Source organism: Actinoplanes sp. 13 (assembly GCF_056134165.1).
Window position 1 is genome coordinate 284,705 of the sequence record NZ_JBVYOQ010000001.1, and the last position, 456,766, is coordinate 741,470.

The 456,766-nt window shown below is 71.5% G+C and carries 413 protein-coding genes, 4 tRNA genes, 4 pseudogenes and 1 riboswitch (2 of these 422 cut by a window edge); of the genes and pseudogenes, 148 read left to right on the forward strand and 273 right to left on the reverse strand.

The window, feature by feature from the left end; all coding sequences use genetic code 11:
• Positions 1-2,104: the 3' portion of a putative bifunctional diguanylate cyclase/phosphodiesterase gene (locus AC0NH5_RS01215; RefSeq protein ID WP_474398839.1), read on the forward strand. The gene continues 926 nt to the left of window position 1, outside the view; the window shows 2,104 of its 3,030 coding nt (coding positions 927-3,030); its start codon lies off the left edge, out of view; its stop codon occupies positions 2,102-2,104.
• 174 nt (positions 2,105-2,278) lie between these two features.
• Here AC0NH5_RS01215 and AC0NH5_RS01220 read toward each other — a convergent pair whose 3' ends face one another.
• Positions 2,279-2,827, reverse strand: coding sequence for a hypothetical protein (locus AC0NH5_RS01220; RefSeq protein ID WP_474398841.1), 549 nt, complete (start codon positions 2,825-2,827; stop codon positions 2,279-2,281).
• A gap of 357 nt (positions 2,828-3,184) precedes the next feature.
• Between AC0NH5_RS01220 and AC0NH5_RS01225 the strand changes: the two genes are divergently transcribed.
• From AC0NH5_RS01225 to AC0NH5_RS01245, 5 genes are all read left to right on the forward strand, one after another.
• Positions 3,185-3,532, forward strand: coding sequence for a histone-like nucleoid-structuring protein Lsr2 (locus AC0NH5_RS01225; protein ID WP_474398844.1), 348 nt, complete (start codon positions 3,185-3,187; stop codon positions 3,530-3,532).
• 201 nt (positions 3,533-3,733) lie between these two features.
• Entirely contained in the window at positions 3,734-4,477 is a 744-nt protein-coding gene (locus AC0NH5_RS01230) for an SDR family NAD(P)-dependent oxidoreductase (RefSeq protein WP_474398846.1), read from the forward strand.
• Positions 4,478-4,804: 327 nt separating this feature from the next.
• Entirely contained in the window at positions 4,805-5,881 is a 1,077-nt protein-coding gene (locus tag AC0NH5_RS01235) for an NAD-dependent epimerase/dehydratase family protein (RefSeq protein WP_474398848.1), read from the forward strand.
• Positions 5,882-6,080: 199 nt separating this feature from the next.
• Positions 6,081-6,803 (forward strand): HipA family kinase, encoded by a 723-nt coding sequence (locus AC0NH5_RS01240; RefSeq protein WP_474398851.1) that lies wholly within the window; start codon positions 6,081-6,083, stop codon positions 6,801-6,803.
• Positions 6,803-7,168: a DUF3037 domain-containing protein gene (locus AC0NH5_RS01245; RefSeq protein WP_474400304.1), complete on the forward strand. Its 366-nt coding sequence runs from the start codon at positions 6,803-6,805 to the stop codon at positions 7,166-7,168. Before AC0NH5_RS01240 ends, AC0NH5_RS01245 begins: the two co-directional genes overlap by 1 nt.
• Positions 7,169-7,198: 30 nt before the next feature.
• Here the strand turns inward: AC0NH5_RS01245 and AC0NH5_RS01250 are convergent, their stop codons facing one another.
• Entirely contained in the window at positions 7,199-8,134 is a 936-nt protein-coding gene (locus AC0NH5_RS01250) for a transglutaminase-like domain-containing protein (protein ID WP_474398853.1), read from the reverse strand.
• 5 nt (positions 8,135-8,139) lie between these two features.
• Positions 8,140-8,988, reverse strand: a complete 849-nt coding sequence (locus tag AC0NH5_RS01255; RefSeq protein ID WP_474398855.1) for a MerR family transcriptional regulator — start codon at positions 8,986-8,988, stop codon at positions 8,140-8,142.
• A gap of 77 nt (positions 8,989-9,065) precedes the next feature.
• Between AC0NH5_RS01255 and AC0NH5_RS01260 the strand changes: the two genes are divergently transcribed.
• Positions 9,066-10,133: an ATP-dependent DNA ligase gene (locus AC0NH5_RS01260; RefSeq protein WP_474398856.1), complete on the forward strand. Its 1,068-nt coding sequence runs from the start codon at positions 9,066-9,068 to the stop codon at positions 10,131-10,133.
• A gap of 239 nt (positions 10,134-10,372) precedes the next feature.
• Entirely contained in the window at positions 10,373-11,899 is a 1,527-nt protein-coding gene (locus tag AC0NH5_RS01265) for an alpha/beta hydrolase (protein WP_474400305.1), read from the forward strand.
• Here the strand turns inward: AC0NH5_RS01265 and AC0NH5_RS01270 are convergent.
• Positions 11,850-12,308, reverse strand: a complete 459-nt coding sequence (locus tag AC0NH5_RS01270) for a potassium channel family protein (protein ID WP_474398857.1) — start codon at positions 12,306-12,308, stop codon at positions 11,850-11,852. The two genes, AC0NH5_RS01265 and AC0NH5_RS01270, sit on opposite strands and share 50 nt — an antisense overlap.
• Before the next feature lie 56 nt (positions 12,309-12,364).
• On the opposite strand from AC0NH5_RS01270, the gene AC0NH5_RS01275 reads away from it, so the two are divergent.
• Positions 12,365-12,823, forward strand: coding sequence for an N-acetyltransferase family protein (locus tag AC0NH5_RS01275; protein WP_474398860.1), 459 nt, complete (start codon positions 12,365-12,367; stop codon positions 12,821-12,823).
• Here AC0NH5_RS01275 and ligD read toward each other — a convergent pair.
• The 3 genes from ligD to AC0NH5_RS01290 form a co-directional block, all read right to left on the reverse strand.
• A complete protein-coding gene (gene ligD, locus AC0NH5_RS01280; RefSeq protein WP_474398863.1) occupies positions 12,820-13,848 on the reverse strand; it encodes a non-homologous end-joining DNA ligase in 1,029 nt (342 codons plus the stop codon). The two genes, AC0NH5_RS01275 and ligD, sit on opposite strands and share 4 nt — an antisense overlap.
• A gap of 76 nt (positions 13,849-13,924) precedes the next feature.
• The gene (locus AC0NH5_RS01285) at positions 13,925-14,443 is read right to left on the reverse strand and encodes an LPXTG cell wall anchor domain-containing protein (RefSeq protein ID WP_474398865.1); all 519 of its coding nucleotides are present in this window, start codon (positions 14,441-14,443) and stop codon (positions 13,925-13,927) included.
• Between the two features lie 99 nt (positions 14,444-14,542).
• Complete coding sequence (locus AC0NH5_RS01290) at positions 14,543-15,031, reverse strand: hypothetical protein (RefSeq protein ID WP_474398867.1); 489 nt, start codon at positions 15,029-15,031, stop codon at positions 14,543-14,545.
• Positions 15,032-15,095: 64 nt separating this feature from the next.
• On the opposite strand from AC0NH5_RS01290, the gene msrB reads away from it, so the two are divergent.
• A complete protein-coding gene (gene msrB, locus AC0NH5_RS01295; protein ID WP_474398869.1) occupies positions 15,096-15,500 on the forward strand; it encodes a peptide-methionine (R)-S-oxide reductase MsrB in 405 nt (134 codons plus the stop codon).
• Here the strand turns inward: msrB and AC0NH5_RS01300 are convergent.
• The 6 genes from AC0NH5_RS01300 to AC0NH5_RS01325 all read right to left on the reverse strand — a co-directional run bounded on the left by AC0NH5_RS01300 (position 15,481) and on the right by AC0NH5_RS01325 (position 21,228).
• A complete protein-coding gene (locus AC0NH5_RS01300; protein ID WP_474398872.1) occupies positions 15,481-17,856 on the reverse strand; it encodes a hypothetical protein in 2,376 nt (791 codons plus the stop codon). The genes msrB and AC0NH5_RS01300 overlap by 20 nt on opposite strands.
• Complete coding sequence (locus AC0NH5_RS01305; RefSeq protein WP_474400307.1) at positions 17,856-18,824, reverse strand: glycosyltransferase family 2 protein; 969 nt, start codon at positions 18,822-18,824, stop codon at positions 17,856-17,858. Before AC0NH5_RS01305 ends, AC0NH5_RS01300 begins: the two co-directional genes overlap by 1 nt.
• 155 nt (positions 18,825-18,979) lie before the next feature.
• Positions 18,980-19,459 (reverse strand): dihydrofolate reductase, encoded by a 480-nt coding sequence (locus AC0NH5_RS01310; RefSeq protein ID WP_474398874.1) that lies wholly within the window; start codon positions 19,457-19,459, stop codon positions 18,980-18,982.
• A complete protein-coding gene (locus AC0NH5_RS01315; protein WP_474398877.1) occupies positions 19,456-20,253 on the reverse strand; it encodes a thymidylate synthase in 798 nt (265 codons plus the stop codon). The genes AC0NH5_RS01310 and AC0NH5_RS01315 overlap by 4 nt, the downstream gene beginning before the upstream one ends.
• A 27-nt stretch (positions 20,254-20,280) precedes the next feature.
• Complete coding sequence (gene wrbA / locus AC0NH5_RS01320; RefSeq protein WP_474398879.1) at positions 20,281-20,886, reverse strand: NAD(P)H:quinone oxidoreductase; 606 nt, start codon at positions 20,884-20,886, stop codon at positions 20,281-20,283.
• Between the two features lie 66 nt (positions 20,887-20,952).
• Entirely contained in the window at positions 20,953-21,228 is a 276-nt protein-coding gene (locus AC0NH5_RS01325) for an isoamylase early set domain-containing protein (RefSeq protein ID WP_474398882.1), read from the reverse strand.
• 84 nt (positions 21,229-21,312) lie between these two features.
• Here AC0NH5_RS01325 and AC0NH5_RS01330 point away from each other — a divergent pair, with 84 nt between their 5' ends.
• Positions 21,313-21,759, forward strand: a complete 447-nt coding sequence (locus AC0NH5_RS01330) for a GNAT family N-acetyltransferase (RefSeq protein WP_474398884.1) — start codon at positions 21,313-21,315, stop codon at positions 21,757-21,759.
• Here AC0NH5_RS01330 and hemQ read toward each other — a convergent pair.
• From hemQ to hemE, 3 genes are read right to left on the reverse strand one after another with little or no spacing between them, the layout of a single operon-like run.
• Positions 21,756-22,457 carry a hydrogen peroxide-dependent heme synthase gene (gene hemQ, locus AC0NH5_RS01335; RefSeq protein WP_474398886.1) on the reverse strand — a complete coding sequence of 234 codons (702 nt, stop codon included), beginning with the start codon at positions 22,455-22,457 and terminating at the stop codon, positions 21,756-21,758. The genes AC0NH5_RS01330 and hemQ overlap by 4 nt on opposite strands.
• Positions 22,454-23,854 (reverse strand): protoporphyrinogen oxidase, encoded by a 1,401-nt coding sequence (hemG, locus tag AC0NH5_RS01340; RefSeq protein WP_474398888.1) that lies wholly within the window; start codon positions 23,852-23,854, stop codon positions 22,454-22,456. Before hemG ends, hemQ begins: the two co-directional genes overlap by 4 nt.
• 48 nt (positions 23,855-23,902) lie before the next feature.
• Positions 23,903-24,937: a uroporphyrinogen decarboxylase gene (gene hemE / locus AC0NH5_RS01345; protein WP_474398891.1), complete on the reverse strand. Its 1,035-nt coding sequence runs from the start codon at positions 24,935-24,937 to the stop codon at positions 23,903-23,905.
• Between the two features lie 82 nt (positions 24,938-25,019).
• On the opposite strand from hemE, the gene AC0NH5_RS01350 reads away from it, so the two are divergent.
• Entirely contained in the window at positions 25,020-25,592 is a 573-nt protein-coding gene (locus AC0NH5_RS01350) for a DUF3000 domain-containing protein (protein WP_474398894.1), read from the forward strand.
• Positions 25,593-25,764: 172 nt separating this feature from the next.
• On the opposite strand, the gene AC0NH5_RS01355 is transcribed toward AC0NH5_RS01350, so the two are convergent.
• On the reverse strand, positions 25,765-26,955 hold the full coding sequence (locus AC0NH5_RS01355) for a S1C family serine protease (RefSeq protein ID WP_474398897.1): 1,191 nt from the start codon (positions 26,953-26,955) through the stop codon (positions 25,765-25,767).
• 145 nt (positions 26,956-27,100) lie between these two features.
• On the opposite strand from AC0NH5_RS01355, the gene AC0NH5_RS01360 reads away from it, so the two are divergent.
• The 4 genes from AC0NH5_RS01360 (at position 27,101) to AC0NH5_RS01375 (ending at position 32,928) form a co-directional block, all read left to right on the forward strand.
• Positions 27,101-28,393 carry a ribonuclease D gene (locus AC0NH5_RS01360; RefSeq protein WP_474398899.1) on the forward strand — a complete coding sequence of 431 codons (1,293 nt, stop codon included), beginning with the start codon at positions 27,101-27,103 and terminating at the stop codon, positions 28,391-28,393.
• Between the two features lie 99 nt (positions 28,394-28,492).
• Positions 28,493-29,701 carry a thiolase family protein gene (locus tag AC0NH5_RS01365; RefSeq protein WP_474398901.1) on the forward strand — a complete coding sequence of 403 codons (1,209 nt, stop codon included), beginning with the start codon at positions 28,493-28,495 and terminating at the stop codon, positions 29,699-29,701.
• A complete protein-coding gene (locus AC0NH5_RS01370; RefSeq protein WP_474398902.1) occupies positions 29,698-31,758 on the forward strand; it encodes a 3-hydroxyacyl-CoA dehydrogenase NAD-binding domain-containing protein in 2,061 nt (686 codons plus the stop codon). Before AC0NH5_RS01365 ends, AC0NH5_RS01370 begins: the two co-directional genes overlap by 4 nt.
• A gap of 141 nt (positions 31,759-31,899) precedes the next feature.
• Positions 31,900-32,928, forward strand: coding sequence for a hypothetical protein (locus AC0NH5_RS01375; protein WP_474398904.1), 1,029 nt, complete (start codon positions 31,900-31,902; stop codon positions 32,926-32,928).
• Between the two features lie 79 nt (positions 32,929-33,007).
• Here the strand turns inward: AC0NH5_RS01375 and AC0NH5_RS01380 are convergent, their stop codons facing one another.
• Genes AC0NH5_RS01380 through dxs form a run of 6 tightly spaced genes read right to left on the reverse strand, consistent with a single transcriptional unit; the run spans position 33,008 to position 40,952 of the window.
• Complete coding sequence (locus AC0NH5_RS01380; RefSeq protein ID WP_474398906.1) at positions 33,008-34,228, reverse strand: sensor histidine kinase; 1,221 nt, start codon at positions 34,226-34,228, stop codon at positions 33,008-33,010.
• A complete protein-coding gene (locus AC0NH5_RS01385; protein ID WP_474398909.1) occupies positions 34,225-34,899 on the reverse strand; it encodes a response regulator transcription factor in 675 nt (224 codons plus the stop codon). The genes AC0NH5_RS01380 and AC0NH5_RS01385 overlap by 4 nt, the downstream gene beginning before the upstream one ends.
• A gap of 51 nt (positions 34,900-34,950) precedes the next feature.
• Entirely contained in the window at positions 34,951-36,243 is a 1,293-nt protein-coding gene (locus AC0NH5_RS01390; protein ID WP_474398911.1) for an outer membrane protein assembly factor BamB family protein, read from the reverse strand.
• A gap of 27 nt (positions 36,244-36,270) precedes the next feature.
• Complete coding sequence (locus AC0NH5_RS01395) at positions 36,271-37,626, reverse strand: outer membrane protein assembly factor BamB family protein (protein ID WP_474398912.1); 1,356 nt, start codon at positions 37,624-37,626, stop codon at positions 36,271-36,273.
• Between the two features lie 11 nt (positions 37,627-37,637).
• A complete protein-coding gene (locus AC0NH5_RS01400; protein ID WP_474398914.1) occupies positions 37,638-38,978 on the reverse strand; it encodes an outer membrane protein assembly factor BamB family protein in 1,341 nt (446 codons plus the stop codon).
• 54 nt (positions 38,979-39,032) lie between these two features.
• Positions 39,033-40,952 (reverse strand): 1-deoxy-D-xylulose-5-phosphate synthase, encoded by a 1,920-nt coding sequence (gene dxs / locus AC0NH5_RS01405; RefSeq protein ID WP_474398916.1) that lies wholly within the window; start codon positions 40,950-40,952, stop codon positions 39,033-39,035.
• A gap of 207 nt (positions 40,953-41,159) precedes the next feature.
• Positions 41,160-41,243, forward strand: a riboswitch (ZMP/ZTP riboswitch).
• Positions 41,244-41,254: 11 nt separating this feature from the next.
• Between dxs and AC0NH5_RS01410 the strand changes: the two genes are divergently transcribed.
• Both AC0NH5_RS01410 and AC0NH5_RS01415 read left to right on the forward strand, forming a co-directional pair.
• Positions 41,255-42,115 (forward strand): bifunctional 5,10-methylenetetrahydrofolate dehydrogenase/5,10-methenyltetrahydrofolate cyclohydrolase, encoded by an 861-nt coding sequence (locus tag AC0NH5_RS01410; RefSeq protein ID WP_474398917.1) that lies wholly within the window; start codon positions 41,255-41,257, stop codon positions 42,113-42,115.
• Positions 42,116-42,398: 283 nt separating this feature from the next.
• The gene (locus AC0NH5_RS01415) at positions 42,399-42,791 is read left to right on the forward strand and encodes a MerR family transcriptional regulator (protein ID WP_474398919.1); all 393 of its coding nucleotides are present in this window, start codon (positions 42,399-42,401) and stop codon (positions 42,789-42,791) included.
• A 51-nt stretch (positions 42,792-42,842) separates the two neighbouring features.
• On the opposite strand, the gene AC0NH5_RS01420 is transcribed toward AC0NH5_RS01415, so the two are convergent.
• Together AC0NH5_RS01420 and AC0NH5_RS01425 are read right to left on the reverse strand one after the other, a co-directional pair.
• Entirely contained in the window at positions 42,843-44,174 is a 1,332-nt protein-coding gene (locus tag AC0NH5_RS01420; RefSeq protein ID WP_474398922.1) for a class I SAM-dependent RNA methyltransferase, read from the reverse strand.
• A gap of 23 nt (positions 44,175-44,197) precedes the next feature.
• Complete coding sequence (locus AC0NH5_RS01425) at positions 44,198-46,294, reverse strand: APC family permease (RefSeq protein WP_474398924.1); 2,097 nt, start codon at positions 46,292-46,294, stop codon at positions 44,198-44,200.
• A 44-nt stretch (positions 46,295-46,338) separates the two neighbouring features.
• On the opposite strand from AC0NH5_RS01425, the gene AC0NH5_RS01430 reads away from it, so the two are divergent.
• Both AC0NH5_RS01430 and AC0NH5_RS01435 read left to right on the forward strand, forming a co-directional pair.
• Positions 46,339-47,004 (forward strand): potassium channel family protein, encoded by a 666-nt coding sequence (locus AC0NH5_RS01430; protein WP_474398925.1) that lies wholly within the window; start codon positions 46,339-46,341, stop codon positions 47,002-47,004.
• A gap of 1 nt (position 47,005) precedes the next feature.
• A complete protein-coding gene (locus AC0NH5_RS01435) occupies positions 47,006-47,671 on the forward strand; it encodes a potassium channel family protein (RefSeq protein WP_474398927.1) in 666 nt (221 codons plus the stop codon).
• A gap of 9 nt (positions 47,672-47,680) precedes the next feature.
• On the opposite strand, the gene AC0NH5_RS01440 is transcribed toward AC0NH5_RS01435, so the two are convergent.
• The 4 genes from AC0NH5_RS01440 to dut all read right to left on the reverse strand — a co-directional run bounded on the left by AC0NH5_RS01440 (position 47,681) and on the right by dut (position 50,102).
• Positions 47,681-48,517: a DUF3159 domain-containing protein gene (locus tag AC0NH5_RS01440; protein WP_474398930.1), complete on the reverse strand. Its 837-nt coding sequence runs from the start codon at positions 48,515-48,517 to the stop codon at positions 47,681-47,683.
• The gene (locus AC0NH5_RS01445; RefSeq protein ID WP_474398932.1) at positions 48,514-48,891 is read right to left on the reverse strand and encodes an OB-fold nucleic acid binding domain-containing protein; all 378 of its coding nucleotides are present in this window, start codon (positions 48,889-48,891) and stop codon (positions 48,514-48,516) included. Before AC0NH5_RS01445 ends, AC0NH5_RS01440 begins: the two co-directional genes overlap by 4 nt.
• Before the next feature lie 79 nt (positions 48,892-48,970).
• A complete protein-coding gene (locus tag AC0NH5_RS01450; protein WP_474398934.1) occupies positions 48,971-49,618 on the reverse strand; it encodes a DUF3710 domain-containing protein in 648 nt (215 codons plus the stop codon).
• Positions 49,605-50,102: a dUTP diphosphatase gene (gene dut / locus AC0NH5_RS01455; RefSeq protein ID WP_474398936.1), complete on the reverse strand. Its 498-nt coding sequence runs from the start codon at positions 50,100-50,102 to the stop codon at positions 49,605-49,607. The genes AC0NH5_RS01450 and dut overlap by 14 nt, the downstream gene beginning before the upstream one ends.
• A 94-nt stretch (positions 50,103-50,196) precedes the next feature.
• Here dut and AC0NH5_RS01460 point away from each other — a divergent pair, with 94 nt between their 5' ends.
• Positions 50,197-50,694: a DUF3093 domain-containing protein gene (locus AC0NH5_RS01460; protein ID WP_474398938.1), complete on the forward strand. Its 498-nt coding sequence runs from the start codon at positions 50,197-50,199 to the stop codon at positions 50,692-50,694.
• On the opposite strand, the gene AC0NH5_RS01465 is transcribed toward AC0NH5_RS01460, so the two are convergent.
• Both AC0NH5_RS01465 and AC0NH5_RS01470 read right to left on the reverse strand, forming a co-directional pair.
• Entirely contained in the window at positions 50,660-51,511 is an 852-nt protein-coding gene (locus tag AC0NH5_RS01465; RefSeq protein ID WP_474398941.1) for a hypothetical protein, read from the reverse strand. The two genes, AC0NH5_RS01460 and AC0NH5_RS01465, sit on opposite strands and share 35 nt — an antisense overlap.
• 144 nt (positions 51,512-51,655) lie before the next feature.
• Positions 51,656-51,952, reverse strand: a complete 297-nt coding sequence (locus tag AC0NH5_RS01470; protein ID WP_474398944.1) for a DUF4193 domain-containing protein — start codon at positions 51,950-51,952, stop codon at positions 51,656-51,658.
• Positions 51,953-52,287: 335 nt separating this feature from the next.
• Between AC0NH5_RS01470 and AC0NH5_RS01475 the strand changes: the two genes are divergently transcribed.
• Positions 52,288-52,857: a LytR C-terminal domain-containing protein gene (locus AC0NH5_RS01475; RefSeq protein WP_474398946.1), complete on the forward strand. Its 570-nt coding sequence runs from the start codon at positions 52,288-52,290 to the stop codon at positions 52,855-52,857.
• Here the strand turns inward: AC0NH5_RS01475 and AC0NH5_RS01480 are convergent.
• Positions 52,854-53,675 (reverse strand): inositol monophosphatase family protein, encoded by an 822-nt coding sequence (locus AC0NH5_RS01480; protein WP_474398949.1) that lies wholly within the window; start codon positions 53,673-53,675, stop codon positions 52,854-52,856. The genes AC0NH5_RS01475 and AC0NH5_RS01480 overlap by 4 nt on opposite strands.
• Before the next feature lie 214 nt (positions 53,676-53,889).
• Here AC0NH5_RS01480 and AC0NH5_RS01485 point away from each other — a divergent pair, with 214 nt between their 5' ends.
• Positions 53,890-55,500 carry an RNA polymerase sigma factor gene (locus AC0NH5_RS01485; RefSeq protein WP_474400309.1) on the forward strand — a complete coding sequence of 537 codons (1,611 nt, stop codon included), beginning with the start codon at positions 53,890-53,892 and terminating at the stop codon, positions 55,498-55,500.
• A gap of 247 nt (positions 55,501-55,747) precedes the next feature.
• Positions 55,748-55,990, forward strand: coding sequence for a DUF7455 domain-containing protein (locus tag AC0NH5_RS01490; protein ID WP_474398951.1), 243 nt, complete (start codon positions 55,748-55,750; stop codon positions 55,988-55,990).
• 70 nt (positions 55,991-56,060) lie between these two features.
• Here AC0NH5_RS01490 and AC0NH5_RS01495 read toward each other — a convergent pair whose 3' ends face one another.
• The 5 genes and pseudogenes from AC0NH5_RS01495 to AC0NH5_RS01515 all read right to left on the reverse strand — a co-directional run bounded on the left by AC0NH5_RS01495 (position 56,061) and on the right by AC0NH5_RS01515 (position 59,021).
• Complete coding sequence (locus tag AC0NH5_RS01495; RefSeq protein WP_474398953.1) at positions 56,061-56,282, reverse strand: helix-turn-helix transcriptional regulator; 222 nt, start codon at positions 56,280-56,282, stop codon at positions 56,061-56,063.
• Positions 56,282-56,782 carry a hypothetical protein gene (locus AC0NH5_RS01500; protein ID WP_474398956.1) on the reverse strand — a complete coding sequence of 167 codons (501 nt, stop codon included), beginning with the start codon at positions 56,780-56,782 and terminating at the stop codon, positions 56,282-56,284. The genes AC0NH5_RS01495 and AC0NH5_RS01500 overlap by 1 nt, the downstream gene beginning before the upstream one ends.
• A gap of 64 nt (positions 56,783-56,846) precedes the next feature.
• Positions 56,847-57,035: pseudogene (locus AC0NH5_RS01505) on the reverse strand (ATP-dependent helicase); the annotation flags it as partial.
• Between the two features lie 59 nt (positions 57,036-57,094).
• A pseudogene (locus AC0NH5_RS01510) lies at positions 57,095-58,514 on the reverse strand (DEAD/DEAH box helicase); the annotation flags it as partial.
• A 282-nt stretch (positions 58,515-58,796) separates the two neighbouring features.
• Positions 58,797-59,021, reverse strand: coding sequence for a DUF3039 domain-containing protein (locus AC0NH5_RS01515; RefSeq protein WP_474400310.1), 225 nt, complete (start codon positions 59,019-59,021; stop codon positions 58,797-58,799).
• Between the two features lie 192 nt (positions 59,022-59,213).
• On the opposite strand from AC0NH5_RS01515, the gene AC0NH5_RS01520 reads away from it, so the two are divergent.
• Both AC0NH5_RS01520 and AC0NH5_RS01525 read left to right on the forward strand, forming a co-directional pair.
• Positions 59,214-60,161, forward strand: coding sequence for a pseudouridine-5'-phosphate glycosidase (locus AC0NH5_RS01520; RefSeq protein ID WP_474398957.1), 948 nt, complete (start codon positions 59,214-59,216; stop codon positions 60,159-60,161).
• A complete protein-coding gene (locus AC0NH5_RS01525) occupies positions 60,158-61,051 on the forward strand; it encodes a carbohydrate kinase family protein (RefSeq protein ID WP_474398958.1) in 894 nt (297 codons plus the stop codon). Before AC0NH5_RS01520 ends, AC0NH5_RS01525 begins: the two co-directional genes overlap by 4 nt.
• Here AC0NH5_RS01525 and AC0NH5_RS01530 read toward each other — a convergent pair.
• The 13 genes from AC0NH5_RS01530 to AC0NH5_RS01590 form a co-directional block, all read right to left on the reverse strand.
• Positions 61,048-61,419, reverse strand: a complete 372-nt coding sequence (locus AC0NH5_RS01530) for a DUF3099 domain-containing protein (protein WP_474398959.1) — start codon at positions 61,417-61,419, stop codon at positions 61,048-61,050. The two genes, AC0NH5_RS01525 and AC0NH5_RS01530, sit on opposite strands and share 4 nt — an antisense overlap.
• A gap of 67 nt (positions 61,420-61,486) precedes the next feature.
• On the reverse strand, positions 61,487-62,050 hold the full coding sequence (locus AC0NH5_RS01535) for an HhH-GPD-type base excision DNA repair protein (protein WP_474398962.1): 564 nt from the start codon (positions 62,048-62,050) through the stop codon (positions 61,487-61,489).
• Positions 62,051-62,073: 23 nt separating this feature from the next.
• Positions 62,074-62,349 carry a hypothetical protein gene (locus AC0NH5_RS01540; protein ID WP_474398963.1) on the reverse strand — a complete coding sequence of 92 codons (276 nt, stop codon included), beginning with the start codon at positions 62,347-62,349 and terminating at the stop codon, positions 62,074-62,076.
• 28 nt (positions 62,350-62,377) lie between these two features.
• On the reverse strand, positions 62,378-63,424 hold the full coding sequence (locus AC0NH5_RS01545) for a methyl-accepting chemotaxis protein (protein ID WP_474398966.1): 1,047 nt from the start codon (positions 63,422-63,424) through the stop codon (positions 62,378-62,380).
• Between the two features lie 25 nt (positions 63,425-63,449).
• Complete coding sequence (locus tag AC0NH5_RS01550) at positions 63,450-63,821, reverse strand: response regulator (RefSeq protein WP_474398969.1); 372 nt, start codon at positions 63,819-63,821, stop codon at positions 63,450-63,452.
• Complete coding sequence (locus AC0NH5_RS01555) at positions 63,818-64,093, reverse strand: hypothetical protein (protein ID WP_474398972.1); 276 nt, start codon at positions 64,091-64,093, stop codon at positions 63,818-63,820. Before AC0NH5_RS01555 ends, AC0NH5_RS01550 begins: the two co-directional genes overlap by 4 nt.
• Complete coding sequence (locus tag AC0NH5_RS01560) at positions 64,074-66,443, reverse strand: chemotaxis protein CheA (RefSeq protein WP_474398974.1); 2,370 nt, start codon at positions 66,441-66,443, stop codon at positions 64,074-64,076. Before AC0NH5_RS01560 ends, AC0NH5_RS01555 begins: the two co-directional genes overlap by 20 nt.
• Positions 66,440-66,841: a response regulator gene (locus AC0NH5_RS01565; RefSeq protein WP_474398976.1), complete on the reverse strand. Its 402-nt coding sequence runs from the start codon at positions 66,839-66,841 to the stop codon at positions 66,440-66,442. The genes AC0NH5_RS01560 and AC0NH5_RS01565 overlap by 4 nt, the downstream gene beginning before the upstream one ends.
• Positions 66,841-67,710 carry a CheR family methyltransferase gene (locus tag AC0NH5_RS01570; protein ID WP_474398978.1) on the reverse strand — a complete coding sequence of 290 codons (870 nt, stop codon included), beginning with the start codon at positions 67,708-67,710 and terminating at the stop codon, positions 66,841-66,843. The genes AC0NH5_RS01565 and AC0NH5_RS01570 overlap by 1 nt, the downstream gene beginning before the upstream one ends.
• Positions 67,711-68,337, reverse strand: coding sequence for a HEAT repeat domain-containing protein (locus AC0NH5_RS01575; protein ID WP_474398981.1), 627 nt, complete (start codon positions 68,335-68,337; stop codon positions 67,711-67,713).
• Positions 68,338-68,358: 21 nt separating this feature from the next.
• Positions 68,359-69,423: a chemotaxis-specific protein-glutamate methyltransferase CheB gene (gene cheB / locus AC0NH5_RS01580; RefSeq protein ID WP_474398984.1), complete on the reverse strand. Its 1,065-nt coding sequence runs from the start codon at positions 69,421-69,423 to the stop codon at positions 68,359-68,361.
• Positions 69,424-69,436: 13 nt separating this feature from the next.
• Positions 69,437-70,996, reverse strand: coding sequence for a chemotaxis protein CheW (locus tag AC0NH5_RS01585; protein ID WP_474398987.1), 1,560 nt, complete (start codon positions 70,994-70,996; stop codon positions 69,437-69,439).
• A 20-nt stretch (positions 70,997-71,016) separates the two neighbouring features.
• The gene (locus AC0NH5_RS01590; RefSeq protein ID WP_474398990.1) at positions 71,017-72,957 is read right to left on the reverse strand and encodes a methyl-accepting chemotaxis protein; all 1,941 of its coding nucleotides are present in this window, start codon (positions 72,955-72,957) and stop codon (positions 71,017-71,019) included.
• 272 nt (positions 72,958-73,229) lie between these two features.
• Here AC0NH5_RS01590 and dtd point away from each other — a divergent pair, with 272 nt between their 5' ends.
• Entirely contained in the window at positions 73,230-73,652 is a 423-nt protein-coding gene (gene dtd, locus AC0NH5_RS01595; RefSeq protein ID WP_474398992.1) for a D-aminoacyl-tRNA deacylase, read from the forward strand.
• Here dtd and AC0NH5_RS01600 read toward each other — a convergent pair.
• Positions 73,649-74,434: a sporulation protein gene (locus AC0NH5_RS01600; protein ID WP_474398995.1), complete on the reverse strand. Its 786-nt coding sequence runs from the start codon at positions 74,432-74,434 to the stop codon at positions 73,649-73,651. The two genes, dtd and AC0NH5_RS01600, sit on opposite strands and share 4 nt — an antisense overlap.
• 271 nt (positions 74,435-74,705) lie before the next feature.
• Between AC0NH5_RS01600 and sigB the strand changes: the two genes are divergently transcribed.
• Positions 74,706-75,659, forward strand: coding sequence for an RNA polymerase sigma factor SigB (gene sigB / locus AC0NH5_RS01605; protein ID WP_474400311.1), 954 nt, complete (start codon positions 74,706-74,708; stop codon positions 75,657-75,659).
• Positions 75,660-75,749: 90 nt separating this feature from the next.
• On the opposite strand, the gene AC0NH5_RS01610 is transcribed toward sigB, so the two are convergent.
• Together AC0NH5_RS01610 and AC0NH5_RS01615 are read right to left on the reverse strand one after the other, a co-directional pair.
• The gene (locus tag AC0NH5_RS01610; protein ID WP_474398998.1) at positions 75,750-78,410 is read right to left on the reverse strand and encodes a bifunctional acetate--CoA ligase family protein/GNAT family N-acetyltransferase; all 2,661 of its coding nucleotides are present in this window, start codon (positions 78,408-78,410) and stop codon (positions 75,750-75,752) included.
• Entirely contained in the window at positions 78,308-79,489 is a 1,182-nt protein-coding gene (locus tag AC0NH5_RS01615) for an acetoin utilization protein AcuC (protein ID WP_474399001.1), read from the reverse strand. The genes AC0NH5_RS01610 and AC0NH5_RS01615 overlap by 103 nt, the downstream gene beginning before the upstream one ends.
• A gap of 149 nt (positions 79,490-79,638) precedes the next feature.
• Between AC0NH5_RS01615 and AC0NH5_RS01620 the strand changes: the two genes are divergently transcribed.
• Positions 79,639-80,328, forward strand: a complete 690-nt coding sequence (locus AC0NH5_RS01620) for an iron-dependent transcriptional repressor DtxR (RefSeq protein ID WP_474400313.1) — start codon at positions 79,639-79,641, stop codon at positions 80,326-80,328.
• 27 nt (positions 80,329-80,355) lie between these two features.
• Here the strand turns inward: AC0NH5_RS01620 and AC0NH5_RS01625 are convergent, their stop codons facing one another.
• Entirely contained in the window at positions 80,356-80,919 is a 564-nt protein-coding gene (locus AC0NH5_RS01625; protein WP_474399004.1) for a hypothetical protein, read from the reverse strand.
• A gap of 199 nt (positions 80,920-81,118) precedes the next feature.
• On the opposite strand from AC0NH5_RS01625, the gene AC0NH5_RS01630 reads away from it, so the two are divergent.
• Positions 81,119-82,021 (forward strand): alpha/beta fold hydrolase, encoded by a 903-nt coding sequence (locus tag AC0NH5_RS01630; RefSeq protein ID WP_474399006.1) that lies wholly within the window; start codon positions 81,119-81,121, stop codon positions 82,019-82,021.
• Between the two features lie 199 nt (positions 82,022-82,220).
• Here the strand turns inward: AC0NH5_RS01630 and AC0NH5_RS01635 are convergent, their stop codons facing one another.
• Positions 82,221-82,505, reverse strand: coding sequence for a hypothetical protein (locus AC0NH5_RS01635; RefSeq protein ID WP_474399008.1), 285 nt, complete (start codon positions 82,503-82,505; stop codon positions 82,221-82,223).
• Between the two features lie 16 nt (positions 82,506-82,521).
• Between AC0NH5_RS01635 and AC0NH5_RS01640 the strand changes: the two genes are divergently transcribed.
• The gene (locus AC0NH5_RS01640; protein ID WP_474399011.1) at positions 82,522-82,671 is read left to right on the forward strand and encodes a hypothetical protein; all 150 of its coding nucleotides are present in this window, start codon (positions 82,522-82,524) and stop codon (positions 82,669-82,671) included.
• A gap of 179 nt (positions 82,672-82,850) precedes the next feature.
• Here the strand turns inward: AC0NH5_RS01640 and AC0NH5_RS01645 are convergent, their stop codons facing one another.
• From AC0NH5_RS01645 to AC0NH5_RS01655, 3 genes are all read right to left on the reverse strand, one after another.
• The gene (locus AC0NH5_RS01645; RefSeq protein WP_474399014.1) at positions 82,851-85,745 is read right to left on the reverse strand and encodes a vitamin B12-dependent ribonucleotide reductase; all 2,895 of its coding nucleotides are present in this window, start codon (positions 85,743-85,745) and stop codon (positions 82,851-82,853) included.
• Between the two features lie 56 nt (positions 85,746-85,801).
• On the reverse strand, positions 85,802-86,320 hold the full coding sequence (gene nrdR, locus AC0NH5_RS01650) for a transcriptional regulator NrdR (RefSeq protein ID WP_474399016.1): 519 nt from the start codon (positions 86,318-86,320) through the stop codon (positions 85,802-85,804).
• 344 nt (positions 86,321-86,664) lie between these two features.
• The gene (locus tag AC0NH5_RS01655; protein ID WP_474399018.1) at positions 86,665-86,802 is read right to left on the reverse strand and encodes a hypothetical protein; all 138 of its coding nucleotides are present in this window, start codon (positions 86,800-86,802) and stop codon (positions 86,665-86,667) included.
• A gap of 400 nt (positions 86,803-87,202) precedes the next feature.
• On the opposite strand from AC0NH5_RS01655, the gene lexA reads away from it, so the two are divergent.
• The gene (gene lexA / locus AC0NH5_RS01660; protein WP_474400314.1) at positions 87,203-87,847 is read left to right on the forward strand and encodes a transcriptional repressor LexA; all 645 of its coding nucleotides are present in this window, start codon (positions 87,203-87,205) and stop codon (positions 87,845-87,847) included.
• 56 nt (positions 87,848-87,903) lie between these two features.
• Here the strand turns inward: lexA and AC0NH5_RS01665 are convergent, their stop codons facing one another.
• Both AC0NH5_RS01665 and hflX read right to left on the reverse strand, forming a co-directional pair.
• A complete protein-coding gene (locus AC0NH5_RS01665) occupies positions 87,904-89,805 on the reverse strand; it encodes a hypothetical protein (RefSeq protein WP_474399020.1) in 1,902 nt (633 codons plus the stop codon).
• A 92-nt stretch (positions 89,806-89,897) separates the two neighbouring features.
• Positions 89,898-91,307, reverse strand: a complete 1,410-nt coding sequence (gene hflX, locus AC0NH5_RS01670; RefSeq protein ID WP_474399023.1) for a GTPase HflX — start codon at positions 91,305-91,307, stop codon at positions 89,898-89,900.
• 151 nt (positions 91,308-91,458) lie between these two features.
• Here hflX and AC0NH5_RS01675 point away from each other — a divergent pair, with 151 nt between their 5' ends.
• Entirely contained in the window at positions 91,459-92,919 is a 1,461-nt protein-coding gene (locus tag AC0NH5_RS01675; RefSeq protein WP_474399026.1) for an NAD-dependent malic enzyme, read from the forward strand.
• Here AC0NH5_RS01675 and AC0NH5_RS01680 read toward each other — a convergent pair.
• Genes AC0NH5_RS01680 through miaA form a run of 3 tightly spaced genes read right to left on the reverse strand, consistent with a single transcriptional unit; the run spans position 92,916 to position 95,387 of the window.
• Entirely contained in the window at positions 92,916-93,644 is a 729-nt protein-coding gene (locus AC0NH5_RS01680) for a glycerophosphodiester phosphodiesterase (RefSeq protein ID WP_474399028.1), read from the reverse strand. The genes AC0NH5_RS01675 and AC0NH5_RS01680 overlap by 4 nt on opposite strands.
• Positions 93,644-94,474: a diaminopimelate epimerase gene (dapF, locus tag AC0NH5_RS01685; protein WP_474399030.1), complete on the reverse strand. Its 831-nt coding sequence runs from the start codon at positions 94,472-94,474 to the stop codon at positions 93,644-93,646. The genes AC0NH5_RS01680 and dapF overlap by 1 nt, the downstream gene beginning before the upstream one ends.
• A gap of 7 nt (positions 94,475-94,481) precedes the next feature.
• Positions 94,482-95,387 (reverse strand): tRNA (adenosine(37)-N6)-dimethylallyltransferase MiaA, encoded by a 906-nt coding sequence (gene miaA / locus AC0NH5_RS01690; RefSeq protein WP_474399032.1) that lies wholly within the window; start codon positions 95,385-95,387, stop codon positions 94,482-94,484.
• Positions 95,388-95,569: 182 nt separating this feature from the next.
• Between miaA and AC0NH5_RS01695 the strand changes: the two genes are divergently transcribed.
• On the forward strand, positions 95,570-96,778 hold the full coding sequence (locus AC0NH5_RS01695; protein WP_474399035.1) for a DUF349 domain-containing protein: 1,209 nt from the start codon (positions 95,570-95,572) through the stop codon (positions 96,776-96,778).
• A gap of 65 nt (positions 96,779-96,843) precedes the next feature.
• Here AC0NH5_RS01695 and AC0NH5_RS01700 read toward each other — a convergent pair whose 3' ends face one another.
• Positions 96,844-97,821, reverse strand: coding sequence for a threonine ammonia-lyase (locus tag AC0NH5_RS01700; RefSeq protein WP_474399037.1), 978 nt, complete (start codon positions 97,819-97,821; stop codon positions 96,844-96,846).
• Positions 97,822-97,876: 55 nt separating this feature from the next.
• Between AC0NH5_RS01700 and AC0NH5_RS01705 the strand changes: the two genes are divergently transcribed.
• Positions 97,877-98,830, forward strand: a complete 954-nt coding sequence (locus tag AC0NH5_RS01705; RefSeq protein ID WP_474399040.1) for a LysR family transcriptional regulator — start codon at positions 97,877-97,879, stop codon at positions 98,828-98,830.
• 214 nt (positions 98,831-99,044) lie between these two features.
• On the opposite strand, the gene miaB is transcribed toward AC0NH5_RS01705, so the two are convergent.
• Together miaB and AC0NH5_RS01715 are read right to left on the reverse strand one after the other, a co-directional pair.
• Positions 99,045-100,529 carry a tRNA (N6-isopentenyl adenosine(37)-C2)-methylthiotransferase MiaB gene (miaB, locus tag AC0NH5_RS01710; RefSeq protein ID WP_474399042.1) on the reverse strand — a complete coding sequence of 495 codons (1,485 nt, stop codon included), beginning with the start codon at positions 100,527-100,529 and terminating at the stop codon, positions 99,045-99,047.
• Positions 100,530-100,550: 21 nt separating this feature from the next.
• Positions 100,551-100,976, reverse strand: coding sequence for a hypothetical protein (locus AC0NH5_RS01715; protein WP_474399044.1), 426 nt, complete (start codon positions 100,974-100,976; stop codon positions 100,551-100,553).
• Positions 100,977-101,105: 129 nt separating this feature from the next.
• On the opposite strand from AC0NH5_RS01715, the gene AC0NH5_RS01720 reads away from it, so the two are divergent.
• The 4 genes from AC0NH5_RS01720 to AC0NH5_RS01735 all read left to right on the forward strand — a co-directional run bounded on the left by AC0NH5_RS01720 (position 101,106) and on the right by AC0NH5_RS01735 (position 104,400).
• Positions 101,106-101,846: an amino acid ABC transporter ATP-binding protein gene (locus AC0NH5_RS01720; RefSeq protein WP_474399046.1), complete on the forward strand. Its 741-nt coding sequence runs from the start codon at positions 101,106-101,108 to the stop codon at positions 101,844-101,846.
• A gap of 38 nt (positions 101,847-101,884) precedes the next feature.
• Positions 101,885-102,820, forward strand: coding sequence for a glutamate ABC transporter substrate-binding protein (locus AC0NH5_RS01725; RefSeq protein ID WP_474399047.1), 936 nt, complete (start codon positions 101,885-101,887; stop codon positions 102,818-102,820).
• Between the two features lie 69 nt (positions 102,821-102,889).
• Entirely contained in the window at positions 102,890-103,546 is a 657-nt protein-coding gene (locus tag AC0NH5_RS01730; protein ID WP_474399048.1) for an amino acid ABC transporter permease, read from the forward strand.
• The gene (locus AC0NH5_RS01735) at positions 103,543-104,400 is read left to right on the forward strand and encodes an amino acid ABC transporter permease (RefSeq protein WP_474399049.1); all 858 of its coding nucleotides are present in this window, start codon (positions 103,543-103,545) and stop codon (positions 104,398-104,400) included. The genes AC0NH5_RS01730 and AC0NH5_RS01735 overlap by 4 nt, the downstream gene beginning before the upstream one ends.
• Before the next feature lie 4 nt (positions 104,401-104,404).
• Here the strand turns inward: AC0NH5_RS01735 and rny are convergent, their stop codons facing one another.
• From rny to AC0NH5_RS01765, 6 genes are all read right to left on the reverse strand, one after another.
• Complete coding sequence (gene rny / locus AC0NH5_RS01740) at positions 104,405-106,129, reverse strand: ribonuclease Y (protein WP_474399051.1); 1,725 nt, start codon at positions 106,127-106,129, stop codon at positions 104,405-104,407.
• Positions 106,130-107,532: 1,403 nt separating this feature from the next.
• Positions 107,533-108,333 (reverse strand): regulatory protein RecX, encoded by an 801-nt coding sequence (locus AC0NH5_RS01745; RefSeq protein ID WP_474399052.1) that lies wholly within the window; start codon positions 108,331-108,333, stop codon positions 107,533-107,535.
• A gap of 15 nt (positions 108,334-108,348) precedes the next feature.
• Positions 108,349-109,395 (reverse strand): recombinase RecA, encoded by a 1,047-nt coding sequence (gene recA / locus AC0NH5_RS01750; RefSeq protein WP_474399054.1) that lies wholly within the window; start codon positions 109,393-109,395, stop codon positions 108,349-108,351.
• Positions 109,396-109,589: 194 nt separating this feature from the next.
• Positions 109,590-109,790 (reverse strand): DUF3046 domain-containing protein, encoded by a 201-nt coding sequence (locus AC0NH5_RS01755; protein ID WP_474399057.1) that lies wholly within the window; start codon positions 109,788-109,790, stop codon positions 109,590-109,592.
• 32 nt (positions 109,791-109,822) lie between these two features.
• Entirely contained in the window at positions 109,823-110,485 is a 663-nt protein-coding gene (locus AC0NH5_RS01760) for a UdgX family uracil-DNA binding protein (RefSeq protein WP_474399059.1), read from the reverse strand.
• 226 nt (positions 110,486-110,711) lie between these two features.
• Positions 110,712-112,058, reverse strand: coding sequence for an aminotransferase class I/II-fold pyridoxal phosphate-dependent enzyme (locus AC0NH5_RS01765; protein ID WP_474399060.1), 1,347 nt, complete (start codon positions 112,056-112,058; stop codon positions 110,712-110,714).
• Between the two features lie 156 nt (positions 112,059-112,214).
• On the opposite strand from AC0NH5_RS01765, the gene AC0NH5_RS01770 reads away from it, so the two are divergent.
• Positions 112,215-113,453, forward strand: a complete 1,239-nt coding sequence (locus tag AC0NH5_RS01770) for a bifunctional pyridoxamine 5'-phosphate oxidase family protein/GNAT family N-acetyltransferase (RefSeq protein ID WP_474399062.1) — start codon at positions 112,215-112,217, stop codon at positions 113,451-113,453.
• Positions 113,454-113,487: 34 nt separating this feature from the next.
• Complete coding sequence (leuE, locus tag AC0NH5_RS01775) at positions 113,488-114,141, forward strand: leucine efflux protein LeuE (protein ID WP_474399064.1); 654 nt, start codon at positions 113,488-113,490, stop codon at positions 114,139-114,141.
• Positions 114,142-114,195: 54 nt separating this feature from the next.
• Here leuE and AC0NH5_RS01780 read toward each other — a convergent pair whose 3' ends face one another.
• A complete protein-coding gene (locus AC0NH5_RS01780) occupies positions 114,196-116,433 on the reverse strand; it encodes a serine/threonine-protein kinase (protein WP_474399066.1) in 2,238 nt (745 codons plus the stop codon).
• Between the two features lie 207 nt (positions 116,434-116,640).
• Here AC0NH5_RS01780 and AC0NH5_RS01785 point away from each other — a divergent pair, with 207 nt between their 5' ends.
• The gene (locus AC0NH5_RS01785; RefSeq protein ID WP_474399068.1) at positions 116,641-121,233 is read left to right on the forward strand and encodes an ATP-dependent helicase; all 4,593 of its coding nucleotides are present in this window, start codon (positions 116,641-116,643) and stop codon (positions 121,231-121,233) included.
• A gap of 139 nt (positions 121,234-121,372) precedes the next feature.
• Here the strand turns inward: AC0NH5_RS01785 and AC0NH5_RS01790 are convergent, their stop codons facing one another.
• Positions 121,373-122,299: an LLM class F420-dependent oxidoreductase gene (locus AC0NH5_RS01790; protein ID WP_474399070.1), complete on the reverse strand. Its 927-nt coding sequence runs from the start codon at positions 122,297-122,299 to the stop codon at positions 121,373-121,375.
• Between the two features lie 360 nt (positions 122,300-122,659).
• Between AC0NH5_RS01790 and AC0NH5_RS01795 the strand changes: the two genes are divergently transcribed.
• A complete protein-coding gene (locus AC0NH5_RS01795; RefSeq protein WP_474399073.1) occupies positions 122,660-123,448 on the forward strand; it encodes an SAM hydrolase/SAM-dependent halogenase family protein in 789 nt (262 codons plus the stop codon).
• A 140-nt stretch (positions 123,449-123,588) separates the two neighbouring features.
• Here the strand turns inward: AC0NH5_RS01795 and AC0NH5_RS01800 are convergent, their stop codons facing one another.
• A complete protein-coding gene (locus AC0NH5_RS01800) occupies positions 123,589-124,329 on the reverse strand; it encodes an N-acetyltransferase (RefSeq protein WP_474399076.1) in 741 nt (246 codons plus the stop codon).
• Between the two features lie 175 nt (positions 124,330-124,504).
• Here AC0NH5_RS01800 and AC0NH5_RS01805 point away from each other — a divergent pair, with 175 nt between their 5' ends.
• Positions 124,505-125,296 carry a DNA-formamidopyrimidine glycosylase family protein gene (locus AC0NH5_RS01805; protein ID WP_474399078.1) on the forward strand — a complete coding sequence of 264 codons (792 nt, stop codon included), beginning with the start codon at positions 124,505-124,507 and terminating at the stop codon, positions 125,294-125,296.
• Here the strand turns inward: AC0NH5_RS01805 and pspM are convergent.
• The 6 genes from pspM to rimO all read right to left on the reverse strand — a co-directional run bounded on the left by pspM (position 125,285) and on the right by rimO (position 130,237).
• On the reverse strand, positions 125,285-126,049 hold the full coding sequence (pspM, locus tag AC0NH5_RS01810) for a phage shock envelope stress response protein PspM (protein ID WP_474399080.1): 765 nt from the start codon (positions 126,047-126,049) through the stop codon (positions 125,285-125,287). The genes AC0NH5_RS01805 and pspM overlap by 12 nt on opposite strands.
• 26 nt (positions 126,050-126,075) lie before the next feature.
• Positions 126,076-126,939 (reverse strand): PspA/IM30 family protein, encoded by an 864-nt coding sequence (locus tag AC0NH5_RS01815; protein ID WP_474399083.1) that lies wholly within the window; start codon positions 126,937-126,939, stop codon positions 126,076-126,078.
• A 225-nt stretch (positions 126,940-127,164) separates the two neighbouring features.
• Positions 127,165-127,527 (reverse strand): helix-turn-helix domain-containing protein, encoded by a 363-nt coding sequence (locus AC0NH5_RS01820; protein ID WP_474399085.1) that lies wholly within the window; start codon positions 127,525-127,527, stop codon positions 127,165-127,167.
• A 159-nt stretch (positions 127,528-127,686) separates the two neighbouring features.
• Entirely contained in the window at positions 127,687-128,172 is a 486-nt protein-coding gene (locus AC0NH5_RS01825) for a CinA family protein (RefSeq protein ID WP_474400315.1), read from the reverse strand.
• Positions 128,173-128,189: 17 nt separating this feature from the next.
• Complete coding sequence (gene pgsA / locus AC0NH5_RS01830; protein ID WP_474399087.1) at positions 128,190-128,780, reverse strand: CDP-diacylglycerol--glycerol-3-phosphate 3-phosphatidyltransferase; 591 nt, start codon at positions 128,778-128,780, stop codon at positions 128,190-128,192.
• Positions 128,777-130,237: a 30S ribosomal protein S12 methylthiotransferase RimO gene (gene rimO / locus AC0NH5_RS01835; protein ID WP_474399089.1), complete on the reverse strand. Its 1,461-nt coding sequence runs from the start codon at positions 130,235-130,237 to the stop codon at positions 128,777-128,779. The genes pgsA and rimO overlap by 4 nt, the downstream gene beginning before the upstream one ends.
• A 117-nt stretch (positions 130,238-130,354) precedes the next feature.
• Between rimO and AC0NH5_RS01840 the strand changes: the two genes are divergently transcribed.
• From AC0NH5_RS01840 to AC0NH5_RS01855, 4 genes are read left to right on the forward strand one after another with little or no spacing between them, the layout of a single operon-like run.
• Positions 130,355-131,575 (forward strand): glycosyltransferase 87 family protein, encoded by a 1,221-nt coding sequence (locus tag AC0NH5_RS01840; protein WP_474399092.1) that lies wholly within the window; start codon positions 130,355-130,357, stop codon positions 131,573-131,575.
• A gap of 60 nt (positions 131,576-131,635) precedes the next feature.
• Complete coding sequence (locus AC0NH5_RS01845; protein ID WP_474399095.1) at positions 131,636-132,808, forward strand: glycosyltransferase 87 family protein; 1,173 nt, start codon at positions 131,636-131,638, stop codon at positions 132,806-132,808.
• Positions 132,805-133,449, forward strand: a complete 645-nt coding sequence (locus AC0NH5_RS01850) for a helix-turn-helix transcriptional regulator (RefSeq protein ID WP_474399098.1) — start codon at positions 132,805-132,807, stop codon at positions 133,447-133,449. The genes AC0NH5_RS01845 and AC0NH5_RS01850 overlap by 4 nt, the downstream gene beginning before the upstream one ends.
• 31 nt (positions 133,450-133,480) lie before the next feature.
• The gene (locus tag AC0NH5_RS01855) at positions 133,481-133,963 is read left to right on the forward strand and encodes a DUF3291 domain-containing protein (protein WP_474399101.1); all 483 of its coding nucleotides are present in this window, start codon (positions 133,481-133,483) and stop codon (positions 133,961-133,963) included.
• On the opposite strand, the gene AC0NH5_RS01860 is transcribed toward AC0NH5_RS01855, so the two are convergent.
• On the reverse strand, positions 133,914-136,412 hold the full coding sequence (locus AC0NH5_RS01860) for a DNA translocase FtsK (protein ID WP_474399104.1): 2,499 nt from the start codon (positions 136,410-136,412) through the stop codon (positions 133,914-133,916). The genes AC0NH5_RS01855 and AC0NH5_RS01860 overlap by 50 nt on opposite strands.
• 86 nt (positions 136,413-136,498) lie before the next feature.
• Here AC0NH5_RS01860 and AC0NH5_RS01865 point away from each other — a divergent pair, with 86 nt between their 5' ends.
• On the forward strand, positions 136,499-136,924 hold the full coding sequence (locus AC0NH5_RS01865) for a type III secretion system chaperone family protein (RefSeq protein WP_474399106.1): 426 nt from the start codon (positions 136,499-136,501) through the stop codon (positions 136,922-136,924).
• A gap of 71 nt (positions 136,925-136,995) precedes the next feature.
• Here AC0NH5_RS01865 and AC0NH5_RS01870 read toward each other — a convergent pair whose 3' ends face one another.
• The 5 genes and pseudogenes from AC0NH5_RS01870 to AC0NH5_RS01890 all read right to left on the reverse strand — a co-directional run.
• Positions 136,996-138,543 carry a S1 family peptidase gene (locus AC0NH5_RS01870; RefSeq protein ID WP_474399109.1) on the reverse strand — a complete coding sequence of 516 codons (1,548 nt, stop codon included), beginning with the start codon at positions 138,541-138,543 and terminating at the stop codon, positions 136,996-136,998.
• 88 nt (positions 138,544-138,631) lie between these two features.
• A complete protein-coding gene (locus AC0NH5_RS01875) occupies positions 138,632-140,320 on the reverse strand; it encodes a ribonuclease J (RefSeq protein WP_474399112.1) in 1,689 nt (562 codons plus the stop codon).
• A 13-nt stretch (positions 140,321-140,333) separates the two neighbouring features.
• The gene (gene dapA / locus AC0NH5_RS01880; RefSeq protein WP_474399115.1) at positions 140,334-141,227 is read right to left on the reverse strand and encodes a 4-hydroxy-tetrahydrodipicolinate synthase; all 894 of its coding nucleotides are present in this window, start codon (positions 141,225-141,227) and stop codon (positions 140,334-140,336) included.
• A gap of 26 nt (positions 141,228-141,253) precedes the next feature.
• Positions 141,254-141,799 carry a DUF2752 domain-containing protein gene (locus AC0NH5_RS01885; RefSeq protein WP_474399118.1) on the reverse strand — a complete coding sequence of 182 codons (546 nt, stop codon included), beginning with the start codon at positions 141,797-141,799 and terminating at the stop codon, positions 141,254-141,256.
• 173 nt (positions 141,800-141,972) lie between these two features.
• A pseudogene (locus AC0NH5_RS01890) lies at positions 141,973-143,181 on the reverse strand (winged helix-turn-helix domain-containing protein); the annotation flags it as partial.
• A 42-nt stretch (positions 143,182-143,223) separates the two neighbouring features.
• On the opposite strand from AC0NH5_RS01890, the gene AC0NH5_RS01895 reads away from it, so the two are divergent.
• Positions 143,224-143,787 carry an N-acetyltransferase family protein gene (locus AC0NH5_RS01895; RefSeq protein ID WP_474399120.1) on the forward strand — a complete coding sequence of 188 codons (564 nt, stop codon included), beginning with the start codon at positions 143,224-143,226 and terminating at the stop codon, positions 143,785-143,787.
• 4 nt (positions 143,788-143,791) lie between these two features.
• The gene (locus tag AC0NH5_RS01900; RefSeq protein WP_474399123.1) at positions 143,792-144,205 is read left to right on the forward strand and encodes a thiol-disulfide oxidoreductase DCC family protein; all 414 of its coding nucleotides are present in this window, start codon (positions 143,792-143,794) and stop codon (positions 144,203-144,205) included.
• A 182-nt stretch (positions 144,206-144,387) separates the two neighbouring features.
• Here the strand turns inward: AC0NH5_RS01900 and AC0NH5_RS01905 are convergent, their stop codons facing one another.
• The 8 genes from AC0NH5_RS01905 to AC0NH5_RS01940 form a co-directional block, all read right to left on the reverse strand.
• Positions 144,388-145,248, reverse strand: a complete 861-nt coding sequence (locus tag AC0NH5_RS01905; RefSeq protein WP_474399126.1) for an MFS transporter permease — start codon at positions 145,246-145,248, stop codon at positions 144,388-144,390.
• Complete coding sequence (locus tag AC0NH5_RS01910) at positions 145,245-145,682, reverse strand: hypothetical protein (protein WP_474399129.1); 438 nt, start codon at positions 145,680-145,682, stop codon at positions 145,245-145,247. The genes AC0NH5_RS01905 and AC0NH5_RS01910 overlap by 4 nt, the downstream gene beginning before the upstream one ends.
• Complete coding sequence (dapB, locus tag AC0NH5_RS01915) at positions 145,682-146,431, reverse strand: 4-hydroxy-tetrahydrodipicolinate reductase (protein WP_474399132.1); 750 nt, start codon at positions 146,429-146,431, stop codon at positions 145,682-145,684. The genes AC0NH5_RS01910 and dapB overlap by 1 nt, the downstream gene beginning before the upstream one ends.
• A 4-nt stretch (positions 146,432-146,435) precedes the next feature.
• Positions 146,436-147,329: a phosphatase PAP2 family protein gene (locus AC0NH5_RS01920; RefSeq protein ID WP_474400317.1), complete on the reverse strand. Its 894-nt coding sequence runs from the start codon at positions 147,327-147,329 to the stop codon at positions 146,436-146,438.
• Positions 147,330-147,422: 93 nt separating this feature from the next.
• Positions 147,423-148,754, reverse strand: coding sequence for a M16 family metallopeptidase (locus tag AC0NH5_RS01925; protein ID WP_474399135.1), 1,332 nt, complete (start codon positions 148,752-148,754; stop codon positions 147,423-147,425).
• Positions 148,755-151,100, reverse strand: a complete 2,346-nt coding sequence (locus AC0NH5_RS01930) for a polyribonucleotide nucleotidyltransferase (protein ID WP_474399137.1) — start codon at positions 151,098-151,100, stop codon at positions 148,755-148,757.
• 194 nt (positions 151,101-151,294) lie between these two features.
• Complete coding sequence (rpsO, locus tag AC0NH5_RS01935) at positions 151,295-151,564, reverse strand: 30S ribosomal protein S15 (protein ID WP_045741481.1); 270 nt, start codon at positions 151,562-151,564, stop codon at positions 151,295-151,297.
• 114 nt (positions 151,565-151,678) lie between these two features.
• Positions 151,679-152,608: a bifunctional riboflavin kinase/FAD synthetase gene (locus tag AC0NH5_RS01940; protein WP_474399140.1), complete on the reverse strand. Its 930-nt coding sequence runs from the start codon at positions 152,606-152,608 to the stop codon at positions 151,679-151,681.
• Positions 152,609-152,726: 118 nt separating this feature from the next.
• Between AC0NH5_RS01940 and AC0NH5_RS01945 the strand changes: the two genes are divergently transcribed.
• Positions 152,727-152,906, forward strand: a complete 180-nt coding sequence (locus AC0NH5_RS01945) for a hypothetical protein (RefSeq protein ID WP_474399141.1) — start codon at positions 152,727-152,729, stop codon at positions 152,904-152,906.
• On the opposite strand, the gene truB is transcribed toward AC0NH5_RS01945, so the two are convergent.
• The 10 genes from truB to rimP all read right to left on the reverse strand — a co-directional run bounded on the left by truB (position 152,907) and on the right by rimP (position 164,292).
• Complete coding sequence (truB, locus tag AC0NH5_RS01950; protein WP_474399143.1) at positions 152,907-153,788, reverse strand: tRNA pseudouridine(55) synthase TruB; 882 nt, start codon at positions 153,786-153,788, stop codon at positions 152,907-152,909.
• 284 nt (positions 153,789-154,072) lie between these two features.
• A complete protein-coding gene (locus tag AC0NH5_RS01955) occupies positions 154,073-155,404 on the reverse strand; it encodes an MATE family efflux transporter (RefSeq protein ID WP_474399146.1) in 1,332 nt (443 codons plus the stop codon).
• Positions 155,405-155,863: 459 nt separating this feature from the next.
• Positions 155,864-156,877 carry a DHH family phosphoesterase gene (locus AC0NH5_RS01960; RefSeq protein ID WP_474399148.1) on the reverse strand — a complete coding sequence of 338 codons (1,014 nt, stop codon included), beginning with the start codon at positions 156,875-156,877 and terminating at the stop codon, positions 155,864-155,866.
• A complete protein-coding gene (gene rbfA, locus AC0NH5_RS01965; RefSeq protein ID WP_474399151.1) occupies positions 156,874-157,341 on the reverse strand; it encodes a 30S ribosome-binding factor RbfA in 468 nt (155 codons plus the stop codon). Before rbfA ends, AC0NH5_RS01960 begins: the two co-directional genes overlap by 4 nt.
• A gap of 148 nt (positions 157,342-157,489) precedes the next feature.
• The gene (locus tag AC0NH5_RS01970) at positions 157,490-157,783 is read right to left on the reverse strand and encodes a DUF503 domain-containing protein (RefSeq protein ID WP_474399152.1); all 294 of its coding nucleotides are present in this window, start codon (positions 157,781-157,783) and stop codon (positions 157,490-157,492) included.
• A gap of 85 nt (positions 157,784-157,868) precedes the next feature.
• A complete protein-coding gene (locus tag AC0NH5_RS01975) occupies positions 157,869-158,888 on the reverse strand; it encodes a TRM11 family SAM-dependent methyltransferase (protein ID WP_474399154.1) in 1,020 nt (339 codons plus the stop codon).
• Positions 158,889-159,059: 171 nt separating this feature from the next.
• A complete protein-coding gene (gene infB, locus AC0NH5_RS01980; RefSeq protein ID WP_474399157.1) occupies positions 159,060-162,167 on the reverse strand; it encodes a translation initiation factor IF-2 in 3,108 nt (1,035 codons plus the stop codon).
• A gap of 106 nt (positions 162,168-162,273) precedes the next feature.
• On the reverse strand, positions 162,274-162,660 hold the full coding sequence (locus tag AC0NH5_RS01985) for a YlxR family protein (protein ID WP_474400319.1): 387 nt from the start codon (positions 162,658-162,660) through the stop codon (positions 162,274-162,276).
• A complete protein-coding gene (nusA, locus tag AC0NH5_RS01990) occupies positions 162,638-163,654 on the reverse strand; it encodes a transcription termination factor NusA (RefSeq protein WP_474399160.1) in 1,017 nt (338 codons plus the stop codon). The genes AC0NH5_RS01985 and nusA overlap by 23 nt, the downstream gene beginning before the upstream one ends.
• Entirely contained in the window at positions 163,651-164,292 is a 642-nt protein-coding gene (gene rimP, locus AC0NH5_RS01995) for a ribosome maturation factor RimP (protein ID WP_474399163.1), read from the reverse strand. The genes nusA and rimP overlap by 4 nt, the downstream gene beginning before the upstream one ends.
• Positions 164,293-164,516: 224 nt before the next feature.
• Here rimP and AC0NH5_RS02000 point away from each other — a divergent pair, with 224 nt between their 5' ends.
• The 3 genes from AC0NH5_RS02000 (at position 164,517) to AC0NH5_RS02010 (ending at position 166,215) form a co-directional block, all read left to right on the forward strand.
• Positions 164,517-164,984 (forward strand): hypothetical protein, encoded by a 468-nt coding sequence (locus tag AC0NH5_RS02000; protein WP_474400321.1) that lies wholly within the window; start codon positions 164,517-164,519, stop codon positions 164,982-164,984.
• Positions 164,981-165,403 carry a ferritin-like domain-containing protein gene (locus AC0NH5_RS02005; RefSeq protein WP_474399164.1) on the forward strand — a complete coding sequence of 141 codons (423 nt, stop codon included), beginning with the start codon at positions 164,981-164,983 and terminating at the stop codon, positions 165,401-165,403. Before AC0NH5_RS02000 ends, AC0NH5_RS02005 begins: the two co-directional genes overlap by 4 nt.
• Before the next feature lie 104 nt (positions 165,404-165,507).
• A complete protein-coding gene (locus AC0NH5_RS02010) occupies positions 165,508-166,215 on the forward strand; it encodes a nucleotidyltransferase domain-containing protein (protein ID WP_474399166.1) in 708 nt (235 codons plus the stop codon).
• Between the two features lie 9 nt (positions 166,216-166,224).
• On the opposite strand, the gene map is transcribed toward AC0NH5_RS02010, so the two are convergent.
• The gene (gene map / locus AC0NH5_RS02015) at positions 166,225-167,082 is read right to left on the reverse strand and encodes a type I methionyl aminopeptidase (protein WP_474399169.1); all 858 of its coding nucleotides are present in this window, start codon (positions 167,080-167,082) and stop codon (positions 166,225-166,227) included.
• A gap of 90 nt (positions 167,083-167,172) precedes the next feature.
• Between map and AC0NH5_RS02020 the strand changes: the two genes are divergently transcribed.
• Positions 167,173-167,484, forward strand: a complete 312-nt coding sequence (locus AC0NH5_RS02020; protein WP_474399170.1) for an STAS domain-containing protein — start codon at positions 167,173-167,175, stop codon at positions 167,482-167,484.
• On the opposite strand, the gene AC0NH5_RS02025 is transcribed toward AC0NH5_RS02020, so the two are convergent.
• The 7 genes from AC0NH5_RS02025 to AC0NH5_RS02055 form a co-directional block, all read right to left on the reverse strand.
• Entirely contained in the window at positions 167,481-171,011 is a 3,531-nt protein-coding gene (locus tag AC0NH5_RS02025; RefSeq protein WP_474399173.1) for a SpoIIE family protein phosphatase, read from the reverse strand. The genes AC0NH5_RS02020 and AC0NH5_RS02025 overlap by 4 nt on opposite strands.
• A 106-nt stretch (positions 171,012-171,117) precedes the next feature.
• Positions 171,118-171,855, reverse strand: coding sequence for a gamma-glutamyl-gamma-aminobutyrate hydrolase family protein (locus AC0NH5_RS02030; RefSeq protein WP_474399175.1), 738 nt, complete (start codon positions 171,853-171,855; stop codon positions 171,118-171,120).
• The gene (locus AC0NH5_RS02035) at positions 171,840-172,544 is read right to left on the reverse strand and encodes a gamma-glutamyl-gamma-aminobutyrate hydrolase family protein (RefSeq protein ID WP_474399178.1); all 705 of its coding nucleotides are present in this window, start codon (positions 172,542-172,544) and stop codon (positions 171,840-171,842) included. Before AC0NH5_RS02035 ends, AC0NH5_RS02030 begins: the two co-directional genes overlap by 16 nt.
• 158 nt (positions 172,545-172,702) lie before the next feature.
• Positions 172,703-173,467, reverse strand: a complete 765-nt coding sequence (locus tag AC0NH5_RS02040) for a 3-oxoacyl-ACP reductase (RefSeq protein WP_474399181.1) — start codon at positions 173,465-173,467, stop codon at positions 172,703-172,705.
• Positions 173,468-173,475: 8 nt separating this feature from the next.
• Entirely contained in the window at positions 173,476-174,828 is a 1,353-nt protein-coding gene (locus AC0NH5_RS02045) for an aldehyde dehydrogenase family protein (protein WP_474399184.1), read from the reverse strand.
• Positions 174,829-174,858: 30 nt separating this feature from the next.
• Positions 174,859-176,205 (reverse strand): glutamine synthetase family protein, encoded by a 1,347-nt coding sequence (locus AC0NH5_RS02050; RefSeq protein ID WP_474399186.1) that lies wholly within the window; start codon positions 176,203-176,205, stop codon positions 174,859-174,861.
• A gap of 13 nt (positions 176,206-176,218) precedes the next feature.
• On the reverse strand, positions 176,219-177,730 hold the full coding sequence (locus AC0NH5_RS02055; RefSeq protein ID WP_474399189.1) for an amino acid permease: 1,512 nt from the start codon (positions 177,728-177,730) through the stop codon (positions 176,219-176,221).
• Positions 177,731-178,369: 639 nt separating this feature from the next.
• On the opposite strand from AC0NH5_RS02055, the gene AC0NH5_RS02060 reads away from it, so the two are divergent.
• From AC0NH5_RS02060 to AC0NH5_RS02085, 6 genes are all read left to right on the forward strand, one after another.
• Positions 178,370-178,753 (forward strand): helix-turn-helix domain-containing protein, encoded by a 384-nt coding sequence (locus AC0NH5_RS02060; RefSeq protein ID WP_474399192.1) that lies wholly within the window; start codon positions 178,370-178,372, stop codon positions 178,751-178,753.
• A 43-nt stretch (positions 178,754-178,796) separates the two neighbouring features.
• Entirely contained in the window at positions 178,797-180,104 is a 1,308-nt protein-coding gene (locus AC0NH5_RS02065; protein WP_474399195.1) for a sensor histidine kinase, read from the forward strand.
• Complete coding sequence (locus AC0NH5_RS02070; protein ID WP_474399198.1) at positions 180,101-180,757, forward strand: response regulator; 657 nt, start codon at positions 180,101-180,103, stop codon at positions 180,755-180,757. The genes AC0NH5_RS02065 and AC0NH5_RS02070 overlap by 4 nt, the downstream gene beginning before the upstream one ends.
• A gap of 78 nt (positions 180,758-180,835) precedes the next feature.
• Positions 180,836-181,729, forward strand: coding sequence for an ABC transporter ATP-binding protein (locus AC0NH5_RS02075; protein ID WP_474399201.1), 894 nt, complete (start codon positions 180,836-180,838; stop codon positions 181,727-181,729).
• The gene (locus AC0NH5_RS02080; RefSeq protein ID WP_474399203.1) at positions 181,726-182,784 is read left to right on the forward strand and encodes an ABC transporter permease; all 1,059 of its coding nucleotides are present in this window, start codon (positions 181,726-181,728) and stop codon (positions 182,782-182,784) included. Before AC0NH5_RS02075 ends, AC0NH5_RS02080 begins: the two co-directional genes overlap by 4 nt.
• 106 nt (positions 182,785-182,890) lie before the next feature.
• On the forward strand, positions 182,891-183,856 hold the full coding sequence (locus AC0NH5_RS02085) for an LLM class F420-dependent oxidoreductase (protein ID WP_474400323.1): 966 nt from the start codon (positions 182,891-182,893) through the stop codon (positions 183,854-183,856).
• Between the two features lie 91 nt (positions 183,857-183,947).
• On the opposite strand, the gene AC0NH5_RS02090 is transcribed toward AC0NH5_RS02085, so the two are convergent.
• The gene (locus tag AC0NH5_RS02090) at positions 183,948-184,556 is read right to left on the reverse strand and encodes a PadR family transcriptional regulator (protein ID WP_474399204.1); all 609 of its coding nucleotides are present in this window, start codon (positions 184,554-184,556) and stop codon (positions 183,948-183,950) included.
• Between the two features lie 123 nt (positions 184,557-184,679).
• On the opposite strand from AC0NH5_RS02090, the gene AC0NH5_RS02095 reads away from it, so the two are divergent.
• Positions 184,680-185,519, forward strand: a complete 840-nt coding sequence (locus AC0NH5_RS02095) for a GNAT family N-acetyltransferase (protein WP_474399206.1) — start codon at positions 184,680-184,682, stop codon at positions 185,517-185,519.
• 146 nt (positions 185,520-185,665) lie between these two features.
• Here the strand turns inward: AC0NH5_RS02095 and ispG are convergent, their stop codons facing one another.
• The 3 genes from ispG to dxr are packed head-to-tail and all read right to left on the reverse strand — an operon-like array spanning position 185,666 to position 189,314.
• Entirely contained in the window at positions 185,666-186,838 is a 1,173-nt protein-coding gene (gene ispG / locus AC0NH5_RS02100) for a flavodoxin-dependent (E)-4-hydroxy-3-methylbut-2-enyl-diphosphate synthase (RefSeq protein WP_474400324.1), read from the reverse strand.
• An 8-nt stretch (positions 186,839-186,846) separates the two neighbouring features.
• On the reverse strand, positions 186,847-188,106 hold the full coding sequence (locus AC0NH5_RS02105) for a M50 family metallopeptidase (RefSeq protein WP_474399209.1): 1,260 nt from the start codon (positions 188,104-188,106) through the stop codon (positions 186,847-186,849).
• Positions 188,106-189,314: a 1-deoxy-D-xylulose-5-phosphate reductoisomerase gene (gene dxr, locus AC0NH5_RS02110; protein WP_474399211.1), complete on the reverse strand. Its 1,209-nt coding sequence runs from the start codon at positions 189,312-189,314 to the stop codon at positions 188,106-188,108. The genes AC0NH5_RS02105 and dxr overlap by 1 nt, the downstream gene beginning before the upstream one ends.
• A 26-nt stretch (positions 189,315-189,340) precedes the next feature.
• Between dxr and AC0NH5_RS02115 the strand changes: the two genes are divergently transcribed.
• Entirely contained in the window at positions 189,341-190,183 is an 843-nt protein-coding gene (locus tag AC0NH5_RS02115) for a YhjD/YihY/BrkB family envelope integrity protein (protein ID WP_474399213.1), read from the forward strand.
• Complete coding sequence (locus AC0NH5_RS02120; RefSeq protein ID WP_474399216.1) at positions 190,180-191,745, forward strand: phytoene desaturase family protein; 1,566 nt, start codon at positions 190,180-190,182, stop codon at positions 191,743-191,745. Before AC0NH5_RS02115 ends, AC0NH5_RS02120 begins: the two co-directional genes overlap by 4 nt.
• Positions 191,746-191,917: 172 nt before the next feature.
• On the opposite strand, the gene AC0NH5_RS02125 is transcribed toward AC0NH5_RS02120, so the two are convergent.
• The gene (locus tag AC0NH5_RS02125) at positions 191,918-193,474 is read right to left on the reverse strand and encodes a Rieske 2Fe-2S domain-containing protein (RefSeq protein WP_474399218.1); all 1,557 of its coding nucleotides are present in this window, start codon (positions 193,472-193,474) and stop codon (positions 191,918-191,920) included.
• 125 nt (positions 193,475-193,599) lie between these two features.
• Here AC0NH5_RS02125 and AC0NH5_RS02130 point away from each other — a divergent pair, with 125 nt between their 5' ends.
• The gene (locus AC0NH5_RS02130; protein ID WP_474399221.1) at positions 193,600-193,836 is read left to right on the forward strand and encodes a DUF2631 domain-containing protein; all 237 of its coding nucleotides are present in this window, start codon (positions 193,600-193,602) and stop codon (positions 193,834-193,836) included.
• A 51-nt stretch (positions 193,837-193,887) separates the two neighbouring features.
• On the opposite strand, the gene AC0NH5_RS02135 is transcribed toward AC0NH5_RS02130, so the two are convergent.
• The 8 genes from AC0NH5_RS02135 to AC0NH5_RS02170 form a co-directional block, all read right to left on the reverse strand.
• On the reverse strand, positions 193,888-195,078 hold the full coding sequence (locus tag AC0NH5_RS02135) for a DivIVA domain-containing protein (RefSeq protein ID WP_474399224.1): 1,191 nt from the start codon (positions 195,076-195,078) through the stop codon (positions 193,888-193,890).
• Positions 195,079-195,115: 37 nt separating this feature from the next.
• Complete coding sequence (gene rlmN / locus AC0NH5_RS02140; RefSeq protein WP_474399226.1) at positions 195,116-196,294, reverse strand: dual-specificity RNA methyltransferase RlmN; 1,179 nt, start codon at positions 196,292-196,294, stop codon at positions 195,116-195,118.
• A 15-nt stretch (positions 196,295-196,309) separates the two neighbouring features.
• The gene (locus tag AC0NH5_RS02145; RefSeq protein WP_474399229.1) at positions 196,310-197,416 is read right to left on the reverse strand and encodes a phosphatidate cytidylyltransferase; all 1,107 of its coding nucleotides are present in this window, start codon (positions 197,414-197,416) and stop codon (positions 196,310-196,312) included.
• On the reverse strand, positions 197,416-197,973 hold the full coding sequence (gene frr / locus AC0NH5_RS02150) for a ribosome recycling factor (RefSeq protein WP_474399232.1): 558 nt from the start codon (positions 197,971-197,973) through the stop codon (positions 197,416-197,418). The genes AC0NH5_RS02145 and frr overlap by 1 nt, the downstream gene beginning before the upstream one ends.
• 61 nt (positions 197,974-198,034) lie before the next feature.
• Positions 198,035-198,745 (reverse strand): UMP kinase, encoded by a 711-nt coding sequence (gene pyrH / locus AC0NH5_RS02155; RefSeq protein WP_474400325.1) that lies wholly within the window; start codon positions 198,743-198,745, stop codon positions 198,035-198,037.
• A 157-nt stretch (positions 198,746-198,902) separates the two neighbouring features.
• Positions 198,903-199,733, reverse strand: a complete 831-nt coding sequence (gene tsf / locus AC0NH5_RS02160) for a translation elongation factor Ts (RefSeq protein WP_474399235.1) — start codon at positions 199,731-199,733, stop codon at positions 198,903-198,905.
• 77 nt (positions 199,734-199,810) lie between these two features.
• Positions 199,811-200,767: a 30S ribosomal protein S2 gene (gene rpsB, locus AC0NH5_RS02165; RefSeq protein ID WP_474399238.1), complete on the reverse strand. Its 957-nt coding sequence runs from the start codon at positions 200,765-200,767 to the stop codon at positions 199,811-199,813.
• Positions 200,768-201,024: 257 nt separating this feature from the next.
• A complete protein-coding gene (locus AC0NH5_RS02170; RefSeq protein ID WP_474399242.1) occupies positions 201,025-201,603 on the reverse strand; it encodes a hypothetical protein in 579 nt (192 codons plus the stop codon).
• Positions 201,604-201,742: 139 nt separating this feature from the next.
• Here AC0NH5_RS02170 and AC0NH5_RS02175 point away from each other — a divergent pair, with 139 nt between their 5' ends.
• The 3 genes from AC0NH5_RS02175 to dprA all read left to right on the forward strand — a co-directional run bounded on the left by AC0NH5_RS02175 (position 201,743) and on the right by dprA (position 204,979).
• The gene (locus AC0NH5_RS02175) at positions 201,743-202,102 is read left to right on the forward strand and encodes a YraN family protein (protein WP_474399244.1); all 360 of its coding nucleotides are present in this window, start codon (positions 201,743-201,745) and stop codon (positions 202,100-202,102) included.
• Positions 202,102-203,646 carry a YifB family Mg chelatase-like AAA ATPase gene (locus AC0NH5_RS02180; RefSeq protein ID WP_474399246.1) on the forward strand — a complete coding sequence of 515 codons (1,545 nt, stop codon included), beginning with the start codon at positions 202,102-202,104 and terminating at the stop codon, positions 203,644-203,646. The genes AC0NH5_RS02175 and AC0NH5_RS02180 overlap by 1 nt, the downstream gene beginning before the upstream one ends.
• Positions 203,647-203,755: 109 nt before the next feature.
• A complete protein-coding gene (gene dprA, locus AC0NH5_RS02185) occupies positions 203,756-204,979 on the forward strand; it encodes a DNA-processing protein DprA (RefSeq protein ID WP_474399247.1) in 1,224 nt (407 codons plus the stop codon).
• A gap of 173 nt (positions 204,980-205,152) precedes the next feature.
• On the opposite strand, the gene AC0NH5_RS02190 is transcribed toward dprA, so the two are convergent.
• Positions 205,153-205,338 (reverse strand): AlpA family phage regulatory protein, encoded by a 186-nt coding sequence (locus AC0NH5_RS02190; protein WP_052164533.1) that lies wholly within the window; start codon positions 205,336-205,338, stop codon positions 205,153-205,155.
• Between the two features lie 1,463 nt (positions 205,339-206,801).
• Here AC0NH5_RS02190 and AC0NH5_RS02195 point away from each other — a divergent pair.
• Positions 206,802-207,206 (forward strand): winged helix-turn-helix domain-containing protein, encoded by a 405-nt coding sequence (locus AC0NH5_RS02195; protein WP_474399249.1) that lies wholly within the window; start codon positions 206,802-206,804, stop codon positions 207,204-207,206.
• A gap of 255 nt (positions 207,207-207,461) precedes the next feature.
• Here AC0NH5_RS02195 and AC0NH5_RS02200 read toward each other — a convergent pair whose 3' ends face one another.
• Positions 207,462-207,923, reverse strand: coding sequence for a pyridoxamine 5'-phosphate oxidase family protein (locus tag AC0NH5_RS02200; protein ID WP_474399251.1), 462 nt, complete (start codon positions 207,921-207,923; stop codon positions 207,462-207,464).
• A gap of 120 nt (positions 207,924-208,043) precedes the next feature.
• Here AC0NH5_RS02200 and AC0NH5_RS02205 point away from each other — a divergent pair, with 120 nt between their 5' ends.
• A complete protein-coding gene (locus AC0NH5_RS02205) occupies positions 208,044-209,138 on the forward strand; it encodes a tyrosine recombinase XerC (RefSeq protein WP_474399252.1) in 1,095 nt (364 codons plus the stop codon).
• Between the two features lie 18 nt (positions 209,139-209,156).
• Positions 209,157-210,350: an aminotransferase class V-fold PLP-dependent enzyme gene (locus AC0NH5_RS02210; RefSeq protein ID WP_474399254.1), complete on the forward strand. Its 1,194-nt coding sequence runs from the start codon at positions 209,157-209,159 to the stop codon at positions 210,348-210,350.
• On the opposite strand, the gene AC0NH5_RS02215 is transcribed toward AC0NH5_RS02210, so the two are convergent.
• From AC0NH5_RS02215 to proS, 13 genes are all read right to left on the reverse strand, one after another.
• Positions 210,347-210,817 (reverse strand): murein hydrolase activator EnvC family protein, encoded by a 471-nt coding sequence (locus tag AC0NH5_RS02215; protein WP_474399257.1) that lies wholly within the window; start codon positions 210,815-210,817, stop codon positions 210,347-210,349. The two genes, AC0NH5_RS02210 and AC0NH5_RS02215, sit on opposite strands and share 4 nt — an antisense overlap.
• 77 nt (positions 210,818-210,894) lie before the next feature.
• Positions 210,895-211,218, reverse strand: a complete 324-nt coding sequence (locus AC0NH5_RS02220; protein WP_014447123.1) for a DUF2469 domain-containing protein — start codon at positions 211,216-211,218, stop codon at positions 210,895-210,897.
• A complete protein-coding gene (locus AC0NH5_RS02225; RefSeq protein ID WP_474399260.1) occupies positions 211,215-212,060 on the reverse strand; it encodes a ribonuclease HII in 846 nt (281 codons plus the stop codon). The genes AC0NH5_RS02220 and AC0NH5_RS02225 overlap by 4 nt, the downstream gene beginning before the upstream one ends.
• Positions 212,061-212,555 (reverse strand): NUDIX hydrolase, encoded by a 495-nt coding sequence (locus AC0NH5_RS02230; protein WP_474399261.1) that lies wholly within the window; start codon positions 212,553-212,555, stop codon positions 212,061-212,063.
• A gap of 42 nt (positions 212,556-212,597) precedes the next feature.
• Positions 212,598-213,260 carry a signal peptidase I gene (lepB, locus tag AC0NH5_RS02235; protein ID WP_474399262.1) on the reverse strand — a complete coding sequence of 221 codons (663 nt, stop codon included), beginning with the start codon at positions 213,258-213,260 and terminating at the stop codon, positions 212,598-212,600.
• Entirely contained in the window at positions 213,257-214,150 is an 894-nt protein-coding gene (lepB, locus tag AC0NH5_RS02240) for a signal peptidase I (protein WP_474399264.1), read from the reverse strand. Before lepB (AC0NH5_RS02240) ends, lepB (AC0NH5_RS02235) begins: the two co-directional genes overlap by 4 nt.
• Before the next feature lie 167 nt (positions 214,151-214,317).
• The gene (gene rplS / locus AC0NH5_RS02245; protein WP_474399267.1) at positions 214,318-214,674 is read right to left on the reverse strand and encodes a 50S ribosomal protein L19; all 357 of its coding nucleotides are present in this window, start codon (positions 214,672-214,674) and stop codon (positions 214,318-214,320) included.
• Between the two features lie 175 nt (positions 214,675-214,849).
• Positions 214,850-215,614 carry a tRNA (guanosine(37)-N1)-methyltransferase TrmD gene (trmD, locus tag AC0NH5_RS02250; protein WP_474399270.1) on the reverse strand — a complete coding sequence of 255 codons (765 nt, stop codon included), beginning with the start codon at positions 215,612-215,614 and terminating at the stop codon, positions 214,850-214,852.
• A complete protein-coding gene (gene rimM / locus AC0NH5_RS02255) occupies positions 215,614-216,177 on the reverse strand; it encodes a ribosome maturation factor RimM (protein WP_474400327.1) in 564 nt (187 codons plus the stop codon). The genes trmD and rimM overlap by 1 nt, the downstream gene beginning before the upstream one ends.
• A 46-nt stretch (positions 216,178-216,223) precedes the next feature.
• Positions 216,224-216,481, reverse strand: a complete 258-nt coding sequence (locus AC0NH5_RS02260; protein WP_014447131.1) for an RNA-binding protein — start codon at positions 216,479-216,481, stop codon at positions 216,224-216,226.
• Positions 216,459-217,013 carry a 30S ribosomal protein S16 gene (gene rpsP / locus AC0NH5_RS02265; RefSeq protein ID WP_474399273.1) on the reverse strand — a complete coding sequence of 185 codons (555 nt, stop codon included), beginning with the start codon at positions 217,011-217,013 and terminating at the stop codon, positions 216,459-216,461. Before rpsP ends, AC0NH5_RS02260 begins: the two co-directional genes overlap by 23 nt.
• 306 nt (positions 217,014-217,319) lie before the next feature.
• Positions 217,320-217,979, reverse strand: a complete 660-nt coding sequence (locus AC0NH5_RS02270) for a ribonuclease FAU-1 family protein (RefSeq protein WP_474399275.1) — start codon at positions 217,977-217,979, stop codon at positions 217,320-217,322.
• Positions 217,980-218,005: 26 nt separating this feature from the next.
• A complete protein-coding gene (gene proS, locus AC0NH5_RS02275; RefSeq protein ID WP_474399277.1) occupies positions 218,006-219,412 on the reverse strand; it encodes a proline--tRNA ligase in 1,407 nt (468 codons plus the stop codon).
• A 78-nt stretch (positions 219,413-219,490) separates the two neighbouring features.
• Between proS and AC0NH5_RS02280 the strand changes: the two genes are divergently transcribed.
• The 3 genes from AC0NH5_RS02280 to AC0NH5_RS02290 are packed head-to-tail and all read left to right on the forward strand — an operon-like array spanning position 219,491 to position 222,745.
• A complete protein-coding gene (locus AC0NH5_RS02280) occupies positions 219,491-220,825 on the forward strand; it encodes an outer membrane protein assembly factor BamB family protein (RefSeq protein ID WP_474399279.1) in 1,335 nt (444 codons plus the stop codon).
• Positions 220,822-221,334 (forward strand): SigE family RNA polymerase sigma factor, encoded by a 513-nt coding sequence (locus AC0NH5_RS02285; RefSeq protein ID WP_474399281.1) that lies wholly within the window; start codon positions 220,822-220,824, stop codon positions 221,332-221,334. Before AC0NH5_RS02280 ends, AC0NH5_RS02285 begins: the two co-directional genes overlap by 4 nt.
• Positions 221,324-222,745, forward strand: a complete 1,422-nt coding sequence (locus tag AC0NH5_RS02290; protein WP_474399283.1) for an outer membrane protein assembly factor BamB family protein — start codon at positions 221,324-221,326, stop codon at positions 222,743-222,745. Before AC0NH5_RS02285 ends, AC0NH5_RS02290 begins: the two co-directional genes overlap by 11 nt.
• Here the strand turns inward: AC0NH5_RS02290 and AC0NH5_RS02295 are convergent, their stop codons facing one another.
• The 4 genes from AC0NH5_RS02295 to AC0NH5_RS02310 all read right to left on the reverse strand — a co-directional run bounded on the left by AC0NH5_RS02295 (position 222,746) and on the right by AC0NH5_RS02310 (position 226,366).
• Positions 222,746-223,822: an amidohydrolase family protein gene (locus tag AC0NH5_RS02295; RefSeq protein WP_474399285.1), complete on the reverse strand. Its 1,077-nt coding sequence runs from the start codon at positions 223,820-223,822 to the stop codon at positions 222,746-222,748.
• 29 nt (positions 223,823-223,851) lie between these two features.
• Positions 223,852-224,457, reverse strand: a complete 606-nt coding sequence (locus AC0NH5_RS02300; protein WP_474399288.1) for a Uma2 family endonuclease — start codon at positions 224,455-224,457, stop codon at positions 223,852-223,854.
• A gap of 65 nt (positions 224,458-224,522) precedes the next feature.
• Positions 224,523-226,070, reverse strand: a complete 1,548-nt coding sequence (gene ffh / locus AC0NH5_RS02305; protein ID WP_474399290.1) for a signal recognition particle protein — start codon at positions 226,068-226,070, stop codon at positions 224,523-224,525.
• Positions 226,071-226,135: 65 nt separating this feature from the next.
• Positions 226,136-226,366, reverse strand: coding sequence for a hypothetical protein (locus tag AC0NH5_RS02310; protein WP_474399292.1), 231 nt, complete (start codon positions 226,364-226,366; stop codon positions 226,136-226,138).
• Positions 226,367-226,732: 366 nt separating this feature from the next.
• On the opposite strand from AC0NH5_RS02310, the gene AC0NH5_RS02315 reads away from it, so the two are divergent.
• Together AC0NH5_RS02315 and AC0NH5_RS02320 are read left to right on the forward strand one after the other, a co-directional pair.
• Positions 226,733-228,430 (forward strand): stealth family protein, encoded by a 1,698-nt coding sequence (locus tag AC0NH5_RS02315; protein ID WP_474400328.1) that lies wholly within the window; start codon positions 226,733-226,735, stop codon positions 228,428-228,430.
• An 18-nt stretch (positions 228,431-228,448) separates the two neighbouring features.
• A complete protein-coding gene (locus tag AC0NH5_RS02320; protein ID WP_474399294.1) occupies positions 228,449-229,711 on the forward strand; it encodes a nucleotide sugar dehydrogenase in 1,263 nt (420 codons plus the stop codon).
• Between the two features lie 117 nt (positions 229,712-229,828).
• On the opposite strand, the gene AC0NH5_RS02325 is transcribed toward AC0NH5_RS02320, so the two are convergent.
• Genes AC0NH5_RS02325 through AC0NH5_RS02345 form a run of 5 tightly spaced genes read right to left on the reverse strand, consistent with a single transcriptional unit; the run spans position 229,829 to position 235,721 of the window.
• Positions 229,829-230,230, reverse strand: a complete 402-nt coding sequence (locus AC0NH5_RS02325; protein ID WP_474399296.1) for a GtrA family protein — start codon at positions 230,228-230,230, stop codon at positions 229,829-229,831.
• Positions 230,217-231,197: a glycosyltransferase family 2 protein gene (locus tag AC0NH5_RS02330; protein ID WP_474399298.1), complete on the reverse strand. Its 981-nt coding sequence runs from the start codon at positions 231,195-231,197 to the stop codon at positions 230,217-230,219. Before AC0NH5_RS02330 ends, AC0NH5_RS02325 begins: the two co-directional genes overlap by 14 nt.
• The gene (locus tag AC0NH5_RS02335) at positions 231,194-232,798 is read right to left on the reverse strand and encodes a hypothetical protein (protein ID WP_474399300.1); all 1,605 of its coding nucleotides are present in this window, start codon (positions 232,796-232,798) and stop codon (positions 231,194-231,196) included. The genes AC0NH5_RS02330 and AC0NH5_RS02335 overlap by 4 nt, the downstream gene beginning before the upstream one ends.
• Positions 232,795-233,508, reverse strand: a complete 714-nt coding sequence (locus tag AC0NH5_RS02340; RefSeq protein WP_474399303.1) for a hypothetical protein — start codon at positions 233,506-233,508, stop codon at positions 232,795-232,797. Before AC0NH5_RS02340 ends, AC0NH5_RS02335 begins: the two co-directional genes overlap by 4 nt.
• A 5-nt stretch (positions 233,509-233,513) precedes the next feature.
• Positions 233,514-235,721, reverse strand: coding sequence for a glycosyltransferase (locus tag AC0NH5_RS02345; RefSeq protein WP_474399304.1), 2,208 nt, complete (start codon positions 235,719-235,721; stop codon positions 233,514-233,516).
• Between the two features lie 125 nt (positions 235,722-235,846).
• Here AC0NH5_RS02345 and AC0NH5_RS02350 point away from each other — a divergent pair, with 125 nt between their 5' ends.
• Both AC0NH5_RS02350 and AC0NH5_RS02355 read left to right on the forward strand, forming a co-directional pair.
• Positions 235,847-238,240, forward strand: a complete 2,394-nt coding sequence (locus AC0NH5_RS02350) for a glycosyltransferase (protein ID WP_474399306.1) — start codon at positions 235,847-235,849, stop codon at positions 238,238-238,240.
• A 159-nt stretch (positions 238,241-238,399) separates the two neighbouring features.
• On the forward strand, positions 238,400-238,882 hold the full coding sequence (locus tag AC0NH5_RS02355; protein ID WP_474399308.1) for a CAP domain-containing protein: 483 nt from the start codon (positions 238,400-238,402) through the stop codon (positions 238,880-238,882).
• Positions 238,883-239,073: 191 nt separating this feature from the next.
• On the opposite strand, the gene AC0NH5_RS02360 is transcribed toward AC0NH5_RS02355, so the two are convergent.
• From AC0NH5_RS02360 to ftsY, 8 genes are all read right to left on the reverse strand, one after another.
• Positions 239,074-241,113 carry an acyltransferase family protein gene (locus AC0NH5_RS02360; RefSeq protein WP_474399309.1) on the reverse strand — a complete coding sequence of 680 codons (2,040 nt, stop codon included), beginning with the start codon at positions 241,111-241,113 and terminating at the stop codon, positions 239,074-239,076.
• Between the two features lie 2 nt (positions 241,114-241,115).
• Positions 241,116-242,150 (reverse strand): class I SAM-dependent methyltransferase, encoded by a 1,035-nt coding sequence (locus tag AC0NH5_RS02365; RefSeq protein ID WP_474399312.1) that lies wholly within the window; start codon positions 242,148-242,150, stop codon positions 241,116-241,118.
• Positions 242,151-242,164: 14 nt separating this feature from the next.
• Positions 242,165-244,648, reverse strand: coding sequence for a glycosyltransferase (locus AC0NH5_RS02370; protein WP_474399313.1), 2,484 nt, complete (start codon positions 244,646-244,648; stop codon positions 242,165-242,167).
• An 84-nt stretch (positions 244,649-244,732) separates the two neighbouring features.
• Positions 244,733-247,003, reverse strand: a complete 2,271-nt coding sequence (locus tag AC0NH5_RS02375; protein ID WP_474399315.1) for a [protein-PII] uridylyltransferase — start codon at positions 247,001-247,003, stop codon at positions 244,733-244,735.
• Between the two features lie 6 nt (positions 247,004-247,009).
• Entirely contained in the window at positions 247,010-247,348 is a 339-nt protein-coding gene (locus AC0NH5_RS02380) for a P-II family nitrogen regulator (RefSeq protein WP_474399318.1), read from the reverse strand.
• Between the two features lie 35 nt (positions 247,349-247,383).
• Entirely contained in the window at positions 247,384-248,769 is a 1,386-nt protein-coding gene (locus AC0NH5_RS02385; protein ID WP_474399320.1) for an ammonium transporter, read from the reverse strand.
• 223 nt (positions 248,770-248,992) lie between these two features.
• Positions 248,993-249,793, reverse strand: a complete 801-nt coding sequence (locus AC0NH5_RS02390; protein ID WP_474399323.1) for an aminoglycoside phosphotransferase family protein — start codon at positions 249,791-249,793, stop codon at positions 248,993-248,995.
• Between the two features lie 39 nt (positions 249,794-249,832).
• Positions 249,833-250,993: a signal recognition particle-docking protein FtsY gene (gene ftsY, locus AC0NH5_RS02395; protein WP_474399326.1), complete on the reverse strand. Its 1,161-nt coding sequence runs from the start codon at positions 250,991-250,993 to the stop codon at positions 249,833-249,835.
• A 140-nt stretch (positions 250,994-251,133) separates the two neighbouring features.
• On the opposite strand from ftsY, the gene AC0NH5_RS02400 reads away from it, so the two are divergent.
• Positions 251,134-252,840 (forward strand): alkaline phosphatase D family protein, encoded by a 1,707-nt coding sequence (locus AC0NH5_RS02400; protein WP_474399328.1) that lies wholly within the window; start codon positions 251,134-251,136, stop codon positions 252,838-252,840.
• On the forward strand, positions 252,837-253,358 hold the full coding sequence (locus tag AC0NH5_RS02405; RefSeq protein WP_474399331.1) for a DinB family protein: 522 nt from the start codon (positions 252,837-252,839) through the stop codon (positions 253,356-253,358). Before AC0NH5_RS02400 ends, AC0NH5_RS02405 begins: the two co-directional genes overlap by 4 nt.
• Positions 253,359-253,367: 9 nt before the next feature.
• Here the strand turns inward: AC0NH5_RS02405 and AC0NH5_RS02410 are convergent, their stop codons facing one another.
• The 3 genes from AC0NH5_RS02410 to AC0NH5_RS02420 all read right to left on the reverse strand — a co-directional run bounded on the left by AC0NH5_RS02410 (position 253,368) and on the right by AC0NH5_RS02420 (position 258,006).
• Entirely contained in the window at positions 253,368-253,982 is a 615-nt protein-coding gene (locus AC0NH5_RS02410) for an HAD family hydrolase (RefSeq protein WP_474399333.1), read from the reverse strand.
• A 6-nt stretch (positions 253,983-253,988) separates the two neighbouring features.
• Positions 253,989-257,570, reverse strand: coding sequence for a chromosome segregation protein SMC (smc, locus tag AC0NH5_RS02415; protein ID WP_474399335.1), 3,582 nt, complete (start codon positions 257,568-257,570; stop codon positions 253,989-253,991).
• Between the two features lie 241 nt (positions 257,571-257,811).
• Positions 257,812-258,006 (reverse strand): hypothetical protein, encoded by a 195-nt coding sequence (locus AC0NH5_RS02420; protein WP_196413816.1) that lies wholly within the window; start codon positions 258,004-258,006, stop codon positions 257,812-257,814.
• 547 nt (positions 258,007-258,553) lie between these two features.
• Here AC0NH5_RS02420 and AC0NH5_RS02425 point away from each other — a divergent pair.
• From AC0NH5_RS02425 to AC0NH5_RS02435, 3 genes are read left to right on the forward strand one after another with little or no spacing between them, the layout of a single operon-like run.
• Complete coding sequence (locus AC0NH5_RS02425; RefSeq protein ID WP_474399338.1) at positions 258,554-260,092, forward strand: DUF3492 domain-containing protein; 1,539 nt, start codon at positions 258,554-258,556, stop codon at positions 260,090-260,092.
• Positions 260,089-261,564: a hypothetical protein gene (locus AC0NH5_RS02430; RefSeq protein ID WP_474399340.1), complete on the forward strand. Its 1,476-nt coding sequence runs from the start codon at positions 260,089-260,091 to the stop codon at positions 261,562-261,564. Before AC0NH5_RS02425 ends, AC0NH5_RS02430 begins: the two co-directional genes overlap by 4 nt.
• The gene (locus tag AC0NH5_RS02435; protein WP_474399342.1) at positions 261,561-262,115 is read left to right on the forward strand and encodes a spherulation-specific family 4 protein; all 555 of its coding nucleotides are present in this window, start codon (positions 261,561-261,563) and stop codon (positions 262,113-262,115) included. Before AC0NH5_RS02430 ends, AC0NH5_RS02435 begins: the two co-directional genes overlap by 4 nt.
• Positions 262,116-262,572: 457 nt before the next feature.
• On the opposite strand, the gene mutM is transcribed toward AC0NH5_RS02435, so the two are convergent.
• From mutM to rsmD, 9 genes are all read right to left on the reverse strand, one after another.
• The gene (mutM, locus tag AC0NH5_RS02440) at positions 262,573-263,424 is read right to left on the reverse strand and encodes a bifunctional DNA-formamidopyrimidine glycosylase/DNA-(apurinic or apyrimidinic site) lyase (protein ID WP_474399344.1); all 852 of its coding nucleotides are present in this window, start codon (positions 263,422-263,424) and stop codon (positions 262,573-262,575) included.
• Positions 263,425-263,433: 9 nt separating this feature from the next.
• Positions 263,434-264,603, reverse strand: a complete 1,170-nt coding sequence (locus tag AC0NH5_RS02445; RefSeq protein WP_474399347.1) for a hypothetical protein — start codon at positions 264,601-264,603, stop codon at positions 263,434-263,436.
• Between the two features lie 8 nt (positions 264,604-264,611).
• Positions 264,612-265,346 (reverse strand): ribonuclease III, encoded by a 735-nt coding sequence (rnc, locus tag AC0NH5_RS02450; protein WP_474399349.1) that lies wholly within the window; start codon positions 265,344-265,346, stop codon positions 264,612-264,614.
• Positions 265,339-266,262: a phosphate acyltransferase PlsX gene (locus AC0NH5_RS02455; protein WP_474400330.1), complete on the reverse strand. Its 924-nt coding sequence runs from the start codon at positions 266,260-266,262 to the stop codon at positions 265,339-265,341. The genes rnc and AC0NH5_RS02455 overlap by 8 nt, the downstream gene beginning before the upstream one ends.
• 111 nt (positions 266,263-266,373) lie before the next feature.
• Complete coding sequence (rpmF, locus tag AC0NH5_RS02460) at positions 266,374-266,547, reverse strand: 50S ribosomal protein L32 (protein ID WP_196413810.1); 174 nt, start codon at positions 266,545-266,547, stop codon at positions 266,374-266,376.
• A 5-nt stretch (positions 266,548-266,552) separates the two neighbouring features.
• Positions 266,553-267,197: a YceD family protein gene (locus AC0NH5_RS02465; protein WP_474399351.1), complete on the reverse strand. Its 645-nt coding sequence runs from the start codon at positions 267,195-267,197 to the stop codon at positions 266,553-266,555.
• 75 nt (positions 267,198-267,272) lie between these two features.
• The gene (locus AC0NH5_RS02470) at positions 267,273-267,770 is read right to left on the reverse strand and encodes an ATP synthase subunit B family protein (protein WP_474399354.1); all 498 of its coding nucleotides are present in this window, start codon (positions 267,768-267,770) and stop codon (positions 267,273-267,275) included.
• A 123-nt stretch (positions 267,771-267,893) separates the two neighbouring features.
• Positions 267,894-268,373 (reverse strand): pantetheine-phosphate adenylyltransferase, encoded by a 480-nt coding sequence (coaD, locus tag AC0NH5_RS02475; protein WP_474399356.1) that lies wholly within the window; start codon positions 268,371-268,373, stop codon positions 267,894-267,896.
• Positions 268,370-268,933, reverse strand: coding sequence for a 16S rRNA (guanine(966)-N(2))-methyltransferase RsmD (gene rsmD / locus AC0NH5_RS02480; RefSeq protein WP_474399358.1), 564 nt, complete (start codon positions 268,931-268,933; stop codon positions 268,370-268,372). Before rsmD ends, coaD begins: the two co-directional genes overlap by 4 nt.
• A gap of 311 nt (positions 268,934-269,244) precedes the next feature.
• Between rsmD and AC0NH5_RS02485 the strand changes: the two genes are divergently transcribed.
• Together AC0NH5_RS02485 and AC0NH5_RS02490 are read left to right on the forward strand one after the other, a co-directional pair.
• On the forward strand, positions 269,245-270,186 hold the full coding sequence (locus tag AC0NH5_RS02485) for an LPXTG cell wall anchor domain-containing protein (RefSeq protein WP_474399361.1): 942 nt from the start codon (positions 269,245-269,247) through the stop codon (positions 270,184-270,186).
• Between the two features lie 93 nt (positions 270,187-270,279).
• Positions 270,280-271,617 (forward strand): hypothetical protein, encoded by a 1,338-nt coding sequence (locus AC0NH5_RS02490; protein WP_474399363.1) that lies wholly within the window; start codon positions 270,280-270,282, stop codon positions 271,615-271,617.
• A gap of 97 nt (positions 271,618-271,714) precedes the next feature.
• On the opposite strand, the gene AC0NH5_RS02495 is transcribed toward AC0NH5_RS02490, so the two are convergent.
• Genes AC0NH5_RS02495 through AC0NH5_RS02505 form a run of 3 tightly spaced genes read right to left on the reverse strand, consistent with a single transcriptional unit; the run spans position 271,715 to position 275,876 of the window.
• Entirely contained in the window at positions 271,715-272,053 is a 339-nt protein-coding gene (locus tag AC0NH5_RS02495; RefSeq protein ID WP_474399366.1) for a DUF952 domain-containing protein, read from the reverse strand.
• A gap of 2 nt (positions 272,054-272,055) precedes the next feature.
• Positions 272,056-274,239, reverse strand: a complete 2,184-nt coding sequence (recG, locus tag AC0NH5_RS02500; protein WP_474399368.1) for an ATP-dependent DNA helicase RecG — start codon at positions 274,237-274,239, stop codon at positions 272,056-272,058.
• Positions 274,236-275,876, reverse strand: coding sequence for a DAK2 domain-containing protein (locus AC0NH5_RS02505; protein WP_474399369.1), 1,641 nt, complete (start codon positions 275,874-275,876; stop codon positions 274,236-274,238). The genes recG and AC0NH5_RS02505 overlap by 4 nt, the downstream gene beginning before the upstream one ends.
• Before the next feature lie 159 nt (positions 275,877-276,035).
• Here AC0NH5_RS02505 and rpmB point away from each other — a divergent pair, with 159 nt between their 5' ends.
• Positions 276,036-276,227, forward strand: coding sequence for a 50S ribosomal protein L28 (rpmB, locus tag AC0NH5_RS02510; RefSeq protein ID WP_007075181.1), 192 nt, complete (start codon positions 276,036-276,038; stop codon positions 276,225-276,227).
• Positions 276,228-276,341: 114 nt separating this feature from the next.
• Here the strand turns inward: rpmB and AC0NH5_RS02515 are convergent, their stop codons facing one another.
• Complete coding sequence (locus AC0NH5_RS02515; RefSeq protein ID WP_474399371.1) at positions 276,342-276,791, reverse strand: GNAT family N-acetyltransferase; 450 nt, start codon at positions 276,789-276,791, stop codon at positions 276,342-276,344.
• A 9-nt stretch (positions 276,792-276,800) separates the two neighbouring features.
• On the reverse strand, positions 276,801-277,739 hold the full coding sequence (locus tag AC0NH5_RS02520; RefSeq protein WP_474399373.1) for a thiamine-phosphate kinase: 939 nt from the start codon (positions 277,737-277,739) through the stop codon (positions 276,801-276,803).
• Positions 277,740-277,835: 96 nt separating this feature from the next.
• On the opposite strand from AC0NH5_RS02520, the gene AC0NH5_RS02525 reads away from it, so the two are divergent.
• Both AC0NH5_RS02525 and AC0NH5_RS02530 read left to right on the forward strand, forming a co-directional pair.
• On the forward strand, positions 277,836-278,069 hold the full coding sequence (locus AC0NH5_RS02525) for an Lrp/AsnC ligand binding domain-containing protein (protein ID WP_196413799.1): 234 nt from the start codon (positions 277,836-277,838) through the stop codon (positions 278,067-278,069).
• 1 nt (position 278,070) lies between these two features.
• Entirely contained in the window at positions 278,071-278,703 is a 633-nt protein-coding gene (locus tag AC0NH5_RS02530; protein ID WP_474399376.1) for a DUF3515 domain-containing protein, read from the forward strand.
• A gap of 75 nt (positions 278,704-278,778) precedes the next feature.
• Here the strand turns inward: AC0NH5_RS02530 and AC0NH5_RS02535 are convergent, their stop codons facing one another.
• Complete coding sequence (locus tag AC0NH5_RS02535; RefSeq protein ID WP_474399379.1) at positions 278,779-279,873, reverse strand: D-alanine--D-alanine ligase family protein; 1,095 nt, start codon at positions 279,871-279,873, stop codon at positions 278,779-278,781.
• Between the two features lie 108 nt (positions 279,874-279,981).
• Here AC0NH5_RS02535 and AC0NH5_RS02540 point away from each other — a divergent pair, with 108 nt between their 5' ends.
• Entirely contained in the window at positions 279,982-280,422 is a 441-nt protein-coding gene (locus AC0NH5_RS02540) for a hypothetical protein (protein WP_474399381.1), read from the forward strand.
• Positions 280,423-280,683: 261 nt separating this feature from the next.
• Here the strand turns inward: AC0NH5_RS02540 and AC0NH5_RS02545 are convergent, their stop codons facing one another.
• From AC0NH5_RS02545 to AC0NH5_RS02565, 5 genes are read right to left on the reverse strand one after another with little or no spacing between them, the layout of a single operon-like run.
• Positions 280,684-281,046 carry a hypothetical protein gene (locus AC0NH5_RS02545; RefSeq protein ID WP_474399384.1) on the reverse strand — a complete coding sequence of 121 codons (363 nt, stop codon included), beginning with the start codon at positions 281,044-281,046 and terminating at the stop codon, positions 280,684-280,686.
• Positions 281,043-281,240, reverse strand: coding sequence for a hypothetical protein (locus tag AC0NH5_RS02550; RefSeq protein ID WP_474399387.1), 198 nt, complete (start codon positions 281,238-281,240; stop codon positions 281,043-281,045). The genes AC0NH5_RS02545 and AC0NH5_RS02550 overlap by 4 nt, the downstream gene beginning before the upstream one ends.
• Positions 281,237-282,364: a cystathionine gamma-lyase gene (locus AC0NH5_RS02555; protein WP_474399390.1), complete on the reverse strand. Its 1,128-nt coding sequence runs from the start codon at positions 282,362-282,364 to the stop codon at positions 281,237-281,239. Before AC0NH5_RS02555 ends, AC0NH5_RS02550 begins: the two co-directional genes overlap by 4 nt.
• Entirely contained in the window at positions 282,361-283,353 is a 993-nt protein-coding gene (locus AC0NH5_RS02560; protein ID WP_474399393.1) for an NAD(P)H-dependent glycerol-3-phosphate dehydrogenase, read from the reverse strand. Before AC0NH5_RS02560 ends, AC0NH5_RS02555 begins: the two co-directional genes overlap by 4 nt.
• Positions 283,350-284,075, reverse strand: coding sequence for a lysophospholipid acyltransferase family protein (locus AC0NH5_RS02565; protein WP_474399395.1), 726 nt, complete (start codon positions 284,073-284,075; stop codon positions 283,350-283,352). The genes AC0NH5_RS02560 and AC0NH5_RS02565 overlap by 4 nt, the downstream gene beginning before the upstream one ends.
• Positions 284,076-284,205: 130 nt before the next feature.
• Between AC0NH5_RS02565 and cofC the strand changes: the two genes are divergently transcribed.
• From cofC to AC0NH5_RS02585, 4 genes are read left to right on the forward strand one after another with little or no spacing between them, the layout of a single operon-like run.
• Positions 284,206-284,847 carry a 2-phospho-L-lactate guanylyltransferase gene (gene cofC, locus AC0NH5_RS02570; RefSeq protein ID WP_474399397.1) on the forward strand — a complete coding sequence of 214 codons (642 nt, stop codon included), beginning with the start codon at positions 284,206-284,208 and terminating at the stop codon, positions 284,845-284,847.
• Between the two features lie 19 nt (positions 284,848-284,866).
• Positions 284,867-285,064 carry a cold-shock protein gene (locus tag AC0NH5_RS02575; protein ID WP_474399400.1) on the forward strand — a complete coding sequence of 66 codons (198 nt, stop codon included), beginning with the start codon at positions 284,867-284,869 and terminating at the stop codon, positions 285,062-285,064.
• A gap of 54 nt (positions 285,065-285,118) precedes the next feature.
• Positions 285,119-287,503: an RNA degradosome polyphosphate kinase gene (locus tag AC0NH5_RS02580; RefSeq protein WP_474399403.1), complete on the forward strand. Its 2,385-nt coding sequence runs from the start codon at positions 285,119-285,121 to the stop codon at positions 287,501-287,503.
• Positions 287,503-288,381, forward strand: coding sequence for an NUDIX hydrolase (locus tag AC0NH5_RS02585; protein WP_474399406.1), 879 nt, complete (start codon positions 287,503-287,505; stop codon positions 288,379-288,381). The genes AC0NH5_RS02580 and AC0NH5_RS02585 overlap by 1 nt, the downstream gene beginning before the upstream one ends.
• On the opposite strand, the gene AC0NH5_RS02590 is transcribed toward AC0NH5_RS02585, so the two are convergent.
• The 4 genes from AC0NH5_RS02590 to leuC all read right to left on the reverse strand — a co-directional run bounded on the left by AC0NH5_RS02590 (position 288,338) and on the right by leuC (position 291,987).
• Complete coding sequence (locus tag AC0NH5_RS02590) at positions 288,338-288,769, reverse strand: hypothetical protein (RefSeq protein WP_474399408.1); 432 nt, start codon at positions 288,767-288,769, stop codon at positions 288,338-288,340. The two genes, AC0NH5_RS02585 and AC0NH5_RS02590, sit on opposite strands and share 44 nt — an antisense overlap.
• A 94-nt stretch (positions 288,770-288,863) precedes the next feature.
• Entirely contained in the window at positions 288,864-289,754 is an 891-nt protein-coding gene (locus AC0NH5_RS02595; RefSeq protein WP_474399410.1) for an HU family DNA-binding protein, read from the reverse strand.
• 174 nt (positions 289,755-289,928) lie between these two features.
• Positions 289,929-290,516: a 3-isopropylmalate dehydratase small subunit gene (gene leuD / locus AC0NH5_RS02600; protein ID WP_474399413.1), complete on the reverse strand. Its 588-nt coding sequence runs from the start codon at positions 290,514-290,516 to the stop codon at positions 289,929-289,931.
• Between the two features lie 16 nt (positions 290,517-290,532).
• On the reverse strand, positions 290,533-291,987 hold the full coding sequence (gene leuC / locus AC0NH5_RS02605) for a 3-isopropylmalate dehydratase large subunit (protein ID WP_474399415.1): 1,455 nt from the start codon (positions 291,985-291,987) through the stop codon (positions 290,533-290,535).
• Between the two features lie 49 nt (positions 291,988-292,036).
• Here leuC and AC0NH5_RS02610 point away from each other — a divergent pair, with 49 nt between their 5' ends.
• The 3 genes from AC0NH5_RS02610 (at position 292,037) to AC0NH5_RS02620 (ending at position 294,364) form a co-directional block, all read left to right on the forward strand.
• Positions 292,037-292,723: an IclR family transcriptional regulator gene (locus tag AC0NH5_RS02610; protein ID WP_364221094.1), complete on the forward strand. Its 687-nt coding sequence runs from the start codon at positions 292,037-292,039 to the stop codon at positions 292,721-292,723.
• Positions 292,724-292,826: 103 nt separating this feature from the next.
• Positions 292,827-293,615, forward strand: coding sequence for an alpha/beta hydrolase (locus AC0NH5_RS02615; protein ID WP_474399418.1), 789 nt, complete (start codon positions 292,827-292,829; stop codon positions 293,613-293,615).
• Positions 293,612-294,364, forward strand: a complete 753-nt coding sequence (locus AC0NH5_RS02620) for an MBL fold metallo-hydrolase (RefSeq protein ID WP_474399420.1) — start codon at positions 293,612-293,614, stop codon at positions 294,362-294,364. The genes AC0NH5_RS02615 and AC0NH5_RS02620 overlap by 4 nt, the downstream gene beginning before the upstream one ends.
• A gap of 272 nt (positions 294,365-294,636) precedes the next feature.
• On the opposite strand, the gene AC0NH5_RS02625 is transcribed toward AC0NH5_RS02620, so the two are convergent.
• The 5 genes from AC0NH5_RS02625 to AC0NH5_RS02645 form a co-directional block, all read right to left on the reverse strand.
• Complete coding sequence (locus AC0NH5_RS02625; RefSeq protein ID WP_474399422.1) at positions 294,637-295,308, reverse strand: MBL fold metallo-hydrolase; 672 nt, start codon at positions 295,306-295,308, stop codon at positions 294,637-294,639.
• A gap of 94 nt (positions 295,309-295,402) precedes the next feature.
• A tRNA-Glu gene (locus tag AC0NH5_RS02630) sits at positions 295,403-295,475 on the reverse strand.
• Positions 295,476-295,650: 175 nt separating this feature from the next.
• Positions 295,651-295,723: transfer RNA gene (locus tag AC0NH5_RS02635), tRNA-Glu, on the reverse strand.
• Positions 295,724-295,813: 90 nt separating this feature from the next.
• Positions 295,814-295,885 (reverse strand) — tRNA-Gln (locus tag AC0NH5_RS02640).
• A gap of 62 nt (positions 295,886-295,947) precedes the next feature.
• Complete coding sequence (locus AC0NH5_RS02645; RefSeq protein ID WP_474399423.1) at positions 295,948-296,754, reverse strand: SDR family oxidoreductase; 807 nt, start codon at positions 296,752-296,754, stop codon at positions 295,948-295,950.
• A gap of 45 nt (positions 296,755-296,799) precedes the next feature.
• Between AC0NH5_RS02645 and AC0NH5_RS02650 the strand changes: the two genes are divergently transcribed.
• Complete coding sequence (locus AC0NH5_RS02650; RefSeq protein ID WP_474399424.1) at positions 296,800-297,507, forward strand: TetR/AcrR family transcriptional regulator; 708 nt, start codon at positions 296,800-296,802, stop codon at positions 297,505-297,507.
• Here the strand turns inward: AC0NH5_RS02650 and AC0NH5_RS02655 are convergent, their stop codons facing one another.
• The 4 genes from AC0NH5_RS02655 to AC0NH5_RS02670 are packed head-to-tail and all read right to left on the reverse strand — an operon-like array spanning position 297,508 to position 300,367.
• On the reverse strand, positions 297,508-298,302 hold the full coding sequence (locus tag AC0NH5_RS02655; protein ID WP_474400332.1) for a fumarylacetoacetate hydrolase family protein: 795 nt from the start codon (positions 298,300-298,302) through the stop codon (positions 297,508-297,510).
• A gap of 39 nt (positions 298,303-298,341) precedes the next feature.
• On the reverse strand, positions 298,342-298,584 hold the full coding sequence (locus tag AC0NH5_RS02660; RefSeq protein ID WP_474399425.1) for a helix-turn-helix transcriptional regulator: 243 nt from the start codon (positions 298,582-298,584) through the stop codon (positions 298,342-298,344).
• An 8-nt stretch (positions 298,585-298,592) separates the two neighbouring features.
• Complete coding sequence (locus AC0NH5_RS02665; RefSeq protein WP_474399427.1) at positions 298,593-299,435, reverse strand: ABC transporter permease; 843 nt, start codon at positions 299,433-299,435, stop codon at positions 298,593-298,595.
• Positions 299,432-300,367 (reverse strand): ABC transporter ATP-binding protein, encoded by a 936-nt coding sequence (locus AC0NH5_RS02670; protein WP_474399428.1) that lies wholly within the window; start codon positions 300,365-300,367, stop codon positions 299,432-299,434. Before AC0NH5_RS02670 ends, AC0NH5_RS02665 begins: the two co-directional genes overlap by 4 nt.
• 133 nt (positions 300,368-300,500) lie before the next feature.
• On the opposite strand from AC0NH5_RS02670, the gene AC0NH5_RS02675 reads away from it, so the two are divergent.
• Positions 300,501-301,442: a 3-methyladenine DNA glycosylase gene (locus AC0NH5_RS02675; RefSeq protein WP_474399430.1), complete on the forward strand. Its 942-nt coding sequence runs from the start codon at positions 300,501-300,503 to the stop codon at positions 301,440-301,442.
• 37 nt (positions 301,443-301,479) lie between these two features.
• On the opposite strand, the gene AC0NH5_RS02680 is transcribed toward AC0NH5_RS02675, so the two are convergent.
• Both AC0NH5_RS02680 and arfB read right to left on the reverse strand, forming a co-directional pair.
• Positions 301,480-301,692, reverse strand: coding sequence for a hypothetical protein (locus AC0NH5_RS02680; RefSeq protein WP_474399432.1), 213 nt, complete (start codon positions 301,690-301,692; stop codon positions 301,480-301,482).
• Positions 301,693-301,741: 49 nt separating this feature from the next.
• Positions 301,742-302,179, reverse strand: a complete 438-nt coding sequence (gene arfB, locus AC0NH5_RS02685; RefSeq protein WP_474399433.1) for an alternative ribosome rescue aminoacyl-tRNA hydrolase ArfB — start codon at positions 302,177-302,179, stop codon at positions 301,742-301,744.
• A gap of 83 nt (positions 302,180-302,262) precedes the next feature.
• Here arfB and AC0NH5_RS02690 point away from each other — a divergent pair, with 83 nt between their 5' ends.
• The 4 genes from AC0NH5_RS02690 to thrS all read left to right on the forward strand — a co-directional run bounded on the left by AC0NH5_RS02690 (position 302,263) and on the right by thrS (position 307,511).
• Positions 302,263-303,585, forward strand: a complete 1,323-nt coding sequence (locus AC0NH5_RS02690; RefSeq protein ID WP_474399435.1) for a M16 family metallopeptidase — start codon at positions 302,263-302,265, stop codon at positions 303,583-303,585.
• Positions 303,582-304,922, forward strand: a complete 1,341-nt coding sequence (locus AC0NH5_RS02695) for a M16 family metallopeptidase (RefSeq protein WP_474399436.1) — start codon at positions 303,582-303,584, stop codon at positions 304,920-304,922. Before AC0NH5_RS02690 ends, AC0NH5_RS02695 begins: the two co-directional genes overlap by 4 nt.
• 181 nt (positions 304,923-305,103) lie before the next feature.
• On the forward strand, positions 305,104-306,135 hold the full coding sequence (locus AC0NH5_RS02700) for an endonuclease/exonuclease/phosphatase family protein (RefSeq protein WP_474399437.1): 1,032 nt from the start codon (positions 305,104-305,106) through the stop codon (positions 306,133-306,135).
• 158 nt (positions 306,136-306,293) lie between these two features.
• Complete coding sequence (thrS, locus tag AC0NH5_RS02705; protein ID WP_474399440.1) at positions 306,294-307,511, forward strand: threonine--tRNA ligase; 1,218 nt, start codon at positions 306,294-306,296, stop codon at positions 307,509-307,511.
• On the opposite strand, the gene cimA is transcribed toward thrS, so the two are convergent.
• On the reverse strand, positions 307,508-309,094 hold the full coding sequence (gene cimA / locus AC0NH5_RS02710) for a citramalate synthase (RefSeq protein ID WP_474399441.1): 1,587 nt from the start codon (positions 309,092-309,094) through the stop codon (positions 307,508-307,510). The genes thrS and cimA overlap by 4 nt on opposite strands.
• A gap of 221 nt (positions 309,095-309,315) precedes the next feature.
• On the opposite strand from cimA, the gene AC0NH5_RS02715 reads away from it, so the two are divergent.
• Both AC0NH5_RS02715 and AC0NH5_RS02720 read left to right on the forward strand, forming a co-directional pair.
• Entirely contained in the window at positions 309,316-309,570 is a 255-nt protein-coding gene (locus AC0NH5_RS02715; protein WP_474399444.1) for a hypothetical protein, read from the forward strand.
• Positions 309,571-309,579: 9 nt separating this feature from the next.
• The gene (locus tag AC0NH5_RS02720; RefSeq protein WP_474399447.1) at positions 309,580-310,323 is read left to right on the forward strand and encodes a tyrosine-protein phosphatase; all 744 of its coding nucleotides are present in this window, start codon (positions 309,580-309,582) and stop codon (positions 310,321-310,323) included.
• Positions 310,324-310,401: 78 nt separating this feature from the next.
• Here AC0NH5_RS02720 and AC0NH5_RS02725 read toward each other — a convergent pair whose 3' ends face one another.
• Both AC0NH5_RS02725 and AC0NH5_RS02730 read right to left on the reverse strand, forming a co-directional pair.
• On the reverse strand, positions 310,402-311,499 hold the full coding sequence (locus AC0NH5_RS02725; RefSeq protein WP_474399448.1) for a branched-chain amino acid aminotransferase: 1,098 nt from the start codon (positions 311,497-311,499) through the stop codon (positions 310,402-310,404).
• 147 nt (positions 311,500-311,646) lie between these two features.
• The gene (locus AC0NH5_RS02730; protein ID WP_474400334.1) at positions 311,647-312,672 is read right to left on the reverse strand and encodes a 3-isopropylmalate dehydrogenase; all 1,026 of its coding nucleotides are present in this window, start codon (positions 312,670-312,672) and stop codon (positions 311,647-311,649) included.
• A 374-nt stretch (positions 312,673-313,046) separates the two neighbouring features.
• On the opposite strand from AC0NH5_RS02730, the gene AC0NH5_RS02735 reads away from it, so the two are divergent.
• Positions 313,047-313,379 (forward strand): hypothetical protein, encoded by a 333-nt coding sequence (locus AC0NH5_RS02735; protein ID WP_474400336.1) that lies wholly within the window; start codon positions 313,047-313,049, stop codon positions 313,377-313,379.
• 48 nt (positions 313,380-313,427) lie between these two features.
• Here the strand turns inward: AC0NH5_RS02735 and serA are convergent, their stop codons facing one another.
• From serA to AC0NH5_RS02760, 5 genes are all read right to left on the reverse strand, one after another.
• A complete protein-coding gene (serA, locus tag AC0NH5_RS02740) occupies positions 313,428-315,017 on the reverse strand; it encodes a phosphoglycerate dehydrogenase (protein ID WP_474399450.1) in 1,590 nt (529 codons plus the stop codon).
• A gap of 127 nt (positions 315,018-315,144) precedes the next feature.
• Complete coding sequence (gene ilvC / locus AC0NH5_RS02745; RefSeq protein ID WP_474399453.1) at positions 315,145-316,158, reverse strand: ketol-acid reductoisomerase; 1,014 nt, start codon at positions 316,156-316,158, stop codon at positions 315,145-315,147.
• Positions 316,159-316,186: 28 nt separating this feature from the next.
• Entirely contained in the window at positions 316,187-316,705 is a 519-nt protein-coding gene (gene ilvN, locus AC0NH5_RS02750) for an acetolactate synthase small subunit (protein ID WP_127543151.1), read from the reverse strand.
• Positions 316,702-318,531, reverse strand: coding sequence for an acetolactate synthase large subunit (locus tag AC0NH5_RS02755; protein ID WP_474399455.1), 1,830 nt, complete (start codon positions 318,529-318,531; stop codon positions 316,702-316,704). The genes ilvN and AC0NH5_RS02755 overlap by 4 nt, the downstream gene beginning before the upstream one ends.
• Before the next feature lie 143 nt (positions 318,532-318,674).
• Positions 318,675-321,029: a putative bifunctional diguanylate cyclase/phosphodiesterase gene (locus AC0NH5_RS02760; RefSeq protein ID WP_474399458.1), complete on the reverse strand. Its 2,355-nt coding sequence runs from the start codon at positions 321,027-321,029 to the stop codon at positions 318,675-318,677.
• A 112-nt stretch (positions 321,030-321,141) separates the two neighbouring features.
• Between AC0NH5_RS02760 and ilvD the strand changes: the two genes are divergently transcribed.
• On the forward strand, positions 321,142-322,989 hold the full coding sequence (gene ilvD, locus AC0NH5_RS02765; RefSeq protein ID WP_474399460.1) for a dihydroxy-acid dehydratase: 1,848 nt from the start codon (positions 321,142-321,144) through the stop codon (positions 322,987-322,989).
• A gap of 416 nt (positions 322,990-323,405) precedes the next feature.
• Here ilvD and AC0NH5_RS02770 read toward each other — a convergent pair whose 3' ends face one another.
• From AC0NH5_RS02770 to AC0NH5_RS02780, 3 genes are all read right to left on the reverse strand, one after another.
• A complete protein-coding gene (locus tag AC0NH5_RS02770) occupies positions 323,406-328,853 on the reverse strand; it encodes a peroxidase family protein (protein WP_474399462.1) in 5,448 nt (1,815 codons plus the stop codon).
• A gap of 134 nt (positions 328,854-328,987) precedes the next feature.
• Positions 328,988-329,725 (reverse strand): hypothetical protein, encoded by a 738-nt coding sequence (locus AC0NH5_RS02775; RefSeq protein ID WP_474399463.1) that lies wholly within the window; start codon positions 329,723-329,725, stop codon positions 328,988-328,990.
• Positions 329,725-331,395 carry a multicopper oxidase family protein gene (locus AC0NH5_RS02780; protein ID WP_474399466.1) on the reverse strand — a complete coding sequence of 557 codons (1,671 nt, stop codon included), beginning with the start codon at positions 331,393-331,395 and terminating at the stop codon, positions 329,725-329,727. Before AC0NH5_RS02780 ends, AC0NH5_RS02775 begins: the two co-directional genes overlap by 1 nt.
• A 141-nt stretch (positions 331,396-331,536) precedes the next feature.
• Here AC0NH5_RS02780 and AC0NH5_RS02785 point away from each other — a divergent pair, with 141 nt between their 5' ends.
• Positions 331,537-333,276, forward strand: coding sequence for a BTAD domain-containing putative transcriptional regulator (locus tag AC0NH5_RS02785; protein ID WP_474399468.1), 1,740 nt, complete (start codon positions 331,537-331,539; stop codon positions 333,274-333,276).
• Positions 333,277-333,384: 108 nt separating this feature from the next.
• Here AC0NH5_RS02785 and AC0NH5_RS02790 read toward each other — a convergent pair whose 3' ends face one another.
• From AC0NH5_RS02790 to AC0NH5_RS02805, 4 genes are all read right to left on the reverse strand, one after another.
• Positions 333,385-335,508 carry a PKD domain-containing protein gene (locus AC0NH5_RS02790; RefSeq protein ID WP_474399471.1) on the reverse strand — a complete coding sequence of 708 codons (2,124 nt, stop codon included), beginning with the start codon at positions 335,506-335,508 and terminating at the stop codon, positions 333,385-333,387.
• A gap of 125 nt (positions 335,509-335,633) precedes the next feature.
• Complete coding sequence (locus AC0NH5_RS02795; RefSeq protein ID WP_474399473.1) at positions 335,634-336,479, reverse strand: carbohydrate ABC transporter permease; 846 nt, start codon at positions 336,477-336,479, stop codon at positions 335,634-335,636.
• Positions 336,476-337,459, reverse strand: a complete 984-nt coding sequence (locus AC0NH5_RS02800; protein WP_474399475.1) for a carbohydrate ABC transporter permease — start codon at positions 337,457-337,459, stop codon at positions 336,476-336,478. Before AC0NH5_RS02800 ends, AC0NH5_RS02795 begins: the two co-directional genes overlap by 4 nt.
• A 61-nt stretch (positions 337,460-337,520) precedes the next feature.
• Complete coding sequence (locus tag AC0NH5_RS02805; RefSeq protein WP_474399478.1) at positions 337,521-338,807, reverse strand: ABC transporter substrate-binding protein; 1,287 nt, start codon at positions 338,805-338,807, stop codon at positions 337,521-337,523.
• Between the two features lie 294 nt (positions 338,808-339,101).
• On the opposite strand from AC0NH5_RS02805, the gene AC0NH5_RS02810 reads away from it, so the two are divergent.
• Positions 339,102-340,115, forward strand: coding sequence for a LacI family DNA-binding transcriptional regulator (locus AC0NH5_RS02810; protein WP_474399480.1), 1,014 nt, complete (start codon positions 339,102-339,104; stop codon positions 340,113-340,115).
• Positions 340,116-340,216: 101 nt separating this feature from the next.
• Here the strand turns inward: AC0NH5_RS02810 and AC0NH5_RS02815 are convergent, their stop codons facing one another.
• Complete coding sequence (locus AC0NH5_RS02815) at positions 340,217-342,841, reverse strand: putative bifunctional diguanylate cyclase/phosphodiesterase (RefSeq protein ID WP_474399483.1); 2,625 nt, start codon at positions 342,839-342,841, stop codon at positions 340,217-340,219.
• Between the two features lie 250 nt (positions 342,842-343,091).
• Here AC0NH5_RS02815 and AC0NH5_RS02820 point away from each other — a divergent pair, with 250 nt between their 5' ends.
• The 3 genes from AC0NH5_RS02820 (at position 343,092) to AC0NH5_RS02830 (ending at position 346,389) form a co-directional block, all read left to right on the forward strand.
• A complete protein-coding gene (locus tag AC0NH5_RS02820) occupies positions 343,092-343,478 on the forward strand; it encodes a PH domain-containing protein (protein WP_474399486.1) in 387 nt (128 codons plus the stop codon).
• 109 nt (positions 343,479-343,587) lie between these two features.
• Positions 343,588-344,748, forward strand: coding sequence for a PQQ-dependent sugar dehydrogenase (locus tag AC0NH5_RS02825; protein WP_474399489.1), 1,161 nt, complete (start codon positions 343,588-343,590; stop codon positions 344,746-344,748).
• A 48-nt stretch (positions 344,749-344,796) separates the two neighbouring features.
• A complete protein-coding gene (locus AC0NH5_RS02830; protein ID WP_474399492.1) occupies positions 344,797-346,389 on the forward strand; it encodes a metallophosphoesterase family protein in 1,593 nt (530 codons plus the stop codon).
• Between the two features lie 157 nt (positions 346,390-346,546).
• On the opposite strand, the gene gatB is transcribed toward AC0NH5_RS02830, so the two are convergent.
• The 10 genes from gatB to AC0NH5_RS02880 all read right to left on the reverse strand — a co-directional run bounded on the left by gatB (position 346,547) and on the right by AC0NH5_RS02880 (position 359,637).
• Positions 346,547-348,028, reverse strand: a complete 1,482-nt coding sequence (gene gatB / locus AC0NH5_RS02835) for an Asp-tRNA(Asn)/Glu-tRNA(Gln) amidotransferase subunit GatB (RefSeq protein WP_474399495.1) — start codon at positions 348,026-348,028, stop codon at positions 346,547-346,549.
• A gap of 1 nt (position 348,029) precedes the next feature.
• Positions 348,030-349,493 (reverse strand): Asp-tRNA(Asn)/Glu-tRNA(Gln) amidotransferase subunit GatA, encoded by a 1,464-nt coding sequence (gene gatA, locus AC0NH5_RS02840; protein ID WP_474399497.1) that lies wholly within the window; start codon positions 349,491-349,493, stop codon positions 348,030-348,032.
• A complete protein-coding gene (gene gatC, locus AC0NH5_RS02845) occupies positions 349,493-349,792 on the reverse strand; it encodes an Asp-tRNA(Asn)/Glu-tRNA(Gln) amidotransferase subunit GatC (protein WP_474399499.1) in 300 nt (99 codons plus the stop codon). The genes gatA and gatC overlap by 1 nt, the downstream gene beginning before the upstream one ends.
• Positions 349,765-351,768: a putative bifunctional diguanylate cyclase/phosphodiesterase gene (locus tag AC0NH5_RS02850; protein WP_474399501.1), complete on the reverse strand. Its 2,004-nt coding sequence runs from the start codon at positions 351,766-351,768 to the stop codon at positions 349,765-349,767. The genes gatC and AC0NH5_RS02850 overlap by 28 nt, the downstream gene beginning before the upstream one ends.
• Before the next feature lie 222 nt (positions 351,769-351,990).
• The gene (gene ligA / locus AC0NH5_RS02855) at positions 351,991-354,198 is read right to left on the reverse strand and encodes an NAD-dependent DNA ligase LigA (protein WP_474399504.1); all 2,208 of its coding nucleotides are present in this window, start codon (positions 354,196-354,198) and stop codon (positions 351,991-351,993) included.
• A gap of 66 nt (positions 354,199-354,264) precedes the next feature.
• Complete coding sequence (locus AC0NH5_RS02860; RefSeq protein ID WP_474399507.1) at positions 354,265-355,257, reverse strand: methionine synthase; 993 nt, start codon at positions 355,255-355,257, stop codon at positions 354,265-354,267.
• The gene (gene mnmA, locus AC0NH5_RS02865) at positions 355,250-356,341 is read right to left on the reverse strand and encodes a tRNA 2-thiouridine(34) synthase MnmA (protein ID WP_474399509.1); all 1,092 of its coding nucleotides are present in this window, start codon (positions 356,339-356,341) and stop codon (positions 355,250-355,252) included. Before mnmA ends, AC0NH5_RS02860 begins: the two co-directional genes overlap by 8 nt.
• 9 nt (positions 356,342-356,350) lie before the next feature.
• Complete coding sequence (locus tag AC0NH5_RS02870) at positions 356,351-357,526, reverse strand: cysteine desulfurase family protein (RefSeq protein ID WP_474399512.1); 1,176 nt, start codon at positions 357,524-357,526, stop codon at positions 356,351-356,353.
• Between the two features lie 366 nt (positions 357,527-357,892).
• Complete coding sequence (locus AC0NH5_RS02875) at positions 357,893-358,843, reverse strand: electron transfer flavoprotein subunit alpha/FixB family protein (protein ID WP_474399515.1); 951 nt, start codon at positions 358,841-358,843, stop codon at positions 357,893-357,895.
• 14 nt (positions 358,844-358,857) lie between these two features.
• A complete protein-coding gene (locus AC0NH5_RS02880) occupies positions 358,858-359,637 on the reverse strand; it encodes an electron transfer flavoprotein subunit beta/FixA family protein (RefSeq protein ID WP_474399517.1) in 780 nt (259 codons plus the stop codon).
• Positions 359,638-360,046: 409 nt separating this feature from the next.
• On the opposite strand from AC0NH5_RS02880, the gene AC0NH5_RS02885 reads away from it, so the two are divergent.
• From AC0NH5_RS02885 to AC0NH5_RS02895, 3 genes are read left to right on the forward strand one after another with little or no spacing between them, the layout of a single operon-like run.
• Positions 360,047-360,430 (forward strand): YidH family protein, encoded by a 384-nt coding sequence (locus tag AC0NH5_RS02885; RefSeq protein ID WP_474399520.1) that lies wholly within the window; start codon positions 360,047-360,049, stop codon positions 360,428-360,430.
• A complete protein-coding gene (locus tag AC0NH5_RS02890; RefSeq protein ID WP_474399523.1) occupies positions 360,430-360,786 on the forward strand; it encodes a DUF202 domain-containing protein in 357 nt (118 codons plus the stop codon). The genes AC0NH5_RS02885 and AC0NH5_RS02890 overlap by 1 nt, the downstream gene beginning before the upstream one ends.
• A gap of 38 nt (positions 360,787-360,824) precedes the next feature.
• Complete coding sequence (locus AC0NH5_RS02895) at positions 360,825-361,157, forward strand: PLD nuclease N-terminal domain-containing protein (RefSeq protein WP_474399526.1); 333 nt, start codon at positions 360,825-360,827, stop codon at positions 361,155-361,157.
• Here AC0NH5_RS02895 and AC0NH5_RS02900 read toward each other — a convergent pair.
• The 3 genes from AC0NH5_RS02900 to AC0NH5_RS02910 all read right to left on the reverse strand — a co-directional run bounded on the left by AC0NH5_RS02900 (position 361,154) and on the right by AC0NH5_RS02910 (position 365,802).
• Positions 361,154-362,776, reverse strand: a complete 1,623-nt coding sequence (locus AC0NH5_RS02900) for an acetolactate synthase (RefSeq protein ID WP_474399529.1) — start codon at positions 362,774-362,776, stop codon at positions 361,154-361,156. The genes AC0NH5_RS02895 and AC0NH5_RS02900 overlap by 4 nt on opposite strands.
• A gap of 30 nt (positions 362,777-362,806) precedes the next feature.
• Positions 362,807-364,921 (reverse strand): Hsp70 family protein, encoded by a 2,115-nt coding sequence (locus AC0NH5_RS02905; RefSeq protein WP_474399531.1) that lies wholly within the window; start codon positions 364,919-364,921, stop codon positions 362,807-362,809.
• Positions 364,922-365,028: 107 nt separating this feature from the next.
• On the reverse strand, positions 365,029-365,802 hold the full coding sequence (locus tag AC0NH5_RS02910) for an enoyl-CoA hydratase/isomerase family protein (RefSeq protein WP_474399533.1): 774 nt from the start codon (positions 365,800-365,802) through the stop codon (positions 365,029-365,031).
• Between the two features lie 81 nt (positions 365,803-365,883).
• Between AC0NH5_RS02910 and AC0NH5_RS02915 the strand changes: the two genes are divergently transcribed.
• The 3 genes from AC0NH5_RS02915 to AC0NH5_RS02925 all read left to right on the forward strand — a co-directional run bounded on the left by AC0NH5_RS02915 (position 365,884) and on the right by AC0NH5_RS02925 (position 367,722).
• Complete coding sequence (locus AC0NH5_RS02915) at positions 365,884-366,345, forward strand: DUF6232 family protein (RefSeq protein WP_474399536.1); 462 nt, start codon at positions 365,884-365,886, stop codon at positions 366,343-366,345.
• Complete coding sequence (locus AC0NH5_RS02920; protein ID WP_474399539.1) at positions 366,342-366,707, forward strand: DoxX family protein; 366 nt, start codon at positions 366,342-366,344, stop codon at positions 366,705-366,707. The genes AC0NH5_RS02915 and AC0NH5_RS02920 overlap by 4 nt, the downstream gene beginning before the upstream one ends.
• A 94-nt stretch (positions 366,708-366,801) precedes the next feature.
• Positions 366,802-367,722: a methyl-accepting chemotaxis protein gene (locus tag AC0NH5_RS02925; protein ID WP_474399542.1), complete on the forward strand. Its 921-nt coding sequence runs from the start codon at positions 366,802-366,804 to the stop codon at positions 367,720-367,722.
• A gap of 14 nt (positions 367,723-367,736) precedes the next feature.
• On the opposite strand, the gene AC0NH5_RS02930 is transcribed toward AC0NH5_RS02925, so the two are convergent.
• From AC0NH5_RS02930 to AC0NH5_RS02940, 3 genes are read right to left on the reverse strand one after another with little or no spacing between them, the layout of a single operon-like run.
• The gene (locus AC0NH5_RS02930; protein WP_474399544.1) at positions 367,737-368,627 is read right to left on the reverse strand and encodes a ribokinase; all 891 of its coding nucleotides are present in this window, start codon (positions 368,625-368,627) and stop codon (positions 367,737-367,739) included.
• The gene (locus tag AC0NH5_RS02935) at positions 368,628-369,500 is read right to left on the reverse strand and encodes an ABC transporter ATP-binding protein (protein ID WP_474400338.1); all 873 of its coding nucleotides are present in this window, start codon (positions 369,498-369,500) and stop codon (positions 368,628-368,630) included.
• Positions 369,497-370,678, reverse strand: coding sequence for an ROK family transcriptional regulator (locus AC0NH5_RS02940; RefSeq protein ID WP_474399546.1), 1,182 nt, complete (start codon positions 370,676-370,678; stop codon positions 369,497-369,499). The genes AC0NH5_RS02935 and AC0NH5_RS02940 overlap by 4 nt, the downstream gene beginning before the upstream one ends.
• Before the next feature lie 176 nt (positions 370,679-370,854).
• Between AC0NH5_RS02940 and AC0NH5_RS02945 the strand changes: the two genes are divergently transcribed.
• The 4 genes from AC0NH5_RS02945 to AC0NH5_RS02960 all read left to right on the forward strand — a co-directional run bounded on the left by AC0NH5_RS02945 (position 370,855) and on the right by AC0NH5_RS02960 (position 374,129).
• The gene (locus tag AC0NH5_RS02945; protein ID WP_474399548.1) at positions 370,855-372,309 is read left to right on the forward strand and encodes a glycoside hydrolase family 3 N-terminal domain-containing protein; all 1,455 of its coding nucleotides are present in this window, start codon (positions 370,855-370,857) and stop codon (positions 372,307-372,309) included.
• Positions 372,310-372,500: 191 nt separating this feature from the next.
• Positions 372,501-372,923: a hypothetical protein gene (locus AC0NH5_RS02950; protein ID WP_474399550.1), complete on the forward strand. Its 423-nt coding sequence runs from the start codon at positions 372,501-372,503 to the stop codon at positions 372,921-372,923.
• 8 nt (positions 372,924-372,931) lie between these two features.
• Complete coding sequence (locus AC0NH5_RS02955) at positions 372,932-373,357, forward strand: thiol-disulfide oxidoreductase DCC family protein (RefSeq protein WP_474399553.1); 426 nt, start codon at positions 372,932-372,934, stop codon at positions 373,355-373,357.
• Positions 373,338-374,129, forward strand: a complete 792-nt coding sequence (locus AC0NH5_RS02960; RefSeq protein ID WP_474399556.1) for a TetR/AcrR family transcriptional regulator — start codon at positions 373,338-373,340, stop codon at positions 374,127-374,129. The genes AC0NH5_RS02955 and AC0NH5_RS02960 overlap by 20 nt, the downstream gene beginning before the upstream one ends.
• 508 nt (positions 374,130-374,637) lie before the next feature.
• Here AC0NH5_RS02960 and AC0NH5_RS02965 read toward each other — a convergent pair.
• A complete protein-coding gene (locus AC0NH5_RS02965; protein ID WP_474399558.1) occupies positions 374,638-379,614 on the reverse strand; it encodes an NAD-glutamate dehydrogenase in 4,977 nt (1,658 codons plus the stop codon).
• A gap of 199 nt (positions 379,615-379,813) precedes the next feature.
• Between AC0NH5_RS02965 and AC0NH5_RS02970 the strand changes: the two genes are divergently transcribed.
• On the forward strand, positions 379,814-381,715 hold the full coding sequence (locus AC0NH5_RS02970; RefSeq protein WP_474399561.1) for a penicillin-binding transpeptidase domain-containing protein: 1,902 nt from the start codon (positions 379,814-379,816) through the stop codon (positions 381,713-381,715).
• A gap of 730 nt (positions 381,716-382,445) precedes the next feature.
• Here AC0NH5_RS02970 and AC0NH5_RS02975 read toward each other — a convergent pair.
• From AC0NH5_RS02975 to AC0NH5_RS02990, 4 genes and pseudogenes are all read right to left on the reverse strand, one after another.
• A pseudogene (locus AC0NH5_RS02975) lies at positions 382,446-383,672 on the reverse strand (arginase family protein); the annotation flags it as partial.
• A 31-nt stretch (positions 383,673-383,703) separates the two neighbouring features.
• Positions 383,704-384,645 (reverse strand): tetratricopeptide repeat protein, encoded by a 942-nt coding sequence (locus tag AC0NH5_RS02980; RefSeq protein WP_474399563.1) that lies wholly within the window; start codon positions 384,643-384,645, stop codon positions 383,704-383,706.
• Positions 384,646-384,765: 120 nt separating this feature from the next.
• Positions 384,766-386,439 carry an acyl-CoA mutase large subunit family protein gene (locus tag AC0NH5_RS02985; RefSeq protein WP_474399565.1) on the reverse strand — a complete coding sequence of 558 codons (1,674 nt, stop codon included), beginning with the start codon at positions 386,437-386,439 and terminating at the stop codon, positions 384,766-384,768.
• A gap of 78 nt (positions 386,440-386,517) precedes the next feature.
• On the reverse strand, positions 386,518-387,714 hold the full coding sequence (locus AC0NH5_RS02990) for an FAD-dependent oxidoreductase (protein WP_474399568.1): 1,197 nt from the start codon (positions 387,712-387,714) through the stop codon (positions 386,518-386,520).
• Between the two features lie 53 nt (positions 387,715-387,767).
• Between AC0NH5_RS02990 and AC0NH5_RS02995 the strand changes: the two genes are divergently transcribed.
• Positions 387,768-388,349: a PadR family transcriptional regulator gene (locus tag AC0NH5_RS02995; protein ID WP_474399570.1), complete on the forward strand. Its 582-nt coding sequence runs from the start codon at positions 387,768-387,770 to the stop codon at positions 388,347-388,349.
• Positions 388,350-388,359: 10 nt separating this feature from the next.
• Here the strand turns inward: AC0NH5_RS02995 and meaB are convergent, their stop codons facing one another.
• Complete coding sequence (gene meaB, locus AC0NH5_RS03000) at positions 388,360-389,322, reverse strand: methylmalonyl Co-A mutase-associated GTPase MeaB (protein ID WP_474399572.1); 963 nt, start codon at positions 389,320-389,322, stop codon at positions 388,360-388,362.
• A gap of 37 nt (positions 389,323-389,359) precedes the next feature.
• Positions 389,360-390,544: an acetyl-CoA C-acetyltransferase gene (locus AC0NH5_RS03005; RefSeq protein ID WP_474399574.1), complete on the reverse strand. Its 1,185-nt coding sequence runs from the start codon at positions 390,542-390,544 to the stop codon at positions 389,360-389,362.
• A gap of 80 nt (positions 390,545-390,624) precedes the next feature.
• On the opposite strand from AC0NH5_RS03005, the gene mce reads away from it, so the two are divergent.
• The 4 genes from mce (at position 390,625) to AC0NH5_RS03025 (ending at position 395,672) form a co-directional block, all read left to right on the forward strand.
• On the forward strand, positions 390,625-391,092 hold the full coding sequence (gene mce, locus AC0NH5_RS03010; RefSeq protein WP_474399576.1) for a methylmalonyl-CoA epimerase: 468 nt from the start codon (positions 390,625-390,627) through the stop codon (positions 391,090-391,092).
• 279 nt (positions 391,093-391,371) lie between these two features.
• A complete protein-coding gene (locus AC0NH5_RS03015; protein WP_474399578.1) occupies positions 391,372-392,724 on the forward strand; it encodes a coiled-coil domain-containing protein in 1,353 nt (450 codons plus the stop codon).
• A 238-nt stretch (positions 392,725-392,962) separates the two neighbouring features.
• Positions 392,963-394,486 carry a Laminin subunit beta-1 gene (locus tag AC0NH5_RS03020; protein WP_474399580.1) on the forward strand — a complete coding sequence of 508 codons (1,524 nt, stop codon included), beginning with the start codon at positions 392,963-392,965 and terminating at the stop codon, positions 394,484-394,486.
• 55 nt (positions 394,487-394,541) lie between these two features.
• Positions 394,542-395,672 (forward strand): AI-2E family transporter, encoded by a 1,131-nt coding sequence (locus tag AC0NH5_RS03025; RefSeq protein WP_474399582.1) that lies wholly within the window; start codon positions 394,542-394,544, stop codon positions 395,670-395,672.
• Positions 395,673-395,676: 4 nt separating this feature from the next.
• On the opposite strand, the gene AC0NH5_RS03030 is transcribed toward AC0NH5_RS03025, so the two are convergent.
• Both AC0NH5_RS03030 and AC0NH5_RS03035 read right to left on the reverse strand, forming a co-directional pair.
• Entirely contained in the window at positions 395,677-396,474 is a 798-nt protein-coding gene (locus AC0NH5_RS03030) for an alpha/beta hydrolase (RefSeq protein ID WP_474399585.1), read from the reverse strand.
• Between the two features lie 10 nt (positions 396,475-396,484).
• Positions 396,485-396,811: a hypothetical protein gene (locus tag AC0NH5_RS03035; protein WP_474399587.1), complete on the reverse strand. Its 327-nt coding sequence runs from the start codon at positions 396,809-396,811 to the stop codon at positions 396,485-396,487.
• Positions 396,812-396,863: 52 nt separating this feature from the next.
• Between AC0NH5_RS03035 and AC0NH5_RS03040 the strand changes: the two genes are divergently transcribed.
• Genes AC0NH5_RS03040 through AC0NH5_RS03050 form a run of 3 tightly spaced genes read left to right on the forward strand, consistent with a single transcriptional unit; the run spans position 396,864 to position 400,522 of the window.
• Positions 396,864-398,357: an aldehyde dehydrogenase family protein gene (locus AC0NH5_RS03040; RefSeq protein ID WP_474399590.1), complete on the forward strand. Its 1,494-nt coding sequence runs from the start codon at positions 396,864-396,866 to the stop codon at positions 398,355-398,357.
• Positions 398,358-398,366: 9 nt separating this feature from the next.
• Positions 398,367-399,032, forward strand: a complete 666-nt coding sequence (locus AC0NH5_RS03045; protein WP_474399591.1) for an ABC transporter ATP-binding protein — start codon at positions 398,367-398,369, stop codon at positions 399,030-399,032.
• A complete protein-coding gene (locus tag AC0NH5_RS03050; protein ID WP_474399593.1) occupies positions 399,029-400,522 on the forward strand; it encodes a DUF6297 family protein in 1,494 nt (497 codons plus the stop codon). The genes AC0NH5_RS03045 and AC0NH5_RS03050 overlap by 4 nt, the downstream gene beginning before the upstream one ends.
• A gap of 108 nt (positions 400,523-400,630) precedes the next feature.
• Here AC0NH5_RS03050 and nucS read toward each other — a convergent pair whose 3' ends face one another.
• Positions 400,631-401,290, reverse strand: a complete 660-nt coding sequence (gene nucS / locus AC0NH5_RS03055) for an endonuclease NucS (RefSeq protein WP_474399595.1) — start codon at positions 401,288-401,290, stop codon at positions 400,631-400,633.
• Between the two features lie 60 nt (positions 401,291-401,350).
• Here nucS and AC0NH5_RS03060 point away from each other — a divergent pair, with 60 nt between their 5' ends.
• The 4 genes from AC0NH5_RS03060 to AC0NH5_RS03075 are packed head-to-tail and all read left to right on the forward strand — an operon-like array spanning position 401,351 to position 406,735.
• Positions 401,351-401,971, forward strand: coding sequence for a DUF4126 domain-containing protein (locus AC0NH5_RS03060; RefSeq protein WP_474399597.1), 621 nt, complete (start codon positions 401,351-401,353; stop codon positions 401,969-401,971).
• An 8-nt stretch (positions 401,972-401,979) separates the two neighbouring features.
• Positions 401,980-403,323 (forward strand): hypothetical protein, encoded by a 1,344-nt coding sequence (locus tag AC0NH5_RS03065; protein WP_474399599.1) that lies wholly within the window; start codon positions 401,980-401,982, stop codon positions 403,321-403,323.
• 57 nt (positions 403,324-403,380) lie between these two features.
• On the forward strand, positions 403,381-405,996 hold the full coding sequence (locus AC0NH5_RS03070) for an FtsK/SpoIIIE domain-containing protein (RefSeq protein ID WP_474399602.1): 2,616 nt from the start codon (positions 403,381-403,383) through the stop codon (positions 405,994-405,996).
• Positions 405,983-406,735 (forward strand): hypothetical protein, encoded by a 753-nt coding sequence (locus AC0NH5_RS03075; RefSeq protein WP_474399605.1) that lies wholly within the window; start codon positions 405,983-405,985, stop codon positions 406,733-406,735. Before AC0NH5_RS03070 ends, AC0NH5_RS03075 begins: the two co-directional genes overlap by 14 nt.
• 278 nt (positions 406,736-407,013) lie before the next feature.
• On the opposite strand, the gene AC0NH5_RS03080 is transcribed toward AC0NH5_RS03075, so the two are convergent.
• The gene (locus AC0NH5_RS03080; RefSeq protein WP_474399606.1) at positions 407,014-407,862 is read right to left on the reverse strand and encodes a 3-hydroxyacyl-CoA dehydrogenase family protein; all 849 of its coding nucleotides are present in this window, start codon (positions 407,860-407,862) and stop codon (positions 407,014-407,016) included.
• Positions 407,863-407,981: 119 nt separating this feature from the next.
• Between AC0NH5_RS03080 and AC0NH5_RS03085 the strand changes: the two genes are divergently transcribed.
• Positions 407,982-408,320, forward strand: a complete 339-nt coding sequence (locus AC0NH5_RS03085; RefSeq protein ID WP_474399608.1) for a hypothetical protein — start codon at positions 407,982-407,984, stop codon at positions 408,318-408,320.
• Here the strand turns inward: AC0NH5_RS03085 and murA are convergent.
• Positions 408,317-409,606, reverse strand: coding sequence for a UDP-N-acetylglucosamine 1-carboxyvinyltransferase (gene murA / locus AC0NH5_RS03090; protein WP_474399610.1), 1,290 nt, complete (start codon positions 409,604-409,606; stop codon positions 408,317-408,319). The genes AC0NH5_RS03085 and murA overlap by 4 nt on opposite strands.
• Positions 409,607-409,648: 42 nt before the next feature.
• On the opposite strand from murA, the gene AC0NH5_RS03095 reads away from it, so the two are divergent.
• Positions 409,649-410,233, forward strand: a complete 585-nt coding sequence (locus tag AC0NH5_RS03095) for a cob(I)yrinic acid a,c-diamide adenosyltransferase (protein WP_474399613.1) — start codon at positions 409,649-409,651, stop codon at positions 410,231-410,233.
• On the opposite strand, the gene AC0NH5_RS03100 is transcribed toward AC0NH5_RS03095, so the two are convergent.
• The 14 genes from AC0NH5_RS03100 to AC0NH5_RS03165 all read right to left on the reverse strand — a co-directional run bounded on the left by AC0NH5_RS03100 (position 410,230) and on the right by AC0NH5_RS03165 (position 421,884).
• Positions 410,230-411,006 carry a PhzF family phenazine biosynthesis protein gene (locus AC0NH5_RS03100; RefSeq protein WP_474399615.1) on the reverse strand — a complete coding sequence of 259 codons (777 nt, stop codon included), beginning with the start codon at positions 411,004-411,006 and terminating at the stop codon, positions 410,230-410,232. The two genes, AC0NH5_RS03095 and AC0NH5_RS03100, sit on opposite strands and share 4 nt — an antisense overlap.
• A 9-nt stretch (positions 411,007-411,015) precedes the next feature.
• Positions 411,016-411,483, reverse strand: a complete 468-nt coding sequence (locus AC0NH5_RS03105; protein WP_474399617.1) for a DUF2550 domain-containing protein — start codon at positions 411,481-411,483, stop codon at positions 411,016-411,018.
• Between the two features lie 8 nt (positions 411,484-411,491).
• The gene (locus AC0NH5_RS03110) at positions 411,492-411,773 is read right to left on the reverse strand and encodes a F0F1 ATP synthase subunit epsilon (RefSeq protein ID WP_196413689.1); all 282 of its coding nucleotides are present in this window, start codon (positions 411,771-411,773) and stop codon (positions 411,492-411,494) included.
• Between the two features lie 79 nt (positions 411,774-411,852).
• Positions 411,853-413,007, reverse strand: a complete 1,155-nt coding sequence (locus tag AC0NH5_RS03115; protein ID WP_474399620.1) for an LCP family protein — start codon at positions 413,005-413,007, stop codon at positions 411,853-411,855.
• 91 nt (positions 413,008-413,098) lie between these two features.
• Positions 413,099-414,541: a F0F1 ATP synthase subunit beta gene (gene atpD / locus AC0NH5_RS03120; RefSeq protein WP_474399622.1), complete on the reverse strand. Its 1,443-nt coding sequence runs from the start codon at positions 414,539-414,541 to the stop codon at positions 413,099-413,101.
• Positions 414,541-415,473, reverse strand: a complete 933-nt coding sequence (locus AC0NH5_RS03125; protein ID WP_474399624.1) for a F0F1 ATP synthase subunit gamma — start codon at positions 415,471-415,473, stop codon at positions 414,541-414,543. The genes atpD and AC0NH5_RS03125 overlap by 1 nt, the downstream gene beginning before the upstream one ends.
• A gap of 2 nt (positions 415,474-415,475) precedes the next feature.
• Complete coding sequence (gene atpA, locus AC0NH5_RS03130) at positions 415,476-417,047, reverse strand: F0F1 ATP synthase subunit alpha (protein WP_474399626.1); 1,572 nt, start codon at positions 417,045-417,047, stop codon at positions 415,476-415,478.
• A 76-nt stretch (positions 417,048-417,123) separates the two neighbouring features.
• On the reverse strand, positions 417,124-417,945 hold the full coding sequence (locus AC0NH5_RS03135) for a F0F1 ATP synthase subunit delta (protein WP_474399629.1): 822 nt from the start codon (positions 417,943-417,945) through the stop codon (positions 417,124-417,126).
• Positions 417,945-418,496, reverse strand: coding sequence for a F0F1 ATP synthase subunit B (locus tag AC0NH5_RS03140; protein WP_474399631.1), 552 nt, complete (start codon positions 418,494-418,496; stop codon positions 417,945-417,947). Before AC0NH5_RS03140 ends, AC0NH5_RS03135 begins: the two co-directional genes overlap by 1 nt.
• A 26-nt stretch (positions 418,497-418,522) precedes the next feature.
• Positions 418,523-418,753: a F0F1 ATP synthase subunit C gene (locus AC0NH5_RS03145; protein WP_474399633.1), complete on the reverse strand. Its 231-nt coding sequence runs from the start codon at positions 418,751-418,753 to the stop codon at positions 418,523-418,525.
• A gap of 75 nt (positions 418,754-418,828) precedes the next feature.
• Positions 418,829-419,614 carry a F0F1 ATP synthase subunit A gene (gene atpB / locus AC0NH5_RS03150; protein ID WP_474400340.1) on the reverse strand — a complete coding sequence of 262 codons (786 nt, stop codon included), beginning with the start codon at positions 419,612-419,614 and terminating at the stop codon, positions 418,829-418,831.
• A 15-nt stretch (positions 419,615-419,629) separates the two neighbouring features.
• Positions 419,630-419,866, reverse strand: coding sequence for an AtpZ/AtpI family protein (locus AC0NH5_RS03155; protein WP_474399636.1), 237 nt, complete (start codon positions 419,864-419,866; stop codon positions 419,630-419,632).
• Positions 419,867-420,076: 210 nt separating this feature from the next.
• Positions 420,077-420,598 (reverse strand): hypothetical protein, encoded by a 522-nt coding sequence (locus tag AC0NH5_RS03160; protein WP_474399639.1) that lies wholly within the window; start codon positions 420,596-420,598, stop codon positions 420,077-420,079.
• Positions 420,595-421,884, reverse strand: a complete 1,290-nt coding sequence (locus tag AC0NH5_RS03165) for a serine hydroxymethyltransferase (protein ID WP_474399642.1) — start codon at positions 421,882-421,884, stop codon at positions 420,595-420,597. The genes AC0NH5_RS03160 and AC0NH5_RS03165 overlap by 4 nt, the downstream gene beginning before the upstream one ends.
• Before the next feature lie 126 nt (positions 421,885-422,010).
• On the opposite strand from AC0NH5_RS03165, the gene AC0NH5_RS03170 reads away from it, so the two are divergent.
• Complete coding sequence (locus AC0NH5_RS03170) at positions 422,011-423,483, forward strand: SDR family oxidoreductase (RefSeq protein WP_474399645.1); 1,473 nt, start codon at positions 422,011-422,013, stop codon at positions 423,481-423,483.
• A gap of 143 nt (positions 423,484-423,626) precedes the next feature.
• Here AC0NH5_RS03170 and AC0NH5_RS03175 read toward each other — a convergent pair whose 3' ends face one another.
• From AC0NH5_RS03175 to prmC, 4 genes are read right to left on the reverse strand one after another with little or no spacing between them, the layout of a single operon-like run.
• Entirely contained in the window at positions 423,627-424,598 is a 972-nt protein-coding gene (locus tag AC0NH5_RS03175) for an L-threonylcarbamoyladenylate synthase (RefSeq protein ID WP_474399647.1), read from the reverse strand.
• Positions 424,595-425,191, reverse strand: a complete 597-nt coding sequence (locus AC0NH5_RS03180) for an arsenate reductase/protein-tyrosine-phosphatase family protein (RefSeq protein WP_474399650.1) — start codon at positions 425,189-425,191, stop codon at positions 424,595-424,597. Before AC0NH5_RS03180 ends, AC0NH5_RS03175 begins: the two co-directional genes overlap by 4 nt.
• 1 nt (position 425,192) lies before the next feature.
• Positions 425,193-425,837 carry an L-threonylcarbamoyladenylate synthase gene (locus AC0NH5_RS03185; protein ID WP_474400342.1) on the reverse strand — a complete coding sequence of 215 codons (645 nt, stop codon included), beginning with the start codon at positions 425,835-425,837 and terminating at the stop codon, positions 425,193-425,195.
• Between the two features lie 24 nt (positions 425,838-425,861).
• Positions 425,862-426,746: a peptide chain release factor N(5)-glutamine methyltransferase gene (gene prmC, locus AC0NH5_RS03190; protein ID WP_474399651.1), complete on the reverse strand. Its 885-nt coding sequence runs from the start codon at positions 426,744-426,746 to the stop codon at positions 425,862-425,864.
• A gap of 85 nt (positions 426,747-426,831) precedes the next feature.
• Here prmC and AC0NH5_RS03195 point away from each other — a divergent pair, with 85 nt between their 5' ends.
• Genes AC0NH5_RS03195 through AC0NH5_RS03205 form a run of 3 tightly spaced genes read left to right on the forward strand, consistent with a single transcriptional unit; the run spans position 426,832 to position 430,974 of the window.
• Positions 426,832-428,328 carry a GGDEF domain-containing protein gene (locus AC0NH5_RS03195; RefSeq protein ID WP_474399652.1) on the forward strand — a complete coding sequence of 499 codons (1,497 nt, stop codon included), beginning with the start codon at positions 426,832-426,834 and terminating at the stop codon, positions 428,326-428,328.
• A gap of 13 nt (positions 428,329-428,341) precedes the next feature.
• Complete coding sequence (locus tag AC0NH5_RS03200; RefSeq protein ID WP_474399654.1) at positions 428,342-429,637, forward strand: outer membrane protein assembly factor BamB family protein; 1,296 nt, start codon at positions 428,342-428,344, stop codon at positions 429,635-429,637.
• Complete coding sequence (locus AC0NH5_RS03205; RefSeq protein ID WP_474399656.1) at positions 429,634-430,974, forward strand: outer membrane protein assembly factor BamB family protein; 1,341 nt, start codon at positions 429,634-429,636, stop codon at positions 430,972-430,974. Before AC0NH5_RS03200 ends, AC0NH5_RS03205 begins: the two co-directional genes overlap by 4 nt.
• Here the strand turns inward: AC0NH5_RS03205 and prfA are convergent.
• Positions 430,958-432,052 (reverse strand): peptide chain release factor 1, encoded by a 1,095-nt coding sequence (gene prfA / locus AC0NH5_RS03210; RefSeq protein ID WP_474399659.1) that lies wholly within the window; start codon positions 432,050-432,052, stop codon positions 430,958-430,960. The genes AC0NH5_RS03205 and prfA overlap by 17 nt on opposite strands.
• A gap of 80 nt (positions 432,053-432,132) precedes the next feature.
• The gene (gene rpmE, locus AC0NH5_RS03215) at positions 432,133-432,357 is read right to left on the reverse strand and encodes a 50S ribosomal protein L31 (protein WP_474399661.1); all 225 of its coding nucleotides are present in this window, start codon (positions 432,355-432,357) and stop codon (positions 432,133-432,135) included.
• A gap of 197 nt (positions 432,358-432,554) precedes the next feature.
• On the opposite strand from rpmE, the gene AC0NH5_RS03220 reads away from it, so the two are divergent.
• Genes AC0NH5_RS03220 through AC0NH5_RS03230 form a run of 3 tightly spaced genes read left to right on the forward strand, consistent with a single transcriptional unit; the run spans position 432,555 to position 435,118 of the window.
• The gene (locus tag AC0NH5_RS03220; protein ID WP_474399663.1) at positions 432,555-433,604 is read left to right on the forward strand and encodes an RNA ligase; all 1,050 of its coding nucleotides are present in this window, start codon (positions 432,555-432,557) and stop codon (positions 433,602-433,604) included.
• Entirely contained in the window at positions 433,601-434,497 is an 897-nt protein-coding gene (locus AC0NH5_RS03225) for a phosphatase domain-containing protein (RefSeq protein ID WP_474399666.1), read from the forward strand. Before AC0NH5_RS03220 ends, AC0NH5_RS03225 begins: the two co-directional genes overlap by 4 nt.
• Complete coding sequence (locus tag AC0NH5_RS03230; protein ID WP_474399667.1) at positions 434,498-435,118, forward strand: RNA ligase family protein; 621 nt, start codon at positions 434,498-434,500, stop codon at positions 435,116-435,118.
• Here the strand turns inward: AC0NH5_RS03230 and AC0NH5_RS03235 are convergent.
• From AC0NH5_RS03235 to AC0NH5_RS03260, 6 genes are all read right to left on the reverse strand, one after another.
• On the reverse strand, positions 435,102-435,494 hold the full coding sequence (locus AC0NH5_RS03235; protein WP_474399670.1) for a VOC family protein: 393 nt from the start codon (positions 435,492-435,494) through the stop codon (positions 435,102-435,104). The genes AC0NH5_RS03230 and AC0NH5_RS03235 overlap by 17 nt on opposite strands.
• Positions 435,495-435,903: 409 nt before the next feature.
• Positions 435,904-437,073, reverse strand: coding sequence for a nitric oxide synthase oxygenase (locus AC0NH5_RS03240; protein WP_474399673.1), 1,170 nt, complete (start codon positions 437,071-437,073; stop codon positions 435,904-435,906).
• A 132-nt stretch (positions 437,074-437,205) separates the two neighbouring features.
• Positions 437,206-439,440: a transcription termination factor Rho gene (gene rho, locus AC0NH5_RS03245; protein ID WP_474399674.1), complete on the reverse strand. Its 2,235-nt coding sequence runs from the start codon at positions 439,438-439,440 to the stop codon at positions 437,206-437,208.
• Positions 439,441-439,738: 298 nt separating this feature from the next.
• Positions 439,739-440,683 carry a homoserine kinase gene (gene thrB / locus AC0NH5_RS03250; RefSeq protein WP_474399676.1) on the reverse strand — a complete coding sequence of 315 codons (945 nt, stop codon included), beginning with the start codon at positions 440,681-440,683 and terminating at the stop codon, positions 439,739-439,741.
• A 70-nt stretch (positions 440,684-440,753) separates the two neighbouring features.
• Positions 440,754-441,980 carry an MFS transporter gene (locus AC0NH5_RS03255; RefSeq protein WP_474399678.1) on the reverse strand — a complete coding sequence of 409 codons (1,227 nt, stop codon included), beginning with the start codon at positions 441,978-441,980 and terminating at the stop codon, positions 440,754-440,756.
• Positions 441,981-442,051: 71 nt separating this feature from the next.
• Positions 442,052-445,315, reverse strand: a complete 3,264-nt coding sequence (locus AC0NH5_RS03260) for an efflux RND transporter permease subunit (RefSeq protein WP_474399680.1) — start codon at positions 445,313-445,315, stop codon at positions 442,052-442,054.
• A 66-nt stretch (positions 445,316-445,381) separates the two neighbouring features.
• Between AC0NH5_RS03260 and AC0NH5_RS03265 the strand changes: the two genes are divergently transcribed.
• The gene (locus AC0NH5_RS03265; RefSeq protein WP_474399682.1) at positions 445,382-445,954 is read left to right on the forward strand and encodes a MarR family winged helix-turn-helix transcriptional regulator; all 573 of its coding nucleotides are present in this window, start codon (positions 445,382-445,384) and stop codon (positions 445,952-445,954) included.
• Between the two features lie 17 nt (positions 445,955-445,971).
• Here the strand turns inward: AC0NH5_RS03265 and thrC are convergent, their stop codons facing one another.
• The 4 genes from thrC to argS form a co-directional block, all read right to left on the reverse strand.
• Positions 445,972-447,021, reverse strand: a complete 1,050-nt coding sequence (gene thrC, locus AC0NH5_RS03270) for a threonine synthase (protein WP_474399685.1) — start codon at positions 447,019-447,021, stop codon at positions 445,972-445,974.
• An 80-nt stretch (positions 447,022-447,101) separates the two neighbouring features.
• On the reverse strand, positions 447,102-448,418 hold the full coding sequence (locus AC0NH5_RS03275; RefSeq protein WP_474399688.1) for a homoserine dehydrogenase: 1,317 nt from the start codon (positions 448,416-448,418) through the stop codon (positions 447,102-447,104).
• Positions 448,415-449,800, reverse strand: a complete 1,386-nt coding sequence (gene lysA / locus AC0NH5_RS03280) for a diaminopimelate decarboxylase (protein WP_474399690.1) — start codon at positions 449,798-449,800, stop codon at positions 448,415-448,417. The genes AC0NH5_RS03275 and lysA overlap by 4 nt, the downstream gene beginning before the upstream one ends.
• A gap of 2 nt (positions 449,801-449,802) precedes the next feature.
• Positions 449,803-451,473, reverse strand: coding sequence for an arginine--tRNA ligase (argS, locus tag AC0NH5_RS03285; protein WP_474399692.1), 1,671 nt, complete (start codon positions 451,471-451,473; stop codon positions 449,803-449,805).
• Between the two features lie 86 nt (positions 451,474-451,559).
• Between argS and AC0NH5_RS03290 the strand changes: the two genes are divergently transcribed.
• From AC0NH5_RS03290 to AC0NH5_RS03300, 3 genes are all read left to right on the forward strand, one after another.
• Entirely contained in the window at positions 451,560-452,360 is an 801-nt protein-coding gene (locus AC0NH5_RS03290; protein WP_474399693.1) for a DUF3105 domain-containing protein, read from the forward strand.
• Between the two features lie 5 nt (positions 452,361-452,365).
• Positions 452,366-453,019: a DUF305 domain-containing protein gene (locus AC0NH5_RS03295; protein WP_474399696.1), complete on the forward strand. Its 654-nt coding sequence runs from the start codon at positions 452,366-452,368 to the stop codon at positions 453,017-453,019.
• A 66-nt stretch (positions 453,020-453,085) separates the two neighbouring features.
• Positions 453,086-453,157: transfer RNA gene (locus tag AC0NH5_RS03300), tRNA-Arg, on the forward strand.
• 371 nt (positions 453,158-453,528) lie between these two features.
• Here the strand turns inward: AC0NH5_RS03300 and menC are convergent.
• The 3 genes in view from menC to AC0NH5_RS03315 are tightly spaced (each overlapping or abutting the next) and all read right to left on the reverse strand, a layout consistent with a single transcriptional unit that may run on beyond the window.
• Positions 453,529-454,650 carry an o-succinylbenzoate synthase gene (menC, locus tag AC0NH5_RS03305; RefSeq protein ID WP_474399698.1) on the reverse strand — a complete coding sequence of 374 codons (1,122 nt, stop codon included), beginning with the start codon at positions 454,648-454,650 and terminating at the stop codon, positions 453,529-453,531.
• Positions 454,647-455,396, reverse strand: a complete 750-nt coding sequence (locus AC0NH5_RS03310; RefSeq protein ID WP_474399699.1) for a GNAT family N-acetyltransferase — start codon at positions 455,394-455,396, stop codon at positions 454,647-454,649. The genes menC and AC0NH5_RS03310 overlap by 4 nt, the downstream gene beginning before the upstream one ends.
• On the reverse strand, positions 455,393-456,766 hold the 3' portion of the coding sequence (locus AC0NH5_RS03315) for a capsular polysaccharide synthesis protein (RefSeq protein WP_474399701.1). Its footprint extends 573 nt past the window's final position; 1,374 of the gene's 1,947 nt are visible here — the last part of the coding sequence; its start codon lies off the right edge, out of view; its stop codon occupies positions 455,393-455,395. The genes AC0NH5_RS03310 and AC0NH5_RS03315 overlap by 4 nt, the downstream gene beginning before the upstream one ends.

Here is a 456,766-nt window from a genome sequence, read left to right on the forward strand (position 1 = left end):
GGCCGCACTGGTCTCGGCGGTGGACACCGAGGCCGTCGGTCTCGCGGTGCGCACCGCGGTGGCCCAGCTGCTGCCCGGCGACGTGCCGCACGGCGTGGTGCTCGCGATCGCGATCGCGCAGTCCGAGCCGCAGTCGCCGGAGGCCGCCGCGCAGGCCGCCGTGGACCGCGCCATCGGCACGGCGGCGCGGCTGGTCAGCACCCGGGACGTGGACTGGGCGGTGGCGGTCCGCCTGACCCAGTTCACCAAGACGCTGCGCTGCCCGATGGTGCTCAAGGACCGGCCGGGCGGCGACCCGCTGGTGGGCGTCCTGCACGTCGGCGCGCCCACCTGGGCGCTGCTCGAGCTGCAGCGCTCGGTGGAGGTCCTGGCCGGGCAGGTGGCGCTCGCACTGGAACGGATCGACCTCGGCCAGGAGGTGACCCGGCGCAACAGCGAGACCTATTTCCGGACGCTCATCCAGAACACCGCCGACGTCATCCTGATCATCGATGACGCCGACCGGATCCGGTACGCGAGCCCGTCCGCGCTGGGCGTGTTCGGCGGTGACCCGACCGGCGCGCTGCTGCCCGAGGTCCTCCACCCGGACGAGCGGACCCGGCTCGGGGAGGTGCTGCACGCGGTTCGCGGCGGCGACCAGTTGCAGCAGCAGCTGGACTTCCGGGCCCAGGGCAACCGAAGCACCGAGATCCTGCTCGAACTGCACTGCCGTGACCTGCGCACCGAACCCACGGTGGCCGGCCTGGTGATCACCATGCGCGACGTGACCGAGCCGCGCCGCCTCGAACGGGAGCTCACCCACCAGGCGTTCCACGACTCGATGACCGGCCTGGCCAACCGGGTGCTGTTCAACGACCGGCTCCGGCACGCCCTGGCCCGCAGCGCCCGGGACGGCTCGGTGGTCGGTGTGCTCTTCATCGACCTGGACGACTTCAAAATCGTCAACGACACGCTCGGGCACGCGGTCGGCGACCAGCTGCTGATCGCGGTCGCCGACCGCATCGCCGGGGCCCTGCGCGCCGACGACACCGCCGCCCGGCTCGGCGGCGACGAGTTCGCCGCCCTGGTGGAGAACGTCAACGACCCCGGCGCGGTCGAGGAGACCGCCAACCGGATCTTCACCGCGCTGGCCTCACCGATCACGACCGACGCGAAGCCGCTGTACGCCGCGGCCAGCATCGGCATCACCACCACCCCCGAGGCGAGCGACGCCGACGAGCTGCTCCGGCAGGCCGACCTGGCGCTCTACGTGGCGAAGGGCGCCGGTAAGAACCAGTGGCGGCGCTACCAGAAGCACCTGCACGACGAGATGGTCGCCCGGCTGGAGCTGCGGTCGGCGCTCGACCACGCGGTCAACGAGGGCCACTTCCTGCTGCACTACCAGCCGATCATGGACATGGCGGCCGGCCGGGCGGTGGGCTTCGAGGCGCTGGTCCGCTGGCACCACCCCCGCCAGGGCGTCATCACACCGGACCAGTTCATCGAGGTCGCCGAGGAGAGCGGCCTGATCGTCCCGATGGGCCGCTGGGTGCTGGAGGAGGCGCTGCGCACCGTCGCCGAGTGGCGCCGCATCCTCTCCCCGGGGCAGGCCCCGTACGTCAGCGTCAACGTCTCGGTCCGCCAGTTCCGCGAGTCCGGCTTCGTGGAGGTGGTCCGCGCGGCGCTGCAGCACACCGGGGTGCCGGCGCAGTCGCTGATGCTCGAAATCACCGAGACCATGCTGGTCAAGGACGACGAACGCATCTGGGGCGACCTCGCCACCCTGCGCGACATGGGCATCCGGATGGCGATCGACGACTTCGGAACGGGGTATTCGTCGCTCGGCTACCTCCGCCGGCGGCCGATCGACGTGGTGAAGATCGACAAGACGTTCATCGACGACATGACAACGGGCCAGCAGCCGTTGGCTCTGGTCAGTGGCATCGTCAGCCTGGCGCAGTCGCTGGGACTGACCGTGGTGGCGGAAGGGGTCGAGAGCCCCGCGCACCGCGAGCTGCTCGTGCAGATGGGGTGCCCGCTGGGGCAGGGCTTCCTGTTCTCCAGCCCGCTCGGGCCGACGGAGGCGCTGGCGTGGATGCGCGGCTCACAGCCGATCGCAGTCTGAGCGGGCGGGCAGACCGCATCGGCGTTCTGCCCGCCGTCTTCGCTCATCCCGGCTTTCCGCCTTTCTGACCCCCGGCGATCCACTCCCGCTTCCACCTTTCTGACCCCGGCGATCCACTCCCGCTTTCCGCCTTCGCTCGCCCGGGTCCGCCTTGCCGTACCCGGCCGTCCGGGCTCAGGCGTCGGGGCCCTGGCGGCGTAGCTCGTCGACACGCGTCATGGCGCCGCGCAGCTCACCGAGCCACTCCTCGGTGTGACGGCCGACCAGCTTGACGCACCAGGCCAGCGCCTCGGAACGGGACCGGGCCACACCGGCGTCGACCAGGGTGTCGAGCACCCGCCGCTCCGGTTGGCGCAGCCGCGTCATGACCGGTGCGGACAGATGGGTGAACAGCTCCGACGTGTCACCGCATCGGATCCCCCAGGCGACCTTGCGCTGATAACGGTGCTCGACCTGCCGGGCGACCCGGATCCGGGCGTCGCGGGTGTCCTCGCGGAACTGCGCGATCCGCCCGGCCTGCCCCGCGGCGTTGTCGGCCTCGGTCGCGTCGGCGGCCAGCTCGGGGCGGGGCAAGCGGCCCCAGATGATGATCTCGTCACGGTCGACGACGACCTCGGGCGGTTCGGTGAACCAGCCGTCGGGGACCGCTCCGGTCACCCAGGCAGCGGCGTCGTCGGCGACGGGCGGCTCGGTCCGCCCGGGCGGAGCAACTCGGATACGCATACCAACCTCCAGGTGCTTACGTGATTACATGCTTACACCCTTGCGCCACATGATCGGCAGGGCTGTTCACCGTGGGCGTAGCCGGGGGCGTCAGTGCCCGCGCTGCTTCGCCGGGCGGCGATTAGTTCTGCCCGCACGCTCTTAGCACCGGCCGGTGCTGCCTTGCATTCACGATCCTGAAAAGGTTCGCCCTGGTCGGCGGCCGGTTGACCGGCAATAATTTCGACATGCCCGAGGCGGCAATTTGCACTGGATACCACAGGCGCGACAGAATGAATGCGACGACGACCATTCGCGGCCGAGACTCGACGCGGGGCGCAACTGTCACCCTAATGACATCGCTGTAGGAGCGAACACATGGCCAAGCAGATAATTACTCTTCTCACCGACGACCTCGACGGCGGCGAAGCCGACCGCACCGTCGAATTCGGGCTGGACGGGGTGAACTACACCATCGACCTGTCCGAGAAAAACGCCGGCAAGCTGCGCAAGGCTCTGGAACCGTTCCTCTCCGCCGCCACCCGCCTGGGCCGCAACGGCAGTGCGCCGGCTGCCGCCCGCCGGGTCGCACCGGCCGCGACGAGCCGGTCCAGCCGCGATCAGAACCAGGCGATCCGCGAGTGGGCGAACAAGAACGGCCACACCGTTTCCGAGCGGGGCCGGATTCCCAGCCACGTCGTCGAGGCTTACCACAGCAAGCGATAATTCATCGCAAACGCGGGGGACGGCGCTGCCAGGCTCACCGGCAGCGCCGTTTGGCGTCACTGCGGCAATCAAGGACAGCGCCGCTCGGCGTCGATCACGGCGCCACTCGGCGTCGATCACGGCGCCACTCGGCGTCGATCACGGCGCCGTTCGGTGTCGCTCCGGCATCGAGGACGGCGCCGGCCGTCGAAGGGCAGGACCATGGCCGTCGTCATCGTGACCGGGGCATCCAGCGGGATCGGACGGGCCACCGCGATCCGGTTGGCCGCCAACGACTGGACCGTCATCCTCGCTGCCCGGCGGCGGGACGAGCTGGACGCGGTGGCCGACGAGATCACCGCTGCCGGCGGCACGGCTTTCGCGGTGCCCACCGACGTGACCGGGCCGGGCGCGGCGGACGAACTGGTCGGCCGGGCCCTGGAACTCGGTGGCCGGCTGGACGCCCTGGTCAACAACGCCGGGGTGGGCGGCGACTCCTCCGTGCTGGCCGAGGACGCCTTTGTGCGTACCGTCGTCGAGGTCAATCTTCTGGCGCCGATCCGCCTGATGCGCGCCGCCGTGCCGATTCTGCGTCGGCAGGGATCGGGTTCCATCGTGAACATCGGTTCGGTGGCCGGCGAGATCGGGATCGGCGGCGCCTACTCGGCGAGCAAGTTCGGGCTGCGGGGGATGACCGATTCCGTACGGCGGGAACTGGCCGGCACCGGAATCGGCGTGACGCTGATCGAACCCGGATACATCGCCACCGACCTCACCGCGCACCGCCGCGGATTACCGGGGCCGGAGATCGTCGCCGCCGCAGTGGAACGAGCGCTAATTCGCCCACGTCGCCGGGTTGTCGTTCCCGGGAAGTACCGGGCGGCGATCCTGCTCTCCAATGCTCTGCCGTTCATCACCGACCGCGTCTATGCGGGCCGCGCGGCACGAAAAAGCCCGGCCGAGTAATCCGGATCGCGTTCCCCCAACTGCTGTCCGTAGGCATTCCCTTGCGCTGCGAACTCACGTCTCTTTCATCGCCGGAGCGCGCTGACGCCAGAACGGTCGCGTTCCGTCTTTTCCTTCGGCGACGTCCCGTGCGGGCGGCCGCCACGAATATCTCATCGACCGAAACATCAACTCCGGCCGTAGCCGCTCCGGCGGAATCAGGCGTCGACAGAAATCATGCGGAGAGGTGGGTTGCCCGGCAGCCGTCCGGAGGGAAACGGATTGCCCAACCTGCGACAGCCGCTCCCCGATGCGGTTCAACCGCTTCCTGCCGGGTAGCGAAAACCCATGCGCCTTGTGATTGTGGGAGCCAGCGGCAACGCGGGCACCGCCCTGCTGCGCCGCCTCCGCACCGAGGCCGACATCGAGACCATCGGTGTCTCCCGGCGGAAGCCCGACCCGTCCGGCCCGTACGCCGACCTCCCCTGGCACTCGCTCGACATCGGCGACGACGACGCCGTGGAACGGCTGACCACCGTCTTCACCGGCGCTGACGCGGTCGTGAACCTGGCCTGGCAGATCCAGCCCAGCCACGACCAGCGCCGTCTTTACCGCACCAACGTGCTCGGCAGCCGGTCCGTCTTCCGCGCGGCGCTGAGCGCCGGCGTTCCCACGCTGGTCCACGCCTCCTCGGTCGGCGTTTACGCCCCTGGCCCGAAGTCGGCCTTCGTCAAGGAAACCTGGCTGCGGACCGGTGTGCCCGAATCCTCGTACAGCCGGCACAAAGCCCTCGTGGAGCGCATGCTCGACGAGATCGAGGCCGACCACCCCACGCTGCGTGTGGTCCGCCTGCGCCCGGGCCTGATCTTCCAGCGGGACGCCGGCACCGAGATCGGCCGCTACTTCGCCGGCCCGCTGCTGCCCGCCCGCCTGCTGCGCTTCGGCTGGATCCCGGTCCTGCCCGCCCACCCCGGACTGCGCATGCAGGCGGTGCACGCCGACGACGTGGCCGACGCATACCTGCGCACGCTCCGCGCCGACGTCCGAGGCGCTTTCAACATCGCCGCCGGCCCGGTCCTCGACCCGGAAGTGGTGGGTCGCGCCTTCCATGGCCTGCCCATTCCGGTCCCGGGCCTCGCCCTGGAGGGCGCCGCCGCACTCAGCTGGGCGCTCCGCCTCCAGCCGGTGGACCGTGGTTGGGTGCGCCTGGCGTTGAAGGCCCCGTTGATGAGCTGTGACCGTGCCGCTTCGGAGTTGGGCTGGCGCCCCCAGACCGACGCCGTCAGCGCTCTGCGCGAGCTGGTCGCCGGCATGGCCCGCCGGGCCCACACCACCAGCCCGCCCATGGCAGCCGACCCCACCATGCCGGGCCGTCTCGGCGGCCTCCTGCGCGGCCGCCTTCCTGGCACGGGAAACCCGTACTAGAACACGGGGACCTCGGCTGGAAACGGCCGCCGGTCCAGCGGAACACAAGCTCGCCGGAGCAAGAACCCGGCAGCGCACGAAACCCATCCGAGCCGCGAGCCCGGCGGGGACGCGAGCCCGGCGGGGCACGGCCCAAGGCTGATCCACTGTTGGCGGGGCGTACGCCGGGGGTGGGTGGCGCGGCCGTAGGGTGGGCGACGTGTTGCGTCAGGTCACGGCTATTCGCTATGTCACGCCGCTCCGGGAGGGCGGGTCTCTGCCGGGGGTGGTGGAGGCCGACGACCTCGGCACCTATGTGGTGAAGTTCCGCGGCGCGGGGCAGGGACCGCGGGCCCTCGTGGCCGAGGTGATCGCCGGGGAGCTGGCGCGGCGGCTCGGGCTGCCGGTGCCGGAGCTGACCCGCGTGGAGCTGGACCCGGTGGTGGCGCGCGCGGAACCGGACGAAGAGGTTCAAGAACTGATCAAGGCCAGCGCCGGCGGGAATCTGGGGATGGACTTCCTGCCGGGCGCGCTCGGGTACGACCCCAACGCCCACCCCGTCGAGGCGGGTCTGGCCAGCCGGGTGCTGGCGTTCGACGCGTTCGTGGAGAACGTCGACCGGAGCTGGCGCAACCCGAACCTGCTGATCTGGCACGGCGATCTCTGGCTGATCGATCATGGGGCGACCCTTTACTTCCATCACAACTGGGCTCGGGCGGCGAATGTGGTGCACCGGGCATACGGCTGGGACGACCATGTGCTGAAGCCTTACGCCACGGCACTGGCCGAGGAGGGCCCGGCGCTGGCCGGCCGGATCACCCCGGCCCTGCTCGACGAGGTGCTCGCGCTCGTACCGGACGAGTGGCTCGACGAGGGCGACCGCGACGCATACCTGAGCCACCTGTCGCAGCGAGCGGCTCAGCCGGAAGCGTGGCTGCCGTGATGGCCCCCTACGAGTACGCGATCATTCAGGCGGTCCCCCGGATCGAGCGCGGCGAGCTGATCAACGTTGGCGTGTTGCTGTATTCGCAGCGGCACGACTTCCTTGCCGCCCGCACGCACCTGGACGAGAACCGGCTGCGAGCGCTGGACCCGGCCGCCGACGTCCTGGCGATCCGGGCGGCCCTGGACTCGTGGTCGACGACCTGCGCGGGCGGCGGCGCCTCCGAACAGATGCGGCTCGGCGAGCGGTTCCGCTGGCTGGTCGCCCCACGGAGCACGGTGCTCCGGGCGGGGCCCGTCCACATGGGGCTCGCCGTGGACCCGGCGGCCGAGCTGGAGAGGCTCGTCGAGCTGCTCGTCCGCTGACCGAGGCTCGACCGACGCGGCGCAGCCGGCTCAGGCCATCGTCGCCGAGCGCCGGCGCAGATCGACCGCGAAGCTGACGCCGCGCGGGGAATGACAAGCGATGACGTCGCCCGGGTGCAGCAGGGGATCTTCGGCATAGCGGGCGGCCAGCTTGCCTTCCGCGGCCGAGTCGCCGGCGTCGGCAGCAAGCAGCAGGTCGGCCACCTCGTCGACGAGGGACAGCTCGTGGGCCTGCCAGGGCGGCAGATCGGCCCAGGCCTCCTCGATCGGGCGACCCACCCGACCGGCGTCGAGCTCGGCCGCATAGCCCCAGGAGTCCCAGAGAAGCAGCTCGTCGCCCATCCGGTGCGCGAGCTCGCTCAGAACCTGCCCGGCGATCATGTGGGAGCCACGGATCGGATGATCGCGACCGACCCCATAGGTCTCCGGGTCGTCGCCGCCACGCCGCCACGCCACCCAGGACTGCGCCGCGGTGCGCAGGCCGCCCGGCCCGAGCGGCACGTCGTTGACGTCCACGCCGACGTCGCCGGACGGGTCGAGCTGCGAGTCGAGGGCGATCCAGCGGGTGCCGTCGTGATGCTCCACCACGACGTGATCGCCGTGGAAGCCCGGCTCGAAGTAGTCGGCGAACCCCACCCGGCTGCGCGCCGCGATGCCCTTGGCGCGCAACGCTGAGACGGTGAGCAGCGTGAAATCCCGGCAGCAGCCCACCACCCGCTGGTCTTCCGGCCGGGGCGCGTCGAGCGGAACGGTGAATCGGGAGGCGTCGGCGTCGAGCATGCGGTCCACCCAGCGGGTGTCGATCTCGGCGAGCCGGCGCGGCGGGAAGTCGATCCCGGAGGCCCGGTAGTGGACCACGACGTTGCGCACCACCGCGGCGATGCCCGCCACGTCGTCCGGAAGCGCCTCGAGGGCGGCCCGATGATGGCGCGGGTCCGAGAAGGCGGTCTGTTGTGTGTAGTCCATCGGCTTCACCCTTCGATCGGCTGCACGACGTGCACGAACGGATCGGTCCCGGCCAGCCGGTCCCATTGGTCGAGGTAGATCTCGCGCGGCGGGGCGGCGTGGGCGAACCCGGCCTCGGTGACGTGCTCCCACACCGCCTCGTAGGCCCGCATGATCCGCGGGTAGAAACAGTCGTCCCGAGCGACCGTCGCGTAGGCCACCAGGTGCTCCGGCTCCATCCGGATGACCAGGCGCTCGACCGGCTCCACCGAGCCGGTGTAAGGGACGCACACCTCGATCTCGGCCTCACTGTCCGGAGTGACCGGCCCGTGGTAGATCACCCAGTGCTCCGCCGTCGTCCCGGCGCCCTGGTCCTCCAGGTGACGCCGGATCTCCCACTCGAGCCGGCCCGCGGTGCTCACGAGCATCTGCTGGTCGACCTCGGTCCGGACGGTGGCCACCTTGCGCGAGGGACGGACGTTCACCCGGACGTCATAGGTGAGGTCCGGCTCGCGGCCGTGCGCCAACCGGGTGCGCAGCCATGTGTAGCTGTCGCGCCGGGTGGCGACCGCGGCCTCCTCGGTGCTCCACCAGCGGTCCAGGCGGCGCACCGCCTCCGCATCGGGCAGGTCGACGAGATCGGTGATGAGGGCCAGCGACATGCCGAGCCGGCGCAACAGGCTGATCCGGCCGGCGCGGTCGAGCTGATCCGGTGTGTAACGCCGGTAGTTGCTCTCCGCGTCCACCTCGGCGGGTGGCAGCAGGCCGGACGCCTCGTAGAGCCGGAGCGCCTTGATGGACAGCCCGGCACGCCGGCCGAACTCGCCGATGGTCAACCATTCGATCCCCCGCGATCCGATCCCCCGCGATGTCATGACACCGATGATGGGGGCTGCCCCAGGGGACGAGTAAAGGGACTTCCGCCGGCGAAGTTTCCGGGCACACTGAGCGCATGCAGCTGCCGCTCAACCCCCCGGTCAAGCCGATGCTCGCCAAGCCGGTCGCCGAGATCCCGCCCGGCCAGGTCTACGAGCCCAAGTGGGACGGATTCCGGTCGATCATCTTCCGGGACGGTGCCGAGGTCGAGATCGGCAGCCGCAACGAGAAACCGATGACCCGATACTTTCCCGAGGTGGTCGAGGCCGTCCTGGCCAACTTCCCGGAGCGCGCCGTGATCGACGGCGAGATCATCGTCGCGGACACCGGGCGCAACACCCTCGACTTCGAGGCGCTCCAGCAGCGCATCCACCCCGCCGCCAGCCGGGTGAAGCTGCTCTCCGAGCAGACGCCGGCCAGCTTCGTCGCCTTCGACCTGCTGGCGCTCGGCGACGAGGACCTCAGCGAGCGGCCGTTCGGTGAGCGGCGCGACCGCCTCGTCGAGGCTCTGCGGGACGCGAAGCCGCCGGTCTACGTGACGCCCGCCACCGACGATCTGGACACCGCACGGCGCTGGTTCGACCAGTTCGAGGGCGCCGGGCTGGACGGATTGATCGCGAAGGCGACCGACCTCACCTATCAGCCGGACAAGCGGGTGATGGCCAAGGTGAAGCACAAGCGCACGGCGGACTGCGTGGTCGCCGGCTACCGGGTGCACAAGTCCGCCGAGAACCGGATCGGCTCGCTGCTGCTCGGGCTCTACGACGAGCGCGACATGCTGGTCTCGGTCGGCGTCATCGGCTCCTTCCCGATCAAGGTGCGCGAGGAGCTGTTCGAGGAGCTTCAGCCGCTCGTCACCGGGTTCGAGGGGCACCCGTGGGACTGGGCCGCCCACATGCAGGGCGAGCGCACCCCGCGGAAGAACGAGGTGAGCCGGTGGAACAACGGCAAGGACCTGTCCTTCACCCCGCTGCGCCCGGAGCGCGTCGTCGAGGTGCGCTACGACTACATGGAGGGCGTCCGGTTCCGGCACACCGCCCAGTTCGAACGGTGGCGGCCCGACCGTGAGCCGCGCACCTGCACCTACGAGCAGCTCGAGCGACCGGTCCGCTTCGACCTGGCCGAGGTGCTGACCAGCCGCTGACCGGCAGGCGGTCCATCGCCGCCACCCGCAGGGCAGCCGGCCGCCGCCACAGAAGCCGCCCGGCCGAAGAAGAAGCCAACGGCGGCAGCGCGAGCCGACGGCCGCAGGAGGAGCCGCCGGCAAGGAGAACGGCGTGTCCAGGAAGTGCCCAGCCGCCGTTGACCGGCGCGTCAGAAAAGACCGGATAGGGTCGTCTCGTGCATCGTCGTTCCCGTTCGGTCGCCGGTCTCGTCACCGCGATGACCCTCGTCCTCTCCGGCTGCACCCTGCCGACGTTCGCGCCGAACGGCGCTCAGGAGCCGGCCAAACCGAACGGCGGCGCGGGCACCGCCTCGTCCCCGGGCGCGCAGGCCCGATGGCGCCCGTGCCCCGAGGTGCCGCGTGACCTGGTCGGTCAGGCCGCGAGCGGGATGACCTATGAGTGCGCCACCGTCGCCGTCCCCCGGGACTGGGCGAAGCCGACCAGTGGCGACACCTATGAGATCGAACTGCTCCGGGTGCGGTCCAAGACGCAGAAGAACCGGATCGGTTCCCTGCTGCTGAACCCGGGCGGCCCCGGCGGCTCCGGGGTGGACCTCGCCGTCTACCTCTCGTTCGGTCAGGCGCTGGGCGGCCTGCCCACCGAGATCACCGACCGTTTCGACGTCGTCGGCTTCGACCCGCGGGGGGTCAGCCGGTCCAGCCCGGTGAAGTGCATCAGCGACAAGGACCAGGACGCCAGCTTCGGCGCCGACCCGGACCCGGTGAGCCAGGCCGACTTCGACGCGTTCGCCGCGCTCAACAAGCGGATCGCCGACGGGTGCGCCGCGGAGTACGGCGAGCAGCTACCGCTCTTCTCCACCGAGCAGGCCGCCCGCGACCTGGACGCGCTGCGGGCCGCGGTCGGCGACCCCAAGCTGACCTACCTGGGCTATTCGTACGGCACCCTGCTCGGCGCCACGTACGCCCAGTTGTTCCCGCAGAACGTCCGCGCCCTCGTGCTGGACGGCGCGGTGGATCCGACCGAGGGTTACGTGCAGGGTTCGGAGGCGCAGGCCAAGGGCTTCGAGCGGGCGTTCACCAACTTCACCGAGTGGTGCGCCGACACCCCGGCGAAGTGCCCGATCGCGCCGGACGCCCGTGGCGCGGTGACCGACGCGCTGGCCAAGGCGGAGAACTCACCGGTCCGCGGTCCCGACGGCCGCGAGGCCACCCCCGGCTGGATCTTCATCGGGCTGATCTCCTCGCTGTACACCGAGTCGGGGTGGGCCAGCCTGGCCACCGCGATCGACGCCCTGCAGCGCGGGAACGCGAAGGGCATTCTCGATCTCGGCGATCAGTACACGGAGCGCCGGCCGAACGGCACGTACACCAATCTGTTCGACGCGAACCTCGCGGTGAACTGTGCGGACACCGACGGCGCGCCCAGCGTCGAGGAGATCCGCCGGTTGCAGGGCGAGTGGCGCCGCAAGTACCCGCTGTTCGGCGCGGCGCTGGCGGTCGGCATGCTGCCCTGCTCGTACTGGACCGGCAAGCGCGACCCGTACCCGGCCGGCCCGGCCACCGGCTCGCCGGAGATCCTGGTGGTGGGCACGACCGGTGATCCCGCCACGCCGTACGAGAACACCGCCGATCTCGCGAAGATGCTGGGTGTGGGCCAGGTGCTGACGTGGGAGGGCGAGGGCCACACCGCGTACCCGACCACCGATTGCATCCGGGACGCGGTGGACGGGTACCTCATCGATCTGCGGATGCCCCGGGAGGGCCTGCGGTGTCCGGCACGTTGACGCCCTGACGTGCCGCCATGGCCTCGAGCAGCGCCCGCACGTGCCGCAGGTTCTGTTTGAGCTCCTCCTGCTCCTCGTGCCGGAAGGCGTCGGTGTCCACGATGAGCTTGCTGGCGAAGTGTGCGGTGATCAGCGGGATCACCAGCAGCACCATGGCGGAGATGAGCAGCCCGGCCATCACCCGGGCCTGCCAGGTCTCGGGCGAGATGTCGCCGTAACCGACGGTGGAGGCGGTGACCACGGCCCACCAGATCGAGTCGCCGAACGTGGTGTCCGGTTCGAAACGGTTGTAGAGGGTGCCGCAGACCAGGATCAGAACCGAGTACGCGAGGAGCAGTTTCCGCGGCGAATTGGCCAGCCAGACCAATCCGCGGTAAACGGCTCCGAACGGCGCGAGCAGCGCATTCATAGCGTCATGGTGCCCGAGGCCGGCGCGCCGCGACAGCCCCTGGCAAGCTTTGGATCATGCAGATCCGGATCGCCACCCGTGCCGACGTCCCCGCCGTCCTGGCCTTGCTCGCCGACGACGACCTCTCCCGGCAGCGGGGGTACGGCGTCGTGCCGGAGGAGGTGGACGCGGCGCTGTGGGCCGCGTTCGAGGCGATCGACGCGGACGACCGCAACGAGCTGCTGGTGGCGGTCGAGGACGACGAGGTGATCGGCACCTGCCAGCTCACCTTCATCCCGGGCCTGAGCCGCGGCGGCGCCGAGCGGATGCAGATCGAGGCCGTCCGGATCCGCTCGGACCGGCGCGGCGGGGGCCGCGGCGCCGAGCTGATCCGGTGGACGATCGAGCGGGCCCAGCAGCGCGGCTGCCGGTTGGTGCAGCTCACCACCGACAAGAAGCGCACGGACGCGCACCGCTTCTATGCCGGCCTGGGCTTCGTCACGAGCCACGAGGGAATGAAGCTGTCGCTGCCCTAAGGCTGGCGCTGCGCTTTCAGGTCGCGGTCCTTGGACGGCTGCACCCGCTTGGGTTCGCCGGGCATCTTGGGGTGGTCCGGCGGGTACGGAAGGTCGCCCTGCCCCGCCTTCTCGTCGCGCTCGACCCACTCCAGCAGCGGGGTGATGTCGTGCGCCACGTCGTCGATCCCGGCGTGCGCGTCACCGACCGAGGCGATGCGGGCGGGCACGGTGCGCAGGTCGAAGTCGTCCGGCTCGACCTGGCCCAGTTCGTCCCAGGTCACCGGGGTGGAGACGGTGGCCCGGGCGTTGGCGCGCAGCGAGTATGCGCAGGCGATGGTTCGGTCCCGGGCCATCTGGTTGTAGTCGAGGAACACCTTCTCGCCGCGTTCCTCCTTCCACCAGGAGGTGGTGATCCGGTCCGGGTGACGCCGTTCCACCTCCCGGGCGAGGGCGATGGCGGCCCGGCGGACCTCGACGAACGACCACCGCGGCGCGATCCGGACGTAGACGTGGACGCCGCGGCCGCCGGAGGTTTTCGGGTATCCCGTCCAGCCGAGGTCGGCGAGCACCTCACGGACCACGCCGGCGGTCGACACCACGTCGCCGAAGTCGGTGCCGGGTTGCGGGTCGAGGTCGATGCGCAGCTCGTCCGGCTGGTCGGGGGCGGCGGCGCGCACCGGCCAGGGGTGGAAGACCACGGTGCCCATCTGTGCGGCCCAGGCGACGTGGGCGAGGTCCGCGGGGCAGAGCTCGTCGGCCGTACGCATGCTGGGGAATGTGATCTTCGCGGTCTTGATCCAGGTGGGGACGCCGCGGGTGGCGATCCGCTTCTGGAAGAACGTCTCCCCGCCCAGCCCGTCGGGGAAGCGTTGCAGCGTGGTGGGACGGTCGCGCAGTGCCCGCAGGATGCCGTCGCCGACCGCACGGTAGTAGTCGAACACGTCCCGCTTGGTGTAGCCCTTCTCCGGGAACATGATCTTGTCGGGACTGGTCAGGCGCACGGTGTGGCCGGCGATCTCGAACTCTTCCGCGGCGGTCGGCATAACTGAAGACCATAGGCCTCACGACGCCCGAAGGCCGCCCGGTGAGCCGGACGGCCTTCGAAGGGGACGCCGATGCTCAGGCGTTGCGACGGCGGCGCGTGTACCAGACCGCCGCGCCACCCGCCGCGACCAGCAGGCCACCGATGGCCAGCGTGCCGGTCAGCGGGGCGCCGGTGACCGGCAGGGTGCCCTCGGACTTGACGCCACCGGGCGTGATGGTGCTGGGGGCCTCCGGCGCCACCGATTCCGAGGCGACTCCCACCGGCGTGGAGGGCGTCACGGCCGGGGTGCTGGGGGTGCTGGAGATGCCGGGCGTCTCGCTCGGGCCGTAACCGGGGTTGCCGCGCGTGGGCGTGTCGTCCGCCGTGTTGGTGGGCGTCGCCGCGGTGTCGGCGGGCACCTCGGCCACGTCGCCGCCGTAACCGGCGTTGCCCCGCGTGTCCGCGGTGGGCTCGGGGCTGGTCATGACCGCCGGGTAGCCGGCCTGGACAGCGGGCTCAGCCGCCGTGGCCGGGGAGCCGGTGAAGGCGAGGGCAGCGAAGACGGTGACGCCGGCCGCCGGGAGTCCAGCGGCCAGTCGACGCGAAAAGCTCATGAGGAGTATCCGTTCTGTTGCGAAAGGTACGGTTGCATGGTCGCACGGGAGCTTAACGGTAATTGCCCGTTTTACCCGTAAACATCCCCCGGCGGGTCATCAACTCGGAACTCCACCAAAACGGTGACTCCGCCACAAATGGGACAGAGCGAACACCTTGAGCTCGAACTGGGGATCAGCTGCGAAAAGGCCTCCGCTGTACGGGGCGAGCAGCTGCACGCTGGCCCCGGAGTCCAGGTAGACCGAGACCACGTTGCGGCTCCCCCGGCGCTCGGCGCGCAGGTCGACGACGTGGTCCCAGTCGGCCAGCCCCTCACCGAAGACCGACGACATCCGGATGCCGCGGGCCTCCACCACCACGCCGGAACGACGCCCCGTCACCAGCCCGATCAGTGCTCCCAGCAGCAGCGGCACGCCCACCAGCAGCGGCCAGATCCAGTCCGGCGGCCCGCCCGGCGGGGGCCACGCGAGCGTCACGATCACCCCCGTGGTGACACTCGCCACGGCGCTCAGCGCACCGAGGTAGAGACCGTGGCCGAGGACCTGCTGCGAGGTCGGCCGGAACGTCGCCGGGGATGCAGCTTCCATAGAGGTTCCAACCCCGGTGATCATGGCTGTCGGCGCACCCCGCGTGCGACGTACCGTGGATGGCATGGCAACCGATGAGACCACCCTGCCGACCACCGAGGACGAGTGGCGGATCCGCCTCTCCCCGGCCGAGTTCCGGGTGCTGCGCGAGGCGGGCACCGAGGCGCCCTTCAGCGGTGAGTACGTGAACACCAAGACCGAGGGCGTCTACGACTGCCGCGCCTGCGGCGCCCAGCTCTACGCCAGCGACACCAAGTTCGACTCGCACTGCGGGTGGCCGTCGTTCGACGACGCCATCCCGGGCGCGGTCAAGGAGATCGAGGACCGCGGCCACGGGATGACACGTGTCGAGATCAGGTGCGCGCGCTGCGACTCGCACCTGGGCCACGTGTTCCGGGGTGAGGGCTTCACCCCGAAGAACACGCGGCACTGCGTCAACAGCTTGTCGATCAAGCTGGACCCGGCGTGACCTCGTAGATCGTCACGTTCCCGGCTCTGAACCGTTCGGTCGCGTACCGGGCCAGCTCCGGGCTGGCCCGGGTCTCGGCCGTGCGCATCGGGTCGGGGACCAGGGTGGGGCTGACCGCGACCAGCCACCGCACCCCGTGCTCGGCGGTGAACGCGGCCACCCGCTCGGCGGTGGGCTCGGTGAAGACCTTGTCGTTGGCCTCCAGCAGCTCCGGCTTCCAGAACTTGCTGCGGTACAGCGTGCGGTCCCAGAGCCCGCCGGTGGCGAAGGCCGGCTCGGTGTAACTCCAGCCCTCGATGATCACCTGCCGCTCGGAGAACGCGGCCAGCCAGAAGTCGCGGCTGTCGCACCAGTCGAAGTCGAGCCGGCAGTGGCTGTTCGTCGCCACCAGGTCGCGCGGATCCGAGTTGTCCCGCAGCCACCGGGACGCGTCGATGGCGCCCGGCGGCATCGCCAGGACGTTGCCCGGCGCGACGATGTCCCGCTGCGACTCGCCGGAGATCAGCCGGTCCCAGAGCGGCCGGGCGTTCGCCACACCGCTGGCGACCGCGATGCTGGCCACGGTCAGCGCGGCCACGGCCACGGTCTGGGCCCGGCCCAGCCGGGCGAAGCGCGCCGCCACCGCCAGCAGGACCACGATGACCGCGAGCACACCGAGGATCACCAGATAGGGCTTGACCGCCTGGCGCAGCGACAGACTGTCGACCGGCTCGTCCGGGGCGTTGTTGCCGAGAGTGCCCCGCACGATCAGCAACAGGGCGACACTCGCCACGATGCCGGCACCGGACAGCAGGAAGAACTTGCGCGGCAGCCGCTCCCCGGCGGGAAGCAGCGCGGCGAGGCCGACAGCCGCCAGGATGCCGAAGTACGGCGCCGCGGAACGGCCGAAGTACGACTGGCTCAGGCCCGGGTGGGCGAGGATGTAGAGCGCGCCCAGGCCGGAGATCGCGAAGCCGAACATCACGTGCACGATCGGGTCGGTGCGCCACTTCCGCCGCAACAGGCCGACCATGCCGGCCCAGCCCAGCAGCACCGCGATGAGGGCCACCACGGTCAGCACCACGATCGGCTTCCACGGGTTCTCCGGCGTCTGCGGGCCCATCACCGCCCGGCCCAGCACCGTGTACTTGACCGTCTGCAGCGGGTTGATCTCGGTGCCCTGCGAGCCGGAGCCGTAGAGGACCACCTGCGCGAACGCCATCCAGGCGCCGCAGATGAGCAGCGCGTAGAGCTCCACGCCGGGCCGCTGCCGCAGCAGCACCAGGCGCAGGAACATGGCGAGCCCGAGACCGCAGATCAGCATCGGCAGGAACGTCGCCTTGGCACCGGCGAGGGCGCCGACGAAGGCGATCAGAACCAGCCATGGTACGGGCTTGCGCAGTTGCCCGGGCTCGGCGCGGAACAGGTCGCACAGCACGTAGACCACCGCGACGCAGAACAGGGCGGCGAAGGTCTGCGACGCGCTGACCCAGAGGTTGTCGAGGAAGTACAGCGGGTCCATCGGCCGGCCGGTCCAGCGCAACGGCAGGACCACCGTGCCGAGGATCATCAGCGGGATCGCCAGGTTGCCCGGCCACCAGCGTCCGGTGATCCGGTGCACCAGCGCCAGGATCAGCAGCAGGAACGCCGCGAAGATCGGCACCGGCATGAGCCGCATGATCATCGTCTGCGGTTCGATCCCGGTGATCCAGCTGGCCGCCGCGCCGTGGGCGTACGCGTACCAGTGGTAGAGCAGGTCCGTGCCGTGCAGCCAGGGCGTGTTCAGCGGCACGTCGTTCTTGAAGACCCCGACCAGCGCGAACTGGAACGGGAAGTCCATGTGCATGGCGGCAGAGACCGGCTCGTTCAGCGAGTTGTACCGGAAGATCGAGAATGCCGCGGTCCACATGGTGAAGGTGGTGGCCAGCGCCGCGGTCCAGGACGCGCCCAGCGGCAGCCGCTCGCCGTTGCCCCGCCAGAACCGGCGCAGCCCGGGCACCGCCGCGAAGGCGATCAGCGTTGCCGCCGGCCAGACCAGCACTGCAAGCGGGACGTCAGCCGCGCGCGCCACCAGGTAGACCGGGAGTTCCACCACGAAGCCCACCGTGGTGCCGAAGGCCGCGTCGAACGGCAGGTGACCGGCCCGGCCCTGGAGGGCACGCCAGATCAGCGTGCCGGGCAGGGTCACGCAGCCGAGCGAGTACACGGCGAACATGACCTGGTCGACGTCGGAGACGCCGTAGTACCGCATCGTCACGACGATGACGGCGAGCGTGAAGATCAGAGCGAGCCAGCCGGCCGACGGCAGCCTTCGCCGGGCGGCCGAATCCGTGGTGCCGGGGTCGACGTGCGCGTGCTCGGCCAGCTGGGTCACCATCAGCCGTGCGTGACCAGGTGCGTCGGCTCCACCTCGGTGGCGTCCGCCTTGCGGGCGACGACCTGCTCCTCCTGGTCGGTGTCGAAGGCGACGAGGAAGCTGGGCCGGCGCTGCGTGGCCGCGTAGATCCGCCCGATGTACTCACCGAGCAGGCCCAGGCAGATCAGCTGCACCCCGCCGAGCAGCAGCACGGCGATGTAGAGCGAGGTCCAGCCGGGAACGGTCACGCCGAAGGCCCAGGCGGAGATGCCGCTGACGATCAGGCCGAGGCAGATCATGAAGGTGACCAGCCCGAGCCAGGTGGCCACCTTGAGCGGTGCCGCCGAGAAGCTGGTGACGCTGTCCACGCTCAGCTTGATCATCTTGTGCAGGGGGTATTTCGTCTCGCCGGCGACCCGCTCGGCCCGGACGTAACCGACCTCGCCGCTGGGGAAGCCGAGCGACGGCACCACCAGCCGGTAGACCGGCTGCTGCTCGGCCAGGTCGTTGAGGGTGTCCACGACCGGGCGGCTCATCAGCCGGAAGTCGCCGGCCTGGCCGCTCACCCACGGGCCGACCAGCTTGCGCATCAGCCAGTAGTAGACGCCGGCGGTGTTGCGCTTGAAGACAGTGTCGGTGCTGCGGTCGTTGCGGACGCCATAGACCACGTCGAGGTCCTCGTCGCGGGCCTTCGCCAGCATCTCGCCGATCGTCTCGGGCGGGTCCTGCAGGTCGGCGTCGATGCTGACCACGTAGTCGCCCCGGGCCGAGCGCAGCCCGGCGGAGAGGGCGGACTGGTGGCCGACGTTGCGGCGCAGCTTCACCACTCGCAGCTGCGGCCAGTCGGCGCGCAGCTCCAGCAGGCGCGGCACAGTCTCGTCGCGGCTGCCGTCGTCCACCGCCACGACCTCGTAGGTGACGCCGAGCCCGTCCAGCACCGGGCGGAGGCGGGCCACGAAGTGGTCCACCGCTTCCCGCTCGTTGTACATGGGCGTCACGACCGACAAGGTCAGAGCGCTCAACGCGAAATCACGCCGCATGACTTCTGTCCCCCACTAAAGCTTCCGCCGGAACGTGAAGACTCCTCGGCGGCCCAATGGACGAGAAGGATACATACCTCCCGCTGGTCCCGGCTTGGGCCTCCCTATGTATTTCGGCGCACCAGGTCCTCGACCACGTAGCGCTGACCGCCGGCCACGGTGAGCCACCCGGTGGAGGCCGAGGCGACCCACTCCGGGCCGAGGTCCGGCGCGTAGGTGTCGCCCTCCACATCGAAGTCTATGGTCGTGCGGACGATGTGCGAGGCCCGAGGCAGGAACGCACGGTAGATCTCGGCGCCGCCCATCACCCAGAAGTCGTCCCCGGTGACCTCATCGGGTGAGTGGGCGACCTCCGCACCGGCCGACTTCCAGTCCGGATCGCGGGTGAGCACCACGTTGCGCCGCCCCGGCAGCGGACGGACCCGCTCGGGCAGCGAGTCCCAGGTGGCCCGCCCCATCACCACGGTGGCGTTCATCGTCCGTTCCTTGAACATCCGCTGCTCCCCCGGCAGGCGCCAGGGGATGGCGCCACCGGCGCCGATCACGCCGTTGCGCGCCTGCGCCCAGATCAGGTGCACGCTCACACCGCCACCGGCGCCTTCAGCCCCGGGTGGTGCCGGTAGTTCACGACCGTGAAGTCGGTGTACTCGTAGTCGAACAGGCTGGGCCGCGGCGCGATCTCCAGTTCCGGGAACGCGTACGCCTCCCGGCTCAACTGCTCGGTCACCTGCTCCACGTGGTTGTTGTAGATGTGGCAGTCCCCGCCCACCCAGATGAAGTCCCCCGGCGCCAGCCCGGCCTGGTCCGCGATCATCCGGGTCAACAGCGCATAGCTCGCGATGTTGAACGGCACCCCGAGGAACAGGTCGGCGCTGCGCTGGTAGAGCTGGCAGGAGAGCCGGCCGTCGGCCACGTAGAACTGGAACAGCGCGTGACACGGCGCCAGCGCCATGTCCGGGAGGTCGGAGACATTCCACGCCGACACGATCATCCGGCGCGAGTCCGGATCGCTGCGCAGCGTCTCCAGCAGCGCGGAGATCTGGTCGACGTCGCCGCGCGACGAGGGCCAGGAGCGCCACTGCGCCCCGTACACCGGGCCCAGCTCGCCGGTCGGTGACGCCCACTCGTCCCAGATCGTCACCCCGTGGTCGCGGAGGTAACCGACGTTGGTGTCACCCCGCAGGAACCACAGCAGTTCCACGGCCAGGGACTTGAAGTGCACCCGCTTCGTCGTGATCAGCGGGAACCCCTGCGACAGGTCGTATCGCAGGCGCTCGCCGAACAGACTCCGCGTCCCGGTTCCGGTGCGGTCGCTCTTCGGCGTGCCGGTCTCCAACACGCGGCGGAGCAGTTCTTCGTATTGGGTGTCGACGGCCATGGCCAGAACCGTATCGCCCGGGACGGCTCAGCCGCGCAACCGTCCCGCGATCGTGACGACCCGGCGCGCCAGGTGGTCCAGCGCCGCGAACTGCACGTCGGTCAGCGGTGCGTCGTTGCTGCCGCCGGTCACGTGGGACACGCCGTACGGGTTGCCGTCGGCGAACTTGAGCGGGTCGGTGTAGCCGGGCGCCACCACGAGGCCACCGAAGTGGTAGATCGTGTTGTAGAGCGCGAGCAGCGTCGACTCCTGGCCGCCGTGCGCGGTCATGGTGGCGGTGAACCCGGCGTACGCCTTGTCGGCCAGCTGGCCCTGCGACCACTGCGGGCCGAGGGTGTCGAGGAACTGCTTCAGCTGGCTGGCCACGTTGCCGTACCGGGTCGGCGTGCCGAAGAGCACCGCGTCCGCCCAGACCACGTCGTCCGCGGTCGCCCGGGGCTCGTCCTTGGTCTTGTCGAAGTGCTGGCTCCAGGCCGCGTTCGACGCGATCGCCTCGGCCGGCGCGAGCTCGTTCACCTGGCGCAGCCGCACCTCCGCGCCGGCTTTCTCGCCCGCCTCCCGCAGCCGCTCCGCCATGCGGTGCACGGTTCCGGTCGACGAGTAATAGATGATCGCGAGCTTGACGTCCGCCACGGTGTCTCCCCAGAAAGATTTGCCTGTCGGGTCAAGCAAATCTCCTCGGCGGGGGACGTGAAACCTTTATAGGTGGAGTTCGCTGCCCCGCGGCCCGACCCCGTCGGCCTGCTCGTCGTCGAACCAGACGCCGTCGGTGGCGAGGTACCGGAAGGCGTACCGGCCGGGCTCCAGCGGGACGCTCACCGTGCGGGTGCCGTTCTTGCGCGCCTGGAGCTCGTGCTTGCCGGGCTGCCAGTCGTTGAAGTCACCGACCACGCTGACCGTGCCGGCCGGCTCGTCTGCCGGGAGCGCGAACGTCACCCGGGTCTTGCTGCCGAACAGCTTGCTGCGCTTGATCATGACGTCCTCTCCACGGATGGCCCCTCAATCGGTATAACGGCAGGACCGGCTGAAAGGTGAGGACACGCCGCGTATCTTGTGGCGATGCATCCGGAACCACACGATGAGCTGCGAGTCGCCTCGTTCCGTGACCTCGACACCACAACGCTGTACAGCATCCTGAAGCTGCGTTCCGACGTGTTCGTGGTCGAACAGGACTGCGCGTACCCGGACCTGGACGGCCGGGACCTGGAGCCCGGAACCCGGCACCTGTGGTTCGAGCGGGACAAGGCTGTCCGGGCGTACCTGCGGGTGCTCCAGGACGGCGGCACCGAACGGATCGGGCGCGTCGTCACCGCGCCGGACGCCCGCGGCAACGGGCTGGCCGGCCGGTTGGTCACCGAGGCGCTGACCGTCATCGGCAACCGGCCCAGCGTGCTCGACGCCCAGGCGCACCTGAAGGACTTCTACGCCCGTTACGGCTTCGAGCAGACCGGGCCGGAGTTCCTGGAGGACGGCATCCCCCACGTGCCGATGCGAAAGGTCCCTTAAGGCAGGTTCGCCACAAGCTCGCTGACCGAGCGCCGGCGGCCCGTGTAGAACGGGACCTCTTCCCGCACGTGCCGCCGCGCGCCGGACGCCCGAAGGTCACGCATCAGGTCCACGATGCGGTGCATCTCGTCCGCCTCGAACGCCAGCATCCACTCGTAATCGCCGAGCGCGAACGACGCCACCGTGTTGGCCCGCACGTCCGGGTACGGCCGGGCCATCTGCCCGTGCTCGGCCAGCAGCTGCCGGCGTTCGGCGTCCGGCAGCAGGTACCACTCGTAGGACCGCACGAACGGGTACACGCAGATGTACGCCCGGGCCTCCTCACCGGCCAGGAACGCCGGCAGGTGGCTGCGGTTGAACTCGGCCGGGCGGTGCAGGGCCATCTGCGACCAGACCGGCTCCAGGTGCCGGCCCAGACCGGTGCGCCGGAACAGCCCGTACGCGTCCTGCAGCGCGTCCGGCGTGCTCGCGTGCCACCAGACCATCACGTCGGCGTCGGCCCGCAGCCCGGACACGTCGTAGGTGCCGCGGATCGTCACGTCCTTGCCACCGAGCTGCTCGAAGAGGGCGTCGACCTCACCGGCCAGCTCGTCGCGGAGTGCCGGCAGCGGCGTAGCGGCCCGGAACACCGACCACATCGTGTACCGGATGGTCGCGTTCAGCTCGTTGATCCGCGCCGCGTTGGTCTGCTCGCTCATCTTTCCTCCAGGTACTTGCCCACATCGTCGGCCGCACGCTCACCACTTGCCACACACACCGGGATGCCGACGCCGTCGAACGCCGCCCCGGCCAGCGCCACTCCCGGCGGCAGAGCCGCCCGGGCCCGGGCCACCCGGCCGGCGTGTCCCGGCGCGTACTGCGGCAGGCCGCCACCCCAGCGCTGGATCCAGAACTGCTCCGGCTCCGGCAGCTCCACCCCGGCCAGCCGGCCCACCTCCGACAGCGCCCGCCGGAACAACGCCTGGTCGCTCGACTGGAGGTGCTCCTCCTCGCCGGCCCGCCCCAGCGACGCCCGCACGATCACCGGACCGTCCGGCCGGGCCAGGTGCGGCCACTTGGCAGTGAAGAAGGTCGCCGCCTTGACCAGCGTGCCCTCCCCCGGCGGCACCAGGAACCCGGACAGCTCCGGAAGCTCGGTGCCCGGCGGGAACGCCATCGCGGCGAGCGCCACACTCGCGTACTCCAAGGTGGAGATCGCCTGCGCCGCCTCCGGCGCCGCGTCCGTCAGCAGCCGGGCGGCCGGCTTCGCCGGAACCGCCAGGATCACCGCGTCGACCTCGTCGGTCTGCGGCATCGGCGCCGGGCCGAGCGTCAGATGCCAGCCCCGCGCGGTACGCGTGAGCACCCGCACCGGAAGCCCCAGGCTGATCCGGGCCCCACCGGCCGACGCAGCCGCGGCCACCAGCCGGCTCATCCCGCCGTCCACCGCCGCGAACACCGGCCGCCCCGGCGTCCGCCGCGACTGTGCCTGCGCCGCCCGGACCGCGTCGCGCAGCGTGTGCGCCGTCTCGGCGGTGCGCGCCAGCTGCGGCATCGTCACGCGCAGCGACAGCCGGTCGGCGCGGCCCGCGTAGACCCCGCCGAGCATCGGGTCGACCAGCCGGTCCACCACCTGATCGCCGTACCGCGCGCGCACCAGCTCACCGACCGCCACGTCCTGCCCCGGCGCCAGCAGCGGGGCGCCCAGGTCGCGGTCCGCGTCCGAGGCAGGCAGCGCCACCCCGTCCAGTGCCGACAGATCACCGGGGACGCCGACCAGCGTCCCGGCCGGGATCCGGGTCAGTTCCCCGCCGATCGACAGCGCGGCCGGCCGCGGCGCGGGATGCACCAGCGCGTCGCCGAGACCGAGCCGCCGGGCCAGGGCGACGGCCGCCGAGTCACCGCCGTCGGGCGCGCCGGCCAGGAACGACTCGGCGCCCCGCTCGACCGGCAGACCGGCCAGCTCGCCCGTGCGGAGTTTGCCGCCGAGGGCGCCGCCCTGCTCGTACACGATGATCTCGGTGTTCGCGGTGACGCGGTCCCGCAGGCGCACGGCGGCCGCCAGACCGGCGATGCCGCCGCCGATGACCGCGATCCGCTTTCGCACGTTTCTCACACTCCCAGGCCGGCCCCGCGCCCGCTCGCCGGGGTCCGCCACTGTGACCTAGCGGGCCGAGGCCTCGTGGACCAGCGCCACCAGCCGGGTGAGGACGTCGGGATCAGTCTCCGGCATCACGCCGTGACCGAGGTTGAACACGTGACCCGGCGCCGCGTGCCCCTGCTCCAGGACCCGCCGGGCCTCGCGTTCCACGACGTCCCAGCCGGCGAAGAGGATCGCCGGGTCCAGGTTGCCCTGCACCGCCTTGTCCGGCCCGATCTGCCGGGTCGCCACGTCCAGCGGCGTCCGCCAGTCGACCCCGACCACGTCGGCGCCGGCCTCGCCCATCGCCTCCAGCAGCACCGCCGTGCCCACCCCGAAGTGGATCCGCGGCACGCCGGCATCGGCCAGCCCGCTCAGCACCGCAGCGGAGTGCGGCAGGACGAACCGGCGGTAATCCGCCTCGGAAAGCGCCCCGGCCCATGAGTCGAACAACTGCACCGCGCTGACGCCGGCCTCCACCTGGGTGCGCAGGAACGTCAGCGTGATCTCGGCCAGCCGGGAGAGCAGGGAGTTCCAGAGCTCGGGCCGGCCGTACATCATCGCCTTGGTCTTCAGGTAGGTCCGCGACGGACCACCCTCGATCAGATAACTGGCCAGCGTGAACGGCGCACCCGCGAAACCGATCAGCGGTGTCGTCCCCAGCTCACCGACCAGCATCTTCACCGCCTCGGCGACGAAGTCCACATCGGCCGGCGTGATCGGCCGCAGCCGGGCCAGATCCGACTCGGCACGCACCGGCTCGGCCACCACCGGGCCGGTGCCGGCCACGATGTCCAGGTCGATGCCGGCCGCCGCGATCGGCACCACGATGTCGCTGAACAGGATCGCCGCGTCCACCCCGTGCCGGCGCACCGGCTGCAGCGTGATCTCGGTGACCAGATCCGGTCGCCGGCACGAGTCCAGCATGCCGATCCCCTCGCGGATCCTGCGGTACTCGGGCAGCGAGCGCCCGGCCTGCCGCATGAACCACACCGGCGTGTGCGGGCCGTCCAGCCCACGGCACGCACGAACGAAAGGGGAATCCTCGAGAACGGTCACCGAGTCATGGTGACACGTGAGTGAACCGGCCCGGCGGCGCGGCGACCACGGACCAACCGGTAGATCGGCATACCCTTCCCCTATGGCGTCCCCCTCCGCTGCCCCCGAGGCGTTCACCCGCGCGGTGGCCGACTTGCGCGCGGAATCGCCGCGGCCGGAGATCCTCCTCGAGGAGATCGCCGCGCCCCAGCGCCTCGCGCCGTACTCGTTCGCCCTGAGCGCCACCGTCCTGCGCGGCGGCGACGAGGTCGCCAGCGGGCGGCTCATCCTGCTCCACGAGCCCGCCGGCCACGAGGCCTGGCGCGGTGATCTGCGGCTGGTGACCCTGGTCACCGCCGAACTCGAGGCCGACCTGGCCACCGACCCGCTGCTGCCCGCCGTCGCCTGGACGTGGCTCACCGACGGCCTGGAACAGCACGCCGCGGCACACACCGCGATCGGCGGCACCGTCACCCAGACGGCCTCCACCCGCTTCGGCGAGCTCGCCGGCCCGGCCCCGACCGCCGATCTCGAGGTCCGCGCCTCGTGGACCCCCACGTCCGGGAACTTCGGCGCCCACCTCCGCGGGTGGTGCGCGATGCTCTCGTCGACGGCGGGCCTGCCACCGCCCGGCGTGTCGTCGCTCGCCGACCGCCACCGCGCCCCGGCCTCCTGACGCCACCTCCGCGCCACCTCACGCCACGACTGAGCCGCACTCTTGGCGCATTTCTGGAAACCTTTTTTGTACGCTCGGGACTGGTCCCGTGGCTACCACGCGAGCTGCCTGCCCGGTCCGGGCCGCAGCGCGGCCGCCGGGCTGAAGTGGGTGGGCACCCCGCAGGCCCGGCTCAGTTGTTGCCGCAGACGTCCATCGTGTCGCAGGCCGTCTCGATCGGGATGGCCAGGCCGATGCCCTCGGCGTCGCGAGCCTTGGCGGTGGCGATGCCGACCACCTGCCGGCTGGAGTTGACCACCGGGCCGCCCGAGTTGCCGGGGTTGATCGGCGCGTCGAACTGGATGGTGGGGCCGGCCTGGTCGTCCGGGCGGTAAGCGCTGATCACGCCGGTGGTCACCGAGTCGTCGAGGCCGAGCGGGGCGCCGATCACGACCACCTGCTGCCCGGGCTTCACCTCGCCGGCGGCGGGGGCCAGGCCCTTGATCTCGCGGTCGGTGCGGAGCAGCGCGAGGTCCTTGGCGGCGGCGACCTTCACGATGGTCGCCTCGATGCGGGTGGTGCCGCGTTCCAGGGAGACCTGCCGGTCGCCGCTCTTGAAGACCTCTTCGATCACGTGGTAGTTGGTGAAGAGGTTGGTCTCGCCGCTGCCGGTCCGGCCGACGGCGAACGCCGTGCCGGTGAACTCGCCGGCGCGGACCCGGAAGACGCTGGGCAGCGCGGCCGCCGAGATGCCCTCCGAGTCGAAGACCTTGGCGAGCTGCCGTTCCAGGTCCTGGGTGCGGCCCTGCGAGCCGGCGACCGCGTCGGCCAGCTCCCCGCTTCGGTTGATCATGCTTTCCACCCGGAACGCCTGCCAGCCGGAGACCAGCAACAACGCCGCGACCAGGCCGATGATCAGCAGGCGGCCGCGACCGCCGCGGCCGGTCGCCTCGGCGCGCGGCGAGGGCTGGGCCCCGGCCCACTGCTGCTGCGGCTGCGCGGCGGCCCATTGCCGGTCGTGACCGGCCCACTGCTGGTCATGCTGTCCGGCGGCCCGCTGCTGGTCGTGCCGCGCGCCCGCCCATTGCTGATCCTGCTGCCAGTGCCGGCCCTGGTGCTGCGGTTCCGGCCAGTGGGACTGCGGCTGCGCCTGCGGTTGCTGCCACTGCTGCTGGTCGGGTTGCTGCCACTGCTGCTCCTCGGACCGGGACCACCGGTCCGGCTGCGCCCACTGGTCCGCCGGCGACGTTCCCGCCCACGGGTCCTGCTGGGGCTGGTCCCGCGGCTCGGCGTACCCGGTGTCCCAGGAAGTCCGCCCTCGCCCCTCCGCACGGTGTCGGTCGGAACCGTTGGCGGGGGTGAATGGCTCGTAAGTGGCGGACATCCGGCGCGGCCTCCCCAGGTTTCGGCGCTGCGACAGGTGATACGCAGCAGAACGCCGAGCGGATGAGGTCAGTTGAAAGATCGAGAAATGACGCGCCGGTACCCGGCTGCGCGCGGCAAGGGCACCACCCCCGTACGGTTACGGAGTGACCGACGAAGCACCCCTGCGCCGTCGGGACTCGCCGGACACAGCAGACGGACCGCACGCAGTGCCGCCCGACCCGAATTCTGGCGGTCCCGAGGCTACCCCGCTGACCGCGCCCCGCGAGGGCACCCCGCGTCCGGTGGAGACCGAGGCCGAGCTGGCCGAGGTGGTCTCCCGGATGGCCGCGGGCACCGGACCCGTCGCGGTGGACGCCGAACGAGCCTCCGGCTATCGCTACACCCAGCGGGCCTACCTGGTGCAGCTGCGCCGGGCCGGGTCCGGGACGGTGCTGCTCGACCCGCTGCCGCTGGAAGACCTGCGCACGCTGGACGCGGCGCTGGCCGACACCGAGTGGGTGCTGCACGCCGCCAGCCAGGACCTGCCGTGCCTGGCCGAGCTGGGATTCCGGCCGCGCCGGCTGTTCGACACCGAGCTGGCCGCGCGCCTGGCCGGGTTCGAGCGGGTGGGCCTGGCCGCGCTCACCGAGCAGCTGCTCGGCTTCTCGCTGGAGAAGCACCATTCGGCGGCGGACTGGTCGACCCGGCCGCTGCCGGAGTCCTGGCTCACCTACGCCGCCCTGGACGTCGAGCTGCTCACCGAGCTGCGCGACATCCTCGCCGCGGAGCTGGAGCGGCAGGGCAAGACGGCGTGGGCGGCCGAGGAGTTCGCCGCGCTGGTGGCGAGCGCGGACCGGCCGCCCCGGGTGCGCCCCGACCCGTGGCGCCGCACCTCCGGCATCCACCGGGTGCGCGGTGCCCGGGCCCAGTCCCGGGTGCGGGCCCTGTGGTACGCACGGGACACCATCGCCGCCCGCCGTGACTCGGCGCCCGGCCGGGTGCTGCCGGACTCGGCGATCGTGGCCGCGGCCGAGGCGGATCCGAAGGACGAGCGCACCCTGCTCGCCATTCCCGGGTTCGGCGGCCGCTCGGTGCGCCGGCTGGCCAAGATCTGGCTGGACGCGCTGGATCAGGCCCGTTCGCTGCCGGACGACGCGCTGCCGGTGAACCAGCCGGTCGACGGCCCGCCGCCGCCGCACCGCTGGGCCGAGCGTGACCCGGTCGCCGCCGCCCGGCTGATCCGGTGCCGCGCGGTCGTGGTCAGCACCGCCGAGAAGCACAACCTGCCGCCGGAGAACCTGGTGAGTCCGGACTTCGTCCGGCGTCTGGCCTGGTCGCCGCCGGACGAGGTGAGCGAGCGGACGGTGAGCGACACGCTGCTCGGTTTCGGTGCCCGCAACTGGCAGGTCGGCCTCCTCGGCGAGCAGCTCGCGGAGGCGCTCGCCGAACCGGCCTGACAGCCGGTGTGACCAATTCGCGGATGCCCTGGCAGCCTCTAGTTACTCACGAGTAGCATTGCCGACACATTTGGGTTCACGCCCGCAAGGAGGCTTGCTGTGCCCCGTGAAGTACGCGAGGTCGTCTTCGTCGACGGCGTCCGCACCCCGTTCGGCAAGGCGGGCGGCATGTACGCCGAGACCCGCGCCGACGACCTGGTGATCCGCTGCATCCGAGAGCTGATGAAGCGCAACCCGCAGCTCCCGCCGGAGCGTGTGGACGAGGTCGCCATCGCGGCCACCACGCAGACCGGCGACCAGGGCCTGACCATCGGCCGCACCGCGGCGCTGCTGGCCGGCCTGCCGAAGACCGTCCCCGGTTACGCCGTGGACCGGATGTGCGCCGGCGCGATGACCGCGGTTACCAACGTCGCCGGCGGCATCGCCATGGGGGCGTACGACATCGCGATCGCCGGCGGCGTCGAGCACATGGGCCGGCACCCGATGGGTGAGGGCGTCGACCCCAACCCGCGGATCCTCACCGAGAAGCTGGTCGACCCGTCCGCCCTGGTGATGGGCGCGACCGCGGAAAATCTGCACGACCGGCTGCCGCAGATCACCAAGGAGCGGGTGGACGCCTACGGGCTGCGCTCGCAGGAGAAGACCGCCAAGGCGTACGCGAACGGCAAGCTCCAGCCGGACCTGGTCCCGGTCGCGATCCGCAGCGCCGAGCTGGGCTGGGGCCTGGCCACCATGGACGAGGCGCCGCGCGAGACCTCGATGGAGAAGCTCGCCACGCTGAAGACCCCGTTCCGCCCGCACGGCCGGGTCACCGCGGGCAACGCGGCCGGCCTCAACGACGGCGCCACCGCGGCCCTGCTCGCCGACGAGGCGACCGCCCGTGAGCTCGGCCTGCCGGTCGCCATGCGGATGGTGTCGTTCGGCTTCGTCGGCGTCGAGCCGGAGATCATGGGGTACGGCCCGATCCCGTCGACCGAGAAGGCCCTGACGAAGGCGGGCCTCACCATCGATGACATCGGCCTGTTCGAGCTGAACGAGGCCTTCGCGGTGCAGGTGCTCGCGTTCCTCGACCACTACGGCATCGCCGACGACGACCCCCGGGTGAACCCGTGGGGCGGTGCGATCGCCATCGGTCACCCGCTCGCGTCCTCCGGCGTGCGCCTGATGACGCAGCTCGCCCGGCACTTCGCCGAGCACCCCGAGGTCCGTTACGGCCTCACCGCCATGTGCATCGGCATCGGCATGGGCGGCACCGTGATCTGGGAGAACCCCGCGTGGGTCGGATTCGAAGGGAACACAGCGCGGTGATCGACAACCCGAACGAGGTAATCACCAAGGCGATCGTCCGCCTGGTGCAGGTGCCCGGTCTCGACAAGCCCGCCGCGCTCATCACGCTGGACAACGGCTTCGACCACAAGAAGCCGAACAGCTTCGGCCCGGGCGGCCTGACGTCCCTCGACGAGGCGATCACCGCCGCCACCGGCGCGAACCCGGCGTTCATCGCGGTCACCGGCAAGCCGTACATCTTCTGCGTCGGCGCCGACATCACCGGCATGCCGCTGATCACCTCCCGTGAGCAGGCCGTCGAGCTCGGCGAGCTCGGCCACCGGGTTTTCGCGCGCCTCAAGAACAGCGACATCCCGACCTTCGCGTTCGTCAACGGCGCGGCGCTCGGCGGCGGCCTCGAAGTCGCCCTGCACTGCCATTACCGCACCGTCTCCACCGGCGCGGCCGCGCTCGGCCTGCCCGAGGTCGCGATCGGCCTGGTGCCCGGCTGGGGCGGCAGCCAGCTGCTGCCGAACCTGATCGGCGTGCCCGGCGCGGCGCAGGTCATCCTGCAGAACCCGCTCACCCAGAAGGTCCTGAAGCCGAAGGACGCCAAGGAGCTGGGCGTCGCGGACGCGCTCTTCGAGGCCGCCGACTTCCTGGAGAGCTCGCTCGCCTGGGCCGCCGGCGTGGTCAAGGGCGAGGTGACCGTCGAGCGTCCCGAGATCGACCGGGACATGTGGGACGGCGTGCTCTGGTTCGCCAAGAACCAGCTCGACGAGAAGCTGCACGGCGCGGTCCCGTCCGCCAACAAGGCCCTGGAACTGCTCGCCCTGGCCAAGGAGGCGTCCTTCTCCGACGGCACCGCGGCCGAGACCCAGGCGCTCGCCGACCTGATCATGGGCGACGAGTCCCGCGCCAGTCTGTACGCGTTCGACCTGGTCCAGCGCCGGGCGAAGCGGCCGGTCGGGGTGCCGGACAAGTCCCTGGCCCGGAAGGTCACCAAGGTCGGCATCGTCGGCGCCGGCCTGATGGCCTCACAGCTCGCCCTGCTGTTCCTGCGCCGCCTTCAGGTCCCGGTGGTCCTCACCGACCTGGACCAGGCCCGGGTGGACAAGGGCATCGAGTACGTCACCGGCCAGATCGACAAGCTGGTGAGCAAGCGCCGGATGGACGAGGGCACCGCGGCCAAACTGCGCGGTCTGATCAGCGGCTCGGTCGACAAGTCGGTGTTCGCCGACGCCGACTTCGTGATCGAGGCGGTCTTCGAGAACCTGGATCTGAAGAAGCAGATCTGGGCCGAGATGGAGAAGATCGTCAAGCCGGAGGCGATCCTCGCCACCAACACCAGCTCGCTGTCGCTGACCGCGATGGCGGCCGATCTGGAGCACCCCGAACGGGTCGTCGGCTTCCACTTCTTCAACCCGGTCGCGGTCCTGCCCCTGCTGGAGATCATCAAGGGCGAGCGGACCGACGACGCCACCCTCGCCACCGCGTTCGAGGTCGGCAAGCAGCTGAAGAAGTCGTCGGTGCTGGTCAAGGACGCCCCGGCGTTCGTGGTCAACCGTCTGCTCACCCGGGTCACCAGCGAGATCTTCCAGGCGGTCGACGCGGGCACCCCGCTCGACGTGGTCAACGTGGCGATGGACCCGCTGGGCCTGCCGATGCGGCCGATCGCGCTGCTCCAGCTGGTCGGCCCGGCGGTCGCGTACCACGTCGGCGAGACGCTGCACGCGGCGTTCCCGGATCGGTTCGTCGACTCGGCCAACCTCAAGAAGATCGTCGACGCCGGCCTGCCGGTCATGGTGGACGACGAGATCAACCCCGAGGTGGTCGCGCTGCTGGAAACCGGTTCGGCGCCGCTGACCGCCGACGAGGTACGCCAGAAGGCACTCGACGCCCTGGCCCAGGAGATCCGGCTCATGCTCGACGAGGGCGTGGTCGCCGAGGCCCAGGACATCGACCTGTGCATGATCCTCGGCGCCGGTTACCCGTTCCATCTCGGTGGCGTCACGCCGTACCTGGACCGCAGCGGCACCTCCGAGCGGATCACCGGCAAGCGGTTCCTGCCGGACGGCGTGGCGAACGTCCGCGCCTGAAAATTTTCCCGACCGAATGCTCCCGGGCCGTCCGGTGCGGGAGCATTCGCCGTTCCGGCCGTTTACCCGGCTGTCGGACCCTCATGGCAGACTCCCCGCCGCCGATAGAGATTCACCGAGTTCGCGGACAGTGGAGCGTCGATGACATACCCCCCTCAGCCGGGTGAGCCTGGCCCTGCCTACCCCGCCTCCGGGCAGCCCGGCGCGGTGCCTCCGTTCGGAGCCCCCCAGCCACCCCCGCCCTACGGCACTCCGCCGCAGGCAGACCCGTCCTACGGCGCACCCCAGTCCGGCCCGCCCTATGGCACGCCGCAGTCCAGCCCGCCCTACGGCTCGCCGCAGTCGGCCCCGCCCTACGGCACGCCCGCACCGTTCGGAGCGCCTGAGCCGCCCCCCTTCGCCCAGCCCGACCCCACCCAGCAGTACGGCGCCCCGCAGTACGGTGCCCCTCAATACAACGCCCCTCAATACGGCGCCCCTCAGTACGGTGGCTCCGCGTTCCCGCCCCCGCCGCCGCCGAAGAAGTCCAAGACCGTACCCATCATTCTGAGCGTGGTGGCCGTCGTCCTGGTCCTCTGCGTCGGCGGCATCGCGGCGCTCTACATGATCGGCAAGGACGCGGTCGACGAAGCCGACGCGAAGCTCAACGCCGCCTCGTCAGCCGGCGCCTCCCCGCGCGCCACCGAGGACGCACCGGCGGAACCGGCGTCGAAGATCACCATCACCGAGCCCAAGACGCTGGGCGGCCGCCCGAAGCTGAACGACGGCCAGTTCGCGGACCTCACCAAGGAGATGGAGAAGGGCCTCGCCTCCGGTTATCAGGACGCCGGCAACACCTTCGGCTCGTTCTACGGAAAGCTGGGCACCGAGAACATCGTCATCGCGATCGGCATCGAGACCAAGATCGACAAGCCCGATGTGGCCCTGGCCGGCACCTTCGCCGGCATCGGCATCGGCGGCCTGGAGGTCAAGAACCTGACCGCCGCCGACACCGGTGACCTCGGTGGCGCCGCCAAGTGCGGCACCGCGGACGCCTCCGGCATCGACGTGGCCGTCTGCAGCTGGGCCGACGAGGGCAGCATCGGCATGCTGATGTGGTACTTCAAGAAGGCGGGCGCGGTGAAGAAGGAGTTCCCGAAGCTCCGCGCCGAGATCGAGACGAAGAGCTGACCTGTTCCGTCCGGGCCGGCGCGACCACCGCGCCGGCCCGGCTCGTCAGTCCCTGCCCGCGGCCCGGCGCACGCCGGCGCTAACCGCGCACCCGGCGCACGCTGGCCGTCGCGGTCACCACCGGCGTCGTGTCGGCGGCCGGAAGCGAGACGGTGACTTCCAGCCCGCCACCCTCCTGCGCGACCGCGGACACCGTCCCCCCGTGCGCGTCACAGACCGCGCGCACGATCGACAGCCCCAGCCCCGACCCCCGCGACCCGGTCCGCTCCCAGCCACCCCGCTGGAACGGCTCGAAGAGCCCCGGCACGTCGGCCGGCTCCACCTCGTACCCGGTGTTCCCCACCACCAGCACCGCGTGGCCGCTGACCGACCCGGTCCGCAGCCACAGCCGGCCGAGCAGATGGTTGTACCGGATGGCGTTCTCGATCAGGTTCCCGGCCAGCCGGTCGAGCAGACTCGGATCACCCACCACCGGCGCCGGCTCCAGTTCCGTGCTGACGTCCAGCTTCAACCGCTCGGCCTCGGCCTTGACGGCCGACAGTGCGTTCAGGGCACTGGTGGCCAGGTCCGCCGGCACCTTGCGGACCAATCGCCGCCCGGACTGCGCCTCCGACCTCGCCAGCACGAGCAGGGCGTCGACCAGCCCGTTCGCCCGCTCGGACGCGTTGCGGACCACTTTCGCCATCCGCCGGTACTCGGCGACGTCCGCCTCGTCGTCGCTGAGCGTCACATCGATCTCGGTGCGCATCACCGCGAGCGGGGTCCGCAGCTCGTGCGAGGCGTTGGCGACGAACCGCTTCTGCGAGTCGAAAGCGGCCGCCAGCCGGTCCAGCATCGCGTCGAACGTCCGGGCCAGCTCGGCCACCTCGTCGTCCGCCCCGGCGTACCGGATCCGCTGGTCCATGGTCTCCTCGCCGAGCCGTTGCGCGGTCTGGGTGACCCGGTGCAGCGGCCGCAACGCCCGCCCGGCCACCGCGTACGCCCCGGCGATGCCGACGATGCCGACCGCGACCAGCGCGCTGAGCCCCTTGAGCAGCAGCTCCTGGGAAGCCTGTTCGACCATGTCGGTCTGCCAGGCCAGCGCCTCCCGGGTGCTGCCGTCGGCCAGGGTGACGGTGGATCCGGCACGCAGCTCGTCGACGGGGTGCAGCGATTCGCTGACCAGCAGCCAGGCGAGCAGGACGAGGGCCGCGCCGGCGCCGACCAGGAGGATGCCGTTCAGCAGGGTGAGCCGCAGGCGCAGCGTGTTGCGCGGCTGGAACCGCAGCGTGCGGCGGGTCTGCCCGGGATAGACGGTCACGAGGCCACGACCGGTTCCGGCACCCGGTAACCGGCGCCGACGACGGTCTCGATCAGCGGCGGGTCACCGATCTTCTTGCGCAGCGTGTTGATGGTGACCCGGACGGTCGTGGTGAACGGGTCGGTGTTGGCGTCCCACACCCGTTCCAGCAGCTCCTCGCTGGAGACCACCCCACCCTTGGCCTTGAGCAGCTCCTCCAGCACCCCGAACTCCTTGTTGGTGAGCTCGATCGGGGCGCCGCCGCGGGTCACCACCCGCCGGGTCTGGTCGAGCACCAGGTTGCCCACGGTGAGCACCGGCGCGGCGGCCGGGGTGGCCCGCCGGCCCAGCGCCTGCACCCGGGCCACGAGTTCCTCGAAGGCGAACGGCTTGGCCAGGTAGTCGTCGGCGCCCAGCTCCAGGCCCTCCACCCGGTCGGCGACCGTGCTGCTGGCGGTGAGCATCAGCACCCGGGTGAGCGCGCCCCGGGCCACCAGGTCGGCGCAGATCTCGTCGCCGTGCATCCCGGGCAGGTCGCGGTCCAGGACCACCACGTCGTACCGCGTCACGTAGGACATCTCGTGCCCTTGCAGGCCGTCGTAGGCCACGTCCACGGCCATGCCCTTGCGGCGCAGGCCACGCACGATCGCGTCGGCCAGGTTCCGCTCGTCCTCCACCACCAGCACCCGCACCGCAACCTCCACCGAACGCGCATCGCGCGTGCCGCGCGACCAAGGGGAAGGCTACCGAACGCGCCACACCCCGACCGACGCGTCGATCCGGCGGCAGACCAGAGCGCCCGCGGCGAAGTGGCAGTCCCCGGCGACCCGGTCGGCGGCGCCGAGCACCCGGACCTTGATCCGGTCGAGATCGAGCACGCCGTACCACGTGCGGTCCTGCCCGGAGATCGAGCGCAGCACGTACGCGGTGTCCGGTTCCGGGCCAGGGCCGGCGCTCGCCCAGCGCCCGGCGTCGCCGATCACCTTCCCGGTCGCCGGGTCCAGCACGTAGAGCCGCGGGTGAGCGGTGTCCCGCACGATCGTCAGCAGGTGGTCGCCGACCCGGTCGGCGAAGTTCCAGCGCTCCGAGGACCAGCGCTGCCGCCCGGTGACCGGGTCGATCACCAGCATGCCGCGCTGCGGCCGGTACGCGCAGAGGAACTCCCCGCAGATCGCCGGCCCCCGGTACCAGCTCGGGTTCATGTCGCTCCGCCAGCGCGGCCGCAGACCGTCGGTCACGTCGTACCCGGTGGTGCCGACCTCGCTGGTGCCGACCAGCACCAGGTTGCCGGCCGGCCAGATCGCGGTGCGGCTGCGCCGTTCCGGGACCTGGACCGCGGACACCACCCGGCCGGTGCGGGTGTCCCGGGCCTCCAGCCGCCCGGCCTCGGTCAGCACGTAGAGCCATGCCGGGTAGTCACCGCCGTAGTCGGAGACCGCCACGTCGTCCCCGTCGCCCTGGTGCACCGTCCACCTGACCGCGCCGGTGTGCAGGTCGATGCCGCGCCAGTCGGCCTCCCCGAGGTCTCCGCTCTCCTCGCGCACCAGCGCGATGCCCTCGGCTGCCGACACACCCTGGAGCAGGACCGGGCGTTGCCAGAGCGGCTGCTGCCGGTCGGCGTGCAGGGCGATGGTGCCGAACGTGACGGTCAGCTCGTCCTGCACGGTCAGCAGCAGCAGGTCGCCGGCCACGTCCACGGTGAGCACGTCACCGGTGACCTCTACGGTGTGCTCGGAGAGCAGGGTGGCGCCGGGCAGCGCGTACGCCCGGATGTTCCGCGGTCCGGCGGGGCGGCCGGGGCTGATGACGAAGAGCCGGTCGCCGGCCACCCGCATGGCGTCGCCGATCACGGCCGGGACGACGATCGGCGGCGCGGGTCCGGTCCGGGCCACCGATCCGGTGAGCGAGGCGGCGAGCAGGATCGACAGTGCGGCGAGCAGCATCCGCCAGGGTGGTGGTGGCGCCGGGTCCACGGCGGAGCCGCGCCGCGACCCGCTCCGCGGCACCTCACCGAGATCGATCAGGACGCCACCCATCTTCGCCTCATTGTGCCGCCGGATCGGTCAGATCCGATACGCCCAGACCCGCAGTCCGGTGCCGTCCCGGCAGACCACGCGGCGTTCGTCGGCCGCGCACTCCGCGGAGTCCACCGGCGCGGTCCCCAGCAGCCGCAGCTGGTGCTCGCCGGGCAGCACCGCGGCGAAGGTCTGCCCGCCGTCGGTCCCGTCGCGCCGCACCACGACCGTCCCCGCCGGTTCGCCGGGCAGCACCTCGTCCCAGCCGGTCAGAGGCACCCGGGTGGTGCCGGTGGCCGGATCCGCCAGCCGGTCCGGCCGGCCGGTGCGCACCTTGGTCTCCAGCACGTACCCGGCCCGGACCGTGAAGTCGACGTCCCCGTTCGCCGGCCAGGCCCGCTCCCCGGTGACCGGGTCCAGCACCCAGAGGTCGTTGCGGGCCCCGGAGCAGATCAGCTGACGGCAGTCGGCGGTGTCGCCCTGGACGTCCGGCACGTCCCGGCTCCACAGCCGCCGCAGGGTCCGCACGTCGTAGGCCACCTGTCGGCCCGGCTCCCGGTAGCCGACCAGCGCGACCTCGCCGGCGACCGAGGCAGTGACCGGCCCGGACCCGTCGATCTCGGGCAGGGCCGACTCGGCCAGCACCTCGCCGGTCGCGCCGTCGTGCACCGTGAGCCGGTCCGACGAGGTGATCAGGAGGTCCGCCCCGTCGCCGTGCACCGGGTCGACGGTGACCGAGCCGCGCGGCGTGACGGTCCACACCGTCCGGCCGGTGGCCAGGTCCAGGCCACGCACTTCGGTGCGCACCGGCGGCTCGGTGTGCGGCTCACCGCTCGCCGAGAAATAAAGCGGTCCCGGGTCACCGGAGGCCTGGTCATAGACGGTGTTCGGCCGGAAGACCCGCTCCACGGCCACCCCGGTCCGGCCGGCGCCGAGCAGTGTGACCACCGCCGGCGCCGTCCAGCGGATCGCTCCGGTCCGGGCGTCGAGCGCGGTGGTGGCCCAGCCTTCGCTGAGGAGCACCACGTCGCCGGCCGAGCGGACGGTGAACGAGCCGAGCATGCTGCTGATCGGGTTGTAGCTCATCCCGATCGGCACCCGGACGGTCCACAGGCGGCGCGGCGGCCGGTCCAGCGCCCAGGCGGTCAGCTCGCGTTCCGGGCCGGCGGTGGCGGCGGTGAAGAGGCGGCCGCCGGCGAGCTGGATCGGGGTCTCGGCGTCGCCGCCCGCGACGACCGTGCCGAGTTCCCGCCAGAACGTCGTGGCCGAGGGCGCCGAACCGCCCAGCACGGCCAGCAGCGCCGCGGCCACCAGCAGCCCGGCGTGGCGATAACGCCGGGGCGGCGGGCGGCGGGCGGCTGCCTGGTCGAGCGGAGCGTCGCGGTCCAGCTCGATCAGCGCCACGCTCACCCCTCTCAGCCGGTACGCGGCCCGCCCGCGCCGACGACGGCCCGGTGCTCCCAGACGATCAGCTCGTCGTACATGGTCCGGCACACCAGCCGGTCGGTGGTCGCCTGGCAGTCGCCGGTGCCCACCGGCATCTCGGTGAGCAGGCGCGGCCGGGTCAGGCCCGGTGTGACGATCGCGACCATGGTACGCGGGCCGGGGTCGATTTCCCGGGTGACCAGCAGGGTTCCGTCCCCGGCGGTCCCCGGCACCGGTTCCCAGCCGGTCAGGTCGGCGACCACCTGTCCGGTCGACGGGTCCACCACCGCTACCGGCTCGTCGTCGCCGGTGGACGCGTAAGCGACGGTGTGCGTCCCGGACGGTTCCACGTTGCGCCACAGCGGCTGCCGCCAGCGCTCGTTCCCGGTAGCCGGCTCGATCGCCCGGACGCCGTACCGGCCGGTCAGGCACGCCATCTCGCCGCAGGGCCGGATCCGCAGCGTGCCCGGGACCGGCACGGTCCAGAGCGGCCGCAGGGTGGCCGCGTCGTACGCCGACACCGCGGTCCCGGACGCCCCGGGGTGTCGCAGCAGCACCACGCCGCCGACCGCGACCGGGTTCTCCTGGTCGTAGTCGGCCATCGGGATCTTCCGGCTGGCCAGGTGCGCGCCGGTGGCGACGTCGTACAGGTCGGCGATCTGGTCGTCGCGGACCAGCATCATCCGTGCCGGGGCGCCGCCGGCTCCGGGCACGTTGAGCAGCACCGCGGTGTTGGGCACCCGGACCCGCCACCGGGCCAGGCCGGCCGCCGGGTCGAGCACCTCGACGACGTCCTGCACGCGACGCCCGGAGGTGGACGAGCTGCGCACCCCCTCGACCGCGAACAGCAGCGGCGTGCCGGCGAAGGAGAGCACGTTGAGGTTGTGCTGCCACTGCCGGGCGCCGGTGGCGAGCGAGATGGCCGTGCTGCCCGGTTCCAGACCGGTCCGTGCCCACGGGCGCAGCATCAGCAGCCCGCCGGCGACGGTGCGTAGCCGGTAGACCGGCTGGTTCTGCACCACCTGCCACTGCTGCGTCCCGTCGGCGAGCCGGTACGCGCTGAGCATCCCGGCCGACTGGATCAGCAGCCGGCCGTCCTCGGTGATCGTGTACGGGTCGCCGGGCTGGATCGGGACCCGGAGCACCTCGGCGATCGGCGGCGGGGGCGGCGGGGCCGAGGCGCCGGCGACGAGCAGCATCAGGGCGGCGACCAGCGCAGGGCCGAGCCAGAGCGGCGTCGTGCGCCGCCCCGGCCGGTGGTACGACTCCGGCTCGCCGCGTTCCGAGCCGAGGTCGATGACGACCTCACGACTGAAGGTGTCCGCGCCCATTCTCCAAAGGTAACGGTTGCGTAACAAAAGCGCCCGTCGAGAGGCCTGTGCGGGTCAGATCGACGAGATCGGCTCCGTGACCTCGAGCCGCGACACCCACTCGGTCACTTCCCGGGCGACGTCCTGCGCGGTCAACCCGAGCGAGGCGAGGATCTCCGCGCGGCTGCCGTGCGGGTGGAAACCGACCGGCACGCCGAAGTCGCGCAGCGGCACGGTCACCCCCGCGTCGCGCAGCGCGCCGGCCACGGCGTCACCGACGCCGCCCGCGCGCACACCGTCCTCGACGGTCACCACACAGCGGTGCGCGGCGGCGAGACCGGTCAGCTCGATCGGGACCGGCCGCACCCAGCGCGGGTCGACGACGGTCACTCCGTATCCCTGCTCGGCGAGCCGCTCCGCGGCGTCCAGGCCGAGGCCGGCGAACGAGCCCACCGCCACCAGCAGGATGTCCTTGCGCTCGTCCTCGCGCAGCACGTCCACCTGGCCCACCCGGCGCAGTGCCGGGGTCTCCGGGGCGACCGCGCCCGTGGGGAACCGCACGATGGTCGGGCCGTCGTCGACCGCCACCGCCTCGCGCAGTTCCTCGCGCAGCGTGCTCGCGTCCCGGGGCGCGGCTATCCGCATGCCCGGCACCACGCCGAAGACGCTCATGTCCCACATGCCGTAGTGGCTCGGCCCGTCCGGGCCGGTGATGCCGGCCCGGTCCAGCACGAAGGTCACCGGCAGCCGGTGCATCGCCACGTCCAGCAGCACCTGGTCGAAGGCCCGGTTCAGGAACGTCGCGTAGACCGCCACCACCGGGTGCAGACCGCCCATCGCCAGGCCGGCCGCGCTGGTCGCCGCGTGCTGCTCGGCGATGCCCACGTCGTACGTCCGCTCGGGGTATTTCTTCGCCAGCGCGGCGATGCCGGTCGGCTCGGCCATCGCGGCGGTGATCCCGACCACGTCCGGGCGCTCGTCGGCGATCCGGACCAGCTCCTCGGCGAAGACCTTCGTCCATTTCAGCGTCGGCTTGGCCAGCAGCTTGCCGGTCTCCACGTCGAAGGCGCTGCTCGGACCGTGCAGGCAGTCCGCCTCGTCCTGCTCGGCGGGGAGATAGCCGTAGCCCTTGCGGGTGACCGCGTGCACGATGACCGGAGCGTTGAAGCCCTTGGCCCGGCGCAGCGCCGACTCCATCGCCTGCTGGTCGTGCCCGTCCACCGGCCCGATGTACTTCAGGCCCAGGTCCTCGAACATCGGCTGCGGGCTGACCGCGTCCTTGATGCCCTTCTTGACCGCGTGCAGCACCTCGAAGACCGGCTTGCCCACCACCGGCGTCGAGCCGAGCGCGTCCTTGACCAGGTCGAGCACCTTCTCGTAACCCGGGTTCAGGCGCAGCGTGGAGAGGTGGTCGGCGAGGCCGCCGATGGTCGGCGCGTACGACCGGCCGTTGTCGTTGACGACGATGACCAGCCGGTTGCCGGTGGCGGCGATGTTGTTGAGCGCCTCCCAGCACATGCCGCCGGTCAGCGCGCCGTCACCCACCACGGCCACCACGTGCCGGTCCTCGCCGCGCAGCGCGAACGCCTTGGCCAGACCGTCCGCGTAGGACAGCGCGGTGGAGGCGTGCGAGTTCTCGATCAGGTCGTGCTCGCTCTCCGCCTGGCTCGGGTAGCCGGTCAGGCCACCCCGCTGGCGGAGCAGGTCGAACCCGTCCTGGCGGCCCGTGACGATCTTGTGAACGTACGCCTGGTGGCCGGTGTCGAAGAGAACCTTGTCACGTGGGGAGTCGAAGACCCGGTGCAGTGCGAGGGTCATCTCGACCACGCCCAGGTTCGGCCCGAGGTGCCCGCCGGTGCGCGAGACCTTGGCCACCATGAAGTCTCGAATCTCGGCAGCGAGCAGGGTCAACTGCTCCGCGGTCAGTCGCTTCAGGTCACCGGGGGCGGTGATGGTCGTCAGCAGGCCGGCCGGAGTCGAGGGGGAGTCGCTCATGAGGCTGGAGTCTATCCGGGCCGCGCCGTAACGCGACTGGAGCGAACGGCCGGTACGACTGTCTGCACACAACCTGCACATCCACCGTCCAGCCACCCACCCGGCGACAGTGTGTGAACTTCGGGCCGGTATCGGGGCCGAACTTCACACAGTCGCCGGTGACTGCCCGGGCCGTTGGTCCGGGCGTCGAGCGGCCTGGCATCCTGGAGGCCGAACAGCGACTGGCGGCACGGGGATGGTCCAACCATCGGGGAGCTGGTCACGCCGGAGTCGACCGCCTGGGCTCACGGCTGAGGAGTGACATGTCCGCAGCACGTCTTCTCCCCGGCGCCCCCGTCGCCGAATCCGTCCTCGCCGACGTCCGGCAGCGGGTCGCCCGCCTCCGCGAGCGCGGTGTCCAGCCGAGCCTCGCCACCGTCCTGGTCGGCGACGACGACGCCAGCGCCGGTTACATCCGGATCAAGCAGAAGCAGGCCGCCGAGCTGGGCTTCGCCTCCCCGCACCGGCACCTGAGCGGCGACGTCACCCAGGACGACCTGCTCAAGGTGATCGCGGAGCTCAACGACGACAAGGACGTGCACGGCGTCCTGATCCAGTACCCGATCCCGGCCCACCTGGACTACGACGCCGCCCTGCAGACCCTCGACCCGGACTCCGACGTCGACGGCATGCACCCGCTCAACATGGGACGGCTCGCGGTCGGCCTGCCCGGCCCGCTGCCCTGTACCCCGGCCGGCATCGAGGCGCTGCTCGCCTTCCACGAGATCCCGGTCGCCGGTCGCGAGGTGGTCATCCTCGGTCGCGGCGCCACCCTGGGCCGCCCGCTCGCCATGCTGCTCGCCCAGAAGCGGCCCACCGCCAACGCCGCCGTCACCGTGGTGCACACCGGCGTGCCGGACTGGGACCGCTACACCCGGCGGGCCGACATCCTGATCGCCGCGGCCGGCGTGCCCGGCATCATCCAGCCCGAACACGTCAAGCCGGGCTCGGTCGTGATCGGCGCCGGGGTCCGCTACGAGGGCCGCCGCCTGCTCCCGGACGTCGACGAGTCCTGCGCGGAGGTGGCCGGCGCGATCACCCCGCGGGTCGGCGGCGTCGGCCCGACCACAGTCGCGATGCTCTTCCGCAACGCGGTCACCGCAGCGGAGCGCGCCACCGCCTGACCCACCGTGTGGATTTCGGGTCAGTTCCCGACCCGAATCCACACACACCACCGCGTCCGCGCAGTGTGTGAAGTTCGGCCCCCATACCGACCCCCACTTCACACACTGCGAACGCGAGCCGCAGCGTGTGAAGTTCCGCCCCCATACCGACCCCCACTTCACACACTGCGAACGCGAGCCGCAGCGTGTGAAGTTCCGCCCCCATACCGACCCCAACTTCACACACATCTGTTGGGGATAGGCTGACGTTGACGTCAGGGGTCAGGGGTGGAAGGGCAGGGGCATGCGTATCGGGGAGTTGGCGTCACGGGCCGGAGTCAGCGTTCGCAGCGTTCGCTATTACGAGGAACAGGGACTCCTGGCCAGCGTGCGCAGCGCCAGCGGCCAGCGCCTCTACGGCGACGCCGAGGTGGAGCGCGTCGAGTTCATCCAGCGGCTCTACGCGGCCGGCCTCTCCAGCCGCACCATCGCCGACCTGATGCCCTGCGTCGAGACACCGAGCCAGGAGAACTCCGACGCCGCCATGGAACGGATGCTGCAGGAGCGCGACCGGCTCTCCCGGCACATCGACGACCTGATCCGCACCCGGGACACCCTCGACGGCCTGATGGCCGCGGCGAGGCGGGCCCGCAAGCAGCTGAGCAGCCGGACGGGTTCCCCGCACTTCAAGTGCTGATGAAAGGGTCACGCGGGTGCGAAGCGAGGTCCGCGGGACGGACCCTGACGGTCAGGCCGGCTCCAGCAGCGCCACGCACTCCACGTGCTGGGTCATCGGGAAACAGTCGAAGGCCCGGATCCGCGTGGCACGCCACCCCACCGACCGGAACGTCCTCAGGTCGCGCGCCAGCGCCGCCGGGTCGCACGACACATAGACGATCGCCCGCGGGCCGGCCGCCGCGATCGCCCGGACCACCTGGGCGCCGGCGCCGGCTCGCGGCGGGTCAAGCACCACGAGGTCGACCGGCCCGGTGACCCGCCGCCGGCTCAGCGCGGCGTCCACCTTGGCCGCGACCACCTCGACGTTCGGCAGGCCGGCGAGGTTGGCCCGGGCCGCCGCGACCCCGATCGGGGACGACTCGATCACGGTGGTCCGTGCGCCGGTGCGGGCGGCGAGGACCGCCGCGAAGAGTCCGGCGCCGCCGTAGAGGTCCCACGAGACCTCGCCTTCGGCGGGTCGCAACATCTCCAGCACCGTTGCGGCAAGCGTGTCGGCCGCGGCCGGGTGCACCTGCCAGAACCCTTCCGGGGGTACGCGGAAAGCACGCCCGCCGGCAGTCTCGGTGACCTCGGCCGTCCCGGACAGGCGGACCAGTCCCCCGCCGGCCGGCTCGCCCAGATCGTCGGTGGCCTGCGGCGCCCGGCTGCCGGCCGGCCGGGCGAGGACCGCCACGTCGCCGCCGGTGCTGGCGACCGCCTGCAGGGCGTCCGCGTCCGGCCACGTGCGGGCCAGCAGGTCCAGTTCCTGGACAGCGGGATGGGCGATCAGGCAGCGGTCGATCGGCACCACCTGGTGCGAGCGGTGCTGGAGCAGCCCGGGACGGTCCGCGGCGTCCACCGCGTAGCGGACCCGGCTGCGCCAGCCGAGCAGCCGATCGGAGTCTGCCGGGCCCGGCAGCGCTTCCACCCGTACAAAAATCTGGTGGTGCTCTTCCGGGGTGAGGCCGGCCAGCCGCTCCAGCTGTTCCCGGACCACCGAGGTCTTCCACCGCAGTTGCGCGCCGCCCGCGACGTGCTGCAGGTCGCAGCCGCCGCACGCACCCGGACGGGCGAACGGGCAGGGCGGCTCGACGCGGTCCGGCGAGGCCTCGTGGATCTCCACGGCGTCGGCGCGCAGCCAGCCGCGGTGCACCTCGGTGATCTCGGCGGTGACCCGTTCGCCGGGCAGCGTGTGCCGGACGAAGACGACCCGGCCGTGCGCTCCGCCGATCCGGGCCACGCAGTGCCCGCCGTGCGCCGGCGCGCCGACCGTCACCTCGACCCGATCCCCCTCGACGAGATCGGGCTCGACCGCGGCCTGCCCGGCTGGATCATGCCCGGCCGGCTCATGTTCCACCGGCATCGGCGCTTGTCCTCGCATGCTCATCAGTCCTCGCCCGGGGTGCTCGGCTCGGGGGTCTCCTCGCGGTGCCGCGGGCCGCGGGCCGGCGCCCGGCTCAGGCCGGCGTCCAGCCGATCGAGGTCGCGGTCCTGGCTGGAGCGCAGCTGCCAGGGCACGCTGGTCACCATCACGCCGGGCTCGAAGAGCAGCCGTCCCTTGATCCGCAGCGCGCTCTGGTTGTGCAGCAGGTTCTCCCACCAGCGGCCCACGACGTACTCCGGCACGAACACCGTCACCACGTCCCGCGGCGACGAGCGGCGCACGCTCTTGACGAACTCGATGATCGGGCGGGTGATCTCCCGGTACGGCGAGTCGATCACGGTCAGCGAGACCGGGATCTGCCGGCGCTCCCACTCCTCCTGGATGGTGCGGGTGTCGTTGTCGTCCACGTTCACGGTGACCGCGGTCAGCGTGTCCGGCCGGGTCGCCTGCGCGTAGGCCACCGCGCGCAGCGTCGGCATGTGCACCTTGCTGACCAGCACGATCGCGTGGTTGCGCGACGGCAGCACCGGTCGCTCGTCGGTCGGGCTCAGCTCCTCGGCGACCCGCGTGTAATGCCGCTGGATGGCCACCATCAGCACATAGATGACCACCATGGCGGCGATCGCGATCCACGCGCCGAGCAGGAACTTGGTGATCAGGACGATGACCAGGACGGCGCCGGTGAGGCACATGCCGAACGCGTTGATCGCCCGCGACCGGATCATCCGGCGGCGGCGCTCCGGGTCGCGCTGGTTCTGCAACAGCCGGTTCCAGTGCCGGATCATGCCGGCCTGGGAGAGCGTGAAGGAGACGAAGACGCCCACGATGTAGAGCTGGATCAGCTTGGTGACCTCGGCCTGGAAGGCCACGATCAGCACGATCGCGGCGACCGCGAGGAACAGGATGCCGTTGCTGAAGGCCAGCCGGTCGCCCCGGGTGTGCAGCTGGCGCGGCAGGTACCGGTCCTGGGCGAGGATCGAGCCGAGCACCGGGAAGCCGTTGAAAGCGGTGTTGGCGGCCAGGAACAGGATCAGCGCGGTGACCGCCCCGACCAGATAGAACAGGAACGATCCGGTGCCGAAGACGGTCTCGGCCAGCTGGGTGGTGACCGTCTTCTGCACATAGTTGACCGGCCCGGAGAGGATCTGGATCGTCGGGTCCTCGACGAACTGCAGACGGGTGGCCTGGGCCAGCACGATGATGCCGTAGAGCATCGCGATCGAGAAACCGCCCAGCAGCATCAGCGTGGTGGCCGCGTTCTTGCTCTTCGGCTTCTTGAACGCGGGCACCCCGTTGGAGATCGCCTCGACGCCGGTGAGCGCCGCGCAGCCGGACGAGAACGTCCGCAACAGCAGGAACGCGAAGCCGAATTGGGTCAGATGGTGTTCCTCCGCGTCGATCACCAGGTCGGCGCTGGGGGCGCGCAGGTCCTCGCCGAGCACCAGGACCCGGAACAGGCCGGTGAAGATCATGATGAAGATGACCGCGATGAACAGATAGGTGGGCACCGCGAACGCGGTGCCGGACTCCCGCAGGCCACGCAGGTTGAGCGCGCTGAGCACCAGGATCGCCGCGATGGCGACGCCCACCTTGTGCTCGGCGACCCAGGGGATGACCGAGCCGAGGTTGCTGACCCCCGAGGAGATCGAGACCGCGACCGTGAGGATGTAGTCCACCAGCAGCGCGCTGGCCACCCCGAGACCAGCCTTGGCACCGAGATTGACCGTGGCCACCTCGTAGTCGCCGCCGCCGGACGGATAGGCGTGCACGTTCTGCCGGTAACTGGCGACCACCGTCACCATCACCACCGCGACCGCCAGCGTCACCCACGGCGACCAGACGTAGGCGGCCGCGCCGGCGATCGACAGCGTCAGCAGGATCTCGTCCGGCGCGTACGCCACGCTGGAGAGGGCGTCGCTGGCGAACACCGGCAGCGCGATCCGTTTGGGCAGCAGCGTGTGCTGCAGCCGGTCCGAGCGGAACGGCCGGCCCAGAAGCAGCCGCTTGGCTAGAGAGGTGGTACTTGCCACGAGTGCCAAGGGTACGGGCGGCCGCCATGCCGCGTATCCCGCCCCGGACAGCGGCGCCGGAACACGCATGGCAGGCTCACACAGGTCCGTAATGATTCGGGAGGGCACGAACCGTGCACGTGGTGATCATGGGGTGCGGCCGGCTCGGTTCGACGCTGGCTCAGAAGCTCGACGCGCAAGGTCACCACGTCGCGGTGATCGATCGTGACGCCGAGGCCTTCCGCCGGCTGGGCGACAACTTCGGCGGGGTCACCGTCAACGGCATCGGCTTCGACCGGGGTGTCCTGACCGCCGCCGGCATCGAGCGGGCGGACGCGTTCGCGGCCGTCTCCAGCGGCGACAACTCCAACATCATCTCGGCCCGGCTGGCCCGCGAGACGTTCGGCGTGAGCCGGGTGGTGGCCCGGATCTACGACTCCCGCCGCGCCCAGGTCTACGAACGGCTCGGCATCCCGACGATCGCGACGATCCGCTGGGCCGCCGACCGGATGTTCCGGCTCCTCGTCCCGGAGGGCAGGGTCGAGGTTTTCCGCGACCACACCAGCGTGGTCAGCATCGTGGAGACCCCGCTGCACCGGGACTGGATCGGCCGGACCGTGAAGGCGCTGGAGGAGCGGACCGGCGCCCGGGTGGCTTACCTCACCCGGTTCGGCATGGGCTCGCTCGCCCAGCCCTCCACCGTGCTGCAGGACGGCGACCAGGTCTTCATGCTGGTGACCGACGAGACCGTCGGCTCCGTGCTGGACATCGCCCTGGGCGCCGACAAGGAAGGCCAGTGACATGCGCATCGCCATCGCCGGGGCCGGGAACGTGGGCCGGTCCATCGCCCAGGAGCTGATCGGCAACGGGCACGACGTGATGCTGATCGAGCGGCAGCCGCGGCAGCTCTGCCCGGAACGGGTGCCGCAGGCCCGCTGGGTGCTCGCCGACGCCTGTGAGCTGAGCAGCCTGGAGGAGGCCGACCTGGCCGGTTGCGACGTCGTGGTGGCCGCCACCGGCGACGACAAGGCCAACCTGGTGGTGTCGCTGCTCGCCAAGACCGAGTTCGCGGTGAACCGGGTGGTGGCCCGGGTGAACCGGGCGGAGAACGAGTGGCTCTTCACCGAGCAGTGGGGCGTCGACGTCGCGGTCAGCAAGCCGCGCCTGATGGCCGCCCTGGTGGAGGAGGCGGTGACGGTCGGCGACCTGGTCCGGCTGATGACCTTCCGGCAGGGCGAGGCCAACCTGGTCGAGATCACGCTGCCCCGCGACGCGCCGTACCAGGGTCAGCCGCTGCGGGCGGTGCCGATGCCGCGCGACGTCGCCCTGGTCGCCATCCTGCGCGGCAAGCGGGTCCTGGTGCCGACCCCGGACGACACGCTCGAGGCCGGCGACGAGCTGATCTTCGTCTGCACCAGCGAGATGGAGGACCAGGTCCGTGCCGTGGTGCTGGGCTCGGTGCCCTGAGACGGTGCCCTAGGCTACGGCGGTGTCCCGCCGCTGGGCCGAGGTCACCCGGTGGATCGCCCACGCGGTGAACGCGAAGGTGGCGGCATAGATCGGCCAGCTGATCAGGATCCGGACGATGCCCAGCGCGTTCGCCTCGCCGATCCAGTACAGGTACGCCTGGATGCCGGCGCGCACGCACAGCGAGACCACCCAGAGCAGGGTGAGCCACTGGAAGGTGCGGAACAGCGGGGCGTTGTCGAACCAGTCCTGACGCCCCTTGTTGACCATGATGCCCCAGGCGTAACCGATCAGCGGCTTGCGGAACACCACCGAGAGCAGCAGCACCGCGGCCTGGCCGAAGGTGAGCAGGATGCCGGGCAGATAGAAGTTCTTGGCGTCCCCGGTGCGCCACGCCAGCCAGGCGCCGATCGCGATGCCGAACAGCCCGTTCACCGCGTGCCGGATCGGCTGCCGGCGGACCAGCCGGACGACGCCGATGGTCACCGCCGAGCCGACCGAGCCGATGATGGCCCAGAGCAGCGCGTCACGCTTCTCCAGGCCCAGCACCGACTCGCCGAGCAGGACGTTGAGCATGACGAAGGCGAGCACCGGAACGCTCGACTCGACCAGGCCGCGCACACCGCCCAGTTGCTCGGCGATCTGCTCGCTCATCGACGGGAACGGCTCGTCGTCGTCCTCGCCGGCCGATTTCGTCCCGGGCTCGGGCAGGCGCTTCGGGTCGAGCCCGTGCTCCTCGATGATCTTGTCGGCGAGCGGATGGAGATCGAGTTCCTCGACCATCTCCTCGGCGATCCGCTCCTCGACCGACTCGTGCGCGGCGTGGCGCGGCTCGCTGCCAGTCACCGGGGCGCCTCCAGCTCGTAGTACGGGTTGTAGATCACCTTACGGTCGTCCCGGACGGCGATCCGCCCACGTGCGGTCAGCTGACGCCCCGGCTCGATGCCGGGGATCGACCGGCGCCCCAGGAAGACCAGCGTCACCACGTCGCTGCCGTCATAGAGGTCGGCCTCCAGCGTCGGCAGGTTGGTGCGTGGAGTGTACGCCACCGTCCGCAGCCGACCCGACACCGAAACGATCTGGCCCCGGCGGCACGTCGTCGCCGGGACGGCGCCGCACTTGGCGCTCTCCCGCTGCAGGTGCTGGGCGTCCAGCTCCGCCTCGGTCGCCGTCAACCGTTCGAGGAACCGTCGCAGACCGGTGCGCTGTTCGGTGGTCATGGCTTCGCCGTCACCCTCTCCTGGACCCACGCGTGTGCCCGGAGCCAACGGTACGCCCGGCCCGCACCGATGACAGACCCTAGGCTTCCTGCTGGGCCTGCGCCTGCTCGGCCATCTCGCGCGGCAGGCGCAGCGGCAGCGGCTCACGCACCGGGCGGGGCTCGTTGTCACGGACCACGACCAGGCCGGTGAGCACCTCGCCGAGCACGCCCTCGCGCGACTCGTCGGAGGCGGCCGCACCCTGGAACAGCGCGCGCACCATCCAGCGGGGCCCGTCCACGCCGACGAAGCGGACGTCGGCCGGGCCGTCCGGCGTGTTGACCCGGGCGGCCAGCTCGATCCCGTACCGGCCGGCGATCTCGCGCGGGCTCACCCCGTCGGCCGCCATCGCCTCGGCGATCTCGGCGCGCACCTCGTCCCAGATGCCCTCGGTACGCGGCGCGGCGAAGACGCCGAGCTGCAGGGCGCTCTCGCCGTCCACCAGGACGATCTGCTCGACGACGCCCTCCGGGTTGGCCTGCACCCGCACCTCGACGCCCTCGACCGCCGGGATCTGCAGGCTGCCCAGGTCGAGTCGCTGCACATCCCCCGGCGCGTGCTTGGCGTCCCACGGCCCGAACTCGGGCGGCGGGGCCGCACCGTCCGAGGTGAGGCTCTCGGCGAGCGCCTTGGAGGGCGGCGCGTCGGCCGCGCGGACGTGCTTCGGCCCGCTCTTACGGGAGAACATCACTGGCACCTTCCGTTCGAGTCTGCTGCCCGGGCAGCGCTGCGTGGCCACCGGTGGAACCGTGCCCGCCGGCGCCCCGCGAGGTGTCGTCGAGCGTGTCCACCGGGTGGAACACCGCGCGCTCCACCCGCTGAACCACTAGCTGGGCGATCCGGTCGCCTCGCGAGATCTTGACGGTGTTCCCCGGATCGTGGTTGATCAGGATCACCAGGATCTCGCCGCGGTAACCGGCGTCGACCGTACCGGGCGCGTTGAGGACCGTCACACCGAGGCGAGCCGCCAGCCCGGATCGCGGGTGCACCAGACCCACGAACCCCTCCGGCAGGGCGATCGCCAGGCCGGTGCGGACCTTGGCCCGGGCGCCCGGGGCGATCTCCACCTCCTCCGCCGCGAACAGGTCCGCGCCGGCGTCACCGGGGTGGGCGTAGGCCGGCAGAGGCAGATCCGGGTCGAGCTGCCGGACCTGGATCACGACGTCGTTCACTGGGGAGGATCCTCACTCGTACGCACGCTGCGGGCGGCACCTACCCTGCCATCCTGCCGCGCCCCGCACCGGAGGCGCGCCGTACCCTTCGAGGGTGACACCCGAGTCCCCGGACCGCACGGCGGCGACCTATCGCGAACGGCTTCGCGTCCCGTGGTGGGCCTGGCCCGCCACGCTGCTCGTCGCCGCGATCATCGCCACCGAGCTCACCCTGGGCCTGCCCGAGGTGCCCCTCTGGCTGCCGTTCGCGGTGCTGCTCCCGCTGAGCCTGCTGCTGCTCGCCCCGGCGGGGAGGCTGCTGGTCACGGTCACCGAGCGGGAGTTCCGCGTCGACGACGCCCGGCTGCCGGTCGGCGTGGTCTCGGACGTGATCGCCCTCGACGCGGCCGGCAAGCGCGAGGCCCTCGGGGTCGGCGCCCACCCGTACGCGTTCGTGATCCAGCGTCCCTGGATCGGCCCGGCCGTGCAGGTGCTCCTGGACGATCCGGACGATCCGACACCCTTCTGGGTGATCAGCACCCGGCGCCCGGTCGAGCTGGCCACCGCGCTGCTCGAGGTCAGTCGCCGAGAGCGCGCCGCTCAGTCGTCGTGACGTCCTTGGCGCGCTGCTTGCGCAGATCCTCGCGGAGGTTGTCGCCCAGCGCCCGGGTCGCGCGCCGGTTGAGATAACTCGCCACCGCCGCGCCGGTGAGCATCGGCCCGAACGTGGTGAGGTTGCGCCCGAACCGCTTGAGCAGCGTCTTCTGCAACTCCTTGCGTGCCGTCGTGCCCAGCACCGTGGCCACGCCCACGCCCGGGACCAGCGGATTCACCCCGCGCTGGCCCGACCAGGCCTCGACCAGGTTCATGGCGCGCTCGGGCGTGCCGCCGGTGATCGGCCGGCCGTAGACCTCGTGCAGCTCGCCGATCAGTTTCAGCTCGACGGCCACCACGGCGACCGTCTCGGCGGCCAGCAGCACCGGCGCCGAGAGCAGGGTCGGCGTGGCGACCCACTGGATGGAGGCGACCCCGCCACCCGCCGCGCCCACCCCGGCCGTGGCCCGGGTGGCGTTGCGGATCAGCCGCTCGGCCAGCTCCTCGTCGTCCAGACCGGGGAAGTGCTCGCGCAGCCGCTCCAGGCTGCGCACCGGGACATGCGGCGCCAGGTCCGTCACCGTGTCGGCGATCCAGCGGACCGCCGCCCCGGGGCGGAACAGCCGGCCGACGCCGCGGGCCCGGGCGTCGGCGACGAAGCGGCCCAGGAGCCGCCGCCGGCCGGCCGGCTCCAGATCCTCGGACGTGAGGGCCGCTGCGGTGCGGCCCAGCTCCACGTCGGTGCCGCCGGCCCGATCAGGTTCCCGGGCAGGCGGGAGCCCGCTCGCGGCGCCTGGGTCGGCACCGGGCCCGCTCGCACGATCCGCGTGGTTCATCGTCGTCCTCCCCTTCGGCCGTCACCGGAGAAGTTCCCGGTCACGCCCCAGGGTCAAACCCGTTGGGGAAACCCTCGTGGCGAACGCCGTACGCCCGACCGCGCAGGCCGCGATCGGGTGAAGGGCGCCTGCGCGCGAGTGCGCCTAGGCGCACTCGCGGCAGATCAGCTCTCCGTTGCGTTCCACGGCCAGCTGGCTGCGGTGGTGCACCAGGAAGCAACGGGCACAACGGAACTCGTCGGTCTGCATCGGCAACACCTTGACGGTGAGCTCCTCGTCGGCCAGGTCGGCGCCGGGCAGCTCGAAGCTCTCCGCCACCTCGACCTCGTCGACGTCCACTGCGCCCGACTGCGAGTCGGCACGGCGGGACTTGAGCTCCTCGAGGCTGTCCTCGCCGAGGTCGACCTCATCGCGACGCGGGGCGTCGTAGTCGGTGGCCATCGGTCTTCACTCTCCTGTATCGATGTGTCACTTGGCGTTTGTAACGCCGGTGACAAGGTTTCGGTTCCCGGTTCCGCTGGACGATTTCTGACACCCGGAACGGCTCCGGCGAGCGCGGAACCTTACCGCTGCTGCGGCAGGCTTGTACGCGTTCCGGCGGCACATTGTTCCCGATGTGACTGAGGCGACATCAAGGTAGGGGCCCCAGCCTCTGGATCATCGTCAACGCGCCGGAGGCATTCCCTCTTTCCGCGCCCCTGGCGGACAGACGCTAACCTCTCGACAAGCCCGGCGACCTCACCCGGGTCCACCGTCGGAACCCTGGAGCCAGCCCCATGAGCTTTGCGCGCGTCCGAGCGCTCGTCGTCATCGGCGTGCTCGCCGTGGCCGCGGTGGTCTTCGTCGTGGTGGCGCTGGTCCGTGACACCCAGCGCGATCTGGTGAACGGCGGCGCCTGCCCGGACGGCGCGCCGCTCGCCGACGTGCGACTGCCCGACGACCCGGCCGAGGTCACCGTCAAGGTCCTCAACGGCACCACCCGGTCGGGTGTCGCCGAGAACGTGACCAGCGAGTTCAAGAACCGCCGGTTCACCGTGGAGGACCCCGGCAAGAGCAAGAACAAGGTCAAGGGCGTCGCGGAGATCCGGTTCGGCCCGGAGGCGGTGGGCAAGGCGCAACTGCTTCGCGCGTACTTCCTCGCCCAGTCGGAGATGGTCTACAACCCCAAGCGCAAGGGCGCCGTGGTGGAGATCGTCATCGGCAACCAGTTCCAGCAGCTGGCCACCACCACCGAGGTCAACCAGTCGCTGGTCGAGATCGGCAAGCCGGAGCTGCCGCCGGGCGCCTGCGCCAAGCCGGTCTCGGAGGCCAAGGCGGAGGAGAAGGCCGAAGAAGTCGGCCCTTAGGGGCCGCCCGCCGCGTCCAGTTCGACCAGCGCGTCGTGCAGCGGCGGGAAGAGCGCCGGCGGCGCCGCCACGAGCATCTGCTTGCCGGCGGGCGCGCCGTCGAGCCCGCCGACGGTCAGGCCCGCCTCCGCCGCGATCAGGCCTCCGGCCGCGTGGTCCCACAGGTTCAGGCCCTTCTCGTAGTAAGCGTCCAGAGTGCCCTCCGCGACCGCGCAGAGATCGAGTGCCGCCGCGCCGAGCCGTCGGATGTCACGCACACGGGTGATCAGACGGGCCAGCACGGCCCCCTGATGGGCCCGTCGGCGCGCGTCGTACCCGAACCCGGTGCCGACCAGGGCCTGGTCCAGCGAGGTCCGTACGGAGCCGCTGAGACGGCGGCCGGCCCGCCAGGCGCCGCCGCCGAGGGTCGCGGTCCACTCGTCGCCGGTCGCCGCGTTGACGACCACCCCGGCGACCACCGTGCCGTCGCGCTCGGCAGCCAGCGAGACCGCGTACTGCGGCAGACCGTAGAGGTAGTTCACGGTGCCGTCGATCGGGTCCAGGATCCACCGGATCGCGCCCGGCTGCACCGTGACCGAGTCGCCGTACTCCTCCCCCAGCACTCCGTCGCCGGGCCGCTCCGCCGAGAGCGCGTCGACCACCTGTCGCTCCACCGCTTTGTCGGCCGCGGTGACCACGTCCGTGTCGGTACTCTTGGTCTGCACGTCGCCGATCGCCTCGGCCCGCATCCGCCGGGCGGTCACCGCCGCCGCACGGGCCACCCGGACCGCCACCGCCAACAACTCGCCGGGCGTCGATACCGTTGAAAACTCGCTCACATCGGGATCCTTTCCACCGATAGCATTCTCGCTCCGAGCGTCTCCGACGAGGTCGTCGGGCCCTGGCGGCGTGCTGGAGGCGGAGGATCTCGGTCAGCGGCGCTACAATTCACCCCTGCCCACGCTTCACGGATGCTCACCTGCGGGACTGTCCGTGTTCCGAGGGCCCCCAAACAGACTCCGGCGAGACCGCCCCCGCGTGCTGCGCTGGACCATGGCCGTGCCCAACCACATCGCCTCCGGAAGGTCATTCGTGACAGAAGCCCACCAGAACGGTGCCGACGTTCGCTCTCTCACCGAGGCCTTGATCACCCATGCCCAGGGTGCTGGCGGGCAACTCACTTCGGCACAGGTCGCGCACACGCTCGAGTCCGCCGCGGTCAACCCGGCGCAGGCCAAGAAGATCCTGCGCGGGCTCGTGGACGCCGGCATCACCGTGGTCGTGGACGGCTCGGCCAGCACGCGGCGCAAGGTGTCCGCCGCGCGCGCCGCCACACCCGCCTCGAAGGCCACCACCGCCAAGACCGCGCCGGTCAAGAAGGCGGCGCCCGCGCCGAAGCAGGCCGCTCCGGGCCCTGAGGGCGACGCTGCCGACCCGGCGAAGAAGGCCGCACCGGTCCGCAGGACCGCGGCCGCCGCCAAGGCGACGCCGGCCCGCAAGGCGACCACCGCGGCGGCCAAGGCCACGCCGGGCAAGCCCGGCGAGCCCGGTGAGACCCCCGGCGAGGAGATCGATCCCGAGGCGCTCGCCGCCGAGATCGAGGACGTTGTGGTCGAGGAGCCGCCCGCCCTGGTCGCGGCCGCCGCCACCGACGCCGCCAGCTCGGCCACCGATGGCGACTTCGAGTGGGACGACGAGGAGTCCGAGGCGCTCAAGCAGGCGCGCCGGGACGCCGAGCTGACCGCCTCGGCCGACTCCGTCCGGGCGTACCTCAAGCAGATCGGCAAGGTCCCGCTGCTCAACGCCGAGCAGGAGGTCGAGCTCGCCAAGCGGATCGAGGCCGGCCTCTACGCCGCGGAGCGCCTGCGCGCCGCGGAGGAGGGCGAGGAGTCCCTCGAGCGCAACTTCGAGCGCGACCTGAAGTGGATCAACCGGGACGGTGAGCGGGCGAAGAACCACCTTCTCGAGGCGAACCTGCGGCTCGTCGTCTCGCTGGCCAAGCGTTACACCGGGCGGGGCATGGCGTTCCTGGACCTGATCCAGGAGGGCAACCTCGGCCTGATCCGCGCGGTCGAGAAGTTCGACTACACCAAGGGCTACAAGTTCTCCACCTACGCCACCTGGTGGATCCGGCAGGCCATCACCCGCGCCATGGCCGACCAGGCCCGCACCATCCGCATCCCGGTGCACATGGTCGAGGTCATCAACAAGCTCGGCCGCATCCAGCGCGAGCTGCTCCAGGACCTGGGCCGTGAGCCCACCCCGGAGGAGCTGGCCAAGGAGATGGACATCACGCCGGAGAAGGTGCTGGAGATCCAGCAGTACGCGCGTGAGCCCATCTCGCTGGACCAGACGATCGGCGACGAGGGCGACAGCCAGCTCGGTGACTTCATCGAGGACTCCGAGGCGGTCGTCGCGGTCGACGCGGTCTCCTTCTCGCTGCTCCAGGACCAGCTCCAGCAGGTGCTGCAGACGCTGTCCGAGCGGGAGGCGGGCGTGGTCCGGCTGCGCTTCGGCCTCACCGACGGCCAGCCGCGCACGCTGGACGAGATCGGCCAGGTCTACGGGGTCACCCGGGAGCGGATCCGGCAGATCGAGTCGAAGACGATGTCGAAGTTGCGGCACCCGTCCCGGTCGCAGGTCCTCCGGGACTATCTCGACTAGGACCCAGCCGTCAACATTCGGTGTCTAAATGGTCACCACCCGTACATCAACGGGTGGTGATCAGACCGTTGTGCAGAAATGATCGTTGACGTGGCACCCTTGGATCACGGCACACTAGCCAGAACCATTGTGTGACCTCGGTCCCCCCGGGGCACTTTGGGAAGGCTGCAACGGTGCAGGGTGTTGCACGATGTGTGAGCAGTAGCCGAGGAACATGTTCATCGGTGACGAACAGAGGAGGAAGGCGATGACCCCGACTCTCACGCCGCCGGCGGGAAGCCTCGCCGGCCCAGCAGCCGATGAACGGTGCGACCGCTGCAATGCAGCCGGGAAGCTCCGTTTGAGCCTGGCAGGCGGTGGCGAGCTGGTGTTCTGCGGCCACCACGCAAACCGCTACGCCGAGGATCTGGTGAAGATCGCGGTTCAGTTCACCGCTGACCCCGACTTCACCTGGCGCGGCGCGGGCATGATGTCCAACTCCAACAACTGAGCAACGGTCCCCCGACTGAGGCTTGAAAGAAGGGCGCTCCGTGGACGGAGCGCCCTTCTGCATGCCCGGCTCAGCCCCAGAGGTCCTCGACGGTCGTCCGCAGCTCTCTGGCGATCTTGACGGCCAGGTAGACCGAGGGGGCGTAATCGCCGGTCTCCATCGCGATGATGGTCTGCCGGCTCACCTCCACCGCGGCGGCGAGACCCTGCTGGGTCAGGCCGACGCCCTTGCGGGCCTCCCGGATCCGGGAGCCGGTCGCGCCGTCGGGCTCAGCGGCCCGGACCGGTGCCATCAGTCCTCGTCCGCGACGACGAGGGCGTCCAGCCGGCGGCGCTTGCGGGTGGCCACGCCCTGGGCCACCGCGCCCCCGGCGAGACCGATCAGCGCCCCGACGATCGCGCCCTTCCAGCCGCCGCCGTCGGGGCCCTGGATGTGGTAGAACGCCCCGACGGCGAACACCACGTACGGCAGGCCCACCAGCGTGCTCAGCACCAGCCGTTTCGGGCTCCACTCCCGGGGCGTGGTGTCCACCCGGCGCATGTTCACCCAGCCGACGCAGACCGCCAGCGGGAGGATCAGCGCGGCCAGGATGACGGCCAGCGGCAGCACCACCGGCTTGCCCAGCAGCCACACCAGCAGGGCCGCCGCCCACGGGACGGTGATCACCTGCCACTGCGCCGCGACAGCGGTCCCCTCGTACCACCGCAGGCGCTCACGCTCGTCGCGGCCGTAGAGGTCGCCGTCGAAGTCGAGGTTCCAGCGAACGAAACGATCCATCAGCGTCGTGGTCATGCCAACGATTCTGATGTTAAGTCGGCTTGACGTCAAGCCGACTTAACATAGCCGTCCGGAATGCTCAGAAGGTCTGGATCGTGGCGATCCGCTCCTCCAGCTGCTCGATCGTCGCCTGGGCACTCGGCGGGCCACCGCAGAGTCGCCGCAACTCGGCATGGATCTTGCCGTGCGGCAGGTTGGTCCGGTGGTGGTGCGCGGCGACCAGCGTGTTCAGCTGCCGGCGCAGGGTGGCCCGGCGCTCCCCCGCGCTGAGCTGCACGACCGGCTCCCGCTGGACCGGCACGTCGCTTCTCGCCTCGTCCTTCAGCTGCCGCTTCTGAGCCGCCAGCTGCTCCGACTGCCGCCTGTTCAGCAGCAGCGACACCTCGTCCGGGGTGAGCAGACCGGGCAGCCCCAGATAGTCCGCCTCCTCGGCGGTGCCGGTCCGCGCGCCGGTGCCGAACGAGGTCCCGTCGTAGATGACCTGGTCCAGCTCGGCGGTGGCGGAGAGCGCCTCGAACATCTTGTCCAGCTCGCCGAGCGCGTCCTCGGTCCGCTGCGCGCGCTCCAGGACGTCGTCGTCCAGCCCGTCCTTGTCCTTGGGCGCGCCGATCACGTGGTTGCGCTGAGCCTCCATCTCGCTGGCCAGCCCGAGCAGGTGCGGAACGCTGGGCAGGAAGACCGTCGCCGTCTCGCCCTCCCGGCGGGCCCGGACGAACCGGCCGATCGCCTGGGCGAAATAGAGCGGGGTTGAGGCGCTGGTCGCGTAGACCCCGACGGCCAGCCGCGGGATGTCGACGCCCTCGGACACCATCCGGACCGCCACCATCCAGCGCTTCTCCGAGGCGGCGAACTCGGCGATCCGGCCGGAGGCGCCCTCGTCGTCGGAGAGCACCACGGTGGCCGGCTCGCCGGTGAGGTCGTGCAGGAGCTTCGCGTACGCCCGGGCGGCCGTCTGGTCGCTGGCGATCACCAGACCGCCGGCGTCCGGCATGCCGTGCTCACGCAGCTTTGTGAGCCGGGCGTCGGCGGCCCGCATCACCTGGGGCATCCACTCGCCCCGGTGATCCAGGGCGGTCCGCCAGGCCTGCGCGATCAGGTCCTTGGTCATCGGCTCGCCCAGCCGGGCCGCCAGCTCGTCGCCGGCGTTGGTCCGCCACCGGGTCTCGCCCGAATACGCCATGAAGAGCACCGGACGTACGACCCGATCCCGCAGGGCGTCGGCGTAGCCGTACACCGAGTCGGCACGGGAGCGCTGGATGCCGTCCGGGCCGCGCTCGTAGCTCACGAACGGGATGGGGTTCTCGTCGGAGCGGAACGGGGTGCCGGTCAGCAGCAGGCGGCGGACGGCCGGTTCGAAGGCGTCCTTGACCCCGTCGCCCCAGGTGCGGGAGTCACCGGCGTGGTGGATCTCGTCGAGGATCACGAACGTGCGGCGGGTCAGGGTGCGCCGCTTGTGCACCGCGGGCGCCATGCCGACCTGCGCGTACGTCAGGACCGCCCCGTGGAAGTCCCGCGACGAGTGCACGTCAGCGTTGCGGAACTTCGGGTCGAGCTGGATGCCGACCCGGGCCGCCGCCAGCGCCCACTGGGTCTTCAGGTGCTCGGTGGGACAGACCACCGTGACCGCGTCACAGGTGCCGTCGGCGAGCATCTCCGCGGCGATCCGCAGGGCGAACGTGGTCTTGCCGGCGCCGGGCGTCGCCACCGCCATGAAGTCCTCGGAGCGGCGACGAAGGTACGTCACCATCGCCTTGCGTTGCCAGTCCCGCAGCGGCGGGAAGACGTCCAGGTTCGGCGGAGGCGGGCTCAAGCTGCGACGATCCCTTCATCATGGAAAAACCCCCGCGGTCTGTGGGCGCGGAGGCGGGTTTCATCATAGCCGCGGGCGGCGGATCGGCGGGGTCACGACGCCGTCCCCGGACGCCGTGGTGAGCAGCACAGAATGCCGCCACCGAGCGCGCGGAGGCGCCGGAGGCGGCAGCGGTGGACCTGGTGACGAGCGGGGTGGACCCACCCGGCACGCCGAGAATCAGGCCTTCATGGCCTCGTAGATCTCCTTGCACTGCGGGCACACCGGTGATCCCGGCTTGGGCGTCTTGGTCACCGGGAACTTCTCGCCGCAGAGGGCCACCACGAAGGTGCCCATGACCGCGCTTTCCGCGATCTTCTCCTTGCGCACGTAGTGGAACATCTCCGGACCGGTGTCGGCATCCTTGGTCTCCGGACGCTCCAGGATCTGGGTGCTCACGGTTATCTGCCCTTCAGGAAAACAGCGAAGCCTCGGCCGCCAAGTCTTGCACCTCACGCCTGGCCGGTCCAACGACAACGCAGGCCACAGGAGCCGTACGGTAGCCATGGCCGGGACCGCCGCACCGAGCGGTCTCCCGGCCGAACCGGCCCACGGTCTCGCAGACGAGGACCGGCAGGGCACGACAGGGGAGGCACTGTGACCGACTTCGCGATTCGATACGGCGAGCACGTGACCCGTGCGCGGCGGGACGGCCGTCCGGTGGTGGCCCTGGAGAGCACCATCATCTCGCACGGGCTGCCGCACCCGGACAACCTGCGGGTGGCGCGGGAGATCGAGCAGGCCGTGCGGGACAACGGCGCCGAGCCGGCCACCATCGGCATGATCGGCGGCGAGATCGTGGTCGGCCTGGACGACGACCGGGTGAAGCACCTGGCGCTGGCCCAGGGCGTGGCCAAGCTCTCGGTGCGGGACCTGGCGATCGCCGCGGCCCGGCGCGCCGACGGGGCCACCACGGTCGCCGCCACCAGCGCGATCGCCGCCGGCGCCGGCATCGGGGTGTTCGCCACCGGCGGGCTCGGCGGCGTGCACCGCGAGGCGAACATCACCTACGACGAGTCGGCCGACCTCACCGCGCTGGCCCGGACGCCGATCGTGGTGGTCTGCGCGGGCGTCAAGTCGATCCTCGACGTCGGCGCCACGCTGGAGCGGATGGAGACCCTCGGCGTCTCGGTGGCCGGGTACCGGACCCGGCGCTTCCCGGGCTTCTTCATCACCGACGGCGGCTTCGACGTCGACTGGCAGCTCGACTCGCCGGAGCAGGTCGCGGACTTCATCCGGGCCCGGCGGGACCAGGACGTCAGCGAGGGCGCGCTGGTCCTGGCGAACCCGCTGCCCACCGGCGAGCAGCTCGACCCGGAGCTGCACGACCGGACCCTGGCGAGCGGCCTGAGCCTGCTGGCCGAGCAGAACATCACCGGCAAGGCGGTCACCCCGTTCCTGCTGAGCCACTTCCACGCCAGCACCGAGGGGAAGAGCCTCGAGGTGAACATCCGGATCATCCTGCGCAACGCGGCGCTGGCGGCCCGGATCGCGGCGGCCACCGACGCCGGCACGGCCGCCCCGGTGGGCTTCGCGATCCGATGACGTCACCGCCCGGAACGATCGTCGTCGGCGATCTGGTCACCGACGTCCTGGTGGAGCAGACGTCCGCGATCCAGCCCGGATCGGACACCGACGCGGCGATCCGGGTCAGCGGCGGCGGCCAGGCCGCGAACACCGCGGCCTGGCTCGCCCACACCGGGCACCCGGTGACGCTGGTGGCCGCGGTCGGCGACGACGCCGCCGGGCGGGAACGGGTGGCCGAGCTGGAGCGGGCCGGGGTGCGGTGCGCGGTGCGCGTCCACCCGGACGTGGCGACCGGCAGCGTGGTGGTCCTCACCGGCCCCGCCGAGCGCACCATGATCACAGATCGGGGCGCCGCGCTGCTGCTCGACCCGGCACACGTCCGCTCGGTGACCGGCACCGCGCCGGCGGGCGGGCACCTGCATCTCTCCGGCTATCCGCTGCTGCACACGGGTTCACGGCCGGCGGGCCTCGCGGCCCTCGCGGCGGCGGCCGGACGGGGACTCACGGTGAGCGTCGACGCGGCCTCGGCGGCACCGTTGCGCGCGGTGGGTGCGGACGCTTTTCTTGCCTGGGTACGCGACGCCGACCTGCTCCTGTGCAACGCGGACGAGGCGGAGGTGCTGGCCGGTCCGGGCACCGCCGCCGAGCAGGCGGGGCGGCTCACGGCGCACGTGCGCCACGCGGTGGTGAAGCGGGGACCGGCCGGTGCCGTGTGGCGCGACCGGGATGGCGGGACGTGGACGGCGAGCGCGGAGAGCGTACCCGTCAAGGACCCCACCGGTGCGGGTGACGCCTTCGCCGCCGGCCTGCTCACCGCATGGTGTTCCGGCCTGGGGCCGCAGGCGGCCCTGGACGCCGGCACCGCACTGGGCGCCGCGGCGGTGGGCCGGATCGGCGCCCGCCCCTAGGGTTTACGCGGGCGGGCCTCGTCGATCACTTCGGAGTCGATGGTGATGAACTCCGGCTCGGGGCGGGGCTCCTCCAGCGCCATCCGGACGTCTTCGCGGGCAGCCGCGTCGGCGGCGCGCTCGGCCTTGGACTTCGGTGGGCGGTCGTTGGCGATCAGCACCGCGGCCCAGGGCAGGAAGACCATGCCGACGGCGCAGAGGACCAGCCACACGGGCAGGAGGGGAACCTGGGCGCTGATCAGCACACCGCCCAGGATGAGACAGGCGGCGCGCACGCTCATCATGGAGACGTAGCGGATCTGGCGGCTGCGGAGTTGATCATCTTGACTGCGAGCGGCATCGGTGATCAACACCGGGTGCTTCTTCACGCGAGGTCTCCGATCGACCTTGCCATCCTTGCACCGTCAGGGCCGTTGTGCCCAACGCCCGGAGGATCTATGTCGCTTTGGCAGCCGCCTTCTTCTGCTGCTTGAACTCGCGCACCTTGCCCAGCGACGCGGCGTCCACCACGTCGGCCACCGAGCGGTAACCCTCCAGCGCGTAGTCGCCGGCCACCGCCTCCCAGCCCGCCGGCCGCACGCCCAGCTGCTTGGCGAGCAGCGCGACGAAGATCTGCGCCTTCTGCTTGCCGAAGCCGGGCAGCTCCTGGACCCGCTTGAACAGCTCCTTGCCGGTGGCGGCCTCGGTCCAGAGCCGGGTCACGTCGCCGTCGTAGCGGGACTCGACCAGCGCGGCCAGCTCCTGCAGCCGGGCCGCCATCGAGCCGGGAAAGCGGTGGATCGCCGGTGGCGTGCTGCACAGCTGCTTGAACGACTCGGCGTCCGCGGCGGCGATCGCGGCCGGGTCCAGCGTGCCGAACCGGCTGAGCACCTTCCAGCCGCCCCGGAAGGCGTGCTCCATCCCGTACTGCTGGTCGAGCATCATGCCGATGACGACGGCGAACGGGTGCTCGTCGAGGACCCGGTCGGCGTCCGGCTCGTTGGCGATCTGGAAGCCCATGTCTGCATGCTCCCACGCCGCGGTCACGCCCGGACCGAGCCGCCCGTCAGAGCTCCATAGGTGATGATCCGGACCTTCAGCGACCGGCCCGCCACCCGGCTCAGCTCGCCGATCTCCATGATGTGCTCGGCCACCCGCCGCAGGTCGGCCGGCGCGGTCACCGGCCGGTGCAGTCCGAGCGACTGCACCGACAGGCTCCACATCCCCTCGGCCATCCGCGGGCCGATCAGCTCCGCCAGTGCCTTCACCGCGTCCTGTTCGGTCGGCGCGTCGGGACCATGCCCCTCGATCCGAGCCATCCGGCACCCTCTCTCGGCCGTCGTGTGGTCAGAACAGCTCGATGAGCGGCTCCGTGTCGGCCTCGACGTCGGCGCCGGTCTGCGCGGCGTGTGTCGACCTCTGGCGGGACATGACGTGCTTCGACCGCAGTTCCTCGATCTTGATGGAACTCGCGACGAGATCCTGCTCACCCAGATCGCCACGGGCGTACGCGGCCACCTGCTCGGACTGCCGGCGCACGTCGGCGACCGCCTCGTTCACATGCTCCAGCATCTGCCGGCTGATGTCCTGGAACTGCACGTGACCGACCGCGCCGCTGGTCTCCGCGGTGAGCGCCGCGGAGCTGCGCTGCACCTGCTCGGCGGCGATGACCGTGTCCTTCAGGATGCCGGCGACCATCTCCGACATCTCCCGCTGAGCGTCGGCGATGCCGCCGAGCCGGCGGGTCATCGCGGTCTCCTCGGTCAGCGGCGGGAGGTCGCCGCTGCGGTCGAACTGGCTGTCGTCGGAGAGCACCGAGTCCAGCCTGGCGGTCAGGTCGGCGATGCTGCTGCCGATGCCGTGCGCCGCCTCGGACGAGCGGTGGGCCAGCTTGCGCACCTCGTCGGCGACGACCGAGAAACCCTCCCCGGCGTCGCCCGCCCGGACCGCCTCGATCATCGCGTTCAGCGCCAGGATGTTGGTCGCCCGGCTGACCTCCTCGATCTGCTTGACGTGCTGGTCCAGCTCGCGCATCTGGTCCACCAGGGCGCGGATCTGGTGGTCCCGGTGCAGGAAGTACGAGATGAGGCGGCCGACCAGCTGGTCGTTCGACGAGCTGACCTGGCTCAGCTCGCTCTCCGTGCGGCCGAGGGTGCCGGCGAGCTGGGACACGTCGCCGGCCATCACCTCCGCCAGCGAGTCGACCTTGAGGAGCTGCTCGACGATGGCCTCCGCGGCCTCCCCGGTCAGGCCGATCACGTCACACACGTGGCCGTCGATCACCTCGCAGAACGGAGTGATCGGCTCCAGCGCTTCAGCGACCACGTCCCCGCGCGGCCGCTGCTCCGCCGGCTCGGCCGGGGCGGGCGACAGCTTCCGGAGAAGGCTGGGCATGCGGTACCTCCGTTACGAGCGGCCGTCAGGCGCCGGGCAGAACCTGCTTGATCACACCGAGCAGCTGGTCGGGCGCGACCGGCTTGACCAGCCAGCCGGTGGCGCCCGCGCTCTTCGCCTCGGCGCGCTTGGTCTGCTCCGACTCGGTGGTCAGCATGAGGATCGGCGTGAACCGCATGCCAGGGGCCTTGCGGGCCTCGCGGGCGAAGGTGATCCCGTCCATCTGCGGCATGTTGACGTCGCTGATGATCAGGTTCGGCTTGACACCCTTGCTGAGCTTGTCGAGGGCCTCCTTGCCGTGGCCCGCGGTCTCCACCGCGTACCCGGCCTTGGTCAGGATCGACTTGAGGCTCATCAGCATGGTGGCGGAATCGTCGACGAGCATCACTGTGGTCATGGTGGTTCGTTCCCCCGTTGGCCGGCCGTTCCGCTGCTCCCGTTGAGCAGCGGCAGCACCTGAGCCGCCAGGAAGGCGTCAACCGGTGCTGAAGATATCTTCGGGCGGAAGAGCAGCAGCGCCTGGAGCGCGCCGGTATGGAGATGGTTGCAACGCCGCAGGCTCACCTTGGGCCTGCGGGCGGCGCGCAACCAGCCGACCAGTTGCTCGACCTCGTCCACGGTCACCACGCCCACGAGCGTGGCGCTGTCGTCATGCAACTCGAGCGGCAAGGCCGAGCACCTCCTTCATGTTCAGCACCAGCAGGACCAGGCCGTCGCCGAGCAGAGCCGTCCCGGAGAACTCGTCGGCGTAGGCGAGCAGGCCCTCCATCGGCTTGAGGATCACGTCGACCTCGCGGTGGAAGGCCGACACGAGCAGGCCGACCCGCTGGCCGTTGACGTTCACCACGAGGATCGCGCGGTCGGCGGCCGGCTCGGGTTCCCACGGCATGTCCAGCGCCCGGGCCAGGTCGATCACCGGCACCACCTCGCCGCGCATCACCACCACCTCCTGGTGGAGCACCCGGCCCATCTCCTCGGCGGGGACGCGGACGGTCTCCACCACCAGGTCGACCGGGATGCCGAAGCGCTGGCCGGCCACGCTGACCACCATCACCTGGGTGACGGCCATCGAGAGCGGCAGCCGCAGCCGGGTGGAGGTGCCCTGGCCGAACCGGGAACGCATGGTCACCGTGCCGCCGAGCTTCTCCACGCTGGCCCGGACCGCGTCCATGCCGACACCCCGGCCGGACAGGTCGGAGACCTGGTCGGCGGTGGAGAAGCCGGCGCGGAAGACCAGGTTGACGGCTTCGGTGTCGGAGAGCGACTCCAGCTCCTCCTCGGTGATCAGCCCCTTCTCGTACGCCTTGCGCTTGACCCGTTGCGGGTCCACGCCGCGCCCGTCGTCGGAGACCTCGACGATCACCGCGTCGCCGTCGGCCACCGCCGCCAGGGTGAGGCGGGCCGCTGGGGGCTTGCCGGCCGCCAGCCGCTCCTCGGAAAGCTCGATGCCGTGGTCCAGGCTGTTGCGCACCAGGTGCACCAGCGGGTCGCCGAGCGCCTCGATGACGTCCTTGTCGGCCATCGTGTCCTCGCCCTCGGTGACCAGCTCGATCGTCTTGCCGAGGCGCCGGCTGAGGTCGCGGACCAGGCGCGGGAACCGGCCGAACGCCACCGACAGCGGCAGCATGCGGACGTCCATCACGGACGCCTGGAGCTCCTCGGCGATCCGGTGCAGGCCGGCGTACTGGTCCTTGATCCGGCGGCTGAAGACCCGGCTGCCGAACTCCTCCTCGGCGGCGTCGGCCAGGAAGGTGAGCCCGTTCTTCGCCACGTTCAGCTCGCCGACCAGCTCCATCAGCCGGTCCACCTTCTCCTGATCGACCTTGAGCACCCGGGTGCCGACCTGGCCACCGGGGTCCTCGGCCCGCCCGGCCATCTCGGCCGGCGCCACCGCGGCGGGTGCGGCGGCGGCGATCGCGGTGCTCGTGGTCGCCGGCGTGGCGATCGGCCCGGCCGGCTCCGGGGCCGCCTCGGCGAGCAGGCGGGCGACGGCTGCCTGCACCGCCGCGCAGTCCGCGTCCTCGAGATCCACGGGTACGCCGAGGGTCCGTGCCGCCGCTGCGACACCACCCGCGATCGCTCGCAGCTGGGGGCCCGCGCACGCGCTGACCTCCAGCGCGCGGCGTGCCGCGGCGAGCACCGCCCGGGCGTCGGCGGCCCGGTCGGAGTCGATCACCTCGGTGACGGCCACCGTGATCGGCTCCTCGACGCGCAACGGCGGCTCGCCGCTGAGGTGCCGGGTGATCGCGTCGGCGTCCAGCTCGACGATCTGGACCTGGTCCGGGACGTACCGGAAAAGGTGCTCCAGCTCGCCGACGGCGGCCCGGGTGGCGACCACGAACGAGAGCAGGCAGACGTACTCGTCGTATTCGTCCGGGGCCGGCCACTGCTCGGGCGGCACGACGCCGAGCCGTTCCAGCGCGGGCACCTGACGGATCAGGTGCACCGGGTCCTCCGCCCGGAAGAAGCAGTCGGAGTCCGGGACGTACCGGACGAAGCGCATGGTGGAGGACGTGGTGGAGAGCCAGCTCGCCAACTCGGTCAGCCACTCGGCCTGGAACCAGGCCAGCCACTCGGGCGCGACGTCGATCGTCTGCACCGGGCCGGCCGCGGTCTGGGTGGCGGTCACCGACTCGCCGCCGAGCGGGGCACGCAGCTTGGTGATCAGGCCGGCCGCGTCGTTGCCGGCACTCGCCGGCAGCCGCTCGTGCGCGGTCACGTGGGCCAGCCAGCCCCGGATCAGGTCGAACGAGGCGAGCAGGTCGTCGGTCATCGTCGAGTCGAGCCCGAGCCGGCCGCCACGCACCGCGTCCAGCAGGTCCTCGGCCGCGTGCGTGAGCCGGGTCAGCTCCGGGAAGTCGAAGAGCCCGGACGAGCCCTTGAAGGTGTGCGCCGCGCGGAACACCTCGTTGACCAGCTCCGGGTCGCCCGGTCGGCGTTCCAGCTGGAGCAGGCCCTCGTCCACCTGGGCCAGCAGGTCGTTGGCCTCGGCGAGGAACTGGGCGAGCAGCGGATTCATGCCGGCTCGTCCTTCCCGCTGGTCAGCATGGTCGCGATCCGGACCAGCCGGTCGCCGGCCACCGGCTTGACCAGATAGAGGTTCGCCCCGGCCTGATAGGCCCGGTCGGCGTCCCCCGGCCGGTCCTCGGTGCTGATCATCAGCACCGGGGCGGCGGTGCCGACCGTCTCCGACCGCAGCGTCTCCACACAGGCGTAGCCGTTCATCTTCGGCATGTTGACGTCCACCACGAACAGGTCGAACGCGGTACTCAGGGCGGCCTCGACCGCCTCCAGGCCGTTCGCCGCCTCGGCCACCTCGAAGCCCGCCTCGGCGAGCAGGCTGGTGTGGTAGAGCCGCACCGTGGCGGCGTCGTCGACGACGAGCACCCGGGGTTTGCTGACGGTATCCGAGGTCATCACTTGGCTCCGGTCGGTCGCTGGTAGACGAGGCCCTCCGGCAGGCGGGTCGGCGTGAAGATCGGCGAGATCCGGCTCATCGACTCGGAGTGGCCGAGGAACAGATAGCCGCCGGGACGCATCGCGCCGTACAGGTTCTCGGCGGCCCGGCGGCTGGACAGCTCGTCGAAGTAGATGAGCACGTTGCGGCAGAAGACGACGTCGAAGTCACGGAAGGCGCGCATCGCGGCCGTGTCGCAGATGTTCATCTTGTGCAGCGTGACGGCGCTGCGGATGCCCTCGTCGACCTGGTAGCGCCCGGCGCCGACCGAGGTGAAGTACTTGTTCATCCACGGTTTCGGGATCCGCTGCACGGACCGCTCGCCGTAGCTGGCGTGTGCCGCCTTGGCCAGGACGTCGCTGTCGATGTCGGCACCGTGGATCTCCACGTCGACATGGTCGATCTGGTCCCACTCCTCCAGCAGGCGCAGCGCGATCGAGTAGGGCTCCTCACCGGTCGAGCAGGGCAAGGAGAGGATCTTCACCGGCCCGACGATCCGGTTCACCCCGCCGCGGTCACGCAGCACGTTCGGCAGCACCGTGCTGAGCATCGCGTCGAACTGGTAGTCCTCGCGCAGGAAGTACGTCTCGTTGACGGTGAGTTCGTTGATCAGCCCTTGCAACATGTCGGACTTCTCGCTCATCCGCAGCGCGGCGAACCAGCTCGCGAACGTGTCGTACGGCGAGTCGCGGATGCAGGTGTCGATCCGCTTGTCGACGAAATACCGCTTCGCCGAGGTGAAGTGGATGCCGGTGCGCTTGTAGAAGTACTCGGTGAACCGGGTGAATTCCGTGTCCGAGAGGCCGGCCCCGGTGGCGGGCGCGCTCACCTAGGCCGTCCCGACCAGTCGGGGCAGCGCCGCCTGGACGGTGAACCGCAGGAACGGGTCGTCCGGAAAGCGGCGCATCGCCTCCTCCAACACCGGGGCGTGCTCAGCGGTCGCCGAGGGCAGCAGCGCGTCGATCGCCGCGGTGACCACGTTCGGGTGCGGGTCCTCGGCGATCATCCGGGTCAGCCAGACCTGCGCGTCCGGGTGCTGGAGGTCGGCCAGGACCATCGCCGTCATCACCCGGACGTCGTGGTCGGGGGCCGCCGTCAGGCTCGGCAGTAGCGCCGGGACCGAGCGCGGCATGGTGCCCAGCGCCTCGGCGACGGCCGTCCGGAGCGCCGCGTCGTCGCTGGCCAGGTGCACGGCGAGGGCGCCGGCGACGTCCTCGAAGTCGTACCCGGCCAGGGTGGTGAGCACGGCGTCGCGGACGCTCGTCTCGGTCTCCACTCCGACCCGGGCAAGCAGATCGGGCACCGCCTCGGTCACCCCGGCCAGGCCCAGCGCCGCCTCACGACGCCGCTCCGGATCCTCGTCGCCGATCTGCCGCATCAACTCCTCGGCCGACGGTTCCGCCGGCGGAGTCTCCTCCTCGGGCTGCTGCGAGGCCTGCTTACGGACGAGCCCCATGGTGATCACCCTTTCTCGACGTCAGCGGACCCAGTCGGCCAGCCGGTCGGCGATCTCGTACGCCGGCAGCACGGCCGTGGCCCCGCCGCGCCGGGCGAGCTCGCCGGGCATACCCCAGACCACGGCCGTCTCCTCGGCCTCGGCGATGGTGCGGCCACCGCCGTCCTTGACAGCGGCCATCTCGGTGGCGCCGTCGTCACCCATCCCGGTCAGCAGCGCGCACACCAGCCGTGCCGGGTCGACGTAGCGCCGGGCCGAGCCGACCAGCCGGTCCACGCTCGGGTGCCACCGGTACTCCGCGGCGGCCGGCACGCTCTTGACGATCAGACCGTCGGTCCGCCGGGCCACCATGACGTCCGCGCCGCCCCGGCCGATGTAGATGTTGCCGCGTTGCACGTTCATGATGCGGTCCACCTCGTGCACCCGCAGCGCGCACGACTCGTTCAACCGGCGGGCCAGCGTCGCGGTGAACGACGCCGGGATGTGCTGGGCCACCACCACCGGCGCGCCCAGGCTCGCCGGCAGTTGCGGCAGCAGTTCGTGCAGCAGCGCCGGACCTCCGGTCGAGCAGCCGATCAACACCAGGTCGACCGAACCGACCGCGGTGAGCTCCCGGCGTGCCGGGGCCGACGCCGACCGCTGGGTCTGAGCCCGCAGCCGAGCGCTCAGGCCACCGGCCCGCTTCAGCCGCACGGCGGCCGCCCCGCGCACCTTGGCCACCAGGTCCGTGGCGACCTCGTCGATGTTGAGCGAGACGGTGCCGCCCGGCTTCGGCACGTAGTCCACCGCGCCCAGCTCGAGAGCCTCCAGCGTGACCAGGGCGTTGTGCTCGGTCAATGAGGAGACCATCACCACCGGGGTGGGCTGTTCTTCCATGATCTTGGCAAGGCACGTGAGGCCGTCCATCTCGGGCATGTTGATGTCCAGGGTCACGACGGCCGGCTTCACGCGGCCGAGCTGTTCCAGCGCGTCGACGCCGTTGCGGGCGGTGTGCACCTCGAAGTCGCCGGCGTCGACGAGGATCTGCTTGAGCGCGCGGCGCATCAGGGCCGAGTCGTCGACGACCAGCACGGACGTGGATGGCAACGGCGGTCTCCGATCAGACGGCGGCGAGGGCCTCGTCGACCGCGGCCTCGCACAGCTGCGCGGCCTGGTCGGCCTGATCGGCCGCAAGCAGTTGGTCCACCTGCACGAGCAACAGCATCCGCTGCTGATCCGGCAGGTTCGCCACCCGTGACACCACCCTGGCCTGCTCGGCCGAGAGCTCCGGGGCCGGCTCGAGCACGTTGCGCCCGACCCGGGCCACCTCGGCGACCGAGTCCACGATGAACCCGGTCCGGACCCCTCCGATGATCAGCACCACGATCCGTTGCCGCTCGTCCCGCTCGGAACGTTCCAGCCCCAACCGGGTCCGCAGATCCACCACCGGCAGCACGGTGCCGCGGAGGTTGACCAGGCCCTCCACGAAGTCGAACGACTTCGGTACGCGGATCAGCGCCTTGGGCACTCGGATGATCTCCTGCACCGTGTCCACGTCGACGGCGTACTCCTCGTCGTCGAGACGGAACACCACGAAGAGCTCCTCGTCACCGCGCCCGTCGTCGTCCGTCCCGGCCTGCTCCTCGGCCATCTCCCGCTGGTCCTCCCGATAGTCGGCGATCTCGTCGCGCACCTCCGGCGAGTCGAACATCCGGCTCACGCTGAGCACCGAGACCAGCCGTTTGCCGTCCTCGAGGCGGCACACCGACTCCACCTCGCTCTTGCGCCCGTCGCCGGCGACCACGCCCGGCAACGGGGCGACCAGTTCGTGCGGCACCCGGAGTACCTCGCGCACCGTGTCCATCACCACGCCGACCACCCCGCCGTCGATGGAGACCACGACGATCCGGTTCTGCGGCTCCAGCGGCGTCACCGGCAACCCGAACACCCGCCGCATGCTCACCACCGGCAGCAGCCGGCCGCGCAGGTCGATCACGCCCAGCACCCGGCTGCCCGCGTTCGGCACGTGGCTCACCGACTCGGGCGCCTGCACAATCTCCTGGACCTGGTCGATCGGGAGCGCGTACTCCTGGCCCTCCACCGCGAAACTCACCAACTCGAGCGTGTCGTCCAGTTCGCCGTCGATGTCGCTCTCGCCCGGCACCCGGGCCGCCGCGCTCGCGTCGCGGCTGCCGCGCTGCTCCGAGAGGCGGGAGAACTGGGTGCCGATCAGGCGGTCCACGTCCAGCACGGTGGTCATGTCGCCGTCACCGGATTTGATCACCCCGACCAGCACGTCCGACCGGACCGTCGACTGCACCGCCTCGGCCGCCTCCATCTGCTGCGGGTCGATGCTGATGACGCTCGCCACCCGGTCCACCACGAAGCCGAGGGGCACCCCGCCGTCGACCACGATCACCCGGGTCGTCTCGTTGTGCCCGGTCTGGTCCATCGCGCAGCAGCGCCGCAGGCTGACCACCGGCAGGACCCGGCCGCGCAGGTTCGCCAGCCCCTCCAGCGACGGCGGGCCGAGCGGCACCTTCACCACGGCAGGCATCCGGATGATCTCCTGCACCCGGCGCATCGGGAAGGCGTACCGCTCCCCCGCCATGTCGAAGGTGACGTAATCAGCGTTGTCGTCGTCCAGTTCGGACGCGTTTTCCTCCACATCGACGCTCATCGTCGGCTCCCCTCGCCGGCTCAGGCGTTCTGCAGCTCGTCGGCGAGCGCGGCGATCTCCTCGACCGCGGCCGCCAGCTGTTCGGCGCCCTGCGCCTGCTCCCGGGCCGCGGTGGAGGCCTGACCGGCCAGTTGCTCGGCCTCGTTGGCGGAGGCGGCGATCTGCTCCAGGCCGACCTTCACCTCGCCCAGGACGCTCGCGATCTGCTGCGCCCCCTCCCGGACCTCGGCGTTGCCGCTGCGCACCTGCTGCATGTCGCGCTCGATCTCCACGAGCCGGGCGGTGGTGGCCTTGGCCGACTCCGCCTCCGCCATCGACATGCGGCTGGTCTCCTCCAGGTCGCTTCGCACCTCGACGATGCGGTCCTGGACCGCCTTGACCAAGTCCTTGATCCGGTCGGCGTTGTCCGCCGAGTCGCGCGCGAGGTTCCGGATGTCGGTCGACACCACGGCGAAGCCCTTGCCGAACTCACCTGCCCGAGCGGACTCCACAGACCCGTTGACCGCCAGCATGTTGGTCTGCACCGAGACGTTGGCGATGGCATCGACGATCTTGTCGATGCGTCGCGAGATCTGCTCCAGTTCGCTGACCTTGCGGACGTTCTCGATGCCGCTGCGCGCGGCGGCGCCGATGGCGTCGATCATCGAGTCGACCGCCTCCTTGTTGGAGGCGAGCAGCTCGAGGATGACGTCAGACCGTTCCACCGCGGCCCCACCCCGATCGGCCGAGAGCGTGGCGCCCTGCTCGATCTGGTTGACCAGTTCCGCAGTCTGCTGGCCCTTCTCGGCCGCTGTCCGGGCACCCGCATTGATCTCGTTGATCGCCACGTTGATCTGGTTGGCGGCCCGGTTGATCTCCTCGACCGACGCGGACAGCTCCTCGGCGGCGGCCGCCACCTCCTCGGCGCTCTTGGCGATGTCGGTGCTGCTGCGCAGGGTTTCGGACACCTCGGCGAGTTCCTCCGCCGCCTGCTCGCTCTGCCGCAGCGCCTGGCTCTGCTGCCCGACTGTCTGCAACGACTCCTCGCAGGCCGCGGACTGCTGCTCGGCCGCCGCGGCGATCTCCTCCGACCGCTGCTTCGCTGCCCCGGCGGACCGCTTGGACTGCTCCGCCGTGGCCGCCATCTCGGTGGCGCCGGCCATGATCGTGCCCATGTCGGCCCGGATGGTCTCGAGCTGCGACATGATCGTCTTGCCCTTCTCCACCTCGCCCCGGGCCGCCTCGGCGGAGCCCTGCACGGCGCCCGCGATCTCGGTGACGCTGTTGCGCACCTCGTCGATCAGGTCGCGGATCTGCCGGGCGCTGCGCTCGCTCGTCTCCGCCAGCGTGCGCACCTCGTCCGCGACGACGGCGAAGCCCTTGCCGTGCTGCCGCGCCCGGGCCGCCTCGATGGCGGCGTTCAGCGCCAGCAGGTTGGTCTGGTCGGCGATGTGCGCGACGGTCTTGACGATCTCGCCGATCTCGTCGGCCTGCTTCTCCAACTCGGTGATCGTCACGACCGACGCGGTCTGCCGGGTGGACGCTCCGTCGACGTTGGCGAGCAGCGTGTTGATGCCCTGCCGGGTTTCGTTGAGCAGCACCTGGAGGGCCTGGCTCAGCTCGGCCACCTGACGGGTGGTGGTCTGCTGCTGCCCGGCCCGCTCCTCCACCTGGTTCATCGCGGCCAGGCTCTGCTGGGTGGCGCCCGACGCCTCCTCCGCGCCGGCGGCGATCTGCTGCATCGACTCGGTGAGCTGCCGGGACGCCTCCGCCGCCTGGGCGTTCTGCGCGGAGATCTCGGCGGTGGCCGCGGCGATCCGCTCGGCCGCCTGCTGCTGCTTGGCCACTGAGCGGGCCTGGCGTTTCGTCGCGTCCGTATCGCCTCCCCGGGCCGGACGGGCGGTGGTGGACGCTGCCGCAGCCGGGCGGGCGGTCCGGGCGCCGTCCGTCGCACGCGGGTTGGCGGTGCTGGTGAGGGGCATGGGTGGTCTCCCATCTGAGTCCGGTCGATCCGGCGCACGCGGGTGCGGAATTCTCTTCGCCGCTGTCGGGAGCTCGCCGTCGGCTTCGGTGCCGGAGAGGATGGGTCGGCGGCTCCCGTCGACCAGGGAAATCGTGGCACCGGCCGGGACCGCGCCGGTGCGATATGCAGAGAGTTCGATCAGACTTAAGCGCAAACCACGGCGGCGGCGAACAGCCGAGCACGACCCGCTACCGTCGCGGGGCGGAGCCACACCGAGAAACGGGGAGTCCGATGCGCGCACTGGTCCAGACGGTCAGCCGGGCGAGCGTGACCGTCGACGAGGAGATCGTCGGAAAGATCGAGGACGGCCTGCTCGTGCTGGTCGGCGTGACGCACGACGACACCCCGGTCAAGGCGGCCGAGCTGGCCCGTAAGACGTGGGAACTACGCATCCTCGACGACGAGCGGTCAGCCTCGGACGAGGACGCGCCGGTGCTGGTGGTCAGCCAGTTCACGCTGTACGGCGACGCGCGCAAGGGCCGCCGCCCGACCTGGAGCGCGGCGGCGCCGGCCGAGGTGGCCGAGCCGCTGGTGACCGAGTTCGTCAACGCACTGCGGGCCCGGGGAGCGACCGTGGCAACCGGTCGCTTCCGGGCCCACATGCTGGTCGAAAGCGTTAATGTCGGACCGCGGACGGTCCTGCTCGAGCTTTAGAAGAGGCCGCGCCGCTGGGCGGCCTGGCGCAGCCACTGGTCCAGCCGGGCGGTCCAGTCGACCTGGTCCACGGTGGCGTAATCGACGTCGAAGCTGCCGAACGCGTCGTGCCCCTCGGAGAACATGCCACCACGCTTGTCGAGCTCCAGCACCACCTGCAGCTTGTTCGGCGTGGGCAGGAAGGTCAGCTCCAGCTGGTTGATGCCCCGCGCGTACTGCGCGGGCGGGTAGAACTCGATCTCCTGGTAGAACGGCAGGTGCTGCTCCACGCCGTAGACGCGGCCCTTCTCCACATCCGCCTTGCTGAACCGGAAACCGAGGCGCAGCAACGCCTCCAGGATCCGCTCCTGGGCGGGCAGCGGGTGCACCGCGACCGGGTCCAGGTCCGACTTGTCGACCGCGCGGGCCACCTCGAGCTCGGTGGTCAGGCCCATCGTCATGCCGTGCAGGCGCTGCCCGTACAGCTCGGTGATCGGGGTCTGCCAGGGCACCTCGAACCGGAACGGCACGTCGTGCCGGGCGCCCGGGTCCAGCCGGAAGGAGCCGGTGAGGCGCTGCCGGTGGAACTCCTGGTTCGTCTGGTACTCGCTGTCGCCGCTCTCCACCTCGACCCGGGTGATCAGGCCGATCGCGAGGTATTCGATGTCGGTGGCGTGGTCGCCGCCGACGACGTGCACCTGTCCCTCGAGGAAGCCGCCCGGATATGTGTTCGGGTTGGCGAGCACCGTGTCGACCGAAGGACCGCCCACGCCGAACGCCTGCATCATGCGTTTGAAGACCACACCTGTCCCTTTCTCAGCAGAACTGCACAGTATCGAGGCCTGCCAACCACTCTCGGTGATCAAGCGTCGAGGCTGTCGGCTTGTCGACGTCAGGGTTCTCCCCGATTCATGCCACCTGGACGCTGGCCTCACCTCCGCTTAACGCGCCGCAGACCAAGCTACTCATCACCGGCACGGATGCGGCTGGTACGCACGAGACGTTATCGCGGGGAGGGGACTCAAAGTGGTCCTGGAGATGAAGGCGTCGGAGTCCACGGTCGTCGAGACCATCATGACCGACGAAGTCGAGACGCTGGCCGACCTGGACGCGACCGACGAGCGGGGCGTTTCCGCCGATCTGGTCCGCGCCTATCTGAACGGCATCGGCCGCACTCGCCTTCTCACCGCCGTCGAGGAGGTGACTCTCTCCAAGCGCATCGAGGCGGGGCTGTACGCCGAGGAGAAGCTGCCGGCCGCCGGCGCCGACCTCGCGCCGCTGCTGAAGGTGATCGTCACCGAGGGCCGGGCCGCGAAGAACCACCTGCTCGAGGCGAACCTGCGGCTCGTGGTGAGCATCGCCAAGCGTTACACCGGGCGGGGCATGGCGTTCCTCGACCTGATCCAGGAGGGCAACCTCGGCCTGATCCGCGCGGTCGAGAAGTTCGACTACACCAAGGGCTACAAGTTCTCCACCTACGCCACCTGGTGGATCCGGCAGGCCATCACCCGCGCCATGGCCGACCAGGCCCGCACCATCCGCATCCCGGTGCACATGGTCGAGCAGGTCAACCGGATGGTCCGCAGCCGCCGCGACCTGGCCGTCGCCCTCGGCCGCGAGCCCAGCATCGCCGAGATCGCCAAGGCGATGGACGTGCCGGAATTCCAGGTCATCGAGCTCATCTCGTACGACCGGGAGCCGGTCAGCCTGGACCAGGCCGTGGGTGAGGACGGCGAGAGCGCCCTCGGTGACTTCGTCGCCGCGGTCGACCCCAACCAGCCCGGTGAGGGCGTGGCCCGGGGCGAGCTGCGCAACGAGGTGGAGATCGTGCTGGCCACCCTCTCCGAGCGGGAGTCGGCGGTGATCCGGCTGCGCTTCGGCCTGGACGACGGCCGGCAGCGCACCCTCGACGAGGTGGGCCGCGAGTTCGGCCTCAGCCGGGAGCGGATCCGCCAGATCGAGAAGGTGACCATGCTGAAGCTGCGTGACCCGGAGCGGGCCTCCCGCCTCGAGGCGTACGCGTCCTGAGCTCGGCGCTGACCACAGGCCCTGCCCCGCACCCGCGGGACAGGGCCTTCAGCGTTGCGGCTTCAAGCGTTGCGGTCTGAGCGTTGCGGTCTAAGCGTTGCGCAGTCGCCGGGGGCCGGTGTCCGGGCGGGTGCCGGCCTCGCCGAACTCCACGGCCGCGTGCAGCACCGAGCAACCGTCCGGCCGGGCCAGCACCGGGTTCAGCGTCAGCGAGCGGACCCGCGGGTGCTCGTCGGCCAGCCGGCCGATCCGCAACAACAGGTCGATCAGCGCGGCCCGGTCCACCGGGGTGGACCCGCGGTACCCGTGCAGCAGCGGCGCCGCTCGCGGCTCGTGCACCAGCGCCTCGGCCGCCCGGTCGGTGAGCGGGGCAGCCCGCCAGGCGAGGTCGCCGAGGAGTTCACTGGCCACGCCGCCGAGACCGAAACCGACCACCGGGCCGAACGCCGGGTCCTCGACCACCTCGACGTCGCACGCCACCCCGGGCGGGACCATGGTCTGCACCAGGACGTCCGGGCCGAACGCGGAGCTCAGTTCGCGGTGCGCGTCGCGTACCCCCTGCTCGTCGGCGAGCGCGAGGCGCACCGCGCCGAGGTCGATCCGATGCCGCAACCCACCGCCCGCCGCTTTGAGAGCGACCGGATAACCCAGCTCGGCCGCCGCGGTGACGGCCTCGTCGGCGGAGGTGGCCAGGATCGACGGGACCACCGGGATCCCGTACGCGGCAAGGAGTCCCTCCAGGTTTTCCGCCGCGACCGCGGCCCGCGCCGCCGCCATGTCCACACCGGACAGCTCGGGCATGACGCCGGGCGGCCGGCGCAGCCAGTCGGCGTAGTTGACCACCCGGGCCAGCGCCCGCACCGACTCCTCGACCGAGGGATAGACCGGGACCCGCGGCGGCACCCGCCCGAAGACCAGCGTGGCCACCGTCGGTTTCTCGCCGGCCAGCGCCACGCTCGCCAGCGCCGCGGCGAAGTCGGCGTCCTCGTCGGAGAGCTGGCCGGGCACCGGCGGCGCGCAGACCGCGATCAGTGCGTCCACCCGCTCGTCGACCGCTGCGTCGGCCAGCGCGTCGGCGATGTCGTGGGCGGTCGCCCCCGGGCCCGCGTCGTGCGGATATCCCTCGGCGATCACCAGCCCGGCGGCACGGCACGCGCCGACAGCCAGCTCGGCCAGCGCCGACGAGTTGCCCACGACGGCGACCCGGCGCCCGGCCGGCAACGGTTGATGAGCCAGCAGCATGCCGACGTCGAAAAGTTCCTGAACGGTGTCCACGCGGATGACGCCGGAACGGGCGAACAGCGCAGTCACCGCGTTCGCGTCCGGACCGGGCAGCGGACCGGCCAGACCGGGCGGGCGGGTCGCCGACGCGACCGCCACCACCGGCTTGATCCGGCTCATCCGGCGCGCCAGCCGGGCGAACTTGCGCGGGTTGCCGAACGTCTCCAGATAGAGCAGGACCACGTCGGTGCCGGGATCATCCTGCCAGTACTGCAGGAGGTCGTTGCCGGAGACGTCGGCGCGGTTGCCGGCCGACACGAAACTGGACAGACCCAGACCCCGGCGGTCCGCCTCGGCCAGCAGCGCCACCCCGAGGGCCCCGCTCTGGCTGAAGAAACCCACCCGCCCGGCGGTCGGCAGGCGCGGCGACATGGTGGCGTTCAGGCGGACGCCGGGATCGGTGCTGGCGATCCCGAAACTGCCCGGGCCGATCACCCGCAGCCCGGCGGCGCGGGCCCGTTCGATCAGCTCACGCTGCAGGGCGGCGCCCTCCGCGCCGGCCTCGGCGAAACCGGTGGAGACCACCACCACCCCACCGGCGCCGGCCCTGGCCGCATCCGCCCCGGCTGCCGGCACGGCCTCGGCAGGCACCGCGATCACGGCCAGATCGATCGGTACACCGGCGTCCGCCGCGGTCCGGTACGCCGGGAGGCCGGCCACCCGCTCCGCCGACGGGTGGACCGGCACGATCGAGCCGGTGAAACCGCCGTCACGCAGATTGCCCAGCAGCGCCGCGCCGATCCCGTGACCGGTGGCACTGGCGCCGTAGATGGCGATGCCGCGCGGAGCGAGCAGCCGGGCGATCGACCGGGCCTCGGTCAGGTGCTCGCGGGACTCCTGCACCTCCCGCGACTTCTCGGTGGGCGCGATCGGAAAACTCAGATGGACGACACCATCCGCGTACTTGCGCTGGACCTGATAGCCGGTGTCACCGAAGACCCGCAGCATGCCGCTGTTCTCCGGCAGCACCTCGGCGACGAAACGGGTGATGCCGTTATCCCGGGCGGCGTCGGCCAGATGCTCCAGCAGCACCGACCCGATCCCCCGGCCCTGCAACGCGTCCTCCACCACGAACGCCACCTCGGCCTCGGGGGAGTCCGGCCCCAGACGCTCGTAACGGCCCACCGAGGTGATCCGGCCGTCCGCCACGGTGACGAACGCCTCCCGGTCACGGTGGTCGACGTTGACGAACCGCTGCAGGTCGCGTTCCGGGATCCGCGGGTACGGCGAGAAGTACCGCAGGTAGCGGGTCCGGTCGCTCATCCGGGAGTGGAAGTCCACGATGGCCGGTGCGTCCTCGGGGCGGATCTGCCGCAGGTGCGCGGCCGAACCGTCGGCGAGCAGGACGTCTGCGCTGCGTTCCACACCTAGTCCCTCGGGTCGTGGGGATCCAAGCCGTGCAACGGAAACACCGCCGTGCGCGTCGCCAGGATCGCCCGGTCGACCGCGTCGGACGTGCCCGGCGACCACTCCTGCATCACCGGTGGCGTGCCGTCGGTCATCGTCTCCGGGATCCTAGTGCCGGGACAGCGTTCCGCGGCCAGTTCGCGCCAGGCGAGCGGAGTGCTGGTGGCCGGGTCCAGCGGCTCACCCGTGGCCACGGCGAGCAGATGCGCCCAGGCCCGCGGGACGACCTCGACCAGCGCGTACCCCCCGCCGCCGGTGGCCACCCACCGGCCGTCGCAGAGTTCGTCGGCCAGGGCCCGGATCGCGATGTACGCCGCGCGCTGGCCGTCGACCGACAACCGCAGATCGGCGAGCGGATCCAGGTGATGCGCGTCGGCGCCGCACTGACTGATGATGATCTCCGGTGCGAAGGCCCGGACCACCGACGGCACGATCGCGTTGAAGGCGCGCAGCCAGCCGGCGTCGTCGGTGCTCGGCGGCAACGGCACGTTCACCGCGGTGCCCTCGGCGTTCGGCCCGCCCACCTCGTCGGCGAAGCCGGTGCCCGGGAACAGTGCGAGCGGGGTCTCGTGCAGGCTGACCGTGAGCACCCGCGGATCGTCGTAGAAGGCGGCCTGCACCCCGTCACCGTGATGCACGTCGACATCGAGGTACGCCACCCGCTGCGCGCCCTGCTCCAGCAGCCAGGCGATCGCCACGGCCGGATCGTTGTAGACGCAGAACCCGGCGGCGCGGGCCGGCATGGCGTGGTGCAGACCGCCGGAGATGTTGACCGCACGCCGGGCCGACCCGTGCCACACCGCCTGGACGGCCGCGAGAGTGGCGCCGCAGATCCGTGCCGACGACTCGTGCATGCCCTCGAATACCGGGTTGTCTGCGGTGTTGAGACCCCAGCCGGTGAAGAACGGGTCGATCGGCGCCAGCCGGACGGCGTCCAGATAGTCGGCCCGGTGCACCCTCGTGAGATCGGCGTCACTGGCCGGGCGCGGCGTGACCATCCGCACGTGCGGGCGGTCCAGAATCCCGAGCTCCCTGGCCAACGCCATGGTCAACTCCACCCGCACCGGGTTCAGCGGATGGTCGCCCATGTCGTACTCCAACAGCGCGCTGTCCCACACCACCGCTGTCGTCTCATCCGCCATGCCGCCATGCTGCCACGGCCGCCGTCCCCCGGCCGGGCACGTCGTGTCGGCAGCACACGAGTTTCGGCGTCGGGTAGGGTCTCTTGGCACTTGCTCGGGGCGGATGTCAACCCCCGGCCACGCGGTAATATCGCTGCTGGGAGGACCGCATCGTGAATGATCTCGTCGATACCACTGAGATGTATCTGAAGACCATCCTCGAGCTCGAGGAAGAGGGCATTCCGGCCCTCCGCGCCCGGATCGCCGAGCGCCTGCACCAGAGCGGTCCCACGGTCAGCCAGACCGTCGCGCGGATGGAGCGCGACGGCCTCCTCACCGTCGAGAACGACCGCCACCTCGTGCTCACCGAACTGGGCCGCAACACCGCGGTCGGCGTCATGCGCAAGCACCGTCTCGCCGAGCTGCTGCTCGTCAACGTCATCGGAATGCCCTACGAGGAGGCCCACGAAGAGGCCTGCCGCTGGGAGCACGTGATGAGCGACGCGGTGGAGAAGCGGGTCTACGAGCTGCTCAACAAGCCGACCCGCTCGCCGTACGGGAACCCGATCCCCGGGCTCGACCAGCTCGGCCGGCCGGACGACCCGTTCGAGGACTCGCTCAACTCCGGCGAGCGGAACCTGGCGTTCCCGGGGCTCAGCGGCGACGTGGTGGTCCGGCGGATCTGCGAGAGCGTGCAGACCAACGCGGACGTTCTGCGGCAGTTGCACGCGGCCGGCATCGACCCGGGCACGACGGTGACGGTGGCGCAGGAGCGCGACGGTGTCACCATCGACCGGTCCGGGGACAAGATCCGGCTGCCGCGTGAGGTGGCGTCCCGGGTGTTCGTCGCGGCGCGCTGAAGTTTCGTCTTTCAGCGGCTCCCGGGCTCAGCCGTTCGTGGTGCTCATCGCCTTGGCCATGCCGAGGAGCTTGGCGTTCATCGCCTTGACGTCGGCGGCCTTCGCACCCGGGGCGAACCGGAACCGCAGCGTCTGCAGCTGGTTCGCCTCGCTGAGCCAGCCGATCTCCACGGTCGGCCCGTGCCCGTCCGCGGCCTTGGAGTTCAACCGGTAGGCGGCCTTGCCCAGACCCTTGAGCTTGGTCGCCTTCGCCGGGGTGCGTTCGGCGGCGAACAGGGCAGCGTCCGCCTTCGTCGTCTCCACCACGGACAGTGACAGGTCGGGCCACGGGTCGCTCACGTTCTGCACCACACAGGTGGAGGTCTCGTCGACCTGGTCGGAGGCGGCCACGGAGAATCGCAGGCCGATCATCTCCTCGATGAAGTCCCAGTCCCACAGGATGCAGGCGCCGCCCGCCGACGCCGCCGGTGGCTCGACGATCTTCACCGGAGGCGGGGCTGCTGCGCTGCTGGACTCGGCGGGCTTGCTGCAGGCGGGCACGGCCAGCAACAGCAGCACGGCGGCGCCCGGCACGGCGAAACGCGTACGCAACTCGTCATCCTCCCCGGCTTCGGGGCACACCGTACTGGCCCGGCGCGCTGAGCGGAAGGGGTGGATCATGCCGCATTGCGTTACTGCGGGTGAAGAGGCTCGGCTCACCGGCCGTGCGTTTTGACGCCCGCTGACACCGGAAGGATGCTGTGTGCGGGCGATGATGCGCCGCCATCCATGCCTTCGACAGGGAGCCACCATGATCAATGACCGTCTCATCGACGCCGGGGACGTGCCGATCGCCGTCCGGGACTTCGGGGGTGACCAGCCGCCCCTGGTGCTGGTGCACGGGGCCGGTGGCAACCTCGCCCACATGACCACACTGGCCCGGGCGCTGCGCCCACGGCACCGGGTCATCACCCTGGACCTGCGCGGACACGGGCGGTCCGGTGAGGGCACGTGGACGTGGGACGCCGCGCTCGGCGACCTCGCCGCGGTCTGCGTCCAGCTCGACCTCGACCGGCCCGCGATCGTCGGCCACTCGCTCGGCGGCATGCTCGCCATCCTCTGGGGACAACGCCACCCCGAGGCGCCCGGCGTGATCAGCCTGGACGGCAACCCGCCGCCGACCCGGCCGCAACACCTGCCCGGCCTCGACCCGGAGAAGGCGGAGGCAGAGCTGGCCCGGCTGCACGCCGTCTTCGACACCATGGAGGCCGCGGCCGGCCGGGTGATCCCCGCCGAGCAGCTGCCCGACATGGTGGAACGGCAGCAGATGGCGGCCCGGGACATGGGCGCGAACGAGAAGGTGTGGATCGAGGGCTTCCGGCGCAACCTGGTCCACGAGAACGGCCAGACCTCGACCCGCCCGTCCGCCGCGACCACGACCCAGCTCCGGGCACTGATGAACGGGCTCGACCTGACCCCCGTCTACGCCGCTGTCTCCTGCCCGCAGCTCGTGGTGCTGCCCACCCGGAGCCTGCCCGAGCAGGAGCCGTTCGCCGAGCTGTACGAGGCGCACCGCCGCTACCTGGTCGAGCAGGCGAAGGCCGCGCCGGGTCTGCGGTACATGTCGCTGGCCGACGCCTCCCACGCCATGGTGATCGAACAGCCGGCGCTGCTCGCCTCCGTCATCACGGACTTCCTCACCGAGCAGCGGTAGGGCCGGCTGGACGGGCGCGCGCGTCTGCGCGTTCCTGGGCCGGGCGGGAGCCTGGCTCCAGCTGGGACGTCTCGGCCGGCAGCCGTACCTGATCCGCGACGTTCTACCTGCGTGGTTGCCGACTGGCCGGCTCGGGCCGTGGGCACGGGCCGGCTCGGAGGCGGGGAGTCGGAGGGCGCGGCCAGCCGAGTAGTGGTCGCTATTCGTACGGCGAGAGCGACGCCGTGACGGCGGCGACGGCGATCAGCGTGGCACCGAGGAACAGCGGCCAGAGGACGGCGCCGGTGTAGGCGCCGACGGCGCTGTCAGGGCGGTGACGGCGCCGGTGCAGGTTGCCGAGCAGGAGCACGGTGATCAGCCCGGTGCCGAAGAAGGCCCAGGCGACGGCGGCATTCCGGGCGAACCACATGGCGCCGAACGCGACCAGCCAGACCGCGAAGGACTGCACCAGGCCGAGCCGAACGCGGCCACCCGTCTCCTGCATCGGACCATCGTAGGCAATGATCGTCAGGCCCCCGCTCCGTGCCGACGTGCGGTGGACGTCGCTGAACCGGACCACCGCACGTGCCACGGCGACGCGCGACGTGAACACCTGCAAGCCGCACTGCGCGGCGGGCAACTACAAGCGCACCAAGGGTTCACGAAGGTGAAGCTGTCCGACTGCCGGCGGGTGTTCAGCCGGGTCACCGAGACCGAGGTCGAGTCCCAGCGGACCGTCGTGCGCCGGCTGCCGGTGTGGGCCAGGTCGAACTGCTGACAGCAACGAGCAACGAGAAGTCCCCCGGACGCTGCCGTCCGGGGGACTTTCGTTCGGTCATCTCACGAGCACTCAGCTGCAGCCGGAGGTCGAGCCGCAGCCCTCGCAGACGTAGCAGCTGCCGGCCCGCCGCATCTTGGTGCCGCAGGTGAAGCAGAGCGGCGCGTCCGCGGCGTGGCCGGTGACCTTCTCCAGCAGCTCCGTGGAGGAGCCAGCGGAGATCTGGACCGGCTTCGGCTCGACGACCGGTGCGGGCGCCTCGGCCGGGGCGGTGGCCGCACCGACCGGGGCGGAGACCGGCGCGGATGCGGCCATCGCGGTGAGGTCCGCGACGGCGGTGGCCTCGGCGGCCGCCTCGGCCTGCGCCTGGGCGGTGCGCTCCTTGGCGGTGAAGATGCCCAGCTCGGCACGGGTGTCGTAGTCGAGGAAGTCCAGCGCCAGGCGACGGAAGATGTAGTCCATCACCGACGCTGCCATCCGCACGTCCGGGTCGTCGGTCATGCCGGCCGGCTCGAAGCGCATGTTGGTGAACTTCGCGACGAACGTCTCCAGCGGGACGCCGTACTGCAGGCCGATCGAGATGGCCACCGAGAAGGCGTCCATCACGCCGGCCAGGGTGGAGCCCTGCTTCGACATCTTCAGGAAGACCTCGCCGAGGCCGTCGTCCGGGTAGGACGACGCGGTGAGGTAGCCCTCGGCGCCGCCGACCGAGAAGGACACCGTCTCCGACGGCCGCTTCTTCGGCAGGCGCTTGCGGACCGGGCGGTACTCGACGACCTTCTCGACGACCTTCTCGACAGCAGTCTCCGCCGGCGCCTCGACGGCGGTGGGCTTCTTCTTCGCCGCCGAGAGCGGCTGCCCCACCTTACAGTTGTCGCGGTAGATCGCCAGCGCCTTCAGGCCGAGCTTCCAGCCCTGGTAGTGGATCTCCTCGATCTCCTCGACGGTCGCCGTCTCGGGCATGTTGACCGTCTTGGAGATGGCGCCGGAGATGAACGGTTGCACGGCCGCCATCATCCGCACGTGGCCGATCGGCGCGATGGCCCGCTCGCCCATGGCGCAGTCGAAGACCGCGTAGTGCTCCGGCTTGAGGCCAGGGGCGTCGATCACGTTGCCGTGGTCGGCGATGTGCTCGACGATCGCCTCGACCTGCTCCTCGGGGTAGCCGAGGCTGCGCAGGGCGCGCGGCACCGTCTGGTTGACGATCTGCATGGAGCCGCCGCCGACCAGCTTCTTGAACTTGACCAGCGCCAGGTCGGGCTCGATGCCGGTGGTGTCGCAGTCCATCATCAGGCCGATGGTGCCGGTCGGGGCGAGCACCGACGCCTGGGCGTTGCGCCAGCCGCTCTTGGCGCCGATCTTGTTGCCGTTCTGCCACTGGCGGGTGGCCTCGCGGACGATCTCGGCAGCGACCGGGTTCTGGGGACGGATCTCGTCGTTCGCCGCGGCGTGCTTGCGCATGACGCGCTGGTGGGCCTCGGCGTTGCGGGCGTAACCCTCGTACGCCCCGACGACACCGGCCAGCTCGGCGGAGCGCCGGTACGCCGTACCGGTCATCAGCGAGGTGATCGCGGCGGCGACGCTGCGGCCGCCCTCCGAGTCGTACGGCAGGCCGGAGGCCATCAGCAGGGCGCCGATGTTCGCGTAGCCGATGCCGAGCTGACGGTACGCCCGGGTGGTGACACCGATCTTCTCGGTCGGGAAGTCGGCGAAGCAGATCGAGATGTCCATCGCGGTGATGATGAACTCGACGCTCTTGACGAACTTCTCCACCTCGAAGCCGCCGTCGGCCTTGAGGAACTTCATCAGGTTCAGCGACGCCAGGTTGCAGGACGAGTCGTCGAGCGACATGTACTCCGAGCACGGGTTGGACGCGGTGATCCGGCCGGTCTCGGGGTTGGTGTGCCAGTCGTTGATGGTGTCGTCGTACTGCAGGCCGGGGTCGGCGCACTCCCAGGCGGCCTTGGCGATGTCGCGGAACAGCTTCTTGGCGTCGATGGTCTCGATGACCTCGCCGTTGAGTCGGCCGCGCAGACCGAACTCGGTGCCTTCTTCGTAGGCACGCATGAACTCGTCGCTGACCCGCACCGAGTTGTTCGCGTTCTGGTACTGCACGGAGACGATGTCGGAGCCGCCGAGGTCCATGTCGAAGCCGGCGTCCCGCAGCGCGCGGATCTTGTCCTCCTCGCGCGCCTTGGTCTGCACGAACTCCTCGATGTCCGGGTGGTCCACATCGAGGATGACCATCTTCGCCGCGCGCCGGGTGGCGCCGCCGGACTTGATGGTGCCGGCGCTGGCATCGGCGCCGCGCATGAAGCTGACCGGGCCGCTCGCCGTCCCCCCGGAGGAGAGCAGTTCCTTGGACGACCGGATCCGGGACAGGTTCACACCCGAGCCGGAACCGCCCTTGAAGATGAGACCCTCCTCTTTGTACCAGTCGAGGATGGAGTCCATCGAGTCGTCGACGGAGAGGATGAAGCACGCGCTGACCTGCTGCGGCGACTTCGTCCCGACGTTGAACCAGACCGGCGAGTTGAAGCTGAACACCTGGTGCAGCAGCATGTAGGTGAGCTCGTGGTCGAACAGCTCGGCGTCCGCCGCGGTGGCGAAGTACCCGTAGTCCTCGCCCGCCTTGCGATAGGTCTGCACGACCCGGTCGATGAGCTGCTTGAGCGACCACTCGCGCTCCGGCGTGCCGACCGCACCCCGGAAGTACTTCGTGGTCACGATGTTCGCGGCGTTGACGCTCCAGAACGCCGGGTACTCCACGCCGCGCTGCTCGAAGTTGATCGAGCCGTCACGCCAGTTGGTCATGACGACGTCGCGGCGCTCCCACTCGACCTCGTCGTACGGGTGGACGCCCTCGGTCGTCCACACCCGCTCCACCCGCAGCCCCCCGGCCGCCGCGCTGGTCCCGCCGTTGGTGCGGCTGCGCTGGCGACCTGCTGTGATGCCGTCTCCGGCCATATGAACGTGCTCCCCCTCGTAGTACCACGGACAGGTGTAGCTGAATGTCGGCCCGCTCAGCCGTTGAGTTTCGGCGCGCGGCCGGCGGACCGCGGCGCGACGGCGTGTCGCGTCCCGGGTTCCCGGACGGTCGGCGCGTCGCGCAGTGCCGCGATCTCCTTCTCGAATTCGTCGAGAGAGTCGAACGACTTGTAGACACTGGCGAACCGGAGGTAGGCCACCTGATCCAGCTCACGCAACGGCGTGAGGATCGCCAGGCCCACCTCGTGACTGGGGATCTCGGCGGCGCCCCGGGCCCGGACGGTCTCCTCGACCCGCTGCGCGAGCAGCGCGATCGAGTCCTCGTCGACGGGCCGGCCCTGACAGGCCTTCCGGACGCCACTCATGATCTTCGTCCGGCTGAACGGCTCGGTGACGCCGCTGCGCTTGACGACGGCGAGGACCGCCTCCTCGACCGTCGTGAAGCGTTTGCCGCACTCGGGACACGCCCGCCGGCGACGAATCAGTTGACCGTCGTCGGCCTCACGTGAGTCGACCACGCGCGAATCGGCATGGCGACAGTACGGGCAACGCACCGCGACCCCTTCCGGACACCCTCTCGATGGAATCCGGACATGCAGAAGCGCAGCCCCGCAGAGGCGGAAACCGCCGCGGCGCTGTGGACGACATGTGGATAACCGGGGAGAGGAAACCCAACCTGTGGATGACTTACATCTTTGTAACCACTAGATGTTGGGGTAGACGCTATGCCCCGCCGGACGGCGACGCAAGCTCAGCGGCATGCCGACGCGCCGTATTTTGCACCTCACCACCAGGGGTGATGTCACGATCACTCGGAGCCGCCGGTTGTGCGACCCGACGCGCCGGAGGCCCGGCGGATTCGCCCCGGTCGCGGCGCGCGAGGGTGAAAACGCGGGCCTCAGCCCTGTGCCGCGGTGGTGAACAGGACCACACTCGCGAGCGCCGCCAGTGCGACGTAGAAGCCGAGCAGCACGGCCCGCCCCCGACGCGTGAGCCGCAACGGCGGTTCGGCGTGTCGCGCACCAGTGCTCACCATCTCGCCCTCCCTTATCGGACACCCGTTCGATAGAACGCCCGTACGACGGTCTATCAGAACGCAGGTACGAAAGTCGAGCACTGGAGAGCGACACGCCGGGAAAACCTCGTACAGATGTTTGAATATGTCGGACCTGCCTACTACGGTTTTCCGTCAAGAGGGGTCAGCCGGACAAACGCCATCCCCACGGCGCCAGTCCCGGCTCCGCGACGCACCACGTGCCGACAGGCACTGGCCGACAGGGAGGGCGGACGTGTCGACCGACGACCGGACTAGCCGGCAGCAACACCAGACCGGGCCTGAGGCATCCGGCGCCTCAGCGGCCCTGCGGCGCCGTTCACCCAGCCGTGCCCGTGGAGCCGACGCGCCGCAGCTGCGGTCGGTCACCCCGGTCGGCCACATGCCCGAGGCCGTCGCCTCGGACCTCACCGCCCGGCAGCGGCGGATCCTCGAGTTCATCCGTGACTGGGTGGAGCGTTACGGATACCCGCCCAGCGTGCGCGAGATCGGCGAGGCGGTCGGGCTGGTGTCCCCGTCCAGCGTGGCCTACCAGCTGAAGGCTCTGGAGACCAAGGGCTACCTGCGCCGCGACCCGAACCGGCCGCGCGCCGTGGACGTGCGCGTGCCCGGCGAGATGGTCGACGACGAGGCGCTGCGTGCCGCCCGGCCGCAGCCGGCGTACGTGCCTCTGGTCGGCCGGATCGCCGCCGGCGGACCGATCCTGGCCGAGCAGGCGGTGGAGGAGTTCTTCCCGCTGCCGCGCGAGCTGGTCGGCGAGGGCGAGGTCTTCATGCTGGAGGTCAAGGGCGACTCGATGATCGACGCCGCGATCTGCAACGGCGACTGGGTGGTGGTGCGCCAGCAGCCCACCGCCGAGGCCGGTGACATCGTGGCCGCGATGATCGACGGCGAGGCGACGGTGAAGAGTTACCGGCAGCGGGACGGGCACGTGTGGCTGATGCCGGCGAACCCGGCCTTCGACCCGATCCCCGGTGACGACGCGACGATCATGGGTCGCGTGGTGGCGGTGCTGCGGCGCGTGTGACGACGAGAGAGGCCGGTCCGCTCAGTGAGCGGACCGGCCTCTCTCGTCGACGGCTGTTACCGCCGGTAACCGTTCCGGTCGTCGAAACCGTCCTGCGGCGGACGGCCACCATAGGTGCCCGGAGGCCGCTTGCCCGGACCCTGCTGCGGGCCGCGCTGCTGCTGAGCCGGGCCGGGCCGGCCCTGACCGGGCTCCTGAGCGCCGTAGACACCGCCCCGGCCGGGCTGCTGCTGAGGCCCACGCGCCGGCGGCTGCGGGGCCCGGACCGGGGCCTGCGGGGGTCGCTGACCCTGCGGGGGGCGCTGACCCTGCTGAGGCCCACGCGGCGGCTGCTGCTGCGGGCCACGAGCAGGCTGACCCTGCGGAGCGCGGGCCGGCTGACCCTGCGGGCCACGAGGCGGCTGACCCTGCGGAGCGCGGGCCGGCTGACCCTGCGGGCCACGAGCGGGCTGACCCTGCGGCGGGCGGGGCGGCTGACCTTGGGGCCCACGAGCGGGTTGGCCCTGCGGGCCACGAGGCGGCTGACCCTGCGGAGCGCGGGCCGGCTGGCCCTGCGGCGGGCGAGGCTGCTGGCCCTGCGGCGGGCGGGGCTGCTGGCCCTGCGGTGGGCGGGGCGGCTGCTGGCCACCACGGGCATACTGCGGGGCGCCGCCGCCGTACACGCCGTTGGGACGCTGCGGGCCCCCGGCCGCCGGACCCGGCTGGGCGCCGTAGACCGGCCCGCCCCCGGGACGCCCGCCACCGTAAGCGCCAGCCCGCGGCGGAACGCCGCCGACGCCGATCAGCTCGGTCTCCGGATCGCCGGACTTGAGACCGCCGCCGACCGGCGCGTCGTCCTCGTCGAGGGCGGCCGCCTGCGGCGACTTGCGGAACCGCAGGATGCCGAAGACACCGACCGCCACCAGGATCAGGCCGAACCCGCCGACGCCGGCCACCGCGTAGGTGACGTTGTCGACCGACAGGTACCACGGGTCGCCGGCCTGGTCGGCCCCCGACTTCTCGGAGATCTTCGCGACCGTGGTGGCGGGTGTGTACTGCCGGATGTTGTTGGCGGTCTCGCGATCACCGTTCATGTCGGAGACCGTCAGGAACGTCTTGCCGTCGGGGCTGTAGGAGATCGCCTCGCCGAACGGCTCGTTGGGCAGCCCGGTGGTGCGCGGCTCCTTCTTCAGCGCGCCCAGCACGTCGCCGTCGGTGACGTCCCACTCCAGCGCGTCGGTGTAGGTGCGCAGCACCACCTTGCCGCCACCGGAGGCGACCGCGCCGCCGGTGATGGTCTTGTTGCCGATCCGGGCGACCGGGTTGCCGACCGTCTCGGTAGCGTTGATCTGCAGGTCCATGACCCGCTTCATCGGGACGCCGTCGGCGTTCTTCGCCTTGAGCGGGCCGGTCGGCTGATAGACGCCCGCGTTCGCGCCGATCTCCTTGGTCACGATCAGCGGGGTGCCGTCACCGTTGAGCAGGAGCGCCTCGGCGTCGTGGGCGTCGCCGTTCGGATAACTCAGACGGTAGAGCACCGGCTTCTTGTTGCCGTTGGCCGGCATGCTCCACAGCGCGACGGTCGGGCGGGGCTCCGCACCGGAGCGGATCCCCCCGTCACCGATGTCGGCGATCCACAGCGTGTCGCCGTCCGCGGAGAGGACCAGATCCTCCGGGTCCTTGGGGCCGTCACCGCTGAACTCCTGCACGTTCTCGACCGCGCACTGGTTGTCCAGGAAGAAGATCTTCTTCTTGGCCTCGTTCTCGGTGCCGTCGTTGACGGCGACGTAGCCGTTCTTCGTCGCCACCAGACCGGAGATCTCGTCGAGCCGCTCGTCGACGACCTTGCAGAGCTTCTTGCCGGGCGTCGCCTTCGCGCTGACCGTGGCAGCGGGAGTCGGGTCCTCGGCGGACGCGCCGGAGGAACCGATCATCACCATGCCGAGACCCACGATGATCGGGAACACGAGACGCCGCATCCGACCAGTGTCGCATGCGGCGTCCCGTACCGGTATCACGTGTGGATCAACCTGGGGTGGAGCGCTCGCCGAAGTCCGTTATGACACTTGAATCAGCAGCGGAACTCGTCGAGTTCGGCCGCGAGCCGCTCGTCCACCCGTACGCGCAGCTCGGTGCCGTCGTCCAGATGACGCGACTGGAGCACCTGACCGGACCGGTGCACCCTGGCCACCAGGTCACCCCGGTCGTACGGCACCAGGACGGTCAGGTCGACGGCGGGGCGGGGCAGCCGGTCGGCGATGGCCTTGTGCAGCTCGGCGATGCCCAGTCCGGAGCGCGCCGAGACGAAGACGGCATCCGGCCAGGTCCGCTTGAGCCGCAGCAGCGTCTCCTCGTCGGCCGCGTCGACCTTGTTGACCACGAGCAGCTCGGGAATCCGGTCGGCGCCGACCTCGCCCAGCACCTCGCGCACCGCGCTGACCTGACCCTCCGGGTCCGGGTGGCCACCGTCGACGACGTGCACCACCAGGTCGGCCTGGGCCACCTCCTCCAGCGTGGAGCGGAACGCCTCCACGATCTGGTGCGGCAGGTGCCGGACGAAACCGACCGTGTCGGAGAGCGTGAACTCGCGCCCGTCCTCCGCGGCGGTCCGCCGGGTGGTCGGGTCCAGGGTGGCGAACAGCGCGTTCTCCACCAGGACACCGGCCTGGGTCAGACGGTTGAGCAGGCTGGACTTGCCCGCGTTGGTGTAACCGGCGATGGCCACGGCGGGGATGCCGCTGGCTGTCCGGCGGGAGCGCTTCGTCTCCCGTACCGTCCGCATGGCCTTGATCTCGCGCCGCAGTTTCGAGATGCGCGTGTTGATCCGCCGCCGGTCGGTCTCGAGCTTTGTCTCACCGGGACCACGGGTCCCGACGCCACCGCCGCCCGAACCGCCCGCGCCGCCGCCCTGACGGGACAGCGACTCACCCCAGCCGCGCAGACGCGGCAGAAGGTATTGCAGCTGGGCGAGCTCGACCTGCGCCTTGCCCTCCCGGCTCTTCGCGTGCTGGGCGAAGATGTCGAGGATGAGGGCGGTCCGGTCGACCACCTTCACCTTGACCTGCTGCTCCAGGTTGCGCAGCTGCGACGGGGAGAGCTCGCCGTCGCAGATGACGGTGTCGGCCCCGGTGGAGACGACCACGTCACGCAGCTCATCGACCTTGCCCCGGCCGATGAAGGTGGCCGCGTCCGGCTGCTTACGCCGCTGGATCAGGCCCTCCAGGACCTGCGAACCCGCGGTCTCGGCCAGGGCGGCCAGCTCGGTCAGTGAGTTCTCCGCGGCGTCGACACCGCCCTCGGTCCAGACACCGACCAGCACGACCCGCTCGAGTCGCAGCTGCCGGTATTCGACCTCGGTGATGTCGGTGAGCTCGGTGGAGAGACCGGCCACCCGCCTGAGCGAGTGCCGCTCCTCGAGCTCGAGCTCGCCGGTTGTCAGCTCCGGCTCGTCAAGGACGGGCGTCTGGTAGGTGTTTCGCAAAAGTGACCTCCTCCGCCCCAGCGTGGCACGTCCCGCCGGGCGGCGCATCTACATAACCGTGGACGACTCATGAGTAACCACCGCGACGGAATCGACTATTCCCCAAGAGCGACAATGCGGGTACTCACCCACCAACGTCGGAGGGAACACCGTGGTGACCACCCGCCTGCCGAGCGCAGGATTCTCGATCACGATCCGTATCGCCGTTACCGCGGACGCCTCGTCCATCGGCCGCCTCACCACCTGTGTCGGCGAGGCCGGGGCCATCGTGACGGCCCTGGACGTGGTCGACTCCGATTCCACCCGCGTCCTGGTCGACCTGACCTGTGACACCGCCGACGCCGCGCACGCCGACCAGGTGGTCAAGCAGCTCGAGGAACAGGACGGGGTGGACGTCCGCAAGGTCTCCGACCGGACCTTCCTGCTGCACCTGGGCGGCAAGATCGAGGTGTCGTCGAAGGTCGCGCTCCGCAACCGGGACGAACTGTCCCGGGCGTACACGCCGGGAGTTGCCCGGGTCTGCATGGCGATCGCGGAGAACCCGGCGGACGCCCGCCGCCTCACCATCAAGCGGAACACGGTCGCGGTGGTCAGCGACGGCTCGGCGGTGCTCGGGCTGGGCAACATCGGCCCGGCCGCGGCGATGCCGGTGATGGAGGGCAAGGCCGCGCTGTTCAAGCGGTTCGGCGGGGTGGACGCCTGGCCCGTGGTGCTGGACACCCAGGACACCGACGAGATCGTCAACATCGTCCGGGCGATCGCGCCGGCGTACGGCGGGATCAACCTGGAGGACATCGCGGCGCCGCGGTGTTTCGAGATCGAGACCCGCCTGCGGGAGCTGCTCGACATCCCGGTCTTCCACGACGACCAGCACGGCACCGCCATCTGCGTGCTGGCGGCGCTGACCAACGCGCTGCGGGTGGTGGGCAAGCGGATGCAGGACGTCCGGGTGGTGGTCTCCGGCGCGGGGGCGGCCGGCACGGCGATCATGAAGCTGCTGCTGCGCCAGGGCGTGGGCGACATCATCGCGTACGACCGGAAGGGCGCCCTGCACCGTGGGATGCCGGACATGTCGGAGAGCTGGCAGTGGCTCGCCGAGCACACCAACCGGGACAACTACTCCGGTGACCTGCCCGGCGCCATCGCCGGCGCCGACGTCTTCATCGGGGTCAGCGCGCCGAACCTGCTCACCGGCGACGACATCGCCCGGATGGCGGACAGGTCGATCGTGTTCGCGCTGGCCAACCCGGACCCGGAGGTGGACCCGCGGGAGGCCCGCCGGCACGCCGCCGTGGTCGCCACCGGCCGGTCCGACCAGCCCAACCAGATCAACAACGTGCTGGCCTTCCCCGGCGTGTTCCGCGGCATGCTGGACGTCAGCGCCGAGGAGTTCACCGAGGAGATGGCGCTCGCCGCGGCCCGGGCCATCGCGGACGTGGTGGGCGAGGAGAAGCTCAACCCCACGGTGATCATCCCGAGCGTGTTCGACCCGCGGGTCACGCCGGCCGTGGCCGCCGCCATCCGCGCGGTGGTCAAGGGCGTGCCGGCGCCGGCCAACCCGGCCGCCGTGCCGGAGTCGGAGCTGGAGCAGGCCCCGGAAGAGGTGTTCTAGAGCGCGGACCGGGACCAGCCGGCCAGTTCACCGACCCGGTCGGTGATCAGGCCGGCCACCCCGGCGTCGACCAGCGGGCGCCACATCGCCATGTCGTTCGTCGTCCACGGCATCACCCCGACTCCGGCCGCCGCCAGACCGGCCATCGTCTGCGGATCGTCCAGCACGTCGGCGAACGGCGGGTTGCAGTACGTCACGCCGAGCTCGCGGCACAGCTCGACGGTCTCCGCGTCGAACCGGAACAGCAGCAGCCCGCGCCGCACCTCCGGCACCACCGACCGGGCCTTGCGCAACACGTCGGTGTCGAAGCTCTGCACCACCGACCGGTCCAGCAGGTCGCGCTCGGTGAGCTCGGCCATCACCGCCTTGACCTCATCCAGCGTGGCCGGGGGCTTGATCTCGACGAGCAGCTCGGGCTCGGTGGGCGCGAGCAGGTCCAGCGTCTCGGCCAGCGTCGGCACCCGCAGACCGGCGAAACCGGGATCGAACCAGGAGCCCGCGTCCAGCGCCGCCACCTGGTCGTGGCTCAGGTCCCAGACCTGGCCGCTGCCCGAGGTGGTGCGGTCGACGGTCCGGTCGTGGATCACCACCGGCACGCCGTCGGCGGTCACCCGGACGTCGAACTCGACGAACGTGGCGCCGGCCCGGACCGCGGCGGTGAAGGCGGGCAGCGTGTTCTCCGGCGTGACCGTGCAGTAGCCGCGATGCGCGACGCGGTGCAGCATCAGAGCCGCACCTCACCGTCGGCGACCAGCACCGCCGGCCCTTCCAGCCACCAGCCGTCGCCGTCGTGCCGCACGATCAGGCGGCCCCCGGGCACGTCCACGGCGATCGAGCCGGTCTCCCGGCCCACGTCACGCAGTGCCACCGCACCGACCGCCAGCGCGCCGGTGCCGCAGGAGAGCGTCTCGCCGGAGCCGCGCTCGTGCACCCGCATCCGGACGTGCCCGTCCACCCCGTCGACCGGCTCGGCCGACTCGACGAACTCGACGTTCACCCCGTGCGGGAAGACGGCGGCGTCGAACGCCGGCTCGCGGGTCAGGTCCAGCCCGGTCAGCGCGAGACCGTCGTGCAGCCCGCAGACGAGGTGCGGGTTCCCGCAGTCCACGGCAACGCCGGGAATGGTCAGGCCACCGACGGTTGCGGTGCTTCCCGCGTACAACCGGGGGGTGGTCATCCGCACGCTGATCGTCGTCGCGCCGACCACCGCGACCATGATCCCGGCTCGCGTGGCCACCGGCAGGCCCGCCGGGCCCGGCGTGGCCAGCGCGCGCTCCAGCAGGAAGCGGGTGAAGACGCGCACGCCGTTGCCGCACATCTCGGCGAGCGACCCGTCGCTGTTCCAGTAGTCCATGAACCACTCGGCCTCGCCCGCCTGGCCCGCCGCCTCCGGGTGTTTGGCGCTGCGCACCACCCGGAGCACCCCGTCGCCGCCGATCCCCCGGCGCCGGTCGCAGAGCGCCGCGACGAGCTCGGGCGTCAGCTCCAGCTCGCCGTCGAAGTCGGGGAGGATGACGAAGTCGTTGCCGGTTCCGTGGCCCTTGGTGAAAAACACGACACCATCATTCCGCAAGGCGCAAGGCGTCCGCCACGAGCGTCGGTGCGGCGCCGTCCAGCCAGGTGATCGCCGGATCGCGCCGGAACCACGACCGCTGCCGCCGGACGAAACGCCGGGTGCCGCGAACCGTGTCGTCCTTGGCCCCGTCCTCGGTGAGCGTGCCGTCGATCTGGGCGAGCGCCTGCTGATAGCCCAGCGCGCGCGACGCGGTCCGGCCCTCCCGGATGCCGTCCAGGCCGCGCACCTCGTCGACCAGGCCGGCCGCCCACATCAGGTCCACCCGGCGGGCGATCCGCTGGTCCAGGTCGGCGGTGTCCCGGTCGACGCCGATCTGCAGCGCGTCGTAGACCGGCTCGGGATCGGGCAGGCTGGCGGTGAACGGCCGCCCGGTCAGCTCGATCACTTCGAGGGCGCGGACGATCCGGCGGCCGTTGGACGGCAGGATCTTCGCGGCCGCCGCCGGATCCTTTTCCGCCAGATCGGCATGAAGTTCGTTCACGCCGCGAGTCTCCAACTCGGCTTCCAGCCGGGCCCGCACCTCCGGATCGGTGCCCGGGAACTCGAAGTCCTCCAGCACCGCCCGGATGTAGAGCCCCGAGCCGCCCACGAGCAACGGCACCCGCCCCCGCCCGAGGATCTCGTCGACGGCCGCCCGGGCCAGCCGCTGATATTCCGCGACGGCCGCGGTCACCCGCACATCCCAGATGTCGAGCAGATGGTGCGGAACGCCGGCCCGCTCCTCGACGGTCAGCTTCGCGGTGCCGATGTCCATCCCGCGGTACAGCTGCATCGAGTCCGCATTGACCACCTCACCACCGAGTTCCCGGGCGAGAGCGATGCTCAGGGCCGACTTCCCGGCCGCTGTCGGGCCGACGACGGTGACCACGCGATGCTCTGTCCGGTACGGCACCGGCCAACCGTAGGACACCGTTGTGTCACGGTCGTCGGTGGGAGCTTTCCCCTAACCGGGTTGGACCTGTGACAATGCGCGAGAAAGAATGCCGGTGGGAAGGTTGGCATTCGAGGCTGCGCTATGGCGGTGGCTCCGGGTCCGGTGGGACCGGTGACGCCGGGAAGAACGAGGATGAGCTGATGAACGACTGGACGGCCTTCGGGCGCGTGGATGCCGACGGCACCGTGTACGTGAAGACCGCCGAGGGCGACCGCGTGGTCGGCTCCTGGCAGGCGGGCACCCCGGAAGAGGGACTCGCTCACTTCGCCCGGCGATTCGACGACCTGGTCACCGAGGTCGACCTCGTCGAGGCCCGGCTCAAGTCCGGCGCGGCCGACGCCGCCCACTCGCTGAGCAGCGTCAAGCGACTGCGCACCCAGCTCGACGAGGCGCACGTGGTCGGCGACATCGACGGTCTCGCCGCCCGGCTGGAGCGGCTCGCCACCCTCGCCGAGGAGAAGGCCGGCGAGGCCCGCGCGGCCCGCGAGGTCGCCCGGACCGAGGCGGTCGCCCGCAAGACCGCGCTGGTCGAGGAGGCGGAGAAGATCGCCGCCGAGGCCACCGGCTGGAAGACGGCCGGCGACCGGCTCAAGGAGATCCTCGACGAGTGGAAGACCATCCGCGGCGTCGACAAGAAGACCGACGGTGAGCTGTGGAAGCGGTTCGCCGCTGCCCGCGACGGCTTCACCCGCCGCCGCGGCGCCCACTTCGCCACCCTCGACGGTCAGCGCAAGCAGGCCCAGGGCGCGAAGGAAGAGCTGGTCAAGGAGGCCGAGGCGCTCTCCGACTCGACCGACTGGGCGGCCACCGCCAACCGGCTCAAGGACCTGATGACCGAGTGGAAGGCGGCGCCGCGCGCCGCCAAGGAGGCCGAGCAGCGCCTCTGGGAACGCTTCCGGGCCGCGCAGGACGCCTTCTTCACCCGCCGCAGCGAGGTCTTCTCCGCCCGCGACGCCGAATATCAGGGAAACCTGGAGAAGAAGCAGGCCATCCTGGCCGAGCTGGAAGCCCTCGACGTCGACGCCGACCCGCGCGCCGCACAGAACAAGCTGCGCGACGCGCAGGCCGCCTGGCACGACGCCGGCCGGGTGCCGCGCGAGTCGTCCGCCTCGCTGGACCGTCGCTGGCGGGCCGCCGAGGAGCGCATCCGGGTCGCGATGGACTCGGCGTGGCGCAAGACCAGCCCGCAGGACAACCCGCTGCTGCGCCAGATGCGGGAGCAGGTCGCCGAGGCCGAGGAGAAGCTGGCCCGCGCGCAGGCCGCCGGTGACGCCCGGCGGATCAAGGAGGCGGAGCAGGCGCTCGCCTCCAAGCGTCAGTTCCTCTCGCTCGCCGAGCAGGCCAGCTGACGATCGGGCTCCCCCCGGTGTGTGAAGTTGAGGTTCGATGCGAACCCGAACTTCACACACCGGTCTCAGGGCAGGCCGGCTAGTTCGGTGTTGTCGGCGTTGCCGCCGGTGCAGACGACGGCGATCCGGCGTCCGGCGAAGAGATCGGGGCGGGACAGCACACCGGCCAGGGCGGCGGCGCCGGCGGCTTCGGCCTGGGTGTGGGCGGCGGTGGCCAGCAGGCGCCGCGCCTCGGTGATCTGATCGTCGGTGACCAGCAGGAAGTCGGCGAGCCGGTCACGCATGATGCTTTGCGGCAGCGCGAAGCCGCGCCCGGTGGCCAGCCCGGCCGCGGCGGTGCGGTTGGGTCGTTCGACGAGCTCGCCGGCGCGCCAGGAGTCGTGCGCCGCGGGTGAGGCCGCGGACTGCACGCCGATCACCGCACAGTCCGGGGCCAGCTCCGCGGCGACCAGGCACGCGGCGGCGGCGCCGGTCCCGCTGCCGACCGGGACGACGACGGCGTCCAGGTCCGGCCGGGCCTCCAGGATCTCCAGGTGGACAGTCCCGACCCCGGCCAGCAGCTCGGGAGTGTCACCGGGGCTGATCAGGCGGGCGCCGGTCTCGGCGGCGTACCGCCGGGCGTAGTGCTCGGCGGCCTCCAGCGAGTTGCCGGTGCGGACCGCCCGGGCGCCCCAGGACTCGACCGCCTCGGCCTTCGCGGGCGGCGTGGCGGCGGGCATGGCGACCGTGCACTTCACGTCGAAGACGTGCCCGGCATAGGCCAGCGACTGCGCGTGGTTGCCGGTGGACCAGGTGACCGTGCCCCGCGCACGCTCGGCCGGCGTCATCCCGGCCAGCAGGGTGAGGCCGCCGCGCACCTTGAAGGCGCCGACCGGCTGGGTGTTCTCGTGCTTGATCAGAACCGGCGTGCCGGCGGCCCGGTCCACCAGCGGGTAGGACCACATCGGGGTGGGCGGCAGATGGCTCCGCAGAAGCTCGCGGGCGGCGCGGATGTCGTCGAAGCTCAGTTCCATGCCGTCGATGCTGGCGCGCAGGGCATGCATAGGTCCAATGTCATTCCGCTCAGAAACCCATAGATGCGGTTGATACGTTGGCCCCATGCTCGACGTCAACCGCCTCACCGTGCTGGTCGCGGTCGCCCGGCACGGAACGGTGACCGCGGCGGCGCAGGCGCTGCATTACGCCCAGCCGTCGGTGAGTCACCACCTGGCCCGGCTGGAGGCCGAGACCGGCACCCGCCTGCTCCAGCGGGCGGGGCGGGGCGTCCGGCTCACCGAGGCCGGGCGGCTGCTCGCCGAGCGGGCCGAGGAGATCCTGGGCCGGCTCGCGGCGGTGGAGACGGAACTGGCCGAGCTGAACGGGTTGCGCAGCGGCCGGGTGCGGCTGGCGGCGTTCCCGTCGGCGCTGGGCACGTTCGTGCCGGTGGCGGCGGCCGGCTTCGCGACCGCGCATCCGGGTGTCGACCTGCGCTTCACCGAGGCCGAGCCGCCGGAGGCGCTGCGCCTGCTGCGCAACGGCGAGGTCGAGGTGGCCGTGATCTTCGACCACGTGCGCGAGGCGGCGAGCGACGACGAGCCGGGAATGCGGGCTGCGGCGGGCGCTGCCGGGCCTGGCGGGCGGGCTTCGGCGGGCGTGGGCGGGTCCGGGGTGCGGGTGGAGGCGCTCTGGGATGAGCCGGCGCATCTGGTGGCGCCGGTGGGGTGGGACGGGGAGCGGCTCGCGGATTTCCGGGATCGGCCGTGGATCGGCGGGTGTGAGCGGTGCCGTGCGCGGTTGGTGAGCGCGTGTGCGGCGGAGGGGTTCACGCCGGACATCCGGTTCACCACGGACGACTACGTGGCGGTGCAGGCACTGGTGGCCGCAGGGATGGGAGTGACGACCCTTCCGGCGCTGGCGCTGGCCGCCCATCGGCATCCGCGGGTGCGGGTGGTGGCGCTGCCGGGACCGGGCAGGCGCATCTCGACGGCCGTGCTGGGAGATCCGCCCGATCCGCCGGGGACGGCCGCCCTGCTCGATCAGCTCCGTACCGCCGCCGGCACGGTGCAGACCTGAGTGTGGTGATTTCGGGTGAGCTACGCGCCCGAAATCACCACGCAGGAAAACCCGCTACCGGGGGTGGCGGCACCCGGTTGGAGAGCCGCGTGGCCGGCCGGGGGCAGAGGGCTGGGCGGCCGGCGGCGGGTCTTCGGCGGGGTCAGAGGGCGCGGCCGGCGGCGGGTCTCCGGCGAGGGTCAGAGGGCGCGGCCGGCGGCGGGTCTTCGGCGGGTCAGAGGGCGCAGCCCTCGGTGGGTGGGAGGGGGGCGGGGACGCCGAGGGTGGGCAGGCCGAGCGACACGCCCTTGAGCTTGGGCGTGCGGCCGGCCTCGAAGGCGTCGCCGGCCCGGGTGCGGCGGTGGCTCAGCGGGTCGCCGTCGGCGTTGAGGTGGTGCGGGGCGGCGTAGGTGACGACCGTCTCGATGATGTCGCCGGGCCGCGGGGTGAGGCCGCCGGTGGCGAAGTGCACCAGGCGGCCGTCGCGGGCCCGGCCGGAGAGGCGGCCGGTGCGCTCGTCCTTGCGCCCCTCACCGACCGCGACCAGCACCTCGACCTTCTCGCCGACGAGCTTCCTGTTCTCCGCCCAGGTGATCTCCTCGAGCGTGGCGATCAGCCGGTTGTAGCGGTCCTGCACGACGGCTTTGGGGATCTGGTCGGGCATGGTGGCGGCGGGGGTGCCGGGACGGATCGAGTACTGGAAGGTGAACGCGCTGGAGAAGCGCGCCCGGCGGACCACCTCGAGGGTCTGCTCGAAGTCCTCCTCGGTCTCGCCGGGGAAGCCGACGATGATGTCGGTGGTGATTGCGGCGTCCGGCATGGCGGCGCGCACCTTCTCGATGATGCCGAGGTATTTCTCCTGCCGGTAACTGCGGCGCATGGCCTTGAGCACGCGGTCGGAGCCGGACTGCAGCGGCATGTGCAGCGAGTGGCAGACGTTCGGCGTCTCGGCCATCGCGGCGATCACGTCGTCGGTGAAGTCCTTCGGGTGCGGGCTGGTGAACCGGACGCGTTCCAGGCCTTCCACCTCGCCGGTGGCGCGCAGCAGCTTGCCGAAGGCGAGACGGTCGCCGAACTCGACGCCGTAGGAGTTGACGTTCTGGCCGAGCAGGGTCACCTCGAGGACGCCCTCGGCGACCAGGGCACGCACCTCGGCGAGGATGTCGCCGGGCCGGCGGTCCTTCTCCTTGCCGCGCAGCGACGGGACGATGCAGAACGTGCAGGTGTTGTTGCAGCCGACCGAGATCGACACCCAGCCGGCGTACGTGGACTCGCGCTTGGTGGGCAGCGTCGACGGGAAGACCTCGAGCGACTCGAGGATCTCGACCTGCGCCTCCTCGTTGTGCCGGGCCCGTTCGAGCATGGCCGGCAGGGAGCCGATGTTGTGGGTGCCGAAGACGACGTCCACCCAGGGCGCCTTCTTGACGATCTCGCCCTTGTCCTTCTGCGCGAGACAGCCGCCGACGGCGATCTGCATGCCCGGGTTCTTCAGCTTCGTCGGGCGCAGGTGGCCGAGGTTGCCGTAGAGGCGGTTGTCGGCGTTCTCGCGTACCGCGCAGGTGTTGAAGACGACCACGTCCGCCGCGTCCGCATCAGCGGCGCGCACGTAGCCGGCGTCCTCCATCAGGCCGGAGATCCGCTCGCTGTCGTGCACGTTCATCTGGCAGCCGTAGGTGCGCACGTCATAGGTGCGCGGGGCGCCCTGCAATTCGGTAGTCATGGCAATTGACCAGGGTACTGCTTAGGCGGCGGCGGGCCGCTCCGGCGTACGGCCACAGTTGCAGGGGCGCAGCACACGCCGTTCCGTCCCGTCGTCCGTCTCCCGCTCGTCGACGTGCACCGGCTGCAACGTCCCGTCGGGCTCGGCCAGGACGTACCGCGTCGGGTCGAGCGTGTCGTCGGGCAGCAGGACCGCGGCATGCAGCCGGACCGCGACGGCGCTGGCGATGGTCGTCTCGGCGACACCGGACGGTGCGAGGTAGACGTCCACGACTGTCGGGAAGTCGCCACCGACGTGATAGACGTCGCACAGCAGAGCGTCACTGCCCGGAACCAGATCGTGCACCGGCTGCTCCAGCGCGCCGGCCAGTGCGCCCCGGATCAGGTCGGGCTCGATCCGCGCGGCCACACTCCAGTTCCACAGGCCGTCCGCCGCCATACCCATCATGGTGTCCACCCCATCCCGCCGGCACCTGCTGTGTTACCGCTCCGTGACCATTCTCGACACGATCCGATACGGAGCGCCCCATAGGGTGTGTCCATTCGAGTGAACCGACAACGAGTGGATGGACCAGGGGTGACAGAGGCTCTCATCGTCCTCGACAACGTCAACAAGTGGTTCGGGCCCTTGCACGTGCTGCAGGACGTGGATCTGTCTGTTGCGCGCGGCGAGGTCGTGGTCGTGATCGGACCCTCCGGGTCCGGCAAATCCACGCTGTGCCGCGCCATCAACCGGCTGGAGCCGATCGATTCCGGCACCATCACCTTCGACGGGCAGCCGCTGCCCGCGGAGGGGCGTGCCCTCGCCCGTCTGCGCAGCGAGGTCGGCATGGTCTTCCAGTCCTTCAACCTGTTCGCGCACAAGACCATCGTGCAGAACGTGATGCTGGGACCGGTCAAGGTGCGCAAGGAGAAGCCCGCCGCGGTCCGTGAGCGCGCCATGTCGCTGCTGGAGCGGGTCGGCATCGCCAACCAGGCCGACAAGTACCCGGCCCAGCTCTCCGGCGGTCAGCAGCAGCGCGTCGCGATCGCCCGGGCGCTCGCCATGCAGCCCAAGGCGCTGCTGTTCGACGAGCCGACCAGCGCCCTCGACCCGGAGATGGTCGGCGAGGTGCTGGACGTGATGACGGCGCTGGCGTCCGAGGGCATGACGATGGTGGTCGTCACCCACGAGATGGGCTTCGCCCGGCACGCCGCGAACCGCGTCGTCTTCATGGCAGACGGACAACTGGTCGAGGAGGCCCCGCCGGCCGAGTTCTTCGCGAATCCGCAGACGGACCGGGCCAAGGACTTCCTGTCCAAAATCTTGACGCACTGACCGTTGTGCTTTCTGTCACTTACAAGAGGAGATTGAGCATGCGTATGAAGCGGGTAACCGCGATCGCCGCCACCGCGGCGTTCGCCTTCGCCCTGGCCGCCTGTGGCGAGGAGGGCGCGCCCACCCCCAGCGGCGACGGCGGCAGCGCCGCGGCCCCCGCCTCGGACACCTGCCAGCCGTCCGGTGCGACCTTCACCGCGGACACCGCGGCCGCGGTCACCGGCAGCCCGACCTTTGACAAGATCAAGTCGGCCGGCAAGGTCGTCGTCGGCGTGAAGTTCGACCAGCCGAACCTGGGCTACAAGGACACCTCCGGCACCCGGTGCGGCTTCGACGTCGAGATCGCGCAGTACCTCGCGTCCAAGGTCGGCGTCGACCCGGCGAAGATCGAGTACAAGGAGATCCCGTCCGCCAACCGGGAGACCGCGATCAAGGGTGGTGAGATCGACTACTACGTCGGCACCTACTCGATCACGGACAAGCGCAAGGCCGACGTCTCGTTCGCCGGGCCGTACTTCGTGGCCGGCCAGGACCTGCTGGTCCGCAAGGACGAGTCGGCGATCACCGGCAAGGACACGCTGAAGGGCAAGAAGGTCTGCTCGGCCACCGGCTCCACGCCGATCCAGCGGGTCCGTGACGAGGCTCTGACCGAGCCGGAGAACATCGTCGAGTTCAAGACCTACTCCGAGTGCGTCTCGCAGCTGCTCGACAGCAAGGTCGACGCGGTCACCACCGACGACGCCATCCTCAAGGGGTACGCGGCACAGAGCCCGGACGACATGAAGGTCGTCGGCGCGCCGTTCAGCGAGGAGAAGTACGGCATCGGCCTGCCGAAGGACGACAAGGCGTTCCGCGACTACATCAACGACGCGCTGGAGGCCTCGTTCACCGACGGCACCTGGCAGAAGATCTACGACGGCACGCTGGGCAAGTCCGGTTCGCCGGCCAGCCCGCCCACCCTCGAGCGCTACTGATTCACGCCGCGCCGGCCGGCGTCGGGTGGTTCGCCACCCGACGCCGGCCGGCGACTTGAAGGACGGGGCATGACGGATTTCTTCCGGGTACTGACCGACAACTGGAGCCTCTACCTCGAAGGCTTCGGCAACACGGTCAAGCTGTTTCTGATCGCGGCTGTGGGCAGCCTGCTGCTGGGCACCCTGCTCGGTGCGTTCCGGGTCTCACCGATCCCCGCGCTGCGGTGGTTCGGCGCCGCCTACGTCAACATCGTGCGCAACACGCCGCTGACGCTCGTGTTCGCGTTCCTGGTGTTCGCGGTGCCCAAGCTCCAGGTCAACCTGGAGTACTTCACCGCGGCCTTCACCGCGCTCACGGTCTACACCGCGGCGTTCGTCTGCGAGGTCATCCGGTCCGGCATCAACACGGTCTCCGCCGGACAGGCCGAGGCGGCCCGGGCCATCGGGATGACGTTCGACCAGGTGCTCGGCCAGGTGGTCCTGCCGCAGGCGCTGCGGGCCATGGTGCCGCCGCTGATGAGCGTCATGATCGCCATGCTGAAGAACACCACGATCGCTGCCGGCTTCTCGGTGCTGGAGGCGGGCGCGATCCCGGCGTACATGTCCGAGCGTGGTGAGCCGCAGATCGCCGTACTGCTCTGGATCGTCGTCGGCTTCCTGATTCTGATCGCGCCGCTGGTGGTGCTGCAGCGGTCCCTCGAACGCAAGATGGCGGTGGCGCGATGAGCGCGGTCCTGTACGACCTGCCCGGCCCGCGCGGACGGCGCCGCAACGCGATCATCGGCGCGGTCGCCACACTGGCGATCGTCGGCCTGATCGTCTTCGTGATCTACCGGTTCTGGAAGACCGGCCAGTTCGAGGCCCGCCGGTGGGACCAGTTCAAGTTCAAAGCCGTTCAGATGGAAATCGTGAACGGCGTCGTCGCCACGCTCAAGGCAGCCGGCATCGCGTCGGTGCTCGCGCTGCTGTTCGGCGCGGTCTTCGCGGCCGGGCGGCTCAGCGACCGCGCGTTGCTGCGGGTTCCGTCGACCTGGATGGTCGAGCTGTTCCGGGCCATCCCACTGCTCATCCTGATCTTCTTCGCCTACTACGCGCGACTGCAGTACGGCTGGTCGTTCGACATCATGTGGGCGCTGATCATCGGCCTGACGCTGTACAACGGGTCGGTGCTCGCAGAGATCTTCCGGGCCGGCATCAACGCGGTCGCCAAAGGGCAGTCCGAGGCGGCGTACGCGATCGGCATGCGCAAGAGCCAGGTGATGCGCCTGATCCTGCTGCCGCAGGCGTTCCGGACGATGCTGCCGGCAATCGTCAGCCAGCTCGTGGTGCTGCTCAAGGACACCGCGCTGGGCTTCATCATCACGTACCCCGAGTTGCTGACCGCCGGTAAGACGATCGGTGGGCGGCTGGCGTTCGGGTTGCCCTACGTGCCGGCGTACCTGGTGATCGGCGCGATCTACATCGCGATGTGCGGGGCGCTGTCGGTCTTCGCCTGGTGGCTGCAGCGGCGGCTGATGCGGATGCCGAAGGCCAAGGCGGCGGCGCCGGTGGCCCTCACGGACGCCACGCGCCAGATCTGACGCCTCACCGGGCCAGCTCCGTGACACGGGACTCGCGAACGACCGTGACGCGGATCTGGCCCGGGTAGGTCAGCTCCTCCTCGATCTGCTTGGCCACATCCCGGGCCAGCACCGCGGCGCCGATGTCGTCGATGTCGTCCGGGCGGACCATCACCCGGATCTCCCGGCCGGCCTGCATCGCGAAAACCTTCTCGACGCCGGACTTGCCGCCGGCGATCTCCTCGATCCGCTCCAGGCGCTTGACGTACGCCTCCAGGCTCTCCCGCCGGGCGCCCGGGCGGCCCCCGGAACAGGCGTCGGCCGCCTGCGTGAGAACAGCCTCGATGGTCTGCGGCGGCACCTCGTTGTGGTGGGCCTCGATCGCGTGGACGACGTCCTCGTGCTCGCCGTACTTGCGCGCCAGATCCGCGCCGATCAGCGCGTGACTGCCCTCCACCTCGTGGGTCAGCGCCTTGCCGATGTCGTGCAGGAACGCGGCCCGCTTCATCGTCGGCACGTCCAGGCCCAGTTCGGCGGCCATGATGCCGGCGATGTGCGCGGTCTCCACCAGATGCTTCAGCACGTTCTGGCCGTAACTGGTGCGGTACCGCAGCCGGCCCAGCAGCTTCACCAGCTCCGGGTGGATGTTCGTGAGCCCGACGTCGACCAGCGCCTCCTCGGCGGCCCGGTCGCACAGGCGCTCCACCTCGTTCTTGGCGCTGTCGAAGACCTCCTCGATGCGGTGCGGGTGGATCCGGCCGTCCAGCACCAGTTTCTCCAGCGTCAGGCGGCCGACCTCCCGGCGTACCGGATCGAAGCAGGAGAGCAGCACCGCCTCCGGGGTGTCGTCGATGATCAGGTTGACGCCGGTGGTCGACTCGAAGGCCCGGATGTTGCGGCCCTCCCGGCCGATGATCCGGCCCTTCATCTCATCGCTGGGCAGATGCAGGACGCTGACCACACTCTCCGCGGTCTGCTCACTGGCGATCCGCTGGATCGCGTCGACCACGATGTGCCGGGCCCGGGTGTCCGCGGTGCTCTTCGCCTCGGTCTCGATGTCCCGGATCAGGATGGCGGCCTCCCGCTTCGCCTGCCCCTCGATCGCCTCGATCAGCTCGGTACGGGCGGTGTCCGCGGTCAACCCGGCGATCCGCTCCAACTCCCGGCGGCGGGTCTCCTCCGCCTTGGTGAGCTCCGCCTCCCGCTTCGCCACGAGCGCCTCGCGGGAGGCCAGGTCGGTCTCCAGGGTGGCCAGCCGGCGCTCCCGCTCGACCAGGCGCTCCACCTCCTCGGCGTGCAGCCGCTCCCGCTCGTCGATCCGGGCGGCGCGGCGCTCCACCTCCGCGGCCTGCTCCTTCACCGTGGCGTTGAGCAGGGCGATCTCCCGCTCCCCGGACCGGCGGGCGGCGGCACGCACCTGCTCGGCGTCGGTCTCGGCCTGCCGGTGGGCGTGCTCCAGGATGGTGTCGGCCTCGCTGTGCGCGGTCTCCAGGACACGACGGGCCTCGGCCCGGGCGGCGTTCGCCTCCGCCTTCGCGGCGGCGGTCTCAGCGCGTACCGAAGCGGCTTTCGCATTGGCGTCGGCGACCTTGGCCTGGGCGTCCCCGACCGCCTGGTCCTGGCGCACCTGGGCGTCCTGCCGCACCGCCTGCAGATTGCGCACGGCTCGCACGCCGAAGAAGATCCCGGCTATCACCGACGCGGCGAGCACGATCGTCGCAACCACGAGCACCCAGGCCAGGGGGGTCATCTCGCCGCGTCTCCCTTCGCCGCCGGCGCGATGTGCACGCGCGCGGCCTCTCTGCGGGATGCCCGACCAAGGCAGATGACCGCAGGCGGCGGTGAACCCCGGGCTCACACGCTCCGCCTTCGACGTTCGGATCCCTTCCGGGCTCCGGGGCGATCTCCGAGATCCGTGGTGGCCGGCTTCTTCGCCGTGGCTTGCCGGCCGTGGTTACGTGAACCTCTGAGACCTGGTTACGTGAACCTGGCTGGTCGGTCGCGTCAACCTCGATCTTCGGCCTCGGCCTCGGCCACCTCGGTGTCGAGCTTCGGCTTCGGCCTTCGACTTCGGCTTTCGGCTTCGGCCTTGGGCTTCGGCTGCCTCGGCTTCGAGCTTTTGGTACGTCGGTCTGGGGCCACGAGAGCCGGTGGCTTCGTGGACCCGGGCCTCCGTGACCGCAGACTGATCGGCCGTTGCTCCTCGGAGCCGGTGCTGCCGGCTGTCAGATTCACCGATACGAAGGACTCTTCGCGGCTTGCCGTGGTCGCGGCCCCTGGCCTGGTGGCCGGGTCGCGGCCTTGATGCGGCCGGGTCGCGGCTGACCGATCGCCGGTCGAGTCACTCTTAGTGGCTTATCTGTCGAGGATGATCTGCCGTCTCCAGCCTGCGAGCCAGCCGATCGTTGCTCGGATCGGAGTGTGTGGAGTTGTGGGGTCAACCGCCGTTATGTCGCGCCACCTGCCGCGCGGTCAGCGGCCGATGGAGGCTTCACGAGGCCGGTTGGCGGCCAAGTGATGCCGTAATGTGATGCGATCTATGTTGTGCCTGTTGCATGCGATGGTCGAACAAACCTTGTGTAACGCGAGGCTAGGTCGCAAGCACCGGTTCGGTCAAGGACTCATGATTCGGCAGCGGATAGGACGTAGGGCACAGACATGCTTACGCCCAGCTCACGATCCCGCCGGGATATTTCCGACGTACCGTGCGATCACGCCTGGAGCAGACAGAGCCCGCACCCGGCCGAGAGTCTCGCCCTCCATTATCCCCGGACACGCCACCGGAAGCGCTGGGCAACACGGAGCGTGACAGTGGAGCGGGCCGGTTGTCGCGTTCGCGGGAACGCAACGGGGACCCACCCCGAACGGATGCAAGAGGAAAGATCCTCACATCGGGACTATATCGGTGAGACGGGTCAGGAACGTCACCAATGCCACGCCTCGCCGGATGCGGCCGGGAAAAGCCGGTCGAAGCCGAGGGTTGGGCACCGCGGCTCCGGTCGGCGTGGGGTCGCCCGATGACCGGCCCAGTCGTCGGGCCGGGCGCTCACCGGCCCAGTCGTCAGGCCGGGACTCACCTGACCCTCGGGCCGGGACTCACCTGGCCGTCGGGCCGGGACTCACCTGGCCGTCAGGCCGGGACTCACCTGGCCGTCAGGCCGGCGGATCGACGGCCTGGTCTGCCAGGGCGTCGGCGTCGATGGCGTCGGCGAACTCGGCTTCTTCGGCGTCGCGGTCGGCCATCGCGTCCTTGACGGCCCGGATGGCGACGCCGGCGGAATAGCCCTTGCGGGCGAGCATGGCCACGAGCCGGCGGAAGACCGCTTCGGGCGTGCCGTGGGCCGACCGCAGCTTGCGATCCACCAGGGCGCGCGCCGCGGCGGCCTCGGACTCGTCGTCGAGCACATCCAGCGCCTCACCCGCGGTCTCCGCGTCCACGCCGCGCTGGCGCAGCTCGTTGGCGAGCGCCCGGCGAGCCAGGCCGCGCCCATGATGCCGGCTGGAGACCCAGGCCCGGGCGAACGCCGCGTCGTCGATGATGCCGACCTCGTCGTAACGGTCGAGGACCTCGGCGATCACCTCTTCGGAGATCTCCTTGCGGGCCAGCACCTTGGCCAGCTCGGCACGGGTCCGCGGGCGGACGGCGAGCTGCCGGAGGCAGATCTCCCGCGCCCGCTCGGGCTCGCTCTGCGGCGGTTTCGCCGGCTTGCGCTCGGCCGATTCACCGAAGAGGTCGTCCGTGCCCGGTGGCGTGGTGCCGTCCGGCGAGCGCCGTGAGCCGGCTGCCCGCCGGCGTCGCCCCGCACCACCCTGGTAAGCCCCCGAGTCGCCGTCAGCGACCTCGAAGCCGTCAGCGGTCCCGGAGCCGCCAGCAGTCTCGGAGCCGCCAGCGCCGGCCCGGGGCGGGATGGCATCCCATCCTCGCCCGGACCTGGCGCCACGTCGTCCGGCCATCACGGATTACCGGGATCAGAAGTCGACCGGCGGGAGCTCGGGGCCGCCCGCGGCGTCCCCGGTGGTCTGCCCCACACCGAGCTTCTCCAGGATCTTCTTCTCGATCTCGGCGGCCACGTCGGGGTTCTCCTTGAGGAACTCCCGCGCCTTCTCCTTGCCCTGGCCCAGCTGGTCGCCGTCATACGTGTACCAAGCGCCGGACTTGCGGATGATGCTCTGCTCGACGCCGACATCGATGAGCGAACCCTCGCGGGAGATGCCCTTGCCGTACATGATGTCGAACTCGGCCTGCTTGAACGGCGCGGCCACCTTGTTCTTCACGACCTTGACCCGGGTCCGGTTGCCGACCACGTCGGTGCCGTCCTTCAGGCTCTCGATGCGGCGCACGTCGAGCCGCACGGACGCGTAGAACTTGAGCGCGCGGCCACCGGTCGTCGTCTCGGGCGAGCCGAACATGACACCGATCTTCTCGCGGAGCTGGTTGATGAAGATCGCCGTCGTCCCGGAGTTGCTCAGGATGCCGGTGATCTTCCGCAGGGCCTGGCTCATCAGCCGGGCCTGGAGACCCACGTGGCTGTCACCCATCTCGCCCTCGATCTCGGCGCGCGGGACCAGCGCGGCGACCGAGTCGATGACGATGATGTCGAGTGCGCCGGAGCGGATCAGCATGTCCGCGATCTCGAGCGCCTGCTCGCCGGTGTCCGGCTGGGAGATGAGCAGGGCATCCGTGTCGACGCCCAGGGCCCGCGCGTAATCCGGGTCGAGCGCGTGCTCGGCGTCGATGAACGCCGCGATGCCGCCGGCCTTCTGCGCGTTGGCCACCGCGTGCAGCGCGACCGTGGTCTTACCGCTCGACTCCGGCCCGTAGATCTCGATGACCCGGCCCCGCGGCAGACCGCCGACCCCGAGCGCCACGTCGAGGGCGATGGAGCTGGTCGGGATGACAGCGGTCTGCACGACCGGCCGCTCCCCGAGCCTCATCACCGAGCCCTTGCCGAACTGCTTGTCGATCTGTGCCAGCGCCAGCTCGAGCGCCTTTTCCCGGTCCGGTCCTGCTGCCATTGCCGCCACCCCTGTATTCGACTTCGCGTTCTTCGTCGAAGAGCTCTTGTTCATCACGGCCGACACGGTATGCGGTGGGTATGACAAAAATCTTCCACCCCACCGCCAGGCTGTGGATGCCAAGCCGCTATGGACAATAGCCGAACACCTGTACGACGATCGAACGACACGCCGAACGGGTGTACGAAAGCAGCTCAGCGTAGTCGAGCGGGCACTCGATCGGGGTAACTGGAGACCACAGCGCGCCAGATGGTAGCCGTTTCGATACCCTGCGCAATTGCCTGGTCTATGGTCCGTCCCCCGAGATCCGAAAAAGCATGATCCGCCGCCATGCTGCGGGCGTAGGCCCGCCCGAAACTCTGCTCGAGACGTCCCCAGAAATCTGTCAACCGCACCGTTCGAGCGTACCCAGATCTGGTCGGGCCACTCAGGACAGCGCCGTGGCGGCCACCTTGAGATCGTCGACCAGGCCCTGGTATGCCGCGTCACGGTCGTCCGCCCGCAGCACCGCCGACGGATGGATCGTGGCCAGTGCCTGGATCTCGGTCAGCGGGAAGTCCTCCGGATGCTGAGCCGACGCCGGCCAGGGCATCAGCTGCCCGCGCGACTTGGTCACCCGGAACGCGGGCCCCAGCAGCGCGCGCCCCGCGGTCGCCCCGAGGATGACCACCAGCTCGGGCTTCAGCAGCGAGAACTCCGAGACCAGCCAGGGCCGGCAGGCGGTGATGTGCGCCGGCCCGGGGTTCTGGTGGATGCGCCGCTTGCCGCGCAACTCGAACCGGAAGTGCTTGACCGCGTTGGTGATGTAGAGATCGGCGGGGTCGATGCCGGCAGCGTCGACGGCCTCGCGCAGCAGCCGGCCGGCCGGGCCTACGAAAGGCAGACCGCGCTGGTCCTCGACGTCGCCCGGCTGCTCGCCGACGAACACGACCTTCGCGTCCGGCGCCCCGCGGCCGAAGACGGTCTGGGTGGCGTCCTGGTAGAGCTCACAGCCCTGGCAGCCGGCCGCCGCGGACTTCAGCTCGTCGATGCTCTGAGAGCGCGGCGGAACCCAGCGCTCGGCGCCGACCGGCGCATCGGTGCGTGGCATTCCTCCGTTCTACCCGTACCGGCGGGCGGCATGCCGACCGGCCCGACCCGGTCGGGTGACGGCATCGATCGCGGGCCATCGGCCTCGGGGCCGGACGAGCCCGCCACCGAGCCGCCGGGCGCCGGGGCGCCGGGGCGCCGGGGCGCCGGGATCGGGGGCGCCGGGATCGGGGGCGCCGGGATCGGGGGCGCCGGGATCGGGGGCGCCGGGATCGGGGGCGCCGGGATCAGCGGATCGGCGAGATGGGGGCGGCGGCACCGACGGCGGCGGCGACGGCCCGGGCCAGGTCCGGGATGTCGGTGGGGTCGAGCGAGCTGACCGTGACCCGGATTCCCGGACCGGAGCGGAGCCGGAACGGTGCGCCGGGAGCGACCGCATAACCGGCGTCGCGCAGCGCAGCGACGGCACGTGTCTCGTCGGGCACCGGGACCCAGACATTGATGCCGCTGTCACCGAGCGCGGGAATCCCGGCGGCGCGCAGCGCGTCGCGGAGGCCGCGACGGCGTTCCGCGTATGCCCGGGCGGCGCCGGCCACCCGCGCCGTGACCGCGGGGTCCTGCCAGAGGTGCAGAAGGAGCCGCTGGAGTGTGGTGGAGACCCAGCCCATGCCGATCCGCATCCGCCCCACCACCCGGGCGATCGTCGTCTCGTCGCCGGCCAGCACCGCGATCCGCAGGTCCGGACCGAACGGTTTCGAGGCCGAGCGGACGAAGGCCCACGACCCGGTCACCGGCCCGACGCAGTGCGGCGCCTGCTCGGCCAGCTCGGCGGCGTGATCGTCCTCGATGACCACGACGTCGGAGCGACCGGTGAGCACCTCGCGGAGCCGGGCGGCGCGCTGCTCGCTCACCGCCGCGCCGGTCGGGTTCTGGGCGCGGACGGTGATGACCACGGCGCGGGCGCCGGCCTGCAGGGCGGTGTCGAGTGCCTCGGGGTCGGGACCCTCCGCGTCGACGGCGACCGGCACCGGGCGCAGGCCCAGAGCCGCGATCAGGTCGATCAGGTTGGCCCAGCAGGGATCCTCGACCGCGATCGTGTCGCCCGGGCGCAGGTGCGCGTTCAGCACCCGCTCGATCGAGTCGAGGGCGCCGGCGGTCACTGCGATCGCGGCGTCCTCGACCGGGATGCCCTCCGCCAGGAGCCGGGGACGGGCGGCGTCGATCAGCTCCGGCATGGTGACGGCAGACGCGTACCCCTGAGGTTGCCCGGACTTCGCGGCGACGGCCGAGAGTGCCGCACCCAGCGAGGGCAGCAGCAGGATGTCCGGCTCGCCGGCCGAGAGGTCGCGCAGGCCCTCCGGAACCGGCGGATGCAGCAGCGAGCGCGGGACGGCCACCGCGGGCCGCTCCCTGACCCGGGTGCCCCGGCGACCCTCGGTCTCGATCACCCCCCGTTGTCGCAGCTCCTGATAGGCCTTCGCGACCGTGGCGGGGCTCACATGCAGGGCGCTCGCGAGAACTCGCACCGAGGGCAGCGCCGCCCCGGACCGCCAGTCACCCCGCACGATGCCGGTCTCGATGCTGGCGGAAATCTCGGCGGCGGTCTCTCCATCGACCTGATACTGTGCTGGCACAGCAACGATTATGTACTAGTACAGTCATCACCGCAAGCAGATGGCACCGCAAGCAGATGGCACCGCAAGCAGATGGCACCGCAAGCAGATGGCACCGCAAGCAGATGGCACCGCAAGCAGTTCACCGTCCGAGAAGATCGCCAGTGGGAGGCTCCGATGACCGACCTCTATCCCCCGACCGAGCGGACCACAGCGACCCGCACCCGCAGTCGCATGCACTACGAGCGCGAGACCGCCCACGCCATCCTCGACGAGGCGTGGGACTGCGCGGTCGGATTCGTCGTCGACGGCGAGCCCAGGGTGCTGCCCAACCTGCACGTCCGCGTCGACGACACGCTCTATCTGCACGCGTCGACCGGCGGGCGGCTGGGCCTGCAGGCCCGGGGCGACGGCGTGCCGGTCTGCGTGACCGTCACTCGGCTGGACGGCTTGGTGTACGCGCGATCCCAGTTCAACCACAGCGCCAACTACCGCTCCGTGGTCGTGCTCGGCGTGGCCCGGCCGGTGACCGACGAGGCCGAGAAGCGACGGGTGCTGACCGCGCTGTCCGACAAGATCGGCGAAGGCCGGGCCGCCGACAGCCGGCCGCCCAACCGGCAGGAGCTGGCTCAGACGGCCGTGCTGGCGCTGCCGCTCGTCGAGGTCTCGGTCCGGGTCCGCGCCGGCGGGGTGGGTGACGACCCGGAGGACCTCGGTCTGCCGCACTGGGCAGGCGTGCTGCCGTTGCGTCAGGTGGCCGGGCCCCCGCAGACCGACCCGGGCGTGCGGGTGGCTCCGCCGCGCTATCTGCCCGGGCACCCGTCGCAGTGGCAGACGCCGGTGGTGCTCGAGGGGCGCCACGTGCGGCTGGAACCGCTGACGCCGGGACACGTCGAGGGCCTGTTCGAGGCGCTCGACGACGAGGAGGTCTGGCAGCACCTGCCGACGCCCCGTCCGCGCACCCCCGAGGAGCTCGCCGAGACCATCGAGGACGTGCTGCGTGGTCAGTGGCTCGGCCACCGGTCCGGGTGGGCGCAGGTGGACCCGGCCACCGGCACGGTGATCGGGATGACGACGTACCACGACATCGACACGAACTTCCGGTCCCTCGGGATCGGGCACACCATGGTCGGCCGCAAGTGGTGGCGGACCGGCGTCAACACCGAGGCCAAGCTGATGCTGCTGGAGCGGGCGTTCGACGTGCTCGGCGCGGAGCGCGTCTTCTGGTACACGGACGTTCGCAACGAGCGCTCCCAGCGGGCCATCGCGCGCCTGGGTGCCGGCCGGGACGGGGTCATCCGGCGTCAGCGGCCGCGGCCTGACGGCACCTGGCGTGACACCGTACTGTTCGCCATGACGGCGGAGGAGTGGCCGGCGGCCGCGCGGCGCCTGCGGGATCGGCTGGCGGCCGGATGAGCCCGCTCCGCACTCGATCCACGAGGGAGGACCAGTGCTGGGAATAACCGACTTCTGGGCGTACGTCCTCGGCGTGATCGCCATCATCCTGCTGCCGGGGCCCAACTCGATCTACGTGCTGTCGGTCGGGGCGCGGCGCGGTGTGCGGGCGGGTTACCAGGCGGTGTGCGGCGTGTTCATCGGCGACGCGGTGCTCATGATCCTGTCGGCGACCGGGGTGGCCTCGTTGCTGGGCGCCTATCCCCCGCTCTTCCTGATGCTGAAGTACGCGGGAGCGGCCTACCTCGGGTGGGTGGGTGTCAACATCATCCGCAACAGCTGGAAACGCTGGCGCAACCGGGCGGAAGCGGCCGCGGCGGTCGACGCCGCGGAGCTCGCCGAGCTGCAGAACCCGTTCCGGCGGGCCGCTGTGATCAGCCTGCTCAACCCCAAGGCGATCCTGTTCTTCGTGTCGTTCTTCATCCAGTTCGTGGAGCCCGGCTATCCGTACCCGGCGTTGTCGTTCCTGGTGCTCGGCGCGGTGGTGCAGTTCTTCAGCCTGCTCTACCTGTCCGCGCTGATCTTCGGCGGGCGGTTCCTGGCCGGCCAGTTCCGGGAGCGTCGGCGGCTGGCGGCGGGCGCCACGGCGGGGGTGGGTGCGCTGTTCGTCGGCTTCGGCATCAAGCTGGCCACGGCGAGCGCCGGCTAGACAGCGGGCAGCGGGGTTTGGGCAGCGGGCAGCAGGTCGATCACGGTCGGCGGGTCAGCCGCGATCGGCGTCGGCGGTTGCGCGGCGGCTGGCGTAAAAGGTGCTGCGGACCATCTGGATCTTGCTGAGGTCGTCGTTCCAGGTGTTGTCGGGGGTGGCCCAGCCCAGGACGTAAGCCTTGCCGTTGACGGTGAACCAGCGGATGCCGGCGCGTCGCGGGCTGCCGTCCTCGCCCTGATAGCGGTAATCCCAGTCGGCCGCCTTGTGGAGCAGCGGCACGGCCGTGATACCGATCAGCGTGTAACCGGTAGGTCCGCCCTCCCGCTGGAGACGGAGGTTCTCGGCCTGGCAGGCACGCAACGGATCCAGATCAGGGTCGCGGCCCACATCCAGGGTCAGGACCACGGGCCTCCGGGGGTCGCGGAAGCAGTATGTCCTGCCGATCCGCTGGTACGTCCAACCGTCCGGCACCGCGATGTGGAAACCGGAGCCGTCGTTGAAGTACGACCAGCCGGCGTGCAGGTTCCAGCCGTTGACACCGCGGGCGGCATTCCTCCTCGGGGTGGTCCTGGCGTCTGCCGGTGGCGGGTCGTCGCAGGCCGCCGGGGAGGTCCCGACCGAGTTCCTGACGATGGTCGTCGGCAGTGCGCCCCGGGCCGGGGACCGCTCGGGTGCCGGTTCCGAGCGGGGAGCCGCAGAGGCCGGCCGGCCGGGGACGCCCACGGAGGACGGCTGGGTGGAAGCGCCGGCGGACGGCGGCTGGGTGGGAGCGCCGCCGGGAGGCGGCTGGGCGGGAGCGCCGCCGGGAAGCAATGGGCCCGGTGTGGAGTGGGAGGCGACGGCTGCGGGTGGGAGCACGACATGGGGACGGGGTCCGCTGTTCTGGGCCAGGTATCCCGCTGCCACGCTTCCGCCGACCAGGATCAGCAGCAGGCCGGCGACGGCGGCGCGGCGAGCTCGGGTACGGGTACGGGTGCGGGCCTGAGCCGCGCCTGGTCCGCGTGGTGGGCGGTCCTTGGCGGGGCTCAGGACCTGGCCGGTCAGGACGATTCGGTGCGGGGACACCACGGGCACGAGCGCTTGCCCGGCTTGGTGCAGAGGTGTCGTCACTTCCTCGTCGGGGCCCGGTGCCGGCCCGGGATTCGGCAATGCGGCCGGGGCTTCCAACGGGTCGGTGTCCGGCTCCGCCTCGACGGCGGGGTATTCGAAGATCGCGTCGTCCGTCGGCTTGGACGGCTCCTCCGAGACCTCCGGAGCCGCGCCGGCGGTGGACCCGCTCGGTTCCTGCGGGGTGACGTGCTCCTGGCCATCCGGCGTGATGTGCTCCCGGTCTTCCGGGGCGGGGTGCTCCCGGTCTTCCGGGGCGGGGTGCTCCCAGGGCGCGTCCGTCGCCGGCGTGCGCGGCTCCGTGCGCGGCTCTTCGGGGCGGTGCCGCGCGGTGCGCTGGCCGGGGACCAGCGGGATCTCCCGGTGGTCCACGCTGATGATCAGGCGCAACCGGTGCTCGGCCTCGGCCGCGGTCAGGCGGTCGGCGGGGCGGTGGCGCAGGAGTCCTTCGAGAACCGGGCCCAGCGGCCCGGCGCGGACCGGTGGATCCGGCGGATCGGTGGCCAGGGCGGCGAGGGTGGCCATGGCGGAGTCGCGGGCGTACGGCGAGCGGCCCTCGACGGCGGCGTAGACGGTCGCGCCCAGGGACCAGAGGTCCGATTCGACAGTGGAGGCGCCGTCGCGGGCGCGTTCCGGTGAGACGTACTGCGGGGAGCCGACGATCAGGCCGGGTGCGGTGATCGTGCCGTCGTCGAGGAAGGTGGCCAGGCCGAAGTCGGTGAGGACGACCCGGCCGTCGGTGCCGATCAGCACGTTGTGCGGCTTCACGTCCCGGTGCAGGACCGCGGCGCGGTGGGCGGCATCCAGCGCGTCGAGCACGGCGAGCCCGATCCGGGCGGCGCCGGCCGGATCGTAGGGGCCTTCTTCCTGAAGGACCTGGTGCAGCGAGCGGGACGGGATGTACTCCATCACGATCCAGGACTGGCCGTCGTGCCGGACGACGTCGTAGATCCGGACCACGTTCGGATGGTTCAGCCGGGCTGCGCTGCGGGCTTCACGCAGGGTGCGGTCGCGGAGCCGATCCTTCTCCGCGTCGGTCATCCAGTCGGGCGGGACGATCTCCTTGATCGCGACGTCGCGATCGAGCATCTGGTCGCGGGCCAGCCAGACCCGTCCCATCCCCCCGGCGCCGACCGGCTCCAGGAGACGGTACCGATCGGCGACGAGCATCTGCCTGACCGCCATCGGCACCGCCCATCATGTCGGTATCAGGATAATCAGCGCAGACCGCCCACGGAACGACGATCACCCGGTCGCCGCGTGCAGTCGGGACGGACACGAGGAACGCTTCGATCGGTCGTACGCCCGCAGGCACCTGGATCGACCCGGCAACCGGCGGAAGTGGGGCAGCCGGCCCGCGCCGCCGGTTTTTTGTCAGACCCCCGGGGCAGGATGAACGGCATGCGAGAGGTGCTCGAGAAGTTCGGCCCCGCCACCCGGGAGTGGTTCACGGCTGCCTTCGCCGCGCCCACCGCTGCCCAGGCCGGCGCGTGGCAGGCGATCGGCGCCGGGCGCCATGCGCTCGTCGTCGCGCCGACCGGTTCCGGCAAGACGCTGGCCGCGTTCCTCTGGTCGCTCGACAAGCTGGCCCGGGAGCCGGTGCCCGAGCAGGTCCGGCAGCGATGCCGGGTGCTCTACGTCAGCCCGCTGAAAGCGCTGGCGGTGGATGTCGAGCGCAACCTGCGGGCGCCACTGACCGGCATCCGGCAGGCGGCCGGCCGGCTCGGGCTGCCGCCGCCGGAGATCACCGTCGGCATGCGGACCGGGGATACCCCGGCGGACGAGCGGCGCAACTTCGCCCGCACCCCGCCGGACATTCTGATCACCACGCCGGAGTCGCTGTTCCTGCTGCTCACTTCCGCGGCAAGGGATTCGCTGCGCGGCGTCGAGACAGTGATCATCGATGAGGTGCACGCGGTCGCTGCCACCAAGCGCGGCGCGCATCTGGCGCTGTCGCTGGAGCGGCTGGACGCGCTGCTGGAGCGGCCGGCGCAGCGGGTCGGGCTGTCCGCGACGGTCCGGCCGATCGACGAGACGGCGCGGTTCCTCGGCGGCGCGCAGCCGGTCGAGATCGTGCAGCCGAAGAGCGCCAAGACGATCGAGGTCGCCGTCGAGGTCCCGGTGGAGGACATGACCCGGCTCGACGAGGCGCCCGAGCCGGACGGCGACGACCCGGGCGGCGGGCGGCACACACCGTCGATCTGGCCGGCCGTCGAGGAGCGGGTTCTCGACCTCATCGAGGCGCACCGGTCGACGATCGTCTTCACCAACTCGCGGCGCAGCTCCGAGCGGCTCTGCGCCCGGCTGAACGAGCTGGCCGTCGAGCGGACCGAACAGCAGTCCGAGCAGCAGGCCGGGCAGCCGGCCGGGCAGCCGGCCGGGCTCGTGCCGGCGTCCGTGCGGATGCCCGCCGAGGTCATGGCACAGGCCGGCGGGACGCGCGGGGCCCCGCCGCTCGTCGCCCGGGCTCATCACGGCAGCGTCTCCCGCGAGGAGCGCAAGCAGATCGAGGAGGCGCTCAAGTCCGGCCTGCTCCCGGCCGTTGTCGCGACCTCCAGCCTGGAGCTCGGCATCGACATGGGCGCGGTCGACCTGGTGGTGCAGATCGAGGCGCCGCCGTCGGTGGCGGCCGGCCTGCAGCGCATCGGCCGGGCCGGGCACCAGGTGGGTGCCGTCTCGCGCGGCGTGGTCTTCCCGAAGCACCGTGGTGACCTGCTTTCCTGCGCCGTCGTGGCGGAGCGGATGGGCGAGGGCGCCATCGAGGAGCTGCACTACCCGCGCAACCCGCTCGATGTGCTGGCCCAGCAGATCGTCGCGATGGTGGCGCTGGACGCGTGGCAGGTCGACGAGCTCGCCGCGCTGGTGCGGCGGGCCGCGCCGTTCGGCGAGCTGCCCGACTCGGCGCTGCACGCGGTGCTGGACATGCTGTCCGGGCGTTACCCCTCGACCGCCTTCGCGGAGCTGCGGCCCCGGCTGGTCTGGGACCGCGGGACCGACCAGCTGACCGGCCGGCCGGGCGCCCAGCGCCTGGCGGTGACCAGCGGCGGGACCATTCCGGACCGCGGGACCTTCGGGGTCTTCCTGGCCGGTTCGGAACGGGCTTCGCGGGTGGGCGAGCTCGACGAGGAGATGGTGTACGAGTCTCGCGTCGGCGACGTCTTCCTGCTCGGCTCCACGTCCTGGCGCATCGAGGACATCACCCCGGACCGGGTGCTGGTCTCCCCCGCCCCGGGGGCGCCGGCCCGGATGCCGTTCTGGAAAGGCGACTCCCCCGGCCGGCCGATCGAGCTGGGGCGGGCCATCGGCGCCCGGCTGCGCGCGCTCACCCGGGCCGGCGACGAGAAGGCCACCGCCGCCCTGCGCGAGTCCGGCCTGGACGAGTGGGCGGCCGGCAACCTGGTGTCCTATCTGCGGGAGCAGCGCGAGGCCACCCGGCACCTGCCGGACGACCGGACCGTGGTGGTGGAACGCTTCCGCGACGAGCTGGGCGACTGGCGGATGACCGTGCACTGCGTGCTGGGCGCCAAGGTCAACGCGCCGTGGGCGCTGGCGATCGCCCGGCGGCTCTCCGAGCGGTTCGGGGTGGACGGTCAGGTGATGCCCTCCGACGACGGCATAGTGATCCGGCTGCCGGACACCGCGGAGGAGCCGCCCGGGACCGAGCTCGTCACGTTCGACCCGGAGGAGATCGTCCAGCTGGTGGAGGAGTCGGTCGGCACGTCCGCGCTGTTCGCCGCCCGGTTCCGGGAGTGCGCCGCGCGGTCGCTGCTGCTGCCCCGGCGCGACCCCCGCCGCCGGCAACCGCTCTGGCAACAGCGCCAGCGGTCGGCGCAGCTGCTCGACGTGGCCCGCGAGTTCGCCGACTTCCCGGTGACGCTCGAGGCTGCCCGGGAGTGCCTGCAGGACGTCTTCGACGTTCCGGGCCTGGTCGGCCTGATGCGGGAGATCTCCGGACGCAAGGTCCGGCTGATCGAGACCGAGACCCCGCGGCCGTCGCCGTTCGCGCGGTCGCTGCTCTTCGGCTACGTCGGCGCTTTCCTCTACGAGGGGGACGCCCCGCTCGCGGAACGGCGGGCGGCGGCCCTCGCCCTGGACTCCACCCTGCTGGGTGAGCTGCTGGGCCGGGTCGACCTGCGCGAGCTGCTCGACCCGCAGGTGGTGGCGGAGACCGAGGCGCAACTGCAGTGGCGCACCGAACAGCGCACGCCACGTGACGCCGAGGACACCGCCGAGCTGCTCAGACTCCTGGGTGACCTGTCGACGGCCGAGCTGGCGGAACGGGGTGCGCCCGAGGAGTGGGCGCTCACCCTCGCGGCGGCCCGGCGGGTGGTGCAGATCCGGGTGGCCGGCGAGGAACGCTGGATCGGCATCGAGGACGCGGGGCGCTATCGGGACGCGCTCGGGGTGGCGCTGCCGGTCGGGATTCCGGAGGCCTACCTGGAGCCGGTCGCCGATCCGCTCGGAGACCTGGTGGCGCGATATGCGCGGACGCACGGGCCGTTCGCCGCGGCGACCTGCGCGGCCCGGTTCGGGCTGGGCGTGTTCGTCGTCGAGCAGGCGCTGAAACGGCTGAGCGCGACCGGCCGGGTCACCTCGGGCGAGTTCTCGCCGGGCGGCGCCGGCACCGAGTGGTGCGACGCCGAGGTGCTGCGCATGCTCCGGCGGCGGTCGCTGGCGGCGCTGCGGCGCGAGATCGAGCCGGTGCCGCCGGCGGTGCTGGCCGCGTTCCTGCCCCGCTGGCAGCAGGTGGGTGGCAACGCGCGTGGGGTCGACGCCGTGGCGGCCGTGATCGAGCAGGTGCAGGGGGTCGCGGTGCCGGCCTCCGCCTGGGAACGGCTGGTCCTGCCCGCCCGGGTGGCCGATTACGCCGCGCCGCTGCTCGACGAGTTGTGCGGCAGCGGCGAGGTGCTGTGGGCAGGGTCCGGCTCGATCGCCGGCGGAGACGGATGGGTGACCCTGGCGTACGCGGACAGCGCTGCCCTGCTGCTGCCGCTGCCCGACGACGAGTTCGCGGCGACACCGCTGCACCAGACCGTCCTGGACGCCCTCGGGGACGGGCAGGCGCTGTTCTTCCGGTCGCTCTCCGACCGGGTCGGCTCGACCGACGACACCGACCTGGCGGCCGCCGTGTGGGACCTGGTCTGGGCCGGCCACCTGACCAACGACACGTTCGCGCCGCTGCGGGCGATGCTGGGCGGCAGCGGGGCGCACAAGGCGAAAGCGGCGCCGGCTCGCGCGCGGTACAGGCGCCCGGGGCGGCCGCAGATGCCGTCGCGGACCGGGCCGCTGAACATGGCCGGGCGGTGGTCCCGACTGCCGGAGCGGGACCTGGACCCGACCCGGCGCGCGGCGGCGGTCGCGGACGTGCTGCTGGAGCGGCACGGGGTGGTGACCCGGGGCGCGGCCGTGGCGGAAGGGGTGACCGGCGGGTTCGCGGCGGTCTACCCGGTGCTGGCGGCGCTCGAGGAACGCGGCGCGGCCCGGCGGGGCTACTTCGTCGAAGGGCTCGGGGCGGCACAGTTCGCGGTGCCCGGTGCGGTGGACCGGCTGCGGGCGCTGGCCGAGCCGGCCGAGCTGGAGAAACGGGCCGGGACGGCGGTGGTGCTGGCGGCCACCGATCCGGCGAACCCCTATGGGGCGGCGCTGCCGTGGCCGGACCGGATCGTGGACAGCGGTGACGGGGAGCCGGTCGCCAAGGCGGGGCACCGGGCCGGGCGCAAGGCCGGCGCGCTGGTCGTGCTGGTCGGTGGTGAGGTGGTGCTCTATGTGGAGCGCGGCGGGCGGACGTTGCTGTCGTTCACGGACGAGGCGGAGTCGCTGACGAAAGCGGCCCACGGGCTTGCGGGGGCGGTGCGGTCAGGGGCGCTGGGGGCGATGTCGGTGGAGCGGGCCGATGGTGAGTCGGTGCATGCTTCGGCGTTGCGGGACGCGTTGACGGCGGCGGGCTTCCGGACGACACCTCGGGGGTTGCGGCTGCGGGCGTGAAGGAGGCGCGGGCGACGATGCCGGCCGCTCGAAAGCGGCCGGCATCGTGAATCGGTGGTGCTGTGGGTCGGTGGTGCTGTGGGTCGGTGGTGCTGTGGATCGGTGGTGCTGTGGATCGGTGGTGCTGTGGGGGCGAGGGTCAGAGCTGGGGAGCCACCTCGGCGGCGACCAGGTCCAGGTGGTCGAGGTCGCTGAGGTCGAGCACCTGGAGGAACAGGCGGGAGGCACCGGCCTCGGCGTAACGGTTGATGGTCTCGACGGCTTCGGCGGGGGTGCCTACGATGCCGCCGTTGGTGCGCATCTCCTCCACCTCGCGGCCGATGGCTGCGGCGCGGCGGCGGATCTCGGCGTCGTCGCGGCCTACGCAGAGGACGGCGGCGGCGGAGAAGGCGGGCGGCTCGGCGCGGCCGATGGCGGTGCTGGCGGCGCGGACCCGGTCGAACTGGGCGGGGATGTCCTCGATCTTGGAGAACGGGACGTTGAACTCGGCGGCGTACCGGGCCGCCAGGGCGGGGGTGCGCTTCTTGCCGTGACCGCCGACGATCACCGGTAGCGGGGACTGGACCGGCTTGGGCAGCGCCGGGGAGTCGGCCAGCTGGTAGAACTTGCCGTCGAAACCGAAGGTCTCGCCGGCGGCCGTGCCCCAGAGGCCGGTGATGATGGCGAGCTGCTCCTCCAGGCGGTCGAAGCGTTCGCCGAGGGCCGGGAACGGGATGCCGTACGCGGTGTGCTCGGCCTCGAACCAGCCGCCGCCGAGGCCGAACTCGATCCGGCCGCCGCTCATCGCGTCGACCTGGGCCACGGCGATCGCCAGCGGGCCGGGCAGCCGGAACGTGGCCGAGCTGACCAGCGTGCCGAGCCGGATCCGGGAGGTCTGGACCGCCAGCGCGGCGAGCGTGACCCACGCGTCGGTGGGACCTGGCAGGCCCGGCCCGTCGCCCATCCTCAGGTAGTGGTCGGAGCGGAAGAAGCCGTCGAACCCGCCGTCCTCGGCGGCCTTGGCCACCCGCAGCAGATCGTCGTGGCTGGCGCCCTGCTGGGGCTCGGTGAAGATCACGAGACGCATGAATCAACCCTGCCATGCCGCGGCGGTGGGCTCGCCTCGGACGCGGAGATACCGGGAAGCTGGGGCGGAGATCACGGGACGGGTGGGCGGAGCACCGGCATCGCACGGCACAGGCGGCGGCAAGGCAGGCAGCGGGCCACGGCAGGCGGCAAGGCAGGCAGCTGGTCACGGCAAACGGCTGGCGGCAGGCGGCTGGCGGCTGGCGGCTGGTCACGGCAAACGGCTGGTCACGGCAAACGGCTGGCGGCTGGTCACGGCAAACGGCAGAGCGGAGCGCGAAGTGGGTTCAGCTCGGCGGGAACTGAGCCCGCGGCGTGCCCCGTCCACATCCGACGGCAACTCGCAGTAACGTTGACCACCATGGCCGGTTATGGATGGATCAGTTTCACCACCGACTACGGGACGTTCGACGGCTTCGTCGCGGCCTGCCACGGGTCGATCGCGCGGGTCGCGCCCGATGTACGGGTGATTGACGTCACCCATCATGTGCCGCCGGCCGATGTGGCGCGCGGGGCCGCGGTGCTGGCGCAGACCGCGCCCTACCTGCCGCCTTCAGTGCATCTCGCGGTGGTCGACCCGGGTGTCGGCACGGCCCGGCGCGGAGTGGTGCTGGCCACGCCCGGCGGCATTCTGGTCGGCCCGGACAACGGGCTGCTGATCTGGGCGGCCGAGGCGCTGGGCGGGATCGAGTCGGCGCACCAGCTGACCAACAAGAGCTGGATGCTGGGCGACGTCTCCCGGACGTTCCACGGGCGGGACGTCTTCGCGCCGGTCGCGGCCCGGATCGCGGCGGGGGCGGCGGCCGGGGAGGCCGGTCCGGCGGTGGATCCGGTTTCGCTGGTACGACTACCGGCCCCGATCGTCACGGTCGGGGACGGCTGGATCGAGGCCGAGGTGCTGACCGTGGACCGGTTCGGCAACGTGCAGCTCGCGGCCGAGGGTTCGGCGCTCACCGGCCTCGGACCGGAACTCCTGGTGAACGGGAGTGTGCGGGCCCGCCGCGGCGCCACCTTCGCCGATGTGAACGCCGGTGAGCTGCTGGTCTTCCCCGATTCGGCGGATCGGGTGGCGATCGCGGTGAACAACGGCCGGGCGGTGGTCGTCCTGTCGGTCCGGCCGGGAGACCTGGTCCGGCTCGCCGCCCGCTGAGAGGTGGGTGGCAAGCGCGGAGCCGCCGGAAGGATCAAAGCTGCCGGAAGGAACGCCCAGAGCCCGTGACCGGGAACGCGGCCCGTGGCGGAAACGCCGAGGCCCGTGACCGGGAACGCCGAGGCCCGTGACCGGGAACCTCAGATCCGGTGATGCACCCAGACGTTGGGCTCGACATAGACCGCGGCCCCCTGATCCACGTCACAGTGCACCGGCGACAACGCGCCAGGCACCTCCACCGGCCCGGAGACGTCGAACGGCAACCCGGTCCACGACCGCCACTGATCCAGCGTGCCGGGGATCGCCATGCTGGCGTGGGCGACGTTCACGATTCGCCCACCGGCCCGGACGTGCACGCGCAACCAGGGGTCCGTGGGCAGTCCGTCGGGTCGGGTCGCGTGGGCGTACACGTCGATGGGTTGGAAGATCTGAGCGTGTTTCCCGCTCGGCCGGACCGGCGCGACGAGGTCGGTGAATCCCAGCGCGGCCGTGTTCTCGCGCATCGCCGTCAGCATCCGGCCGGACAGGCCGGTGCCCCGCAGGTCCGGCCGCACCAGGATCTCCAGCGCCGACACGATGGCCGGTGTCGCCCCGGTCAGCCGGTCGTGCACGGCGGCCCGGACGGCCCAGTCCCAGCCGCCTTCCGGCAGTCCGGAGGCGATGTCGCCGCCGAACGAGAGCGGCACCGAATGTGCCTTGGCGACCGCCCGCCCGGTCTTCCGGTCCGTCGCCAGCAGCGCGTACTCCGGCCAGAAAGTGTCGAAATAGCCGTAATAGAGCGCCGCCACCGGGTCCTTGATCATGAACTCCGGCCAGAACCCGTCGAGTTCGGCGAAGACGTCGGCCAGCTCGGCCGAGTAGCGGGTGATCTCCAAGTCCATGCGGGCAGACTTTCAGCCCGCGCGAGCCGGGTCACGCGCTTTTACCAGAGCCGCGGTGGAAGCGGAGCCCGCGGGAAAGCAGAGCCCGGGAGAGCCGAGCCCGCGCGGGGGAAGAAAGGCCCGGCCGAGCGGGCCCACGCGCTTGAGCGGGGATATTCCGGGCACGATAGGGACCATGCCGGAAGGGGACACCGTTTGGAACACCGCGCGGGTCGTGGAACGCGCGCTCACCGGTGAGGTGCTGACGGGCTCCGACTTCCGGGTGCCGCGGCTGGCCACCACCGACCTGACCGGGTGGACGGTGGCCGAGTCCGCGAGCCGCGGCAAACATCTGCTGCTGCGCCTGGAGAAGGAGGGGCGGCCGCCGCACACCCTGCACTCGCATCTGCGGATGGAGGGTGCCTGGCGGGCGTACGCGCCGGGTGAGCGCTGGACCGGCCGGCCGGCCCACCTGATCCGGGTGGTGTTGCGCACCAAGCGGTCCGTGGCCGTCGGGTACCACCTGCACGAGGTCATGCTGATCCCGACCGCGGAGGAGGAGAAGCTGGTCGGGCATCTGGGCCCGGATCTGCTCGGCGACGACTGGGATCCGGCCGAGGCGACCCGCCGGATAGCCGCGCACCCGGCGGCCAGCATCGCGGAGGCGCTGCTCGACCAGCGGAACCTGGCCGGCGTCGGCAATCTTTACAAGGCGGAGACGTTGTTCCTGCGCGGCCTGTGGCCGTGGACGCCGGTCGCCGACGTGCCGGACCTGACCGCCACGGTGGAGCTGGCGCAGAAACTGGTGGCCTCGAACAAGGGGCGCTGGACGCAGACCACGACCGGTTCGCTGCGCCGGGGCGAGACGAGCTATGTGTACGGTCGTCGCGCCCAGCCGTGCCGCCGGTGTGCGAGCGCGATCCAGAAGGCGGAGCAGGGTGAACGGGTCACGTACTGGTGCCCCCGGTGCCAGCCCTCAGCTCGCTGACTTGAAACGGGTCGTGGTGTCGCGCAGCTCGGCCAGGCCCTCGGCGAAGCCGCGCAGCCGGTCGGTCGCCTCGAGCAGGCTGAAGTACGCCGGGTGGCGGCTGTCGGCCACCGGGTGCCCGTCCTCCGCGACGTAACTCGCCGAGGCCGCGACCAGGTCCTCGTAAGCCCCGACGCCGTCGACGAACTGTTCGGCCAGCGTGGCGTGCGACCGGACCAGGGTGTCCTGCTTGCCGTCCCTGCTGAGCGGGATGGCGCGTTCCACGCTCGCCGCCCGCTGCCCCAGGTCGCGCAGCCAGCCCTCGGCGGAGGCAGCCTCCAGCAGCGCGGTCTCGCCCTCGCCGGTGAGCCGGCCGGCCAGGCCGGCCATCGCCATCGACGCCCGGTCCAGGCGGTCCCACGCCTCGGCGATCACCGAGCCGCGCAGTGCGTACCGGTTCTTCTGGCGGCGGACCTCGTGCAGCACGGTCCGCCCGACCGGGGATTTCTCCAGGGCCTTGGTGAGACCGGAAGCCGGCAGCGAGGGCGGCGGCGCCGGGGTCGCGGCGAGTTCCCGGTGGTCGCTCCAGCGCCACCAGGCCAGCATCGCGGAGGCGCCCGCACCGGCCGCCCACGCGGCGTCAACAATGCCGATCCCCGCGTACGGCGTGAGGACGGCGGCCGCCGCGGTCAGACCACCACCGAGCACGCTCCATCGGCGCGCCGATCCGCGCAGCCGCTTGAGCCGCCGGAAGTGCCTGGTCCGCTCGTCCACCGTCGCTCCCCTCCGTGGTGAGATGCTCAGCCCGCGGCTGTGGTGTCGCCGCGCTTCTGGTTCATGCTGGCGCGGATCTCGTCGAGCCGGGCCACGCTCGCCGGGTCGGCGGTGGGCGTCGCGGTGTTCTGCTCGACTGCGGGCTGCGTCGCGGCGCCGCCCAGTTTCTCGCCGGCCATGCTGGCCCGGATCTGCTCCAGGCGCGACGACCCAGCCAGGTCCAGGCTGGATTTCTGCACCTCCAGCATCCGGCCCTCGACCGAGTTGGAGGCCAGCTCGGCCCGGCCCATAGCGTTCGCGTACCGCTGCTCGATCTTGTCGCGCACCTGGTCCAGCGACGGGGTGTTGCCCGGCGCGGCCAGCTGCGACATCGACTCGAGCGATTTGGCCACGGTCTCCTGCATCTTGGCCTGCTCGAGCTGGCTGAGCAGGCGGGACCGCTCGGCGATGCGCTGCTGGAGCACCATCGCGTTGTTCTCGACCGCCTTGCGTGCCTGACCGGCGGCGCCGAGCGCCTGGTCGTGCAGGGTCTTCAGATCCTCCATCGACTGCTCGCCGGAGACCAGCTGGGTCGCCAGGGTCTGCGCGGTCGACTCGTATTTCTGGGCCTCGGCCTCGTCACCGGCGGCGCGTGCCCGGTCGGCCAGGACGAGCGCCTGCCGGGCCATGCCCTGCAGCTTCTCGACCTCGGTCATCTGCCGGGACAGCTTCATCTCGAGCTGCCGCTGGTTGCCGATCACGGCGGCGGCCTGCTGCACGAGCGCCTGATGCTGCCGCTGGGCGTCCTCGATGGCCTGCTGGATCTGCACCTTCGGATCGGCGTACTCGTCGATTTTCGCGCCGAAGAGCGCCATCATGTAATGCCAGCCCTTGACGAACGGGTTCGCCATCTCGCGGTATCCCCTCAAGTCGCTCTGTCGTCAGGCGTCACCGGCACGGGGTTACCGGACGGTGACGCGAAACCCATCGTGTCAGCTCGACGCCAGCGGCGTCACGTGTCCTCCGGGGGATCTCAGGGTCTCCCCTGGCATCGAGGCTACGCCCCCCTGAGGCACTGGGCGATATGCACGCAGGGCCGCCCCTGAGGGGGCGGCCCTGCGGTCGTAATGACATGATCAAGCAGCGTAGACGACGTCCCGCTGCTGCTTGCGAGTCGTGCGCAGCGTCGCTTTCAGCGGCGAGTCCTGGTGCACCGAGACGGAGACGTCGGATTCCTCCACCGGGACCAGGACGCCCTCCATGTTCTCGGCGATGGCCAGGGTGTTGCTGACCTCGCTGAGCAACTCGGAGAGGCGGGCGCCGAGCGCGTCGCAGATCGCGGCCAGCAGCTCGCTGGACGCCTCTTTCTGCCCTCGCTCGATCTCGGACAGATATCCCAGACTCACGTTGGCGGCCGTCGACACCTCGCGCAGCGTGCGGTGCTGCCCCTGCCGGCGCGCACGAAGTGCGTCGCCGATAACGCGGCGTAGCAGGACCATGGCACCTCCTCCTGCGAGCGGGGCCGCCGGCATCCGCCGGAGGCTTCTCGCAACCGTACCTGGCGCGGGCGGCGCCGACATCCCGCCCCGCCGAATTCCTGGGCCCACCGGCCCGGCACAGTACCGGACAACCACCACCAGACGGGCGGTATTCCCAGCTCAGACTGACGCGGTGGTGGAACGCAGCGCGTCCACCAGCAGTTGCAGGACGGCGGTCACACTTTCGGTGCGGATGGCCTCCCGGTTTCCGGTGAGTTTCAGCTCGCGCACCTCGACCCCCGACGGGCCGGCCACCGCCACATAGACCAGGCCGACCGGCTTGCCGTCCTGCGGCTCTGGACCCGCGACGCCGGTGGTCGCCAGGCCCCAGTCCGCGCCGCAGCGTTCCCGGACGCCGGACGCCAGCGCGGCGGCCACGTCCCGGTCCACCGGGCCACGCTCGGCGAGCAGCTCTTTCGGTACGCCGGCGAGCGTCCCCTTCAGCTCGGTGGCATAGACCACCATGCCGCCCCGATAGACACTGCTCACCCCGGGAATCTCCACGATCGTCGCCGCCACCAGGCCGCCGGTGAGCGACTCGGCGGTCGCGACGGTCTCCTGACGCTCGACCAGGACGTGCACGGCCGCCGCGGCGGCCACCGCCATCTCCACGAGCTTTCCCCCTAGCTGGTCCCCTTGCGCCGCAGTCGCAGCGCCTGCACCACGTAGTCCGCGCCGGTCACCACGGTGACGATCAGCGCGCCGCCCATCAGGACTACCCCGATCGGGGCCGCTGATTCCGGCACGGGCCACAGGTACCAGGCGATCGCGGCGGTCTGCAGGCCGGTCTTCAACTTGCCGCCACGTGAGGCGGGGATGATCCCGTACCTGATCACCCAGAACCGTAGGGCGGTCACGCCCCACTCGCGCACCAGAATCGCGATGGTGACCCACCAGGGCAACTGGTCGTACGCGGAGAGCAGCACCAACGCCGTGCCGGTGAGCGCCTTGTCCGCGATCGGATCGGCCACCTTGCCGAACGAGGTCACCAGCGACCAGCGGCGGGCGATCCAGCCGTCCACGAAGTCGGTCGCCGACGCCACACAGAACGCCAGGCAGGCCGCGATCCGCCAGTCCGGGTCGGTCATCGCGGAGGCGACGACGAACGCCAGGAAGACGGGGATGAGCACGATCCGGATCACGGTGAGCGCGTTGGCCGCGTTGTAGAGCGAGACCACGCGCGGCGCCGGCGCCGGAACCGGCTCGTTGGTCATCGTGCCGGCACCGGGGCCGCCGAGATCATCTCGACCGGGACGGCGATCAGGTCGACCCCCTCGGTGCCGGTGACCCGCGCCCGGACCAGGTCGCCCGGGCGCAGCACGGTCAGGTCGACCCCGTGCTCACCGGCGACGAGCGTGGTGGAGCCGTCCACCTCGGGTGCCTGGTGCTCGGCGCGGCCCTCGACCTCGTCGCCGTCCACCGTGTCGACCAGCACCTCGACGGTGTCGCCCAGCCGGTCCTCGGCGCGCTGGGCACACAGCTCCTCGGCGAGCGCAACGATCCGGTCGTACCGCCGCTTGATGGTGGATTCCCGGACCTTGCCGGTCAGGCCGGCCGCCTCGGTGCCGTCCTCGTCGCTGTAGTCGAAGACGCCGATGGCGTCGAGCCGGGCCTCGGTCAGGAACCGGGCCAGCTCGTCCACGTCCTCTTTCCTCTCGCCGGGGAAGCCGACGATGAAGTTGCTCCGGGCGCCGGCGGCGGGCGCCAGCTTGCGGGCCGAGTCGAGCAGCTCCAGGAAGCGCTCGGTCGAGCCGAACCGGCGCATCCGGCGCAGCACCGGCTCGCTGGAGTGCTGGAACGAGAGGTCGTAATAAGCCGCCACACCGGGCGTGGTGGCGATCGCCTCGACCAGCCCGGGGCGGGTCTCGGCGGGCTGGAGATAGCTGGCGCGCACCCGGACGATGCCGTCCACAGCGGCGAGCTGCGGCAGCAGCTTCTCCAGCGCTCGCGGGTCGCCCAGGTCCTTGCCGTACGACGTGCTGTTCTCGCTGACCAGCACCAGCTCGCGCACGCCCGACTTGGCCAGCCACTCCGCCTCGGCGAGCAGTTCCTGCGGGTCGCGGGAGACGAACGAGCCGCGGAACGCCGGGATCGCGCAGAACGCGCAACGCCGGTCGCAGCCGCTGGCCAGTTTCAGCGAAGCCACCGGGCCGTTGTCCAGCCGGCGGCGCAGGACCGTGCGCAGGTGCGCCGGGGTGTGCTCGTCAACCGTCGCGTGCCCGGGCACGACCACCTTGGCGGTGTGCCGCTGCACCGGGGTGATCGGCAGCAGCTCGCGCCGGTCCCGCGGGGTGTGCGCGTCCAGCGTCTCGCCGGCCAGCACCTTGTCCAGCCGGGAGGCGATGTCGGTGTAGTCGTCGAAGCCGAGCACCGCGTTCGCCTCGGGGAGGTTGTCGGCCAGCTCCTTGCCGTACCGCTCGGCCATGCAGCCGGCGGCGACCACCTTGGCGCCGGTGTCGGACGCGGCGAGCAGCGTGTCGATCGAGTCCTGTTTCGCCTTCTCCACGAAGCCGCAGGTGTTCACCACCACGACGTCCGCACCCTCGGCGTCGGTGCCGACCTCCCATCCACCGGCGTCGAGACGGGCGGCGAGCTCTTCGGAGTCGACCTCGTTACGGGCGCAGCCCAGAGTGAGGAGAGCGACACGACGGGAGGGAGGCGTTACAGACACCCGCCAAGGTTACCGGGCCGCCCGCGAGTCACCTTCCTCCGCACGGACCGGTTGTCCGGGTTCTCCGTTGCGCCGCAGCGGTACTTTCCTGTTCGTGCTGTTCGGGGGAGCAAGCGGATGAAACGAGTCATGCCGGAAGCCCTGCTGGCCGCCGGCCTGTTCGGCGTCGCGCTGGTGGTCCGGCTGTACGGCCTGGGCCTGGTCACCCTCGACTACCAGTACTACCTGGAGCCGTGGAGCCGGTTCATCGCCGAACACGGGATGTTCTCGGCGCTTCGGCTGCCGTTCTCCGACTACAACGTGCCGTACCTCTATCTGCTGACCGGGTTCACCTGGCTGGACACGCACACCGCGGTGCCGCTGCTGACCTGGATCAAGGGTTGTTCGGCGGTGTTCGACGCGGTTCTGGCCTACTACGCCGCCCGGATCGTCGGATTGCGCGCCGGTGACCGGCGGATGGCTCTGCTCGCCGGGCTCACCGTGCTGCTGCTGCCGACCGTGGTGCTGAACGGCGCGTACTGGGGGCAGTGCGACACCGTGTACGCCGCGTTCGCCGTTGCCGGTGTCTTCCACCTGCTGCGGGACCGGCCGTGGGTGGGCAGCGCGCTGCTGGGGGTCGCCTTCGCGTTCAAGCTGCAGACCGTCTTCCTCTTCCCGGTGCTGCTGGTGCTGGTGCTGGGCCGGCGCGTGCCGTGGCGCTGCCTGCTCGCGATCCCGGCGGCCTATCTGCTGCTGGCGGTGCCGGCCTGGCTCGCCGGGCGGCCCTTCGGCGATCTGCTGACGATCTACGCCGGGCAGACCGGCCGGTTCCCGGAACTCACCCTCAACGCACCCACCGTCTACACCTTCGTACGACCGCAGTCCCCCGAGATGATGGATCTGGCCCGCTCGGCCGGCACCCTCTTCGCGGTGGCCGCCGTCCTGATCCTCGCCTTCCTGGTCGTCGGGCGCGGGCTGCGGCTGAGCGACGAGCGGGTCGTCATGCTGGCGGCCACCTCGGCGCTGCTGGCGCCGTTCCTGCTGCCGGGCATGCACGAGCGCTATTTCATGCTCGCCGAGGTGCTGACCGTGGTCGCGGCGTTCTGGGCGCCGCGACGGCTGTGGTTCGTGCCGGTCCTGGTGCAGGCCGCCTCGCTGGTGACCTATCTCAACTATCTGCTGACGCTCGACCCGGGGCCGGTCGACCTGCGCCTGCTCACCGTGCTCCTGGCGGCCGCGCTGGTCGCCACGGCTGCCCAGGCGCTGCGGCCGGACCGGGCGCCGGAGACCACGCGCGGCAACCTGCCGGGTGACCGGCGTTCACCTGAGACCGGGACGGCGGTCATCGCGGCCCGGTAGGTTCTCCGCTTCATGTCGGCATTTCGGAGTCGGGTGGCGAGCCCGGAGATCTTCTTGTTGGTGGCGCTCGTCGTCGTCGCCGCGGCCGTCCGGCTCGTCGGCTTCGCAACCGTCAGCCCGGACTACGTCGCGTTCATCCGGCCGTGGGCCGAGCACATCGCCGCGAACGGCGGTTTCGAGGCGCTGGCCGGCGACTTCGCGAACTACAACGTGCCGTACCTCTATCTGCTGACCGGCCTGGTCTGGCTGGACGCGCACACGCCGGCCACGCTGCTGGTCCTGGTGAAGTCACTGTCGGTGGTGTTCGACGCGGTGCTCGCCTATTACGTCGCCCGCATCGTGATGCTGCGCGGCGGCGACTGGCGCCCGGGCGCGCTCGCCGGGCTGGTCGTGCTGTTCCTGCCGACCGTGGTGCTGAACGGCGCGTACTGGGCGCAGTGCGACAGCATCTACGCCGCGTTCGCGGTGGCCGGCCTCTATCACCTGCTGCGCGGCGGTCCGTGGACGGCGATGATCCTGATCGGGGTCGCGTTCTCGGTGAAGCTGCAGACCGTCTTCATCTTCCCGGTCCTGATGGTCCTGGTGCTGGCCGGCCGGCTGCGCTGGTACACGCTGTCGGCGATCCCGGCGGTGTACGTGGTGCTCGCGGTCCCGGCGTGGATCGCCGGCCGCCCGTTCGGCGACCTGATGCTGATCTACGCCCACCAGAGCGGGCAGTACCAGAGCCTGACGCTCAACGCCCCGACCATCTACACGTTCTTCCGCGCGGCGCCGGTCATGCTGGACACGCTGAAGACCGCCGGCTCGTTGCTGGCGGTGGCCGCGGTGCTGGTGCTCGCGTACACCGTGCTGATCCGCAAGGTGACCCTCGACGCCGCCGGCGTGCTGCTGCTGGCCGCCACGTCGAGCATCCTGGTGCCGTTCCTGCTCCCCGGGATGCACGAGCGCTACTTCATCCTGGCCGAGGCGCTGACCGTGGCGGCGGCGTTCCGGACGCCCCGCCGGATGTGGTTCGTGCCGGCGCTGGTGCAGTTCGCGACGTTCCTGGCCTATGCGAGTTACCTGTTCAAGTCCGGGATGGTCGCGGTCGATCTGCGGATCCTGGCGCTGCTGATGCTCGGCGCGCTGGTCGGCTCGGCAGCGGCCCTGCTGCGCCACCGGGTCCCGCCCGAGCCCGAGGCTCCGGCGGCCCGTCTAGCACCAACACCGGTTGGCAATACGATTGCCGGGTGACAGAGAATCTGGACGATCTGGCGTCGGTCGCCGCGCTGGCCGACGGGGTGCGGCGGGCGGCGTACCAGGCGGTGGCCGGGTCGCCCGGCGCTCCGGTGGGGCGGGACGAAGTGGCCGAGGCGCTCGGCATCGGCCGTACGCTGGCCGCGTTCCACCTCGACAAACTGGTGGACGCCGGGTTGCTCGAGACGTCGTACGCGCGCCGCTCCGGCCGGACCGGCCCGGGCGCCGGGCGTCCCGCCAAGCTCTACCGCGTGGCCACGGCCGAGCACGCGGTCAGCGTGCCGCCGCGCTCCTATCGCGCCGCCGCCGAACTGCTCGCCGAGGCACTGGAACGCAGTGGCGCCGACGAGACGCTCACCAAGGTGGCCCGGGCACACGGGACCCGGGCCGGCGCGGGCCGGCCGGACGTCACCGCCCTGCTCGCCGAGCACGGTTATGCGCCGGCGCCTGACGGGGACGACCGGATCGTGCTGCACAACTGCCCGTACCACCGCCTGGCCGAGCAGTTCCCGCCGCTGATCTGCGGCATGAGCCTGGCGATGATCGAAGGGCTGCTGCAGCAGGCCGGGTGGACCGCGCGGATGGAGCCGGCGCCGGAGCGCTGCTGCGTCACACTTTCTAAAAATCAAACTGATTGACTTTAGAGAGGCGCCCCGGTTAGCTGAGGACATGACCGACTTCCACCTGGCCCACGTCAACACCGCACGCATGCGAGCCCCGCTGGAAGATCCCTCGATGGCCGGGTTCGCCGCCGGCATCGCGCTGATGAACGAGCTGGCCGACCGCTCACCCGGCTTCGTCTGGCGGCTCATCGGCGAGCAGGGTGACGGCACCATCGCCGCGCCGGGCCACCCGCTGCAGATCTACACGCTGTCGGTCTGGGAGTCGGTGGAGGCCCTCCGGGCGTACGCCTATCAGAGCGAGCACCTCGATTATCTGCGCCGCCGGCGGGAGTGGTTCGTGCCGCACGGGCACCGCGAGTCGCTGGCGCTGTGGTGGATCCCGGCGGGAAACCGGCCCACGATGCGACAGGCCATCTCCCGCCTGGGCCGGCTCGCCGCCGCCGGACCGGGCCCGGAGGCCTTCACCTTCCGGCAGACGTTCAGTCCACCCGCAGCGCGGCGAGAGTCTCTTCCAGCTCGTCCGGCTTGATCAGCACGTCGCGCGCCTTCGACCCCTCCGACGGCCCGACGATCCCGCGGGTCTCCATCAGGTCCATCAGCCGGCCCGCCTTGGCGAAACCCACCCGGAGCTTGCGCTGCAGCATCGAGGTCGAGCCGAACTGGCTGGTCACCACCAGCTCGATGGCCTGGATCAACAGCTGGAGATCGTCGCCGATCTCCTCGTCGATGTCCTTCTTCTTGCTCGCCGGCGCCTCGGTGACGTCCTCCCGGAACTCCGGCTCCCGCTGGTCCTTGCAGAACTTGACGACCGCGGCGATCTCTTTCTCGTCGACCCACGCGCCCTGGATCCGGACCGGCTTCGACGCGCCCATCGGCAGGAAGAGCCCGTCACCGCGGCCGAGCAGCTTCTCCGCGCCCGGCTGGTCCAGGATGACCCGGGAGTCAGCCAGCGAGGACGTCGCGAAGGCCAGCCGGGACGGCACGTTCGCCTTGATCAGGCCGGTGACCACGTCGACGCTGGGCCGCTGGGTGGCGAGCACCAGGTGGATGCCGGCCGCCCGGGCCAGCTGGGTGATCCGGACGACCGAGTCCTCGACGTCGCGGGGCGCCACCATCATCAGGTCGGCCAGTTCGTCCACGATCACCAGCAGGTACGGGTACGGCTTCATCTCGCGCTCGCTGCCCGGTGGCGCCGTGATCTCGCCGCTGCGGACCTTGCGGTTGAAGTCGTCGACGTGCCGGACCCCGTTGGCGGCCAGATCGTCGTACCGCATGTCCATCTCGCGGACCACCCACTCCAGGGCGTCCGCGGCCTTCTTCGGGTTGGTGACGATCGGCGTGACGAGGTGCGGGATGCCCTCGTAACCGGTCATCTCCACCCGCTTCGGGTCGATCAGCAGCAGCCGCACCTCGTCCGGGGTGGCCCGGGTCAGCAGCGACACCAGCAGCGAGTTGAGGCAGGAGCTCTTGCCCGCGCCGGTGGCGCCGGCGATCAGGATGTGCGGCATCTTGGCCAGGTTCGCGACGACGAACCCGCCCTCGATGTCCTTGCCGAGCGCCACCACCATCGGGTGGTGATCGGCGGTGGCGGCCCGGGACCGCAGCACGTCGCCGAGCGCGACGTTCTCCGGGTCGGTGTTCGGGATCTCCACACCGACCGCGCTCTTGCCCGGGATCGGGCTGAGGATCCGCACGTCGGGAGACTTCACCGCGTACGCGATGTTGCGGGACAGCTGGGTGATCCGCTCGACCTTGGTGCCGGGGCCGATCTCCACCTCGTACCGGGTGACGGTGGGGCCGCGGGTGAAGCCGGTGACGACCGCGTCGACGTTGAACTGGTCGAAGACCCCGCTGAGCGCGCCCATGATCTCGTCGTTGGCGCGACTGCGGGCCTTCGGCGGGGCGCCGGCGCCGAGCAGGTTCGGCGGCGGCAGTCGGTAGTCGCCGGCCACCGCGGAGATCTCCAGCTGCTCGGCGCGGGTCGGCAGCGGCGAGTGCTCCGGCGGTTTCGGCTTGCGCCGGCTGGCCGGCACCTTCGGCAGGGCGACGGTGTCGTGGAGGATGATCTCCTCGTCGAAGTCGTCCGGCGGGACGTCCGCCTCCGGTTCGGCCATCGCGGCCTGCCGCCGGCGGGACGGCCGGCGCCGGGCGGGCGCCTCTTCCTCGCCCTCGGCCGGCGCCTCGAGCAGGTCCTCCAGCGGAGCGGTGCGCACCGGGCGGCGGCCGCTGACCACGTCGAGCAGGAGCATCATCCGCTCCGGGATCTTGGCGATCGGCGTCGCGGTGATCACCAGCAGACCGAAGACGAAGAGCAGGACCAGCAGCGGTACGGCCACCCAGGCGGTCACGGCCCGTTCCAGCACGCCGCCGATCCCGAATCCGAGCAGGCCACCCGCCTCGTCCATGGCGATCTCGTCGGCCGGCTGCCCGGAGATGTGCAGCAGCGCCGCGGTGGCCACCACGATCGCTGTCCAGCCGACCAGATGGCGGCCGCCGTGCTCGGGGTCGGACGGCTCCCGCATCAGCCGGACCGCGCCGTAGAACAGCAGCAGCGGCAGCAGCACCGCCAGACTGCCCAGGAACAGCCGGATGGTGTCGCCCAGCCAGAGGCCGACCGGGCCCGCGCCGCGTGCCCAGAGCGCGACCGCGATCAGGATGGCGAGGCCGAGCACGAGTAGACCCGCGCCGTCCCGGCGGTGCTCCGGACCGATGTTGCGCGCCGTCGCGGCCTGCCGGCCGGCGCCCCGGGCGACCCAGCCGACGCTGTGCGCGAGGCCCATCCAGAGCGCGCCGACGCCGCGGCCCAGGCCGGACGCGAGCGTCGCGCCTGCAGTGCTGCGGCGGCGGACCGGCGCCCGGCGGGCCGGCGCCTTGCGCGCGGCCGCCTTGCGCGCCGGTTGACGGGCACGGTTGACCGCGGAGCCGCGCGACGTGGACGCGGCACGGCCCCGGCTCGCCGGAGGAGTACGGCCCGCCATGAGTGTCACGGTAGCCGGGCGATGCCGATCCGCCGAGAAGGCGCACCGTGACAGCTTCTCGCTTTCCGGGCAATTACCATCGTGAAGTGCAACCTCTCAGCAACGACATGATCAAGGCTGCGCTGGAAGCGCGGGGCTTCACGTACCTCGTCGATGCCGACGACGACATCGCCGGCAACTTCCAGGGGAACCTCGTCTACTTCTTCCGGCTCGGGGAGCGGAAGGAGATCCTCCAGGTCCGCGGCATGATGCAGCACGTCTTCCCGGTGGACGACGTGCCGAAGCTGTACGAGTTCTGCAACACCTGGAACCGGGATCAGCTCTGGCCGAAGGCGTACGTACACGTGACCGACGACGGGTCGGCGGTCGTGGTGGGTGAAGTCACCACCGACTGGGAGCACGGCGTGACGCCGGAGCAACTGGACCAGGTGCTGCTCTGCGGCATCGCCACCGGCGTGCGGCTCAGCGAGGCGCTGGGCGAGCTCAAGAAAGGCGGAACGGGGCCCTCCTGAAGGAGAGCCCCGTTCGCCGGACCGCATCCGTCTCAGGCCAGGAGACTTCTCCTGGCCTGAGACGTCTCGGATCAGGAGACGTTGAAGCCCAGCGAGTACGCGCCGGTGCCGGAGGTCGCGACCACCACGTAGCGGTAGGTCCCGGACCGGCCGTCGAAGCTCAGGGTCTTGTCACCGTCGCCGGTGGCCTGAGCGACCGTCCGGAACTGACCCCGGCTGTTGACCCGCTGCAGCAGCAGGTCGTAATCCGCCCCCTCCGGAGCGTCCAGGCAGGCGGTGTGCGTGCCCGCACGGGCCCGGTAAGCCCCGCCGTCCGGCTGCGCCTGCGCCGCGCCGGAGCGGGAGATCGAGCTCTCCCGCTGGACCGGCAGGCTGTCACAGGCCGACGCGGGCTCCTCGCCCTCCTCGGCCGGCGGCGCGCTCGCCGCGGGCGGCTGGGCGCCCCCGCCGCTGGTGACCAGCGTCAGGTTCTGCGCCGCCAGGATCTCGTTGACCGGCTGGAAGAACGTCTCGCCGCCGGCCGTGCAGTCACCCGAGCCGCCCGAGGTCAGGCCCTGGGCCTGGTCACCGGAGAGCCACGGACCGCCGGAGTCGCCACCCTCGGCGCAGACGTCGGTCCGGGTGAGCCCGGTGACCGCGCCCTCCGGGTACCGCACCGTCTGGTTCTTGGCCAGGATCGTGCCGCAGAACGTGCCCGTGGTGGAGCCGGAACGGCAGACCGCGGCACCGACCGGCGCCTCGGTGTTGCCCGCGACCGGGAGCTCGTTGCCCTGGAAGTCGTTGACCACCGGGCGCGGGTCCCAGTCGCCGTTCACCGCGACGAAGCCCATGTCGGCCTCGCCCGGGAAGACCGAGAACTCCACGGTGCCCTGCGCCTGGTTGTTGAAGCCGGTGGTCCGGGCGCCCTCGGCGCCGCAGTGGCCGGCCGTGACGAAGCCGCCCTCCACCGAGAAGCCGATCGAGCAGCGCGCCTGCCCACCGTCGACCGCGATGAAGTACGGGTCGGCGCCGCGCACGTCGAACAGCGGCTTCGGCTGCGCCTTGCTGGTCAGCACGGAGACCGCGCCGGAGGCGACGCCGTTGTTCTGCGCCCAGCGCAGCGCCGCCGATTTGGCGCCCGGCTTCGCGACCACGACCACCTTGTTGGTGGACGGGTCGACGTACCAGCCGGTCACGTCCTTCGGGCTGGAGTCCGCGGTGTCGAGCTTCGTCTTCGCCGCGTCGAGCTGAGCCTCGCTGCGCTTGACGATCACCGGAACCGCGCCGGCCTCCTTGACCTCCTCGGCCGCACCGGCATCGGTGACCGCGACCTTCAGGGTGGTGCCGTCCTCGGCGAGCCAGGCGCCGCCGAAATCGTCCCCGGTCTGCACGGCCAGCGTCGCCGAGACCCCGCCGGCCCACTGTGCCCGGGCCAGCCGGGTGCGTGCCTGGTCGCCGTTCAGGCCCAGGTCACGCTTCATCGCCGCGAGCAACTGCGGGGAGACGTCCCCGTCCTTGCCGGCGACGGTGGACGACGGTTTGTCCGACTCGGTACCCGCGAGCGACGGCAGGGTGAAAGCCACCGCCGCTCCCGTCGCCGCCAATACCGCCGCCGCCACGGCGATCGGTCTGCGCTGCATGTGGAAAGCTCCCTCCGCCACGGGTGCCGTGGGGGCGGCACCGGTGCCAGGGAGTACGCAGCAGAGGTATAGATGGTTGAAAAAACCGTCAAACTTCCACGACAGTGGGCACGATCATGGGCCGGCGGCGGTAGGCATCGTTCACCCAGCGGCCGACCGTCCGGCGGACCACCTGCTGCAACTGGTGCGTGTCGGTGATCCCGTCCTCGGCGGACCGGTGCAGCGCCGCGGTGAGCAACGGCACCACGGGGTTGAACGCCTCCGGATCCTCGGAGAAGCCCTTCGCCGAGATGACCGGCTCGCCGACCACCTTGCCGGTGACCGAGTCGATCACCACGGTGGCGGCGATGAACCCGCCGTCACCGAGGATCCGGCGCTCGGTCAGCAGCGACTCGCTGACGTCGCCGACCGCGAGACCGTCCACGTAGACGTACCGGCTACGGACCCGGCCGACCACGCGGGCGTGGCCCTCGACCAGGTCGACCACGTCGCCGTCCTCGCAGAGCACGACCCGGTCGGGCGCCACGCCGGTCTCGATCCCGAGCTGCGCGTGGGCACGCAGGTGCCGCCACTCGCCGTGCACCGGCATCAGGTTGCTCGGCCGGGTCACGTTCAGCAGGTAGCGCAGTTCGCCGGCGGGCGCGTGCCCGGAGACGTGCACCTTCGCCGTCTCCTTGTGGATGACCGTGGCGCCGGCCCGGGACAACTGGTTGATCACCCGGTAGACCGAGGTCTCGTTGCCCGGCACCAGCGAACTGGCCAGCACGACGGTGTCACCGGACGCGATGGTGATGTGCCGGTGGTCCCCGGTGGACATCCGGCCCAGGGCGCTCATCGGCTCGCCCTGCGACCCGGTGGACATGAAGACGATCTCGTCGGGCGGCAGGTGGGTGGCCTCGTCCAGGCCGACCAGTAGACCGTCCGGGATGCGCAGCAGTCCCAGGTCACGGGCGATGCCCATGTTCCTGACCATGGACCGCCCGATCAGCGCGACCTTCCGCTCGTACTCCCAGGCGGCGTCCATCACCTGCTGCACGCGGTGCACGTGCGAGGCGAAGCTGGCCACGATGATCCGGCCGCGGGCCTTGCCGAAGATCGAGCTGAGCACCGGGCCGATGTCGCGTTCCGGGGTGACGAACCCGGGCACCTCGGCGTTCGTGGAGTCGGAGAGCAGCAGGTCGACGCCCTCGGCGCCGAGCCGGGCGAAACCGGCCAGGTCGGTGATCCGCCCGTCCAGCGGCACCTGATCCATCTTGAAGTCGCCGGTGTGCAGCACCAGGCCCGCCGGGGTCCGCACGGCGACGGCCAGGGCGTCCGGGATCGAGTGGTTCACCGCGAAGAACTCGCACTCGAACGGCCCGAGCCGCTCCACCTGCCCCTCACGCACGGTCAGCGTGTAGGGGTCCAGCCGCCGCTCGGCCAGTTTCGCCTCGACCAGGGCCAGTGTGAACTCCGACCCGACCAGCGGGATGTCCGGCTTGTGGGCCAGCAGATAGGGGACCGCGCCGATGTGGTCCTCGTGCCCGTGGGTCAGCACGATCGCCTGGACGTCCGCCAGACGGTCCAGGATGGGAGTGAAGTCGGGCAGGATCAGGTCGACACCCGGCTGCTCGACGTCCGGGAACAGCACGCCGCAGTCGATGACGAGCAGCTTCCCGTCGAACTCGAAAACGGTCATGTTGCGGCCGATGGCGCCGAGCCCGCCGAGCGGTATGACGCGCAGGGCGCCGTCCGGCAGCGGCGGCGGGGTACCCAGCTCCACGTGTGCTTGACTCATTCGCCTCTTCCTGTCAGAGCACGATGCCGGCCGCGGCGGCGTCCTGGCGCAGTTGGTTCAATTCCTCGTCACCGGCGTCGACCAGTGGCGAGCGGACCGGGCCGGCGGGCAGGCCCAGGGCGTTCAGCCCGGCCTTGACCAGCATCGTCCCCGGCGACCGGAAAATGCCCGTGAACAGCGGCATCGCCCGGCGGTGCAGGCTCAGCGCGGCGGCGGTGTCGCCCCGCTCGTAAGCCTCGATCATGTCCTTGGCCAGGACGCCGGTGAAGTGCGTCGACGTGCCGACGAGGCCGGCCCCGCCGATGGAGAGCAGCGGCAGGGTGGCCGCGTCGTCGCCGGAGTAGTAGGCCAGATCGGTCCGGGCCAGGACCCAGGAGCTGGCGATCAGATCGCCCTTGGCGTCCTTGACCGCGACGACCCGCTCGTGCTCGGCGATCCGGCACATGGTCTCGGTGGCGATCGCCGTGCCGGCCCGGTGCGGGATGTCATAGACCATGATCGGCAGCCCGGTCGCGTCGGCGACCGCCCGGAAGTGCCGCTCGACACCGGCCTGCGGGGGCTTGTTGTAGTACGGCGTGACGACCAGCAGGCCGTGCGCGCCGGCTTTCTCCGCGGCGTGCGCCAGCTCGATGGTGTGGGCGGTGTTGTTGGTGCCCACCCCCGCGACGACCCGGGCACGGTCACCCACCGCCTCCACCACGGCGCGCAGGACAGCGTCCTTCTCCGCGTCGGTCGTGGTCGGGGACTCCCCCGTGGTGCCGCTGATCACGAGAGCGTCGTTGCGCTGCTCGTCGACGAGGTGGGCGGCGAGCCGGGCCGCCCCTTCGATGTCCAGGGAACCGTCGGCGGTGAACGGGGTCACCATGGCGGTCAGCAGCCGTCCGAAGGGCCGCGGGTCGTGCGTCATACCCCACAACCTATCGGACGCCCCGGTCACACGTAGAAAGCGGTGAACGGCGCCCACGGCAGGTTGCGCAGGATGCTCCAGACACCCCACACCGCCATGAATGTGATCATGACGGCCGGACTGATCGAGATCTGCGGCAGCCGCCACCGGAACAGGCCGCGGCCGGCCCAGGCCACGTACATGTACAGCAGGAAGGGCACCGCGAAGACGAACATCAGGTGGTGGCGGGCGGCGGCCGGCACGTTGGCGTGCAACAAGTACCAAGCGGCGCGGGTGCCGCCGCACCCCGGGCAGACGAAGCCGGTCATGAACTTCACCACGCAGCTCGGCTCGGCGCCGGCCTCGGCCTGGACGGGATCGCTGTAGAGCGTGTAACCGGCGGCGGCGCCCATGCAGGCGAGCACGGCCACCGGGGCCAGCCAGATCGGTGAGCGGGCCGCGAGCCGGGTGACGAAGCGGGTCAGACGGTCCTGCTGCGGGTAGGCGAGCCACTCGGGCGGCACGACCGGCCCCTGGACGGGCTGGTCGGCGAGCCAGGGCGGCAGCTCACCCACGGTCGGGGCGGTGCTCATGGCCGCCACGGTACACCCGGGCCACCCGCGTCCGACGGCTGCTCATCACCCGCACCCGGCGGCTGTTCATCGCTCGCGCCCAGCGGCCGTTCGGCGCCCACACCCGGCGGCTGTTCGGCGCCCGCACCCGGCGGCTGTTCGGCGCCCGCACCCGGCGGCTGCTGGTCAGCGACCTTCAGCGCGGCGGCCAGGGGCCCGGCGAAGTCTCCCCGCTCCGGGGCGGCCACGGAGTCCAGGCCCAGCCAGCCGGCCAGCCGCCGCAGCTCGGCAGCCAGCGCGACCGCGGTCTCCTCGGGACCGGCGCCGGGCTCGATCCAGGCGGCCGGGACCTGGAGCACCCCCGTCCTCCGCTCGGCCTTGAGATCGACCCGGGCGGCGAAGCGCTCGCCGAGCAGGAACGGCAGCACGTAATAGCCGAACACCCGCTTGGGCTGCGGGACATAGATCTCGATCCGATATGCCATGTCGAAGAGCCGCTCGGTGCGCGCCCGCTCCCAGATCAGCGGGTCGAACGGGCTCACCAGCGTCGCGGCCCGCACCCGCCGGGGCAGCCTGGCCCCGGCATGCAGATAGGCCGCCGGCCGCCACCCGGCAACTGTCACCGGCCGCAGCACACCGGCCTCGACCAGCTCGGCGATCGCGGTGCGGCACTCCTTGACCGGCAACCGGAAGTAGTCCCGCAGCTCCGGCTCGGCGGCCACCCCGAGCGCCTCGGCGGAGAGCTCCACCAGCGCCCGGAACGCCTCCGCCGGGGCCGGGGTCGGCGCGTCGAGCACCGCGGCCGGCAGCACCCGCGACGGCAGGTCGTATCGCCGGGCGAACGAGGTGGTGCGCTCGGCGGCGGTGACCTGGCCGGTGTAGAACAGCCACTCCAGCGCCTGCTTGACGACCGACCAGTTCCACCCCCAGTGGTTCTTGCTGCGCGGGGCGTCGTGCTCGATCTCGGCCGCGGTGATCGGCCCCCGCTCCCGCACCTCGTCGAGCACCCAGGACACCAGGCCGGGCTGCTCGACCGCCACCCGCCGCATGTTGCCCCAGGCCAGCTCGTGCGCCCGGGTCATCCGCCAGCGGAACAGCGGTTGCAGGTCGGTGCGGATCAGGGAGGCCTCGTGCCCCCAGAACTCGAACAGCTCGCGGGGCCGCCGATAGGCCGCGCGCTCCAGCAGGCCGGCCGGGTAGGGGCCGAGCCGGCTGTAGAGCGGCATGAAATGGGCGCGCTGCAACACGTTCACCGAGTCCATCTGGATCAGGTGCAGGCGGCGCAGCACCCGGCGCAGATGACGCAGATCGGTGACGCCGCCCGGTTTCGGGTCGGCGAAGCCCTGGGCCGCCAGCGTGATCCGGCGGGCCTGGGAGACGGAGAGGGAGTCAGGAACGGCCATCGTGAAAGCACATTAGGGCAGGGGTGTGACAAAGTTGCCGCCATGGCTCTCGGCTTCGTCCGTCCCGCGCGTCCCGGCGACGCCCCGGAGATCGCTCGCATCCAGCTCACCACCTGGCGCACCGCCTATCGCCGGATGTTCCCGGCGCACGTGCTGGCCAACCTGGACGAGGCATACCTCGCCCGTGGCTGGACCGAGGCGATCACCGAGCCGCCGACCCCGAGGCACCGGGTGCTGATCGCCGTCGAACAGGGCGAGAGCGTCACCAGCGTCGTCGGGTTCGCCGCTTCCGGCCCCGCCGACGAGCAGGCGCTGGCCCCGGACGAGCAGCCCCTGCCGGACGACGTCGCCGCCGTCACCGACCTGCTCATCGAACCCCGCTGGGGCCGGCGCGGCCACGGCAGCCGGCTGCTCGCCGCCGCCGTCGACAACTGGCGCGACGACGGTTTCCGCACGGCGGTGGCCTGGGTGTACGAGGCCGACGACGTGATGCGCAAGTTCCTCGGCTCCACCGGCTGGGAGGCCGACGGCGCCGGTCGCGCGCTGGACGTCGACGACCTGCTCGTACCCCAACTCCGCATGCACGTCGCGGTGGACGGAGAATAGCGGCGTGACGAACACCCGGCCGACCTTCGTCTACGACGGCGACTGCTCCTTCTGCACCAGTTGTGCCGAGTTCATCGAACGGCGCATCCCCACCCGGGCCACGGTGGTCCCCTACCAGTTCGCCGACCTGCCCGCCCTCGGCCTCACCGTCGAACAGTGCGAGGCCGCGGTCCAGTGGGTGGGCACGGACGGCACCGTCGCGGCCGGCCCGGACGCCATCGGTCATCTGCTCCGTGACGCCGGCCGGTTCTGGTCGCTGGCGGGCGGGACGCTCCGCCTGGGGCCGGTCCGGGCCGCGGCCTGGCCCGCTTATCAGTGGGTGGCCGACCACCGCGACCTGATGCCGGGCGGCACCGCCGCCTGCGCCGTGCCGCCCCACCTGCGCCCGCAGCCGTCCTCCCCCACCGCGGAGAGCTGACCCGGGGCCGGGCGACCGGCCGCGCAGCGGCCCGGACCGGAGACCTGGCCCGCGTGTTCGAGAGCTCGACCCGGCAGCCCAGCCCGGCACCCGCGCAACGGCCCGGACCGTACGCCCGGCTCGCGGGGTGGCCCCGGGACAGGATCGATGCTTCTGGGAACCCCTCACGCGTACCAGAAGGGCTAGATCTTGGTCTGTTGTCCGGCCTCGACGGCGGGTGGGCGGCGCCGGAACGCCTGCCGGAAACGTGGGCGGGCCCGCTCCAACGGCAGGAAGCTCGCCATCGCGACCAGGTGCGGCGCGAACGAGATGGTGATCGTCGCGAACGTGGCCAGGTGGAACGAGTAGAAGAAGGCCACCACCCAGTTCCGCCACCGCTCCGGGACGACGAAGATCAGTGGGCTGAGCAGCTCGAACGCGATGATGCCGCACTGGGCGACGATCAGCAGACCGGGCACCGCGGCGATCAGATCGGCCAGGTCGGTGCCGCGGCGGATGATGGCCTGCGCCAGGACGCCGCTGGTGAGCCACTCGAGGCCGCCGATGCGGAGCTTGGCGAGGGCGGCCAGGAAGTAGGTGCAGATGACCGCGATCTGGGTCACCCGCAGGGCCCAGCCGCCGGCTTCGGTGAGCGTGGTGTCGCGGTGGCGGGCACGCCCGACGGTGGGCAGGACGGCGAGGGCCACGAGGAACGCGACGCGGTCGTGGTCGACCTTGCCGTAGCTCATCGCGATGATCATCCACTCGAGGTAGAGGATGAAGATCGGCCAGCCGAGCAGGCGGGGCGCACGGCCGGACGCGGCGGCCAGGCTGAGCAGCAGCAGCGCCCAGAAGATGCCGTGCACCAGCAGCGGGGTGGGTGTCGGCAACGGCAGGATCCGGCCGATCAGCAGCGGCTGGTAGAGGTCGCCGGGAGTGTTGGCGTGCGCGCGCACCCAGGGCGTGAAGACGACCAGGTCGAGGGCGACGAAGAGGTAGACCAGGGTGCGGAAGGCGGCGATCCGGCCGCGCGGCACCGGCGCGAAGAGCCAGCGGGTGATCATGGGCGGATCCAGTCGGCGACGACCTCGTCGGTGTACGACCCGGTGGGGCGGGCGTCCTGGATGCCGTGCCAGCGGACCACGATGCGGACCTCGCGCAGGGCGGGGGCGCCGGGGGTGTGCTCGGCATAGGCCTCGGCGATCCGGCTCAGGCGGGCCGGATCCTGCTCGTACGCCGACTGCTGGCCCTCGATCTCGGCGCGCCGGATGCCGCTGTTGGCCTCGGTGATCACGACGGTGCGGCCGGTCACGTCGACGCCCTCCACGCGGGTGTCCTTGGCGTCGCCGTCCGGGTCGGGCGACGACGCGTACATCCGGAACGGGCCGAACGGGAAATGGTCGTCGTCGCCGAAGAAGGTGCCGGCGAGCAGGAGGACGAGGCAGATCACGGTGGCCAGGACCCGGACCCGGCGCCCGCGCGTGGAGAGCTCGGCCATCAGTCCAGCAGCGGGTCGAGCCCGATGGTGAGGCCGGGCCGGGAGACCACGTTGCGGACGGCCAGCAGCACGCCGGGCATGAACGACGAGCGGTCCAGCGAGTCGTGCCGGATGGTCAGCGTCTCGCCGGTGGTGCCGAACAGCACCTCCTGATGCGCGACCAGGCCGGCCGCGCGGACCGAGTGGACGCGCACCCCGTCGACGTCGGTGCCGCGGGCGCCGAGCTGCTCCTCCTTGGTGGCGTCCGGCATCGGCGCGCAGTTCGCCGCGGCACGGGCGTCGGCGATCACCTTGGCGGTGTGCATCGCGGTGCCGCTCGGGGCGTCCAGCTTGCGCGGGTGGTGCTGCTCGATGATCTCGACGGAGTCGAAGTAGCGCGCGGCCCGGGCGGCGAACTGCATCATCAGCACGGCGCCGATCCCGAAGTTGGGCGCGATCAGCACCCCCACGCCGGGCTTGCCGGCCAGCCAGCCGCGCACCGTTTCCTGCCGCTCCGGGGTGAAACCGGACGTGCCGACCACCACGTGGATGCCCTGCTCGATCGCCCAGCGCAGGTTGTCCATCACCACGTCGGGGCTGGTGAAGTCGACCAGCACCTGAGCGCCCGCGTCGGAGGCGCTGAAGAGCCAGTCACCCTGGTCGATCATCGCGACCAGCTCGAGGTCGTCCGCGGCGTCGACAGCCTTGCAGACCTCGAGGCCCATGCGACCCCGGGCGCCGAGGACACCGACGCGAATCTGTTCAGTCACACCGTCAACCTAACGTACGGCGGCGCGACTCCCACCACCGCTCGGCAGCGCCGACGAGCAGGAAGACCAGCCCCACGTAGGCCCATCCGACCAGCACGTCGATCACCCAGTGCTCGGCCGTGTAGACCAGCGTGAACGTCATCGACAGCGGGTACGCGAACAGCAGCGGCCACCACCGCCGGCGCACCATCGGCAGGAAGAACACGACGGCCATGAACGCGAACGCGGTGTGCAGCGACGGCATCGCGGCGACCGGGTTCGACGCCTCCACCTGGAGCGCGTTGAGGGTGTTGCCGGCGCCGTGCAGGCCGATCGCGTCCCAGCCGTTCGTGGAGATGCGGGTCGCCTCGACCAGCGAGCCGTGCTGCGCCTCGGCCGCCCACCACGGCGGGGCCGCCGGGTAGAGGAAGTAGGTGATCAGGCCGAGCACGCAGAGCAGGAACCAGCGGCGCATGAACCGGGCCCACTGCGGGCGGGACCGCATCCACAGCACCACGGCGATCGTCGGCAGCGTCAGGAAGTGCGAGAAGTAGACGATCGAGACGACCACCTCCCACCACTGCACCACACGGGGCTGCCAGAGCTCGCGCTGCAGCCACTCGGTCGGGGTGAGGCCGTCGGTGAACCAGCCGAACGCCCACCTGTCGAAGGCGATCAGCTCGGTGACGTGCGGCTCGAACAGGAGGCCGTCGGCGAAGCCCCGGGACACGTTGTAGATGACCAGCAGCAGGCAGATCGGCAGCCAGTCGCGCAGGAACCGCAGGTGGGTCTTCCACGGCTCGTAGTTGCGCCACGCGATGGTGGCCAGCCACAGCCACCCGAAGGCGATCAGCGGGTCGCTGGTCGGCACGCCGACGAACCACACCCCGACGGCGAAGACCGCCGTCCAGATCAGCATCCCGATGATCCGCCGCTTCCGGAGTTCCGGCGGGGGCGGGGTGGCGGGGGTCTCGGTCGGGGTCTCCAGCGTCGTCACGGGGTCCAAGAGTAACTACGCGTGCAACTCGGCTTCGTCGAAAGGTCCCACCACGGCCAGCGAACGTTCACCCGAGAACAGGTCGGCGGCGACCGCGTTGACCTCCTCGACGGTGACCGCGTCCACCCGGGCCAGCATCTCGTCGACGCCCATCAGGTCGCCGTGCAGCAGCTCCGACTTGGCGAGCCGGCTCATCCGGGAGCCGGTGTCCTCCAGGCCGAGCACGTACGAACCCTTCACCATGCCCTTGCCACGGATCAGCTCGTCGGCCGTGATGCCCTTGTCGGCCACCCGGTCCAGCTCGCCGCGGATCAGGTCGAGCACCTCGGGCGCCTTGGCCGGCGCACAGCCCGCGTAGACGCCGACGAGGCCGGAGTCCGCGTACTGGCCGGCGTACGAGTAGACCGAGTAGGCGAGACCGCGCTTCTCCCGGATCTCCTGGAACAGCCGGCTCGACATGCCGCCGCCGAGCACGTTGTTCAGCACGCCCAGGGCGAACCGGCGTTCGTCGTGGCGGCCCAGCCCGGCGCCGCCCAGCACGATGTGCGCCTGCTCGGTGTCACGGTGCAGGATCGCCCGCTGCGCCTTCCGCAGCCGGACCCGCTTGTCACCGGCCCGGGTGGGGGCGGGCGCGGCGGGAGAGGCGTCCAGCGGGGTGCCGGCGAGCGCCTTGCGGACCAGCCGGACGACCGTGGCGTGGTCCAGGTTCCCGGCGGCCGCGACCACGATCTGCGGCGGGGTGTAGCGGCGCCGGTAGAAGCCGTTGATCTGGTTCCGGGTCATCGGCGCGATCGACTCGGGGGTGCCCGAGATCAGCCGGCCCAGCGGGTGGCTGCCGTAGAGCACCTCGGCGAAGACGTCGTGCACCTCGTCACCGGGCTCGTCCTCGTGCATGGCGATCTCTTCGAGGATCACGCCCCGCTCGGTCTCCACGTCGGCCGGGTCGAGGATCGAGTCGGCCACCGCGTCGACCAGCACGTCCACCGCGAGCGGCAGGTCGGCGTCGAGCACCCGCGCGTAGTAGCAGGTGTATTCCTTCGTGGTGAAGGCGTTGGTCTCCCCGCCGACCGCCTCGATCTGCGCGGAGATCTCCAGGGCGGTGCGCTTGGGGGTGCCCTTGAAGAGCAGATGCTCCAGGAAGTGCGAGGCGCCGTGCAGGGCCGGGGTCTCGTCCCGGGAGCCGATACCCACCCAGATCCCGAGCGAGGCGCTGCGGGTGGTGGGAATGGCCTCGGTGATGACCCGCAGGCCGCTGGGCAGCGTTGTCTTCCTTACGCCGTCCTGAAGGGTCCGGGTGACAACGCGGGCCGGCCTTCCGGCCGGCCCGCGGTTGCTGTTCGCTGTCACTTAGTCGCGACGCTCTCCGCCACGCTCACCGCTCGGCCGGGTCCGGCGACGGCGGGGCTCGCCGCTGCCGCCACCCTCACCACGCGGGGCGCGGTCCTCACGGGGCTCACGCGGGGGACGGCCACCCTCGGCAGCCGCGGGAGCGGCGGCCGGGGCCTCCTCGCCCTCCGGGCGAACCTTGTCCAGGTAGATCTTGCCGCGGGCGTCGATGTCCGCGATGGACACCTCGACCTTGTCGCCGACGTTGAGGAAGTCCTCGACCTTGTCGACCCGCTTGCCGTCGCCCACCTTGGAGATGTGCAGCAGGCCGTCGCGGCCGGGGAGCAGCGAGATGAAGGCGCCGAACGCGGCGGTCTTCACCACGGTGCCGAGGAACTTGTCGCCGGCCTTCGGCATGGTCGGGTTGGCGATCGCGTTGATCCGCTCGACCGCGGCCTCGGCGGCCGGGCCGTTGGTCGCGCCGACGTAGATCGTGCCGTCGTCCTCGATGGAGATGTCGGCGCCGGTCTCGTCCTGGATCGCGTTGATCGTCTGGCCCTTGGGGCCGATCACCATACCGATCTTGTCGACCGGGATCTTCACCGTGGTGACGCGCGGCGCGTACTCGCTCATCTCGGCCGGGGCCTCGATGGCGGCGGTCATCACGCTGAGGATGGTGGCGCGGGCCTCGTGCGCCTGCTGCAGCGCGCCGGCCAGCACGTCCGACGGGATGCCGTCGAGTTTGGTGTCCAGCTGCAGGGCGGTGACGAACTCGCTGGTGCCGGCGACCTTGAAGTCCATGTCGCCGAACGCGTCCTCGGCGCCGAGGATGTCGGTGAGCGCCACGTACTGCGTCTTGCCGTCGACCTCGTCCGAGATCAGGCCCATCGCGATGCCCGCGACCGGGGCCTTCAGCGGCACACCGGCGGAGAGCAGGGCCAGCGTGGAGGCGCAGACCGAACCCATCGAGGTGGAGCCGTTGGAGCTCAGGGCCTCGGAGACCTGCCGGATCGCGTACGGGAACTCCTCGCGCGACGGCAGCACCGGCACGAGAGCCCGCTCGGCCAGCGCGCCGTGACCGATCTCGCGGCGCTTCGGCGAGCCCACCCGGCCGGTCTCACCGGTCGAGTACGGCGGGAAGTTGTAGTTGTGCATGTAGCGCTTGGTCTTCTCGGGAGCGAGAGTGTCCAGCGACTGCTCGAGACGCAGCATGTTCAGCGTGGTGACGCCCAGGATCTGGGTCTCGCCACGCTCGAACAGCGCCGAGCCGTGCACCCGCGGCAGCACGCCGACCTGCGCGGTCAGCGGGCGGATGTCGCGCGGCCCGCGGCCGTCGATGCGAATCTGCTCGCGCAGCACCCGCTGGCGGACCTCGGACTTGGTGACCGAGCGGAACGCCGCGCTGATCTCCTTCTCCCGGCCCTCGAACCGCTCGTCTAGCAGCTCGTGCGCCTTGGCCTTGATCAGGTCCAGCGCTTCCTCACGCTCGGCCTTGCCGGCGATGGTCAGCGCCTCGGCGGTCTCACCGCGCACCGCCTCGGTCACGGCCGCGTACACGTCGTCCTGGTAGTCCAGGAAGACCGGGAAGTCGGCCACCGGCTTCGCGGCGACCTCGGCCAGCTCGCTCTGCGCGCGGCACAGCTCGCGGATCGCGGGCTTGGCCGCTTCCAGGCCGCTGGCGACGATCTCCTCGGTCGGCGCGGCGGCGCCGGCCGAGATCAGCTTGATCGCGTGCGGGGTGGCCTCGGCCTCGACCATCATGATCGCGACGTCGCCGTCCGGCAGCGTCCGGCCGGCCACGACCATGTCGAACGTCGCCCGCTCGAGCTCCTCGAGGGTCGGGAACGCGACCCACTGGCCCTCGACGTGCGCCACCCGGGTGGAGCCGACCGGGCCGCTGAACGGCAGGCCGGAGAGCTTGGTGGACATCGAGGCCGCGTTCATGGCGACGACGTCGTAGGGGTGCGCCGGGTCGAGCGCCAGGATCGTCTCGACGACCTGGACCTCGTTGCGCAGGCCCTTGGTGAACGACGGGCGCAGCGGCCGGTCGATCAGGCGGCAGGTGAGGATGGCGTCCTCGCTGGGACGGCCCTCGCGCCGGAAGAACGAGCCGGGGATGCGGCCCGCGGCGTACATCCGCTCCTCGACGTCGACGGTCAGCGGGAAGAAGTCGAAGTGGTCCTTCGGCTGCTTGCTGGCGGTCGTCGCGGAGAGGACGGTGGTGTCGCCCAGTTGGACGATCACGGAGCCGGCGGCCTGCTGAGCGAGGCGGCCGGTCGAGAAGACGATCTCCCGGGTGCCGAACGATCCGTTGTCGATGACGGCGGTGCGGGTTTCGGTGCCGAGAGCGGTGTTCTGCTCGGTCATGAAGTGCGGTACTCCTTCGTCGAGGACCCGGCGGTCTACAGCGCGGTTCGCAAAGGCCGGTCTTCGATCGAAGTACCCAGGAAGGCTGTGCCTGGGAACCACTACCGAGGACCGGGTGCTGACGGTGTGATCCGCGCGGGTCCGTGGGTTTCAGTGGTGCTTCCTGGGGGAGCGCCGCTCCCCCAGGATCAAAACTATCGACGCAGGCCGAGGCGCTCGATGAGCGTCCGGTAGCGAGCGATGTCCTTCTTCTGAACGTAGTTCAGCAGGCGGCGGCGCTGGCCGACCAGCAGCAGCAGACCACGACGGCTGTGGTGGTCGTGCTTGTGCACCTTGAGGTGCTCGGTCAGGTCAGCGATCCGCTTGGTGAGCATGGCGACCTGAACCTCGGGCGAACCGGTGTCGCCGTCCTTGGTCGCGTACTCACCCATGATCTTGTTCTTGGTCTCTTGATCGAGCGCCATGTTCTCCGGACTTCTGTGTTGCCGATTCAGACGATTTCCCGCACCCGCGGCGTCGGGCAGGCAAGCGGGATCGGTGTCGGGACAACCCAACGACGGTTAAACCCTATCAGGGCGTCACGGGAGCAACACCCGGGTCTCTTCGACGTCGGCCCGGATCTGGGCGATCAACGGGTCGATGCCTTCATATCTCCGCTGCTCACGGAGGTGCGCGACGAAGTCGAGGCTGACCCGCTCGCCATAGAGGTCGCCCTCGAAATCCAGCACGTACGCCTCCACCCGGCGCTCCCGCCCGGAGAAGGTGGGATTGGTGCCGATCGACACGCTGGCCCGCCGGGCGACCGTCTCCCCGCCCCGGGTCAGCCAGGCGGCGTAGATGCCGTCGGCCGGCACCGCCGCGTAGCGGTGCACCATCAAGTTGGCGGTCGGATAACCGAGCTCGCGGCCACGCTGATCACCCCGGACCACCACACCGGCCAGCCGGTGCGGCCGGCCCAGCGCCGCCGCCGCGGCCCGCACGTCACCGGCGTCGACACAACTGCGGATGTAGGTCGAGGAGAAGACCAGCCCGTTCTCCGCGACCAGTGGCGCGTCCTCGACGGTGAACCCGAATTTCTGCCCCAGCGACTCCAGCATCGTCACGTCGCCGGCGGCCCGGTGCCCGAAGCGGAAGTTGTCGCCGACCACCACGACCGCGGTGTGCAGCGCCTCGACGAGCACGTCGTGCACGAACTCGTTCGGCGTGAGCTGGGAGAAGGCCGGGGTGAACGGCACCACGCAGAGCGCGTCGACACCGAGCTGCTCGATCAGCTCGGCCTTGCGCACCGGCTCGGTGAGCACCGCCGGGTGCGAACCCGGGCGGACCACCTCGGCCGGGTGCGGGTCGAAGGTCATCACCACCGACTGGAGGCCCAGGTCACGGGCCCGCTTCACGGCGTGCCCGATGATCGCCTGGTGCCCGCGGTGCACGCCGTCGAAGACGCCGATCGTCACGACCGACCGGCCCCACCCGCCGGGGACCGACTCGTAGCCCCGCCACCGCTGCATCGAACGCCCCTCCGCTGAACTTCCGGCGCCCTAGCGTATCGATCCCGCAGCCCGGAGGAACGCCCACCGGGCCTCGCCCGGATAGTTACGATTGTCACCGATACCAGGAGGCTGGACCATGGACCAGCACGACGACGAACCTCGCCGGCCCGACGAGCATCCCACCCCTGACGTGCACGGACCGACGGTCGAGGTCGCGGGCCTGCCTGCCGACCCCCTGCCGTCGACACCCGCCCCGGCCCCGATGCGGATCCGCCTGCGCAACGCGGTGCCACCCACCCCGGCCGGCACCGGCTGATCAGGCCGGGGCCAGCACGATCTCCGCCCGGGCCTTGCCCTCGCGCTCGCTGACGATCGCCAGCACCTCGCCGGCCTCGTCGAAGACCGCGTAGGGCCCCTCGATGCCGGCGGCGCTCAGCGGCCCACCGTGACGCAGCGTCCGGGTCTCCTCCGCGGAGGCCGTGCGCTGCGGGAACGCCCGCCGTGCCGCCTCCGCCATCGGCAGCCCGACCACGTCCGGTGCACGCTCCTCCAGCTCCTCGAGGGTGACCGCGGCTGCCAGCGTCATCTCCCCCACCGCGGTCCGGCGCAGCGCGGTGAGGTGGCCGCCCACCCCCAGCGCGGCACCCAGGTCACGGGCGATCGCCCGGATGTAGGTCCCCGACGAACACGTCACATCGACGTCCACGTCGATCACCGCACCGCCCTCCGGACGCCGGATGTCCAGCACCTCCAGGTCGAAGACGGTGATCCGCCGGGCCGGGATCTCGACCGCCTCACCCTCGCGCACCCGCTTGTAGGACCGCACACCCTTGATCTTGATCGCGCTGACCGCGCTGGGCACCTGATCGATCTCGCCGACCTGCGCCGCCAGCTGCGCCCGGATCGCCTCGTCGGTCACCGCCCCGGCCGGCGCGGTCGCGGTGACCTCGCCCTCGGCGTCGTCGGTGACGGTCGACTCCCCCAGCCGGATCGTCGCGGTGTAGCTCTTCCGCGCGCCGATCACATAGGTCAGCAGCCGGGTGGCCCGGTTCACCCCGATGATCAGCACTCCGGTGGCCATCGGGTCCAGCGTCCCGCCGTGCCCCACCCGTCGCGTCTTCGCCAGCCGCCGGATCCGCGCGACGACATCATGCGACGTCATCCCGGCCGGCTTGTCCACCACGATCAGCCCATCCACACGACCACCCTATTTGCGCCCGCGATGGTCTACCCAGGCGGTCCGGTCCCCCTTCCTTTCAAAGCCGCGGGAGTACGCGCCATCGGTCCCCGCCGAGACCACGGGGTGCCGTCTGTTCCCGGCGGCCTCGCTGCCCACTCCGGCCTTTGCCGCCTCCGCCGGGCGGAGCTCGGTGGTCACCCGGCTGCGGTGCCGTGACACGGCGCGCACCGCCCGCCCGAGGGCGAGAGCGCACCCGGCCCACGTCACCGCAACCGCCCCGCCCGCACCCCACGACCGGTTTCTCAGCGGGTCGCGCCGACGACCACCCACCGAGGCGAGCGCCACCGCCACACCAGCGCCGCGAAGCGGGCGAACGTGAACAGTCCGAGACCCGCCCACACCCCGGCCAGTCCGAGGTCGAAGGCGTACGCGAGCCAGATCGCCGGCAGGAACCCGCACAGCGCGGCAAGCACCGTGACCGTGCGCAGGAAAGCCACGTCCCCCGCGCCGATCAGCACCCCGTCCAGGGCGTAGACGATGCCGGCGAACGGCAGCAGCGTCACGAACCACGGCCACACGATCGCGGCCTGGTCCAGCACCGCCTGATCCGAGGTGAACAGTCCGGGCACCACCGAGGCCCCGGCCGCGGCCAGGGCGGCGAACGCGGTCGCGGCGACGCCGCCGGCGAGCGTCACCCGGCGGGCCACGTCGCGGGCCTCGTCCGCGTCACCGGCGCCCAGGGCGGCGCCGACCAGGGACTGCGCGGCGATGGCCACGGCGTCGAGGGCCAGGGCCGCGAAGAACCAGAGTTGCAGGGCGATCTGGTGGGCGCCCACGGCGGCGATGCCGAAGCGGGAGGCGACGGCGGTGGCGGAGAGGAAGCAGGCCTGGAAGGCGGCGCCGCGGATGAGCAGGTCCCGGCCGAGCACGATCTGGCCGACGATGATCGCCGGGATCGGGCGCAGGCTGCGGGTCTCGCGAATCAGGGCCAGCAGGAACAGGCCGCCGCCGACGCTCTGCGCGGTGACGTTGGCGATCGCGGAGCCGGTCAGGCCCAGCCCGAACGGATAGACCAGGATCGGGCAGAGCACGGCGGACAGCACGTTCGCGCCGAGCACGATGGTGAGCGGGCGCCGGGTCTCCTGGACGCCGCGCATCCAGCCGTTGCCGGCTGCGGCGAGCAGCAGGCCGGGCGCGCCGAAAGCGGCGATCCGGAGCCAGCCCGCGGCGGCCTCGGCGGTCTCCGGGTTGCCGGCCAGGACCCGGGCGAGCGGTTCGGCGCCGACCAGGCCGGCCAGGGCGAGCAGCAGGCCGAGGCCGAGCGCCAGCCAGGAGGCCTGGACGCCCTCGGCGACGGCCGCGGACCGGTCCCCGGCGCCGAAACGGCGGGCGGCGCGGCCGGTGGTGCCGTACGCCATCAGCGTGCCGAACCAGGCGGCCATCGACATGATCGTGCCGCCGACCGCGATCGCGGCGAGCTCGACCGGCCCGAGGTGCCCGACGACAGCGGTGTCGACGAGCACGTAGAGCGGCTCGGCGGCCAGGACCACCAGCGCCGGCAGTGCCAGGGCGGCGATCCGGCGGGCGGAGGCGGTGTGGCGCGGCTCAGCCGGCGAGTCTGCAGGCGGGCTCATGGTGACCCATGATGCCCGCCTCGCAGTAAGGGCCGCAATGCGACCCCGTCACTTACATTTACTGCCGGGTGTCCAGCGAGGTCTGCAGGGCGCGGCGCGCCTGCTCGGCGGAGTCGTCGGACGGCTGGGGCTTCGGCTTGGCAGCCATGAGTGGATCCTCCACGGTGGGGTGGGGCGCACCGCGGCACGGGGCGCCCGGAATCGGTCGAGCAGGGCGTCACAGGAGCCCGATCCGGGATCGCCGGATCGCTGGCGGACGTGACGCGGCCCGGGGCGGTGGACCCGGGTGGCTCGAGGTCTCGCGGAAGGCGGTGGTGTCAGCCGCGCGAAACCAAATCACCGTTCAGCCCCCAAACTAACGTTCACTACGCCCGCCCATCCGGCGGATCCCGCGATCCGGGACGACAAAAATGGGAGCCACCCTGTCGGGTGACCCCCATTCAAGTGCTGAAACGTTGCCTAGTTCAGGTGTTCGTCAAGAAGGCGACGAACCACGGCCACCACATCCTGGGCGTCGCCGTGACCGGTGAAGCCCGCCGCCAGCCGGTGACCGCCGCCACCCTGGGAGACCGCGACGCCGCTCACGTCGACAGCGCCCTTGCTCCGCAGCGACACCGACCACTCGCCCGCGGCAACCTGCTTGACCAGCACCGACACGTCCGCCTCGGCCACCGAGCGGACCGGGTCGATGAGAGCGTCCAGCACGTACGGCGGCTGCGCGTGCCGCTCCAGGTCGGCCAGCGTCGCATAGGTCCAGACCATGCCGCGGCCGCCGGCCGCGTCCGGCTCCAGCACCGCCCGGCCCATCACCTCGCCGGCCAGCTTCATCGCCCCGAACGGGCGGCTGTCGAAGATGCGCCGGGAGATCTCCCCCGGGCGCAGGCCGGTGGCGATCAGGCGGGCTGCCAGCTCGTGCACCGCGACAGTGGTCAGGTCGAACTTGAACGAGCCGGTGTCGGTCGCCAACGCCACATAGAGGCACTCGGCGATCTCGGCGTCCAACTCGACGCCGAGCCGGGTCAGCAACTGCTCGGCCACCACCGAGGTGGCCGCCGCCCGGGGGTCGACCAGCTGCACCCCGCCGAAGCCGGTGTTCGACGCGTGGTGGTCGAGCACCACGCCGGCCGGCGCCGCGGCGAACAGGCCGGCCAGCCCGCCGAGCCGCGACTCGCTCGCCACGTCGAAGACCAGCACCAGCGCAGGCTCCGCGAAGGCCTCCGACTCCGGGACCAGCAGGTCCGAGCCGGGCAGCGTCGCGTACGGCCCGGGGACGCGGAAGTCGCCCGGGAACGTGGCCCGGATCCGCCGGAAGCCGAGCCGCCGCAGCCCCAGGCCGAAGCCCAGCATGCTGCCGAGCGCGTCCCCGTCCGGGTTCACGTGGCAGATCAACTGGATCTCGTCGTCGTCGCCGAGCGCGCGGACCGCCGCGACCGCGGCGGCCCACTGCTCGGCCGAGGGCTCGGACAGGGTCAACCCTGGTCCTCGGCAGCGCCCACCCGTTCCGGATTGTCCTCGTCCTCGTCCTCGTCGCTCTTGTACGGGTCCGGGTCGCCGGCGTACTTCTTGCCGGCGGCCAGCCGCTGGACCTCCTCGTCCCGGTGCCGCGCCTGGGCCAGCAGGTCGTCGATCTCCTTGACGTTGTCCAGCACGTTGTCCAGCACGAACGCCAGGCTCGGCGAGTGCCGCAGGCCGAGCGCGTGGCCGACGCGGCTGCGCAGCATCCCCTTCGCGCTCTCCAGGGCCGCCGCGGTCGACGCCTGCTCGGTCACGTCGCCGAGGACTGTGTAGAAGACCGTCGCCTCGCGCAGATCGCCGGTGATCCGGGCGTCCGTGATCGTCACCATGCCGAGTCGCGGGTCCTTGATCTCCCGCACCAGCGAAGCCACCAGTTCACGGACGCGCTCCGCGTGTCGCCGTGTCTTGGCCGGATCCGACATCTCGCCCACCTCCGACTGTCATTCCGCGGGTCAGCACCGCCCCCGCCCCAACGGCTGAAGCCTACCCAGCTCGAATTACCGGTATGACATCGGTTTTCCGCCCCGGCGGGCCACGGCCGGGGGCGGCACCCCATCTCCGCGGGCGGACTCAGTCGTCGTCGCCGTAGAGGCGCCGCCGGACCGAGAGCAACTCGATCTCGGGACGGCCGGCCACCTGGTGCTCGCAGGTGTCGATGACGGCACGGGCCTGCGCCGGGTCCGGCGCCACCACCGCCACCCCGATCTGGGCCCGGCCGTGCAGGTCGTGGAAACCCACCTCGGCGGCGCTCACCTCGAACTTCTTCAGCATCGCGATGATCGGCCGGAGATAGGAGCGCTTCTGCTTCAGCGAGCGGGAGTCACCGGGCAGGAGCAGGTCGAAAACTGCGGTCTCGGTATACATCAGCGAGCAGGGTACGCCCGGCTCAGAACCCCCGCGTGTGAATTTCCGGTTCGGATCGCACCCGAAGTTCACACGCCGGGTGGTGTCATTTGCGGGCGACCACCACGTCGCGTTCGATGCCCTGGTCGACCCGGTGCTCCAGGGGGAGGTGCTCGACCAGCGTGAGCCCGTTGGCCAGCAGGACGTCCTCGGCCAGCTCCCGCTTGGCGACCTTGGTGTTCCAGGAGAGCCCGATCGCGCCGCCGGGACGCAGCAGCGGCAGCCACTGCGGCACGGCCCGCTCCAGCAGGTCCAGCGGGCGGCGCGAGATGCCGCCGTCGTCGTCGTAGCTGCCGTGCGCCACGCCGTACGGCAGGTCGGCCACCAGCACGTCGGCGACGCCGCCCCGGATCAGGCCGTCCAGCTGGGTGGTGTCGGCCTGGAGCACGGTCAGCTTCTGCACCGCGCCGGCCTTGTGGTCGTCCTTGCTGGCGGCCATCGTCACCTCCAGGCGGCGGGCGGCCCGGCGGCCCTGCCGGCGCACCGGGACCAGGTCGGCGGTGTGCTTGAGCCGCTTGCGCTTCAGCCAGGTCTGGAGGAACAGCTTGTACGCCTCGACGTCCTTGCCGTCGATCTCCACGCCGATCGCGTCGTAGCCGTACATCAGGGCCTGGTTGAGCGTGGTGCCGCGGCCGCAGAGCGGGTCCAGGACAGTCAGCCGCCCGTCCAGCATCCGGCCGGCCGAGGCGGAGGCGAGCAGCGTCAGGTTGAGCACCAGCTTGGTGAACTGCTCGTTCGTCTTGCCGGCGTACTTCGGGATGGTGATCAGGTCGCTGTCGTAGCGGGCCAGCGGGCTCAGCACGAGCGGGCGCAGCAGGTCCTCGCCGACCCGTTCGAACAGCGCGTACGCCGAGGAGAGGTTGGCGAGGTAGGCGATGTCACGCTCCTGGAGGGAGCCGTCGAACGTGACGTACTCCACGCCGCCGATCACGGTGGTGTCGATGTCCGCGAGCTCCGCGGAGAGCACCGGGCCGAAGGCGGCCAGCTCCGCGACGGACATCCGGGACGCCTGATCGGCGTAGACGCGGTTGGCGGACGGAGCGAGCAGCATGGCATACCGGGACATGCCGTCATCCTTGCAGCCCGGCCCGGCAGCTCCGCCCGGGGGCCGCGCCGCCGGGCCCGGCCCGGCAGGTGGTCGCGGTGTGGCCCCGGGACTCCGCGTCGTGCGTACTCACCAAAGAACGAAGGCGGCCCCGGCGCCAGGCGCCGGGGCCGCACTCTGATCAGCCGAGGCTTACGCCCGCGGCTTCTCGCGCATCTCGAAGGTCTCGATCACGTCGCCCACCTGCGGCGAGCCGTAACCGCTGAAGGTCACACCACACTCGAAGCCCTCGCGGACCTCGGTGGCGTCGTCCTTGAACCGCCGCAGCGAGTTGATCGTGACGTTCTCGCCCACCACGACGCCGTCGCGCAGGATCCGCGCCTTGGCGTTGCGGCGGATGAGACCCGACCGGACGATACAACCGGCGATGAGACCGATCTTGGACGAGCGGAAGACCTCGCGGATCTCCGCGGTGCCCAGCTCGACCTCCTCGTACTCCGGCTTGAGCAGGCCCTTCAGAGCCGCCTCGATCTCCTCGATGGCCTGGTAGATCACGCTGTAGTAGCGGATCTCCACGCCGGCGCGGTCGGCCATCTCCTTGACCTTGTTCGAGGCCCGGACATTGAAGCCGATGATCGTCGCGGTCTGCTCCGACGAGGCCGACGCCAGGTTGACGTCGCTCTCGGTGATCGCACCGACGCCGCGGTGGATGACCTTGAGCTGGATCTCGTCCGGAATCTCGATCTTGAACAGCGCCTCTTCGAGGGCCTCGACCGAACCGGAGCCGTCGCCCTTGATGACCAGGGTGAGCGAAGCCTTCTCGCCCTCCTTGATGTCCCGCATCATCTCGTCGAGAGACTTCGGACGACGCGAGTTGGCGAAGGTCGCCGCGCGACGGCGTGCCTGCCGCTGCTCGGCGATCTGCCGCACGGTGCGGTCGTCCTCGGCCGCGAGGAACGTGTCGCCCGCGCTCGGCACCGAGGTCAGACCGAGCACCAGGACCGGACGGGCCGGACCCGCCTCGGCGACCTGGGTGCCGTTCTCGTCGAGCATGGCCCGGACGCGACCGTGCGCGCCACCCGCCACGATCGAGTCACCGGCCCGCAGCGTGCCCTTCTGCACCAGGACGGTGGCCACGGCACCGCGACCCTTGTCCAGGTGCGCCTCGACCGCGACACCCTGGGCGGGGCCGTCGATCGGGGCAGTCAGCTCGAGCGCCGCGTCAGCGGTCAGCAGGACGGCCTCGAGCAGGTCGTCGATGCCGATGCCGGGCTTGGCGGCCACGTTCACGAACATGGTGTCGCCGCCGTACTCCTCGGCGAGCAGGCCGTAGTCCGTCAGCTGCTGCCGGACCTTGTCCGGGTTGGCGTCCGGCTTGTCGACCTTGTTCACAGCGACCACGATCGGCACCTCGGCGGCCTTGGCGTGGTTGAGCGCCTCGACCGTCTGCGGCATCACGCCGTCGTCGGCCGCGACCACCAGGATCACGATGTCGGTGACCTTGGCGCCACGGGCACGCATGGCGGTGAACGCCTCGTGACCCGGGGTGTCGATGAAGGTGATCGCCCGATCCTCGCCCTGGTGCGGGACGACGACCTGGTAGGCGCCGATGTGCTGGGTGATGCCACCCGCCTCGTCGGCGACCACGTTGGTCTTGCGGATCGCGTCGAGCAGCTTCGTCTTACCGTGGTCGACGTGACCCATGACGGTCACCACCGGCGGACGGGTGACGAGCCGCTCCTCGGCCACGTCGGCGTCGAGGTCGATGTCGAACCGCGCGAGCAGCTCACGGTCCTCGTCCTCGGGGCTGACGATCATCACGGTGAAGCCCAGGTGCTCGCCGAGCAGCAGCAGGGTGTCGTCGGACACCGACTGCGTGGCGGTCACCATCTCACCCAGGTTGAACATCTCCTGGACGAGCGAGCCGGGGTTGGCGTTGATCTTGTCGGCGAAGTCGGAGAGCGACGCGCCACGGGACAGCCGGATCTCCTGGCCGTTACCGCGGGGCGCGCCCGAGCTCATCTGCGGCGCCGACAGGTTGTCGAACTCCTGACGCCGCTGCTTCTTCGACTTCCGGCCACGGGTCGGCCGGCCGCCGGGACGCCCGAAGGCACCCGCCGCACCGCCGCCACGGCCACGGCCACCGGGACCGCCCGGACGACCGGGAGCACCGGCACCGACCGGACCGCCGGCGCCGCCACCGGGACGGAAGCCGCCGCCGGCGCCACCGCCACCACCGGGACCGCCACGGTAGCCACCGCCACCGCCGCCACCACCGGGACGGAAGCCGCCACCGGCGCCACCGCCACCACCGGGACCGCCACGGTAGCCACCGCCACCGCCGCCACCACCGGGACCGCCGCGACCTGCGCCACCGGGACCGCCGGGACGACCGGCGCCACCGGCGCCGGGACCGCCACCGGGACGACCCGGGCGCTGCGCCGGCATGGACGCCGGGCTGGGCCGCGGGGGCATCGAGGCAGGGCTCGGCCGCGGGGGCATGCCGGCCTGGTTGGGCCGGGGCATGCCGGCCGGCGAGGGCCGCGGGGCCCCACCACCGGAGACACCGAACGGGTTGTTGCCCGGACCACGGGCGGGCGGGCGCGGAGCGCCGCCGGCCGGACCGGGACGGGGACCGCCGGGCGCAGCCGGAGGCGTGTTGCGACCTGCGGCCGGGGAGCCCGGACGCGGCGGGACGCTGCCGGGACCGGGGCGCGGCCCACGCGGGGCGCCGCCGTCGGCGGGACCCTGCGGGCGGCGCTCGGCATCCCGGGAACGGGCGGCCTGCGCGTCGCGTGCCGCCTTGACGGCAGCCTCCTGCTCAGCCTTCAGCGCCGAGGCGCGCGCCTCGGCGGCGGCCACCTCGATGTCGTGCGCGCTGGCCGGTTTCGCGACCGGGCCGGGCGTCGGGCCCGGGCGACCGGGAACCGACGGCTTCGGCCGGACGAACGGGCCGGGCGACGGAGCAGCAGGGGAAGTAGGAACGTTGCTGGGACCGGCCTGCGGCGGGCCCGGGCGGCGCGGCGGCTGAGGCCGCCCCATCGGGGGTCCCGGACGCGGAGGCGTGGCGGTGCTCGATCCACCGGAAGCGGCGGGAGCACCGGGCGCCGGAGCCGAGGGGGCCGACGGAGCGGCTCCACCCTGCTCGAGGGCGCCTCGGAGCCGCCGGGCCACGGGGGCCTCGACGGTGCTCGATGCGGATTTGACGAACTCGCCCATTTCTTTCAACTTGGCGAGCACGGTCTTGCTGTCGACCCCGAGCTCTTTGGCGAGCTCGTGAACGCGGGCCTTGCCTGGCACTGCACTCCTCACTTCGAGGTCGTGCGAGCGCACCCGCACAGACCTCACTCGTGCACTAGAAGCCTTGTCATTTCAGGGACTTCATCGTGTGCTCATCTGAGTCGTCCTACCTTGCTGGGTCGTGACGAAGCGTGGACGCCTCGTCATCGGTGGGTCCGCACGGCACGGAGACCGTACGAATGTGCTCGGCGAGCAGGCCAGTGTCAGCAACACCAGTGAGACGTAACGCACGCCCGAAGGCACGACGTCTCTCTGCCTGCGCCAAGCAAGCCGGATCGGGATGCAGATGTGCTCCCCGGCCCGGCAGTCGACGGCCCGGATCGGGCAGAAGCCGGAGGTCTCCCCCGGATCCGGCCGCGACGAACCGCAGCAATGAAGCGGCCGGCGCGCGGTTGCGGCAGCCGACACAGGTTCGCGTCGGGCCGACCGTCGACAAGTCTACCCCTCGATCGCGCCGGGCGCTTATCCGGTCAGTTCCCCGCCTCGGCCGCATCACGGTCCGAGACGCCGGCCGGCTCGTTGTCCGGGCGGATGTCGATGCGCCAGCCGGTGAGCCGGGCCGCCAGCCGGGCGTTCTGCCCCTCCCGGCCGATCGCCAGCGAGAGCTGGAAATCCGGCACGGTGACCCGGGCCGTCCGGGTGGCGGCGTCCACCACCTCGACCCGCAGCGCCTTGGCCGGGGAGAGCGCGTTGCCGACGAACTGCGCCGGATCCTCCGACCAGTCGATGATGTCGATCTTTTCGCCGTGCAGCTCGCTCATCACCGCGCGCACCCGCTGGCCCATCGGGCCGATGCAGGCGCCCTTCGCGTTCACGCCGGGCACCGTGGAGCGGACGGCGATCTTCGTGCGGTGACCTGACTCACGGGCGATCGCGGCGATCTCCACGGTCCCGTCGGCGATCTCCGGCACCTCCAGCGCGAAGAGCTTCTTCACCAGCGCCGGATGCGAGCGGGACAGGGTGATCTGCGGGCCGCGGAAGCCCTTGGCCACGTGCACCACGATGCAGCGGATCCGGGACCCGTGCTCGTAGGTCTCGCCCGGGACCTGCTCGGACTGCGGCAGGACCGCCTCGAGCTTGCCCAGGTCGACGATGACGATGCCCTTCTCGGCACGCGCCGCGTCGGCCTGCACCACACCGGTGATCAGGTCGCCGTCGCGCCCCGCGTACTCACCGAAGTGCTGCTCGTCGGTGGCCTCCCGGAGGCGCTGCAGGATCACCTGCTTGGCGGTCATCGCCGCGATCCGGCCGAAGTCGTGCGGGGTGTCGTCCCACTCCCGCACCACGCTGCCGTCCGGGTCGAGCTCCTGGGCCAGCACGGAGGCCACCCCGCTCTTGCGGTCGATCTCCACCCGGGCGTGGCTCTCCGCGCCCTCGGTGTGCCGGTACGCCGTCAGCAGTGCGGTCTCGATGGCCGCCAGAATGGTCTCGAACGGGATTTCCCGCTCGCGCTCCAGGGCGCGCAGCGCCGCGAGGTCGATGTTCACTCCTCGCCCTCCCCTTCGTCGTCAATGTCTTCGTCGTCGTCCACGTCGTCCACGTCTTCGTCTTCGCCGAAGTCGGCGTCGTCCAGGCGCTTGAACTCGATCTGCACCTTGCCCGGCCCGAGCTCGGCGAAGCCCAGCTCCCGGGTCGCGCCGTCCACGTCGAGCACGACGCCGCTGTCGCTCACCGACGTCACACGGCCGACCACGCCGTTGACCGCGACCAGGCGCCCGGTGTTGCGGCGCCAGTGCCGCGGCTCGGTCAGCGGCCGGTCGACGCCGGGCGAGCCGACCTCGAGCTGGTATTCCCCGACGAGCAGCTCGCCGCCACTCTCCTCGGCATTGTCCAGCGCCGCCGAGATCTCCCGGGAGATGATCGCCACATCGTCCAGGCCGACGCCGCCGTCGGTGTCGACCAGGACCCGCACCACGTGCCGGCGACCGGCCCGGGAGACCGCGAGGTCCTCCAGGTCGTAACCCGCCTTCTCGACCACCGGCTCGACCACGGCACGGATCCTGGCCCGGACGGCCGTCAAGTCGATCCGTGGTGCGGCGGGAGTGCGGCTCTCCGCCTCCGGGCGGGTGCGGCGGTCACCGGGACGGCCGCCGGGCCGGGCCCCGGCGCGACCACGCTGCGTCATCGGGCTCGACCTCTCGTCAGCTCTGGCGCCGCTTCCACGGCTTGCGCGGGCAACGACTAGGTGTGTGGCAACAACTGGATAGGTTTGCAACGACTGGATGGTTTCGGAACGACTATATGCCGCCGGGCTGAACCCGCCCCGCGGCTGACCCCGAGCGTAACGCGCGGCCCGGCCGACCGGAGCACCGCCGCACCGATCGGATGGTGTTGACTGGCCCCGTGGTGATGACAGGGGGACAGACACGCCGCAGAGTGCTGGCCACGGCCGGCGTGTTGCCGATCGTCGCGGGACTCGGCGGATGCGGGCTCTTCGACGACGAGCCGGAGCCCACGCCGCCGCCGGACCCGCTGCAGCCGTTGCTGGACGAGGCGATCGCCCTGGCCGGGGCGTACGACCGGGCCGTCGCCGCCCGGCCGGACCTGGCCACCCGGCTGGCCCCGCTCGCCGAGGACCACCGGGCGCACGCCACCGAGCTGGCCCGGGTGATCGGCACGACACCGCCGTCCGGGGTGGCGGCACCCTCGGCCTCGGCCTCGGCCACCGACGGCGACCCCACTGCCGAGCTGCGCAAGGCCGAGCAGGCGGCGCAGAAGAACGCGGTCGCGGCCTGCCGGACGGCGCCGAAGGAGCGGGTGGCGCTGGTCGGGTCGATCGCCGCCTGCCGGGCGACCCACGCGGAGGCGCTGCGATGAGCACCGAGCTGACCGGCGCGCTCGCCGCCGAGGAGGCGGCCATCTATGCGTACGGGTTGATCGGCGTGCATCTCGACGCCGACGAGCAGGACCGGGCCCGCACCGCCGAGCAGGCGCACCGCAACCGCCGGGACGACCTGGTCGACCTGCTGGACGAGCAGGGGGCCAGCGCCCCGCCGGCGCCGGCGGGCTACCAGCTCCCGTTCGAGGTGATCGACCGGCCGAGCGCGCTGAGGTTGGCGATCCACGTCGAGGACGGTGTGGCCCAGGCCTGGCGGGTGGTGCTTCCGGTCACCGAGGGCACGCAACGCGCCGACGCGTTGTCCGCTCTGACCGATTCCGCGGTTCGCGCCACCCGATGGCGGCGGATCGCGGGAGTCGCTCCGCTGACCCTGGCTTTCCCGGGCCGCGCGGGGTGACCGGCTGATCGCGTGACGCGTGGGGCGTCCTCCGGGTCGCGCCACGCGCGTGAAAGGTCCGGATCGGGCCTTCCCCACGGCCGGCTATGGCCGAGAATGAGGAAGTGATCGACGGGATCGACAGCGGCACCCCCCGCGGGGCGCTCGCGTTCCGCCTGCGCGACGTCATCCAGCATCGCTGGCCCGCCGAGGTGCAGGCCATCGGCGTGCACGGTTCGGTCGCGCACGGCGACGACACCGACAGCAGCGACGTCAATCTGGTCGTCGTCACCTATCGGCCGAAGACCGGTCCCAAGCCCACCATGCGCCAGGTCGACGGGGTGCCGGTGGAGCTGCAGGTGATGTGCGCCGAGGAGGCCATGGGGCTGTCCCGCGTGCTGACCCCGCGCTGGCCGCTGCTGGCCGACGGCTTCATCAACAACTTCCCGCTGCACGATCCGAAAGGCTGGTTCGCCGACCAGCGGGAGGCGCACCTGACCCTGGTCGCCGAGGCGCGCCCGGCCGAGTTCACCCAGCTGGCCCGCCACAACTGGGCGATCGCCAACGGGTCGCACGTGCGGGCGGTCCGGCTGGCGCAGTGGTACGACACCGACTCCGCCATGCTCCTGATGGCCGAGGCGCGGCTGCACGCGGCGATGGTCACCGGCCTGCTGACCCGGACGTATTTCCGCAGCAAGGCGGACGCCGTCAAGCACACCGGGGTGGCCGCGGCCGACATGCAGGAGCTGGGGGCGATCCTGCGCTATCAGGCCGAGGAACTGGCGGCCCGGGGCCGGCCGGTGGACGGCGCCCTGGGCGCGCTGTTCGACTGATCCAGTCCCTCACGGCAGCGTCAGGATCTCGTAACCGTCGTCGGTGACCACGAGGGTGTGCTCGAACTGGGCGGTCCACCTGCGGTCCCGGGTGACGACCGTCCAGCCGTCCTTCCAGACCTCGTACTCATGGGTGCCCAGTGTGATCATCGGCTCGATGGTGAAGGTCATCCCGGTCTCCATCACCGTGTCCAGCCGCGGGTTGTCGTAGTGCGGCACGTACAGCCCGGAGTGGAAGGTCTCGCCGATCCCGTGACCGGTGAAGTCCCGGACCACGCCGTACCCGAACCGCCGCGCGTACGCCTCGATGACCCGGCCGATCGCGTTGATCGGACGGCCCGGGGCGACCGCGCGGATGCCCCGCATCATCGCCTCGTGGGTCCGCTCGACCAGCAGGCGGGCCTCCTCGCTGACGTCGCCGACCAGGAACGTCGCGTCGGTGTCGCCGTGCACACCGTCGAGGTACGCCGTGACGTCGACGTTGATGATGTCGCCGTCCTCCAGCACCGTGGAGTCCGGGATGCCGTGGCAGATCACCTCGTTGAGCGAGGTGCAGCAGGACTTGGGGAAGCCCTTGTAGCCGAGGGTCGACGGGTACGCCCCGTGGTCGAGGATGAACTCGTGGACCACCCGGTCGATCTCGTCGGTGGTGACGCCGGGCTTGCAGTGCTCGCCCGCCAGCTGGGTGGCCTGCGCGGCGATCCGCCCCGCAACCCGCATCTTCTCGATCGTCTCGGGGGTCTGCACGTGCGAGCCGCGCCATTCGCGCGGGCGTTTCTTGCCCACGTACTCGGGGCGGACGATCTGCGCCGGGACTGATCGCGCACGCGACTGCTTTCCCGGAACGAGTGGGGCACGTACGGTCATCTGCACAGAATATCCGGCCCGCGGCGTGCCCGGCCCGCAGCGGACGGGCTGTCCTTGCCGCCCGGCGGACCGCTGTGGAATCGTGTCTTCGTGGATCAAGAGGGCCAGGACCCGAACTTTTCGGCGATCGGAGAGGTGACCGGTGATCGGGTCACGGTGACCGTGACGGGCGAGGTCGACATGGCCACCGCCGAGGCCGTCTTCCGTGCCGCCACGCCGGACCGGGCGACCGCCGCCACACTGGACCTGCGCGCGGTGACGTTCTTCGATTCGGCCGCGATCCACACGCTGGTCCGGCTGGCCGAGCGATACCCGGACAGCCTCGCGGTCATCCCGTCCGACCGGGTGCGGCGGGTGCTGGACATCTCGGGGCTGGGCGAACAGCCCTGGTTGAAGTCCTAGGTACGGGGTCGCCTGAGGGTCACCGCGGTGCCCTCCGGTGAGCGGTGCACCGAGAGTTCGGTGAGTGCCCCGATCAGTGCCAGCCCGCGCCCCCGGAAACCCGGGTCGGTGGCCGGCCGCCAGCTGCCGGTGTCGCGGACCGTCACCACCACCGCGTCGTCCGCCACCGACGCCTCGACGGTGATGGCCGGCTCGGCCGGCTCCAGCGGGTGCTCGATGGCGTTCGCCGCGGCCTCGGAGACCGCCACCACCAGGTCGAAGGCGTCCGCCTCGGTGACGCCGTGCGCGGCCAGGAAGTCCTCCAGCCGCCGGCGCAGCACGGTCAGGACCCCGGCCTCGGCCGGCAGGCGAAGCACGAACTCCCGGGGCTCGGTCACCTCGAACGCGATCAGCGCGATGTCGTCCTGGCGGGTCTGCCGGGTGGCCTTGGCGAGCAGGCCGTCGAGCAGGTCCTCGATGTGCCCGGTGGGCTCGGCGGCGTCGACGGTCAGCTCGGCCAGGCCGTCGTCGATGCCGTGCCGGCGGTCCTCGATCAGGCCGTCGGTGTAGAGGAGCAACCGGGTGCCCGCGTCCAGCTCGGTCTCCCGGGTGGGATAGGTCACCTGGCCCAGCGCGCCGATCGGCGGGCCCAGCGCCGAGCCGTAGAGGAACGAGCCCGCCTTGCCGGGCGCGATCACGACCGGCGACGGGTGGCCGGCCGACGAGTAGCGCAACCGGCGGGTGCGCGGGTCGAACGCGACGCAGAGCACGGTTGCGAACTGCCGCCGGCCGAGCGTGTCCACCAGCCGGTTCAGCCGGGACAGAGCCCCGCCGCAGTCGAAGCCCTCCAGGACGTACGCCCGGAGAGCGTTGCGCAGCTGCCCCATGCCGGCCGCCGCCTGGACGCCCTTGCCGACCACGTCGCCGATGACCAGGAACAGCTCACCGTCCGGTGCGGCGATCACGTCGTACCAATCGCCACCGACCCGCGCCTCGCTGCTGCCCGGCACGTACCGGCCGGCAACGATGGCGCCCGGGACCCGGGGCAGCGTCTGCGGCAGCAGGCTGTGCTGCAGGGTGCTGGCGATCCGGTGCTCGGACTCGTAGAGGCGCGCGTTCGCCAGCCGCAGCCCGACGAGCCGGGCCAGCTGGGTGAGCACCGCCGGCTCGGCCGGTCCCTCGGCGCCGGACCAGACCCGCAGCTCGCCCAGGGGCGGCCCGGCGGTGTCCGGCAGCGGCAGGGTCAGGTCGGGCGGGACGGACCCGGCGGCGCCGCCGTCCCGTTCGGCGCGGGCGTCCGGCGCGGTCAGCACCACCCGGCCGGCCGAGGTCATCGCCTGCACGTGCCGCGCCGCGACGTCGAGCACCTCGGCCGTGGTGGGCACGGTGTTGAGGGCCACCGCGGCGTCCACCAGGCGGCGCAGCCGGTCCACGGTCTCCCGGCGGCTCTTGCCGAGCTCCAGGTTGGCCCGGACCCGGGCGATCAGCTCGCGGGTGGAGAACGGCTTGATCAGGTAGTCGTCGGCGCCCGCGGCCAGCCCCTCCACCGCGGACTCCTCGCCGGCCCGGGCGGAGAGCACCACGATCGGCACGTCCCGGGTCCGCTCGTCGGCACGCAGCGCGGCGACCAGGCCGAACCCGTCCAGCCGGGGCATCATCACGTCGGTCAGCACGAGGTCGAACGGGTGTTCCCGGGCCAGCTGGAGCGCCGCCTCGCCGTCCACCGCGACGACCACGTCCCAGTGCGGGCCGAGCAGCCGGGAGACGTGCTCGCGCAGGTCGGCGTTGTCGTCGGCAAGCAGGATCCGGCCGCCGGCCCGCTCCCGGACCGGCTCGGCCAGGTCCGGGCCGTCGCCGGCCCACCAGGTGACCTCGTCGACCCAGAGCCGGGACTCCGCCGGGTCGGCCGCCGGGTCCTCGCTGATCCGGTCCGGCGGCAGATGGCCGGCGCCGAACGGGATCCGCACCGTGAATTCGCTGCCGTGTCCCGGCCGGCTCTCCACCTCGACCGATCCGCCGTGCAGCTCGGCGATCTCGTGCACCAGCGCCAGCCCGATCCCGGTCCCCTCGTGGCTGCGTGCCCAGCCCCCGGTCACCCGGTGGAAGCGGTCGAACAGCAGGGCCTGCTCGGCCTCGGGGATGCCGACGCCGGTGTCGCGGACGGCCAGGACGGCGTGCTCGCCGTCGGCGTGCACCAGCACTGTGACGCCGCCCTCCGGGGTGAACTTGATCGCGTTGGAGAGCAGGTTGAAGACGACCTTCTCCCAGAGCTCGTGGTCGATGTGCACCGGCTCGGGCAGCCCGGGCGCGTCCACGGTCAGCTCCAGTCCGGCGCGCTCCGCGGCGGGCCGGAAGGTGCCGGCCAGCCAGGCGGTGTGCCCGGCCAGGTCGGTGGGGCGGTAGACCGCGCGCATCCGCCCGGACTCCAGCCGGGAGAAGTCCAGCACGGTGTTGACCAGTTTGAGCAGGCGCAGGCCGTTGCGGTGCACCAGCCCGAGCCGGTCCCGCACGGTGCCCGGCACGGCCTGGCCGGCGAGCAGGTCCTCCAGTGGGCCGAGGATCAAGGTCAGCGGCGTCCGGAACTCGTGGCTGACGTTGGAGAAGAAGGTGGTCTTGGCGCGGTCCAGGGCGGCCAGTCCGGCGGCCCGCTCCCGCTCGTGCTCGTACGCCCGGGTGCCCGCCACCGCCCGGGAGATCTGGGTCGCGGCCAGGTCGAGGAAGTCCCGGTAGTCGCCGGCCAGGTCGAGGTACCGGCTCACGCCGACGACCAGCGCGCCCACCGTCTCGGCGCCCACGCCCACCGGCAGCACCAGCGCCTCGTCGGCGGCGGAGGGAGCCGGGTCGGCGGTCAGCTCGCGCAACGCCACCCCGCCGGGGCGTCCACTGTCGATCACCTCGCGCAGCACCGGGTGGTTCGGCTCGTTCAGGACCAGCTCCGCGTACGGCAGGTCGGCCGGGTTCTCGCCGAGCACCGCGGCCACCTCGGCGACCAGCGCGTCCTGGCCCGGCGCGCCGGGCAGCCGGCGGCCGAGGGCGCCGAGCGTGCGCAGCCGGCGTTCCCCCAGCACCCGGCCGGTGGTGTCGGAGATGATGCCCAGCAGCCCGCGGGTCCGGCCCTCGCTGTCCCGGATCGGGTCGTACGAGACGTCGAAGTAGGTCTCCTCGAGGAATCCGTGCCGCTCCAGCAGGAAGAGGTGATCGGTCGAGCGGTACGCCCGGTCGTTCTCGATCACCCCGTCGAAGAGGCCCCGCAGGACGTGCCACGTCTCGGGCCATACCTCGCTGCCGGGCCGGCCCAGATGTCCGGGGTGCTTGTCGCCGAGCATCGCGATGCACGCGTCGTTGTAGAGGGTCGTGTACTCCGGCCCCCAGAAGACGGCGATCCCCGCCCGGGAGGCGAGCATCGTGACGACGGCGTCGACGAGTTCGGCCGGCCAGGTCGCCGGCTCGCCGAGCGGGGTGGCGGACCAGTCCAGTGCGGACATCCGCGCGCCTGTCTCGCCGCCACGGTCGAAGGCGATGCGCAGCCGGCTCGGCAGGGCACCCATCCTCGCCTCCCACGGATCTTCGCCGGCCGGTCGGATCACCCGGCCCGGTGGCACCGTAACACCGGAAAACGCGCGCCCGCCCGATCGCAGCGCTGAAGATCGACAGTTATGCCGCAGCCGCCGAGCGAACGCCGGCGGCCGCCTCGATCAACGCCGTGAAACAGCGCAGGTCCGAGGTCCGCTCGGGGTGCCACTGCACGCCCAGCGCGAAGGTCTTCCCGGCGTGCTCCATGATCTCCACGACCTGGTCCTCCGGGCACCATCCGACCGGGGTGAACGCGCCCGGATCGGCGACCGCCTGGTGGTGGAACGAGTTGACCGTCAGCGACCGCCCGAACCAGCGGTGGGCGCGGCTCGTCTCGTCCACGAGCACGTCGTGCCGGCCGTAGTCGGAGGCGTCGGCGGCGAGCGGGTCGGTGCCCGGGGCGGCGCGGTGGCGTTCGCTGCCGATCACGTCGGGCAGGTGCTGGTGCAGCGAGCCGCCGGTGGCCACGGCCATCACCTGCATGCCCCGGCAGACGCCGAGCACCGGCAGGTCGGCGTCGAGGGCGGCGCGCATGAGCAGCAGTTCGGCGGTGTCCCGGGTCTTGTCCGCCTCGGTCTCCGGGTGCCGCTCGGCGCCCCAGTGCGAGGGGTCGATGTCACCGCCACCGGAGAAGACGATGCCGTCGAGCGACTCCAGCACGTCGGCGCCCGGATCGTCCGGGGTGATCAGCACGGCGCGGCCACCGGTGGCGTGCACCGCCTTCACATAGGTCATCGGGAGCACTCCGGCCATCACGTCGTTACGGCCGTACGTCACGTGTTCGGCGTACGAGGTGAGGCCGATCAGTGGTCTGCGCATGGGTTCCTTTCCGCGGCCGTGACCAGCGCCCCGAAGAGCCGCCGGTCGCGGCCCACCTCCGGGTGCCACTGGACGCCGAGCACGAACCGTCGATCGGGGGCCTCCACCGCCTCGGGCAGGCCGTCCGCGGCCCGGCCGGTGACCGTCAGCGCGCCGGGGTCGGCGATGCCCTGATGGTGGAAGCAGTTGATGGTGACGTCCTCGCCCATCAGGCCGGCGATGCGGCTGCCCGGGGTGAAGTCCGCCGGCTGAGAGCCGTAGACGCCCGGCGCGGGCCGGTGTTTCTCATGGCCCAGCACGTCCGGCAGGTGCTGGTGCAGCGAGCCGCCGGCCGCGACGGCCAGCAGCTGCATGCCCCGGCACACGCCGAGGATCGGCAGGTCCCGTTCCAGCGCCGCGCGCAGCAGCACCAGTTCGGCGGTGTCACGCTCCGGATGGATGACGGTGTGCGGCCCGGGGTCCTGGCCGTACAGCGACGGCTCCAGGTCCGGCCCGCCGGAGAGCAGCAGCCCGTCCAGCCGGTCCAGCACATCGGCGTCCAGGTCGTCCGGGGGCAGCAGCACGGCCCGGCCACCGGCCAGCCGGACCGCTTCGACGTAGTCGTGCGGCACCAGCGCGGAGGGAAGGTCGTGCCAGACGCCCCAGGTCGCGGGCAGGACATAGGTCGTTATGCCGATGATCGGACGCATTGCACCACCGTTTACTCACAGGCGCGCGGCGCCGGAGAACCGGCGCCGCGTCACGGGCCCCTCTGTCTCACCTACACGGGGACCGACCCGGGCGGGCGAGGATTCGACCCCTACACCTTGTAGAGAAGTCCCTTCCCACGGTAGCCGGTGCCCAAACGTCACAACGGCGTCACGTACGCCCCGGTGATCCCACCGTCCACGACGAACTGTGACGCGGTCATGAACGACGCGTCGTCGCTCGCCAGGAACGCCACCGCGGCGGCGATCTCCGCCGGCTCGGCGAACCGGCCCATCGGCACGTGCACCAGCCGGCGGGCGGCCCGCTCCGGGTCCTTGGCGAACAGGTCCATCAGCAGCGGGGTGGCGACCGGGCCGGGGCAGAGCGCGTTGATCCGGATGCCCTCCCGGGCGAACTGGACGCCCAGCTCCCGCGTCATCGCGAGCACGCCGCCCTTGCTGGCGGTGTAGGCGATCTGCGAGGTGGCCGCGCCGAGCAGCGCGACGAACGACGCGGTGTTGATGATCGAGCCCTTGCCCTGCCGCTGCATGTGCGGGATCGCGTACTTGCAGCAGAAGAAGACGCTCGTCGTGTTGACCTTGAGGACCCGCTCCCAGGCGTCCAGGCCGGTGACCAGGATGGAGTCGTCGTCGGGCGGGGAGATGCCGGCGTTGTTGAAGGCGATGTCGACCCGGCCGTGCCGCTCAGCCACGCCGTCGAACAGGGCCTTGACCTGCTCCTCGTCCGCGACGTCGCACTCCACGAACTCGCCGCCGACCTCGTCCGCGATCGACTTGCCGGATTCCTCCGAGATGTCGACGCAGACCACACGGGCCCCCTCGGCCGCGAAACGGCGCGCTGTCGCCAGTCCGATCCCACTGCCGGCGCCGGTGATCACGGCGATCCGGTCCTGCAAACGCTGCACGAGAACTCCTAATCAGAAGCGAGGAACACGTTCTTCACGTCGGTGAACGACAGCAGCGCGTCCGGGCCCAGCTCACGGCCGAGACCGGACTGCTTCATGCCACCGAACGGCGTCCAGTACCGCACCGAGGAGTTGCTGTTGACGCTGAGCGCGCCGGTCTCCACCGCCCGCGAGACCCGCAGCGCCCGGCCCAGGTCACGCGTCCAGATCGAACCGGAGAGCCCGTACTCGGTGTCGTTGGCGAGCCGGATCGCGTCCTCTTCGTCGCGGAACGGCAGCACCGAGACGACCGGGCCGAAAATCTCCTCCCGCCAGTGCCTCTCCCGCGGCGAGGCGGCGAGCAGCACGGTCGGCGGGAACCACCACCCGGCACCCTCCGGCGCGGTGCCGCGGAACGCGATGTCGGCGCCTTGGACGTACGACGAGACGACGTCCCGCTGTCCGGCGGAGATCAGCGGGCCCATCTCGGCCTCGGGCAGCGCCGGATCGAGCACCCGGAACGCCCGCACGGCCGGCTCCAGCAGGGCCAGGAACTTGTCGTACACCGACTGCTCGATCAGCAGGCGGGACCGTGCGCAGCAGTCCTGCCCGGCGTTGTCGAAGACCGCGCCCGGCGCGGCGGCCGCGGCAGCCTCCAGATCGGCGTCCGCGAAGACGATGCCGGCGCTCTTGCCGCCGAGCTCCAGTGTCACCCGTTTCACCTGGTCGGCGCAGCCCGCCATGATCGCCTTACCGACTGCGGTGGAGCCGGTGAAGCAGACCTTGCGCACCGCCGGGTGGGTGACGAACCGCTGTCCCACCACGCTGCCCTTGCCGGGCAGCACCTGGAAGACGCCCTCCGGCAGGCCCGCCGTGAGCGCCAGCTCACCCAGCCGGATCGCGGTGAGCGGGGTCAGCTCGGCGGGCTTGAGCACCACCGTGTTGCCGGCCGCCAGGGCGGGCGCGAAACCCCAGCCCGCGATCGGCATCGGGAAGTTCCACGGCACGATGATCCCGACCACGCCGAGCGGCTCGTGGAACGTCACGTCGACGCCGCCGGCCACCGGGATCTGCCGGCCGGACAACCGTTCCGGGGCGCCCGCGTAGTAGTTCAGGACGTCCCGGACGTTGCCCGCCTCCCAGCGCGCGTTCCCGATGGTGTGACCGGCATTGCGTACCTCGAGCTGCGCCAGCTCCTCCAGGTGCTCGTCCACCACCGTCGCGAACCGGCGCAGCAGCCGGGCCCGGTCTCCGGGCGCCACCCGGCGCCATGTCGCGAACGCCTGCTGCGATCGCTCGATCGCCGCGTCGGTCGCGGTCAGATCCAGCGCGGGTACGGTCGTGAAGCTCGCCCCGGTCGCCGGGTTGATCACATCGGTCACGCCTTGATCATCCTCTCCCGGAGCCGGAATTCACAGGCGTTCGAAGCCGCGGCGCAGTTCCCAGTCGGTGACCGCCGCGTCGTAGGCGGCCAGCTCCACCCGGGCCATGTTGGCGTAGTGCGCGACCACGTCCGCGCCGAACGCCGTCGCCGCGATCCCGCTCGCGCCCCACAGGTCCGCGGCGTCGCGCAACGTGCCCGGCACCCGCTCGGCGGTCTCGTCCCCGTACGCGTTCCCGACGAACTCGTCCTCCAGCGACAACTCGTTCTCGATCCCGTGCAGCGCGCCCGCCACCAGGGCAGCGATCGCCAGGTAGGGGTTGACGTCACCGCCCGGCACCCGGTTCTCCACCCGCATGCCCTGACCGTGCCCGGCGATCCGCAGCGCGCAGGTCCGGTTGTCCACGCCCCAGCGCAGCGCGGTCGGCGCGAACGACCCCGGCTGATACCGCTTGTACGAGTTGATGTTGGGCGCGAACAACAGGCTGAACTCGCGCATCGTGGCGAGCAGGCCGGCCAGCACCCGCTGCCCGGTCTCACTCAGGTGCGCCGGACCGTCGCCGAGCATCGCCGAGCGGCCGTCCTCGCCGCGCAGCGAGAAGTGGATGTGACAGGAGTTGCCCTCCCGGTCGTTCGGCTTGGCCATGAACGTGAGCGCCATGCCCTCCTGGGCGGCGATCTCCTTCGCGCCGTTCTTGTAGATCACGTGATTGTCGGCGGCGGTGAGCGCGTCCGCGTACCGGAACGCGATCTCGTGCTGACCGAGGTTGCACTCCCCCTTGGCGCTCTCCGGGATCAGCCCCGCGCCGTACATGTCGTTGCGGATCCGGCGCAGCAGCGGCTCCACCCGGCTGGTGCCCAGCAGCGAGTAGTCCACGTTGTACTGGTTGGCCGGCGTCAGGTCCCGGTAGTTCTTCGTGAACGCGTGCTCGTAGGTGTCCCGGTAGAGCACGAACTCCAGCTCGGTGCCCGCGAACGCGGTGAGACCGTGCGCCGCCAGCCGGTCGAGCTGGCGGCGCAGGATCTGCCGGGGTGACGGCGGCACCGGCTGCCCGGCCGTGTCGGTGAGGTCGGCCAGAACCAGGGCCGTGCCGGGCAGCCACGGGATCCGGCGCAACGTGGTGAAGTCCGGCTTCATCACGAAGTCGCCGTACCCGGTGGACCACGAGGACATCTCGTAGCCGTCGACGGTGTTCATGTCGACGTCCACGGCGAGCAGATAGTTGCAGCCCTCGCTGCCGCCGTCGACGACCTCGTCCATGAAATACCGCCCGTGCAGCCGTTTGCCCTGCAACCGTCCTTGCATGTCGGTCAGGGCCAGCAGCACGGTGTCGATGCTGCCGTTGTCGACGGCGACGTCGAGTTCCTCGAGATCCATGGGTCGTGTCCTCTCAGTCGTTCGGCGTCGGCATGGTCTGCTCGCCGTGCGCGGCCTTCTCGATGAGGTTCTGCTTCGGGCCGGTGAACCACTTGCGGGCGCTCGCGAACCACCAGACGGTGGCCGCGCCGACCACCACCGCCACGGCGACGATCGTGTAGTTGAACGTCGACGCGGTGATCGGGCTGGCCGTGGGGAGCACGAACAGCACGCAGATGACCCCTACCCAGACGATCGCGATCCATCCGACCGGAGCGCTCCACCGGCCCAGATTCCACGGCCCGGGCACGAAGTCCCGGTTCATCCGGCGCAGGAAGACCGGCCCGACGTACGCGATGTAGAGGCCGATCACCGCGATCGAGGTGGCCGCCAGGTAGGCGGTGGTGTTCCACAGCGACGGCAGGACCAGCAGGGTGGAGAGGCCGACGCACAGCCAGATCGAGTTGGTCGGCGTACCGGTGCGGGAGTTGACCTTCTTCCAGATCCGCGAGCCGGGCAACGCGTCGTCACGGGCGAAGGCGTACGACATCCGGGAGTTCGCGGTGACCGAGGCCATGCCGCAGAACCACTGCGCCACCATGCAGATGAACAGCAGGAACGTGCCGGTGTCATGGCCCACCGCGTCGATGAAGATCTGTGCGGGCGGCAGGGCGAGCTCGCTGGTCCGCGCGGCCTCGTAGTCCTGGATGGACCAGGTGATGGCGAACAGCAGCACGAAACCGGCGAGCACCGAGACCACGACCGACAGCACGATGCCGCGCGGTGCGGCGCGGGCCGCGTCGTGGGTCTCCTCCGCCACGTGCGCGGAGGCGTCGTAGCCGGTGTAGGTGTACTGCGCCATCAGCAGGCCGATGAGCACCGCGTACACCCCGGCCCCGGCGAAATCGAAGCCGGTCGCGTTCCGCACCTCGAAGAACACCTCGGAGATCGGCTTGTGCTGGTCCGGGATCACCGCCAGCACACCGACGATCACCGCGACGCCGATCAGGTGCCACCAGGCGCTCACGTCGGAGAGCAGGCGGACCAGGTTGACACCGAACGTGTTCAGCAGGCCGTGCACGACGATGATGACCAGGAAGATCAGGAAGGTCCGGCCGGTGGTCACCTCCATGTCGAAGGTGAGGCTGAGGAAGGCCGAGGTGGTGATCGCGGCGCCGAAGTCGATCGCGGCGGTGACCGCCACCTCGCCGAGGAAGTTGAACCAGCCCACGAACCAGGCCCAGGCGGCCTTGTTGCGCTTGGCCAGTGCCGCGGCCCACCAGTAGAGGGCGCCGGCGGTCGGATAGGCCGAACACACCTCGGCCATCGCCAGCGCCACGAAGGTCACCATGATGCCGACGAACAGCCAGCCCAGGGTGATGGCCATCGGACCGCCGGCGGTCATCGCGATCCCGTACGAGGTGATCGCGCCGGCCAGGATCGAGATGATCGAGAAGGAGACGGCGAAGTTGGAGAAGCCGGAGAGCCGGCGGTGCAGTTCCTGCTTGTAACCGAGTTGGGCGAGACGTTCCTCGTCTGTGGTCATCTACGTGCTCCCTTGCCCGAAGGGGTGTGACCTGAGCCACGGATGCCGTGATGATCTCGCTGTGGTGTTACGGGCGTCAATGAGAAGCGTTAATTGCGTTGCCGGCGACCTACCCCGGTGCCAGCCTGGACGCAGCGATTCCTCGGCAGGATCGCCGCTTCGGCGGCAGCGCGGGACGTGGCCACTCTCTCTTCCGCGCATCTGCGCGCGTCCCGCGCCGCCATCGGCAAGACATCGACGGTCGCAAGAGTTTTCGCAGCTAGTCAGACCTTTCTCGGAGAAAATCTACAGCGGCGAGTCTAGAAATCGGCGCGGGAGAGGCATACATTTGCCTTGTCGGCCACGGCGGACAGCCACCGCCGACTTCCACCGGCACTAGTGCTGAGTTGGAACTGTCGCTGAGTTGGAGAAGGAGGACGAGATACCGCAGCAACGCGTAATCACGACGTCCCCGAACCGACAAGAGGTGATCGCAGCCGATGCCAATCACTCCGGTCGACCGCTAGCGGCACGCAGCCGGTCGACCACATGAGCCGGCAGTGACCGGCACAAGAATTGAAAAGCCAGGGCCCCGGTTACCCGCCGGGGCCCTGGTCCTACTCCGCCCATCCCTCCGCCCTTCACTCGCCCTGGGGAAGCATGGACGCTGACGAGCCGGTTCACAGCATGGGCCGGGCCGCCGAGCTGATCGGCGTGACGCCCGCCTTCCTGCGCAGCCTGGACGAGGCCGGGCTGATCGAGCCCGAGCGCTCCCGCGGCGGCCACCGCCGGTACTCGCGTCATCAGCTCCACCTCGCCGCCCGGGTCCGGCAGTTGCTGGACGAAGGCTTCCCCCTCGCCGCCGCCTGCCGCATCGTGGCCCTGGAGGACCGCCTGGAGGCGGCCCACCGGCGCATCGCCGAGCTCGGCGGCACGCCCGGCCCCCGCGAGGACGTCACCGTTCCCACCCAGACCCGCCGCGACCTGGGCGCCGCGCTCTACTTCAGCGGCCCCCGCCCGGAGAGATCGCCCTCAGCGCCGTGACCCGGCCTGGCTCGGCGCCGGGTCAGCGTGCGATGGTCGGCCCATGCTCCCTTCCTGGAACGTCGAGGAGTGGCGGCGGCCCGGCCCGACCGCCGCGCAGCGCCGCAACGACCTGTGGATCGGGCTGGCGGTGGTCGCCGTCGCGGTGCTCAACCTCTTCCTCTCGCGCAGCTTCGGCCTGCTGGCGAGCGAGAACGCGCCGGCCCGGCTCGAACAGATCGGGTGGGCGATCGGCACCACGCTGCCGCTGGTGTGGCGCCGCCGGTGGCCGGAGGCCGCCGCGATCGTGATGTCGCTGGTCTACATCGGCGGCCAGACCCGCGGCGCGCAGGAGCAGCAGGTCGCCTCGTACGCCCTCTACGCGATGATCTACACGCTGGGCGCCTGGGGCCCCAGCCGGCTGCGGGCCCGCAACATCCGGCTGGCCATCATCGTGGCGATGTTCGGCTGGCTCACCGCCGCGTTCCTCACGTCGCACGACATGATCATGGACGAGGGCTTCTCCGGCGCCTCCGGTGAGCTGCCGGCCCTCTGGGCGCTGGTCTTCAACAACTACTTCGTGAACGCCATCTTCTTCGGCTCGGTCTACCTGGTCGGTGACGCCGCGTGGAACAGCGCCCGCCGGCTGGCCACGGTCGAGTCGCAGGCCGCCGAGCTGCGTGCGGCCCAGGCGGCCGCCTCCGAACGGGCGGTCCTCGGCGAACGGGTCCGGATCGCGCGCGAGCTGCACGACGTGGTCGCGCACCACGTGTCGGTGATGGGGATCCAGGCGTCCGCCTGCCGGCGGGCCCTGGACAAGGACCCGGAACGGGCCCGGACGGCGCTCGCCGCGATCGAGGAGGGCGCCCGCACCGCGGTCGGCGAGCTGCGGCGGATGCTGGGGGCGTTGCGGGCCTCCGAAACCACCGCCGCCGGGACCACCGGCTCCGCCGCCGAAGCCGCCCCGGCCGGGATCGACCGGATCGCGCGGATCGCCGAGAACGCCCGCGAGGCCGGGCTGACCGTGCACTACGCCGTGTACGGTGACGCGGTGCCGCTGCCCGACTCGGTCTCCCAGGCGGCGTACCGGATCGTGCAGGAGGCGGCCACCAACACGCTCAAGCACGCGCACGCGCGGAACCTCGACATCCGGCTCCGCTATCTCAGCGGGGAGCTCGAGGTGGACGTCGCGGACGACGGCCGGGGCACCGCGCCCGCCGCGGCGGACGGGATGGGCCTGATCGGCATGCGGGAACGGGTGGCGATCCACGAGGGCACCCTGGAGCACGGGCCACGCGGTACGGGCGGATACCGGGTGCGGGCGCGGCTGCCGTACGCGCCGGCCCTGACGAGCGCGGGAGGAAAGGCGTGAGCATCCGGGTCCTGCTGGCCGACGATCACCAGCTGGTGCGTACCGGCTTCCGGGTGATCCTCGAGATGGAGGACGACATCACCGTCGTCGGTGAGGCGGCGGACGGCGAACAGGCCACCGAGCTGGCGCTGTCACTACGCCCCGACGTGGTGCTGATGGACGTGGAGATGCCGGGCGTCGACGGGCTGGAGGCGACCCGGCGGATCGCCTCCCGGGGCGGGCCGTCGGTGCTGATCCTGACCACGTTCGACCGCGACGACTACCTGTTCGCCGCACTTCAGGCCGGGGCCAGCGGCTTCCTGCTCAAGAACGGGACCCCGGAGGCGCTCGCCGAGGCGGTCCGCGTCGTCGCGGCCGGCGACGCGCTGCTGGCGCCCGCCGTCACCCGCCGGGTCATCGCCGAGTTCACCCTGCCCCGGCAGCGCTCCCCCGAGCCCGCCGTCCGCCTGGCCGATCTGACCCCACGGGAGCACGAGGTGCTGGTCCAGCTCGCCGGCGGGGCCACCAACGCGGAGATCGCAGCGACCCTGCACCTGGGCGAGACCACGGTGAAGACGCACGTCAGCCGGGTGCTGATGAAGCTCGGCGCGAGGGACCGGACCCAGGCCGTCGTGCTCGCGTACGAGCTCGGTGTGGTTCGGCCCGGAGCCTGAGGTCCTCCGCGCGGAGGACCTTGCCGGTCGTCCGCGCGCCGGACGACGGGACATCGATCACCGCCTAGCGTGATCCCCATGACCAGCATCCTGAACGTCGATGCCGTCAACCGGTCCTTCGGCGACCGGCAGGTCCTCAAGGACGTGTCGTTCGCGGTGGAGGCCGGCCGGCTGACCGGCTTCGTCGGCGCCAACGGCGCCGGCAAGACCACGACCATGCGGATCATCCTGGGTGTCCTCGCCGCCGACTCCGGCGCGGTGACCTGGCAGGGCACCGCCATCGACCAGCAGGTCCGGCACCGCTTCGGCTACATGCCGGAGGAGCGCGGGCTCTATCCGAAGATGACCGTCGCCGACCAGGTCGTCTATCTGGCCCGGTTGCACGGGGTGAGCACAGCCGACGCGCGCCGGCGAACCACCGCCCTGCTGGAGCGCCTGGAGCTGGCCGGACGGGAGAACGACCCCGTCGAAAAACTGTCGCTCGGCAACCAGCAGCGGGTGCAGATCGCCGCGGCCCTGGTCCACGACCCGGAGCTGCTCGTCCTGGACGAGCCGTTCTCCGGCCTGGACCCGCTGGCCGTCGACAACGTCGTCGCCGTCCTGCGCGAGCGGGCCGCGGCCGGCGCCGCGGTGCTCTTCTCCAGCCACCAGCTCGACCTGGTCGAACGACTCTGCGACGACCTGGTGATCATTGCGGACGGCACCATCCGGGCTGCCGGGAGCCGCTCCTACCTGCGCGAGCAGTACGCGTTGCCGCGGTTCTCGGTCGAGGTCGGCGCCGACGCCGGCTGGCTGCGCGACGAGCCCGGCGTGAGCCTCGTCGAACTCGACGGCCCACGCGCCGTCTTCGACCTCGAAGACGGCGCCGACGACCAGGGTGTGCTGCGCGCCGCCCTCGCCCGTGGCCCGGTCCGCGCGTTCGGCCCGGTGCGACCCTCCCTGGCCGAGATCTTCCGAGAGGTGATCCAGTGACCAACTTCGAAGCCGTCCGGCTGGTTGCCGCCCGCGAGCTCCGCGTCAAGCTGCGCGACAAGGCGTTCCTCTACAGCACCGTGTTCTTCCTGGTCATCGTGGTCGGCTCGATCGCCCTGCCGGCCTTCCTCGACGGCGGCCCCACTAAGGTCGCCGTGGTCGGCGACACCGCCACCGCGCAGCTCACCGCCGGCGGCCTGGAGGTGCAGGCCGCGCCCGACACGGCCGCCGCCGAGCGACTGGTGCGCGACGGCGAGGTGGAGGCGGCGGTCCTGCCCGGCCCGGAGGTGCTGGCCCTGGAGGAGGCGCCCAGCGAGGTGGTGCAGGCCCTCAGCACCGCTCCCCCGGTCCGGCTGCTCGATGCCTCCGGCCTGGACCCGTTCCTGCAGTTCGTGGTGCCGGCCGCACTGGCCATGCTGTTCTTCTTCACCTCGTACACGTACGGCCTGCAGATCGCGCAGAGCGTCGTCGAGGAGAAGCAGACCCGGATCGTCGAGATCCTGGTCTCCAGTGTTCCGGTCGGGGTGCTGCTGGCCGGCAAGGTCGTCGCGATGACGCTGCTCGCGTTCGGGCAGATAGCCCTGATCGCGCTGGTCGCGTTCATCGGGATGACGGTCACCGACGTCGACACCGGTGTGGTCAGCGCGGTCGGCCCGGCAATCGGCTGGTTCCTGCCGTTCTTCGCGCTCGGCTTCGTCATGCTGGCCACGCTCTGGGCCGGGGTGGGCGCGCTGGCCGCCCGCCAGGAGGACCTCACCAACACTTCCGTGCCGGTGCAGATGGCGGTGCTGCTCCCGTTCTTCGCGGTGCTGTTCATGCAGGACAACGCGGCGGCACAGAAGGTGCTCTCGTACATCCCGTTCTCATCGCCGATCGCCATGCCGATCCGGCTCTTCAAGGAGGACGCGGCGGCCTGGGAACCGGTGGTGGCACTGCTGATCCTGGCGGTCACCGCGGTGGTGCTGCTGGCGATCGGGGCCCGGGTCTACCGGGGTTCACTGATGCGCACCAACGTCCGCACCTCGTTCGCGGCGGCCTGGCGCTCCGCTTCCTGACCTCTCGTCGTGGCCCGCACCCCGGTGCGGGCCACCAGATGTTACCGACCGGTAGACACGGTCGGCCGGTACAGGCAGGATCGGGGACATGTCGATGCGCTGGGGCATGACCGTTCCGCTCGGTGGCGTGCAGCTCGCCGAGCACGCCGCCGTCTATTCGGCGCTGGCCGACGCGGGCTTCACCGACGTCTGGAGTGCGGAGGTGAACGGCACCGACGCCTTCACCCCGCTCACCCTGGCCGCCGCCTGGGAGCCACGCCTGCGGCTGGGCACCGCGATCGCCCCGGTCTTCACCCGCGGGCCCGGCCTGCTGGCGATGACCGCTGCGGCGCTGGCCGAGACCGCGCCGGGCCGGTTCCAGTTCGGCATCGGCGCCTCTTCGCCGGTCGTCTCCGGCGACTGGAACGCCGCCGACTTCGTCCGCCCGTACGCCCGCAGCCGCGACATGCTCCGCTTCCTGCGCGCCGCCCTGGCCGGCGAGGTGGTCGACCAGGAATATCCGGAGTTCACCGTCCGACGCTTCCGGCTGGAACGCCCGCCCGCCGTGCCGCCCCGGCTCATGCTGGCCGCGCTGCGCCCACAGATGCTGCGCCTGGCGGCCGCCGAGGCGGACGGCGTGATCCTCAACTGGCTGTCGGCCACCGACGTCACCACCGCGCTCGCCGAGACCAAGGAGGCCGGCGCCGGCTTCGAGGTGGCCGCCCGCATCTTCGTCATCCCGACCGAGGACGCCGGCTACGCCCGCACCGTCGGCCGCCGCATGATCACGTCTTACCTCACCGTTCCGGCGTACGCCGCCTTCCACCGCTGGCTGGGTCGGACCGAGACGCTCGCCGGCATGTGGCGGGCTTGGGAGTCCGGTGACCGCAAGGGCGCCCTCGCCGCGATTCCGGACGACCTCGTCGACGAGCTGATCGTGCACGGGTCGCCGGAGGAGTGCCGCCTGCGCGTCCAGGCCTACGCCGACGCGGGCGTCACCGTCCCGGTCATGGCCCTGATCCCGACCCCTGAGCTGGAGCGCGGTGGCCTCCCTGCCCTGCACGAGCTGATCAGCGCCCTCGGCCGGCAGTAGGGCGCCCGCCCTCAAGCCCGCAACCCGACTCGCGTGTGAAGTTCGGGCGCGAAGCGCACCACAACTTCACACGCGAGCTCGCGGGCCGGGGTCATTCGCTGTCGGCGAGGATGGCGTAGAGCTTGCGCTTCGTCTCATTGAGCACCTCCAGCGCCTTCTGGCGCTGCTCGGGGGTGCCGCTGAAGCCGACCTGCTTGAGCGCGCCCATGATGCCGACCGCGGCGTCGCGGAAGTCCTGCACCTGGGACATGGCGTCGTCGCCGATCTGGGCCCACGGCGGGTTCTGGGCGGCGGTCTCCGCCTCGGGCCGGCCGTCGGACGTGAGCTGGTAGCTCTTGCGGCCACCCTCGGCGGTGGCCTCGATCAGGCCCTCGTCCTCCAGCAGCTGAAGGGTCGGATAGACCGAGCCGGGGCTGGGGCGCCAGATGCCGTTGGTGCGCGCGTCCAGCTCCTGGATCATCTCGTAACCGTGCATCGGGCGCTCCAGCAGCAGTGCCAGGATCGCCGGGCGGACGTTCTGCCGGGCGCCGCGGCCGCCGCGGCGTGGACCGCGGGGGCCGAAGTCGGGCGGGCCGAAGCCGCCGCCGGGGCCGCCGAACGGGAATCCGGGCGGGAAGCCGAAACCGCGCCGGCGCGCCTCGTCGAGCCAGCCGCCGGGGCCGTGACCGTGTCCGCGATGTCCCTCGTGTGCGTACCTCATATCCTTCTCCGTTCTGTCGTCGATAGTTAGACGATATATCGGCGAAGTGTCGGTAGCAAGGGTTTCTCCGAAGGCGGGGTTGCGGTACGTGTGCAACGCCTCGGATCTGGCAATCTGGTATCTGTGTTGACGGTGCCCATTCGGCAGCTCGGTGAGCCCGAGCGTGCGGCGATCGAGCGGATCCTTGACGCCGATCCCTATGCGGGCGCGCAGATCGCGGAGCGGGTGGCCTCCCACGGTCTGAACTGGTGGCGCTCCGACGGGCGCATCTACGGCTATGAGCCGGCACGCCGCATCGAATCGATCATCTGGTCCGGCGCGCACCTCGTGCCGGTCGGCGCCACCCCGGCGGCGACCGCGGCGTTCGCCGACCTGCTCGGCGCCGAGCCGCGGATCTGCTCGTCGATCATCGGTCGGTCCGAGGCGGTGCTCGACCTGTGGAACCGGCTGGGCGGCCACTGGGGCCCGGCCCGCGACGTGCGGCACCATCAGCCGTTGCTGGTCACCGATCGCGATCCGATGGTGCGGCCCGATCCACAGGTGCGCCTGGTCCGCTCGGGCGAGGTCGACCAGCTCTTCCCGGCCGCGGTGGCGATGTACACCGAGGAGGTCGGCGTCTCACCGCTGCTGGACGACGGCGGCCGCGGCTATCGGCGGCGGATCGCCGAGCTGGTGAAGGGCAAGCGGGCCTACGCGCGGTTCTGTGGCGATCAGGTCATCTTCAAGGCCGAGCTGGCGATCATCACCCGGCGGACGACACAGGTGCAGGGCGTCTGGGTGCACCCGGAGTGGCGGGGACGCGGGTTGGCGGGCGGGGCCATGGCGGCGGTGGTCGCCGACGCGCTGCGCCGGGTGGCACCGACGGTCAGCCTCTATGTGAACGACTACAACACGGCGGCCCGGCGGGTCTATGCGCGGTGCGGGTTCGTCTCGGCGGGCTCGTTCGCAACGGTGCTGTTCTAGCGGGGCGGGCTCGCCCAGGGCGTGCAGCCCCGGCGGCGGCACCGAGAAAGCGCGGAACGGCGCCGCAGGCCACGGGCGGTAGGCCCAGGTGGCGAGACGGCGCCGCACGCGTCGAGCGATGGCGGCAGCCGGCGAAGGGCCGGACGCTAGTGAACCGTGACGGTCGGGCCGGGGAGCAGCTCCCGCAGCTCGTCCGGGAGCTCGGCACCCATCTCGTCGGCGAGCCGCAGAGCTTCCTCGACCAGCGTCTCCACGATGATCGACTCGGGCACCGTCTTGATCACCTTGCCCTTGACGAAGATCTGGCCCTTGCCGTTGCCGGACGCCACGCCGAGGTCCGCCTCGCGGGCCTCGCCGGGGCCGTTCACGACGCAGCCCATGACGGCCACCCGCAGCGGCACCGGGAAGCCTTCCAGCGCCGCGGTGACCTGCTCGGCGAGGGTGTAGACGTCGACCTGGGCGCGACCGCAGGAGGGGCAGGAGACGATCTCCAGGCCGCGTTCACGCAGGCCCAGCGACTCCAGGATCTGGTTGCCGACCTTGATCTCCTCGACCGGCGGCGCCGACAGCGAGACCCGGATCGTGTCGCCGATGCCCTCGGCGAGCAGCGCGCCGAACGCCACCGCGCTCTTGATGGTGCCCTGGAACGCCGGGCCGGCCTCGGTCACGCCGAGGTGGAGGGGGTAGTCGCACTGCTCGGCGAGCTGCCGGTACGCCCGGATCATGACGACCGGGTCGTTGTGCTTCACCGAGATCTTGATGTCCCGGAAGCCGTGCTCCTCGAACAGCGAGCACTCCCAGAGCGCCGACTCGACCAGGGCCTCGGCGGTGGCCTTGCCGTACTTCTCCAGCAGGCGCTTGTCCAGCGAGCCGGCGTTGACGCCGATCCGGATCGGGATGCCCGCGTCGGAGGCCGCCTTGGCGATCTCCTTGACCTTGTCGTCGAACTGCCGGATGTTGCCCGGGTTGACCCGGACCGCGGCGCAGCCGGCGTCGATCGCGGCGAACACGTACTTCGGCTGGAAGTGGATGTCGGCGATCACCGGGAGCTGCGACTTCTTGGCGATCGCGGGCAGCGCCTCGACGTCGTCCTGCGAGGGGACGGCGACCCGGACGATCTGGCAGCCGGAGGCGGTGAGCTCGGCGATCTGCTGGAGCGTGGAGTTGACGTCGGCGGTGAGCGTGGTGGTCATCGACTGGACACTGATCGGGGCGCCGCCGCCGACCGGCACGTTGCCCACCATGATCTGGCGGCTGTGCCGGCGAGGGGCCAGGGGCGGCGGGGGGACCGCCGGCATTCCGAGACTGATCGCGGTCACTTTTTCACTCACTTGAAGATCGTAATGGGGTTGATGATGTCGGCGGTCACGGTCAACAGGGTGAACGCGCCACCTATCAGGATGACCGCGTACGTCAGAGGCATCAGTTTGTAGTAGTCCACCCGGCCCGGATCGGGTCGCTTGAAGAGTTTGTAAAGCCTTGATCTGATGGCCTCGAACCAGGCGATCGCGATGTGCCCGCCGTCCACCGGCAGCAGCGGCAGCAGGTTGAACAGGCCGATGAAGACGTTCAGCGAGATGAAGACCTGCCAGAAGACCTCGGGCACGCCCTTCTCGATCGCCTCGCCACCGATCCGGCTCGCGCCGACGACACTGATCGGGGTGTCCGGGTCGCGCTCCTCCCCGGTGATCGAGTTCCACAGGGCCGGGATCTTCTCCGGGATCCGGGCCATCGCCTTGAGCGAGTTCTCCACCAGGTACCAGTTGAAGTCGCCGGAGGCCGGGATCGCGCCGAGGGCGCTGTAGGTGATCACGGCCGGCTGATCGGTGGTCCAGCTGACGCCGGCGACGGCCACCTGGGAGACCGGGCCCTCCGGGTCGTCCAGCGGGGTGCGCTCGGCGCTGATCAGGTCCACCTTGGTGGTGGCGGTCTGACCGTCGCGCAGGTAGGTGAACTCGGTGGGGCCGGCCGCCGAGGCGCGGATCGCGTCGGTGAGCTGCCCGTAGTTGGACACCGGGGTGGCGCCCACCTTGGTGATCAGATCACCGGTCCGCAGGCCGGCCTGTTTCGCCGGGGCCTCGCGAGCGCTGCCGGTGCCGGGCACGCAGTCGGCGCTGGTGTCGTCCAGCTGGGTGCGGATGCAGTCGCCCACGTAGATCATCGCCGGGGCGGAGCGCTGCTGCTCGGCGGTCTGCGGGATGTCGGTGTTCGGCAGGCCGATGGTCATCGCCATCACCCACGCGCCGACCAGCGCCAGCATGAAGTGGGTGATCGAGCCGGCGGCCATCACCACGGTCCGCTTCCAGACCGGGAACCGCCACATGGCGCGGTGCTGGTCCTCCGGGGCGACGTCCTCGTCCTGCGGCGTCATCCCGACGATCTTGCAGAAGCCGCCGAGCGGGATGAGCTTCAACCCGTACTCGGTCTCGCCGCGGTGGAAGGAGAAGATGGTCGGGCCGAACCCGACGAAGTACTGCGTCACCTTCATGCCGAAACGCTTGCCGGTGATCATGTGACCCAGCTCGTGCAGGCTCACCGAGATCAGAATGGTCAGCGCGAACGCCACCACACCCAGCCAGAACAGCATCAGGCTCCTTCAGCCAGAGTTGCGATCGTCCGCTGCGCCTGGGCACGCGCCCATGCCTCGGCCGCAAGCACGTCCTCGACGGTACCCGGCTCCGCGAAATCCGGGGCCGCCGCCAGGACCCGCTCGAGCGTGTCGACGATGCCCAAGAACGGTAGCCGACCGGAGACGAACGCGGCCACACACTCCTCGTTCGCCGCGTTGTAGACCGCGGGAAGGCATCGCCCGGCGCGGCCGGCCTCCTTGGCCAGCCGGACGGCGGGGAACGCCTCGTCGTCGAGCGGGCGCAGCTCCCAGTTGTGCGCGAGGGTCCAGTCGACCGCGGCGGCGGCCTGCGGCACCCGCTCCGGCCAGGCCAGAGCCAGCGCGATCGGCAGCCGCATGTCCGGCGGGCTGGCCTGGGCCAGCGTCGACCCGTCGGTGAACTCGACCAGGGAGTGCAGCACCGACTGCGGGTGGACCATCACCTCGATGTCGTCGTACGGCACGCCGAACAGCTCGTGCGCCTCGATCACCTCGAGCGCCTTGTTCACCATCGTCGCCGAGTTGATCGTGACGACCGGGCCCATGTCCCAGGTCGGGTGCTTGAGCGCCTCCTCGGGTGTGACATCCGACAACTCGTCGCGGCGCCGCCCCCGGAACGCTCCCCCGCTCGCGGTCAGGATCAGGCGCCGTACCTCGGACGCGGCGCCGCCGCGGAGGCACTGGGCGAGCGCCGAATGCTCCGAGTCGACCGGGACGATCTGGCCCTCCGCGGCGACGCGCCGCACCAGCGGGCCGCCGGCGACCAGGGACTCCTTGTTGGCCAGCGCGAGGATCCGCTTCGACTCGAGGGCGGCCAGGGTCGGCGCGAGCCCGAGGCTGCCGACCACCCCGTTGAGCACGACGTCACACGGGTGGGTGGCCAGCTCGGTCATCGCGTCCGGGCCGGCGACGATCTTCGGGATCTTGAAGTCGCCGGTCGCGTACCCCCGTTTCTGGGCCTCGGCGTAGAAGGCGAGCTGAAGATCCTGCACGGCCGACGAGCGGGCCACGCCGACCACCTCGACGCCCAGTTCGAGGGCCTGCGCCGCGAGCAGCTCGACGTTGCCGCCGCCGGCCCCGATCGCCACCACGCGGAACCGGTCGGGGTTGCGCCGGACTATGTCGATGGCTTGCGTGCCGATGGATCCGGTGGAGCCGAGCAGGACCAGTTCGCGCATGTGGCCCATCTTCCCGTAACGGGTAAGGGGAGCCCATGCGGGTGTCGGCACTTTTCCGGCCGCTGCGTGGTCGGGACGTCTCCCTGCACGCAGCCGCCATCACGTTCTACGCCGGGATAGCGGTGGTCCCGGTCGCGTTGCTGGCGATCTGGATCACCGGGTTGGTGGTGGGCGCCGAACGCGTCCGTGACCTGACCGGCCGGACGATCTCGGCGCTGCCGGCCGAGATCGGGGCGCCGCGCGCGCTGTCGGCGCTGATCGAGGCCGGGCTGGCCCTGACGCCCTGGCTCGCCCTGGCCAGCCTGCTGCCGGCCACCCTCTACGGCGAGGGCCTGCGGCGGGCGTTCGTCTCGCTCCGCCGGCCCGGTGAGACGCTGGTCGGGTGGCGGGGGCGGGTGCTCTGGCTGCCGCTGCTGGCCGCGGCGCCGGCCCTGCTGCTCGCCCTCTTCCTGGCGCTGCCGACCACCAGCGGGCTCTGGCTGCGCGGCGGCTGGTGGGCGGTGCTGGGGGTGGTGCTGTCCTTCCTGGCCACCTGGCTGGTGCTCACCCCGGTGGTGATCTGGGTGTTCCGCTACGTCGCCCCGGGCCGGCCGGCCTGGCTGCCGACCATCCTGATCGGGTCGTTCACCGCGGCGAACCTCTCCGGGTTCCTGCACGGCTTCATCCTGTTCTGCTCGCTGCCGCTGGACCTGGGCGTGCCGTTCGGCGGATTCACCGAGATCGGGGCGATGGTCGCGGTGGGTCTCTGGCTGTACCTGTTCCACGTGGTGCTCCTGGCCGGCTTCGCGATGACGCACTCAGCACCCGTCAAGGCCCATTTAACGGACGAATCGGCGACTCCGGCGGACCGAACGGCGGGGTACTCTCGCTCGGCATGACCCCCATTCCCGACCGCGCCGATGTGGTGATCATCGGGGCCGGCCACAACGGTCTCGTCTCCGCGATCCTGCTGGCCCGCGCCGGGCTCGACGTCGTCGTACTCGAGGCCGCCGGCGTGCTCGGTGGCGCCACCCGCACCGAACGCCCCTTCCGCAAGGTGCCCGGCCTGGGCCAGTCCACCGGGTCCTACCTGCTCGGCCTGATGCCGCCGGAACTGCTGCGGACGCTCGACGTCGACATTCCGGTCCTGCGCCGCGACCCGCACTACTTCCTGCCCACCGCGGGACCGGCCGGCTCGCCGTACCTGCTGTTCGGCGCCGACCGTGAGGCCACCCGGGCCCAGATGGAGAAGTTCTTCTCGCCGCGTGACGTCGCCGCCGACGAAGCGCTGGCCTGCGAGATCGGCGCGCTGCGCGCCGATCTCGCGCCGGCCTGGCTGGAGGAGCCGGCTTCGGTGGAGGACATCGCCGACCGGCACATCCGGCCACAGCTGCAGAGCACATTCCTTGACCTGGTACGAGGAAGTGTCGCTGATTATCTGGGCCGGTTCGGGTTCAAAAGTGACCTGTTGACGGCGATGTACACGGTGACCGACGGTCTGTCGGGGCTCAACGCGGGCCCGGACGACCCCGGCACCGGACACAACTTCCTGGTGCACAACATGTGCCGGCTGCCCGGGTCGGACGGCACCTGGATGATCGCCGCGGGCGGGATGGGCACCGTCTCGCGCACCTTCGCCGACGCGGCCCGGGCGGCCGGGGCGCGGCTGTTCACCAGCGCTCCCGTCTCGGCGGTCTCGGTCGACAGTGGCGCTGTCAGCGGAGTGGTGCTGGAGGACGGGCGGACGGTGTCGGCTCGCGTGGTCCTGGGCGGCTGTGACCCGTACCGCCTGATGGATCTTGTCCCGGAGGGTGCCCTGCCCTCCTCGCTGACCTCGCACATGGCAGCCGTCCGGCGGCCCGGGACCACGCTGAAGGTGAACCTGGCGCTGCGGGACCTGCCCCGCTTCTCGTGCCTGCCGGAAGGGGCGCCGTCGCCGTTCGGGTCGACGATCCACCTGCTGCCGGGCTCATCGATGGCGTCGGTGCGCCAGATGTGGGCGGACGTGCAGGCCGGCCGGCTCCCGTCGGCGCCGACGATCGAGTGGTACGTGCACACCACCGTCGACCCGTCGTTGCAGGACGCCGACGGGCACCACTCGTCGGCACTGTTCGTGCAGTCGGTGCCGTACTCGATCGCCGGGTCATCGTGGGAGACCGAGCTGCCGGGGTACGTGCGGCGGCTGCTGGAGATCTGCGACGAGTACGCGCCCGGCACCTCGGACCTGGTGGCGGACGTGTTCGCGCTGACGCCGCCGGGGATCGAGGAGCACTTCGGGATCACCGGCGGGCACATCCACCACGTGGACAACACGGTCGCGTTCGATCAGCGGATGCCGTACTTCACGGGGCTGGACGGGCTTTATTCCGGGTCGGCGGGGACGCACCCGGCCGGCAGCGTGATCGGGGCGGCGGGACACAACGCGGCCCGCCGCATCCTGCGCGATCTCGCCATCGGATAGCCCCTAGGTAAGGGGTGCAGACCTGTGTGGGGACTTCGGGTGCGCACGGGACCCGAAGTCACCACACTCCCGGTGTGGGGCCGGACCGGTGAATCAGCCCGGCGGTCGCGCTGCGGCCCGGCGTCGCGGCCAGGCCGCGGGGATGCCACGGGACTTTCGTAGGCGTACGAAATCAGGGGTTGGCGGTCTTGCTGGCCCTGATCTTGTGGCCGACGCCGGTGAGGCAGCGGCCGCTGGGCAGGTCGAACTTCCACCCGTGCAACTGGCAGGTCAGCACGTTGCCGTCGAGCACGCCGAAGCGGGACAGGTCGGCCTTGAGGTGCGGGCAACGGCGCTGCACGGTCCAGTCCCCGAACTGGGTGTCCTCGGCGTCGACGGACTTCTCGTGCTCGTCGTACCAGCCCTCGGCGTACTGCAGGCGCTCCTCGGAGAGGCACTTGAAGAACGCGTAGACGAACTCGTTGTACTGCCCGATCCGGGCCGCGGAGAAGCGGCAGGACAGGAAGAGCGAGTTCACCCAGTCCCCCTCGTCGATGAAGATCAGGTGCTCGATCAGCTCGCGCTGGGTGCGGAAGCGGTAGCGGACCTTCTCGTCGGCGTACGGGCGGACCTGCTTGCCGGGGAAGTCCACGACGATCGACTCGACCTCGTCACCGTCGTACGAGACCAGGTCGAAGCGGACCGGGCCACCGACGCCCTTGGCCATGTAGAGCGACTCCTCGAGCAGCGGCTCGATCCGCTTCTTCAGCTCGCCGAGGACGTCGATCTCCGGGTGCCGCCAGGACGCCTTCTCCGCCTCGATGACCGGGCGCTTGCGCTCGCGCATCTCCTCGAGGTGCGCGACCTTGTTCGCGAAGAACTCCGCGACCGGCACCGGGTGCTCGGTCGTCGCGGTCGCACCGCCGTCGGTGAGCTCGGTGACGCTGCCCGGCAGCAGCACGATGCCGTTGGTGCCGCCGACCTTCGCGTACTCCGACAGGAACACCGACTGGTCGGGGAAGATGTTGCCCTCGTCACCGTGGATGTCGTTGAACTGCCACAGCTCGTCGTCGAGGAAGCACGGCGGGCCGGCGATCGGGAAGACGTGGTCGGCCTTCAGGTCGTCGATGTACCGCCAGGTGCGGTCGAACTGCCGCTCCCGCTTCTGCTTGCCGAACGCGGTCTTCGCGTTGTCCGGCAGCTCGTAGACCATCGGGTACCAGATGGCGCCGGAGAACTGGAGCATGTGCGCGTGGACGTGGCCCAGCTCGTTGAACCGGGTCAGGTCGGCGGGGCGGGCGTCGTTCTGGTTCAGGACGCGGATCCCGTCGTGCTCCACCCAGAGCGACGAGTCACCGATCGGGCCGTCGGTCGGGCTGATCAGCGCCTGGATCATGATCTTCAGGCCGCCGTCGAGCTCGTGCACCTCGTCCGACTTCGTGCGCAGGAAACTGGTGAAGCCCAGCGCCCGCAGCTCGTCCTCGAGCTGGCTGGTCGGGTACTCCGGCAGCAGCACCGTCGCCTTCTTGCTGATGAACCGCTTCAAGTGCTCCGCGTCGAAGTGGTCCCGGTGCAGATGGGACACGTACAGATAGTCGACGTCGCCCAGCGTCTCCCAGTCCAGCTGCGAGTTGTCCGGGAAGGGGAACCAGGAGGCGAAGTACGCCGGGTTCACCCACGGATCGCACAGAATGCTCCCGGCGGCGGTGTCGATGCGCATGCTCGCGTGGCCGGTGCCCGTGATCCGCACTAGATCGCTCCTCAAACTCGGCTTCTGACCGCCCTTGAAAGTACAACCGGGTTGCCGGGTGCCGCCCACTGACCCCGTGACACACTGGAATCGGACTTCAACGAACGTCGACGAGGAGGACCCCCGTGGCCGCGGAAGAACACCACGAGGTTTATTCGCCCGACCAGCTCAAGCCGGGCAACCGGAAGCGGGCGCAGCGTGGTGCGATCGTCTCCGCCGCGATCCTGCTGCTCTACTTCTGGGGCAACCAGCAGGGCAACACCGAGAAGGTGTGGCTCGTGGTGATCGCGCTAGGACTGGTCGGCGCCGTCGTCGGGGACATCGTGCTGCGGCGCAGCGGCCTGCGGCCCAACGACCAGTAACCCGGTCGAAGACAAAAGAGGGGGCCTCGGCCCCCTCTTTTCGTCGTCAGCTCATCGCCGGCGCAGCAGGATGTCCTTCACCTCGCGGAGCGCGGCGTCCACCTCGGCCTCGAAATAGCCGTTCGGCACCAGGCCGAACTGCAGCATGTCGAGGTCGTTCTCGTTCACCGGCATCGGGCCGCGACCGGTCATCGCCTGCAGGATGCCCTCGAAGAGCCGGTCCACCTGCATCGGGTCGTAACCACTGCCGAAACGCCGCGGCTGGAACGTGCGGCGCAGCTGATCCACCCGGTAGAGCTCGCCACCCGGCTCGCCGATCGGCGGGCCGAGCTGCGGCTGCGGCGGACCACCGTAGCCACCGCCGGGCGGGCCGCTCATCGGGGCGCCCGCCATCGGCGCACCCTGCTGAGGTCCGCCGTAGCCCCCGCGGGGGTCACGGTCGGGCATCCGGATCTCGGCGGTCATGTCGGCGCGGCCGTGCCGGCCGGGCTCGAAACCGTCGAAGCCACCCTGGTCGTACCCACCCTGGTCGTAACCGGGCGGCGGGCCGGGGCGCTGCTGCTGCTGCGGTTGCTGCTGCTGCGGTTGCTGGCCGTAGCCCGTGGGCTCGTCGTAGCGACCGCCGTAGGGGTCCGGCGGGGGCATCTGCGGGCGCTGCGGCATCTGCGGGGGCATCTGAGGCGGCATCTGCGGAGGCATCATGCGGTCGTCGCGCACCGGAGCGGGCAGCCGCTCGGTCGGCGGCGCCATCGGGGTCTGCGCCCGGCCCATGCCGGGACCGCCACCCATGCCCTGCGGCATCTGCGGTGGCATGCCGCCGCCCTGCATCCCGCCGCCCTGCATGCCGCCGCCCTGCATGCCGCCACCCATGCCGGCGGCGCTCAGGCCGGCGCCCATCCCGCCGCCCATGCCCGGGCCCATCCCCGGCGGGCTCTGCGGCGCGGCGGAAAGGCCGCTGCGCATCGAGTCACGCATCGAGTCGGGAGCCGGCCGGCCGCCACGCTCCTCGAACTCGGCGAGCTGCCGCTCCACCCGGTCCAGGTGGAGATCGACCTGCCACTCGTCGTAGCCGCCGAACCGCACCCGGAAGACGACGTCGTGCACCTCCTGCGCGCCGACCGGCGGGCCGACCTGCTCACCGGCCAGGGTCGCCTCGACCCGGTCCAGGAAGGCATCGACCTCGTCGACCTTGTAGCCACGCCGCAGCGCACGCCGCCGGAAACGCTGTCCCTGACTCGTCACAACGTCTCCCACTCCGCTCGCTGGGACCTGCGCCCAGTCACTGTGCCACCTCCGCGTCGGCTGCGGCGCCCCCTGCGCCCGCTTGCGTCAGCTCTCCCGCGGCCAACTGGCCGCAGGCGCCGTCGATCTCCCGCCCCCGCGTGTCGCGCACGGTCGTCGAAACGCCGGTCTCCCGCAGCCGGCGGACGAACTCGCGCTCGACCGGTTTGGGGCTGGCATCCCACTTGCTGCCCGGTGTGGGGTTCAGCGGGATGAGATTCACATGGGCCAGCTTGCCGTTCAGAAGGCGGCCGAGCAGGTCGGCGCGCCAGGGCTGATCGTTTACGTCCCTGATCAGGGCGTATTCGATGGAAACCCGACGGCCGGTCTGCGCCGCGTAATCGAACGCGGCATCGAGCACCTCGGCCACCTTCCAACGCTGGTTGACGGGCACAAGCTCATCGCGCAGATCATCATCGGGGGCGTGCAGTGACAACGCAAGAGTCACAGACAGCCTCTCGGCTATCAACCGGCGCATTGCGGGCACCAAACCCACCGTGGACACCGTGATGTGCCGTTGTGAGAGCCCGAGACCCTCCGGCGCCGGGGTCGTCAACCGCCGGACCGCCTCGATCACCCGGGGATAGTTGGCCAGCGGCTCACCCATGCCCATGAACACCACGCGGGACAGCCGCGGCGGCGAGCCGGTGACCGCGCCCGAGGCGGCCACGCCGGCCAGATAGACCACCTGGTCCACGATCTCGGCCACCGACAGGTTGCGGGTCAGGCCCTGCTGCCCGGTCGCGCAGAACGGGCACGCCATCCCGCAGCCGGCCTGGCTGGAGACGCAGGCGGTCACCCGGTCGGGGTAGCCCATCAGGACACTCTCCACCAGGGCGCCGTCGTGCAGACGCCACAGCGTCTTCCGCGTCGCGCCGTCGTCGCACGCCTGCTCCCGCAGGGGGGTCAACAGGGTGGGCAGAAGGTCGGCGGTGAGCCGGTCGCGGGACGCCGCCGGCAGATCGGTCATCGCGGCGGCGTCGCGCACCAGCCGGCCGAAGTAGTGGGTGGAGAGCTGCTTGGCCCGGAAGGCGGGCTCACCGAGGCTCGTGACCGCGCTCTGGCGAGCGGCGAGGTCGAGGTCGGCGAGGTGACGCGGCGGCATGCTCGGACGGCGACGGGTGGTCACCGCGTCGGGCTGGTCGGGGCTGATCGGAATGACCGGAAGAATCGTCATGGCTTATCCAGCTTCTCACGCCTGCCAGCTCGGGGTGATGATCGAGAAGAGCAGGTAAGCGGTGGGAACGGCGAACAGGATCGAATCGAGCCGGTCCATCAGGCCGCCGTGGCCCGGGAGCAGGTTGCTCATGTCCTTGATCCGCAGGTCCCGCTTGAGCATCGACTCGGCCAGGTCCCCGAGGACCGCGACCACCGAGATGGCGGCGCCGAACAGCAAACCCCAGTACACCGGCACGTCCAGCAGGAAGAAGAGCAGTGCGCTGCTGCCGATCGCGGCGGCGGTCACCGAGCCGGCGAACCCCTCCCACGACTTCTTCGGGCTGATCCTCGGCGCCATCGGGTGCCGGCCCAGGAAGACGCCGGACGCGTAGCCACCTGTGTCGGAAAGCACCACGGCGACAAGCGTCGCGATGACCCGCCAGGCGCCGTCCATCCGATCACCATCGCCCGGATGGACGAGCAGGGCGGCGAAACTGAGCAGGAAAGGCACGTACACCGCGATGACGACGGAAGGGGTGAAGTCGCGCCGGGCGGCGGCCACGCCGTCGGCGAGCCGCCAGAGCATCGCGGCGCCGACCGTGACGGCCAGGCCGATCGCGAGCCCGTCCGGCCCGGCCTGCCAGGCCAGACCGATCATCAGGGCGCTGCCGGCGGCCAGCGGGACGAACGGCGGGTTGCTGCCGGTGACCGACATCGCCCGGGTCATCTCCCGGACGCCGATCCCGGCAGCGACCACCAGCACCACGAGCAGCGCCCGGGGCTCGATCAGCAGCGAGGCCAGCACGGTCACGCCGAGACCGACGCCGACACCGATCGCGGCGGGCAGGTTGCGCCCGGCCCGGCCCGGGGAGGTGGCCTGTCCCCGCCCGGCCCGGCGCCGGCCCCTGGCGCCGCGCGGCGCCTCGTCAGGCTCGCTCACCGGTTCGGAACTCTTCTCGTCCGCGCGCCAGGCCGGGCCGGGCGCTGCTTGCGTCGTTCCCTCGTCCGCGGGCCGGGTCTGGCTGGGGTACGCCGAAGCGGCGGTCTGACTGCGCCGGGGATCGGGGTCGTAGACAAACGGCGCCGGCACGCTCGTGTCGTCGCCGGAGGCCTGCCCGGCACGCGGATCGAGGTAGGACATCAGACTTCGAGCAACTCTGCTTCCTTGTGTTTGAGGAGCTCGTCGACGACCCCCACGTAACGGTGCGTCAGGTCGTCGAGCTCCTTCTCGGCGCGACGGCCCTCATCTTCGCCCGTGTCGCCGTCCTTGACCAGCTTGTCGAGCTGCTCTTTGGCCTTACGGCGGACGTTACGGATGGCAACGCGGCTCTCTTCGGCCTTCTGGCGCGCCACCTTGATCATTTCGCGCCGCCGCTCCTCCGTCATCTGGGGGAGGTGGATGCGCAACTGGGTGCCCTCGTTGTTGGGGTTGACCCCCAGGTCCGAGTCGCGGATCGCGCGCTCGATGGGGCCGAGCTGGGACGCGTCGTACGGCTTGACGATGACCATGCGAGGTTCGGGGACACCGACCGACGCCATCTGGGTCACCGGCGTGGGCGCGCCGTAGTAGTCGACCACGATCTTCGAGAACATCGCCGGAGTGGCCCGCCCGGTGCGGATGGCGGCGAACTCCTCCTTGGCGTGCTCGACCGCGCTGTCCATCTTCTCTTCGGCCTCGAAGAGGGTTTCCTCGATCACCGGCTCTTCTCGCCTCCTTGCTGTCTTCGGTGGTGCGGGATGTGGGGACGTGTGGCGCGCCTCAGTCGGCGGTGATCAGAGTGCCGATCCGCTCGCCGGCGCACGCACGCACGATGGTGTCGTCGCCCTCCGCGCCGAAGATCAGCATCGGGAGCTTGTTCTCCTGGCAGAGGCTGAACGCGGCCTGGTCGGCCACGCGCAGACCGCGCAGGAGAACTTCCTGGAAGGTGATGGATTCCAGCTTGCGGGCATCCGGGTCGATCCGGGGGTCCGCGGTGTAGACCCCGTCGACCCCGTTCTTGCTCATCAGCACCATGTCCGCGTGGATCTCCAGCGCACGCTGGGCGGTGACGGTGTCGGTGGAGAAGTACGGCATGCCGGCGCCGGCGCCGAAGATGACGACGCGGCCCTTCTCCAGGTGCCGGATGGCACGCAGCGGAAGATAGGGCTCGGCGACCTGGGCCATCGTGATGGCCGTCTGCACGCGCGTCTCGATGCCCTCCTTCTCCAGGAAGTCCTGGAGAGCCAGGCAGTTCATCACCGTGCCGAGCATGCCCATGTAATCGGCGCGGTTGCGGTCCATGCCGCGCGCCTGAAGCTCGGCGCCGCGGAAGAAGTTGCCGCCGCCGACCACGACGGCGACCTGGATGCCCCGCCGCGTCACCGTGGCGATCTGCCGCGCCAGCGACTGCACCACGTCGGGTTCGACCCCGACGTCGCCGCCGCCGAAAACCTCGCCGGAGAGTTTGAGCACGACTCGCCGCGGCCGCATGGTCGGCGGGTTCTGCTCGTCAACCGTGGCGGACTGTTCGGTCCCCAATGTCATGAGACCCGCCTTCCCTTCGCGTTCTGCTCCAGACCCTATGCGACTGGGAGGCCGGACGCAGAATCGCGTACCCGACCTCCCCGTGCCATTGAACTGCCGCGCCTTACTCCTGGCCGACCTCGTACCGGACGAAGCGGGTGACCTCGATGCCGGCTTCGGCGGTGACCTGCTTGACGGTCTTCTTGTTGTCGACCACGGAGGCCTGCTCGAGCAGCACGAAGTCCTTGAAGAAGGAGTTCACCCGGCCCTCGATGATCTTGGGCAGCGCCTGCTCGGGCTTGCCCTCCTCGCGGGCGGTCTGCTCGGCGATCCGCCGCTCGGACTCGACGACCTCGGCCGGCACCTCGTCCCGGCTCAGGTACTTCGGCCGCATGGCGGCGATCTGCATGCCGACGCCACGGGCGTCCGCGTCACCGGCCTCGTCGGTCTTGCCCGAGTACTCGACCAGCACGCCGACCTGCGGCGGCAGGTCCTGCGCCTTACGGTGCAGGTAGACCGCGACGGTGCCCTCGACGATCGTGAAGCGGTTCACGACGATCTTCTCGCCGATCTTCGCGGAGTACTCCTGGACGGTGTCGGCGACGGTCTTGCCGTCGTCCAGCGTGGCCTCGAGCAGCGCGGCGGCGTCAGCGATCTTATTGGCCTCGCCGAACTCGACCAGGCGCTGACCCAGAGCGACGAAGTCCGGGGTCTTGGCGACGAAGTCGGTCTCGCAGTTCAGCTCGAGCAGCGCCTTGCCGGAGTGCGCGACGATGCCGTTGGCAGCGGTGCGGCCGGCGCGCTTGCCGACGTCCTTCGCGCCCTTGATGCGCAGGAACTCGACGGCCTTGTCGAAGTCGCCCTCGGCCTCCTCGAGCGCCTTCTTGCAGTCCATCATGCCGGCACCGGTGAGGTCGCGGAGCTTCTTCACGTCCGCGGCGGTGTAGTTAGCCATGACTCTTCTCTCGATGTCAGTCGGGATTCGGCCGCCGCCGCCCGGGGGCGGCGGCGGCCGGAAGCACGTCGGTTGACTTACTCGGCGGGGACGGTGGCCGGCGCGGCGGCGGCCGGAGCAGCCTCAGCCGGAGCAGCCTCAGCCGGGGCGGCCTCAGCCGGAGCAGCCTCAGCCGGAGCAGCCTCAGCCGGGGCGGCCTCGGCAGCGGCAGCCGGAGCAACGGCGGTCTCGTCGGCCTTCTTCTCGGCGCCCTCGTAGAGGTCGCGCTCCCACTCGGGCAGCGGCTCGCCAGCGGCGACGGTGCCCGCCTCGGGCTTCTCCTCGGCGCCGCCACGGCCACGGCCGGAGCGGGCGATCAGACCGTCGGCCACGGCGGTGGCGATGACCCGGGTCAGCAGCTCGGCCGAGCGGATCGCGTCGTCGTTGCCCGGGATCGGGAAGTCGACCTCGTCCGGGTCGCAGTTGGTGTCCAGCACCGCGATGACCGGGATGTTCAGCTTCCGGGCCTCGTCGACGGCGATGTGCTCCTTCTTGGTGTCCACGACCCAGATCGCCGACGGCGTCTTGGTCATGTCCCGGAGGCCACCGAGGGTCTTGGTCAGCTTGGTCTTCTCGCGGAAGAGCTGGAGGGTCTCCTTCTTGGTGTAACCGGCGGCGGTGCCGCTCAGGTCACCCAGGGCCTCGAGCTCCTTCATCCGCTGCAGGCGCTTGTAGACCGTCTGGAAGTTGGTCAGCATGCCACCCAGCCAGCGGTGGTTCACGTACGGCTGGCCGACCCGCGTCGCCTGCTCGGCGATGGCCTCCTGCGCCTGCTTCTTGGTGCCGACGAAGAGGATGTGGCCACCCTCGGCGACGGTGTCACGCACGAAGCTGTACGCCTTCTCGATGTAGTCGAGGGTCTGGCGCAGGTCGATGATGTAGATACCGTTGCGCTCGGTGAAGATGAAGCGCTTCATCTTCGGGTTCCAGCGCCGGGTCTGGTGCCCGAAGTGGACACCGCTCTCCAGCAGCTGGCGCATGGTCACGACGGCCATGGTGGGTTACTCCCCTGGTCTTCCCTGGTTGTCACGCTCACCGGCGGTGGGCGCCCTGGCGCCTTGTCGGCGGCCACAGTCGGGCCCGACAGAGATCGGGACCAGGGAGGACCGCCGCCGGCCGCGGCGCACCGGTGAAGCCGGTGACGGGCGGTCGGAGGGCACGCGAGGTCGACCGCCTCAGGCGGTCGCCGTGCACCAGCATACGCCAAGCTGCGGGACGGCCCGGTCCGGGCCGTCCACCACCTGCGGGCCGGTCAGGCCACCGCGAGGCCCGCGGCGAGCAGGACGATCAGGCCGACCGGCAGGTAGGCCAGCGGAGCGCGCAGCCAGGCGTCCCGGGTGAGCGGGCCGCCACCCGCGGCGAACAGACCGAAAGCCGTCAGCGCGAGACCGAGCGTGAGCAGGACGGCGGGGACGATGCCGCGAGCGGTGGCGTCAGCGGCGAAGGTCACGCTGAGCAGCAGGCGCAGTGCCGGCAGCAGGAGGATGGCGACGGTGGCCGCGAGGGCCACGGAGGAGACCGAACGGCGGGTGCGATAGACGCCTTCCGGGTCTCTTTGCGCGGCAGGCGGGTCTTTCGGTGGCGTCACCGGGGGAACCAGGGCGGTCGGTTCGGCGGCTGGGCTCTGGGGCGGCGCGGTGGTCGGGCGGACGGCCGGATATTCCGGGCCGCGGATCGGCACGCGTACGCCCTCCGGCGGCGCCTCCCGCTGCTCCGGCATCCGGTAGCCGCCCTCACCCAGCGCGTGTGACCCGGACACCTCCGGGTCGGTGGTGTAGCGGCGGCCGGTGTACCAACTCGGCTCGGACTCGTCGGCGTAACGATGCTCCACGACCTCGCACGGTAGGTGACCAGCGCCGACACCGCCACCCGTAGCACACCGGCGGAGGATCGCGGGACGTTGTCCACAGGGCCGGTGAACCCACAGGGCCGCCCGCGATCAGCGCCCGGCCGTGCCACGGTCCCGCTTCATGACGACTGAGCGACGTGCGGTCGGCGCCTACGGCGAACGGCTCGCCGCCCGGCACCTGGAAGGCCTCGGACTGGTCCTGCTGGAACGCAACTGGCGGTGCGCCGACGGCGAGGTGGATCTCATCCTGCGCGACGGCGAGGACGTGGTCTTCTGCGAGGTCAAGACACGGCGCGGCGCGGCCTTCGGCCCACCGGCGGCCGCGGTCGACCACCGCAAGATCCGCAAGCTGCGGCTTCTGGCCGGTCGCTGGCTCAGAGAATCGGGGGTACGGGCACGCGAGATCCGGTTCGACGTGATCGAAGTGCTTCCACAGCGCCGGGGCGCCACTCGGCTGGTGCACATCAGGGCCGCGTTCTGATGAGCTACGCCCGCGTGCACTGCGTCGGCCTGCTCGGCGTGGCCGGGCACCTGGTCGAGGTCGAGGCCGACCTGTCCAGCGGCCTGCCGGCCGTGGTGCTCACCGGACTGCCGGACACCGCGCTCAACGAGGCCCGCGACCGGGTCCGCGCAGCGATGGTCAACTCCGGGCAGGAGTGGCCCAACCGCCGGATCACCGTGAACCTGCTGCCGGCCGCACTGCCGAAACAGGGCAGCGGGTTCGACCTCGCCATCGCGGCAGCGCTGCTCGCCGGGGCGGGAGAGTTGCCGCCGCGCCCGCTGGAAGGCGTCGTCCTCCTCGGCGAGCTGGGGCTCGACGGCACGGCGCGGCCGATCCGCGGCGTGCTCCCGATGGTCGCCGCCGCGGTCCGCGAAGGGATCACCCGGGTGATCGTGCCGCTCGGCAACGCCCGCGAGGCGATGGTCGTCCCCGGCGTGACCGTCCGGGCCGTCGACTCGCTGCGGTGCCTGATCGAGTTCGTACGCGGAACCGGCACCCTGCTCGACCCGCCACCCGCGCTGCCCGCCCCTCCCCCGGCCGGACCCGACCTGGCCGACGTGGCCGGGCAGCAGACCGCCCGGTACGCCCTGGAGATCGCCGCCGCCGGTGGGCACCACGTGGCGCTGCTCGGCCCGCCCGGCGCCGGGAAGACGATGCTCGCCGAACGCCTGCCGTCGATCCTCCCGGAGCTGGACGACGAGGCCGCCCTCGAGGTGACCGCGCTCCAGTCGATCGCCGGGGTCCTGCCACCGGACGGCGGGCTGGTCCGCCGCCCGCCGTTCCAGGCGCCGCACCACAGCGCCAGCATGGCCGCGCTCGTCGGCGGGGGCAGCGGCCTCGGACGGCCGGGCATGCTCTCGCTGGCGCACCGGGGCGTGCTGTTCCTGGACGAGGCCCCCGAGATCGCCCGGGCCACCCTTCAGGCGCTGCGCCAGCCGCTGGAGAGTGGGCGGGTGGTGCTGTCCCGGGCGCGCGGCACCACCGAATTCCCGGCCCAGGCCCAGCTGGTCCTCGCGGCGAACCCGTGCCCGTGCGCCAGCCCCGCCGGGGACCAGGCGTGCCACTGCAGCCCGGTCGTCCGGCGCCGTTATCTGGGACGGCTGTCCGGGCCGCTGCTCGACCGGATCGACATCAACATCAACGTGCTGCCGCTGACCGCGGTCCAGCTGATGAGCGACTCGGAGCCCGCCGAACCGTCGGCGGTCGTCGCGGTGCGGGTGGCCCGCGCCCGGGCCGCGGCGGCGGAACGCTGGTCGGCGGACGGGTGGCGGGTCAACGCCGACGTGCCAGGACCACAGCTGCGGCGGGTGCCGTGGCGGCTGCCGCCGCGGGACACCGAGATCCTCAACCGGGCACTGGACCGGGGCACGCTGTCGGCGCGCGGTGTCGACCGGGCGTTACGGCTGGCCTGGACCGTTTGCGACCTCGACGGGCGGGATCGGCCCGGGCGCGACGACGTGAGCGAGGCCTTCTATCTGCGGATGGGCGAGATGCTCCAGCGGCCCGTACGCGATCGGTCGTGAGCCCTTGCCCGGCGCAGCCTGCGCCTTACCTGGCCTGGCCGCCCCACCTCGCCTCGCCGCCGTCCCCTGTTCCGCCCTCGCTCACCTCGCCCTCGAAAGGACCGACCTCATGAAGCCGGATCACCCCGACGCCCCGGGCCTCCCGCCGCCGGACAGCGCCGGCAGCACGGCCGACGACGCGGCGGACCGGGCGGCCCGGGTCGCGCTCACCTGGCTCGCCGAGCCCGGCAACCGGGCCGTGTGGTCGTCGGTGCGGCAGTGCGGCGCGCCGGAGACGCTGGAACGGCTCCTCAGCGGCGATTTCCCGGACAAGCGGCTGCTCGCCGCGGCCGGCGCGCGCGCCGCCGTGGGTAACGCCAACCGGGTGGCGGAGATCGCGCTGCGCAAGGCCGAGCGACTCGGCATCCGCCTCGTCGTGCCCTCGGACGCCGAGTGGCCGTCCCGGGTCGACGAGCTCGCCCGGCTGGAACTCGACGCCGGCGGCCGGATCAACGTCGACACGCGGCCGCCGCTCTGCTTCTGGGTACGCGGCAGCTCGCCGCTCCACGAGACGCTGGACCGATCCGTGGCGATCGTCGGCGCGCGGGCGGCCACGAGTTACGGCACCCACGTGGCGACCGAGATGGCACACAGCCTGGCGAGCCGGGACTGGACCGTCCTCTCCGGCGGAGCCTTCGGCATCGACGCCGCCGCCCATCGGGGCGCACTCACAGCCGGTGGCCGGACCGTGGCGATCCTCGCCTGCGGCGTCGACCGTCCCTACCCGGTGGGCAACGCCGCCCTGTTCGAGAAGATCGCCGAGGACGGGCTGCTGATCAGCGAATGGCCGCTGGGCGCCGAGCCGCTGCGCCACCGGTTCCTGATCCGCAACCGCGTCATCGCCGCCGCAACCGCGGGAACCGTCGTCGTCGAGGCCGCCGCCCGCAGCGGCGCCACCCAGACGATGAGCCGGGTGCTGGCCATGGGGCGGCCCGCGATGGTGGTTCCCGGGCCGGTCACCTCGGCCATGTCGGTCGGCTGCCACGAGATCCTGCGCGCCGACCCGTACGCGCGGGTGGTCACGTCGGCCGCGGACGTGTTCGAGGAGGTGGGCCGGATCGGCGAGTTCCTGACCGAGCCGCCACGCGGACCGGAGCACGTGCGCGACTCGCTGGACGAGGAGTCGGCGCTCGTCCTGGAGGCCTTCCCGCGACGGGGGACGTCCACTCCGGAGGATCTCGCCGCCGCGGCCCGGCTGCCCCTCCGCACGGTCCTTCGCCGGTTGTCCTTGCTGGAGACCGCCGGCCTGGTCGTACGCCGGGAAGAAGGCATCGCCCTGGCCCCCGACGCCTGAGCCCGGAACGCCGGCGCGGGATCCCGCCGGCACAAGCAGGACGTGAGGCGTTGGCCTACTGGCGGCACAGCACTGGCCGGCTCGTCGGCGCCGGCCCCACCTTTTCCGGTGGTGGCCCGGCGCCCACAGCCGGTCGTAGCGGTCGCGCCGTCATGGCGGCGCGAGCGCCGGCCTCAGTCCTCGGACTCGTCCAGATCACGGCGGTGAACCTTCATCCACGCCTCGACGTCCTCAGTCAGCCAGACCTTCCCCTGAGCGAGGTCGGCAACCGGCTTCGGAAAATCGGCTCGACTCGTGATCTGGTAGGCCCGCTGCCGGCTGACTCCGCCCAGACGGATGCGGATCTCGTGCGCGCCCATGAGTCGGATCGGCTTCACTCCCACATGATCGACCGTAGGCGCGGGACTATTAGTCGATAATCAACTTGATACGAGACAGCTAGGCCTTAAGCAACTACACTGCTCCGCATGACTAGAGGTCATGGGTCAACACCCCCGGTTCCATGTTCGCCGAGGCACCGCCGCGACTGGCGCACCCTGTGGCGCCGCTGCATCTGCGGGCTGCCCGCCCCCTGCCTGGACCAACGCCTGCCGGCCGTGTCGCCGCCGTTTCCGCCGCCTGCGCTTGCCGCCGCCCTCCGACCCGATCCACCCGCACCGGTCGCCGCCCCGCCGGGCAACCCGCTCACGTCGTGCGCTTCGTTCCGGGCGAGCCCGCCGCCGTTTCCTCCACTCAGTTCAAGCCCGCCCCCGTTCCCTCAGCCCAATCCCAGCCCGTCGCCCTGGCTGACAGGACCATTCACGCGTCCCCCGCCACCCACATCGCTGCGGCCGCGAATCCCGCCGGACGCCCGGCCGCCTCACACCGGCCCAGCAGCATCGTGCGAGTTGGGCCGCTGACGCACTTGGCCATAACGACGAGCCCGAACGCGCGTTGACGCACCGTGCGCCGTGAGCAGCTGACGTTCCGCTTCGGATTCAGTCACAGCCACGAATCATCAAGCGCGAACACGCGGCCTGAGTCGCTCGGGCAGGTGCCACATATCGAAATCGGCCTCAGGTGTGCCACACGAAGCCGCGGGCCGCACCAGCCGCGAGACCGACCCGAGCGCCGGGCCGGGCCGAGCTGGGCCGGGCCGAGCTGGGCCGGGCCGAGCTGGGCCGAGCTGGGCCGGGCCGAGCTGGGCCGAGCTGGGCCGGGCCGAGCTGGGCCGGGCCGGGCCGGGCCGAGCCGGGCCGAGCCGGGCCGAGCCGAGCCGAGCCGAGCCGAGCCGAGCCGAGCCGGGCGAGGCAGAGCCGAGCCGAGACACGGGGCGGACTTGTCGAGGGCCGACCGGGGGGACCGCATGAAGACGATTACGAACAGGGAGCATCTGGGCAGCCGTCCGCAGTGGAACTGCAGGGTGTGCGGGCAGGCCTGGCCTTGTGACAACGCGAAGGCGAGATTGCTGACCGAGTACCGATCGTTCCCGTCGTTGCTGAAGATCTATCTGTCGGCCCAGATGTACGAGGCTCTGGATGATCTGACGGCGAACGGTGAGTCGCCGCCAAACCTTTACGGGCGGTTCCTAGCCTGGGCACGCCGAGAGCCAACGGCGCCGTGAGAGCAGACCTAGCAAGCGGCACCGCCGACGCGGGCCGGGCGGGTCAGAAACGGGCGACGGTCGCGCCTCGGGGGCATTTCTGCCTGCCTCGGCGAGGGTCCGTCGCCCGCCCTGCCACCCGATCGAGCTTGGCCTTCTCAGTGTGGCGAGAGTCAGCTTAGTAATGTTGGTCTGTAGGTACAACATGATGGAGGATCGTGTTCACGTAAGATGACGACCATGATCGATCACTCCGCGGACCGGGCCGTCTTTCGTCAGCTGGCGGATCTGTTGCGGCAGCGGATCGAGTCCGGGGAGCTTCGGCCGGGTGATCCGCTGCCCAGTGAGCTTCGCCTGGCGGACGATTACAGCATCAGCCGCACCACGGTGCGGCAGGCGATCGGGCAGCTGCGCAGTGAAGGGCTGGTCACCGTGGATCGGCCACGTGGCACGTTCGTCCGGGTGCCGGAACCGGTCGAGGTCATTTCGCTGGCTCGTGGCGAGCGCGTCGGCGCACGCATGCCGACGGACGCCGAGCGCCGGAAATATCGGCTCCGCGACGGTGTTCCCGTCCTGGTGGTCACCGCGGTCGACGGGACGGAGACAGTCCATCCCGCCGACCGCGTGGAGCTGACCCGCCCCTGACCCCGCAAGCGGAACCACGGCACGGCCAGGAGCGCCACCACAGCCGGAGCGCCACCACAGCCGGAGCGCCACCACAGCCGGAGCGCCACCACAGCCCTGAGCGGGAAGCACAGTCCTGAGCGGGAAGCACAGCCGGAGCGCCACCACAGCCCTGAGCGGGAAGCACAGCCCTGAGCGAAGCACGGCCAGCAGCGCAACCGTTGTCAGGGGCAGGAGCCACTGACGGCGCGCACCAGACGAACGGCCGGACCGGCGTCAGGTGCGGGTGCGACGCCGGTGACCGCGCCCCTCGTGCCAGGACTCGATCACCAGGTGGTCGGCGGGGTCGCCGACGTAGGTGAGCGAGATCTCCGAGATGTCGATGCGGAAGAAGCCGGCGCCCACGTGAGGAGTGTCGGCCGGGGGCGGCATCTCGACGGCGCGACCGGCGAGCTTGGCGTCGCCGGGGCCTTTCTCGGGATGGTCGGCCGGCGGCTCCAGGGTGGGGCTGTGCATGGCCATCCGCGGATCTCTGCGCAGGTCCCGCAGCTTCAGCGAATCGGGCATCATGCCGAAGGTGAGCTCCCCGTCCTGGAACACCGCCTCGACCGCGCTGATCCGGGGCGAGCCGTCCCGGCGCAGAGTGGCGATCGTCTTGTTCGTGCCGGCGTCGAAGAGCGCGCGCACCCGGGCCGCGAACTCCGGCGCCTCTTTCTCAATCTCTTCCCAACGTGCCATGCCGGTGAGGTTAGGCCGGGGGTACGACAGAACCGGGAGCACGACGAACCGGCCGGGATGCGACACGACCGGGCGCGGAGGCTTGACGACATGATCGCCGGTGGAGGACGGTCGCGGGTGATGCGGACGCGTGACATGCACCAGGATCTGCCTTCCGCGCTGCGGGAGGCGGTGGATGACTTCGGCCGCCACCTTGCGGTGGTGGAGGGGCGGTCGGCGCACACCGTCCGGGCCTATCTGGGTGATGTGGTCTCGTTGCTCGACTTCGCCGTCCGGGAGGGCCGGACCAGCGTGGCCGACCTGGACATCATCGTGCTGCGCGGGTGGCTGGCCGCGCGGTTGGGTGGTGGCGCCGCGCGCACGTCGCAGGCCCGCCGGGCGGCCGCGGTCCGCGCGTTCACCGGCTGGGCGCTCCGCGACGGGCGCGCCGCCGCCGATCCGGGCGCGCAGCTCGCCAGCCCTCGAGCCCACCGCGGCCTGCCCTCGGTGCTCCGCGCCGATCAGGCGGCTGACCTGATGACCGCGGCCACGAAACGCCACACCCCGCCCGACGAGCGGGACCACGCGCCGGCCGGCGGGACAGGGCCGGCTGGCGGGACAGAGCCGGCCCGCGAGACAGAGCCGGCCCGCGAGACAGGGCCCGCCGGCGAGACAGGGCCCGCCGACGGGCCCGCGGCGAACACCGAAGGGCCGGAAAATCCTGAGGGCGACGCCATCGCGATCCGCGACCGCGCCGTCGTGGAGATGCTCTACGCCACCGGGGTACGCGTCAGCGAGCTCTGCAACCTCAACCGCGCCGACGTAGACCACGCCCGTCAGGTGATCCGTGTCCTCGGCAAGGGCGCCAAGGAGCGTGCCGTCCCCTTCGGCGTCCCGGCCCGCCGGGCGCTCGACGACTGGCTGCGCCTGGGTCGCCCCGCACTGGCCGCCCGGGCCGGCCGGGACGCGCTCTTCCTCGGTGAGAAGGGCGGCCGCCTGCAACCGACCGTGGTCCGCCGGATCGTCGCGCGGGCTGCGCAGGCGGCCGGGCTGCCGCACACCAAGCCGCACGATCTGCGGCATTCGGCGGCCACCCATCTGCTGGACGGCGGGGCCGATCTGCGCGCGGTGCAGGAGCTGCTCGGCCACAGTTCGCTGTCGAGCACGCAGATCTACACGCATGTGTCGACGGACCGGCTCCGGGCGGCGTTCAAACAGGCGCACCCCCGAGCATGACCACGTACGATCCACTGCATGAGCGCCGCCGGTGATCCGCCCCCATCCATTCCCGGCGCCCGGCTCCTGTTCACGCTGGATCCGTCGGTGTCCTATCTGAACCACGGGTCGTTCGGCGCGCTCCCGATCGGGGTGCAGCGCGCCCAGCAGCGGCTGCGTGACGAGGTGGAGTCGAACCCGCTGCGTTTCTACGGCAGCGGGCTGATGGACCGGATCGTCCACACGCGAAGGCATCTGGCGACGTTTCTCGGCGCCGACCCGGACGGCAGCGCGCTGGTGCCGAACACCACGGCCGCGGTGTCGCTGGTCCTGCAGTCGGTGCGGCCGGGCTCCACCGACGAGGTGCTGCTCACCGACCATGCGTACGGTGCGGTCGCGCTCGCCGTCCGCCGGCAGTGCCGGCGGAGCGGGGCCAGCGCCCGCACCGTGGCGGTGCCGATGGGTGCCCCGCCCGGCGAGGTGGTGTCCCGGATCCGGGCCGCGCTGCGTCCGGGCCGCACCCGGCTGCTGGTGGTCGATCAGCTGGCGTCGGCCACTGCGGCCCTCTTCCCGGTTCGGGAGATCGTGGCCGCCGCCCAGGCCCACGACATCCCGGTGCTCGTGGACGCCGCGCACGTCCCGGGCATGCTGCCGGTCGACGTGTCCGCGATCGGGGCCGACTTCTGGGTCGGCAATCTGCACAAGTGGGCCTGGGCGCCACGCGGCACCGCGCTGCTGAACGTGGCGCCGGCCTGGCGCCGCCGCATCGATCCGCTCGCCGTCTCGTGGGAGCAGGAGCAGGGGTTCCCCCAGGCGGTGGAGTTCCAGGGCACCGTCGATTACACGAACTGGCTGGCCGCTCCGGCGGGCGTCTTCACCCTTCGCACGTTGGGCCTGGAGACCGTGCGACAGCACAACGAGACGCTTGTCGCGTACGGCCAGAGGGTTGTCGGTGACGCTCTCGGCCTGGCGCCCGCCGATCTGCCGCACCCCGGCGGACCGGGGGTCTCGATGCGGGTCGTGCCGCTGCCGGCCGGGCTTGCCAGCACGCCGCCGGAGGCGCAGGCGCTGCGCCTGCACATCGCCGACAAGCTGGCGGTGGAGACCGCGGTGAACGCGTGGGGCGGGCGTGGTTTCCTGCGGTTGAGTGCGCAGGTCTACAACCGGCCGGAGGAGTACCAACACCTGGCCGAGCACCTGCCGACCCTGCTGAACGAGCTGCAGACCCGCTAGGCCAACGGCAGCAACCGCACCCGGCCGAGCCCCAGCAACGCCAGCGGATCGAGATAGTCTGCGCCCCGGCGCAGACCCCAGTGCAGGCAGGCCGCCGCCGCGCAGCCCGGATGCCCGGCCGTCACCGCGCCCAGCTGATCTCCCGCGGCCACCTGGTCACCTGCGGCGACGGCCACGTCGACCGGCTCATATGTCGTCCGGAGACCACCCGAATGGGCGACCACGACGACCCCGCGCCCGGCGAGCACCCGGGCGAACAGCACCGTCCCCGCACCGGCGGCGCGAACAGCCGACCCGGGCGACGCCGCCAGGTCGACCCCGCGGTGGCCGGCCAGCCAGGGCCGCGGCGGCGGATCGAAGCGCCGCACCACCTGCGGCGGCAGCACCGGCCACCCATAACGGGCCGTCCCCGGCGGAACGGGAACGAGCAGCAGGAACAAGGACAACAGTGAGGCGGCAGCGACCATGCCGGTCACCCTGCCGCGCCGGGCCCACCGCCGCGACCGCCCCTGTGGACGACCGCGGAATGTGGATAACCTGCTGGTTACCCGCCGAACCCGGCATCATCGGGCAGCGAGATGTCCGGCTTCTCCAGCTCCTCGACGTTCACGTCCTTGAACGTCATCACCCGCACGTTCTTCACGAACCGAGCCGGCCTGTACATGTCCCAGACCCAGGCGTCGTGCATCTCGACCTCGAAATACACCTCGCCGTCCGAGTTGCGCACGTGCAGGTCCACCTGGTTGGCCAGGTAGAACCGGCGCTCGGTCTCCACCACGTAGGAGAACTGGCGGACGATGTCGCGGTACTCCCGGTAGAGCTGGAGCTCCATCTCGGTCTCGTACTTCTCGAGATCCTCAGCGCTCATCGTGTCTCGCCCTCCATGGCCTCATCTTCCCCCACCGACGGCGACGGCTGAGGCTGCTCGCCCGACGCCACGCCGACGGTACCCTCAGCCGCCTCCGGAATCAGCAGCGGCTCCGTAACGGAACCACCCGCGGGGACCTCGAACAGGGCCGCGGGTGGCTCCACCGGTCGGCGCGCCCGGGGCGGCCGGTTCCCCCGCCCGGAGGCGGCGGCCACATTCACATAGGAGAACCGGTGCTCGGTGCACGGCCCGTGCCGGGTCAGCGCGGCGCTGTGCTCGTCGGTGATGTAACCCTTGTGCACGGCGAAGCCGTAGTCCGGGAACTTGGCGTCCAGCTCGACCATCAACCGGTCCCGGGTGACCTTGGCGAGCACGCTGGCGGCCGCCACGCACGCCGCGACCCGGTCGCCTTTCCACACCGCGAGGCCCGGCACGCCCAGCCCGTCCACCGGGAATCCGTCGGTCAGCACGTAATCCGGGCGGACGGTGAGCGACGCGAGCGCGCGGCGCATCGCCGCCAGGTTGCAGACGTGCAGGCCGCGGGAGTCGACCTCGGTCGGCGGGATGATCATCACGGACCAGGCGAGGGCGCGCGCCACCACCTCGTCGTAGACGCGCTCGCGGGCGGCGGCGGTGAGCAGCTTGGAGTCGGCCAGGCCGGGAACCTCGCCGCGCCGGCCCTCCGGCAGGATCGCCGCGGCGGCCACCAGCGGACCGGCGCAGGCGCCCCGGCCGGCCTCGTCGGCGCCGGCCACGTGCCGGAAGCCACGGCGCTGCAGCGCCTGCTCCAGCGCGTAGAGACCGGCTTCCCGGCGGACCACGGTGCGGGGTGGGGCCAGCATCTAGAAACCCTTCTCCGGTACGCCTACGCCGGCAGACGGTACGCCGGCGGAGGTCACCCGCCGCAGGAGATCGGCCAGGTCCTCGGGATAGATCAGCTCGGTGCTCGCCTCGATCTCGGCCGCCGACCACCACCGGTGCTCGGTGATGGTCAGCTGCTCCTCGGCGTCCATGCCCGCCGTGTCGACCTGCCGGTCCGCCACCCGGAGCAGGAAGAAGTCCTGACTCTGACGGTAGTGGCGGCCGCAGTACTCGAATTCGGCGACCTCGCTGCGGACCGGCTCGCCGAGGTCCTCGGGAGCGACCCGCAGCCCGGTCTCCTCGAACAGCTCGCGGGCGGCGGCCGCCGGCACGGTCTCACTCTCGGCCAGCCCGCCGCCGGCGGTGAACCACCAGCGCAGCCCGGGCCGCCCCGGATCGCCCCCGTGCAGCAGGAGCACCCGGCCCACCGGGTCCACCAGGAGCACCCGGGCGGCGCGGCGGTCAATCACGGTCACGGGTCAAGCCTATTGCGCTCGCACCGCGTCCGGCGAACCGGATTACTGCCCCGGTGCGGCCGGGATCGCGTCGAAGCCCTCCGGCACCGAGAGCCAGGTCGCCCGGCCGGCCGGCCAGAAGATCGTGAAGGCGCGCCCGACGACCGAGTCGACCGGGACCGTGGCGTCGTCGATCTTGCCGGCGTCGTCCGTGGCGGTGCTCTGCTCGTAGTGCTCCAGGGAGTCGCCGGAGGCCTCCCGGTGGTCGCCCATCACCCAGAGGCGGTCGGGCGGCACGGTGATCGTGAATTCCTGGTCGGCCACCTGGTCACGGGTGCCGTCGGCGTCGGTGTAGATGTACGGCTCGTCGAGCGAGACCCCGTTCACCTGGAGCCGCTGCTGGTCGTCGCAGCACATCACGGTGTCGCCGGGGGTGCCGATGACCCGCTTGATGAAGTCCTCCCCGTCGGCGCCGGACTGCCAGTCGACGGGCGCCTTGAAGACCACGATCTCGCCCCGTCGCGGTTCCCGGAAGTCGTAGACGAGCTTGTTGACCAGCACCCGGTCCCACACCTCGAGGGTGTGCTGCATCGACGGTGACGGGATGTAGAAGGTCTGGAGAACAAAGGCGCGAACCAGGACGGCAACAAGGATCGCCACACCCAGCAGGATCGGAAGCTCGCGCCAGAAAGACCCCCGGCGCTTTTCGGTCTGCTCGTCAATCACGCTCGGAGCCTACGTCGTCGAGTCACGAACGACATGCCGGAACGCGCGGATAACGCCGCGCTGAGCAGAAGGGGCAGGACATTGGTGGACACCGTCGGGTCCGCCTTGGGCTGCGGCTGTGCGGGCGCGGCGACCGCGGTCGGCTGGTCCGCGGCGAACTGTTTCCACACGTCCGGCACGTTCAGGCTGGTGAAGCGGTCGCTCGGCCAGACCACCACGAATGCCCGGCCGATGATGTTCTCGATCGGCACCGGGCCCTGGCAGCGGGCGTCCTGGGAGACCGAACGGTGGTCACCCATCACGAACATCTGCCCGTCCGGGACGGTCACCTCGGAGAACCGGCGGCTGGTGCACTGACCGGCGATCGGCGGCTGGTTCAGGTCCGAGTTGAAGCCCTCGGCGATGTACGGCTCGTCGATGCCCACGCCGTTGACCGTGATCCGGCCCTGCTCGTCGCAGCAGGCGACCTTGTCACCCGGAAGCCCGATCACCCGTTTGATGAAGTCCCGCTCGCCGGGGCGGCTGACGCCGACCAGGTCGCCGATGGTGCGGCCGAGCTTGGCCACGAAGGCGTCGCTGACCGGCTCGGTCACCTCGGGCGCCCAGTCCTCGGTGCCGCGGAAGACCACGATCTCCCCGCGCAGTGGGTCACGCATGTCGTAGACGACCTTGTTGACCAGCACCCGGTCATCGATCTCGAGCGTGTTCTCCATCGACCCGGAGGGGATGTAGAACGCCTGGACCAGGAAGGTGCGGATCAACACGGCCAGGCAGAACGCCACCACCAGCAACAACGGCAGCTCCTGCCACAGGGGCATCTCCTTGCGCCGGATGCCGGACCGCCGCCGCGACGCCGGGCCATAGCCTTCCATCGGTTCCACGCTTCGCATCTCCCGCCGTCTGCCGGCCGAACCGCCCCCGGATACAGCACTACCGCCCGAGTTCCCCGGCTAGGGGAATTTACGAGCGGTAGGACTGAAATGGTTCACCTCGAACCGTCCGGCACAGGCGCAAGCCTAATGGGCCCGCGCCTGTTTCTGCCGCACGAGTTCTCGGCTCAGACGGTCTGCTTCTCCCGCAGCTCCTTGATCTTGGCCTTCTTGCCACGGAGCTCACGCAGGTAGTAGAGCTTGGCGCGACGGACGTCACCACGGGTGACGACCTCGATCCGGTCGATCGACGGGCTGTTGAGCGGGTACGTCCGCTCGACACCGACGCCGAAGCTGATCTTGCGAACCTTGAAGGTCTCGCGCAGACCGGCACCCTGGCGACCGATGACGACGCCCTGGAAGACCTGGACACGGGAGCGGTTACCTTCGACGACCCGGGCGTGCACCTTGACCGTGTCACCGGCGCGGAAGCTCGGAAGGTCGGTGCGCTGCGACTGGGCGTCGAGAGCGTCCAGCGTGTTCATCGCTGCATCCTCGTCGTACTAGAGCGCACCGGGAGTTCGGTGCGCGAGTGGGTGATTCTGACTCCCCCCGCCGGCCTCGACGCGGAGCGGCTCCCGCGCGGGAACCGTTCTTCGAGAAGATCGACCAGGGAGTCCTCGTCCCACCCCGCGGCGCGGGACGGAGACGGCAACCTCCCTACTCTGCCACACCCGGAGCCGGGATCTGAAATCCGGCCTCGGCCAGCGCCTTCCGGTCCTTCTTGTCCAGATTTTCCGGCGGATAGGCGGCCCACATGTCGGGCCGGCGGGAGGCGGTCCGGAACATGCTCTGCTCACGCCGCCAGCGGGCGATCCGGCCGTGGTCGCCGGAGCGCAGCACCTCGGGCACCTCGCGTTCGCGCCAGGTCGCCGGCTTCGTGTAGACGGGGGCCTCCAGCAGGCCGGCGGCGTGCGACTCCTCGGTCAGCGAGTCGGCGTTGCCCAGCACCCCGGGCAGCAGCCGGGTGATCGCTTCCATGATCACGATGACCGCGACCTCGCCGCCGAACAGCACGTAGTCGCCGAGTGAGACCTCGCGCACCGGCATCCGGGCCGCGGCGTCGTCGATCACCCGCTGGTCGATGCCCTCGTACCGGCCGCAGGCGAAGACCAGGTGGTCCAGCGCCGCCAGCTCGTGCGCGTCGGCCTGGGTGAACGGCTTGCCCACCGGGGACGGCACCACCAGCGTCGACGACGGGGTCGCCACCGCGTCCAGCGCCTGCCCCCACGGCTCCGGGCGCATCACCATGCCGGGACCACCACCGTAGGGCGTGTCGTCGACGGTGCGGTGCACGTCGGACGTCCAGGTGCGCAGATCGTGCACCTGGAGCTGCAGCACGCCGGCACCCCGGGCCTTGCCGATCAACGAGAGATCCAGCGGCCCGAAATAGTCCGGGAAGATGGTGACGACGTCGACGCGCACTACAGGTCCAGCAGACCTTCGGGCAGGTCGACCACGATCCGCCCACCGGCGAGATCCACGGTGGGGACGATCGCGCTGACGAACGGGATGAGAGCCGTCCCACCGCCCGCCTTGGCGAGCACGATGAGGTCGGAGGCGGGCGCGTGGTCGATGCGCTGCACGGTGCCGAGCTCGGCACCGTCGGCCGCGACGACCCGCAGGCCGACCAGCTGGTGGTCGTGGAACTCGTCCGGATCCGACGGCGGCGTCAGGTCGTCGCTGTCCACCTGCAGGTAGACACCGCGCAGCGCCTCGGCGACGTTGCGGTCGAGGACACCGGAGAACACCGCGATGCCGCGACCCTGATGCCAGCGGATCGACTCCAGCACGAGCTGTTTCGGAACCTCGTAAGGAACACCGGGGTCGGCAGCCGGCGGGCCGACGCTCACCCGGCGGTCCCGCGGGACCTCCGTGATGAACACCGACCCGGGCGTGAAGCGTTCCTCGGGTTCGTCGGTCCGCACGGTCACCGAGACCTCGCCCCGGATCCCGTGCGGCTTACCTATCTGGCCGACGACGAGCAGCACTCAAACTCCCTTGCAGTACGGCGAAGCCGTTTAGGAAGCTCGATCAGTACGCGTCGACGATGTCGACGCGAATGCCGCGCCCGCCGATCGAACCGATCACCTGACGCAGGGCCTTGGCCGTCCGGCCGCCGCGCCCGATGACCGTTCCCAGGTCCTCCGGGTGCACGCGGACCTCGAGCCGCTTGCCGCGGCGCGAGTCGACCAGCCGCACCCGGACGTCGTCCGGGTTGTCGACGATGCCCTTGACGAGGTGCTCCAGCGCGGGCCGGAGCGCCCCGTCAGCTCGCGTCGGCGCCGGCACCGGCCGGGTCCTCAGCGGTCTCGGCGACAGCCTCGCGGTTCGGCTCGGCCGGGTCGACAGCCTTGGTCTGCGCCGGGCGGGCCTCGGCGACCTCCGGAGCAGCCGGCTTCTTGCCCGACTCGGCGGTCTCCGCGGTGGCGGCGGCCTTCTTGCCCGACTTCGCGGTGGTGGCCGGCTTGGTGTCGGCGAGACCCGCGGCGGCCTTGGCCTCGGCCTCGTACACCTCGGTCTTGTTCTGCTTGCTCGGCGCGACCAGCAGCGGCGGCGGGGCCGGCAGGCCCTTGAACTTCTGCCAGTCGCCGGTCTTCTCGAGGATCCGCTGCACCGGCTCGCTCGGCTGGGCGCCGACGCCGAGCCAGTACTGCACGCGGTCGGACTTCACCTCGATGAGCGAGGGGTGTTCCTTCGGCTGGTAGATGCCGATGTACTCGATGGCGCGGCCATCGCGCTTGGTGCGCGAGTCGGCGACGACGATGCGGTACTGCGGGTTGCGGATCTTGCCCATCCGCAGAAGCCGGATCTTTACGGCCACGGTAATAAGCTCCTGGTGACAGCGTGGGTGAGTCGACCGGGCCACGCGTGGGGTTGCGGGACCGGTGTGTCTCGTGGACTGGCTGTGCGACGAGGGGTTAGAGGGCGCCTCGCGCAAGCCGGATACCAGCTAGCCATTCTGCCAGACGGGAGAGGGCGATCCCAATCGGGCCGGTCTTTTGGCGAATCAGGATCAAGAGCTTTGGGTCGCACCTGGGTGCGTGGTGCTGACCGTCGCTCCCGCCGAGGCCGGGCCGGGGCCCACCTGCGGTGGCCCTGGCCCTTCATGCTGCGTGCGTGGTGAAGATCAAAACTCGCGGGCGCCGGGCCTGTCCCAGCCCTGCGGAACCTCGGTGGGCACCGGCCAGGACGGGTCGGGCCGGAAGTCGGTCCAGGTGCCGTCGAACGGGAAGTCGCCCGCCTCGATCATCTTGACGACGCGACGGCCCTCGGCCCGGACCGCCGCCTCGTCGGGCACCCAGTAGTGCTCCGGGAGGGCGAGGCGCTCGGCGAACTCGTCCTCGTCCTTCCAGTGCCAGGTGCGGTCGGGCAGCACCTCGATGTCGAGGTCCTGGTCGACCACGTCGACCCCGGCGATCGGGCCGTCGTCCCAGCGGACGGCGTGTTCCTCGAGGTTCACGTACCAGTTCTTGAACGCGCCGTCACCGGTGCGGAAGAACCAGACCGAGTGCTCGCCCGACGGCGGGATGAACTTCAGGATCCCGGGACCGTTCCAGGTCCGCCGCGTGAGCCGGTAGTCCAGCGTCACCCACTCGGTGAAGGGCATGTCGCGCACACCCCGGCCGTCGGTGGCCACCTCGACGACCACCGGCGTGTCCCGGGCCAGCCAGAGCAGCAGGCCACGTTCGTCGTCCGAGACCACCCGGCACGGCCGGACGTTGACGAGACGGCCGGCCGAGAAGTTCCGGTAGAGAACCGCCCGGCCGGGCTCGAAGAAGTCACTCATCGCGGGAAAGTCCACCGCCGGACGGCTCAGTAGGACCGGCCCAGGTAGGCGATCAGGCCCGGCTCCTCGTCCGACTCCGGCATCGACCCGTCCTCGCGGGTCAGGCACCGGACGGTGACGGCCTTGCCGTTGGCCTCCTTCTCGCCCGCCTCGCCGACCGCGGACCACGGCACCCGGGCCCACCCGGTCTGCGACGCCTCGATCGCCTCGCCGAGGGTCTTCACGTCGACCGTGCGCTCCGTGCGGAACGCCAGGGCGTCGTCGTAGAGACGCTGCTGGTCGGCCTTCAGCGAGGCCTGGACCATGGCGACCACCTCGGCCAGCGCGATCGGGGTCTTGCTGCCGTCGACCCGGCGGGCCACCACCACGTTGCCGGTCGCCAGGTCACGCGGGCCGACCTCGACGCGGATCGGGATGCCCTGCAGCTCGGCGTCGACCGCGCGACGCCCGAACGGCACATCGGCACGGTCGTCGAGCTTCACCCGTACCCCAGCGGTCTTGAGCTCGTCGCGCAGCTTGCCCGCCGCCTCGGCGACGCCCTCGCCCGCCTTGACCACCATGATCTGGACCTGGACCGGCGCGAGGCGCGGCGGAAGCCGCAGGCCGTTGTCGTCGCCGTGCACCATGATCAGACCGCCGAGCATCCGGGTCGAGGTGCCCCACGACGTGGTCCAGGCGTGCTCGACCGTGCGGTCCGCCGAGGAGTACGTGATGTCGAAGGCCTTGGCGAAGTTCTGGCCCAGCTCGTGCGAGGTGCCCATCTGCAGCGCCTTGCCGTCACCCATCATGGCCTCGACGGTCATCGTGTTGGTGGCGCCGGCGAACCGCTCACCCCGGGTCTTGCGGCCCGGCACCACCGGCACGGCCAGGATCTCCTCCATGAACGCCTGATAGACGTTCTTGTGGATGTCGCGGGCATGCTCGCGGGCGTCCTGCTCGGTGGCGTGCGCGGTGTGCCCCTCCTGCCAGAGGAACTCGGTGGTCCGCAGGAAGGTCCGCGGGCGCAGCTCCCACCGCACCACGTTGGCCCACTGGTTCAGCAGCAGCGGCAGGTCCCGGTAGGAGTCGACCCACTTGGCCATGAACTCGCCGATCACGGTCTCGCTGGTGGGCCGCACCACGAGCGGCTCGGCGAGCTCCTTGCCACCGGCGTGGGTGACCACGGCCAGCTCCGGCGAGAAGCCCTCCACGTGGTCCGCCTCGCGGCGCAGATAGTTCTCCGGGATGAACAGCGGGAAGTACGCGTTCTGGACGCCCGCTTCCTTGATCCGGGCGTCCATGTCGGCCTGCATGCGCTCCCAGATCGCGTAGCCGACCGGCCGGATCACCATCGTCCCGCGCACCGGGCCGTTGTCGGCGAGCTGCGCCTTGGCGATGAGGTCCTGGTACCAGCGGGGGAAGTCCTCCGCACGGGGAGTGAGCACGCGAGCCATGAGCACGCATCCTAGTCCCGCGCTGTGCGCAACCCACGGGGTGGGCGGGCCGTGTCCCTCGGTGGAAAGGACGGTGTGATGACGAAGAGCCATGGAACGGTTCTGGCGGCGGCGGTCGCGGTGCTGGCGCTCACGGCCGGCGCGGGGGTGGCCGTGTGGCAGCGCGACGAGCCGGCGACCGGGACGAAGCTCGCGGGCCAGGAGAAGCCCGCGGTGTCCGGGATGCGACCGGTGGGCGGCCCGATCCCGGTGCCCGGCAAGGGTGACTGGACGCAGGTGGTCTCCGCGGACGGCCGGATCTATGCCGCGGTGGAGGATCAGGGTTCCACTGCCGCGGACCCCACCCGGGTCCTCGCGTTCGACGCGAGGACCGGGAAACAGCTGTGGACCTCGAAGCGGTACGGGCTGATGCAGGACTACGGCGGCCCGATCGCGTTCCCCGGCGGCCTGCTGCTGAGCGTGAACGGCGTGCTGCACGTCGTCGACCCGGCGACCGGCGCGGAACGCTGGAAGCTCCGGATGCAGGGCCACGACAAGTTCGTGGTGGACGGGAAGATCCTGGCGCGGTTCAGCGCGCAGGGCGCCACCGAGGCGTACGACCTGGCCACCGGCCGGAAGCGGTGGTCCACGCCGGCGGGCGCCCGGAACGTGGCCGGCCTGCAGAGCGGCGACTACTACGAGGTGACCACCAACTACGGCCCCACGATGACCTTCGCCGACGACGGGCTGGTGCTGATCACCCGCGACGGCGGGGCCGAGGTGCGCGACATGCGTACCGGAAAGGTGCGGCGGACCGTCCAGGCCAATCTTCCCGGCGCGGACGCCCTGATCGCTTACCGGGACCGGCTCTTCACCGGTCATCAGGACGACGACGGCGGGCCGTGGCAGCTCCGGGTGACCGACCTGACCGATGCCGGCGCGACCCGTGACCTGCACACCATGCCGAGAGAGCTGGAAGCGCTCAGCTTCGCCCCGTGCGGCGACAACCGGATCTGTCTCGGCGTGCTGGACCGGGAGAAGAACCGGAGCGGCGGCCTGATGATCGACGTCGTCTCGGGCGCGGCCGTGACCACTCCCCTGGCCGAGCTGCACGGCGGCATGGGTCTCGACGGGCGTCCCGGGGGTGTGCTTGTCCACGACATCGGCGTCAGCGCGCTCTTCGACCGCGACGGCCGGATGGTGACCACGCCGCTGGGCGAGGGCCGCTGGATCGACGACGTGGACGCCCTGTGGAAGCAGGCGCGGGACACGCTCTTCGCCGTCAATGCCGCCACCGGGCGTACGACCGAGCTCGTCAAGTTGCCCGGCTCCCAGATCATGTACTGCGCCCTGGAATCCGGGTTCCTGGCGTGCGGCGTCGGCTCCGGCAATCACTACGCGAACGAATTGCGGATCTGGCGTTTCACGAGATGACCGGATCCGCTGACTTCGACTCCTTCTACCGGGACACCTCCCGGCGGCTGCTGCGCTACGCGTACGGCCTGACCGGCGACCCGGCCGAGGCGCAGGACCTGGTCCAGGAGGCGTACGCCCGGGCCTGGCAACGCTGGCGCCGGGTCGCCGGTTACGAGGACCCCGAGGCGTGGCTGCGTCTGGTGGTCAACCGGCTCTCCACCGACCGGTGGCGGCGCCTGTTCGTCCGCCGGGACCACGCCGCCCGACAGCGCCCCGACCGGCCCGTTCCGCCACCCTCCGAAGACACCGTGCTCCTGGTGAAGGCCATGCGCGCCCTGCCGGTGGCGCATCGGCGCGCGCTGGCCCTGCACTACCTGCTGGACCGCTCGGTCGCCGAGATCGCCGCGGAGACCGGCGTGTCCGCCGGCACCGTCAAATCCTGGCTCTCCCGGGGCCGGACCGCCCTTGCCGCCGCCCTCGCACCCACCCGTGACGACCTCCAGGAAGGAGCTCGCCGTGCCGGTTGACATCGACGAACTGTTCACGGCGCTGGGCCGCCAGGCCGACGCGCTCCCGCTGGGCCCGGCGGAAAGCGCCCGCCGGGCCGGTGACCAGCGCACCCGGACCCAGCGGATGGTCGCCGTGGCCGCCGCGCTGCTGCTGGTCGCGGCCGGGCTGGGCATCGCGGCGCTGCGCAGGGACCACGCCCCCGAGCCGATCCTGCCGGCCACGAAGATCCGTGGGATCGCCCCGGTCGGCCCGCCCCTGCACATCCACGGCCCGGCGAGCAAAAGCATGTTCAGCAGCAGCGTCGTCATCGGTGACCGCGTGATCGTCGCCTCCGGGAACATCGACAACAGCCTGGAGGTGATCGGGGTGGACACGCGCACCGGCGCCGAGGTCTGGAATGCCGGCACGATCGAGGCGTTCGAGACGAACGGGCCGGTCGCGGTTCCCGGCGCCGTGCTGATCGCCGAGGGATCGGCTCTGCATGTCCACGACCCGCGGACCGGAAGGAAACTCTGGGAGGTCGTGAGCCCGCGCAACGGCGACATCGTGGTCGACGGCGAGGTGCTGGTCCGGGTGAACGAGGGCGGCGTGACCGAGGGTTTCGCGCTGGCGACCGGCGCGAGGCTCTGGTCCACCCCGGCCGGCGCGGACCGGCCGCGGCTCACCACCGGAGTGGTCTCCGGTTCAACCTCGATGGAAACGGCGGGCCGCCCGATCCATCGCAGCGACGGCCGGTTCGCGCAGATCACCCTGGGTGGCCGGGTGCTGTTCCGCGACATGCGCACCGGCGACGTCCTGAAGTCGGTGGCGACCCCGGTGCGGCCCAGGTCGCTGACGTCGTTCTCGGCCTTCGACAACATGGCCGTCATCGGCGACAGGAGCGGCTACACCGACAAACCGTCCCGGCTCGTCACCGTGGACGCGGAGACCGGGAAGGCCGGCGTCCTGCATTCCATCCGGAGCGGATCTCTCCGGTCCTCCTTCCGGTGCGGGCCGCGACAGCTGTGTGTCGTCTCCGAGGACGGCGATTCGGCAGCGGGGACGCTGACCGCGTACGACCTGACGACCCGCAAGGTCAGCTGGTCGGCCGCGGCCCCGGCCATGGTCTCCACCTCGGTGCGCGGCGGGCGGATCCTGCTCACCGGCCTCGACGGCACGTCGACGATCTACGACACCGACGGCACCCTGCTCCATCAGGCCCGGACCGACAGGATTCCCGGCCGCACCGGCTGGATCGACGACGACCACGTCCTGTCGCTGACCCCCGGCCCGGACGGCGGTCACACGCTCGTCTCGGTCTCGGCCGCGGACGGCAGCGCCACCACCCTCGGCACCCTCTCCCGGTGGGCCGGCGGGTGCTCGTGGAGCAGCGAGATCCTCGCCTGCCGCGACGACGTCGAGTTGAAGATCTGGCGCTTCACCCGGTGATCATTTGATGACGGCGCCCCGCAGGACGATCCTGCGGGGCGCCCTCACCACCCGCAGGTCCACCCGCGGGTCGACGTCGTAGACCACCAGGTCGGCCAGGCCGCCCTCGACCAGGCCGGGGAAGCCCAGCCACTCCCGCGCCCGCCACGACGCCGCGGCCAGCACGTCGGCCGCCGGGATGCCGGCCTCGTGCAGGTAGAGCATCTCTTCGGCGGCCAGGCCGTGCCGGATGCCGCCGCCCGCGTCGGTGCCGACGTAGATCGGGACGCCGGCCTCGTGCGCGGCGAGCACCACGGACGGGAACCGGTCCCGCAGCGCGATCATGTGGTCCGCGTACCCCGCGAACTTCTCCCGCGCCTTGTCGGCGATCCCGCCGAACGTCCGAATGTTGATCATTGTGGGAACCAGCGCCGTGCCCTGCCGCGCCATCAGGTCGATCAGGTCCTCGGACAGGCCGGTGCCGTGCTCCACCGAGTCGACCCCGGCCCGCACCATGATCTCCACGCCCTCCTCGGAGAACGTGTGCACCGCGGCGCGCGCCCCGGCCGCGTGCGCGGCCGCCACCGCCGCCGCCATGGTCGCCGCGTCCCAGCTCGGCGCCAGGTCGCCCACCTCCCGGTCGATCCAGTCGCCGACCAGCTTCACCCAGCCGGTGCCGGCCCGCGCCTGCGCGGTCACCGCCGCGGCGACCTCGTCGGCGGCCACCTCCACGCCGATGTCCCGCAGATATCGGCGCGGCGCGGCCACGTGCCGCCCGGCCCGCGCGAGGCGGGGCACGCCCGGTTCGTCATCGAGTTCGGGGTACGGGTACGGCGAGCCGGCGTCCCGCAGCGCCAGAACCCCCGCGTCCCGGTCCGTGGCGGCGAGCTCACGCGCCTGGTCGAGGCTCTCGATCGGCTTGGCGCCGTACGCGATGCCCAGGTGGCAGTGGGCGTCCACCAGCCCTGGCACGATCCAGCCGCCGTCGCTGACCGTCTCGGCGCCCGTCACCGGCTCGAAGGTGACCCGGTCGCCGACCAGCCACAGGTCCCGAACCTCACCGTCCGGCAGAACCGTCCCACGCACATGCAACACCATGGCACAGTCCTACCGGATCAAGAGCGTTCCTAGCGAGCCACTGCCCGGATGCGGTCCCGCCGCCGGGTCCAGGCCGGCAGGTCCAGCGTCATCGCCCACGGCTGGTCGACCGTCACCAGTTCGCCGGTGTGCCGCACCTGCTGATAGTCACCGCCGGAACCCAGCACGAACTGGGTGAGCGTCACGCGCTCGGCCAGCGGGTCGACGATCCAGTAGTTCCGGATGCCGACGTAGGCGTATTTCTTCAACTTGCCGGTCCGGTCGAACTTCTTCGTGGACTCCGAGGCGACCTCGACCACGAGCGGCACATCGCCCGCCAGCACCGGCGACTTCCCCGCGCCCTCCTCGTGGATGAGCACCACGTCGGGGCGCAGCTCGTTGCGCCGGTCCAGCAGGACCGCCTGCTCCGGATTGATCAAGATATGGTCCGGGCAGTGGGTGCGGGCCGCGAAGGCGACCTCCAACGATATGAACTGGTGGATGGGCAGGGCGAGGGGGGACAAGACGAGCCTTCCGTCGATCAACTCGTATCGGAGATCCTCGGGAAGGTCCGCGATGTCGTCGATGGTCAGGTCGTCTCGCCCCAGCAGGTGCTCGATCAGGTCCAACTCGTTCAGATGCGGCGCAGCGGTCATCGGCTCCTCCTCAGCGGATTCGCCTTCGACCATACTAGGCACCCGTCCAGATGCTCTGTGCCAACTTAGCGCTGGTCATCCTTGGGCTTGCTGAGTTTGTTGAAGTCGAGCTTCGGCAGCTTGAAGCCGGGTGGCACGCCCTGCCCGCCGCCCAGGGCGCCCGGGTCGAGGCCCGGCGGGAGCTGCGGCATCCCGCCCGGGAAGCCGGCCGGCGGGCGGGCGCCGCCGACGCGGGGGCGGTTGCCGCCCTTGCCCTTGCGTTTGTTCTTCGAGCTCTTGGTGGCGCTGCGGCGGCTGCCCGGCAGGCCCATCATGCCGGTCATCTGCTTCATCATCTTCTGCGCGTCGGCGAAGCGGTTGAGCAGCTGGTTCACGTCCATCACGGTGACGCCGGAACCGTTGGCGATGCGCACCCGGCGGGAGGCGTTGATGATTTTCGGGGTGGTGCGCTCCTGCGGGGTCATCGAGCGGATGATCGCGGTGACCCGGTCGAAGTGGCTGTCGTCCAGCTCGTCGAGCTGGCCCTTGAGCTGGTTCATCCCGGGCATCATGCCGAGGATGTTGGCGATCGGGCCCATCCGGCGGACCGCGATCAGCTGGTCCAGGAAGTCCTCCAGCGTGAACTGCTCGCCACCGAGCAGCTTGCTGGTCATCTTCTCCTTCTGATCCTCGTCGAAGGCCTGCTCGGCCTGCTCGATGAGGGTCAGCACGTCGCCCATGCCGAGGATCCGGCTGGCCATCCGGTCCGGGTGGAAGACGTCGAAGTCCTCGAGCTTCTCACCGGTGGAGGCGAACAGGATCGGCTGGCCGGTGACGTGCCGGACGGAGAGCGCGGCGCCACCGCGGGCGTCGCCGTCGAGCTTGGAGAGGACCACGCCGGTGATGCCGACGCCGTCGCGGAACGCCTCGGCGGTCTGCACGGCGTCCTGGCCGACCATCGCGTCGATGACGAAGATGACCTCGTCCGGCTGGACCGCGGTGCGGATGTCGGCGGCCTGCTGCATCATCTCGGCGTCGATGCCGAGGCGGCCGGCGGTGTCGACGATGACGATGTCCTTCGCCGTGCGCCGCGCGTGCTCCAGGGAGTCCCGGGCGACCTGCACCGGGTCACCGACGCCGTTGCCGGGCTGCGGGGCGTAGACGTCCACCCCGGCGCGCCCGGCCAGCACCTGGAGCTGGTTGACCGCGTTGGGCCGCTGGAGGTCACAGGCGACCAGCAGCGGCTGGTGGCCCTGGCCCTTGAGCCAGCGGGAGAGCTTGCCGGCCAGCGTCGTCTTGCCGGAGCCCTGGAGGCCGGCCAGCATGATGACGGTCGGCGGCTGCTTCGCGAAGACGAGGCGCCGGCCCTCGCCGCCGAGGATGTTGATCAGCTCTTCGTGGACGATCTTGATGATCTGCTGCGCGGGGTTGAGCGCCTGGGAGACCTCGGCGCCGCGCGCCCGCTCCTTGAGGTTGGCGATGAACGCCTTGACCACCGGCAGCGCGACGTCCGCCTCCAGCAGCGCGAGGCGGATCTCGCGCGCGGTGGCGTCGATGTCGGCATCGGTGAGCCGCCCCTTGCCGCGGAGCTTGGTGAAGATCCCGGACAGGCGGTCACTCAAGGTGTCAAACACGGTGCGCTGATCCTTAGCGTGTATGTGTCGGCGTTGCCCGCAAGCCTAGCCGTACCGCCCGCCGCTCACCGGTTCCGCATGCGGTACGTCTTGGCCGCCGCCTCGATCCGCCGCTGTGTCCGCGTCCCGGGGGCGATCGACTGCTTCACCTTGCCGTACACGTACAGCCCGCCGGCCACCGCGAGCGCGCCCACGATCAGATAGAAGAGCACCGGCCCGAGCAGGGAGCTGACCACCCAGCCCACCGCGATCACACCGGCCAGAAGTGCCACCAGATATGCCACTGCCTTGCCCATCGCGGCCTCCCGCTGTCGTCGTGTCGTCCCCGCTCTCCACCATGCCGGTCCCGCGCAAGGGCCGCATCGGCCGTGACCCCGATGCGTTCCCCTAGGGGTGGCCGTCCCGGAAAAAAGCACAACACTGCCGCCAAGGGCGTATACCGCTGGTAAAGGGTGCAACTCCTGATATAGACCGCAACTTCCGTCTCGGCCGTGACGTTAGGGCTGGCGGAGGAACCGCGGCGAAAGGACGACGGCGTGACCCTGCGGCAGATCCTGCGGCTGGCCCCCTGGGCGGTCCGGCGACGGGTCTTCGAGGCGGTCGAGGCCCATGTCCTGCCCCGGGTCGCCCCGGAACGGCGGCTGCGCGTCACCCGTACCGTCATGCCTCTCGCACCGGTGCGGCGCAGGAGCCGGACCGGCCCGCCGAGCCTGCGGGTCCGCACCGCCGACGGCCTGGTGACCGCCCGCGTCGTCGCCGCCGCCGGGCCGGTCGAGGCCCGCCGGCAGAACCTGGACCGGGTGGTCCGCGCGCTCGACCTGGCCGGCGTCGACTGGTTCCGGGTGCCCGCCCGCGCCGCGGCCCGGACCGCCGTGGCTGTCCGCGAGACCGACCGCGACCTGGTCGTGCGACTGCTCCGGGAACTGGCCGCCGACGACTTCGGTCAGCTCCGCGCCGGCACCTCGAAGAGCGCCGGCACGTCGAAGAGCGCCCACACCTCCAAGAACGCCGGCACCTCGAAGAGCGCAGGCTGCGCGAAGAAGAGCACGCCGCGCGTCCTGAGCGTGTACTGGCCGATCACCGACGCCGGCGGCAGCTGGCTGCTCGGCCGCCAGCACGCCTGCGAGGTGGAGTTCTGGCGGGCGGAGGACGGCCGCCTGACCGGCCCGCGGCGCAACCCGATCGCCGACTCGATCCCGGCCGACGAGCCGGTCGTGACCGCGCCCGAACCGGTCTTCGGCTCGTTCAGCAGCCCGGACGACACGACTCGCTACCGCACCCGGCAGATCTTCACCGCGGTGGACCCGGACCGCGTCGAGTTCCCGATCGACGTCGTCTACACCTGGGTCGACGGCTCCGACCCGGCGTGGCAGCGGCGCAAGGCCCGGGCGCTGGCCGAGAACGCCTGGGTCGGCGAGATCAGCGGGCAGGCCGCCAACGAGTCCCGGTACGCCAGCCACGACGAGCTGCGCTACTCGCTGCGCTCACTGCACAGCTTCGCCCCCTGGGTGCGGCGGATCTTCCTGGTCACCGACGACCAGGTGCCCGCCTGGCTGGACCTCGACCATCCCCGGCTCACCGTGGTCAGCCACCGGGAGATCTTCGGCGACACCGGCCGGCTGCCCACCTTCAACTCGCAGGCCATCGAATCCCGGCTGCACCGGATCCCGGGGCTCGCCGAGCACTTCCTGTACCTCAACGACGACGTGATCCTCGGCCGCCCGGTCACCCCCGACCTGTTCTTCACCCCGGGCGGGCTGACCAGGTTCTTCCCCTCCACGGCCCGGGTCGACGCCGCGCCGCACAGCCCCGCCGACCGGCCCGCCGACTCGGCCGCCAAGAACAACCGGCGGCTCATCGAGCAGGCGTTCGGCCGGGTGCTGACCCGCAAGATGATGCACACCCCGCACCCGTCCCGGCGCAGTGTGATCACCGAGATCGAGAGGCGGTTCACCGAGCAGGTCACCGCCACCGCGGAACACCAGTTCCGGCACCCCGACGACATCTCGCTGCTCTCCTCGTTGCAGCAGTACTACGCGTACCTGACCGGGCGGGCGGTGTCGGGCACGATCCGCTACCTCTACACCGACCTGGCCCGGCCGGAGACCCCGCTGCGCCTGGCCCACCTGCTGCGCAACCGCAACGTCGACGCGTTCTGCCTCAACGACGTGGACATCCACAGCGCCGCGGTCGCCGACCAGGAGGAGCTGCTCGCCGAGTTCCTCCCGGCGTACCTGCCCTTCCCCTCGCCGTTCGAGCTGCGCCGGCCACGCACGGAGACGGCTGCCACCGGCCGGATGCTCACCGCGCCCCGCCAGCCTCTCCCACCCAGCGACGTGGCGCTGCCGCCGGTCGCTTGACCTTTTGAAGGAGACACCGTGAGCTACGACGTCGTCATCCTCGGACTCGGGTACGTCGGTCTGCCGCTGGCGCAGCAGGCGATCCGGGCCGGCATGTCGGTGCTCGGCTTCGACGTGGACGAGAAGGTGGTGGGCGCGCTCGCCGCCGGCCGCTCGCACGTGGACGACCTGAGCGACGCGGACGTCAAGGAGATGGTGGCCGGCGGGTTCCTGCCGACCGCCGACGAGACGCTGATCGCGCAGGCCCGCGCCGCAGTGATCTGCGTGCCCACCCCGCTCTCCGAGGGCGACGGGCCGGACCTGCGCGCGGTCGTCCGCGCCACCTCGGCGATCGGCCGCAACCTGCGTCCCGGCATGCTCGTGGTGCTGGAGTCGACCACCTACCCGGGCACCACCGACGAGGTGGTTCGGCCGCGGCTGGAGCAGCTCTCCGGGCTGACCGCGGGCATCGACTTCCACCTGGCGTTCTCGCCCGAGCGGATCGACCCGGGCAACGAGACGTTCGGCGCGCACAACACCCCGAAGGTGGTCGGCGGGTACACCCCGGCCTGCACCGACGTGGCCACCCGGTTCTACGGCCGGTTCGTCGAGACGGTGGTCCGGACCCGCTCCACCCGGGAGGCGGAGACCGCGAAACTGCTGGAGAACACGTACCGGCACGTCAACATCGCGCTGGTCAACGAGATGGCGCGGTTCTGCCACGAGCTCGACATCGACCTCTGGGACGTGATCCACGCGGCGTCCACGAAGCCGTTCGGCTTCCAGGCGTTCTACCCCGGGCCCGGCGTCGGCGGGCACTGCATCCCGATCGACCCGAACTACCTCTCGCACAACGTCCGCAGCAAGCTGGGGTACCCGTTCCGCTTCGTCGAGCTGGCCCAGGAGATCAACACCACCATGCCGGCGTACGTCGCCCGGCGTGCCCAGAATCTGCTCAACGCCGACGGCCAGGCCGTCCGCGGGGCGACAGTGCTGCTGCTCGGCATCACCTACAAGGCGAACATCGCCGACCAGCGGGAGTCGCCGGCCACCCCGCTGGCCCGGCATCTGGCCTCGCTCGGTGCGACGGTGGCCTATCACGACCCGCACGTGACGACGTGGGACGTGGGCGGGGTCCCGGTGGAACGCACCGACGATCTGGAGGGGGCGGCGGCGGCGGCCGATCTGGTCATTCTGGTGCAGAACCACCGGGAGTACGACCCTGATCACCTCGCTCGCATCGCGAAGCGCTTCTTCGACACCCGTGGGGTCACGAGCGTCCGCGAGGCACATCGCCTCTGAGCGCGCCGGCTCCACGCCCCGCCCCGTCATTCCTTGCGTGGGGACTTCGGGTGCGCTCCGCACCCGAAGTCCCCACACAGGCTTCACCCGGTGCGAAGCGCACCCGAGGTCACACGGTCAGCGGATGAAGGTCCAGCGGGAGTTGAGGGCGTAGTTCAGCACCGGGATCAGCACCAGTGCCACGGCCTGGACCAGCGCATATGGACCGTCCAGCAACGACGTCCCCACCCACAGCACGAGCGCGTTCAGGGTGAACGCCGCCGCCGTGACCGTCAGGAAGCGGGGTCCGGCGACACCGTGCGCCGCTGTCGACCGGAACACCCACGCATGCTGGAGCACGTAGGAGACAACGACACTGGCGGCGAATCCGGCGGACGATGCCGGCACCGCCGGAACACCTCCCTCGGCGCACGCCAGGCCCACCCCGAAATGCGTGATCGCGCTCAGCCCACCGCTGACGGCATAACGGACGAGACGGCCGAGACTCCCGGCCGGCCGAAAGCGATCAGCGGTCCGCACGCTGCTCGACGACCCACTGCTCGGGGACCGCGGCCTCGACCGGCCCGGCTGCCCGCTCCTGCACCAGATACCGCGGCCGCCCCCGCACCTCCTCGTGGATGCGGGCCAGGTACTCCCCGATCACCCCGAGCCCGATCAGCACGAACGTCCCGGTCACCAGCAGCAGCAGGATGACCGTCGTGAAGCCGGCCACCGATCCGCCGCTCATCCACCGCACCGTCGTCTGGATGCCCAGCACCAGCGCGAACACCGCGAAGCTCAGCCCGGCCATGGTGACCATGTGCAGCGGCGCCGAGGTGAACGAGGTCAGCCCGTTGACCGCGAGCCGGAACAGTCCGCGCAGTGTCCACCGGGACGTCCCGCCCTCGCGGTGGTCGATGTCCACCTCGACGGTGGCCCGGGTGAACCCGATCCAGCTGCTGGTGCCGCGGAAGAACGTGGAGTGCTCGGGCATCTGCCGCAACGCCTCCAGCGCGGGGCGGCCGAGCAGCCGGAAGTCGGTGGCGTCGACCAGGTCCACCTTGGTGAGCCCGGTGAAGGCCTTGTTGAACACCCGGGAGCCGAGCCGGTTGCCCAGCGACTGCCCGGTCCGGTTCCGCTTGACCGCCTCGACCACCTGCGCCCCGGCCTGCCAGCGCCGCACCATCGCGGGGATCGCCGACGGCGGGTGCTGCAGGTCGGAGTCGATGACCACCACCGCGTCGCCGGTCGCGTGGTCGAGTCCGGCCAGCATCGCGGACTCCTTGCCGAAGTTGCGGGACAGCCGCAGCCCGTGCACCCGCGGGTCGAGCAGGGCCTGCCGGGCGACCCGCGACCAGGAGTCGTCGGTCGAACCGTCGTCGACGAGGATCAGCTCGTGGCGGAGGGCGGCCTCGCCCATCACCTCGGCCACCCGGGCGGCGAACCGTTCGACGCCGGGCCCCTCGTTGTAGACCGGCGCGACGATCGAGATCAGCGGATCGTTCATGGGGTCGCCTCGCAGAACGGTGCACCGGCCACAGCGCGCGCGGCCATGTCGAGTGAGTCGGTGTAGCGCTGCTGCTGGAACGGCTTGCCGGCGTTGTTCCGCAACGCCTCGGCCAGCAGCGCGCAGCGCCGCGCGTCGCCGGCCCGGCCACGTTCGAAGGCGCCCATGGCGAGCGCGATGCGGTTGTCGAGCTGGGAGGTGGACCAGCCGGCGGACTGGTCGGCGTAGGACTTGTTGGCCGCGACGGTTCCGGCCGCGCAGAGCACCAGGCCCGCCAGGATCAGGCCGGCGGACGGGCGGCGGGCCCGGGTGGCGAGCAGCAGCAGCACCACGACGAGGAGCATGCCGGTGGGCGCGGTGGTCGCCGAGTCACGCCAGCCCTCGGTCCAGAGCCCGGTTCCGGTCATGTTGGTGTGGACCTCGACGCTGAGCGCGGCGGGCAGGGCTCCGAAGAGGAGCAGGGCCAGGGCGGCGAGAGCGAGGCCCGCGAGGGGCCGGCCGGTCGGTCGGCCGGCGACAGGAAGCTTTTTGAGCGTACGCACGGCGAGCACCGTCAGCAGCAGGAGCGCCGCGACGGGCAGGACACCCCAGAGCCAGTCGCCGGGCGCCCGGCCGGTGGCGGCGTGCCACTGGGCCGGCGGCAGCCACGCCAGCATGCGGGCCGGCAGCACGAGCAGTCCGCGCCCGTCCACGGCCAGGTCCGATCCGTGATAGCAGTCGCCGTCCGCGCAGTACCCCCGGATGATCCACCGGACCGCCCCGAAGACCGGCAGGAAACCGGCCCAGAGCAGGGCGGTCAGGCGTACCCCGGCCGAACGCAGCAGTTGCCGTGGGCTCTGGCCCAGCACGAACCGGCCGCGGGCCAGCACGGCGACGGTGGCGAGCGGCACCGCGAAGTACGCCGGCTCGTTGAAGACCGCCAGCGCGCCGCCCGCGGAGAGCCCGAGCACGGTGTGCCACCAGCGCAGCCGTTCCAGCCGGCAGGCCGCGACCGCGACCAGCAGGACCAGGGCCGCGGTGGTGAAGTAGAGCCCGCCGAACAGCGTGGTGGTGCTGTTGCGCCCGGCGGCGACCAGCCCGGCCGCGACCGCGTACGGCGCCAGCAGCGCGACCGTGGTCGGCGGCGCCACGAACAGCCGTCCCCGGGTCAGCACACTCTCCACGAAGAGCACCAGCGCGACCGTGAGCAGGATCGCCGCGCCGATGGTGACCAGGCGCAACGCGACGGTGGCCGGCAGGTGCAGCTGTTGCATGCCGAGAAAGGCGAGCAGATCGAGGGACTTCTCCGTCATCCGCCCGAGCGGACGGAAGTTGCCCAGCCGCAGGTACGTCTCGCCGGTCGCGATCGTGTGCGAGACGATCCGCAGCGGGTCGTCGCGGAACATGCCGCCGTGCCAGTAGACGTTGAACCGGTGGTCACCGCGCGGCGCCACCGCCACCAGCGGGCCCAGCACGATCAGCGGCAGCAGGACGCAGCGGCGGAGCACGTGTCCCCAGAGCGGGCGCCGGGGCGCTTCCGCGTCCGGTCCGGCAGCAGAGCCGTGCCGCGGCCCGGTCCGGATGCCCGGTTGCTGACGTACTGTCGCGGTTTCAGCGGTCACGACTGCTGCAACGACCGCTGGCCGGGCAGGGTTGTGTCGCGCCGCCGGAGCAGATCGGCCAGCGCGGGCGGGTGACCCGGATCGACGAAGATCACCTGGGCGGTGTCGTGCTCGCGGGAGAGCCGGGCCAGCCGCTCGGCGAGCACGCCGTCCCAGGGCCGGTCCGGCCGGTGCCGGCACCAGGTCTCCCGGTCCGGCAGGTACTCGATGATCAGCCCGCAGTTGCGCAGCAGCGAGAACATCGGGTCGTCGGTGAGCACCACGGCCCGGTGGTCGAACTCGACCAGGAGCCGCCGGCGCAGCGCCTGGACGAACGAGCGCAGCGCGGGCAGACCCAGGCCGATCGCCACGTAGAGATGGGTCGGGACCACGGGCGCGACCGCCCGGGAACGCCGCGGCTTCGCCGGCGCCGGCCTGCGCAGCCGGCCCACCAGGCGACGGAGCAGCCGCGGCGACGCGTGCAGCGGATCACGGGCGAACGTCACCAGGGTACGACCGAGGCGATAGGAGCCGCTGGCCCGCAGCCGCCGGACGACCCGGCGCTCCTCGTCCCGCTCGCGGATCAGGCTCTCGCACCGCGTCCGCCAGGCGTCGCGCTGCTGCTCGACGGTGCGCAGCCGTACCACGAGCGCCTGGAGGCGGGCCGGATCGGTCTCCGGGGCACCCGTCTCGCCGGTGAACACCGCGAGGTCGGTGGAGGTGTCGGACATGAAGGTCACGCTCCGGTCGGTGCGGTCTCGGCCAGCGCCGGGTCGGCGAGGCCCACCAGCCAGCGGGCCGCCGCCGCGGCGCCGTTGCCGATCCGCAGCTCGGCGCACCGGCTGCGCAGTTGCGCGCGGACGTCCTCGCGCACCGCCCGGTCCAGCACCCGGTCCAGGTCGGCGCCGTCCGGGTCCTCGACGATCAGCGCGGCGCCCGCGGCAGCCGCGAAGCGGGCGCGGCTCACCTGGTCGTCCAGGGACGTCTCGCGGTTCGGCACGAAGACCGTGGGCACGCCGAACGCCAGCTGCTCATGGAACGAGTTGTAGCCCGAGGCGCTGATCACCAGGTCCAGTCCGTGCAGATACCGGCTGATCGGGTACAGCTTCACCAGCACCGCCCCGGGAACCGGCGGCATCGGCTCGGTCGCGATCGCGGACTCGGCCAGCACCACCTGGAATCCGGCCTCGCGCAGCCGCCGGGCGATCCGCGCGGCCGGCGTGGAGATGTCGTTGATGTTGCCGGCACCCAGCTGAAGCAGCGCGGCCGGGCGCTCCCGGTCGAGACCGAGCGCCTCCCGGGCGGCGTCCCGGTCGACCAGCTCGTGCCGGTCGAGATAGGTGATCGGCTCGACCTCGTGCACCCGGACCCGGTCCGCGACGGTCGGTCCCTCGTCGGCCGCGGCGGCGAACTCGCCGGGCTCGAGGATGCCGTCGAAGGCCGCGCCCCGCTCGATCCACTCCGTCCCGGTGTCCCGGCGCCACATCGGCCGCCGCACCCACACCCACGTGACGTCCCGGCGGGCGCGGACCGCGTCGACGATGCCGTCGTGCGGGACGCTGTCGACCGCGACGACGGCCGGCCGGTGCAGGTCGATCAGGTGCTCGAGACGACTGCGCAACAGCTGCGACCAGCGTTGCCGCGGCAGGCCCAGCACCCGGCGGGACGGGATGTACTCGGTGAGAAAGCCCTCCCGGTGCGCCACCGAGGCGCCGTGCGACTGGGTGGCGATCACCGCCGGGGTCTCCGGCGGAAGCCGCCGCCCGATCGCCATCAGCCGGGAGAGGTGCCCCAGCCCGGCACCGTTGTCGCTGACCAGCAGCACACCCCGGGGCGGCTCGGCGTCCGGGGACGGCGGCCGGCCGCCGGGGACCGGCTCCTGCCCGGGCGGGTGCACGCCACGCTCGGCGAGACGCGCCACGTGCGACGGGTAGCCGAAACGGTCCTCGACGAACTGGCGGGCCCGGCGCGCCACCGCCCGGCAGCGCGGCTGATCGTCGTACAGCTGATGGATCAATGCCGTGACGCCGTCAGGCGTGGTGTAGAGCGCGGCGTCGCCGAAGACCGGCCGGAAGTGCTCGCCGATCACCACCGGTACGCCGGCCGCCATCGCTTCCATGATCGTCCGGCCGAACGCCTCGACCAGGTCGGGGTCGTGGAAGTAGACGAAGAAGTCCAGACCGCGCAGGAACTCGGCGGGTGACACCGCCCCGAACTCCAGCAACTCCCAGTTCTCCGGCTGCCGGCCGAGCTTCTCCACGGCCAGCTCGCCGCCGCCCAGCACCCGGACCCGCAGACTCGAGTTGTCGGGGTAGGCCTGGAGCAGCTCCTCGGCGGTCCGCGGCCACTTCACCGGGTCCGGCCGCCCGTGCCGCCCGATGACCGGCACGCCGCCGACCGGCCCGGTCCGCTCGGCCCACCAGTCCGCGGTGTCGATGATCTCGTGCCAGTCGTGCTCGGCCAGCCGGGCCCCCGGCGCGGCGCGCAGCACCTCGGCACGCAACTGCGGGCTGATCGGCGCCCACTCGATCGCGGGCCCGAAATAGCCCTCCAGACGCTGCCGGACCTCAGCGAAGTCGTAGTAGCGGGCGGGCTCGGCGGCGTCGCCGGGCGCCTGGTTGAGGACCATGACCGTGCGCTCGGCGTGGATCCGGGGCACCGCCGGCAGGTCCCGGGTGAAGATTCGCGGCTGGCGGAGCACCAGCAGCCGGGCCCGCACCTGCTCGCCCTCGGCACTCAGGTCGGCCAGGCCCTCCCGGAGCGCCTCGACGATCAACGGGTTGAACGGCCGGTCGTGCTTGAGGTGGGGCGAGCGCACCTGGACGAGCACGGTGGACAGACCGGCCCGGGCCTGCGCGCGGATCTCGGCCGCGATGCTGGCCGACGTGCCGCCCGGATAGCGGAAGTCCGAGAGGATCGCCACGTCATGGACGTTCGCGGTCATGGTGCTGTTCTCCGATGCTCGGCGATCCCTGTCCCGCGGGGACAACGAACGGCGCTCGCCCGGCGTCACGCTCCGCGCTCGCCGGCCGTTGATCCCGCTGACGGCCAGACAACCGGCGGGAGCCCATGCGCAGGCAGCACACGACACCGGACGCGTACGGAACCGACCTGCTGGAACGGCAGTGGCGGGAACTGACCAGGGTGGCGCGGACCGGTCCCGCGACAGCCGCCCTGCACACCCGCTCACCGGGGGCGCGGACGCTGCTGGCGTACGCCGCCGCCCGCCGCCCGGTCGACGACCTGATCGCCGGCGCCCGGGAGGGCCGGCTGTTCCCGGACGCCGACCCGTGGGCGCTCGGTGAGCTGGCCCGGGTGATCACCTGCCAGGACCTCTATCCGGACGACCGCGGCGACGGCCTCGCGCTGTTCGACTCGCTGTTGCGCACCTTCGGCACCGCCGGGGTGGACCGGGAGCACCAGGGGCTGCACGCCCAGCTGGCGTTCGCGGCCGGCGACCACGGCCGGGCCGCGAAGCTGCTCGCCGACTGCCCGGACCTGCCCGAGCCGGTCCGGGCCGCCCTCACCGTCGACCTGAGCACCAAGGACGAGTGGCCGGACCGGTTCAACGCGCTGCTGCCCGGGCCGGGCCTGCGGCTGGACGGCGACGGCGAGGTCCCGTTCGACCGGATCCGCTCGAACCTGGTCCCCCGGCGCGGCTCGGCGCACCGGATCAGCAGCATCGTGACCACCTTCCGGCCCGGCCTGGCGCTGCTCACCACGGTCCGCTCGCTGGTGGCGCAGTCCTGGACCAACCACGAGATCCTGGTGGTGGACGACGGGTCGGGGCCGGAGTTCGAGGCGGTGCTGGGCCGGGCCGCCGCGATCGACCCGCGGGTGCGGATCCTGCGGCTGCCGGAGAACGGCGGCACGTACCGGGCCCGCAACGCCGGCCTGGACGCCGCCTCCGGTGTGTTCGTGGCCTTCCAGGACTCCGACGACTGGTCGCATCCGCTGCGCCTGGAACGGCAGGTGGCGCCGCTGCTGGCGGACGAGTCGCTGTTCGCCACCACCTCGGCCGGCATCCGGGTCACCGAGGACCTGGTGCTGACGCGGCCGGGCTTCGCCGAGTACCGCTCCTACAACCTCTCCTCGCTGATGATCCGGCGGGAACCGGCGCTGGCCCGGCTCGGTTACCTGGACACTGTCCGCAAGGGAGCCGACGCGGAATATGTGGAGCGCGCCCGTGCCGTGTTCGGCCGGGCCGCGGTGCGCCACCTCGGCGGCGAGCCGCTCGCGCTGATCCGGTTGACCGGCGGCTCGCTCTCCAGCGCCGACATGCTGCCCGGCTGGATGCATCCGGCGCGGTACGCGTACCTCTCGGCCTTCCAGACCTGGCACGCCCGCGTCGCGGCCGGCAAGGCCGACCCGCTGCGGCCGCGCGAGCCCCGGCAGCGGGCCTTCGCCGCACCGCGCAGGCTGACCGGCGACCAGCGTCGCGCCGAGTACGACGTGGTCCTGGCCGCCGACTGGACCGCCCGGGACGACGTCGCCTGGCCGGCGAGCGAGCGGGTACGCGCGGTGGTCCGCACCGGCCGCACAGTGGCCCTGCTGCACCTCGCCGAGCTCGGCAACGTCGCCGGCCGGCCGGCCAACGTGGACCCCGCCGTACAGACGATGATCAACAGCGGTGAGGTGGATCAGGTCGTTCTCGCCGACGACGTGCACGCCGGACTGGTCGTGGTGCACAACCCCGCCCTGCTCGCCTTCGCCCCCGGCGCCACCTGCGGCATCCGCGCCGACCAGGTGGTCGTCGAGGCCGACCCGCACTGGGCCGGCGCGGCCGGCCCGTGCGTGGCCGAGTCCCGCCGCCTCTTCGGGGTGGCCCCGTCCTGGGCGCCGGCCGGCGCCGCCGAACGCGCCGCGCTCGCCGGCGGACCGTTCGGGATCCGACCGGCCCGCGCCGACCTGCCCGGCACGGTCAACCTGGCCCGCTGGCGCCTGCACCGGCCGGGCCCCGGCTCGGACCGGCCGGTGATCGGCCGGCTCTTCGCCGGTGACGCCGCCGAGTGGCAGCGGCTCCAGGAGATGCTGCCCGGCGGCACCGGCCTGGACGTCCGCGTGCTGGACCGCTCCACCGCACGTCACCTCCCGCCGAAGGGCTGGCTGCTCTACCGCCCGTCCGACGTCGACACCCGGGCCTTCCTGCACCAGCTCGACTTCTATCTGCACTTCCCGGCGGACGAGCCGGGCGCACCGGTCGGCCCGGAACTGGTGATCGCGCTCGCCGCCGGCTGCGTCCCGGTCCTGCCTCACCGGTACGCGCCCACGTTCGGCGACGCCGCGATCTACTGCTCCCCCGACGAGGTGGCCGCGACCGTGGCGGCCCTGCACAGCCGCCCGGACGAGTTGCGCGCCCAGAGCGCCCGCGGGCTGGAGCTGGCGCGCCGCGCCCACCACCACGGCCGGTACGCCGAGGCGGTGACCACCCTCCTGCACCCCGACGACCAACCCGGTGTGTGAAGTTCGGGTCGTATCCCGGCCCGAAGTTCACACGTCAGGCTCGGCAACCGATCGGCCACGGTAGGGCACCCGGCCTGCGATCAAGGAGAACGGAGCGAGCGCCGAAGGGAACGGTGAACCTGGCGATGAGCCAGGCGCCGTACTTCGAAAGGGTTCCTCTTGCGCTCGCTGCTCCGTCGTCTCGCCCTGGTCGCCCTCGTCCCGGCCGCCCTCACCGGCGCCGTGATGACCGCTTCCCCGGCCGCGGCAGCGCCCGTCTCGGAAGCGACCCTGCAGAAGGACGTCAACCGCCTGATCAACGTCGAGCGCGTCAAGAACCGCTGCTCGGCCCTGACCGTCAACGCCGCGCTGACCAAGGCCGCCCGCGGCCACAGCACGTACATGGCGCAGAGCGGGGTTTTCAGCCACACCGGCAAGGGCGGCACCCGCTTCGTGAGCCGGGTCAAGACCGCGGGGTACGCCAAGCCGGGCGCCGAGAACATCGCCTGGGGTTACCGCACCGGCGCCGACGTGGTCAAGGGCTGGATGAACAGCCCGGGCCACCGCGCCAACATCGTCAACTGCAAGCTGAAGACCGTGGGCGTCGGCGTCGTGTACGCGAAGAACGGCACCCCGTACTACACCCAGGACTTCGGTTACTGATCCCCGAGCCCGGGCCGGACCCCCTGCCGGCCCGTGCGGTGCCCCCGCACCGCAAGGCGAGCCCCTGCCGTCCGGACGGCAGGGGCTCGCCCTCGTCCGCGTGTGAACTTCCGGTCCATATCGAGCCGTAAGTTCACACACTCATGCGCGCGCCTGCTGTGTGTGAAGTATCGAGCCGTACGTTCACACGGTCAGCGGAGGGGCAGGCGTTTCTCGAGCAGTGGGGTGAGCGCGGCGGCGTAGGCCTCGGTCAGATGGTTGCTGTCCCGGTAGACCAGCGTGTTGCCGACCACGAGCGGGCACCGGGCCCCGCACATCCACGGCACCGGGTCGATCACCCGGGCGCCCGCCGCGACCGCCTCGGCCAACTGGATCCGGCGCCAGCCCGGCTCCAGGACCACGGTGTCCCGCGGCGCGGCGCACCGGCCGATCCGCTTCGGCTTCCCGGTGAGACAGTCGGCCGGGTTGCGGGCGAAGAACGGGGTGTCGCCGAGCAGCGTCACCGTGCCGGCGGCCCGTTTCAGCTTCGCCAGCGTGCGGGCCCAGCCGGCCTGCCACACCGCGTCCGGGTCGGCCGGGTCTCCGGCCAGCGCGGCCCGGTAGTTGACGCTCGACGACACCACCACGAGATCGGGGCGGGCGGCGGCGATCCGGCTCAGGATCCCGTCCCGCCAGGAGTCGCACTCCAGATAGCGGCGCTCGGCCTTCCGCTCGATCAGGGCGACCTCGGCCGGGCTGCACGAGCTGCGGGTCCAGTTGATCAGACGCCAGCCACGGCGCCCGGCCAGGTCGGCGAAGGCCGGGAACCACTGGAGCGCGTGCGAGTCCCCGAACAGGACCATGGTCCGCTTCGCCCCCGGGTCGCCGTAGACGCAGTCGGTCCGCGGCTGGAACGGGCCGGCGAGCCCGACATGGCAGCGGTCCCGCTGCGGGGTGAGCTGCTGCCGGGAGGCGACCGGCAGTGTCGGGGTCAGGTTCCGCGGCAACCGGGTCGCTCCGGCGGCCGCGGCCACCAGGCGATTCACCTCGGCGGCCGGGTCGGCGGCCCGGGCCAGGGCGGGCCGTGGATCGGGGGCGGCGCCACCGGTCGGTACGGCCGGCGGAGCCAGCAGGCCGAGCCCGGCCAGCGTGGCGGCGAGACCGGTGAGCCCGGCGCCGAGCAGCAGTCCCCGGCGCGGGTGGGCCGACCAGGCCCGGTGGTACCGGACCGGGTTCTCCAGCAGGTGGTGGCTCGCGACGGCCAGGCCCAGCGCGACCGCGGCGCAGCCCGCCCGGGCGGCCGGACCCGCCGGCGCCAGGAACAGCAGTGGCCAGTGCCAGAGGTACCAGCCGTACGACATGCGGCCCAGCCAGCGCATCGGCACGGTCTCCAGGAGACGGTTGCCGCCCGCGGCGATGACCGCCACCGTGCCCAGGACCGGCAGCAGGGCCGCGATGCCCGGGAACGCCGTCGTCTGGTCGTACCACGTCGCTCCGAAAAGGATCGCGGCGCCGCCGGCCCAGGCCAGCGCGGGCCGGGGCCGCAGCCGCCCGGTGGCCACGAGTGCCAGCAGCGCGCCGGCGCCCAGCTCCCAGGCCCGGCTCAGCGAGCCGAAGTACGCCCACGGCTGCGCCCGGTCGAGTTCGTGCACGCTCCAGGCGAACGAGGCGGCCGAGAGCGCGGCCAGCATCGCCACCGTCGCCCACCGCCGGCGCAGCCCGCACAGCGCCAGGCCGCCGATCAGGACCGGCCAGACCAGGTAGAACTGCTCCTCGACGGCGAGCGACCAGAAGTGCTGGAACGGCGACGGCGCCCCGTCGGCGAAATAGTCGGTGCCGGTGTCCGCCAGCCGCAGGTTCACCGTGTAGGTGGCGGCGCCCAGGGCGTCCCACGCGTACCCGGCGAACCGGCTCGGCGGCGCCCACAGCCAGGCGCCGGCCAGCGTCGCCGCGATCACGCAGGTGGCTACCGGCAGCAGCCGGACGGCCCGCCGGGCGTAGAACCGGGGCAGGTCGAGCCGGCCGGTGGCGTCCAGCTCGCGGCGCAGCAGCGAGGTGATCAGGAAGCCGGAGATGACGAAGAAGACGTCGACGCCGACGAAGCCGCCGGCCAGTCCCGGCACGCCCACGTGCGCGAGCACCACGAGCAGCACCGCGACGGCGCGCAGGCCCTCGATGTCGGCCCGGTGCGGGTGCCCGGCCGCGGCCGGCACCGCCGGGTCCCGGCGGCGCAGGGGCAGGGTGACAGTCATCGTCAGCCGCGCGCGGCGGCCATCGTCGCCGGCCGGGCGAACGACAGCACGGCGTGCCGGCCGAGCAGCTCACCCTCCCGGTCCAGCCCCTCGAACCGCTCGGTCCAGGCGGCGATCGCGGCCTGCTCGTCCTTGCGGCCGGCGTCGTCGAAGACGATCGTGGCCCGGTCCGCGAGCCGCTTCTCGATCATGTGCAGGGCCGGGTAACGGGCGTCCGCGCCGGTCCGTTCGGGCGGCCCGTCGATCAGCACGAAGTCGATGTCGCGCAGGTCGGCCAGGGCCTCCGGGTCGTACCACGGGTATTCCCGGCCGTCGATGGTGGCCGGGACCAGCGGAGCGTCGCGGACCTCGGCGACGGCGGCGAGCCCGTGCGCCGCGAGGGCGGCCCGGGTCTGCGCGGCGTACCGGCCGTCGTGGTCCAGCGAGATCAGCCGGCCACCGGTCTTCTCCAGCACGTAGGCGATCCACACCGAGGAGGTGCCGCTGCCCAGTTCCAGCACCAGGCGTGGCCGCCGGGTGCGGATCAGGTGGAGGACCTCCAGCAGGTCGGTCGGGTTCAGCGCGAACCCGCCCGAGGACGGCATCGGGGCACGTGGCGTGAAGCCCTGGAACAGCTGCACGGTCGCCTCGATCTCGCGCGGCACGGCCCGCACGTCCGCGGTGCTCGGCTTCAGGTCGGTCAGGTGGGTGAGCTTGGCCAGCGCCTCGGCCAGCTCCAGGTGCCGGTCACCGGCGGTGAGCCGTTCCCGTTCCACGGCCGCGACCAGGCGGCGCTGCATCTCCTCGACCGTGGTGCGCAGGTCCCGCTGCGCGGTGAGGCCGGCTTTCTGCACCCGGGCCAACCGGCGGAAGACCAGCATGAGACCGGCCAGGACGGCGCCGACCAGCACCGCCAGCAGGGCGGTCGCCGTGCCGGTGTGCCCGGTGAGCGCGGTCGCCGCGGTTCCGGCGCAGAGGAGGCCGACGAGCGCCGTCGCTCCGGCCTGCGATCCGGAAAGGCGGGGCAGCCGGCGGCGGATTCGCCTCAGGTGACTCAACAGACAACTCCTCGTCAGTGCGCTTCCCCTGGCGTAACGCCGCCGGTGGCGACGCCGTTACGCGCCCGCTGGGCCGGGGTCGTGGCGGTCGCCCGCAGGAGAGCGCCGATCAGGTCCGTCAGGGCGTCCGGCCGGTGGTCGGTGGCCACCACGGCGCGGGCCCGGGAGCTCTGCGCCGCGTAGCGGGCCGGATCGGCCCGCAAGCGCCGCACCACGGCCGGGACGTCGCCCGGCCGGCACGCCACCGCGGCCTCGCCGAAGGCGTGCGCCAGGCGTTCCGGCACCAGCACCACGCACCCGGTGGCGGCGGCCTCCAGGGCCGGGCGGGACACCAGTTCGGCGGTCTGCTCGGGCGGGAAGTGCAGATAGAAGTCGAGTTGCGCGGCGAAGGTGCGCGGGTCCACGTCGGACGGCTCGTAGACCAGCCAGGAGGCCGGCAGCCGGCCCGGCCGCAGCGGGCTCTCCGGCAACCGCAACCGCACGTCGGCGTCCCGGCACAGGCGCGGCACGGCGAGCGCCTCGGCCAGGTCGCCGGGCCACTCGCCGGCATCGCACAGGTCGGTGCCGACCACGGCCGGTCCGCGTGGGCCGGGCAGCGGCCGGGCGACGTCCAGCGGCTCGGCGATCGCGGGCAGGTCGTACGCGGTCAGCTGGATCCCGGTCAGCGCGGCGCGCACCCCGGCGTCCTGCGGGCACCAGAGCGGTGCCGCCCCGAACAACCGCTCGGCCGCCGCCGTCGCCGCGGCCGCCGTGTAACGCCGGTCGGTGCCGTCCTGCCGGGCCGGCGCGCGGTCGGCCACGATCAGCACCCGGCGCGGCCGGATCCGGCAGCCGTCCTCGGGGGCGAACTGCAGCACCTCGGGCTGCCGGACGAGCAGCACCCCGGCCTCGACCTCGTCGGTCTCCAGGACCTGGTCCAGCCGGCCCGCGTTGATCAGCTGCTGGACCGCGGCGCTGAGCGGCCGCCGGTGCTTGTGCACCGAGCGCAGCGCCTCCAGGTGCAGGATGGCCACCGAGTGACCGGCCCGGCGCAGCGCCTCGACCTCGGCCAGCGCGGCTCGCTGCGAGCCGGTCAGGAACCGCCAGTCGGCGGCCACCACCACGTCGTACGCCCGGGCCGGCGCGCCGCCGCTGAGGTGGGCCGGCGCCACGAACGGCCGGGTCCGCCCGGCCCGCTCCCGGTGCAGCGGCCGCTGCGTGGCATGCCAGCACCGGTACGCCGAGATGTACGCGGTCCGCGCCGGATGCATCCAGTAGGCGCGGATCTCGGCCCGCGACAGCGACCCCTCGGAGAGCCGGATCAGCGCGAGCGGCCGGGCGACCCGGCGCAGCGCGGTCCAGCCGAAGGCGGTGCGGATCCGCTCCAGATATTCCGAGTCGGCGGCCTTGCGCACCTCGTCGAACCAGCCGATCCGGCTGGTCACCACGGATCGCCGGAACAGGAGCGAGGAGACGTTGACCCGGCCGCGCCGGATGCCCGGGCGGGTCAGCACCAGATGGTCGGTGACGCTGATCCCCTCGGAGACCGACGCGACCACGTTCGGCTTGTCGAACAGCGGCCGCAGCTGCATCTCGATCCGGCGCGGATGCGACCAGTCGTCGGAGTCCTGGAACGTCACGTACTCGCCGCGGGCCGCCGCCACACCGGCGTTGCGGGCCGCGTAGGTGCCGCCGTTCTCGGTCAGCCGGATCAGCCGGACCCGCGGGTCCAGGTCCTCTGCGGCGGCGAGCACCGCGTCGTGCTCCGGCGGCGAGGCGTCGTCCACCACGATGATCTCGAGGTCGGGCCAGGACTGCGCGGCGATCGAGCGGACCGCGGTGAGCAGGCCGGGGCCGGGACGATAGGCGGTCACCACGACCGAGACCCGTTCCCCGGTCGCCTCGCCCTCGAGCCCGGCGGCCCCGGCGAGCCGGTCGAACGGCAGCTGCTCCGGCGCGGGCGCCAGCACCGGCGGCGGCGCCGGGAAGAGCGCCCCGAACCGGTCCAGCCACGCCTCCTCGGAGGCGGTCCCGCCCGCGTACGGGTTGGCCAGGTCGATCTCCAGCGACTCGCGGGCCGGCGCGGGCAGCCGCCGGTACGCCGAGAGCAGGTCCCGTGCCTGTTCCGGCCCCTGCCAGACGTAGGCGAGCTGGGCGTGCAGCACCTGATGCGCGGCCGGCATCGCGCGGGCGCCCAGGGCGGTGCGGATCAGCGCGTACAACGCCATCGCGTCGTCCCGGTCGCCGGGCAGCTCGTCCTGCAGCGCGATGGTCTGCGCCAGCCCCGCGAGCAGCTCCGGGTCCGGGCGCCGGCGAGCTCTGCGCAGGCGGCGGGTGTCGCAGGCGCGGGCCGCCTCGAGCAGTTCCTCCAGCGTGATCCCGGCAGCCGCGTACGCCAGCACCCGGCGGGCCGCCACCGAGCGGTTGCGCATCGCCGTGTGCGGCAAGGACACCCCGGCTCCGGCGCCGGCCAGGGTGACATGGTCGTCCAGCAACGCGACCGGCTGCGGCTCAGCCATCGACTCTCCGTCCGTGCCCGGCAATGTCGATCAGCTCAACGCCGGGCAGCGGCCCCGGGTGACGCGTGGCGTCCCGGGCGCGGATCAGACCGCGGCCAGGACGGCAGCCTCCACCCGGTCTCGTTCGGCCGCCTCGGACCACGTCCCGATCAGGTAGAACACGTCCACGACGTCTCCGCCGAGGGTGGAGATCCGGGCCGCGCGGATCTCCGCGCCGGCCTCGTCGAGGGCGGTGGTCACCCGGTACAGCAGGCCGGCCGAGTCGGCCGCGCGCAGCTCGAGGACGACCGCGTCGGTGGCCACGTCACGCTGCCAGACCACCCGGGGCGAGGCGGTGCCGCCGCGGGCACTCATCGCCCGGGCCCGCAGCCGCTGGGTCACCGACACGTCCCCCGAGGCGACGCGGCGCAGGTCGGCGGCGAGGGCGACCGGATCGTACGGCGAGCCGTAGCGCGGCGACGTGTAGAACTCCACGATGGCCCGGCCGTCGACCGTGCTGGTGTTCGCCGCCACCACGTCGAGCCGGTGCATGGCCAGGCAGGCGGCCACGCCGGCGAGCAGTCCCCGGCGGTCGGCGGCGGCCACCGCCACCCGGTCGCCGTCCAGGTGCACCACCGGCAGGCCGCCGTCGAGCAGCTCCGGGTCGGGTCGCGGCGGCTCGGGCAGCGCGCCGGTGTCCAGCGCGGTGTGCACCTTGCCGACCAGCTCGGCCATCAGCCGGCCCTTCCAGTCCGACCAGGCGGCCGGGCCGGTGGCCCGCGAGTCGGCCCGGGCCAGGGCGTGCAGCAGGTCGAGGGTGGCCGGGTCACCGACCGCCTCGGCCACGGTCGAGATGGTCTTCGGGTCGCTCAGGTCGCGCCGGGTGGCCACGTCCGGCAGCAGCAGGTGCAGCCGGACCATCTTCTCGATGGTCGCCACGTCCGCGGGCGGCAGGCCGACGCGGGTGGCGATCTCGGCGGCGATCGGGGCGCCCACCAGGCTGTGGTCGCCGGGCAGGCCCTTGCCGACGTCGTGCAGGAAGGCGCCGAGCAGCAGCAGGTCGGGGCGGTCCACCGCGCGGGTGTGCCGGGTCGCCTCGTACGCGGCCTGCACCAGGTGCCGGTCCAGGGTGTACCGGTGGATCGGGTGGTGCTGCGGCAGGCTGCGCATCCGGGCCCACTCCGGCAGCCACGCGTCGATCAGCCCGTACCGGTCGCAGGTCTCCCAGGCCGGCAGCAGGCCGGCGCCGGAGCCGAGCAGCGACACCAGCGCCGCGCGGGCCGCGGCCGGCCAGGGTGTGGGCAGCGGCGGGCAGAAGGACGCCAGCCACTCGCTGGTGGCGCGGGCGATCGGGAGCTGTGTGACGGCGGCCGCGGCGGCCACCCGCAGGGAGAGGCTGGGGTCCGGGACCGGGCCGATGGCGGTTCGGGCGAGCACCAGCTCACCGTCCTGCTCGACCACGTCCCGGGCGACCGGGCGACGCGACGGCGGCGCCTGCGGGCCGCCCCGGCGCCGGCCGTTGCGCAGCCGGTCGATGGCACGCCAGGCGTCGTCGACGGCGTGGGCGACCGTCCGCGCGTCGCCCGACACCCGCCGCAGCAGCGTGTCCGGGTCCTCGATGTCGAGCAGCTCGGCGACGGCCTTGCGCTCCTGGGCGACCAGCCGGTCCACCCGGCGGCCGACTGCGAGGTGCAGCGCGTCGCGGGTGTCGAGCAGCCGCAGGGTTGCGGCGCGCACCGCGGGGCGCATCGTGTCGGCGACGCCGGCCCGGCCGACCCCGCGCAGCAGCGTGACGTCGCGCAGCCCGCCGGCCGCCTCCTTGAGGTCGCCCTCCAGCAGGAAGGCCAGCTCGCCGTGGCTGGTCCAGCGGCTCGTGGTGAGTTCCCGCAGCTGCGGCATCAGCCGCACCGCGGTGCGCCGCCACTGGTCGCCGGCGGCCGCGATCAGCTCGGCGGACAGCGCCCGGTCGCCGGCCACGTGCCGGGCGTCGAGGAGCCCCAGCGAGACCTTGACGTCGTCGTGCGCGACCGAGAGCGCCTCGGGCAGCGTCCGTACGGAGTGGTCCAGCCCGAGCCGGGCGTCCCAGATCGGGTACCACAGGGCCGACGCGATCCGGTCGATCCCGGCCGTGCCGTTGTGCAGCAGCACCAGGTCGAGATCGCTGTAGGGGGCGCAGTCCCGCCGGCCCAGCCCGCCCACCGCGACCAGGCTGACCCCGGTGAGGTGGGCCGGGAAGAGCCGGCCCAGCCACACGTCGAGCGCCGCCGCCCGCTGGTCGCGGGCGGCGGCGCCGATGTGCTCACGCAGGTCGTCGAGGGAGCCGCCGTTCGCCGGGCGCGCGGGCGGGGCCGGCGGCTCACTCAACTGGTTCGTCATGGCCGGTTACAGGGCGTCCAGGCCGCGTTCGCCGGTCCGGACCCGGACCACCTCGTCGACCGAGGTCACCCAGACCTTTCCGTCACCGATCTTGCCGGTGCGCGAGGCGGTGATGACGGCGTCGACGATCTTGTCCACGTCGATCTCGTCGGTCAGCACCTCGACCTTGATCTTGGGCAGGAACTCCACCGTGTACTCGGCGCCCCGGTACACCTCGGTGTGGCCCTTCTGCCGTCCGTACCCCTGCACCTCGCTCACGGTGAGGCCGGCGACGCCCAGGGCGTGCAGAGCCTCCTTCACCGCGTCGAGCTGGTAGGGCTTGATGACTGCGGTCACCAGCTTCATGCTCAGTCCTTCCATCGGTGCAGCCATCGGGGAATCTAACCGGAGACCTTCTGGCTGACGGAAGCCTTGCCGTCAGCGTCCAGGCTTTCCTTCGTCGCGATGCCGGCCATGGCGAAGGCACCGCCACCGGGACCGGCCGCCGGGGTGAGCTCGTACCCCGTCTCCCCGTGATCGGCGATGTCGATGCCGCCGACCTCGGCCTCCTCGCTGACCCGCAGCAGCTTGACCGCCTTGAGGATCAGGGCGAGCACGGCCGCGATGGCGAAGGAGTACAGGGTGACGACCGCGCTGGCCGCGAACTGCCGGCCGAGCTGGGCGACGCCGCCGCCGTAGAACAGGCCCTCGCCGGCGTTCAGGATCTCCGGGTCGGTGATCGCCGAGTTGACCTGGGCGGTGGCGAAGAAGCCGATGGCGAGCGAGCCGATCCAGCCGCCGACGAAGTGGACGCCGACCACGTCGAGCGAGTCGTCGTAGCCCAGCTTGTACTTCAGGCCGACCGCCAGGGCGCAGACCGCGCCGGCGATGAGGCCGATGATGATCGCGGCGAACGGTGCCACGAAACCACAGGCCGGGGTGATGGCGACCAGGCCGGCGACCGCGCCGGAGGAGGCGCCGACCAGGGTCGGCTTGCCGTCCCGCAGCCACTCCACGACGATCCAGCCGAGCAGCGCGGCGGCCGTGGCGACCTGGGTGTTGATGAACGCGAAGACGGTGGTGCCGTCGACGGTCAGCTCGGAGCCGGCGTTGAAGCCGAACCAGCCGAACCAGAGCAGGCCCGCGCCGAGCGCCACGAACGGGACGTTGTGCGGGCGCATGTTCTCCCGCGGCCAGCCGACCCGCCGGCCGAGGATCAGGCAGAGCGCCAGCGCCGCGGCGCCGGCGTTGATGTGCACCGCGGTGCCACCGGCGAAGTCCAGGGCGCGGATGTCGGTGCCGATGAAGCCGCCGCCCCAGACCCAGTGCGCGACCGGGACGTAGACGATGGTGAACCAGCCGAAGGCGAACAGGACCCAGCCGCCGAACTTCATCCGGTCCGAGACCGCGCCGCTGATCAGCGCGACCGTGATGATGGCGAACATCATCTGGAAGGCCATGAAGGCGTACGTCGGGATGCCGGTGTTGGCGCCGAAGAACAGCCACTCTTCAGTGATCTTGTCGGTGCCGGTGCCGAAGTAGGTGGAGAAGTTGCCGATGACCTTGTTCATGCCCTCGCTGTCGTTGACACCGAAGGCCAGGGTGAACCCGTAGATGACCCACAGGACGCTGATGAGCCCGATGCAGGAGAAGCTCATCATCATCATGTTCAGAACGCCCTTGGACCGGTTGAGGCCACCGTAGAACAGCGCCAGACCCGGTGTCATGAGCAGAACGAGCGCAGACGACAGGAGCAACCAAGCGGTATTGCCGGTGTTGATCTCCACGCTGCCTCCTCTCGGAATAAGGTGTCCTCGCACACCGGACCTCGGGGCAGCGTCGCCTGTCAGCCGGTTCGGCGCGAAGCCTTCCGGTCAGCTGTTTCCGGGAAGGGCTACGCTCGATTTCCGACGCGTCACGCATTGTTTCCGACGTGTGAAGAAACTCTCACAGCCCGTCAAGCGACCGCTTTTGACCTGGAGCGACATCCACCGCTCGGTCAGGGTCGGCTCAGCGGAGCGCGTATTCCAGCGTGTGGCGCTCGTAATCGAGCAGCCGCAGGTCTCGCATCGGCCGCCGCAGGTGCCCCTTGTGCACGATCCGGACGAAGGCCGGGTCGCCGGCCGCCGCCATCCGCCGGATGCCCTCGACGTGATCGACGATGCGCTTGCGGATGGTCCGCACCAGGCGGTGCCGGTCGCGCGGGATCAACCCGTACGCGTCGGCGAACAGGCGCAGCCGCCGCGGCCGGTTCGGCCGTTTCCACCCCAGGGTGTAGGAGTCCCGGTCGCTGAACAGCGGCACCCAGGTCCACGCCGCGTACGCCACGTCGTACAGCCGAGAGCCGGGCGACGCCAGATCGAAATCGATCAGCGCCAGGGTCCCGTCCGGCCGCCAGACCACATTGTGCGGGGCCGCGTCGTGGTGGCAGATCACCTCGGTGTCCGGCGGGGGCGGCCCGAACGAGCGCCACACCGCGCCGGGCGGCGGCACGAACCCGTACTGCGCGTCGTGGAACATCCGCAGCATGGTGGCGACGGTGACCAGCGCCTCCTCGGTCACCCAGTGCGGGGCCAGCGGGTACTCCCCGCACTCGCCGTCCAGGTAGGAAAGGACCTCGCGGCCCTTCTCGTCCATCCCCAGGGCGTGCGGTGACCCGGTGAAGCCGACCCGCTCCAGATGGTTGAGCAGAGCGTGCACCGCCGGCGTCCACGGGCCCGAGTTGCGCCGGACGGTGTCGCCGAGCCGGGAGACCGTGCTGACGTTGCCACCGTGCAGCGGAATCTCGCGCACCGGCTCCTGCGTCACCAACGGCCTCCCTGGTCTGCTCGGAAAAGCTACGGTCCGAGCCTACGCGTCCGCGCCAAGCAGAGCTTCGACGAAGGCCTCCGGCTCGAACGGCGCCAGATCGTCCGGACCCTCGCCGAGTCCCACCAGTTTGACCGGAATTCCCAGCTTGCGCTGCACGGCGATGACGATGCCACCCTTCGCGGTGCCGTCGAGCTTGGTGAGCACCACACCCGTGACATCCACCACCTCAGTGAACACGCGGGCCTGCTCGAGTCCGTTCTGTCCGGTTGTGGCGTCCAGCACGAGCAGCGTCTCGTCGACCGGGCCGTGCTTCTCCACCACCCGCTTGACCTTGCCGAGCTCGTCCATCAGGCCGACCTTGTTCTGCAGGCGGCCGGCGGTGTCGACCAGCACGGTGTCCACGCCGACCTCGATCCCCCGCTTCACCGCGTCGAACGCCACGCTGGCCGGGTCGCCGCCCTCGGGGCCGCGGACCGTCTCGGCGCCGACCCGCTCGCCCCAGGTGGCCAGCTGCTCGGCGGCGGCCGCGCGGAAGGTGTCGGCCGCGCCGAAGAGCACGGTGCGCCCGTCGGCGATCAGCACCCGGCCGATCTTGCCGCAGGTGGTGGTCTTGCCGGCGCCGTTGACGCCGACCACCAGCATCACGGCCGGCCGGCCGTCGTGCGGCGCGGTGTTCAGGCTGCGGTCCAGGCCGGGTTCGAGGGCGGACACCAGTTCCTCGGTGAGCTGCGCCCGGACCTCGGAGACGGTACGCGTACCGAGGATCCGCACCCGCTCGCGCAGCCGCTCGACGATCACCTGGGTGGCCTCGACGCCGACGTCCGCGCTGATCAGGCTGTCCTCGATCTCCTCCCAGTCGTCCTCCTCCAGGTGGTCCCGGGAGAGCACGCTGAGCAGGCCGCGACCGAGCGCGTTCTGCGAGCGGGCCAGGCGCGCGCGCAGCCGGACCAGACGCCCGGCGGTCGGTGCGGGCTGGTCGAGGACCGGCGCCTCCTCGACGACCGGTTCCGGCTCGGTGATGAGCGGCGGCAGCTCCTCGCCGGCCGGCGGCACGACGACCGGCGGCCGCTCCAGCGTGGTGGTCGAGCCCTTGGCCGGCGGCGGCGGGATCTCACGGCGGCGCATCTTCGGCACCACCAGCCCGACCGCGCCCACGACCAGGACGACGAGCAGAATCACTGCGGCGACCACGTATTCCATGCCCGAATCCTGACAGATGAGCCATCCGGCCGTGGCGAGGGCCACGCACTGGCGGTTACAGGCCGAGGTGACGGAGTATGGGACACCCCCTGACAACACCGTGGAGGCTCTCCCATGCCACACCCCCTCAGCGCGATCCGGTGACCGCGCAGCTGCTCGTCGGCCCGGTGCTCCGCCGGGTCGTCGGTGATCGCGCCACCGTGTGGATGGAGACCAGCGGACCCGCCCGGGTGCGGGTCGAGGCCGACGGCGGCGGCGCCGGCTCGGCGTCCACCTTCGCGGCGTACGGCCACCACTACGCGCTCGTGGTCGTCTCCGGGCTGACTCCGGACGCGACCAGCGCCTACCGGGTGACCCTGGACGACCATGAGGTCTGGCCGGCGCAGGAGTCGCCGTACCCGCCGCCGGTGATCCGCACCCGGGCCACCGACGACAGCGACCAGCCGGTGAGCCTGACCTTCGGCTCCTGCCGGGAGGCGACTCCCGAGGCCACCGGCCGCCGCCTGCCGCCGGACGCCCTGGACGCGTACGCCCGGCGCCTGATGGCCGACCCGCAGGCCCGCCCGGACACCCTGGTGCTGCTCGGCGACCAGGTCTACGCGGACAAGACCTCGGCGAAGGTCCGGCGGTTCCTGCGGCACCGCCGGCGCAACGGCCACGACGGGCCGGACACCCAGGTGGTCGGCTTCGAGGAGTACACGAAGCTGTACCTGGAGTCGTGGCGCGACCCGGAGGTCCGCTGGCTGTTCTCCACCGTGCCGAGCGTGATGATCTTCGACGACCACGAGCTGATCGACGACTGGAACACCTCGGCCGCCTGGCGTGCCGACATGTCGAAGCAGTCCTGGTGGCGGGAGCGGATCTCCGGCGGCCTCGCGTCGTACTGGATCTATCAGCACATCGGCAACCTGAGCCCGGACGAGCTCGCCGCCGACCCGCTGTTCCAGAAGGTCAGCGTCGCGGAGGACGCCACGGAACTGCTGCGCGAGTTCGGGCGACGGGTGGACGAGCCGGAGTCGGCGGAGAACACCGACACGCCCTATCAGTGGAGCTTCGCCCTCGACCTGGGCCGCACCCGGCTGGTGGTGCTCGACAACCGGTGCAACCGGGTGCTCACCCCCGGCGCGCGGGCCATGCTGCCCGCCGAGGAGTGGAACTGGCTGATCGACCAGGCCCACGGCGACTACGACCACCTGGTGATCGGCTCCTCACTGCCCTGGCTGATGCCGCCCGCCATCCACCACGTGGAGGCGTGGAACGAGCGGATCACCGAGTCGTCCCGGCCGGCGACGGCGGCGTTCGGGGAGGCCCTGCGGCGCGCGGTGGACCTGGAGCACTGGGCCGCCTTCGGCAAGTCGTTCGAGGCGCTCGGTGAGCTGTTCCGGCGACTCGGCGAGGGCGGGCCGGAGGCTCCCGGGCACCGGGTCGGCGCGGGCGGGGCATACGCAGCGCCCGCCTCGATCAGCGTCCTGTCCGGGGATGTGCATCACTCGTACGTGGCCCGGGCCGACTTCGGGCACGCCATGGCCACCCCGGTGATGCAGCTCACCTGCTCGCCGATCCACAACCAGGTGCCGGCGCCGATGCGGCCGCTCATGCGGTTCAGCTGGTCGCGCGTCTTCGCCCGGCTGGCCCGCGGCCTGTCCCGGTCGGCCGGCGTCCGCAAGCCGGCGCTGCGCTGGAAGCGGCTGGCCGGGCCGTACTTCGGCAACGCGGTGGCAACCCTGCGACTGGAGGGCTCGACCGCGGCCGCCACGATCGAGGGCACCACCAAGGACGGCGAGCTGTTCGACGTGGCCGTGGTGGAATACCAGCCCGTCCGGGCAAGGCAGTATGTGGGGCGATGACTACCTGGACCGCACCCGAGGTGCAGCGCACCTCCGAACCCCTGACCGGTGACGAGCGCACCATGCTGCAGGGCTGGCTGGACTGGCACCGCCGGACCCTGCTGCTCAAATGCGCCGGGCTCACCGCCGAGCAGCTGCGGACGGCCGGCGTGGAGCCCTCGAACCTCACGCTGCTCGGCCTGGTCCGGCACCTGACCGATGTGGAGCGCGCCTGGTTCCGCAAGCGGGCGGCCGGCGAGCTGGATCTGCCGTTCGTCCACTGCACGCCGGAGAACATGGACGCCGACTTCGACGGCGTGGCGACCGCCGACGCCGAGGCCGACCTCGCCGCTTTCACCGCGGAGCTGGAGCTGGCCGACGCGGCGGTGGCGGCCCTGCCGCTGGAGCACGAGTTCCAGGGCCGCACCGGCGTGATCAGCCTGCGCTGGGTCTACCTGCACATGATCGAGGAGTACGCCCGGCACAACGGTCACGCCGACCTGCTCCGCGAGCGCATCGACGGCGTGACCGGGGACTGATCCGCCGGCTCACTCCGGCAGGTCGAGGGCCTTCCGCAGGTAGGGCACGTGCTGGGTGCCGGACCACCGGTACGCGGAGAGGTTCGCCGCCCGCGCGCCGCGGACCGCCCGGTCGTCGTCGTCGATGAAGAGCACGTGCTTCGGCACCCGGCCGACCGCCAGGCAGGCCTGCTGGAAGAACTCGGGCGCCGGCTTGTGGACCTTCAGCTCCCAGGAGTTGATCACCAGGTCCAGCTCGCCGGTGAGCCCAAGGGCCTCCAGGTCGCTGTGCAGCCGGTCGGTCGCGTTGGTGGCCAGCCCGACCGGCCGGCCCGCGGCGCGGACCTCGCGGATGAAGGCCAGCACGTCCGGGTCGACCTCGCCCCGGTACTCCTGCCACTCGGCGACCGCGGCGGCCGCCACCTCGGCGTCGAGCGGCAGCCGGTCGGCGACCAGCCGCATCCACTCGGCGTCGGTGATCTCGCCGGCCATCGCGGGCCGGTAGATGTCCCACGACATCGCGGTCTCCAGGAAGGAGGCCGGTTTGAGCCCGTACTTCACCTCGGCGGCGATCATCGGGGCCGGGTCCCAGCGGCGCAGCACGCCGTCGAAGTCGATGAGCAGGGCCTGGGCGCGATCGCGCATGTGTTCCTAGTCCTCCGGTTCGCGGTTCAGCCGCTGGCTGATCACCTGGGTGACGCCGGCGCGCATGGTGACGCCGTACAGGGCGTCAGCGACCTCCATGGTGCGCTTCTGGTGCGTGATGATGAGCAGCTGGCTCTTCTCCCGCAACTGCCGGAAAAGGGTAATCAACCGGCCGAGGTTGACGTCGTCGAGGGCCGCCTCCACCTCGTCCATGATGTAGAAGGGCGACGGGCGGGCCCGGAAGATCGCGCAGAGCATGGCCACCGCAGTCAGCGACCGCTCACCGCCGGAGAGCAGCGACAGCCGCTTGATCTTCTTGCCCGGCGGGCGGGCCTCCACCTCGACGCCGGTGGTGAGCATGTCCTCCGGGTCGGTCAGCACGAGCCGGCCCTCACCGCCCGGGAAGAGCACCTGGAACACGGTCTGGAACTCGCGTGCGGTGTCCTCGAAGGCGGACGTGAAGACCTCGAGGATCCGGTCGTCGACGTCCTTGACCACGGTGAGCAGGTCCCGCCGGGTGGCCTTCAGGTCCTCGAGCTGGTCGCTGAGGAACTTGTAGCGCTCCTCCAGCGCGGCGAACTCCTCCAGCGCCAGCGGGTTGACCTTGCCGAGCAGGGTCAGGTCGCGCTCCGCCTTGTTGGCCCGCTTCTCCTGGGTGGGCCGGTGGAACGGGGCCGGGCCGGGGACCGGCTTGCCGTCCTTCTCGGCCTGCGCCACCTCGGCCTGGGACGGCGGCACCGGCTGCTCCGGGCCGTACTCGTTGAGCAGCGTCTCGACGTCGAGCGAGAAGTCTTCGGCGGCCTTGGCCTCCAGCTGCTCGATGCGCATCCGCTGCTCGGCGCGGGCCATCTCGTCGCGGTGCACCTCGTTGGTCAGCCGCTCCAGCTCGGCGCCGAGGCGTTTCGCGCCGGCGCGTACCTCCTGAAGCTCCGCCTCCCGGCTGGTCCGCGCCTGCGCGAGCTGATCACGGGCGTCGGCCGCCCCGGCGAGCGAGACCGCGACGCGCTGCAGGGCGGCGCCGGCGCCCAGCGCGACCGCGCGCGCGATCTCGGCGCCGCGGGCCCGGGCCGCCCGCCGGGCCGCGGCGCGTTCCCGGGCCTGCCGTTCGGCGTTGGCCTGGCGCAGCAGCGAGTCGGCGCGGCCTGAGATGGAGGAGACCCGCTCCTCGGCGGTCCGCACCGCGAGCCGCACCTCCATCTCGTTCTGCCGCGCCTGCGGCACCAGGGCGGCGAGCCTGTCGCGCTCCTCGGTGGAGGGTTCCTCGTCGATCGGGGTGGCCTCGGCCAGCCGCAGCCGTTCCTGCAGCTCGGCCAGGCGCATCAGGTCGGTCTCCCGGGCGGCCTCGGCCTTCTGCCGGGAGGCGCCGAGGCGCTCGCTCTCCGCCTTCGCGGACCGGGCCGCGGCGCCCAGCTCGGCGAGCCGGCGGGCGGCGGCGTTGCGCTCACCCTCGGCGGCCCGCTTGGCCTGGGCGGCCACGGTCACCACCTGCTTGAGCTCGGCCACCCGGGCCCGCGCCTCGCCGAGCTGTTCCTTGAGCTCGCCGATGGTCTGCTCGACGGCGGCCCGTTTCGCCTTGGCCTCGTCGACCGCGGCCTGCACCTCGATGTAGCTGGTGGCCTTCGCCGAGCCGCCGGCCGCCGTGTACGCCCCGACCACGTCGCCCTCGGGCGTCACCGCGCGCAGCTCGGCGTTCCCGGCGACCAGGGCGGCGGCCGCGGCGAGGTCCGGGACCAGCGCCACGTCGCGCAGCACGCGGTTGAGCGCCGGGCGGATCTGCTCCGGGCAGTCGACCACCTCGGGCGCCCACACGGCGCCGTCCGGCAGGGCCGGGCGCAGAGTCTCCAGCGAGCCCCGCATGCCGGGCCCGGCCGCGCCGGCGACCACGAGATCGGCCCGGCCGGCGTCGGCGATCTTGAGCGTGCGCATGGCCTCGATGGCCTCGTCGACGCCGGTGAGCGCCACCGAGTCGGCGAGCCCGCCCAGCGCCGCGGCCAGCGCCACCTCGTGGCCCGGACGGACCGTCAGCAACGAGGCCAGGCTGCCCAGCAGGCCGGGCACCTGACCGGCCCGGGCCAGCAGCGCGCCCGCGCCGTCCTTGCGCTTGAGACCGAGGGCGAGTGCCTCCTCGCGGGCCTTCCAGCCAGCGGCATCCTTCTCCGCGGACCGCTCGGCGTCGGACAGCTCGCGCACCACGGCGGCAGCCCGGTCGTGGGCGGCGACCGCCTCGTCGTGCCGGGCGTCCAGGTCGGCGTTGTCCCGGTCGGCCTCGGACGACTCCGCGGCGACCAGGTCCACCTCGGACTGCGCCGCCTCGGCCCGCATCAGCGCGTCGGTGTGCGCCGCCGCCAGCCGTTCGATCTCCTCGTCCGCGCTGCCGGTCCGCGCCCGCGCCGCGTTCACGTTGCCGGTGAGCTTGGCCAGCCCTTCCCGGCGGTCCGCGATCGCCTTCGCCGCCGTCCGCAGCTCACCCTCCGCCGCGGCCAGCTGGCGTTCCAGGTCCTGCCGGTACTCGACCGCCTCGGCCAGCCGCATCTGGTCCTCGGTGAGCGCCTCGCGCAGCTCCTCCTCCTGCTCGCGGACCCGCTCGGCCTCGGCCTCGAGCATCTCCGGGTCACGGCCCGGCCGTTCCTCGTCCGGCGTGGCGGCCAGATGCCGCAGGCGCTCGGTGGCGAGCTGCTCGGTGGAGCGGAACCGCTCCTGGAGGGTGGAGAGCCTGTACCACGTGTCCTGGGCGGCCTGCAGCAGTGGCGCGTCCTCGGCGTGCGCCGCCTCCAGCTCGGCGAGCCAGCGGCTGACCTCCCGGTTCTCCTCCTCGACCTGCTGGCGGCGCTCGCGCATCGCCGACTCGTCGGCGATCTCCTTGTCCAGCGTGGTGCGCAGCGTGTGCAGGTCGTCGGCGAGCAGCCGGAGCCGGGCGTCACGCAGGTCGGCCTGGATGCCGGCCGCGCGCCGGGCCACCTCGGCCTGCTTGCCCAGCGGCTTGAGCTGGCGGCGCAGCTCGGTGGTGAGGTCGCCGAGCCGGTTCAGGTTCACCTGCATCGCGTCGAGCTTGCGGATCGCCTTCTCTTTGCGCTTGCGGTGCTTGAGGACGCCGGCCGCCTCCTCGATGAACGAGCGACGGTCCTCGGGCTTGGCGTGCAGCATGGCGTCGAGCCGGCCCTGGCCGACGATGATGTGCATCTCCCGGCCGATGCCGGAGTCGCTGAGCAGCTCCTGGATGTCGAGCAGCCGGCAGGAGTTCCCGTTGATCTCGTACTCGCTGGCGCCGTCGCGGAACATCCGGCGGGTGATCGACACCTCGGTGTAGTCGATCGGCAGGGCACCGTCGTTGTTGTCGATGGTGAGGGTCACCTCGGCGCGGCCCAGCGGCGCCCGGCCGGCTGTGCCGGCGAAGATGACGTCCTCCATCTTGCCGCCGCGGAGCGCTTTGGCGCCCTGCTCGCCGAGAACCCAGGCGATGGCGTCGACGACGTTGGACTTGCCGGATCCGTTCGGGCCCACGACACAGGTGATGCCCGGCTCCAGCCGCAACGTGGTAGCGGAGGCGAAGGACTTGAAGCCCTTCACCGTCAGGCTCTTGAGGTGCACGGAACTCCGAGGGTCGGCGTGGTCTGTTCTGCTGGTGGCAGGCTACCCGCAGGTGCTCGGCAGGGCAGGGACACGCCGCGCCCGGCGGGACGTCACGACCGGGGAAGGGGCAAAAAGCTGCGCGCCGCCACATCTGTGGAGGCGCGCTTTTTCTTTACTGCGTCTTCTTTTGTGCGTCCTGGTGTGCGAGGGGATAGAACGCCGGATGCCCCCGCGGTACCCGCCGGCGCTCTGCCGGAGCTCAGGTCAGTGCGGGCTCGGTGAGCCGTGCGAAATCGTCTGCCTCCGCCGCTGCCGCGGCGAGACGATCGTTCTCCGCCCGGAGGCGGGTGACCTCGAACTCCAGAGCTTGCACCCTGGAACGCAGTCGGGTGACCTCGTCGAGGAGGCGCCGGTCGGGCGCCGCACCTACGTGGCCGTAGAGGGCCTTCGCCATCGTGACTCCTTGTGACGCGCTGCGTCTGTGTGATTGTTGCCTGTACAGCGTGATCGTTGCCGGGAACGGCCGACCGAACGTGCGCCCAGTGCATCAGGCACCCCACACGCTCACGGGCACGCGAAAGCGTAAGAATCTGGCCGACGTGAGCCGACTAGGTTCTTCAAACTGCGGGGCCCCCACACCCTGAGTGGAACTTGGGGCATGGGTGGGCGCGACTGGCGACAACTCCATAGTCCGCCGATACCCACGCTCCGTCAAGCCGGGCTCCCACTGGTTCCGCGCTCAACGTCAGTGAATCACGCCACCAGCGGTTTTCATCAGCTCTTATCCACCTTCGCCGACTTTGTCGATCTATCTGCGGCGAGCAGGGCAAAGATCGTGAACGGGCGTCGATACGAGCTGCCGGCAAACCTCCGTGAACAGCTACCCCCTTTAGGACAAAAACGGGCAAATATGGGCGACAAATCCATGCAAATGGTACGGAAATGTGTCGCCTAGCCGACATGCTCCGGTAACTTTCCCGGCTTGTGTCGTTGCCTCCAGCGTGAATCCGACCCCGTCGCGTGAGCGCATCTGCCTGCTGACCGGCGGCGGGTACCCGTATCGGCGGGACGCGCTCGGCGGATGGTGCCGGACCCTGGTCGAGGGCCTGCGCCGCTTCCGCTTCGAGCTGCTGACCGTCACGGACCGTGAACTGCCGTCCGCACCGGCGTACCCGCTACCGTTCAATGTCGGCTCCGCACGTGCCGTCGCGCTCGGCCGCGACCCGGCACGTGCGCTGCGGCGGCGGCCCGCCACCCCGGACGGCGCCGCCGAGGCGGTCGCGCTGCTCTGCCGTGGCCTGCTCGGCGACGAGGCCCCGGCCGCCGACGAGTTCGCGGCCGGGCTGCGGCGGATCGCCGGGTTCTGCATGCCCGGGCCGGACAGCCACGGCGACACCGGCCCGCTGACCGGGTTGCCGCTCACCGACGCGCTCGGCGAGGCGTGGCGGCACCGGCAGCAGGAGACCGGCCCGGACCGGCCGCCACTGCCGAAACTCAGCGTCCGGGACGCGCGCACCGCGGCGACCCTGCTGCGGCACGCGATGCGGGCGCTGGCCGTACCGCTGCCCGAGGTGGAGCTGGTGCACTGCGTGGGCGGCACCACGCCGCTGCTGGCCGCCCTGTCCGGCCGCTGGCGCACCGGCACGCCGCTGCTGCTCACCGAGGCGCGCGCCGCGGTGGCGCGGCAGCGGCCGGCCGAGGACCGGCTGTCGGCGGGCGTCCGCACGGTGTTGCGCCGCTTCCGCACCTGCGTGGCACGTACCGGCTACGCGGAGGCGGAGCTGATCGCGCCGCTGAGCACCTATCACCACGGCTGGGCGCTGGAACACGGCGCGCGGCCGACCCGCCTGGTCCAGGTGCCGGCCGGGGTGGACCCGCGGGAATACCCGAACGCCGTCGAACTCAGCCCGGCGCCGGCCGTGGTGTGGGCCGGCAGCGGCGGGCCGGACAGCGGACTGGCCCTGGTGCTGGAGGCGTTCACCGAGGTCGCGGCCGCGGTGCCGGGCACCGTGCTGCACCTGGTCGGCGTCACCGCGGCGCACGAGGACCACTGCGCCGAGCAGATCGAGCGGACCGGGCTGGGGCGGGCGATCCGCCTGCACCCGCTGCCCGCCGACCCCCGGGACCGCTACACCGTCGGACAGGTCGTGGCACACGTGCCGGGGCCGGCCGATCCGCCGTACCGGCTGGTGGAGGCGATGATGTCGGGCCGCGCGGTGGTCGGCGTGGACGTCGGGCCGGCCGGTGAGACGCTCGGCGACACCGGCGTCCTGGTGCCGCCGAACGACCCGTCCGAGCTGGCCATCGCCATCGCCGACCTGCTGCGGGCGCCGAACCGCCGCCGGGCGCTCGGCGACGCGGCCCGGCAGCGGGCGCTGAACCACTTCACCGTCGACCGGGTGGTCCGCGTCTACGGGGCCCTCTACACCGACCTGGCAGCACCGCCGCCGGCGCCGGCCTTCCCCCTGGCACTCACCGTCCCGGCACCCCGCACCACGATGCCGGCCACCGTGCGCTGGCTGATTCGGGAGACCTCATGACGATCACCGGTACCCCGGGGACGACCCGGACCGCGCGCAACCGCAACCGCCGCCGGCACGCCGGCGACGAGCCCCGGCACGCCGCGCCGAACCAGTCACCGGTCCGCGACGACCCGGCCCGGCCGCGCCGCCGCAACACCCGGGCGGGCCGGCACTCCCTTGAGGACGTGGCCCTCCCGGCGCCCGTCCTCCAGTGGCCGCTGCCGGCAGTGACGCACGAGCCGGCACCGGTCGCGCCCGAGCCGGTGGCAACCCCGATCGCCGCCGTGGCGGCGGAACCGGACTCCGCGTACCGCAAGAAGCGAGGCAGCCGGCGCGCGCCGATCCGCCGGGCCTGCCTCGTACTCGCGCTGGTCAGGTGTGTCCTCTATCTCGGGCCGCTCAGCGTGGCGGTGGCCGCCGCCGGGCCGCTCGGCCGCGTCGCCTGGCCGGTGCCCACCGTGATGCTGCTGCTGGGCTGGTCCGCCGCGCAGGCCCTGACCTGTGTCGGGGTGACCGTCGCCCGGCGCGGCGGGCCGGCCGCGGCGGCCCGGCTGGTCGGCGCCGGCTTCGCGACCGTGACCGGGCTCTGGTGCGCGCTCGCCTGGATCGCGCCGGACGCCCTGCTCGGCCCGGACCGCGCGCTCGCCGCGACGATCGGCATCGGCGGGCTGCTCACCTTCGGCTCGGTCACCGCCGCCCTGGTCACGCGCTCGGAGGGCGCCGTCGCGGCCTGGTACGTGCCCTGCTGGCTGCTCGCCGCGGCATCCCTCACCGGCACCGACACCGTCCTGCCGGTCGAGACCCTCCTGCCGGCCGCCATCGTGGCCGTCGCGGTGCGCGCCTTCCGGCCCGCCGTGATCTCCTACCGCACCACCCGCACACCCCGGCTGACCGCCGCCGAACGCCGCCGCGGCACCGCCTACCTGGTGATCGGCGCGTCCCAGGCGATCTGCGTGGCGCTGCTCTGGCGCACCGCGCCGGCCGTCACGCCGCTGCCCGCCGCGCTGCCGCTGCTCCTCGCCGTCCCGCTGCTGGAAACGCTGATCGGCTGGCACACCGACCGCCTGGACGCCGGCCTCGACTCCGCCGAGACGCCCGAGGAACTGGACCGGCACATCCGCAACGTCACCGCGATCACCCTGGCCGGGATGCTGCCGCCGCTGGCCGCCGGCGCCGGGCTCGCGGTCGCCGCGTACCGGCTGCCGCACGGGCTGGCCGTCATGCCGGGCGCCCGCGAGGCGGTGCTGGCCATCGCCGTCGGAACCCTGCTCGGCGGGGTCTTCGCGGTGACCTTCCTGCTCGCCGCCCGCTTCCAGGCCGGGACCGCCGCCGCGCTGGCCGCCCTCCCGCCGTTCGGCGCCGCCGTGCTCGCCCTCTTTCCGTCACCCGCCGGGCCGCTGCCCGCCGCCGTCGCCGTCCTTGCGGCCACGCACATCGCCGGCCTGCTCATCGTCGCCCTGACCGCCGCCGACCTCCGGAGGACGCCGTGAAGACCCTGTTCCCCCCGTACGCCCACCCCACCCCCGAGCTGGAGCTCGACGCCGACACCTGGATCATCCGGGAGCAGCCCGGCGACCGCCGCACGCTGCACCAGTCCCTCGGCCGCATCGACCTCGACTGGGGCAGCCGCTCCCTCGCCGACGTCCTCGCCGACGTGGACGCCTGGCGCGCCGACGGCGTCGAGGGCCTCTTCCTCGACCGCGCCCCGGCCGGCTCCGGCGGCGTCGGCCCGGTCGCCCTCACCGTCCGGCTCGCCGCACGCCGCGGCCTGCACCGGGTCGTCCTCAACCCGGGCGTGCCGACGCATCCGCTCTACCGCGACCTCGGCGTCCGGATCTGCACCTTCGAAGGGCCGTGGGAGGCCTACCAGAGCTGGGACGGCGACGGCTGCCGTCCGGGCGACGGCCACATCGTGCACGGGGTCCCGACGTCGCTGCTCACGGCTGCCCGCCGCTTGATGGGCCGGCGCGGGGCGGGCTTCGGGCTGGCCACGGACGCCACTCCGGCACTGAGCTCGGCCGGCGCCCACCGAGCCGATTGACAAACCTTTTGTCGTACGCGTGAGGCCAGGTCCCGTGGCTACCCCGCGACCTGGCCGCGTCGTCCCGGCCGTCCAAGCGACCGCCGGGCTGATGCGCGCCGTCCCCCTCACCCCTGCCTGTGTGGTGATTCGAGGCGCGCTCCGCGCCCCAAATCACCACACACCCAACGGCACCCAGCTGCGTGACGACTTTCGGTGCGGAGCGCACCCGAAGTCGGCACACCAGCAACGGCACCCCACTGCGTGACGACTTTCGGTGCGGAGCGCGCGTTGAGTGGGCAGGGGCGGGACTTCGGTGGTCTGGTGGCAGCTCCGCCCGGCGGTGGCGGCAAAGGCTTGCGTGGCAGCCGGGCCGCCTCGACCCGGCGGTGCCCCGTGGAATCGGCGGGGCCCGATGGCCGTACCAAATCCTGGTCCGAAGAAGGCGTGGCAGTGAGGGTGAGCGGAAGCTCGGGGGTCAGCGGGGGATGCGGGGGCGCGGCTGGCAGCGGGGGCAGCTGAAGCTGGAGCGGTTCATGAACTGCTCGCGGCGGATCGGGGCGCCGCAGCGGGAGCAGGGTTCGCCCTCGCGGCCGTAGGCGTTGAGGGAGCGGTCGAAGTAGCCGCTCTCGCCGTTGACGTTGACGTAGAGCTCGTCGAAGCTGGTGCCGCCGGCGACGATGGCTTCGGCCAGGACGTCGCGGACGTGGCCGAGCAGGCGTTTTGCGGCGGGGCGGGTGAGCTGGTCGGTGGGGCGGGCGCCGTGCAGTCTCGTCCGCCAAAGGGCCTCGTCGGCGTAGATGTTGCCCACGCCGGAGATCAGCGTCTGGTCGAGCAGGGCGCGTTTGACCTCGGTGTGCCGGCCACGCAGGCGGGCGACGAAGGCCTCGTCGTCGAAGAGCGGGTCCATCGGGTCGCGAGCGATATGGGAGATCTCGTCGGGCAGCTCGGCGCCGCCCTCCGAGACAGCGAGGCCGCCGAACGTGCGCTGGTCGACGAAGCGCAGCTGGGGGCCGCCGTCGGTGAAGGTGAAACGGATCCGCAGGTGCTTCTCGTCGGGGGCCTCGGCGGGCTGCATGAGCAGCTGGCCGCTCATCCCGAGGTGGCCGATGATCGCGTCGCCGGAGTCCAGGGGCAGCCAGAGGTACTTGCCGCGCCGCGCGATGTCCAGGACGGTGCGGCCGGCCAGCACGGACGCGAAATGGCCGTCGCCGGGCAGGTGGCGGCGGATGGCGCGGGGGTGCAGCACCTCGGCGGTGGCGATGGTGCGGCCGGCCACCCACTTGGCCAGGCCCTGACGGACGGTCTCGACCTCGGGAAGTTCAGGCACGGGGGTCCTTTACAGCGTGAACGGCCAGACGGTGATGAGGTACGCGCCGTACCAGAGGCCGAAGGCGGCCCAGGCGGCGATCGACAGGACCGCGACCCTGGGGCGGGCGCGGGCGGCGGCCACGACGGCCGGCAGCAGCGTCAACAGTACGGGCAGGAGGAGCCGTGGCTTGGAGTGGTAGAAACCGGCCTGCCCGTAGACGAGGATCATGGCGACCACGCCGTAGACGGCCAGCGGCAGCCACGGTTTTCGGGCCAGCGCGACACCGGCCGCGGCCAGCGCGGCGAGCAGGATCAGCGCAACGCTGATCGGGACCCAGCCGTCCCCGGTGCGCAGCGTGGTGACGAGGAAGTCCCGGGTGCTCGCCCCGAAGTCGAACGAGGTGCCCCAGCCGGCAGTTTGGATCTTGAACCAGGCGGTGGGCTCGCCGACCCGCCAGGCCACCCAGCCGAGGTACAGGGGCACGCCGGCGAGGGCGACGGCGGCCGCGGTGAGAGGGCGCCACATCTGCTTGCGGCTCTCCCGGACGGCCATCAGCGCGGCCACCGCCAGGGCCAGCGCGGCGGCCGCCCCGGTCGGCCGGGACAGCGCGGTGAGCAGGCCGAGCAGGCCGGCCGCCCACCAGACCCTGCGGTGCGCGGCGACCAGCATGCCGGCCACCAGGGCGAGATAGATGCTTTCCGAGTACGCCATCGAGAGCACGACCGAGGCGGGCGCGGAACAGCAGATCGCGACCAGGGCCCAGCCGGCCCGCCGTCCGTAGAGGCTGGTGCCGAGCAGGTGCAGGCCGATGGCGGCGCCGATCGAGGCGATCCAGGAGACCAGGATCGCGGCCGTGCTCGGCGCGATGCCCAGCAGGTCGCCGGCCCGGATCAGCATCGGATAGACCGGGAAGAAGGCCAGCTCGTTGCCCTGCAGCACGCCGTTGGCGTCGTAGGTGTAGCCGGACGGATAGCCGTCGACGGCGACCCGCAGGAACCAGCCGGCGTCCCAGACGAGCAGGCGATCCCAGACGGGGCGGGGCTCGGCGGTGGCACCGCCGAGCCAGGCGATCATGAGGAGCTGGCCGACCCGGGTGAGCGCGAGGATGCCGATCGCGACCAGAACGCCGCCACCACCGCCGGCGGCGTCCCAGAGCCGTGGTGTCGTCGTCTCCTGGGCCTCGGGCTCCGCCTTCACAGCCGGGATCATGTCACGTTCGGCGCCGACGTCTCGGCCCGCTCGGTGAGGGTGCGCCACGCCGCGGCGGCGGCCCGCTGCTCGGCCTGCTTCTTGCTGCGCCCCTCCGAGCCGCCGTAGCGCTCACCGGCCACCACCACCCAGGCGGTGAAGGTCTTCGCGTGGTCCGGCCCGGAGTCCTCGATCTCGTAATCCGGCACGCCCAGGCCCAGCGCGGCGGTCAGCTCCTGGAGGCTGGTCTTCCAGTCCAGCGCCGCACCACGGCCGGCCGACTCGGCCATCAGCGGGTCGAACAGCCGGTGGATCACCTCGCCGGCGACCTCCAGGCCGTGCTCCAGATAGATCGCGCCGAGCAGAGCCTCCAGGGTGTCGGCCAGGATGCTCGCCTTGTCGCGGCCACCGGTGGTCTCCTCACCCTTGCCGAGCAGCAGGTGCGGGCCGAGGCCCTCGGGACCCAGGCCGCGCGCCACGTCGGCGAGCGCGTGCATGTTGACCACGCTGGCCCGCAGCTTCGCGAGCTGCCCCTCGGGCAGGTCGGGATGGTTGTGGAAGAGCGCCGACGTGATCACCACCCCGAGCACCGAGTCGCCGAGGAACTCCAGGCGCTCGTTGGTGGGCAGGCCGCCGTTCTCGTACGCGTACGAGCGGTGGGTCAGGGCCCGTTCCAGCAACTCCGGCTTGAACGGGATCCCGAACGCCTCCTCGAGCGGCAGAGTGGACGGACGTCGACGCTTGTCAATCATGCGATACCTCGCTGTACCTGAGCAGATCGGCGATGGCCGCGACCGAGGCGCGGCGATGCAGGTCGGCCGCGAAGGCGATGCCCGCGGCGAGATCCAAGGCGGTCGCGGCGCCGTGGCAGACCACGACCGTGCCACCGACCCCGAGCAGCAGCGCGGCCCGGGGTGGCGGTTCGGTGTCCGGAGCGGGCGGGCCGGTCAGGGCGTAGCCGGTCTCCAGCCCCTTGAGCAGCACGTTGCCGGTGAAGCCGTCGGTGACGACGACGTCGGCGACGGTGCCGGTGACGACATCACCGCCCTCCACCAGGCCGGCGTAGCGGGCGCCGGCGGGCAGCGGCAGGGCGGTGAGCAGGGGTGGCACGGCACGGCGCAGGCGGTCGCCCTTGCCGGGCTCGGTGCCGATGGTGAGCAGGCCGACGCGGGGCGTGGCGATGCCGTGGGCGACGACGGCGTACGCGGCGCCCAGGCGGGCGTGCGCGGCGAGCGTCTGTGCGTCGGGGTCCACGGTCGAGCCGACGTCCAGCAGGACCAGCCGGCCCCGCACCGTGGGCAGCACGGCGGCCAGCGGGGGCCGCCGCACGCCGGCCCAGCGGCCCAGCTCACGGGCGGCGGCCAGGACGGTGGCGGCGGTGTCGCCGGCCGAGACCAGGGCGTCGGCGCGGCCCTGGGCCACGGCGTGTGCCGCGCTGCGGACGGCGCCGGTCCTGGGGTCGGCTTTCGTGCCGGGCCTGGCCCCGACGGCGGCGATCTTGGTGATCCGGTGCCGCTCCGCCGGTGGCAGGGCAGCGAGAACCGCGTCGGCGGCGGAGGCCGGGCCGACGAGAGTCAGATGCAGGGACGGATCGGCCTGGCAGGCGTGCAGAGCGCCGTCAACCACGACGTCGGGGGCATGGTCCCCGCCGAGGAGGTCGACGGCGATCCGCGCGACGCCCGGCTCCCCGACAGAACGCTGTCCGGGAGCCGGGACGCCGGTGGTTCGCCACGACTCAGGTGCGACCCGCCCGATGATGGGGCGCGTCACGCGGCGACGTCAGACCTCGAGGACCTGACGGCCGTTGTAGGTGCCGCAGACCGAGCAGGCGGCGTGCGGCAGCTTCGGCGACTTGCACTGGGGGCACGCCGCGGTGATCACCGCGGTCGCCTTCCAGTTCGCCCGGCGCGAGCGGGTGTTGCTGCGCGACATCTTGCGCTTGGGGACGGCCACGGTTCCTACTCCTTGATGGTTTTCTGCGGGTGTTGCGGCGAAGCTGGCTCAGCGGTTCTCTGCGGGTCTTGCACCGGAGCCGCCTCGGGCGGCTCGGCGTTCGACAGGTTGCGCAGCGCGGCCCAGCGGGGATCGACGTCGTCGTGGTTGTGATCAACCGGAAGGTCGTCGAAGTGCACCCCGCACTCGGGGCACAGCCCTGGGCAGTCCGGCCGGCAGAGCGGGTTGGTCGGCAGCGTCAGCACCACCGCGTCCCGGACCGCCGGTTCCAGGTCGAGCAGGTCGCCGTGCATCCGGCCGACCTCGTCCTCGTCCGTCGTCTCCTCGGTGGTGCTGTCCTCGTAGGCGAACAGCTCCGCGATCGAGACCTCGAACGACCTGTTGATCTCGTTCAGGCATCGGCCGCACTCGCCGCTGAGCGAGCCGCGGACGGCGCCGCTGACGTAGACGCCCTCGGAGACCGACGTGAGGCTCAGATCGAGCTCGACGTCGGAGCCCTCGGGAACCGAGATCAGCTCCAGGCCGAAGTCCGCCGGCGCCGGAACCACCCGCTTCAGGGCACGCGTCGCACCAGGCTGCCGGGGAAGCTTCGTCGTGTCGACGACCAGCGGCTGCCTGGGATCCAGGTGACTCTGCGGTGACTTTGGCATAGTGAACTCTCAGCCATTGGTAGGCCGACGGAAAACATTACCTGAGCTTGCCGGACATCGTCGAATCGGGCTGCCTCAGAACGGCAGCGGGCGCTCGGCGTCCTCCCCCTGGAAGGTTCCGATCTCGCGCAGCGCGTGCATCTTGTCGCGGCCGCGCTCTATCGAGGCGAGCGCGCGGGTCAGGAATTGCTCGAAGTTCGCCAAGGCGGTGTCGACGTAGTCGTCGACCTCCTCGCGCAGCCGCTGCGCCTCGGTGCGCGCCTCGGCGATGATCCGGGCGCCCTCGTGCTCGGCGGAGACGGTGATCTCGTTGACCGACACCAGGCGGGCGTGCTCCGTCTCACCCTCACTGATGATCCGGTCGGCCTCGCGGCGGCCGGCCTCGATGATCCGGTCCCGCTCCTCGAGCACGGCGGCGGCCTTCCGGAGCTCGGACGGCAGCGACGCGCGGAACTCCTCGAGCTTCTCGATCATGTGCTCGCGATCGATCATCACGTTCGTCCGGGACATCGGCACGGAACGGGCGTCGTGCACCATGTCGATGATCTCGTCGATGCCGTCGAGTGGATCCACCGCCGTCTCACTCCCGTCGTCTCGCTCCACGCAGCGCTAGTTCCACGCAGTCGTCGCTCCACAGCGTGGTGCGATCACGTTACTGCGTCACCGTCGCGCCCGTTTCCGGCGCGCCGGAGACGGCTACTTCTGCTTCAGGCGGCTGATCAGGCGCTCGAGGACCGGGTCCGGCAGGTACGACGAGGCGTCGCCACCCCACTTGACCACGTCCTTGACCAGGCTCGAGGAGAGAAACGAATAGAGCGGGTTGGTCGGCATGAACAGCGTCTCCACACCGGACAACCCGATGTTCATCTGCGCCATCTGCAACTCGTAGTCGAAGTCGCTGACCGCGCGCAGGCCCTTGACCACCACCGCGGCGCCCTGGTCCCGGCAGAAGTCGACCAGCAGGCCGTGGAACGCGGCGACGCGCACGTTCTCGTACTGGGCGGTCGCCTCGCCCAGCATCTCGAGCCGCTCCTCGATGGTGAACAGCCCGACCTTCGACTGGTTGATGAGCACTCCGATGATCACTTCATCGAAGAGCCGGCTGGCCCGCCCGATGATGTCGAGGTGCCCGTTGGTGACCGGGTCGAAGGATCCAGGACACACCGCTCGTCTCATGATCGGCGACCGTACCAAATAGTGGTCTCGCCGTAACGCCGGGTACGTTCCCCGACAAGTCCGTCCACCCAGCTCAGCGGCCCGGACCGGGTGGCCCGCTCGAACACCACGACGGCGTCCGGCGACAGCCAGCCGTTGGCCACCAGCTGCTCCTGCACGGTGTCGATCTCGTCGGCGCCGAGCGCGTACGGCGGGTCGGCGAAGACCACGTCGTACGGGCCGCCGTCGGGTGGACCGGCGAGGGTGGACAGCACCTTGCCGGTGACCAGCCGAGCAGCCGGGCCGACACGCAGCGCGACGACGTTGTCACGGATGATTCGCGCGGCCTTCGCGTCCGACTCGACAAGCAGCGCGTGCGCCGCCCCACGGGACAGCGCTTCCAGACCAACCGCGCCGGACCCGGCATAAAGGTCGGCAAACCGCGCATCGGACAGTTCGGTCATCGTCTCCAATGAACTGAAGAAAGCCTCACGTACGCGATCCGATGTGGGCCGGGTGTTCGGGCCGGCCGGAGCGGCCAGCCGCCGGCCTCCGTGCGCGCCCGCGATAATCCTCGTCATCACAGCCGACGCTACTTCACCAGACCCGGACGGCCACTGTCGAGTGAACAAATCCCTCGTGGAGGGCACTGCGCGGAACGCAACCGTTGCGTTCGGTGCACCCAAGATCTCAGATCGATAACAAGACTCTTATCACTGCCTGAGACATTTCTTTGACCTTGAGAACTGGCTAGGGTCAGGTCCCGTCGGAACGGTCTCGGTCGTTCCGACGACGACGTGGGGAGGCGTCGTCGCGGGCCTCGCTACCGTCCAACAGCGACGCTCTGCCATGCCTTCTCACGCCCCTCGGTTTCTTCTTTACAGGAGTAGGCGTGAAGCTGTTCAAGTCCCCGCTGCGGCGGACCGGAGCGATCGTGGCCGGCTCAGTGCTCGGTCTGGCCAGCCTGGCGGCGTTCGCGTCGCCCGCGAACGCTCACCACAGCCTGTTGAAGGGCAAGGGCGAGTGCGTCGACGCCTCGACCGGCACCTGGAAGGCCGTCTGGACGCTGAACGGCGTCGGCGACCGCGACACCTCGTTCAAGCTCGTCCAGCAGGACGGCACCCCGGCCGGCACCCAGCCGTTCGACAAGCCCGGCGCCTTTCCCTACGCGAGCAACACCGAGCACATCGCCGAGCAGACGGTGACCGGTGGCCTCACGAAGGTCTCGCTGACCGTCAAGGCCGAGTGGAGCAACACCGCCAAGGAGAAGGACGCCGTCACCGCCGAGGCCACCGCCCCGGCCGACTGCAAGGCCCCGTCGACGCCGCCGAGCAGCTCGGCTCCGAGCAGCCCGTCGCCGTCGCCCAGCTCCCCGTCGACCTCGGCCTCGCCGTCGCCGTCCACCCCGGCGAACCCGGTCCCCGAGCTGCCGGGTGAGCCCGAGCCGATCGTCGAGGTCACCTGCGACACGATGACCCTGGGCGCGGACAACCCCGCCGACGGCATCGAGTTCACGATGAAGTTCGAGACCAGCAAGGGCGAGACCCGCGAGACCACCGTCAAGCCGGGCGAGAAGAAGTCCGAGACCTTCAGCGCGACCGAGGGCTTCACCGTCAAGTGGACGATCTCCGCTGTGATCGACGGCAAGACCGAGTCGTTCACCGAGACCATCCCCTACACCCAGCCGGACGACTGTGAGGGTGGCAACGGTGGCGGCCTGCCGGTCACCGGTGCCGCTGCCGGTGGCATCGCCGGTGGCGCGGGCGCGCTCCTCGTCGTGGGTGCCGGCCTGTTCTTCATGGCCCGCCGCCGCAAGGTGAAGTTCACCGCCTGATAGGCGTCAGCACCGCATAACTACAGCAACAACCGGGGGCGCGTCGACGACAGGTCGGCGCGCCCCCGCCCTTTCCCCTCACCCGGAGTACAGATGAAGAAAACCCCTCGCATCCTGGCCGTTCTGGCCGGGGCGCTGCTCGGCCTGACGGCGCTGGCCGGCCCGGCCGCCGCGACCGGCAACCACGGCACCCCCGGCGGCGGCCACGGTGGTGGTCACGGCGAGTGCGTCGCCCCCGACCAGGCCCGCTGGCTGCACGAGTTCAACGCCAAGGCGGGCACCGCCTCGATCCAGCTGGACAAGCGCCGCAACCACGGCAAGACCCTCTGCGCGCCGCAGGACTTCGCGCTGGTCTCCTACGCCACCACCACGGCGTCGGCCACCTTCCCGCAGTACCTGCTCGCCCAGGACGTGCAGACGTTCCCGGCCGGCACGTTCACCAAGCTGGAGTTCAAGGTCGCGGTGCCGACCTGCTTCATGCAGATCGACTTCGTCTTCGGCAGCAAGGTTCTGCCGCTCGACCACAAGGGCGACGGCGAGCTGTACGGCGACCGCAAGGTCGGCAGCGACAACGGCCAGGGCTCACGCTCCAGGCCGCTGCGCGGCAACCCGAAGCACGCCTGGCACAACGGCGACAACGGTGGCGTCTGCGCGGCCAAGCCCGAGGTCACCGCGCAGTCCTCCTGCAACGGTGAGGTCACCCTGGCGCTGAACAACCGCCTCGGCAACAAGGCGACGACGTTCGTCGTCACCGGCGAGAACGGCTTCACCAAGTCGGTCGCCGTCCCGGCGCGCAAGCTCGACGACGACGCGGTCGTCGTCCCGGCCGCCTCGGCCGGCAACATCACGGTCACTGCCGACGGCATGGCGACGTGGACCGGCAAGTGGACCGCGCCGGAAGGCTGCGCCCAGCCGGAGGCCATGGTCGAGCACACCTGTGACGGCCTGAGCTTCACCGTCAAGAACCCTGAGGGCGCCAAGTCGGTGACCGCCACCTTCACGCCGAGCAAGGGCGAGGCGAAGACCGTCACCGTCCCCGCGGGTGGCAGCGAGAAGGTCACGTTCGCCGGCCAGGAGGGCCTGACCGTCACCGTGACCGGTGACGTGACGGCTGCGAACGGCACAATCACCTGGGCGAAGCCGAAGGACTGCGAGTCGCCCAGCCCGTCGCCGAGCACGTCGACCCCGACCGGCACGCCGTCCGAGACGCCGTCCGAGACGCCGTCCGCGACTCCGCCGGCAACCGAGGAGCCCGTCCCCTCGGAGACGCCGGCCACCCCCACCCCCACCTCGACCGACGAGGGTGACGATGAGCTGGCTCTGACCGGTGCCGCCGCCGGATCTGTCGCCGGTGGTGCGGCCCTGCTGCTCATCGTCGGTGCCGGCCTGTTCTTCATGGCCCGTCGCCGCAAGGTGAACTTCAAGGCCTGATAGCCGCACAGCGCTGCACGGAGAGGGCGCGTCGATCGGAAACGGTCGGCGCGCCCTCTCGCATGCGGCGCTCAACCGGCCGGCGACGGCGCGGCGGTCAGCCGGCCGGTGGGCTCCACGGCGCGAACGTCCCGTCCGCCAGCGGCGGGAAGTCGTGCACAGCCACGACCGCTGACACCGGCAACGGACCGTAGATGTGCGGGAACTGCCGTCCGTCCGGCGACGGGGGCACTCCGTCTTCCCAGACCACGGGCACGTCGACCAGCGACTCGTCGATCTCCAGCAGGACCAGATCGGTGCGGCCCCGGAACCGGAGCGTCGCGGGCACGTGCACCCAGTCGGGCGGCGAGCAGTGGATGAAGCCCTCCGTGCCCAGGGTGTCGCCCTCGTAGGATTCAGTCACCGAAGCCCACACGTCGCGTGGGCAGAGATGCACGATCAACCCTTCTCCAAATATTCTGCGCGCTCTTCGTCGACCAGCGCGGCCACCGAGGCGGCCAGCGCCGGGTGACCGGTCAGATCGGGATCGTCGCCGATCAGCTCGGACGCCTCCGCCCGGGCCTCCTTGATCAGCTTCTCGTCCCGGAGCAGGGAGAGCAGCCGCAGGTGCGAGTGCTTGCCGGACTGGGAGGCGCCCAGCACATCACCTTCCCGGCGCTGCTCCAGGTCGATCTCGGAGAGTTTGAAGCCGTCGGTGGTGGACGCGACCGCTTCGAGGCGTTCCCGGGCCGCCGAGCCCTCCACCGACTCGGTGTGCAGCAGGCAGATGCCGGGGGCCGAGCCCCGGCCGACCCGGCCGCGCAGCTGGTGCAGCTGGGAGACGCCGAACCGGTCGGCGTCGAGGATCAGCATGACCGTCGAGTTGGGCACGTCCACGCCGACCTCGATCACCGTGGTGGCGACCAGCACGTCCAGGTCGCCGGCGGCGAACTTGCGCATCACCGCGTCCTTCTCGTCCGGCGGCAGCTTGCCGTGCAGCATGCCGATGCGCAGGCCGGTCAGGTATTCGTTCTCCAGCAGCGGCAGCACCTCGGTGACGGCCAGCGGCGGGCGCCGGGCCGGCTCGTTGTCCGGCGGCGGGGTGTCCTCGTCCTCCGGCCCGTCGCCGATCCGGGGGCACACGACGTACGCCTGGTGGCCGGCCCGCACCTCTTCCCGGATCCGTTTCCAGGCACGGTCCAGGTAGGCCGGTTTCTCCAGGGCCGGGACCACGTGCGAGGCGATCGGCGAACGCCCGCGCGGCAGCTGGGACAGCACGGACGTCTCCAGGTCGCCGTAGACGGTCATCGCGACCGTCCGCGGGATCGGCGTCGCGGTCATCACCAGCACGTGCGGGGGCCGGGCCGCCTTGGCGCGCAGCGCGTCCCGCTGCTCCACGCCGAACCGGTGCTGCTCGTCCACCACGACCAGGCCCAGGTCCTTGAACTCGACACCTTCGTAGAGCAGAGCGTGGGTGCCGACGACGATGCCGGCTGTCCCGTCGGCCACCTTGGCCAGCGCCGCACGCCGGGCCGCCGCGCCGAGCGAGCCGGTGACCAGGGTGAGCTGCGTGCCCTCCGGGTCGCCGTCCAGCTCGCCGGCCCGGCCCAGCGCGCCGAGCTGGGCGCTGATCCCGCGGAAGTGCTGGGTGGCGAGCACCTCGGTCGGCGCGAGCAGGGCGGCCTGCCCGCCGGCGTCGACCACCTGGAGCATCGCGCGCACCGAGACCAGAGTCTTGCCGGAGCCGACCTCGCCCTGCAGCAGCCGGTGCATCGGGTGCGGCCGGGCCAGGTCGGCGGCGATCTCCTCGCCCACGTCCCGCTGACCCTCGGTCAGCTCGTAGGGAAGAGCGGCGTCGAATTTCGCCAGCAGCCCGGCCTGCGCGCGAGGCCGGGCAGTGCCGGGCGCCGCGGCCGCACGGGCCCGGCGTTGCACGAGCGTCACCTGGACGGCGAAGGCCTCGTCCCATTTCAGCCGATGCTTGGCCCGGTAGAGCGCATCCTCGGAGCTTGGGCGGTGGATCTCCCGCAGCGCCGTCCCGATGCCGACCAGGTTCCGTTTCGCCCGGATACCGGCCGGCATCGGGTCGTCCGGCGGCTGGAAGGTGTCCAGCAGCGTGCGCACGCATTTCGCGATCGTCCACGTCGGCACGGCGGCCGCGGCCGGGTAGACCGGGATCAGCGCGCCGGCGAACTCCTCGATCTCGGCGGCCGCGTCGTCCTGTGTGGTGCCGGCGGTGAGCAGCTGATAGGCGGGGCTGTTCAGCTGGCGCTTGCCCCGGAAGTCGGTGACCTTGCCGGCGAACAGGCCCCACACGCCCTTGCGCAGCTCCCGCTCACGCCACGCCTGGTTGAAGAAGGTGCAGGTCAGAGTCGCCCCGGAGCCGTCACCGATGGTCACCTCGAGCATGTTGCCGCGGCGCGCCCGCATCGGCTTCACGTTCATCGTCTGCACCTGGGCCAGCACGGTGACCTGCTCGTCCACCTTCAGGCTGCGCAGGTCGGTGTGCTCGCCGCGCTGGTCGTACCGCCGGGGGAAGTGATAGATCAGATCTCCGGCCGTGTGCAGGTCGAGGTGGTCCTCCAGAGCCTTCGCGGTCTTCGCACCGAACACCTTGGTGAGCGGAGTGTCGGTCGTGGTCATTCGACTCCTGCCAGAAGGTGGTACCGCGGCTGACCGCCGGCGTAGCACTGCAACTCGATGAACGGCCAGGTGCGGTGCACGTGGCCGCGCAGATCGGCTTCCAGCTCGGGCGACGCGTCCGCGCCGAGCACCAGGGTGACCAGCTCGCCGCCACCGCCCAGCATCCGGTCCAGCAGTCGGCGGCTCACCTCGGTCAGGTCGGTGCCGATCACGTGCACCTCGCCGTCGACGAGCCCGAGCAGGTCGCCCGACCGGCACGGGCCGGCCACCGTGAGGGCGTCGCGCCGGGCGGTGCACACCTCGCCGTACCGGCAGGCGCCGGCCGCCTCGGCCATCGCGATCACGTCGTCGGCGAACGGTCGCTGGGTGTCCCGCACCGCCAGCGCGGCCAGTGCCTGCACCGGGGAGCGGGTGGGCACCACGCTGACGTGGACACCGGCCGCGGCCGCCTCACGCGCCGCCGACGAGGCGACGGCATGCGTGTTGGCGTCGTTGGGCAGCAGCACCACGCAGTCGGCGCCGGTGGCCCAGATCGCGGCGAGCAGCTCGGCGGTGGACGGATTGCGGTCCACGACCGTCGCGCCCTCGGCTTCGAAGAGCGCCGTCAGGCCGTCGCCCGCGGCGACGACCACGGCGGCCCGGACATCGGCGCCGGGCCGTTTCCCCTCCAGCGGGGTGACCCTTATCCGGTACGGCGTACCGGCGGCGATTCCGGCCTCGATCGCGGGGCCGATGTCGGTGACGTGCACGTGCACGTTCCAGGTGGGGGGATCGCCCTCACCGGTGCCGACGACGACCAGGGAGTCGCCGAGAGCGTCCAGGGTGGCGCGCAGCTCGCCGACGGTCTCCGCGGTGGCGTCGAGGAGGAACTGGATCTCGAATCCATGGCCGGAACAGGGGTCGTCGTCGCCGTCGTGAAGGTGGTGCGCCTCGCCCGTACCAGAAGGGAAGCCGGAAGGCCGGCGTCGCGCCGCCTGGCCGCCGCCGTCGCTGAGGCCGGCGTCGCCGTCCGCCGCGGTCTCCTCGGACACCACCTCGACCAGGGCGTCGAGCAGCACACAGAGGCCGCGGCCGCCGGCGTCGACGACACCCGCCCGGGCCAGCACCGGAAGCTGCTGCGGGGTGCGGTCCAGGGCCTCGGCGGCGGCACGGGCGGCGGCACGGGCGACGGTGACCAGACTGTCGGACCTGATCCGGCCGGCGGCATCGGCGGCCGCCGCGACGACCGAGAGGACGGTGCCCTCCACCGGGCGGGCCACCGCCGCATAGGCCGCGTCGGTCGCGGTGCGCAGCGCGCGGGCCAGCTCCCCGCCGCGCACCGGGACCGCGGAGGCGAACGCGTCGGCCATGCCCCGCAGGATCTGCGAGACGATGACGCCCGAGTTGCCACGGGCGCCGAGCAGCGCCCCGCGGGCCATCATCCGCATCAGCGGTCCCACCGCCTTGCCCGCCTGCGCGCTGGCGGCGTCAAGTGCCTCGTGGGCGGCGGTCATGGTCAGCACGAGGTTGGTGCCGGTGTCGCCGTCGGGCACCGGGTACACATTCAGGGCGTCGATCTCACGCTGATGTGCCCGGAGCGCTTCCAGCCCACCACCGCACCAGCGGCGAACCGCGGCGGCGTCCAGGGTCTCCAGCACGCGAAAATCGTACTAACGACCCCCGACAATCGCTGGGTACGCACCCTGACCGGGGGCGATTAGCTGTCGGGCCGGGGCGTCGGGTAACCTTGCCGGGTTGCCTGGGCGGAGCCTTCCCCTGGGCGCCTCCAGTTCTCGTTTCAAACCCAGGAGTATCCCGTGGCTAGCGTGTGCGACGTCTGTGGCAAGGGACCGGGCTTCGGCCACAACGTGTCCCACTCGCACCGGCGGACCAACCGCCGCTGGAACCCGAACATCCAGTCGGTGCGCACCCCGGCCGGTGGCGGGACCACCAAGAAGCTCAAGGTCTGCACCTCGTGCATCAAGGCCGGCAAGGTCACCCGCGCCTGACCTCAAGCGTCACCGACCAGCCGCCGAGCACCCGCTCGGCGGCTGGTTGTCGTTCCGGCCGCCCGCTTGCCGACGCGTGTGCCCTCCATGGGCAGGGCGGGACACGCCACGGGGCTAGAGGACCTTTGCGTAGGAGAGCACCGACTCGTGCCCCGCATAGAACCCGAAGTCCTCGATCCGCGAGTACCCCGCCGACTCGTACAGAGCGATCGCCTCCGGCTGCTTGTCCCCCGTCTCCAGGATGACCCGCTTGCAACCGGCGTCCCGCGCCGACGATTCGATCGCCGCCAGCATCTGGCGGGCCAGGCCGCGTCCCCGGGCCCGCGGCGTCGTGTACATCCGCTTGAGCTCGGCGTCCTCGCCGTGCCGCCGCCACCCGGCGCTGGCCACCAGGTCCTCGTCGAGCACCGCGACGAGGAACGCCCCGTTCGGCGGGGTGAAGTCGGACTCCCCGATCGGGGTGTCGTCGCCCGTCCCGCCGTACCGCTCGGACAGGTCCGCCAGGTTTTCCGCGACCAGTGCCTGCACCAACGGTGAGGTGAAGTCCGCCTGCTCGATCCGCACGGCAGCAACCTAACGGAAGTGGTCCCAGCCCATCCCCCCGGTCCACGGCTTTCCGTCGACCGTCACACCGGTGCCGTCGTGCACCGATCCGATCACCTGCCAGTCGCCGGGGAGTGTCACGTCGCGCGGGAACGTCGCCGCCAGCGGGTGGTCGTCCCCGCCGGCCAGGATCCACTGGTACGGGTCCACGCCCAGCGCCGACGCCGCGTCCCGCATCTGGGTGGGCACCTCGAACGCGTCCCGGCGCACGTCGATGCCGACCACGCTGGCCGACGCGATGTGTCCCAGGTCCTGCAGCAGCCCGTCCGAGACGTCGATCATCGAGGTGGCGCCCAAGGCGGCTGCCGCGGGTCCCGCCGCGTACGGCACCGCGGGCCGCCGGTACGCCTCCACCAGAACCTTGGGCGTCCGGAAGCCGCGGGACAGCACGGTGAGGCCGGCGGCCGCGTACCCGATCCGGCCGGCCAGCGCGAGGACGTCGCCCGGCTGGGCCCCGTCGCGGCGGACCGGCGCCGCCCCGCCCAGGTCTCCGAGGGCGGTGACCGCGATGGTCAGGGTCGGGCTGGACGACATGTCGCCGCCGACCACGCCCGCGCCCACCAGGGCGGCCTCGTCGCTGAGGCCGTCGGCGAGGCCCTCGGCCCAGCCCACGTCGAGCCCCAGCGGCACGCACAGGGCCACCAGCAGCGCCGTGGGGGTGGCGCCCATGGCGGCTATGTCGGCGAGGTTCGCGGCGGCGGCGCGGTGGCCGATGTCCACCGGACCGCACCAGTCGCGGCGGAAGTGGCGTCCTTCGACCAGCACGTCGGTGGAGGCCACCACGCGTCCGTCGGTCGCGCGCACCACGGCGGCGTCGTCGCCGGGGCCGATCAGGGTGGCCGGTCCGGTGCCGAGCCGGGACACGATTCGGCCGATCAGCCCGAACTCACCGGCCTCTGCGATGCTCACGTCTAAGTCCTTCGATGGTGGTGTGCCGCTGCAACGCAGCTTCGTACGGTAGTTTCACGATCGGGGATCACCGGCGGTGGCGGATTGGAGTCGATCGTGGTCCAGGCATACATCCTCATTCAAACGGAGGTCGGGAAGGCCCGTGACGTGGCCGCCGCGATCGAGAAGATATCGGGGGTGGTCCGGGTCGATGCGGTGACCGGGCCTTATGACGTCGTGGTGCTGACCGAGGCGCACACCGTCGACGAGTTGGGCGGCCTCATTGTGAGCAAGGTCCAGTACGTGCCGGGCATCACGAGGACCCTCACCTGCTCCGTGGTAAACCTCTGACATGGTCGACGTGGACACACCACCGAAAGCGCCCGAACCGGATCGGACTACCCGCGTGGCCGCCCTCTGGGCGACTGTCGTGGCGGTGCCGGTGACGCTCCTGGTGGGCGTCCTCGCCTTCATGGCCATTCAACCCGAAAAATCCGATAAAGCGGACAAAAAGCCAGCAGGACCAGTCCCCACCACCGCGGTGCAGATGAGCGCGCCGCAGTTGGACGAGCGGGCGAAACTGGTCTGCCTGGCCGTGACCTCACAACTGCCGACGGCCGTACGGGACCTGCCCGCCCGCCCGGTCTCCGCCGGTCCCGAGCAGAACGCCGCCTACGGCGAGCCCCCGCTCACCGTCCAGTGCGGCGTCCCGCAGCCGGTCATGTGCGAGACGCTCGGCGACGCCACCCCGGGCTGCGTCCCGATGGACACCGAGCTGATGATCATGAACCGGGTCTGCTGGTACGCCGACGACAACGACGGCACGGCCACCTTCACCACGATGGACCGCGAGGTCCCGGTGCGGGTGACCGTGCCGGACGCCTACGAGAACCCGGCCCAGTGGGCCATCGAGTTCTCCGACACGGTGATCAAGACCGTCAAGTCGACCCCCGTGGACAAGCAGCCGTACGGCTGTAACAACTAGGGTTCGTCCTGCTGGTCTCGTGAGAGCGCCGGCTGGGCCACGCCGCAGCCCCACGAGACCGGCAGGACGAATACTTCAGTGCAGGCCCGTGCCGCGGTTCATCGCGGTGCGGATCAGCCGGTCCACGACCTTCGGATATTCCAGGCCGGTGGCGGCCCACATCTGCGGGAACATCGACGTCGGCGTCATCCCCGGCATCGTGTTGATCTCGTTGAGGAAGACCTCGCCGTCCGCCGTGACGAAGAAGTCCACCCGGGCCAGCCCCGCGCAGTCCAGCGCCGTGAACGTGCGCAGCGCGTACTCCTGGATCTGCCGGGTGACGGCGGCCGGAAGCTCGGCGGGAATCGTGTACCGGCTGCCCACCAGGTACTTCGTCTCGAAGTCGTACCACTCGGCGTCGTCGACGTGGATCTCGGCGAGCAGCGACGCCTCGGGGGCCCCGCCGTTCTCGCCCTCCAGCACGCCGCACTCGACCTCGCGGCCCACGACAGCGGCCTCGACCAGCACCTTCGGGTCGATCTGCCGGGCCTTGGCGATCGCGTCGTCCAGGTCGGCCCAGTCGGTGACCTTGGTGATGCCGGTCGACGAACCGGCCCGCGACGGCTTCACGAAGACGGGCAGCCCCAGTCGCTCCTTGTCGGCCTCGGACAGCGACACCCCGGCACGCAGCACCGCGTACGGCCCGACCGGGATGCCCTCGGCGGCCGCCAGCTTCTTGGTGAACTCCTTGTCCATGGCCGCAGCCGAGGCGAAGACGTTGGCACCCACGTACGGGATTCCGGCCATCTCCAGCATCCCCTGGATGGTCCCGTCCTCACCGTAGGCGCCGTGCAGCACCGGGAAGACCGCGTCCACCCCGGCGAGTTCGGACACGCCGTCCACAGCGTCCCGCACGATCAGCTCGGTGGCCGTCGGGTCCGCGGCGAGCACCACCGAGTTGCCCGACGACGCGGTGATCTCCGGCAGGCGCGTGCCCGCGATGGCCAGCTGAGCGGGATCTCCCCCGGCGAGGACCCAGCGACCCGCACGGGTGATTCCGACCGGAACCGCCTCGTACTGATCCGGGTCCAGCGCACCCAGGATGGCGCCGGCGCTGACGCAGGAAATAGCGTGCTCAGTGCTGCGGCCACCGAACACGATCGCGACGCGGGTCTTCCGGGGGGTCGTCACTCTTCTCTGCGCCTCTCGCTAGCGGTCATGCCGGGGGTGACCCTACTCTGCGTAAGCCAGATTTGCCGATCGCGGCCGCCACTGCCCGGCGAGGAGGACTAACAGTTCATGGCACCAGCACTCCACGTGATCGCCGGCCCGGGTCCGGGCCAGCTCGCGACGATGGCTCACGCCCGTGACGAGCCCTGGTCGCCGCAGGAGCTGGGCGCATTGGCGAGAGCCGGGGTGCAGATCCTGGTCTGCGCCGGAGCGCCCACCGAGGACTCCTCGGGTATCGAGATGATCCGCTGTCCGCAGCCGACCGAGAACCCGCGCGACGAGGCCGGGCAGATGGTCGCGCTCGCCACCCGGCTGGCCGGCGAGGTCCGCGCCGGCCGCTTCGTGGTCACCCAGTCGGTCGGCGACGTCGGCCGGTCCACGCTGCTCGCCACGATGACCCTGGCGCTGCTCGGCATCCGCCCGGGCGAGGCGTTGCGCCGGATCGGCGGCGATCACGGCGCCGACGTGCCGAAGGATTGGCTGCACGACTTCGTCTCCGCGCCGGCCTGATCTCCGGTCACGCCATGCGTGCGGACGATCTTTCCAACCCTTGTTCGGTACGCCTACGACAGGTCCCCGAGCATCACCGCGATCACCTGCCACTCCGGCCCGGCGGCGCGACCGCCGGGCGGAGATCGCTGGTCACCCTCAACCCACCGTGTGAAGTTCGGGTGCGTATCGCACCGCAACTTCACACAACCGCCCGCCCGCGCTGACGGCAGAACCGTGCGTGTGAAGTTCGGGTGCGTATCGCACCGCAACTTCACACAGTCAGGCGGTGGTGAAGGTTTGGGGTAGTGCTCCGGAGTCCCAGAGTGCGTCGAGGTGTGCCAGGAACCCGGTCAGGCTCCGCTCCAGCTCGCGCCGTTCGGCGGGCGGCAGCGCCGCCAGGGGGTCGGAGATGATCAACCCGTCCGGGTGCTTGGCGCGCGTGCCCACGAACTTGTCGCAGGCGCCGCACCACACATAGCTGACCAGCGTGGGGCGGCGGGCGTTCTCGGGCGCGGTGAAGTACGCCCGCAGCCGCTGCGCCCCGCACGCCGGGCAGTCCCGCTCCCCCGGCGCCACGAAGAAGCTCTCCCCCTGGGTCAGCGCCGCGACCTCGTCCCCGCTGAAGCTGCTCCAGGCCGTCACGTCGGCACCCCCTTCACCGAAACGGACCGCCCGCCGGGGCGGGGCCCGGCGGGGCGGGGCCCGGCCAGATGCGGGTGGACCGCGACCAGATGCGGGCGGGCCGCGACCAGATGCGGGCGGGCCGCGACCAGATGCGGGCGGGCCGCGACCAGATGCGGGCGGTCGCGTCGGCTGATCCCCGTGCGGGCGGTCACTTCGACTCGTCCAGCGCCCGGGTGATGTCCGCGATCAGGTCGGCGGTGTCCTCGATGCCGCAGGAGAAGCGGACGAAGCCCGGCGGGGTGTCGTCACCCCACTGGGCACGCCGGTCGGCCGTGGAGTGCACGCCGCCGAACGAGGTCGCCGCGAACACCAGCTCGGCCTCGGTCAGGAACCGCGCCACCCGCTCCGCCGAACCCAGGTCGAAGGAGACCACGCCGGGGATCCGCCGCATCTGCCGGGACGCGATCGCGTACGACGGGTCCGACGGCAGTCCCGGCCACCGCACCCCCGTCACGTCGTCACGGGTCAGCAGCAGCTCCGCGAGGGCGGCCGCGTTCTGCGTCTGACGGGCCAGCCGCAGGTCGAGCGTGGCGATCGACCGGTGCGCGAGCCAGCAGTCGAACGCGCCCGGCACCCCACCGGTCTGCTTGCGCCAGGTCTCCACCTTCTCGAGCAGACCCGGGTCGGTCGCGCTCACATAGCCGAGGAGCACGTCCGAGTGCCCGGTCAGCGCCTTGGTCCCGGACGCCACCACCAGGTCGGCGCCGAGCCGCAGCGGGTTCTGCCCGAGCGGCGTGGCGGTGGTGTTGTCGACCGCCACCAGCGCGCCGGCCCGGTGCGCGGCCGCCGAGACGGCGCGCAGGTCACAGACGTCCAGTCCGGGGTTCGCCGGCGTCTCCAGCAGCACCAGCCGCACCCCGGTGAAGTCCGGGTACGGCCCCGCCGTGGGCACCAGGACGGTTTTCACCCCGAGGTCCCGCAGGGTGCCTTCGGCGAAGGCCCGCACGGTGAAATAGCCGTCCGCGGGAAGCGCGACCGTGTCGCCGGTGCGCAGCACCGACAGCAGCAGCGCGGTGATCGCCGCCTGGCCGCTGGCGAACACCAGTGTGGGCGCGCCCTCCAGGGCAGCGATCGCCGCCTGCAGCGCGCGCCGGGTCGGGTGCTCGGTCCGGGCGTACCCGTTCTCCCCCGGTCCCGTCTCCGGGTCCAGGTGGTAGGGCGCCGCGAAGACCGGGCCGGGCAGGAACGGCTCGCCGACCACGGGTGCGGGCAGGCCGGCATGCACCACACGGGTGCCGTCCGCCGGAGAGCTGGGTCGTACGTCTGGCTCGTTCACTCGGGTTTCATTTCTCGCGTCATCAGCAGTTTCACGGCGACCCGGGGGTCCACGCCTTCGTGGCAGACCCGCTCCACCTGCTCCACGATCGGCATCTCGACGCCGCGCGACCGGGCCAGGTCGCGGATGGAGAGGCAGCTCTTCACGCCCTCGGCGGTCTGCCGGGTGGCGATCTGGGCCTGTTCCAGGGTCTCGCCACGCCCCAGGTGCTCGCCGAACGTGCGGTTGCGGGCGAGCGGGGACGAGCAGGAGGCGACCAGGTCGCCGAGGCCGGCCAGGCCGGCGAAGGTCAGCGGGTCGGCGCCGAGCGCCACGCCGAGCCGGGCCGTCTCGGCGAGACCCCGGGTGATCAGCGAGGCGCGGGTGTTGTCGCCCAGCCCGATGGAGATCGCCATCCCGTACGCGAGGGCGATCACGTTCTTGGTGGCGCCGCCCAGCTCGCAACCGATCACGTCGTCGCTGGTGTACGGACGGAAGTACGGCGTGGCGAGCGCGTGCTGCACCTGCTTGGCGCGGCTCTCGTCGGCGCACGCCACCACGGTCGCGGTGGGCTGCTCGGCGGCGATCTCGGGGGCCAGGTTGGGGCCGGAGACCACCACGACCCGCTCCGGCGCGACGCCCGCGGTCTCGGTGATCACCTCGCTCATCCGCTTGAGCGTGCCGAGCTCGATCCCCTTCATCAGCGAGACCACCGTGGCGTCGGCGGGGAACGCGCCCGCCCAGTCGGCCAGGTTGCCGCGCAGCGTCTGGGACGGCACGGCGATCGCGATCAGTTCGGCGCCGGCCACCGCGGCCGCCAGATCGGTCGTACCCGTCACGTTCTGCGCCAGCCGGATGCCGGGCAGCGACCCCTCGTTGGTCCGGTGGTCCCGGACCTCCGTGGCGACCGCCTCGCGCCGCGCCCACATGGTCACCTCCGAGCCGGCGTCGCCGAGAACCTTGGCGAACGCCGTGCCCCAGGCTCCGGATCCGATGACGGCCGCCCTCATGACGCGTCCTCCGCGGTCGAGGCCCGCCGTGCGGGCCGGTCGTAGAGCGCCGGCGGTTCGCCGTCGCGGATCTCAGCGAGCAGGTCCCGGACCCCGAGCATGATCGCCTCGGTCATCTGGTCGAGCACCTCGCGGGTCGCCGTCGCCCCGGCCCACCGGCTCAGGTCGATCGGTTCCCCGGCGGTGACCGTCACATGCGTCCGGCGCAGTTTGAGCCGGTTGGTGCGCGGGTCGAAGATCTCCTGTGCGCCCCAGTTGGCGATCGGCACCACCGGTGCGCCGGTGAGCAGTGCCAGCCGGGCGGCGCCGGTCTTGCCCCGCATCGGCCACAGGTCCGGGTGCCGGGTGGTGGTGCCCTCCGGATAGATGATCACAGCACCGCCCTCGCGCAGCGCCTCGATCAGCGTGTCCAGCGACTTCACCGCCTCCACACTGCCCCGTTCGACCGGGATCTGCCGCGTCTTGGTCAGCAGGAACCCGATGATCGGCACCTTCCAGACGCTGGCCTTGCCGAGGAAGCGCGGCCAGCGGCCGGCCCGGTAGACGTAGTGGGCGACGACCAGCGGATCGAAGTGCGAGACGTGGTTGGGGACGAGGATCACCCCGCCGGTGGCCGGGACCTTCTCCTTCCGGTGCCACGTCTTGCTGGTCAGCACCGTCATGACGGGCACCACCAGCATCACCGCGACACGCTGCCAGAATCCGATCCGCTGCTGCGCCACGGCCTCCCCCGTCTCTTGATCGGCGACCCGCCCCCCGCCGCACGTCGTTCACCTGCGACGAAATCATGCCTGCTCCCGGCCGGTGGTACCAGGACGGGGTCTGCGGATCAACCGCTGGCAGACTGGCGGGGTGGTGCGGAAGTGGACGGCGGTGATCCCGGTCAAGCGGCTGGGCGACGCCAAGACGCGGCTGCGGGGCGCCGTGCCGGCGGACCGCCATCCCCAGCTGGCCCTCGCGATGGTGCGGGACACCGCGGCGGCGGTGCTCGCCGCGTCCGCGGTGGCCGAGTTGCTGGTGGTGACCGACGACCCGGCGGTCGGCGCCGCGGTGCGCGAGCTGGGCGCCCGGGTGGCGCCGGACCCGGGCGCGGGGCTGAACGCCGCCCTGCGCTTCGGCGCCGACGAGGTGGGGGGGCTCTCCGCGCACCGGGCGGTGCTCGCCGGTGACCTGCCCGCGCTCCGCCCGGAGCAACTGGACGAGGCGCTGGCCGCGGCCACCGTCCGCAGCTTCGTGCCGGACGCCGCGGGCACCGGCACCGTGCTGCTCGCCGTGCCGCCGCACGCCTACCTCGATCCGCGCTTCGGCGGGCCGTCGGCCGCCGCGCACGCCGCGTCCGGAGCAGTCCGGCTCGCCGGTGAGTGGCCGGGGCTGCGCCGGGACGTGGACACCGCCGCCGATCTCGGCACCGTGCTGACGCTCGGCGCCGGTCGTCACACCTGCGAACTGCTGCGTGATCTCGGACTCACCGCGGGATGCGCCTCCGCCGCCTGATACCGGTAGCGTGCTGGTCATGCAGGGCACCATCGCCACCTTCGACACGGCCACCCGCAGCGGCACGCTGCTCCTCGACGACGGTTCTGAACTGGCCTTCGGATCCGAGGCTTTCGACCGGTCCGGCTTGCGGCTGCTGCGGCTCGGGCAGCGCGTCACGGTGGTGTCCGACCCGGCCGGCGCGATTCATCGCGTGGCAATTCCCGGAGTTGCCTGATTGATCATCCGGTAGTTCGTTTCACGTTCCGCCGGGAACGGCAAGAATGAGCTCATGCCAACCCCGCCCCGGACCCCCGAGACCCGTAGGCGTGGCCCGAACGGCCGCTTCCTCCCCCAGCCGGAGCCCGCAGACCAGCCGGAGCCCGATGTGACCGCCGAACCGCCCGCGGCCGCCGAGCGGGGCCTGACCAGTGAGCCCGAGGTGCCCGAGATGCCGACGAACGTTCCGGACGTGCCGGAGACCATTCCCGACCCGGCCACGGCCGCCGACCCGCGCACCGATCCGCTCGCGGAGGTGGTGGCGCCGGTGTCGCTGCTGACGGACGACGGGGTGGACGAGGACGACGACCTGGGCGAGGACGTCGAGGCGGAACGCTACGAGCTGCCGGAGGACCGGTTCCTGAACCGGGAGCTCTCCTGGCTCGACTTCAACGCCCGGGTGCTGGCGCTGGCCGAGGACCCGGGGACCCCGTTGCTGGAGCGGGCGAAGTTCCTGGCCATCTTCGCGAGCAACCTGGACGAGTTCTACATGGTGCGGGTGGCCGGTCTGAAGCGGCGGCTCAGCGCCGGCCTGCCGGTCCGGGGCGGCGACCGGTCCCCGCTGCGGCACCAGCTCGAGATGATCACCGAGCGGACCGCGGACCTGGTGACCCGGCATGCCGCGTGCTTCGCCGAGGAGGTCCGGCCGAAGCTCGCCGCGGAGAGCATCGAGCTGGTCAGCTGGAAGGAGCTGGACGCGCCCGAGCAGGGCCGGCTACGGACGTACTTCCGGGAGAAGGTGTTCCCGGTCCTGACCCCGCTCGCGGTCGACCCGGCGCACCCCTTCCCGTACATCTCCAGCCGTTCGCTGAACCTCGCGGTGGCGCTGCGCTACCCCGACGGCGACAACCCCGAGCTGTTCGCCCGGGTCAAGGTGCCGAACAACGTGCCCCGCTTCGTGACCGTGCAGAACGACAGCCGCGGGGTGCGGTTCCTGCCGGTCGAGGAGCTGATCGCCAACCACCTGGACCAGCTCTTCCCGGGCATGCAGATCTTGGAGTGGCACCTGTTCCGGGTGACCCGCAACGCCGAGCTGGAGGTCGACGAGGACCGCGACGAGGACCTGCTGCAGGCCCTGGAGCGGGAGCTGGCCCAGCGGCGGTTCGGCCCGCCGGTCCGGCTGGAGGTGGCCGCCTCGATCAGCGACCACGTGCTCGACCTGCTGGTCCGCGAACTCGACATGGACAGCCAGGCCGTGCTGCGGGTGCCCGGTCTGCTCGACCTGTCGGCGCTGTGGCAGGTGTTCGGCGAGTGCGACCGGGACGACCTGAAGGACCGCCCGTTCGTGCCGGCCACCCACCCGCACCTGGCCGACGGCGAGGTGCCACGCAGCGTCTTCAACCGGCTGCGCGAGTCGGACATCCTGGTGCACCACCCCTACCACTCGTTCTCCACGAGCGTGCAGCGCTTCATCGAGCAGGCCGCCGCCGACCCGAACGTGCTGGCCATCAAGCAGACGCTCTACCGCACGTCCGGTGACTCGCCGATCGTGGACGCCCTGGTCGACGCCGCCGCGGCGGGCAAGCAGGTGGTGGTCCTGGTCGAGGTGAAGGCCCGCTTCGACGAGGTGGCCAACATCGCCTGGGCGCGCACCCTGGAGCGGGCCGGCTGCCACGTGGTCTACGGCCTGGTCGGGCTCAAGACGCACTGCAAGACGTCGCTGGTCGTACGCCAGGAAGGTAATCAGATCCGGCGGTACTGCCACATCGGCACCGGCAACTACCACCCCAAGACCGCCCGGCTGTACGAGGACTTCGGCATGCTGACCGCCGACCCGGAGGTGGGCGCCGACGTCACTGATCTGTTCAACGTGCTCACCGGGTACAGCCGGCAGACCGCCTTCCGGCGCCTGCTGGTGGCCCCGCACGGGGTGCGCCGCGGCCTGGTCGAGCGGATCGAGGAGCAGGCCCGGGTCGCCCGTGAGGGCGGCGAGGCGCTGGTCCAGTTCAAGGTGAACTCGCTGGTCGACGAGCAGACCATCGACGCCCTCTACAAGGCCTCCCAGGACGGCGTGAAGGTCGACCTGGTGATCCGGGGCATGTGTGCGCTGCGGCCCGGCGTGCCGGGCATGTCGGAGAACATCAGGGTGCGCTCGATCGTCGGGCGGTTCCTGGAGCACTCCCGGGTCTTCCGGTTCGGTCCCGGCCCCGACGCGGAATATTGGATCGGCTCGGCCGACCTGATGCACCGCAACCTGGACCGCCGGGTGGAGGCGCTGGTGAAGGTGACCCTCGGCTCGGCCCGCGAGGAGCTGCGCAACGTGCTCGAGCTGTCGATGCGGGACCAGACCGAGGGCTGGGACCTCGACGGTGACGGCATCTGGCACCGCAACACCGGCGTGCCCGGACGCCATCTGCAGGAGGCCCTGCTGCGGCGGGTCATCGGTAAGCGCAGCTGATGAGCGATCCGGTACGAGCCGCGGGCGGTGTCCTCTACCGCCCCGCCGCGGAGGGCATCGAGGTGTGCCTGGTGCACCGCCCGCGCTACGACGACTGGAGCCTGCCCAAGGGCACTCTCAAGGCGCACGAGGGCGCGCTGGCCGCCGCCGTGCGCGAGGTGACCGAGGAGACCGGGGCCGCCGGGATCCCGGAGCTGCGGCTGCCCGAGGTGGCGTACACGCTGCCGGACGGGCGGCCGAAGACCGTGCGGTTCTGGCTGATGCGGGCCGACGGGGAGGGCCCGGTGCAGGACGCCGGCGAGGTGGACGCGACGGCCTGGCTGCCGTTGCCGGCGGCCGCCGAGCGACTGACCTATCCGGACGAGCGGTCGCTGCTCGAGCGGGTCGCCGGGTTGCCTCCGGTGACCGCGGTGGTGGCGCTGGTCCGGCACGCGCACGCCGGCGAGCGGAAGAAGTGGGCCGGCCCCGATCCGCTGCGCCCGATCGACCCGCGCGGCAAGCGGCAGGCCGACGAGATCGCCGAGGCGCTGGCCACGTTCCACCCGCACCGGCTGGTGGCGGCGCCGCCGCTGCGGTGCAAGCAGACGCTGGAGCCGCTGGCCGAGGTGCTCGGCGACATGCCGATCATTCTGGACGGCGCCTTCGCGGAGCCGACCGAGGCGGCCGGGCTGGCCGACCGCCTGACCATGGCGCAGTCCCGGCTGGACCGGTTGCGGCAGGACGTACGCGTAGTGGTGTGCAGTCAGGGCAAGGTGATGCCGCCGCTGCTCGCGCTGCTGTCCGGTGTCGAGGACGACGAGCCGTTCAAGACGCGCAAGGGCGACGGCTGGCTGCTCACCTGGTCCGGCGAGCGGTTGCTGGACGTCTCGCGGCTGTGACGGGCCGGGTGGCGGCCGGGTCGGCCCGCCAGTAACCGAGCAGGTCGCCGGTGAGCCAGCGGGCCTGCCACTGTTCGTCCGGGCGCGGCTCCCAGTCCCGGTACGGCAGCAGCGCCAGCCGCCAGCTCAGCACCGCGACCAGGAACCAGCCGTAGAGCGGGACGGCGCCGAGCCAGCCGTCCCGCCGCCGGTACGAGCACCACGGCGCCCACCAGGCGACCGCCAGGCCGGACCAGCCGCAGGTGATCAGCCAGTCCAGCACCGGCCACCCGGTGCCCTGCTCGGCCAGGTCGCCGAACGTCCACCCGGGTACGACCGCGAGGGTGAACAGCGCCGCGGCCAGCGTGGCCCGGGCGACCAGGCCGCGCGGCGTCGGTCTGCGTTCCATGCCCGGACGGTAGGACGGCCGGGCGGTTCCGCGCCGGAACACAGAAAAGGCGTCCACCGTACGGGTGGACGCCTTCGCTGTCGTGCCGCGGCGGTCAGCGGGCCTTGCGGGTCCCGCCGCCGGCGCTGCGGGCCCGTGCCGGGGCCGCGGCCGGCGTGGCCGTCTTGCGTGCGGTCTTCTTGGCCGGCGCTGCGGTGGCCGTGGTCTTCTTGGCCGCGGTCGCCGACTTCGCCGCCGCGGTCTTCTTGGCCGCGGTGGTGCCGGTGCTCTTGGTGGCGGTCGCCTTGGTGGCGTCCGTCTTCGCCGGCGCAGCCTTGGCAGTCGTCTTCGCCGGCGCCGCCTTGGTGGTCGACTTGGCCGCGGTGGCCTTCGTCGCCGTCGACTTGGCCGCAGTGGCCTTCGTCGCCGTCGACTTGGAGGCAGTGGCCTTCGCCGCGGTCGACTTGGCCGCAGTGGCCTTCGCCGCGGTCGACTTGGCCGCGGTCTTGGCCGGCACTGCCTTGGACGCCGCCTTGGTGGTCGACTTGGCCGCAGTGGACTTGGCCGGCGCTGCCTTGGCAGCCGTCTTGGCGGCCGCCGTCTTGGTGGCGGTCGTCCTGGTGGCGGTCGCCTTGGTGGCGGTCGCCTTCGCCGGCGCCGCCTTCGCGGTCGTCTTCTTGGTGGCAGTCGCCCCGGCCGTGGCCGGCGCTGCCTTGGCAGCCTTCGCCGGCTTGCCACTGGCGACCAGATCGCGGAAGGCGCTGCCGGGCCGGAATGCGGCCACCGACGTCTTCTTGACCTTCACGGGTTCACCGGTTCGCGGGTTCCTCGCGGTACGCGCATTACGCGTCCGCTTCTCGAACGAGCCGAATCCGGTGAGCGCCACTTTGTCACCCTTGGCGACGGCGTTCTGCACCTCGCTGATGAACGCGTCCAGCGCCAGGGTCGCCGTCTTCCTGTCCCCAAGCCTGACAGCGAGCGCCTCGATGAGCTCGGCCTTGTTCACGGTTTCCTCCCGGACGTGAGAACTGGCCCGTCGCAGGCCATTCTGCGCGCACCGTATGCCCTCTGACCTGGAGACACAAACATTAGTGGCGAAAAAACCGTTGTGTCCCAACGAATTCGCCCCCAACGGCGACCCGTCAGGGGCGAATTCGCGGTGGAGACGCGGAATGGAGGATCAGACGACGACCGGCTTGAAAGCGGGGCGGCCCTTCTCGTAAGCGGTGATCATTTCCTCGTGCCGCAGTGTCAGTCCGATGTCGTCGAGGCCTTCCATGAGGCGCCAGCGACTGAAATCGTCGATCGGGAAACCGTAGGCGGCGTCGTCGACGCGGACCACCCGCTCGGCCAGGTCGACGGTGATCTGCTTCTCCGGCTCGCTGTCGGCCAGATCCCACAGGCTCTCGATGACCTTCTGGTCGAGCTGCACCGGCAGCAGGCCCTCCTTGAGGGCGTTGCCACGGAAGATGTCGCCGAAGCGGGACGAGACGACCACCTTGAAGCCCCAGTCGCGCAGCGCCCAGACCGCGTGCTGCCGGGACGAGCCGGTGCCGAAGTTCGGGCCGGCCACCAGAATCGTGGCGCCCGCGTGCACCGGCCGGTTCAGCACGAACGAGGGGTCCTCGCGCCAGGCGTTGAAGAGGCCGTCCTCGAATCCGGTGCGGGTGACCCGCTTCAGATAGACGGCCGGAATGATCTGGTCGGTATCCACATCGGAACGGCGCAGCGGCATGACTGTGCCGCTGTGGGTGACGAACTTGTCCATCGGTGAAAGTCCCCTTCTACAGGTCGGCGGGCGCGGCCAGCTTGCCGACCACGGCGGTGGCGGCGGCGACCTGCGGCGAGACCAGGTGCGTACGCCCGCCCTTGCCCTGCCGGCCCTCGAAGTTGCGGTTGGAGGTGGAGGCGGCGCGCTGGCCCGGGTCGAGCGTGTCCGGGTTCATGCCCAGGCACATCGAGCAGCCGGCGAAGCGCCACTCCGCACCCGCGTCCGTGAAGATCTTGTCGAGACCTTCGGCCTCGGCCTGCTCCCGCACCTGGTACGACCCCGGCACGATCATCATGCGGACGCCGTCGGCCACCTTCCGGCCGCGGATCACGTCGGCGGCGGCCCGCAGGTCCTCCAGCCGGCCGTTGGTGCACGAGCCGACGAAGACGACGTCGACCGGCACCTCACGGAACGGCGTGCCCGGCGTGAGGTCCATGTATTCCAGGGCGCGGGCGGCGGCGTTGCGCTCCACCTCGTCCAGGAAGTCCTCCGGGCTCGGCACCACACTGTCCAGCGCGGCGCCCTGGCCCGGGTTGGTGCCCCAGGTGATGAACGGGCTGATCCGGTCCGCGTCCAGGATGATCTCGGTGTCGTACTCGGCGTCCTCGTCGGTGGCGAGGGTCCGCCAGTACTCCACCGCGGCGTCCCAGTCGGCGCCCTTCGGCGCGTGCTGACGGTCCTTCAGGTACGCGAAGGTGGTCTCGTCCGGCGCGATCATGCCGGCCTTGGCGCCCCACTCGATCGACATGTTGCAGATCGTCATCCGGCCCTCCATGGAGAGCTTGCGGATGGCCTCCCCGCGGTACTCCACGATGTGGCCGTTGCCGCCGCCGGTGCCGGTCTGCGTGATGAGCGCGAGGATCAGGTCCTTCGCGGAGACGCCGGGGCGCAGCTCGCCGACGACCGTGACCGCCATCGTCTTCGGCTTGGCCTGCGGCAGGGTCTGGGTGGCGAGCACGTGCTCGACCTCACTGGTGCCGATACCGAAGGCCAGCGCGCCGAAGGCACCGTGGGTCGCGGTGTGCGAGTCGCCGCAGACGATCGTCATGCCCGGCTGGGTGAGGCCCAGCTGCGGGCCGATCACGTGCACGATGCCCTGGTTCACGTCGCCGAGGGGGCGGATCTGGACGCCGAACTCGGCGCAGTTCTTCCGCAGCGTCTCGATCTGGGTGCGAGAGATGGTGTCGGCGATCGTGAGCAGCTCACCGCGACGGTTGTTGAACGACGGATCCGCGTACCCGGTCGGGGTGTTGTGGTCCTCCGTCGCGAGCGTGAGGTCGGTGCGCCGGACCTTGCGGCCGGCCATCCGGAGACCGTCGAACGCCTGCGGGCTGGTGACCTCGTGCAGGAGGTGCAGGTCGATGAAGAGGAGGTCGGGCTCGCCGTCGGCCGTGCGCACCACGTGGTCATCCCAGACCTTCTCGGCCAGGGTCCTCGGTTTCCCGCTCCGGGGAGTGACTCCCACCATCTGGACATCCTAAATTCTGGAATGTATGTTTCGGCTTGTGGGACACAGTATGAGCGGTGTCGGCGTTCTCGACAAGGCGGTCGTCATTCTGGCCGCGTGCGTCGACGGCGCCAGCCTGGCCGAACTCGTCGAACGCACCAAGCTGCCGCGGGCGACCGCACATCGCCTGGCACAGGCGCTGGAGATTCACCGGATGCTGGTCCGGGACACGCAGGGGCGGTGGCGCCCCGGGCCACGCCTGGGCGAGCTCGCCAACGCGGCACCGGACGTGCTGCTGACCGCGGCCGAGCCGCTGCTGGCCGCGCTGCGCGACGCCACCGGCGAGAGCGCCCAGCTCTACCTGCGCCGCGCCGACGAACGCATCTGCGTGGCCGCCGCCGAGCGCGCCAGCGGGCTGCGCGACACCGTCCCGGTCGGCTCGGTGCTGCCGATGGTGGCCGGCTCCGCCGCGCAGATCCTGCTCGCGTGGGAGCCGCCCGAGGCCGTCATGCCGCTGCTGCCCCGCTGCAAGTTCACCGGCCGCACCCTGGCCGAGGTGCGCCGCCGCGGCTGGGCGCAGAGCGTCGCCGAGCGGGAGCCGGGTGTGGCCAGCGTCTCCGCGCCGATCCGCGACCGGACCGGCCGGGTGATCGCCTCCATCTCGATAAGCGGTCCGATCGAACGCCTCGGCCGCCGCCCCGGTGAGCGGCACGCGATGGCCGTCGTCCGCGCGGGCCAACGACTGTCGGGGTTGTAGGACCGGCGGTTCGGCCGTACGACTACGCGTAGCACGGGATTCGGTGGCGCGCGCGTTCCCACCAGGATCGGACTCCTGACAACCGTCGTTAGGAGCTGTCCGGATGAAGCCGATCGTCCTCGTCCATGGTTTCTGGGTCACCCCGCGCAGCTGGGAGCAGTGGATCGCGCACTACGAGGCCAAGGGCCACCGGGTCATCGCACCCGCGTACCCGGGCTTCGAGGTCGAGGTCGAGGCTCTCAACGCCGACCCGGCGCCGATCCTGAACGTGACCGTGCCACAGATCATCGCGCACCTCGAGGACCAGATCCGGCACCTGCCCGAGGCCCCGATCATCATCGGCCACTCGGCCGGGGGCGCGTTCACCCAGATCCTGCTCGACCACGGGTTCGGCGCCGCCGGCGTGGCGATGAACTCGGCGCCCACCGAAGGCGTCCGGGTGGTGCCGCTGTCCCAGGTGAAATCCACCTTCCCGGTGCTGAAGACCCCGGCGAACCGGCACAAGGCGGTGCCGCTGACGCTGGCGGAGTGGACGTACGCGTTCACCAACACTTTCACCCCGGAGGAATCGGCCCGGTTGTACGAGCGGTACGCGATCCCGGCCAACGGCGGCATCCTCTGGGGCAGCGTGCTGGCCAACTTCCAGCCCGGCCACCAGGACACGTGGGTGGACTACCACAACGACAACCGGGCGCCGCTGCTGTTCGTCTCCGGCACCGAGGACCACATCATGCCGCCGGCGGTGCAACGCTCCAACGCCGAGCACTACAAGTCGAACACCGTCACCGAGGTCCGGTCGTACGAGGGGTACGCCCACCTGCTGCCCGCCCAGAAGGGCTGGGAGCAGATCGCCGACGAGGTCCTCGACTGGGCACTGCGGCACGCGCGGTGACCGCCACCCCGCGCCTCACCCACATCGGCGGGCCGACCCTGCTGATCGAGCTGGCCGGCCTGCGCCTGCTCACCGACCCCACGTTCGACGCGCCGGGCCGCCGGTACGCGTTCGGCCTCGGGACCTCCTCGGTGAAGACGGCCGGGCCGGCCCTGGACCCGGCGTCGCTCGGCCGGATCGACGCCGTGCTGCTCAGCCACGACCACCACAGCGACAACCTGGACGACGCGGGACGGGCGCTGCTGCCGTCCGTGCCGGTGGTCCTGACCACGGTCAGCGGCGCGAGCCGGCTCGGCGGCAACGCCCGCGGGCTCGCCCCGTGGCAGACCACGACCATCGGGGACGTGGAGATCACCGCCACCCCGGCCCGGCACGGACCGCCGTTGAGCCGGGCACTCGTCGGCGAGGCGGTCGGGTTCGCCGTCCGCCCGCCCGGCTCGTCGTCGGTCCTGTGGATGACGGGGGACACGGTGCTGTTCGGTGGGGTGCGCGCGGTGGCGTCCCGTCTGGAGGTGGACACCGCGGTGGTGCATCTGGGGAAGGTGCAGTTCGGGCTGACCGGGCCGGTGCGGTACACGATGAACGGCCGGGACGCGGCCCGGTTGATGGCCGAGGTCAAGCCTCGGCGGGTGGTGCCGGTGCACTACGAGGGGTGGTCGCACTTTCAGGAGGGGCGGGCGGGGGTGGAGGCGGCCTTTCCGGCGGACACATTGACGTGGCTGACCCCCGGCGTCCCACAGACCGTCTGACCCAGCGTGGCGACTTGCGACACCCACCACCCCGCGCAACTCAGCGTGTGAAGTTGAGGCTCGATACAGACCCCAACTTCACACGCAGCCCGCGCACCTGAGTGTGTGAAGTTGAGGCTCGATACGGACCCGAAGTTCACACGCAGCCCGCGCACCTCAGCGTGTGAAGTTGAGGCTCGATACGGACCCGAAGTTCACACGCAGCCCGCGCACCTCAGCGTGTGAAATTGAGGCTCGATACGGACCCGAAGTTCACACGCAGCCGGCGCACCTCAGGGAGTCCAGACGGCGTTGTCGTGGGCGAAGACGACGCGCCGGGGATCCAGGGCCAGCAGGCGGCCGAGCCACGCCGGGGTCACACCGACCCCGGCGCGGCGGCCCAGCACGTCGCCGGTGAACGCGGTCGCATGGTCATGGCTCTGACCGGCGACGATCACTGTTCCGTCGCCGGTGGTCACCACCACGGACTGGTGGCCCTCGGTGTGCCCGGGAGTGGGAACGACGAGCACCCCCGGCAGGATCTCCGCCTCGCCGTCCAGCTCCTCGTAGCGGGCGCCGGTGAAATCGACCAGCTCGGGAAGCGTGTAGTCGGCCGTCGTCCGGGCGGTGGCCAGCTCCGTCCGCTGCGTGAAGACCGGGGTGCCGGCGAGTTCCGGGTTCCCCCCACAGTGGTCGAAGTGCAGATGGCAGTTCAGGACGTACCGAATGTCAGCGATCGTGGCATCCGCAACCTGGAGGGCCTCGCTCAGCGGGACCCGCCGCGGCCGGTAATGGGCGTCGACGTCCGGATGGCTGCCCATCCCGCTGTCCACGAGCAGGAGCCCCCGCGGATGATCGACCAGATATCCCAGTGCGGGCTCCACGCGGGGGTTGCCGGTGCCGGTCTCGGAGGCCGGGCGTACGAAGAACCCGAAGTCGATCCGCCGCACTGTGATGTCGGTCATCGCCCGAGTATTTCCGGCCGGCGCGGTCCTCGGCAGGTTGCTCTCCGCACAGCAGAACGGCCCGCACCGAGCCGGTGCGGGCCGTTCCGACAAGTAGTCCCGAAGGGATTCGAACCCTCGCTACCGCCTTGAGAGGGCGGCGTCCTGGGCCGCTAGACGACGGGACCTTGCCGTTGCCGCTCTCCCGAGCGGCGGGCTGAACTCTATCAGGGCCGCCCGTCCACCCGAAATCGACGTGGCCCCGGCCGGCTCACAGCTCAGAGCCGGCCGAAGCGGGCGGTCCGGACACGGACAGCAATGAGAAACGGCCCGCATCCGAAGATGCGGGCCGTTCGCGAAACGTAGTCCCGAAGGGATTCGAACCCTCGCTACCGCCTTGAGAGGGCGGCGTCCTAGGCCGCTAGACGACGGGACCAGAACTTTCCCTTTGCTCCGCTCCCACCGGAACCGGCGGCGCTGAACCTTGAAGATCCAGCGCCACCCCTCCCGGACGGGAGTGGTAGCGCTGGGGTACCAGGACTCGAACCTAGACTAACTGAACCAGAATCAGTCGGGCTGCCAATTACCCCATACCCCATTGGCCCGGCTTGCCGCGCCGGAGAGAACTTTACCCGAGCCCACCCGGCCCGCCAAATCGGGTTACCGAAACAGATCTGCGTGACGGCGTGCCCACTCCTCGTACGTCATCGCGGGCCGCCCGAGAATCTCGGCGATCGTCGATCCGGCCGGCTGCGGATATCGCGCGAGCTGGGCGAGCCCGTCGAGGTACCACCGCCCGTACTCCCCCATCGCCAGCTCGAACTGGGCGACCGCCTCCTCGCCGGTCACCTCGACGTAGGTGAGCTCGCGCCCGAGTGCCCGCCCGATCGCCGCGACCTTCTCCCGGCGGGTGAGCGCCTCGGGGCCGGTGAGCGGGATCGCCCGGCCGGCAAAGGCGTCTCCGGACAGCAGCACGTGCGCCGCCACGGCCGCGATGTCCTCCTGTGCGACCGGGGCGTTCACCACCTCGCCCCAGGCGTCGCGCACCTCGTCCCCGGCGCGGATCTGGGCCGACCACAGCGTGGCGTTGGCCATGAACTCGCCGGGCTCCAGGTGCGTCCAGCCGACGCCGGAGGCCTCGACCCCGTCCTCGATCACCTGCCAGCTCCCGCCCTTCTCGCCGGCCATGTCGACGATGTGCCGGACACCGGCCGCCGCCGCGAGCCGGCCCACCTCGAAGACCGTCGGCGGGTGCGGCGCCAGGTACATCGCGTCGACGCCGGCCAGCGCCGCGGGCAGGGTGTCCACCCTCCCGAGGAAGCCCCGCACCACCTCGACGCCGGCCGGCAGGTCCGCCGCGGCCGGGTTCACGGTGAGCGCTCGCACATCGCTCGCGCCGCGGGCCAGCAGTTCGTCGACGACCATGCGGCCGACGTTCCCGGTGGCTCCGGTAACCAAGATCTTCATTCTCGTGCCCCCTACGGAAAGTGTTCCCGTAGGGTATACGGAATCATGGTGAACTTCCCACTGCTCTGGCGGCGAAGCCTGCCGACCCGCAAAGCGGCCGGCCGGCCACCACGGCTGACCGTCGACGAGGTGGTGGCCACCGCGATCCGGATCGCCGACGCGGAAGGGCTGGAAGCGGCCTCGATGGCCCGGGTGAGCGCGGAGCTGGGTGTGGCGACGATGACGCTCTACACCTATGTGCCGTCCCGGGCGGACCTGATCGATCTGATGATCGACGACACCCTCGCCCGGCGGGAGCTGCCCGCGGGCCTGAGCATCCCGGACTTCGCGGCGCGGACCCGCGAGATGTACACCAGGCACTCCTGGCTGACCGAGGTATCCCTGGTCCGCCCGCCGCTCGGCCCCGGCATGCTGGCCGAACGGGAGTTCATGATCGCCGCGATGACCGGCCTCGGCCTGCCCGTCCACCGGATCAACGCGGCCGCGCAGGCGGTCACCGCGTTCGTCTACGCGTTCGCGCGCGAGGCCGGCGAGGACGCCCGGCTGCGCCGCGTCTCGGGCCAGTCCACCGAGGCGTGGTGGCACGAGCGCGGCGAGCTCTGGGAGAAGTGGTTCGACGTGGAGAAACACCCGGCGATGACCGCGTTGTGGAACGCCGGCGGCTTCGAGGATCAGGCCCAGGGCGGCTTCGAGTACGGCCTGGACCTGCTCCTGGAGGGTCTGCGGCGATCAGCCGGGGGAAGAGCGCAGTGATCAGTCGAGCGACACGACCGGGTTCCGCAGTTCCCCGATCCCCTGCACGCTGACCGCCACCGTGTCCCCCGGCACGATCTGGCTGACCCCGGCCGGCGTCCCGGTGAGGATCACGTCGCCCGGCAGCAGCGTCATCACGTGCGACACGTACGAGATCAGGCTGGGCACGTCGAAGACCATGTCCTTGGTCCGCCCGACCTGCCGCACCTCGAGGTTGTTCGGGTCGCGTCCCACCTCGCAGCGCACCTCGATGTCGCTCACGTCGAGGTCGGTGACGATCCACGGGCCGAGCGGGCAGAACGAGTCGAAGCCCTTGGCCCGGGTCCATTGCGGGTCCTTGCGCTGCAGGTCCCGCGCGGTCACGTCGTTGCCGCAGGTGTAGCCGAAGATCGCCTTCTCGGCGCCGGCCCGGTCCACCCGCCGCGCACCGGTCGCGCCGATCACCACGGCCAGCTCCGCCTCCTCCTCGACCCGCTCGGTGACGGCCGGGATGCGGATCGCGTCGTTCGGGCCGATCACCGACGTGGAGGGCTTGATGAAGATCAGCGGCTCGGTGGGCACCTCATTGCCCATCTCAGCCGCGTGATCGGCATAGTTGCGACCGATTCCGATCACCTTGCTGGAGAAGATCGGCGCGAGCAGGCGCACGTCCGGCAGCGCCCACCGCTGCCCGGTGAAGCGCACCTCGTTGAAGGGCAGGCTGTCGATCTCGGCCACCGTGAGGCCGGAGGAGCCATCGCCCTCGACGACACCGAACGAGACCCCACCGGCATGAACAAAACGGGCGAAGCGCACGGGTAACCCCATCTTCGAAAGGAACGGTCACCCCGAAATCTACGCCGACCGGGTCTCCGCGCCGAGGCGCGGGAACGGCTCCAGTGAGAAGACCACCTCGACCGGGACCTCGAAGTAGTCACAGATGCGCAGAGCCAGGTGCAGGCTCGGGCTGAACTCGCCACGCTCCAGATAGCCGACCGTCTGGTAATGCACGCCGAGGGCGTCCGCGAGCTGACGCCGGGTGATCCCCCGTTCGGCGCGCAGCATCGCGATCCGGTTGTAGGTGACCTCGCTCGCCATGGACTCCCTCAGACGGTCATTCGAGTCATCGCCCGCTCGCGGCGGGCCGCCACCGCGGAACCGGACTCCCGGCGCGCCATCCGCCGCAGGATCCCGGGTGCGAGCACCAGCCCGGCCACTGACCACGCGACCAGCACACCGATGGTTTGCAGAGGACGCCAGGAGCCGCCGAGCTCCGCGACCGCCAGGGCGTCCGGCAAAAAGGTCGATCGCAAGCCCAACCCTAGCCAGTAGACCGGGAAGATCTGCGCGACGCCCTGCAGCCAGCCCGCCAGCGCGGTGACCGGGTAGAAGATGCCGGAAACCGCGGTGAGCCCGATCAGCGGGAACATCAACATGGCGGCACTGCGCGGGTTCTCGAACAGGGCGCCGAGCACCGCACCCAGCGGCATCGTCGCCAGGAAGGCCAACGGCACGAGCCAGAGCAGGGTCAGCACGCTGCCGCCGTCGAACGTCAGGCCGTCCACCAGGAAGAGCCCGGGAATCAGGACGAAGAGACAGCCGACCACCGACACCCCGGCGACCAGCACTATCTTGCCGACCAGATAGCCGGTCATGCCGTTCGGCGTGGCCTTGGCCCGCAGCAGCGTGCCGTCCTCCCGGTCCATCGTCAGGTACTGCGTCATCGTCAGGATCCCACTGAGCACCACGAGCAGCGCCAGCGAACCGACGAGGCTGTGCGCGCCCAGAGCCAGCTCCGTCCCGGGCACGGCGCTGTCCCGCATGAAGATCAGCGCGATCGTGGAGAAGACCGCAGGCAGCACGTAACCGAAGAGGTCGGTGCCGTTCGTCAGGGTCTGCCGCAACTCGATGAGACCGCGACGCAGGCCCAGCCGTGCCACCCGGATCATCGTGCGTCCCCCTCGAAGTCGCGGACCAGCTTCATATATGTCTCCTCGAGGCTGCTCCGGCGCACCTCCAGGTCACCGACCGCGTCGCCGTGCTGGCGGAACAGCTCCCGCACGAAACCGGTGGCGTCCGCCGCCGAGTGGACGAACCGCTGCCCGTCCCGGGTCCACCGGATCTCGGACTCACCGGCCACCTGCCGCGACAGCTCGTCGGCCGAACCGCCGGCGACGATCCGCCCGTCGGTCAGGATCAGGATGCGGTCGGCCAGCTTCTCGGCCTCGTCGAGATCGTGCGTGGTGAGCAGGATCGTCGTCTCATCCACATCGGTCAGCCGGTGCACCAGGTCGTGGAACTCGCGGCGCGCCTGCGGGTCGAAGCCGACCGTCGGCTCGTCGAGGAAGAGCAGCTCCGGGCGGCCGACGATGCCGATCGCCACGTCCAGCCGGCGCCGCTGGCCGCCGGAGAGGCGCCCGACCCGGATCTGCGCCGACCCGGCCAGGCCGACCACCTCGAGCAACTCGTCGACCGGCCAGGGCCGGACGCGCTGGGACGTGGAGTAGACCGCGTAGTAGGCGCCGAGGTGCTCGAGCAGCTCCCGCACCCGCCACTTGCTGTGGTCCCGCCAGGACTGCAGGACCACGCCGAGCCGGGCCCGCCAATCCTCCGCGCCCTGCTCGGGATCCTGCCCGAGCACCCGGACGTCCCCTCCGGACCGTCGCCGGAACCCCTCCAGGATCTCGATCGTGGTGGTCTTGCCCGCTCCGTTGGGCCCGAGCAGAACCAGCACCTCACCGCGGCGGGCCGCGAAGTCGACCCCGGTCAGCACCTCTTTCGGCCCGTAGCTCATCCGCAGGTCGCGGACCTCGATCACAGCGTCGTCGATCGGCACGCCGTGACCGAAATCGGTCTCCCCCGCCAGTACCGTCTCCCTCATGTCCAACACACTATCAAGTATGTAGTACATCTGCTACACAATTACACATGGCTATGCCAGGCCGGAACGTGGCTCACCTCATTCGCGCCAAACGGTGATCGTGTTGATCGCCTTGGCTATATACATTGGTGCGATGGGGATCAAGCAGGTGAGGGCACTCACCACCACGCTGCCCTCGGTCACCTGGATACCCCTCGCCCGCGCGCACAGCGAGCGCGCCGACCAGATGACCGCGGGCCACCGTGCCCGTCGCGCGACGGGCGAGAGGCATGCCATCGAGGACTTTCTCTACGACTATTACGGGACCAGGCCGTCCCTGCTGCGCCGCTGGCATCCCGGCGTCGGCGCCGGCCTCGCCCCGGCTCCCGGCGGCCTGGCCGAACACGCCGGTTACAAGTTCTATCTGACCCACCCCGACGGGGTGGTCACCCTCGACGTCGACGCGTTCCTGCACGCGCGCGGCGAGAGCGTGCGCTACATCCACGGTCTGCTGACCGCGACCGCGTCCCGCCCGGTCTTCTCCGGCTGCTTCGGCCTGCACGAGTGGGCGATGGTCTACCGCGAGCCGGAGCACCGGCACGAGCTGCCGCTGCGCCTCGGCCAGGACGGCACCGACAAGGTGGTCGAGCAGCACAGCATCCGCTGCACGCACTACGACGCGTTCCGCTTCTTCACGCCCGAGGCGGTCGGGCTCAACCGGCTCCAGCCCACCCGGGCCACCCAGGTCGATCTCGACCAGCCCGGCTGCCTGCACGCCGCGATGGACGTGCACAAGTGGGCGCAGAAGCTGGGCCCCGCGGTTCCCGGCGCGCTCGCGCTGGACTGCTTCGCGCTGGCCGGCGAGATCCGCCTGCTGGACATGCAGGCCAGCCCCTATGACCTGGCCTCCTACGGCCACCCGCCGGTCAAGATCGAGACTCCCGAGGGCAAGGCGGAGTACGTGGCCCGGCAGCGCGAGCTGGCCCGGCGCGCCGCCGGTCTGCGCAGCCGCCTCATCCGCGTCTGCGAGGAGCTGCTGGGCCCGGAGACCGCGGCGCGCAACCGCGAGGCCGTCGCCCCCTTCAACCAGCGCTGACCAGCTGCCACCCGCTCACCGGCGCAGGCCGCGCGGGTCAGCTGACGGCGGCCCGGCGACGGGCGAACTCCCGCAGGATCCGGACGTTCTCCTCCTGCGTGGCCGCCGCGTCGTCGAGCAGGCGGATCGCCTCCGCCGGGTCGTTGTGATACCCCGACCGCAGGCCGTTCACGATGTCCTCGAGGTGGGTGGCGTCGTAATTCAGCATCGCGACCAGGTCGTCGTCGCTCTTGTCGGTCAAGTCGTCCATGGTGCGAGTATCGCCAGAAGCGTGCCCCGCCGGGCGGCGGTTGCGCCGATCAGTCGAAGGATCCACCGCGGCCGCGCTTGACCTCGCCGCGGCGCTTCTTCGCGGCGATGCGGCGCTCGACCGATCCGCGGGACGGCTTGGTGGCGCGGCGCGCCCGTGGCGGAGGCGCGACGGCCCCGGCCACCAGGGCGGCCAGCCGGGCCGCGGCGGCCTCACGGTTGCGGAGCTGGGAGCGGTGCTCGGCGGCGGTGATGGTCACCACACCCTGCACCAGCCGGCCGCCGAGTCGCTCGACGGCACGCTCTTTCAGCATCGTGGGCAGCAGGTCGGAGCCGAGCAGGTCCCACGACAGCTCGACCCTCGAATCGGTCGTGTTGACGCCCTGACCACCGGGACCGCTCGCGCGCGAGAAACGCCACGAGAGTTCGGCCGCCGGGATGGTCAGGCGGTCGTTCACCCGTACGTCCTCAAGCACGTCCGCAAGCATGGCACCCGGACCGGGCCGTACGCCACGCGGTTATCCATCGGCAGGCGGCGCAGCCGCGCCGTTCCCGCGCGGTACAGGGCAAGATGGTTCGGGTGACGTCACCAACCGCACCGGTCGCCACGACCGGGTACCCGTGGCCCATCGAAACCGCGCGGCTGGCGAACGGCCTCCGCGTCGTCGTCAGTGAGGACCGCACCGCGCCGGTCGTCTGCGTCAACCTCTGGTACGACGTCGGCTCCCGGCACGAGCCGCCGGGTCAGACCGGGTTCGCGCACCTCTTCGAGCACCTGATGTTCGAGGGGTCGCAACACGTGCAGAAGACCGAGCACATGAAGCTGGTGCAGGGCAACGGCGGCTCACTGAACGCGACCACCAACCCGGACCGGACGAACTACTTCGAGACCATGCCGGCCGAGCACCTGGAGCTGGCGCTCTGGCTTGAGGCCGACCGGATGGGCGGGCTGGTGCCGGCGCTCACCCAGGAGACGCTGGACAACCAGCGCGAGGTGGTGAAGAACGAGCGCCGTCAGCGGTACGAGAACGTGCCGTACGGCGACGCCTGGCTGCGCCTGTTGCCGCTGCTCTACCCGCCCGGCCATCCGTACCATCACGCCACGATCGGGTCGATGGAGGACCTGAACGCGGCCGCGCTGGAGACCTTCCAGGACTTCCACCGCAAGTACTACGCGCCCAACAACGCGGTGCTGACGGTCGCCGGGGACGCGACGCCGGCCGAGGTGTTCGCGCTGGCGGAGAAGTACTTCGGGTCGATCGCCGCGGTGCCGGACATCCCGCCGGCGCCGGACGGCCGGCTGGACCGCCCGGCAGGCGAACCCGCCCGGGAGACGGTGACCGCCAAGGTGCCGGCGCCGCGGATCTATCTCTCCCACCGCACGCATCCGTTCGGCACGCCGGGGTACGACGCCGTCACCGTGCTCGCCACGGTCCTCGGCAACGGCCGTGGCAGCCGGCTCTATCAGCGGCTCGCCGACGGCGCCCGGATCGCGCAGCCGGACTACATCGGCGCGTACGGGGTGGACCTCGCGCACGCACCGGCCCCGGTGATCATCACGGCCACCGCGAAGGACGGCGTGGCGATCGAGGACCTGGAGAACGGCCTCACCGAGGTGATCCAGAGCCTGGTCGACGAGCCGGTGACCGAGGACGAGCTGAACCGGGCCAAGGCGCTGCTGACCACCGGGTGGTGGCGGCAGGTGTCCACCGTGGGCGGGCGGGCCGACACCCTCGGCCGGCACGCGACCCAGTTCGGCGACCCGGCGACCGCCGTCGACCGGCTGCCGAGGTGGCTCGCCGTCACCGCGGACGACGTCACCGCCGTGGCCGCCGAGACGCTGCGGCCCGAATCCCGCGTCACCCTCACCTATCTGCCCGGGGAGCCCGCATGACCCTCGTCACCACCCGCCCCGAGCCAGGCCCGGCCCGGCCGTACGCGTTCCCCGCGATCCGCCGCACCACGGCGCACGGCGGCACCGTGGTCGCCGCGCACCTGCCCGGCCAGATCCTCGCCAGCGCCGTGCTGCTGCTCGACGCGAGCGCCGCCCGGGAGACCGAGGGCCGCGAGGGCACCGCGACCGTGCTGGCCAAGTCGCTGGAGGAGGGCACGAAGAAGCGCGACTCCGCGGCGTACGCGCTGGCCCTGGAAGGTCTCGGCGCCGAGCTGTCGGCCTCCGTCGACTGGGACGCGTTCCGGGTCGGCACGTCGGCGCCCGGCCCGATGCTGACCGACGCCGTCCGCCTCGCCGCCGAGGCGGCCCGCACCCCGAAACTGGACGCCGCCGACGTCGCGCGGGTCCGTGACGACGAGGTGACCGCCCTGCGGATGGACTGGGCGCAGCCCGGCCCCCGGGCCGACGCCGTCCTGCGCGCCGACCTGTTCGACGGCGACGGCCGTTACCGCCGCCCGTTGCACGGCGACCCCACCTCGGTGGCGGCGGTGACCGTCGAGGACGTACTCGCGTTCCACGAGTCGTGGATGCTGCGTCCCGGCGTGCTGCTGGTCGCCGGTGACCTGGACGCGCTCGACCTGGACGCGCTGGCCGAGGCCGCGTTCGCCGGCGCCTCCGGGGACCCGCTGACCCCGGAGGGCCCGCTCGGCGTGCCGGTGCCGGCCCGGGTCCGCACGATCCTGGTGGACCGGCCCGGATCGGTGCAGTCCACGCTGCGGATCGGGCACCGGGCGCCGGAACGGGCCACCCCGGACTACGTGCCGATGACGCTCGCCGCGACCGTGCTGGGCGGCGCGTTCACCTCACGGCTCAACCACCTGATCCGTGAGGTGAAGGGCTACACGTACGGCATTCGTGGGTCGTACGCGATGACCCGCCGTTCGGGCCGTTTCGAGGTGGCCGCCGGGGTGCAGACCGCGGTGACCGGGCCGGCGATCAAGGACACCCTCGGCGAGATCGCCCGGACCCAGCGGGAGGGCGTGACCGAGGCGGAGCTGGAGGTGGCCCGCTCGTGGCGGGCCGGGCAGCTCTCGGTGGAGATGCAGACGCCGGGCGCGATCGCCGGCGCGCTGGCCTCGCTGGTCGTGCACGGGCTGCCGGACGACTACTACGAGACGCTCCGCCGGGAATACCTGGAGGCCACCGTCGAGCAGGTGTCCGAGGCGGCCTCCCGCCACCTCGCGGTGGACGGCCTGACCCTCGTGGTGGAGGGCGACGGCGCCGCCGTCCGCGAGGAGCTCGCCGAGTTCGGCCCGCTCACCGACGCCACCCTCTGACCCCGTGTGTGAAGTTCGGGTGCGCTCCGCGCCCCAACTTCACACACCGGATCGGCAAACGCCCTGCGTGTGGAGTTCGGGTGCGCTTCGCGCCCGAACTTCACACACGGGAACAGCGGTGGTCGATGGTGTGAGATGAACCTCGGCGCACCGGTAGCGGCGGGCGGCTAACTTTGCCGCCATGACGATCACCGACGCGCCCACCGAGACGCGCCCGGCACGCCGCCGCGTCGCCGTGACCGTTCTGCTCTGGCTGCTGCTGGCGCCGGGCGCGGTCTGGTTCCTGGGGCGCGCGTTCGGGCTGGAGCGCGGCATCCTCGTCATGCTGGTGGCGTTCACGCCGTACGTCGCCGCCTGGTCGTGGGTCCCGGTCCTCGCTGCCCTGGCGACCCGGCGCCGGGCGGCCGCCGCGGTGGCCGGCCTGGTCGCGTTCGGTCTCGCCGTGTGCGTGCTGCCGCGGGCCCTGCCGAACATCGACAAGGGCCCGTCCACCGGCGTCGAGCTGCGGGTGATGACCGCCAACGTGCTGTTCGGCGGCGCCGACCCGGCCGAGATCGTGCGCCTGGTGCGGGAGAACGACGTCGCCGTGCTGGCCGTCCAGGAGTTCACCGCCGGCGCTCAGAGCGCGCTGGCCGCCGCCGGGCTCGGCGACCTGCTGCCCCACCACCAGTCGGCGGCGGAGAACGGCGCGAGCGGCTCCGGCCTGTACTCCCGCCATCCGCTGGCCGACGCGGGTTCGCGCCGCAACGACGGTGGCTTCCTGCAGGCGTACGGCACGGTCCAGCCGCCCGGCGCCGCCCCGGTGTTCGTCGAGTCGGCCCACCCGCTCGCCCCGGCGCACCCCAGCATGCTCGACGGCTGGAGCGCCGACCTGCGCGAACAACTGCCCGCCGACCCGGGCGGCACGCCCCGGATCCTGCTCGGCGACTTCAACGCCACCCTCGACCACAAGAAGCTCCGCGACCTGATCGCCACCGGGTACCGCGACGCCGCGGACGCCGTCGGGCAGGGCCTGATCGGCACCTGGGGTCCGTACGACGGGGATCCGATCCCGCCGGTGACCATCGATCACGTGCTCGTCGACAAGCGGATCGGGGTGCGGGAGCTCACGGTGCACGACGTCCGCCTCTCCGACCACCGCGCCGTGACCGCCACACTGACCGTGCCGGCGGCGGCGATAAACGGCTCGCCACGACGGGCCGGCGGCTCCTAGCATCAGGCCCATGATGCTCAGCTCGATCACGACCACGCCGGGACGTCCCGGCGTGCGATCGAGCTGACCCCCGTCAGACGACACGGCCCCGGGCGACCAGCCCGGGGCCGTCGTGCTTCCGCGGTTCCCGGTCGCCCGCCGAACCCCAGGAGCAGACCATGCCCATCGACCACCGCCGGCTCGGCCGCGAGCTGGACCTCTTCGACTCCGACCCGCTGATCGGCGCCGGCCTGCCGTTCTGGCTACCGGGCGGCGCGGCCGCACGCCGCGAGGTGGAATCCTTCCTGTACGACCTGGAGCGCCGCGCCGGATACCACCACGTGCACTCGCCGGCGCTCGGCAAACGCCGGCTCTACGAGCTCTCCGGGCACTGGCGCAATTTCGCCGACGACATGTTCCCGCCGATGCGGGTGGGCGACGAGGAGCTGGTGCTGCGGCCCAGCCTGTGCCCGCACCACGCCCTGATCTTTCGGGCGCGCGGCCGGTCGTACCGCGATCTGCCCCTGCGGATCGCCGAGCTGGGGCCGATGTACCGGGCGGAACGCTCGGGGGTGCTCGGCGGCCTGTCCCGGGTGCGGTCGATCCAGCTCAACGACGCGCACATCTTCTGCCCCGAGGAGCGGGCCGGCGACGAGGTGGCCGGCGTGCTGCGGCTGATGCGCGAGGCGCAGGCCGTGCTCGGCATGGGCGCGGTGAGCTTCCGGCTCTCGCTGCGCGGCCCCGGCGGCAAGTACGGCGGCGCGGACGCGAGCTGGGCGCGGGCCGAGGAGCTGCTGCGCGGAGCGCTTGCCGGCAATGCGATCTCGTACGACGACGCGCCCGGTGAAGCGGCGTTCTACGGTCCGAAAATCGATGTGCAGGTCGCCGATCCGGCCGGGCGCGAGTGGACCCTGGCCACCGTGCAGATCGACTTCCACCAGCCGGAGCGCCTCGACCTGGAGTTCGCGAACGCGGACGGCGGCCGGTCCCGGCCGGTGATGGTGCACCGGAGTCTGGCCGGCTCGATGGAGCGGCTCTTCGGGCACCTGATCGAGGTGCATGCCGGCGCCTTCCCGGCCTGGTACGCCCCGGTCCAGCTGGCCGTGCTGCCGGTCGGCGCCGGCCAGGACGACGCCGCCGCCGCGTTCGCCCGGGACGCGCTCGCCGCCGGCCTGCGGGTGGAGGCCCACCACGACGGTTCGATCGGCGCCCGCATCCGGGACGCGGCGGGACGCAAGATCCCGTACATCGGCGTGGTCGGCGGCCGAGAGGCGCCGCTCGGCCTGGTGTCGCTCCGGTTGCGCGACGGACGTCAGCTGGATCCGATGCCGCAGGCGGAGGCGATCGCGCTGATCGCGTCGGTCGCCGCCGCCCGCAGCCCGGATCTCATCCTCTAGACCGTGGCGGTGCTCCGGGCAAGGCCATAGGTCAAAGCGTCCACGAGGGCCGTCCAGCTGGCCTCGACGATGTTCTCGTGGACGCCGACCGTGGTCCACTCGCCGGTGTGGTTGCTGGTCTCCAGCAGCACCCGGGTGATCGCGTTGGTGCCGTGGCTGCCCTCCAGGATCCGGACCTTGTAGTCGGTCAGCTCGAACGACTTCAGCTGCGGGTAGTGGTTGGACAGGGCCACCCGCAGCGCCTCGTCCAAGGCGTTGACCGGGCCGTTCCCTTCGGCCGTGGCGATCACCCGCTCGCCGCGGACCCGGACCTTGACGGTGGCCTCGGAGATGACCGAGCCGTCCTCGCGGTGCTCGACGAGCACCCGGTACGACTCCAGGGTGAACGGGCGGGCCACCTCGGCGCCCGGCAGCTCGCTGCGGACCAGCAGCTCGAAGGAGGCGTCGGCGGCCTCGAACGACCAGCCACCGGCCTCCAGGTCCTTGACCTTCCGGGTGACCGTCGTCAGGGTGTCCGGGTGGCCGGCCAGGTCCAGCCCGAGCTCACGGCTCTTGAGCTCGATGCTGGCCCGGCCGGCCATCTCCGTCACCAGGATCCGCATGTCGTTGCCGACAACCGCAGGGTCGATGTGGTTGTAGAGCAGCGGATCCACCTTGATCGCGCTCGCGTGCAGCCCCGCCTTGTGAGCGAATGCCGCGGCCCCGACGTAGGCCTGGTGGGTGTCGGGGGCGATGTTGGCGATCTCGGCGAGCGCGGTGGAGACCCGCGTCGCCTTCTCGAGGCATCCGTCCGGTAGGACCTTCAGCCCGAGCTTGAGTTGCAGGTTGCTGACCGTGGCGAACAGGTCGGCGTTGCCGGGCCGCTCGCCGTAGCCGTTGGCCGTGCACTGGAAGTGCTTGACGCCCGCCTCCACGGCGGCCACCGTGTTCGCGACCGCGCAGGCGGTGTCGTTCTGGCAGTGGATGCCGAGCCGGTCCGGGGTCACCCCGGTCCGCTCGACGACCTCCTGGATCGCCTTGGTCACCATCGACGGGAGCATGCCGCCGTTGGTGTCGCACATGACCACCCGTTCGGCTCCGGCCTCGATCGCGACCGTCACGACGCTCGCGGTGTAGGCCGGGTCGTGCCGGAAGCCGTCGAAGAAGTGCTCACAGTCGACGAACGCGCGCCGCCCGTTGGCGACCAGGTGCCGCACGGTGTCCCGGACCATCGCCAGGTTCTCGTCGCCGGTGGTGCGCAGCGCCCGCTCGACGTGCCGGATGTCGGACTTCGCCACCACACAGACCACCGGGGTCCCGGCGTCGAGCAGCGCCTTGACCTGCGGGTCCTCGGCCACGTCCACACCGGCCTTGCGGGTGGCGCCGAACGCCACCAGCACCGCGTGCCGCAGCTCCAGCTCGGTCTTCGCGCGTTCGAAGAACTCGGTGTCCTTGGGCATGGCGCCGGGCCAGCCACCCTCGATGAACCCGACGCCGAACTCGTCCAGCAGGCGTGCGACCGCGAGTTTGTCGGCGACCGTGTAGCTGATTCCCTCTCGCTGCCCGCCGTCGCGCAGCGTCGTGTCGAACACCTGGTAATCCATCGGGAGGTCCTTTCGGCTCGGTCACCCATCACCACAACAAAAAGACCCCCCGCGGATGCGGGAGGTCTGCGCGTCGGCGAGAAGTCAGCCGGCGCGCTGGGTGCCAATAATGAGCACGGAATGGGTCACGAGATGAAGCATGCCACCTGTCGTCACGATGCAGACCCAGAATCCACCAGCTGGGACGGTAGTCCGCATCGCGGTCGGGGTACGTCCCCGGTATGAGTGACGAGCAGGACCGCTACCTCCAGAACGACCCCGACCGGGCCGGTGGGCTGATCAGCGACGCGCAGGGCGAGTTCGTGCGGGAGTCCCCGGGCGGGGCGTTCGACCCGCGGGCGTTCCGGGGCGCCGGATCCCCCTCGGAACCCGGCGCGTCTTCGGAGCCTGATGCCGACGAAGACACGACCGGCCGGCCGCCGGTGGACGGGATCCGGATGAGCAGCCCCGGTGAGGAGATCGACAAAGCCGGTTAGGTTAGGTCCGTGGTGGCCGAATCATATTCACGAAACCTGCCCTTCTCGAAGGCCTACAACTTCCGTGACGTCGGTGGGTACTCCGGCCTCGACGGACGGACCGTGCGCTGGCGGCGCCTCTTCCGATCCGACGCGCTGCACCGGCTCCACGAGGGCGACGCGGAGGCGTTCGCCGCTCTGGGCGTCCGGACCGTGATCGACCTGCGCCGGCCGTTCGAGGTGGAGAAGTTCGGCCGGGTGGCCGAGGAGTACGGCGTGGAGTACCACAACCTGGTGCTGCAGCACGTGGACTGGGACCAGGTCGACCATCCCACGGACGTCATGCACGCACGGTGGCTGGCAGACCGTTACCTGAACTTCGCCGAGGACGGTTATCAGGCTCTGGCCGACTCGCTGCGGCTGATCGCCGAGCCGCAGTCCGCGCCGGTGGTGGTGCACTGCATGGCCGGGAAGGACCGCACCGGCACGGTGTGCGCGCTCACGCTCTCGCTGCTCGGCGTCGACGACAAGGTGATCGCGGCGGATTACGCGCTGACCACCGAGGCGATGCGCCCGCTGGTCAAATACCTGCTGGAGCACAACCCGGAGGCGGTGCTCGGCAACGAGCACATGTTCGACTCGCCCCCCGAGGCGATGCTGATGTTCCTCGCCGATCTGCGCGGCCTGCACGGCTCGATCGAGGACTACGTCAGGAGCATCGGCCTCACCGACACCGACCTCACCGCACTGCGCGCCCACCTGCTCACCGACTGAACCGCGTGTGAAGTTGGGGTGCGATACGCACCCCAACTCCACACACAGGCTCGCTGTGCGATGCGGCCGGCGGACCGCTCAGAGGACGCGGTGCACCCAGCCGAAGGGGTCCTCGGCCAGACCGCGCTGGATGTCCACCAGCTGCTTGCGCAGCGTCATGGTGATCTCCCCCGGCTGTCCGTCGGCGATGGTGAAGTCGCCGTCCTGGCTCTTGAGCCCGCCGATCGGGGTGATCACCGCGGCGGTGCCGCAGGCGAACGCCTCGCGGACCCGGCCCGAGGCGACCCCGTCGCGCCACTCGTCGAGGCTGATCGGGCGCTCCTCGACCCGGCGGCCGGACCGCTGGGCCAGCTTGATCACCGAGTCGCGGGTGATGCCCGGCAGGATGGTGCCGGTCAGCGGCGGGGTGACCAGGGCGCCGTCGTCGAGGACCAGGAAGACGTTCATCCCGCCCAGCTCGTCGAGGTATTTCCGCTCGACGGCGTCCAGGTAGACCACCTGGTCGCAGCCGTGCTCGGCGGCCTCGGCCTGCGCCGAGAGGCCGGCCGCGTAGTTGCCGCCGCACTTGGCCGCGCCGGTGCCGCCGGGCGCCGCACGGGTGTAGTCCGGCGAGGCCCAGATGGTCACCGGCTTGACGCCACCGGAGAAGTACGGCCCGACCGGCGAGGCGATGACCAGGTAGAGATATTCCGTGGCGGGGCGCACGCCGAGGAAGACCTCACTGGCGTAGGCGAACGGCCGCAGGTAGAGGCTGCTGTCCTCACTGTCCGGGATCCAGTTACGGTCGATCTTGATGATCTGGTGCAGCGACTCGAGGAACGTCTCGACGGGCAGCTGCGGCATCGCCATCCGGGCCGCCGAGTGGTTGAACCGGGCCGCGTTCGCGTCCGGCCGAAACATCGCGACGCCGCCGTCGGGCAGCGGGTACGCCTTCAGACCCTCGAAGATCTCCTGGGCGTAGTGCAGCACCGCGCTGGCCGGGTCCATCGGGATCGGTGCGCGGGCCTCGACGCGAGGCTCGTACCACCCCTTGCTGTCCGCGTAGCGCACCGTGACCATGTGATCGGTGAAGATGCGGCCGAAGCCGGGGTTGACCAGCAGGGCGGCGCGTTCTGCGTCGCCTACGGGTGCCGGGTTCGGACGGATCTCGAAATCGAGGTTGTCACCACCGCTCATGACAAGGAGACCTGCTTTCTGCAGAGAGATCGAAGCATGCGAGGGCACCCGTAGTGCCCCATGAATTTACCCCGAACGGTCGTTAAAACAATGACCGCGGGTGACGAAGCCCCACAGGGCTCCGGTGGAGGAGTCGCGCCGGCCGGATCAGACGGCGGCGGCGACGCGGTCGCCGACTTCGGCGGTACGCAGCGGCGCGCCCGGGTTACGGGACGCGACCTCGGCCGCGACCGCCTCGGTTACTCGGCGGGCCGCGTCGGCCTGGCCCAGGTGCTCCAGCAGCAGGGCCGCGGAGAGGATGGCGGCGGCCGGGTCGGCGACGCCCTTGCCGGCGATGTCCGGCGCGGAGCCGTGCACCGGCTCGAAGGTCGACGGGTAGGTCCGCTCAGGGTTGACGGAGCCACTGGCCGCCATGCCGATGCCACCGGTCACGGCGGCAGCGATGTCGGTGAGGATGTCACCGAACAGGTTGTCGGTCACCACCACGTCGAACCGCTGCGGGTTGCTCACCAGGAACATGCTGGCGGCGTCGATGTGCTGGTAGTCCGTGGTGATGTCGGGGTGCTCGGCCGCGACCGCGGCGAAGGTGCGCGCCCACAGGTCGCCGGCCTTGGTGAGCACGTTGGTCTTGTGCACCAGCGTGACGTGGCGGCGCTCGCGGCGGCCCGCGCGGGCGAACGCGTCCCGGACGACCCGCTCGACGCCGTGCCGGGTGTTCAGGCTCTCCTCGGTCGCGATCTCGGCGGGGGTGTTCCGGTGCAGGACGCCGCCGGCGCCGACGTAGAGGCCCTCGGTGCCCTCGCGGACCACGACCATGTCGATCTCACCGGGCTTGACGCCGGCGAGCGGGCTGGTGGTGCCCGGCCACAGCTTGGAGGGACGCAGGTTCACGTACTGATCGAAGTCGAAGCGGAGCTTGAGCAGCAGGCCGCGCTCCAGCACGCCCGGCGGGACGCTCGGGTCGCCGATCGCGCCGAGCAGGATCCCGTCGTGGCCGGCCAGCTCGTCCTGCACGGACTGCGGCAGAACCTCGCCGGTGCGGTGGTAGAGGCGGGCGCCGAGGTCGTAGTCGTTCCACTCGGCACCGGGGAGGACGGCGTCGATCACCTTGCGAGCCTCGGCGGTCACCTCGGTCCCGATGCCGTCACCGGCGACAACCGCGATCCGCGCCACGCTCACGTTGAACTCCCTCGTCAGACAACCCTGCCCACGGTAGCGGTGATTCCCGAAACACGGAACGGCGGTCCCAGAATGCAGACGGCGATCGGGCCGGGATGCGAACAACCCCCGTGCCGCGGCAAACGGAACGGGGGTTGCTGCGACGATGACGCGTGGTTCGGTCCCGCCGGGTATACACACCGCGCGACTCTGCGACGGACGACGTCACCCGAAGACGGGCCCGCCCGAGTCATGCGGCTGGAACAACGCTAGCGATGCGGACTAATGACGCGCAAGACGCGCGCCCGCGTGTCGGGGCACGGGTTCCGGTCATCCGCCGCGAGTGGTGGCACCATGCGCCGGTGAGTTTCGACCTTGTGGTCTGGGCCATGGACCAGACGGCCGTCCCCGACGCGGTCCGGGCCGCCAACGCCCGCTGCGCGAACGGCGAGCACCCGCAGCGCCCGGCCGACCCCCGCGTGGTCGCCTTCTATGACGCCCTGACCAGTCATTATCCGGACCGCGGCCCGCGCGCCACGGACGCCGCCTCGCCCTGGGCCAGCGCGCCGCTGCACGCTGCGGCCGACCACATCCAGATGCGGCTGGACGAGAACTGCCCGGACGTGGTGCTGGAAACGATCGAGAAGCTGGCCGCCGAACTCAACCTGGATCTGCTCGACCTCCAGGACGGCACGGTCTATCCACCGCCCGTCCGCGCCTGACGTGTGTGAAGTTCGGGTGCGATCCGCACCGGAACTTCACACACACGATCAGTCGGTGCGGAGGTCGACGATCGCGGCGCGTGAGGCGCCGACGGTGTCCAGCACCGTCGTCAGCACGTCCGGGTGGACCGCGGAGTCCACGGTGAGAGCCATCAGCGCCTCGCCGCCGGCCGCCCGGCGGGCCACCTGCATCGCGGCGATGTTGACGTCGGCCTTTCCCAGCGTGGTGCCGATCGCCCCCACCACACCGGGACGGTCCCGGTAGCGGAAGAACAGCAGCACCCCTTCCGCGGCCAGGTCCAGCTGGAAGCCGTCCACCTCGATCAGCTTCGCAGTGCCCCGATCGCTGACGGTGCCGGCGACGGCCACCGCGCGGCCGTCCGGCAGCGCGCCACGAACGGTGATCACGTTGGTGTGCTCGCCGGCGTCCTCGTCGGTCGCCAGCTCCACCTCGACCCCTCGGTCGGCAGCCAGGTGCAGCGCGTTCACATAGGTGACCCGTTCCTCCACCACCGGGGCGAACAGGCCCTTCAGGGTGGCCAGCTCGAGCACCGTGACGTCGTGGGCCACCACGGCGCCGTGCACCTCGACGGTGACCCGGGCAGCGACCACGCCGGCCACCGCGGTGAAGACCCGGCCCAGCCGTTCGGCCAGCGGCAGGAGCGGGCGCACGTCCTCGTCCACCGCTCCACCGGCCCGCACGTTGACCGCGTCCGGCACGAACTCGCCCCGCAGCGCCAGCCGCACGCTGCGCGCCACCGCCAGGCCGGCCTTGTCCTGCGCCTCGAAGGTGGAGGCGCCGAGATGCGGGGTGGCCACCACGTTCGGGAAGCCGAACAGCGGCGACTCGGTGATCGGCTCGGTCTCGAAGACGTCCAGGCCGGCGCCGGCCACCCGGCCCTCGGCGAGCGCGTCGGCGAGCGCCCGCTCGTCGACCAGGCCGCCGCGGGCCGCGTTGATGATCCGCACGGTGGGCTTGACCAGGTTCAGCTCCTTCTCACCGATCAGGCCCAGCGTCTCCGGGGTACGCGGCAGGTGCACCGAGACGAAGTCGCTCTCCCGCAGCAGATCGTCCAGCCCGACCAGCCGGACGCCCAGTTGCGCCGCCCGGGCCGGCTGGACGTACGGGTCGTACGCGATCAGGCGCACCCCGAAGGCGGCCATCCGCTGCGCGAAGAGCACGCCGATCCGGCCCAGCCCGACCACCCCGACGGTCTTGCCGTGCACCTCCACACCGGTGAACGCGGAGCGCCGCCAGGCGCCCGCCTTGAGCGTGGCGCTGGCCGTCGCGGTGTGCCGGGCCACCGCCAGCAGCAGGGCCACAGCCTGCTCGGCGGCCGAGACGATGTTGCTGGTCGGCGCGTTCACGACCAGGACGCCCCGGGCGGTGGCGGCCGGCAGGTCCACGTTGTCCAGCCCCACCCCGGCCCGGGCCACCACCCGCAGGCGTGGCGCGGCGGCCAGCGCCTCCGCGTCGATGCGGGTCACACTGCGAACGATGACCGCGTCGGCCTCGGCCAGCGCGGCGAGCAGGGCCGGCCGGTCGGCGCCGTCGGCGTGCCGGACCTCGAAGTCGCCGGCGAGCACGTCGAGCGCGGCGGGCGCGAGTTCTTCGGTTACCAGGACAATCGAGGTCATGGCTCTCCATCCGATATTCGTCCCCATCGAATGGTACGAATGGAGCCGCGGTGAAGTTCAGTTCACTCACGCCGCGAAAAAGAAAGCCCGGCCGGTTCGCACCGGCCGGGCGTTCGGGTTCAGATGATCAGGCAGTTTCGGTGATGGGGCGGTCCACCCAGCTCATCATGCCGCGCAGCTGCTTGCCGGTGACCTCGATCGGGTGCTCGGCGCCCTGCTCGCGGTACTTCTTCAGGTCCGCGCCGCCGTTCTCGTCGTCGGCGATCAGGCGGCGGGTGAACTCGCCGGACTGGATGTCGCCGAGGATCTTCTTCATCTCCTCCTTGACCGACGCGTTGATCACGCGCGGGCCGGAGACGTAGTCGCCGAACTCGGCGGTGTCCGAGACGCTGTAACGCATCCGGGAGATGCCGCCCTCGTACATCAGGTCGACGATCAGCTTGAGCTCGTGCAGGCACTCGAAGTACGCGATCTCCGGGGCGTAACCGGCCTCGGTGAGCACCTCGAAGCCGGTCTGCACCAGCGCCGCGGTGCCGCCGCAGAGCACCGCCTGCTCGCCGAAGAGATCGGTCTCGGTCTCCTCCTTGAACGTCGTCTTGATGACGCCGGCGCGGGTGCCGCCGATCGCCTTCGCGTACGACAGGGCGAGCGCCTGCGCGGTGCCGGAGGCATCCTGCTCGACCGCGATCAGGGCGGGCACGCCCTTGCCGTCCACGTACTGGCGGCGGACCAGGTGACCCGGGCCCTTCGGCGCGACCATCGCCACGTCCACGTCGGCCGGCGGCTTGATCAGCTCGAACCGGATGTTCAGGCCGTGGCCGAAGAAGAGCGCCTTGCCCGCGGTGAGGTTCGGGGCGATGGACTCGGTGTAGATCTTGCGCTGCGCGGTGTCCGGCGCCAGCACCATGATCACGTCAGCCCAGGCGGCGGCCTCGGCCGGGGTCTTCACGGTGAGGCCCTGCTCCTCGGCCTTCGGGCGGCTCTTGGAGCCCTCCTGCAGGCCGACCACCACCTCGACGCCCGAGTCGCGCAGCGACAGCGAGTGGGCGTGGCCCTGGCTGCCGTAGCCGATGACGGCCACCTTCTTGCCCTGAATGATCGACAGGTCGGCGTCGTCGTCGTAGAACACTTCCGCGGTCATGACTTCCTTCTCTATTCGACGGGAAAAACTAGGCCGCGCGAAGCGCCGGGCCGGTGGTGATGGAGCGAGAGCCTCGGCCGATGGCCACGAGACCGGACTGCACCATCTCCTTGATGCCGTACGGCTCGAGGTCGCGCAGCAGCGCATCCAGTTTGTCGGGGTTACCGGTGGCCTCGATCGTCAGGGTGTCCGGAGCGACGTCGATCACCCGTGCCCGGAACAGCTCGACGGTCTCGAGCACCTGGCTGCGCTGCGCCCGATCGGCACGCACCTTGACCAGCAGGAGCTCACGCTGGACCGACTGCGCCGGGTCCAGCTCCACGATCTTCAGAACGTTGACCAGCTTGTTGAGCTGCTTGGTGACCTGCTCCAGCGGGGAGGAGTCGGCGTTGACCACGATCGTGATGCGGGAGACGTCCGGGTTCTCCGTCTCGCCCACCGCCAGGGAGTCGATGTTGAAGCTGCGCCGGGAGAACAGGCCGCTCACCCGGGCCAGCACACCGGGCTTGTTCTCGACCAGCACGGACAGCGTGTGTTTGTTGGTCACAGGTCGTCCTCTTCGAACGTCGGGCGCACGTCCCGGGCGAACATGATCTCGTCGTTGCTGGTGCCGGCCGCGACCATCGGCCAGACCATCGCGTCCTTGCCGACGGTGAAGTCGATGACCACCGGAGCGTCGTTGATCTCCATGGCCTGCTTGATGACCTTGTCGACGTCGTCCTTGGACTCGCAGCGCAGGCCGATGCAGCCGAGCGCCTCGGCCAGCTTCACGAAGTCCGGGATCCGGTGCTTGTGCGTGCCGAGCTCGGTGTTGGAGTAGCGGCCGTCGTAGAACAGCGTCTGCCATTGCCGGACCATGCCGAGGTTGCCGTTGTTGATCACAGCGACCTTGATCGGGATGCCTTCCAGGGCGCAGGTGGCCAGCTCCTGGTTGGTCATCTGGAAGCAGCCGTCGCCGTCGATCGCCCAGACCTGGGTGTCCGGCTGCCCGACCTTGGCGCCCATCGCGGCCGGGACGGCATAGCCCATGGTCCCGGCGCCGCCCGAGTTGAGCCAGGTGCCCGGCTTCTCGTACCTGATGAACTGGGACGCCCACATCTGGTGCTGACCGACGCCGGCCACGTAGACCGCGTCCGGGCCGACCAGCTCACCGATCCGCTCGATCACGTACTGCGGGGCGAGCGTGCCGTCGGTCGGCTCGTCGTAGCCCAGCGGGTACCGCTCGCGGATGTCGTTGAGCGTGGACCACCACGACGCGTACTGCTCGGTGCCGCCCGCGGTGGCCGAGACCGCCGCGATCAGCTCGTCGATCACGTGCCGGGCGTCGCCGACGATCGGGACGTCCGCGTGCCGGTTCTTGCCGATCTCGGCCGGGTCGATGTCGGCGTGCACGACCTTGGCGTCCGGGGCGAACGAGTCCAGCTTGCCGGTGACCCGGTCGTCGAACCGGGCGCCGAGCGTGACCAGCAGGTCGGAGCGCTGCAGCGCGTAGACCGCGGGAACGGTGCCGTGCATGCCGGGCATGCCCAGGTGCTGCGGGTGCGAGTCGGGGAACGCGCCGAGGCCCATCAGCGTGGTGACCACGGGGATGCCGGTCAGCTCGGCGAGCTTGCGCAGCCCGTCGGTGGCGCCGGCCTTCAGCACGCCGCCGCCCACGTACAGCACCGGGCGCTTGGCCGCGGCGATCAGCCGGGCCGCCTCGCGGATCTGCTTGCCGTGCGGGTGCAGGGTCGGGCGGTAACCGGGCAGGTCCAGCGTGGGCGGCCAGGCGAAGGTGGTCTGCGCCTGCAGGACGTCCTTCGGGACGTCGACCAGCACCGGGCCGGGCCGGCCGGTGGACGCCAGGTGGAACGCCTCGGCGAGGATCCTGGGCAGCTCCTCCGGGCTCTGCACCAGGAAGTTGTGCTTGGTGATCGGCAGCGTGATGCCCTGGATGTCCGCCTCCTGGAAGGCGTCCGTGCCGATGTACGGCCGGCCGACCTGCCCGGTGATCGCAACGATCGGGACCGAGTCCATGTACGCGTCGGCGATCGGGGTGACCAGGTTCGTGGCACCCGGGCCGCTGGTCGCGATGCAGACGCCGACCCGGCCGGTGGCCTGCGCGTACCCGGTGGCGGCGTGGCCCGCGCCCTGCTCGTGCCGGACCAGGATGTGCCGCACCTTGGAGTCGAAGAGCGGGTCGTACGCCGGGAGGATCGCCCCGCCCGGAATGCCGAACGCCACCTCCACCCCGAGCGCCTCGAGCGACCGGACGAGCGCGCCGGCGCCGGTGGTGGCTACCGGTGCCACGGTGGCCGGAGCGGTGTTCACGGCCGCGGCGACGGTGGCCGGAGTGACTCGATTGGCGAGGGTTTCGGGAGTGGGTCTCGTCATGGCAATTAGACCTTTTCGAGTTGGTCGGTCCGGTACTCAAGCAACAAAAAAGGCCCTCGTGCTGATGCACGGGACCTAGCGCACTTCTCCAGCGTCTGGAGGAGTGCGCTCAGATAAGTACTCGGGACACGAAGCACATGCGGCTAACCTTGCCCCATCTCACGGCCTGAGTCAACTGATCCCACATTTTGATCAGCTCGCGCTCCCGCGAAGTCCGGATCGCTGGGCAGCAACGCCCTGACCTGCCGCATTCCGGGACCGAGCCGCACCACCTGGCTGCGCGCCGGGGCGTCACTCGGAGGGGTGGAACGAGGCGCGGGCAGCGGGCGAGGACCGCTCGGGCGCAGCGTCCGCAGCCGGGTCTCGAAGTGCTCGGCCGGCACACCCCAGCCGAACAGTGAGCCCTGCCCCAGCCGGCAGCCGGCCTCCTCGACCACCTCCAGCTGGGCCTGCGAGCCGATCCCCTCGGCCAGCACCTCCAGGCCCAGGCGGTGACCCAGCCGGACCACCACGTCGACCAGCGGGGCCGCCGTCCCGGTCCGTGACTCCGGCTCCGCCACCAGCGCGTGATCGATCTTCAGGATGTCCACCGGGAGCGTCCGCAGCTGCGTCAGCGACGAATAACCGGCGCCGAAGTCGTCCAGCGCGATCCGCACGCCGGTCTCGCGCAGCTCGGCGAGCCGGCGGACCAGCTCCTCCATGTCGGTGGCGACCGCGTGCTCGGTCACCTCCAGCACCAGGCGCTGCGGCGGAACGCCGTACTCCGCGAGCACGTCGGCGACCTGACCGGCGTAGTCGGCGTTGTGCAGCTCCTTCGGCGACAGGTTCACCGACACCCAGACGTCGTGCCCTTTCGCCAGCCACTCGGCGAGCTGCTTGCAGGCCTGCTCCAGCACCCAGGCGCCGATCCGGTTGATCAGCCCGGACTCCTCGGCCACCGGGATGAACTCGTCGGGGCGGACCGGCCCCAGCTCCGGGTGGGTCCAGCGGAGCAGCGCCTCACCGCCCACCGGCCGCATCGACGGCAGCGCCACCACCGGCTGGAACACCAGGCGGAGCTGGTCGCGGGCGATGGCGTGGCGCAGCTCGCCCTGCAGGGTGCCGCGGCGGCGGAGCAACTCGTCGTACCTCGCCTGGTAGCGCTCCACCCGATTCTTGCCGCGCTGCTTGGCGTACCGCAGCGCCAGGTCGGCGTCGTGCAGCAACTCGCCGGTGGCGGCCACACCCACGCTCGCGGACAGGAAGATCGGGCCCCCGTCCACCTCGTAGGGCTCCCCGAGCACCGCGAGCAACCGGTGCGCGGCCAGCACCGCCTCGTCCGCGTCACCGTGCATCAGCACCGCGAACTCGTCACCGCCGAGCCGGGCCGCCACATCGCCGGCCAGCAGGTTGCGCGCCAGCCGGGCGCCCACCTCGGCCAGCACGGCGTCGCCCACGTCGTGACCCCGCATGTCGTTGACCACCTTGAAGCCGTCCATGTCGATGCCGATCAGGGCGGCGCTCTCCGACGACTCCCGCAGCGCGCGCATCAGGCCCCGGCGGTTGGCCAGGCCGGTCAGCGGGTCGGTGTGCGCCAGCTCGCGGAAGTGCGCCTCCCGCTGGCGCAGCTGCACGGTGTACCGCCGCACGTCGTCGAGAGCGAGGTACTGCCGGGCGACCAGGGCCAGGCCCTCGACGCTGAGCCCGAAGTAGCCGAAGGCGTCCACCTGGCCGCCGCGGGACAGGTGGTAACCGAGCGCGGCCAGGACGGCCAGCATCGGGAACACCACGTAACCGCCGCCGCGCTCCAGCACGTCCCCGCTCACCAGGACGGGACGGTCGGCGGCACGCACCGCGTACGCCACCAGGATCAGGCCGGCGGTCAGCAGCAGGACGCTGATCAGCGCGAAGTCGTTGTTCTCCCGGCAGATGCCGGTGGCGAGCAGGGCCGCGGCGAGCGAGACCAGACTCACCCCGGACGCCACCCGGACGGTGTTGCGCCGGGGCCGGTGAGCGTGCAGAGCAAGCACCGCGGTGAGGCCGAGCGCCAGCACCACGAGCACGGCCGAGATCAGGATGGCGTTGCACGCGTACGGCGTGGCCGCGCCCAGGACCCGGGTCGGCCGCGAGAGCAGCACCCAGCCGACGAACCAGATCGCCGCCGCGATCACCAGCCCGTCCAGCACGTGCCGGACCGCCGCCGCCGGGCCCCGGGTGGCGCCGGGCAGCGCCACCGTGCCGGCCAGCAGCGTCAGCGTGCCGATGCCCATGCCGGTCGCCACGGCGGTGGCCAGCGTGCGGGAGTGCCCGGCCGCGCCGTGCTGGCCGGTGAGCAGCGCGCTCGCCAGACCGGCCAACGCCGCCGCCGTGGCCACGGCGCCGCCGGCGGCGAGAAGAAGGTGCGCGCGCCGCGCCGCCCCGGTGTGCCGGCGGCCGGACTGACCGAGGTACGCCACCGCGGGGACGGCCGCCAGCAGACACGACAGGCCGGCCAGCTCCAATCCGGACGGTGAATGCACGGACACACTGTGCCGGATCTTCGTGGTTTTCAACACCCCCGAGGTGGCCCCGGCGTCCCGCGCAGTGGACGTCTGCCGTGGTGACCGGCCCCGACGGTGGCAAGATGGGGGAATGCCTGAGCTGCGCTCCCGGACCTCGACCCACGGTCGCACGATGGCCGGCGCGCGCGCCCTTTGGCGCGCCACCGGCATGACCGACGACGACTTCGGCAAGCCGATCGTCGCGATCGCCAACAGCTACACCCAGTTCGTACCCGGGCATGTGCATCTCAAGGATCTCGGCGGTCTCGTCGCCGAGTCGATCGCCGAGGCCGGCGGCGTCGGGCGCGAGTTCAACACGATCGCGGTCGACGACGGCATCGCGATGGGCCACGGCGGCATGCTCTACTCCCTGCCCAGCCGCGAGCTGATCGCCGACGCGGTGGAGTACATGGTGAACGCGCACTGCGCCGACGCCCTGGTCTGCATCTCGAACTGCGACAAGATCACCCCGGGCATGCTGATCGCCGCCCTGCGGCTCAACATCCCGACGGTGTTCGTCTCCGGCGGCCCGATGGAGGCCGGCAAGACGGTCGCCATCGAGGGCATCGTGCACGAGAAGCTCGACCTGGTCGACGCGATGAGCGCCGCCGCCAACGAGAACGTCACCGACGCCCAGCTCGACACCATCGAGCGGTCCGCCTGCCCGACCTGCGGCTCCTGCTCCGGCATGTTCACCGCGAACTCGATGAACTGCCTCACCGAGGCGATCGGCCTGTCGCTGCCCGGCAACGGCTCCACGCTGGCCACCCACGCCTCCCGCAAGGCCCTGTTCGAAGAGGCCGGCCGGCTGATCGTGCAGATCGCCAAGGAGTACTACGAGCAGGACGACGAGTCGGTCCTGCCCCGCTCGATCGCCTCCCGGGACGCCTTCGAGAACGCGGTCGCCCTGGACGTGGCGATGGGCGGCTCCACCAACACGGTGCTGCACCTGCTGGCCGCGGCCCGCGAGGCGGAGATCGACTTCAGCGTCGCCGACATCGACGCGATCTCCCGCCGGGTGCCCTGCCTGTCGAAGGTCGCGCCGAACAGCCCGAAGTACCACATGGAGGACGTGCACCGGGCCGGCGGCATCCCCGCCCTGCTCGGCGAGCTGCACCGCGGCGGCGCCCTGCGGCCCGACGTCCGCGCGGTCCATGCTCGCGACCTGACCTCCTGGCTCGACAAGTGGGACATCCGCGGCGGTTCACCGAGCGCCGAGGCGATCGAGCTGTTCCACGCGGCCCCCGGCGGCGTGCGCACCACCCAGCCGTTCTCCACCGAGAACCGCTGGGCCAAGCTCGACACCGACGCCGAGGGCGGCTGCATCCGCTCGGTCGAGCACGCCTACACCGTCGACGGCGGCCTGGCGATCCTCTTCGGCAACCTCGCCCCCGACGGCTGCGTCGTGAAGACCGCCGGCGTCGACGAGTCGATCTGGAAGTTCACCGGCCCGGCCCGCGTCTACGAGTCCCAGGACGACGCGGTCAACGGCATCCTCGGCAAGGAGGTCGTCGAGGGCGACGTCGTGGTCATCCGCTACGAGGGCCCGCGCGGCGGCCCCGGCATGCAGGAGATGCTCTACCCCACGTCGTTCCTGAAAGGCCGCGGCCTCGGCAAGGCCTGCGCGCTGATCACCGACGGCCGCTTCTCCGGCGGCACCAGCGGCCTCTCCATCGGCCACGTCTCCCCCGAGGCGGCCGCCGGCGGCCTGATCGCCCTGGTCGAGACCGGCGACGAGATCACCATCGACATCCCCGGCCGCAGCATCACCCTCAACGTCCACGACGACGTCCTCGCCCAGCGCCGGCACGAGCAGGAACGCCGCGCCAAGCCGTACACCCCGGTCGCCCGCCAGCGCCCGGTCTCGGCCGCGCTCCGCGCCTACGCCTCGATGGCCACCAGCGCCAGCGACGGCGCCTACCGCAAGGTCCCCGAGTAACCCGGTCGTCCGCCTGAAGGTCCGGCTGGTTGCCCTGCCGGACCTTCAGCCTTTTCTGGTACGAGTCAGGACCGGTCCCCGAGTGTCAGCGCGATCCGCTGCCCACTCGCGCCCGTGCCGCGCCCGCCGGGCTGAGCTGCCGCGAGACCCCACCCCCGCGTGGGGACTCGCGGTTCGGAGCGCGCCCTTAATCACCACACAGACCGCGCCCGCCACGCCTCCGGCGACCACCGGTCGCGCCGCCGCACCTCGACACCCGCGTGGGAACTTACGGTTCGAAGCGCACCCCAAATCCCCACGCAAGCTGGGGACGGCCGTACGTGGGGACTTGGGGTTTGGAGCGCGCCTCAAGTCGCCACGGGGAAGGGAGGCGCCGCCGGCCCTCGGGTGGAGGGACGGCGGCGCCGGTGCAGGGGTCAGCGGACTGTGGTGATCACCGTGATTCCGGGGCCGGTACCCGCCGCGTTCAGAGCCCGGACGGTGATGCGGTAGCGGGTGCCGGCCGGCACACCGCGTGGAGCAGTCAGGGTCGTGGCGCGGGCGGTGGCCGGCAGGGTGATCACTACGGGTGCGCCGCGGTTGGTGCCCTTGGCGGTCAGCCGCTGGTGGGTGACCCGGTAACCGGTGACGCTCGTGCCGCCGGTGGTGGACGGGGGTGCCCACCGGGCGGTCGCGGTGAGGGCGCCGCCGGAGCGGCCGGGCTGGGCGGTGAGGGAGCGGAGTCTGCCCGGGACGGTACGCGGAGTCACCGCGGTGCTGGTGCTGGACCAGGTGCCGGCCCCGATCGCGTTGACGGCGCGGACCTGGAACCGGTACGCGGTGCCGTTGCGGAGCCCGGTGACCGTGTGCACGGCGGCTGCTGCCGCGGCCGTCCGAAGAGTGCCGGCCTGGTGGCTCCGGCTGTCCAGCACGCGGATCTCGTAACGCTGGATCGGGGAGCCGCCGTTGCCGGCCGGAGCGGTCCAGCGGACCACGGCCAGGGCGTTGCCGGGGGCCGGCGCGCCGATCCGGGCCGCGCCCGGAACCGTCCGGGGTCCGTCCGACGGCCTGGGTTCCGGCGTGCCGCCGCCACCCGGCGGGGTCGGGCCGGGGGTGGGCCGGGTCGGGCCGGGGGTGGGCCGGGTCGGGCCACCGGTGGGGCCGGCGGTCGGGCCGCCGGGACCCGAGGTAGGGCCGCCTGGACCCGCGGTCGGGCCGGACGTCGGACCACCGGGGCCGGAGATCGGGCCACCGGGGTCTGAGGCCGGGTTGCCGGTGGAGCCCGCGGGGGCCGGAGTGGTGGGCCCGCCCGGGTCACCGGAGACGGATCCGCCGGGGACGACCGTGTTGGAGATCGCCGAGTGGTCGCCGGCGCCGGCGGCGTTGACCGCGCGGACCCAGAAGGCGTAGGGCAGACCGTTGGTCAGGCCCGTCATGGTCAGCTCGGTGGCGTCCGGTGCCGCGACGTCGACGCTCACGATGATGCCGGTGTCGCTGTCGAGTGCCTGCACCTCGTAGCCGTAGATCTCGCTGCCGCCGTCGAACCCCGGCGGCGTCCAGCGCACCACAGCGCTTTCGTCACCGGCCGTCGCCCGCCCGATCCCAGGAGCATCCGGAGCAACCGGGGTCGCCGGTCGAGTCGGCGTCGTGGGAGGAGCAGTAGGCGGAGCGGTGGACGGAGCGGTCGGCGGAGTAGTCGGCGGAGCAGTGGTAGGGGCAGGAATGGTGGGAGCCAGGGTCGGCTGCGGATCAGTTCCGGTGTCCCCACCGTCGTCCCCCGGCTCCGCGGGCCCGTCAACATCGGGCACTGCGGCCGTCGGCGTCACCGGGCCGAACAGCGTCGTGAACATCCCCCGCCCACCAGCCGTGTCAGCCCTGACCCGGAAGCTGTAACCGGTCCCGTTGACCAGCCCGTTCACCACCAGGCTGCGGACGTCCGCCGCCAACCCGGTCGACACGGTCGTACCGTCGTCGCTGATCCGCTCCAGCGTGAACCCGGTGATCGGGTCCCCACCGGTCGCGTCCGGAACGGTGAGCAGCACGGTCGCCCGGCCGTCACCGGCGAACGCCGTCACGCCCAGGAACGCCTGCAGACCGCTGACGTCCACCGTCTCGTCGTCGAAACTCAGCCGCTCGACGTTACGGACGATGTCGTTGCCGTCCGGCCCGGAGACGAGCACCCCACCGGTGACCGGGGTGACCGCGTAGTCGGATCGCAGTCCACTGAAGACGGCGACGTCCTCTCCTCCGGACGTCACGCGGATCTCTCGTACGATCGCGATGTCCTCGGGGTTGATGCGCCCGGCGAAAACGTCCGCACGCAGCTCGGCCATGCTCCGCACCGGCGGCCGGTCGGTGTCCCGGACCGTCAGCCGCACCGCAAGGTACCGGTCGCCGTCGAGGATGTCGTCGCCGCCGCGGCCCCGCATCACGTCGCTGCCGCCACCGCCGAGCAGGATGTTGCCTTCGCCCCACACGTCGCCGCTGAGGTCGCAGGGCCGCCCGCTCTGGTTGGCGACCGCTCCGGCCGGCGTGGGCAGTTCGGTGACCACCTGGTCGAGGCCCTTGATCCGGGCGAGACCGGCCGCGTCGAGTGCGTCGCAGCCGGCGAAGCCCGCGCCGCCCACCGTGGACGGTGTCACGTCGTCGCCGGTGAGGTGGTCGTCGCCGGCGCCGCCGGACAGGGCCTCCACCTCGTTGTACCGGTCGCGGGTGCCGGCTTCGAGCCCGTCGAGGGGCAGGAGCGGCAGGGCGAGGTCGGCGTCGGCCGAGGGCTCGTCGCCGGCGATCGACCAGTCGTAACCGGAGCCGCCGGCGTTCTTCTCGATGCCGGGGCCCTGGACGCCGATGTCGTCGCCGCCCTCCATGTCGTAGTCGTCGTCGCCGCCCTGGCCGATCAGCACGTCGTGGCCGGGTTTGTTGGAGTCGTCGAGGAAGAACAGGTTGCCGCTGTCGCCCTGGAGCAGGTCGGGCGAGTCGCCGCCCTCCGTCCAGTCGTCCCCGGCGTCACCGCGGACGGTGTCCTCGCCGTCCCCGGCGAAGATCTTGTCGTCGCCCTCGCCGCCGAACGTGTCGTTGGCGTTGGCTCCGCCGCTGGTGAAGTCGTCGCCGTCGCCGCCGAGGACGACGTCCAGGCCGGGGCCGCCGTCGAGGGCGTCGTGGCCGGGCCCGCCCTTGACGAAGTCGGCGCCGCCGGAGTCGGTGAGGACGTCCTCGCCCTCGCCGCCGATCGTGACGTCGTCGCCGGCGCCGCCGTCGAGGACGTCGTCGCCCTCGGCGCCCCACAGCGTGTCGTTGTCGTTGCCGGCCACGACCAGGTCGCGGATCTCGGTGCCGGCGTAGACGGCCTGCGCGTTCATGCCCGGCTCGTCGACACCGTTGCGGGCCCGGTACGCGATGGTCCCGTCCGGCCGGCGCAGCAGCAGCGCGGTCTCGTTGCATTCGGTGGCCGGGTCGTCGGCGACCCGGTTGCCGTCCCGCTCATATCCCGCCGCGGTCCCGTCGAGCCCGGCCAGGACGAACTTGCAGTCGGTGGTGGCGAAGGTGTCCGCGCGCAGGTTGTCGGCACTGGTGGTGCGCCCGATCAGTTCGGCGAACGAGTTGCCTTCCAGCTGGCTGCGCAGGTTCATCCCGGTGGTACGCGCCAGGTAGTAGAAGCGGTCCCCGTTCTGGAGGCTGGTCAGCTGGCTCTCGAAGACGTAGTCGAACGTGGTGCCGAGCAGCCCGCCGAACGGGTCGGTGGTCTCGGCGAGCCCGCCGATCCACAGGTCCACACTGTCCAGACCGGAGGTCGCGGTGGTCCACGAGCCGGTGGCGTTCAGGAAGTCGGCGGCGCCGGGTGACTGCAGGAGCTCGGCCGCGGCCGCCCGCTTGCCCGCGACGGTGGTCGCCGCGACGATCGACGGGTGCCGGCCGTACGCGGCCACGAAGTTGACCAGTGAGGCCGGGTGCCTCAGGTGTTCGCCGAAGTCGATCCAGCTGACGTACGGCTTCAACCGCCCGTCGTTGGTCTTCTCGTGCAGGCTGCGGCGGAACTCGTTGAGGGCCGGCACCCCTTCCGACCGGCCACGGGCGATGTTGATCGCGGCCAGGTCCATCGGCAGGCCGAGGAGGTTGTCCCGCAGGGTGTCCGTCATGAACTCGTCGATCGCGTTGCCGGGCCGTTCGGACATGCCCCGCACGATCGAGCCGGCCGCCTCCTCGGGTGACAGCGTCCCGTTCGCGGTGAAGGCCGGCGGGTTCAGGAACCCGTCGAGGAGGGGCAGCGACTGGTCGGTGCCGTCCGGGGCGGTCCGCGTGATCGACTCGGTCAGCATCGAGTGCCCGAACCGGTAGACGGCGTGCGCGAACTCGGCGTAGACGGCCGGGTTCAGCTCGGTCTGGGTGAAGGCGAACGGCTGGAACGGGTTGATCGACGGCGAGATCTTCCGGGCGAACTCCTCGAAGACGAGGTGCTGGTACTCCATCTCGTTGATGAACTTGGCGGCCTGGAAGAGCCGGTTGCCGGTCCACTCCGGACTGTCACCGGCGATCCGTGCGATGTCGCTGACCAGCCGGTTGTGCTCCGCGTGGAAGACGTGATGCACCGCGGTGAGACCGATGTTCTCGTTGGCCCGGCCGTCACCGGCGATGTAGTGCGCGGCGAGCATCTCGTCGTCGTAGGTGCCGGCCGGCGGTGCGGCGATGTCGGCGTCAGGGTCCGGGGACAGTGCCCGTCCCCGGGAGTCGACCGGGTTCGCCTGGTGGGCGATGTCGGTCAGGAACGGGGTGTCGAACCGCGCCACGCCGGCCGGCGCCCGCACCGGTGCGGCGAGGTCGCCCTCGACGAGCCCGGTGGCGGTGACGTACTGCGGCAGCCCCCGGACGGGACCGGGGACGAAGTTGCCGTACGCGTCGGCCAGCACCGTCGGCACGTCCAGCGCGTCGCGGTCGGTGAGTTCCAGCCCGAGCACCGTGCGCGCCTGCCGCTTCACGTCGGCCCAGGTGGGCAGGCCACCCGCCGGCGCGTCGAGCAGCCGCCCGGTGGTGTGTGCCGACGGGTCGTACTCGCGAAGGAAGACCTGGTGGGCGGCGTGCGAGGTGTACGTCTGGGAGTTGTCCACGTACGGGGTGTCGGTGTTCTTGGCCTCGCGCCGGCCGTCCGCGGTCGTCGCGGCCCGGGTGAGCGCCATGAACCGCATCGACGGCGGGACGTACCGGGCGCTGCCCGGGCGGGGGTCGTCGGCGGTGCCCGGGATCCGGTCCGCCCCGGCGATCAGGGGGTCGTCGGCGCGCAGCGGGACGACGACCGTGCTGGTGCCCTTGACCGTCTGGTCGATGCCGTGGTCGAAGAACTGCCCGAAGAGCGTGAACCAGGAGTTGTACGGCGCGGACAGCCCGAAGTCGGTGGTGACGTTCGGGATGAACAGCGTGGTCCCGTCCGTCTCGCCGGTGCCGGCCGCGACCGCCGCCGGGTTGGCCGCGGTCTGGTCGGCGATCAGGTTGCTGATCAGCCGGGGCTGATCGTCGGTGACCATCGGGGCGGTGGTGTCGTACCCGGCGGGGAGCTGGGCCGGGGTGAGACGCGGGAAGGTCTGGTCGGCCGCGCCGTATTTCTCCGCGCCCGGGGTGAGGTGGTTGCAGGTGCCGTCGACGGTGCGCAGGCCCATCGGCAGCAGCGGACCGGCCAGCTGGTGCGGGCCGGCGCCGAGCAGCGCGCCGCAGGGGCCGGTCTCGCTGGTCGTCGCGGCGGCGTGCGCCTCGGCGACCCTGATCTGCTGGAGGATGTAGGCCAGGTCGGCCGGGGTGATGGTGAAACCCTGGCCGACGGGAGCGGCCTGGGCGGGTGCCGGCACGGCGAGAACCGTGGTGGCGAGCAGCGCGGCGATCAGCCAGGGTCTGCGCAAGGGGACCTCACCAACGGAGTCGGGTTGCCCGAATAGGGCGGGTATTTCGTACATGCTGGGATCCGGGGGTTTGGTCGGTCTGAAAGCTTCCTGAAGCCTGACCCCGGCAAAGCTGAAGGCGTGTTCGGTTGCGGTCAGTGACCGTGCGGCCTTTCCACCAGAGGGGGTACGCCGTGCGACAGGTCCACGCCCGCGCCCGGGCTGCTCGCCTCCACCAGCACACGGTCGGCGGGCACCCGCGCGGCCCGGCCGATCGACGCGCGCACCGCGGCCACCTGCGCGTCGCTGAGCACCGCGCCGAAATAGGCAACAGTCAGGCCGGCCGGCTGAATCGTGGCCCGATAGCTGTTCAGCGAGTCGGCCAGCACCCCCTCGGCGTCCACGAGGTCGCACACCGCCTGCGGGTCGACGCCCGGCGCCGGGATCACCGCGAACGTCAGGTCGTGCACCAGCACCGGCTCCACCGTGTAGAACCCGACGGTGTCCGGCCGGTGGTCGCGCATGAAGGCGTCGGCGTGCCGCACCGAGACGCCCTCGGGCAGCACCAGCGTCAGCTCCGGGACCAGGTATTCCAGCAGCCGTTCACTGAAGACCGCGAACGTCGCGTCGGTCAGCTCGCCGACGTTCGCCGCGGCCGCCGCGGCCCGCAGGTCCCGCGCGATCGCCGCCCGGTCGGCACCGGCCGCCGGGTGCACCGCGACGGCCGCCCGCCATCGGACCATCGGACCATCGAACGTGGTGGTGGCCAACCGGTCGCCCGCGTCCCCGGTGACGGTGGCCGCGACCGGCACCGGCTCGGGCCGGTCGAGCCGGGCCACCGCACCGGCGGTGAGCACGAGCAGGGCGAGGGCCACGATTGCCGGGCGCTTCATCAGGTGCCCAGCGGGCGGCTCGGGGCGTACCGCACCGGCTGCTCGGGTTCGTCGTCGGCGTACGCCGGATCCGACTCGACCGGGTCGTTGGTGGCCATGTCGCCGACCGCGAACTGGATCATCATGTCGTTGTCCTCGTGCACCAGGTTGTGGCAGTGCAGCATGTACTTCCCGCCGTCGTTGCCGTCCCCGGTGGTGAACTGCATGATCACCGACGCGGTCTCGTTCTCGCCGAGGTAGAAGACGTCCTTCGGGCCGTTCTCCCAGGCGTACGGCTTGCGGCCGGAGGTGTTGTTGCGGGACAGCAGCAGCCCGTCGACCAGGTGGATGTGCACCGGATGGAACCAGCCGCCCGACTCGTTGACCAGATCCCAGATCTCCACGTCGTACGGCTTCGGGTTGCCCAGCACCCGGCGGAAGCCGCTGCGCTCGACGTCGTCCCAGGTCTCCCCGTTGACCGTCCAGAGCCCGTGCTTGCGCTCCACGCGCACGGTCCGGCGTGCCGTGGCCATCTCCGGCCGCAGCTTCATCACGTCGATCGCGCCCCGGTTCGCCCAGGGCACCGGGCCGGCGTCCAGCGTCGCCGGGATCTGATAGGTGTCCGGCGCGCCCGAGTCGGCGACCACCTCGAACTGCATCACCTTGTCGGTGTTCCGGAAGTCCTCGTTGTTCTTGTTGCTCAGGTTCCGTAGCTCGATCTTCTGACCGGGCCGGTACCTCCGGAAGTCGATCAGCACCTCGTACCGCTCGGCGGGGCTGTGCCGGAACGTGGTCACGGCGGCGACCTCGGGCGTCATGCCGCCGTCGGTGGCGACCACGTGGAACGGGTCGCCGGTGCTCAGCTGCCAGCGGTACGACCGGGAGACCGAGGAGACCAGCATCCGGAAGCGGTAGACCCGCGGCTTGACCCGCATCTTCGGCCACGGCACACCGTTGACGAGGATCACGTCACCCATGAAGCCCTCGTGCGAGTCGTCGTCGAAGTCCACCGACCCGTCCGCCTTGAACGCCATGTCGTTGACCACGATCGGCACGTCGTACTCGCCCTGCGGCAACTGGGCCGCCTCGTACTCGTCGGTCAGGTGGTACATCCCGGCCAGGCCTACGTACGCGTTCTCCGCGGTGGTCCGGTGATTGTGGTCGTGGTACCAGAGCGTGCGCGCCTGCTGCCAGTTCGGGTAGTGGTACGTCTTGCACTGCCCCGGCCCGGTGTGGTCGTTGGCGTACCCGTCGTACTGCGGCAGCGACGCCGAGCCGTGCAGGTGCGTCACGGTGTGGAACGGCAGGCCGTTCAGCCGGTTCACGGTGAGCTGGTTGGCGATCCGCACCTCGGCGCGGGTGCCCCGCGGCACCCGGATGGTCGGTCCCGGGAAGATCCCGTTGTAACCGGCGATCGGGGTGCTCAGGCCGGGCAGGATGCTCGCCCGGGCGGCCTTCTGGGTGAGCCGGTACCGCTGGAACGGCCCCCTGTCGTCGACGCCCTCCTCGACCGGCAGCAGCACCGGCGGACGCCGGAACATGCTCGTGTACGGCGTAGGCGTGTTCTTCGAGCTCAGCTTGCTCGACTTCGCGACGACGGCGCCACCGCCGGCCGCCACGATCAGGCCACCCCCGCCGAGGGCCAGTGCGCCCCTGAACAGGTCGCGCCGACTCAGACTCCCGCGTGCCATCGAACTCCCTCGTGTCCGTCCGTCAAGCCGGCGCCGAAGCTAGGGACCCGCCCTGAGGGTGGCCGTTGGGAAACCTGAAGAAACGGCTCAGGTCGCCTGTATCGGACGCCGATTCCTCATCGCGACGCCCGAGGAGGCCAGATGCGAGTCAGTGTGCTCGGTCAACTGACCGTCACCGACGCCGACGGCAGCCCGCTGCCCGCCGGTGAGCTGCCCCGGCGGGCCCGCCAGGTGCTGGCGGTGCTGGCCGCCCGGCACGACCGGATCCAGTCGAAGGACTCGCTCGCCGACTCGGTGTGGGGCAACGAGCTGCCCGGCAACCATGTGGCCGCGCTGGAGCATTACGTCTCGGTGATCCGCCGCCGGCTCCAGCCGCACGGCTCGGCGGCGAACTGGTTCATCGTCACCCGCAGCGGCGGTTATCTCTTCGACACCGGCCGGGCGGACCTGGATCTGGCCCGGTTGCGCCGGCTGGTGCGCAGCCTGGACTCGTTCGGGCCGGACTGTGCCGAGCATCTGGCCGCCCACGAGGGCATCCTCGCCCTGGCCCGCCAGCTGCCGTTCCCCGAGGACCCGTACGCCGACTGGGCCGAGCCGGTCCGCTCCGAGGTACGCGAGGCAGCGGTGAACGCGCTGCTCATGCACTCCCTGGCGGCGCTGCCGGCGGATGCCGCCCGTGCGCTGCGGCTCGCGCAGGAGGCGATCGAGCTCAACCCGTTCCTGGAGTCCGGCTATCGCGCCGCGATGAACTCGGCGATCGCGCTGGAGCGTCAGGACGACGCACTGCGCATCTTCGAGCGCTGCCGTCAGCTGCTCGACGAGGAACTGGGCGTCGCGCCGTCGGCCGAGCTGGTCCGGTTGCAGCGCAGCGTGCTGGAGAGCCGGGGCGCCTCGGTGAAGCTCGCGGTCGTCAAGCCGGCGGCCGGGCCGCCCCGGATCCCGCCACCCCCGCCGCAGGCCGACCCGCCACGGGAACGGTTCCTCGGCCGGGTCACCGAGCTGCGGGTGCTGCTCGAACCCGATCCGCCGGCCGTGGTGCACATCGTCGGCCCGGCCGGCGCCGGCAAGTCCGCGTTCCTCGCCGAACTGGAGCGCAACCATCCCGGCCAGGTCGGCATCGGGCACGGCGCGTCCTCGGTCGGTGTGCTCCGGCACGCCTGGCTGGGCACCGCGCTGGCCCAGCTCGGCGCGGCGCCGGAGGTCCTCGCCGTGGTGGACCCGGCCGGTCCGGAGCAGCCGCTGCGCCGCGCCGACCTGGAGTTGATCGGCACCGCGTTCGCCGGGATCGATCCGGTCTATCTGGCCGTCGACGACGCCGCCGGGCTGGACGCGGCGAGCGTGGCCGAGTTGTCCTGGCTCAGCCGGCACTGCCCGTCGCTGCGGATCGTGCTCACCTACTGCTATCCGTCGGAGATCGCCGAGCGCCCGCTCTGCGGGCTGGGCACCCCGGTGGTGCTGCGGCTGGAGCCGCTGCGCGCCGAGGAGCTGAGGCCGCTCGCCGACGACACCGTGCTCGAGCGCACCGGTGGCATCCCGGCGCTGGTCGCGGTCGCGCACCGGCCGCCGGCGGTGAACCACGCGGTGGCCATGCAGATCGCCCGGCAGCGGACCCGGTGGATGCCGGAACCGGCCTGGGAGATCCTGCGGCTGTGCGCGGTCCTCGGCGAGCTGGGCCCGGCCGAGTTGAGCCGGCTCACCGGACATCCGGTGCCGGAGTTGCTGGGCTGTGTGGACCGGCTGGTGCACGCGCACCTGATGACCGAGACCACGGACGGCCGGGTCGGGCATCGCAGCTCCGTGGTGCGGGCCGCGGTGGCCGGCCAGATCTCCGCGGCCTCGACGCTCTACCTCCGCAGACAGCTGGCCACCACCACCGTGTAAAGCGTGTGAAGTTCGGGCGCGAATCGCACCCGAACTTCACACACCCACGGCCGCACTTCAGTGTGTGAAGTTCGGGTTCGCTCCGCGCCCGAACTTCACACACTGGTTTCAGTTGGTGACGGTCACCGGGACGGCCAGGGACTGGGCACCGGTGGTGGCCAGCAGGCTGATGGTGCGCACCGTGCCGGGGTTGGGGCCGGTCACCCGGATGCTGAACGCGCCGCCGGCGTCCACCGTGACCGGTGCGCCGATCACCCGGCCGGTCGGCGTGCTGCCCAGCACCGCGACGACCCGCTGCCCGGCGACCAGGCTGCTGGTGCCGGAGATCCGCCACTCGTTGTTACCGGTGCGATAGCGGACGGCCAGGTTGGTGAGGGTCTCGGCCTGCGGGTGCACGCTGACCCGCGCGGTGTTCGCGCCGGCCGGGTTCCGCACCGTCAGTTCCAGCACGACCGGGTCGTTCGCATAGACGTACCCGGGGTTCGGGCCGGGCGCGGCGGGCAGCGCCAGCACCGGGTAGGTGAAGGACGGCTTCGCGGTGGTCGCCCCGATCAGCGTGACCGCCGGGCCGGAGAGCTGCCGCCATTCGTACGACTCGGCGCCGGTCGAGCGGGAACCGTCGAGGGTGACGGCCCGCCCGCGGATCACGGTCTGGTCGGGTCCCGCGTTGGCCTGGGCCGGCGCGGCGCCGGTCACCGACACCGTCACCGAGACCGGCTGGCCGGCGCCGCCCGGACCGGCCACGATCAGCTGGAACGTGTGGTCGCCGGGCTGGGCCGGGACGAAGCCGGCGACCGGGGTGGTCGCGCCGGTGAGCGCCACGGCCGGGCCGGCGGTCTGGGTCCAGGCGTACGAGTCGATCACGCCGGTCGAGCCGGTGCCGCTGAGCCGGACGGTCTGCCCGACCACGGCGCTCGGGTCGGCGACCGCCGCGGCGACCGGCGCCGACGGGCCGAACACCGCTCCGCCGCTGGTGATCGGCGCGCTCGCCGAGCCGCCGCCGGAGGAGGTGACGGTGATCGTGGCCGGCGGGGCGTCCACCCCGGTGAACACGGTGCCGGCCGGGCCGAAGCCCGTGACGCTCAGGCTGGGCGGCGTGGCGCCGGCATCGCTGGAGACCGCGGAGACGGCGAGGGTACGAGCCTGTGCGTCGTACGCCGCGGAAGTGATCCGGACGACGTCGACCAGCTTGCGGGTCTTCGTGGCGACCGGCCGGTCCCCGGCGTTCACCACCTCGATCTCGGCGTTCGCCGGCAGCGGCCCGGTGAGCGGGAGCCGGGCGTAATAACGACCCCCGCTGCCCCGCATCCGGGTGGTCCGGAAGCCCAGCGCGGCGTTGCCGGTCACCTCGATCGACTGGCCGTCCTCGCTGCTCGCGTAGACGTCGATGGCGCCGCGGCCGTCCGCGCCGGTGGTGTAGGTGGCCTGGTCGAGGTCGACGCCGGCGTTCGTGGCGTACCGGCCCTGGACGCTGAACAGGTCGGTGAAGCCGACCTGGGTGTACCCGCCGGTGAGCGGGTCGAACTGCTCGATCCGGACGAAGTTCGTGTGGTACGGGCTGCCCACCACCCGGTGGTCGACGCCCGGGTCACCGGTGTAGCCCGCCGGTGCGGCCGGCGCCACCGCCGGGTCCCACTTCAGGAACGGGCCGACCCGGCTGGTCATCGCCTGGCCGAAGACGCCCGGTGTGGTGCCGATGTCCTCGGTCATCCGCACCCGTCCCCCGTCGTCGGCGACCACGTCGTCGATGCCGTACGGATGGGTGACCCGGAACTGCTCGCCGGTGTTCGCGTCGAACCGGATCCGGACCCGGCCGAAGACCATCTGATCGCCGGGCCGTACCTCCTCGGCGGCCCAGGCGCCCTCCAGGTCCAGGCCGATCGTCGCGTCGCTGCCGTTGGCCAGCGCCAGCTCCGCGCCGGCCAGCTGATAGAAGAACTCGCCCGGGAAGTTGTCCGGGTAGGAGACCGGCTGGTCGGGGTCGGGCACCTCGTCCGGCAGGGTCGAGCAGAGCGGGTCGTCGAGCGTCGTGCAGGCCTCCAGGCGCAGGCCGTTGCTGTCCCGGTACCAGGCCGGGAAGCCGTGTTCCGCGATCGGGCCGACCTGGGTCAGCGAACCCACGCGCGGCGTGGACGGGTTCACCACGACCGCGGCCGCGGTCCCCGCCAGCGGCGCGACCACCGCCACGATCACCCCCGCGGTGACCGTCCAGCGGCTCAGCGTCTTCTTCATCGGACTCCTCAGTCGTCGGCGGAGAGTCGCCGCCGGTGCCGGAAACGACTCGACCGGTCACCCTGGTGGGGTGACCGGTCGTCCGGCTCAGGTCCGGCTGAAGTCCCGGCTGAGGCTTCGCTGAATTACTTGACCGCGCCCTCCATGATGCCGCGGACGATCTGCCGGCCACCGAGGAGCAGCAGCAGGATCAGCGGCACGGTGGCCACGAACGCACCCGCCAGCACCCGGCGGTAGATCACGAAGTTGCCGCTCGCCAGGTCGGAGAGCGCCACCATCGACGTCGGGAACTCGGTGCCGCCCAGCGTGATCAGCGGCCACTGGAACTCGTTCCAGGTGGCCACGAACGTCAGCAGGCCGAGCACCGCCAGCGCCGGCCGGATCGCCGGCAGCACGATGCTCCAGTACACGCGCATCGTCGACGCGCCGTCGATGCGGGATGCCTCGACCAGCTCACCGGGGACCGAGTGGTCGATGAACTGCCGCATGTAGAAGACACCGAACGCGCTGACCAGGCCGGGCAGGATGACCGCGAACAGGGTGCCGTTCAGGTCGCCCATGAGGATGTAGAGCGCGACCACACCCAGCTGGTTCGGCACGGTCAGTGTCAGGATCACCACGAACATCAGCCCGTTGCGGCCCTTGAACCGCAGCTTCGCGAACGCGAACCCGGCCAGCGAGCAGAAGAACAGCGTCGAGGCGGTGACCACCGAGGCGACGATGACGCTGTTGATCAGCGAGGCGGCGAAGTACACGTTCTGGAGGGTGAAGACCTCCTCCAGGTTGACCATGAACTGGTCGGAGGGGATCAGCACCGGCGGGTACTTGCCCAGCGCCTCGTCGGCGCTCGTGGCGATCACGAACATCCAGTACAGCGGGAAAGCCGACAGGAGCAGCGCGGCGGAGAGCGCGAGGTAGGTCTTCCAGCTGCCGCGGGTGTCCTGCGGCGCCCGTGAGGTTACGACGCTCACCGGCCACCTCCGAAACGCCGGGTGAGCAGGGCGTTGATCGCCGCCACCACCAGAATGATGAGGAACAGGGCCCAGGACATCGCGGCCGCGTATCCCAGGTTGAGGTCACGCCAGCCGACCTGATAGATGAGCTGGGCGATGGTCTGCCACTGGTGGTCCGAGCCACCGTTGGCCAGCGCCGGGTTCTCGTCGAAGAGCATCGGCTCGTTGAACAGCTGCAGGCCGCCGATGGTCGACAGCACCACCGTGAAGATCACCACGGGCTGGATCATCGGGACGGTGATCTGCCAGAGCTGCCGCTGCGGACCCGCTCCGTCCACCGCCGCCGCCTCGTACACGTCCCGGGGGATGGCCTGCATGGCCGACAGATAGAGCAGCGCGTTGTAACCGATCCACTTCCAGTTGACCATCGTGGCGATCGCGATCCACGAGCTCCACTTCTCGGCGCGCCAGTTCAGCGGCGTCTCCTCGCCGAAGCCGACCAGCGACAGGAACCAGTTGGCCATGCCGCTGTCGGTCTGGAAGAACATCGCGAACAGCAGCGTGGAGGCGGCGACCGGGGTGACGTACGGCAGCAGGACGGCGACCCGCCAGAACGTGGTGCCGCGCAGCCGGCGGTTGAGCAGGTTGGCGATCAGCAGCGCCAGCACCAGCTGCGGCACGGTCGACAGGATGAAGATGCCGAACGTGTTGAACAGCGCGTTCCAGAAGTCTCCGTCGGAGATCAGCCGGCGGTAATTCTCCAGGCCGGCCCAGCCGGTCTTGTCGGGGTCGTCGAGTCGCCAGTGCCGCAGCGACACCACGGCGTTGAAGATCAGCGGGAACAGCCCGAAGATCGCGAAGAGCAGGAAGAACGGGGAGATCAGGAAGTACGGCACGGTACGGGTGTCGAAGCGGTGCCACCACAGTGTCGCCTTGCCGGCGGATGCCGTCGGGCGCTTCGGCGAGGGTGGCGCCGGGCGGAGCTGGGTCAGGGACACTAGGCACTCCTCAGGCTCAGGCGGGGCGACTCCCGTCGCCCCGCCTGTGGCACGTCACGGATCAGGAAGAGGCGACCTTCTCGGCTTCCTCGACCGCCTTCTGCCAGGCCTCGGAGGTCTTGAGCTTGCCCTCCTGCACCTGGGTGATGACCCGCTCGACGCTCTCCCGGGTCTTGCCGTTCTTCTTACCGAGGTACTGCGGCTGCAGGCTCTCCGCGGTCTTGGCGAAGATCTGGCCGGTCGGCGCGTTGCTCATGAACTCGTGCTTGAAGTCCAGAACGGCCTGGTCCTTGTAGAGCGCGGGCTGCGACGGCAGGTTGCCGACGGTCTTGAAGACCTCGATCTGCTGCTCCGGCTGGGTGGCGAAGTCGACGAACTTGGCCGCGGCCGCGGCGTTCTTGGTCTGCGCCGGGACGGTCCACCACGAGCCGCCCCAGTTGCCGCCGCCACCCGGGATCGCGGCGATGTCCCACTTGCCCTTGGTGCCGGGCGCGGTCTGCTGGATGTGGCCGAGCATCCACGCCGGGCAGGCGAGGACGGCGAACTTGTCACCGGTGAAGCCCTGGTTCCAGCCGGGCTGGAAGCTGACCAGGTTGGCCGAGATGCCCGCGTCGATCGCCTTCATGCTGACGTCGAACGCGACCTTCGGCCCGCCCTCCATCTGCAGCTGCTCCTGCTCGCTGTAGAAGCCCACCGGCTGCTGGCCGAGCACCGGGTTGAACAGGTTGGTGCCGGAGTCGATGAACTTCTTCTTCGAGGCGGCGGTGTACTTCTTGCCGGTCTCGATGAACGCGTCCCAGGTCGGCCACAGGGCGGAGACCTGGTCGCGCTCGGTGGGCAGGCCGGCCGCCTTGAACAGGTCGGTGCGGTAGCACATGGCCAGGCCGCCGACGTCGGTGCCGAGGCCGATCTGCTTGCCGTCGGCGGACATCGAGCCCTTCCACTTCCACGGCAGGTAGCGCGACTCGGCGCTGCCCAGACCGTGGTCGAGGAGGTTGACGAACTGGTCGGCCTGGTTCTTGAACTGAACCATGAAGCCCTCGTCGACGGCGGCGACGTCCGGGGCGCCGCTGCCGGCGACCAGCTTCTTCTGCAGGTCCTCGTGGTGCGCGTTGAACTCGGCCGAGTTCAACGCGATCTTGATGTTCGGGTTGGCCTTCTCGAAGCGCTCCTTGAGCATCTCCTGGCCCATGTCGCCGAAGAAGTTGACCTTGAGGGTGATCTGGCCTTCGCCGCCCTCGCTGTCACCGCCACCCTCGAGCGCCTGGCCGCTACAGCCGGCGATCACCAGGGTGGCCGCGACTCCCGCGACGGCCGCGCGCAGGGCACGACGTCCGAAAGGCTTCATTGTTTTCCTCCGATGCGGAGAGGTAAGTCACTGAACCGGGTAAGTTGCGCCGACGCTATGTGCGGGTTCGGCGGCTGTCAATAGCTAGTTACAGTCGCGTTATCTTCCGGCCCTCAGGTGCGCATAAGTAGCATTTAACGGACATGGGCGCGCTCCCATACATCGATGCTTTACAGGATCGGGTGTGTGCCGTAACACTTAACCGCTCAAGCGCTTTCCGAGTGCCCGGGGAGCGCGTTCCGGGCCGTTCAGTGGCGGTTAAGCTCGGCACCAGTGGGGACCAGAGGAGACTGAGTGAAGCGGCCCACGATCGCCGACATCGCCCGGCGGGCGGGTGTGTCCAAGGGCGCCGTGTCGTACGCGCTGAACAACCAGCCCGGCGTCTCCGAGGCGACCCGGAAACGCATCCTGGCGATCGCTCAGGAGATCGGTTTCAACGCCAACAGCGCTGCCCGCGCCCTCTCCGGCGCACGGGCCCGGGCCGTCGGGCTGACCCTCTGCCGCCCCGCCCGGATCCTCGGCATCGAGCCCTGGTTCATGGGCCTGATCAGCGGTTTCGAGGCCGAACTGGGCGCCCGGTCGTACGCGCTGACACTCCAGGTCGTCGCGTCGCCGGAACAGGAGATCGAGGTCTACCGCCGGTGGTGGGGCGAGCGCCGCATCGACGGCGTGATCGTCACCGACATCCGTGAGGACGACGTCCGCATCCCGGTGCTCCAGCAGCTCCAGCTCCCGGCCGTGGTGATCGGTGGCCCCGGCGACACCGGCTCGATCGCCCAGATCTGGTCCGACGACGCCGGCGCGATCACCGAGGCGGTGCGTTACCTGGTGGCGCTCGGCCACCACCGGATCGCCCGGGTCGGCGGCGTCCCGGACCTGCTGCACACCCGGGTCCGCACCAAGGCGTTCAACGAGGTCTGCGCGTCGCTCGGGCTGGACAACGTGATCACGCTGCCCGCCGACTACACCGGCGAGGAGGGCAGCCGCGCCACCCGCCGGCTGCTGATCGGCGGGGACCGGCCGACCGCGATCATCTATGACAACGACGTGATGGCGGTGGCCGGCCTGGCCGTGGCCCAGGAGATGGGCCTCGCCGTCCCCGGCGATCTGTCCATCGTGGCCTGGGACGACTCACCGCTGTGCAGCCTCGTGCACCCGCCGCTCACCGCGCTGAGCCGGGACATCTCGGCGTACGGGGCACAGGCCGCCCGTGAGCTGCTGAACGCCATCGACGGCAAGAAGGTCGGCAACGTCGAGGCCGGGCGGGTGCACCTCACCCCGCGCGGCAGCACCGCTCCCCCACGCTGACCGCCCGACTTCACACGCGGGCTTCGGGCCCGCTGCGGCGCGACCTGTGTGTGAAGTTCGGGTGCGTTCCGCACCCGAACTTCACACGCGGCTTCGGGCGGTCAGGTGCGGTGGGACTCCAGGTACGCCTCCATGCGCTCGGCCGGCGACGGGTGACCGAGCGCGTGGCCCTGGCCGTACCGGCAGCCGGCGACGGTGGCCCGCTCCACCATCTCGGGCGTCTCCAGGCCCTTGGCGACGATCTCCATGCCGAGCCGGCGACCGAGACTGACCACCACGTTCAGCACCGCCGGGCCACCGCCGACGGTCGCCCCGGAGGAGTCGCTGATCAGCGACGCGCTCAGTTTCAGCATGTCCACCGGCAGCCGCCGCAGGTGCGACAGTGACGTCTGACCGGACCCGAACTCGTCCAGCGCCGCACGGACGCCCAGCTTCCGCAGCCCGGTCAGCGCGGCCACGATGGCCGGCACGTCCTCGGCGATCCAGGTCTCGGCGACCTCGACGATCAACCGTTCCGGGGCCAGGCGGTACCGCCGCAGGGTCTCCGCGACCCGCTCCGGGAAGCGGGCGGTCAGCAACTCGCGCGGCCCGACGTTCACGGACAGCCAGAAGTCCTCGGCGCCGCCCCAGGTGGTCAGGTGCCGGCAGGCCTCGTCGAGCACCCACTCGTCCAGTTCGGCGATGATGCCCAGCGACGCGGCGATCGGCAGGAACTCCTCCGGCAACAGCGTGCCGAGTTCGGGATGCCGCCAGCGCAGCAGCGCCTCCACCCCGGCCGGGCGTCCGTCGCGCAACGCGGAGACCGGCTGGAAGACCAGGTCCAGCTCACCCCGCCCGGCCGCGCCGAGCAGCTGCTTCTCCAGCTCCATCCGGCGGTGCAGCTGAATCTCGACGTCCGGGTCGTACCACTCCACCCGGTCCTGGCCGAGCTGCCGGGCCCGCTGCCGGGCCAGGTCCGCGTGGCGCAGCACCTCCTCGGAGTCGCCGCCGCCGGACAACTCGGCCAGGCCCACGCTGGTGTGCAGCCGGACGGTCGTGCCGGGCAGCGGGTACGGCTCGCCGAGCGCGGTCACGATTCGGGTGGCCAGCGCGTACGCCGGGACGGCCGACTCCACGGTGAGCACCGCGAACTCGTCGCCGCCGAGCCGGGCCGCGACGTCGTCGGCGCCGAGCAGGCCGCGGATCCGGCGGCCGACCTCGACCAGCACGGCGTCGCCGACGGCCCGGCCGCTGGTGTCGTTGACCTCGGCCAGCCCGTGCAGGTCGATCACCAGCAGGGTGCCGCGCTGACCCGCCCGGCGGCGGTGCTCGAGCAGGTCGCGCATCAGCGCCGGGCGGTTGGCCAGGCCGGTGAGCTGGTCCAGGTGGGAGAGCCGATGCAGGGTACGTTCCAGGTGCACCCGTTCGCCCACGTCGCGCACGTGCACCACGAGCGCCGCCACCTCGGGCACCGACCGCTGGTCCGAGATCGTCGACTCGGTGTCCCGCCAGAGCTTGGCGCCGTCCCGCAGCCGCGCGCTGACCAGCACCGGTGGCCCGCCCTCGTGCTCGCCGGCGAGCACCGACTCGATCACCGCGCGGGCGCCGGCCGCGTCGTCGGGGTGGATCAGCTCATGGAACTCCCGGCCGATCACCTCCTCGTCGCGCAGCCCGAAGAGCCGGGCCGCGGCCGGCGACTGCCACCGGACGGTGAGGCGGTCGTCGAGCACCAGGGTCAGGTCGGTGGCGCCGGCCACCAGGGAGCGGAAGTGTGCTTCGGCGAGGCGCAGCCGGCCCGCGTACCGGCGGATGTCGTGCACCACGAGCAGCTCGCGGACGACGAGCACGCTGACCATCACAAGACCGAAAATGATCGCCTTGGTGCTGAACTCACGGACCGTGATCAGGTGCCAGAGGGCGGCGATCACGCCGACCGCGGCCGGCACTGCCAGCAGCGGGTAGCTGGCGAGGTACTGATCCGGGTGACGCGGCTCCAGCGGCGGGGGCGCCACGTCACGGCGGGCGCCACCGGCCGCCGACGCGGTCAGGCCGGCCACGATGGGCAGACCGGTCAGCGGGACGGCCGGGCCGGTCACGCCGTAGGCGAGCAGCTCGGTCAGCGTCCCCAGGGAGAGCAGGACCAGGACGGCGCCGGCGCCGCACCACAGGGTCGGGTGCGAGTGCGGCCGGACCCGGAGCACGATCACCGTGACGATCGCGGCGCCGCCCGCCGCGATGAGCATGGCCGGAACCGCCGTGGGCGGAGTCGCCGCACCCGGCACCAGATATGCCGCGAAGCCGAGGCTCACCCCCAGACCGAGCCCGTCGAACGCGCGACGGAGCCGGATCTGCCAGTTCCGCGCGGCGCCGGGCAGCAGCGACGTGCCCAGCACCAGCAGGCCGGCCGTCAGCGCCAGACCGGTCGTCAGCCAGCCGACCACGCCGGCCGGACCCCACCAGGGCATCGCCGCGGTCGCCACGGTGGCCAGCGCGCCGACCCCGACGAACCCGGCGCCCCGGCAGGCGGCGAACGCCCGCTCGCTGTGGTGGATCGCCAGCGCGGCCCGGATCAGGACGGTCGCCGCCCACAGGCCGGTGACGCCGACCGCCACGGCCAGCGCGGCCGGACCGGACAGCATCCCGGCCGCACCGGCGAGCAGCACCGACGCGGACAGGACCGGGACAGCGATCAGAACCGCCCGGGGGGTCGTCCGGGACGGGGCCGGCGCGGGAGGCGGCACAGCCACGAAGTGTCCTCTGCGTTGTTCCCGGGGCGGCGGGTCCCCGGTCGGGCGGGGTGAGCAGGATCGATGGGGCGGTGGAACTGCATGGCGGTCAACGACCGTCCCCGGAACGGGTTACGGCGCGGCGCGTGCCGGTCCCACGAACGGCATCGTCTGCCATTCAGCGATGGCGGTCAAATCGAGGTGCCCGGTTCGAGGTGCCCGGTTGCGATCCGGCAGAGCCGCCCGCGGCGCCGGGTGGGAGGATGGGACGGTGAGCAGTCGTCCCGTCCTCCGCGTCCGCAAGTCCGGCTCGGTCATGGTGGCCGCGTTGATCGCGCTGGTCGGTGCGGTCCCGCTGGCCGGCGCCTCGTGGGCGCTGGCGCCGATCCTGCTGATCCCGTTCACGATCCTGATCTGGGCCTGGCGGGCCGGCACCGACGTCTACCCCGACGAGCTGCGGGTGCGCGCCCTCTTCGGCGGCACCCGGGTGCCGTGGGCCCGGATCACCGAGCTCGCCCCGGACGAGCGCGGCCGGATCTCCGCCCTGCTCGACAACGGCAACGTCATCCGGCTGACCGGCGTCGACCGGACGAACCTCCCGCTGGTGCTGGAGGCGAGCGGCCACTCACTGAGCACGCCGGCTGCCGCCGATCAGTGAGCCGCTGGAAAACAGCCGGGCGTGCCGGCTGCCGCCGATCAGTGAGCCGCCGGAAACCACTCCACGGCGCGGCTACCCTGGTCCGCAGAGCCTAGGGGGTGGTCTGATCGTGCGTTTCCGCCGCAGCCGCGCCGCGGTCGCGACACTCGGTGCCGTGCTGGTGCTGACCGCGGGGTGCAGCTTCGGGCCGCCCGGCCCGGATCAGGCCGGCTCGCCGCCCAACCTGCCCCGCCCGTCCATCGCGCCGACCTCCAGCGCCGGCGCCGAGGAACGCGAGCTGGCGGTGACCGTGCTCGCCAAGAGCCTCGAGGTGCCGTGGGGCATCGCGTTCCTGCCGGACAGCTCGGCGGTGGTCACCGAGCGGGACACCGGGCGCCTGCTGAAGGTGGGACCGGAGTCCGAGGCCGGCGGCCTGAAGGTCACCGAGTTGCAGCGCCTCGACGAGGTGCGCGCCTCCGGCGACGGCGGGCTGCTCGGCATCGCCGTCTCCCCGAAGTACTCGACGGACGAGACGCTCTACGTCTACTACTCCACCGAGCGGGACAACCGGGTCGGCAAGCTGGTGATCGGCGGCAGGCTGACGCCGATCCTCACCGGGATCCCGCGCTCGCCGGAGCACAACGGCGGCGCGCTCGCCTTCGGCCCGGACGGCTTCCTCTACGTCGGCACCGGCGACGGCACCCCGGGCGGCACGCAGGCGCCGAACCCGAAGAGCCTCGGTGGCAAGATCCTGCGGATCACCACCGCCGGCAAGCCGGCATCCGGCAACCCGGTCAAGGGCTCACCGGTCTGGTCGTCCGGCCACCGCAACGTGCAGGGCCTGGCTTGGGACAAGACCAAGCGGATGTACGCGACCGAAAACGGTCAGCCCCGTTTCGGCGAGCTGAACGTGATCGCCAAGGGCCGCGACTACGGCTGGCCCCGCGCCGACGGCACCGGCCGGGACGCGAAGCAGGTGAACCCGCTCGCCGCCTGGCCGGCCGGCGAGTCCTCGTGCGGCGGTGTCGCCGCCGCGGAGAGCCTGGTCGCCACCGCGTGTCTTCAGGGTGAGCGGGTCTACCTGCTGAACGTCACCGGCAACGGCACGGTGCTCGGCAACCCGCAGGCGGTGCTGGACGGCGAGTTCGGCCGGCTCCGCGCGATGGTCGCCGCACCGGACGGCTCGTTCTGGGTCAGCACGTCCAACCAGGAGGACGCCGGCGAGCCAGGTCCGGAGGACGACCGCATCATCCGGATCGTCTTCTCGGACGGCGGCGCCGGCCGGAGCTGATCGCGATGACTGTTTCGATCAGGACCCGGCCGGGCAGGTGAGCAACCGATGAAGGCACCTCAGCTCCGCACCGGGGCCGCTCGTCTCCGCCGTCTGGCGGGCCGGGCCGTCCGGCACCGATGGACCCGGCGTGCCGGGGTGGCCGCCAAGGTCGGCCTGGTCAGCATCGCGGGGGCGACGATCGGCGTGATGCTGTTCGCGCGGGCCCCGATCAACGTGGGCCCGTTCGGCGCCGAGATGTCGATCGTCCCGTCGGTGCACGGCGGCACCGAGGTGGACATCCCGCCGCTCGGCTCCCTGCACCTGGACAGCCATCGCGGCCCGCTGCACCTCAAGGTCGCCCTCGGCTCGCTGGACCAGAGCCGCACCGAAGCGCTGATCGACAACCCGTCGTCGATCAGCTCGGCGGGTGACCGGGCTGTCGACGAGGTGATCACCGGCGTCTCGGTGCTCGGCCTGCGCACGCTGGGCGTCGCCGTCCTGAGCGCGCTGATCCTCTCCGCGCTGGTGCTGCGCGACGTCCGGCGCACGGCGGCGGCCGGGGTCACCGCTCTGGTGGTCACCGTGGGCAGCGCCGGGGTGGCGGCCGCCACCCTGCGGCCCGACGCGATCAGCGAGCCGAGGTACGAAGGGCTGCTGGTCAACGCGCCCGCGGTGGTCGGCGACGCCCGCCGGATCGCGGACAACTACGGGCGGTACGCCGAGCAGCTCCAGGCGATCCTCGGCAACGTCAGCCGGGTCTACTCGACGATCTCGACGCTGCCCGTCTATGAGCCGGCCGGCAACACCACCCGCCTGCTGCACGTCTCCGACCTGCACCTCAACCCGGCGTCCTGGGGTCTGATCCGGACCGTGGTGGAGACCTTCGAGATCGACGCGGTGATCGACACCGGCGACATCGTCGACTGGGGCAGCAGCGCCGAAACCGGGTACGTGTCCTCGATCCCGTCGATCCAGGTGCCCTACATCTTCGTGCGCGGCAACCACGACTCGATCGCCATCCAGGCCGCGGTCCGCGCCCAGCGCAACGCGGTGGTCCTGGACAACGAGCTGACCACGGTGGACGGGCTCACCATCGCCGGCATCGGGGACCCCCAGTTCACCCCGGACAAGAGCGAGTCGAACGAGACCGGCGACGAATCCGGCCCGGACCTGCTGACCGGTGCGGGCGAGCGCCTGGCCGGCACGATCCGCGAATCGGGCAAGAAGGTGGACATCGCCCTGGTGCACGACCCGGCCATGGCGCAGCCGCTGTCCGGGGTGGTGCCGCTGGTGCTCTCCGGGCACCGGCACCAGCGGGACGTGAGCATCCTGCCCGCCCCCGAGACGCCGGAGCCCGGCCCGTCGGCGTCCGGCCTGCCGTCCCCGGCACCGTCCGGTCCGGCCGACGGCGTGCCGCTGATGACGACCCGGCTGATGGTCGAGGGCTCGACCGGCGGGGCGGGGCTGCGCGGGCTGGAAGGGGAGGACCCGACGCCGCTGAGCCTGTCGGTGCTCTACTTCGACGAGACCAACGCGCTCAAGGCGTACGACGACATCCAGCTCGGTGGCACCGGGCAGTCGAACGTGGAGATGCAGCGCAACGTGATCGGGCTCGGCGAGGAGGAGATCCCGGCCCCCGACCCGTCGGCCAGTCGCTGACCCCGGTCAGCCGGCGCACGGGACGGCGCTGAGGGCGGCCGGGTGTGGGGTGAGGTGGAGTGGCAGCTCCGCCCGGCGCGGGCGGCAAAGGGCCGGGGAACGGCACCGCCCGGCCCTGACAGGATCAGGGCCGGGCGTAGGTCGTACCACAAAGGGCTCAAGAAGCGCCGAGCCGCGCAAGGATCAGGTCGCGGACGGCCTTGGCGTCCGCCTGGCCGCGCGTGGTCTTCATGACCGCACCCACCAGAGCGCCCGCCGCCGCCACCTTGCCGTCGCGGATCTTGGCCGCGATGTCCGGGTTGGCGGCGATGGCCTCGTCGACCGCGGCGGTGAGCGCGCCGGTGTCGTTGACGACCTCGAGACCGCGGGCCGTCATCACCTCGGCCGGGTCGCCCTCGCCCGCCACGACGCCCTCGAGCACCTGCCGGGCCAGCTTGTCATTGAGCTTGCCGTCCTCGACCAGCTTCTGCAGCGCGGCGACCTGGGCCGGGGTCGCGCCCACCGACGCCAGGTCGATGTCCTGCTCATTGGCGCGCCGGGCCAGCTCGCCCATCCACCACTTGCGCGCGCCGGCCGGCGACGCGCCCGCGGCGATGGTCTCCTCGATCAGCTCGACCGCGCCGGCGTTGGCCACCGACTGCATGTCGGTCTCGGAGATGCCCCAGTCCTCGCGGAGCCGGGCCCGCTTGGCGCTCGGCCTCTCCGGGAGCGCCTCGCGGAGGGAGGCGACCCACGCCGGGTCCGGCGCGATCGGCACCAGGTCGGGCTCGGGGAAGTAGCGGTAGTCGGTCGCGGTCTCCTTGGAGCGGCCCGGGCGGGTGTCGCCGGTGGTCTCCTGGAAGTGCCGCGTCTCCTGGAAGATCTTGCCGCCCTCGTCCAGGATGCCGGCCTGGCGGATGATCTCGGAGCGGACCGCCCGCTCGACGGAGCGCAGCGAGTTGACGTTCTTGGTCTCGGTCCGCGTGCCCCACTCCTCACCCGGCAGGTTCAGCGAGGTGTTCACGTCGCAGCGCATCGAGCCCTGCTCCATGCGCACGTCGGAGACGCCGAGCGAGCGGATGATGTCGCGCAGCTCGGCGACGTAGGCCTTGGCCACCTCGGGGGCGATCGTGCCGAGGCCGGGCACCGGCTTCGTCACGATCTCGACCAGCGGGATGCCGGCCCGGTTGTAGTCGACCAGCGACTCGGTGGCGCCGTGGATGCGACCGGTCGCGCCGCCGACGTGCAGCGTCTTGCCGGTGTCCTCCTCGATGTGCACCCGCTCGATGCCGATCCGGTGCGTGGTGCCGTCCACCTCGACGTCCACGTAACCGTCGACGCAGAGCGGCTCGTCGTACTGCGAGGTCTGGAAGTTCTTCGGCATGTCCGGGTAGAAGTAGTTCTTCCGGGCCATCCGGCACCACTCGGCGATGTCGCAGTTCAGCGCCAGGCCGATCTGGATGGTCGCCTCGATGGCGGCCCGGTTCATCACCGGCAGTGAGCCCGGCAGGGCCAGGCAGACCGGGCAGACCTGGGTGTTCGGCTCGGCGCCGAAGTCGGTCTTGCAGCCGCAGAACATCTTGGTGTTCGTGCCCAGCTCGACGTGCGTCTCCAGGCCGATGACCGGCTCGTACTTGGTGAGGATCTCGTCGTAAGTCATCTCACAGCTCCGGCGGGGTGAACGTGCCGACGGCGGACTCCAGGGCCGCGGCGACCCGGTACATCCGGTCGTCGGCCATCGTCGGCGCCATGATCTGGAAGCCGACCGGCAGACCCTCGGAGAGACCGCTCGGCACCGAGATGGCCGGTCCGCCGTACAGGTTCGTCGGGATCGTGAAGAGGTCGGCGAGGTACATCTGGTACGGATCGCTGGTCCGGGAGCCGAACGGGAATGCCACGAACGGGGTGGTCGGCGAGACCAGCACGTCGGCCTTCTCGAACGCGGACCGGAAGTCCCGGCTGATCAGCGTGCGGACCTTCTGCGCCTGCCCGTAGTAGGCGTCGTAGTACCCGGAGGAGAGGGCGTACGCGCCGATGATGATCCGGCGCTTCACCTCGGGGCCGAAGCCGGCCTCGCGGGTCAGCGACATGACCTCCTCGAGCGAGCGGCTGCCGTCGTCGCCCTCGCGCAGGCCGTAGCGCACGCCGTCGAAGCGGGCCAGGTTGGAGGAGCACTCGCTGGGCGCGATCAGGTAGTACGCCGGCAGGGCGTACTGGAAGTGCGGGCAGGAGATCTCGACGATCTCGGCGCCCATCTTGACCAGGGTCTCCAGCGACTCGCGGAACGAGTTGATCACGCCGGGCTCGGCGCCGTCGCCGCTGAACTCCTTGACCACGCCGAGCTTGACGCCGGACAGGTCGCCGCTGCTGCCGAGCCGGGCCGCGGCCACGACGTCCGGGACCGGCTGCGGGATCGAGGTGGAGTCCCGCGGGTCGTGGCCGGCGATCACCGCGTGCAGCAGGGCGGCGTCCTCCACCGTACGGGCGCAGGGGCCGGGCGTGTCCAGCGAGGAGGAGAAGGCGATCAGGCCGTACCGCGAGGTGCCGCCGTAGGTCGGTTTCGCACCGACAGTGCCGGTGACCGCGCCGGGCTGCCGGATCGAGCCACCGGTGTCGGTGCCGATCGCCAGCGGCGCCTCGTAGGCGGCGATCGCGGCGGCCGAGCCACCACCCGATCCGCCCGGGATCCGGCCCAGGTCCCACGGGTTGTTGGTGGGGCCGTACGCGGAGTATTCCGTGGAGGAGCCCATCGCGAACTCGTCCATGTTGGTCTTGCCGAGGATCGGCAGACCGGCCTTCTTGAGCCGCTCGACGATCGTCGCGTCGTACGGCGGCTTCCAGCCCTCGAGGATTTTCGAGGCGGCGGTGGTCGGGATGCCCTTGGTGGTCACCACGTCCTTGACCGCGATCGGCACCCCGGCCAGCGGCCCGGTGATCTCGCCGTCGTCGACCCTCTTCGCCGCGGCGAGGGCGCCCTCACGGTCCACGTGCAGGAACGCGTGCACCCGCTCGTCCACGGATCCGATCCGGTCGAGGTGCGCGGTGGCGACCTCGACAGCCGAGACGTCCCGCTTGCGGATCAGCTCGGCGAGGGTGGCGGCGGGCATCCTGGTCAGGTCACTCATCAGGCCTCTTCCTCCAGGATGCGCGGCACCCGGAACCGGCCCTCGTACGCGTCGGGGGCGCCGGAGAGCGTCTCCTCCTGCGTCAGGCTCGGTGTCGGGACGTCGTCGCGGTACACGTTGGTCAGCGGCACCGAGTGCGAGGTCGGCGGGATGTCCTCCGCGGCCACCTCACCGACCCGCGCGACCGACTGCAGGATCACGTCGAGCTGCCCCGCGAATCGGTCCAGCTCCTCTTCGGTCACGGCGAGCCGCGACAGGCGCGCCAGGTGCGCTACCTCTTCGCGGGAGATGGCGGCCATCCTGCCCCCTCGTTGTTTGACGGTCTGCCTGCTTGCCCCGAGTCTATTTTCCGGGGCCGGAAGGGACGGTACCGGCCCAGCCACTCGGACAGTTCAGCGGCGGGCATCGGCCGGGCGTGGAACCAGCCCTGGGCGGTGTGGCAGCCGGCGGCGGCCAGCAGACGCCAGGTGGCCTCGTCCTCCACGCCCTCCGCGACCGCGCGCAGGCCGAGCGCCTCGGCCAGGCCGATCACCGATCGCACGATCGCCGCGTCGCCCCGGTCGGTGGCCATCCCCAGCACGAAGGAGCGGTCGATCTTCACCTCGGAGAGCGGGAGCCGGCGCAGGTGCTGCAACGACGAATACCCGGTGCCGAAGTCGTCCAGCGAGATCGCCACGCCCATCCGGCTGAGCCGGGTGGTGGTGTCCAGCACCCGGTGCGGGTCGGCCATCAGCGCGCTCTCGGTGATCTCCAGCTGAAGCAGGTCGGCCGGGACCGCATAGCGGTGCAGCAGGGCGGCGACCCGGTCGGCGATGTCGCCGGCGTGCAGGTCACGCGCGCTGACGTTGACCGCGGCCCGCAACGTCTCCCGGCGTTCGTGCCAGACCGCCAGCTGGGCGATGACCTCCTCCAGCACCCGGGCGGTCAGCAGCCGCATCACCGGGGTCGGCTCGGCGGCCCGCAGCAGTTCCTCGGGGCCGACCAGGCCGCGCTCCGGGTGACGCCAGCGCAGCAGCGCCTCCACGCCGACCACCTCGCCGGTCGCGATCGCGATCTGCGGTTGGTAGTAGAGGACGATCCCGTCGTCGTTCTCGCGCAGCGCGGTGCGCAGGTCGGCGAGCAGGGCCAGCCGTTCCGGCGAGTGGTGGGCGGCGTCCGGCCCGTGCATCGCGACCTGGTCGCCGCGCTGCTTGGCCTCGTACATCGCGGCCTCGGCCTCGCGCAGTAGGGTGCCGCCGTCGCGCCGGCCGGACTGCAGGGCGATCCCGATCGAGGCGCTCAGCTCGACCGGGGTGCCGTCCATCAGGAACGGGCGGCTCAGCGACTCGGCCAGGTGCTGCGCGATGCGGCGGGCCGCGGCGGGGCCGTCGACCCGGGTGGCGAGCACGGCGAACTCGTCGCCACCGAGGCGAACGACCAGGTCGTGCCCCGGAACCGCGGCGGTGAGCCGGTCCGCCACCCGGGCCAGCAGACGGTCGCCGGCGCCGTGGCCGAGCGCGTCGTTCACGGTGCGGAACCGGTCCAGGTCGAGCAGCAGCAGGGCCCGGCGCCGATCGGTGGCCCGCTCGGCCGTCGCGGCCTGCAGCGACTTGCGGTTCGGCAGGCCGGTGAGCGGGTCGAAGCGGGCGGCCCGCTCGGACTCGCCGGCCCACCGGACCATTCGGTGCACCGCGTGCAGGGCGAGCAGCGCCAGCGGGAGCAGAGCCGGGCTGACCTGGGCGGCGACCAGCACCACCGGGCTGAGCAGCAGCAGGGCGGCGGTGGCGAGCAGGTCGGCGTGACCGCGGCGCCGCCGCGGCCGGCCGTCGCTGGTCCAGCTGCGCACCAGGGCGGCGATCGCGTACCGGGCGGCGATCCAGGCGGCCGCGGCAGCGCAGGCCAGTGCGGCGTCCAGCCAGCCGGGATGGGTGCCGATCCGCAGGCCGGTGCCGGCCGCCACCAGCGCCGCGGCGCCGAGCGCGACGGCGTGCTGCAGGGCCAGGTGCAGGGTGCGGCGCACGGAGTGACGCATGCGCACGCCGGCCACGGTCACCGCCAGCAGCTGCACGGCCAGGGCGGGCGCGCCGCCCCAGGCGAGCAGGATCGCGAAGGTGAAGCAGATCGAGGGCAGGATGACCGCGCTGGCCCGGCGGCCGGGCAGCAGGTAGGGGCGGGCGTCGACCACCAGGGCCAGCACCGCCATCGTCCAGAAGCCGGCAGGCAGACCGGCGAAGGACCCGGGATGGACGGCCCAGAGGATCAGCGCGCCCACACCGGCGAAGATCGAGGTGAGCATGACGGTGCGACGATGCCGGGGTTCGGTCCGGCCGGGCGGCGCGCACGCGGCAGCCTCTGAGATGGCGCGAGACGCGGCCGTGCGCGGGCGAGCGGCATCCATGCGACCTCCACGATGGCCTCGATCACCGATCGCCTACACCATAGATCCGTATGGTGTTTTTTGGCGCAAAGCACCTATGCGTTATTAAACCGACATATGTCTCCAGACGCGGGAACCGGCTCAATTCCCTCTCTCGGGTGATCCTTCCGGCGCCATCTCGGCCACCGCGCGGGCTGCTTCCGGACCCTCGGCCAGCAGCACCCCGAAGCCCGCCTCGTCCAGCACCGGCACCTTCAGGGCGAGGGCCTTGTCATATTTGCTGCCGGGGTTCTCCCCCACCACCACGAACCCGGTCTTCTTCGAGACCGAGCCGCTGACCTTGCCGCCCCGGACGGTGACCGCCTCGGCGGCCTTGTCCCGGGTGTAACTCGCCAGGGTGCCGGTGACCACCACGGTCAGCCCGTCCAGCGGGCGCGGGCCGCTCTCGACCCGCTCGTCGGCCATCTTCACGCCGGCGTCCCGCCACCTGCGGACGATCTCGCGGTGCCACGGCACGGTGAACCACTCGCGGAGGCTGTCCGCGATGATCGGCCCGACCCCGTCGACCGCCGCCAGCGGGTCGACGGCCTTGGCCTTGCGCTTGGCGGCCTCGGCGTCCGGTGCGCCGGCCTCGGAGGCCTCCGCCGCCTCGGCGGTGGCCGCCACGATCTCCGGTGACGCCGCCGTGCGCGCCAGCTCCTCCTCCAGCGCGGCCATCGAGCCGTACTCCAGAGCCAGGGCTCCGGCCGCGGTCGGGCCGACGTGCCGGATCGAGAGCGCGACCAGCACCCGGGCCAGCGGGCGCGACTTCGCCTCCGCCAGGCTCTGCAGCATCTTGCGCGCGTTGCTGCCCAGGCTCCCGTTCTGGTTCACGAAGAACGGGACCCGGAGCAGGTCCTCCTCGGTCAGCGAGAACAGGTCGCCCTCGTTGTGCAGCACGCCCGACTCGAGCAGCGCCCGGGCCGCTTTCGCGCCGAGCACCTCGATGTCGAACACGTCCCGGCTGCCGACGTGGGTGAGCCGCTCCCACAGCTGCCCCGGGCACGACTCGGCGTTGGGGCACCGGATGTCGACGTCGCTCTCCTTGGCCGGCGCCAGCGGGGTGCCGCAGGACGGGCACTCGGTCGGCATGACGAACGCGCGGGCGTCGTCCGGCCGCAGATCGACGACCGGGCCCAGGACCTCCGGGATCACGTCACCGGCTTTGCGCAGCACCACGGTGTCGCCGATCAGCACACCCTTGCGGACGACCTCCTGGGCGTTGTGCAGGGTGGCCTGGGAGACCGTGGACCCGGCCACCAGCACGGGCTCGAGGATCGCGTAGGGGGTGACCCGGCCGGTGCGCCCCACGTTCACCGCGATGTCGAGGAGCTTGGTGTTGACCTCCTCGGGCGGATATTTGTAGGCGATCGCCCAGCGCGGGGCCCGGCTGGTCGAGCCCAGCCGGCCCTGGATGGCGACCTGATCGACCTTGATCACCACACCGTCGATCTCGTGCTCGACGTCGTGCCGGTGCTCGGCGTAATAGGCGATGTAGTCGCGCACGCCGGCCATGTCGCCGAACAGCTTCCACCGCTCGCTGGTGGGCAGGCCCCAGGCCCGCAACGCCTCGTAGGCGTGGGACTGCGAGGTGGGCGTGAACCCCTGCCGCGCCCCGATGCCGTGCACCACCATCCGCAGGCCGCGGGACGCGGTGATCCGCGGGTCCTTCTGGCGGAGGCTGCCGGCCGCCGCGTTGCGCGGGTTGGCGAACGGGTCCTTGCCCTGCTCGACCAGGCTCGCGTTGAGCTCGGCGAAGGCGTCGGCCGGGAAATAGATCTCGCCGCGCACCTCCAGCAGATCGGGCACGTCGTCGCCGGCCAGCCGCTCCGGGATCTCCCGGATGGTGCGCACGTTGGGCGTCACGTCCTCGCCGGTGTATCCGTCGCCCCGGGTGGCGCCGCGGACCAGGCGGCCCTTCTCATAGGTCAGGTTGATGGCGAGCCCGTCGACCTTGAGCTCGCAGATGAACTGCACCGGCCCACCGGCGTCCCGCACCGTGCGGTCGGCCCAGGCGGTGAGCTCGTCGCCGTCGAAGACGTTGTCCAGCGACATCATCCGCTCGGCGTGCTCGACCGCGGTGAACTGCGTCGAGAAGGTCCCACCCACGTTCTGGGTGGGCGAGTCGGGGGTGCGCAGCTCCGGGAACTCGGCCTCCAGCGCCTCGAGCTCGCGCAGCAGCACGTCGAAGTCATGGTCGGAGATGGTCGGCGAGTCCAGCACGTAATAGCGGTACTGATGGTTGCGGATCTCGTCGGCCAGCTCGGCGTGCCGGGAACTGGCCTCCGGCGGTGTGGACGACTCGACCACCGAACAAACCTCCGTGTCAGGGGAACCTACGAGGCACGTTAGTCCCACCCCCCGACAAAAGTGCTGTCACACCTCGGCGATGCGGCGGCCGGCTTCCGTGCACGCCTTGAGCAACGCCCGGGTGTATCCGTGTGGCGCGCCCGCAAGCCCGCACGCAGGGGTGATCACCACTTGCTCGGGCAACCGTGCGGCCGGGAAGCCCAGCCGCTGCCACAGGGTGCGCACCCGGTCGGCGATCTCCTTGGCCTCCGGCCGTCCGCCGGCCGGCCGGGTCGGCGCGGCGCCCACGAAGAGGCCCAGACCGGCCTCGATCGCCTCACCGAGCGGGTCGAGGTCCGTGACCAGCGACAGGTCCAGCGCCACCGCGGTCGCCCCCGCGTCCCGGAACACCTGCAACGGCAGGTCCGGCGCGCAGCAGTGCACCACCACCGGGGCGTCCACCGACGAGATCACGGTTCGCAGCCGGGTCGCCGCGTCCGGCCCGTCCACCTCGCGGTAGGCGCCCAGCCCGCTCTCCGTGGGCACGTGCCCGGCCAGCACGGCCGGCAGCGACGGCTCGTCCAGCTGGAGCAGCACCGTGGCGCCGGGCAGCCGCTTGCGCACGTCCGCCACGTGCCGCCGCAGCCCCTCGGCGAGCGAGTCGGTCAGGTCCCGGACCGCGCCGGGGTCCCGCAGCATCAGCCCGCCGATCGGCAGGTTCAGCCCGGCCGCCAGCGTCCACGGCCCGGCCGCCTGGATCTTGACCGTCCCGGTGAAACCGCCGCCCTGCTCGGTGAGCTGGTCCAGGTCACGTTCCAGCAGGTCGGCAGTTCGCCGCAGGTCCTTGCCGGGCCGCGAGGCGATCTGCCAGCGCCCGGCGTAGAGCTGCACCGGCAGCTCCACCAAAAAGCCCGCGCTCCGGCCGAGCATGTCCGCGCCGGGACCGCGCTCCGGCAGCTCGGCGAGGTGTGGCAGCTCCGGCAGCTCGCCGAAGACGATCCGCTGGGCCTCGGCCACGTCGGTGCCGGGCAACGACCCGATCCCGGTGGCGGCCCCCGGCGGCCACGGGAAGTCAGACATGGGTCGCCGGCGCCCGCGAACCGGCCGCGATGGTCGCCGAACCGAGCACGACGTCACCCTCCGGGTCCGGCCGGTAGGCCACGATCGCCTGCCCGGCGGCCACGCCGCGGGCCGGGGCGTGCAGCCGGGCCGTCAGGCCGTCATCGGTCACCGACACGTCGGCGGCCACCACTTCCCCGTGCGCTCGCAGCTGCACCTCGCACGAGACGTCGGCGGCGGCGTCGTGCCAGATCGGGCGGGCTGCGGTGACCACGTCGACCTCGAGATCCTCCCGGGGCCCGACGGTGACCGTGTTGGAGACCGGAGTGATCGACAGCACGTAGCGCGGCCGCCCGTCAGCGGCCGGAACCCGGAGGTCCAGCCCCTTGCGCTGCCCGATCGTGTAGCCGTACGCCCCGTTGTGGGTCCCCAGCTTCTCGCCGGTCCGCCCGTCGACGATGTCCCCGGGCGCGCTGCCGAGCCGCCGCTCCAGGAACCCGCGGGTGTCCCCGTCCGAGATGAAGCAGATGTCGTGCGAGTCCGGCTTGTCGGCGACGGCCAGCCCGCGCGCGGCGGCCTCCGCCCGCACCTGCTCCTTCGTCGAGTCCCCCAGCGGGAACACCGCACGATCGAGCTGGGCCCGGGTCAGGACCGCCAGCACATAGGACTGATCCTTGGCGATGTCCACGCTGCGCCGCAACAACCCGTCGGACCCCAGGCGCGCGTGATGACCGGTCACCACGGCGTCGAAACCCAGCGCCACCGCCCGGTCCAGCACCGCCGCGAACTTGATCTTCTCGTTGCAGCGCAGGCAGGGATTGGGGGTGCGCCCCGCCGCGTACTCGTTCACGAAGTCGTCGACGACGCTCTCGTGGAACTCCTCGGCCATGTCCCACACATAGAACGGGATGCCGATCACATCGGCCGCCCGGCGCGCGTCCCGGGAATCCTCCAGGGTGCAGCAGCCGCGCGCCCCGGTGCGGAACGTCTGAGGATTACGGGCCAGCGCCAGGTGCACACCGGTGACGTCGTGACCGGCGTCCCGGGCGCGGGCGGCAGCAACGGCGGAATCGACACCGCCCGACATGGCCGCAAGAACTCGCATGACGCCAGCCTATCTGGGCGTCTTCCAGGCACCCGCCCGGCGGGCCCGCTCCACCGCGCCCGGCAACGCCGCGAGCAGCGCGTCGACGTCCGCCATCGTGCTGTCGTGCCCGAGGGTGAAACGCAGCGACGACCGCGCCCGGGCGTCGTCGGCGCCCATCGCCAGCAGCACGTGACTGGGCTGGGCCACCCCGGCCGAGCACGCCGAACCGGTCGAGCAGTAGACCCCCTGCGCGTCCAGCAGCAGCAGCAACGCGTCACCCTCACACCCGGGGAAGGAGAAGTGGGCGTTGCCCGGCAGCCGGTCCTCCACCGCTCCGTTGAAGATCGCCTCGGGGACCGCCGCACGCACCCGCCGCACCAGCTCGTCACGCAGGGCGGCGACGCGGGCCGCGTACTCCTCCCGGGCCTTGATCGCGGCCTCGACCGCCGCGGCGAGAGCGGCCACCCCCGGGGCGTCCAGGGTCCCGGAGCGCACGTCGCGCTCCTGGCCGCCACCGTGCAGCAGCGGCGTGCACGGCACGTCGCGGCCCAGCAGCAGCGCGCCCACCCCGACCGGGCCGCCCAGCTTGTGCCCGGTCAGCGTCAGGGCCGCGGCCCCGCTCGCCGCGAAGTCCACCGGGATCTGCCCGACCGCCTGCACCGCGTCGGTGTGGAACGGGATGCCCGCCGCGGCCGCGACCCGCGCCAGCTCAGCGATCGGCTGCACCGTGCCGACCTCGTTGTTCGCCCACTGCACGCTGATCACGGCGATCTCGTCGCCGTGCTCTGCGATCAGCTCGGCCAGCGCGTCCGGGCGGACCAGGCCGCCGCCGTCCACCGGCAGCGCGTGCACCCGCGCGCCCTCCTGGTGGCCCAGCCAGTCGGCCGCGTCCAGCACCGCGTGATGCTCCACCGCGGAGGTCACCACGCGGACGCGGGCGGACTCCGCCGAGCGCCGCGCCCAGAAGATGCCCTTCACCGCCAGGTTGTCGCTCTCGGTGCCGCCGCTGGTGAAGATCACCTCAGACGGCCGGGCGCCGACCGCCGCGGCGACCCGCTCCCGGGACTCCTCCACCAGGCGCCGGGCGCCCCGGCCCGCAGCATGCAGGGACGACGGATTGCCGACCTCCCGCGCCGCGGCGACGTAGGCGTCGAGCGCGGCGGGAAGCATCGGCGTGGTCGCCGCGTGATCCAAGTAGGCCATTGTCTTTCAGCTTAGGCCGTTCTTTCGTGCGCCGGATTCCGGCGGCCTCCGGCACCCGGAGAATCAAGATCAGGAACAGGCTGTCGTAGCGGGGTGGTGGGTACAGACCGCTGCTCCCGCCGAGGGCCGCGCGGCGGCTCGCTGGCCGCTACGCGTCCAAACCACTCCCCACCACCCGGCAACCTGCGTAAGTGGTCCCGCCCAAACCCGTGTGTGAAGTTCGGGCGCGATCCGCACCCGAACTTCACACACGCGGTCCGACCCTGCGCGTGTGAAGTTGAGGCTCTATTCGCACCTGAAGTTCACACACGGGGAACGGCCCGGCGGTGGGGCGCCGGGCCGTTCGGTCGTGCTCGGTGCCGGGCTCTACTTGCGCTTGCGGATCTCGTCGGCGGCCTGCGGGACGATCTTGAACAGGTCGCCCACCACGCCGAAGTCGGCGAGCTCGAAGATCGGAGCGTCGGCGTCCTTGTTCACCGCGACGATCGTCTTCGAGGTCTGCATGCCGGCCCGGTGCTGGATCGCGCCGGAGATGCCGAGCGCCAGGTACAGCTGCGGCGACACCGTCTTACCGGTCTGGCCGACCTGGAACTGGTGCGGGTAGTACCCCGAGTCGACCGCCGCACGGGACGCGCCGACCGCACCGCCGAGCAGGTCGGCGAGCTCCTCGACCAGCTTGAAGTTGTCCGCGTTGCCGACGCCGCGGCCACCGGAGACGACGATCGACGCCTCGGTGAGCTCCGGGCGCGAGCCCTTCTGCTCGGCGACCCGCTCCACCACCTTGGTGAGCTTGTCGGTGTCGCTGACCGCCACGGTCAGCTGCTCGACGGCCGGCGTGGCAGCCGCCGGCGCCGGGGTGACCGAGTTCGGGCGGATGGTGACGATCGGCAGACCGCGGGTGACCTTGGACTTGACGATCGTGGAGCCGGCGAAGACCACCTGCGTGGCGGTGCCGTCGGCCTCGACCGCCACCGCGTCGGTGAGCAGCCCGTTGTCCAGCTTGACCGCCAGCCGGCCGGCGATCTCCTTGCCCTCCTGGGTGGAGCCCAGCAGCACCGCGGCCGGCTGCACCCGCTTCACCAGCTCGGCGACCACGGTGGCCTTGGGCGCCACCAGGTAGCCCTCCACGTCATCGCCGGACGCGGCGTAAATCTTCTCGGCGCCGAACTCGGCGAGCTTGTCGCTCACCGCGGCCACGTCACCGAACACCACCGCGGACGGCGAGCCCAGCCCGCGGGCGATGGTCAGCATCTCGAGCGTGACCTTCTTGACGCCGGCAGCCTGCGAGGCCTCGACGACGACCAGTACTTCAGCCATGACGAATATCCCTCTCAGACGAACTTCTCGGAGGCGAGGTAGGAGACCAGCTGAGCGCCGCCCTCACCCTCGTCGGTGACCTTGGTGCCGGCCGAGCGGGCCGGCCGCTTCGAGAACTCCAGCACCTGGCTGGTGGCGCCGGCGAAGCCGACCTCGTCCGCGGCGACACCGAGGTCACCGAGGGACAGGCTCTGCACGGGCTTCTTCTTGGCGGCCATGATGCCCTTGAACGACGGGTACCGCGGCTCGTTGATGGTGTCCCAGACGCTGACGACCGCCGGGGTGGCGGCCGTGACGACCTCGTACCCCTCGTCGGTCTGCCGCTCGACGGTCAGCTGCGAACCGTCCACGGTCAGCTTGCGGGCCCCGGTCAGCGCGGCCACACCGAGCCGCTCGGCCAGCATGTGCGGCAGAACCTGCACCCGGCCGTCGGTGGACTCGGCGCCGCACAGGATCAGGTCGGCGTTCAGCTGGCCGAGAGCGGCAGCGATCACCTTGGAGGTGGCGACGGCGCACGAGCCGTGCAGCGCGTCGTCCTGGACGTGCACCGCCTTGTCCGGGCCCATCGACAGCGCCTTGCGGATCGACTCGGTCGCGCCCGCCGGGCCCACCGTCAGCACGGTCACCTCGCCACCGTGCGCTTCCTTGATCTTCAGCGCTTCCTCGATGGCGTACTCGTCCATCTCGTTGATGACGTTGCTCGCCGAGCTCCGCTCGACGGTGTTGTCGCTAGCGCTCAGGGTGCGCTCGGCACCGGAGTCGGGTACCTGCTTGACCAGTACGACGATGTTCATCGCGCTCCTACGACCCTCCTGTTTTGAACGCACCGTTGGTTCTCGACCGTGGTTGCCGGCCGGGGGCGTGCCTGGCGGTGGATGTGTCCGCAAGGTTACCCGCCAGTAGCTTCAGCGTTGCCGGCCACCCAGAGTGACACACCTCACCCCTGCGGCGATCTCGATCGCTACAGTGCTGGTCAGGAGGTGTCAGACATGTCCGGTCAAAACATTTCGCTGGTGGACCACGCGGGCCCATCCGTGTCCCATATTCCCCCACACCCGGCGACCGTCCAGCCGCAGTCCCACGGTCGCGCGGGCACGGATTCACCATGGTGCCTGTGCGGGCACTCGCGCGAGGCCTGCGTGAGTGACGAAGTCCGCATTCTCTGGCGGCCCCTTCTTGACCCGGCAGGTCAATAATCGACATGTGTTCGGTGGCCTGGCGCAGTGGTTCGACCCGGTTCCCGACGAGGACCGGGGCGCCGCCGTCGACTACCGGTTCTCCCTCGCCAACGAACGGACCTTCCTCGCCTGGATCCGCACCGGCCTGGCCCTGATCGCCGGCGGCCTGGCCTGCGCCCAGTTCCTGCCCCCGCTGCCGGTGGCGCATCTGCGCGAGATCATCGCGCTCCTGTTGCTGGTGCTCGGCGGCCTGGTCGCGTTGCGCGCGGTCGACCACTGGGCCCGCACCGAGCGCGCCATGCGCCTGGGCACCGCGCTGCCCCGCTCGCGTTTCCCGGCGGTGCTCGCCATCGTGGTCGCCCTCGGCGCGGCCGCTCTGGTGGTCGCGGTGCTGATCCAGGTCTTCTGATGCCCGCCGAGCCGTGCGCGCGGCACACCGGGGACCCCGGCGCCTGCGCCGGCCTGGCCCGCGACCCGGGCGCCTCCCCCGAGCGGACCCGGCTGGCCTGGCGGCGCACCGGTCTGTCCGCCGCCGCGGTGGCGCTGCTCGCCGCCCGGCCTTCCTTCGCGCCCGACGCCGGCCCGGCCCAGTGGCTGGTCGCCGCCGCCGCGATGACCGGCTGGGCCGCGATGGTGGCTCTCGCCCTGCACCGCGCGCGGGGCCTGCGCGCCCGTTTTCCGGCGGCCGTGCCCCGCTCGATCCGGGCCTACGCGCTGATCACCACGGCCCTTGCTCTGCTCGGCGGATGGGTTGTCATGCTCTGATCGTCGCCGACATGGCGAATGCGGGGCATCATTGCGGCATGGTCCGGTTGCTCATCATCTCGGCAGCGGTGGCGCTAGTCCTGCTGATCCTGGCCCTCATCAGCGGCCTGGCGGCGGACCGCGTCCGAAACATGCCGCGCCCGCTGTGGATCCTGGTGATCCTTCTCATCCCCGTCGCCGGCCCGCTCGCCTACTTCCTGTGGGGCCGCCCGGTCACCCGCACGCCGAAGCGGGCCCCTCCCCGGCCGGCCTCTCCGGACGACGACGCCGACTTCCTGCGCTCGATGGACAGTGAGCAGGCCCGCCGCGACCGCGAGGTCCTGGACCGGTGGGAGCGGGAGTTGAAGAAGGACGACGAGCAGCAGCCCTAAGCGAGGTTGGAGCTGCGGGGGTACGCGTCGGCCGGGTCGGTCAGCACGTTGACCAGGTACGGCACTCCCGCCTCGAACGCCCGGCGCAGGGCCGGCCCGAGCTCGCCGGGCTTCTCCACGGTCTCCCCCGCCCCGCCCAGCGCGCGCACCACGTCGTCGTACCGCAGGCCCGGCTGCAGGTCCGCGGCGACGTCGTACCCGTACATGGCGCGCATCGGGTGTTTCTCCAGGCCCCAGATGCCGTTGTTGCCGACGACGACGACCACGGGCAGGTTCTGCCGGACCAGCGACTCGGCGTCCATCAGCGAGAAGCCGGCCGCCCCGTCGCCCATCAGCACGCAGATCTGCCGGTCCGGGTAGGTCACCCGGGCGCCCATGGCGTAACCCATCCCGGTGCCGAGACATCCGTACGGCCCCGGGTCCAGCCAGGTCCCGGGCTGCGCCGGCTCCAGGAAACGCCCGGCGTACGAGACGAAGTCGCCCCCGTCCCCGATGGTGATGGCGTCCGGCGCGAGCACCCGGCGCAGCTCACCGTAGACCCGGGCCGGCTTGATCGGGTCCGTCTCGGCGGCCATCGCCTCGGCGTCGCGGGCCTTCGCCGCGTCCTCGGCGGCGCGCAGCCCGGTGACCCACTCCTCGTGGCCGGCCCGGTCGCCGGTGTGGTCGGCGATCGCCGCCAGGACGCGCCGCAGGTCACCGGCGGGCGAGACGGCCGGGGTGACGTGGCCGGCCCGCTGGGTGGGCGCGTCCACGATGTGCACCACCCGCGCCTCGCCGAACTCGCCGAAGCCGAGCCGGAAGTCGAGCGGGGTGCCGACGACGGCGACCACGTCCGCTCCGTTCAGGGCGACCCGGCGGGCCCGGGCGAAGGCCAGCGGATGCTCCGGCGGGAGCGCGCCGCGGCCCATGCCGTTGGTGAAGACCGGGATCCGCAGCGCCTCGGCGGCGGCCCGCAGCTCGGCCACCGCGTCGCCGCTCCACACCTCCGAACCCGCCATGATCACCGGGCGCTCGGCGCGGGCCAGCATCTCGGCGGCCCGTCGCACCTCGTCGGGGTCGGCCTCGAGCACCGGGACGGCGGGCTCGCCGGGCCGCGCCGCCTCGGCGGTGGAGAAGATCACCTCCAGCGGCAGGTCCAGGAAGACGGGGCCACGGTGCGGGGTGAGGGCCGCGGTGAGCGCGGCGCCGATCTCGCCGGGGATGGCCTCGGTGGCGCCGACGGTGGCCGCGTACTTGGTGATCGGGGCGACCAGCGGCACGTGGTCGAGCTCCTGGAGGCTGCCCGAGCCCCAGCGGAACGCCGGCGCCCGGCCGCCGAGCACCAGCACCGGTGAGGCGTTGAAGTGGGCGCTGGTCAGCCCGGAGATGCCGTTGGTGACGCCGGGACCGGCGGTGAGCACCGCGACACCGGGCCGGCGGCGCAGCTTGGCCACGGCCTCGGCGGCGAACACGGCGGACTGCTCGTGCCGCACGTCGTAGAGGCCGAAGCCGGACTCGTGCGCGGCGGCGTAGAGCGGGAACACGTGCCCGCCGGACAGGGTGAACATCTCGGTCACGCCGAAGGCCCGCAGTGCGGCGAGCGCGAGCTCCCCACCGTGTCCCTCGATCATTCCGGTCACGCGCGTGCTCCTCGCCTCGACTCGGAGCCGTCAGCCCAGGCCCAGCAGCTCCGCCAGATCATTGAAGACGTTGATCGCATCCTGCTGCAACGGGTCGCCGTTCGCATAGCCGTACGCCAGCACCAGCGCGACCAACGGCACCGCGATCATCGTGAGCAGACTCAGCAGGATCTGCACGAATCGCAGGAACCGGCCGCGGCGCCGTTTCGGCCGGTTCTCGGCGGGTGCCGGCTGCCCGCTCTGCGGCGGGGACGTCCGGGGTGCGGCCGCGACCGCCCGGGCCGGCGGGATCGGCCGCGCCGAGCCCATCACCGGAGCGGCCGACGGCTGCCCCGAGACCGGAGAGATCGGCCGGGCGTGTGCCACCACCGGCGTCGTCGGCCGGTTGCCGCGCTGCGGCGGTCCGGATTTCCGCTGCGGTACGGGTGACCAGCCGCCGTTGCGCGGCGGGGCACTGGCGGCGGCGGTGGCGTCCGGATCCGTTCGCCAGGTGGCCGGGTCGGCGTGCGGCCACGGGTCCACCGGCGGCCGCAGATGCGGCGGCATGTCGTCGTCCGGCACCTCGGGCGCCGCGACCTGGATCTCGGTGACCACCGGCCGTTTCGTCCGTTTCGGCAGCGCTCCGGCGGCCGCGTCGCCGGCCGGCTCCGGATCGGGGCCCGGTGGCGCCTCACCGCCGAGCCGCTCGGTCCTCAGCGGCCCGCCCGGATCCTCGGGCCCGTCCGGTTCCGGCACGTCGCTCCCGGCCCGCTGCGGACCGGCCGGGCGGGGTGCCACCACCGTCTGCTGGTCCGCCTCCACGGCGTGCGGCCCGGTGCCGTTGCCGCCCAACTGGGACGTCTCCACCGTCGGGCCCTGCGTCTCGATCGCCGCGGCCAGCACGGTGTCCTGCGCGTCGATCGGCCCCGCCGCGGCCAGGACGGTGTCCTGCGGCTCCGCGGCCGGCCGCACCGGTGTGGTGACGGCCGTCGCCGGCGACCCCAGCCCGGCGATCAGACCGGTGGCGCTCGGCAGATGTTTCGAGGGCAGCCGCAGTTCCTCGGTGGGTCCCGGCGCGGCCGGCTCGGTGGACAGCAGGGCGGCGCCGGCCAGGATGCTGCCCTCGGCGACCACCAGCTCCGGCTGCTCGATCACCACCGGCGGATCGCCCAGCTCGCGGTGCAGCAGCGTGGCGACCAGCGGGATCCGGCTGGCGCCGCCGACCAGGAAGACCCCGGCCAGCCGGCCGTCCGGCAGATCGGCCCAGCGCAGCAGGTTCTTGGTGACCTGCACGGTCTGGTCCAGCACCGGCCGGGCGACCTTCTCCAGCTCCTCGCGGGTGAGGTGCGCCTCGACGTCGAGCAGCGGCACCATGAAGTCCGCCGACTGGGCCCGGGATAGCCGTTCCTTCGCGATGCGCACGTCGTCCCAGAGCTGCCGCCGCGCGCGGCGCTCCTCGACGGTGGCCGGCTCCATCAGCCGGCTCCACTCGTCGGTGCGCAGGTGCTCCACGACGGCCGCGTCGACGTCCAGCCCGCCGAGGTCGTCCCGGCCGTCCACGGCCAGCACCTCGAAGCCGGTGGAGGTGCGGGCGACCACGCTGGCGTCGAAGGTGCCGGCGCCGAAGTCGTGCACCACCACCACCGAGCCGATCGGCACGTCGCGCCCGAGCACCTCGGCGAAGTAGGTGGCGGCGGCGACCGGCTCGGCGACCAGGCGGGCGCCTTCGAGGCCGGCCCGGGCCGCGGCCTCGGCGAGCAGCGTGCGGCGGGCCGCACCCCACGAGGCGGGGCAGGTGAGGGTGGTCTGCGGCCGGTACGGCCCCACCGCGCGGTGCCACTCCTCGGTGACCCGGGCCAGCACTGCCGCGATCAGCTCGACCGTCTCGAACTCACGCTCGCCGAGCAGCACCAGGCCGTCGTCGACGCGGCGTTTCGGGTTCGGCTCGAAGCGGGCCGGGTCGAGCCGGGCGCTGTGCACCGCGTCCCGGCCGACCAGCAGGTCACCGCTGGAGTCGGCGTAGACGGCGGACGGCAGCAACGGGGAGCCGTCGACCAGGATCGGCCGGGCCCGGCCGTCCGGCCATCGCGCCACGGCGACGGTGTTCGAGGTGCCGAAGTCGATGCCGAGGGCGTACCGCTTCGGACCACCCTGGTCGATGGACATGACCGCAGTCTAGGCAATGACCGGCAGCAACCGGTTGATCAGTGAGGCATATTCACGACCGCGGGGAACAGATGCACACCCTGCGCTGATGCCCTGTCACGGTCGGTCTAGCGTCCGGTGAATTTCGGCTTACGCTTCTCCACGAAAGCGGTGGTTCCCTCCACCCGGTCGTCGGTGGCGAAAAGGGCCGCGAACAGATGCGACTCGAGCGCGAGGCCGGAGGCCAGGTCGACGTTCAGGCCCCCGTCGATCGCCTGCTTGGCGGCACGCAGCGCGAGAGCGGGGCCGGTCGTGTAATGCCGGACCAGCTCGACCGCTGTCGCGTACACCTGGTCGGCCGGGGCGACCCGGTCGGCGAGGCCGATCCGCAGCGCCTCGGCACTGTCGACCATCCGACCCGAGAAGATGAGGTCCTTGGCCCGCGCCGGGCCGACGAGCCGGGCCAGCCGCTGGGTCCCGCCGGCGCCCGGGATGATCCCGAGCCGGATCTCCGGCTGGCCGAGCTTGGCGTCCTCGGCCACCACCCGCCAGTCGCAGGCCAGCGCCAGCTCGCAGCCGCCGCCCAGTGCGTACCCCGTGATGGCGGCCACCACCGGCTTCGGGATCCGGGCGACCGCGTCGAAGGCGCTGGAGAGCGCCGCGGCCCGGGCCACCATGTCCTGGTAGGTCACCGTGGTGAACTCGGTGATGTCGGCGCCCGCGGCGAACACCTTCTCGCCGCCGAACACGACCACGGCCCGCACGGCGGGGTCGGCCGAGGCGGCCTGCGCGGCCTCCCGCAGCTCCTCCTGGACCTGGGTGTTCAACGCGTTCATCGGAGGCCGTTCGAGCCGGATCGTCCCGATTCCGTCCGCAATCTCGAGCCGCACGAACTCGCCCACCCCATGCCTCCTCGCATTGAGCCGTTTCGCCGCCAGCCTACGACGGGTACGAACTACATTGGGTCCCCAGGGGAGGCGAAGATGACCACCTATTACCGGGATCCGGAAGTACTCATCACCTCGTCCGGCGTGCGGATGAACGGGCGGGACTTCCGGCTTCCCGAACTGATCCAGGTCTGGTACACGCGTGGAGCCCGCTCCTGGGGTGTGATCGCCTGGCGCGGCGCGCTCGGCCTGACCATCCTGCTGCCGCTGCTCGCCGGCGGGCTGGCGATCAGCGTCGCGCTGCTCATGGACGCCGCCGTGACCACGGTGGTGGCCTGGCTGATCGGCGGCATCCTGCTCGGCCTGGCCGTGGTGCCGGTGGCCGACCTGCTGCTGGAGCGGATGGACCTGTCGTACGACCGGGGCAGCCGCAGCCTGGAGATCTGGGGCCGGGTGCACGGCGGCGACGTGCTGCTGCTGCGGACCGACAACGCCCAGCGCTTCGGCCAGATCTACCGTGCCCTCCAGCGGGCTCTGGAGCCGGCGGTCCGGCGTTGACGGTCACACCCCGGGCGGAGGCGCTCGGTCTGGCGGCGCTGCTGGCCACCACCGGTGTGCTGCACTTCACCACGCCCCGGCCGTTCGACAGCATCGTCCCCCGGTCGCTGCCGGGCTCGCCGCGCGCCTGGACGTACCTCAGCGGCGCCGCCGAGCTGGCGGTCGCCGCGGCCGTCGCCCATCCGCGCACCCGCCGGGCCGGTGGTCTGGCCGCCGGGGCCCTGTTCGTCGCGGTCTTCCCGGCGAACGTCCGGATGGCGGCCGACTGGCGGCACGCCTCCCCGGCCCGCCGGGCCGTCGCGTACGCCCGGCTCCCGCTGCAGGCTCCGCTGATCGCCTGGGCTCTGCGCGCCGCCCGCTGACCGGCCGCACGCTGCCATTCACTCCGGGACCGCGTCGTCCACCGATTCGCCGATCTTCCGGTGCGGGCGTCGCCGGTTGGCGACGATCAGAGGCATGAGAGCCACTCCGGTACGCCCCACCGGTGACCCCTCGCTGTCGGAGGCGGTCCGCGTCGTCACCGAGGTCTGCGCCCGGGCCGGCGCCGGCGACCTGGAGGCACGGGTACCGCCGCTCGGCGACTCGGACCAGGCGACCGGGCTGCGGATCGCGCTCAACGACCTGCTGGACCACGTCGACGCCTTCGTCCGGGAGTCCGGCGCCGCCTCGGCCGCCGCCGCGGAGGGCCGCTTCCACCGGCGTTTCCTGACCCAGGGGCTGGACGGCGCCTACCGCGCGGCGGCGCGGCAGATCACCCACTCCAACGACGTGATGAGCCGGACCGCCGAGCAGTTCGCGGACGCCGCCCGGGACCGGCTGGCGCTCGCCGACGAGCTGGAGTCGGCGGTGCTCACCGTCTCCGAGCAGGTGGCCACCGCGGCCACCGAGATGGGCCGGTCGGCGAACGGGCTGGCCGGTTTCGCCCGGGAGGCGGTCACCAACGCCGAGCAGGGCCTGGGCACCGTCGCCTCGCTGCGGACCTCCTCCGAGCAGATCCGGCACGCCGTCGACCTGATCAACAAGGTGTCGGCACAGACCCGCCTGCTCGCGCTGAACGCCACCATCGAGGCGGCCCGGGCCGGCAGCGCGGGGCGCGGTTTCGGAGTGGTCGCCAACGAGGTGAAGACGCTCGCCAACGAGACCAGCTCGTCCAGCGAGGAGATCATGGGCCAGGTCAACACCGTGCAGCAGGCCGCGGCCGACGCGATCGCGGTGCTGGAGGCGGTCACCGCCCGGATCCGGGAGATGAGCGGGCTGGTGGAGGGCATCGCGGTCGCTGTCGACGGCGGGGCGCACGCCGGCGGCGGGCTGTCCCAGCTGGCTGAGGTGCTGCGGTCGGAGGTCTCCCGCTTCGTGACCACGATCCGGGAGTCCTGAGCCGCCGGTGCGCCTCAGCTGTGGTAGAGCGCCTCGATCTCGGAACGCTCGGGCAGCGCGCCGCTGGCGCCGACCTTCTGCACGCACACCGCGCCGGCCGCGTTGGCCCAGCGGACCGCGTCGACCAGATCCCGGCCCTCGCCCCAGGCGACCGCCAGCGCGCCGGTGAAGGCGTCGCCGGCCGCCGTGGTGTCGGCCACCTCGACCCCGAACGCGGGGACCCGCTCGTCCCGGCCGTCGCGATCCGCATATCGCGAGCCGGCGCCGCTGAGGGTCAGCACCACCCGCGGGACCAGGCCCAGCAGGGCCGACATGTCCGGCTCCGCGGCGCCGGTGATGGCCCGGGCCTCGATCTCGTTGACCACCAGCAGGTCGACCTCGTCGAGCATCCCGGGCGGCGGGTCCATGGCGGGCGCCGCGTTCAGAATGGTGCGGGTGCCGCCGGCCCGGGCGGTGCGCAGGGCCGCGAACACCGTGTCCAGCGGGATCTCCTGCTGGCAGAGCAGCACGTCGGCCGCAGCGATCGCGGCCCGCTCGCCGTCGGTCAGGTCGACGAACGTGCGGTTGGCGCCGGGGCTGACCAGGATCGTGTTCTCGCCGGCCCGGTCCACCATGATCACGGCCACCCCGGAGGTGCCGTAGCTGGTTCGTACCCCCGAGGTGTCGACACCGGCGGCCGCGAGCCGGGCGCCCAGGGTGACCCCGAACGCGTCCGACCCGATCGCGCCGAGGAAGGTGGTCGCGCCGCCCGCCCGGGCCGCCGCGATCGCCTGGTTCGACCCCTTGCCGCCGGGCGCCATCACGAAGTCGTCGCCGAGCACGGTCTCCCCCGGCCGGGGCAGGCGCGGCGCCAGCCCGACCAGGTCCATGTTCGCGCTGCCGGCGACGACCACCCGGGTGGGCATCTAGCCGGCCCGCGCGGTGTAACGGTCGCCGATCCGGTCCACCACCAGCGGCAGGCCGAACGTCTTGGTCAGGTTCTCCGCGGTCATCACCTCGCCCAGCGGGCCGGCCGCGACCACCGTGCCGTCACGCAGCAGCAGCCCATGGGTGAAGCCCGGCGGGATCTCCTCGACGTGGTGGGTGACCAGCACCATGGCCGGCGCGTCCGGGTCCATCGCGAGCTCGGCGAGGTGCCCGATCAGCACCTCGCGGCCGCCCAGGTCGAGCCCGGCGGTCGGCTCGTCGAGCAGCATCAGCTCGGGGTCGGTCATCAGCGCCCGGGCGATCTGGGTGCGCTTGCGCTCGCCCTCGGACAGGGTGCCGAACTCACGGTCCGCGAAGCCGGCCATGCCGAGCTGATCCAGCAGCTGACGGGCGCGCTGCTCGTCCTGCGGGTCGTAGCTCTCCCGCCAGCGGCCCACCACCGACCACGCCGCGGTGACCACCACGTCGAGCACGCGCTCGTTCGGCGGGACCTGCTCGGCGAAACGCCCGGTGGTCAGGCCCACCCGCAGGCGCAGCTCGTTGACGTCGGTGCGGCCGAGCCGCTCGGCCAGCACGAAAGCCGTGCCGCGGGTCGGGTGCAGCCGGGCCGACGCGAGGTTGAGCAGGGTGGTCTTGCCGGCTCCGTTCGGGCCCAGCACCACCCACCGCTCATCCAGCTCGACCTGCCAGGACAGATCACGGACCAGATAGTTGCCGCCACGGACGACGCTCACGCGGTCGAAGGCGATGACGGTGTCCTCGTCGGGCGGAATGGATACGGCAGCCTCCAGCACGCGTCCATCCAACCATGTGCCGAATGCGGCCGGCGGACACCCGTGGCCCGCCGTCAGTCGGTAGTGGAGCCGAACACCTCGTCGCGGACCGCGTCCAGAGCCGTGCGCAGCGCGCCGTGCAGCACCGGCTCGGCCGGCACGCCGGTCACCACGACCTTCGGCGAGACCAGCGTTATCGCCGACACCTCCCGCTCCACCCGCTCGGCCAGGGCCGGCCCGCCGGCCCGGCTCACCTCGCCGGCCAGCACCACCAGCGGCGGGTCGAGCACCACGCAGGTGGCCGCGACGCCGAGGGCCAGGCGGCGGGCCAGCTCGTCGAGCACCGGCTCGCCGGCCGGTCCGGCGGCGACGGCGGCGCGGACCACGTCGGCGGCCTCGGTGCCCCGGAAGCCGAACTGCCGGCCGATCGCCTTGACCGCGTCCGCGCCGGCGATCGACTGGAAGGCGCCTTTCACCCCACGGCGGGACGCGTTGTGCGGGACCTCGGCGCCCGCCACCGGCAGATATCCGATCTCACCGGCCGCGCCGGTGGCGCCCTGGTGCAGACGGCCGTTGATGACCGTGGCCAGGCCGACGCCCCGGCCGATCCAGATCAACGCGAAGTCACTGATCCCGGCCGCCGCGCCGCCGGTGCCGGACTCGGCGACCGCGGCCAGGTTCACGTCGTTGCCGAAGAAGACCGGCGTGCTCAGGTCCCGCCGCAGCTCGGCCAGCAGGCCGCGGTGCCAGCGCGGCAGGTCGTGGGCGAAGGAGATCTCGCCGGAGTCCGGGTCCACCAGACCGGGGGTGCCGAGCACCACCCGGCGCACCGAGGACATGTCGGCGCCGGCCTCGCCCGCCGCCTGGACCACCGCGTTGTGCACCACGCCGACCGGGTCGTCGGTGTCCTTCGTGCTCTGCTCGACCCGGCTGATGATCGCGCCGGTGATGTCCGCGCACGCGGCGATCACGGCGTCCGGGCCGACCTCGACGCCGATCACGTGGGCGCTGCTCGGCGTGACCGCGTAGAGCTGGGCGTTGGGGCCACGGCCGCCGGCCTGCTCACCCACCCGCCGGACCAGGCCGCGCTCCTCGAGCCGCTCGACCAGCTGGGAGGCGGTGACCTTGCTGAGGCCGGTCATCTCGCCGAGCTGCGCCCGGGTCAGCGGACCACGCGTCAGCAGCAGGTCCAGCGCCGCACGATCGTTGAGTGCGCGCAGCAGCCGGGGCGTGCCCGGAAGGCGGGTGGTCGCCATAACGTTCGTCCCCTAATACTAAAGAAACTTTCCTGTTACAGTGTTCGACGCGTGATTTCGCAGCCGCAGCGTAACGGTAGGCAACGCCGCCGAGCCGGAGGGTGGCTCATCGACTTCGAGCGATCATGGCAGCTCGGAGGGCACCCCGACCAGATTTGTGCCACCGGAAGGACAAGATGTCGACCGACCCCGGCCTCCGCCGACTCGCCCTGAACACCCTTCTCGCCGCGTTCCCGGGACACACCGCCCCGGAATGGGCGCAGGAGCTGCTGGCCGAAGGGCTGGCCGGGCACACACTCTTCGGCACCAACGTCGCCGACCCGGCGCAGCTCGCCGCGCTCACCGCGACACTGCGCTCCGCACGCCGGGACGCCATCCTGGCCATCGACGAAGAGGGCGGCGACGTCACCCGGCTCGGCCACCGGACCGGCAGCCCGTACCCCGGGAACGCCGCGCTCGGCGCGGCCGACGACCCCGAGCTCACCTGCCGGGTCTACGCCGCCATCGGCGCCGACCTGGTCGCTGCCGGGGTGAACCTGAACCTGGCGCCGACCGTCGACGTCAACACCGCCGACGACAACCCGATCATCGGCACCCGCTCGTTCGGCGCCGACCCGGAGCTGGTCGCCCGGCACGCCGCCGCCGCGATCACCGGCCTGGAGTCGACCGGTGTGGCCGCCTGCGCCAAGCACTTCCCCGGCCACGGCGCGACGGTGAGCGACTCGCACCTGGAACTGCCCACCGTGGACGTGCCCCTGTCTGTCCTGCGCAAGCGCGACCTTCCGCCGTTCGCCGCCGCGGTCGCGGCCGGCGCGCAGGCGGTGATGAGCGCCCACATCCGGGTGCCCGCGCTCACCGGCGACAGCCCCGCGACGTTCAGCCGCCCCGCACTGATGGGCCTGCTCCGCGGCGAGTACGGGTTCCGCGGCGTGATCGTCACCGACGCGCTGGAGATGCGCGGCGCGGCCGGCGCGGCGGGCAGCATCCCGCTCGCCGCGGTGGCCGCCCTGTCGGCCGGCGCCGACCTGCTGTGCATCGGCGCGGAGGTGGACCGCGAGCTGGTCACGGCAGTGGCGGCGGAGATCGTGGCCGCGGCCGGTGACGGCCGGCTGCCGCTGTCCCGGCTGGAGGAGGCGGCGGCGCGCAACGCCGCGCTGGCCGCGTGGAGCGCCTCCCCACGCCCGGCGACCGTCCGGGACGTGGAACTCGGCGTCGTGGCCGCCCGCCGGGCGGTACGCGTCGAGGGGTCGACGGCCGAGCTGGTGTCACCGTTGGTGGTGCAGTTCGCCGCCGGGCACTCGATCGCCGAGGGGCGGGTGCCGTGGGGCCTGCGGCCGCACCTGAACGGCACCGAGATCGTGGAGATCGCGGCGGCGGAGGCGTCGTCGGCGGCGCTGGCCTCGCAGGCCGGCTCTCGGCCGGTGGTGGTGGTCGGGCGGCGGCTGCACGACTCGGCGGCGGCGCGCGAGATCGTCGAGCGCCTGGCCGCCGAACGGCCGGTCGGGGTGGTGGAGATGGGCTGGCCGTCGTCGTGGCGGCCCTCCGGCGTGCGGGCGTTCGTGGTCACCCACGGCGCGAGCCTGGCCAACGGCCGGGCGGCGGCCGAGGCGCTGGGACTCGCCGCGCACTGATCCCGGTTCCGGGGAGGGGCTGCCCGCCTCCTCCCCGGCCGTTTCTTCGCCCCGGCTCCGCCCGCCCCGCCACGCGTACCGAACAAGGATCTGTAGGTGATCTGGATCGCTGGGATCTGTTATTGAACATGTTCAAACGAAGCTCTACCGTGAAGCGGACGGTATTTGAACACGTTCAAGAAGGGCTCGTCATGGATCACAAGGCCGTGATGTACCTGATCTACCTGGCGGTCAGCATCGGGCTGACCGTGTGGGTGGCGACCACACTCTCGCGCAACGGGCAGATCTTCCTGGCCGAGGTCTTCGCCGACACGAAGCTCGCCCGAGCGGTCAACCAGTTGCTGACCATGGGCTTCTACCTGCTGAACCTGGGTTATGTGACGGTGGCGCTGCGCTCCGACGGCATCGTCACGACAGCCAGCGAAATGCTGGAGACGCTCTCCATGAAGATCGGCCTGGTGCTGCTCGTCCTCGGAGTCCTGCACTTCTGCAACGTCTACTTCCTGGGCCGCTACCGGCGTGGCCGGCTCCGCCAGAACCAGCCGGCGCCGCCGCTGCCACCGGCCGCGCGGCTGCCGATGCCGCCCTCGATGCCGCCGCCGGCTCGCGCGTAGGAGACGCGATGACCGAGACCACCGATCCGGCCGGGCACGGGGCCGGCCGGATCGGGTCGTTCACCGTTCTGTACGACGCGGCCTGCCCGCTCTGCCGCACCGCGCACCGCTGGTTGGTGGGGCGGCCCCAACTCGTGCCGCTGCACTTCGTGCCGGCCGGGTCCGCCGAGGCACTGGCCCGTTTCCCCGGCCTGGACCACGCGGCCACGCTGCGCGATCTCACCCTGATCGCGGACACCGGTGCGGTGTACACGGGGGACGGCGCCTGGCTGGCCTGCCTGTGGGCGCTCGCGGACCATCGCGGTCTGGCCGAGCGGCTCAGCACCCCCGCCCTGCTCCCGGTGGCCCGGCGCGTGATCGCCGCGGCTTCGTCCGTGCGCGGGAGGACCCGGGATGCCGACTACGGTGACGTCTGTGACGAAAGCTGCCGCTGACCCGGTCGGTCCCGACGATGCCGCCGGGGCGTCCCGGCCGTCCGGCTCCGGCTCCGGCTCCGGCTCCGGCTCCGATGATCCCGGGGGTCCCGCGGGTGCGGCCAGACCGCGGCGGGCCCGGGGTGAGCAGACGCGGCAGGTGATCCTGGAGACGGCGCTGCGGTTGTTCCGGGAGCGGGGATACGCGGACACGACCATGCGCGCCATCGCCAAGGAGGCCGGGGTCGCGGTCGGGAACGCGTACTACTACTTCGATTCCAAGGAACACCTGATCCAGGGGTTCTACGACCACATGCAGAGCGCACACCGGGCGGCCGCCGCACCGATCCTGGAAGCCGAACGCGACTTCGCGGCCCGGCTGCGCGGCGTGCTGCACGCGGGTGTCGACGTGAACGCGCCCTACCACTCGTTCGCGGCCACGTTCTTCAAGACGGCGGCCGAGCCGACCTCGCCGCTGAGCCCGTTCTCACGGCAGTCGTCGCCGGCCCGGGACGCCTCGATCGAGATCTTCCGCGCGGTGCTCGACGGCTCCACCGCGAAGGTCGACCCCGAACTGCGCGAACACCTGCCCGAACTGCTCTGGCTCTCGTGGATGGGCGTCACCCTCTTCTGGGTCTACGACAACTCACCGGACCAGCGGCGCACCCGGCGCCTGATCGACGGCATGGTCCCGTTGATCGACCGGCTGGTGAGCCTGTCCCGGCTCCGGGTTCTCCGGCCCGCTCTGCGTCAGGTGCTGGAGTTGCTCGACACCGTACGCCGTGACGACTGACAAGATTACCCTCCGTAAGCGTCTTCGGGGTTATCGGCCTCCCTGTCGGTAACGGGCGAATATTCCGCCTGAATCGGGCCATCCGAACGGACAATCAGATAACGCAGCGCTTCCGTCCGTCGATCGTAATCACGTAGCGTCATGTCCGCAGGTGGGTCTGGGGACGTCGCGGACTTCGGCTCGGGACCAGTGCGAACCGCGACGCAGACGGTGAGCCGGGCACGGCAAGGCTTCGGGAGCAGCCTTGCCGTGCCCGGCTCACCAACCTTCCGCACCCGCGCGGGATGCGGGTCCATGGCCCGTCATGAAATCCCCAACTCGCCGCGTTTCAGCGCCCCGCTGCTGCCGGCTGATGTCTTCGATGCGCGCCGTGCCGGACACGATGGCGGAATGGTGCGGCGGCGGCCGGCGGCCCTGTGGACGGCCGAAGTGTGGCACCTTCAGCCGTGATAGCCCCGGCAGTGGAGGCGTCCGCCGGCGGAACCGCTGGACGGACGCCCTCACCCACTCAAGCCGCGGACGAGGTCTTCACCAGCGTGCGGATCTGCCGCAGCAGAACCGACAACGCCGCCAGATCCGCCGGCGAGTCGTCCACGTCCCCCATCGCGTTCGACGCCCGGGCGATCGACGCCGCGTTGAGCTGCTCCCACTGCGACACCCGGTCCTCGGGCGAGGCCGTCTCCGGCGTCGAGTTCAGCACCTCGGCGGTCAGCGCCGCGAGAGCCGCGTAGAGGTCGTACCGCAGCGCCATCCGGGCCAGCGTCTGCCACCGGTCACCCCGCGGGAGACGGGAGATGTGCGAGAGCAGCGCGTCCACCCCGAACCGCTCGGAGAGCACGAAGTACACCTGGGCGACCTCGGCCGGATCCCGCTGGATGGCCGCCGCGGTCTCCAGGATGTCGAGCAGGCCGAACCCGTAGAACACCCGGGCGATCGACTCGGACAGGTCTTTCGGGACGCCCTGCTCCACGAGGGACGTGACCCGCTCGTCCATCGCCCGGCGCTCGGCCCCCACCACCAGGTTCGGCAGCTGGGGCAGCAGCGCGGCGACGCCGGGCCGCAGCTTGGCGATCTCGCCGGCCACGTCGATCGGGGACCGCCGGGTGCTGACCAGCCACCGCAGCGCCCGGTCCAGCAGCCGCCGGGTCTCCAGGAAGACCAGCGTCTGCGCGGACGTCGGCACCTGGTTGTCCAGCGACTCGGCCGCCGCCCAGATCTCGTCGAGGCCGTAGACGTCGCGGATCACGACGTAGGCCCGGCACACGTCGGCCGCCGACGCGCCGCTCTCCTCCATCGCACGGTAGACGAACGACGTACCACCGCGGTTGACCACCTCGTTCGCCAGCGAGGTCGAGATGATCTCCCGCCGCAGCCGGTGGCCGGCCATCCGCCCGGCGAACCGCTCCCGCAGCGGGGTGGGGAAATACCGGGTCAGCACATCGGTGGTCCAGCTCTCGTCGACCAGTTCATCGGCGAGGATCTCGCGCTCCAAACTGATTTTGACGTACGCCAGGAGCACCGCGAACTCCGGTGGGGTCAGTCCCTCGCCCACTTCCGAGCGGGCGGCCAGCTCCTTGTCGGTCGGGAGCGCCTCCAGTTCCCGGTTCAGCACGCCCCGGTTCTCCAGCGTGGTGAGCATCCGCCGGTGCACCGGGAGCAGCGAGTGCGCCTGGGCCCGGGCGTTGCCGAGGGCGGTCGCCTGCTCGTAGTTGTCGCGCAGCACGAGGGCGCCGACCTCGTCGGTCATCTCGGCGAGCAGCTCGTCGCGCTCGGGCACGGTCATCTCGCCGTCGGCCACCGCGCCGCCGAGCAGGATCTTGATGTTGACCTCGTGGTCCGAACAGTCCACCCCGGCCGAGTTGTCGATGAAGTCGGTAAAAACTCGGCCCCCCGAGCCTTGTCCATCAGGGCCGGGAACACCACCGGCCAAGGCGAACTCGATCCGCCCGCGCTGGGTGAGCCCCAGGTTGCCGCCCTCGCCGACCACCTTGACCCGTAGCTCCGAGCCGTTCACCCGGATGGCGTCGTTGCCCTTGTCCCCGACGTCGGCGTGCGACTCGGAGGCGGCCTTCACATAGGTGCCGATGCCGCCGTTGAAGAGCAGGTCGACCGGCGCCTTGAGGATGGCCCGCATCAGGTCCGCCGGGCTGACCGCGGTGGCCTCGCCCAGGTCCAGGGCGGCCCGCACCTGCGGGCTGACCGGGATGGACTTGGCGCCGCGCGGATAGACGCCGCCACCGTCACTGATCAGGGACTGGTCGTAGTCCGCCCAACAGGAGCGGGGCAGGTCGAACAGGCGCTGACGTTCGGCGTACGAGATCCGGGGGTCGGGGTCGGGGTCCAGGAAGATGTGGCGGTGGTCGAAGGCCGCCACCAGCCGGATGTGCTGCGAGAGCAGCATGCCGTTGCCGAAGACGTCGCCGGACATGTCGCCGACGCCGACCACGGTGAAGTCCTGGGTCTGGGTGTCGGTGCCGAGGTCGCGGAAGTGCTTCTTGACCGATTCCCAGGCGCCGCGGGCGGTGATGCCCATCTTCTTGTGGTCGTACCCGGCCGAGCCGCCGCTGGCGAACGCGTCGCCCATCCAGAAGCCCTTGCCGACCGAGATCTCGTTGGCGATGTCGCTGAACGTGGCGGTGCCCTTGTCCGCCGCGACCACCAGGTAGGGGTCGTCGCCGTCGTGCCGGACCACGTCCCGCGGCGGCACGATCTTGTCGCCCTGGATGTTGTCGGTGACGTCGAGCAGCGCGGTGATGAAGCGCCGGTAGCACTCCACCGCCTCCTCCCGGTCGCCCGGCTTCTGCTTGAGCACGAAGCCACCCTTGGCGCCCACCGGCACGATCACCGAGTTCTTCACCATCTGCGCCTTGACCAGGCCGAGGACCTCGGTGCGGAAGTCCTCGCGCCGGTCCGACCAGCGCAGGCCGCCGCGGGCGACCGCGCCGAAGCGCAGGTGCACGCCCTCGAACCGCGGTGAGTAGACGAAGATCTCGTACTTGGGGCGGGGCTGCGGCAGGTCCGGGATGGCCTGCGGGTCCAGCTTGAACGCGACGTACGACTTGGGCCGCCCGTCGGGACCGCGCTGGAAGAAGCTGGTCCGCAGGGTCGCCTCGATCAGCGTGAGGTACGACCGCAGGATCCGGTCCTGGTCGAGGCTCTCCACCTGGTCGAGCAGCTCGGTGATCCGGTCCCGGACCTCGGTGGACCGGCGGGACCGCTCGGCGGCGTCGATCTGCAGGGCCGGCGAGAAACGGGTCTCGAACAGCTGCAGGAGCAGACCGGCGATCTCCGGGTACGCCGTGAACGTCGACTCCAGGTACCGCTGGGAGAAGACGTTGCCGGCCTGGCGCAGATATTTGGCGTACGCGCGCAGCACGACCACCTGCCGCCAGGTGAAGCCCGCCCGCAGCACCAGCTCGTTGAACCCGTCCACCTCGGCCTCGCCCCGCCAGGCGGCCGCGAACGCGTTCTCCACCTGTGGCCGGACCTCGGCCAGTTCGCGGTGCCCCTCGGGCGGCAGCAGGCCGAAGTCGTAGAGGTAGATGACGCCGTCGTCGCGGCGGATCTCGTACGGCCGTTCGTCGGTGACCCGGACGCCGAGCGAGTGCAGCACCGGGAGCACCGCGGAGAGCATCATCGGCTCGCCGTACCGGTAGACCTTGAAGCGGACGTCCCGCTCGTCCGGCTCGGGGGTGCCGCCCGGGCCGAGCCGGCGCCGCCGGAACAGGTGCATGGCGAGCTGGCCGGGCTCCTCGAGCAGCTCCAGCTTGGCCAGGTCCTGCATGCCCTCGTACGGCGTGTGGCCGTTCTTGTAGCTCTCCGGGTACGCCGTGGAGTAGCGGCCGAACAGCACCTTCGCCGGCTCGTCGCCCAGCTTGCGCTCCAGGACCAGGGAGAAGTCGTCGTCCCACATCCGGGTCGCGTCGGCGAGCAGCTCGGCCAGCGCGTTCGGGTCGATCTGGCCGGGCGGCGCCACCGGGTCGGTACGCACGATGAAGTGCACCCGCGCCAGCATCCGCTCGGTCACCCGGGTGGTGTAGTCCACCCCGATGCCGTTCAGCTCGCGCAGCAGGATCTCCTGCATGCGCAGCCGGTTGCCGGTGGTGAACCTGTCCCGGGGGAGGTAGATCAGGCAGGAGATGAACCGTCCGTACCCGTCGCGGCGCAGGAACAGGCGCAGCTGACGCCGGCCGGCCATCCGCAGCACACCGATGACCGCCTCGTACAGATCATCGGTCTTGATCTGGAACAGCTCGTCGCGCGGATAGGTCTCCAGGATCTGGAGCAGGTCCTTGCCGGAGTGCCCGCGCGGGGACAGCCCGGAGCGGTCCATCACCTCCATCACCTTGCGCTTGACCACCGGCAGCTCACGGACGCTGGTCCGGTAGGCCGAGCTGGAGAAGAGCCCCAGGAACCGCCGCTCGCCGGTGACGTTGCCCTCGCTGTCGAAGACCTTCACGCCGATGTAGTCGAGGTAGGCGGAGCGGTGCACGGTGGCCCGCGAGTTCGCCTTGGTGATCACGAGGAGCCGCTTCTCCAGGGCCCGCTCGTACGCCTCCGGCGCCATCTCGGACGCGAGTTTGCGCGGCTTGCCCTCGCCCCGCAGAATGCCCAGCCCACTGCCCGGGACCGCGCTCAGCACGCCACCGTCCAGCTTGTATTCCCGGTAGCCGAGGAAGGTGAAGTGGTCGTGGGCCAGCCACTTGAGCAGCTCGATCGAGTCGGTGACGTCCTTGTCCGGCACCGGCAGGTGGTGCTCGGAGCCGCGGGCGGCGGCCAGCTCGTCCGAGATGACCAGCGCGCGCTGCCGCATCCTCGGCCAGTCCTCGACGGCCTCCCGGACGTCGGTGAGCACCCGCCGCACCTCGTTGAGCAGCTGGTCGCGCGCCTCCGCCCGGCGAACCGGGTCGATCTCGATCCGGATCCAGCTCTCCACGAGGTCGCCCTCGATGGCGTCGTCCGGCTCCACCTCGGCCTCGAGCTGGGCGAGCGCGCCGAGCGGCTCACGGCGCACCACGATCAACGGGTGCACCAGCAGATAGACCTGCAGGTTGTGCGCGGCCAGCAGGGCGATCACCGAGTCGACCAGGAACGGCATGTCGTCGGTCACGATCTGCACCACGCTGTGGCCCTGCGACCCGGACGGCTCGGTTATCGCCAGCTTCAGCTCGCCGGGCAGCCGGTTGCGGGCCAGCTCACGGTGCTGCAGCGCGGCGGCGAACATCTCCTCGGGTGTGTACCCGACCAGCTCCTCGTCCGGCGCGAACCGCCAGAACCGGTCAACCAGCGACGCGGTCGTGTGGTCGTCACCCGCTCGCTGGACCGCCTGCGCGACAAGCCTCTCGGCGTCCGGCAGGGGCTCGTCGAGTTCTCCTGAGTCGATGGACGCACCGAGCCGCCCGGTGAGGGCTAGCCCGGGACCGGCGGCGAACTCGTCGCTCACGGTCTGATCAGATTCGGTCGCTGCCTCGTCGGCGACAGCCATGGCCTGGCGCTCCCCTCACCCACGGCACTGTGGGCTCAACGTGTCGAGCACAGCCTAGAACGAAAGGCGGGGCACCCCGCACACCCCGGGTGTGCCAGCACGCTGATGTGCGGGTTCGCGGATACTCACCGGAGCGCGGCCCCCCAGGACGGGCGTATGCCTACTACGGTTCGATCTGCTACCCACGGAAGGAACTGTCATGCGTCGCACCACGGGACTCGCCGTGCTGCTCCTGTTCGCCACCGGGCTGGCCGGCTGCTCCGGCGACCCACCGGAGGACGCGGTCGAGACCTTCCTGTCCGGTTGGAGGACGGGCAAGCTGACCGACGTCGGCTTCGTCGCCGCCGACGGCAGCCGGGTCGCCGCCGACCAGGTGCTGAGCAACCTGCGCCAGCTCTACGGCGATCTGGACCAGGCGCCGCTCGAGGTGACCAGGGCCGGCGACCCGAAGACCACGGGCGACGACGCCAGCACCCCGATCGACGTGAAGTGGACGCTGCCCGGCGGCGTCAGCTGGGCCTATCAGAGCACCGTCCGCGCCACCAAGGCCCGCAGCGACGGCTGGCAGGTCGTCTGGGAGCCGGCGCTGCTGCACCCGCAGCTGGAAGTGGGCGACAAGCTGCGGCTCCGCCGGGAGGCCGCCGAGCGCGCCACCGTCCAGGACGCCGCCGGCAAGCCGCTGGTCTCACCCACCCGGGTCGTCACCGTCGGCGTTCACCCGCAAGAGGTCCGGAACCTCGCCGACCTGCAGAAGAAACTCGCCGACGGCTTCCGGGAGATCAACGTCGACGTGGACATGAGCAAGCTCAAGGACCGCGTCGCCGCGGCCGACCCGGGCGACTTCCTCGACCTGGTCACCCTGCGGTGGACCGACTACAGCAGGATCCGCAGCGACATCCGCCCGCTCAAGGGCGCGAGCTTCCGGGAGGGCACGCGGCAGCTCGCCCCGACCCGGACCTTCGCCCGGGCGCTGCTCGGCACGGTGGACGAGGCCACCAAGGAGGACATCGAGAACAACCCGGGCACGCTGGTCGCCGGCGACCAGGTCGGGCACGGCGGCGTCCAGCAGAAGTACGACCAGGTGCTGCGCGGCACCTCCGGCATGTCCGTGCTGATCGCCCGGGAGGCGGCCGACGGCGAGGTGGACGCCGCACCGATCTTCACCGCCGCCCCGGTGGCCGGCAAACCGGTCAAGATCTCGATCGACACCGCCACGCAGAACGCGGCCGACCAGGCGCTCGCCGCCGAGAAGAAGCCCAGCTCGCTGGTCGCGATCCGGGTCAGCGACGGCTCGGTCCTCGCGGTGGCGAACGGGCCCGACGCGGGCGGAGTGAACACCGCGCTGACCGGTCAGGTGCCGCCCGGCTCCACCTACAAGGCGATCTCGACGTACGGCCTGCTGGCCGGCGGTGCGGTGCAGGCCGGCACGGTGGTCGACTGCCCGAAGACGTTCGCCGTGGACGGACGCGAGTTCAAGAACTCGCACGACCAGGCGCTCGGCAAGGTGCCGTTCCACGTGAACTTCGCCAAGTCCTGCAACACCGCGTTCGCCGGGCTGGCCCCGAAACTCGGCTCGGCCGGCCTCCAGGACGCGTCGAAGGCGCTCGGCATCGGCACCACCTGGGACCTCGGCGTCGAGGCGTTCACCGGCCAGGTCTCCGACGGCGGCACCGCGACCGAGCTGGCGGCGGCCACCTTCGGCCAGGGCAGCACGATCGTCAGCCCGATGGCGATGGCCGCCGCGACCGCGGCGATCGCCAAGGGCCGGTTCCAGCCGCCGAAACTCGTCGTCGACCCGGCGCCGGCCCAGCCGGGCGAGCCTGGACCGGAACTCGACCAGGGCGCGGTCACCGCGCTGCGCGAGATGATGCGCGAGGTGGTCACCGGCGGGACGGCCACGGCGCTGAGCACTGTTCCCGGCAAGCCGGTCCACGGGAAGACCGGCACCGCCGAGTTCCAGACCGGATCCGAGGAGACCCACTCCTGGTTCATCGGATACCAGGGTGACGTGGCGTTCGCGGTGATGGTGCAGAAGGCGGGGGCGGGCTCGGAGGCGGCCGTGCCGGCGGTCAAGCGTTTCCTGACCAACCTGAACAAGTAAGACCCCGCAGTGGCGCCGCCCCGGCGGCGCCACTGTTCGCTGCGGCTGCGCGGCGCCACAGTTCGCTAGGCGGCGCCACAAGTCGTTGGGCGGCGCCACAAGTCGTTGGGCGGCGCCACAAGTCGTTGGGCGGCGCCACAAGTCGCTGGGCGGCGCCGCTGTTCGTTGCGGTTGGGCGGCGCCGCTTTCCGTGCCGGCCGCCCTGCGCCGCCGATCAGGCCGCGCCGCCGGGAAACCCTGGGCCGGGAAGGTGCAGCGTCCTGGCCACGGGCGGGTCGAACGGCGGGCGCGGGCGCAGCATGCCCGGCCGGGTGGCCGGCAGGGGCTCCGAGTCGAGCAGCGGCGCGGAGCCCAGCGGGCGGGTCAGCAACCGCATGTCGGGACGGTCTGCCACAGGGCCGGCCGGCACCGTGACCGGCTCCTCGTCGAGATGCCCGTTCGACGGCTCGTCATGATCCGATTCGACATGCTCGGGCTCAGCCTGCTCCAGCTCGGCCTGTTCCAGCTCGGCCTGTTCCAGCTCGTCGTGGTCCGGTTCCTCGTGATCTGTTTCGGAGGCTTCAACCGGCTCCGGCCCCTCTTCGGAGTCGGGCGCTTCCGCGGCCGATTCGTCGATGTGGACAGCCTCGTCCGAGCCCACGTCCTCAGCAGTCGATTCGCCCGGGTTCGACTCGTCGAGGGAGAATTCGTCCGGCTCGACAGGTCCATAATCCGCGAAGTCCGCCTCCTCGGGGAAGGCGGAGCCCGATGGGGAAGCGGAACCCGGTGCAGGGCCGGCATCCGGTGCGGGAGCAGGATCCGGTGCGGCAGCAGGATCCGGTGCGGCAGCAGGATCCGGTGCCGAAGCAGGATCCGGTGCCGAAGCAGGAACCGATGCCGAAGCGGGATCCGGCGCGGCAGCGGGATCCGGCGCGGCAGCGGGATCCGGCGCGGCAGCGGCACCCCATGCCGGAGCGGGAACCGATGCGGCAGCGGAGGCCGACGCCTCCCGCTCGGTGAGCCCCGCCATGTCCCGATGCGCTTTCACCAGGTCCGGCCGCGGCGCCGTGGTCTTCACCGGCGCCAGCCCGGCCACCACCGCGGACGTGATCTCCGCGGCGTACCTGCCGTCCGGGTCGTAGTCCGGGTCGAAGACGGTGATCTCGACGCCGAGGCAGTGCGGCGACTCCACCAGCCCGGCGAGCAGCAGCTCCAGCTCGGGGAACGCGATGCCACCCGGGTCCGGCGCGTCCACCGCCGGCATCACCGCCGGGTCGAGCACGTCCACGTCGACGTGCACCCAATATCCCGCGCAGTCGACCAGCTGGTCGCGGGCCCACTGCGCGCTGCGGGCGGCGCCCTCGGCGCGCAGGGCCGGCACCGGCCGGGTCACTATCCCGGCGGCCTGGAGGTCGAGACGGTACTCGTCCTGGGCGCGGATGCCGAGGACCACCACGTCGACGTCCCGGAAGTACGGCCGGCGGCTCTCGATGGCGGCCAGGTCGGACTGACCGCGCCCGGTCACCAGCGCGAGGTCCTCGCCGGCCGCGGCGCCCACGTAGGACGCGTTGCCGGGGTGCCGGAAGTCGGAGTGCCCGTCCACGAAGACCAGGCCGATCCGGCCGCCGACCGCCTCGCCGAGCCGGTGCATCGCGACGCCGGATCCGATCAGGATGGAGCAGTCCCCGCCGAGCACGACGGGGAACTCGCCCCCGTCGATGATCACGCCGATCCGGTCGGCGAGGGCCCGGGAGTAGGCGGCTATCTCCGCCGCGTGCGCCACCCCGTCACCGGGACGCCAGTCGCCCGGGTCGTAACGGGGCGGGGTGAGGCAGCCGGCGTCGCGCGCGGCGAGCCGGGGCAGCAGGCCCTGGTCGCGGAGGGCGCCGGGCGCCTTGGCGCAGCCCGGCACCGACGTCGCGGTCGGCGGGCGCAGGCCGAGATTGGACGGAGCGTCCAGAACGGCGATGCGGCGCACGACGCCCTCCTTCGGTCGAAGAAAACGCGGCTCAGAAGAGCGCGCTGGCCAATGCGCGACGTGCGCCGGCCACCGCGGGGTCGTCCGGGCCGGCCACGCTGAACAGCGAGAGCAGGTGCTTGCGGACGGCGTCGCGGTCGTCGCCGGTGGTCCGCCTGATCAGGGCGACCAGCCTCGCGTACGCCTCCTCGGCCTGACCGCTGAGCACCTCGATGTCGGCGGCGAGCCGCTGCGCCTCGACGTCGTCCGGGTCGGCCTGGGCCTTGGCCAGCACGGTCGCCGGGTCGGCGCCGTCGATCCGGCGGTAGAGCTCGACCTGCGCCAGGCCGGATTCGGCGGCGGCGTCGGCCGGGGACTCGGCGAGGATCTTCTTGTACGCCGCCTCGGCGGCGTCCAGGTCGCCGACCATCAGCGCGTCGTCGGCGGCGTCCAGGCGCGGGTCGGCCGGCGTCTCGACGTCGACACCGGCGGCCTTGAGCACGGCGCCGATGTATTGCCGGATCTGGGCCTCGCCGGGCACACCGGCGAAGCCCTCGACCGGCTGACCGCCGATCAGCGCGGTCACCTGCGGGATGCCCTGCACCCGGAAGACCTGGGAGAGCCGCGGGTTGGTGTCCACGTTGACCTTGCCGAGGATCCAGGTGCCCGCGCCTTCCGCCACCAGCTTCTCGAGCACCGGGGAGAGCTGCTTGCACGGCTCGCACCAGTCGGCCCAGAAGTCCAGCAGGATCGGCGTGGTCAGCGACCGCTCCAGGACGGACTGGAAGTTCGCCTCGGTGACCTCGATGACGGTGTCGGGGTTGACCCCGGGAACCGTGGCCGGGATCGCGGCTGACGGGGAGCCGGCTGCCGGGGCGGTGCTCGGGGCGGGAGTGCTCGGCGCAGCCGGTTTGGCCGGCGCCGTGGGCCGCAACGCGCTGAGATCGACCGCGCCGCGGGTGAAGATCGACGGAGTGGTCCGTGGGTCGCTCATGGTTACCTAGTCTCGCACGCAGTCGTGGCTGTTCGCGCCGCCACCAGGCCGCCGATATCGGACGTCACAACGCCCGTCCGGCGGCCCGGTCACGTGACTAGGGCGATCCGTCCGGAAGGGCTAGAAGCGGGCGGGTTCGCGGTAGACGCCCCACTCGTCCTTCAGCACCCCGCAGATCTCACCGAGGGTGGCCTCGGCCCGGGCCGCGTCGAGCATCGCGGGAATCATGTTCCCCCCGGTTCGCGACACCGCGATCAGCTGTTCGAGCGCCGCCTTCACCCGTACCTGATCCCGATTCTCCTTGCGGGCGGCCAGCTCGCGCCGCTGCACCTGCTCGACCTCGTGGGAGACCCGCATGATCTCCAGTTCCTTGGCCACGGTGCCGGTGTGCACGTTGACCCCGACCACCCGCTTCTCCCGCTTCTCCACGGCCTGCTGGTACGCGAAGGCGGCCTCGGCGATGTGGGCGGTGAACCAGCCGTCCTCGATGCCGCGCAGGATGCCGGCCGTGACGCTGCCGTCGTGGCCCAACTCACGGATCCGGGTGAAGATCTCCTCCGCCTCGGCCTCGATCCGGTCGGTGAGCGCCTCGACGTACCACGACCCGCCGAGCGGGTCGGCGACGTTGACCACCCCGGTCTCCTCCATCAGCACCTGCTGGGTGCGCAGGGCGATCTCGGCGGACTCGTCGGTGGGCAGCGCCAGGGTCTCGTCCAGGGCGTTGGTGTGCAGCGAGTTGGTCCCGCCGAGCACCGCGGCGAGCGCCTCGACCGCGGTGCGCACCACGTTGTTGACCGGCTGCTGCGCGGTCAGCGAGACGCCGGCGGTCTGCGTGTGGAACTTCAGCCACAGTGCTTTCTCGCTGGTGGCGCCGTAGTCCTCGCGCAGGTGCCGGGCCCAGATCCGGCGGGCGGCGCGGAACTTGGCGATCTCCTCGAAGAAGTCGACGTGGGCGTCGAAGAAGAAGCTCAGGCCGGGCGCGAACTGGTTGACGTCGAGGCCGCGGGAGAGGCCGAGCTCGACGTAGCCGAAGCCGTCGGCCAGCGTGTAGGCGAGTTCCTGCGCGGCGGTCGAGCCGGCCTCCCGGATGTGGTACCCGCTGACCGAGAGCGGCTTGTACTTCGGGATCTCGTGCGCGCAGTACTCCATCAGGTCGCCGATGAGGCGCAGGTGCGGCTCGGGTTCGAAGAGCCATTCCTTCTGCGCGATGTACTCCTTGAAGATGTCGGTCTGCAGGGTGCCGTCGAGTTTGCTCAGGTCGGCGCCCTGCCGTTCGGCGGCGACCAGGTACATGCAGAAGACCGGCACCGCCGGACCGGAGATGGTCATGCTCGTGGTGACGTCCTGCAGCGGGATGCCGTCGAACAGCACGTCCATGTCCGCGGCCGAGTCGATGGCGACGCCGCAGTGGCCGACCTCGCCGAGCGACTGCGGCTCGTCGGAGTCTCGGCCCATCAAGGTGGGCATGTCGAACGCGACGCTCAGCCCGCCACCTCCGGCGGCCAGGATCATCTTGTAGCGCTCGTTGGTCTGCCGGGCGTTGCCGAACCCCGCGAACTGGCGGATGGTCCAGGTCCGGCCGCGGTAGCCGGTGGGATAGAGACCCCGGGTGTACGGATATTCGCCGGGCCAGCCGATGCGGTCGAAGCCCGGGTACGCGATGCCCTCGGGTGGCCCGTAGACCGGGTCCACCGTCGTGCCGGAGAGCGTGGTGAAGTCGGCGTCCCGCTTGCGGGCCGCATCGTAACGCCGTTGCCAGCGCTCCCGGCCGGCGGAGATCTCGGCAGCATCCATGCCCGCCATCGTAGAGCAGAACTGAACGATCATTAAGGCCACGATCTCGATCGGCCGGAAAAGAAGGCGCGACGCCGCTCAGGACGTGACGAGGGTGGGGAGCCGGTGCTCCAGGATCCACGCCTGCGGGTCGCCTCTGCGGTGCAGGATCCGCATGACCACCGGCGTCATCGCGTCCCGGATCGCCGCACCGACCAGGCCCGGCACCTTCGCGTTGCTGGACCGCCGGCCGTGGGCCACCACCTTCTCCACCCGCGGCCGGCGGGTGGCCTCGTAGGCCGCGAGCGCCGCCGGCAGATCGCGCCGTTCCCGCAGGCTGTGGCCGAGGACCACGGCGTCCTCGATCGCCATCGACGCGCCCTGCCCGGACGACGGGGCGACGGCGTGCGCGGCGTCGCCCACCAGCACCACCCGCTCGTTGCGCCAGACCCGGACCCGCCGCAGGTCCCGGGTGCTCCACGGGCCGGCCACCTCGGCCGAGGCGCGGATCAGCGCACCGACCGGCTCCCCCGCGAACAGCTCGTCCAGATGCGCACGCCAGGCCCCGGGGGTGAACTCCCCCGGCTCGGCGGGACGGTCCCGCGGCGGGTTGGCGAACCACCAGACGGTGCCGTCCGGCGCGGTCACCCAGCCGGCGAACGCCCGGCGCCCGAACGACATCTGCATCACCCCGGGCGGCGGTGCGAGAGCAGGATCGACCGGCCCGGCGGTGAAGCCGCCGGTGTCCAGCAGACCGAGATAGTGCGGTGCGGGCACGGACGGATCAAGAGCCTGCCGGGTACAGGAGTGCAGCCCGTCCGCACCGACCAGCAGTTCCGCGCTCGCCACCCGGCCGCCCTCGAACCGTGCGGTCACCTCCCCGGGTCCGGTGGCGACCGAGGCCAGCCGGGCGCCGTGCACGATCGGGATGCCGCGGGCCGTCACCTGCGCCCGCAGGGCGGCGTAGAGGTCGGCGCGGCGGATCGTGGTGGTGACCGTCCCGTCCGGCAGCGGGCCGCCGAGCGGCAGCTCCGCGAGCAGCCGCCCGGACGCCCCGCGCAACGCCATGACCGGGGTGGCGAACCCGCGCGCCAGCACAGCGGCCGGGTCAACGCCGAGGGCGCGCAGGGCGTTCGAGCCGTTCACCGCGAGGGTCAGGAAGGCGCCGCGCTCGCCGGCGCCACGATCCCTCGCTTCGTAGATCACCGGCTGGAAGCCGGCGTGCTGCAACGCGACCGCGGTGGCGGTCCCGGCGATGCCTCCGCCGACGACGATGGCGCCTCTTGGTTTAGTCATACAATGACTATTGATGGAATGACTAGGGAACGTCAAGGCCTAAGCTGGCCGCCATGAAGCGCTCCCCCCTGGCGATGGTTCTGCTGGCCCTGCTGGTGGAGGCACCGATGCATCCGTACCGGATGCAGCAGGTGATCAAGGAGCGCGGTCAGGACCAGCTGGTCAACGTCGCGCAACGCAACAGCGTCTATCAGACTCTCGAACGGCTGGTCCGGGCGCGGCTGGTCCGCCCGGCCGGCACCAGCCGCGAGCCCGGCCGGCCGGAGCGGACGGTCTACGAGGTGACCGAGGAGGGCACGGCGACATTGCGCCGCTGGCTCCTCGAGATGCTGCCGGAGCCGGCCCGGGAGTTTCCCGAGTTCCCGGTCGCGCTGGCATTCCTGCCGATCCTCACCCCGGCCGAGACACGGGAGCTGCTGGAGCGGCGGCTCGCGGTGCTGACCGAGCGGTCGGCCGCGATCGACGGGCAGGCGCCGCCCGGCCTGCCCCGGCTCTTCCTGGTCGAGGACGAATACCGGTCGGCCATGCTGCGTGCCGAGGCGGAGTGGCTGCGCGGCCTGATCGCCGAGCTGGCGGACGGGAGCCTGGCGTGGGACCGGGCGCTGATCGAGGAGACGCTGAGCCGGTTCGGGTGACCGTTCCCGATCAGGTCTGGCGCAGGCCGGCGAGCAGCTCGTCGGCGGCGGCGTACGGGTCGGTCTCACCGGCCGCGACCCGGGCCGCGAGATCGCTCAGCGCGGTGCCCTCGTGCAGGTCGGCCATCCGGGCGCGCAGTGTGCCCAGCGCCAGGGCCGCCACCTCGGCCGCGGCCCGCTGCTCGCGCCGGACGCGCAGGTTGCCGCTGCCCTCCAGCCAATCGCGGTGCTTGCCGATCGCGGCCACGACGTCGTCGACGCCGTCGCCCTTGACCGCGACGGCGCGCACGACCTGCGGCCGCCACTCACCCGGGCCCCGCTCGCCGAGGGCCAGCATGCCCTGGATGTCGCGGTAGGTGGCGTCGGCGCCGGGCCGGTCCGCCTTGTTGATCACGAAGACGTCGGCGATCTCCAGGACGCCGGCCTTCACCGCCTGGATGGCGTCGCCCATGCCGGGCGCGAGCAGCACCAGCGTGGTGTCCGCCAGCGAGGCGATCTCCACCTCCGCCTGGCCCACACCGACCGTCTCGACCAGGATCACGTCGCAGCCGGCACCCTCCAGGACGCGGACCGCCTGCGGCGTGGCCGCGGAGAGCCCGCCGAGCTGGCCGCGGCTGGACATCGACCGGATGTAGACGCCGCTGTCCGAGGTGTGGTCGGTCATCCGGACCCGGTCGCCGAGGATCGCGCCGCCGCTGAACGGGCTGGACGGGTCCACCGCCAGCACGCCGACCCGGGCGCCCTGCCGGCGCAGCGCCCGGACCAGCTCGTTCGTGGTGGTCGACTTGCCGACCCCGGGGGCACCGGTCAGCCCGATCACCTGGGCGTGGCCCGCGTAGGGCGCCATTGCGGCGGCGACCTGCGGCAGCGCCGGGTCACCGTTCTCCACCAGGCTGATCAGCCGGGCCACCGAGCGGGGGTCGCCCTCCCGGGCCCGTGCGACGAGGGTGGGCACGTCGCGGGAACGGGTCACCTTTGAATCTCCCCCCGGGCACCGGCCTTGCGCCGGCTCACGCCGATGGCACCTTGATGATCAGCGCGTCGCCCTGGCCACCGCCGCCGCAGAGGCCGGCCGCGCCGAGCCCGCCGCCGCGCCGCTTCAGCTCCAGCGCCAGGGTGAGCACCAGACGGGCGCCGGACATGCCGATCGGGTGTCCGAGAGCGATCGCTCCGCCGTTCACGTTGACGATCTCCTCCGCCACTTTCAGCTCGCGCATCGACTGGATCACCACCTGGGCGAACGCCTCGTTGATCTCGACCAGGTCGAGGTCCTCCACGGCCAGCCCGGCCTTGCCCAGCGCGTGCCTGATGGCATTGGCCGGCTGCGACTGGAGCGAGCTGTCCGGTCCGGCCACGTTACCGTGCGCGGTGATCTCGGCGAGCCAGGTCAGCCCGAGCTCCTCCGCCTTGGCGCGGCTCATCACCACGACCGCGGCGGCGCCGTCGGAGATCGGCGAGGAGCTCGCGGCGGTGATCGTGCCGTCCGGCGTGAACGCGGGACGCAGGCCGGCCAGCGACTCCGCGGTGGTGTCCGGGCGTACGCCCTCGTCGGTCCCCACCGCCTGCACCGCACCGCGGCCGCCGCCGGGAACCGGGACGATCTCCTCGGCGAACCGGCCCTCCCGCTGCGCCGCGGCCGCCCGCCGGTGGCTCAGCGCGGCGAAGGCGTCCTGCTCGGCCCGGGTGATCCCGAGCCGGACGCCGCTCGCCTCGGTGGACTCGCCCATCGAGATGCCGGCCCACGGGTCCATCAGCCCGTCGAAGGCGGTGTGGTCGCGCACCAGCACGTCGCCGAACTTGCGGCCCTGTCGCTGCTCGGGAAGCAGGTGCGGCGCGTTGGTCATGGACTCCATCCCGCCGGCCACCACGATGTCGAACTCGCCGGCGCGGATCAGCTGGTCGGCGAGCGCGATCGCGTCCATGCCGGAGAGGCAGACCTTGTTCACCGTGAGCGCGGGTGTGGTCATCGGAATGCCGGCGGCGACGGCCGCCTGCCGCGCGGTGATCTGCCCGCAGCCCGCCTGAAGGACCTGCCCCATGATCACGTACTGCACCTGATCGGGCGCGACGCCGGACCGCTCGAGCGCGGCCGCGATGGCGTGCCCGCCGAGCGCGGTCGCGGGCAGGTGCTTGAGGTTGCCGAGCAGGCGGCCCATGGGGGTCCGGGCGCCACTGACGATCACGGAGCTGGTCACTGTCTCGTTCCGATCTTCGCTGACCGGGTAAGGGGGCACCCGGGGTGGCCTTAACGATGGGTAAGGTCGAGACTAACCGCATGACAGCGGACTCTTCGAGCAGCAGTGGCACCGAGAATGTCACATTCTCCGATATCGAACTGCTGCGCATCGATCACGTCGGGATCGCCGTGCCGGACCTCGATGAGGCAATTCGGTTCTATGCCGAGAACTTCGGTCTGCGCTGTGTGCATCAGGAGACGAACGACGAGCAGGGCGTACGCGAGGCGATGCTCGCGGTCGGCGACGGCAGCGGGCCCCGGCTGCAGCTGCTCGCCCCGGCCCGGCCCGATTCCGCGATCGCGAAGTTCCTCGACCGCAGCGGCCCCGGCCTCCAGCAGCTCGCCTACACGGTGGCCGACGTCGAGGTCGCGGCAGATCGGTTGCGGGCCCGCGGGCTGCGGCTGCTCTACGACGAGCCGCGTCGCGGCACCGCCGGGTCACGGATCAACTTCGTGCACCCGAAGGACGCCGGCGGCGTCCTGGTCGAGCTGGTGGAACCCGCCTGACGGGTACGCCGGTCGGGTGAATCATCCTGACGCGGGCTCGGTCAGCTGGCAGGATCGGGGCCATTGAGCAGGACCGACGACGCCGGCGGCCGGGACCGGGTCATCCGCTGCCCCGAGTGTCCAGGTGGCCACGGACGACGGCGAGCCGACCGGTGGGCCGACCGGGCCCGGCCGTTCGGCCCGGGACCCGACTGCGCTCCAGGTCAAAGCTGATCTACGATGCGGTTCGGATGCCCGTCGGCTCTTGCATGTCCGTTCCCTTCTCGCCAGGATGGCGCAATGCCCCAGCAGCAGGATCAGAACCTGGCCTTCTTCGAGACCGCCAACTCCCAGCACGACTTCACCGTCGTCCTGCGCGGTTACGACCGTCACCAGGTGGACGGACACATCGGCCGTCTGCTCGCCGCTCTGAACCAGTCCGAGCAGGCCCGCGGTGAGGCCGAGCAGCGGATGAACGACGCCCAGCGCCGGTTGCGCCAGGCCGAGCAGCGGCTGAACGCCCTGGAGCAGAAGCTTGCCGACAGCAACAAGTTGCTGGAGGAGAACAACCGTCCCACGCTCTCCGGTCTGGGCACCCGGGTCGAGCAGATCCTGCGTCTCGCCGAGGAGCAGGCGAACGACCACCGCAGCGAGGCCAAGCGGGAGTCCGAGGGCATTCTCTCCGCCGCGCGCCTCGAGGCCCGCGAGATCACCGACAAGGCCCGCGCCGAGGCCGCGGCCATGAAGGCGACCGCCGAGCGTGAGGCCGGCCAGGTCCGCACGCACGCCGAGCGCGAGGCGGCCGAGGCCCGGGTGCAGGCCCGTCGCGAGGCCGACACGCTGCGCGGCGACGCCGACCGCGAGACCAAGCAGCTGCGCACGGTCACCGCGCACGAGGTCGCCGAGCTGAAGTCGACCGTGGAGCGTGAGGTGGCGTCGCTGCGCGCCACCGCCGAGCGGGAGATCACCCAGGCCCGCGCCAAGGCGGCCCGGGAGGCCGAGGAGAAGCGCGCCGAGGCCACCAAGCTGCTCACCGACGCCCGCGACAAGCGCGACAAGGACCTCCAGGCCCTGGCCCTGGAGATCGCCGAGCGCCGGGAGAAGGCCGAGCGCGAGGAGTCCCAGCGGCACGCCGCCCAGGTCAGCGCCACCCAGAAGATGGTGGCCGAGGCCGAGGAGCGCGCCCGCGCCGCCGAGGACCGCGCCAAGGAGATCCAGCAGCGCGCCGAGACCCGCCGGGTCGAGTCCGAGCGCACCGCCTCCGAGGCCGTCGAGAAGGCCCGCGCGCTGGCCGACAAGACGGTCACCGAGGCCCGCGCCGAGGCCAACCGCCTGCTCAGCGAGGCGCGCACCGAGTCGGAGCTGACCACCCAGGCGGCGCGGCGCGAGGTCGAGGACCTCACCCGCCAGAAGGACGCGGTCACCAACCAGCTCGGCCAGATGCTCTCCGGCCTCTCCGGACTGGTTCCCGGCGTCGGCGGCCCGGCTGCCAAGGCGGTCGCCGAGGCGAGCAAGCCGGCCGAGGCGCCCGCACAGCGCGGTCCCGAGCAGGCGGCCCAGCAGGGCACGCAGCAGGCGCCTCCGCAGGCCGCTGAGCAGCAGGACCAGTCGGGTTCCGACGAGCAGCCGGTGGCCGCCAAGACCAACTCCTGAGCACACCCACCTCTGAAGTTGCGAAGCCGGCGCGAGTACGCGACGGTGAAATTCGCCGGGGGTCGTGAGTGATTCGAGGCCGTATCGGAGTTTCTCCGGCACGGCCTTGCTCGTTTTCGCGCCGTAGCCTGGTTCTCGACAAGCGAGGCCAGACAAAAACGTGACTACCCGCACAGTCCCTGCCAACCCGGTGTGTACCGACACGGCTGGGGACTATGCGTATGTGAGGATGGACAGCATGTCGCACGGCGGAGAAATTCTCGGACTCGGCGGAGACGCGACCACCGAGCCCAACTTCGAGACCGCCCTGCGGGGATACGAACGGAGGCAGGTCGAGCGCTACGTCGCTCGCGCGGAGAACGAGATCGCCGCGCTGAGCGCCGAGCGCGAGCAGGCCTACTCGCAGATCCAGGCGATGGCCGCCCAGGTCAAGGGCCTCCAGCAGGAGCTCGCCGAGACCCGTCGCAACTCCGGGCTCAGCGGTGAGGTCTCGTTCCGGCACCTCGGACCGCGTGTCGAGCAGATCCTCACGCTCGCCGAGGAGCAGGCCGAGGCGATCAAGGCGTCCGCGACCGACGACATCGCCAGCCGCCTCGCCGAGGCCGAGCGGATCCGCGCCGAGGCCGAGGCGCACGCCCACGACGGCATCCGCGACTTCGAGATCGCCCTCGCCGCCCGGCGTGCCGAGGAGGAGAAGGTCGACGCCGCCAAGCGCGCCGCCACCGACAAGGCGGTCGCGGAGGCACGGCGCGGCGCCGAGCAGATGCGCTCCGAGGCCGAGGCGGTGCTGGTCCGGGCCCGCAACGACGCCAAGTTGCTCACCGAGAAGGCCGCCCAGGAGGCCCAGCGCACCCGCGCCGAGGTGGACGGCTACGTGCAGTCCACCCGGGTGCAGGCCGAGCAGGAGCTGAAGGCGCTGCGGGACAAGACGCAGCAGGAGATCACCGCGAAGCGGGCCGAGGCCGACCGGGAGCACGCCGAGCTGAAGGCCTCCGTCGAGCACGAGCTGGCCCTGCGCCGCGCCTCGGTGCTGGAGGAGCTCGGTCAGATGCGGGCCGGTGTCGAGAAGCAGTGCGCCGATCTGCGCAGCGAGGCCGACAAATACGCGGAAGAGGTCCTCCGCCGCTCCGACGAGCAGGCCACCGCCGTCCGCAAGGAGATCGCCGCCCAGCAGGAGAAGATCGCCCAGGCCGGCCGTGACCTCGAGGGCGCCATGGCCAAGATCGCCGAGGCCGACCAGCGCCGGGCCGCCGCAGAGGACCGCGCCGGCAAGGCCGAGAAGGAGTCCGAGCTGGTCCAGCAGCGCCTCGCCGAGGTGCAGCAGCAGCTGGAGGCGGAGCTGAAGCGGGTCGCCGAGGCCCAGCGGGCCGGGGAGGCCGCCGAGCGGCGTGCCGCCGAAGTCCGGCGCCAGGTGCAAAAAGAGGCGAAGCGGGTGGCTGAGCTGGCCGCTGCCGCGGTGCTCGCGGCGGCCGCCTCCCCCGAGGATGACGAGGACGGGCAGCCGGAGCCGGAGGCCAAGCCGGTGGTCGCCACCGCCAGCGCGCCGGTCGCCGCCCACGCGATCGAGAAGCCGGCCGGGGCGCACGCCGCCGACAAGCCGGTCGGGGCCCACGCCGCCGACAAGCCGGTCGGGGCCCACACCGCCGAGCGGGCGGTCGGGGCGCACGCGGTCGAGAAGCCCGCGGGCCCGCCCGCCAAGGTGACCGCCTCGGCCAAGGTGACGGTTCCGCAGGCGAGCCGGGTGCCCGCGGACGCGGAATGACACGGGCCGCGGTGGCGCGCCAGGCACCGCGGCACTAACCTCCGGAATCTCCGACGTGGAGGGAGGGGGTCCGATGTCCACCGAGCCGCCGGCTGACGAGTCCGCTGTCGACGATGCCCCCGAGCCGGTCGAGCAGGCCGAGTTCGGCGAGCCGGGGGTGCCGCTCAACCGCCGCAGCCCGTTTCTGTTCGGCTTTCTCTTCGGGCTGGGCGTGCTCCTGGCGTACACCTTGTTCTTGGGTGTCCGCAACGCCGCCTCGATCCTCGTCCTCGTCCTCATCGCGCTCTTCCTGGCGATCGGCCTCAACCCGGCGGTGTCCCGGCTGCGCCGGTGGGGGGTGCCCCGCGGGGTGGCCGTGGCGATCGTCGGGCTCACCGTGGTCGGCCTGCTCGCCGGCGGCCTGATCGCACTGATCCCACCGCTGGTCACGCAGACCACCGAGCTGATCAACAACGCGCCCGGGACGATCGAGAGCCTGCGCCGCAGCGAGACGGTGAACGAGCTGGTCCAGCGCTACGACATCGCCACCAAGGTGCAGAACGCGATCAACGCCGGGACCATCGGCAACGCGCTGGGCGGGGTGGTCGGCGGAGCCCGGCTGCTCTTCGGCACGATCTTCAACATCCTGACCGTGCTGGTCCTGACGATCTACTTCATGGCCGCCTTCGACCGGATGAAGGAGACCGGGTATTCCCTGGTCCCGGCGTCGCGGCGGGAGCGGGTGCGGCTGCTCACCGACGAGATCCTGACCAAGGTCGGTGCGTACATGGTGGGCGCCCTGGCCATCGCGATCCTGGCCGGCGTCAGCACCTTCGCGCTGGCCCTGGCACTCGGCCTGGCGTACCCGTTCGCACTGGCCGTGGTCGTCGCGGTCCTCGACCTGATCCCGCAGATCGGCGCCACCCTGGGCGCCGTGATCGTCAGCCTGGTCGGGCTGGCCGGCTCGGTCACCGACGGCGTGGTGTGCATCGTGTTCTTCATCGTCTACCAGCAGGTGGAGAACTACCTGATCTATCCGAACGTGATGCGGCGGTCGGTGAAGGTCAGCGACGTGGCGGCGCTGGTGGCCGCTCTCGTCGGCGTCGGCCTCTTCGGCGTGGTGGGCGCGCTGGTGGCGATCCCGATGGTGGCCGCCGTCCAGCTGATCATGCGCGAGGTCCTGCAACCGGCCCAGGCGCAGCGCTGACGGCTCACTGCAGCGGGCGCGGGACCTCGACGTCGGCGAACGCCGCGACAGTCCGGTCCGAGTACGCGCTGGAGTCCCCGGTCTCCATCGGGCCGTCCCAGGTGCGGGGCAGCGGCACCGGCACCGCCGGCGCGATCCGGCGGACGATCTCGTCCAGCACCTTCTCCGCGTCACCGACCCAGAGGTGCTTGGCGCCCGCCATCGGCACCACCTCGGCCTGCGGGACCGCGGCGAACCGTTCCTGAGCCTCGGCCGGGCGCAGGTAGTCGTCGAACTCCGGGATCAGCGCGGTCACCGGCTTGCCGTCGGCGGCCCAGGCGTCCAGGTGCTCCGGCCGGGAGAAGCGCAGCGGCGGGGAGAGCAGGATCGCGCCCCGGACCGACGGGTCCAGGCCGTACATCAGGGTCAGGTCGGTGCCGAACGACCAGCCGACCAGCCACACGTCGGGCAGGTCGGCGAACTCCGCGTACTCGATGGCGGCGGCCACGTCGAACCTCTCGTCCACCGCCGCCGAGAACTGTCCGCCGCTCGTACCGCGTACGCTGCTGGTCCCCCGGGTGTTGAACCGCAGCACTGCGATCCCGGCCAGCGCGGGCAGCCGCCAGGCCGCCTTGCGATAGACGTGGCTGTCCATCATCCCGCCGTGCGTGGGCAGCGGGTGCAGGCAGACGATGGTGGCCACCGGCTCCCGGTCGAGCGGGCGGGCCAGCTCACCGACGAGGGTGACGCCGTCCGCGGTGTGCAGCTCGATGTCCTCCCGGCGCGCGGGGAGGATCGAGTTGGCACGGATCTGGTTGCTCATGTCTAGATCTTCACCCATAGCGCGGAGCGTTACGCGACCGCTCCACCACCGGCGCGCGCCGGTCCCGGGCCCGCCAGCAGCCGGTGTGCCAGTGCCGCCGGTCGCTCTCGTCGCCCCAGCCGTCGGTCGGCCAGGCCACCACGTGCGGCACCCGGGGCCGGATCTCCTGCATGCATCCGGGGCACCGGTACGTCTTGCCGGCCTGCCCGAAGACGTTGCGCACCATCCACTCACCGTCCTGCCACTGCTGGACGCGGTCCTCGGTGAGGCCGGGACGATCCAGGCGGGACTCGTCGTCGGCGTCACGGCGGCGGGGATGGTTACGGCGGGGGCTCACGAGGTCAAGCGTACGTAGTGACTCCTCAGTAACATCAACCTAGACTCGCGACATGACGGCGACTCACGTTCCCGGCCTGCCCGTGATCGAGAACGGGCAGCTGATCTCCACGAATCCGGCCACCGGCGAGGAGGCCGGCCGGGTGCCGGCCGCCGACGAGAAAACGGTCACCGCCGCTGTGGAACGCGCCCGCGAGGCCGCCCTCTGGTGGCAGGGCCTCGGCTACGACGGCCGCAAGGTCCGGCTGCTGCGCTGGCGCACGCTGCTCGTCGAACGGATCCACGAGCTGGCCGAGCTGACCCAGCGGGAGGCCGGCAAGCCGCTCGCCGACGGGATCATGGAAGTCACCGCCGCCGTCGAGCACCTGGACTGGGCCGCCCGCAACGCCAAACGGGTGCTCGGCCCCCGCCGGGTCCGCACCCGGCTGCTCCTCGCCGAGCACTCCGGCCACCTGGAGTACCAGCCGTTCGGCGTGGTCGGCGTGATCGGCCCGTGGAACTACCCGATCTTCACCCCGGTCGGCCCGATCAGCGGCGCGCTCGCGGCCGGCAACGCCGTGGTGTTCAAGCCGAGCGAGTACACGCCGGTGGTCGGGCAGTGGCTGGCCGACACGTTCGCCGAGATCGTCCCGGAGCAGCCGGTGCTGCAGACGGTGCACGGACTGGGCGACGTGGGCGGCGCGCTCTGCCGGGCCGGGGTCGGCAAGCTCGCGTTCACCGGCTCCTCCGCCACGGCCAGGAAGGTGATGGCCGCCTGCGCGGAGAACCTGGTGCCCGTGGTGATCGAGGCCGGCGGCAAGGACGCGCTGATCGTGGACGAGGACGCCGATGTGGCCGCGGCGGCCGAGGCAGCGGTCTGGGGCGCGATGACCAACGCCGGGCAGACGTGCGTCGGCATCGAGCGGGTGTACGCGGTGGCCCCGGTCTACGACCGGTTCGTCGAGGCGGTGGTGGAGAAGGCGGGGAAGCTGCGGACCGGCGAGGAGATCGGGCCGATCACCATGCCGAAGCAGATCGACATCATCCGCGACCACATCGACGACGCGCTGGCCAAGGGCGGCCGTGCGGTTCTCGGCGGCGCCGCGTCGGTGCAGGCGCCGTACGTCTCACCCACGGTTCTGGTCGACGTACCGGAGGATTCGTCCGAGATGCGCGAGGAGACCTTCGGCCCGACCCTCACGATCACCCGGGTCAGCGACGCCGACGAGGCGGTGCGCAGGGCCAACGACACGGCGTACGGGCTGGGCGGCGCCGTCTTCGGCAAGCGCAACGCGATCCGCATCGCCCGCCGGATGCGTTCCGGCATGGTCGCCGTGAACGGGACGATGACCTTCGTCGGGATGGGGAACCTGCCGTTCGGCGGCGTCGGCGAATCCGGATTCGGGCGCATCCACGGCGAGGACGGCCTGCGCGAGTTCGCCCGCTCCAAGGCCATCACCGTGCGCCGGGCGAAATCCCTGCTACCCGCGATGACCTTCGAACGCACCCCCGCCCAACTCGGGCAGATCGTCAAGGCCCTGCGCCTGCTCTACGGCCGCAAGCCCTAGTCTGATCGAGTGGTCGATCACCCCGCGGTCGAGGTCAGCAACCTGCACGTGAGCTACGGCTCCACCCCGGTGCTCATCGACGTGGGGCTGGTCGTGCCGTCCGGCGGCGGGGTCTGCGTGACCGGCGAGAACGGCATCGGCAAGTCCACCCTGCTGCGCTGTGTCAGCAGCCTGCAGCAGCCGGACTCCGGCACGATCCGGGTGTTCGGCGCCGAGCCCGGCGACACCCCCGCGTTCTGGCGTGCCGTGGTGACCACGGTGGAGCCGCCGACCTGGTACCCCGGCCTCACCGTCCGCGAGCACGCCGAGCTGGTGTGCCGGGCGCACGGCCAGGACCCGGACGGCGCCGGCATCGACGAGGCCCTGGACCGTTTCGGCCTGGCCGCGCACGCCGACGCCATCCCGCCGTCGCTCTCCTCCGGCCAGAAGCAGCGCCTCACCCTGGTGCTGGCCCTGCTGCGGCCCAGCTCGCTGCTGATCCTCGACGAGCCGGAGCAGCGCCTCGACCCGGACGGGCGGGCCGCCGTCGCGGCGATGCTCACCGAGTACGTCGCCACCGGCGGCTCCCTGCTGATGGCCAGCCACGACGACAAGTTCGCCGTCGCGTCCGGCGCCGAGATCACCACGATGGAGTCGCTGAGCGCCCACCCGGCCGGCGACACCGACGCGCTATGACCACCGTCCCGCTGCGCCCGGTCCGCCGCTGGATCCACCGCACCCAGTCCGCCCACCGTGATCGCGGCGAGACGCTGGGCAGCATCTATTTCGCCGTCCTGTTCCTCGCGGTGGTCGGGTCGATGCTGCACCGGCAGCTGACCGCCGTCTTCTGGCCCACCGCCCCGGCGCTCTCCGGCGTCGCGGCGATCGCCCTCGCCGTCGGCTGCGGCGCCCTGCTCGTGATGGCCCTGCGGCGACTGGGCCCGATCTCGCTCAGCCGCCCCGCCGCGTACTTTCTGCTCACCGCCCCGGTCAGCCGTCGCCGCCTGCTGCTGCCCTCGGTCCGCCTCACCGCCGCGGCCGCCGCCCTGGCATCCTCGGCCGCCGCGTTCGCCGTGGTCGGCCACACCGCCACCCGCGCCGGCGCGCCGGTGCTCACGCTGATCGCCGCCGCGGCCCCGGCCGGCGTGCTCCTCTTCGTCGCCGCCGCGGCCGCCCAGTCCCGGCCCCGCCGCGCCACCCTGATCGATCGTCTCACCGCCGGCGCGCTCACCCTGGCGCTGGCCGGGCTGGTCGCCGAGTCGGCCGGCTGGACGCCACCCACGCTGCCCGGGTGGCGGAACACCGGGTGGGTGACCCCGGTCGCGGGCGCGCTCACGCTGATCGCCGCGACAGCTCTCCTTCTGGCTGTACGAGCATTGGCGCACACACCCAACGACCGCATCCTGGAGTCCGCCAAGACGGCCGGCACCCTCTTCGACGCCGCGTTCGGCATGGAGCCGTCCTGGGTGACCGACATGATCGAGCGCCGGTACTGGTCGCACCGCCGCCTGCGCTCGGCCCGGCCGCCGGCCCGGCTGCCCGTCCTGGTGGGTCAGGACTACCAGCTGGCCCGCCGCCGCGTGCCGCACCTGCTCTGGCTGGCCGCGTCGACCACGCTGCCGCTGCTGCTGGCCGCCGGCCCCGGCTGGCTCCTCGGCCTGGCCCTGCCGGCCGGCGCGATGCTCGCGGCCGGGACGACCACCGCCACCGTCAAGACCGACGCCGGCAACCCGGTCCTGCTGCGCCTCCTGGGCCTGACGTCCCGTCGGGTCCTGGCCCAGCGGTTCTGCCTGCCGGCGGTCCTGGCCGCCGCGTGGTCGGTCACGGCGCTGACGCTGCTCCAGGTGACCGGCCACCTCCCCGCCGGACCCTGGCCCGCGCTGGGCCTGGCTCTCGGCCCGATCGGCGCCGCCGCGGCGATCCGCCGGGCCCGGGTGGGTTTCGTCCGCAACGACCTGCTGCCGCTGGACACCCCGATGGGCACCGTCTCCACCGGACCGCTGGTGAACTCGGTGGCCGGCCCGGACATGCTCCTGGCGGCGCTGCCCAGCGTCGTGGTGGTGGCCACCGCGACGCCGTTGAGCTGGACCTTCGTGGTGGTCCAGGCGGGTCTGGCCGCGCTGCTGCTCCGCCTCTACCTCACCGTCTCCACGTCGGACGACCGCGTGGAGCTCACCCGCCGCTGAGAGGACGCCCGCCACCGAGCACGGGCTGTCCCGGAGCACCCGGGACCAGCCGACGCGCGTGAGCCGACCGCCCGGGCTGCCCAGCGGACCTCCGGGGACAGCGCCGGGCTAGAAGAGGGTCAGCTCGTCGCGCTCCATGCCACGGAGCTTGTCGTAGTCCACGACCACGCACCGGATGCCCCGGTCGGTGGCCAGCACCCGCGCCTGGGGTTTGATCTCCTGGGCCGCGAACACGCCCTTGACCGGCGCCAGCAGCGGGTCACGGTTCATCAGTTCGAGGTAACGGGTCAGCTGCTCGACACCGTCGATCTCGCCGCGCCGCTTCACCTCGACGGCCACCGAGCCACCCTCGGCGTCCTTGCACAGCAGGTCCACCGGCCCGATCGCGGTCATGAACTCCCGGCGCACCGTGGTGAAGCCCTCGCCGAAGGTCTCCGGATGCTGGGCCAGCAACTCCTGCAGGTGCGCCTCGACGCCGTCCTTCTGCAGGCCGGGGTCGACGCCGAGGTCGTACGAATAATCCTGGAAGATCTCCTCCAGGGTGATCCGCAGCTCCTCGCCCGCCTTGTTCACCACCTTCCAGACGCCCGGCGCCTCTTTCAGCTTGCAGGGCGGGCTCATCCAGTTCAGCGGCTTGTAGGCACGGTCGTCGGCGTGGATGGAGACCGACCCGTCGGCCTTCACCATCAACAACCGGACCGCCGGTGGCAGGTGGGCGGAGAGACGGCCGACATAGTCCACGGAGCACTTCGCGATGACCAGGCGCACCGGGCGACACTACCCGACGCTTGCCGGGCGGCGTTCGCACGCCGGTGCCATGCTGATGGTGTGTTCGAAGCATTGACCGGCACCGGTCTCGCCGCATCAGCCGGCCTTAATGCGTATATTCCGCTGCTCACCATGGGTCTGCTCGCGCGGTACACCGAGGCGATCAGCCTGCCGGCCGGCTGGTCCTGGCTGGGCAACGGCTGGACGCTGACCATTCTCGGTCTTCTGCTGGCCATCGAGGTCGTCGCCGACAAGGTGCCGGTGGTCGATCACGTGAACGACATCGTGCAGACCTTCGTCCGCCCGACCGCCGGCGGCCTGGCCTTCGGCGCCGGTTCCGCCTCGGAGACGGTGACCGTCTCGGACCCGGGCTCGTTCTTCACCAGCCACCAGTGGGTCCCGATCCTGATGGGCGGCCTGATCGCGCTCGGCGTGCACGGGGTGAAGGCGGCCTCCCGCCCGGTGGTGAACGCCTCCACCGGTGGTCTCGGCGCCCCGGTGGCGAGCACGGCCGAGGACGTCGGCAGCGTCGTGATGTCGGTTCTGGCGATCCTGTTGCCGATCCTCGTGCTGTTGGGCCTGGTCATCATGGTGTGGGCCGGGTTCTGGGTGTTCCGGCGCCGGCAGCGGCGCAGACGCGAGCGGATCTCCGGTGTCGAGACCCGGCGATTGTTTGGTTGACTGCTCGGGTGCCCGCTGTCGCTGTTCCCGCTTTCGCCCTCTCCTGGTGGCTCGCCTGCTACCTGATCGGACGTGATCCACAGCGGTGGGTGCTCCGCTGGTCGGCGGCCGCGCTCGGCGCGTACGCGATCGGGGTGGCCGTCTGGAGCGTCGCGCCGGGCAGCATGATCGCCGAGATCCTGCTCTGTCTGCCCGCGCTCGGCTGGGCCGGCGCGGTGGTGGCGATGCTGCCGCTGACGCCGCCGGAACGGCGGCCGGTGGACCGGGGCGCCCTGGTGCTGGGTCTGCTGTTCCTGGTCATGGTGATCGGGTTGCCGGGGCTGGGCCGGCTGGTCGCGCTGAGCCCGCTGATCGGCGGGCTGACCCTGCTGTGGCGGCTGCGCGCGCAGGTCACGCCGCGGATGCTGCCGATGTCGATGACGCTGATGGCGGTGCTGTACGCGGCCGGCCTGGCGCTGCTGCTCTCCCCGGCGGACGTGGGTGGCGGCGCCGTGGTGATCGGGGCGATCGGGGTGGACCTGCTGGTGGTCGGCTATCTGATGGCGGTGACGCACGCCGCCGAGGCGGGTGAGCGGCTGCGGCCGGACCTGCGCCGCTCGCTGGCCGGGGCGATCGTGGCGGTGGTGCTGACCGGGGTGCCGGTCACCGCCACCATGCTGATCGTCTCCGGTCACGACGGGGTGGTGCTGCTCCAGTTCGCGGTGCTCGCCGTGGCGTCGACGGTGGCCGGTCTGGGCGGTCAGCTGCGCCGCCTGCTGGACCGGTTGGCGCTGCACGACGACGCGCTGATGCGGTCCGAGCGGAGCGCGCTGTTCCTGAACGCGGAGGCGTTGCTGCGCCGGCGGGAGCCGCGGCGGCTGGGCACGATCGGCGAGCCGGAGTTCCTGCGGCTGACCCGGCGGGCGCTCACCGATTTCGGCGACCTGAACCGGCTGGCCCGCAGTCCGCTCACCGACCTGCCGTCGGTGGAGCGGCGGCTGGCCGGGCGGGAGGACCAGCCGCGGGCGCGGGCCCGCGAGTTGCGGGCAGTGCTGCGGGAAAGCGTGTCCGCGTTGCGCCCGCCCGGCCCGTTCAGCACGACCGAGGACTGGCGGTACTACAACGTCCTCCAGTTCTGCTGTGTGCTCGGCCTGAACCCCTACGTGCGGCGGCCGCGGAGCAGCGAGATGAGCCGGGAGGCCCGGCAGGCGGTGGACTGGTTCCGGCGGTACGTGCCCCGCGACGTCACCCGGCAGTGGCAGCGGGAGGCCGCGATGGTCGTGGCGGAGCAGCTCTGGTCGGAGGTGGCGGAGCGGCACCCGGCGTCGCCTGTGCCCACGCCGGTCAACGAGATCACGACACGCAGCAGCTAAACTCCCAAAAGGGACGGAAATGGCTAAAATCCCCCACCATGGGCTCCGGGGGATGGCGTGGGTAGTCACCGCAACGCGCTTGTCGCCGCGGTCCGGCAGGAACTCGCCGAAGCGCGCGGGACCGCCCGGGCCGTGCTGGCCGCCGCGGAGTCGGCGCGCGGCGAGGCACAACAGCGACGGCAGGTGGTACGCGACGCGTACGCCACCTGCCTGACCCAGCTCGCGTCGGCCCGCGAGTCGGCCCGCGACAACATCCACCAGCGGTACCGCGACGAGGCCGACCGCCTCGCCCGGCACCTGCGCGGCCTGGCCACCGTCAGCGCGACCGGCGCCGCCAGCGTGCCGTGGCGGCTGTGGGCGCCGAGCGAGCCGGAACCCGGCGGCCGGCCCGGACTGGTCCGCATCGGCGCCATCACCTTCGACGACAGCCTCGCCCTGCCCGGCCTCGTCCCGGTGCTCGACGCCGCGCACCTGCACCTGAGCGGCCCCACCAGCACGCTCGACGACGTCATCACCGGCGTCCTGCTGCGGGTGCTCGGCAGCACCCGCCCGGGCGACGTGCGGCTCACCGTCTACGACCCCGAGCACCTGGGCGGGACCCTCGCCCCGTTCGCCCCGCTCGGACCGAGCTTCGTCGGGCCGGGCGGGCTCGGCGCGCTGCTCGACGAGCTGGTCGACCACATCTGCCGGGTGAACGAGGCGGTGCTCGCCGGCCGGCACACCTGCCTCGCCGACCTGGTGGCCGCCACGCCCGGCCCACGCACCGAGCCGTGGCGGCTCGTGGTGCTGCTCGCCGACCGGGCGACCGCGGCCGAGCTCACCGCCTCGCAGCGGGCGCAGCTGGACCGGATCGTGCGTACCGGGGTGTCCTGCGGCGTGCACCTGGTGATCCGCGGGCTGGAGGTCGAGGACGACCCGACGGTGGAGCGGATCGTCGTCCGGGGCCAGACCGCCACCTGCGCCTCGCTGGGCCCGCTGGAGATCCGGCTGGACCCGCCGCCACCCGCCGAACGGATCGCGGCGTTCTGCCAGAACACCGCCGACCGGATCCGGTCGGCACCGCCCCCGGCCCGGATCGCCGACCTGGAACCCGCCGCACTGTGGGCCGCGTCCTCCCGCGACGGCCTGGTCGCACCGATCGGGGACAGCACCGACGGCACGCTGATCGAGGTGCCGCTCGACGACGACACGCCGCACGCGCTGATCGGCGGGCCGTCCGGCTCCGGCAAGACCAACCTGATCTACGCCTGGCTCGGCTCGCTCGCCACCCGGTACGGCCCCGAGGAACTCGCCCTCTACCTGCTCGACTTCAAGGCGGGCGCATCCTTCGCCCGGTACGCCGCCGGCCCCCGCGACCCCAGCTGGCTGCCCCAGGTGCGGCTGGCCGGCATCAACGTCAACGGCGACCGGGAGTTCGGCCTGGCCATGCTCCGCCACCTCGGCGAGGAGCTGCGCACCCGCGCGCAGGCCGCGAAACGGTACGACGCCGGCAGGCTCGCCCGACTGCGCGCCCAGGACCCGGACGGGCACTGGCCCCGGATCGTCGCCGTGATCGACGAGTTCCAGGTGCTGCTCGACGGACGGGACGCGGTCGCCGATGAGGCGGTCGCCCTGCTCGACGACCTGGCCCGGCGCGGCCGCTCGCAGGGCATCCACCTGATCCTCGCGTCGGCGGAGGTGGCCGGCGTCCAGGCGCTGTGGGGCCGCCCCGGCCTGATCGGCCAGTTCCCGCTCCGGATCGCGCTGCCCAAGGCCCGCCGCATCCTCGCCGACGACAACCTGGCGGCCGCGGTCATCCCCCGCTTCCACGCGGTGGTGAACACCGAGTCGGGCGTTGCCGGCGCCAACCGGGTGGTCCGGCTGCCGGACGCCGGGGACCGCGCCGCGTGGCGGGCCCTGCAACGCAAGCTCTGGCGCTCCCGCCCGATCGGCTGTGAGGAGCCCCGGCTCTTCGACGGCGACGCGGTGCCCCGCCTGCCGTCGGTGTACCGGCCGTCCGGACGGGTGCCGTCGGCCGACGCCCCGGTCGGGTCGTCGCCGGGCGCGGTGCTCGGCGAGCGGATCGACGTGGCGGCGCAACCGGCCCGGCTGCGGCTGGGACGGATGCCGGGCCGCAATCTCGCGGTGCTCGGTACGCGTACCGACGAGGCCTGCGACGTGCTGGCCGCCGCGGCACTCAGCCTGGCCGCGCAGGGGCCCGCGCACTTCAGCGTGATCTGTCTGGCGGCCGACGCCGAACGGGCCGCGGCGCGGCTCGTCGCCGAGCTGCCCAGCGCCGACTGGTACGACTCCTCCGACGTCCACTTCGACCTGCCGGCCTCGGAGGTCCCCCGGTACGTCCTCGGTTACGCGCTGGACGCGGCCGGGCGGGAGCACCGGGCCGGGCTGCGGGCGCTGCTGGCCGACGGGCCCGAGCAGCGGACACACGTGCTGGGCTGGTGGCGGTCGGTGGCCCGGCTGCGCGACGACCTGGGCGGGGTGGGCGCGCGCTTCGACACCATCGGCGCCTGGGTGGCACTCGACGTGCAGGGGGCCGAACTGGCCCCGCTGCACCCCCAGCCCGGCGGGCCGGTCTGGTATCCGCGGACCCGGCGCGCGCTGTTCTTCGACCGATCCGTGCACCGCACACCCGAAGTGATCATCCCGTACGAGGTGAACAGTGACCACACGTGATCGGCAGCCACTCGGCCGCGACTACCAGCTGATGGTGAGCGCCCTCGCGGACGTGACCCGGCGCCGCGACGCCGAGCTCGACAACGCGGAACAGGCGTACCAGGACAGTGCCGCCCGGGCGGCCGGCGAGCTGGCCCGGGCGGAGAGCGACGCGCTCGCCGCCGACCGGTGGGCCGGCGCGGCGGCGGCCCAGGTGCTCGACGTCGACCGGGAGGCCGCCCGGCTCTGGGACCAGCTGCGCCGGGCGCGCGGGATGCGGGTGCGGGCGCTCGGCGAGATGCCCGAGCCGGCGCCGGTCGAGGCGCTCCCCCGGGTCGCGCTCCAGCGGCGGCCGTCGACCGAGGACGCGCCGGCGCCGGGCCGGCAGTCGCCGCGGATGCTGCTGTCGCGGGCGGCGGACCGGATCGACGTGACGGTCCGCCCGGCCGGCCGGCGGTCGCTCTCCCGGTGGGCGCTCCCGCTGCTGCCGCTGTTGGGCGCGCTGGCCGCGACGCTCACCGGTCTGATGGCCGCGGGCCTGGTGACCTTCGGGGGTACGGGAGTGTGGGGCGGCGTGGTGATCCGCGGTGTGGGGTGGCTGACGTTCCTGGTCGCGCCGTCGGCCGGGGTGCCGGTGGCGGCTCTGCTGGCGCACCGACGGATGCAGGCGCGCCTGGACATCGGCGGCATCGGGCTCACCCTGCTCGGCGGCATGGTCGCCGCGACGCTGCTCTCCCTCTCGTTCGCCGCCTCCCGCTGACCCCCGCGTGTGAAGTTGAGGCGCGCTCCGCACCCGAACTTCACACACAACAAAGCGACCACCCCTGCGTGTGAAGTTGAGGCGCGCTCCGCACCCGAATTTCACACGCAACCGAGGGACCGTCCCGAGTTCATACGCTCTAGGGCGGGACGGTGGGGTGGGAGTGCGGTAGCCGCCGCAGGCGGGGGACGCCGACGTTGCGGTCGGGGCGTTGTGGAACGTACATCCGTGGTGGAAAGAAGCCGGTGCGGCACCGAGGCCGCACCGGCCCACCCGGATCAGTAGCTGTAGAAGCCCTTGCCGCTCTTGCGGCCGAGGTCGCCGGCCTGGACCATCCGCTGGAGCAGTTCCGGCGGGAAGAACTTCTCGTCCGCGGTGTCGCGGTAGATGTTGCTCGCCGCGTTGAGCATGACGTCGAGGCCGGTCAGGTCGACCGTCGCCAGCGGGCCCATCGTGTGGCCGAAGCCGAGCTTCATGACCGTGTCGAGGTCGGCGGCGCTCACCACGCCGGTCTCGACCAGCTGGATCGCTTCGACCAGGATCGCCGCGAAGAGCCGGTTGGAGACGAAGCCGGCGACGTCGCGCTTGACCTCGACGCAGGTCTTGCCGACCTCCTCGGCATAGGTGCGGGCGACGGTCAGGGTGTCGTCCGAGGTCTGGTATCCGCGGACCAGCTCGACCAGCTTCATCATCGGCACCGGCGAGAAGAAGTGGATCCCGACGACGGACTCGGGCCGCGCGGTGACCGAGGCGATCTGGGTGATCGGGATGGCCGAGGTGTTGGTGCCGAGGATCGCGCCCGGCTTGCAGATCTTGTCGAGCGCCTTGAAGACCTCGTGCTTGGCCTCGATCTTCTCGAAGATCGCCTCGACGACGATGTCCGCGTCGGCGGCGGCGTCCAGGTCGGTGGTGGGGGTGATCCGGCCGAGGGCGGCTTCGACGTCGGCCTCGCTGATCTTGCCCTTGGCGGCGAACCGGGCCAGCGAGTCCTTGATCGCGGTCATTCCGCGGTCGAGCGAGGCGTCGTCGACGTCCCGCATGGTGACCTGCCAGCCGGCTTGCGCCGAGACCTGTGCGATGCCGGAGCCCATCAATCCGGATCCGATGACCGCGAGACGACCCGCCATGCTCCACTCCTTAGTCCGGGGGGCTGCAGTCTAGCGGGGCTACTTAACGGAGGTTCAGCCCGGCATTCCTTCGGGGCAAATGCGGAGAAATCCGCGACCTGCGGTGCCAGACTGTGCCCATGGCCACGAGCGACGGCTGGTACCTCATCGGACCGCTGATCGCCGTCGGACTGGTCGGCTTCCTGGGCGCGGTGTTCTGGCGCATGGGCCTTTCGCCCACCGGCCCGGCCGGCGGGGAACCGGCACGGGACGGTCTGAGCATCTTCGGCGATCACGACGACTACGGGCTGCTGCAACCGGCCGCGGTCACCGGTGACACCGAGGTGGCCGACGAGATCCGGCGGCTGCTCGGCGACGCGGGCATCCGGGCGACCACGGCGCCCCGGCGGGACGGCCGGGTCAGCGTGCTCGTCTTCCCCGAGGAGCTGGAAGAGGCCAGGCGCCTGGTGTCCAGCTAGAAGTCGAACGTGGGCTCGGGCACGTCGGTGCGTTCCACCTCGACGCCGAGACGGGACAGGTCCTCGACGAAGTCCGGGTACCCGCGGTCGATGTGGTGCACCTCGCCGACCTCGGTGACCCCGTCCGCGCAGAGGCCGGCGATGACCAGCCCCGCGCCGGCCCGGATGTCGGTCGCCCGGACCGGGGCGCCGGAGAGCCGCTCCCGGCCGTTCACCACGGCGTGGTGCCCGTCGGTGCGGATGTCCGCGCCCAGCCGCACCATCTCGTTCACGAACATGAACCGGCCGTCGAAGATGTTCTCGGTGATCAGCGACGAGCCCTCGGCGACCGCGGCCAGCCCGATCGCCATCGGCAGCAGGTCCGTGGCGAAGCCCGGGTACGGCAGGGTGACGATGTCGACGTGCCGGGGACGCTCGGTCATCCGGACCCGGAACTGGTTGTCGCCGGGCTCGACGGTCGCGCCCGCGGTCACCAGCTTGTCCAGGGCGATGTCGAGGAACTCCGGGCGGACCCCGCGCACGGTCACGTCGCCCCGGGTCATCACCGAGGCGTACGCCCAGGTGCCGCCGACGATCCGGTCGCCGATCGTGGTGTGGCGCACCGGCTTGAGCGGCCCGTCCACCCCCTCGATCGTGAGCGTCGACGTGCCGGCCCCCTCGATCCGCGCGCCCATCGCGTTGAGCATCTCGCAGATGTCCACGATCTCCGGCTCGCGCGCGGCGTTGTCGATCTCGGTCACGCCCTTGGCGAGGACCGCCGCCATCAGCAGGTTCTCGGTGGCGCCGACGCTCGGGAAGTCCAGCCAGATCTTCGAGCCGCGCAGCCCGGCCGGCGCCGAGGCGATCACGAAGCCGTGCTCGTTGGAGATCTCCGCACCCATCCGGGCCAGCCCGGACACGTGCATGTCGAGGCCCCGCGAGCCGATCATGTCGCCGCCCGGCAGTGCGACCCGCACGTAACCGCGGCGGGCCAGCAGCGGGCCCAGCACGCAGATCGACGCGCGCAGCCGCCGCACCAGGTCGTAGTCCGCCTCCGCGCCGGGCTCGAGCGGCACGTCGATGACCGCCTCGCCACCCGACAGGCTGACGTCGCAGCCGAGCCGGCGCAGCACCTCGGCCATGATGGCGATGTCGGTGATGCGTGGCACGTTCGACACCACGCTGCGGCCCTCGGCGAGCAACGCGACCGCCATCAGCTTCAGCGCGGAGTTCTTCGCCCCGCCGACAATGACGTCACCGGCGAGCCGAGCCCCGCCCTTCACCCTGATCACATCCACGCGGGCCATCGTATGGGCCGGACACCGCGGGCGGACCGTAGGGTGGGCCGCATGGCTGTGCATCTCACCCGCATCTACACCCGGACCGGCGACGCCGGCCAGACCCGGCTGGTCAACAACGAGGTGGCGCCCAAGACGGCGCCACGCATCAACGCCTATGCCGACGCCGACGAGTGCAACGCCGCGCTGGGTGCGGCGATCGCGCTGGGTGATCTTTCTGAGCGGGTACGGGCTGTGCTCGCGTCCGTCCAGAACGATCTCTTCGACCTCGGCGCCGACCTGGGGAACCCGGTCTCGCCGACGCCGCCGGAGCATCCGCCGTTGCGCATCACCGAGGAGTACGTGACACGGCTCGAAGGCTGGTGCGACGAGTTCAACGAGACGCTCGCGCCGCTGGACAGCTTCGTCCTCCCGGGTGGCACCCGGGGCGCGGCGCTGCTGCACGTGGCCCGCACGGTGGCGCGGCGGGCGGAGCGGTCGGCGTGGGCGCTCTACGCCGAGGAGCCGGACCGCACCGGCGTGCTGCCGGCCAAATATCTGAACCGGCTCTCCGACCTGCTCTTCATCCTGTCCCGGGTGGCGAACCCGGACGGCGACGTGAAATGGGTGCCCGGCGGCGCGCGGGACAGAGCCTAGGCGCGCAGTTCGCCGTCGATGACGGTGACGGCGTGGCCGCTCAACTCGGTGCGGTCGCCGCGCAGGGCCACCCGCACGAAGCCGCCACGTTTCGAGGCCTGATAGCCGACGAGCTCGTCGCGGCCGAGCCGGGACGCCCAGAACGGCGCGAGCGCGGTGTGGGCGCTCCCGGTGACCGGGTCCTCGTCCACACCCACGGCCGGCCCGAAGAACCGGGAGACGAAGTCGTAGGCGTCCGCACCGGCCGCCGCGGTGACGACCACGCCGCGCCGGGACAGCGGCACGAGCGCGCGCAGGTCCGGGGTCACTCCCCGGACCGTCTCCTCGTCGGCCAGCTCCACCAGAAGGTCGTCGGTGTGCGGCCCGGTGTGGTGCACGCTCCGGATCTCGGCGCCCAGGGCGGCCGCCAACCCGGGCGGCGCCTCGACCGGCGACAACGGCGCCGTCGGGAAGTCGAGGGTGATCATCCCGGCCGGCCCGGGCCGGGCGGTCAGCACACCGCTGCGGGTGTCGAACCGCGCCGGGCCGCCGACGATGTGCGCGGCGGCCAGCGTGGCGTGCCCGCAGAGGTCCACCTCGACCGCCGGGGTGAACCAGCGAAGGGCCCAGGTGTCCTCGGAGACGGGATGCAGGAAGGCGGTCTCGGCGTGGTTCACCTCGGCTGCCACCCGCTGCATCCAGACGTCGGAGGGGAAGCTCTCCAGGACCACCACACCGGCCGGAGCGCCGGAGAACGGCCGGTCGGTGAAGGCGTCGACGACCCGGATCCGCACCACGGCCCCTTACGGCTCGATCGGGCGGGAGTCGAAGGCCGGCCGGCGCTGCAGGGCGCCCGGGTCACGCGGCGGTCCTGCCTCCAGCCACGACAGGAAACCGGTGACGGTGGTCTCCGCCATGGCGATCTCCAGGTCGGTGTCCCCGGTGCGGCATCGCAGCACGATCCAGTGCCCCGGCATGGTGAGCCGCTCCGGGCCGGCCGGGATCCGGCGCTCCCGCACCGTCATCGTCCGGCGGTCGAGCACCCGCTTGGGGCGGATGGCCAGGCTGAACATGCGGTGGAAGCGCAGCTCGTCGCCGACGAACTGGCCGAGACCGGTCGACCAGCCGCGGCCGGGGACCATCGTGCTGAGCCGGACCTGGACCCGGATGGTTCCGCCGCCCTGCATCAGCAGACGGCGGCGGAAGAAGACGGCGAAGAGAAGCGCGAGCAGCGCGACGACGCAGATTCCGGCGATCTCCAGAACCCGCATCGCCGGCGTCAGTGCGACTCGGGCGTGGCGGGCGTGGCGCTCTCGGCGAGCACCGTGACGCCGTTCGCGTCGATCGACAGGAAGCCGCCGGCCACGTCGTAGGTCAGCTGCTCGCCACCGGCGAGCTTGACCCGGACCTGGGAGGGCTCCTTCAGCAGGCCGAGCAGCGGCGAGTGGCCGGGGAGGACACCGATCTCACCCTCGGTCGTCCGCGCCACGAGCATCTCCGCCTCGCCGGACCAGACCTTCTCCTCGACGGCGACGACTTCGACGTGCAGCTGGTTGGCCACGCTGTCTCCCTTTACGCTGCGGAACCGAACGGGTGAAGTCTAAACGGCGGCCCAGCTCACCGTGGTACTGGGTGGTGGGTCAGCCGGTCCTGCTCACGTACTCGGGGTGATCCAGCAGGAATGCCGCGATCCGGTCCTCCCGCACCGCCCGGAAGAACTCGTCCGTGCCGGCGGCGAGCTGCTCCCCCATGTACCTGCCGTTCTGCATGAGCGAGCCACCGGGCAGCTTGATCAGCGTCATGTCGGCGGTGCTGACGCCGCGCAGCGCCAGGCCCCAGTCGATGACGCTGTGGCCCTCGCCGAAGAACGTGAGCGAGTCGCCGGCCGCGTCCAGCACCTTGAGCAGCTTGGCCGGGTCGGTCGCCACGTCCTTGCTCATCGCCTGCTCGGCCATCGCCTTGACGAACTGCTGCTGGTGCCGCTGCCGGTCGTAGTCGCCGTTGGGCAGCCCGTAGCGCTGGCGGACGTAGTCCAGGGCCTCCCAGGCCTGCAGGTGGTACGTGCCCTTGCGGTACGTCTTCTGCGGCCCGACGTACGGGTGGGCGCAGCCGTTGTCCGCGCACTCCGGCCGTTTCGGGCGGGGCTTGCCGTCCGGTTGCAGGTGCTCCGACTTCACGTTCTGGTCGATCGTCATGGTGACGCCGCCCATGGCCTCGACGATCTTCTTGAACCCGCCGAAGTTGATGATCGCCCCGGCGTCGAACTCGGTGATGCCGGTGAGGTCGCTGACCGTCGCGGCCAGCAGCGAGAAACCCTGCTTGACGTCGTGCCGGCCGTCGCCGACCGCGCTGCCGAACGACATCGCAGCGTTGATCTTCGAACTGCCGCCGCCGAAGCCGGTCCTCGGGAACGCCGGGATCTCCACGTACAGGTCGCGGGGGATGGAGAAGAGGTAGACCTGGTCCATCGAGGCCGGGACGTGCGCCACGATGATCGAGTCGGAGAGCGGCGCGGTCTTCGTGTCCCGCGGGTCGATGCCGGCCAGCAGGATGTTCACCGGGCCCTTGATGTCGGCGGCTCTGGTGGCGCCCGCGGCCGGATCGCCGAGGATGCTGCCGCCCGCGTCGACCGCGCCGGTGTATTTCGCGATCAGGGCCTGACCGGTCACCAGCACGCCACCACTGGTGAGCAACAGGACGGCGCCGAACACCGCGCTGATCCGTGCCCACCACGGCGCGCGCCGCTTCAGAGACTTGGCCACCAGTTCCTCGACCTCCCGCCGGACCCTGCCCAACGGGCGCCAAGCATACCCAAGGACGCCGTGAACTCCGGTTATGGAAAAGAGGGCCGCGCCGGGCGCGACCCTCTTTTCTGGTGCGGGCTGATCAGCCCTTCATCAGCTCGTGCGCGTTCTTCTCGAGGTCCTCGAGGCCACCGCACATGAAGAAGGCCTGCTCCGGGTAGTTGTCGTACTCACCCTCGGAGATCTTCTTGAAGGCCTCGATGGTCTCCTTCAGCGGGACCGTCGAGCCGGGGACACCGGTGAACTGCTCCGCCGCGTAGGTGTTCTGCGACAGGAACCGCTCGATCCGGCGGGCCCGGGCGACCGTGACCTTGTCCTCCTCGGACAGCTCGTCCATACCGAGGATGGCGATGATGTCCTGCAGGTCCTTGTACTTCTGCAGGATCCGCTGGACCTCACGGGCGACCGTGTAGTGCTCGGCCCCGACGAACTCGGGCGCTAGGATCCGCGAGCTGGAGGCCAGCGGGTCCACGGCCGGGTAGATGCCCTTGTCGGAGATCGACCGCTCGAGGTTGGTGGTCGCGTCCAGGTGGGCGAACGTGGTGGCCGGCGCCGGGTCGGTGTAGTCGTCGGCGGGCACGTAGATCGCCTGGAGCGAGGTGATGGCCTTGCCCCGGACCGAGGTGATCCGCTCCTGCAGCTCGCCCATCTCGTCGGCCAGCGTGGGCTGGTAGCCCACGGCGGACGGCATGCGGCCGAGCAGGGTGGAGACCTCGGAACCGGCCTGGGTGAACCGGAAGATGTTGTCGATGAAGAGCAGCACCTCCTGGTTCTGGACGTCCCGGAAGTACTCCGCCATGGTCAGGGCGGTCAGGGCGACCCGCAGGCGGGTGCCCGGCGGCTCGTCCATCTGGCCGAAGACCAGCGCGGTCTTGTCCAGCACGCCGCCCTCGTCCATCTCCAGGATGAGGTCGTTGCCCTCACGGGTGCGCTCGCCGACGCCGGCGAACACCGAGGTGCCACCGAAGTTACGGGCCACCCGGATGATCATCTCCTGGATGAGCACGGTCTTGCCCACGCCCGCGCCGCCGAACAGGCCGATCTTGCCACCACGCACGTACGGCGCGAGCAGGTCGAGCACCTTGATGCCGGTCTCCAGCATCTCGGTCTTCGGCTCGAGGTCCGCGAACGCCGGGGGCTTGCGGTGGATCGACCAGCGCTCCTGGATGTCCAGCGTCGACGGGTCGACGTTGAGCACCTCGCCGAGGGCGTTGAACACGTGGCCCTTGGTCACGTCGCCGACGGGCACCGAGATCGGCGCGCCGGTGTCGGTGACCTCGGCGCCGCGGACCAGGCCGTCGGTCGGCTGCATCGAGATGGTGCGGAGCAGGTTGTCACCCAGGTGCTGGGCGACCTCCATGGTCAGCGTCTTGGTGCCGCCGGAGAGGGTGACCTCGACCTTCAGCGCGTTGAAGATCGCGGGCATGGCGTCACGGGGAAACTCGACGTCGACGACCGGGCCGATGACCCGGACGACGCGGCCGACAGCAGTCTCCGCCTTAATGGGCTCAGCTACAGCAGTCATCACACATCACTTCCCGCCTCGGCCAGCGCGTTGGCGCCGCCGACGATCTCACTGATTTCCTGGGTGATCGCAGCCTGCCGCGCGGAGTTCATCTCGCGCGTGTACCGCTTGAGCAGATCGTCGGCGTTGTCCGACGCGCTCTTCATCGCCCGCCGGCGCGACGCCGACTCACTGGCCGCCGAGTCCAGCAACGCCGCGTAGAGGCGGGTGTTGACGTACTTCGGCAGCAGCGCGTCGAGCAGCTCGTCGGCGTCCGGCTCGAACTCGTACGCCGGGCGCAGCTCGGACTTGTCGCCGTCCTCCTGCGCGTCCACCTGTACGGGTGCCAGCGGCTTGGCGTTGGCGTTCTGCGTCATCAGAGACTTGAACTCGGTGCTCACGATGTGCAGCTCGTCCACGCCCCGGATGTTCTCCGAGCCGAAGGTTCCGTCCGCCTCCGAACCGACCGCGAACGCCTCCGTCAGCGCGTCGCCGATGCGCTTGGCGTCGTCGAACGTCGGGCGCTCCGAGAAGCCGGTCCAGCTGGCCGCGACCTCCCGGTTCCGGAACTTGTAGTAGCCGACGCCCTTGCGGCCCACCACGTACAGCGCCACTTCCTTGCCCTCCGACTTCAGCCGAGCGATCAGCTGCTCGGCGGTGCGGATGGCGTTGGCGTTGTAGGCGCCGGCCAGGCCCCGGTCACTGGTGATCAGCAGGACACCCGCCCGCTGGACGCGCTCGCGCGCGACCAGCAGCGGGTTGTCGACCGAAGCGTTGGCCGCCAGCGCGCCGAGGACCTTGGCGATCGCCTCCGAGTACGGCCGGGAGGCGTTCACCCGCTCCTGCGCCTTGGCGATCCGGCTGGTGGCGACCAGCTCCTGCGCCTTGGCGATCTTCTTGGTCGACTTGACGGTGCGGATGCGCCGCCGCAGCGCCTGTACCTGACCGGCCATGACTAGCTACCGCTTTCGCTGGTCTCGGTCGCGCCGCTCCGGAAGACCTTCTTGAACTCGACGACGCCCGACTTCAGGCTCTCGATGTTGTCGTCGCTCAGCAGGTTCGTCGACTCGATCGAGGTGTAGACGTCGCTGCGGTTGCGCCTGACCCACTCGAGGAACTCGCCCTCGAAGCGGCGCACGTCACTGACCGGGATGTCGTCGAGCTGGCCGGTCGTGCCCGCCCAGATCACGATGACCTGGTCGACCGTGGAGTACGGCGAGTACTGCGGCTGCTTGAGCAGCTCGACCAGGCGGATGCCCTTCTCCAGCTGCGCCCGCGACGCCTTGTCCAGGTCGGAGGCGAAGGCCGAGAAGGCCTCCAGCTCACGGAACTGGGCCAGGTCGAGACGGAGCCGGCCGGAGACCGAGCGCATGGCCTTGACCTGCGCCGAACCACCGACCCGGGAGACCGAGGTGCCGACGTTGATGGCCGGGCGGACACCCGAGGCGAACAGGTCCGACTCGAGGAAGATCTGCCCGTCGGTGATCGAGATCACGTTGGTCGGGATGTAGGCCGAGATGTCGTTGGCCTTCGTCTCGATGATCGGCAGACCGGTCATCGAGCCGCCACCCAGCTCGTTGGAGAGCTTGGCGCAGCGCTCCAGCAGGCGGGAGTGCAGGTAGAAGACGTCACCCGGGTACGCCTCACGGCCCGGCGGGCGGCGCAGCAGCAGCGACACGGCGCGGTACGCCTCGGCCTGCTTGGTCAGGTCGTCGAAGACGATCAGGACGTGCTTGCCGTTGTACATCCAGTGCTGTCCGATGGACGAGCCGGTGTACGGGGCGATGTACTTGAAGCCGGCCGGGTCGGACGCCGGGGCAGCCACGATGGTCGTGTACTGCAGCGCGCCCTGGGCCTCCAGGACACCGCGGATGCTGGCGATGGTGGAAGCCTTCTGGCCGATCGCCACGTAGATGCAGCGGACCTGCTTCTCCGGGTCGCCGGACTCCCAGTTCGCCTTCTGGTTGATGATCGTGTCGAGCGCGACCGTGGTCTTACCGGTCTTGCGGTCGCCGATGATCAGCTGACGCTGGCCGCGGCCGATCGGCGTCATGGCGTCGATCGCCTTGATGCCGGTCTGCAGCGGCTGCTTCACCGGCTGGCGCGCCATCACGTTCGGCGCCTGGAGCTCCAGCTCACGGAAACCTTCGTTGGCGATCTCACCACGGTCGTCGATCGGGTTGCCCAGGGCGTCGACCACGCGGCCCAGGAAGGCGTCGCCGACCGGGACCGAGAGGACCCGGCCGGTGCGCTTGACCGGCTGGCCCTCCTCGATGTTCGCGAAGTCACCCAGGATCACGGCGCCGATGTCGCGGACGTCGAGGTTCAGGGCGACGCCCAGGGTACCGTCGGAGAACTCCAGCAGCTCGTTCGCCATCGCCGAGGGCAGACCCTCGACGTGCGCGATGCCGTCGCCCGCGTCGGAGACGATGCCGACCTCCTCGCGGGAGACGTCGGGCGTGTAGGACGAGACGTAGCGCTCTAGCGCCCCCCGGATCTCGTCCGAGGAGATGGTCAGCTCGGCCATCCTCTGCCTTCTCTGTCTAGCTCGGGACGTCACCGCCGCCGAGGGGGCTTCTCGATGGAATATCGAGGGGAAAGGACTATTTAGCGAACGCCTGCTTGGCTGCGTTCAACCGGCGCAGGATCGTGCCGTCGTAGAGATCGGAGCCGACGCGGACGCTGACACCGCCGATGATCGCGGGGTTCACGTCCACCTTCAACGAGACCCCACGGCCGTAGATGGCGGACAGCTTCGCGGCGAGAGCCTGCTCCTCGGTGTCGGTGAGCACCTTGGCCACCGTCACGTACGCCACGTCGCGGTCCCGCTTCGCCGCGGTCAGCTCGACCAGCCGGTTCAGCGAGCTCTCGAAGCCGCGGCCGCCGAAACCCTCGAGCGCCAACTCGACGAAACGGCCCGTCGTCACATGAACCTTGCCCTTGAGCAGGTCCTGAACCAGCTTAACGCGGTGCTCCAGCGGAGCGCCGTGGTCACCCAGCGTGACGGCGAGCGTCGAATCGCCGGCCACGATCTGGCTGAACCGGAACAGCTCGTCCTCGACCTCGGCCAGCTTGTCGTCCTTGGCGGCCGACATCAGCAGGGCGTCCACACCCAGCTGCTCGGTCGCGTCGAGCAGCTCGCTCGGCTTGGCGAACCGGCCGTACGCCAGGGCGGCCAGCACGTTCACCGTCACCTCGGAGACCTTGCCGGACAGCAGGCCCTTGATCAGGCCGGCCCGATCCGAGCCGGACCGCGACGGGTTGGTCAGCTGCCGGCGCAACCGGGGCTGGGCCCGCAGCAGGCCGGCCACCGACAGGATCTCGTCGGCGACCGAGGCCAGCTGCGCGGCCGTTGCCGTCGCGGTGTTCGCCGCGAGCTGCTGCGACGCGTCGCCGTAGGCCTCACGGCTCACGCCCGACGCCATCAGCGCCGCCCGGCCGAGTCGAGGTCGTTGATGAACCGCTCGACCGTGCCGCGGGTGCGGGCCTCGTCGGCCAGCGTCTCGCCCACGATCTTGCTCGCCAGGTCGACGGCCAGCGTGCCGACCTCGGAGCGCAGCTCCCGGACGATGGACGCGCGCTGCGTGGCGAGCTGCTCGTTGCCGGCCGCGATGATGCGGTCCGACTCCTCGCGAGCCTTGGCCAGCACGTCCTGACGGATGCCCTCGGCGTCGGCCCGGGCCTCGTCGCGGATGCGCGCGGCCTCGGTCCGAGCCTCGGCGAGCTGCGCCTTGTACTGCTCGAGCAGCTCGTTCGCCTCGGCCTGCGCGGCCTCGGCACGCTTGATGCCGCCCTCGATCGCATCCACCCGCGCCTGGAACGTCTTCTCCATCTGCGGGAAGACGAACTTGATGAGCACGAAGCAGAGCACCGCGAAGGCAACCGAGCCCACCACGATCTCCTGCCAGATCGGCAGGATCGGGTTGTGCTCGGTGGCACCCTCTTCCGTGGCCGCGGCCAGGTAAAGGTCGATCATGGGCACTCCCTAGTCGAGGGCGAGGATCAGAGCGGACCCTGCCAGATGAAGCCGAACGCGATACCGAGCAGCGCCAGGGCCTCGATGACGGCGAAGCCGATCCAGACGAACGGCAGGGTCAGGCGGGACGACTCCGGCTGGCGGGCGGTCGACTGGATGTAGGCCGAGAAGACCAGGCCCACACCGATACCCGGGCCGATGGCAGCGAGGCCGTAACCGATGGCGGCGGTGCTACCAACAACTTCGGCGACAAGCATTCTCTGTTCCTCCTGGAATCTCGCGTGAGTGTCACGCGGGACGACAACGGGGTGTTACTAGGTTCGGGTACTGACTCAGTGCTCGTCGGCGAGCGAGCCCTGCACGTAGCTCGCGGTAAGCACCGTGAAGACATAGGCCTGGAGGCAGATCACCATGAACTCGAGGAAGGTGATCGCGATGGTGAGCCCCCAGGAGAGCACCGAGATCGGCGCGAGCAGGCCGTTCGCGCTGATCATCGCGAAGCCGCCGAGCGTGAACACCAGCAGCAGCATGTGGCCGGCGAACATGTTGGCGAACAGACGAACCGCCAGCGAGAACGGCCGGACCAGGAAGTTCGAGAAGATCTCGATCGGGATGAGCAGCGGCAGGATGAAGATCGGCGCGTTCGGCTTGACCGCGAACACGAAGTACTTCATGCCGTGCTTCTTGATGCCGACCCAGATGAACAGGATGTACGAGATCGCCGCGAGGACCACCGGGAAGGCGATGTGCGACATCGGCGAGATCTGGATCAGCGGCACGATCCCGAAGAAGTTGTTCACCAGGATGAACAGGAACAGCGACGTCAGGTAGGGAGCGAACCGGACGCCCTGCGGGCCGATCATGTCGACCGCGATGTTGTTGCGCACGAAGCCGTAGACGCTCTCCGCGATCCACTGCTTCTTGGTCGGTACGAGCTGCGGCTTCCGGTACGACGCCAGGAAGAAGACGATAATCGCCGCGACCGCCACCCAGACCAGCACCGTGATCTTGGTGAACCAGTACGTGTCGTGGGCGCCCCACGGCAGGATGCTGGGCAGGTAGAAGTCCTCGACATCGGGCGGGAACGCCGCCGCGAGGACCGTCGACTGACCGATCACCATGGCCCTTTCCTGTCAGGCGCCGAGTCGGCGCACAATGAGGTACACAGCGCCGCCGATTCCGAGGACGGAGCCGATACCGGCGAAGATGCCCCGGGTCCCGACGAAGTGGTCGACCAGCCAGCCGATCCCACCCCAGACCAAGATGCCCGCGATGAGATAGGACAGAGCGGTCATGCCCGCCCCTGTGTCGGGAGGCAGGTCGGGACCGTCGTCACCGCGGGATTTGTCGGGAGGATTCTGGCCGGTCATGACGGCCCGAACGATATCAGCAGGAAACACGAAGCTAAGCGGGACCCCCCGCACAACCGCAGTTGTCCAGGCGTCAGGAGTCTCGCAACTGGAAGGACACGGTACTCCTGTCACGCCAGAACGGAACACGGCGCGAGGGACGAGGTCACCGGATCGTGGGCCCTTGACCGACTTGTTCCCCCTTGAGCTGGGCAGACGCGGTGCCGTAGATCACTTTCTGACAGTTCGGCCGTAGAGCCACCAGGCCTGCACACCGGTCCATACCATCACGCCGGCCACAATGCCCAGACCCAGCGCTCTGCGCCCGGGCCAGTCGGTGGCGACGCCGTACGCCAGAATAACGCCCAAGATCGTGTATTTCAGGACATAGGTCAAAAGAGCCGCCGGCATCAGCAGGGCCGGGCGAACCGTGTCCGCCCAGGCGATGACCAGCGTGGACATCGAATAGCTGATGGTCACGATCAGCACGCCCGCGGCCGCGCCGAGCGCGGCGGCCGGGCCGGCCGTGAAAAATCCCACCGAGGCCGCGCAGAGCAGCAGCGCGAACGAGACCGTGGTGAGGAACGGCAGATGCTCCACCCGCCAGCGCGGGTCGGCGGGCAGGGCGGGCAGGTCCGGCAGGGGGCGGTCGTCCTCGTCGAAATCCTCATCGGGTACGAACGCGTCCGCCCCGTCGGACTCCAGACCGTCCCCCGAGCTGCGCTCGGCTGCCGCCGGCCCTCCACGACTCACGCCATGACCTCCTGCTCCACATAAAACGGAAAGCGCCGCACCAGTGCGGACGCCTCTTCGGCCGCCTCGGCCAGGCGGCTCGCACCGCCGGCCGTCGCCGGGTCGCTGCGCACCGCCGCCCCGATCAGGCCCGCGATCCGGCGCATCTCGTCCTCCCGCATGCCCTGCGAGGTGACGCCCGCCGTGCCGACCCGGATGCCGGATGCCACGGCCGGCTTCTCCGGGTCGTACGGAATCGCGTTCTTGTTCAACGCGATCCGCCCCGAGGCGCAGCGCGCCTCCGCGTCCCGGCCGGAGACGCTCAGCTCGCGCAGGTCGAACACGGCCAGGTGAGTGTCCGTGCCGCCGGTGACCGGGCGCATCCCCTCGGCGACGAGCCCCGCGGTCAGCGCCCGCGCGTTGCGGACGGTCTGCTGAGCGTACCCCCGGAAGGCCGGCGTGCCCGCCTCGCGCAGGGCGACCGCCTTCGCCGCGATGGCGTGCATCATCGGCCCGCCCTGGGCGAACGGGAAGACCGCCTTGTCCACCCGCTGCGCCAGATCCGCACGACACAGGATCATGCCGCCCCGCGGTCCGCGCAGTGCCTTGTGGGTGGTGCAGGTGACCACGTCGGCGTACGGCACCGGGGACGGCACCGCCCGCCCGGCCACCAGGCCGATGAAGTGCGCCGCGTCGACCAGCAGATAGGCACCCACCTCGTCGGCGATCTCGCGGAACCGGGCGAAGTCGATCAGCCGCGGGTAGGAGGTCGCCCCGCAGATGATCAGTTTCGGCCGGTGGGCGAGCGCCAGGTCCCGTACCTCGTCGTAGTCGATCTCCTCGGTGTCCGCCGCCACCCGGTAGGCGATCGGATGGAACCACTTGCCGGAGAAGTTGGCGCGGCTGCCGTGAGTGAGATGACCGCCGTACGGCAGGCCCATGGCCAGCACCGCGTCGCCGGGCTCGGCCAGCGCCGCGTAGGCCGCCAGGTTCGCCGCCGCGCCGGAGTGCGGCTGGACGTTGGCGTGCTCGGCGCCGAAGAGCTCCCGGGCCCGCTCGACGGCGAGCTCCTCGGCCCGGTCGACCAGCGCGCAGCCACCGTAGTACCGGTGACCGGGATAGCCCTCCGCGTACTTGTTCGCCAGCGTCGAACCGAGCGCCGCGAGCACCGCCGGCGAGGTGAAGCTCTCACTGGCGATCAGCTGCAGGGTCTCCCGTTGCCGGGCCAGCTCGTCGACGAGCACGGCCGCGATCTCCGGGTCGTCGCGCTCCAGCGCCCCGAAGTCCGGCCCCCAGAAGGTGCCCACCTGGCCTCCCGAGATCGAGAACCCCCGCCAGCACGAGCATAGGCGCGGACCCGGTGCCAAGGGCTGACTCCGCGGTTCTCGCCGTTCAGGCTTCGACGGCATCCCGCCGGGGAACACTGGTGAGTCATGCGATGTCTGGTCACCGGCGCCACCGGTTACATCGGGGGCCGCCTGGTTCCCCGCCTGCTCGAGGCCGGTCACTCGGTGCGCTGCCTGTCCCGCAGCGCGGTGCGCCTGCGCGACGTCCCGTGGGCCGGGCAGGTGGACATCGTCGAGGGAGACCTCAACGAAGTCCCCTCGCTGGCGGCCGCGTTCGAGGGCGTCGACGTCGCCTACTACCTGGTGCACTCGCTCGGCCGCGACGACTTCGAGCAGCGCGACCGGGAGGCGGCCCACAATTTCGCGGCGGCGGCCCGGGCGGCCGGGGTGCGCCGGATCATCTACCTCGGCGGTCCCGAGCCACCGACCGGCGACCGGACGTCGGCACACCTGCGCTCCCGCGCCGAGGTGGCCGGCATCCTGCTGGAGAGCGGCGTGCCGACCGTGGTGCTGCGGGCTCCCGTGATCATCGGTTCCGGGTCCGCCTCGTTCGAGATGCTGCGGTATCTGACCGAGCGCCTGCCGGTCATGGTGACGCCCCGCTGGGTCAGCAACCGGATCCAGCCGATCGCGGTCCGCGACGTGCTGCGTTATCTGATCGGCGCGGCGGAGCTGCCGCCGTCGGTCAACCGGGGTTTCGACATCGGTGGCGCCGACGTGCTCACCTTCGCCGAGATGATGCGCCGGTACGCCCGGGTCGCCGGGCTCTCCCGCCGGGTCATCCTGCCGGTGCGCGTGCTCAGCCCCTGGCTGTCCGCGCACTGGGTCGGCGTGGTCACACCGGTGCCGAACGCCATCGCCCGGCCGCTCGTCGCCAGCCTGGTGCACGAGGCGATCGCGCACGAGAACGACATCGCGGCGCTGATCCCGGGTCCCGCGCCGCTCGGCTTCGACGAATCCGTCCGCCTGGCCCTCGGCAAGATCCGGGACGCCGACGTGGAGACCCGATGGACCAGCGCCTCCGGCCGGGACGCCGCCGCCGAGCCGCTGCCCAGCGACCCGGACTGGTCCGGCGGCAGCGTCTACATCGACGAGCGCTCGCGTCCCGTGCAGGCGCCGGCCGAGCAGCTGTGGCGGGTGATCGAAGGCATCGGCGGTGAGAACGGCTGGTACTCGTTCCCGCTCGCCTGGTCGGTGCGGGGCTGGCTGGACCGGATGGCCGGCGGCGTCGGCCTGCGCCGGGGACGCCGGGACCGGCACCGGCTGCGGGTCGGCGAGGCGCTGGACTGGTGGCGGGTCGAGGAGCTCGAACCCGGCTCGCTGCTCCGGTTGCGGGCCGAGATGCGGGTGCCGGGGCGGGCCTGGCTGGAGATGCGCGCCGAGCCGGACTCCTCGGGCGGCAGCGTGTACCGGCAGCGGGCCGTGTTCCTGCCGCGGGGCCTGGTCGGGCACCTCTACTGGGCGTCCGTGGTGCCCTTCCACGGCATCGTCTTCAGCGGCATGGCTCGCAACATCACCCGCACCGCCGAACAGGCCTCCACCCCCCACGTGACAACCTGAAGCAGCGCGCGCGAGGTGGTGGCGCACGAGCGTGGGGACTTGAGGTTCGCTCCGCACCCGAAGTCCCCACACAGGTGGTGGCGCGCGCGAGCGTGGGGACTTGAGGTTCGCTCCGCACCCGAAGTCCCCACACCGGGGTGGGTCTATCCGGCGGCGGCTCGGGTGAGGCGGTCGCGGACGGCGAGCCAGTCCTCGGTCTGCGGCGGCTCCTGCACCAGGATCGTGGCGACGCCCGCGTCGTCCAGGCGGTGCAGCGCGGCGTACAGATCCGCCGCGTACTCCCGGGGGTCGGCCGACAGGATCTCGGTGCCCTCCGGCCCGGCGTCCTCGTAGGTCAGCGTGCCGACCGGCCCCGCCAGCCCGGCCCGGTCGACGTCACGCACGTCCTTGGCCAGGATCACCCTGGCCCGCGGCGCGTAGTGCCGCCGGCTCATCCCCGGCGACGGCCGGGCCGCGCCGTCCGCGGTCTCCGCGTCCGGCAGGGCGATCGCACCGGCCGCCTCGCGCAGCACGCGCAGCCCGAGCGCGCCCGGCCGCAACAGGGTCGGCGTCGCGGTGGTCAGGTCCAGCACGGTGGACTCGATGCCCCAGGAGCAGGCGCCGCCGTCCAGCACCAGCGGCACGTCCGGCAGGCTGCGCAGCACATGCTCGGCGGTGGTCGGCGAGATGCTCTCCGAACGGTTCGCACTGGGCGCCGCGAGGGGCAGGCCGGACGCCTCCAGCAGCCGCAACGCGACCTCGTGCGCGGGCACCCGGACCGCCACGGTGTCGTTCGCGGCGCCGATGCCGGGCAGGTGCCGGGCCCGGCGCACGACGAGCGTGAGCGGGCCGGGCCAGAACCGGGCGGCCAGGTCGTCCGCCGCGGCCGGCCACTCCTCGGCCAGCTCACGCGCAGCCGCCACATCCGCCACGTGCACGATCAGCGGGTTCCAGCTGGGCCGGTTCTTCAGCCGGTAGATCTCGGCGATCGCCTGCGCGGAGAAGGCGTCGGCGCCGAGGCCGTAGACGGTCTCGGTGGGGAACGCGACCACCGAGCGGGCGTGCAGGATCTCCACCGCCCGGCGGATCCCTTCGGCGTCCGGCAGCGCGCAGCGCCCGTCAGACCCCGGGCTCACGGCAGCAGGAGCTTGGCGAACGGGACCGTGGCGTCCTCGATCTCGTCGCCGATCCGCTGGAACGTCTGGTCGCCGCGGCCCCACGGGTCGTCCAGGTCGTCCGTGGCCTGCGGCGGGTCGTCGCCACGCAGCCGGGCGGCCGCCTCGACGATGGCGGTGCCCCGGGCGTGCACCGCGTCCGGCTTGGCCTCGGCCGGCGGCAGCGCGCCGGTGTCGACCGCGCCGAGCAGCCGGCCGAACTCGCCGAGCACGAACGTGCGGCCGGCGGCGTCCGGGCGCAGCGCGACGACGTAGTCGTACTGGTCGACGGTGGCGGTGAGGATCAGGTCGGCCTCGTCGATGAAGTCGCCGCGCAGCTTGCGGGCGAGGAAGCCGTCGGCGCTGCCGCGCCGGGCGTGCACCTGCCGTGCGGCCGGCGGGTTCATCTCCTCGCCCTCGTGCCAGCCGCCGGTACCCGCGCTCACACTGCGGATCAGCTGGTCGCCGGGGACGTCACCGGACCGGTCGCGCACCGCGCGGGCGAGCAGGCGCTCGGCCATCGGCGAGCGGCAGATGTTGCCCATGCAGACGTGCAGAACGGTGAACGGCGCCACGTCAGGCCTGCCCGTCGATGATGTCCGGAACCACGTCCCGCAACTTCTCGAACGCCAGGGCACCGGCCCGCAGCACGCGGGGTACGTCACCGGTCACGTCCACGATCGTGCTCGGCGCCGGATCGGCGGCCGGTCCGGCCTCCAGGTAGACGCGTACCGCGTACTCCAGCTGGTCGCGCGCCTCCTCGGCGGTGACCGGCGGCGGCGAGCCCAGCTTGTTGGCGGTGGTGACGGCCATCGGGCCGACCTCGCGCAGAACCTCCAGAGCGACCGGGTGCAGCGGCATCCGCACCGCCACCGAGCCGCCGGTGTCCCCGAGATCCCACTGCAGGCTGGGCGAGTGCTCGACGATGATGGTGAGCGGACCGGGCCAGAACGCGTCGGCCAGCTCCCGGGCCGCCCGGGGCAGCGAGTAGACCAGCCCGTCCAGCGTGTGCCGGGAGCCGACCAGCACCGGTGGCGGCACCCGGCGGTCGGAGCCGCGGGCGTGGTGCAGCTGCGTGATGGCGTGCGGGGTGAAGGCGTCCGCGCCGACGCCGTACACGGTGTCGGTCGGCATCACCACGAGCTCGCCGCTCTTGGCCGCTTCGACCGCCGCAGCGATGCCTCGGTCCCGGTCGGCGACGGTGGCGCAGTCGTAGAGCATCACGAGATGCAGTGTGCCATGCGACTAGCCGCCGTCCCACCGGCGGCGGGCGGTCGCGAACCGGGGACGGCCGGTCAGGTCGTCGTGCGCGGTCACCTCGGTGAACCGTCCGTCGCGGCGCAGCAGCTCCGGCACCGCCGAGCCGTGCACGTCGTCGTGCTCGATCCCGGCGTACCCACCCGGTTTCACCAGCTTCGCGGCCAGCTCGACCACCGGCCGGATCACCGCCAGCCCGTCGCCGCCGCCGAAGACCGCCTCGGCCGGGTCGTGCCCGGACACCTCCGGCGGGACCGCGGTGCCGTCCGGAACGTACGGCGGGTTGCACAGCAGCACGTCGACCGCACCGTGCAGGCCGGACAGCAACCCGGGGTCGGTGACGTCGCCGGCCACCACCTCGACCACCGGGTACGCGGCCGCGTTGCGCCGTAGCCAGGCCAGCGCGCCCGGCGAGCGCTCCACCGCGATCACCCGCCCGGCCCGGGTCTCGTCGGCGACGGCGAGCGCGATGGCGCCGCTGCCGCTGCACAGGTCGACCACGGTCGCGCCGTCGGCGGTCCGCTCGATCCCCCAGCCGGCCAGCAGCTCGGTCTCCGGCCGCGGCACGAAGACGCCGGCACCGACTGCGAGGTCCAGATGCCGGAACGCGGCGGAACCGAGCAGATGCTGCAACGGGATCCGGCGGGCCCGTTGCGCCACCAGCGAACGGAACCGGTCCCTCTCGGCCAGGCGCATCGTGTCCAGCAGGAGCAGGCGTCCACGTGGCACATCCAGCACGTACGCCGCCAGCAGCTCCGCATCGACCCGCGGCGATGCGACCCCGGCCGCGGCCAGCTCCGCGGCCGCGGCGGCCAGTTCCGGCGCGAGACGGGTCCGATCCACGGTTCCGCGGGGGTGTTCCTGGTCCGGCATCACGGCATAATCATGAGACGTCGCGCACGCCGAGGGTCGGCCGGGTCACCGGCTGCGCGCCGCAGTCGGCCGTGGGAGGCGCCTGGTGGGTTGGTTGGACCAGCTCGCAGAACACGTCGAGGACCTGCGCCGGGCCGGAGACCTGCAACAGAACGGGCGGTCCGCCCAGGCCCTTCCGATCCTCGACGCGGTGCTGTCCGCCGCCGAAGACCCCACCACCCGGGCGTACGCGCTGGTGCAACGCTTCGGCGCCCTGATCAACCTGGGCCGGGCCGCCGAGCTGGCCACCGCGATGGCCGCCGCCACCGAGGCGGTGCGCGAGGTCCCGGACCCCTATCTGCGCGGGCAGCTGCACGCTTTCGCGGCGCTCGGCGCGCACCTGCAGAGCAATCTGGACCGTGGTGTCACCCACCTCGTGCAGGCGTCCCGGGCGCTGGCCGCGGTGCCGGACCGCGACTCGGAGACCGCCTGGGGCTGGCACGACCTCGCCATGGCGTACTCCTATCTGGGCTTCCACGGTCAGGCGCTGACCGCCATCGAGCAGGCCCGCGAGGTCGGCGCCGCGGCCGGGCTGGCCGCCGAGATCTTCGCGGCGCCGGGCATCCGGCTGCGCAACGCGGTCGCCCTCGACCACCAGGGCGACACCGACGGCTGCCTGCGGGTGCTGCGTGACATCGACGCCGAGCTGTCCCGTTACCTCGCCACCGACCAGTTGCGGCCCGGCAGCCGCGCGGTCTACGGATATGCGCTGGCCCGCCGGGCCGCGCTCGGCGAGCCGACCGGCGCCGACGCGGCCCAGTGGCTGACCGGCGGCGGCGACAGCGCGCGTACCCGCGACCTGCAGCACCTGGGCTCGGTCTGTCTCACCATCGCGGCCGGCAAACCGGAGCGGGCACTGACCATGTTGGAGGCTGTGCCGGTCTCGGCGGAGGTGCTCGGCGCCCCGGAGCCGGCCCGGCTGCGCAGCATCTGCCACGCCAGCGCCGGCGACCACTCCGCCGCGCACGCCGCCGATCGGTACGCGTTCCGCCTCGCCGCCCAGCGCATCGATCAGCTCCGGGACGGCTATCTGGACGGGGTCGCCGCCCGCCTGGACGCGCAGGAGACCCACCGTGACCCGACGCGGTACGGCGACGAGACCCTCGTCGACCCGCTCACCGGCCTGCCCAACCGCCGTCAGCTGGAGCGATACGTCGACACCCTGCTGGCCCGCGGCGAACGCGCCGCCGTCGGTGTCTGCGACGTGGTCGGCTTCACCTCGGTGAACAGCCGGCACGGCCGGCACACCGGCGACCTGGTCCTGCAGCGCATCGCCGGTGTGCTGCACCGGGTGATGCGCCGTGGCGACTTCGTGGCCCGCTTCGCCGGCGACGAGTTCGTGCTGATCCTGCCCGGCGCCGGGCCGAACCAGGCGGCTGAGGTGTCCCGCCGGATAGCCGCCGCGGCGAACGCGGAGAACTGGCAGACGCTGGTCCCGGGCAGCCCGATCGGGCTGGCCGCCGGGTGGTCCGAGGTGGGTTCCACCGGCCGGGGGCTGAGCGCCGCGCTGGCCGCCGCGGCGGCGAACCGGAAACCGACGTAGGAAGCCGGCGCCGATGGGCACTATCGAGCTCGGCGACGTCACCTCGGACCGGCCACCGGATCCGGCCACCGGCCGGTCGTGGCTCGGCCGGGCCCGGCTCCGGCCGGCCGGGCTGCTCCTCGCCGCGCTCGCGCTGCTGGCCTGCGGCGCCGCCGCGCCGGCCACGGAACCGGGCGTCCACCCGCTCTGGAGCGGGGCGCTCGATCCGAACCACGTGCTCGCCGTGTCCTCCGACTCGGTCTACGTGCAGGCGGCCGGCACGTTGACGGCTTACGACCTGGCCGACGGGCGGGTCCGCTGGACCTGGCGGACCCCGGACCAGCTGGCCGAGTTCGCCCCGGTCCGGGACGGCGGTCCGGTGCTGGCCACCGTCGCCCTGCCGGGGCTCGGGGAGGACCCGCCCAGCCAGACCACGGTCGCGCTGCACGCGGACACCGGCGCCGAGATCTGGCGGCAGCCGGGCGCCGTCCGGCTGGACACGACCGGGGACGGGAGCGCGCTGCTGGTCGGCTCGGACACCGACGGCACCTTCGCCCGGCTGTCCCGCATCCGCCTCGCCGACGGGCAGCCGCTGTGGACCAGCCCGGCCCCGGGCATGCAGGGGACCGTGCTCGACGCCCGGGCGGACCGGCTGGTCGTCACCACCGGGCGCGGCGACGTGAACGTCCTGCGGTACTCCGACGGAACGCGGCTGGCCGGCCGCCGGTTCGAGGGCGTCGCCCCCGACCGGGTCGGTATCGTGCGCGTCTCGATCGGGCTGGCCGGTGGCCGGGTCGTGCTGTTCACCAACGAGCCCGAGGCCTCCTCGAGCACCGTGCTCGACGGGAGCACCCTGCGCCCGCTGTACCGGACCGACTCGACGACCGGCCCGGTCTCCGGCTGCGGTGTGGTGGATTGCCGGTTCGGCGCGGACGGGCTCACCGCGGTCGACCCGGCGACCGGCCGGCCGCTGTGGCGGGAGACCCAGGTGGTCGGGCTGTCGCTGGTGACCGACGACCGGTTGCTGCTCGACCTGACGGACGGCCGCCTGCATGTGCTGGTGGACAGCCGGACCGGCCGGCCGCTGGTCACCAGGCTGCGCGGCGTCGCGGTCCTGGACCGGTTCGCGCCGGACTCCTTCCTGTTGCTGCGCCCGGTGACCGACCCGGCCGGGCGGACCGCGGTCAGCCGGGTCGACCTGGCCACCGGCGCGGCGGGCCTGCTGGGGGCGCTGCCGGCGGTGCCGGACCCGCAGAGCTGCCAGACCGTCCCGGGCCATCTCGTCTGCCCCGGCGCGGACCGCTTCCACGTGGCGGCGGTGCCCCGGTGACCGTCATCGAGCTCGGTGAGATCGGCGCGGACGGCACCGGCCCGGAGCGGCCCCCGCCCGGGCCGGAGTTCGATCCCCGCTCGGCACGCCGCTGGGCCGCGGCCCTCGTGGTGCTGCTCTGCGCGCTGATGCTCAGCGCCTCCGGGCTGCCCGAACCCCCGCTGGTGCAGCGCAGGTGGGAGCTCCGGTTCGACGAGGAGCACCAGATGACCGCCCGCGACGACGGGATCTACGTGCACCAGCGTTCCGGCATCGACCCGCCCGTGCTGACCGCGTACGACGTGGCCACCGGAACCGTGCGGTGGCGCCGCGGGTTCGGCGAGACCCCGTCGTACATGCCGATGGGCGGTGAGGCCGGCCTGCTGCTGGTCTCCACCGACGAGCAGTACGCCGAGTACGAGCTGGACGACGGCAGCGAGGGCACGCTCGTCTACGGCGGCGTCACGGTCGCTCTCGACCCGGCGACCGGCGAGCAGCGCTGGCGGCTCCCCGGTGAGGTGCAGACCGACCGGGCCGGGTCCGTGCTGCTGGCCGACCGGACCAGGACCGGCCAGGTCGCTGCGCTCAAGCTGGTCCGGGCGGGGGACGGGGCGATCCTCTGGGAGCGGGCCGTGCCCGGCACGGACCAGGTGATCGCCTCCGGATCGGACCTGGTCGTCGTCGCCGACACGACCGGCCGGCTCACCACGCTGCGCTACGCCGACGGGGCTGTGCTCCGGCAGGCGCGGGTGCCGTGGAGCCGGTCGCAGTTCGGCGGGGCGATCGCCACCTATCTCGGGCTTGCCGGCGACCTGCTGCTGGTGATCCGTCAGCAGCCCGCCGCCACCGAGGCCACCGCCTACCGGATCGGCACGCTGGAACAGGTGTGGCGCCTCGACAGCACGGCGTACGCGGCGTTGTTCGACTGCGGCCCGGTGATCTGCCTCGGCGAGGCCACCGACTCGTTCGGGATCGACCCGGCCACCGGCCGCCGCCTCTGGAGGCTTCCCGGTTACGGCAGCGCCTATCCGGTGGCCGACGACCGGCTGCTCGCCACAACCATCGGGCCGAACCGGTCGGAGCAGATCCTGGTCGAGGCGGACACCGGCCGGCGCATCGGGACGAACGCGCCCGGCTGGCCGTTGCCGGCCGAACCCGGCCAGGACCATCTGGTGCTGATCAACCGGTATTACACCGAGGGCCGGTCGACCAGCTCGGTCACCCGCCTCGACCTCGCCACCGGCCGGGTCCTGCGGATCGGCGCGGTGACCGACACCGAGGCGGACCGGTGCATCGCCGCCCTCGGCCATCTGGTCTGCGAGGACGACGACGGCATGTCCGTCACTGCCGTCGGCTGAGCTCCGAGTCGTCGCCGGCCAGCCGGGCGGCGCGGTCGGCGTCGGCGAGCGCGTCCAGCACCGCGTCCAGCTCGCCGCCGATCACGAGGTCGAGGTTGTACGCGGTGAAGCCGATCCGGTGGTCGGTGATCCGGTTCTGCGGGTAGTTGTAGGTCCGCACCCGCTCCGAGCGGTCCACCGTCCGGACCTGGGCCTTGCGCGAGTCCGAGGCGGCCGCGTTCGCCGCCTCCTGGGCCGCCGCGAGCAGCCGGGAGCGCAGGATGCGCATCGCCGACTCCTTGTTCTGCAGCTGGCTCTTCTCGTTCTGGCAGCTCACCACGGTGCCGGTGGGCAGGTGGGTGATGCGCACCGCGGAGTCGGTGGTGTTGACCGACTGGCCGCCGGGACCGGACGACCGGAACACGTCGATCCGCAGGTCGCCGGGCTCGATCTGGACGTCGACGTCCTCGGCCTCGGGCAGCACCAGCACGCCGGCCGCGGAGGTGTGGATCCGGCCCTGCGACTCGGTGACGGGCACCCGCTGCACCCGGTGCACGCCGCCCTCCCACTTCATCCGGGACCAGACGCCGTGCCCGCCCTCCGGCACGCCCTTCGTCTTCACCGCGACCGAGATGTCCTTCACCCCGCCGAGGTCCGACTCCTGCGAGTCGATCACCTCGACCACCCAGCCGCGGCGTTCCGCGTACCGGGTGTACATGCGCAGCAGGTCACCGGCGAAGAGCGCGGACTCCTGGCCGCCCTCCCCCGCCTTGATCTCGATGATCACGTCCTTGGCGTCGTTCGGGTCGCGCGGGATCAGCATCTCGCCGAGCTTCTCCTCGAGCGCCGGCAGGACGGCCGCGACCGCTTCCACCTCGGAGGCGAACGCCGGGTCCTCGGCGGCCAGCTCCTTCGCGGCGGCCAGGTCGGCGCGGGCCGCCTCCAGCTCCTGGTGCGCGGCGTAGACCGGGGCGAGTTCGGCGAAACGTCGACCGACCCGGCGTACCAGCGCCTGGTCGGCGTGGATCGACGGGTCCTCCATCCGCTTCTCCAGGTCCGCGTACTCGTCGAGAAGCGTGGTCAAACGGTCGTTGCTCATCGAACTCTCCAAGCTCAAGGCGGACCCACCATGCGAACGGCGCCCGCCCCGGGAAACCGGGACGGGCGCCGTTGAAGCAGTTACTTCTTCTTGGCGGCGTTGACCTTCGCGTACTTCGCCTGGAACTTCGCGACCCGGCCCGCGGTGTCGAGGACGCGCTGCTTGCCGGTGTAGAACGGGTGGCAGGCGCTGCAGGTCTCGACGCGGATCTCGCCGCCCTTGGCGGTGCTCCGGGTGGTGAAGGTGCTGCCGCAGGAGCAGATCACGTTGGTGGTCGTGTACTCCGGGTGGATGCCGCTCTTCATGTTGTTCTCGGTCCCTCTCGATGATCGGGTCGCCGGGTCGCCCTCCGCGTGAGAAAGACGTGAACCGGAACCCCTACTGGCCGATGTACCAGTCTGCCATGCCCTCCGTACCTCGCGGAAATCAGGCGGCGCAACTGGATTCGTCCTGGTTAACGTGAGCGCCCCTTCGGTAATTCCCGCACGAGAGGTGCCTGGCGATGACCCTGCTCTCCGACGTCCTCGATCCGGCCGAGCTGGCCGCCGCGGTCCGCGACGGGCACGTTCGGACCCAGCGGCACCCCGGCCGTGACCTGGTCATCCACAACTACACCGAGGCCTGTCAGTACAGCGGGTCCTGGACGCCTGTCACGCTGGCCTGCCGGGGTCTCGTGGTGGACGGCGCCGGCCGGATCGTGGCGCGGCCGCTGCCGAAGTTCTTCAACCACTCGGAGAGCCACGCGCCCCTGCTCGAGCCGGACGCGAAGGTGACCGTCACCGACAAACTGGACGGCAGCCTCGGTGTGCTCTACCACGACGGCGACGGCTGGGCGGTCGCCACCCGGGGCTCGTTCGCCTCGAACCAGGCCGAGCACGCCACCCGCCTGCTCACCACGCGCTACGCCGGGTTCGTCCCGCCGGACGGGCTGACCGTCCTGGTCGAGATCATCTACCCGGGCAACCGGATCGTGGTCGACTACCGGGGCCTGGACGACCTGGTCCTGCTCGGCGCGGTGGAGATCGCCACCGGCCGGACGTTCGGCCCGGAGGCGGTGCCGGACTGGCCGGGCCCGGTGGTGGAGTCGTTCGGGTACGCGACGCTCGCCGAGGCGCTCGCCGCGCCGCCCCGGGAGGGACGGGAGGGGCTGGTCGTGCACTTCGTCGACGCCGACACTCGCGTGAAGATCAAGTACGCCGATTACGTACGGCTGCACCGGCTGGTCACGGGGCTGACTCCCCGTACCGTATGGGACGTCCTCGCCAACGGCGGCGATCTGGACGAGCTCACCGCGCCGCTCCCGGACGAGTTCCACGTCTGGGTCGGCGGCATCGCCGCCGAGCTGACCGCGGCGGTCGAGGCGCGGGCCGCGGCCGTCGAGGCGGAATTCGCCGGGATCACCGCGGCGCTGCCGACCGGCTGGGGCCGCAAGGAGTTCGCGGCCCGGGCGATGCGTTCGGAATTGCGTGGCGAGCTGTTCCGCCGGCTCGACGGCAAGGACTACCGTCCCGGCCTGTGGCAGCGGGTACGGCCCTCGGGGGAGAAGGAATGACACGACTGTTGATCACCCGGGGCCTGCCCGCCTCCGGCAAGACCACGTTCGCCCGCAAGCTGCAGCCGGACGTCGTCCGGGTCAACCGCGACGACCTGCGGCAGATGCTGCACGGCCGCCGGCTGTTGACGCAGCGGGCCGAGGCACAGGTCACGCAGGCCCAGCGGGCGGCGGTGGAGGCGCTGCTGCGGGCGCGCGGCAGCGTCATCGTCGACGACACCAACCTGCGCGCCAAAACGGTCCGCGAGTGGGCCGAGATGGCGGCGCGCTTCGGCGCGTCGTTCGAGGTGCACGACTTCACCGACGTGCCGGTGAACGAATGCGTCCGGCGCGACGCCGACCGGCCCGGGGACGTGCGGGTCGGCGAGGACGCCATCCGCCGGATGCACGACCGCTATCTCGCCGGCAAGAACCTGCCGTTGCCGGTGCCGTTCGTCGAACGGGGCGGGCCGGGCGTCGTCTACGAGGCCGATCCCGCACTGCCCGCCGCGGTCCTGGTCGACATCGACGGCACGGTCGCGCTGATGGGCCACCGGAGTCCCTACGACTGGTCCCGCGTCGGCGAGGACTCGCCCAACCCGGCCGTCATCGCAGCGGTGCGGGCGATGCACGCGGCCGGGCACGCGATCGTCTTCTGCTCCGGCCGGGACGAGGAGTGCCGGCCGGAGACCGAGGCGTGGCTGGAACTGTTCGTCGGCGTGCCGTACGAAGCGCTCTTCATGCGGCCCGCCGGGGACAGCCGCAAGGACTCGATCGTCAAGCGGGAGATCTTCGACCAGGAGATCCGGGACCGCTGGCGGATCATCGGGGTTTTCGACGACCGCCAGCAGGTGGTACGTATGTGGCGCGAGTTGGGGCTGACGGTTTTCCAGGTGGCGGAGGGAGACTTCTAGGTGGTGAAGTACCCGCGGACGTACCATCTGCCCGACTCGCCGGGAGCGACCCACGACGACCGCGTCCAGCACGATCTGTCGTGGTTGGACGGCGAGCTCGTGGTGACCGAGAAGATGGACGGCGGGAACCTCACCTTCACCCGCGACGCGATGTTCGCCCGCTCGCTCGACTCCGGCACCCACCCGTGGGACCAGCCGGCCAAGGCGCTGTGGGCGATGACCGCCTGGAAGATCCCGGACGACTGGCGGGTCTGCGGCGAGTCCATGTGGGCCCGCCGCAGCGTCGCCTACCGCGACCTGCCCGGCGTCTTCCTGGTCTTCGGCATCTGGGACGAGACGGACACGCTGCTGGGCTGGGACGACACCGTCGACTGGGCCCGGCGCCTGGAACTGCCGATGGTCCCGGTCCTCTATCGCGGCGGCAGCCTCTCCGAGGCCCGCGGCGCCTGGGCCGCCCAGCGCGACCCGGAGACGTCGGAGGGCTTCGTGCTGCGCGCCGCCGGCCGCATCCCGGCCGCCGAGTTCGACCGCAGGCTGCTCAAATGGGTGCGCGCCGGGCACGTCCGCACCGACGCCTCCTGGCGGCACCGCGACGACTTCGCCGTCAACGAGTTCGCCTGAGCTCCTCCTCGCCGCGCAACAGACAGAACTCGTTGCCCTCGGGATCCTCGAACACCACCCAGCCGGTCCCGTCCGCCACCCGCAGATCGTCGACCGGCTTGGCCCCGAGCGCGATCAGCCGCTCGTACTCCTCGTCGCGCGTCCCCTCGACCGGCCGCAGGTCGAAATGGATCCGGTTCTTCCCCTGCTTCGCCTCCGGCACCTCGATGAACAGCACCCGGTGCCGCCCGTCCGGCGAGACGATCAGGCACTCCTCGTGGCCGGGCTCGTTCGGGTCCTCCGGCTCCTCGCCGTACCCCAGGACCTGCTGCCACCAGCGGCTCAACGTGAACGCGTCATGGGCGTCCACAGTCGTGTGCGAGATGAACGACGTCATCCCCTCACCCTAGGTGCCGGGTCCTTCTTCGGAATCATTTGGTACGCCTACCCCGGTCCCGGGGCCACACCGCGACCTGGCTGCCGGTGCCGGGCCGCAGCGCGGCCGCCGGGCTGAAGCGGCACCCGAGCTCACCCCACATCCCCACGCACCGGCGGCAGAACGCTGCGTGGGAACTTGCGGTTCGCTCCGCACCCAAAGTCCCCACACACCCGCGAGCAGAACGCTGCGTGGGAACTTACGGTTCGCTCCGCACCCGAAATCCCCACGCTCCGGGGCAGGTGGTGGCGTGGGGGTCCGGGTTGAGGGTGTGTCGCGCTTCAGCCCGGCGGGCGCGCTGCGGCCCGGCACCGGCGGCTGGGCCGCGGTGTGGCCCCGGGACCGGGGTAGGCGTACCAAAAAGGATCTTTCAAGGACGGTGTGGGCAGCGGCGCGCACCGGTGCGTGCCAGATCAGCCGCGTCCTGGTCGAGATAGAAGGCCGGCCGCAGGTCGAGTTCGTCGTAGTAGCGATGGAAGACCGGGGTGAGGCCGCCGGACATCGGCGGCACGATCCAGGTCCAGTCGGCGGGGACCGGGCGGCCGGCCTTCTCCTCGTTGCGGATGTGGGCGAGGAACCGCTGCGACTCGGTGTGATGGTCGGTCATCTTCACGCCGGCCTGTTCGAAGCTGTGCAGGACGGCGCGGTTCAGCTCGACCAGCGCGCGGTCACGCCAGAGCGTCGACTCGCGGCTCGTGTCGAGTCCCAGCCGCGCGGCGACCTCGGGGAGCATGTCGTAACGGTCGGCGTCGGCGAGGTTGCGGGCGCCGATCTCGGTGCCCATGTACCAGCCGTTGAACGGCGCCGTCGGGTAGTGGACGCCGCCGACGGTCAGCCGCATGTTGGAGATCGCCGGGACGGCGTGCCAGCGCAGGCCCAGCTCGGCGAACCAGCTGTGCTCCGGGTGGCTGAGCGGCACCTCCCGGATCGCGCGTTCCGGCAGTTCGTAGAGACGCACGCCGTCGCCCGGGGTCTCGATGACCAGCGGCAGCACGTCGAACGCGTCACCTTTGCCCCGCCAGCCGTACCCGCGGACGGCCTCGGTGAAGGCGACCGTCCGGGGATCGCCGGCCGTGCGGCCCGCCTCGGTGCGATAGCCGGCGTAACGGATGAGCTGCTCGTTCCAGATGCGCGCGTGCGGCCGGCCGGGCTGCGCCGCGGCGAAGACGCTGATCACCGGGCGGATCTGGCCGGTGCCGGCGGTCTGCAGGTGCTGGACGAGCAGCGAGAAGATCTCGTCGGCGGTCCGGGCCCGCCGCCGGTCCAGCACCACGAGGCTGCGCCAGTAGAGCCGGCCGATGCACCGGCTCGCGTTGCGCCAGGCCATCTTCGCGCCGTGGGCCAGCTCGTCGGTGGTGTGCGCGTAGGTCCCGGTGGCGGCGATCTGGGCACGGACGATGGCGAGCCGGGGCTCGACCGGGCCGAGACGGGGATTCTCGGTGTAGCACCGGCGCAGGAAGTCCTCCGCCTCGCCGGGGTCGACCGGCGAATCCGGATCCCACGGCTCGGTGGGATGGTCCCGGTAGCCAGGCACAAGCATCGAGCGCCTCCGGTTATCGAGGGATGGGGATACCGGAGGTTCGCACGACTTTGTCCGGGATCGATCAGACAGGCTGTGCGACAAAAGCGACGCACCCCACCCGATTGGGTGGGGTGCGTCGCTTTGGTGCGGTTATTCGCCAGGCGTGGACTTGGCGATCTGCATCAGGAACTCGATGTTGGTCCGGGTCTGCTTGAGCCGGTCCAGCAGGAGGTCCAGAGCCGCGCCCGACTCCAGCGAGCTGAGCACCTTGCGGAGCTTGTGGATGATCGCCAGCTCCTCCTTGCCCATCAGGATCTCTTCCTTACGGGTGCCGGAGGCGGAGACGTCCACGGCCGGGAAGACGCGCTTGTCGGCGATCTTGCGGTCGAGCTTGAGCTCGGCGTTACCCGTGCCCTTGAACTCCTCGAAGATGACCGTGTCCATCATCGAGCCGGTCTCGACCAGCGCGGTGGCGAGGATGGTGAGCGAGCCACCGTTCTCGATGTTGCGCGCCGCGCCGAGGAACCGCTTCGGCGGGTAGAGCGCTGTCGAATCGATACCACCCGACATGATCCGGCCGGAGGCCGGCGCCGCCAGGTTGTACGACCGGCCGAGCCGGGTCACCGAGTCGAGCAGCACGACGACGTCGTGACCCAGCTCGACGAGGCGCTTGGCCCGCTCGATCGCCAGCTCGGCGACCGTGGTGTGGTCCTGCGGCGGACGGTCGAACGTGGCCGCGATGACCTCGCCCTTGACCGACCGCTGCATGTCGGTGACCTCTTCGGGCCGCTCGTCCACGAGCACGACCATCAGGTGGCACTCGGGGTTGTTGCGGGTGATCGCGTTCGCCAGGGCCTGGAGCACCATCGTCTTACCGGCCTTCGGCGGGGAGACGATCAGCGCCCGCTGGCCCTTGCCGATCGGCATGACCAGGTCGATCACACGGGTGGTCAGGATGTGCGGCTCGGTCTCCAGCCGCAGGCGCTCCTGCGGGTAGAGCGGGGTGAGCTTGTAGAACTCGGGACGCCGGCGGGCCTCGTCGGGCTCCATCCCGTTGATGGTGTCCAGCCGGACCAGCGGGTTGTACTTGTCCCGCCGCTGAGACGAGTCGCCGCTGTCCCGCGGGGCGGAGCGCACCGCGCCGGTGACCGCGTCACCGCGGCGCAGGCCGTACTTCTTGACCTGCGACATCGAGACATAGACATCGTTGGGGCCGGAGAGGTAACCGGTGGTGCGGACGAACGCGTAGTTGTCCAGCACGTCCAGGATGCCGGCCACCGGGACGAGAACCTCGTCCTCGGCGACGTGCGGCTCCCGGCCCTCACGGCCACCGTCACGGCCGCCCTCACGCTGGCGGCCGCCACCGTCGTCGTCGCGGTCACGGCCACGGCGGCGGTCCCGGAAGCGGCTGCGCCGGCTGCGCCGACCGCCCTCGCCCGAGTCGTTGTCGTCGTCGTCGTGGCCCTGGTCGGAGCGGCCCTGATCCGAGCGGCCCAGATCCGAGCGACCCTGCTCGGAACGGCCCTGCTCGGAGCGGCCCTGCTCGGAGCGGCCCTGCTCGGAGCGGCCCTGCTCGGAGCGGCCCTGCTCGGAGCGGCCCTCGGAGCGCGCGGAACGGTCGCGGTCCCGGTCGTTGGACCGGTCCCGGTCGTTGGACCGCTCGCCGTCACGCTGCTGACCGTCACGCTGCTGACCGTCGCGCTGGTTGCGCTGCCGGTCGCGGTTGCGCTCGCCCCGCTCGGGACGATCGCCGCGCTCCGGGCGCTGCTCGGCGGGCTCGACCGCCGCCGGGGCGGTCTCGGTGACGGGCGCGGCCGCGGTCTCCACGGTCTCCCGCGGCGCGGACTCGGCCGGGGCGGCGATGGTCGCCGCCCGCTCCCGGGTGCCACGCTCGCGGCGGCCGCGGGACGGGCGCTCGGCCGCGGGCTGCTCGGCCTGGGCGGACTGCTCGGCCGAAGCCGGCTGCGCGGCCGGGGCAGACTGCTCGGCCGGGGCGGACTGCTCGGCCGGGGCGGCCACTGTCGTCTCGGCCGGCGCGGCGACGGCCTGCGGCGCGGGAGCCGCCTCGACCGGGGCGGACTGGACCGGGGTGGACGGGGTGGACGGGGCCGGGGTGACGGCCTCGGAGCCGTTGGTACGCGGGCGCGGCGCCGGCTCGGCCGCAGCTCCGCCGCTTTGGCGCTCGGTGATCGCGGCGATCAGCTCACCCTTGCGCATCCGGGCGGTGCCGGAGATGCCGAGGGAAGCGGCGAGGCTCTGCAACTCGGGCAGCAGCATCGCGGACAGCCCGGTGCCGCCGCGGCGGCGCTTCGTGGCGGTCGCGGTGGTGCCGGCGCCGTCAGCGACGTCAGAAACACCCGACGTCACGTCGGTGGTGTCGCTCAATGGATTCCTTCCGTCGGAAAAAACCCGAGATCACCCGAGACTTGCAGCCAGGGCCGGGTGCCCTCGGAGCCCGCTTCGCAACAGCGGCGCGGGAGTTTCGTGCAGCACGGCAGCTCGACCGGTATCCCTGCCCGCCAGGGCTTGACGGGTAGGTCTCGGCGAGTGCAGCGATCCCATCGCTTACTGCCCGGCGTTTGCCTTGATGAGAGTTGAGACGAGCCTGGACGGCCCAGAAATCTCGGGGTGCGCCGAACCGCAGAGATCGCTTGCTTCGCGGCTGTGCTAGGTCAGAGCGTAATCAACTCGTGCGACCTGCGGCAACAGGACCCCGCTCGGCGTGTTCCACCATACCCCCTTTCACACGAGCACCGGCGCCATCCACGCCCAGCACTTCGCTGTGCCAGTGCGCTCCCGGCCGGAAATCGGCCGGGACCTCGGTCAACGCCAGCACGGTCGGTCCGGCCCCGCTGACCACGGCGGCGACCCCGGCCGACCGCAACGCCGCCACCAGCGACGCCGTCCCCGGCATTCCGGCGGAACGGTAACCCTGGTGCAGCCGGTCCTCCGTGGCCGGCAGCAGCAGGGACGGATCGCTGGTGAGGGCATGCGTCAGCAGCGCCGCCCGTCCCGCGTTGAAAGCCGCGTCCGCGTGCGGGACGTGGGACGGCAACGCCGCCCGGGCAGTCGCTGTGTACCCCCGCTCGGCGGGGACGAAAACCGTGGGGCGGACGCCCTCGGCCGGCGTCAGCCGCACCGCCCGCCCGCCCGACGCCTCGGTCCAGGCGACGGTGAAGCCACCGAGGAGACAGGGTGCCACGTTGTCCGGATGGCCCTCCAGCCGGGCGGCGATCCGCAGCGCGGCGGCGTCGTCGAGCAGCCGCAACCCGTCGCGGACCAGGCCGCGAGCCAGCTGCACCCCACCGACGATGGCCGCCGAGGAGCTGCCCAGGCCGCGCGCCTGCGGGATCCGGTTGACGCACTCCAGGGCCACGCCCGGCGGCCGCTCCCCCAGCTCGTCGAAGGTGGCCAGCATGGCCCGGAAGACCAGATGGCCCTCGTCGGCGGGCAGGTCGCCGGCGCCCTCACCGTGCACGGCGACGGTGAACCCGCCGCCGGTGACGGTCGCGGTCAGATCGTCGTAGAGCGTCAGCGCCAGGCCCAGCGAATCGAAGCCGGGGCCGAGATTGGCGCTGGTCGCCGGCGTGCTGACGGAGACCGGTTCGGTCACGAAGGACAGGCCCATCGCCACATGCTAGGGCGTGATCAAGTACACCGGAGTGCTCCGGTCCCGCCGTCCCGCATGTCGAATCGGCCTATGGACTTTCCCGCGCCGCGGCCACCGGCGCCAGCCGCCGGGTCGCGATCCGCCAGCCGATCGCGTAGGTGAGCGTGATCAGCGCGCAGGTCGCCAGGATGTACCGCGGTTCCACCTGGTCGATCACCGCGCCCGCGCCGAGCTGGCTGATCGCGATGGCCAGCGTCGCCAGCATCATGTCGGTGGCGAAGATCCGGCCGCGCAGCTCGTCCGGCACCTCGGCCTGCAGGGCGAAGTTGGAGAGCACCCAGTTGGTGCCGCCGGCGAAGTGCGCGACGAAGACCAGCGCGAGCACCAGCGGGAACCACGGCGCGAAGGCCACCCCGAGGTAGCCGACGCCGTAGAGCCCCATCGAGATGGCCAGGCCGGGCAACAGCCAGGCGGGCCGGTTCAGCACCGGGCGCATCACCAGCGGGCCGACCAGCGCGCCCGCGCCACGCAGCGCGAACAGCAACCCGGCACCGGCGGCGCCCGCCCCGTGCGCGGCGGCGATCAACGGGAACACGGTCAGCACGCCGTTGCCGAGGCCGACCGCCGACTTGACGGTCACCAGGGCCCGGATCCGCGGGCGGGCGCCGATGTAGCGCAGCGCCTCGACCAGGGCACGCATCGGGTGCTCGGGCGGCGCGCCGGTGCGCGGAGCCTGCAACGGCCGGCGGATCAGCACGGTCAGCAGGGTGCCGGTGAGCAGGCAGACGGCGGTCACGGCGAAACACACGTACGGCCCGAAGACGCTGCTCACGACGCCGCCGAGGGAGGCGCCGACCACGGTCATCGTGCCCCACGCGGACCCGGCGACGGTGTTCGCCGCGGCCAGGTCCTCCGGGTCGACCACGTTCGGCAGCGCGGCCGAGGCGGCCGGCGAGTAGAACGCCTTTGCCACCGCGATGGCGCCGACCGCGACGAGGGCCAGCGGCGCGGTGGCCTCGGACCGCACGAAGAACAGCAGGAGCACCGACAGGAACGCCGCGATGTTCGACAGGATGAGGATCTTCCGCCGGTCCACCCGGTCCGCGATCGTCCCCGTGTACGGCAGCAGCAGCGCGATGATCCCGGTGTCCGCGGCCAGCACCAGCGCGCCCCAGGCCCCGCTCCCGGTCAGCTCCGGCAACAGCACCAGCAGCGGGACCATGACGAACCAGTCGGCGCCGAAGACCACCAGCTCGGCCGCGAACAGACGCCGGAAGTCGCGATTGCGGGTAAGGACCGAGAGACTTGGTGGCACGTACCGCAGTCTAGATCTGTCCTGGACACGACGATGCCCGGCCACGGGGGCCGGGCATCGTCTCAGTGTGTTCAGTCCGCCGGTCGCTCCTGCTTCCGCGGCATCTTCAGCACCTCGAACTGATCCGTGTACCCGCGCAGCGCCGTGCCCGGGGACTTCTCGCCGGCCGATTCCGGCACGGTGACCGGGTCACCGGCCGGCTCGCCGGCCGCGTGCTTCGGGGCGTGGTCGTCCGGCGTGACGTCCACCGGCTCGGCGCCCTCGCCCTTGGCCCGCCGCTTGGCGGCCCGCTTGGCCCGCGACTTCTCCTTGCGGTTCTCCACCATGGTGTAGAGCGTCGGCACCAGCACCAACGTCAGCAGGGTGGAGCTGATCAGGCCACCGATCACCACGATGGCCAGCGGCTGCGAGATGAAGCCGCCCTCGCCGGTGAGGCCGAGCGCCATCGGGATGAGCGCGAAGATGGTCGCGATCGCGGTCATCAGGATCGGTCGCAGGCGGTGCCGGCCACCCTCGATCACCGCTTCCTTGACGCCGAGTCCGGCGGCCCGATAGTGGTTGATCAGGTCCATCAGCACGATCGCGTTGGTCACCACGATGCCCACCAGCATCAGCACACCGATCAGCGCCGGCACGCCGAGCGGGGTCCCGGTCGCCAGCAGCAGGCCGATCGCGCCGGTCGCCGCGAACGGGATCGACACCAGCAGGATCAGCGGCTGCAGCACGCTGTGGAAGGTGGCGACCATGATGATGAAGACGATCGCGATCGCCGCCAGCACGGCGAGGCCGAGCTGACCGAACGCCTCCGCCTGGTCGGCGCTTACGCCGCCGATGGTGTATTCCGCGCCCGGCGGCAGCTCGAGCCCGTCCAGCTTCTTGGTCAGGTTCTGGTTGACCTCGGACAGGTTGGAGCTGGTCACCACGCCGGTCACGGTGGCGGTGCGGTTGCCGTCGGTCCGGGTGATCTGCTCCGGGCCGGCCACCTCCTTGACGTCGGCGACCTGGTCCAGCGGGACCACGCCGGAGGCGGTGGTCAGCGGCACGGCACGGAGTGCGGCCGGGTCGGCCGGCGCGCTGCCGAACGAGATGACCACGTCCTGGGTGGTGCCGTCGACGGCCATCTGACCGGCCGGGGCGGGGCGGAACAGGCCCGCGACGCTCTGCCCGATCTGCGCCTCGGTGAGGCCGGCCTCCGCGGCGGCCCGGCGGTCCACCACGATCTCCAGGCGCGGCACGCCGGCGGCCAGCGTGGTGTCCACCTCGGTGACGCCGGCGATCTCGCTCATCGCCGTGCGCACCTGGTCGGTGGCGGTCCTGAGCACCTCGTTGTCGGCGGCGCTCACCGCCACCGAGAGCTCGCTGCTGCCCAGCCCGGAGCCCTCCTGGCCGATGCTGATCTCACCGGCGCCGGTGAGCTTGCCGAACTCGGCGCGCAGCTCGTCGGAGATCTTCTCGGCGTCGGCGTCCTCGTCGAGCGCCACGTTGAAGGTGGCGGTGGCGGCGCCGCCGCCCCCGGCGAACGGGTTCGCCGAGCTGCCGCCGACGGTGACCTGATAGGTGGTGATGTCGTCGCGCGCGGCGAGGATGCTCTCCACCTTCTTGGCGGCCTCGTCGGTGGCCGCCAGGCTGGTGCCGGCCGGCATCTCCTGGCTGACCGTGACGCTGTCCTGGCCCGACTCGTCCAGGAAGTTCGTCTCCAGCCGGGTGGAGAGCGCGAACGTGCCGAGCAGCACCGCGATGCCGATCAGCACGGTGGTCCACCGCCGGGTGGTGGCGAACCGGATGACCGGCAGGTACCCGCGCTGCAGCGGGCTGCGCAGCTCCTTCTCCTCGGCGGCCCGGCGGATCGCCTCGGTGTCGGCACCGGCGGGCGGCGGCTTCAGGAACCAGTACGCCAGCACCGGCACGATGGTCAGCGCCACGAACAGCGAGGCCAGCAGGGCCACCGTCACGGTGATCGCGAAGGAGGAGAAGATCTGCCCGACCAGGCCGCCGACCAGGGCGATCGGGGCGAACACGGCGACCGTGGTGAGCGTCGAGGCGACCACCGCGCCGGCCACCTCACGCACGGCGGTGAGGATGGCGTGCCGCTTCTCCTCGCCGTACTCCAGATGTCGTTTGATGTTCTCCAGCACCACGATCGAGTCGTCCACCACCCGGCCCACCGCGATGGTCAGCGCGCCCAGGGTGAGCAGGTTGAGCGTGTAGTCGCCGATCCAGAGCGCGATCAGGGCGACCAGCACCGACAGCGGGATGGAGACCGCGGTGACCAGCGTCGACCGGACACTCATCAGGAAGATCAGGATGACCACCACGGCCATCACCAGGCCCAGCAGACCCTCGGTGGTCAGGCTTTCGATCGACCGCTCGACGTACGGCGCCTGGTCGGTGATCACGGTCAGCGTGGCGCCGGAGTCCTTCTCCAGGTCGGCGATCATGTCGCGGACCTCATGGGAGATCGTCACCGGGTTGCCGTCGGGACGCGCGGTGACCGCGATGCCCAGGCTGTTGACGCCGTCGGTCCGGGTGAACGACTCGGCGGCCGGCAGCTTGCTGTCGACCGCGGCCACGTCTGCGAGCCGCACCGGCCCGCGAGCGCCGGTCAGATAGACGTCGCGCAGTTGCTCCACCGAGGTCAGCGCGGTGCCCACCTGCACGGTCAGCGACTTGTCGCCCTCGGTCACCGCGCCGGCCGGGATGGAGACGCCGTTGGCCTGCAGCACCGTCGTCAGCGAGGCGGGGTTGACGCCGGCAGCGCCCATCTTCGCCAGATCCGGGGTGATCACGACCTGTTCGGCGCGGGCGCCGGTCACCTGCGTGTCCCGGACCCCCTCGATGCCGTTGAGCTCGGGGATCACGGTCTCGTTGAGCCGGTTCAGCAGGTCCGCCTCGTCGTCCCCGCCGGAGGCGGCGAGCACGATCGCCGGGATGTCGTCGGTGCCGCCGGCGAAGACCTGCGGGTCGACGTTCTCCGGCAGCTGGGACTGGATCCGGTTGACCGAGGTGGTGACCTGGTTGACCGCCGACTCGATGTCCGTGCCGAACTCGAAGAGCACGACGACGCTGGACGCGTTCTCGCGGGAGGTCGAGGTGACGGTGTCGATGCCGTCGATCCCCTTGACGGCGTCCTCGATCGGCTTGGTCACCTGCTCCTCGACGGCCTCCGGGGAGGCGCCGGGGAGCACCGCGCTGACGAACGCGGCGGGCAGCTCGATCGAGGGAAAGAGCTGCTGCTTGAGAGACGGGATCGCATAGAGGCCGAAGCCGCTGATCACCAGGGCGATCAGGGCGACCAGACCTCGGTTGGCAAGGCTCAGCCGTGTCAAACCTGACATGGGCACTCCCCCGAGAAAAGTTCGGTCGATACTGATAGTTTGCCTGACACGAACAAATGGTTTTCGATGGGGGTCCCCTGGTACCGTCCGTCATCAGGTGGAAGCGACCACGCCACCGGCACGAAATCTAAGGAGCGGGCGCTGAGCGCGAAGGAAAAGCTCATCGCGGAGATCATGGGCGCGCAGATCCGGCTCGAGCACGCGTTCGCCGACGACCGGTCGGACCCGCTCTTCTCATCACACCTGACGATGTCGCAGCTCAAAGTCATGCTGCTGCTGTCCCGGCACGGCACCCTGCCCGGCGGCGAACTGGCCCGGCTGCTCGGCGTCGGCGCGGCCACCCTCAGCGGCATGATCGACCGGCTCGTGGTGCAGGAGCTGGTGACACGCACGGAGGATGTGAACGATCGGCGGGTTCGCCGGATCGGACTCACGAAGGCGGGCACCGAGCTCATCGAGGGCATCATCACCGCAGGCGTCGCCAAACAACGGGAACTCCTCAGCCGGCTCTCAGCCGAGGAACTCGCGATCGTGGCCAAGGCGATGGAGTTGCTGGTGCGCGAGGCGGGCAGCCCGGCGGCCACCGAGGCCGAAGCCAGTCTGTCAGACGGGCCGGCCGCGGCTACGGGTTCCGGGTAAGCTGTTTCCGGCCAGGCCTAAGCCAGATCGAGCGCCTTGGCCGCGAGCAACGCGTCATTGGCGATCACGGTCGGGGAAGGCGCGGTGCTGATCGCCCATTCCGGGTCCTTCAACCCGTGCCCGGTGACCGTGCAGACCACCCGTGACCCGGCCGGGATCCGGCCCGCTGCCGCCTGCTGGAGCAGCCCCGCGACGCTGGCCGCACTCCCCAGTTCCACGAACACCCCGACCTCCCGAGCGAGCAGCCGGTACGCGTTCAGGATGTCCCGGTCGGTGACCGCTGAGATCAGGCCGTCCGAGGCGTCCCGGGCGTCCAGCGCCTTGGTCCAGCTGGCCGGGTTGCCGATCCGGATCGCGGTGGCGATGGTCGACGGGTTCTCGACGACCTTGCCGTTGACGATGGGGGCCGCGCCGGAGGCCTGGAAGCCGTACATCTTGGGAAGTCCGGTGGAGTTGCCGTCGGCCTTGTCCTCCAGATATCCCATCCAGTACGCGGAGATGTTGCCGGCGTTGCCGACCGGCAGGCAGTGGATGTCGGGCGCGTCGCCGAGCGCCTCGACGATCTCGAAGGAGGCCGTCTTCTGCCCGTGCAGGCGGAAGATGTTCACCGAGTTGACCAGCGACACCGGGTAGTCCTGGGAGAGCTTGGAGGCCAGCGCCAGGCAGTCGTCGAAGTTGCCGTCGACCTGGAGCAGGCGAGCGCCGTGCACGAGCGCCTGGGCCAGCTTGCCGAGGGCGATCTTGCCTTGGGGCACCAGCACAGCACAGGTGATCCCGGCCCGGGCGGCATAGGCCGCTGCCGAGGCGCTGGTGTTGCCGGTGGACGCGCAGATGATCGCCTTGGCGCCTTCCTCGACCGCCTTGGACACGGCCATCGTCATGCCCCGGTCCTTGAAGGACCCAGTCGGGTTGGCGCCCTCCACCTTCAGGTAGACGTCGCCGCCGACCCGCTGGGAGAGCACCGGGGCCGGCACCAACGGCGTGTTGCCCTCGTGCAGCGACACCACCGGGGTGGCGTCGGTGACGGGCAGTCGGTCCCGGTACGCCTCGATCAAGCCCCGCCACATGGCCGTCTCCTCACTCCAGGCTGCGCGGACGCGGACAGCGTGCCGCAGTCACCCGATCTTTGGGACCGGATGTCCAGTATTCAGGACGAAGAAAGTCCCTCGACGCGCAGCACGCTCGCGATCGACCGGACGATGTCCAGTCGCGACAATGCTTCGACGGTAGCCGCCAGAGCCGCGTCGGGCGCGCTGTGCGTGACGATCACGAGCTTGGCGTCGTCCGCACGGCCGGACTGGCGCACCGTCGCGATGGACACCTCGTGCTGGGCGAAGACACCGGCCACGGTGGCCAGGACACCCGGGCGCTCGGCCACGTCGAGGCTGATGTGGTACCGCGTCAGGGACTCGCCGATGGGTCGTACCCGCAGCTTGGCGTAGTTGCTCTCGCTGGGGGCCCGGGTGCCGGTGAGCTTGTTGCGCGCCGCCGCCACGATGTCGCCGAGGACCGCGCTCGCAGTCGGCCGCCCGCCCGCGCCCCGGCCGTAGAACATCAGCGGACCGGCCGCCTCGGCCTCCACGAACACCGCGTTGAAGGCGTCACCGACACCGGCCAGCGGGTGGCTGAGCGGAATCATCGCCGGATGGACCCGCACCGAGACTGTGTCACCACCCTGGGGGTCGGAGTTGCGCTGCGCCAGGCACAGCAGCTTGATCGTGCAGCCCATCTCCTTGGCGCTGGCCATGTCGCCCGCGGTCACCCCGGTCATGCCCTCGCGGAACACGTCGGCGGCGGTGACCCGGGTGTGGAACGCCAGCGAGGCGAGGATGGCGGCCTTGGCGGCGGCGTCGAAGCCCTCGACGTCGGCGGTCGGGTCGGCCTCCGCGTACCCCAGCTCGGTGGCCTCCTCCAGGGCCTCGTTGAAGCCGGCCCCGGTGGACGCCATCGAGGAGAGGATGAAGTTGGTGGTGCCGTTCACGATGCCGGTCACCGCGGTGACCCGGTCGCCGTGCAGCGACTCGCGCAGCGGGCGCAGCAGCGGGATCGCGCCCGCCACCGACGCCTCGTAATAGAGGTCGGCGCCGCCCTCGGCGGCGGCGTCGTGCAGCGCGCCGCCGTCCTCGGCCAGCAGCGCCTTGTTGGCGGTGACCACGCTCTTGCCCGCGCGCAGCGCCTCGACCAGCCAGCTGCGGGCCGGCTCGATGCCGCCGACGACCTCGATCACCACGTCCACGTCGTCCCGCTTGACCAGGCCCAGCGCGTCGGTGGTGAACAGCGAGTCGTCGACCGGCAGGTCGCCGCGCTCGCGGCCGGGGCGGCGCACCGCGATCCCGGCCAGCTCCAGCGGGGCGCCGATCCGGGCGGTCAGGTCGTCGGCCTGCTCGTGCAGGAGGCGGATCACCTCACTGCCGACGGTGCCGCAGCCGAGCAGGGCGAGACGAACTGATCTGGTCGGGCTCATCCCACATCCAATGCAAGCAGGTCGTCCTCGGTCTCCCGGCGAACGATGACGCGGGCGGCGCCGTCGCGCACCGCCACCACGGGCGGGCGAGGAACGTGGTTGTAGTTGCTGGCCATGCTCCGGCAATAGGCACCGGTACCCGGCACGGCGATAAGATCTCCGGGCTGCACGTCGGCGGGCAGGAATTCATCCTTCACGACGATGTCCCCCGACTCACAATGTTTTCCCACAACGCGGGCGAGCATCGGCTCCGCCTCGCTGCGCCGGTTCGCCACCGTGGCCGAGTACGACGCGTCGTACAGCGCGGTCCGGATGTTGTCGCTCATCCCGCCGTCCACACTGACGTACGTCCGGATGCCGTCGACGTCCTTGACCGTCCCCACCTCGTAAAGGGTGAGAACGGCCGGGCCGACGATCGCCCGGCCCGGCTCGATGGACAGGTGCGGCACCCGCAGCGACGCCAGGTCGCACTCCGACTCGACGATCTTGTTGATCCGCTTCGCCAGGTCGCCGGGCGTCGACGGGTCGTCCTGTGTCGTGTACGCGATGCCGAAGCCGCCGCCCAGGTCCAGCTCCGGAAGCTCCACCCCGCGCGCGTCCCGGATCTGTGCCTGCAGCTCCAGGATCCGCCGCGCGGCCACCTCGAACCCGCTGGTGTCGAAGATCTGCGAGCCGATGTGCGAGTGCAGGCCGCGCAGGTCCAGGACACCCTCGTCGAGGATCTTCGCCGCCGCGGTGAAAGCGGCGCCGCCGGCCAGCGAGAAGCCGAACTTCTGGTCCTCGTGCGCGGTCGCGATGAACTCGTGGGTGTGCGCCTCCACGCCGACCGTGACCCGGACCAGCACCCCCGGCCGCTTACCGGCCCGCCGGGCCAGCGCGGTCAGGCGGTCGATCTCCTGGAACGAGTCGACGATGATCCGGCCGACGCCCGCCTCCAGCGCCCGCGACAACTCCGACAACGACTTGTTGTTGCCGTGGAAGCCGATCCGCTCGGGCGGGAAGCCGGCCGCCAGCGCCACCGCGAGCTCGCCGCCGGAGCAGACGTCCAGGAAGAGACCCTCCTCCTCGACGACCCGCACCACGGCCTTGCAGAGGAACGACTTGCCCGCGTAATAGACGTCGGCACCGGCGAACGCCGCCGCGAAATCCCGGCATCTCGCCCGCAGGTCGTCCTCGTCGAGCAGATAGGCGGGCGTGCCGAACTCGGCCGCCAGCTCGGCCACGCCGACGCCGCCGATCTCCAGGGAGCCGGCGCCGGTGCGGGTCACGGTGCGCGGCCAGAGCTGCGGCACCAGGGCGTTCACGTCCTCCGGGGACCGCAACCAGGCCGGCCCGCGGGTGCCGAGGTCGCCGTGCAGGGCCCCGGCCTCGTGTGCGCGCATGCTTACATCCTTTCCGGGGCAGAGACGCCGAGCAGGCCCAAACCGTTGGCGATCACCGTACGGGTGGCGTCGTTCAGCCACAGCCGCGCGCGGTGCCCCTCGGTGACCGGCTCGTCGCCCTTCGGCGAGACACGGCAGGCCGGATCGTCGTAGAACCGGTGGTATGCGCCGGAGATCTTCTCGAGCAGCCGGGCGACGTGGTGCGGCTCCCGGTGCTGCGCGGCGAACGCCACCGTCTCCGGATATTCGCCGAGCGCCTTGAGCAGCTCGTTCTCCTTCTCACCGCTGAGCAGCTCGGGGCGGAACTCGTCCGGCTCGCCGCGGGTGACGCCGCTGTCCCGGGCGTTGATCGCCACGTTCGCGGTGCGGGCCGCCACGTACTGCACGTAGTAGACCGGGTTCTCGCGGCTCGCGCTCGTCCACAACTCGATGTCGATGTCGATCGGCGAGTCACTCGAATAGCGGGCCAGCGCGTACCGGGTGGCGTCCACGCCGAGCGCCTCGACGAAGTCCTCCAGGGTCACCACGGTCCCGGCGCGCTTGCTCATCCGCACCGGCTCGCCGTCCCGGACCAGGTTCACCAGCTGGCCGATCAGGATCTCCAGGTTCGCCGCCGGGTCGTCGCCGAAACACGCGGACATCGCCTTCATCCGGCCGATGTAGCCGTGGTGGTCGGCGCCCAGCATGATCACCACGCGGTCGAAGCCACGCTTGCGTTTGTCCAGGTAGTACGCGCAGTCGGCGGCGAAATAGGTCCAGTCACCGTCGGACTTGCGCAGCACCCGGTCCTTGTCGTCGCCGAAGTCGGTGGTGCGCAACCAGGTGGCGCCGTCCGATTCGAAAACATGTCCCTGCTCCCGCAGCCGGTCCAGCGCCTCCTGCAGCTCGCCCCGGTCGTGCAGGTCCTTCTCGTTGAAGTACGTGTCGAAATGCACGCCGAAATCAGCCAGCGACTGCCGGATCTCGGCGAACATCAGCTCCACGCCGACCCGGCGGAACGTCTCCTGCGCCTCGGCGTCCGGCCCGGTCAGCACGTCCGGCGCCTGCTTGACGACGTCAGCAGCGATCTCGGCGATGTACGCCCCGCCGTACCCGTCCTCGGGGGCCGGCTCACCCTTCGCGGCGGCCAGCAGCGACCGGGCGAACCGGTCGATCTGCGAGCCGGCGTCGTTGAAGTAGTACTCCGTGCCGACGTCCGCGCCGGCGGTGCGCAGCAGCCGGGCCAGCGCGTCGCCCACGGCCGCCCACCGGACCCCGCCGATGTGGACCGGGCCGGTCGGGTTCGCGGAGACGAACTCCAGGTTGATGCGTTCCCCGGCGAGGCGCTCGGTCCGCCCGTACGCTGAACCGGCCAGCACGATGTCGCGGGCCAGCAGGCCGGCAGCGGCCGCGTCGAGCCGAATGTTCAAGAAGCCCGGCCCGGCGATCTCCACCGACTTGATCCCGTCGCGACGGCCCAGCTCCTCGGCGAGCGCGGCGGCCAGCTCACGCGGCGCGACGCCCACCTTCTTGGCGATCTGCAACGCGATGGTGGAGGCGTAATCGCCGTGCTCGGGGTTGCGGGGCCGCTCCACCGCGGTCGTCGCGGGCAGCGCGGCGACATCGAGGCCGCGCGTCTCGAAAACGGCACGAGCAGCTGAGAGAACGGTGTCAGCAAGGTTGGCGGGAGTCACCCGGCCATGCTATCGGGGGTAGACTTCTGCGTTCGGCGGCCACCCGAGCCCCGCCCTTCCCTTTTCTGACAGATCGACGAGGCGCGATGAGTATGAGCACGCCGGGTCCCGAGCGGGTCCCGTCCACGGTCAAGGTCGGTAAGACGACCGGACAGGGTAAACCGCCGACAGGCAAGGCCGGAGGTAACAAGCCCGGCGGCAACCGGCCGGGCGGCAAGGGCGGCGGCAAGGGCCGCAAGCCGGTCACCCCGGTGAAGGTGTCCGGCGGGCGCAACTGGGGGCCCATCGCCGTCGTCGCCGTCGTCGTGGCCATCGCCGCGGGCATCATCGGCTACGGCGTCTTCGCCTCGGTCCAGAGTTCCCGCCCCTGGGAGGAGCAGCTCGCCGCGGTCGAGGGCGTCGTGGACTACCGCGCCCAGAAGAACCCGGCGATCGACGACCGGACCCACAAAGAGGGTCCGCAGACCTACGTGACCAACCCGCCGGTCGGTGGCGCGCACAACCAGGCCTGGCAGAACTGCATGGGCGACATCTACAGCGAGCCGATCGCCAACGAGCACGCGGTGCACAGCCTCGAGCACGGCGCCGTCTGGGTGACCTACAAGCAGGGCCTCGGCGCCGAGCAGGTGCAGGCGCTGCAGGGCAAGGTCGAGGGCAAGGACTTCCTGTTCATGTCTCCGGTCGCCAACCTGGACAAGAACGTCTCCGTGCAGGCCTGGGGCTACCAGCTGAAGGTCGACGACGCGAACGACTCGCGCATCGACGCCTTCATCAAGGCGACCCGCGTCAAGGCCGGCGTCGAACCCGGCGCGCCCTGCTCCGGCGGCAACACCACGAGCGACCCGGTCGCTCCCGCCGCCCCGGCCCCCGCCGCGTCCGGCTCCTGATCTCGATGACCGCACCAGCAACCTCCCCGGGCGCGCAGGCGCCCGGGGAGGACGCACCCCGGAGCAGCCGCATCGGCTACCTCAGCGTCGGCCTGCTCCTGCTCGGCCTGCTCCTCGGCGTCGCCGGCGGCCTGCTCATCCCCCGGCTCGGCGCGCCCGGCGACGACTCGGTGGAAGCCGGCTTCCTGCGCGACATGTCCACCCACCACGCCCAGGCCGTCGAGATGGCGATGATCGCCCACGGCGCCTCGGACACGCCGCAGATCAAGACGCTGTCCAACGACATCTCCCTCACCCAGCAGGGCCAGATCGGCTACATGCAGGGCTGGCTGCGCGACTGGAACCTCGACCCCACCGGCAGCACCGAGCCGATGGCTTGGATGCCCGACGCGCAAGGCTCAGTCGTCAACGGGCTGATGCCCGGCATGGCCACTCCCGACCAGATGGCGGCCCTGCGCAAAGCCACCGGCAAGGAACTGGACACCCAATTCCTGACCCTGATGCGCGCCCACCACCTCGGCGGCGTGCACATGGCCCAGGAAGCCGTGGAACTGTCCGACAACGAGAACATCGACTGGATCGCGCAGAGCATGGTGAGCGCCCAACAAGGCGAGATCCAACTCATCGACTCCCTGCTCAAGAAGGTTCAAGCAAGCTGACGGGCGACACCGCCGGAACCGATTGGCATCGGCTCCGGCGGGCCTGCTAGGCTTCTGAACCACTGGGCCCCCGTAGCTCAGGGGATAGAGCGTCGCCCTCCGGAGGCGAAAGCGCAGGTTCGAATCCTGCCGGGGGCACAATTAAAGGTTATCCGTGTCTGCGGAGATCGCAGACCGTGTTAATTGTGCATTCTTTTCCTGGGGCCCGAGCCCCAGACCCCACGCTGTGGGCTTCGCCCCCAGACCCCCATGGACCCGCGGGTGGTTGCGGTTCGGGGGTCGCTTCAACCTTTGGTCGACATTCTTTTTGTACGGGCTTTGTGCGCTCGTTCCTGGATGAGCGCGACCGGTGTCGGTCACTGCCCTGATCCATCCCAGAGGCTTGAAGGGCCCCGTTGCGGCGACCCCTTGAGACCGCCCCGGCGCGACAGCACTCAGCCGGCCGGCGGACCGACCACACTCCGGCGCCTACTTCAAGCGGGCGATGGGGCCATGGCCGGCGGCAGGGGCTACAGCGCTTGTTCCCAGCGATGCATTGTGGGCGCTGTCGTCGTTGCGGCCTTGAGGAGCTTCGGGTCGGGGGGTGGGCCTGTACCCGGGGTGGTGGGGACGGGGATGTGGCCGTTGGTCATGGTTATCGGGTCGGTGGTCAGGTCCTGGGTGAAGTAGCGATCGGAGGCGGACACGTCGCCGACCATGAGGTCGGGGAGTGCGGCCAGAGCGAGATTGGCGGCCCGCCCGACGGCGGTCTCGAGCATGCCGCCGACCCAGGCGCGAGCGCCCAGGCCGGTGCAGACGTCGTAGATCTTCTTGGCGGTCAGGTAACCGCCGACCCGGCCGGGTTTGATGTTGATGATGGTGGCGGCGCCGGTGCGGAGGGCCGTGATCGTGTCGGCGGGCGAGGTGATCGACTCGTCCAGGCAGATCGGGGTGCCGTTCAGGCGACGGCTGAGTTCGATGTGGCCCCACAGGTCGTCGGCGGGGAACGGCTGCTCGATCAGCAGCAGGCCGTAGTCGTCGAGGCGGAGCAGCGGGGCCATGTCGGCGGGGGTGTAGGCGCAGTTGGCGTCCACCTGGACCGGGGTGGCGAAGTGTTCGCGGACGGCGCGGACCGGAGCCTCGTCCCACCCGGGCTCGATCTTCAGTTTGATGCGCTGGTAGCCGGCTTCCAGGTAACCCGTGACGGCGTCCAGGAGTTCGGGGACGGAGTCCATGATGCCGACCGAGACGCCCGCGGGGACGGTGGTGCGGGTGGCGCCGAGGAGGTCGGCCAGGGAGCGACCGGCGGAGCGCAGCTCGGCGTCGAGGACGGCGGTCTCCAGGGCGGCCTTGGCCATCAGGTGGCCCTTGACGACGGTGAAGGCGGCGGAGGCCGACGCGGCGGTGACGTCGGGCAGGTCTTCGAGCAGCGGGATCAGGAAGCGCCGCATGACGTCGAGGGCGCCGGTGAGGTATTCGGCGGAGAAGCGGGGCTCGTCGGTGGCGACGCATTCGCCCCAGCCTTCGGTGCCGTCGGTGGTGCGGACCCGGACCAGCAGGGCGTCGCGGTGGTACTCGGTCATCAGGGAAGTGCGGAACGGGGTGACCAGCGGCAGCCGCACGATGCGGAACTCGACCGACTCGATCCTCATGGCTGGTAGCTCGGGGTGGCGCCGGCGGGCAGGAGGACGTACTCGCGGTTGCGGCTCATGCCGGCGACCTGGTAGCCGGCGTCGAGCAGGGCGCGGAACCGCTCGCGGACGGCCAGCCGGTCGGCGCGCCGGGGCTGCTCGCCGACGGTGATCAGCTCGGCGCCGGGACCGGCCGTGGCATGCCGGCGCGGACCCGGGCCGCCGGCCGTGGCGGCGATCACCCACTCCGCGTCCAGCGGCCACTCGACCAGCAGGCGGTCGGTGTGGTCGCCGGTGTTGGTCCCGTCGTCCAGCCGGCCGTAGAAGTCCGGCCTGTACCCGGTCACGGTGGCGCCCAGCTTGCACAGGTTGAAGTAGGCGTTGCGGGCCATCAGCGGGTCGAACGTCCAGGTGATCGTGTGCAGGCCGTGGTTCAGCGCCCACTGCCGCTGGTGGCGTTTCAGCAGGAGGCCGACGCCCCGGTCGCGGCCGGAACTCAGCACGCCGGTGACGTCCGAGTGCAGGTGGTCGACCCGCCCGGACCGGGCCCCGAAGAACGCGACCGTGCAGCCGATCAGGACACCTTCGTCGTAGGCGCCGGCCACGTAGTTCCCGGCGTGCGCGAGCGCGCGAAGCGTGCCGGTGCTGATCACGGCGCTGCGCTCGGCCTCCGTGCCGGCCTCCCAGACCGTCCAGAGAAGTCGCGCCGCGGCCTCCAGCTGCTCGCCGGTCCGCAACAGGACCACGTCCGGGACGGCCGCCGTCACGGCAGGTCGCCGCGGATGATGCGGGCCAGGTACGACTCGCTGCGCAGGTCACGGTCCGCGTATTTGTACTGGAGTTTGTGCGCGAACGCGCCCTCGACGATCATCTGGTACTCGTCCGGGTCGTACGGCTGGAGCATCACGGCCTGCAGCGCGTGCGGCGGCTTCGAGTTGAGTCGGGTCCCCTCGTCCCACTCGGCGCGGAAACGCTCGTCGAGGTGGTGCAGCATCTCGAAGATGTGGTGGTAGAGGAAGTGGTCGGTGGGCTTGCCCTGCAGCTCCCACCAGAGCAGCGCCGCGGCCCGCCACAGGTGCAGCACCCAACTGTCCGGGCGGGCGGCCAGGAACCAGTTCGAGATGAACGGGCCGGTGTAGTTGAAGGCGAACACGCCGCTTCTCGTCAGGGCGGCGTCCACCCGGGGGCGCAGCGGCTCGGTGATGTAACAGGTGGCGTCCACCCAGATCCCGCCGAACTTCTCCAGCAGCAGCAGGCGCAGCAGGTCGGAGAAGTGCCGCCGGTCGACGGCCAGGTCCTCCGGGACGTCCACATAAGCCCGCACGTTGGCGTCGGTGAGCTCGTGCACCCGGCTGTCCGGGTTGGTGGCCTTCAGCGCGGCCAGGCAGGCCTGGACGACCGGCGGCGCGGCGTCGAAGCCCTGCGCCCAGTACATGAAGACGGGCTGGTCGAAGGTGCTCGTCACCGGCGCAGCCAGCCGCTGCCGGGCCTGCGTGCGGATCTGCTCCAGGTGCTCGGCGACGAAGACGCCCAGGGTGCGGCGGGCGCCGAAGTTCTTGGCGTCGAGGTCCAGCACGGCCATGCCGTCGAACGGCAGCTTGTTGTCGTGCTCCAGCGCGGCGGCCGAGACACGTTTGCTGTCCTCGGGACGCTTCAGCCGGTCGTAGGCGGAGGCCAGCGCGTACCCCCGCTCGTACGCCTCCGGCTTCTTCGCCACCGCTTCCCGCAGCAGCTGCTCGGCGGTGGTCCACTGCTGGTCGGCGAGGGCGAGCCGGCCCAGCTCGTGCGCCGCGTCGCCGTCCGGATCGCCGGCCCGGACCACCTGGTGCAGAGCCGTCACGGCGGCGTCGTCCGGCCCTTCGGCGAGCGCGATCCGGGCCGCCGTCAACGGGTCGCCGGCTACATGTCTGCGCAGCTCGCGGGCCTCCGCATGGGCGCCGGCGCGAGCCAGGCGGACCGCCTCCGCGGCGATCTCCGCGGGCGTCACCCCGGCGGCGAGCCGCGACACCCGGCGCGACGGCGACGCGTTCGGCTCGCCGGTCCACTCGTAGCAGTGGAACCCGTCGTCGGGGGTGGAGCCGTCGAAGTGCTCCACCGGCGCGGTGGTCGCGGTGAGCGAGAGGTCGTACCAGTGGAC

Coding starts and splice junctions, on each gene's coding strand:
- AC0NH5_RS01415 (WP_474398919.1), top strand. CDS start 42,399: ATGCGTATCGGGGAGTTGGCGTCACGGGCCGGAGTCAGCGTTCGCAGC.
- AC0NH5_RS01470 (WP_474398944.1), bottom strand. CDS start 51,952: ATGGCCACCGACTACGACGCCCCGCGTCGCGATGAGGTCGACCTCGGC.
- thrC (WP_474399685.1), bottom strand. CDS start 447,021: ATGTGGCGGGGCTTGATCGAGGCGTACCGGGACCGACTGCCCGTCACC.
- AC0NH5_RS01225 (WP_474398844.1), top strand. CDS start 3,185: ATGGCCAAGCAGATAATTACTCTTCTCACCGACGACCTCGACGGCGGC.
- AC0NH5_RS03200 (WP_474399654.1), top strand. CDS start 428,342: ATGGGCACTATCGAGCTCGGCGACGTCACCTCGGACCGGCCACCGGAT.
- dxr (WP_474399211.1), bottom strand. CDS start 189,314: ATGGGCCACATGCGCGAACTGGTCCTGCTCGGCTCCACCGGATCCATC.
- AC0NH5_RS02350 (WP_474399306.1), top strand. CDS start 235,847: ATGCGCAGGCAGCACACGACACCGGACGCGTACGGAACCGACCTGCTG.
- AC0NH5_RS01970 (WP_474399152.1), bottom strand. CDS start 157,783: ATGTATACCGAGACCGCAGTTTTCGACCTGCTCCTGCCCGGTGACTCC.
- rimP (WP_474399163.1), bottom strand. CDS start 164,292: ATGACGCAGCGTGGTCGCGCCGGGGCCCGGCCCGGCGGCCGTCCCGGT.
- AC0NH5_RS01790 (WP_474399070.1), bottom strand. CDS start 122,299: ATGCGTCTCGTGATCTTCACCGAGCCCCAGCAGGGCGCCAGCCACGAC.
- AC0NH5_RS02340 (WP_474399303.1), bottom strand. CDS start 233,508: ATGTCCGACACCTCCACCGACCTCGCGGTGTTCACCGGCGAGACGGGT.
- AC0NH5_RS01465 (WP_474398941.1), bottom strand. CDS start 51,511: ATGAACCACGCGGATCGTGCGAGCGGGCCCGGTGCCGACCCAGGCGCC.
- AC0NH5_RS01840 (WP_474399092.1), top strand. CDS start 130,355: ATGAAACGAGTCATGCCGGAAGCCCTGCTGGCCGCCGGCCTGTTCGGC.
- AC0NH5_RS02580 (WP_474399403.1), top strand. CDS start 285,119: ATGCCAACCCCGCCCCGGACCCCCGAGACCCGTAGGCGTGGCCCGAAC.
- AC0NH5_RS02805 (WP_474399478.1), bottom strand. CDS start 338,807: ATGAAGCCTTTCGGACGTCGTGCCCTGCGCGCGGCCGTCGCGGGAGTC.
- lepB (WP_474399264.1), bottom strand. CDS start 214,150: ATGCGAAGCGTGGAACCGATGGAAGGCTATGGCCCGGCGTCGCGGCGG.
- AC0NH5_RS01315 (WP_474398877.1), bottom strand. CDS start 20,253: ATGGCCGTCGACACCCAATACGAAGAACTGCTCCGCCGCGTGTTGGAG.
- AC0NH5_RS01760 (WP_474399059.1), bottom strand. CDS start 110,485: ATGCCACGCACCGATGCGCCGGTCGGCGCCGAGCGCTGGGTTCCGCCG.
- AC0NH5_RS01730 (WP_474399048.1), top strand. CDS start 102,890: ATGACGGATTTCTTCCGGGTACTGACCGACAACTGGAGCCTCTACCTC.
- AC0NH5_RS01870 (WP_474399109.1), bottom strand. CDS start 138,543: ATGCAGCGCAGACCGATCGCCGTGGCGGCGGCGGTATTGGCGGCGACG.
- AC0NH5_RS01585 (WP_474398987.1), bottom strand. CDS start 70,996: ATGAGCGTCGATGTGGAGGAAAACGCGTCCGAACTGGACGACGACAAC.
- atpD (WP_474399622.1), bottom strand. CDS start 414,541: ATGACTGCTGTAGCTGAGCCCATTAAGGCGGAGACTGCTGTCGGCCGC.
- AC0NH5_RS02725 (WP_474399448.1), bottom strand. CDS start 311,499: ATGAGCGGTGGTGACAACCTCGATTTCGAGATCCGTCCGAACCCGGCA.
- AC0NH5_RS02625 (WP_474399422.1), bottom strand. CDS start 295,308: ATGACCGACATCACAGTGCGGCGGATCGACTTCGGGTTCTTCGTACGC.
- AC0NH5_RS01820 (WP_474399085.1), bottom strand. CDS start 127,527: ATGGTCCTGCTACGCCGCGTTATCGGCGACGCACTTCGTGCGCGCCGG.
- AC0NH5_RS02490 (WP_474399363.1), top strand. CDS start 270,280: ATGAAGAAAACCCCTCGCATCCTGGCCGTTCTGGCCGGGGCGCTGCTC.
- AC0NH5_RS03295 (WP_474399696.1), top strand. CDS start 452,366: ATGACCGCACCAGCAACCTCCCCGGGCGCGCAGGCGCCCGGGGAGGAC.
- AC0NH5_RS03225 (WP_474399666.1), top strand. CDS start 433,601: ATGACACGACTGTTGATCACCCGGGGCCTGCCCGCCTCCGGCAAGACC.
- gatB (WP_474399495.1), bottom strand. CDS start 348,028: ATGACTTACGACGAGATCCTCACCAAGTACGAGCCGGTCATCGGCCTG.
- AC0NH5_RS01800 (WP_474399076.1), bottom strand. CDS start 124,329: ATGGACTTGGAGATCACCCGCTACTCGGCCGAGCTGGCCGACGTCTTC.
- leuD (WP_474399413.1), bottom strand. CDS start 290,516: ATGGACAAGTTCGTCACCCACAGCGGCACAGTCATGCCGCTGCGCCGT.
- AC0NH5_RS01265 (WP_474400305.1), top strand. CDS start 10,373: ATGACCCTCGTCCTCTCCGGCTGCACCCTGCCGACGTTCGCGCCGAAC.
- pyrH (WP_474400325.1), bottom strand. CDS start 198,745: ATGCGGCCGCGGCGAGTCGTGCTCAAACTCTCCGGCGAGGTTTTCGGC.
- AC0NH5_RS01825 (WP_474400315.1), bottom strand. CDS start 128,172: ATGGCGGTGGCCGCCGCGGCGGCCGTGCACGTCCTGGTCGAGCGTCAG.
- rbfA (WP_474399151.1), bottom strand. CDS start 157,341: ATGTCGGATCCGGCCAAGACACGGCGACACGCGGAGCGCGTCCGTGAA.
- AC0NH5_RS02995 (WP_474399570.1), top strand. CDS start 387,768: ATGAAGCGCTCCCCCCTGGCGATGGTTCTGCTGGCCCTGCTGGTGGAG.
- AC0NH5_RS02650 (WP_474399424.1), top strand. CDS start 296,800: ATGGTGAACTTCCCACTGCTCTGGCGGCGAAGCCTGCCGACCCGCAAA.
- AC0NH5_RS02735 (WP_474400336.1), top strand. CDS start 313,047: ATGGACCAGACGGCCGTCCCCGACGCGGTCCGGGCCGCCAACGCCCGC.
- AC0NH5_RS02060 (WP_474399192.1), top strand. CDS start 178,370: ATGGACGCTGACGAGCCGGTTCACAGCATGGGCCGGGCCGCCGAGCTG.
- AC0NH5_RS03080 (WP_474399606.1), bottom strand. CDS start 407,862: ATGGCGGGTCGTCTCGCGGTCATCGGATCCGGATTGATGGGCTCCGGC.
- AC0NH5_RS01655 (WP_474399018.1), bottom strand. CDS start 86,802: ATGGTGAGCACTGGTGCGCGACACGCCGAACCGCCGTTGCGGCTCACG.
- AC0NH5_RS03265 (WP_474399682.1), top strand. CDS start 445,382: ATGGGGGTCCCCTGGTACCGTCCGTCATCAGGTGGAAGCGACCACGCC.
- lysA (WP_474399690.1), bottom strand. CDS start 449,800: ATGCGCGCACACGAGGCCGGGGCCCTGCACGGCGACCTCGGCACCCGC.
- AC0NH5_RS02090 (WP_474399204.1), bottom strand. CDS start 184,556: ATGAGGTACGCACACGAGGGACATCGCGGACACGGTCACGGCCCCGGC.
- AC0NH5_RS01390 (WP_474398911.1), bottom strand. CDS start 36,243: ATGGGTGGCGTCCTGATCGATCTCGGTGAGGTGCCGCGGAGCGGGTCG.
- AC0NH5_RS02890 (WP_474399523.1), top strand. CDS start 360,430: ATGCCCGCCGAGCCGTGCGCGCGGCACACCGGGGACCCCGGCGCCTGC.
- AC0NH5_RS02300 (WP_474399288.1), bottom strand. CDS start 224,457: ATGACCGCTGCGCCGCATCTGAACGAGTTGGACCTGATCGAGCACCTG.
- AC0NH5_RS02790 (WP_474399471.1), bottom strand. CDS start 335,508: ATGAAGAAGACGCTGAGCCGCTGGACGGTCACCGCGGGGGTGATCGTG.
- AC0NH5_RS03185 (WP_474400342.1), bottom strand. CDS start 425,837: ATGCTCTACGACTGCGCCACCGTCGCCGACCGGGACCGAGGCATCGCT.
- rpsO (WP_045741481.1), bottom strand. CDS start 151,564: ATGGCGCTCGATCAAGAGACCAAGAACAAGATCATGGGTGAGTACGCG.
- AC0NH5_RS02850 (WP_474399501.1), bottom strand. CDS start 351,768: ATGCTCACCTCGATCTTCGCCGGTGTGGGCGCGCTGATCCTCTGGGCC.
- AC0NH5_RS01485 (WP_474400309.1), top strand. CDS start 53,890: ATGGCCGTGCCCAACCACATCGCCTCCGGAAGGTCATTCGTGACAGAA.
- AC0NH5_RS03095 (WP_474399613.1), top strand. CDS start 409,649: ATGGCTGTGCATCTCACCCGCATCTACACCCGGACCGGCGACGCCGGC.
- AC0NH5_RS02285 (WP_474399281.1), top strand. CDS start 220,822: ATGACCGGATCCGCTGACTTCGACTCCTTCTACCGGGACACCTCCCGG.
- AC0NH5_RS01400 (WP_474398914.1), bottom strand. CDS start 38,978: ATGGGCGCGGACACCTTCAGTCGTGAGGTCGTCATCGACCTCGGCTCG.
- AC0NH5_RS02280 (WP_474399279.1), top strand. CDS start 219,491: ATGACGAAGAGCCATGGAACGGTTCTGGCGGCGGCGGTCGCGGTGCTG.
- AC0NH5_RS01535 (WP_474398962.1), bottom strand. CDS start 62,050: ATGGGCTTCCAGATCGCCAACGAGCCGGACGCCGACCGGGTCCTCGAC.
- prfA (WP_474399659.1), bottom strand. CDS start 432,052: ATGAGCAACGACCGTTTGACCACGCTTCTCGACGAGTACGCGGACCTG.
- AC0NH5_RS01260 (WP_474398856.1), top strand. CDS start 9,066: ATGCAGCTGCCGCTCAACCCCCCGGTCAAGCCGATGCTCGCCAAGCCG.
- AC0NH5_RS01495 (WP_474398953.1), bottom strand. CDS start 56,282: ATGGCACCGGTCCGGGCCGCTGAGCCCGACGGCGCGACCGGCTCCCGG.
- AC0NH5_RS02295 (WP_474399285.1), bottom strand. CDS start 223,822: ATGGTGTTGCATGTGCGTGGGACGGTTCTGCCGGACGGTGAGGTTCGG.
- cimA (WP_474399441.1), bottom strand. CDS start 309,094: ATGGATTACCAGGTGTTCGACACGACGCTGCGCGACGGCGGGCAGCGA.
- AC0NH5_RS01910 (WP_474399129.1), bottom strand. CDS start 145,682: ATGGCCGAGCTCTCCACGCGCGGGCGCCGGGTCCGGGTCCTGGCCACC.
- AC0NH5_RS01695 (WP_474399035.1), top strand. CDS start 95,570: ATGAACGACTGGACGGCCTTCGGGCGCGTGGATGCCGACGGCACCGTG.
- AC0NH5_RS02575 (WP_474399400.1), top strand. CDS start 284,867: ATGCAGGGCACCATCGCCACCTTCGACACGGCCACCCGCAGCGGCACG.
- map (WP_474399169.1), bottom strand. CDS start 167,082: ATGACCGTACGTGCCCCACTCGTTCCGGGAAAGCAGTCGCGTGCGCGA.
- AC0NH5_RS03050 (WP_474399593.1), top strand. CDS start 399,029: ATGACCACCGTCCCGCTGCGCCCGGTCCGCCGCTGGATCCACCGCACC.
- AC0NH5_RS01680 (WP_474399028.1), bottom strand. CDS start 93,644: ATGCTGCACCGCGTCGCGCATCGCGGCTACTGCACGGTCACGCCGGAG.
- AC0NH5_RS01745 (WP_474399052.1), bottom strand. CDS start 108,333: ATGGCCGGACGACGTGGCGCCAGGTCCGGGCGAGGATGGGATGCCATC.
- AC0NH5_RS02195 (WP_474399249.1), top strand. CDS start 206,802: ATGATCGATCACTCCGCGGACCGGGCCGTCTTTCGTCAGCTGGCGGAT.
- dxs (WP_474398916.1), bottom strand. CDS start 40,952: ATGAGCGACTCCCCCTCGACTCCGGCCGGCCTGCTGACGACCATCACC.
- AC0NH5_RS01635 (WP_474399008.1), bottom strand. CDS start 82,505: ATGCAGGAGACGGGTGGCCGCGTTCGGCTCGGCCTGGTGCAGTCCTTC.
- AC0NH5_RS03030 (WP_474399585.1), bottom strand. CDS start 396,474: ATGAGCAACCAGATCCGTGCCAACTCGATCCTCCCCGCGCGCCGGGAG.
- AC0NH5_RS01270 (WP_474398857.1), bottom strand. CDS start 12,308: ATGAATGCGCTGCTCGCGCCGTTCGGAGCCGTTTACCGCGGATTGGTC.
- AC0NH5_RS02410 (WP_474399333.1), bottom strand. CDS start 253,982: ATGCGCGATCGCGCCCAGGCCCTGCTCATCGACTTCGACGGCGTGCTG.
- AC0NH5_RS02690 (WP_474399435.1), top strand. CDS start 302,263: ATGGTTCGGGTGACGTCACCAACCGCACCGGTCGCCACGACCGGGTAC.
- AC0NH5_RS03170 (WP_474399645.1), top strand. CDS start 422,011: ATGCGATGTCTGGTCACCGGCGCCACCGGTTACATCGGGGGCCGCCTG.
- mnmA (WP_474399509.1), bottom strand. CDS start 356,341: ATGCGAGTTCTTGCGGCCATGTCGGGCGGTGTCGATTCCGCCGTTGCT.
- AC0NH5_RS01895 (WP_474399120.1), top strand. CDS start 143,224: ATGGCTCTCGGCTTCGTCCGTCCCGCGCGTCCCGGCGACGCCCCGGAG.
- AC0NH5_RS01410 (WP_474398917.1), top strand. CDS start 41,255: ATGTCCGCAGCACGTCTTCTCCCCGGCGCCCCCGTCGCCGAATCCGTC.
- AC0NH5_RS02895 (WP_474399526.1), top strand. CDS start 360,825: ATGGTCCGGTTGCTCATCATCTCGGCAGCGGTGGCGCTAGTCCTGCTG.
- AC0NH5_RS02780 (WP_474399466.1), bottom strand. CDS start 331,395: ATGGCACGCGGGAGTCTGAGTCGGCGCGACCTGTTCAGGGGCGCACTG.
- AC0NH5_RS01735 (WP_474399049.1), top strand. CDS start 103,543: ATGAGCGCGGTCCTGTACGACCTGCCCGGCCCGCGCGGACGGCGCCGC.
- AC0NH5_RS01525 (WP_474398958.1), top strand. CDS start 60,158: ATGACGTCACCGCCCGGAACGATCGTCGTCGGCGATCTGGTCACCGAC.
- AC0NH5_RS01590 (WP_474398990.1), bottom strand. CDS start 72,957: ATGCCCCTCACCAGCACCGCCAACCCGCGTGCGACGGACGGCGCCCGG.
- AC0NH5_RS01700 (WP_474399037.1), bottom strand. CDS start 97,821: ATGCATGCCCTGCGCGCCAGCATCGACGGCATGGAACTGAGCTTCGAC.
- AC0NH5_RS03290 (WP_474399693.1), top strand. CDS start 451,560: ATGAGTATGAGCACGCCGGGTCCCGAGCGGGTCCCGTCCACGGTCAAG.
- AC0NH5_RS03040 (WP_474399590.1), top strand. CDS start 396,864: ATGACGGCGACTCACGTTCCCGGCCTGCCCGTGATCGAGAACGGGCAG.
- AC0NH5_RS03140 (WP_474399631.1), bottom strand. CDS start 418,496: ATGATCGACCTTTACCTGGCCGCGGCCACGGAAGAGGGTGCCACCGAG.
- AC0NH5_RS01255 (WP_474398855.1), bottom strand. CDS start 8,988: ATGACATCGCGGGGGATCGGATCGCGGGGGATCGAATGGTTGACCATC.
- AC0NH5_RS01975 (WP_474399154.1), bottom strand. CDS start 158,888: ATGTCCCGGTATGCCATGCTGCTCGCTCCGTCCGCCAACCGCGTCTAC.
- AC0NH5_RS03125 (WP_474399624.1), bottom strand. CDS start 415,473: ATGGCCGGTCAGGTACAGGCGCTGCGGCGGCGCATCCGCACCGTCAAG.
- AC0NH5_RS01805 (WP_474399078.1), top strand. CDS start 124,505: ATGCCGGAAGGGGACACCGTTTGGAACACCGCGCGGGTCGTGGAACGC.
- dtd (WP_474398992.1), top strand. CDS start 73,230: ATGCGCGCACTGGTCCAGACGGTCAGCCGGGCGAGCGTGACCGTCGAC.
- AC0NH5_RS02050 (WP_474399186.1), bottom strand. CDS start 176,205: ATGGATCTCGAGGAACTCGACGTCGCCGTCGACAACGGCAGCATCGAC.
- AC0NH5_RS01615 (WP_474399001.1), bottom strand. CDS start 79,489: ATGGCGGATGAGACGACAGCGGTGGTGTGGGACAGCGCGCTGTTGGAG.
- AC0NH5_RS03085 (WP_474399608.1), top strand. CDS start 407,982: ATGGCCACGAGCGACGGCTGGTACCTCATCGGACCGCTGATCGCCGTC.
- AC0NH5_RS02270 (WP_474399275.1), bottom strand. CDS start 217,979: ATGAGTGACTTCTTCGAGCCCGGCCGGGCGGTTCTCTACCGGAACTTC.
- AC0NH5_RS02330 (WP_474399298.1), bottom strand. CDS start 231,197: ATGAACGATCCGCTGATCTCGATCGTCGCGCCGGTCTACAACGAGGGG.
- AC0NH5_RS01450 (WP_474398934.1), bottom strand. CDS start 49,618: ATGTTCTCCCGTAAGAGCGGGCCGAAGCACGTCCGCGCGGCCGACGCG.
- AC0NH5_RS02465 (WP_474399351.1), bottom strand. CDS start 267,197: ATGCCAAAGTCACCGCAGAGTCACCTGGATCCCAGGCAGCCGCTGGTC.
- AC0NH5_RS02785 (WP_474399468.1), top strand. CDS start 331,537: ATGCGAGTCAGTGTGCTCGGTCAACTGACCGTCACCGACGCCGACGGC.
- AC0NH5_RS01575 (WP_474398981.1), bottom strand. CDS start 68,337: ATGGGGCTCGTCCGTAAGCAGGCCTCGCAGCAGCCCGAGGAGGAGACT.
- AC0NH5_RS02955 (WP_474399553.1), top strand. CDS start 372,932: ATGACCGAGACCACCGATCCGGCCGGGCACGGGGCCGGCCGGATCGGG.
- sigB (WP_474400311.1), top strand. CDS start 74,706: ATGACCGACGAAGTCGAGACGCTGGCCGACCTGGACGCGACCGACGAG.
- AC0NH5_RS01875 (WP_474399112.1), bottom strand. CDS start 140,320: ATGAGTCAAGCACACGTGGAGCTGGGTACCCCGCCGCCGCTGCCGGAC.
- leuC (WP_474399415.1), bottom strand. CDS start 291,987: ATGGTGGGAGTCACTCCCCGGAGCGGGAAACCGAGGACCCTGGCCGAG.
- AC0NH5_RS01350 (WP_474398894.1), top strand. CDS start 25,020: ATGGCGTCCCCCTCCGCTGCCCCCGAGGCGTTCACCCGCGCGGTGGCC.
- AC0NH5_RS02210 (WP_474399254.1), top strand. CDS start 209,157: ATGAGCGCCGCCGGTGATCCGCCCCCATCCATTCCCGGCGCCCGGCTC.
- AC0NH5_RS01325 (WP_474398882.1), bottom strand. CDS start 21,228: ATGATCAAGCGCAGCAAGCTGTTCGGCAGCAAGACCCGGGTGACGTTC.
- AC0NH5_RS02915 (WP_474399536.1), top strand. CDS start 365,884: ATGACCACCTATTACCGGGATCCGGAAGTACTCATCACCTCGTCCGGC.
- AC0NH5_RS02220 (WP_014447123.1), bottom strand. CDS start 211,218: ATGAGCGCTGAGGATCTCGAGAAGTACGAGACCGAGATGGAGCTCCAG.
- AC0NH5_RS02065 (WP_474399195.1), top strand. CDS start 178,797: ATGCTCCCTTCCTGGAACGTCGAGGAGTGGCGGCGGCCCGGCCCGACC.
- AC0NH5_RS03220 (WP_474399663.1), top strand. CDS start 432,555: ATGACCCTGCTCTCCGACGTCCTCGATCCGGCCGAGCTGGCCGCCGCG.
- serA (WP_474399450.1), bottom strand. CDS start 315,017: ATGACCTCGATTGTCCTGGTAACCGAAGAACTCGCGCCCGCCGCGCTC.
- AC0NH5_RS02880 (WP_474399517.1), bottom strand. CDS start 359,637: ATGAACATCGTCGTACTGGTCAAGCAGGTACCCGACTCCGGTGCCGAG.
- AC0NH5_RS02190 (WP_052164533.1), bottom strand. CDS start 205,338: ATGGGCGCGCACGAGATCCGCATCCGTCTGGGCGGAGTCAGCCGGCAG.
- AC0NH5_RS01945 (WP_474399141.1), top strand. CDS start 152,727: ATGGACCAGCACGACGACGAACCTCGCCGGCCCGACGAGCATCCCACC.
- proS (WP_474399277.1), bottom strand. CDS start 219,412: ATGGCTCGCGTGCTCACTCCCCGTGCGGAGGACTTCCCCCGCTGGTAC.
- AC0NH5_RS02055 (WP_474399189.1), bottom strand. CDS start 177,730: ATGACCACAGACGAGGAACGTCTCGCCCAACTCGGTTACAAGCAGGAA.
- AC0NH5_RS02115 (WP_474399213.1), top strand. CDS start 189,341: ATGCGGGTGTCGGCACTTTTCCGGCCGCTGCGTGGTCGGGACGTCTCC.
- mce (WP_474399576.1), top strand. CDS start 390,625: ATGACAGCGGACTCTTCGAGCAGCAGTGGCACCGAGAATGTCACATTC.
- AC0NH5_RS01305 (WP_474400307.1), bottom strand. CDS start 18,824: ATGTACAACGAGCGGGAAGCGGTGGACCACTTCGTGGCCCGCCTCCGC.
- miaB (WP_474399042.1), bottom strand. CDS start 100,529: ATGACTACCGAATTGCAGGGCGCCCCGCGCACCTATGACGTGCGCACC.
- rpsB (WP_474399238.1), bottom strand. CDS start 200,767: ATGGCCGTCGTGACCATGCGCCAGCTGCTGGAGAGCGGTGTCCACTTC.
- AC0NH5_RS02025 (WP_474399173.1), bottom strand. CDS start 171,011: ATGGGTGCCCTGCCGAGCCGGCTGCGCATCGCCTTCGACCGTGGCGGC.
- AC0NH5_RS03015 (WP_474399578.1), top strand. CDS start 391,372: ATGCCCCAGCAGCAGGATCAGAACCTGGCCTTCTTCGAGACCGCCAAC.
- AC0NH5_RS02200 (WP_474399251.1), bottom strand. CDS start 207,923: ATGGCACGTTGGGAAGAGATTGAGAAAGAGGCGCCGGAGTTCGCGGCC.
- AC0NH5_RS03020 (WP_474399580.1), top strand. CDS start 392,963: ATGTCGCACGGCGGAGAAATTCTCGGACTCGGCGGAGACGCGACCACC.
- AC0NH5_RS03145 (WP_474399633.1), bottom strand. CDS start 418,753: ATGCTTGTCGCCGAAGTTGTTGGTAGCACCGCCGCCATCGGTTACGGC.
- AC0NH5_RS01355 (WP_474398897.1), bottom strand. CDS start 26,955: ATGTCCGCCACTTACGAGCCATTCACCCCCGCCAACGGTTCCGACCGA.
- AC0NH5_RS01235 (WP_474398848.1), top strand. CDS start 4,805: ATGCGCCTTGTGATTGTGGGAGCCAGCGGCAACGCGGGCACCGCCCTG.
- pgsA (WP_474399087.1), bottom strand. CDS start 128,780: ATGACCAACGAGCCGGTTCCGGCGCCGGCGCCGCGCGTGGTCTCGCTC.
- AC0NH5_RS01565 (WP_474398976.1), bottom strand. CDS start 66,841: ATGACCTCGGATACCGTCAGCAAACCCCGGGTGCTCGTCGTCGACGAC.
- AC0NH5_RS01445 (WP_474398932.1), bottom strand. CDS start 48,891: ATGACCACCGAACAGCGCACCGGTCTGCGACGGTTCCTCGAACGGTTG.
- AC0NH5_RS02695 (WP_474399436.1), top strand. CDS start 303,582: ATGACCCTCGTCACCACCCGCCCCGAGCCAGGCCCGGCCCGGCCGTAC.
- AC0NH5_RS01285 (WP_474398865.1), bottom strand. CDS start 14,443: ATGAGCTTTTCGCGTCGACTGGCCGCTGGACTCCCGGCGGCCGGCGTC.
- AC0NH5_RS02225 (WP_474399260.1), bottom strand. CDS start 212,060: ATGCTGGCCCCACCCCGCACCGTGGTCCGCCGGGAAGCCGGTCTCTAC.
- lexA (WP_474400314.1), top strand. CDS start 87,203: ATGCCCGAGGCCGTCGCCTCGGACCTCACCGCCCGGCAGCGGCGGATC.
- AC0NH5_RS01780 (WP_474399066.1), bottom strand. CDS start 116,433: ATGGCGGTCAGGCAGATGCTCGTCGCCGATCGGTACCGTCTCCTGGAG.
- AC0NH5_RS02870 (WP_474399512.1), bottom strand. CDS start 357,526: ATGGCCTACTTGGATCACGCGGCGACCACGCCGATGCTTCCCGCCGCG.
- AC0NH5_RS02000 (WP_474400321.1), top strand. CDS start 164,517: ATGACAGGGGGACAGACACGCCGCAGAGTGCTGGCCACGGCCGGCGTG.
- AC0NH5_RS03240 (WP_474399673.1), bottom strand. CDS start 437,073: ATGCTTGTGCCTGGCTACCGGGACCATCCCACCGAGCCGTGGGATCCG.
- AC0NH5_RS03105 (WP_474399617.1), bottom strand. CDS start 411,483: ATGCGGGTTCTGGAGATCGCCGGAATCTGCGTCGTCGCGCTGCTCGCG.
- AC0NH5_RS01640 (WP_474399011.1), top strand. CDS start 82,522: ATGATCGTCAGGCCCCCGCTCCGTGCCGACGTGCGGTGGACGTCGCTG.
- AC0NH5_RS01425 (WP_474398924.1), bottom strand. CDS start 46,294: ATGCGTGTTCCGGCGCCGCTGTCCGGGGCGGGATACGCGGCATGGCGG.
- tsf (WP_474399235.1), bottom strand. CDS start 199,733: ATGGCTAACTACACCGCCGCGGACGTGAAGAAGCTCCGCGACCTCACC.
- AC0NH5_RS02860 (WP_474399507.1), bottom strand. CDS start 355,257: ATGTCTGACTTCCCGTGGCCGCCGGGGGCCGCCACCGGGATCGGGTCG.
- AC0NH5_RS02310 (WP_474399292.1), bottom strand. CDS start 226,366: ATGGGCAAGGCAGTGGCATATCTGGTGGCACTTCTGGCCGGTGTGATC.
- ilvC (WP_474399453.1), bottom strand. CDS start 316,158: ATGACCGCGGAAGTGTTCTACGACGACGACGCCGACCTGTCGATCATT.
- AC0NH5_RS02420 (WP_196413816.1), bottom strand. CDS start 258,006: ATGGCGAAGGCCCTCTACGGCCACGTAGGTGCGGCGCCCGACCGGCGC.
- AC0NH5_RS02360 (WP_474399309.1), bottom strand. CDS start 241,113: ATGACTGTCACCCTGCCCCTGCGCCGCCGGGACCCGGCGGTGCCGGCC.
- AC0NH5_RS02830 (WP_474399492.1), top strand. CDS start 344,797: ATGAAGGCACCTCAGCTCCGCACCGGGGCCGCTCGTCTCCGCCGTCTG.
- AC0NH5_RS02560 (WP_474399393.1), bottom strand. CDS start 283,353: ATGAGGGCGGCCGTCATCGGATCCGGAGCCTGGGGCACGGCGTTCGCC.
- rsmD (WP_474399358.1), bottom strand. CDS start 268,933: ATGACGAGGATTATCGCGGGCGCGCACGGAGGCCGGCGGCTGGCCGCT.
- ilvD (WP_474399460.1), top strand. CDS start 321,142: ATGCCTGAGCTGCGCTCCCGGACCTCGACCCACGGTCGCACGATGGCC.
- gatC (WP_474399499.1), bottom strand. CDS start 349,792: ATGGCCGCCATCTCCCGCGAAGAGGTAGCGCACCTGGCGCGCCTGTCG.
- AC0NH5_RS02370 (WP_474399313.1), bottom strand. CDS start 244,648: ATGGCTGAGCCGCAGCCGGTCGCGTTGCTGGACGACCATGTCACCCTG.
- ligD (WP_474398863.1), bottom strand. CDS start 13,848: ATGCCGACCGCCGCGGAAGAGTTCGAGATCGCCGGCCACACCGTGCGC.
- AC0NH5_RS02905 (WP_474399531.1), bottom strand. CDS start 364,921: ATGTCCATCGACCAGGGTGGTCCGAAGCGGTACGCCCTCGGCATCGAC.
- AC0NH5_RS02715 (WP_474399444.1), top strand. CDS start 309,316: ATGAGTGACGAGCAGGACCGCTACCTCCAGAACGACCCCGACCGGGCC.
- arfB (WP_474399433.1), bottom strand. CDS start 302,179: ATGCTTGCGGACGTGCTTGAGGACGTACGGGTGAACGACCGCCTGACC.
- AC0NH5_RS01920 (WP_474400317.1), bottom strand. CDS start 147,329: ATGCTGATCTGGACGGCGGTCTTCGCCGTCGGGGTGTGGTTCGTCGGC.
- dapA (WP_474399115.1), bottom strand. CDS start 141,227: ATGACGCACGACCCGCGGCCCTTCGGACGGCTGCTGACCGCCATGGTG.
- AC0NH5_RS01490 (WP_474398951.1), top strand. CDS start 55,748: ATGACCCCGACTCTCACGCCGCCGGCGGGAAGCCTCGCCGGCCCAGCA.
- AC0NH5_RS01375 (WP_474398904.1), top strand. CDS start 31,900: ATGACATACCCCCCTCAGCCGGGTGAGCCTGGCCCTGCCTACCCCGCC.
- AC0NH5_RS02675 (WP_474399430.1), top strand. CDS start 300,501: ATGGGGATCAAGCAGGTGAGGGCACTCACCACCACGCTGCCCTCGGTC.
- AC0NH5_RS02965 (WP_474399558.1), bottom strand. CDS start 379,614: ATGGCTGTCGCCGACGAGGCAGCGACCGAATCTGATCAGACCGTGAGC.
- AC0NH5_RS03235 (WP_474399670.1), bottom strand. CDS start 435,494: ATGACGTCGTTCATCTCGCACACGACTGTGGACGCCCATGACGCGTTC.
- AC0NH5_RS03260 (WP_474399680.1), bottom strand. CDS start 445,315: ATGTCAGGTTTGACACGGCTGAGCCTTGCCAACCGAGGTCTGGTCGCC.
- rnc (WP_474399349.1), bottom strand. CDS start 265,346: ATGATTGACAAGCGTCGACGTCCGTCCACTCTGCCGCTCGAGGAGGCG.
- menC (WP_474399698.1), bottom strand. CDS start 454,650: ATGAGGATCGAGTCGGTCGAGTTCCGCATCGTGCGGCTGCCGCTGGTC.
- AC0NH5_RS01770 (WP_474399062.1), top strand. CDS start 112,215: ATGACCGACCTCTATCCCCCGACCGAGCGGACCACAGCGACCCGCACC.
- ftsY (WP_474399326.1), bottom strand. CDS start 250,993: ATGGAATACGTGGTCGCCGCAGTGATTCTGCTCGTCGTCCTGGTCGTG.
- AC0NH5_RS01985 (WP_474400319.1), bottom strand. CDS start 162,660: ATGCGGCCGAGGCGGGGAACTGACCGGATAAGCGCCCGGCGCGATCGA.
- AC0NH5_RS01955 (WP_474399146.1), bottom strand. CDS start 155,404: ATGAGCCCGCCTGCAGACTCGCCGGCTGAGCCGCGCCACACCGCCTCC.
- AC0NH5_RS02145 (WP_474399229.1), bottom strand. CDS start 197,416: ATGTCCTACCTCGATCCGCGTGCCGGGCAGGCCTCCGGCGACGACACG.
- AC0NH5_RS02615 (WP_474399418.1), top strand. CDS start 292,827: ATGAAGCCGATCGTCCTCGTCCATGGTTTCTGGGTCACCCCGCGCAGC.
- thrS (WP_474399440.1), top strand. CDS start 306,294: ATGCCCATCGACCACCGCCGGCTCGGCCGCGAGCTGGACCTCTTCGAC.
- AC0NH5_RS02925 (WP_474399542.1), top strand. CDS start 366,802: ATGAGAGCCACTCCGGTACGCCCCACCGGTGACCCCTCGCTGTCGGAG.
- AC0NH5_RS02030 (WP_474399175.1), bottom strand. CDS start 171,855: ATGCGCAGACCACTGATCGGCCTCACCTCGTACGCCGAACACGTGACG.
- AC0NH5_RS02590 (WP_474399408.1), bottom strand. CDS start 288,769: ATGGAACGCAGACCGACGCCGCGCGGCCTGGTCGCCCGGGCCACGCTG.
- AC0NH5_RS02950 (WP_474399550.1), top strand. CDS start 372,501: ATGGATCACAAGGCCGTGATGTACCTGATCTACCTGGCGGTCAGCATC.
- AC0NH5_RS02075 (WP_474399201.1), top strand. CDS start 180,836: ATGACCAGCATCCTGAACGTCGATGCCGTCAACCGGTCCTTCGGCGAC.
- AC0NH5_RS03275 (WP_474399688.1), bottom strand. CDS start 448,418: ATGAGCCCGACCAGATCAGTTCGTCTCGCCCTGCTCGGCTGCGGCACC.
- AC0NH5_RS02035 (WP_474399178.1), bottom strand. CDS start 172,544: ATGCGTCCGATCATCGGCATAACGACCTATGTCCTGCCCGCGACCTGG.
- AC0NH5_RS01220 (WP_474398841.1), bottom strand. CDS start 2,827: ATGCGTATCCGAGTTGCTCCGCCCGGGCGGACCGAGCCGCCCGTCGCC.
- AC0NH5_RS01435 (WP_474398927.1), top strand. CDS start 47,006: ATGCGCATCGCCATCGCCGGGGCCGGGAACGTGGGCCGGTCCATCGCC.
- AC0NH5_RS01230 (WP_474398846.1), top strand. CDS start 3,734: ATGGCCGTCGTCATCGTGACCGGGGCATCCAGCGGGATCGGACGGGCC.
- coaD (WP_474399356.1), bottom strand. CDS start 268,373: ATGAGACGAGCGGTGTGTCCTGGATCCTTCGACCCGGTCACCAACGGG.
- AC0NH5_RS02430 (WP_474399340.1), top strand. CDS start 260,089: ATGACGATCACCGGTACCCCGGGGACGACCCGGACCGCGCGCAACCGC.
- AC0NH5_RS01705 (WP_474399040.1), top strand. CDS start 97,877: ATGCTCGACGTCAACCGCCTCACCGTGCTGGTCGCGGTCGCCCGGCAC.
- AC0NH5_RS01725 (WP_474399047.1), top strand. CDS start 101,885: ATGCGTATGAAGCGGGTAACCGCGATCGCCGCCACCGCGGCGTTCGCC.
- AC0NH5_RS01290 (WP_474398867.1), bottom strand. CDS start 15,031: ATGGAAGCTGCATCCCCGGCGACGTTCCGGCCGACCTCGCAGCAGGTC.
- AC0NH5_RS01245 (WP_474400304.1), top strand. CDS start 6,803: ATGGCCCCCTACGAGTACGCGATCATTCAGGCGGTCCCCCGGATCGAG.
- msrB (WP_474398869.1), top strand. CDS start 15,096: ATGGCAACCGATGAGACCACCCTGCCGACCACCGAGGACGAGTGGCGG.
- AC0NH5_RS01545 (WP_474398966.1), bottom strand. CDS start 63,424: ATGCCCAGCCTTCTCCGGAAGCTGTCGCCCGCCCCGGCCGAGCCGGCG.
- AC0NH5_RS01795 (WP_474399073.1), top strand. CDS start 122,660: ATGGCCGGTTATGGATGGATCAGTTTCACCACCGACTACGGGACGTTC.
- AC0NH5_RS01630 (WP_474399006.1), top strand. CDS start 81,119: ATGATCAATGACCGTCTCATCGACGCCGGGGACGTGCCGATCGCCGTC.
- thrB (WP_474399676.1), bottom strand. CDS start 440,683: ATGGGCCTGTCCTTCGTGACCGAACCGGTCTCCGTCAGCACGCCGGCG.
- AC0NH5_RS02990 (WP_474399568.1), bottom strand. CDS start 387,714: ATGACTAAACCAAGAGGCGCCATCGTCGTCGGCGGAGGCATCGCCGGG.
- AC0NH5_RS01275 (WP_474398860.1), top strand. CDS start 12,365: ATGCAGATCCGGATCGCCACCCGTGCCGACGTCCCCGCCGTCCTGGCC.
- rny (WP_474399051.1), bottom strand. CDS start 106,129: ATGACCCCCCTGGCCTGGGTGCTCGTGGTTGCGACGATCGTGCTCGCC.
- AC0NH5_RS02205 (WP_474399252.1), top strand. CDS start 208,044: ATGCGGACGCGTGACATGCACCAGGATCTGCCTTCCGCGCTGCGGGAG.
- hemQ (WP_474398886.1), bottom strand. CDS start 22,457: ATGAGCGAGCAGACCAACGCGGCGCGGATCAACGAGCTGAACGCGACC.
- AC0NH5_RS01420 (WP_474398922.1), bottom strand. CDS start 44,174: ATGCCGGTGGAACATGAGCCGGCCGGGCATGATCCAGCCGGGCAGGCC.
- AC0NH5_RS02660 (WP_474399425.1), bottom strand. CDS start 298,584: ATGGCGAGCGAGGTCACCTACAACCGGATCGCGATGCTGCGCGCCGAA.
- rlmN (WP_474399226.1), bottom strand. CDS start 196,294: ATGACGATTCTTCCGGTCATTCCGATCAGCCCCGACCAGCCCGACGCG.
- AC0NH5_RS01785 (WP_474399068.1), top strand. CDS start 116,641: ATGAACGGCATGCGAGAGGTGCTCGAGAAGTTCGGCCCCGCCACCCGG.
- AC0NH5_RS02375 (WP_474399315.1), bottom strand. CDS start 247,003: ATGACGAACCAGTTGAGTGAGCCGCCGGCCCCGCCCGCGCGCCCGGCG.
- AC0NH5_RS02315 (WP_474400328.1), top strand. CDS start 226,733: ATGCCTCTCGCACCGGTGCGGCGCAGGAGCCGGACCGGCCCGCCGAGC.
- AC0NH5_RS02980 (WP_474399563.1), bottom strand. CDS start 384,645: ATGAGCGACCCACGGACCACTCCGTCGATCTTCACCCGCGGCGCGGTC.
- AC0NH5_RS02175 (WP_474399244.1), top strand. CDS start 201,743: ATGACGACTGAGCGACGTGCGGTCGGCGCCTACGGCGAACGGCTCGCC.
- AC0NH5_RS02105 (WP_474399209.1), bottom strand. CDS start 188,106: ATGCTGTTCTGGCTGGGTGTGGTGGCGTTCGCGCTGACCATTCTGATC.
- AC0NH5_RS01860 (WP_474399104.1), bottom strand. CDS start 136,412: ATGGCGGGCCGTACTCCTCCGGCGAGCCGGGGCCGTGCCGCGTCCACG.
- AC0NH5_RS01560 (WP_474398974.1), bottom strand. CDS start 66,443: ATGAATCCGCTGCTCGCCCAGTTCCTCGCCGAGGCCAACGACCTGCTG.
- AC0NH5_RS02945 (WP_474399548.1), top strand. CDS start 370,855: ATGTCGACCGACCCCGGCCTCCGCCGACTCGCCCTGAACACCCTTCTC.
- AC0NH5_RS01550 (WP_474398969.1), bottom strand. CDS start 63,821: ATGACCACAGTGATGCTCGTCGACGATTCCGCCACCATGCTGATGAGC.
- recG (WP_474399368.1), bottom strand. CDS start 274,239: ATGACCACGACCGACACTCCGCTCACCAAGGTGTTCGGTGCGAAGACC.
- AC0NH5_RS01715 (WP_474399044.1), bottom strand. CDS start 100,976: ATGATGGGTATGGCGGCGGACGGCCTGTGGAACTGGAGTGTGGCCGCG.
- AC0NH5_RS01885 (WP_474399118.1), bottom strand. CDS start 141,799: ATGAGCACCGCCCCGACCGTGGGTGAGCTGCCGCCCTGGCTCGCCGAC.
- AC0NH5_RS02540 (WP_474399381.1), top strand. CDS start 279,982: ATGGCACCAGCACTCCACGTGATCGCCGGCCCGGGTCCGGGCCAGCTC.
- AC0NH5_RS02085 (WP_474400323.1), top strand. CDS start 182,891: ATGACCGTTCCGCTCGGTGGCGTGCAGCTCGCCGAGCACGCCGCCGTC.
- AC0NH5_RS02930 (WP_474399544.1), bottom strand. CDS start 368,627: ATGCCCACCCGGGTGGTCGTCGCCGGCAGCGCGAACATGGACCTGGTC.
- AC0NH5_RS03135 (WP_474399629.1), bottom strand. CDS start 417,945: ATGGCGTCGGGCGTGAGCCGTGAGGCCTACGGCGACGCGTCGCAGCAG.
- AC0NH5_RS02585 (WP_474399406.1), top strand. CDS start 287,503: ATGAGCGATCCGGTACGAGCCGCGGGCGGTGTCCTCTACCGCCCCGCC.
- AC0NH5_RS01940 (WP_474399140.1), bottom strand. CDS start 152,608: ATGCAGCGGTGGCGGGGCTACGAGTCGGTCCCCGGCGGGTGGGGCCGG.
- AC0NH5_RS01905 (WP_474399126.1), bottom strand. CDS start 145,248: ATGATCACCCGCTGGCTCTTCGCGCCGGTGCCGCGCGGCCGGATCGCC.
- AC0NH5_RS02985 (WP_474399565.1), bottom strand. CDS start 386,439: ATGGATGCTGCCGAGATCTCCGCCGGCCGGGAGCGCTGGCAACGGCGT.
- dprA (WP_474399247.1), top strand. CDS start 203,756: ATGAAGCCGGATCACCCCGACGCCCCGGGCCTCCCGCCGCCGGACAGC.
- recA (WP_474399054.1), bottom strand. CDS start 109,395: ATGGCAGCAGGACCGGACCGGGAAAAGGCGCTCGAGCTGGCGCTGGCA.
- AC0NH5_RS02215 (WP_474399257.1), bottom strand. CDS start 210,817: ATGGTCGCTGCCGCCTCACTGTTGTCCTTGTTCCTGCTGCTCGTTCCC.
- AC0NH5_RS02180 (WP_474399246.1), top strand. CDS start 202,102: ATGAGCTACGCCCGCGTGCACTGCGTCGGCCTGCTCGGCGTGGCCGGG.
- murA (WP_474399610.1), bottom strand. CDS start 409,606: ATGGCCCGCGTGGATGTGATCAGGGTGAAGGGCGGGGCTCGGCTCGCC.
- AC0NH5_RS01330 (WP_474398884.1), top strand. CDS start 21,313: ATGCATCCGGAACCACACGATGAGCTGCGAGTCGCCTCGTTCCGTGAC.
- AC0NH5_RS02120 (WP_474399216.1), top strand. CDS start 190,180: ATGACCCCCATTCCCGACCGCGCCGATGTGGTGATCATCGGGGCCGGC.
- AC0NH5_RS02665 (WP_474399427.1), bottom strand. CDS start 299,435: ATGATCCGGGTGGCACGGCTGGGCCTGCGTCGCGGTCTCATCGAGTTG.
- AC0NH5_RS01475 (WP_474398946.1), top strand. CDS start 52,288: ATGAGCTTTGCGCGCGTCCGAGCGCTCGTCGTCATCGGCGTGCTCGCC.
- AC0NH5_RS02345 (WP_474399304.1), bottom strand. CDS start 235,721: ATGACCGCGAACGTCCATGACGTGGCGATCCTCTCGGACTTCCGCTAT.
- AC0NH5_RS01665 (WP_474399020.1), bottom strand. CDS start 89,805: ATGCGGCGTCTCGTGTTCCCGATCATCGTGGGTCTCGGCATGGTGATG.
- AC0NH5_RS03155 (WP_474399636.1), bottom strand. CDS start 419,866: ATGACCGGCCAGAATCCTCCCGACAAATCCCGCGGTGACGACGGTCCC.
- AC0NH5_RS02775 (WP_474399463.1), bottom strand. CDS start 329,725: ATGAAGCGCCCGGCAATCGTGGCCCTCGCCCTGCTCGTGCTCACCGCC.
- AC0NH5_RS02875 (WP_474399515.1), bottom strand. CDS start 358,843: ATGGCTGAAGTACTGGTCGTCGTCGAGGCCTCGCAGGCTGCCGGCGTC.
- prmC (WP_474399651.1), bottom strand. CDS start 426,746: ATGCCGGACCAGGAACACCCCCGCGGAACCGTGGATCGGACCCGTCTC.
- AC0NH5_RS02405 (WP_474399331.1), top strand. CDS start 252,837: ATGACTACCTGGACCGCACCCGAGGTGCAGCGCACCTCCGAACCCCTG.
- AC0NH5_RS01815 (WP_474399083.1), bottom strand. CDS start 126,939: ATGGCGAACCCGTTCGTCAAGGGCTGGCATTACATGATGGCGCTCTTC.
- AC0NH5_RS02755 (WP_474399455.1), bottom strand. CDS start 318,531: ATGACGAGACCCACTCCCGAAACCCTCGCCAATCGAGTCACTCCGGCC.
- AC0NH5_RS02670 (WP_474399428.1), bottom strand. CDS start 300,367: ATGAGGGAGACGGTACTGGCGGGGGAGACCGATTTCGGTCACGGCGTG.
- AC0NH5_RS02645 (WP_474399423.1), bottom strand. CDS start 296,754: ATGAAGATCTTGGTTACCGGAGCCACCGGGAACGTCGGCCGCATGGTC.
- AC0NH5_RS02530 (WP_474399376.1), top strand. CDS start 278,071: ATGGTCGACGTGGACACACCACCGAAAGCGCCCGAACCGGATCGGACT.
- AC0NH5_RS02680 (WP_474399432.1), bottom strand. CDS start 301,692: ATGGACGACTTGACCGACAAGAGCGACGACGACCTGGTCGCGATGCTG.
- AC0NH5_RS01540 (WP_474398963.1), bottom strand. CDS start 62,349: ATGGCTCGGATCGAGGGGCATGGTCCCGACGCGCCGACCGAACAGGAC.
- AC0NH5_RS02610 (WP_364221094.1), top strand. CDS start 292,037: ATGAGCGGTGTCGGCGTTCTCGACAAGGCGGTCGTCATTCTGGCCGCG.
- AC0NH5_RS02005 (WP_474399164.1), top strand. CDS start 164,981: ATGAGCACCGAGCTGACCGGCGCGCTCGCCGCCGAGGAGGCGGCCATC.
- AC0NH5_RS01645 (WP_474399014.1), bottom strand. CDS start 85,745: ATGGCCGGAGACGGCATCACAGCAGGTCGCCAGCGCAGCCGCACCAAC.
- rplS (WP_474399267.1), bottom strand. CDS start 214,674: ATGAACACGCTGGACGCTCTCGACGCCCAGTCGCAGCGCACCGACCTT.
- AC0NH5_RS01250 (WP_474398853.1), bottom strand. CDS start 8,134: ATGGACTACACACAACAGACCGCCTTCTCGGACCCGCGCCATCATCGG.
- rpmE (WP_474399661.1), bottom strand. CDS start 432,357: ATGAAGAGCGGCATCCACCCGGAGTACACGACCACCAACGTGATCTGC.
- AC0NH5_RS01930 (WP_474399137.1), bottom strand. CDS start 151,100: ATGACCGAGCAGAACACCGCTCTCGGCACCGAAACCCGCACCGCCGTC.
- AC0NH5_RS02700 (WP_474399437.1), top strand. CDS start 305,104: ATGACGATCACCGACGCGCCCACCGAGACGCGCCCGGCACGCCGCCGC.
- AC0NH5_RS02380 (WP_474399318.1), bottom strand. CDS start 247,348: ATGAAGCTGGTGACCGCAGTCATCAAGCCCTACCAGCTCGACGCGGTG.
- AC0NH5_RS01500 (WP_474398956.1), bottom strand. CDS start 56,782: ATGACCACGACGCTGATGGATCGTTTCGTTCGCTGGAACCTCGACTTC.
- atpA (WP_474399626.1), bottom strand. CDS start 417,047: ATGGCCGAGCTGACCATCTCCTCGGACGAGATCCGGGGGGCGCTAGAG.
- AC0NH5_RS02940 (WP_474399546.1), bottom strand. CDS start 370,678: ATGGCGACCACCCGCCTTCCGGGCACGCCCCGGCTGCTGCGCGCACTC.
- AC0NH5_RS01300 (WP_474398872.1), bottom strand. CDS start 17,856: ATGGTGACCCAGCTGGCCGAGCACGCGCACGTCGACCCCGGCACCACG.
- gatA (WP_474399497.1), bottom strand. CDS start 349,493: ATGAGTGACCTGACCAGGATGCCCGCCGCCACCCTCGCCGAGCTGATC.
- AC0NH5_RS01855 (WP_474399101.1), top strand. CDS start 133,481: ATGACCGACTTCCACCTGGCCCACGTCAACACCGCACGCATGCGAGCC.
- AC0NH5_RS02970 (WP_474399561.1), top strand. CDS start 379,814: ATGCGTCGCACCACGGGACTCGCCGTGCTGCTCCTGTTCGCCACCGGG.